This window comes from Streptomyces piniterrae (assembly GCF_005048155.1).
Lineage (GTDB): Bacteria > Actinomycetota > Actinomycetes > Streptomycetales > Streptomycetaceae > Streptomyces > Streptomyces piniterrae.
In genome coordinates, this window is the sequence record NZ_SUMB01000001.1 from 56,168 (window position 1) to 517,540 (window position 461,373).

375 protein-coding genes and 7 pseudogenes (2 of these 382 only partly in view) are annotated in these 461,373 nt (G+C 71.1%); 163 read left to right on the forward strand and 219 right to left on the reverse strand.

The window, feature by feature from the left end; translation table 11 throughout:
• On the forward strand, positions 1–627 hold the 3' portion of the coding sequence (locus FCH28_RS00275; RefSeq protein ID WP_136737616.1) for a siderophore-interacting protein. It extends 258 nt beyond the left edge of the window; only the last 627 of its 885 coding nucleotides appear in the window; its start codon lies off the left edge, out of view; the stop codon is at positions 625–627.
• A gap of 111 nt (positions 628–738) precedes the next feature.
• On the opposite strand, the gene FCH28_RS00280 is transcribed toward FCH28_RS00275, so the two are convergent.
• Together FCH28_RS00280 and FCH28_RS00285 are read right to left on the reverse strand one after the other, a co-directional pair.
• Positions 739–1,863 carry an FAD-dependent monooxygenase gene (locus tag FCH28_RS00280; RefSeq protein ID WP_136737617.1) on the reverse strand — a complete coding sequence of 375 codons (1,125 nt, stop codon included), beginning with the start codon at positions 1,861–1,863 and terminating at the stop codon, positions 739–741.
• Positions 1,860–3,848, reverse strand: coding sequence for a LodA/GoxA family CTQ-dependent oxidase (locus FCH28_RS00285; RefSeq protein WP_136737618.1), 1,989 nt, complete (start codon positions 3,846–3,848; stop codon positions 1,860–1,862). Before FCH28_RS00285 ends, FCH28_RS00280 begins: the two co-directional genes overlap by 4 nt.
• A gap of 405 nt (positions 3,849–4,253) precedes the next feature.
• On the opposite strand from FCH28_RS00285, the gene FCH28_RS00290 reads away from it, so the two are divergent.
• From FCH28_RS00290 to FCH28_RS00305, 4 genes are all read left to right on the forward strand, one after another.
• Positions 4,254–5,189 carry a TNT domain-containing protein gene (locus FCH28_RS00290; RefSeq protein WP_136737619.1) on the forward strand — a complete coding sequence of 312 codons (936 nt, stop codon included), beginning with the start codon at positions 4,254–4,256 and terminating at the stop codon, positions 5,187–5,189.
• Between the two features lie 286 nt (positions 5,190–5,475).
• Positions 5,476–5,769 (forward strand): putative ATP-grasp-modified RiPP, encoded by a 294-nt coding sequence (gene tgmA, locus FCH28_RS37860; protein WP_169314007.1) that lies wholly within the window; start codon positions 5,476–5,478, stop codon positions 5,767–5,769.
• A 1-nt stretch (position 5,770) separates the two neighbouring features.
• Positions 5,771–6,799 (forward strand): MvdC/MvdD family ATP grasp protein, encoded by a 1,029-nt coding sequence (locus tag FCH28_RS00300; RefSeq protein ID WP_342781550.1) that lies wholly within the window; start codon positions 5,771–5,773, stop codon positions 6,797–6,799.
• Between the two features lie 184 nt (positions 6,800–6,983).
• Positions 6,984–7,673 carry a phospholipase A2 gene (locus FCH28_RS00305; protein ID WP_169314008.1) on the forward strand — a complete coding sequence of 230 codons (690 nt, stop codon included), beginning with the start codon at positions 6,984–6,986 and terminating at the stop codon, positions 7,671–7,673.
• Between the two features lie 140 nt (positions 7,674–7,813).
• On the opposite strand, the gene FCH28_RS00310 is transcribed toward FCH28_RS00305, so the two are convergent.
• A complete protein-coding gene (locus FCH28_RS00310) occupies positions 7,814–8,803 on the reverse strand; it encodes a zinc-dependent alcohol dehydrogenase family protein (RefSeq protein WP_246102193.1) in 990 nt (329 codons plus the stop codon).
• 260 nt (positions 8,804–9,063) lie between these two features.
• On the opposite strand from FCH28_RS00310, the gene FCH28_RS00315 reads away from it, so the two are divergent.
• A complete protein-coding gene (locus FCH28_RS00315; protein WP_136737622.1) occupies positions 9,064–9,987 on the forward strand; it encodes an AraC family transcriptional regulator in 924 nt (307 codons plus the stop codon).
• 136 nt (positions 9,988–10,123) lie between these two features.
• Here the strand turns inward: FCH28_RS00315 and FCH28_RS00320 are convergent, their stop codons facing one another.
• Both FCH28_RS00320 and FCH28_RS00325 read right to left on the reverse strand, forming a co-directional pair.
• Positions 10,124–10,816 (reverse strand): UdgX family uracil-DNA binding protein, encoded by a 693-nt coding sequence (locus tag FCH28_RS00320; protein WP_136737623.1) that lies wholly within the window; start codon positions 10,814–10,816, stop codon positions 10,124–10,126.
• A gap of 5 nt (positions 10,817–10,821) precedes the next feature.
• Positions 10,822–11,073 (reverse strand): hypothetical protein, encoded by a 252-nt coding sequence (locus FCH28_RS00325; RefSeq protein WP_136737624.1) that lies wholly within the window; start codon positions 11,071–11,073, stop codon positions 10,822–10,824.
• A gap of 307 nt (positions 11,074–11,380) precedes the next feature.
• On the opposite strand from FCH28_RS00325, the gene FCH28_RS00330 reads away from it, so the two are divergent.
• On the forward strand, positions 11,381–11,668 hold the full coding sequence (locus FCH28_RS00330; RefSeq protein ID WP_136737625.1) for an adenylate cyclase: 288 nt from the start codon (positions 11,381–11,383) through the stop codon (positions 11,666–11,668).
• A 140-nt stretch (positions 11,669–11,808) separates the two neighbouring features.
• Here the strand turns inward: FCH28_RS00330 and FCH28_RS39625 are convergent, their stop codons facing one another.
• Positions 11,809–11,937: an LPFR motif small protein gene (locus FCH28_RS39625; protein ID WP_263398772.1), complete on the reverse strand. Its 129-nt coding sequence runs from the start codon at positions 11,935–11,937 to the stop codon at positions 11,809–11,811.
• Positions 11,938–12,022: 85 nt separating this feature from the next.
• On the reverse strand, positions 12,023–12,349 hold the full coding sequence (locus tag FCH28_RS00335; RefSeq protein ID WP_136737626.1) for a plasmid stabilization protein: 327 nt from the start codon (positions 12,347–12,349) through the stop codon (positions 12,023–12,025).
• A gap of 307 nt (positions 12,350–12,656) precedes the next feature.
• Between FCH28_RS00335 and FCH28_RS00340 the strand changes: the two genes are divergently transcribed.
• From FCH28_RS00340 to FCH28_RS00355, 4 genes are all read left to right on the forward strand, one after another.
• Positions 12,657–13,646 carry a histone protein gene (locus FCH28_RS00340; protein WP_136737627.1) on the forward strand — a complete coding sequence of 330 codons (990 nt, stop codon included), beginning with the start codon at positions 12,657–12,659 and terminating at the stop codon, positions 13,644–13,646.
• Positions 13,647–13,652: 6 nt separating this feature from the next.
• Positions 13,653–14,651 (forward strand): SRPBCC family protein, encoded by a 999-nt coding sequence (locus tag FCH28_RS00345; RefSeq protein WP_136737628.1) that lies wholly within the window; start codon positions 13,653–13,655, stop codon positions 14,649–14,651.
• Between the two features lie 2 nt (positions 14,652–14,653).
• Positions 14,654–15,535 carry a Rieske (2Fe-2S) protein gene (locus FCH28_RS00350; RefSeq protein WP_136737629.1) on the forward strand — a complete coding sequence of 294 codons (882 nt, stop codon included), beginning with the start codon at positions 14,654–14,656 and terminating at the stop codon, positions 15,533–15,535.
• Between the two features lie 166 nt (positions 15,536–15,701).
• Entirely contained in the window at positions 15,702–16,829 is a 1,128-nt protein-coding gene (locus FCH28_RS00355; RefSeq protein WP_136737630.1) for an NADH:flavin oxidoreductase, read from the forward strand.
• Between the two features lie 187 nt (positions 16,830–17,016).
• Here FCH28_RS00355 and FCH28_RS00360 read toward each other — a convergent pair whose 3' ends face one another.
• The 9 genes from FCH28_RS00360 to FCH28_RS00400 form a co-directional block, all read right to left on the reverse strand.
• Positions 17,017–17,190: a CsbD family protein gene (locus FCH28_RS00360; RefSeq protein ID WP_136737631.1), complete on the reverse strand. Its 174-nt coding sequence runs from the start codon at positions 17,188–17,190 to the stop codon at positions 17,017–17,019.
• A 32-nt stretch (positions 17,191–17,222) separates the two neighbouring features.
• Positions 17,223–17,660, reverse strand: coding sequence for a gas vesicle protein K (locus FCH28_RS00365; protein WP_136738285.1), 438 nt, complete (start codon positions 17,658–17,660; stop codon positions 17,223–17,225).
• A gap of 22 nt (positions 17,661–17,682) precedes the next feature.
• Positions 17,683–17,928: a gas vesicle protein gene (locus FCH28_RS00370; protein WP_136737632.1), complete on the reverse strand. Its 246-nt coding sequence runs from the start codon at positions 17,926–17,928 to the stop codon at positions 17,683–17,685.
• The gene (locus FCH28_RS00375) at positions 17,925–18,740 is read right to left on the reverse strand and encodes a GvpL/GvpF family gas vesicle protein (protein WP_136737633.1); all 816 of its coding nucleotides are present in this window, start codon (positions 18,738–18,740) and stop codon (positions 17,925–17,927) included. The genes FCH28_RS00370 and FCH28_RS00375 overlap by 4 nt, the downstream gene beginning before the upstream one ends.
• Positions 18,737–19,204, reverse strand: a complete 468-nt coding sequence (locus tag FCH28_RS00380) for a gas vesicle protein (protein WP_136737634.1) — start codon at positions 19,202–19,204, stop codon at positions 18,737–18,739. Before FCH28_RS00380 ends, FCH28_RS00375 begins: the two co-directional genes overlap by 4 nt.
• 15 nt (positions 19,205–19,219) lie before the next feature.
• Complete coding sequence (locus FCH28_RS00385; protein WP_136737635.1) at positions 19,220–19,471, reverse strand: gas vesicle protein GvpG; 252 nt, start codon at positions 19,469–19,471, stop codon at positions 19,220–19,222.
• An 8-nt stretch (positions 19,472–19,479) separates the two neighbouring features.
• Positions 19,480–20,193, reverse strand: coding sequence for a GvpL/GvpF family gas vesicle protein (locus FCH28_RS00390; protein ID WP_136737636.1), 714 nt, complete (start codon positions 20,191–20,193; stop codon positions 19,480–19,482).
• A 3-nt stretch (positions 20,194–20,196) separates the two neighbouring features.
• On the reverse strand, positions 20,197–20,658 hold the full coding sequence (locus FCH28_RS00395) for a gas vesicle structural protein GvpA (RefSeq protein WP_187363733.1): 462 nt from the start codon (positions 20,656–20,658) through the stop codon (positions 20,197–20,199).
• Between the two features lie 87 nt (positions 20,659–20,745).
• Entirely contained in the window at positions 20,746–21,165 is a 420-nt protein-coding gene (locus FCH28_RS00400) for a gas vesicle protein GvpO (RefSeq protein WP_136737637.1), read from the reverse strand.
• Between the two features lie 272 nt (positions 21,166–21,437).
• On the opposite strand from FCH28_RS00400, the gene FCH28_RS00405 reads away from it, so the two are divergent.
• Positions 21,438–21,668, forward strand: coding sequence for a DUF6480 family protein (locus FCH28_RS00405; RefSeq protein ID WP_136737638.1), 231 nt, complete (start codon positions 21,438–21,440; stop codon positions 21,666–21,668).
• A 409-nt stretch (positions 21,669–22,077) separates the two neighbouring features.
• On the opposite strand, the pseudogene FCH28_RS00410 reads toward FCH28_RS00405, so the two are convergent.
• Positions 22,078–23,204: pseudogene (locus tag FCH28_RS00410) on the reverse strand (aminotransferase class I/II-fold pyridoxal phosphate-dependent enzyme).
• Positions 23,205–23,372: 168 nt separating this feature from the next.
• On the opposite strand from FCH28_RS00410, the gene FCH28_RS37865 reads away from it, so the two are divergent.
• Genes FCH28_RS37865 through FCH28_RS00420 form a run of 3 tightly spaced genes read left to right on the forward strand, consistent with a single transcriptional unit; the run spans position 23,373 to position 24,780 of the window.
• On the forward strand, positions 23,373–23,534 hold the full coding sequence (locus tag FCH28_RS37865) for a hypothetical protein (RefSeq protein WP_169314009.1): 162 nt from the start codon (positions 23,373–23,375) through the stop codon (positions 23,532–23,534).
• Positions 23,531–24,082 (forward strand): RNA polymerase sigma factor, encoded by a 552-nt coding sequence (locus FCH28_RS00415; RefSeq protein WP_342781551.1) that lies wholly within the window; start codon positions 23,531–23,533, stop codon positions 24,080–24,082. Before FCH28_RS37865 ends, FCH28_RS00415 begins: the two co-directional genes overlap by 4 nt.
• On the forward strand, positions 24,079–24,780 hold the full coding sequence (locus FCH28_RS00420) for a hypothetical protein (RefSeq protein WP_136737639.1): 702 nt from the start codon (positions 24,079–24,081) through the stop codon (positions 24,778–24,780). The genes FCH28_RS00415 and FCH28_RS00420 overlap by 4 nt, the downstream gene beginning before the upstream one ends.
• 54 nt (positions 24,781–24,834) lie before the next feature.
• Here FCH28_RS00420 and FCH28_RS00425 read toward each other — a convergent pair whose 3' ends face one another.
• Positions 24,835–25,230, reverse strand: a complete 396-nt coding sequence (locus tag FCH28_RS00425) for a cupin domain-containing protein (protein ID WP_136737640.1) — start codon at positions 25,228–25,230, stop codon at positions 24,835–24,837.
• 52 nt (positions 25,231–25,282) lie between these two features.
• Between FCH28_RS00425 and FCH28_RS00430 the strand changes: the two genes are divergently transcribed.
• The 3 genes from FCH28_RS00430 (at position 25,283) to FCH28_RS00440 (ending at position 28,383) form a co-directional block, all read left to right on the forward strand.
• On the forward strand, positions 25,283–26,290 hold the full coding sequence (locus FCH28_RS00430) for a GlxA family transcriptional regulator (protein ID WP_136737641.1): 1,008 nt from the start codon (positions 25,283–25,285) through the stop codon (positions 26,288–26,290).
• A gap of 159 nt (positions 26,291–26,449) precedes the next feature.
• Positions 26,450–26,998, forward strand: a complete 549-nt coding sequence (locus FCH28_RS00435; protein WP_136737642.1) for a hypothetical protein — start codon at positions 26,450–26,452, stop codon at positions 26,996–26,998.
• Between the two features lie 101 nt (positions 26,999–27,099).
• A complete protein-coding gene (locus tag FCH28_RS00440) occupies positions 27,100–28,383 on the forward strand; it encodes a hypothetical protein (RefSeq protein WP_136737643.1) in 1,284 nt (427 codons plus the stop codon).
• Positions 28,384–28,431: 48 nt separating this feature from the next.
• Here FCH28_RS00440 and FCH28_RS00445 read toward each other — a convergent pair whose 3' ends face one another.
• The gene (locus FCH28_RS00445; protein ID WP_136737644.1) at positions 28,432–29,325 is read right to left on the reverse strand and encodes a LysR family transcriptional regulator; all 894 of its coding nucleotides are present in this window, start codon (positions 29,323–29,325) and stop codon (positions 28,432–28,434) included.
• A gap of 381 nt (positions 29,326–29,706) precedes the next feature.
• On the opposite strand from FCH28_RS00445, the gene FCH28_RS00450 reads away from it, so the two are divergent.
• The 3 genes from FCH28_RS00450 to FCH28_RS00460 all read left to right on the forward strand — a co-directional run bounded on the left by FCH28_RS00450 (position 29,707) and on the right by FCH28_RS00460 (position 33,098).
• Positions 29,707–30,690, forward strand: a complete 984-nt coding sequence (locus tag FCH28_RS00450; RefSeq protein ID WP_246102195.1) for an alkaline phosphatase family protein — start codon at positions 29,707–29,709, stop codon at positions 30,688–30,690.
• Positions 30,691–30,752: 62 nt separating this feature from the next.
• A complete protein-coding gene (locus tag FCH28_RS00455; protein ID WP_425471853.1) occupies positions 30,753–32,027 on the forward strand; it encodes an MFS transporter in 1,275 nt (424 codons plus the stop codon).
• 3 nt (positions 32,028–32,030) lie between these two features.
• Positions 32,031–33,098 (forward strand): TolB family protein, encoded by a 1,068-nt coding sequence (locus FCH28_RS00460; protein WP_136737645.1) that lies wholly within the window; start codon positions 32,031–32,033, stop codon positions 33,096–33,098.
• Here the strand turns inward: FCH28_RS00460 and lysX are convergent.
• Positions 33,043–36,357: a bifunctional lysylphosphatidylglycerol synthetase/lysine--tRNA ligase LysX gene (lysX, locus tag FCH28_RS00465; protein WP_136737646.1), complete on the reverse strand. Its 3,315-nt coding sequence runs from the start codon at positions 36,355–36,357 to the stop codon at positions 33,043–33,045. The two genes, FCH28_RS00460 and lysX, sit on opposite strands and share 56 nt — an antisense overlap.
• A gap of 26 nt (positions 36,358–36,383) precedes the next feature.
• Positions 36,384–37,595 (reverse strand): L,D-transpeptidase, encoded by a 1,212-nt coding sequence (locus tag FCH28_RS00470; RefSeq protein WP_136737647.1) that lies wholly within the window; start codon positions 37,593–37,595, stop codon positions 36,384–36,386.
• 268 nt (positions 37,596–37,863) lie between these two features.
• Here FCH28_RS00470 and FCH28_RS38765 point away from each other — a divergent pair, with 268 nt between their 5' ends.
• Both FCH28_RS38765 and FCH28_RS00475 read left to right on the forward strand, forming a co-directional pair.
• The gene (locus FCH28_RS38765) at positions 37,864–38,058 is read left to right on the forward strand and encodes a hypothetical protein (RefSeq protein ID WP_246102197.1); all 195 of its coding nucleotides are present in this window, start codon (positions 37,864–37,866) and stop codon (positions 38,056–38,058) included.
• Positions 38,055–39,251: an MFS transporter gene (locus FCH28_RS00475; protein ID WP_246102199.1), complete on the forward strand. Its 1,197-nt coding sequence runs from the start codon at positions 38,055–38,057 to the stop codon at positions 39,249–39,251. Before FCH28_RS38765 ends, FCH28_RS00475 begins: the two co-directional genes overlap by 4 nt.
• Here the strand turns inward: FCH28_RS00475 and FCH28_RS00480 are convergent.
• The gene (locus FCH28_RS00480; RefSeq protein ID WP_136737649.1) at positions 39,237–40,490 is read right to left on the reverse strand and encodes a phosphodiester glycosidase family protein; all 1,254 of its coding nucleotides are present in this window, start codon (positions 40,488–40,490) and stop codon (positions 39,237–39,239) included. The genes FCH28_RS00475 and FCH28_RS00480 overlap by 15 nt on opposite strands.
• A gap of 66 nt (positions 40,491–40,556) precedes the next feature.
• Here FCH28_RS00480 and FCH28_RS00485 point away from each other — a divergent pair, with 66 nt between their 5' ends.
• Positions 40,557–41,435 (forward strand): phosphatidylinositol-specific phospholipase C/glycerophosphodiester phosphodiesterase family protein, encoded by an 879-nt coding sequence (locus tag FCH28_RS00485; RefSeq protein ID WP_136737650.1) that lies wholly within the window; start codon positions 40,557–40,559, stop codon positions 41,433–41,435.
• Here FCH28_RS00485 and FCH28_RS00490 read toward each other — a convergent pair.
• From FCH28_RS00490 to FCH28_RS00510, 5 genes are all read right to left on the reverse strand, one after another.
• Positions 41,428–42,183: an N-acetylmuramoyl-L-alanine amidase gene (locus FCH28_RS00490; RefSeq protein ID WP_136737651.1), complete on the reverse strand. Its 756-nt coding sequence runs from the start codon at positions 42,181–42,183 to the stop codon at positions 41,428–41,430. The genes FCH28_RS00485 and FCH28_RS00490 overlap by 8 nt on opposite strands.
• 248 nt (positions 42,184–42,431) lie before the next feature.
• Entirely contained in the window at positions 42,432–43,847 is a 1,416-nt protein-coding gene (locus tag FCH28_RS00495) for a family 2B encapsulin nanocompartment shell protein (protein ID WP_136737652.1), read from the reverse strand.
• Positions 43,848–44,015: 168 nt separating this feature from the next.
• The gene (locus tag FCH28_RS00500; RefSeq protein WP_136738290.1) at positions 44,016–45,428 is read right to left on the reverse strand and encodes a family 2B encapsulin nanocompartment shell protein; all 1,413 of its coding nucleotides are present in this window, start codon (positions 45,426–45,428) and stop codon (positions 44,016–44,018) included.
• A 260-nt stretch (positions 45,429–45,688) separates the two neighbouring features.
• Positions 45,689–47,116 carry a xylulokinase gene (gene xylB / locus FCH28_RS00505; RefSeq protein ID WP_136737653.1) on the reverse strand — a complete coding sequence of 476 codons (1,428 nt, stop codon included), beginning with the start codon at positions 47,114–47,116 and terminating at the stop codon, positions 45,689–45,691.
• A 286-nt stretch (positions 47,117–47,402) separates the two neighbouring features.
• Positions 47,403–48,377 (reverse strand): acetylxylan esterase, encoded by a 975-nt coding sequence (locus FCH28_RS00510; RefSeq protein ID WP_136737654.1) that lies wholly within the window; start codon positions 48,375–48,377, stop codon positions 47,403–47,405.
• Between the two features lie 161 nt (positions 48,378–48,538).
• Between FCH28_RS00510 and FCH28_RS00515 the strand changes: the two genes are divergently transcribed.
• Positions 48,539–49,402: a hypothetical protein gene (locus FCH28_RS00515; protein ID WP_136737655.1), complete on the forward strand. Its 864-nt coding sequence runs from the start codon at positions 48,539–48,541 to the stop codon at positions 49,400–49,402.
• A gap of 126 nt (positions 49,403–49,528) precedes the next feature.
• Here the strand turns inward: FCH28_RS00515 and FCH28_RS00520 are convergent, their stop codons facing one another.
• From FCH28_RS00520 to FCH28_RS00550, 7 genes are all read right to left on the reverse strand, one after another.
• A complete protein-coding gene (locus FCH28_RS00520; RefSeq protein ID WP_246102201.1) occupies positions 49,529–50,413 on the reverse strand; it encodes an amino acid ABC transporter ATP-binding protein in 885 nt (294 codons plus the stop codon).
• A 5-nt stretch (positions 50,414–50,418) separates the two neighbouring features.
• Entirely contained in the window at positions 50,419–51,204 is a 786-nt protein-coding gene (locus FCH28_RS00525; RefSeq protein ID WP_136737656.1) for an amino acid ABC transporter permease, read from the reverse strand.
• Between the two features lie 90 nt (positions 51,205–51,294).
• The gene (locus FCH28_RS00530) at positions 51,295–52,092 is read right to left on the reverse strand and encodes an ABC transporter substrate-binding protein (protein WP_222852371.1); all 798 of its coding nucleotides are present in this window, start codon (positions 52,090–52,092) and stop codon (positions 51,295–51,297) included.
• 161 nt (positions 52,093–52,253) lie between these two features.
• Positions 52,254–53,174 carry a homocysteine S-methyltransferase gene (mmuM, locus tag FCH28_RS00535; protein WP_136737657.1) on the reverse strand — a complete coding sequence of 307 codons (921 nt, stop codon included), beginning with the start codon at positions 53,172–53,174 and terminating at the stop codon, positions 52,254–52,256.
• Positions 53,175–53,326: 152 nt separating this feature from the next.
• Positions 53,327–56,263 carry a glycoside hydrolase family 2 TIM barrel-domain containing protein gene (locus FCH28_RS00540; protein ID WP_246102354.1) on the reverse strand — a complete coding sequence of 979 codons (2,937 nt, stop codon included), beginning with the start codon at positions 56,261–56,263 and terminating at the stop codon, positions 53,327–53,329.
• Between the two features lie 294 nt (positions 56,264–56,557).
• Complete coding sequence (locus tag FCH28_RS00545; RefSeq protein ID WP_246102203.1) at positions 56,558–57,964, reverse strand: SWIM zinc finger family protein; 1,407 nt, start codon at positions 57,962–57,964, stop codon at positions 56,558–56,560.
• On the reverse strand, positions 57,961–61,113 hold the full coding sequence (locus tag FCH28_RS00550) for a DEAD/DEAH box helicase (protein WP_136737659.1): 3,153 nt from the start codon (positions 61,111–61,113) through the stop codon (positions 57,961–57,963). Before FCH28_RS00550 ends, FCH28_RS00545 begins: the two co-directional genes overlap by 4 nt.
• A 147-nt stretch (positions 61,114–61,260) precedes the next feature.
• On the opposite strand from FCH28_RS00550, the gene FCH28_RS00555 reads away from it, so the two are divergent.
• Entirely contained in the window at positions 61,261–61,443 is a 183-nt protein-coding gene (locus FCH28_RS00555; RefSeq protein WP_136737660.1) for a hypothetical protein, read from the forward strand.
• A 318-nt stretch (positions 61,444–61,761) separates the two neighbouring features.
• Here FCH28_RS00555 and FCH28_RS00560 read toward each other — a convergent pair whose 3' ends face one another.
• Complete coding sequence (locus FCH28_RS00560; RefSeq protein ID WP_187363734.1) at positions 61,762–62,544, reverse strand: hypothetical protein; 783 nt, start codon at positions 62,542–62,544, stop codon at positions 61,762–61,764.
• 89 nt (positions 62,545–62,633) lie between these two features.
• On the opposite strand from FCH28_RS00560, the gene FCH28_RS00565 reads away from it, so the two are divergent.
• Positions 62,634–63,047 carry a hypothetical protein gene (locus tag FCH28_RS00565; protein WP_246102205.1) on the forward strand — a complete coding sequence of 138 codons (414 nt, stop codon included), beginning with the start codon at positions 62,634–62,636 and terminating at the stop codon, positions 63,045–63,047.
• Positions 63,048–63,104: 57 nt separating this feature from the next.
• Positions 63,105–64,001: an oxygenase MpaB family protein gene (locus tag FCH28_RS00570; RefSeq protein WP_136737662.1), complete on the forward strand. Its 897-nt coding sequence runs from the start codon at positions 63,105–63,107 to the stop codon at positions 63,999–64,001.
• 9 nt (positions 64,002–64,010) lie between these two features.
• Here the strand turns inward: FCH28_RS00570 and FCH28_RS00575 are convergent, their stop codons facing one another.
• Together FCH28_RS00575 and FCH28_RS00580 are read right to left on the reverse strand one after the other, a co-directional pair.
• Positions 64,011–64,622, reverse strand: a complete 612-nt coding sequence (locus FCH28_RS00575) for a class I SAM-dependent methyltransferase (RefSeq protein ID WP_136737663.1) — start codon at positions 64,620–64,622, stop codon at positions 64,011–64,013.
• The gene (locus tag FCH28_RS00580) at positions 64,619–66,103 is read right to left on the reverse strand and encodes a purine-cytosine permease family protein (protein WP_136737664.1); all 1,485 of its coding nucleotides are present in this window, start codon (positions 66,101–66,103) and stop codon (positions 64,619–64,621) included. The genes FCH28_RS00575 and FCH28_RS00580 overlap by 4 nt, the downstream gene beginning before the upstream one ends.
• A 312-nt stretch (positions 66,104–66,415) precedes the next feature.
• Here FCH28_RS00580 and FCH28_RS00585 point away from each other — a divergent pair, with 312 nt between their 5' ends.
• On the forward strand, positions 66,416–67,030 hold the full coding sequence (locus tag FCH28_RS00585; RefSeq protein WP_136737665.1) for a GTP-binding protein: 615 nt from the start codon (positions 66,416–66,418) through the stop codon (positions 67,028–67,030).
• A gap of 7 nt (positions 67,031–67,037) precedes the next feature.
• Here the strand turns inward: FCH28_RS00585 and FCH28_RS00590 are convergent.
• A pseudogene (locus FCH28_RS00590) lies at positions 67,038–67,476 on the reverse strand (PPOX class F420-dependent oxidoreductase).
• Positions 67,477–67,654: 178 nt separating this feature from the next.
• Here FCH28_RS00590 and FCH28_RS00595 point away from each other — a divergent pair.
• Both FCH28_RS00595 and FCH28_RS00600 read left to right on the forward strand, forming a co-directional pair.
• Complete coding sequence (locus tag FCH28_RS00595; protein ID WP_136737666.1) at positions 67,655–68,062, forward strand: roadblock/LC7 domain-containing protein; 408 nt, start codon at positions 67,655–67,657, stop codon at positions 68,060–68,062.
• 79 nt (positions 68,063–68,141) lie between these two features.
• Entirely contained in the window at positions 68,142–69,077 is a 936-nt protein-coding gene (locus FCH28_RS00600; protein ID WP_342781552.1) for a DUF6397 family protein, read from the forward strand.
• Here FCH28_RS00600 and FCH28_RS00605 read toward each other — a convergent pair.
• The gene (locus tag FCH28_RS00605) at positions 69,014–69,877 is read right to left on the reverse strand and encodes an acyl-CoA thioesterase (protein WP_136737667.1); all 864 of its coding nucleotides are present in this window, start codon (positions 69,875–69,877) and stop codon (positions 69,014–69,016) included. The genes FCH28_RS00600 and FCH28_RS00605 overlap by 64 nt on opposite strands.
• Positions 69,878–69,929: 52 nt before the next feature.
• Complete coding sequence (locus FCH28_RS00610) at positions 69,930–72,443, reverse strand: DEAD/DEAH box helicase (protein WP_136737668.1); 2,514 nt, start codon at positions 72,441–72,443, stop codon at positions 69,930–69,932.
• Positions 72,444–72,588: 145 nt separating this feature from the next.
• Here FCH28_RS00610 and FCH28_RS00615 point away from each other — a divergent pair, with 145 nt between their 5' ends.
• Positions 72,589–73,380: a metal-dependent hydrolase gene (locus FCH28_RS00615; protein ID WP_136737669.1), complete on the forward strand. Its 792-nt coding sequence runs from the start codon at positions 72,589–72,591 to the stop codon at positions 73,378–73,380.
• A gap of 226 nt (positions 73,381–73,606) precedes the next feature.
• Complete coding sequence (locus tag FCH28_RS00620) at positions 73,607–74,359, forward strand: L,D-transpeptidase family protein (RefSeq protein ID WP_136737670.1); 753 nt, start codon at positions 73,607–73,609, stop codon at positions 74,357–74,359.
• 119 nt (positions 74,360–74,478) lie between these two features.
• Here the strand turns inward: FCH28_RS00620 and FCH28_RS00625 are convergent, their stop codons facing one another.
• A complete protein-coding gene (locus tag FCH28_RS00625; protein WP_136737671.1) occupies positions 74,479–75,927 on the reverse strand; it encodes a Gfo/Idh/MocA family protein in 1,449 nt (482 codons plus the stop codon).
• A 367-nt stretch (positions 75,928–76,294) separates the two neighbouring features.
• On the opposite strand from FCH28_RS00625, the gene FCH28_RS00630 reads away from it, so the two are divergent.
• Positions 76,295–77,671 (forward strand): alpha-amylase, encoded by a 1,377-nt coding sequence (locus FCH28_RS00630; RefSeq protein WP_136737672.1) that lies wholly within the window; start codon positions 76,295–76,297, stop codon positions 77,669–77,671.
• Between the two features lie 48 nt (positions 77,672–77,719).
• Here FCH28_RS00630 and FCH28_RS00635 read toward each other — a convergent pair whose 3' ends face one another.
• A complete protein-coding gene (locus tag FCH28_RS00635; RefSeq protein WP_136737673.1) occupies positions 77,720–80,662 on the reverse strand; it encodes an FAD-binding and (Fe-S)-binding domain-containing protein in 2,943 nt (980 codons plus the stop codon).
• Positions 80,663–80,724: 62 nt separating this feature from the next.
• Positions 80,725–81,183 (reverse strand): MarR family winged helix-turn-helix transcriptional regulator, encoded by a 459-nt coding sequence (locus FCH28_RS00640; RefSeq protein WP_136737674.1) that lies wholly within the window; start codon positions 81,181–81,183, stop codon positions 80,725–80,727.
• Between the two features lie 212 nt (positions 81,184–81,395).
• Here FCH28_RS00640 and FCH28_RS00645 point away from each other — a divergent pair, with 212 nt between their 5' ends.
• Complete coding sequence (locus FCH28_RS00645; RefSeq protein ID WP_246102207.1) at positions 81,396–83,312, forward strand: ABC transporter ATP-binding protein; 1,917 nt, start codon at positions 81,396–81,398, stop codon at positions 83,310–83,312.
• Positions 83,313–83,408: 96 nt separating this feature from the next.
• Here the strand turns inward: FCH28_RS00645 and FCH28_RS00650 are convergent, their stop codons facing one another.
• The 4 genes from FCH28_RS00650 to FCH28_RS00665 form a co-directional block, all read right to left on the reverse strand.
• On the reverse strand, positions 83,409–84,584 hold the full coding sequence (locus FCH28_RS00650; protein WP_246102208.1) for an SGNH/GDSL hydrolase family protein: 1,176 nt from the start codon (positions 84,582–84,584) through the stop codon (positions 83,409–83,411).
• A gap of 159 nt (positions 84,585–84,743) precedes the next feature.
• The gene (locus FCH28_RS00655; protein ID WP_136737676.1) at positions 84,744–85,388 is read right to left on the reverse strand and encodes a LutC/YkgG family protein; all 645 of its coding nucleotides are present in this window, start codon (positions 85,386–85,388) and stop codon (positions 84,744–84,746) included.
• Positions 85,385–86,890 carry a lactate utilization protein B gene (locus FCH28_RS00660; protein WP_136737677.1) on the reverse strand — a complete coding sequence of 502 codons (1,506 nt, stop codon included), beginning with the start codon at positions 86,888–86,890 and terminating at the stop codon, positions 85,385–85,387. The genes FCH28_RS00655 and FCH28_RS00660 overlap by 4 nt, the downstream gene beginning before the upstream one ends.
• Positions 86,887–87,702, reverse strand: a complete 816-nt coding sequence (locus tag FCH28_RS00665; protein ID WP_246102210.1) for a (Fe-S)-binding protein — start codon at positions 87,700–87,702, stop codon at positions 86,887–86,889. The genes FCH28_RS00660 and FCH28_RS00665 overlap by 4 nt, the downstream gene beginning before the upstream one ends.
• A gap of 122 nt (positions 87,703–87,824) precedes the next feature.
• Here FCH28_RS00665 and FCH28_RS00670 point away from each other — a divergent pair, with 122 nt between their 5' ends.
• Entirely contained in the window at positions 87,825–89,132 is a 1,308-nt protein-coding gene (locus FCH28_RS00670) for an MFS transporter (RefSeq protein WP_136738296.1), read from the forward strand.
• A gap of 126 nt (positions 89,133–89,258) precedes the next feature.
• Here FCH28_RS00670 and FCH28_RS39970 read toward each other — a convergent pair.
• Positions 89,259–90,412, reverse strand: a pseudogene (locus tag FCH28_RS39970) (RNA-guided endonuclease InsQ/TnpB family protein).
• An 882-nt stretch (positions 90,413–91,294) separates the two neighbouring features.
• On the opposite strand from FCH28_RS39970, the gene FCH28_RS00680 reads away from it, so the two are divergent.
• From FCH28_RS00680 to FCH28_RS00700, 5 genes are all read left to right on the forward strand, one after another.
• Positions 91,295–92,077, forward strand: coding sequence for an MHYT domain-containing protein (locus FCH28_RS00680; protein ID WP_136737678.1), 783 nt, complete (start codon positions 91,295–91,297; stop codon positions 92,075–92,077).
• Positions 92,078–92,221: 144 nt separating this feature from the next.
• The gene (locus FCH28_RS00685; RefSeq protein WP_136737679.1) at positions 92,222–94,729 is read left to right on the forward strand and encodes a sensor histidine kinase; all 2,508 of its coding nucleotides are present in this window, start codon (positions 92,222–92,224) and stop codon (positions 94,727–94,729) included.
• On the forward strand, positions 94,729–95,136 hold the full coding sequence (locus tag FCH28_RS00690) for a roadblock/LC7 domain-containing protein (protein ID WP_425471866.1): 408 nt from the start codon (positions 94,729–94,731) through the stop codon (positions 95,134–95,136). The genes FCH28_RS00685 and FCH28_RS00690 overlap by 1 nt, the downstream gene beginning before the upstream one ends.
• 10 nt (positions 95,137–95,146) lie before the next feature.
• Positions 95,147–95,530, forward strand: coding sequence for a DUF742 domain-containing protein (locus FCH28_RS00695; protein ID WP_136737681.1), 384 nt, complete (start codon positions 95,147–95,149; stop codon positions 95,528–95,530).
• A complete protein-coding gene (locus tag FCH28_RS00700) occupies positions 95,511–96,104 on the forward strand; it encodes a GTP-binding protein (RefSeq protein ID WP_136737682.1) in 594 nt (197 codons plus the stop codon). Before FCH28_RS00695 ends, FCH28_RS00700 begins: the two co-directional genes overlap by 20 nt.
• Here FCH28_RS00700 and FCH28_RS00705 read toward each other — a convergent pair.
• The 5 genes from FCH28_RS00705 to FCH28_RS00720 form a co-directional block, all read right to left on the reverse strand.
• A complete protein-coding gene (locus FCH28_RS00705; protein ID WP_187363736.1) occupies positions 96,065–97,237 on the reverse strand; it encodes an NAD(P)-binding domain-containing protein in 1,173 nt (390 codons plus the stop codon). The genes FCH28_RS00700 and FCH28_RS00705 overlap by 40 nt on opposite strands.
• Before the next feature lie 7 nt (positions 97,238–97,244).
• On the reverse strand, positions 97,245–97,520 hold the full coding sequence (locus FCH28_RS00710) for a hypothetical protein (protein ID WP_246102216.1): 276 nt from the start codon (positions 97,518–97,520) through the stop codon (positions 97,245–97,247).
• Between the two features lie 24 nt (positions 97,521–97,544).
• On the reverse strand, positions 97,545–97,676 hold the full coding sequence (locus FCH28_RS39630) for a hypothetical protein (RefSeq protein WP_281289665.1): 132 nt from the start codon (positions 97,674–97,676) through the stop codon (positions 97,545–97,547).
• 135 nt (positions 97,677–97,811) lie between these two features.
• Positions 97,812–99,017 (reverse strand): LLM class flavin-dependent oxidoreductase, encoded by a 1,206-nt coding sequence (locus FCH28_RS00715; RefSeq protein WP_136737683.1) that lies wholly within the window; start codon positions 99,015–99,017, stop codon positions 97,812–97,814.
• A gap of 431 nt (positions 99,018–99,448) precedes the next feature.
• On the reverse strand, positions 99,449–100,165 hold the full coding sequence (locus FCH28_RS00720) for an RlpA-like double-psi beta-barrel domain-containing protein (RefSeq protein WP_136737684.1): 717 nt from the start codon (positions 100,163–100,165) through the stop codon (positions 99,449–99,451).
• A 160-nt stretch (positions 100,166–100,325) separates the two neighbouring features.
• Here FCH28_RS00720 and FCH28_RS00725 point away from each other — a divergent pair, with 160 nt between their 5' ends.
• The 6 genes from FCH28_RS00725 (at position 100,326) to FCH28_RS00750 (ending at position 108,544) form a co-directional block, all read left to right on the forward strand.
• Positions 100,326–101,084 (forward strand): type 1 glutamine amidotransferase domain-containing protein, encoded by a 759-nt coding sequence (locus FCH28_RS00725; RefSeq protein ID WP_136737685.1) that lies wholly within the window; start codon positions 100,326–100,328, stop codon positions 101,082–101,084.
• Between the two features lie 102 nt (positions 101,085–101,186).
• A complete protein-coding gene (locus FCH28_RS00730) occupies positions 101,187–103,745 on the forward strand; it encodes an ATP-binding protein (RefSeq protein ID WP_246102218.1) in 2,559 nt (852 codons plus the stop codon).
• Between the two features lie 147 nt (positions 103,746–103,892).
• Positions 103,893–104,585, forward strand: coding sequence for a dioxygenase family protein (locus tag FCH28_RS00735; RefSeq protein ID WP_136737687.1), 693 nt, complete (start codon positions 103,893–103,895; stop codon positions 104,583–104,585).
• A gap of 55 nt (positions 104,586–104,640) precedes the next feature.
• Positions 104,641–105,816 (forward strand): hypothetical protein, encoded by a 1,176-nt coding sequence (locus FCH28_RS00740; protein ID WP_136737688.1) that lies wholly within the window; start codon positions 104,641–104,643, stop codon positions 105,814–105,816.
• Positions 105,817–106,295: 479 nt separating this feature from the next.
• Positions 106,296–107,378, forward strand: coding sequence for a sugar ABC transporter substrate-binding protein (locus FCH28_RS00745; RefSeq protein ID WP_136737689.1), 1,083 nt, complete (start codon positions 106,296–106,298; stop codon positions 107,376–107,378).
• A gap of 248 nt (positions 107,379–107,626) precedes the next feature.
• Positions 107,627–108,544: a Vgb family protein gene (locus FCH28_RS00750; RefSeq protein ID WP_136737690.1), complete on the forward strand. Its 918-nt coding sequence runs from the start codon at positions 107,627–107,629 to the stop codon at positions 108,542–108,544.
• On the opposite strand, the gene FCH28_RS00755 is transcribed toward FCH28_RS00750, so the two are convergent.
• Positions 108,532–109,017: an Lrp/AsnC family transcriptional regulator gene (locus FCH28_RS00755; RefSeq protein WP_136737691.1), complete on the reverse strand. Its 486-nt coding sequence runs from the start codon at positions 109,015–109,017 to the stop codon at positions 108,532–108,534. The genes FCH28_RS00750 and FCH28_RS00755 overlap by 13 nt on opposite strands.
• Before the next feature lie 101 nt (positions 109,018–109,118).
• Positions 109,119–110,333 carry a PucR family transcriptional regulator gene (locus FCH28_RS00760; protein ID WP_187363737.1) on the reverse strand — a complete coding sequence of 405 codons (1,215 nt, stop codon included), beginning with the start codon at positions 110,331–110,333 and terminating at the stop codon, positions 109,119–109,121.
• Between the two features lie 152 nt (positions 110,334–110,485).
• On the opposite strand from FCH28_RS00760, the gene FCH28_RS00765 reads away from it, so the two are divergent.
• On the forward strand, positions 110,486–111,970 hold the full coding sequence (locus FCH28_RS00765) for a long-chain-fatty-acid--CoA ligase (protein ID WP_136737692.1): 1,485 nt from the start codon (positions 110,486–110,488) through the stop codon (positions 111,968–111,970).
• A gap of 139 nt (positions 111,971–112,109) precedes the next feature.
• Here the strand turns inward: FCH28_RS00765 and FCH28_RS00770 are convergent, their stop codons facing one another.
• Positions 112,110–113,621, reverse strand: a complete 1,512-nt coding sequence (locus tag FCH28_RS00770) for a helix-turn-helix domain-containing protein (protein WP_169314010.1) — start codon at positions 113,619–113,621, stop codon at positions 112,110–112,112.
• Between the two features lie 536 nt (positions 113,622–114,157).
• Between FCH28_RS00770 and FCH28_RS00775 the strand changes: the two genes are divergently transcribed.
• Entirely contained in the window at positions 114,158–114,835 is a 678-nt protein-coding gene (locus tag FCH28_RS00775; RefSeq protein ID WP_136737694.1) for an esterase/lipase family protein, read from the forward strand.
• 78 nt (positions 114,836–114,913) lie between these two features.
• Here the strand turns inward: FCH28_RS00775 and FCH28_RS00780 are convergent, their stop codons facing one another.
• Both FCH28_RS00780 and FCH28_RS00785 read right to left on the reverse strand, forming a co-directional pair.
• Positions 114,914–115,396, reverse strand: coding sequence for a (2Fe-2S)-binding protein (locus FCH28_RS00780; RefSeq protein ID WP_136737695.1), 483 nt, complete (start codon positions 115,394–115,396; stop codon positions 114,914–114,916).
• 37 nt (positions 115,397–115,433) lie between these two features.
• Positions 115,434–117,833, reverse strand: coding sequence for a molybdopterin cofactor-binding domain-containing protein (locus tag FCH28_RS00785; RefSeq protein WP_136737696.1), 2,400 nt, complete (start codon positions 117,831–117,833; stop codon positions 115,434–115,436).
• Positions 117,834–118,767: 934 nt separating this feature from the next.
• Here FCH28_RS00785 and FCH28_RS00790 point away from each other — a divergent pair.
• From FCH28_RS00790 to FCH28_RS00805, 4 genes are all read left to right on the forward strand, one after another.
• A complete protein-coding gene (locus FCH28_RS00790; protein ID WP_136737697.1) occupies positions 118,768–121,677 on the forward strand; it encodes an ATP-binding protein in 2,910 nt (969 codons plus the stop codon).
• 359 nt (positions 121,678–122,036) lie between these two features.
• A complete protein-coding gene (locus tag FCH28_RS39635; RefSeq protein WP_136737698.1) occupies positions 122,037–124,079 on the forward strand; it encodes an RNA polymerase sigma factor in 2,043 nt (680 codons plus the stop codon).
• Between the two features lie 33 nt (positions 124,080–124,112).
• Positions 124,113–125,243, forward strand: coding sequence for a thioester domain-containing protein (locus tag FCH28_RS00800; RefSeq protein ID WP_169314011.1), 1,131 nt, complete (start codon positions 124,113–124,115; stop codon positions 125,241–125,243).
• Between the two features lie 47 nt (positions 125,244–125,290).
• Positions 125,291–125,533, forward strand: coding sequence for a hypothetical protein (locus FCH28_RS00805; RefSeq protein WP_136737700.1), 243 nt, complete (start codon positions 125,291–125,293; stop codon positions 125,531–125,533).
• Positions 125,534–125,572: 39 nt separating this feature from the next.
• On the opposite strand, the gene FCH28_RS00810 is transcribed toward FCH28_RS00805, so the two are convergent.
• Complete coding sequence (locus FCH28_RS00810; protein ID WP_136737701.1) at positions 125,573–125,977, reverse strand: DUF5997 family protein; 405 nt, start codon at positions 125,975–125,977, stop codon at positions 125,573–125,575.
• Positions 125,978–126,035: 58 nt separating this feature from the next.
• On the opposite strand from FCH28_RS00810, the gene FCH28_RS00815 reads away from it, so the two are divergent.
• The 5 genes from FCH28_RS00815 to FCH28_RS00835 all read left to right on the forward strand — a co-directional run bounded on the left by FCH28_RS00815 (position 126,036) and on the right by FCH28_RS00835 (position 131,202).
• Entirely contained in the window at positions 126,036–126,860 is an 825-nt protein-coding gene (locus FCH28_RS00815; protein WP_136737702.1) for a LysR substrate-binding domain-containing protein, read from the forward strand.
• 196 nt (positions 126,861–127,056) lie between these two features.
• Positions 127,057–127,326 carry a hypothetical protein gene (locus tag FCH28_RS00820; protein WP_246102224.1) on the forward strand — a complete coding sequence of 90 codons (270 nt, stop codon included), beginning with the start codon at positions 127,057–127,059 and terminating at the stop codon, positions 127,324–127,326.
• A 113-nt stretch (positions 127,327–127,439) separates the two neighbouring features.
• Positions 127,440–128,267 carry a PP2C family protein-serine/threonine phosphatase gene (locus tag FCH28_RS00825; protein ID WP_136737703.1) on the forward strand — a complete coding sequence of 276 codons (828 nt, stop codon included), beginning with the start codon at positions 127,440–127,442 and terminating at the stop codon, positions 128,265–128,267.
• Positions 128,268–128,488: 221 nt separating this feature from the next.
• Positions 128,489–130,003: an FUSC family protein gene (locus tag FCH28_RS00830; protein WP_136737704.1), complete on the forward strand. Its 1,515-nt coding sequence runs from the start codon at positions 128,489–128,491 to the stop codon at positions 130,001–130,003.
• Between the two features lie 152 nt (positions 130,004–130,155).
• Complete coding sequence (locus FCH28_RS00835) at positions 130,156–131,202, forward strand: lactonase family protein (RefSeq protein ID WP_136737705.1); 1,047 nt, start codon at positions 130,156–130,158, stop codon at positions 131,200–131,202.
• A gap of 30 nt (positions 131,203–131,232) precedes the next feature.
• Here FCH28_RS00835 and FCH28_RS00840 read toward each other — a convergent pair whose 3' ends face one another.
• From FCH28_RS00840 to FCH28_RS00870, 7 genes are all read right to left on the reverse strand, one after another.
• A complete protein-coding gene (locus FCH28_RS00840) occupies positions 131,233–131,610 on the reverse strand; it encodes a nuclear transport factor 2 family protein (RefSeq protein ID WP_136737706.1) in 378 nt (125 codons plus the stop codon).
• Between the two features lie 410 nt (positions 131,611–132,020).
• The gene (locus FCH28_RS00845) at positions 132,021–132,968 is read right to left on the reverse strand and encodes a sirohydrochlorin chelatase (RefSeq protein WP_425471854.1); all 948 of its coding nucleotides are present in this window, start codon (positions 132,966–132,968) and stop codon (positions 132,021–132,023) included.
• A gap of 94 nt (positions 132,969–133,062) precedes the next feature.
• Positions 133,063–134,109: an N-acetylglucosamine kinase gene (locus tag FCH28_RS00850; RefSeq protein ID WP_136737708.1), complete on the reverse strand. Its 1,047-nt coding sequence runs from the start codon at positions 134,107–134,109 to the stop codon at positions 133,063–133,065.
• Positions 134,102–135,151, reverse strand: coding sequence for an LURP-one-related family protein (locus FCH28_RS00855; RefSeq protein ID WP_136737709.1), 1,050 nt, complete (start codon positions 135,149–135,151; stop codon positions 134,102–134,104). The genes FCH28_RS00850 and FCH28_RS00855 overlap by 8 nt, the downstream gene beginning before the upstream one ends.
• A 31-nt stretch (positions 135,152–135,182) precedes the next feature.
• Positions 135,183–135,860 (reverse strand): uracil-DNA glycosylase, encoded by a 678-nt coding sequence (locus tag FCH28_RS00860; RefSeq protein WP_136737710.1) that lies wholly within the window; start codon positions 135,858–135,860, stop codon positions 135,183–135,185.
• Between the two features lie 274 nt (positions 135,861–136,134).
• Positions 136,135–137,220: a WD40/YVTN/BNR-like repeat-containing protein gene (locus tag FCH28_RS00865; protein ID WP_136737711.1), complete on the reverse strand. Its 1,086-nt coding sequence runs from the start codon at positions 137,218–137,220 to the stop codon at positions 136,135–136,137.
• Positions 137,221–137,329: 109 nt separating this feature from the next.
• Entirely contained in the window at positions 137,330–138,433 is a 1,104-nt protein-coding gene (locus FCH28_RS00870; protein ID WP_136737712.1) for an NADH:flavin oxidoreductase/NADH oxidase, read from the reverse strand.
• Positions 138,434–138,604: 171 nt separating this feature from the next.
• On the opposite strand from FCH28_RS00870, the gene FCH28_RS00875 reads away from it, so the two are divergent.
• Positions 138,605–138,985, forward strand: coding sequence for an ArsR/SmtB family transcription factor (locus FCH28_RS00875; RefSeq protein ID WP_136737713.1), 381 nt, complete (start codon positions 138,605–138,607; stop codon positions 138,983–138,985).
• A gap of 85 nt (positions 138,986–139,070) precedes the next feature.
• Here the strand turns inward: FCH28_RS00875 and FCH28_RS00880 are convergent, their stop codons facing one another.
• Positions 139,071–140,522, reverse strand: a complete 1,452-nt coding sequence (locus tag FCH28_RS00880; RefSeq protein WP_169314012.1) for an FAD-dependent oxidoreductase — start codon at positions 140,520–140,522, stop codon at positions 139,071–139,073.
• A 136-nt stretch (positions 140,523–140,658) separates the two neighbouring features.
• Here FCH28_RS00880 and FCH28_RS39975 point away from each other — a divergent pair, with 136 nt between their 5' ends.
• Positions 140,659–141,894, forward strand: coding sequence for a DUF6214 family protein (locus tag FCH28_RS39975; RefSeq protein ID WP_136737714.1), 1,236 nt, complete (start codon positions 140,659–140,661; stop codon positions 141,892–141,894).
• A 19-nt stretch (positions 141,895–141,913) separates the two neighbouring features.
• Here the strand turns inward: FCH28_RS39975 and FCH28_RS00890 are convergent, their stop codons facing one another.
• The 4 genes from FCH28_RS00890 to uriH form a co-directional block, all read right to left on the reverse strand.
• The gene (locus FCH28_RS00890) at positions 141,914–142,609 is read right to left on the reverse strand and encodes a TetR/AcrR family transcriptional regulator (RefSeq protein WP_246102226.1); all 696 of its coding nucleotides are present in this window, start codon (positions 142,607–142,609) and stop codon (positions 141,914–141,916) included.
• Between the two features lie 266 nt (positions 142,610–142,875).
• Complete coding sequence (locus tag FCH28_RS00895) at positions 142,876–143,349, reverse strand: VOC family protein (RefSeq protein WP_136737715.1); 474 nt, start codon at positions 143,347–143,349, stop codon at positions 142,876–142,878.
• A 212-nt stretch (positions 143,350–143,561) separates the two neighbouring features.
• On the reverse strand, positions 143,562–145,019 hold the full coding sequence (uriT, locus tag FCH28_RS00900) for a uridine transporter UriT (RefSeq protein ID WP_136738301.1): 1,458 nt from the start codon (positions 145,017–145,019) through the stop codon (positions 143,562–143,564).
• A 68-nt stretch (positions 145,020–145,087) separates the two neighbouring features.
• A complete protein-coding gene (uriH, locus tag FCH28_RS00905) occupies positions 145,088–146,035 on the reverse strand; it encodes a uridine-preferring nucleoside hydrolase UriH (protein ID WP_136737716.1) in 948 nt (315 codons plus the stop codon).
• Positions 146,036–146,346: 311 nt separating this feature from the next.
• On the opposite strand from uriH, the gene FCH28_RS00910 reads away from it, so the two are divergent.
• The 3 genes from FCH28_RS00910 (at position 146,347) to FCH28_RS00920 (ending at position 149,450) form a co-directional block, all read left to right on the forward strand.
• Positions 146,347–147,360 (forward strand): LacI family DNA-binding transcriptional regulator, encoded by a 1,014-nt coding sequence (locus FCH28_RS00910; protein ID WP_136737717.1) that lies wholly within the window; start codon positions 146,347–146,349, stop codon positions 147,358–147,360.
• Positions 147,361–147,700: 340 nt separating this feature from the next.
• The gene (locus FCH28_RS00915) at positions 147,701–148,219 is read left to right on the forward strand and encodes a lytic polysaccharide monooxygenase auxiliary activity family 9 protein (RefSeq protein ID WP_136737718.1); all 519 of its coding nucleotides are present in this window, start codon (positions 147,701–147,703) and stop codon (positions 148,217–148,219) included.
• Positions 148,220–148,502: 283 nt separating this feature from the next.
• Positions 148,503–149,450: a hypothetical protein gene (locus FCH28_RS00920; protein ID WP_136737719.1), complete on the forward strand. Its 948-nt coding sequence runs from the start codon at positions 148,503–148,505 to the stop codon at positions 149,448–149,450.
• 418 nt (positions 149,451–149,868) lie between these two features.
• Here the strand turns inward: FCH28_RS00920 and FCH28_RS00925 are convergent, their stop codons facing one another.
• Together FCH28_RS00925 and FCH28_RS00930 are read right to left on the reverse strand one after the other, a co-directional pair.
• Positions 149,869–150,510, reverse strand: coding sequence for a helix-turn-helix transcriptional regulator (locus FCH28_RS00925; RefSeq protein ID WP_136737720.1), 642 nt, complete (start codon positions 150,508–150,510; stop codon positions 149,869–149,871).
• Positions 150,511–151,070: 560 nt separating this feature from the next.
• A complete protein-coding gene (locus FCH28_RS00930; protein WP_246102228.1) occupies positions 151,071–153,977 on the reverse strand; it encodes an AAA family ATPase in 2,907 nt (968 codons plus the stop codon).
• A 166-nt stretch (positions 153,978–154,143) separates the two neighbouring features.
• On the opposite strand from FCH28_RS00930, the gene FCH28_RS00935 reads away from it, so the two are divergent.
• Positions 154,144–156,948, forward strand: a complete 2,805-nt coding sequence (locus FCH28_RS00935; RefSeq protein ID WP_136737721.1) for a helix-turn-helix transcriptional regulator — start codon at positions 154,144–154,146, stop codon at positions 156,946–156,948.
• Here the strand turns inward: FCH28_RS00935 and FCH28_RS00940 are convergent.
• Positions 156,916–158,100: a 3-deoxy-7-phosphoheptulonate synthase gene (locus tag FCH28_RS00940; RefSeq protein WP_136737722.1), complete on the reverse strand. Its 1,185-nt coding sequence runs from the start codon at positions 158,098–158,100 to the stop codon at positions 156,916–156,918. The genes FCH28_RS00935 and FCH28_RS00940 overlap by 33 nt on opposite strands.
• A gap of 516 nt (positions 158,101–158,616) precedes the next feature.
• Here FCH28_RS00940 and FCH28_RS00945 point away from each other — a divergent pair.
• Complete coding sequence (locus tag FCH28_RS00945) at positions 158,617–158,805, forward strand: hypothetical protein (protein WP_136737723.1); 189 nt, start codon at positions 158,617–158,619, stop codon at positions 158,803–158,805.
• Positions 158,806–159,029: 224 nt separating this feature from the next.
• Complete coding sequence (locus tag FCH28_RS00950; protein WP_246102229.1) at positions 159,030–161,747, forward strand: helix-turn-helix domain-containing protein; 2,718 nt, start codon at positions 159,030–159,032, stop codon at positions 161,745–161,747.
• Between the two features lie 72 nt (positions 161,748–161,819).
• Here the strand turns inward: FCH28_RS00950 and FCH28_RS00955 are convergent, their stop codons facing one another.
• From FCH28_RS00955 to FCH28_RS00980, 6 genes are all read right to left on the reverse strand, one after another.
• Positions 161,820–163,898, reverse strand: a complete 2,079-nt coding sequence (locus FCH28_RS00955; protein WP_136737725.1) for an oxidoreductase — start codon at positions 163,896–163,898, stop codon at positions 161,820–161,822.
• A 19-nt stretch (positions 163,899–163,917) separates the two neighbouring features.
• Positions 163,918–164,760 carry a 1-cyclohexenylcarbonyl-CoA reductase gene (gene chcA / locus FCH28_RS00960; protein ID WP_136737726.1) on the reverse strand — a complete coding sequence of 281 codons (843 nt, stop codon included), beginning with the start codon at positions 164,758–164,760 and terminating at the stop codon, positions 163,918–163,920.
• Complete coding sequence (locus FCH28_RS00965; RefSeq protein ID WP_136738303.1) at positions 164,757–165,923, reverse strand: acyl-CoA dehydrogenase family protein; 1,167 nt, start codon at positions 165,921–165,923, stop codon at positions 164,757–164,759. The genes chcA and FCH28_RS00965 overlap by 4 nt, the downstream gene beginning before the upstream one ends.
• Positions 165,924–165,946: 23 nt before the next feature.
• Positions 165,947–168,949, reverse strand: coding sequence for a 3-phosphoshikimate 1-carboxyvinyltransferase (gene aroA, locus FCH28_RS00970; RefSeq protein WP_136737727.1), 3,003 nt, complete (start codon positions 168,947–168,949; stop codon positions 165,947–165,949).
• A gap of 129 nt (positions 168,950–169,078) precedes the next feature.
• Entirely contained in the window at positions 169,079–179,158 is a 10,080-nt protein-coding gene (locus FCH28_RS00975) for a type I polyketide synthase (RefSeq protein WP_136737728.1), read from the reverse strand.
• Positions 179,159–179,282: 124 nt separating this feature from the next.
• Positions 179,283–186,713, reverse strand: coding sequence for a type I polyketide synthase (locus tag FCH28_RS00980; RefSeq protein ID WP_246102231.1), 7,431 nt, complete (start codon positions 186,711–186,713; stop codon positions 179,283–179,285).
• A gap of 265 nt (positions 186,714–186,978) precedes the next feature.
• Between FCH28_RS00980 and FCH28_RS00985 the strand changes: the two genes are divergently transcribed.
• On the forward strand, positions 186,979–188,055 hold the full coding sequence (locus FCH28_RS00985; RefSeq protein WP_136737729.1) for a histidinol-phosphate transaminase: 1,077 nt from the start codon (positions 186,979–186,981) through the stop codon (positions 188,053–188,055).
• Positions 188,056–188,079: 24 nt separating this feature from the next.
• Here FCH28_RS00985 and FCH28_RS00990 read toward each other — a convergent pair whose 3' ends face one another.
• The 16 genes from FCH28_RS00990 to FCH28_RS01065 all read right to left on the reverse strand — a co-directional run bounded on the left by FCH28_RS00990 (position 188,080) and on the right by FCH28_RS01065 (position 222,167).
• Positions 188,080–188,730: an NAD(P)-dependent oxidoreductase gene (locus FCH28_RS00990; RefSeq protein WP_246102359.1), complete on the reverse strand. Its 651-nt coding sequence runs from the start codon at positions 188,728–188,730 to the stop codon at positions 188,080–188,082.
• Between the two features lie 5 nt (positions 188,731–188,735).
• On the reverse strand, positions 188,736–188,975 hold the full coding sequence (locus FCH28_RS00995) for a hypothetical protein (RefSeq protein ID WP_136737731.1): 240 nt from the start codon (positions 188,973–188,975) through the stop codon (positions 188,736–188,738).
• Positions 188,976–189,021: 46 nt separating this feature from the next.
• Complete coding sequence (locus FCH28_RS01000) at positions 189,022–190,233, reverse strand: MFS transporter (protein WP_136737732.1); 1,212 nt, start codon at positions 190,231–190,233, stop codon at positions 189,022–189,024.
• A gap of 55 nt (positions 190,234–190,288) precedes the next feature.
• Positions 190,289–191,500, reverse strand: a complete 1,212-nt coding sequence (locus FCH28_RS01005) for a cytochrome P450 (RefSeq protein ID WP_136737733.1) — start codon at positions 191,498–191,500, stop codon at positions 190,289–190,291.
• 58 nt (positions 191,501–191,558) lie between these two features.
• Entirely contained in the window at positions 191,559–192,506 is a 948-nt protein-coding gene (locus FCH28_RS01010; RefSeq protein ID WP_169314013.1) for a phosphotransferase enzyme family protein, read from the reverse strand.
• 59 nt (positions 192,507–192,565) lie between these two features.
• On the reverse strand, positions 192,566–192,823 hold the full coding sequence (locus FCH28_RS01015; RefSeq protein WP_136737735.1) for a ferredoxin: 258 nt from the start codon (positions 192,821–192,823) through the stop codon (positions 192,566–192,568).
• Between the two features lie 46 nt (positions 192,824–192,869).
• Positions 192,870–194,222 carry a crotonyl-CoA carboxylase/reductase gene (ccrA, locus tag FCH28_RS01020; protein WP_136737736.1) on the reverse strand — a complete coding sequence of 451 codons (1,353 nt, stop codon included), beginning with the start codon at positions 194,220–194,222 and terminating at the stop codon, positions 192,870–192,872.
• A 64-nt stretch (positions 194,223–194,286) separates the two neighbouring features.
• Positions 194,287–196,026: a 3-hydroxyacyl-CoA dehydrogenase family protein gene (locus FCH28_RS01025; RefSeq protein ID WP_136737737.1), complete on the reverse strand. Its 1,740-nt coding sequence runs from the start codon at positions 196,024–196,026 to the stop codon at positions 194,287–194,289.
• A 58-nt stretch (positions 196,027–196,084) separates the two neighbouring features.
• The gene (locus FCH28_RS01030) at positions 196,085–197,110 is read right to left on the reverse strand and encodes a 3-oxoacyl-ACP synthase III family protein (protein WP_136737738.1); all 1,026 of its coding nucleotides are present in this window, start codon (positions 197,108–197,110) and stop codon (positions 196,085–196,087) included.
• A gap of 318 nt (positions 197,111–197,428) precedes the next feature.
• Positions 197,429–198,628 (reverse strand): cytochrome P450 family protein, encoded by a 1,200-nt coding sequence (locus FCH28_RS01035; RefSeq protein WP_136737739.1) that lies wholly within the window; start codon positions 198,626–198,628, stop codon positions 197,429–197,431.
• Complete coding sequence (locus tag FCH28_RS01040) at positions 198,622–199,542, reverse strand: alpha/beta fold hydrolase (protein ID WP_136737740.1); 921 nt, start codon at positions 199,540–199,542, stop codon at positions 198,622–198,624. Before FCH28_RS01040 ends, FCH28_RS01035 begins: the two co-directional genes overlap by 7 nt.
• Positions 199,543–199,709: 167 nt before the next feature.
• Positions 199,710–200,921: an MFS transporter gene (locus FCH28_RS01045; RefSeq protein ID WP_169314014.1), complete on the reverse strand. Its 1,212-nt coding sequence runs from the start codon at positions 200,919–200,921 to the stop codon at positions 199,710–199,712.
• Between the two features lie 139 nt (positions 200,922–201,060).
• A complete protein-coding gene (locus tag FCH28_RS01050) occupies positions 201,061–206,502 on the reverse strand; it encodes a type I polyketide synthase (protein ID WP_342781554.1) in 5,442 nt (1,813 codons plus the stop codon).
• Positions 206,503–206,566: 64 nt separating this feature from the next.
• A complete protein-coding gene (locus tag FCH28_RS01055) occupies positions 206,567–211,498 on the reverse strand; it encodes a type I polyketide synthase (RefSeq protein ID WP_136737742.1) in 4,932 nt (1,643 codons plus the stop codon).
• A 61-nt stretch (positions 211,499–211,559) separates the two neighbouring features.
• Entirely contained in the window at positions 211,560–217,142 is a 5,583-nt protein-coding gene (locus FCH28_RS01060; protein WP_246102234.1) for a type I polyketide synthase, read from the reverse strand.
• 42 nt (positions 217,143–217,184) lie between these two features.
• A complete protein-coding gene (locus FCH28_RS01065) occupies positions 217,185–222,167 on the reverse strand; it encodes a type I polyketide synthase (protein ID WP_425471855.1) in 4,983 nt (1,660 codons plus the stop codon).
• A 215-nt stretch (positions 222,168–222,382) separates the two neighbouring features.
• Here FCH28_RS01065 and FCH28_RS01070 point away from each other — a divergent pair, with 215 nt between their 5' ends.
• Entirely contained in the window at positions 222,383–223,153 is a 771-nt protein-coding gene (locus FCH28_RS01070) for a thioesterase II family protein (RefSeq protein ID WP_136737744.1), read from the forward strand.
• 54 nt (positions 223,154–223,207) lie between these two features.
• Here the strand turns inward: FCH28_RS01070 and FCH28_RS38790 are convergent.
• The 7 genes and pseudogenes from FCH28_RS38790 to FCH28_RS01110 all read right to left on the reverse strand — a co-directional run.
• Positions 223,208–223,372 (reverse strand): annotated as a pseudogene (locus FCH28_RS38790) (FtsK/SpoIIIE domain-containing protein); the annotation flags it as partial.
• Positions 223,367–223,775, reverse strand: a pseudogene (locus FCH28_RS38795) (imine reductase family protein); the annotation flags it as partial. The pseudogenes FCH28_RS38795 and FCH28_RS38790, both read right to left, overlap by 6 nt.
• Positions 223,741–223,875, reverse strand: coding sequence for an ATP-binding protein (locus tag FCH28_RS39980; RefSeq protein WP_136738307.1), 135 nt, complete (start codon positions 223,873–223,875; stop codon positions 223,741–223,743). The pseudogene FCH28_RS38795 and the gene FCH28_RS39980, both read right to left, overlap by 35 nt.
• A 266-nt stretch (positions 223,876–224,141) precedes the next feature.
• Positions 224,142–225,665, reverse strand: a complete 1,524-nt coding sequence (gene exaC / locus FCH28_RS01095; RefSeq protein WP_136737745.1) for an acetaldehyde dehydrogenase ExaC — start codon at positions 225,663–225,665, stop codon at positions 224,142–224,144.
• 191 nt (positions 225,666–225,856) lie between these two features.
• A complete protein-coding gene (locus tag FCH28_RS01100; protein ID WP_136737746.1) occupies positions 225,857–227,134 on the reverse strand; it encodes a helix-turn-helix domain-containing protein in 1,278 nt (425 codons plus the stop codon).
• Positions 227,135–227,234: 100 nt separating this feature from the next.
• Complete coding sequence (locus tag FCH28_RS01105; protein WP_169314015.1) at positions 227,235–228,335, reverse strand: DUF6114 domain-containing protein; 1,101 nt, start codon at positions 228,333–228,335, stop codon at positions 227,235–227,237.
• A complete protein-coding gene (locus FCH28_RS01110; RefSeq protein ID WP_246102361.1) occupies positions 228,326–228,835 on the reverse strand; it encodes a DUF6230 family protein in 510 nt (169 codons plus the stop codon). Before FCH28_RS01110 ends, FCH28_RS01105 begins: the two co-directional genes overlap by 10 nt.
• 256 nt (positions 228,836–229,091) lie before the next feature.
• Here FCH28_RS01110 and FCH28_RS01115 point away from each other — a divergent pair, with 256 nt between their 5' ends.
• Entirely contained in the window at positions 229,092–229,748 is a 657-nt protein-coding gene (locus FCH28_RS01115) for a TetR/AcrR family transcriptional regulator (RefSeq protein WP_136737747.1), read from the forward strand.
• 102 nt (positions 229,749–229,850) lie between these two features.
• On the opposite strand, the gene FCH28_RS01120 is transcribed toward FCH28_RS01115, so the two are convergent.
• Entirely contained in the window at positions 229,851–231,122 is a 1,272-nt protein-coding gene (locus FCH28_RS01120; protein WP_136737748.1) for a glycoside hydrolase family 18 protein, read from the reverse strand.
• Between the two features lie 353 nt (positions 231,123–231,475).
• Here FCH28_RS01120 and FCH28_RS01125 point away from each other — a divergent pair, with 353 nt between their 5' ends.
• Positions 231,476–232,648, forward strand: coding sequence for an acyl-CoA dehydrogenase family protein (locus tag FCH28_RS01125; protein ID WP_136737749.1), 1,173 nt, complete (start codon positions 231,476–231,478; stop codon positions 232,646–232,648).
• A 60-nt stretch (positions 232,649–232,708) separates the two neighbouring features.
• Here the strand turns inward: FCH28_RS01125 and FCH28_RS01130 are convergent, their stop codons facing one another.
• A complete protein-coding gene (locus tag FCH28_RS01130) occupies positions 232,709–233,899 on the reverse strand; it encodes a threonine synthase (protein WP_136737750.1) in 1,191 nt (396 codons plus the stop codon).
• A 200-nt stretch (positions 233,900–234,099) separates the two neighbouring features.
• On the opposite strand from FCH28_RS01130, the gene FCH28_RS01135 reads away from it, so the two are divergent.
• The gene (locus tag FCH28_RS01135) at positions 234,100–235,272 is read left to right on the forward strand and encodes an Rv3169 family protein (protein WP_136737751.1); all 1,173 of its coding nucleotides are present in this window, start codon (positions 234,100–234,102) and stop codon (positions 235,270–235,272) included.
• Positions 235,269–236,378, forward strand: a complete 1,110-nt coding sequence (locus tag FCH28_RS01140; protein ID WP_136737752.1) for a phosphotransferase family protein — start codon at positions 235,269–235,271, stop codon at positions 236,376–236,378. Before FCH28_RS01135 ends, FCH28_RS01140 begins: the two co-directional genes overlap by 4 nt.
• Before the next feature lie 53 nt (positions 236,379–236,431).
• Here the strand turns inward: FCH28_RS01140 and FCH28_RS01145 are convergent, their stop codons facing one another.
• Positions 236,432–236,857, reverse strand: coding sequence for a hypothetical protein (locus tag FCH28_RS01145; RefSeq protein WP_136737753.1), 426 nt, complete (start codon positions 236,855–236,857; stop codon positions 236,432–236,434).
• A gap of 210 nt (positions 236,858–237,067) precedes the next feature.
• Between FCH28_RS01145 and FCH28_RS01150 the strand changes: the two genes are divergently transcribed.
• The 5 genes from FCH28_RS01150 (at position 237,068) to fxsA (ending at position 242,983) form a co-directional block, all read left to right on the forward strand.
• Positions 237,068–237,508, forward strand: a complete 441-nt coding sequence (locus FCH28_RS01150; protein WP_136737754.1) for an Lrp/AsnC family transcriptional regulator — start codon at positions 237,068–237,070, stop codon at positions 237,506–237,508.
• 93 nt (positions 237,509–237,601) lie between these two features.
• Complete coding sequence (locus tag FCH28_RS01155; protein WP_136737755.1) at positions 237,602–239,293, forward strand: amidohydrolase; 1,692 nt, start codon at positions 237,602–237,604, stop codon at positions 239,291–239,293.
• Between the two features lie 557 nt (positions 239,294–239,850).
• Positions 239,851–241,557 (forward strand): apolipoprotein N-acyltransferase, encoded by a 1,707-nt coding sequence (gene lnt / locus FCH28_RS01160; RefSeq protein ID WP_136737756.1) that lies wholly within the window; start codon positions 239,851–239,853, stop codon positions 241,555–241,557.
• On the forward strand, positions 241,554–242,312 hold the full coding sequence (locus FCH28_RS01165) for a polyprenol monophosphomannose synthase (RefSeq protein WP_136737757.1): 759 nt from the start codon (positions 241,554–241,556) through the stop codon (positions 242,310–242,312). Before lnt ends, FCH28_RS01165 begins: the two co-directional genes overlap by 4 nt.
• Before the next feature lie 83 nt (positions 242,313–242,395).
• The gene (fxsA, locus tag FCH28_RS01170) at positions 242,396–242,983 is read left to right on the forward strand and encodes an FxsA family membrane protein (RefSeq protein ID WP_136737758.1); all 588 of its coding nucleotides are present in this window, start codon (positions 242,396–242,398) and stop codon (positions 242,981–242,983) included.
• 91 nt (positions 242,984–243,074) lie between these two features.
• Here the strand turns inward: fxsA and FCH28_RS01175 are convergent, their stop codons facing one another.
• From FCH28_RS01175 to yczE, 4 genes are all read right to left on the reverse strand, one after another.
• On the reverse strand, positions 243,075–243,452 hold the full coding sequence (locus tag FCH28_RS01175) for an RNA polymerase-binding protein RbpA (RefSeq protein WP_026170122.1): 378 nt from the start codon (positions 243,450–243,452) through the stop codon (positions 243,075–243,077).
• 276 nt (positions 243,453–243,728) lie between these two features.
• On the reverse strand, positions 243,729–245,084 hold the full coding sequence (locus tag FCH28_RS01180; RefSeq protein WP_136738310.1) for an MFS transporter: 1,356 nt from the start codon (positions 245,082–245,084) through the stop codon (positions 243,729–243,731).
• Positions 245,085–245,172: 88 nt separating this feature from the next.
• Entirely contained in the window at positions 245,173–245,973 is an 801-nt protein-coding gene (locus tag FCH28_RS01185) for a glycerophosphodiester phosphodiesterase family protein (RefSeq protein ID WP_246102236.1), read from the reverse strand.
• Positions 245,970–246,617, reverse strand: a complete 648-nt coding sequence (gene yczE / locus FCH28_RS01190; protein ID WP_136738312.1) for a membrane protein YczE — start codon at positions 246,615–246,617, stop codon at positions 245,970–245,972. The genes FCH28_RS01185 and yczE overlap by 4 nt, the downstream gene beginning before the upstream one ends.
• A 180-nt stretch (positions 246,618–246,797) precedes the next feature.
• Here yczE and FCH28_RS01195 point away from each other — a divergent pair, with 180 nt between their 5' ends.
• A complete protein-coding gene (locus FCH28_RS01195) occupies positions 246,798–248,303 on the forward strand; it encodes an SCO1417 family PLP biosynthesis transcription factor (RefSeq protein ID WP_136737759.1) in 1,506 nt (501 codons plus the stop codon).
• A gap of 142 nt (positions 248,304–248,445) precedes the next feature.
• Here FCH28_RS01195 and FCH28_RS01200 read toward each other — a convergent pair whose 3' ends face one another.
• A complete protein-coding gene (locus FCH28_RS01200) occupies positions 248,446–250,182 on the reverse strand; it encodes a hypothetical protein (RefSeq protein WP_136737760.1) in 1,737 nt (578 codons plus the stop codon).
• A 72-nt stretch (positions 250,183–250,254) separates the two neighbouring features.
• Positions 250,255–250,449: a hypothetical protein gene (locus FCH28_RS01205; protein ID WP_136737761.1), complete on the reverse strand. Its 195-nt coding sequence runs from the start codon at positions 250,447–250,449 to the stop codon at positions 250,255–250,257.
• A gap of 160 nt (positions 250,450–250,609) precedes the next feature.
• Here FCH28_RS01205 and FCH28_RS01210 point away from each other — a divergent pair, with 160 nt between their 5' ends.
• Positions 250,610–251,110, forward strand: coding sequence for a YchJ family protein (locus FCH28_RS01210; protein WP_169314016.1), 501 nt, complete (start codon positions 250,610–250,612; stop codon positions 251,108–251,110).
• A gap of 4 nt (positions 251,111–251,114) precedes the next feature.
• Here FCH28_RS01210 and FCH28_RS01215 read toward each other — a convergent pair whose 3' ends face one another.
• Positions 251,115–251,498 carry an RNA-binding S4 domain-containing protein gene (locus FCH28_RS01215; protein ID WP_136737762.1) on the reverse strand — a complete coding sequence of 128 codons (384 nt, stop codon included), beginning with the start codon at positions 251,496–251,498 and terminating at the stop codon, positions 251,115–251,117.
• Positions 251,499–251,534: 36 nt separating this feature from the next.
• On the reverse strand, positions 251,535–252,617 hold the full coding sequence (gene ku, locus FCH28_RS01220; RefSeq protein WP_136737763.1) for a non-homologous end joining protein Ku: 1,083 nt from the start codon (positions 252,615–252,617) through the stop codon (positions 251,535–251,537).
• 42 nt (positions 252,618–252,659) lie between these two features.
• Between ku and ligD the strand changes: the two genes are divergently transcribed.
• Positions 252,660–253,556, forward strand: a complete 897-nt coding sequence (gene ligD / locus FCH28_RS01225; RefSeq protein WP_136737764.1) for a non-homologous end-joining DNA ligase — start codon at positions 252,660–252,662, stop codon at positions 253,554–253,556.
• 35 nt (positions 253,557–253,591) lie between these two features.
• Positions 253,592–255,334 carry a murein biosynthesis integral membrane protein MurJ gene (gene murJ / locus FCH28_RS01230; protein ID WP_281289666.1) on the forward strand — a complete coding sequence of 581 codons (1,743 nt, stop codon included), beginning with the start codon at positions 253,592–253,594 and terminating at the stop codon, positions 255,332–255,334.
• 12 nt (positions 255,335–255,346) lie between these two features.
• On the opposite strand, the gene FCH28_RS01235 is transcribed toward murJ, so the two are convergent.
• A complete protein-coding gene (locus FCH28_RS01235) occupies positions 255,347–255,832 on the reverse strand; it encodes a hypothetical protein (RefSeq protein WP_136737765.1) in 486 nt (161 codons plus the stop codon).
• A gap of 177 nt (positions 255,833–256,009) precedes the next feature.
• On the opposite strand from FCH28_RS01235, the gene FCH28_RS01240 reads away from it, so the two are divergent.
• The 3 genes from FCH28_RS01240 (at position 256,010) to FCH28_RS01250 (ending at position 258,409) form a co-directional block, all read left to right on the forward strand.
• Complete coding sequence (locus tag FCH28_RS01240) at positions 256,010–256,636, forward strand: class I SAM-dependent methyltransferase (protein ID WP_136737766.1); 627 nt, start codon at positions 256,010–256,012, stop codon at positions 256,634–256,636.
• A 350-nt stretch (positions 256,637–256,986) separates the two neighbouring features.
• The gene (locus FCH28_RS01245; RefSeq protein WP_136737767.1) at positions 256,987–257,853 is read left to right on the forward strand and encodes an endonuclease I family protein; all 867 of its coding nucleotides are present in this window, start codon (positions 256,987–256,989) and stop codon (positions 257,851–257,853) included.
• Positions 257,854–258,196: 343 nt separating this feature from the next.
• Positions 258,197–258,409 carry a cold-shock protein gene (locus FCH28_RS01250; protein WP_136737768.1) on the forward strand — a complete coding sequence of 71 codons (213 nt, stop codon included), beginning with the start codon at positions 258,197–258,199 and terminating at the stop codon, positions 258,407–258,409.
• Positions 258,410–258,595: 186 nt separating this feature from the next.
• Here FCH28_RS01250 and FCH28_RS01255 read toward each other — a convergent pair whose 3' ends face one another.
• The 5 genes from FCH28_RS01255 to FCH28_RS01280 all read right to left on the reverse strand — a co-directional run bounded on the left by FCH28_RS01255 (position 258,596) and on the right by FCH28_RS01280 (position 263,129).
• A complete protein-coding gene (locus tag FCH28_RS01255) occupies positions 258,596–259,288 on the reverse strand; it encodes a GNAT family N-acetyltransferase (RefSeq protein ID WP_136737769.1) in 693 nt (230 codons plus the stop codon).
• A gap of 40 nt (positions 259,289–259,328) precedes the next feature.
• The gene (locus FCH28_RS01260; protein WP_136737770.1) at positions 259,329–260,324 is read right to left on the reverse strand and encodes an alpha/beta hydrolase; all 996 of its coding nucleotides are present in this window, start codon (positions 260,322–260,324) and stop codon (positions 259,329–259,331) included.
• A gap of 62 nt (positions 260,325–260,386) precedes the next feature.
• Entirely contained in the window at positions 260,387–260,587 is a 201-nt protein-coding gene (locus tag FCH28_RS01265) for an antitoxin (RefSeq protein WP_136737771.1), read from the reverse strand.
• Between the two features lie 223 nt (positions 260,588–260,810).
• Complete coding sequence (locus tag FCH28_RS01270; RefSeq protein ID WP_136737772.1) at positions 260,811–261,836, reverse strand: alpha/beta hydrolase; 1,026 nt, start codon at positions 261,834–261,836, stop codon at positions 260,811–260,813.
• Between the two features lie 549 nt (positions 261,837–262,385).
• Positions 262,386–263,129 (reverse strand): MerR family transcriptional regulator, encoded by a 744-nt coding sequence (locus tag FCH28_RS01280; protein ID WP_136737773.1) that lies wholly within the window; start codon positions 263,127–263,129, stop codon positions 262,386–262,388.
• A gap of 90 nt (positions 263,130–263,219) precedes the next feature.
• Between FCH28_RS01280 and FCH28_RS01285 the strand changes: the two genes are divergently transcribed.
• On the forward strand, positions 263,220–264,401 hold the full coding sequence (locus FCH28_RS01285) for an erythromycin esterase family protein (RefSeq protein ID WP_136737774.1): 1,182 nt from the start codon (positions 263,220–263,222) through the stop codon (positions 264,399–264,401).
• 279 nt (positions 264,402–264,680) lie between these two features.
• Here FCH28_RS01285 and FCH28_RS01290 read toward each other — a convergent pair whose 3' ends face one another.
• The 6 genes from FCH28_RS01290 to FCH28_RS01315 form a co-directional block, all read right to left on the reverse strand.
• The gene (locus tag FCH28_RS01290; RefSeq protein WP_136737775.1) at positions 264,681–267,722 is read right to left on the reverse strand and encodes an alpha-mannosidase; all 3,042 of its coding nucleotides are present in this window, start codon (positions 267,720–267,722) and stop codon (positions 264,681–264,683) included.
• An 87-nt stretch (positions 267,723–267,809) separates the two neighbouring features.
• A complete protein-coding gene (locus FCH28_RS01295; protein ID WP_136737776.1) occupies positions 267,810–269,918 on the reverse strand; it encodes an endo-beta-N-acetylglucosaminidase in 2,109 nt (702 codons plus the stop codon).
• 189 nt (positions 269,919–270,107) lie between these two features.
• Complete coding sequence (locus FCH28_RS01300) at positions 270,108–271,460, reverse strand: glycoside hydrolase 5 family protein (protein ID WP_246102241.1); 1,353 nt, start codon at positions 271,458–271,460, stop codon at positions 270,108–270,110.
• A gap of 51 nt (positions 271,461–271,511) precedes the next feature.
• Positions 271,512–272,351 (reverse strand): carbohydrate ABC transporter permease, encoded by an 840-nt coding sequence (locus FCH28_RS01305; protein WP_136738314.1) that lies wholly within the window; start codon positions 272,349–272,351, stop codon positions 271,512–271,514.
• A 47-nt stretch (positions 272,352–272,398) separates the two neighbouring features.
• Positions 272,399–273,289: a carbohydrate ABC transporter permease gene (locus FCH28_RS01310; protein ID WP_136737777.1), complete on the reverse strand. Its 891-nt coding sequence runs from the start codon at positions 273,287–273,289 to the stop codon at positions 272,399–272,401.
• Positions 273,290–273,291: 2 nt separating this feature from the next.
• Complete coding sequence (locus FCH28_RS01315) at positions 273,292–274,581, reverse strand: ABC transporter substrate-binding protein (RefSeq protein ID WP_425471867.1); 1,290 nt, start codon at positions 274,579–274,581, stop codon at positions 273,292–273,294.
• A 383-nt stretch (positions 274,582–274,964) separates the two neighbouring features.
• Here FCH28_RS01315 and FCH28_RS01320 point away from each other — a divergent pair, with 383 nt between their 5' ends.
• Together FCH28_RS01320 and FCH28_RS01325 are read left to right on the forward strand one after the other, a co-directional pair.
• Complete coding sequence (locus FCH28_RS01320; protein WP_136737779.1) at positions 274,965–276,059, forward strand: LacI family DNA-binding transcriptional regulator; 1,095 nt, start codon at positions 274,965–274,967, stop codon at positions 276,057–276,059.
• 143 nt (positions 276,060–276,202) lie between these two features.
• Positions 276,203–276,607, forward strand: a complete 405-nt coding sequence (locus FCH28_RS01325) for a VOC family protein (protein ID WP_136737780.1) — start codon at positions 276,203–276,205, stop codon at positions 276,605–276,607.
• Between the two features lie 36 nt (positions 276,608–276,643).
• On the opposite strand, the gene FCH28_RS01330 is transcribed toward FCH28_RS01325, so the two are convergent.
• Positions 276,644–277,651: a LysR family transcriptional regulator gene (locus tag FCH28_RS01330; RefSeq protein ID WP_136737781.1), complete on the reverse strand. Its 1,008-nt coding sequence runs from the start codon at positions 277,649–277,651 to the stop codon at positions 276,644–276,646.
• A gap of 253 nt (positions 277,652–277,904) precedes the next feature.
• Between FCH28_RS01330 and FCH28_RS01335 the strand changes: the two genes are divergently transcribed.
• From FCH28_RS01335 to FCH28_RS01350, 4 genes are all read left to right on the forward strand, one after another.
• Positions 277,905–278,600: a type 1 glutamine amidotransferase domain-containing protein gene (locus tag FCH28_RS01335; RefSeq protein WP_136737782.1), complete on the forward strand. Its 696-nt coding sequence runs from the start codon at positions 277,905–277,907 to the stop codon at positions 278,598–278,600.
• A gap of 2 nt (positions 278,601–278,602) precedes the next feature.
• Entirely contained in the window at positions 278,603–279,202 is a 600-nt protein-coding gene (locus FCH28_RS01340; protein ID WP_136737783.1) for a TetR/AcrR family transcriptional regulator, read from the forward strand.
• Positions 279,203–279,214: 12 nt separating this feature from the next.
• Positions 279,215–280,579, forward strand: coding sequence for an aldehyde dehydrogenase family protein (locus tag FCH28_RS01345; protein WP_136737784.1), 1,365 nt, complete (start codon positions 279,215–279,217; stop codon positions 280,577–280,579).
• A gap of 65 nt (positions 280,580–280,644) precedes the next feature.
• Positions 280,645–282,081, forward strand: a complete 1,437-nt coding sequence (locus FCH28_RS01350) for a phytoene desaturase family protein (RefSeq protein ID WP_136737785.1) — start codon at positions 280,645–280,647, stop codon at positions 282,079–282,081.
• Positions 282,082–282,148: 67 nt separating this feature from the next.
• On the opposite strand, the gene FCH28_RS01355 is transcribed toward FCH28_RS01350, so the two are convergent.
• The 3 genes from FCH28_RS01355 to FCH28_RS01365 form a co-directional block, all read right to left on the reverse strand.
• Positions 282,149–282,604, reverse strand: coding sequence for a spore-associated protein A (locus FCH28_RS01355; RefSeq protein WP_136737786.1), 456 nt, complete (start codon positions 282,602–282,604; stop codon positions 282,149–282,151).
• Between the two features lie 247 nt (positions 282,605–282,851).
• Complete coding sequence (locus tag FCH28_RS01360) at positions 282,852–283,709, reverse strand: lysozyme (protein WP_136737787.1); 858 nt, start codon at positions 283,707–283,709, stop codon at positions 282,852–282,854.
• Positions 283,710–284,027: 318 nt separating this feature from the next.
• Positions 284,028–284,687, reverse strand: a complete 660-nt coding sequence (locus FCH28_RS01365) for a transglycosylase SLT domain-containing protein (protein ID WP_136737788.1) — start codon at positions 284,685–284,687, stop codon at positions 284,028–284,030.
• 739 nt (positions 284,688–285,426) lie between these two features.
• Between FCH28_RS01365 and FCH28_RS01370 the strand changes: the two genes are divergently transcribed.
• Complete coding sequence (locus FCH28_RS01370) at positions 285,427–285,627, forward strand: hypothetical protein (protein WP_246102247.1); 201 nt, start codon at positions 285,427–285,429, stop codon at positions 285,625–285,627.
• A gap of 150 nt (positions 285,628–285,777) precedes the next feature.
• Here the strand turns inward: FCH28_RS01370 and FCH28_RS01375 are convergent, their stop codons facing one another.
• From FCH28_RS01375 to FCH28_RS01410, 8 genes are all read right to left on the reverse strand, one after another.
• Positions 285,778–286,500 (reverse strand): transglycosylase SLT domain-containing protein, encoded by a 723-nt coding sequence (locus FCH28_RS01375; protein WP_136737790.1) that lies wholly within the window; start codon positions 286,498–286,500, stop codon positions 285,778–285,780.
• Between the two features lie 520 nt (positions 286,501–287,020).
• Positions 287,021–287,869 carry an SRPBCC family protein gene (locus FCH28_RS01380; protein ID WP_136737791.1) on the reverse strand — a complete coding sequence of 283 codons (849 nt, stop codon included), beginning with the start codon at positions 287,867–287,869 and terminating at the stop codon, positions 287,021–287,023.
• Positions 287,866–288,183: an ArsR/SmtB family transcription factor gene (locus tag FCH28_RS01385; protein WP_136737792.1), complete on the reverse strand. Its 318-nt coding sequence runs from the start codon at positions 288,181–288,183 to the stop codon at positions 287,866–287,868. The genes FCH28_RS01380 and FCH28_RS01385 overlap by 4 nt, the downstream gene beginning before the upstream one ends.
• A gap of 41 nt (positions 288,184–288,224) precedes the next feature.
• Positions 288,225–288,767, reverse strand: coding sequence for a hypothetical protein (locus FCH28_RS01390; RefSeq protein ID WP_136737793.1), 543 nt, complete (start codon positions 288,765–288,767; stop codon positions 288,225–288,227).
• Between the two features lie 298 nt (positions 288,768–289,065).
• A complete protein-coding gene (locus FCH28_RS01395) occupies positions 289,066–289,965 on the reverse strand; it encodes an alpha/beta fold hydrolase (protein ID WP_136737794.1) in 900 nt (299 codons plus the stop codon).
• 146 nt (positions 289,966–290,111) lie between these two features.
• Positions 290,112–291,353, reverse strand: coding sequence for a beta-ketoacyl-[acyl-carrier-protein] synthase family protein (locus FCH28_RS01400; RefSeq protein WP_136737795.1), 1,242 nt, complete (start codon positions 291,351–291,353; stop codon positions 290,112–290,114).
• The gene (locus FCH28_RS01405; RefSeq protein WP_136737796.1) at positions 291,350–291,580 is read right to left on the reverse strand and encodes a phosphopantetheine-binding protein; all 231 of its coding nucleotides are present in this window, start codon (positions 291,578–291,580) and stop codon (positions 291,350–291,352) included. The genes FCH28_RS01400 and FCH28_RS01405 overlap by 4 nt, the downstream gene beginning before the upstream one ends.
• A gap of 318 nt (positions 291,581–291,898) precedes the next feature.
• Entirely contained in the window at positions 291,899–292,360 is a 462-nt protein-coding gene (locus tag FCH28_RS01410; RefSeq protein WP_136737797.1) for a MarR family winged helix-turn-helix transcriptional regulator, read from the reverse strand.
• 129 nt (positions 292,361–292,489) lie between these two features.
• On the opposite strand from FCH28_RS01410, the gene FCH28_RS01415 reads away from it, so the two are divergent.
• Positions 292,490–292,900 (forward strand): organic hydroperoxide resistance protein, encoded by a 411-nt coding sequence (locus FCH28_RS01415; protein ID WP_136737798.1) that lies wholly within the window; start codon positions 292,490–292,492, stop codon positions 292,898–292,900.
• Between the two features lie 59 nt (positions 292,901–292,959).
• On the opposite strand, the gene FCH28_RS01420 is transcribed toward FCH28_RS01415, so the two are convergent.
• The 4 genes from FCH28_RS01420 to FCH28_RS01435 all read right to left on the reverse strand — a co-directional run bounded on the left by FCH28_RS01420 (position 292,960) and on the right by FCH28_RS01435 (position 297,590).
• Complete coding sequence (locus FCH28_RS01420; RefSeq protein WP_425471868.1) at positions 292,960–294,288, reverse strand: GH1 family beta-glucosidase; 1,329 nt, start codon at positions 294,286–294,288, stop codon at positions 292,960–292,962.
• A gap of 143 nt (positions 294,289–294,431) precedes the next feature.
• Entirely contained in the window at positions 294,432–295,322 is an 891-nt protein-coding gene (locus tag FCH28_RS01425; protein WP_136737800.1) for a carbohydrate ABC transporter permease, read from the reverse strand.
• Positions 295,315–296,277, reverse strand: a complete 963-nt coding sequence (locus tag FCH28_RS01430; protein WP_136737801.1) for a carbohydrate ABC transporter permease — start codon at positions 296,275–296,277, stop codon at positions 295,315–295,317. The genes FCH28_RS01425 and FCH28_RS01430 overlap by 8 nt, the downstream gene beginning before the upstream one ends.
• Entirely contained in the window at positions 296,274–297,590 is a 1,317-nt protein-coding gene (locus tag FCH28_RS01435) for an ABC transporter substrate-binding protein (RefSeq protein ID WP_136737802.1), read from the reverse strand. Before FCH28_RS01435 ends, FCH28_RS01430 begins: the two co-directional genes overlap by 4 nt.
• Before the next feature lie 154 nt (positions 297,591–297,744).
• Between FCH28_RS01435 and FCH28_RS01440 the strand changes: the two genes are divergently transcribed.
• On the forward strand, positions 297,745–299,046 hold the full coding sequence (locus tag FCH28_RS01440; protein ID WP_136737803.1) for an ROK family transcriptional regulator: 1,302 nt from the start codon (positions 297,745–297,747) through the stop codon (positions 299,044–299,046).
• Here the strand turns inward: FCH28_RS01440 and FCH28_RS01445 are convergent.
• Genes FCH28_RS01445 through FCH28_RS01455 form a run of 3 tightly spaced genes read right to left on the reverse strand, consistent with a single transcriptional unit; the run spans position 298,997 to position 303,418 of the window.
• On the reverse strand, positions 298,997–300,058 hold the full coding sequence (locus FCH28_RS01445) for a hypothetical protein (RefSeq protein WP_136737804.1): 1,062 nt from the start codon (positions 300,056–300,058) through the stop codon (positions 298,997–298,999). The genes FCH28_RS01440 and FCH28_RS01445 overlap by 50 nt on opposite strands.
• A 12-nt stretch (positions 300,059–300,070) precedes the next feature.
• The gene (locus FCH28_RS01450; RefSeq protein WP_136737805.1) at positions 300,071–301,789 is read right to left on the reverse strand and encodes an amidohydrolase; all 1,719 of its coding nucleotides are present in this window, start codon (positions 301,787–301,789) and stop codon (positions 300,071–300,073) included.
• Positions 301,790–301,846: 57 nt separating this feature from the next.
• Positions 301,847–303,418, reverse strand: coding sequence for an APC family permease (locus FCH28_RS01455; protein WP_342781569.1), 1,572 nt, complete (start codon positions 303,416–303,418; stop codon positions 301,847–301,849).
• Positions 303,419–303,778: 360 nt separating this feature from the next.
• Here FCH28_RS01455 and FCH28_RS01460 point away from each other — a divergent pair, with 360 nt between their 5' ends.
• On the forward strand, positions 303,779–304,474 hold the full coding sequence (locus FCH28_RS01460) for a TetR/AcrR family transcriptional regulator (RefSeq protein ID WP_136737806.1): 696 nt from the start codon (positions 303,779–303,781) through the stop codon (positions 304,472–304,474).
• Between the two features lie 6 nt (positions 304,475–304,480).
• Here FCH28_RS01460 and FCH28_RS01465 read toward each other — a convergent pair whose 3' ends face one another.
• Complete coding sequence (locus tag FCH28_RS01465; protein ID WP_136737807.1) at positions 304,481–304,882, reverse strand: VOC family protein; 402 nt, start codon at positions 304,880–304,882, stop codon at positions 304,481–304,483.
• Positions 304,883–305,186: 304 nt separating this feature from the next.
• On the opposite strand from FCH28_RS01465, the gene FCH28_RS01470 reads away from it, so the two are divergent.
• The 7 genes from FCH28_RS01470 to FCH28_RS01500 all read left to right on the forward strand — a co-directional run bounded on the left by FCH28_RS01470 (position 305,187) and on the right by FCH28_RS01500 (position 311,057).
• The gene (locus tag FCH28_RS01470; RefSeq protein WP_136737808.1) at positions 305,187–305,423 is read left to right on the forward strand and encodes a DUF6400 family protein; all 237 of its coding nucleotides are present in this window, start codon (positions 305,187–305,189) and stop codon (positions 305,421–305,423) included.
• Positions 305,424–305,425: 2 nt separating this feature from the next.
• The gene (locus FCH28_RS38805; protein ID WP_136737809.1) at positions 305,426–305,656 is read left to right on the forward strand and encodes a hypothetical protein; all 231 of its coding nucleotides are present in this window, start codon (positions 305,426–305,428) and stop codon (positions 305,654–305,656) included.
• Positions 305,657–305,963: 307 nt separating this feature from the next.
• Positions 305,964–306,197 (forward strand): DUF6296 family protein, encoded by a 234-nt coding sequence (locus FCH28_RS01480; RefSeq protein ID WP_136737810.1) that lies wholly within the window; start codon positions 305,964–305,966, stop codon positions 306,195–306,197.
• Positions 306,198–306,339: 142 nt separating this feature from the next.
• On the forward strand, positions 306,340–307,134 hold the full coding sequence (locus FCH28_RS01485) for a DeoR/GlpR family DNA-binding transcription regulator (protein WP_136737811.1): 795 nt from the start codon (positions 306,340–306,342) through the stop codon (positions 307,132–307,134).
• Between the two features lie 163 nt (positions 307,135–307,297).
• Positions 307,298–308,698, forward strand: coding sequence for a four-carbon acid sugar kinase family protein (locus tag FCH28_RS01490; protein WP_246102367.1), 1,401 nt, complete (start codon positions 307,298–307,300; stop codon positions 308,696–308,698).
• Complete coding sequence (gene pdxA / locus FCH28_RS01495; RefSeq protein WP_136737813.1) at positions 308,695–309,744, forward strand: 4-hydroxythreonine-4-phosphate dehydrogenase PdxA; 1,050 nt, start codon at positions 308,695–308,697, stop codon at positions 309,742–309,744. The genes FCH28_RS01490 and pdxA overlap by 4 nt, the downstream gene beginning before the upstream one ends.
• On the forward strand, positions 309,741–311,057 hold the full coding sequence (locus tag FCH28_RS01500) for an MFS transporter (protein ID WP_136737814.1): 1,317 nt from the start codon (positions 309,741–309,743) through the stop codon (positions 311,055–311,057). Before pdxA ends, FCH28_RS01500 begins: the two co-directional genes overlap by 4 nt.
• Positions 311,058–311,087: 30 nt before the next feature.
• Here FCH28_RS01500 and FCH28_RS01505 read toward each other — a convergent pair whose 3' ends face one another.
• From FCH28_RS01505 to FCH28_RS01520, 4 genes are all read right to left on the reverse strand, one after another.
• Complete coding sequence (locus FCH28_RS01505) at positions 311,088–311,843, reverse strand: class I SAM-dependent methyltransferase (RefSeq protein ID WP_136737815.1); 756 nt, start codon at positions 311,841–311,843, stop codon at positions 311,088–311,090.
• Positions 311,844–311,909: 66 nt separating this feature from the next.
• The gene (locus FCH28_RS01510; RefSeq protein ID WP_136738315.1) at positions 311,910–313,109 is read right to left on the reverse strand and encodes an aminotransferase class V-fold PLP-dependent enzyme; all 1,200 of its coding nucleotides are present in this window, start codon (positions 313,107–313,109) and stop codon (positions 311,910–311,912) included.
• Between the two features lie 19 nt (positions 313,110–313,128).
• Complete coding sequence (locus FCH28_RS01515) at positions 313,129–314,505, reverse strand: pyridoxal-phosphate dependent enzyme (RefSeq protein WP_136737816.1); 1,377 nt, start codon at positions 314,503–314,505, stop codon at positions 313,129–313,131.
• Positions 314,502–315,965: a Y4yA family PLP-dependent enzyme gene (locus tag FCH28_RS01520; protein WP_136737817.1), complete on the reverse strand. Its 1,464-nt coding sequence runs from the start codon at positions 315,963–315,965 to the stop codon at positions 314,502–314,504. The genes FCH28_RS01515 and FCH28_RS01520 overlap by 4 nt, the downstream gene beginning before the upstream one ends.
• A gap of 234 nt (positions 315,966–316,199) precedes the next feature.
• Here FCH28_RS01520 and FCH28_RS01525 point away from each other — a divergent pair, with 234 nt between their 5' ends.
• Entirely contained in the window at positions 316,200–316,733 is a 534-nt protein-coding gene (locus FCH28_RS01525; protein ID WP_136737818.1) for an SMI1/KNR4 family protein, read from the forward strand.
• A 63-nt stretch (positions 316,734–316,796) separates the two neighbouring features.
• Here the strand turns inward: FCH28_RS01525 and FCH28_RS01530 are convergent, their stop codons facing one another.
• Together FCH28_RS01530 and FCH28_RS01535 are read right to left on the reverse strand one after the other, a co-directional pair.
• Entirely contained in the window at positions 316,797–317,192 is a 396-nt protein-coding gene (locus tag FCH28_RS01530; protein ID WP_136737819.1) for a nitroreductase/quinone reductase family protein, read from the reverse strand.
• Positions 317,193–317,316: 124 nt separating this feature from the next.
• Complete coding sequence (locus FCH28_RS01535) at positions 317,317–318,522, reverse strand: cytochrome P450 family protein (protein ID WP_136737820.1); 1,206 nt, start codon at positions 318,520–318,522, stop codon at positions 317,317–317,319.
• Between the two features lie 392 nt (positions 318,523–318,914).
• Between FCH28_RS01535 and FCH28_RS01540 the strand changes: the two genes are divergently transcribed.
• Positions 318,915–319,259, forward strand: coding sequence for a hypothetical protein (locus FCH28_RS01540; RefSeq protein ID WP_136737821.1), 345 nt, complete (start codon positions 318,915–318,917; stop codon positions 319,257–319,259).
• A 19-nt stretch (positions 319,260–319,278) separates the two neighbouring features.
• Here the strand turns inward: FCH28_RS01540 and FCH28_RS38810 are convergent, their stop codons facing one another.
• Positions 319,279–320,226: an NHL repeat-containing protein gene (locus tag FCH28_RS38810; protein WP_246102251.1), complete on the reverse strand. Its 948-nt coding sequence runs from the start codon at positions 320,224–320,226 to the stop codon at positions 319,279–319,281.
• Positions 320,227–320,480: 254 nt separating this feature from the next.
• On the opposite strand from FCH28_RS38810, the gene rox reads away from it, so the two are divergent.
• From rox to FCH28_RS01565, 4 genes are all read left to right on the forward strand, one after another.
• Positions 320,481–321,908, forward strand: a complete 1,428-nt coding sequence (gene rox / locus FCH28_RS01550; RefSeq protein WP_136738317.1) for a rifampin monooxygenase — start codon at positions 320,481–320,483, stop codon at positions 321,906–321,908.
• Positions 321,909–322,065: 157 nt separating this feature from the next.
• Complete coding sequence (locus FCH28_RS01555; protein WP_136737822.1) at positions 322,066–323,217, forward strand: GDSL-type esterase/lipase family protein; 1,152 nt, start codon at positions 322,066–322,068, stop codon at positions 323,215–323,217.
• Positions 323,218–323,419: 202 nt separating this feature from the next.
• A complete protein-coding gene (locus FCH28_RS01560; RefSeq protein ID WP_136737823.1) occupies positions 323,420–324,724 on the forward strand; it encodes a serine hydrolase domain-containing protein in 1,305 nt (434 codons plus the stop codon).
• A 59-nt stretch (positions 324,725–324,783) separates the two neighbouring features.
• Positions 324,784–325,524 (forward strand): SOS response-associated peptidase, encoded by a 741-nt coding sequence (locus tag FCH28_RS01565; RefSeq protein WP_136737824.1) that lies wholly within the window; start codon positions 324,784–324,786, stop codon positions 325,522–325,524.
• Between the two features lie 90 nt (positions 325,525–325,614).
• Here FCH28_RS01565 and FCH28_RS01570 read toward each other — a convergent pair whose 3' ends face one another.
• Positions 325,615–326,202 carry a TetR/AcrR family transcriptional regulator gene (locus tag FCH28_RS01570; RefSeq protein WP_136737825.1) on the reverse strand — a complete coding sequence of 196 codons (588 nt, stop codon included), beginning with the start codon at positions 326,200–326,202 and terminating at the stop codon, positions 325,615–325,617.
• A 72-nt stretch (positions 326,203–326,274) separates the two neighbouring features.
• On the opposite strand from FCH28_RS01570, the gene FCH28_RS01575 reads away from it, so the two are divergent.
• The 3 genes from FCH28_RS01575 to FCH28_RS01585 all read left to right on the forward strand — a co-directional run bounded on the left by FCH28_RS01575 (position 326,275) and on the right by FCH28_RS01585 (position 330,183).
• Positions 326,275–327,102, forward strand: a complete 828-nt coding sequence (locus FCH28_RS01575) for a class I SAM-dependent methyltransferase (RefSeq protein ID WP_136737826.1) — start codon at positions 326,275–326,277, stop codon at positions 327,100–327,102.
• A gap of 57 nt (positions 327,103–327,159) precedes the next feature.
• Positions 327,160–327,468: a DUF6980 family protein gene (locus FCH28_RS01580; RefSeq protein WP_136737827.1), complete on the forward strand. Its 309-nt coding sequence runs from the start codon at positions 327,160–327,162 to the stop codon at positions 327,466–327,468.
• Positions 327,469–327,711: 243 nt separating this feature from the next.
• Complete coding sequence (locus FCH28_RS01585) at positions 327,712–330,183, forward strand: hypothetical protein (RefSeq protein WP_136737828.1); 2,472 nt, start codon at positions 327,712–327,714, stop codon at positions 330,181–330,183.
• 60 nt (positions 330,184–330,243) lie between these two features.
• Here FCH28_RS01585 and FCH28_RS01590 read toward each other — a convergent pair whose 3' ends face one another.
• Positions 330,244–330,696 (reverse strand): VOC family protein, encoded by a 453-nt coding sequence (locus FCH28_RS01590; protein WP_136737829.1) that lies wholly within the window; start codon positions 330,694–330,696, stop codon positions 330,244–330,246.
• Between the two features lie 196 nt (positions 330,697–330,892).
• Here FCH28_RS01590 and FCH28_RS01595 point away from each other — a divergent pair, with 196 nt between their 5' ends.
• A complete protein-coding gene (locus FCH28_RS01595; protein WP_136737830.1) occupies positions 330,893–331,195 on the forward strand; it encodes a hypothetical protein in 303 nt (100 codons plus the stop codon).
• Between the two features lie 359 nt (positions 331,196–331,554).
• The gene (locus FCH28_RS38815) at positions 331,555–331,695 is read left to right on the forward strand and encodes a hypothetical protein (RefSeq protein WP_246102253.1); all 141 of its coding nucleotides are present in this window, start codon (positions 331,555–331,557) and stop codon (positions 331,693–331,695) included.
• Here FCH28_RS38815 and FCH28_RS01605 read toward each other — a convergent pair.
• On the reverse strand, positions 331,652–332,482 hold the full coding sequence (locus FCH28_RS01605; protein WP_136737832.1) for a CDP-alcohol phosphatidyltransferase family protein: 831 nt from the start codon (positions 332,480–332,482) through the stop codon (positions 331,652–331,654). The genes FCH28_RS38815 and FCH28_RS01605 overlap by 44 nt on opposite strands.
• Before the next feature lie 109 nt (positions 332,483–332,591).
• Here FCH28_RS01605 and FCH28_RS01610 point away from each other — a divergent pair, with 109 nt between their 5' ends.
• The 5 genes and pseudogenes from FCH28_RS01610 to FCH28_RS01630 all read left to right on the forward strand — a co-directional run.
• Positions 332,592–333,611 carry a zinc-dependent alcohol dehydrogenase gene (locus FCH28_RS01610; protein WP_136737833.1) on the forward strand — a complete coding sequence of 340 codons (1,020 nt, stop codon included), beginning with the start codon at positions 332,592–332,594 and terminating at the stop codon, positions 333,609–333,611.
• A gap of 134 nt (positions 333,612–333,745) precedes the next feature.
• Complete coding sequence (locus FCH28_RS01615; protein ID WP_136737834.1) at positions 333,746–334,144, forward strand: 6-pyruvoyl trahydropterin synthase family protein; 399 nt, start codon at positions 333,746–333,748, stop codon at positions 334,142–334,144.
• Positions 334,141–335,262, forward strand: coding sequence for a glycosyltransferase family 4 protein (locus FCH28_RS01620; protein ID WP_246102255.1), 1,122 nt, complete (start codon positions 334,141–334,143; stop codon positions 335,260–335,262). Before FCH28_RS01615 ends, FCH28_RS01620 begins: the two co-directional genes overlap by 4 nt.
• Positions 335,259–336,125 (forward strand): methyltransferase domain-containing protein, encoded by an 867-nt coding sequence (locus FCH28_RS01625; protein WP_136737836.1) that lies wholly within the window; start codon positions 335,259–335,261, stop codon positions 336,123–336,125. Before FCH28_RS01620 ends, FCH28_RS01625 begins: the two co-directional genes overlap by 4 nt.
• 13 nt (positions 336,126–336,138) lie before the next feature.
• A pseudogene (locus tag FCH28_RS01630) lies at positions 336,139–337,074 on the forward strand (lysylphosphatidylglycerol synthase transmembrane domain-containing protein); the annotation flags it as partial.
• Here the strand turns inward: FCH28_RS01630 and FCH28_RS01635 are convergent.
• Together FCH28_RS01635 and FCH28_RS01640 are read right to left on the reverse strand one after the other, a co-directional pair.
• Positions 336,961–338,013 carry a RibD family protein gene (locus tag FCH28_RS01635; protein ID WP_425471856.1) on the reverse strand — a complete coding sequence of 351 codons (1,053 nt, stop codon included), beginning with the start codon at positions 338,011–338,013 and terminating at the stop codon, positions 336,961–336,963. The pseudogene FCH28_RS01630 and the gene FCH28_RS01635 overlap by 114 nt on opposite strands.
• Positions 338,010–338,750, reverse strand: a complete 741-nt coding sequence (locus FCH28_RS01640; RefSeq protein ID WP_136737837.1) for a creatininase family protein — start codon at positions 338,748–338,750, stop codon at positions 338,010–338,012. The genes FCH28_RS01635 and FCH28_RS01640 overlap by 4 nt, the downstream gene beginning before the upstream one ends.
• 164 nt (positions 338,751–338,914) lie before the next feature.
• On the opposite strand from FCH28_RS01640, the gene ribA reads away from it, so the two are divergent.
• Positions 338,915–339,607 carry a GTP cyclohydrolase II gene (gene ribA, locus FCH28_RS01645; RefSeq protein WP_136737838.1) on the forward strand — a complete coding sequence of 231 codons (693 nt, stop codon included), beginning with the start codon at positions 338,915–338,917 and terminating at the stop codon, positions 339,605–339,607.
• Between the two features lie 115 nt (positions 339,608–339,722).
• On the opposite strand, the gene FCH28_RS01650 is transcribed toward ribA, so the two are convergent.
• A complete protein-coding gene (locus FCH28_RS01650) occupies positions 339,723–340,487 on the reverse strand; it encodes a CbtA family protein (RefSeq protein ID WP_136737839.1) in 765 nt (254 codons plus the stop codon).
• A 15-nt stretch (positions 340,488–340,502) separates the two neighbouring features.
• Positions 340,503–340,718 carry a CbtB domain-containing protein gene (locus tag FCH28_RS01655; RefSeq protein ID WP_136737840.1) on the reverse strand — a complete coding sequence of 72 codons (216 nt, stop codon included), beginning with the start codon at positions 340,716–340,718 and terminating at the stop codon, positions 340,503–340,505.
• A 310-nt stretch (positions 340,719–341,028) separates the two neighbouring features.
• Between FCH28_RS01655 and FCH28_RS01660 the strand changes: the two genes are divergently transcribed.
• Both FCH28_RS01660 and FCH28_RS01665 read left to right on the forward strand, forming a co-directional pair.
• Positions 341,029–341,607 (forward strand): histidine phosphatase family protein, encoded by a 579-nt coding sequence (locus FCH28_RS01660; RefSeq protein ID WP_136737841.1) that lies wholly within the window; start codon positions 341,029–341,031, stop codon positions 341,605–341,607.
• 176 nt (positions 341,608–341,783) lie between these two features.
• Positions 341,784–342,227 (forward strand): SPW repeat protein, encoded by a 444-nt coding sequence (locus FCH28_RS01665; RefSeq protein ID WP_136737842.1) that lies wholly within the window; start codon positions 341,784–341,786, stop codon positions 342,225–342,227.
• Between the two features lie 192 nt (positions 342,228–342,419).
• Here the strand turns inward: FCH28_RS01665 and FCH28_RS01670 are convergent, their stop codons facing one another.
• Positions 342,420–342,710 carry a hypothetical protein gene (locus FCH28_RS01670; protein WP_136737843.1) on the reverse strand — a complete coding sequence of 97 codons (291 nt, stop codon included), beginning with the start codon at positions 342,708–342,710 and terminating at the stop codon, positions 342,420–342,422.
• A 231-nt stretch (positions 342,711–342,941) separates the two neighbouring features.
• Here FCH28_RS01670 and FCH28_RS01675 point away from each other — a divergent pair, with 231 nt between their 5' ends.
• The 6 genes from FCH28_RS01675 to fes all read left to right on the forward strand — a co-directional run bounded on the left by FCH28_RS01675 (position 342,942) and on the right by fes (position 350,318).
• Positions 342,942–343,982, forward strand: a complete 1,041-nt coding sequence (locus tag FCH28_RS01675; RefSeq protein ID WP_136737844.1) for a methyltransferase — start codon at positions 342,942–342,944, stop codon at positions 343,980–343,982.
• A gap of 179 nt (positions 343,983–344,161) precedes the next feature.
• Positions 344,162–345,994: an alkyl/aryl-sulfatase gene (locus FCH28_RS01680; protein ID WP_136737845.1), complete on the forward strand. Its 1,833-nt coding sequence runs from the start codon at positions 344,162–344,164 to the stop codon at positions 345,992–345,994.
• A gap of 77 nt (positions 345,995–346,071) precedes the next feature.
• Positions 346,072–346,857 (forward strand): 2,3-dihydro-2,3-dihydroxybenzoate dehydrogenase, encoded by a 786-nt coding sequence (locus FCH28_RS01685; protein WP_246102257.1) that lies wholly within the window; start codon positions 346,072–346,074, stop codon positions 346,855–346,857.
• Positions 346,858–346,910: 53 nt separating this feature from the next.
• Entirely contained in the window at positions 346,911–347,552 is a 642-nt protein-coding gene (locus FCH28_RS01690) for an isochorismatase family protein (RefSeq protein WP_136737847.1), read from the forward strand.
• 64 nt (positions 347,553–347,616) lie between these two features.
• The gene (locus FCH28_RS01695; RefSeq protein ID WP_136737848.1) at positions 347,617–348,963 is read left to right on the forward strand and encodes a condensation domain-containing protein; all 1,347 of its coding nucleotides are present in this window, start codon (positions 347,617–347,619) and stop codon (positions 348,961–348,963) included.
• 77 nt (positions 348,964–349,040) lie between these two features.
• Positions 349,041–350,318, forward strand: a complete 1,278-nt coding sequence (gene fes, locus FCH28_RS01700) for an enterochelin esterase (RefSeq protein ID WP_136737849.1) — start codon at positions 349,041–349,043, stop codon at positions 350,316–350,318.
• A gap of 22 nt (positions 350,319–350,340) precedes the next feature.
• Here the strand turns inward: fes and FCH28_RS01705 are convergent, their stop codons facing one another.
• The 6 genes from FCH28_RS01705 to FCH28_RS01730 form a co-directional block, all read right to left on the reverse strand.
• Positions 350,341–351,375 carry a serine hydrolase domain-containing protein gene (locus FCH28_RS01705; protein ID WP_136737850.1) on the reverse strand — a complete coding sequence of 345 codons (1,035 nt, stop codon included), beginning with the start codon at positions 351,373–351,375 and terminating at the stop codon, positions 350,341–350,343.
• Complete coding sequence (locus FCH28_RS01710) at positions 351,375–352,301, reverse strand: DUF6895 family protein (RefSeq protein WP_136737851.1); 927 nt, start codon at positions 352,299–352,301, stop codon at positions 351,375–351,377. The genes FCH28_RS01705 and FCH28_RS01710 overlap by 1 nt, the downstream gene beginning before the upstream one ends.
• Complete coding sequence (locus FCH28_RS01715; RefSeq protein ID WP_136737852.1) at positions 352,298–353,281, reverse strand: DUF6895 family protein; 984 nt, start codon at positions 353,279–353,281, stop codon at positions 352,298–352,300. Before FCH28_RS01715 ends, FCH28_RS01710 begins: the two co-directional genes overlap by 4 nt.
• On the reverse strand, positions 353,278–353,976 hold the full coding sequence (locus FCH28_RS01720; protein ID WP_246102259.1) for a hypothetical protein: 699 nt from the start codon (positions 353,974–353,976) through the stop codon (positions 353,278–353,280). Before FCH28_RS01720 ends, FCH28_RS01715 begins: the two co-directional genes overlap by 4 nt.
• 11 nt (positions 353,977–353,987) lie before the next feature.
• Positions 353,988–354,173, reverse strand: a complete 186-nt coding sequence (locus FCH28_RS01725) for a hypothetical protein (protein ID WP_136737853.1) — start codon at positions 354,171–354,173, stop codon at positions 353,988–353,990.
• 310 nt (positions 354,174–354,483) lie between these two features.
• Positions 354,484–355,287: a GNAT family protein gene (locus FCH28_RS01730; protein ID WP_136738320.1), complete on the reverse strand. Its 804-nt coding sequence runs from the start codon at positions 355,285–355,287 to the stop codon at positions 354,484–354,486.
• Positions 355,288–355,474: 187 nt separating this feature from the next.
• Between FCH28_RS01730 and FCH28_RS01735 the strand changes: the two genes are divergently transcribed.
• Positions 355,475–355,870, forward strand: a complete 396-nt coding sequence (locus FCH28_RS01735) for a TOBE domain-containing protein (protein ID WP_136737854.1) — start codon at positions 355,475–355,477, stop codon at positions 355,868–355,870.
• A gap of 126 nt (positions 355,871–355,996) precedes the next feature.
• Here the strand turns inward: FCH28_RS01735 and FCH28_RS01740 are convergent, their stop codons facing one another.
• Complete coding sequence (locus tag FCH28_RS01740) at positions 355,997–356,416, reverse strand: TOBE domain-containing protein (RefSeq protein ID WP_136737855.1); 420 nt, start codon at positions 356,414–356,416, stop codon at positions 355,997–355,999.
• A 244-nt stretch (positions 356,417–356,660) separates the two neighbouring features.
• Between FCH28_RS01740 and FCH28_RS01745 the strand changes: the two genes are divergently transcribed.
• The 3 genes from FCH28_RS01745 (at position 356,661) to FCH28_RS01755 (ending at position 360,131) form a co-directional block, all read left to right on the forward strand.
• Positions 356,661–357,056: a TOBE domain-containing protein gene (locus FCH28_RS01745; protein ID WP_136737856.1), complete on the forward strand. Its 396-nt coding sequence runs from the start codon at positions 356,661–356,663 to the stop codon at positions 357,054–357,056.
• Positions 357,057–357,186: 130 nt separating this feature from the next.
• Positions 357,187–357,990 carry a molybdate ABC transporter substrate-binding protein gene (modA, locus tag FCH28_RS01750; RefSeq protein WP_136737857.1) on the forward strand — a complete coding sequence of 268 codons (804 nt, stop codon included), beginning with the start codon at positions 357,187–357,189 and terminating at the stop codon, positions 357,988–357,990.
• Between the two features lie 146 nt (positions 357,991–358,136).
• Positions 358,137–360,131 carry an ABC transporter permease gene (locus tag FCH28_RS01755; protein ID WP_136737858.1) on the forward strand — a complete coding sequence of 665 codons (1,995 nt, stop codon included), beginning with the start codon at positions 358,137–358,139 and terminating at the stop codon, positions 360,129–360,131.
• Here FCH28_RS01755 and FCH28_RS01760 read toward each other — a convergent pair.
• The 8 genes from FCH28_RS01760 to FCH28_RS37870 all read right to left on the reverse strand — a co-directional run bounded on the left by FCH28_RS01760 (position 360,128) and on the right by FCH28_RS37870 (position 368,107).
• A complete protein-coding gene (locus FCH28_RS01760) occupies positions 360,128–361,507 on the reverse strand; it encodes a hypothetical protein (RefSeq protein WP_169314017.1) in 1,380 nt (459 codons plus the stop codon). The two genes, FCH28_RS01755 and FCH28_RS01760, sit on opposite strands and share 4 nt — an antisense overlap.
• Before the next feature lie 285 nt (positions 361,508–361,792).
• Complete coding sequence (locus FCH28_RS01765; RefSeq protein WP_136737860.1) at positions 361,793–363,262, reverse strand: SulP family inorganic anion transporter; 1,470 nt, start codon at positions 363,260–363,262, stop codon at positions 361,793–361,795.
• 17 nt (positions 363,263–363,279) lie between these two features.
• Positions 363,280–363,882, reverse strand: coding sequence for a carbonic anhydrase (locus FCH28_RS01770; protein WP_136737861.1), 603 nt, complete (start codon positions 363,880–363,882; stop codon positions 363,280–363,282).
• A gap of 93 nt (positions 363,883–363,975) precedes the next feature.
• Positions 363,976–364,398: a hypothetical protein gene (locus FCH28_RS01775; RefSeq protein ID WP_136737862.1), complete on the reverse strand. Its 423-nt coding sequence runs from the start codon at positions 364,396–364,398 to the stop codon at positions 363,976–363,978.
• 255 nt (positions 364,399–364,653) lie between these two features.
• Positions 364,654–365,994, reverse strand: a complete 1,341-nt coding sequence (locus FCH28_RS01780; RefSeq protein WP_136737863.1) for an MFS transporter — start codon at positions 365,992–365,994, stop codon at positions 364,654–364,656.
• Complete coding sequence (locus FCH28_RS01785; protein WP_136737864.1) at positions 365,995–366,504, reverse strand: glycine-rich domain-containing protein; 510 nt, start codon at positions 366,502–366,504, stop codon at positions 365,995–365,997. It abuts the gene before it with no gap.
• 37 nt (positions 366,505–366,541) lie between these two features.
• Positions 366,542–367,780 (reverse strand): phenylacetate--CoA ligase family protein, encoded by a 1,239-nt coding sequence (locus FCH28_RS01790; RefSeq protein ID WP_136737865.1) that lies wholly within the window; start codon positions 367,778–367,780, stop codon positions 366,542–366,544.
• Positions 367,781–367,951: 171 nt separating this feature from the next.
• A complete protein-coding gene (locus FCH28_RS37870; RefSeq protein WP_169314018.1) occupies positions 367,952–368,107 on the reverse strand; it encodes a hypothetical protein in 156 nt (51 codons plus the stop codon).
• A 398-nt stretch (positions 368,108–368,505) separates the two neighbouring features.
• Between FCH28_RS37870 and FCH28_RS01795 the strand changes: the two genes are divergently transcribed.
• On the forward strand, positions 368,506–370,215 hold the full coding sequence (locus FCH28_RS01795; RefSeq protein WP_136737866.1) for a hydrogenase maturation protein: 1,710 nt from the start codon (positions 368,506–368,508) through the stop codon (positions 370,213–370,215).
• On the opposite strand, the gene FCH28_RS01800 is transcribed toward FCH28_RS01795, so the two are convergent.
• The 4 genes from FCH28_RS01800 to FCH28_RS01815 form a co-directional block, all read right to left on the reverse strand.
• Positions 370,209–370,952 carry a hypothetical protein gene (locus FCH28_RS01800; RefSeq protein WP_136737867.1) on the reverse strand — a complete coding sequence of 248 codons (744 nt, stop codon included), beginning with the start codon at positions 370,950–370,952 and terminating at the stop codon, positions 370,209–370,211. The genes FCH28_RS01795 and FCH28_RS01800 overlap by 7 nt on opposite strands.
• On the reverse strand, positions 370,949–372,520 hold the full coding sequence (locus FCH28_RS01805) for an MFS transporter (protein WP_136737868.1): 1,572 nt from the start codon (positions 372,518–372,520) through the stop codon (positions 370,949–370,951). The genes FCH28_RS01800 and FCH28_RS01805 overlap by 4 nt, the downstream gene beginning before the upstream one ends.
• Before the next feature lie 191 nt (positions 372,521–372,711).
• The gene (locus FCH28_RS01810; protein WP_136737869.1) at positions 372,712–380,274 is read right to left on the reverse strand and encodes a type I polyketide synthase; all 7,563 of its coding nucleotides are present in this window, start codon (positions 380,272–380,274) and stop codon (positions 372,712–372,714) included.
• A 151-nt stretch (positions 380,275–380,425) separates the two neighbouring features.
• Entirely contained in the window at positions 380,426–381,295 is an 870-nt protein-coding gene (locus FCH28_RS01815; protein ID WP_136738321.1) for a UbiA family prenyltransferase, read from the reverse strand.
• A 176-nt stretch (positions 381,296–381,471) separates the two neighbouring features.
• Here FCH28_RS01815 and FCH28_RS01820 point away from each other — a divergent pair, with 176 nt between their 5' ends.
• The 3 genes from FCH28_RS01820 to FCH28_RS01830 are packed head-to-tail and all read left to right on the forward strand — an operon-like array spanning position 381,472 to position 384,224.
• Complete coding sequence (locus FCH28_RS01820; protein ID WP_136737870.1) at positions 381,472–382,596, forward strand: type III polyketide synthase; 1,125 nt, start codon at positions 381,472–381,474, stop codon at positions 382,594–382,596.
• A gap of 12 nt (positions 382,597–382,608) precedes the next feature.
• The gene (locus tag FCH28_RS01825; RefSeq protein ID WP_136737871.1) at positions 382,609–383,169 is read left to right on the forward strand and encodes an isoprenylcysteine carboxyl methyltransferase family protein; all 561 of its coding nucleotides are present in this window, start codon (positions 382,609–382,611) and stop codon (positions 383,167–383,169) included.
• Positions 383,166–384,224 carry an NAD(P)/FAD-dependent oxidoreductase gene (locus FCH28_RS01830; RefSeq protein ID WP_136737872.1) on the forward strand — a complete coding sequence of 353 codons (1,059 nt, stop codon included), beginning with the start codon at positions 383,166–383,168 and terminating at the stop codon, positions 384,222–384,224. The genes FCH28_RS01825 and FCH28_RS01830 overlap by 4 nt, the downstream gene beginning before the upstream one ends.
• Before the next feature lie 71 nt (positions 384,225–384,295).
• Here FCH28_RS01830 and FCH28_RS01835 read toward each other — a convergent pair whose 3' ends face one another.
• From FCH28_RS01835 to FCH28_RS01865, 7 genes are all read right to left on the reverse strand, one after another.
• A complete protein-coding gene (locus FCH28_RS01835) occupies positions 384,296–384,841 on the reverse strand; it encodes a winged helix-turn-helix domain-containing protein (RefSeq protein WP_136737873.1) in 546 nt (181 codons plus the stop codon).
• 635 nt (positions 384,842–385,476) lie between these two features.
• On the reverse strand, positions 385,477–385,776 hold the full coding sequence (locus tag FCH28_RS01840) for a hypothetical protein (RefSeq protein ID WP_136737874.1): 300 nt from the start codon (positions 385,774–385,776) through the stop codon (positions 385,477–385,479).
• 108 nt (positions 385,777–385,884) lie between these two features.
• Entirely contained in the window at positions 385,885–386,562 is a 678-nt protein-coding gene (locus tag FCH28_RS01845; protein ID WP_136737875.1) for a 3-keto-alpha-glucoside-1,2-lyase-like domain-containing protein, read from the reverse strand.
• Positions 386,559–387,752 carry a non-hydrolyzing UDP-N-acetylglucosamine 2-epimerase gene (wecB, locus tag FCH28_RS01850; RefSeq protein WP_136737876.1) on the reverse strand — a complete coding sequence of 398 codons (1,194 nt, stop codon included), beginning with the start codon at positions 387,750–387,752 and terminating at the stop codon, positions 386,559–386,561. The genes FCH28_RS01845 and wecB overlap by 4 nt, the downstream gene beginning before the upstream one ends.
• A 48-nt stretch (positions 387,753–387,800) precedes the next feature.
• Positions 387,801–389,102: a glycosyltransferase gene (locus tag FCH28_RS01855; RefSeq protein WP_136737877.1), complete on the reverse strand. Its 1,302-nt coding sequence runs from the start codon at positions 389,100–389,102 to the stop codon at positions 387,801–387,803.
• Positions 389,099–390,109, reverse strand: a complete 1,011-nt coding sequence (locus tag FCH28_RS01860) for a glycoside hydrolase family 113 (protein ID WP_246102263.1) — start codon at positions 390,107–390,109, stop codon at positions 389,099–389,101. Before FCH28_RS01860 ends, FCH28_RS01855 begins: the two co-directional genes overlap by 4 nt.
• 5 nt (positions 390,110–390,114) lie before the next feature.
• On the reverse strand, positions 390,115–391,947 hold the full coding sequence (locus FCH28_RS01865; RefSeq protein ID WP_222852373.1) for a DUF2334 domain-containing protein: 1,833 nt from the start codon (positions 391,945–391,947) through the stop codon (positions 390,115–390,117).
• Positions 391,948–392,151: 204 nt separating this feature from the next.
• Between FCH28_RS01865 and FCH28_RS01870 the strand changes: the two genes are divergently transcribed.
• Complete coding sequence (locus tag FCH28_RS01870; protein WP_136737878.1) at positions 392,152–392,901, forward strand: TetR/AcrR family transcriptional regulator; 750 nt, start codon at positions 392,152–392,154, stop codon at positions 392,899–392,901.
• 35 nt (positions 392,902–392,936) lie between these two features.
• Here the strand turns inward: FCH28_RS01870 and FCH28_RS01875 are convergent, their stop codons facing one another.
• From FCH28_RS01875 to FCH28_RS01895, 4 genes are all read right to left on the reverse strand, one after another.
• Complete coding sequence (locus FCH28_RS01875) at positions 392,937–393,761, reverse strand: polysaccharide deacetylase family protein (protein ID WP_136737879.1); 825 nt, start codon at positions 393,759–393,761, stop codon at positions 392,937–392,939.
• A 261-nt stretch (positions 393,762–394,022) separates the two neighbouring features.
• Positions 394,023–395,237 (reverse strand): glycosyltransferase family 2 protein, encoded by a 1,215-nt coding sequence (locus FCH28_RS01880; RefSeq protein WP_136737880.1) that lies wholly within the window; start codon positions 395,235–395,237, stop codon positions 394,023–394,025.
• A gap of 746 nt (positions 395,238–395,983) precedes the next feature.
• A complete protein-coding gene (locus tag FCH28_RS01890) occupies positions 395,984–398,023 on the reverse strand; it encodes a putative bifunctional diguanylate cyclase/phosphodiesterase (protein WP_246102265.1) in 2,040 nt (679 codons plus the stop codon).
• A gap of 86 nt (positions 398,024–398,109) precedes the next feature.
• On the reverse strand, positions 398,110–398,916 hold the full coding sequence (locus FCH28_RS01895) for an SAM-dependent methyltransferase (protein WP_136737883.1): 807 nt from the start codon (positions 398,914–398,916) through the stop codon (positions 398,110–398,112).
• 179 nt (positions 398,917–399,095) lie between these two features.
• Here FCH28_RS01895 and FCH28_RS01900 point away from each other — a divergent pair, with 179 nt between their 5' ends.
• Positions 399,096–400,901 (forward strand): glycoside hydrolase family 15 protein, encoded by a 1,806-nt coding sequence (locus FCH28_RS01900; protein WP_136737884.1) that lies wholly within the window; start codon positions 399,096–399,098, stop codon positions 400,899–400,901.
• 58 nt (positions 400,902–400,959) lie between these two features.
• Here FCH28_RS01900 and FCH28_RS01905 read toward each other — a convergent pair whose 3' ends face one another.
• On the reverse strand, positions 400,960–401,154 hold the full coding sequence (locus FCH28_RS01905) for a hypothetical protein (protein WP_136737885.1): 195 nt from the start codon (positions 401,152–401,154) through the stop codon (positions 400,960–400,962).
• Positions 401,155–401,248: 94 nt separating this feature from the next.
• Positions 401,249–403,660 carry a SpoIIE family protein phosphatase gene (locus FCH28_RS01910; protein WP_136737886.1) on the reverse strand — a complete coding sequence of 804 codons (2,412 nt, stop codon included), beginning with the start codon at positions 403,658–403,660 and terminating at the stop codon, positions 401,249–401,251.
• A 154-nt stretch (positions 403,661–403,814) separates the two neighbouring features.
• Here FCH28_RS01910 and FCH28_RS01915 point away from each other — a divergent pair, with 154 nt between their 5' ends.
• The gene (locus FCH28_RS01915) at positions 403,815–404,597 is read left to right on the forward strand and encodes a VOC family protein (RefSeq protein WP_136737887.1); all 783 of its coding nucleotides are present in this window, start codon (positions 403,815–403,817) and stop codon (positions 404,595–404,597) included.
• A gap of 85 nt (positions 404,598–404,682) precedes the next feature.
• On the opposite strand, the gene FCH28_RS01920 is transcribed toward FCH28_RS01915, so the two are convergent.
• The 4 genes from FCH28_RS01920 to FCH28_RS01935 all read right to left on the reverse strand — a co-directional run bounded on the left by FCH28_RS01920 (position 404,683) and on the right by FCH28_RS01935 (position 411,445).
• Positions 404,683–407,484, reverse strand: coding sequence for an ABC transporter substrate-binding protein (locus FCH28_RS01920; protein WP_136737888.1), 2,802 nt, complete (start codon positions 407,482–407,484; stop codon positions 404,683–404,685).
• Between the two features lie 194 nt (positions 407,485–407,678).
• Positions 407,679–409,181, reverse strand: a complete 1,503-nt coding sequence (locus FCH28_RS01925; RefSeq protein ID WP_246102267.1) for a S1 family peptidase — start codon at positions 409,179–409,181, stop codon at positions 407,679–407,681.
• A 164-nt stretch (positions 409,182–409,345) separates the two neighbouring features.
• Positions 409,346–410,737, reverse strand: a complete 1,392-nt coding sequence (locus FCH28_RS01930; RefSeq protein ID WP_136737890.1) for a serine/threonine-protein kinase — start codon at positions 410,735–410,737, stop codon at positions 409,346–409,348.
• An 87-nt stretch (positions 410,738–410,824) separates the two neighbouring features.
• Entirely contained in the window at positions 410,825–411,445 is a 621-nt protein-coding gene (locus tag FCH28_RS01935) for a TetR/AcrR family transcriptional regulator (RefSeq protein ID WP_136737891.1), read from the reverse strand.
• Between the two features lie 238 nt (positions 411,446–411,683).
• On the opposite strand from FCH28_RS01935, the gene tdh reads away from it, so the two are divergent.
• From tdh to FCH28_RS01950, 3 genes are all read left to right on the forward strand, one after another.
• Positions 411,684–412,712 carry an L-threonine 3-dehydrogenase gene (gene tdh / locus FCH28_RS01940; protein WP_136737892.1) on the forward strand — a complete coding sequence of 343 codons (1,029 nt, stop codon included), beginning with the start codon at positions 411,684–411,686 and terminating at the stop codon, positions 412,710–412,712.
• Positions 412,713–412,777: 65 nt separating this feature from the next.
• The gene (locus tag FCH28_RS01945) at positions 412,778–413,971 is read left to right on the forward strand and encodes a glycine C-acetyltransferase (protein ID WP_136737893.1); all 1,194 of its coding nucleotides are present in this window, start codon (positions 412,778–412,780) and stop codon (positions 413,969–413,971) included.
• A gap of 50 nt (positions 413,972–414,021) precedes the next feature.
• Entirely contained in the window at positions 414,022–414,930 is a 909-nt protein-coding gene (locus tag FCH28_RS01950) for a LysR family transcriptional regulator (protein WP_136737894.1), read from the forward strand.
• 36 nt (positions 414,931–414,966) lie between these two features.
• On the opposite strand, the gene cynR is transcribed toward FCH28_RS01950, so the two are convergent.
• On the reverse strand, positions 414,967–415,878 hold the full coding sequence (gene cynR / locus FCH28_RS01955; RefSeq protein WP_136737895.1) for a transcriptional regulator CynR: 912 nt from the start codon (positions 415,876–415,878) through the stop codon (positions 414,967–414,969).
• 164 nt (positions 415,879–416,042) lie between these two features.
• Here cynR and FCH28_RS01960 point away from each other — a divergent pair, with 164 nt between their 5' ends.
• The 3 genes from FCH28_RS01960 (at position 416,043) to FCH28_RS01970 (ending at position 418,785) form a co-directional block, all read left to right on the forward strand.
• Entirely contained in the window at positions 416,043–416,663 is a 621-nt protein-coding gene (locus FCH28_RS01960) for a carbonic anhydrase (RefSeq protein WP_136737896.1), read from the forward strand.
• 87 nt (positions 416,664–416,750) lie between these two features.
• The gene (cynS, locus tag FCH28_RS01965; RefSeq protein WP_136737897.1) at positions 416,751–417,242 is read left to right on the forward strand and encodes a cyanase; all 492 of its coding nucleotides are present in this window, start codon (positions 416,751–416,753) and stop codon (positions 417,240–417,242) included.
• A 130-nt stretch (positions 417,243–417,372) separates the two neighbouring features.
• A complete protein-coding gene (locus FCH28_RS01970) occupies positions 417,373–418,785 on the forward strand; it encodes a chloride channel protein (protein WP_136737898.1) in 1,413 nt (470 codons plus the stop codon).
• Between the two features lie 46 nt (positions 418,786–418,831).
• Here FCH28_RS01970 and FCH28_RS01975 read toward each other — a convergent pair whose 3' ends face one another.
• The gene (locus FCH28_RS01975) at positions 418,832–419,656 is read right to left on the reverse strand and encodes an SDR family oxidoreductase (RefSeq protein WP_136737899.1); all 825 of its coding nucleotides are present in this window, start codon (positions 419,654–419,656) and stop codon (positions 418,832–418,834) included.
• A gap of 134 nt (positions 419,657–419,790) precedes the next feature.
• Positions 419,791–420,846 (reverse strand): PHP domain-containing protein, encoded by a 1,056-nt coding sequence (locus FCH28_RS01980; RefSeq protein ID WP_136737900.1) that lies wholly within the window; start codon positions 420,844–420,846, stop codon positions 419,791–419,793.
• An 822-nt stretch (positions 420,847–421,668) separates the two neighbouring features.
• Between FCH28_RS01980 and FCH28_RS01985 the strand changes: the two genes are divergently transcribed.
• The 4 genes from FCH28_RS01985 (at position 421,669) to FCH28_RS02000 (ending at position 428,249) form a co-directional block, all read left to right on the forward strand.
• Positions 421,669–421,908, forward strand: a complete 240-nt coding sequence (locus tag FCH28_RS01985; protein ID WP_136737901.1) for a type A2 lantipeptide — start codon at positions 421,669–421,671, stop codon at positions 421,906–421,908.
• A 281-nt stretch (positions 421,909–422,189) separates the two neighbouring features.
• Complete coding sequence (locus FCH28_RS01990; RefSeq protein WP_136737902.1) at positions 422,190–422,996, forward strand: HlyD family efflux transporter periplasmic adaptor subunit; 807 nt, start codon at positions 422,190–422,192, stop codon at positions 422,994–422,996.
• A gap of 245 nt (positions 422,997–423,241) precedes the next feature.
• Positions 423,242–425,359, forward strand: coding sequence for an NHLP family bacteriocin export ABC transporter peptidase/permease/ATPase subunit (locus tag FCH28_RS01995; RefSeq protein ID WP_246102369.1), 2,118 nt, complete (start codon positions 423,242–423,244; stop codon positions 425,357–425,359).
• A 1-nt stretch (position 425,360) separates the two neighbouring features.
• Positions 425,361–428,249: an NHLP bacteriocin export ABC transporter permease/ATPase subunit gene (locus FCH28_RS02000; protein WP_136737903.1), complete on the forward strand. Its 2,889-nt coding sequence runs from the start codon at positions 425,361–425,363 to the stop codon at positions 428,247–428,249.
• Positions 428,250–428,284: 35 nt separating this feature from the next.
• Here the strand turns inward: FCH28_RS02000 and FCH28_RS02005 are convergent, their stop codons facing one another.
• The 6 genes from FCH28_RS02005 to FCH28_RS02030 form a co-directional block, all read right to left on the reverse strand.
• Positions 428,285–428,905, reverse strand: a complete 621-nt coding sequence (locus FCH28_RS02005; RefSeq protein ID WP_136737904.1) for a sigma-70 family RNA polymerase sigma factor — start codon at positions 428,903–428,905, stop codon at positions 428,285–428,287.
• 296 nt (positions 428,906–429,201) lie between these two features.
• Positions 429,202–429,789: a hypothetical protein gene (locus FCH28_RS02010; protein ID WP_136737905.1), complete on the reverse strand. Its 588-nt coding sequence runs from the start codon at positions 429,787–429,789 to the stop codon at positions 429,202–429,204.
• A 112-nt stretch (positions 429,790–429,901) separates the two neighbouring features.
• Complete coding sequence (locus FCH28_RS02015; protein ID WP_136737906.1) at positions 429,902–430,840, reverse strand: L-tyrosine/L-tryptophan isonitrile synthase family protein; 939 nt, start codon at positions 430,838–430,840, stop codon at positions 429,902–429,904.
• A gap of 161 nt (positions 430,841–431,001) precedes the next feature.
• On the reverse strand, positions 431,002–432,276 hold the full coding sequence (locus tag FCH28_RS02020) for a cytochrome P450 family protein (protein ID WP_136737907.1): 1,275 nt from the start codon (positions 432,274–432,276) through the stop codon (positions 431,002–431,004).
• Between the two features lie 11 nt (positions 432,277–432,287).
• On the reverse strand, positions 432,288–434,120 hold the full coding sequence (asnB, locus tag FCH28_RS02025) for an asparagine synthase (glutamine-hydrolyzing) (protein WP_136737908.1): 1,833 nt from the start codon (positions 434,118–434,120) through the stop codon (positions 432,288–432,290).
• Positions 434,121–434,136: 16 nt separating this feature from the next.
• Positions 434,137–435,546: an MFS transporter gene (locus FCH28_RS02030; protein ID WP_169314019.1), complete on the reverse strand. Its 1,410-nt coding sequence runs from the start codon at positions 435,544–435,546 to the stop codon at positions 434,137–434,139.
• Positions 435,547–435,847: 301 nt separating this feature from the next.
• On the opposite strand from FCH28_RS02030, the gene FCH28_RS02035 reads away from it, so the two are divergent.
• Positions 435,848–436,063: a heavy-metal-associated domain-containing protein gene (locus tag FCH28_RS02035; protein ID WP_136737910.1), complete on the forward strand. Its 216-nt coding sequence runs from the start codon at positions 435,848–435,850 to the stop codon at positions 436,061–436,063.
• A 49-nt stretch (positions 436,064–436,112) separates the two neighbouring features.
• On the opposite strand, the gene FCH28_RS02040 is transcribed toward FCH28_RS02035, so the two are convergent.
• The 4 genes and pseudogenes from FCH28_RS02040 to FCH28_RS02055 form a co-directional block, all read right to left on the reverse strand.
• Positions 436,113–436,928 carry an ABC transporter ATP-binding protein gene (locus FCH28_RS02040; protein ID WP_136737911.1) on the reverse strand — a complete coding sequence of 272 codons (816 nt, stop codon included), beginning with the start codon at positions 436,926–436,928 and terminating at the stop codon, positions 436,113–436,115.
• A complete protein-coding gene (locus FCH28_RS02045) occupies positions 436,925–437,944 on the reverse strand; it encodes a FecCD family ABC transporter permease (RefSeq protein ID WP_246102371.1) in 1,020 nt (339 codons plus the stop codon). The genes FCH28_RS02040 and FCH28_RS02045 overlap by 4 nt, the downstream gene beginning before the upstream one ends.
• Positions 437,945–438,018: 74 nt before the next feature.
• Positions 438,019–439,101 carry an ABC transporter substrate-binding protein gene (locus FCH28_RS02050; RefSeq protein ID WP_187363741.1) on the reverse strand — a complete coding sequence of 361 codons (1,083 nt, stop codon included), beginning with the start codon at positions 439,099–439,101 and terminating at the stop codon, positions 438,019–438,021.
• Positions 439,062–440,126 (reverse strand): annotated as a pseudogene (locus tag FCH28_RS02055) (RNA-guided endonuclease InsQ/TnpB family protein). Before FCH28_RS02055 ends, FCH28_RS02050 begins: the two are co-directional and overlap by 40 nt.
• A gap of 293 nt (positions 440,127–440,419) precedes the next feature.
• Between FCH28_RS02055 and FCH28_RS02065 the strand changes: the two are divergent.
• The 8 genes from FCH28_RS02065 to FCH28_RS02095 all read left to right on the forward strand — a co-directional run bounded on the left by FCH28_RS02065 (position 440,420) and on the right by FCH28_RS02095 (position 447,473).
• The gene (locus tag FCH28_RS02065; RefSeq protein ID WP_136737912.1) at positions 440,420–440,671 is read left to right on the forward strand and encodes a hypothetical protein; all 252 of its coding nucleotides are present in this window, start codon (positions 440,420–440,422) and stop codon (positions 440,669–440,671) included.
• A complete protein-coding gene (locus tag FCH28_RS02070; RefSeq protein ID WP_136737913.1) occupies positions 440,668–443,046 on the forward strand; it encodes a heavy metal translocating P-type ATPase in 2,379 nt (792 codons plus the stop codon). Before FCH28_RS02065 ends, FCH28_RS02070 begins: the two co-directional genes overlap by 4 nt.
• Complete coding sequence (locus FCH28_RS02075) at positions 443,043–443,531, forward strand: copper chaperone PCu(A)C (RefSeq protein ID WP_246102269.1); 489 nt, start codon at positions 443,043–443,045, stop codon at positions 443,529–443,531. Before FCH28_RS02070 ends, FCH28_RS02075 begins: the two co-directional genes overlap by 4 nt.
• Positions 443,532–443,638: 107 nt before the next feature.
• Positions 443,639–444,013: a zf-HC2 domain-containing protein gene (locus FCH28_RS02080; protein ID WP_136737914.1), complete on the forward strand. Its 375-nt coding sequence runs from the start codon at positions 443,639–443,641 to the stop codon at positions 444,011–444,013.
• Positions 444,014–444,229: 216 nt separating this feature from the next.
• Entirely contained in the window at positions 444,230–444,565 is a 336-nt protein-coding gene (locus FCH28_RS02085) for a YciI family protein (protein WP_136737915.1), read from the forward strand.
• Positions 444,562–445,857 (forward strand): RNA polymerase sigma factor, encoded by a 1,296-nt coding sequence (locus tag FCH28_RS02090; RefSeq protein ID WP_136737916.1) that lies wholly within the window; start codon positions 444,562–444,564, stop codon positions 445,855–445,857. The genes FCH28_RS02085 and FCH28_RS02090 overlap by 4 nt, the downstream gene beginning before the upstream one ends.
• Before the next feature lie 144 nt (positions 445,858–446,001).
• Positions 446,002–446,577, forward strand: a complete 576-nt coding sequence (locus FCH28_RS37875; RefSeq protein WP_169314020.1) for a hypothetical protein — start codon at positions 446,002–446,004, stop codon at positions 446,575–446,577.
• 206 nt (positions 446,578–446,783) lie between these two features.
• Positions 446,784–447,473, forward strand: a complete 690-nt coding sequence (locus FCH28_RS02095) for a CBS domain-containing protein (RefSeq protein ID WP_136737917.1) — start codon at positions 446,784–446,786, stop codon at positions 447,471–447,473.
• A 40-nt stretch (positions 447,474–447,513) separates the two neighbouring features.
• On the opposite strand, the gene FCH28_RS02100 is transcribed toward FCH28_RS02095, so the two are convergent.
• From FCH28_RS02100 to FCH28_RS02110, 3 genes are all read right to left on the reverse strand, one after another.
• Complete coding sequence (locus FCH28_RS02100; RefSeq protein ID WP_136737918.1) at positions 447,514–447,855, reverse strand: STAS domain-containing protein; 342 nt, start codon at positions 447,853–447,855, stop codon at positions 447,514–447,516.
• Between the two features lie 154 nt (positions 447,856–448,009).
• Positions 448,010–450,463: a glycoside hydrolase family 65 protein gene (locus tag FCH28_RS02105; RefSeq protein WP_425471858.1), complete on the reverse strand. Its 2,454-nt coding sequence runs from the start codon at positions 450,461–450,463 to the stop codon at positions 448,010–448,012.
• 2 nt (positions 450,464–450,465) lie between these two features.
• Positions 450,466–451,224 (reverse strand): HAD family hydrolase, encoded by a 759-nt coding sequence (locus tag FCH28_RS02110; protein WP_136737919.1) that lies wholly within the window; start codon positions 451,222–451,224, stop codon positions 450,466–450,468.
• A 285-nt stretch (positions 451,225–451,509) separates the two neighbouring features.
• On the opposite strand from FCH28_RS02110, the gene FCH28_RS02115 reads away from it, so the two are divergent.
• Positions 451,510–452,124 carry a CBS domain-containing protein gene (locus FCH28_RS02115; protein WP_136737920.1) on the forward strand — a complete coding sequence of 205 codons (615 nt, stop codon included), beginning with the start codon at positions 451,510–451,512 and terminating at the stop codon, positions 452,122–452,124.
• 260 nt (positions 452,125–452,384) lie between these two features.
• Positions 452,385–452,843: a Crp/Fnr family transcriptional regulator gene (locus FCH28_RS02120; protein WP_136737921.1), complete on the forward strand. Its 459-nt coding sequence runs from the start codon at positions 452,385–452,387 to the stop codon at positions 452,841–452,843.
• A gap of 257 nt (positions 452,844–453,100) precedes the next feature.
• On the opposite strand, the gene FCH28_RS02125 is transcribed toward FCH28_RS02120, so the two are convergent.
• Positions 453,101–453,679, reverse strand: coding sequence for an Rv1733c family protein (locus FCH28_RS02125; RefSeq protein WP_246102270.1), 579 nt, complete (start codon positions 453,677–453,679; stop codon positions 453,101–453,103).
• Positions 453,680–453,877: 198 nt separating this feature from the next.
• Here FCH28_RS02125 and FCH28_RS02130 point away from each other — a divergent pair, with 198 nt between their 5' ends.
• Positions 453,878–454,588 carry a response regulator gene (locus tag FCH28_RS02130; RefSeq protein WP_136737922.1) on the forward strand — a complete coding sequence of 237 codons (711 nt, stop codon included), beginning with the start codon at positions 453,878–453,880 and terminating at the stop codon, positions 454,586–454,588.
• Between the two features lie 50 nt (positions 454,589–454,638).
• On the opposite strand, the gene FCH28_RS02135 is transcribed toward FCH28_RS02130, so the two are convergent.
• Positions 454,639–456,357 carry a sensor histidine kinase gene (locus tag FCH28_RS02135; RefSeq protein WP_136737923.1) on the reverse strand — a complete coding sequence of 573 codons (1,719 nt, stop codon included), beginning with the start codon at positions 456,355–456,357 and terminating at the stop codon, positions 454,639–454,641.
• 214 nt (positions 456,358–456,571) lie between these two features.
• Here FCH28_RS02135 and FCH28_RS02140 point away from each other — a divergent pair, with 214 nt between their 5' ends.
• Complete coding sequence (locus FCH28_RS02140) at positions 456,572–457,033, forward strand: cyclic nucleotide-binding domain-containing protein (RefSeq protein ID WP_136737924.1); 462 nt, start codon at positions 456,572–456,574, stop codon at positions 457,031–457,033.
• A gap of 28 nt (positions 457,034–457,061) precedes the next feature.
• Positions 457,062–457,937, forward strand: a complete 876-nt coding sequence (locus FCH28_RS02145) for a universal stress protein (protein WP_136737925.1) — start codon at positions 457,062–457,064, stop codon at positions 457,935–457,937.
• Positions 457,938–457,943: 6 nt separating this feature from the next.
• Here FCH28_RS02145 and ppk2 read toward each other — a convergent pair whose 3' ends face one another.
• Positions 457,944–458,780: a polyphosphate kinase 2 gene (gene ppk2 / locus FCH28_RS02150; protein ID WP_136737926.1), complete on the reverse strand. Its 837-nt coding sequence runs from the start codon at positions 458,778–458,780 to the stop codon at positions 457,944–457,946.
• A gap of 229 nt (positions 458,781–459,009) precedes the next feature.
• On the opposite strand from ppk2, the gene FCH28_RS02155 reads away from it, so the two are divergent.
• On the forward strand, positions 459,010–459,477 hold the full coding sequence (locus FCH28_RS02155; RefSeq protein ID WP_136737927.1) for a CBS domain-containing protein: 468 nt from the start codon (positions 459,010–459,012) through the stop codon (positions 459,475–459,477).
• 68 nt (positions 459,478–459,545) lie between these two features.
• Here FCH28_RS02155 and FCH28_RS02160 read toward each other — a convergent pair whose 3' ends face one another.
• From FCH28_RS02160 to FCH28_RS02170, 3 genes are all read right to left on the reverse strand, one after another.
• Positions 459,546–459,845 (reverse strand): DUF1876 domain-containing protein, encoded by a 300-nt coding sequence (locus FCH28_RS02160; RefSeq protein ID WP_136737928.1) that lies wholly within the window; start codon positions 459,843–459,845, stop codon positions 459,546–459,548.
• A 97-nt stretch (positions 459,846–459,942) separates the two neighbouring features.
• Positions 459,943–460,689 carry a helix-turn-helix domain-containing protein gene (locus FCH28_RS02165; protein ID WP_246102273.1) on the reverse strand — a complete coding sequence of 249 codons (747 nt, stop codon included), beginning with the start codon at positions 460,687–460,689 and terminating at the stop codon, positions 459,943–459,945.
• Between the two features lie 27 nt (positions 460,690–460,716).
• Positions 460,717–461,373 carry the 3' portion of a universal stress protein gene (locus tag FCH28_RS02170; protein ID WP_246102275.1) on the reverse strand. 222 nt of this gene lie beyond the right edge of the window, so the window shows 657 of its 879 coding nt (coding positions 223–879); its start codon lies off the right edge, out of view; the stop codon is at positions 460,717–460,719.

Genomic DNA, 461,373 nt, shown 5'->3' on the forward strand with positions numbered 1-461,373 from the left:
ACGGTGCGGTCCTACGACCCGGTCCGTCAGCGGATAACCGTCGACTTCGTGCTGCACGGCGCGTCCGCGTCGACGGCGGACGCGGTGAGCGGCCCGGCCACCCGCTGGGCGGCGTCCGCGGCCGTGGGGGACACCCTCGCCCGGTACGGGCCGGCAGCGCTCTACGCCCGACCGCTGCCGCTCGACACCGCCGACTGGCTGCTGTTCGCCGGCGATGAGACCGCGCTGCCGGCCATCGGCTCGCTCGTCGAAGCACTGCCCCCGGGCGCCCGCGCCGTGGCCTACATCGAAGTGGCCGACCCGGCCGAGGAACAGCTCTTCACCACCGAAGCCGACCTGACCGTCCACTGGGTCCACCGCAACGACGGCGAGGCCGGGCACGGTGACGCGTTGCTGAGCGCGGTGCGGGAGGCGCCCCCGTTTCCGTCCGGCTCGGTATTCGCCTGGCTCGCCGGGGAGGCGGGCATGGTGCGCGAGATACGTCGACATCTGCTCGGAGAGCGCGGCATGGACAAGCGCCAGATCGACTTCACCGGATACTGGCGCCGCAAGCTCACCCAGGAAGACGCCCCGACGCAGGAGGACCTGGCCGAGGCCCAGGAGAGAGCCGCGATGGCTGCGGGGTAGGGAGAGGGCGAGGCAGAGGGAGAGGCAGAGGGCGAGGGTGCCTACGAGTGGTCTTAGGGAGCGGTGTATCCCGGAGACTCGTCAGCACCTGCCTGACGAGGGCCGGGGCGCTCATCCCGTGCCGAGGCGGCGGGCCCAGAAGGGATGCCACGGCCAGCGCCGTTCCATCGCGTAGGTGGTGCGGTGGTCGCGGGTGTAGGCGTTGAGCACGCTGGCCATGCTCGCCGCGTACGTCTCCAGGGCCTGTCGCTTTCCGCGCAGGCTGCCGTCGACCGCCTCGCCCGCACGCAGCCCGGAGTAGAGCGCGGTGAGAATGCCCTGCGACGACAGGGGATCGAAGGCGGCAGCCGCGTCCCCCGCCGCGATCCAGCCGTCCCCGCACACCGGGTCGAGGCGGGCGCTGTGGGCGGCGGCCCGGCGCGGGGCCGTATGCCCGGGGAACCCATGGGCTTGGGGGAGGGGCGCCGTGTGCCGGGTCAGCGACAGGCGCTGCCGGAAGGCGGGCAGGGCCTGGAGGGCGGCCGAGGGGAGATCCGCGTCCGTGAAGTAGGTGAGCAGGCGTCGGCGGGAGGGCAGCAGGGCCGTGTACCACCAACCATCCGGGTCCGACTCGACCAGGGACCGGGTGTCGGCCGCCGCGCTGTCCTGACCGAGGGTGAGGTAAGTGGCGATCAAGCGGTCGCGCCGGTCCCGTCGGGCCCCGCAGTGGGCGGCGATCGCGGCGGCGCGCCCGGTCGCGTCCACGACCCACGCGCAGTCGACGGCCCGTACGCCCGCCGGGCCCCGCAGGTCCACGGTCCAGCCGGCGCCGCGGCGGCGGGGGCGCCGTACGGCCGTGCGCTCGGCCACGTCCGCCCCGGCGGCGCGGGCGCAGTCGCGCAGGCGCCGGTCGAACACGGGCCGGTCGAGATGCCAGCCGAGCCCGTAAGGGTCGCGGATGAAGTCCACGGTGTGCAGTGCGGACGACCCCCAGGCCGAGGTGTTGCCGTGGCAGGGGAGGTGTCCGGGGCCGGGGACGCGGTCGCCCACGCCGAGGTCGTCGAGGATCGTACGGGCCGCCCCCACGAGCGCCTCGCCGATCTTCGGGGCCCCGGTGCCGGCGTCCGCGAGCAGTACGGACCGGCCCGCGCGGGCCAGGACGAGAGCCGCTGCGCAGCCGGCGGGGCCGCCGCCCGCGACCACGGCGTCGTAGTGGTCGTCGCCGTGGTCGCGGGGGCCGAGGACCGGCTCGGTCACTGTTCCTCGCGGTGCGGTTCGAGCTTCTCGTAGTACGCGGCGGCGATGCTCTCCTTCGCGAAGCCGTACTTCCGCGCCACCGCGTCGATGGCCTTGCCGAGGACGTCACCCGGCGCGGAGGAACCCGCCGCCTCGGGCACATGCAGATTGATCAGATTGCGGTTGAGCGGCGCCTTGTCGAACGGCGACCCGGGACGGGATTCCACCAGGACGGTGTCGGGGAACTTGCCGTCGCCGCCCGTGTACGGACGCGCTTCGACGATGCCCAGCGCGTACCAGTGGTCCACCATCTGCTTGAGCGCTTCCGGGTAGTTGGCGCTCAGCCCACGGATCCACACCCCACGCCGCTCGAACGCGGAGTCGCGGTCCGGCTTCCCGGTGTCGTTGACGATGGCGAAGTCTTCCTCGGTCAGCACGTGGTTGGGGACCCGCGCCGGCCAGAACGTCGGGAGGTAGGGGGTGTAGCGCGGCCCCAGCCCCTTGGTGTGCTCGTAGCCGGACCGGCAACTGGCGGTGTCGGTCTGCCATGGGACCGCCATCCACCGGGTGAGGCCGCCGGGGACCTGGCCGTACAGCGGGCCGTACGCGGACAGGGCCCGGTCCGGGGTGAGTCGGGGCCCGTAGTCGGGCTCGGAATCCGCGCGGTGCCTGATCCGGAAGGGGGCCATGTACATGGTGTCGTGGCGGATGGGCCAGGTGACCTCGCACCCGGGGTGGAAGGCGTCGGCGAGGGCGCTGTCGAGGGCGCCGCGGGTCAGCAGATCCGGCTGCTCGGCGACGGGTGCCTTGTCGACGTCCGGGTAGGCGGTGCGTTGGCTCTTGACGTCGAACTCGCCGGCGGCCCACTGCTGGAGCATCCAGTCCTGGGTGGGGCTCAATGCCATGTGCTGGAGCTCGGAGGCGGCGGGGACGGCCATGCCGTCGCCGTAGATCCATGGCCAGGGCTGGGGCGAGGCTCCGTCACGGGGGCGGTACCGCATGGCGGCGTATATCTGGCGACGGAGTTCGCTGCTGGTGTGGCCGGGGTCGGCCAGCCGTTCCGACATCTCCGGGCCCATGAAGTGGTGGGGGCCCCGCCAGCCGAACTGAGCGGCGAAACCGTGGTTGACCCACTGCAGATCGCAGAAGCGCCGCAGGATCGGCTCGATGTGGTCGGGGAACGACACCACGTCAGGGCGCCGCAGTTGCCCGTTCCTGACGAAGACGTCGTAGATCAGGTCGTGGAGCGTACGGACCGTCTTCACGGCGGGCGCGTAGTCCGGAGGGGCCACGACGACCCAGGCGGGATCCACCGGTACGTCCTTGCCGCCGATGGTGACCTCGGCGGTGATCGGCCCGTCGGAAGTGTCGTCGTACCAGCCGTCGTTGTTGCCGAAGGTGTGGAGTGCGGAGGTGTCCCACGTTCCCGAGCTTCCGCGGCCGCCGAGGACCAGCAGGCGGCCGGCGGCGTCGGTGCGCAGTTCGCCGAGGTAGACCGGCTGCCCCATGACCGTGCCGGATTCGAACCGCACGGGCTGGGCCGAGGGGCCGGAGATGGTCTGCCTGCCCGGGTCGTTGATCAGGGAACGCCTGTCGGTCACCGCCGGGTTGCGCAGGCCGAGCTTCTCCGGGGCCAGCCGGGCGGCGTCGGGGATGTCGAGAGCGAGATTGAACCTGTACCAGGCCGACTTCTGGTTGGCGAGGTGCGCGCTCCACACGATGTGGGTGGTCTGGTCGCGCCCGGTCGTCCGGTCGCGCCGGGCCTTCTTGTCCCCGGCCGTCGAGGCCGTGATTTCCCGGACGACCTGGCCTGCGGCGTTGTAGCCGTACAGGCGGAACCGGGCGGCTTGTCGCTTGATCGCCCCGTTCGCGTCCTTGTACTGGCCGGCCTCCAAGGTGCCCTGATCCGGGGACTCCGGTCCGTAGAGGAAGTCGGTCTCGCTGTTTCCGACCCGGGCGATGCCGATCGGCGGGTAGATGGCGACGCGCGTGATCGTCTGATCCATAAGAGCCCCTCTGACGGTCCTTGCCGGTCCTGCGGTCCTTGCCGGTCCCTGCGGTCTTTGCCGTTCCTGCGTCCGGCGGACTGTATGGATTTGCGGGCGCCGGCCGCCAGACCGGTTCGGGGGAAAGCAATGGGAATTGGACAGCCGTCGGGCTACCGGAAGTAAGCATGGAATTCGGCCGTCACGTTTGCGACCGGTATTCGTTGGCGGGTCGGCCGGATTTCGTGTGCGGGGTGGCCGGTATGACGTCCTGGGAGCGGAATTCCGGCCGGTGCGGTCCGCCTCCTGGCGGATTTCAGCGACGTGATCTCCACCTCTCGGTTGTCCCAGCACGCTGCTAGATTCCCGGAGTTGACGTCCGGGGCCGATCGGCCCCGGCGATCCGGTGAACCCAGGAGGAGACCGATGCGGGTAACCACTGGCACGGCAATGGCCTTATGCAGCTCGATACTCGGCGGAACGGTGCTGGTGGGCACGGCGCAGGCCGCGTCGACTCGGTACGTGCCCTCCGTCGCGCAGCCCACACAGTGCCTGGCCCCTTTGCAGGGGGACTGGTCCCTGGGGCCGAAGGACATTCCGGCCAAGGGGACGGTCGGCTCGCTCGTCAAGGATTACCGGAGGTTCGGGACGTACCCGACCGCCAAGTCCTTTCTCGATGCCTGGAAGAAGGACGACTGGACATGGTCCTATCCCCCCAATGACGGTTTCTCCGGCAGCCCGACACCCGTCACCCTGGGGGCGGGGACCATGCTGGACCGCTTCGGAAGCACAAGCGGCAAGTTCGTCTCACCCGTCACGTCCGCCAAAGCGGTTCCTTACAAGGAACGTTCCATTCCCCCGTCGAACCTTCAGACGTACCGGAATGGGGACACCTACGACGTCGAGTGCAACTATCACGTCTACAAGGTCAGGACTTCCGTCACGGGGAAGCAGGGCGGCATAGCCGCCGCATTCGGTCAGCCCGGCGGTGGAACGCAGATTCAGCTCAATCAGTCTGTTGGTCAACTCTTGGCGGCCAACGCTCTGGAAGACGTCACGCCCGGCCGCGTCCGCACTCCTCAGCGAGCGGTTCCCAAGCCCGCGAAGCCGGTCACGGACCGCTTTTCCGCCCATGCCGCACTGCAGCGTGCCGGAATTCCCGATGAGTACTACCGCATCGATTCCGTCCACGAACCCCGCCTCCCGGCCACCGAGTACTACCGCTTCCGCCGGGTTGCCGGCCGCTGGGAACTCAGCCTGAACGAGCGCGGAGAGAACAGGCTCATCGCGCGCTACGCCGACGAATCCCGCGCCGCCCAGCGCCTGTACCGGGAACTCGTCGAGCAGCAGCGGCGGGGCTGAGCGGGTCGGGCTGGGCAGGCCGGACTGGGTGAGCCGGGCTGGGTGAGCCGGGGGACAGGCCTCGATGGCAAGAAGCCCCCTCTTGCCGATGGCTTCCGCTTGCTGGGCCCTTCTTCCCCGCACTAGCTTCGCTCCGCGCTGCCTGCACCGCCTGCACTTCCCGAACTCCCTCCCTGCGCTGCCTGCAGCGTTCATGCATGCGGCGGTGCTTCCGCGCCGCCCATACGGCGATGGGCCCGTATGGCCGTGCACCTCCGCGGGCCTGACAACCGAAGGGATCTGCCCGATGGAACAGAACCCGACCACCCCCTGGGGCCTGTCGCGCCTCGACTCGTACGCGCCGACAGGTGAACTACCCGAAGTGGCAACCGAGTTGGACCCCATGTCGCAGACCACCCGGTATCGCGACGCAGCGAACCAACCCATGGCGATCGACGAGCAGTGCGCCGGCCGATGCGCCGCCCCGCCCACCACCCGGTCGGGGGCGGACAGCGATGTCTCCTACGCCGGTGACGCCACCGATGAGGCCCACCGCGACGACGCCCCCGACGGTGACGAGGAAGGCGGCGGCTGCCACTGACATGGGATCCTCACCGGTCCTCGCCGTGACCTCGCTCGGTGACGTCACCGCGGATCTGGTGCTGGACGAGCTGTACGGCCGGGGAGTCCCGGTCGTACGGCTCGATCCGGGCACCGACTTCACCGCCGGGGCCGTCATGGCGGCCCGTTTCGACAGCCAGGGCCCGCACGGCACCCTGCGCACCGCCAGCCGCGACCTGGACCTCTCGGCCGTACGCTCCGTCTACTGGCGCCGCCCCACGCCCTACGGGGGAACCGGCCCGGCAGCCGAGTCCGCCGCGTCCCGTTTCGCCATCTCCCAGGCCCGCGCCGGCTACGGCGGCATACTCGCCTCGCTTCCGGGCGCGCTCTACCTCAACCATCCCTGGCGCAACCGCGACGCCGAATACAAGCCCGCCCAGCTCGCGACCGCCGCCCGGGTCGGCCTCGACCTTCCTCCCACCCTCATCACCAACGACCCTGACGCCGCCCGACGCTTCGTCGCCCAGCACGGCTCGGTCGTCTACAAACCCGTACACGCCGTGCACATCAGCGCTGACGACACGGGCGCCCCCGCCCGCACCATCTGGGTCCGCACCGTCGACCCCGACGATCTCGACGACGGCGTCTCGGCCTGTCCGCACCTGTTCCAGTCCTGCGTCCCCAAGGTCGCGGACATCAGGCTCGCCGCCGTCGGCGATCAGTTCTTCGCCACCCGTATCGACATCGACGGTGACCACCTCGACTGGCGCCAGGACTACGACTCCCTCACGTACTCCCCGACCGAGACACCCCCGCGGTCCGTACGGCGGTGCGCGCCTACCTTGACGCATTCGGCCTCGTCTTCGGAGCATTCGATTTCGCTGTACGGGCCGACGGCCGCTGGATCTGGCTGGAGACCAACCCGAACGGCCAGTGGGCTTTCGTCGACGAGCCCACCCGCCGAGCAATCACCACCGCCCTCGCCGACCGCCTCCAAGAGGGAATCCCGCGGGACTCGTCTCCGTGGAAATGGGACCATGCTCCGTAGAAATGTTTCCCGGCTTCCGTAGGTATTGGCCGGAGGAGGCACAGTATTCGCCGTAGCAATAGTGATCACCCGTTGTCGCCGCGGTGAAGCGACCCATTGACTGTGCTCAGGCGCAATCTGCGCTGTATCCGACCGGACCGGAAGGTAAATGCACAGTGGGAAGACATCGCAAGCCCTCACATTCACCAACAACGCGGCGGATGGGCATGGGCGTTGCCACCGCCGCCCTCGGCGCCACCGGGATCGGGTTCACCGCCACCAGCGCCCACGCGGAAGAGGCGCCCAAGCCCTCTACGGCTGACGTGCTCAACCAGATGATGAACCTGCCTTTCAACGAATTCGCGAAGCGGGCCGCAACGGTGAAAGAAGCCCAGAAGAACAACCCCGGCGAATTCGTGCAGGGAACTGACGCTCACACCGGCCTGCCCAAGGTGGTGGACAAGGACGGAATTCGCTGGGACAACGACGGGTGCTCCATCCCGGATTCATTGAAGCCTGCCGCGAAGGCGTACTTCGGAATCGACGAGACCCACCCGGTGCAGGATGCCTGCAAGCGACACGACCTCGGCTACCGCACCCTTCAGGAGCACCACCTGTGGAGTCAGGCCAGCAAGGATCAGATCGACGCGCGATACCGGGCCGATCTCGACGAGCTTTATAGGAAAGGAGCTTTCCAGGGGTGGACCGCTTCGACGCAGAAGTGGGCACTGGACAAGGGAGCTACCACCGCCACGAACTACCTCCCGAGCCAGGTCCTGGGAGTTCCTGTCGGAGTCGCTCCTTGGGACAACCCGACCGGCGCAGTTCCCTACACCTACGCGGGTACGGGTGCAGGTACGGGCACGGCTACGGGTACTGGGGTCGGCACTGGTGCCGGCACTGGGGCGGGGAACTGATCGGAGTTCGCTGACCGATTGCGCATCACGGTGGAAGAGAGATGCCCGGGCGGACCACGGTCGGCTCGGGCATCTTTCGGTGTGCGGCTGCTACGCCGCTCCCTCTACCTCACCCTCCCAACCTCACCTTCACACAGCCCTCAGTGGCGAACCGTGACCACGATCTTGCCGATCTGGCTGTTGGACTCCAGATGACGGTGCGCTTCGACGATCTCCTCGAGGTCGAAGGTCCGGTCGATCACCGGTGCCAGAGTGCCCGCCCGTAGGCCGGCGTCCAGGAAGTGCCAGATCCGGTGCCGGACCTCCGGAACGCCGGCGACCTGGAGGTTGCCGTAACCGAGAATGCGCAGGCTCCAGTTGAGCGGCAGCGGCGCCGGCCTCGGGTCGAGCCAGCCGTAGACGATGAGCAGCCCGCCCGGTGTGACGGCCCGCGCGACCTCCGCCAGTCCGGGGCCGGAAACCGGGTCGAAGACGATCTCGGCTCCTCGCCCGCCGGTGAACTCGGCGACCTGTTCGAGCAGCCCGCCCTCGTCGAGTGCGATCACGTGGGCCGCGCCGAGCTGCGCCAGACGCTCACGCTTCGCCGAGCTGCGGGTGACGGCCACCGGGATCGCGCCTATGTGGTTGGCTATCTGGATCGCCGCGATGCCCACGCTGCTGGAGGCGGCGGTGATCAGCACGGTGTCGCCCGGCCGCAGCCCACCCTGCTCCACCAGGGCCCCGTAGGCGGTGCTGTACGACAGCCAGACGGCCGCGCCGGTCACCGCGTCCGTCCCGCCGGGGCGATGCAGCAGGCCGTCGGCCGCCAGCCGCAGGTGGTCGCCGTACACACCGCTGGCGCTCATCTCACCCGTGCCCGCCGTCAGCACCGGGTCGCCCACCGAGAAGCCGGTCACCCCTTCTCCGACCGCCAGCACCTCCCCGGACGCCTCGTAGCCGAGTCGGGAACCCGGCAGGGTGGGCTGGTAGTAGTAGCCGCCCGCACGGAACAGCGCCTCCGCCCGGTTGAGGCCGAGCGCGTCCACACGGAGCAGCACTTCGCCCGGACCGGGCTCGCCGTGTTCCACCTTCTCGATCCGCAGCACTTCCGGGCCGCCGACCTCGTCGAACACCACCTGCTGGGCCATCATCACCGTGAATCCATTCCGTCAAAAGGTCAAAGGTCAAAAGGTCAAAGTCGAAAGTCGCAAGAGCCAAAGGTCAGGTCATGGGGCACAAGGCGTAAGGCACCTCTTGAGCGCCCAGAGCGCCCCAGACCGCCTGAGCCGCCGACGAGGCATCAGATGTCCCCTTTCCGCGGCGAATTCACCGTACGAAGATCACGCTCGGCCGCCCATGCCGCAGCGTCTTGCGATCATGCGCGAGCGTCTTCCCGGTTACGCTCGCCGGCATGGACGTACTCAGCGATGCGATCACCGCGATGCGCGCCGGGCGGCCGCATGCGGCCCGCAAGCGGCGGCATGGGGCGTGGGGCCTGCGCTTCCCGGCCACGGCCGGCGTCGGGTTCCACGCGGTGTCGGAGGGGTCCTGCTGGCTGCTGCCCGAGGACGGCAGCCCGCCGATCCAGCTCACCGACGGTGACCTCGCCTTCGTGCACGGCATCGCCTACGGGCTGGCCGACGACCCCGGCACCCCGCTGGTCGAGGTCGTCCAGAACCCGGACGGTTCCTGGCCGCCCGGCCCGGCCACGCCGGACGACGGAACGCCCGGGACGCTGATGCTCTGCGGCGCCTACCGCCTGAACCGCGCCCGCCCTCACCCGCTGCTGGCCTGCCTGCCCGGCGCGGTCCGGCTGCCCACCCACGACCGGCCGCTGGGTGCGGTACTGGATCTGCTCCGCGCCGAGATGGCGGGCTCCCGGCCCGGCGCGGCCGCCGCCACCAGCGCACTGCTCGACACCGCCCTGCTGTACATCCTGCGTGCCTGGTACGACGAACACGCCCAGGACACGGCCGGTTGGGGCGCGGCACTGCACGACCCGGCGATCGGGCGGGCCCTGAGCGCAATCCACCACGATCCGGCCCACCCGTGGACGGTGGAGGAGCTGGGCACGGTGGCGGGCCTGTCCAGAGCGGCTTTCGCGAAACGGTTCACCGCGCTCGTCGGCGAGCCGCCGCTCGGCTATCTGACCTGGTGGCGGCTGACCTTGGCCGGCCGTCTGCTGCGCGAAGGAGACCAGCCGCTTCGGGTGATAGCCCAACGGACCGGCTACGCCTCGGAATTCGCCTTCGCCAAGGCGTTCAAGCGGGAGTACGGTACCGCCCCCGGTCGGTACCGGACACAGCCCTCGGCCCGGCTCGACGCCACGGGCTGACCGCATCAGGGCCCGGGCCCTCCTTCAACCTGCCGGGACCTTGCTGCTCAGCTGTTCATCCGCAACCTTGCTGTTCATCCGGGACTTTGCTGTTCATGAGGCCCGTGCGAGAAAGCCCTCCACGGCGCGCCGGTCCTCAAGCCAATGCCCCGGCAGCCACCTGCAGGTCCGATACGAGTCCCGCGTACGGCTTCTCGCGGTCTTCGGCACGCAGAATCGCCGCCGGGTGGAGTGTCGCCACGATGAATCCCCTGCCGCCGGGGGCAGGGCCCGGTGTCCCTTCTCCCGGTGTGTTCTCCTCGGCCAGCGGAATGAGCGTGCCCCGGTCCCTCGTCACCCGGAACGACGGGCCCAGAAGAGCCTTGCCCGCGGTCGCCCCGAGCGCCACCACCACCTCCGGATCGACCAGGCGCAACTCGGCAGCCAGCCAGGGGCGGCAGGCCGTCATCTCCCGCAGGCTGGGTGGCTTGTGGATGCGGCGCTTGCCCCGTGTCGCGGTGGTGAACTTGAAGTGCTTCACGGCGTTGGTGAAATACGCCTGATCCTCGTCGAGCCCGGCCTCCCGCAACGCCTTCCTCAGGAGACCGCCGGCCGGCCCGACGAACGGCTCCCCTCGCCGGTCCTCCTGGTCGCCCGGCTGCTCGCCGACGAGCATGACGCGCGCCGAGGGACTGCCCGCTCCGAATACGGTCCCGGACGCGTCCCGGAACAGCGGGCAGCCCTGGCAATCCGCCGCGGCACGCCGATGCGCCGCGAGTCCGCCGCGCCGGGGCAGGTACGGGGTCGCGTCGTACTGCCGGCCGGCGGAGTCGTCACCGTTGCCGGTCATCGGCGTTACTGTCCGCGGCCGGTGAGGTAGTCCCTGGCCCGGTCCACCAGGCCCAGCCCCGGAGCCAGCAGCTTGTTGGCGGGCGGGGCGCTCGGCGCCGAAGGGCGCGGCCGGGTGGGAGCCGTCTTCTTCGTCTCGTCCACGAGCCTCTTGCGGCGTTCACCACCGGGTGGCGCGGCTTCGAACTGCGAGAAGAGTTCGTCGACTTCCCTGTGATCAGCGGTCAGTTCCGCGATGACATCCCCGCCGTGGCTCATACTGTGCCGCCTTCTCGCGTCATGCCGCCTTCGCGTGGTGGTGGGGGCGACCGCGGGCCCGGCGCCCGCCCCCACGCGTTCCCGAAGCAGGGGAGGTCCTAACCCGACGGAAGGATCATGGCCACGACCGGCGGAATGGCCGGGGGCGTACCGACCAGCCAACCCGCCGAGGCCCCGCGCCGGCTCGGTCGTCGGCAATCCATCCGCACTCCTGGGACGTATCAGAGAAGTCGGACGCATCTATGGGCATTGGCTCTGGGCATGGGCGCTCGGGGCCATCGATCATGCCCGGGAAGGAGATCGGACGATGAGGCCCATCGCTCGCAGGGCGGGCATCGCCATCAGTGGTGCACTCCTTACGTTGGGAGCCGTTGCCGTTCCGTCTTTCGGTGTCGCGAACCCCAGCGGCACCGGTCAGCCGTCAGTGGAGTGCGAGGACAGTCGGCCCGGTAACGCATCGGGAGCCCGCGGATCAGCCTTCAACGAGGACGGCATCGCCGGCACCCGCTACGCCGGTGAGCAGCCGCAGAACTCCAGGAACAGCCACTCCGTCTCTCAGTACGACGTGGCCTGCTTCCAGGTCTCTCAGCGCTGATTTCGCAGCCGCTCGATACATTTACAAGATCGACGAGAGCGTGGTCTGGGCCCGGTCGGACCCAGACCGGCTGCGAGCATCGGCGCTCACATTCCGGGGCTCGACCGGATGCCTAGATGCCTATCGGCGTGGGATCCGCGTCAGTGATGCCCGTGCGCGGTGTCCGAGGCTCCCCCGAAGAGCCGGGCCACGGCCCGGAAGGGAAGTGTGACGACGGTGGCAATCGCGCCACCGATCGCCCGCAGGACGTCGGCGATGGCCTTCAGCATCAGCGGCCTCCTTCCATGGGGCGCTTTGTGCTGCTGTCTCCGACACGTTCCCGTCAGCCGCCCCAGCCGGGGGCGAATGTTGAATTCAGCGGCCGAGGGCGTTGCGGAGCTGTTGCTTGCTCATGTTGGAGCGTCCCTCGATGTTCTTCTTCTTGGCCTCCTCGTACAGCTGGTCCTTGGTAGGCCCCTGGGCCCCGCTGTGGGAACGTTCGCCGCCGCGCTGCGAGGCGGACTTCGGGTCGCGGGTCGAGACCTTGCTCGAGGTCTTCGACTCGCCGGCACGGGCGCGTTCCTTGTTCACGGTGCGGGAGGCGATTTCCTTGGCTTGCTTGGTGGATTCGCCTCGTTCTTCGGCGCTCTTCTTGATGTGCTCGTATTGCCGCTCGCGTTTCCTGCTCGACCCCGCAGGCATATCGACTCCTTGGTCCGAACGTGCTTTGTGCCCGGTCGGCCGTTGGGAGAGCGGCCACCGGCCACGTCTTCATTCTCACCCGGATGGGGGCGGGTGAGGGCCCGCGGCGCATGCAATGGCACGTCCAGTCCTCCGTCACCGAGCGCGATCAGGTCTTCTGTGTGATCAAAAGGGGCCTCTTGGCCCACTCGGGATGCGGGGGACCGGACACCGACCAGTCTGGAGATATGGCTGAGCGCTGCCGCTGAGCGGGCGGCCCCTGCGCAGACGCCGATCGGTTGTATGCCCACGAAAAGGTGACGCGCCCATGAAGGACGTAAACAAGGTTCTGCTCGCCGCAGCATTGGCGGGCGGCTATGTGCTGGGCCGAACGAAGAAGGCCCGGTTCGCTCTCACGGTCGCCTCCTATATCGCCGGGCGTCAAATCGGGCTCGATCCGCGTCAGCTCGTTGCTCAGGGAATCCGCAAGCTCGGGGAAATCCCTCAGGTCGCAGAGTTGGGGGAGCAGCTTCGCGGAGAGGCCATGGACGCCGGCCGGGAGGCCGTGACGGCCGCTGCCAACCGGCAGCTGTTGAGACTCGCCGATTCACTGCATGAGCGGACCCTTCTGCTCGAAAGCGGTGGTGAGGAACCGGAAGAGGAGGAGGAAGAGGAAGAGGAAGAGGAAGAAGAGGAGGGAGCGGACGAAGAAGGGGAGCCGGAAGAGGGATACGAGGAGGAAGAGGAGTACGAGGAAGGGGCTGAGGAGCCCGAGGAGGAGGAAGGCGAGGAGCCGGAGGAAGAGCGCGAGGAGCGGCCCCGCCGTCGCGCTCGCGCAGCTGCACCGGCGAGGAAGCGCACGTCGCGCCGTAAGGCCGCAAAGCGTGGGGCTCCCGCCAAGAAGGCACCGGCCGGGAAGCGGGCCGCCACCAAGAAGGCCGCTGCGAAGAAGACTGCGGCCAAGAAGACCGCGGCCAAGAAGACGACAGCGAACAAGGCTGCGGCCAAGAAGACCGCTGCTAAGAAAACCGCGGCGAAGAAGGCACCTGCGAAGAAGGCGACCGCGAAGAAAACGACCGCGAAGAGGGCGGCGGCAAAGAAACAGACGTCAAAGAAGTCCGCTGCCAAGAGAACGGCGACGACGGGACAGAAGAAGACCACGGCCAAGAAGGCTGCGAGGAAGACCACCGGGCGGAAGAAGACAGCCCCACCCGCGAAGAAAGCCGCCAAGAAGGCCACCAAGCAAACCACCAGGAAGACCGCCGCTAAGAAGTCCGCGGCCAAGAAGACATCAGCGCGCGTCGAGCGCCGGAGGTAACCGGTCATGGCCAAGACGGGACAGGGCAACGCGGGCTCGGGGCTCGACCGACTGCGTGACGAACTGGGTGACTTCGTGACGGCGTGGGCAGGAAACCTGGCCGAGAGGGCCGGCGACAAGCTGTTCGATGTGACGGATCAGCTCACCGACGTCGCCGAGAACGGCGGATCACTCTCCAAGGTCGGAGCCAATCTCCTGGGGGGCGAGTCCCCTCTCAAGGGCGTGCTCTCCGGGGCGGCCAAGAACGTCAAGGACAACGTGCTGGGGAAGGCAAAGGAGGCTCTTGGCGGCGGGCGGAAGCGCAAGTCGGGAGACCAGAAGGTCACCAACATCATTGAGGTCATCGATGTCGGGGTGCCCCTGCGCACGGCCTACGACCACTGGACGCAGTTCGAGAAATTCAGCAGCTTCACCAAGGGTGTACGTAACGTTTCGGCGACCGATGAGTCGACCAGCGACTGGAAGGCCAAGGTCGGCCCGTCGACCCGCAGTTGGACGGCGACCGTCCAGGAGCAGGTGCCGGATGAACGCATCGTCTGGACGTCCGAAGGCGCCAAGGGCACGACGCGGGGTGCCGTCAGTTTCCATGAGCTGACACCTGGACTGACCCGCATCGTTCTGGTCGTCGAGTACTACCCCTCGGGATTCTTCGAGAAGACCGGAAATCTGTGGCGCGCTCAGGGGCGTCGGCTCCGGCTGGACCTCAAGCACTTCCAGCGGTACGTCACCCTCACCGACGAAGAGCCGGAGGGCTGGCGCGGCGAAATCCGTGACGGTGAGGTCGTACGGACCCATGAAGAGGCCCTTGAGGACGAGGAAGCCGAGGAATACGACCGCGAGGACGTTGAGGAATACCGCGACAAATACGGCGATGAATACGAGGACGAATACGACGAGGACGAGGAGGGCGAAGAGGACGAGGCGGGGGACTGGGAAGAGAGCGATGACGAACGCGGCGCCGACGAAGCGGAAGAAGAGGGCGAAGAGGAAGAAGAAGAGGAGTGAGGATGAGTGGTCGGGGCGGCTGTGAGGAATCCCTGCTGCGGTCGCTGGACGCGCTGGGCCGCATGGAGCAGCTCGACGCGGTGATCGGCCCAGTGCAGCGGGTGGTGCGCGGCGTGCCGCTGGGACGCTTCCGCGATGTGCTGCACGGGCGGCAGATCGGTCACCCCCTGCACCCCGCGCTGGTACAGATTCCGATCGGCGCGTGGGTGTCCGCCGCGGTGCTGGACGTCGTGCCCGGCACCGGGCGCAGCGCTCGTCTGCTGGTGGGAGTGGGCGTGGTCTCGGCCGTGCCGGCCGCATGGGCCGGGTGGGTGGACTGGGCGGAGCAGCACGAGAGTCAGATGCGCACCGGTCTGGTGCACGCGGCGACGGTCGCCACGGCCATCGGTCTGTACGCGAGATCCTGGGTGCATCGCGGCCGTGGCCGTACGGCCTGGGGCAAGGCGCTCGGCTTCGCGGGTCTGTGCATGGCCGGCACCGGGGGAATGCTCGGCGGGCATCTCGCCTTCCGTCAGGCTGCGGGCACCAACAAGACGGAGCCCGTCCCGCATCTGCTGGAAGAGGGCTGGCACATCGTGGGCGGCGTCGAGGACTTCCCGGTCGGCGAAGCGGTGCGAAGGGAGCTGGGGGAGGTGCCCGTGCTGGTGTTCCGGCAGCCGGGCGGCCGGATCCATGTGCTCGCCGAGCGGTGCAGCCACCAGTCGGGTCCGCTGTCGGAAGGCGAGATCGTCGACGGCTGTGTGGAGTGCCCCTGGCATGGCAGCGTCTTCCGGCTGGCGGACGGCATGAACGTACGCGGGCCCGCCACAGCGCCGCAGCCGGCGTTCAAGGTGCGCGTGGACGGGGACGGCACGGTCCACGTACAACTGCCCGGCGCGGGCTGAACGGGACGGTCCTTCGCCGAGGGCAGCGCCCGCCGGCTCCGGGGGTGTGTCCGGGATCACAGGGCGGCCGGCAGGAGTGGCGGAATGCGGTGCCCACCGGGGCGGTTACGGCTACACGCATTGAATGCGTGTGCACATACCGTCTGGTACCTCGAGGAGCACCTCCGTGACCGTCACCGTGTCCGCCGCCTCGCGTGCGGCCGAGATCCTGTCCCGGCCCGTTGCGCTGAACGGCTTGACCGTCCCGAACCGCATCGTGATGGCGCCGATGACGCGCATGTTCTCCCCGGGTGGTGTTCCCGGTGAGGATGTGCGGTCGTACTACGCCCGGCGTGCCGCCGCGGGTGTGGGTCTGATCGTCACCGAGGGGACCTATGTCGGCCATGAGTCGGCCGGGCAGAGTGACCGTGTGCCGCGGTTCGACGGCGAGGAGCAGCTGGCGGGGTGGGCGAAGGTCGCCGAGGACGTGCACGCCGCGGGCGGCACGATCGTGCCGCAGCTGTGGCACATCGGCATGGTGCGCCAGCAGGGCGATGCGCCCTACGCCGACGCCCCCGCCGTCGGTCCGTCCGGCATCCGCGTGGACGGTACCGAGAACGCCGGCAAGGCGATGACCCGGCGCGACCTGGACGATGTCATCGGCGCCTTCGCCGAGGCCGCCGCGGCCGCCGAGCGCATCGGCTTCGACGGCGTCGAGCTGCACGGCGCCCACGGCTATCTCCTCGACCAGTTCCTGTGGGAGCGCACGAATCGCCGTAGCGACGCCTATGGCGGTGACCCGGTGGCTCGTACGAAGTTCGCGGCGGAGATAGTGGCCGCGGTCCGCGAGGCCGTCTCGCCCGAATTCCCGGTGATCTTCCGCTACTCGCAGTGGAAGCAGGAGGCCTACGACGCCAGGCTCGCCGAGACCCCTGAGGAGCTGGAGGCGATCCTGGCCCCGCTCGCCGCGGCCGGCGTGGACGCCTTCCACGCCTCCACGCGCCGCTACTGGGTTCCGGAGTTCGACGGCTCCGAGCTGAACCTGGCGGGCTGGACCAAGAAGCTCACCGGCCGGCCCACCATCACCGTCGGCTCGGTCGGCCTCGACGGCGACTTCATCCGCGCGTTCGCGGGCGAGGGCGCGGCGGTCGGCAGCATCGACAACCTCCTGGACCGCCTGGAGCGCGACGAGTTCGACCTGGTCGCCGTCGGCCGCGCGCTGCTCCAGGATCCGGAGTGGGCGGCGAAGATCCTCGCGGACCGGTTCGAGGAGCTGACGCCGTACGACGCGGCGGCGGTGAAGACCCTGAGCTAGGGACTGTCCGAGGGGTCATGGCCGGGCCCGCGTGACCCACCTCTTGGAACAGCGCACCCGGCCCTGCCGGACGTCGCCGGCCCGCCGTTGCCCCTGGCAGCGGCGGGCCGTGATCTTCAGTGGGTGAGCGTGCCCAGCGCGTAAGGCTGCCCAGCGTGTGAGCGAGCCCGGTGCGTGGGCGTGCCCTTCAGTGCCGGAAGGTGTCCTTTCCCCGCTCCACCGCATGCTTCACTTTTCCCTTGATCTTCTCGGCCTTGCCTTTTCTCTCCAGGCTTTCGTGTCCCGTGGCCTTCCCGGCCATTTCCTTGGCCTTTCCCTCGACTATCTTGCCGATGTTCCTGGTCTTGTCTCCGATTCCCATGTCATTCTCCTTTCCTGTTCATTCTCTCCGGGTCATTCCGGTGGTGGTAGCAGAGTTCCGAGAGGACCGAGATCCAGGTTGAGGTCCTGCATCGAGAGGTCGTATCGGGCGCAGAGTTCGGTCATGCGGTCGTGCAGAATCATCAGGGTCGCGCCCAGGCGCTCCTCCTGTTCCTCGGTGAGATCTCCCGCGTCGACCCGATGCAGGGCCTGGCGTTCCATGAGCTGTCGCAGCAGTTCGACGAGGGTGAGCACGAGCTTGATCAGGTCCCGTTCCACGGTGTCGGGATCGGTGGCGATCCTGTGTGCCGGTCTCGGCTTCTCGCTGCTGCCCGGGGGCGGGAGATCCTGCGGCGCGGCGGGCAGCAGACGGAAGGCGCGGGCCGCCGCGTCGGCGACATCGTCGAAGCGGTTGACGGGCAGGCGGTCCTCACCCGGGCGGTCCTCGCCCGAGTGCTCCTCACCCGCCATCGCCCTCTCGTACGGGAGGTTCTCACTCATGGCCGTCCCGTACGGGTGGTGAGACGGCATGCCACGGGGAGAGGTTCTGTTCGCTGATGGACACGATCAGCGCACGCAGGGAGATGCGTACGAGGTCGATATCGGCGATGGAGAGCACGACGTCACCGGTGAGGACCACGCCCCCGCTGAGCAGCCGGTCCAGTAGATCGATCAGCGCGATCTGCCGTTCCGGCAGCGGTTCCTCCACTGTGGCCGGCGGCCCGGCTGCCGTTCTCACGGTGCGGCTCCCCTCGCTGGTTCGGTCTCGGCGGGGGTGGCGAAGGAGTACGGCGCCCAGGGCCCGGTGACCTCGACGTGCACTCCCGTGAGCCCTTCGGCCGCCCGCAGTATCTCGGTGCGGAAGCTTTCGGCGTGCTGTTGCGGCACCAGGTAGGCGTCGTTGATGACGTTCTCACCCGGCCCGTGGGCGAGTTCGCCCTGTTGAGGACGGTGTTGGAGCCGGTCGACGGCATAGTCGCGGGCCGCGTCCGCGACGCGCCGGGCCGCCTGCTCGGCGTCCCGGTAGGCGTCCTCGCGGGCGTGCCGCTGGGCCTTCCGTCGGCTGAGGTAGGCCCGTCCTGGGCTCACGTCCGGATCGGCGGACGGCTGTGCCGGTGTTTCGGCCGCCGCGGGGGCCTCGACATAGATCTTGACGCCCCACTCCACATGCGCGGCCAGCCGGGAGAGCCGGTCCGCGAAGGCCTCCCAACGGGCTTCGAGCATGAGCCGCACCCGCTCGTCGTCGAGATAGACGGTCGCCAGGCGGAGCGGCAGGACGGTGGTGCGGGTGGCCAGGGCCTCGATCACCCGGTGATGGGCGCGGGCGACCAATTCCAGCCAGTCCAGATCCTCGAGATGGGCGCGTAGCGCGCCCTCCTCGAAGTCCCGCTCGGGTACCGGGCTCACGGCGACCACCACATCGCCACTCGCTCCCGCGCGCACGAGATGCACCGGCGCGTCCGCCACTCCGAGGAGCCCGGACAGCGCCTCCTCCAGCGATCCGTCGTCGTCCCACGCGACGGCGTACGCATAGCTGACGGACTCGTTCATGACTCGTCCCGCCTCTTGCCACGGGAGCCGGACGCCTTGCCACCCGAACCGGGCGCTGCCCGTTTGGCGCGCGATGCGCGGCGGGGCGCGGCCGGCCGGCCCTCCTCGTCGTCTTCGCCGGGCGGCAGCTCGCCTTCCCGGAGCGCGGCGATCTCGGCCCGCAACCGCTTGTTCTCCTCGGTGAGCGAGCGGTAGCCGTCGGAGGCCCGGGAGGACAGTGCGGGATCGTGCTCCCACCAGTCGATGCCCATCTCCTTCGCCTTGTCGACCGATGCGACCAGCAAGCGCAGCTTGATGGTGAGGAGTTCGATGTCCAGGAGGTTGATCTGGATATCGCCTGCGATGACGATGCCCTTGTCCAGGACCCGTTCCAGGATGTCGGCGAGATTGGCCGACGAGCCCTGGCCGTACGGCGTGGCCCTGGACGGGTAGTCACCAAGCCTCCTGGCGACGGGTTCGTTCACGGCCGCTGCACCTCCTCAGCCGCCCGTGCCCCGGACATGGGCCCTGATCTCCTCCAGTCGGTCCAGCAGTTCGTCCTCACGCCGGTCGAAGGTCTCCTCGTCGATCTCTCCCGCCAGGAGCTGCTGCTCCAGCGCGGCGAGTTCGCGCTCGATCGGTTCGGGGTCGTAGTACTCGTTCTCCGCCGCCTCGACGACGCGTTCCACAACCCAGGCCACGCCGCGCACCGGGGCGAGCGGGAGGGTGGCGATATGTGTCAACAGGCCCATGGGGACTCCTAGACGAAGCTGTAGGCGGGTAGCGGTCCGCGCAACCGCAGGTCGAAGTCGCTGCCCAGTTCATCGGCGAGATGCTTCTCCGCGGTGCGGAAGCCGTCCTCGCCGTCCCGGGGCACCAGGAAGGACACGCTCAGGAAGTCGTTCCCGCTCGGCTCCGAGACGCGTCGGTCCCGGGCGAAGCCGTCCAGTGCGTCGAGGGTCTCGACGGCGAGCTGGTTCTGGCGTGCCTGCACTTCGTTGGCGACGAGTTCACCAAGAGCGAGCGGCAGGTCGGGCGGGTTGCCGCCGCTCTTGATCTGCTCGTTGAGCCGTCGTGCCTCTTCCGAGTCCAGCAGGATCTGACGCAGCAGCGCGTCCTCGTCCATGGCGGCCTTCAGGTGGTACTCGGCGCAGTCCTTCAGCGCCCGCAGCCGTTCGATGAACTCCTGCGTGCGCTCCTCCAGCACCGCCCGTACGGCGTCGTCATCGGGAGCCGTGAAGCCGAACTGCATGGGCAGAACCGTGCCGTCGGTCATCAGGCGTTCCTGGACGGCCTGATGAGCGCCCAGGTCGCGGCGTTTGGGCCGGAGCTCTTCGGGCGCGTCGCTGACGACCGCGGTCAGTTGCTCAGCGGCCACCGTGCGCAGTGTGGACGGAGGATCTCCCACGCCGTCCAGGTCGTCCAGCCGCTGGGGATGATCGGTCGCGACGATGGAGTACACGTACACGGCCATGGCTCATTCCTTCCGGCGCCGGGCCGGCCGACGAGCCGGCCGCTCTCGCTTCTCCACGGGCTCCTTGCGCTTCTCCCTCTTGGACTCTTCGTCGTCCTCGCCGCCTCCCTTGAGGGCGTCGGACAGCACCTCGGCGGCGCCGCTCAGAGCGCCCTTGGTCTTGCCGCGGGATCCGCCCTCGGTCACCTCGCCGACCAGGTCCGTGAGCTCCTGGGGCTTCTTGTTCCCGGCTTCGAGATCGAGGCGGTTGCAGGCTTCGGCGAAGCGCAGATAGGTGTCGACACTCGCGACGACGACCCGGGCATCGACCTTGAGGATCTCGATGCCCACCAACGACACACGCGCGAAGACATCGATGACCAGACCGCGGTCCAGAATCAGATCGAGAACGTCGTAGAGATTGCCGGTACCGCCTCCTCCAGCAGCCTGCGCGATGGTTCCTCCGCTTTGCGGCACCACAGTCACGGTGCCTCCCTTCGCCGGCTCACCCCGTCCAGCGGCAAGGCGGCCGTCTTGTTCACCTGGCGAACGGCACTGGTGGCGGCCCGGAACCTAGGCATGTGGGTCGATCTGTCCCCGGGTGTAGCGGCGGGTGCGCTCGTATGCCACCAATTCGCCCTCCTCGTCCAGCGTCACCCGGTAGCTCGCCATCACGCTGGTGGTCCCGGGGACACGTTCCAGCTCCAGGACTTCCACATCCGCCTGCCAGCCGGTCTCGGTCGGCTTCACGGCGGAGACGGACTCGGGCGCCCGCCCCAGAAGCTCTTGGAGCTGTTCAGCCGCGTACCGCATGGCCCGCGGCGCCGAAACGCGGCGGGCGGCGCGCTTCGTTTCACCATCGCTCGTTCGGCTGCCGGCCCGCGCCTCTCCGGCGCTGCTTTTCCTGACGGCCTTCTTGGCCGTTTTCTTGGCCGGCTTCTTGCTGGTCGGACGCCGGACTCGCGGTGTTTCGTCCTCTTCGCCTGCGGCCATGTTCCCTCTCCGGAATCGGAGACGACATGCTGCCCGCGCCACTTCACAAGGCGCCATTACATGATATACGGCGTGAGCTGGGCGCATCCGGACGGCATTCCGGCCGCGATGGCCGCCGGGCTGCGATGCCGCCGAGCGCACGTTGCCCGCGTACACCTTTATGACCCCCTGCTGCGATCCGCTACGCAACGTCGAGGGGCTCCACGACATGAGCGGCCGTTTCCCGGAGTGCTTGAGCGGCCGTTTCCCCCGATATCGGGCAGTCTTGAGATATGAGCATTCACAATCCGGATCCGGATCCGGACCGCACTCCAGGTCTCGAGCCTGGTGGCGGGGTGCCGCCGGGCGAAACCCCGCCGGGCGAGGACAGCACGGGCGCGGAAGCCGGCCCCCGCGGTGACCAGGCGAGGGGTTGGGGCAAGGGCCCGGTCATCATCCTTGCCGTCATCGTGCTGCTCTGCGCGGCGTTCTTCATCGCCTACGCGGTGATCGTCGCGCTCTGAGCGTGCCGCGGTGACCCGGTGTGGTGACCGGCGCTGCGACCTGCTGCGCTGACCCGGTGTGGTGATCTTGGCGCGGTCGGGCAGTGCCAAGATCAGGAATCCTGATCGTCCGGGTCGACGCCGGTGTAGGCCTCCGGGTCCCGGCCCCCGCTGGGACGGCGCGCGGGCCCCTTCGGGCCCATGTCCCGCAGCCCCTTGTCCTCGGTACTGGCTGCCCGCCGCTCGCCCCGGCGCGACTCACCAGTGGGGGGCCGTCCTCGCCATACGACGGGCTCTCGATGGACAAAATGTCCACGCCCCGCGGGTGCCCTGCGGCCGCACGCCGCCCGCGTCGGAGACTCTCGTAGCTCCAGGCTGAGGGCTCCGGGGACCGTCCGCATCTCCGTCCACGGGGACGGTGCCACCGTGGTCAGCCGTCGCTCTCCACCATCACCCTGACCGTGCTCAGCCGGGTGTCGACGGCATCCGGCACGTTCATTCCCGCCTCGATCCCCGAGCGCAGGTACTGGAGTACGGGTCCGGTGAGCACCTCGCCCGGCAGGACGGCGGGGATGCCGGGCGGATAGGGCGTGAGCATCTCGGCCGCCACGCGACCGGCGGCGCTGCTCGGGAACCTCGACCGTGGGGCCGGGCCGCAGATCCGACGCGGCGGCGGCAACGGCCTTGAGCGCCGTCAGCAGGACGCCCGTCGTCTCCTGGTCGTCGGCGTGGGTGAGCTGGGTGTTGATGCGGCGGTGGTCGGACAGATGCACGTCGACGTTCCGGTGCTCATGCAGCCAGTCCGCCACCTGGTAGCCCGTCGTACCGAGCCCGCTGACATCGATGACGACGGGCAGCGGGTCGAAGTCGTCCGCCAGTCCCGGCCCACAGAAGTCCGTGCGGTCGTGGACATGCAGACCGTCGATCTTCTCGATCTCCGCCCGTACCCGGGCCGCCAGACTCAGGTCCCGGTCCATCAGGTCCCGGCCGTGAGCAGAGCCGGGTCGATCAGATCGCCCTGCAGATGGAACAGACATCCGCACCCGCGTCCATCGCCCAGGTGGGCAGATCGGGGTGGAAGGGCAGATGCGCGCCCCATGCCTCGTCGACGATCAGCGGGCGGCCCCGGCGGTGGCATGTGTCCGCGATGGACCGGATATCCGCGCAGCTTCCGTACGGGGTCGGACTGGTGACCAGGGCACCCTTCGCATCCGGGTGGGCGGCGAAGGCCTGCTCGAAGTCGGCCGCCGACGGCGGGTGCGCCACGGAGAGCATCGCGGCCTTCATGGACAGGGAACTCCCGCAGGTCGAGAAGAACGTGTGGGAGGCGTGCACCGCGTCTGCCATCAGCTTCTCGGCGCGCTCCAGGACCCTGTTCCGGTTGCGGCGGTCGTCCAGGCCGCCGGAGGCGAGGACGTCTCCGTAGAAGACGGCATCGCCCAGCACGTCCCGGACCCGGGGATCAGCGCCCCGAGCCTGCTTGTGGCCGGGAGGACCGAACGGCAGCCGGGCCGATGTGCGGTACCGGGCGAGAGCTTCCAGTCCCGCGGAGGTCAGTGGTAGTTACACCAGGTTGATGGGCCATCAGCTCACCGTAGGATTTTCCGCTCGGCCGATGCACGATTCGGCGCCGAGGATCGCTATAGGTGCAGAGGATGCACAAGGCACCTCGGGGCGCAGCGGAACTTACGCGTCCCACCCGCCACAGGAGGGATTCCCGACTCCGTGAAGCTTCATCTCGTAGGACACCTGCTGACCGTGGCGCTCGCCGTGCGTGTCTTCGGCGGTGACGCCCTGGCGGCACTGCGCCGTCTGGCCGCCGCGGGTGTCTTGATGGGCCTGTCCGAGCTGCGCTGCCGGCGCATCGGCCGGGGAGACGAACTGTGACCAGGTCCCGTCGCGCCACCACCCTCCCCATGACCGAACTGCCCGCCGAATTCCGGGCCTTCCACCAGCTCTACCGCGGGGTGTACGTCCACTGGGCGGAGCTCTACCTCAGCAACCGGGCCGATGCCGAAGAAGCCGTCGACCAGGCATTTGAACAGCTCTACCTCGCGTGGTCCGACGTCCTGCAGCACGAGAACCCCAACGCGTACGCCTGGACGGTCGTCAAACACCGCACCATCGACTACGCCCGCGCCCGCGGCAAACGTCCCACCGTCGTCGACACCGCGGCCTTCGAAACCACCGCACTGCGCGACGCCGCCGACGAAATCGGCGCGCTCGAAGAGAGCCTGCACATCTACGAAGCCATCCGCGCGCTACCGGACCGCCAGCACGACACCATCGTCCTGCGCTACTGCCTGGGCTACACCGTCAGCGAAACCGCGGACATCCTCGGCGTCACCGAAGCCGGCGTGCGCTCCACCGTCCGCTACGCCCGCCACCGGCTCAAAGTCGCACTGGACCGCACCAAGGGGGAGGACAAGCGATGAGCGAGGCCATCGACCGCGCACTCGCCAAGGCCCGGCTGCCGCGCCGGTCCTACATCGACACCGAAGCGGCCGAGGCGCGCCTGACCGCCCGGATCACCCAGCGCGTCTGGCGCGGCGCGCTGACCTTCGACGACCAGATGGAACCCGTCCGCGCCGCGGCGGCCCGCGCACCGGAGCGGGCCGGACTCCCGCGCCGCCGTCACCACCAGCATCTGCGCACCCTGTGCGAGACGGTGGTCGCCAAGCAACTGCACAAGCTCAGCACGTTCTTGACCCGCAGCATCCTGGAACCGGACGGGGCGCGGGTGCTGGGCTGCGTGCTGCACCTGGCCAATCGCGCCGACAGCGCACAGTTCTGGTGGCAGTTCGCCGCCGGCGCGGGCGACACCGGCGCCGCCTGCTGCCTCTACCTGCACCACATGGCGCTCGGCGAAGAGCAGGAGGCGCAGCTCTGGTACGGCCAGGCGGCGATGGAGGTGCAGACCTCCCGCACCCCCGAGTGGGCCGACCGGCGGGACGTGCTGGCCGCCTTGCGCATTCTCGAACTGCTCCGTGAGAACAACGCCCACCGCTCCGCCGCCGCGACCGCGGTCATCGCCTACGTACCCGATGCCCTCGGCTTCGTCGACGACGTCGAACTCCCCCTGCCCGACGCGGACTTCGCCAGCCGGATCGAGGAACTCACCGCCTGCGACTAGCTTCGTCCGGTGTCCATCCGGCGGGGGGTTCGGTTCCGTTCGGATCATCTCGGCTCAGGTGTGGAGCGCGTGCCCGACTGTCGCGTCCACATGGTCGGGGATCTCGTCGTGGCGGTCGCCCACCGTCGATGTTCCGGTGGGCTCGAACAGCAGGATGGCCGCGCCGGACGGAGCGTACGGCTTGTGTTCGATGCCCCGGGGGACGGTGAAGACCGCACCTCGTGGGAGCAGGACCGTGCGCTCTCCGGTGGGTTCGCGCAGGGAGATGTGCAGCTCTCCGTCGAGCACCAGGAAGAACTCGTCGGTGTCGTCGTGGACGTGCCAGATGTGCTCGCCCTCGACCTTGGCGATGCGGACGTCGTAGTCGTTGACGCGGGTGACGATGCGGGGGCTCCACAGGGCGTCGAACGAGGCCAGAGCCTTGCCGAGGGGGATGGGTTCGTTGCTCATGGGCTCATCCTCGGCCGTTTCGCACGGTCGGCGTGAGTGCTAGAAATCGCATATGGCGAAAGAATCCTCGCAGACGGGTACCAGGACCGGGCAACGGTCGACGGGCGTACCCCGCGTCGTCGTGATCGTGGACGAGAACTCGAACCCCTTCGAGCTCGGCTGCGCGACCGAGGTCTTCGGTCTGCGCAGGCCCGAGATCGGCCGTGAGCTCTACGACTTCAGGCTCTGCTCGCCCGAGCCCCGCACCCTGATGCGGGACGGATTCTTCACGCTCACCGGAGTCGCCGGCCTCGAAGCGGCCGATGCCGCGGACACGCTGATCGTCCCCAACCGCCCCGACGTCGAGGTGCCCCGCCGGCCGGCCGTACTCGATGCCGTCCGACGGGCGCACGCGCGTGGTGCGCGCCTGGTCGGGTTCTGCAGCGGCGCCTTCACCCTGGCCGAGGCCGGAGTCCTCGACGGGCGCCGGGCCACCGCGCACTGGCAGTGGGCGGATTCCTTCCGGGCCCGCTTCCCTTCCGTCCGGCTCGAATCGGATGTGCTGTTCGTGGACGACGGCGACATCCTGACCGCTGCGGGGAGTGCGGCCGCGCTCGACCTCGGACTGCATGTGGTCCGCCGCGACTACGGCGCGGAGATCGCCAACTCCGTGAGCCGGCGACTGGTCTTCGCGGCGCACCGGGACGGCGGGCAGCGGCAGTTCGTGGAGCGCCCCATGCCCGAACCGCCCGACGCGTCCCTGGCGCCTGTCCTGGCCTGGGCCCAGGAACGGTTGGACGCACCGCTCAGCGTGTCGGACCTCGCGGCGCGGGCGGCGGTCAGTCCGGCGACGCTGCATCGCCGCTTCCAGGCGCAACTGGGGACGACACCGCTGGCGTGGCTCACGGGCCAACGACTCGCCCTGGCATGCCGGTTGATCGAGGGGGGCGAGTCGCGCTTCGCGGTGGTCGCCCGACGCAGCGGGCTGGGCACCTCTGCCAACCTGCGCGCGCTGATGCGCCGCGAAACCGGCATCACCCCCTCGGCATACCGGCGCCGGTTCGGACCCGAGGTGAGCTGACGGCGGCTCATCCCCTCCCCGTACCGCCCCGGATCCGTGCCGTCCGCTTCCGTGCGCCCCGCATCCTGTCCGCGCGCCCCTGCACCAGGGGAGCAAGCCAGGTGCGCGATGGGCACGCTCACCGCGCACCTGGCAGAGCTCGGTCACAGGAGGTAGTACATGGCCACACCGCACGCGATCCGACGCAGGGCACTCCGGAGGGTGGGCGCACTGGCGTCCGGAGTGCTGCTGTGCGCCGGGCTGGCGATGCCCGCCGCCACTCCGGCGGTGGCCGACACGGGGGACCTGACCTGTAGTGGGAGTGCCGATCTGAACTTCTCCCCGTCCCTCACACCCGGTGGAACCGCGGACGTTTCCGGCTCGGGACACCTGTCCAACTGCAGCTCCCTCACTGGCCGGCAGCTCACGTCGGCCTCCATCGAGCCCGCGGGCGTGGCGACCGCCGCGGAGGCGCCGTGCTCCGCCTTGTTCTCGGTGGACGGGACCGGCACATTCGTCTGGAACGACGGCACCACGAGCGAATTCGACTTCACCATCAACACCGACCCCCTCAACGGCCTGCCCGCCTTCAGCGCCGAGGTCACCAGCGGCCCGCTGGCGGGTGACACCATCACCGCGGCGCCCCTCGTGGCCACCGTCAACCTGGACTGCGCAACCAAGGGCCTTACGACCTTCTCCACCACCCTCTCGGCGCTGACCTTCACCTGAGCGACCCCGCCCGCCCCGTGCCACGGTCCCGATGCGAGGGGCCGTAGCACGGGGCTTTTCGGCAGGTGCGAACCGCGCCGGGCGACGTAACCTACGGCCGCATGACCGAACACCCTCTTGAGCTGCTCAGGGAGCAGCCGCGCCTGGCCGAGCCGGCCGCGTTCACCTTCGACTTCGACCTCCGTCGTGCCGAGCACGGCGAGGAGGTCCGGCTCGCCTCCGGGGCCACGCTGGAGGCGATAGCCGGGGACGACACGGGCGGCACCTTCTTCCTCTGCGGTGGCGGCGGGGTGCTCTACGCGTCGTCGGACGGACAGGCGGGGCTGCTCGGCGACAGCGTGACCGAGGCACTGGAGGTGATCGTCGGGCTGCCCGGCTGGCAGGACTACGTCCATCTCGCGCCGGAGGACGGCGAGGAGCGGCTGCTCGCCGAGATCGCCGAGGTGGAGGACGCGATCCGCGCCTCCTACGGCCCCGATCTCGATGCCCAGCGTGCCGAGTTGCGCGCCGGGCTCGGCCTCCCCGAGCGTTCCCCCGTCGAGCTGATCGCCCGGCTGCACGGCGCGCTGCTGCGCACCGAACCGGACCATCTCCTGCTCACCGCCGAGGAGTTGCTGGCGTACCGACTGCTCGACGAGAGGCTGCGCACACCGCTGCGGGACGTCGTCCTCGCGGCCGGCCTGCCCCTGCCCGAGGGCCCTCCGGGGGCCGACGGCTCCGGCCAGGACCCGGCGGACGAGCCGAAGCCGACCTCGGACGAGAGGGAGTCGACCTCGCACGAGTCGGAGCTGACCTGGGTGCGGCTGGCCCGCGACCAGGGCCTCACGGAGCATGCGCGGGTCGCGCTGATCCGCATGCTCGACGACACGGGACCGGACGCGAAACGGCTCAGCGTCCTCAGCGACGAGCTGGCACTCCTCGGCGACTTCGCCCAGGCGGCTCGGGCCCGGCGCGAGGTGGTGTCGCTCCAGGACACGGCATGGGACCGTGCCAGGGAGGGCCGCACCCTGGCAATGCTGGAGAGAAGCGCGGGCGACCTGGCGGCCGCATGGCGGACGTTGCGGCAGATCCGGCACGTACTCGGCATCGACAAGCCCGCACCCGAGCCCACCGGCCAGTGGGAACAGCTCGGCATCCCCCTCGCGGTCGAGCCGCCGGAGAAGGACCCGATGGCGTGGCAGTGGCACCGGCGCGGCCTCGGACGGATGATCACCGAGGAGCACCTCCGGCTCGTCCTCGCCGCCGTGGAGGCCGGTGACCCGGACTTCGCCCGCGAGGTCATGGCGCACGGCGCCAGGCTTCTCAAGCTGATCGGCAAGTTCCGCAAGGAGATGGGCACCCTGCCCCAGGACGCGAAATGGGCCGTCGCCAGGCTCAAGGGCTAGGGCCCGGCCATGCCCCATCGGACACGCCCCAGGGGGCGTGTCCGACCGTCACCGGGACGGCTCGCGGTACGGCGCGTTGTGCTGGGCGTGTGCGAGGAAGGAACGGGCCGGGCGGCTCAGCGCCCGGCGGGGGTGCACGATGCCGACCGGGCGGAGCAGCGCCGGGGTGAAGGAGCGGATCTCGGCGCGCGAGCCGAAGGTGCGCAACGCCATCTCGCGGTACCAGATCAGTGAGCCGTGACCGCTGAGCACGCTCGCCAGCCAAGCCAGCCGTTCGTCCACCTCCAGCGCGGCCACCGGGCGCACACCCAGCCGGCTGAACATGGACTCCAGCTCGGTGCGTCTGCCGGTGCCTCTGGTGGGCAGCACCAGCGGCAGGCCGTCCAGCCGGCGGACCGGGAACGGGTCGGGGAGGCCGGAGCCGGGCGGCGAGACGAGGACGACGTCGCGCTCCTGGAGGTGGTGGGTGGACAGGTCCTGGTCCACCGGCAGGTCCACCAGGCCGAGTTCGGCCGTGCCGTCGACCAGCGACTGCACCAGCGCCTCGCGGCTGTCGTGCTGGAGCAACCGGATGTCGACCCAGGGGTGGCGGGCGGTGAAGGCGGGCAGCAGATCCGCCGCGAGGTCGATGGCGAGGGTGGGGGTGGCGACGACGCACAGCCGCTCACGGGCCCGGCCGCCGTGGCCGGTGCCGATGTCCTCGATCGCGTTGACCGCGTCCAGGACCGTACGGGCCAGGCGCACCACCCGCGCACCCTCGGGCGTCAGCTCGACGCCCCGGCCCTTGCGGGTCACCAACTCCACATCCAAATCGCGCTCCAGAGCCTGCACGGCCCGGGACAGCGCGGGCTGGGCGACGTAGACGGCGGCGGCCGCTGCGGTGATGGACCGGCAGTCCGCGACCGCGACGAGATAACGCAGTTGCTGGAGGGTGAGCGCCATGGGCGGACGGTAGCCCCGGCAGGGTGAACCCGTAAGGGAAAGGGAGCGTCGGCGGGGCGGGGCGTGTCCGCCGGGGCAGCCGGCGAGACCGGGTCGGCACCGTCCCCATGCCGGGCGGGCATGGCTCGTGGGTGAGCGGAGGCCGCGAGGGGTACCCGGCAGGCGGCGGGGCGGAGGGCGTGTGCGCAGGTCGGGGGCGGTGTGCGGAGGGCGCGAGGGCGTCCGGTCGGGGCCGCCGCGCCGTCCACAGCTCCAGCGCGGCTCCAACTCCCCTTGCTGACACCGGCGTTGACAGTGCAAGGGGTCGGCCGCACGATGCGACGCGCCTCCCCCCGAAGCCGGCAGCCGGTCGCCTCCCCCTAGACAAGGAGCTGAGTCCCCATGAAGCCGATGAGACCGATCAAACCGATGAAACCGATCCAACCGGTGCAGCAGACGAAGACGAGGAAGCAGCCGGTGAAGCCGAGGAAGCCCTCGGCCGTCCGCCGGCGCAGAGCGCTCGCCGCGACGTTCGGCGCGCTCGGCCTGATCGTCGTGGCCACCACAGCCGAGGCCCGCAGCACCACAGTCGAGACCCGCAGCACCACGGCCGCGCTGCCGTCCTACGACCATGTGGTGGTCGTCGTCTTCGAGAACAAGCAGTATCGGCAGATCATCGGCAGCTCCAACGCGCCCTACATCAACCAGCTCGCCCAGGGCGGCGCGAGCCTGACCGCCATGAAGGCGCTGACGCACCCCAGCCAGCCGAACTACTTCAACCTCTTCTCCGGCGCCACCCAGGGCATCACCGGCGACGGCTGCTACACCCCGCAGTCGAAGGACGCGGCCAACCTCGGTCAGGAGCTGATCGCCGCCGGGAAGACCTTCGCCAGCTATAACGAGGACCTGCCGAACGAGGGGTCCACCACCTGCAGCAGCGGCAAGTACGCGCAGAAGCACAACCCGTGGTTCGCGTTCAAGAACGTCCCGCTCAACACCGGCAAGACCTTCGGGCAGTTCCCGAAGACCGACTTCAGCCAGCTGCCGAACGTGTCCTTCGTGGTCCCGAACCTGTGCAACGACATGCACGACTGCGCGGTGGGCAGCGGAGACACCTGGGTCAAGAACAATCTCGACGGATACGCCCAGTGGGCCAAGGCCAACAACAGCCTGCTGATGCTGACCTGGGACGAGGACAACTACCTGGGCTCCAACCAGATCGCGACCGTGTTCTACGGCGCCCATGTCAAACAGGGTGGCAGCGCCGGCGGCGCATACAACCACTACAGCCTGCTGCGGACCCTGGAGGACCTCTACGGCACCGGGCACGCGGGCAACGCGGCCACCGCGACCCCCGTCACCGAGGTCTTCGACACCGCGTCCTGACCGACGCGGGACGACCAGGAGCGCAGGAGCACTGGAGCACAAGAGCACAGGAGGAGACGGCCGTGTATCTCTCGTCCAGTCGTGCCGCCGACAGCATCGACACGGGCAGCATCAAAACAGGCAGCGTCGACACCGGCCGCGGCAACGCCATCGGCAGAAACGTCGTCGCGCTCGGACTGGTCAGCATGGTCACGGACGTCTCCTCGGAGATGGTCACCGCCGTCCTGCCGCTCTATCTGGTCGTCGGCCTCGGTGTGTCCCCGCTCGCCTTCGGCCTGCTCGACGGCGTCTACCAGGGCGTCACCGCGCTGGTCCGGCTCGTGGGCGCGCACACCGCGGACCGCACCCGGCGCCGCAAACCCGTCGCGGGCGTCGGCTACGCACTCTCCGCCGCCTGCAAACTCGGCCTGCTCGCCGTCACCACCCCCTGGGGCATCGGCGTCGTCCTGGCCGCCGACCGCACCGGCAAGGGACTGCGCACCGCCCCGCGCGACGCGCTGATCTCGCTGTCCGCCGGCCCCGAAGCGCAGGGCCGCGCCTTCGGAGTGCACCGCACCCTGGACACCGCGGGCGCCCTCTTCGGCCCGCTCGCCGCCTTCGCCGTCCTGTGGGCCGCCCGCGACGGATACGAGGCCGTCTTCCAGGTCAGCTTCTGCTGCGCGGCGTTCGGCGTGCTGCTGCTCGCCCTGTACGTCCGCGAGCCGGCCGCACAGTCCCCGCACGTCGACCCGGCCCGCCGCCCGGGTGCCGTACTCACGCTCCGCACCCTCGCCCGCACCCGGGGCGTTCCCCGCCTCGGCCTGGCCGCCGCGCTGCTCGGCGCCGCCACGATCGGCGACGCCTTCCTCTATCTCGTACTCCAGCGTCAACTCGCCCTCGACGCCCGGTGGTTCCCCCTGCTGCCGGTCGGTACCGCGGCGGCCTTCCTGCTGCTCGCCCTCCCGATCGGCCGCCTCGCGGACCGCGTGGGCCGCATCCGCGTTCTGCTCGCCGGCCATGGCGCCCTGCTCGCCGCATACCTCCTGCTGCTCCTCACGAACGTCGTCTCCCCACTGCCCCTCGCCATCGCGCTGTTCGTCCTGCTGGGTGCCTTCTACGCCGCCACCGACGGGGTGCTGGCGGCCGCCGCCGCCCCGCTGCTGCCGCCGGCCCTGCGGGCGAGCGGCCTCGCCCTCGTCCAGACCGGCCAGGCGGCGGCCCGCTTCGCCGCCGCGGCCCTGTTCGGGCTGGTCTGGACCCTCACCGGGCCCACCACCGCGCTGACCGCGGCGGTGACCGCGCTGACCATGGCCGTATGCGCCTCCCTGTGGCTGCTGCGCCCAGGGAAGAAAGGGTGAACCATGCGCCACCGCGCGACACTTCTCACCGTCGTCACTGCCCTGCTGGCCACCACCGCCTTCCTCGCCGTCGATCGCGCAGCCGACCGTGCGGCCGATCGCGAACGGCCGCACACCGGCCAACCGGCAATTCAGCGAGGGGAGTTGGACCTGCGTCGGCCCGGCCGCCTGGTCTTCAGGAGCCTGGCATGGGGTCCGCAGCGCGACCGGCTCGCCACCGTCCCGCTCACCGCCCCCGGCGGCCCGCGCACCGCGGCGCCCCGCGACTGCCTCCGCTTCCACGCCGCGGCGGGCACCGGAATCTGTCTGCGGAAGAAGAGCGGTGTGATCCCCGGGCACGAAGCCGTGCTGCTGGACGCGCGGGGCCGGGCCGTGCGCCACTTCCCGGTGCCCGGTATCCCCACCCGCGCCCGCGTCTCGCCCAGCGGTCGGCTCGTCGCCTGGACCGTGTTCGTCAGCGGCGATTCGTACGCGGGCGGCGCCTTCTCCACCCGCACCGCGGTCTACGACACCCGCACCGGCACCCTCCACGACACCCTGGAGGATTTCACCGTCCTGGTGAACGGCCGCCGCCATCAGGCCGTCGACCACAACTTCTGGGGCGTCACCTTCGCCGCCGACGACAACACCTACTACGCCACCCTCGGCACCGGAGGCCGCACCTATCTGGTCCGCGGCGACCTGGCCCGCCGGTCCCTGACCACGGTCCGCGAGAACGCCGAGTGCCCCTCCCTCTCCCCGGACGGCACCCGCATCGCCTTCAAGAAGCGGATACGGCCCCAGGGAGCCGACGCGCCCTGGCGGCTGTACGTCCTCGACCTGCGCAGCGGGCGCGAGACACCGCTCGCGGAACGGGCCAGCGTGGACGACCAGGCGCTGTGGCTGGACGGGCGCACCCTCCTGTACGCGCTGCCCGGCGACTTCGGCGCCGACCTGTGGTCGGTCCCCGCGAACGGCGGAGGCCACCCCCGCAAGGAGGTGGCCTCCGCCGTGTCGCCCGCCGTCACAGGGCCGGTCAGCGCCTCCGCACCAGCGGGAACGGCAGCGTCTCGCGGATCGACAGCCCGGTGAGGAACATGACGAGGCGGTCCACACCGATTCCCAGACCGCCCGTGGGCGGCATCGCGTACTCCAGGGCCTGGAGGAAGTCCTCGTCCAGCTCCATCGCCTCCGGGTCGCCGCCCGCCGCCAGCAGCGACTGGGCGGTGAGCCGCCGCCGCTGCTCCACGGGGTCGGTCAGCTCCGAATAGGCGGTGCCCAGTTCGGTGCCGAAGGCGACCAGGTCCCAGCGCTCGGCGAGCCGCGGGTCCTTGCGGTGCTGACGGGTCAGCGGCGAGACATCGGTGGGGAAGTCCTTGTAGAACGTCGGCAGCGTGGTCTTCTCCTCGACCAGCCGCTCATACATCTCCAGGACGATGTCACCGCGCCCCATCTCCGGCTTCACCGGCACCGAGGACCGCTGGCACAGCCGCCGCAGCACATCAGGCCCGGTGTCCGCGTCGACCTCCTCGCCGAGCGCCTCCGAGATCGCGCCGTAGACGGTCTTGACCGGCCACAGCCCGGAGATGTCGTGCTCGACCAGCCGCCCGTCGGCGTCCGCCTTGCGCGCCGTCGCGCTGCCGAACGCCGCGACCGCCGCCCCCTGGATCAGCTCCCGGGTCAGATCGAGCATCACGTCGTAGTCGGCGAACGCCTGGTACGCCTCCAGCATCGTGAACTCGGGGTTGTGCTTGTACGAGATGCCCTCGTTGCGGAAGGTCCGGCCCATCTCGAAGACCTTCTCCATACCGCCCACACACAGCCGCTTGAGATACAGCTCCGGTGCGATACGCAGGTACAGGTCCAGGTCGTAGGCGTTGATGTGGGTGTGGAACGGCCGGGCGTTGGCGCCGCCGTGGATCTGCTGGAGCATCGGCGTCTCGACCTCCAGATAGCCCCGGTCGATCAGGCCCTGCCGCAGCGCCTGCACGGCCGTGCTGCGCGCCCGCACCGTCTCCCGTGCGTCCGGTGAGACGACGAGGTCCACATACCGCTGGCGGACCTTGGCCTCCGGGTCGGACAGACCGCGCCGCTTGTCCGGCAGCGGACGCAGGCACTTGGCCGTCAGCCGCCACTGCGACACGAACACCGTCAGCTCACCGCGGTCGCTCGCGCCGACCTCGCCCTCGGCCTCGACATGGTCACCCAGGTCGATGTCCGAGCCGAACCGCTCCAGGGTCTCCGCCCCGCTGCCGTCCCGCGTCAGCGCGATCTGCAGATCGCCCGACCAGTCCCGCAGCACCGCGAAGTGCACCCCGCCGTGGTCCCGGGTGAGCAGCACCCGCCCGGCGACGCTGACGACCTTGCCGGTACGGGCCCCGGGCTTCAGCTCGGGGTGCTCGTCGCGGACCTGGCCCAGGGTGTGCGTACGCTCCACGCCCACCGGATACGGGTCGGTGCCGTCCGCGCGCAGCCGCTCCAGCTTGTGGTGGCGCACCCGCACCTGCTCGGGCAGCGCGGCCAGCTCCTGCTCGCGCCGCTCCTCCTCGGTGACCGGGACGTGCACCAGGCCGAGTTCGTGCAGCGACGGCAGGCCCGCGGTGCTCGCCGGGGCCAGCACCTTCTTCTTGTGGCCCTTGCCCCACAGCTTGCCCAGGCTCGGCACGGCCACGAAGCCCTCGGCGATACCGGAGGCCAGACCGATCCGGGCGAGCGCCCCGGCGTCCGCGTAGCACAGGAACCGGGGGTACCACTCGGGGTTGTACTTGGCGTTGGACCGGTAGAGGGCCTCCAGCTGCCACCACTTCGAGAAGAACAGCAGCAGCCTGCGCCAGAACTTCAGCACCGGTCCCGCGCCGATCCGGGCGCCTTCCTCGAAGGCCGAGCGGAAGACCGCGAAGTTCAGCGAGATCCTGCGCACCCCGAACGAGCCGGCCTGTGCGCACAGCTCGGCGACCATGAACTCCATGACGCCGTTGGGCGCGCTGCGGTCGCGCCGCATCACGTCCAGCGAGATGCCGTCCTTGCCCCACGGCACGAAGGACAGCAGCGCGATCATGTTGCCGTCGCCGTCGAACGCCTCGGCCAGCAGGCAGTCGCCGTCCTCCTCGTCGCCGAGCCGGTCCAGCGCCATCGAGAAGCCGCGCTCGGTCTCGGTGTCCCGCCAGGCGTCGGCCCGGTGGATGACTTCCTGCATCTCCTCGTCGGAGAGCGCCGAGTGCCGGCGTACCCGGAAGGTGGCGCCGGCCCGCTGCACACGGTTGACGGCCTGTCGGGTCACCCGCATCTCGCGGCCGTCCAGGTCGAAGCCCGCGACATGCAGGATCGCCTCGTCGCCGAGCTGCAGCGCGCCGAGGCCGCTGCGGGCGAACGCCTTGGCGCCGTCCTCGCTGGCGCCCATCACGGCGGGCTGCCAGCCGTACCGTCCGGCGACCTCCAGCCAGGCTTCGATGGCCGGCGTCCAGGCCTCCCGGTCGCCGACCGGGTCGCCGCTGGCCAGGCAGACGCCGGCCTCGACGCGGTAGGTGACGGCGGCCTTGCCGCTGGGGGAGAAGACCACGGCCTTGTCGCGGCGGGTGGCGAAGTAGCCCAGCGAGTCCTGGCTGCCGTAGCGGGACAGCAGAGCCCGGATGCGGGACTCCTCGTCGCCGTGCAGCGCGGCTTCCATCCGCTGCGAACGGAACAGCGCGGCGGCGGCGTTCAGCAGCGCCAGCGCGCCCAGCAGACCGAGGACGGTGCTGATCCAGTGCGGCGGATGGCCCTCGACGATCCGGCCGCCGACCAGCCCGCCGCAGACGCGGTTGGCGGCCCACAGCAGCCGGTTCGCGCCGCCGGCCTCCAGCGTCCCCGGGGCGAGCGACACCAGGCCCCAGCCGATCAGCACGGCCACCACGAGCCCGGCGGCCAGCACCCCGGCGGCCCGCAGGAACGCGCCGCGCCGGGTGATGGCGTAGAACTCGCGGTGCGAGACGAGCAGCAGCACCAGCGCTCCGGTGCACAGGACCAGGGAGAACGCGAACTCCCAGTATCCGGCGGCGAGGAACAGTGCGTCCGCCAGCGTGACCAGCAGCATGTAGGCCACGACGAACCACAGGGCGACCCGTTTGCGCGCGGTCATCGCCGCGGCCAGCAGGAAGAGGAACGCCGCATAGGCGAAGTTCGGCGCCACGGGGATGGTGAGGGTGTCCAGCCAGTAGATCACCGGGTGGAGCCCGCGCCGCAAGGGCCCGATCAGCGCCGTCAGGGCACAGAACAGCCCCAATACGCTGAAGATGATGGCGAAGCCATTGGGGACGCGGCGCTTGAAGCGCTGCCACCCCGTAAGTTGATCCTGGTCCTGCACGGTGCTCATTCCGTCACATTAGGCTCTGAAAAGGGTCAGCTGCTCGACGAGAGGGCGCTGTTCTTCCGCCACCGGGACCAGTCGACCATCCAGTCTCCGATCCCGTTGGTCCGGTCAGCTTTCCCTCGTACGGAGGATCCGGTGACCTCGAAGGGGTCACCCACCTGGATCTTGCCGTACAGCCAGTCCGCATCCGAATCGATCATGCCGATGCAGCCGGAGCTGGCGTTGATCCGGCCCACTTTGCCCGCGTTCCAGGGCGCGGCGTGCGCATATGTCCCGGAGTTCGTGAGCTTCATCGAGTCGCGGACCATCTTGTTGTACGCGTCGCCGAGGCCCACGGTCTCCGAGTTCATGTTGATCGTGCCTTCCTTCGCCATCAGCGGGAAAGTGCCGGTCCATGTCGCGTGTTCGGCGTCCGGTTTCCCCGCCGAGACGGGAATGCTTGTGGCCTCCCGGCCGTTCTCCACGAACGACAGCCGCTTCGCGTCCAGGTCGACCTTCACCACCTGGCTGCTGCCGATGCCGAAGTCCAGGCGGTAGTCCTTGGCGAAGTAGCGGCCGCCGCCGGAGTCCACCCCGTTCAGCTCGGCCCGCAGTGCGACCTTGGTGCCCGGTTTCCAGTACTCCTCGGGCCGCCAGTCGACGCGGTCCTTGCCGGTGTAGTCCTTCACCCAGCCCCATGAACCGGTCGTGTTGTTGCTGGTGGTGACCTTCAGTCGCTTCTCCACCGCGGCCCGGTCGGTCACCGGGAAGTCAAAGGTGATCATGATGGGCTGGGCGATGCCGACCGTGGCGCCCTGCGAGCCGGGATTGAGCACCAGCTTGTTGAGCTTGTCCGCCTTGGCCGTGGTCAGCGACTCCTTGGCGTCGAACGTGCCGCCCTGTGCGTTCTTCGTCCTGGCGACCACGGAGTACTTGGTTCCCGGCGCGGCCTTCGCGCTGGAGATCCACACCGTGCCGCCGTGCCCGAGTCGGCCGGTCAGCCGCCGGCCCTGGGGATCGGTGACCGTCACCTCGGTCAGCACCCCGCCCGCCGCCGTCACCTTGATCCGGTCACCGGCCTGCACGGTCTTGGTGCCGCTCGCCGCGCCCAGCCCCACCGTCACCGGGTCGCCCTTGGGCGCCGACGCCGCACTGCCGCCGCACGCGGTGAGCGCGGCCATACCGATCAACGGGATCAGTGCGCGGGCGGCGCGCGGCGACCGGGAAGGCCGCGGGCGGCGGGGGAGGGGGGTCTGACTCATCTGCGGCTTTCCGTCAGCGGTGCGGTGGGGGGCGATGTCGGCCGCTAAGACGGCCGATCGCGGTGCGCCGTTGCGGGGAGTGACGTGATCCACGTCACATGACGGGAGTGTGGGGTGGCGATGTGCGGCCAGAGCGTCACGGACGGTGGCCATCAAAAAGCCAGTCATCACCTGATCGGAGCATCCCGCCTCAAACAGCGCATACCCGAAATACGCCAAACTGGCCACCCATTGCCGCCCGTTCGGGCGGCGGTAGAGGAGGTGTCCCATGGCTATTTCGATCTCGATCGTGCTCCTACTGGTGATCTTGGTGGCTATCTTCCTGCGCACCGGAAATCTCAAGATCTCGCACGCCCTGGTATGCGGGCTGCTCGGCTTCTACCTGGCGAGCAGCAGCCTCGCACCGGAGATTCACAACGGCCTCGCCGGCGCGGCGGATGTGGTGAGCAGCGTGCGCCCGTGACGGTGGCCGCCTACCGCAACCTCACCCTCGCCACCCTCGGTTTCACCATCACCTTCTGGGCCTGGAACCTCATCTCCCCCCTCGGCCACGCCTTCAAGGCCGCCCTCGGCCTGACCAGCTTCGAGGAGGCGGTGCTGGTGGCGGCGCCGGTGGTGGTCGGCGCGCTGGGCCGGGTGCCGGTCGGCGCGCTCACCGACCGGTACGGGGCCCGGCTGATGTTCCCCCTGGTCTCCGGGCTCACCATCGTGCCGGTACTGCTGCTCATCCCCGCCCGGCACAACTACGCCGCACTGCTCGCCGCCGCCTTCCTGCTGGGCCTCGGCGGCACCACCTTCGCCATCGGCGTCCCCCTCGTCAACGGCTGGTTCCCGCCCGGCAGACGAGGCCTGGCACTGGGCATCTTCGGAATGGGCATGGGCGGCGTCGCGCTCTCCGCATATCTCACCCCCCGCATCCACAGATACGACGAGAACCTGCCGTACCTCGTCGTCGCCATGGCGCTCGCCGTCTTCGCGATGCTGGCCGCGCTGATAATCACCGACGCCCCCGACCGGCCCGTCCCGCAGAGCTCCCTCGCCACCCGCCTCGCCGCCGCCGGCCGGCTCCGCATCACCTGGGAACTGGCCGCGCTGTACGCGGTCGGCTTCGGCGGCATCGTCGCGTTCGGCGTCTATCTGCCGACGTATCTGCAGACCTGGTACGACGTCGGCGCCGTCCACGCCGGCACCAGCGCCGCCGGATTCGCGCTGGTCACCGTCGTCTTCCGGCCCATCGGCGGCTGGTGCGCCGACCGGGCGCACCCGGCCGTGGTCACCGCCTGGGCGCTCGGCGCGGTGGCCCTGTTCGCCGTGGTCCAGGCCCTGGACCCGATGCTGCACCCGCTGGGCACCCTCGACTTCCTGGTCATGGCGGCGGGCCTGGGCGCCTCCAGCGGCGCGATCATCGCCCTGCTCGCACGGGTGACACCACAGGCCCGGGTCGGCAGCGTCACCGGCATCGTCGGCGCCTGCGGCGGCCTCGGCGGCTTCGTTCCGCCGCTGGTCATGGGCGCGGTCTACGGCACCAAGGGCTCCTACGCCATCGGCTTCATGCTGCTCTCCGACCTCGCACTGGCCGGCTGCGTCTACGCCTTCGGCCGGATGCGCACCGCCGGCGCCGACGACACCCCGGCACCGGTCTCACCAACCGAGTGAGAAGACCCCGATCGCGTTCGGCACCGGACGCTCCACGCCGCCCGAAGGGTGGTTGCGTACCGTGATCCCGCCGCCATCCGGGTCGTACGGATCGCCGGTGACCAGCGTCGAGGACCCGCCGCCGTCCAGGTCGACCGCGTCCCGCGCACCCAACACGGCCATCAGATCAGCCAGTTCACGCACCGTCAGGCCGGCCTGACCAGGCGCCCCGTCCAGCGCCATCAGATACAGCAGCCGGCCGCCGCCCCCGGTCCCCGCGGCGGTACGCACCGCGGCGGTGACCGTGTCCAGACCGGCCACCGGACGGTCGTCCCGCACGATCGGGAAGCCGCCGACCGCACATCGCAGCGGCGACGGCCCCCGGCCCACGAGCCGGTGGCCGACACTCACCGGATCACCGATGCGCAGCTCGCGCAGCTGCCGCGCCCCTTCCTCCCGGCCCACCAGCACCACACTCCCCGGGGCGATCCCGCCACCGCCCGGCCGCTCCGAGAGCGCCACCACCCGCCCATGGCTGACCGTCACCTCGGCGGTCTCCGCGCTGCACGGCGCCGCCCGGTCGGCATCCGTACCGCAGGTCGCCCGCACCCGGGACGCGAGCCCCCACCGCGCGGTGTACGCCCCGATACCGTCCACCGGCAGCGCGTACTGGTTGAGCCCGCGCAGCGGCAGCGTCCCCTCGGCGGTCCGCACCGCACCGCGCAGCGTCAGCCGGTCCAGCCGCGCCCGGCGGTCGTAACCCACCCCGATGACATCCTCGGTGGACGCGCCGGGCGGCATCACCGGCCCGAACCGCTGCCCGTCGGGCACCGCGCCCTTCAACCCCCGCCCGGCCGCGACCGCCGGCCCCACCGGCGCGCCGGTCGCCTCCACGCCCGGGTGCTGGGTCTCGTTGATATGGAAGAAGTCGCCGTTGACGGCGCCCACCGCGCCCCGCACCGCGGCCAGTTCCGACACCGGCCAGCGCGCACCGACCGCCTCCGGATACAGCAGATCCACCGAGACCCGCGGATCGGCGAGATCGACCGTCAGCAGATGCCCGTGCGCGACACCGCGCGGCACCGTCATCCGGAATTCGCCGTACTCCACACCGGGCGCCACCGGCACGGCATCCGACCGGACCAAGGTGTCGCCGGCGGCGGTGGCCCGAGTGCCGCCGGCCACCCCACCGCCGACCAGCACGCCCCACGCCACCAGCACCGTCAGCACCGCGCGAACACGACCGAATCGCTGCTTCACGAGCCCCCCTGACGTCGCGCCAACTGTCCCAGGTGCCGTAGACGCCCACTATGACCTGGAGATGTCATGAATTCGTACACTCGCCGAACGGCCGTCGTGTCGCTCGCCGCCGCCCTCGTCGCGGGCCTGGCCACCGGAGAGAGCCTGCCCGCCGCCGCCCTCGACCGCACCGCCACGGGCGGCCCCGCACCGCTGCCGCGCGCCCACGCGCACAACGACTACGAGCACCCCCGGCCGCTTCTCGACGCCCTCGACCACGGCTTCGGCAGCGTGGAGGCGGACATCTGGCTCGTCGACGGCCGGCTGCTGGTCGCCCACGAGGAAGCGGACCTCGACCCGTCCCGCACCCTGGAATCGCTCTATCTCGCGCCGTTGCGCCGACGCGTTCAGGCCAACGGCGGAACGGTCTACCAGGGCCACCGCCTGTCGCTCCAGCTGCTGATAGACATCAAGACCGCGGGCGACCCCACCTATCGCGCCCTGTCGCGCGTACTGCACCGCTACCGGGAACTGCTCAGCGTCTGCACCGGCGGCCGGGTCAGGAGCGGGCCGGTCACCGCGGTGATCTCCGGTGACCGCGGCGCCCGCGCGCCCATGGAAGCCGAGCGGGTGCGGTACGCGTTCTACGACGGCCGCCCGGAGGATCTCGGCACCGCCGCCCCCGCGTCGTTCGCCCCGCTGATCTCCACGTCCTGGACCGACACCTTCCGCTGGCAGGGCCACGGGCCGATGCCCCGCGACGAGCGGGCCCGGCTGCGGCAGATGGTGTCCGCCGCCCATGCCGAACGCCGCAGGCTGCGCTTCTGGGCGACACCGGACGCGGCCGGCCCGGAGCGCGAGGCGGTCTGGCAGGCGCTGCTGGACGCGGGCGCCGACTACCTCAACTCCGACGACCTGCCGGGCCTGGAGGCGTTCCTTCGCGACACTGCGCACGGCGTCATGTGACGGAGTGCCAGGAGGATGTCGCGGCGTTGACCAGATCGATGTACCGGGCCCAGTCCCAGTAGTCGCCCGGGTCCTTGTGGTCGGTGCCGGGCACCTCGACATGGCCGATGATGTGCTCCCGGTCCTTGGGGATGCCGTAGCGGTCGCAGACGGCCGCGGTCAGCAGCGCGGACTGCTCGTAGAGCGCGTCGGTGAAGTACTCCGGCTTGTCGATCCAGCCCTCGTGCTCGATGCCGATGCTGCGGGTGTTGAAGTCCCAGTTGCCGGCGTGCCAGCCGACGTCCCGCTCGCGTACGCACTGTGCGATGTAGCCGTCCTCGGACCGTACGAGATAGTGCGCGGCCGCCTTGTGGTTCGGGTCCTGGAACAGCCGGATGGTGTCGTCGTAGGTCTCCTGGGTCACATGCACCACGACCAGATCGACCGGATACTGCGTCGGACGGTCGGCGGCTGTGTAGTTGGCCGGGTCGGCCGGAACCCAGTGGCAGGGGGGATAGCCGCCGGCGCCGCCCTCGAGAACGCCGTCCGGAGTCGCCTCGTCCGGAGCGGTGCCGTCCGGAGTGGTGCTGTCCGAAGGGGTACCGTCCGGCGGGCAGTCGCGTCCGGGAGTGTCGCCGGACGGGTCGTCGGGGAGCGGCGTCGCGTGTGCGGCGGTTGCCGTGAGCGGGGTGAGTGCGGCGGCCACGGCGAGCGCGGCCGCGCCGGTGAGCAGACGTCGTCGGGCCGGGAGGGGGCGGTCGTGCTCCATGTGAACTCCTGACAATGACCGAGAGGGTCGCGTACATGTCACGCACATGTGATGCGTTCATCATGCGCAACAGGACACCCCCTGCCAAGGGAATGGCCGATCTGCCAATGGCCTTGACCAAAGACGGAACAACGCAGGTCAGAAGTCCGGTACCACTGAACACACCTGATTGGCCGTCACCCGGGTGCCACACCCCGCATCCCTGGCCGCAGGGAGGGCTTCGGCACCCGGGTGCACCGGACTTCCGGTCAGTGACCGATCTCCACGTCCTCCAGAATGCCCAGCGCGTCCGGCACCAGCACCGCCGCCGAGTAATAGGCGCTGACCAGGTACTTGATGATGGCCTGCTCGTTGATGCCCATGAAACGCACGGAAAGCCCCGGCTGGTATTCGTCCGGGATGCCGGTCTGGTGCAGCCCGATCACACCCTGGTTCTCCTCGCCGACACGCATCGCGAGAATGGAACTGGTCTGGTCCGGATTGATCGGGATCTTGTTGCACGGCAGCAGCGGAATCCCCCGCCACGCGCGGACCCCCGCACCGTTGACCTCCGCACCCGTCGGATAGATTCCGCGCGCGTTCCACTCCCGCCCGATCGCCGCGATCGTCCGCGGATGCGCCAGCAGGAACTGGGTCTTACGGCGCCGCGAGATCAGCTCGTCGAGGTCGTCCGGGGTGGGCGGACCGCTGCGGGTGTGAATGCGCTGCTTGAGATCGGCGTTGTGCAGCAGCCCGAACTCGCGGTTGTTGATCATCTCGTGTTCCTGGCGCTCGCGCAGCGCCTCCACGGTCAGCCGCAGCTGCTGGTCCAGCTGGTTCATCGGGTCGTTGTAGAGGTCCGCGACCCGCGAGTGAATCTTCAACACGGTCTGCGCGACACTCAGTTCGTACTCCCGCGGCCCCCGGTCGTAGTCGACGAAGGTGCCCGGCAGCTCCGGCTCGCCGACATGTCCCGAGGCCAGCTCGATGGCCGCCTCACCGTGCTTGTTCTGCGGCGGGACCAGCGCCGAGCGGAAGGCGTCGATATGGTCGCGCAGCGCCTGCGACCGGTCGAGCACCGCTTCGTACTCGCTGCGCGGCAGGGACAGCACGGTCACCCGGGTCACCGCCCGCACGGTGTGCTCCCACTCCGCGTCGGCGTCCAGCAGCGCCGCCTCGCCGATCGCGTCACCGTCGGCCAGCACCCCCAGGACCGTCTCGTCGCCGTACTTGCCGGTGCCGAGCTTGTTCAGCTTGCCGTGCGCGATCAGGACGACCCGGTCGGCGGGCCGGCCCTGCTCGGCGATGGCATCGCCCGGCGCGTACTCCTGCTGGACGAACCGGCCGGCCAGCGACTCCAGCGTCGCGGCGTCGTCAAAGCTCCGCAGCGGAGTCATCTCCCGCAACTCCGCGGGAATCACCCGGACTTCGGAGCCCTCCGTGATGAACTCCACCCGGCCGTCGCCGAGCGTGTGGGTAAGCCGGCGGTTGACCCGATAGGTACCGCCGGAGACCTGCGTCCACGGCAGGATGCGCAGCAGCCAGCGGGACGAGATGCCCTGCATCTGCGGGACGGTCTTGGTCGTGGTCGCCAGCTTGCGCGCCGCCGAGGTGTCCAGGCTGGAACGGTTCTGCTGGATCTCGGAGGGCTGCGGGACGGACGTCGGGTCCACCGATGTGGTCATGAAGAAAGCTCACCTGTTCTGGTAGGTGCTAGGGGGGTGCGTGAGTACGGGCGGGCTACGGCGAGCCCCTCGGGCACGTCGACGCCCTGCGAAAGGGCCGCATGACGGCGCGCTATTTCCTTCCGTGTGTCTTTCCGTGCATATTTCCGCGCATCTTTCCGTGCATTCTCAGTGCCCGATTTCCACGTCTTCGAGGACGCCCAGCGCATCGGGTACGAGAATCGCCGCCGAATAGTAGGCGCTCACCAGGTAGTTGACGATGGCCCGCTCGTCGACTCCCATGAAACGCACCGACAGACCCGGCTCGTATTCATCCGGAATTCCGTTCTGGTGCAGTCCGACGACGCCCTGCTTCTCCTCGCCGGTGCGCATCAGCAGAATGGAACTCGTCTGCTCCTTCGTCACCGGGATTTTGTTGCACGGGAAGATGGGCACGCCACGCCACGACGGCAGTGAATGCCCGTTGAAATCGACCGCTGTCGGGTACAGCCCACGGGAGTTGCACTGCCGGGCGATCGCCGCGATCGTCCTCGGATGGGCGAGCAGAAAGCCCGGGTCCTTCCAGACCGTCGCCAGCAGGTCGTCGAGGTCGTCGGGGGTGGGCGGGCCGGTACGGGTGTGGATGCGCTGCTTGAGATCGGCGTTGGCCAGCAATCCGAACTCCGGATTGTTGATCATCTCGTGTTCCTGGCGCTCGCGCAGCGCCTGGATGGTCAGCTTGAGCTGCTCCTCGACCTGGTTCATCGGGTCGTTGTAGAGGTCCCCGACCCGGGTGTGGGTGCGCAGCACGGTCTGCGCGACGCTGAGTTCGTACTCCCGTGGCGCCAGGTCGTAGTCGACGAAGGTGCTGGGCAGGGACGGCTCGCCGTGGTGCCCCGACAGGACGGAGACCGCCGCTTCGCCGCTCGCGTTGACCGGGCGCGCCGGGCCCTGCCCGTCCGCCGAGAGATGCTCCTGAAGTCCCGGCGAACGGCCGATGACCTCGTGTGCGGCCTCCCGGGCCAGCGCCATCACGGTCACCCTCGTCACCGCGCGGTAGCTGAACTCCCAGGTCCCGTCGGGGCTGGTGAGCACATGGTCACCCAGGTGGTCGCCGCCGGCCAGCGCCTCCAGCGCGGTCTCGTCGCCGTATTTGCCGGTGCCGATGCGGTCGACCCGGCCGTGCGCGATCAGCACCAGCCGGTCCCCGGGGTGGCCGGCCTCGGCGATCAGGTCGCCGGGGGCGTACTCGTGCCGGGTGAAGCGCGCGCCCAGCGCACCGAGTACATCGGTATCGGTGAAGTCCCGCAGCGCGGGCAGTTCGCGCAGCTCGTCGGGGATGATCGCGACGTCGGTGCCGCTGATGGCGAAGTCGATGCGCCCGTCGCCGAGGGTGTACGACAGCCGGCGGTTCACCCGGTACGTACCGCCGGAGACCTGCACCCAGGGCAGCAGCCGCAGCAGCCAGCGGGACGTGATGCCCTGCATCTGCGGCGGGGTTTTGGTGGTGGTCGCCAAATTCCGCGCAGCAGTGGTGCTGAGACTTGAATTCGGGGTATCTTCAGAGCTTCCGCTTAACGTCTGGTCGGTAATCGTCACAATGCTCCGCCTAACTCGTTCGAGGGTGCGACGCGACCGGATCGATGTCCCATTCAGGGGAGTACGTCGGCAGCCCGCCCAGCCGAAGATAGTGGCGCGCTTTTTATCGGCACAATCGCTCGAACGAGTGGCATGGAAATCTCTTTCCATGGAAAGGTTTAGCGGATTCGGCCGGGGGGAGAGTGTGTCGAGGCGCCGGCGGAAAGCGCATCGTCAAAAAGTGCCCGCGGCGCGGAAAGAAGCTCCCAATACCTCCCCCGCCCTCACCCCCGCAGCAGCGCCCCGCCGCTCTCCAGCGTCGCGGCCAGCCGCTCCCAGGCGGCGCCGTCCCGCTCGACCGCCGGGTACTCCGCGCCGCGCGTCGTCCCCCAACGGCGCGCCACCGCCGCCGGATCCTCGCCCAGCAGCAGCCCGGCCGCCTGCGCCGCCGCCCCGAGCGCGACCAGCTCCTTCGCCTGCGGCACCACCACCGGGCGCCCGGACAGCCGTCGTACGGTCTCCCGCCAGGCCCGGCCCTTGGCGCCGCCGCCGATCAGCAGCAGCGGCGTATCGGCCCCGGCGTCCCCGTCCAGCACCTGGTCCAGGGCCTGCAACAGGGCGAACACCGACCCGTCGTACGCCGCCTGGAGCAGCTGACCGGCCGTGGTGCTGTGCCGCAGACCGTGCACCAGTCCCGAGGCGTGCGGCAGGTTCGGGGTCCGTTCGCCGTCGAGGAAGGGCAGCATCACCGCGCTGCCACCGGGCTCGACCGCCTCGCGGTCGCGGCCCAGCAGCGCCGCCACCCGGTCCACGGCGAGCGTGCAGTTCAGGGTGCAGGCGAGCGGCAGCCAGTCGCCGCGCGCGTCGGCGAACCCCGCGACCATGCCGGTCGGGTCCGTGGGCCGGTGCGTGGAGACCGCGTAGACCGTCCCGGAGGTGCCCAGGCTCAGCACCGGCTGACCGGGGCGCAGCCCCAGGCCGAGCGCCGCCGCCATGTTGTCACCGGTGCCGGCCGCCACCAGCGCGCCATGGGGCAGCGGCAGCTCTTCGGTACGTACGGTGCCGGCGGCCTCTCCGGGCAGCGCCACCCGCGGCAGCGCGTCCGGGGACAGCCCGACATGCTCCAGGATCTCGGTGTCGTAGGACTGGGTGGACGATGCCCACCAGCCGGTCCCCGACGCGTCGCCGCGGTCGGTGACGCTCTGGCCGGTCAGCCGCTGGGTGAGGTAGTCGTGCGGCAGCCGCACCGCGGTCGTGGCGGCGGCCGCGGCCGGCTCGTTCTCCCGCAGCCAGGCCCACTTGGCGACGGTGAAGGCGGGCCGCGGCACGATGCCGATCCGCTCCGCCCAGACCTTCGCGCCCCCCAACTCCTCGGTCAGCCGCTCGCTTTGGGGCGCGGGGCGTACGTCGTTCCAGAGCAGCGCGGGACGCACCACCTCGCCGGCCGCGTCCAGTGCGACCAGGCCGTGCTGCTGCCCGCCGACGGACACCGCGGAGGCCTGCCGCGCCGCGTCACCGCACTGCCGCAGCGCCTCGCCCAGCGCCTGCCACCACTGCTCCGGGTCGCTCTCCTTGCCGTCGCCGCTGACGGTGTGCGGCGCCTGGCCCCGGGCGATGACCAGACCGGTCTCCGCGTCCACGACCAGCGTCTTGGTGGACTGGGTGGAGCTGTCCACGCCGACGACGAGCGGTCCCTCTGACTGTGCGCCCATCGTGCTCTCTCCCTTGGCGGACCGGTGCTTCCAGGGGTGTCCCCGGTGTGCTGCCGCATATTAGTTTGAGCGCGGCAAATTTCGTAAAGCGCCCTGACAAAATAACGCCTGACGTATTCACGCCTGATGAACCAACGCCCGGCGAATGTCCGAAGGAGTCGGAGAGTCGGAGTCGTAGTGGGAGGGGGAGTCGGCTGCGGCGCCCCTCGGCCATTCGACGTCAGGCCGCCGCGTACCGTGCGTCTGAGCGAGCCGGCCCGGCCCACCCGCCGAGGACGGCCGAGGCTCAGGCCCCTCGGCCGAACAGCTCGCGCAGGAACCGGATTTCGGCCGCCCGCTGCTGACCGCCGCCCCCTTCATGGGCGTTGAACCGCCACACCTCGAGCTTCTTCTCGCCTGCGTAGTGGTGGAACGCGGCGAAGCCGGTGGAGGGCGGCACGACGGCGTCGCGCAGCGCCGTGCCGAAGAGCGCGGGCGCGCTCGCGCGGACCGCGAAGTTGAGGCCGTCGAAGTGGTCCAGAGTGTGCAGGGCGGTGTCGATGTGGGTGCGTGCGCCCGCGAAATAGCGGGTGAGTTCGCCGTACGGGCCCGCGTCCGTGATGTCGACGGCGCGTCGGATATGGGTCAGGAACGGCACATGGATCAGCGCCCCCGCCAGATCGGGCACCAGGCCCGTCATCGCGAGGGCGAGGCCGCCTCCCTGGCTGTGGCCCGCGACCACGATCCGGGCGGGGTCCACCGCGGGGTGTTGGCGCGCCACCTCCACGGCGCGGACCGCGTCGGTGAACAGCCGTCGGTAGTAGTAGTCATCGGGGTCCAGCAGCCCCTGGGTCATCTTGCCGGGGACGCCCGGATTGCTGGAGCCGACCGGGTCGGGGGTGTCACCGGGCCGGTCGGGGCCGCTCTGCCCGCGGGTGTCCATGACCAGCGTCGCGTATCCCGCCGACGGCCACAGCAGCCAGTCGTGCGGCAGCAGCCGCCCGCCTCCGTAGCCGAGGTACTGCACCACGCACGGCAGTGGACCGGCGGCCTGTCGCGGGATCAGGAACCAGCCGCGGATACGGTGTCCGCCGAATCCGGAGAACGCCACGTCGTAGCTGTGCAGCAAGCCGAGCCCGGAGTCGACGTCGGTGAAGCGGGCGTCGAGGTCATGCGCGCGGGCCGCGGCGAGGGTGCGCTCCCAGAACGCGTCGAACCCGGCCGGTTCGGGAAGCGGTGGGCGGTAACGGCGCAGCTCGTCCAGGGGCAGGTCGGTGAACACGCAGAACCTCCGGGCCGTAGGGTGGCAGGACGGATAAGTCCTATGACTCGTCTAGCCGACTGTCGCCAACCGTGCCCACGGGCCGAATGTCTCAGACGGAAATTGTTCCAGGTTGGTCACCGTGTCCCTCAAAACCTCGTAAAGAAGCGATCATTCCTGCCATGAGTTTTCCCCCGCCTCCGCCGCCACCGCAGAACCAGCCGCCCAACGAGGGTGCCGGTGGCTTCGGCCCGCCTGCCGGTGGTTACGGCCAGGGCGCCCCGGGCCAGGGTGCCCCGGGGCAAGGCGGTGACGGCCAGGGCGGATACGGCCAGGGCCAGGGTGGATACGGGCCGCCGGCCGGCGGCCAGCCTCCGGGTGCTTACGGCCCGTCATCGGGCGGCGGCTACGGCCCGCCCGGCCCCGGCGGCCCGGGTGGTTGGCAGCAGCCCGGCGGCCCGCCCGGAGGCGGCGGCAACGGCAAGACCATCGCGGCGATCATCGGCGGCGGTGTGATCGTGGTGGCCGCCGTCATCGTCGCCTTCGTGATGGCCAACGGCGATGACGACGAGAACGTCCGCGCGAAGCCGTCCAGTTCCAGCACCAGCGCGACACCGTCCGGGAGCGCGTCCGCCACCCCGTCCGCGACGCCGACCGACAGCAGCTACCAGAGCGCCACGCCCTCGCCCTCCAGCAGCAGGATCCCCTACTTCCAGCTGAAGGTCGGCGACTGCTACGACATCCCGCCGGGCGGCGGCGGTGAGATCACGGCGGCCTCCTGCAACGGCCCGCACGATGCCGAGGCCGTCAGCACCCACCGTCTGGGCTCCGGCTTCACGACCAGCTCCGCCATCAAGGCGAAGGCGTCCTCGCTGTGCCAGGACGACCTGGAGCGCAAGGCGGCCAAACAACCCGCCGGAACCGCCGAGGGCACCTACGTCCTGTACCCCAACATCAGCGGCTACAAGATGGGCATCAAGACCGTCAGCTGCAGCCTGACGGCGAACCGCTCCGGCACCAAGAAGCTCACCAAGCCGCTTTCCTGAGCCGGCCGGTCGTCACCATCGCTGGAGGTGCCGGCACCCCGCTGTCCACGAGACGGCCCTGATCGTCGAACACGTCAGGGCCGTCCGTCATGCCGAAGTCGTTGTCTGCGACATCGGCCCTCCCGCTCAGCGGTCGACGCGCTTGCCCGTCGGCCCGGTGTCCGCGACCTCGCCCACCTCGGCTGCTGCCGGGTCGAGCACCCGCGCCAGGAACGTGCGGGTCCGCTCGTGCTGCGGATCGCCCACCACCCGCTCCGGGATGCCCTCCTCGACGATCACTCCGCCGTCCATGAAGACCACCCGGTCGGCGACCTCCCGGGCGAAGCTCATCTCATGGGTGACGACCAGCATCGTCATGCCCTCGTCCGCCAGTGAACGCATCACCGCCAGCACGTCGCCGACCAGCTCCGGGTCGAGCGCCGAGGTCGGCTCGTCGAAGAGCATCAGCTCCGGGTCCATGGACAGCGCACGGGCGATGGCCACCCGCTGCTGCTGCCCGCCCGAAAGCTGCGCCGGGTAGGACGCCTCCTTCTCGCCCAGGCCCACCCGTTCGAGATTGACGCGGGCGATACGGTCCGCCTCCGCGCGGTCCCGCCGCAGCACGCGTCGCTGGGCGATCGTGAGATTCTCCAGCACGGTCAGATGCGGAAAGAGGTTGAAGGACTGGAAGACCATGCCGATCCGGCGCCGGACCAGATCGATGTCCACGTCCGGGTCGGTGACCTCGGTGCCGGCCACCGTGACCCGGCCGGAGCTCGGCTCCTCCAGCAGGTTCACACAGCGCAGCAGCGTCGACTTACCGGAACCCGAGGGCCCGATGATGCACACCACCTCGCCGCGTGCCACGGAGAAGTCGATTCCGCGCAGCACCTCCAGCTCGCCGAACGCCTTGTGCAGACCCTGCACATCGATCGCCTTGGCGTCCCCGGAATTCTCCGGAGCGGCGTCCTTGGCTGTTTCCTTCTGCACGGCTTTCTCCACGGCCTTCTGCTCGGCCTTGTCCTGCGTCATGCCGGTCACCTGGCCTTCGCCGTACGGGCCTCGAGCCGCCGGACCACCTGGCCGAGCGGGAGGGTGATCACGAGATAGAGCAGTCCCGCGATCAGGATCGGGGTCAGGCTCTTGTGCTCATTGAGCGCGTCCCGGCCGAAGTTGGCCAGCTCGAACTGGCCGAGGGAAAGCCCCAGCAGATAGACGAGAGAGGAATCCTTGGTCAGCAGGATCAGCTCGTTGGTCAGCGGCGGCAGAACGATACGGAACGCCTGCGGGATGACGATCGAGAGCATCGCCCGGCCGTGCGACATGCCCAGCGAACGGGCCGCTTCCGTCTGCCCCTTGGGGACCGCCTGAATACCCGCCCGGATGGTCTCCGCCATATACGCGGCGCCCACCAGACCGAGCGACAGCATCACCGTGACGTTCATATCGAGCGCCACTTCGAAAGCCAGCGGCACACCGAAGCCGAGCGCGATGAATACCAGCAGTGCCGGAATCCCGCGGAAGAACTCGATATAGGTGACGGCGATCCAGCGGTACGGCGGCACCGACGACAGCCGCATCAGCGCGAGCACCAGACCGAGCGCGAGTCCGAACCCGAAACCGAGCAGGGTGTAGAGGACCGTGTTGACCAGCGCCGTGGTGATGATGTCCGGGAACAGGGCCTTGGCGACATTGACGTCGAAAAACGCCGTCCGCAGCTGGTGCCAGTCGGCGACCAGCGCGAATATCACTACGGCGGCGACCAGGACGCCGTATTGCACGCCGCGGATGATCCGCGCGCGCCGTCGTTTGGACAGGGGCATGAGGGCCGACCTTCTCCGATCATTGCTGCGGAACGCTGCGCGCGATGCGGCGCGCAGCGTTCCGCGATGCCTTGCGTTTACGCGGCAGGGTCAGCTCTGCGGGGTGGCGCCGAACCACTTCTTGTAGATCCGGTCGTAGCTTCCGTCCGACTTCGCCTTCTTGATGACCGCGTTGATCTTCTTGCGCAGCGCGTCGTTCCCGGTCTGGACGCCGATTCCGTAGTGCTCACCGGTGTTGAATTCCGCGGTCACCTTGGTGTCCGGGTTCGACTTCACATAGTCGAAGAGCACACCGTTGTCGTTGATTCCGGCGTCGACCTGGCCCGACTTCACCGCGGTCAGCAGCAGCCCCAGATCCTCGAACTCGACCAGTTCCACGCCCTTGCCGTGCTCCTTGGCGTAGATGCCGCCGGTCGTGGCCTTCTGGTAGCCGAGCTTCTTGCCCTTGAGGTCCTCGACCTTCTTGGCGGGCTTGCCGGCCTTCGTCAGAAGGGCCTGAGTGGCGTTGAAATAGGGGTCGGAGAAGTCCATGACCTTGTCCCGCTCAGGCGTGATCGTCATGCCCGCGGCGGCCAGGTCGCACTTGCGGATATTGAAGTCCTGGCCGGTCTCGATGCCCTCGAAGGGGGTGTTGACGATCTCCTGCTTGACCCCCAGATCCTTCGCCACCAGATCCACCAGGTCCACATCGAACCCGACGACCTTGCCGTCCTTCTTCACCTGGAACGGAGCGTACGGAAGGTGGGTGCAGGTCTTGAGCGTCCCGGAGGAGATCAGTTTCAGGCCGCCGGACCCATTCTTGCCGTCGGACTTGGTGCTGCTGCACCCCGCCAGAACGGCGACGGCCGCGAGGGCGGCTATGACAGGCAACGAGGAGCGAGCGGACACGGGTCCTCCAGAGCGGGACGAAGATCAATCAAGCCAATTCGGTCAAGCCGAGGTGCTGCGAGATGGCCTGCATACTGCCACCGGCCAGGGCATATGTCGCCGCTACGCGGGTTGCGTCTGTGTAACGCCTCCGGCCCGCGTCCGGGGCCGGGACCGCGCGCTCAGCCCTTCAGGACGGCCGCCAGCTCGGCGATCGCCGCCGGTCCCACCCGGCAGCAGCCTCCGATGAGCCGGGCGCCGGACGCGGCCCACGAGGCGACCCGATCCGCGCGGAACGCCGGGCTGCCGCACCACTCCCGCGCCTCCGCGTCCCAGCTCTCCCCGCTGTTCGGATAGACCACCACCGGCTTGCCGGTGATCCGCGCCGCGAGCTCCACCGCGCCGTCCGCGTAGTCCGGCGTGCAGCAGTTCACGCCGACCGCGATCACCTCGTCCGCGTCCGCCGCCACCGCGAACGCCTCCGCCAGCGGCTGCCCGGCCCGGGTGCGGCCCCCCGCGACGCTGTACGACAGATAGGCCGGGACGCCCAGCCCGCGCACCGCCCGCAGCAGCGCACGGGCCTCGTCGGCGTCCGGCACCGTCTCCAGTGCCAGCACATCGGGCCGGGCGGCGGCCAGCACCTCCAGGCGCGGACGGTGGAAGCGCGCCAGCTCGTCGACCGACAGCCCGTAGCGGCCGCGGTACTCCGAACCGTCCGCCAGCATCGCCCCGTACGGGCCCGCCGACGCCGCGACGTACAGCGGCCCGGCGATCCCGCCCGCCAGCGCCCGCCGGGCCGCCTCGCGCGCCAACTCCACACTGCGGCCCAGCAGCGCCGCGGCCTCCTCGGTGCCGATGCCGCGCCGCGCGAAGCCCTCGAACGTCGCCTGGTAGCTGGAGGTGATCGCGACCTGTGCTCCCGCCTCGTAGTACGCGAGATGAGCGCGGACGACCGCCTCCGGGTCCTCGGCGAGCAGCCGGGCCGACCAGAGCGCATCGCTCAGGTCGTGCCCGGCCGCCTCCAGCTGGTTGGACAGCCCGCCGTCGAGGACGACCGGCCCCGCGGCGAGGGCTTCGGCGAGCGTCGGGGGCGTGCTGGCCATGGGGAGGGAACCTTTCGGTGGTGCGGGGTGGCGCTGCTGGACGGCCACGCGGTGTCCGTTTGATTCGATTCCTGTCGGGGTCGTTGATTCCTGTTGGAGTCGGGCCTGCTTGATCCGGATCGTAACGCCGTGCGCCGCATGGTTCACCGAGCTCAGGAACCGGCGAAAGGCGAGGCCCCGCGCAGCGAGGAGAACCCGAACGAGAACCGGGCCGGCGCCACCTCCAGCCGGTGCTGCGGCAGCACCCCCGGCCCGCACGACTGGCTGCCGATGCCGTGCTGCGCATGATCGAGATGCAGCCACACCGCATCGCCGGGGGTGAGATCAGTGGTGTGCCTTGCCGCGTCCAGCTCCTCCACGGGCCACCGCCGCGCGGTGAAGTAGAACTCCGGGTCGCCCTCGATCCGCATCCCCAAGCCGTCGGAACGGGTCAGCCGAGCCCACCGCACACCGGGCCGCGCGCCGTTCTCCTGCGGCCGGACGTACGGCGTCTGCATCGCGTCCACCGGCATCGACCACCGGCCCACCCGCGCCGCGGCCCGGGTGTCGGGATAGCCCTCGCCGGGCCCGCCGCCGTACCACTCGGCGAGCCGCAGGCTGGCGCAGACCGACATCCGCACGCCCAGCCGCGGCAGCGGCGCCGGCCAGTCGCCCTCCGGGTCCACGGCCAGCTCCAGGCGCAGTACGTCCCGTTCCGCGGTCCAGCGATAGACCGTGCGCAGCGCCAGATCCGTAGCGGCCGGCGCGACCCGGGTGCGTACCACCAGGGCGTCCGGTCCGGTCTCGACGGCGTCGACGCGGTGCCGCATACGGTGCAGGCCGAGCCGCCGCCATTCGGTGGCCGGGCGCGGATCCGGCTGCCAGGGCGCGGCCTCGTCGTTGTCGGTCGGCGCCCGCCATACGTCGAGCCGGGGCCCGGTGAGCCGGATGCCGTCCAGATAGCCGAGCGTTCCCGTGGTGGCGTCGAAGATCCCCGGGCCGAGGAGGATCACATTGCCCTCGCCGCGGCGCGGGGCGGCCAGGGCCGGGGCGGCCGCCGGGGGAGCGGCGGTGCGGCGGGCGGCGGCTCGCAGCTGGCCCCAGGCGACCTCGTGCCCGGCCTTGGCCCATGCGGTGTCCTCGGCCAGTACGGCCCGCACCGTCCAGAACGCCTCCCCGCCGTCGTCCGCCACGACGGGCGGCGCCGGCAGCTTCAGTTCCGCCGACTCGCCGGGCGCGAGAGGCGGCACCACGAGCCCGCCCTCCCCGCGCACCTCGCCCTCCACCTCGTAGGTCCAGCGGAACGCGAGGTGATCGAGGTCGGCGAAGTCGTGCAGGTTGGTGATCCGCACCGTGTCGGCCGCGCCGCCCGCCTCGCCCGGCCCGCCCGAGCCGTCCGCGCTGCCACCCCCACTGCCGCTGCCCTCGATCCGTACCGGCTCGATGACCTTCTTGAATTCGATCAGCCCGGGTGACGGTGTCCGATCGGGAAACACCAGCCCGTCGCAGACGAAGTTCCCGTCGTGCAGCTCCTCGCCGAAGTCGCCTCCATAGGCGTGGAACACCTCGCCGTCGGGCGTCTGCTGCCGCAGCCCATGGTCGATCCACTCCCATACGAAGCCGCCCTGACAGCGCTCATATCTCTCGAACAGCCGCTGGTACTCGCTCAGCCCGCCCGGACCGTTGCCCATCGCATGCGCGTACTCGCAGAGAATGAACGGAAGTTCACGACGGCGGCCGTCCAGCTCCGGGTCGGGCAGCGGCGTCTCGGTGCGCTGCCCGATGCGCTCCACCTCGGCGTGGTCCGCGTACATCCGGGAGTAGACGTCGGTGTCGGCGCAGCTGGGATCGCCCTCGTAGTGCAGCGGCCGTGACGGGTCGCGCTCGCGCACCCACGCCGCCATGGCGGACAGCCCGCGCCCCGTTCCGCACTCGTTGCCCAGCGACCACAGGACGATGCTGGGGTGGTTCTTGTCCCGCTCGACCATCCGCCGGGCACGGTCGAGCAGCGCCGGCTCCCAGCGCTCGTCGTCCACCGGATTGCCCCGCCAGCCCTGCCGCCCGAAGCCGTGCGTCTCCAGATCGCATTCGTCGATCACCCACATCCCCAGCTCGTCGCAGAGATCGAGGAAGGCGGGATGCGGCGGATAGTGGCTGGTCCGGACCGCGTTGATGTTGTGACGCTTCATCAGCAGCAGATCGCGGCGCATCGCCTCGGGGCCGACGGTACGCCCGTATCGCGGGTGGAATTCATGGCGGTTGACGCCGCGCAGCAGAATGCGGCGGCCGTTGACCTTCAGCAGACCGTCCTCGACGCGGACCGTACGGAATCCGATCCGCAGCGGGATCCGCTCGCCGGGCGTGACCAGTTCGCCGTCGTAGAGATACGGTCGCTCGGCCGTCCACGGGCGCACCGGGACGCTCGCACTGTCGCCGGTCGCCAGATCGAGGCCGAGCTCGGGGACGGTGACCCGGCCGGCCGGCGCGCACTCCACCCGCAGGGTGCCCCGTCCGGTGACATGGTCGAACCCGGCGTGCACGAAGTGGTCCACGACCGCGCCTTCGGGACGTCGATGGAGCGTGACGTTCCGGAAGATGCCCGGCAGCCACCACTGATCCTGGTCCTCCAGATAACTGCCCGACGACCACTGATGGACGCGCACCGCCAGGACGTTGCGGTGTGGCCGCAGCAGATGCCCGACCTCGAACTCGTGCGGCAGCCGGCTGCCCTTGAAGTGCCCCAGCTCCTGCCCGTTGAGCCAGACCCGGGCACAGGACTCCACCCCGGCGAACTGCAGCATCGCGGGCCCCTCGCCCCAGCCCTCGGGAAGATCGAAGAGCTGCCGGTGGTCGCCGGTCGGGTTCTCGTCCGGCACGCGCGGCGGATCGACGGGGAAGGGGTAGGCGGTGTTGGTGTAGGCGGGCGTCCCGTGCCCCTTGAGCGCCCAATGGCCGGGCACCCGCATCTCCGCCCACTGGGCATCGTCGAAGTCCGGCCGGGCGAAGGAGTCGTCCTCGGCCGTGGCGCTCGGCGACAGCCGGAACCGCCAGGTGCCGTGCAGTGAGATCCGGGCGGCATCCGACCTGGCGTACCAGGCGCGCGGCGGCAGCGTCCCGCTGCCCGGTGAGCGGTCCTCGTAGTAGGGGAGATCCGGGGAGTGTGAGGGGCGGTTCGCCTCTCCCGCGTTCCGCGGCGGCTGCTCGTACGACGTGTGGTGCGACGCGTGATGCGAAGTGCCGGTCAATGGTCCTCCTCGCTTCGGGCGACGGCCTGGAGGTGGGGGGATCGTGGGCGGATCGCCTCAGCGAATCACGGCGGGGCGCGCGACGCAGCCGGATGGGGAGGATTGGGGGCGGCGGGGCGGCGGTGGGGTGCGTGGCCCCACCGCCTGAATTGCTCTGGCTCAGCCCTCCGCCGACAGTGCGGCAAGCGCGCTCGCCGGATCGTCCGAGGGCGGCCCGGCAGGCGCCCATTGGCCGTGCTCCTCGCGGTACGGCCACCAGCGCCCGTCCCGTCCGTAGCGCAGCTGGGCATGGCCGCCGACCACCGTCCAGCGGTTGCGGGTCGCGCGCAGCCGCGGCCGGGCCTCGCCGTCCTCCCAGGCGGCCGCGAGCCGGTCGGTGGCGCGCGCCAGAGCCGTCGGCTCCGGCGTCCAGTCCTCCTCCAGGACCGCGAGCCCGGCCGTACCCCCCAGCTCCCAGGCCCGTACGGCCAGCGCCAGACCGCGTGCGTCCCGCCCCGAACCGGCCGCCAGCCGCTCGGATATGGCGGCCCCGGGTGCGGCTGCCGCCAGCCGCACCGCGTCCTGAGAGGCCGTCAGGGCGGGCGGCGGCGGATCGTCCGGGTGCCAGGTGGAGAGCGCGTCGGCCAGCAGCCGCTGGGCGCGGGCCGCCGCGTCACCTATGAGGAACTCCAGCGCGGCCACGTCCACCCCCGGCGCGGGCGGGGTGCCACCGCCCAGGACCGGCGCCTCGCCGGGCGTCTCGACGAGCGGCGGCGGAGCGGGCAGCGGCGGCAGTATGTCGCGCGCCGCATAGGCCTCGTCGGCCGGCACTCCCGCGGCGGGCTGCCCCGCCGCATTCTCGTCCGGCCGTGCCTCGCCCGCTGGTGACTCGCCCCGGGACGCGCTGCGCGCCTGCAACTCGTCCAGCAGCTCCCGCTCCCCGAGCCCACGCAACAGCAGCAGCACAAAGGGATCCTGGTCCAGCAACCGGGCCAACTGGTAGCAGAGCGCTGCCGAATGGGCGCAGTGATCCCAAGCCTCGCAACTGCACTCCGATTCCAGGTCGCCGATGCCCGGGAGGAGTTCGATCCCGGCCGCGGCCGCGTCCTCCACGAGGATCGGTGGCATGTCACGGTCCAGGAGTGCCGCGATATGTCCCGCCTGGTCCGCGACCAGGTCCAGGAAGCGGTCCCAGTCCGCCGCGCCGAGCTGCTGGAGCAGCACATCGGAGCGGTACCGCGTGTGGTCGCGGTCCTGTACGACAGCGGTGATCCGGCCGGGGCGTACGGACACCGCGCCGACCGCGCCGGCGCGTGCGTGCCGCCGTCCCAGCTTCAGCTGCTGGCCGTCCAGCGCGGTGTCCTCCAGCGCCTTGAGCCATGCCTGCCCCCACCAGCTCCGTGCGAAGGCCTGGCCACGGGCGGCGGGCAGCGCGGCGAAGGTCCGCTCCACGGGGACGTCCACAGGGGCGGCCTCGGGGCTGTCCAGGGCGGCGTCCCCGGGGGTGTCGATGGCGGTGTCCTCGGCGGTGTCCGCGGCGGTCTCCAAGGGGGTGCTGTCCTTCCAGCTGTCTTCCGACGTGTTCATCGCTCGCTCCCTCGCAGTGCGACCAGATCCGCCAGCTCGGCGTCGGAGAGTTCGGTCAGCGCGGCCTCGCCCGCCCCGAGCACCGCATCGGCCAACTGCTGCTTACGGGACAGCATTTCGGCGATCCGGTCCTCGATCGTGCCCTCCGTGATCATCCGGTGGACCTGCACCGGCTGGGTCTGCCCGATGCGGTACGCGCGGTCGGTGGCCTGCGCCTCGACGGCCGGATTCCACCAGCGGTCGAAGTGCACCACATGCGCCGCCCGGGTCAGGTTCAGGCCCGTACCGGCCGCCTTCAGCGACAGCAGGAACACCGGCACCGCGCCGTCCTGGAACCGCCGCACCATCTCCTCGCGGCGGGCCACCGTTGTCCCGCCGTGCAGGAACTGCGTGGGTACCCCGCGCGCCGCCAGATGCGTCTCCAGCAGCCGTGCCATCTGCACATACTGCGTGAACACCAGCACGCTCGCGTCCTCGGCGAGGATGGTGTCGAGCAGCTCGTCCAGCAGTTCGACCTTCCCCGAGCGCCCGGCGATCCGCACCGCTGCCGCTGCTGCTGCCGCCCCCTTCGGAGCGCCGTCCGCCCCGTCGTGCTCCTTCAGATACTGCGCGGGATGGTTGCAGATCTGCTTGAGCGAGGTGAGCAGCTTGACGACCAGCCCGCGGCGGGCGAACCCGTCCGTCCCGGCGATCTCGCCGAGCCCCTCGCGCACCACGGCCTCGTACAGCCCGGCCTGCTCCTTGGTGAGCGCCACCGCACGGTCGGTCTCCGTCTTGGGCGGCAGCTCCGGCGCGATCCCCGGGTCGGACTTACGGCGGCGCAGCAGGAACGGCCGCACCAGCCGGGCCAGCCGCTCCGCCGCCGCACCCGCCTCGGGGGAGGCCGTCGCGCCGCTTTCGATGGCCTGCGCGTAGCGCGTACGGAAGCGGCCCAAGGGGCCCAGCAGCCCGGGTGTCGTCCAGTCCAGGATTGCCCACAGCTCCGACAGATTGTTCTCCACCGGGGTGCCGGTGAGCGCCACCCGGGCCTTGGCGGGGAGGGTGCGCAGCGCCTTGGCGGTCGCCGAGAACGGGTTCTTGATGTGCTGCGCCTCGTCGGCGACGACCAGCCCCCAGCCCGCCTCGGCCAGCTTCCCGGCATCCAGCCGCATCGTGCCGTACGTGGTGAGCACGAACTCGCCGTCCGCGAGATCCGCCAGGCTGCGCCGTCCGGCGTGGAAGCGCCGCACCGGGGTGCCCGGTGCGAACTTCTCGATCTCCCGCTGCCAGTTGCCCATGAGGGACGTGGGGCAGACGACCAGCGTGGGTCCGGCCGAGGCGGGGTCGCTCTGCCGGTGCAGATGAAGGGAGATGAGCGTGATGGTCTTGCCGAGGCCCATGTCGTCGGCGAGACAGCCGCCCAGGCCCAGCGAGGTCATGCGGTGCAGCCAGCGGAGCCCGCGCAGCTGGTAGTCGCGCAGCGTCGCGGCGAGCGCCGCCGGCTGCCCGACGGGGGCGTCGTCCGTACCCTCCTGCTCACCCTCAGGGTCGGCAAGCCGGTCCCGTACGCGGGCCAGCCAGCCGTCGGCCCGCACCTCCACCCGTCGCCCGTCGTCGTCCTCGACGGTGCCGGTGAGCGCGGCACTCAGCGCATCGAGCGGCGTGACCTTACGGTCCTGACGGTCCCGGGTCGCGCGCAGCGCCTCCGGATCGATCAGCACCCACTGGTCGCGCAGCCGCACCAGTGGCCGGCCGGCCTCGGCCAGCCGGTCCAGCTCCGCCCGGTCGATCTCCTCGTCGCCCACCGCGAACCGCCAGCTGAAGGAGAGCAGCGCATCCGCGGACAGCAGCGACGGCAGTCCGGACTCCGTCCCGTCCATCAGGTCGGGCGGTCCGACGACGGCCCGGCTGGTCAGCTTGCGCGCCAGCTCCTTGGGCCAGTGGACCTGCACGCCCGCGGCGGCCAGCGCCCGGGACGCCGGGCCGAGCAGTTCGGCGATCTCCTCGTCGGCGAGTTCCAGCGCGTCGGGCACCGCCGCGGACAGCAGCGGAGTGAGCGGTGCCCAGGCCGCGGCGGCCCGACGGAGCGTCAGCAGCGTGTCCATCCGCGCCCTTGGCCCGAACGCCTGCCCCGCGGGCGACGCCCCGGCCCACACCTCGGCGGCATCCGCGACCAGCGTCGGATCGGTGAGGCTGTGCAGCTGGAGGACGGCGGTGAAGGAGAGGGGGGCGGGGGCGGCGCCTGCTGCGTGATCGGGTGCGGTGGGCGTGGTGGCGCCGTCCCACAACCCGGCTGCCCCGTCCGGCCCGTACGCCCCATCCGACCCGTCCACCCCGTCCGGCTCGTCCATCCCGTCCGGCCTGTCCACCCCGTCCATCCCGTGCACCTCCACGCGCAGCGAGATCCGGACGCCCGCGTCATGTCCCGCGGCGACATCCGCTGCCCAGGCGCGCTGCTCGGGGATGCGCTGCGGGGCGGCCGCCGCGAAGGCGGGTGCGCCGGTGGCCAGCGCCGCGGCGGGGGAGCGCGGCAGGCCGTCGGCCACCGCGTCGAGGAACGCCCGTAGGTGACGCACGGGCTCGGGCAGTTCCAGTGGGTCGGAGTCGGGGAGCGGGGTGGCGTGCGCGTACGGCGGCATCGCGGCGGCGAGGTGACGCAGCCGCTCGACGTCGGCCGGGTCGAGCGGGCCCACGCGCCAGGCGTCGTGATCGGCGGGGCTCAGGCCGGGCAGCAGCCGGCCCCGGGCGGCGAGCTGCAACGCCTGCAGGGACGCCGCGCCCCAGAAGGCGGCGGCCGGATCGGCGCCACGGGCCGCCCGCGCACGCGTCAGGACCGGCAGCGCATCGGCGATGGGCAGCAGCACGGCCGGTACGGCACACACGGTGATCCCGCCGTCCCCGTCGGGCAGGGCGACCGTCAGCTCGTCCACTGCCGGGAGTCCGGTGCGTACGGCCGGGTGCGGGGGTGTCATCCCGTCCGAGGTCGTCCCGTCCGCCGTCGTCCCGTCCGGCATCGGCCCGTCCTCGCCGGTCGTACCGGGGACGGGCTCGCCATCGGGGCGCCAGAACGCGATCCGCCCGGCCCGCGGTGGATCCGACGGCAGAAAAACCGCCGCACAGCGGGACAGCTCAGAGAGGTGAGCGGGTGGGACCGCGGAAGGAGATGCCACTGGGTCGATGACTCCTCAAGTTTGACTACTGGCCCTGGAGCGGCCGAGGGTACAGGACGACCAGGCCGTTGAGGGAACCTGCGGCGCGAATCCGGCGTTCAATGGAGTACACAGAGCGCGGCATGCGCCGCGGAAGGGGCGTGAAGGATGTCCACACAGGCGAAGGTCGCGATCGGCGGCGTCGCGGTGGGAGTGATCCTGCTGTGGCTGCTGCCCTTCTGGGCGGCCGTACTGGTCATGGTCGGGGTCCCGGCCCTCGCGTATCTGACGCTCGACTCCTCGCAGCGGCGCCGACTGCGCCGCGTCAGCCGCAAGCAGATCGGCCGCTGAGCCACAGGGCCCCCGTCGCGTGCGGGGGCCCGGGGCGCTGCGCGCGCCCAACGGGCGGGGGCGTCCTGCTCGCCCGGGGGCGGCGCTGGAGCGGTGCCGCTCGTACCTGCTCGCCGGTGGCCGGAACCCCTCCGCCGGAGCCCTCGCCGCGCCCCGTCCCGCACCGTCCCGCCGCATGAACGCCTCCCCGTGTGCCTTGCTCAAGCGATCGTGAACAAGTCCATCACACGGGTCTGACAATGACCGTCCGAGCGGATTCCGCAGGGTTCAGACGGGCCGTGGCCCGCGGCTTCAGACGGGGGCAGTGCCCCGCAGGCCTCAGACGGGCCGTGCCGCCAGCTCGTCCAACGACGACAGCAGACCCGGCAGTTCGGGCCCACGGCCGACCGGATGCACCTCGCCGGGCTCCTCGTCCAGCAGCACGAACGCGATGTCGTCGGTGCGGGCGACCATGCTCCAGCCCGGCCCGTCGACGCGCAGCGTCCGTGCGTCGCCCGCCGCGAACGACGACCGCACCCGGCCGGGCGGCGGCGGTTCGGCCACATAGCCCCGCGCCTCGTCCAGGACCCGCCGCACCCCCTTGTGCGGCTGCTCGCCCGGATCGACGAAGGTGACGTCGTCGTCCACCTGCTCGCGCCAGGCCGCCCACTGCAACGCGATCTCGTCCGCGCCGAGCCGCCGTTGGGCGGGCCCCCACTCCGAGGCGTCCGGTGGCGCGAGCGGCGCCGGCTCTCCGTCCCGCGGCTCCGGGTCGTGCGGCTGCGGCACGCCGGGAGCCGACACGGCCAGGGCGAGAGGCCAGCCGGGGAGAGCGGCGACGATGCTGTGCTCGCCGGGCGAGAGGTCGTACTCCATGCCGCAGTCCCAGGCCGCGATCGCACACGCCACCAGCGACACGTCCTCGGTCGCCACCGTCCAGCGCGCGCCGTCGCCGTCCTGGCCGAGGACCAGCCCGTAACCCTCCGCGTACGGCTCGAGGCCGAGGCCCGCGCACACTTCGGGGTAGTCGTCGCCCAGCACACTCGGGAACTGCGCGGGCGTCAGCAGCACCGCCGTCAGCACGAACAACTGGTCGTTGTCGGCGCTCTCGGTCGTGGGCACGCGGGGCCTCCCCATCCGATCCATCCGGAGTACGTCGGCGCACCTTAATTTGCTGGGCGGGAGCTTGTCACCAGCCCTACCCTGCGCTCATGTGTTTCTACAGCACCCGGATGCACTTCGTTTGCCTGAGCTGCCGGGCCGCGTGGAAGGGGACGGCGACCTCGCGGGGACCGGGCCGCTGCCCGCAGTGCCGCGCCGAGCTGATCGACGCCGGCGCCGACCTGGCGGTCCCCAAGCGGCGGGACGACGCGGGCTGGCGCGCGCTCGAGGCCGTAATCCGCTCCGGTCTGACCTTCCACGGCGGCTGCTGCGGCACAGGGCCGGGCTACCGCCCCCGCACCCCGCGCGAGGTCAGAGACCGGCTGGCGCTCGCCGAACGCACGGGCATGCCCGTCGAGAAGGCGCTGGCCGTAGTGGACCCCACGATGACGGACCGTTACGGCCCCCGAGGCAAAGAATCCGGCCATCCCGGCTCCCGAACTGGCGCCCGTCACCATCGTTGAAATGCACCCGACGTGCCTAAAGTGAGGACTTTCGGCTGACGAAGGGACGGATTCCAGGTGCGGCGCTATGACTGGCTGAGAGAGATCCGAAGGCTCGATCCGGAGCGCGATTTCTTACGGATCTACCGCATCACCGCGACCCACGAATTCCCCTGGGACATCACCCGGGCACTGGAATTGGCTCTCTACCGCACCTATGCCGTCCCGAGCATCGGCCGGCTGCTGGCCGAAACCGCCGAGCTGACGGACCGCACCCAAAAGAGGTACGACGACACCGCGCTTCTCCTGGACGCCGTCGTGGAGCACGGGTTCGACGGCGATGACGGCCGGACGGCGATCCGCCGCATCAACCAGATGCACCGCAGTTACCAGATCAGCAACGAGGACATGCGGTATGTCCTGTGCACCTTCGTGGTCGTGCCCAAACGCTGGCTCGACGAATACGGCTGGCGGCGGCTGAGCGAGCACGAGATGCGCGCCATGGCCGCCTACTACCGCAGCCTCGGCCGCCATATGGGAATCACCGAACTCCCACAGACCTACGAGGACTTCGAGCGCTGCCTGGACGACTACGAGCGGGCGCACTTCGGCTGGGACGAGGGCGGCCGGCGGGTCTCCGACGCCACCTTGGACCTGATGGCGGGCTGGTACGGCCCGCTCGCTCCGGTGGTGCGCGGCGCCAGCATGGCTCTCCTGGACGACCCGCTGCTGGCAGCCTTCCGCTACGACCCGCCCAAACCGGCGGTCCGGAAGGCCGTGCGCACCGCCCTGAAGCTGCGCGCCAAGGCCGTACGGCTGCTCCCGCCCCGCCGCACCCCGCACTACGCCCGGCAGAACCCGGAGATCAAGGGCTATCCGAACGGCTTCTGCGTCGCCGACCTCGGCACCTTCCCCGCCCCGCGCCGCGCGGGCGGCTGCCCGGTCCCGCATACGGAGGGCCCGGCGGCGTCCTGACGTGGTGCCTCACCCCTGGCGGACCGCCAGTGCCAGATAGCGGGCGTCCTCGTCCACGTACCGGATCAGCTCCCAGCCGCTGCCGGCCAGCAGGGGCCGCAGGTTCGGCTCCGCCCGGATGTCGTCGGGAGTGAGCCGGCGGCCCTTGCGCGCGGCGAGGGCCGCCCGGCCGATGGGGTGGAAGAGGGCCAGCCGGCCACCGGGGCGTACGACTCTGGCCAGTTCCGCCAGGCCCTCCGTCGCGTTGTCCAGGTGGGTGAGGAGACCGGAGGCGAAGACGGCGTCGAGCGAGGCGTCGGGGAGCGGCAGCCGGGTCACATCCGCGAGCAGCAACCCCGCACGGCGGTCGTGTCCGGCCTGTACAGCCACGCGCAGCATCTCGGGTGTGAGATCGGCCCCCAGCACCGTCCCACCCGCTCCCACGGCCTCCCGGAGGGCGGGCAGCGCGCGCCCCGTACCGCAGCCGGCGTCCAGGACCCGGTCTCCTTCGTGGAGGCCCAGTTCGGCGATGCCCGTGGCGAAGGTGGCCGCGTCCTCGGGGAACTTGGCGTCCCAGTCGGCGGCGCGCGCCCCGAAGAACGCCCGGACGTCGTGCGGCTGGTCGGCGTTGCGGTCGGTCATCGGGCTCCTTCGGGGGCGGGACGGTCGGCGAGCGAGGCCGTGGCGGCGTAGAGGGCGCCTGCGACGACCAGGGCTACCACGACGCCGAGGTTCATGGCGCCCAGCGTGCCGTGCGCGGCGCTGTCGGTGAGCAGAAAGCCCACGGCCTTGGCGATGTGGGGATCGGCGGAGGTGATCAGTCCGAGGCCGACGGCGGTGGCGACGGCGAGCGAGAGCACCGCCGGCCACCCCGGGGTGCGTACGGTGGCCAGATCGAAGCCCGTCCGGCGGCGGCGCCACTGCTCCACCAGGAAGACCGCCGTCCAGGCGGCCATCGCCACCCCGATGACGGACAGGAACGCCTGGAAGGTGGCGAAGAAGCTGGGGGAGAGGAACAGCACGTACCAGCCGCCGAAAGCCATCAGCACACCGTCCACCAGGACCGCGAGATGCCGGCGGATCGGGACGCCCAGGGCCAGCATCGACATGCCCGAGCTGTAGATGTCCATGATCGCTCCGGAGGCGAAGCCCCCGATGGCGGTGAGCAGATACGGCACCAGGAACCAGGTCGGCAGCTCGGCGGCGAGGGCCCCCACCGGGTCGGCGGCCGCGGCCTCGGCGAGCTCGGGGTCACCGGCGTTCAGCAGCACACCGAAGAGCAGCAGCACCAGAGGGGCCAGCACCCCGCCCAGCGTCGTCCAGCCGGTGATCGCCCGGCCGCTGCTCGCACGGGGCAGATAACGGCTGTAGTCGGCGCCGCAGTTGACCCAGCCCAGGCCCAGCAGGGTCATCGCGAACACGATGCCGCCGATGAACGTGCCGAGATCGCCCGACCCGCCGTCCCCGAGGGCGGACAGGTCGACGCGGTCGGCCATCAGCACCATGTACACCGCGGTCAGCACGGTGATCGCCGCGGTCAGATACCGCTGCACCTTCATGATCAGCGCATGCCCGAAGATCCCGACGACCACGACCGAAACGGCGGTCACCGCGAAACACAGCGCCTGCGCGGCCGTGGTGGGCGTCGATCCGCCGGCTTCGGCGAAGGTGGTGGGCGAGACGCGCGCCAGGATGGCGGCTCCGCCCAGCGAGGAGAGCGCCACCAGCACGGTCTCCCACCCGACGTTGGAGACGTAACTGAACAGCGTGGGCAGCTTGTTGCCCCGCAGCCCGAAGGAGGCCCGCCCGATGGCCATCGTGGGCGCGCCCGTGCGCGCCCCGGCGATCGACACCAGGCCGACCAGGATGAACGACAGCACATAGCCGATGGCCCCGGACGCGATCGCCTCCCAGGGGCCCAGCCCGAGCCCCATGAGATAGCTGCCGTAGGCGATGGACAACAGGGACAGCCCCGACGCCGCCCACGGCCAGAACAGGGACCTGGGTGTGCCGTGCCGTTCCGACTCCGGCACCGCGTTGATGCCGTTGCGCTCGACGGCACGGGGCGAGGCGTTCGCGCCGGCGCGCGGACCGTGCCGCTCCCGCGACTGCTGCTGCGTCATGAGCTCATGATCCCGCACAGCTGGCGGCCGCGAGGAACATGCGTACGATGAATCCGTTCGGTCGCATGGCGATCGTCCATGGTGTGCGCATGCCGGCGCATAGCCCAACTTCCGTGCCGGGGAGGCACGGTGGGGCTCAGCTATCGGACTGTGCGCGCCTTTGACGAAATCGAGGTATTCCCGATCAGTCGGCGGTACGGTCCTCGCCATGGATTTCCGGACGGCGTGCCGCCGCCGGGGGCTCCCCTCGTCGAGCCATGAATCCGAACACCCCCCTGACGCACGGGACCTGCATCCTGGAGGAGACGGCCGATGAACGTCGCACAAGGGGCCCCGACGGGCGTGACCCCGGGCCCTGACACCGAGGTGGCCCTGAAGGTCTTAGTCGCGGGCGGCTTCGGGGTGGGCAAGACGACCCTCGTGGGGTCGGTCAGCGAGATCCGCCCGCTGCGCACCGAGGAAGGACTCAGCGAGGCCGGCGAATCGGTGGATGACACCGATGGGGTGGACCGCAAGAGCACCACCACAGTGGCGATGGATTTTGGCCGAATCACCATAAGAGCGGGACTCTCGCTCTACCTCTTCGGGACGCCGGGGCAGGACCGCTTCTGGTTCCTGTGGGACGACCTGTCGGAGGGCGCCCTGGGAGCCGTGGTGCTGGCCGACACCCGGCGGCTGCAGGACTGTTTTCCGGCGGTGGACTACTTCGAGCGCCACGCGATCCCGTTCCTGGTGGCCGTCAACTGCTTTGCGGACTCGCGCGCTTACGGAGCCGACGAGGTGTCCCGCGCACTCGACCTGGACCGCGGCACACCTGTGGTGCTCTGCGATGCGCGGGACCGCGACTCGGGCAAGGAAGTGCTGATCCGCCTGGTCGAGCATGCCGGGCGGCGGCACACCGCCCGCGCGCTGGACTCGGTGGGGTGACGGGCCGTCAGGTCACCGTGGTGCTTTCGGAACCGGCACGGGCGCCGGACGGCCCGCAGGGGCGGCGGCGCTTCCGCACCACCAGTGCTCCCGGAACCCCGTTGCGGGCGCCGAATTCCTCCGCTCGGTCCTCGCCCATGTAGCGCGCCGCGGTCCGGGTCGTCCAGTCACGCACGTCGGCGAGATCCTCGGTGAACTCCGCCGCCCCCTCGACGACCACGAGGGGAGTAGGGCGGCCACTCGTCGTCGACGCACGGTGCAACCCTGCCTTCGCGGGTGAGGTTGCGGCCCTCGACCGTCTCCTCACCGGTGTTGAACACCAGCTCATCGCCGTCCAACAGGGACCACGCCCGCGCGATGTGCGAGCCGACCGTCCGCGCGCACCGTCGCCGGCCTGCCGGTGCGGTGCTCCCCGAAAGGAACTTCTGCCACTCTTCCTCGGTCATCTTTCTCACCGTGACGACATCCTCCCCATCCGGCGCGATCGGGCGGGGTCCGGCATGCCGGGCCGCCGGGCCGCTTGCCGAGATGGCGGAGGTGGGACAGGCTGGCACGGCGGTCGCGGATGGGCTGCGGACCACCGTCCGGCCAAAGGTGCGGACGGGTATACGGGGAGGAACCGGCATGGCATTGAGCAGCGGACTCGACTGGCTGCTGGACGACCTGACCAAACGGGTGGAGAAGGTACGGCACGCGTTGGTGCTCTCCAACGACGGGCTGGTGACCGGCGCGAGCCAGGGACTGGAGCGGTCGGACGCCGAGCATCTCGCGGCGGTCGCCTCGGGGCTGCACAGTCTCGCGAAGGGTTCCGGGCTGCACTTCAGAGTGGGCCGGGTGCGCCAGACCATGATCGAGTTCGATGACGGGGTGATGTTCGTGACGGCGGCGGGCGACGGCAGCTGTCTGTGCGTACTCGCGGGCGCGGACGCCGACATGGGGCAGATCGCCTACGAAATGACGCTGCTGGTCAATCGCGTCGGCGAGCACCTGGGGGTCGCGGTACGGCAGCCGGAAAGTTATCCACAGGCCTGAGGCGGGGGTTGACCGACTGTCACACCCCGCGGCTATGGTCGTCACTGTCAGTGATTGATCGAGTTGCGGGGGAACAGACATGACAGTGATGTGCGACGGGCGGCAGACGCTCGCGGTGGGACGAGCAGCCCGTGAACTGGGGCTGAGGACCGGCGAGTTCGAGCTCGCCACCCAGCTCGGCGAAGTAGGGACGATCCCGGCGGGGGCGGACGACCGGCCGGGAGGTGCCGGACCGCTCGGCCGACGGCGCGTCCCGGCGGAGGAGGTGGCCCGGCTCCAGGCCGAGCCGGGCTTCCCCGACTCGCTCCGCGAACGGATCCGAACGGTCGGCACCACCGAGGCCGCCGAGCTGATGGGCATCGGCCCCGGCCGGTTCCTGCGGCTGACCCGGGCCGGCTGCTTGGGCCCCGTCAGGTTCTATGTGAACCGCTACGGCGCGGTGGCCTGGCTCTATCTCGCCGCCGAGGCCGCCGGCCTCGCCGACCGCGAGCCCGAGCTGATGCGGGGCAATATCCCCGCCGCGATGCGCGTGATGCTCGACGACGGACAGGACTGGCGGGTGCGGCAGTGGCGCGGCCGCAGGGTCGCCCAGCTCATGGGGCAGACGGAGGACCGCTGGGAGAAGGCGGCGGTGATCGCCGCCGTGCTGCCACCGGAAGAACTGGCCTCGGTCGTCGAGGACGCGCCGGAACGCTCCCTGCTGCGCGGGCTCAGGCCCGTTCTCGCCTCGGTGATCACGGCGACGCCCGCCGCCAGGGCCTCCTTCGAACGGGCCCTGACGGCCGAGGAGTTCGACGAGGTGCTGTGGTACCGCGTCAACCTCTCGCGGGCCCTCGAAGCGGCCCGCCGGGAAGATCCCGGGCGCCCACGCAAAGCGGCCGCCCCCGCCCACGCGGCCCGCCGTCAGCCGCGCTTCCTGCACGGCCCTTCCTGGGAGGGGCCTGCGCATCCCTACAGCGGACGAAAGAGCCCCTCCTGGACGACCGAGACCAGCAGTCTGCCCTCCCGGTCGTAGATCCGCCCGCGGGCCAGGCCCCGGCCGCCGGTGGCGATCGGTGACTCCTGGTCGTAGAGGAACCACTCGTCCGCGCGGAAGGGGCGGTGGAACCACATCGCATGGTCGAGGGAGGCCATGTCGAACCCCCGCGGACCCCACAGCGGCTCCACCGGGATGCGGACCGCGTCCAGCAGCGTCATATCGCTGGCGTAGGTCAGCGCGCAGGTGTGCACCAGCGGATCGTCGCCCAACGGCCCTACCGCGCGCATCCATACGGCGCTGCGCGGCTCCGCACCCTCGACCTCGTCCGGCGTCCAGCGCAGCCGGTCGACATAGCGGATGTCGAACGGCTGCCGTCGGGCCATCCGTTCCAGCGCCTCGGGCAGCCCGCCGAGGTGCTCGCGGACCTCGTCGACCACCGTCGGCAGCTCCTCCGGGTCGGGCACCGCCCGGCGCATCGGCAACTGGTGATCGAAGCCGGGTTCCGGCTTGTGAAAGGAGGCGGTCAGATTGAAGATCGTGCGTCCCTGCTGGACGGCGACGACCCGGCGCGTGGTGAAGGACCGCCCGTCGCGGACCCGCTCGACCTGGTACACGATCGGCACCCCGGGCCGGCCCGGTCGCAGAAAGTACGCATGCAGCGAGTGGACCGGGCGGTCCCCTTCCGTGGTCCGCCCGGCGGCCACCAGAGCCTGGCCGGCGACCTGCCCGCCGAAGACCCGCTGCAAGGACTCCTGCGGGCTGCGGCCCCGGAAGATGTTCACCTCGATCTGTTCGAGGTCCAGCAGATCGACCAGCTTCTCGGCCGGATTGGTCATGACCGGTGGCCCTCCGTCACTTCCCTCGACGGCCTCGGCCGAGGCCGTCTCCTCACATCTGACCCACGTCGGTGACGCGCACCACCGCGCGCCCTTCCTCGTCGGAGGCGGCCAGGTCCACCTCGGCGGAGATGCCCCAGTCGTGATCCCCGTTCGGGTCGGCGAAAGTCTGCCGGACCTTCCACAACCCGTGCTCGGCATCCTCCTCGATCTGCAGGAGTTTCGGGCCGCGCGCGTCCGGACCGGTGCCCAGCTCGTCGTATTCCTCCCAGTAGGCGTCCATCGCGTCGCCCCAGGCATCCACGTCCCAGCCGGAGTCGGCATCCATCTCGCCGAGCTCCTCGACCTTGTCCAGTGCCGCCAACTCCACCCGGCGGAACATCGCATTGCGCACCAGCACCCGGAAGGCACGCACGTTGGTGGTGACGGGCTTGACCTCGTCCGCGTGCTCCATGGCCTCCTCGGCCGTCTCCTCCTCGGGGTTGGCGAGCTGCTCCCACTCGTCCAGGAGGCTGGAGTCGACCTGGCGGACCATCTCGCCGAGCCAGGCGATGATGTCCTGGAAGTCCTCGGACTTCAGATCGTCGGGCACGGTGTGGTCCAGGGCCTTGTACGCGCTCGCCAGGTAGCGCAGCACGATGCCCTCGGTGCGGGCCAGCTCGTAGAAGGAGACGAACTCGCTGAAGGTCATGGCGCGTTCGTACATATCGCGGATGACCGACTTCGGCGACAGCGGATGGTCGCCGACCCACGGGTGGCTCCTGCGGTACAGGCCATAGGCGTGCGAGAGCAGCTCGTCCAGCGGCTTGGGGTACTCGACGTCCATGAGCCGCTCCATGCGGTCCTCGTACTCGACGCCGTCGGCTTTCATCTGGGCGACCGCCTCGCCGCGAGCCTTGTTCTGCTGCGCGGCCAGGATCTGCCGGGGATCGTCGAGGGTGGACTCCACGACCGAGACCATGTCCAGCGCGTACGACGGGGACTCGGGGTCGAGCAGATCGAAGGCGGCCAGCGCGAAGGTGGACAGCGGCTGGTTGAGCGCGAAGTCCTGCTGGAGATCGACGGTCAGCCGGACGATCCGGCCCTCCGCATCCGGTTCCGCCAGTCGTTCCACGATCCCGCCGTCGACCAGCGACCGGTAGATCGCGATGGCACGGCGGATGTGCCGCAGCTGGTTCCGGCGCGGCTCGTGGTTGTCCTCGAGCAGCTGCCGCATCGCCGCGAAGGCATTGCCCGGCCGTGCGATCACGGACAGCAGCATTGCGTGCGTGACCCGGAAACGACTGGTCAGCGGCTCGGGATCGGAGGCGATGAGCTTCTCGAAGGTGTTCTCGCCCCAGTTGACGAAGCCCTCCGGCGCCTTCTTGCGGACGACCTTGCGGCGCTTCTTCGGGTCGTCGCCGGCCTTGGCGAGCGCCTTCTCGTTCTCGATGACATGCTCGGGGGCCTGCGCGACGACAAAGCCCGCCGTGTCGAAGCCGGCCCGGCCCGCACGTCCCGCGATCTGGTGGAACTCCCGGGCCCGGAGCGTCCGCACCCGACTGCCGTCGTATTTGGTGAGCGCGGTGAACAGCACGGTACGAATCGGCACGTTCACCCCGACCCCGAGCGTGTCCGTTCCGCAGATCACCTTCAGCAGTCCCGCCTGGGCGAGCTTCTCCACCAGCCGCCGGTACTTCGGCAGCATCCCGGCGTGATGGACGCCGATGCCGTGGCGCACATACCGCGAGAGGTTCTGGCCGAACTTGGTGGTGAAGCGGAAATTGCCGATCAGCTTGGCGATCTCGTCCTTCTCGGCCCGCGTACACATGTTGATGCTCATCAGCGCCTGCGCCCGCTCCACGGCGGCGGCCTGGGTGAAGTGCACGATGTAGACCGGGGACTGGTGGGTCTCCAGCAGTTCGGTCAGCGTCTCCGTCATCGGTGTCGTGCGGTATTCGTACGACAGCGGAACGGGCCGTGTCGCCGAGCGCACCACCGCTGTCGGCTTGCCGGTGCGACGGGTCAGGTCCTCCTCGAACCGCGACATGTCACCGAGCGTCGCCGACATCAGGATGAACTGCGCCTGCGGCAGTTCCAGCAGCGGAATCTGCCAGGCCCAGCCGCGGTCCGCCTCGGCGTAGAAATGGAACTCGTCCATGACGACCTGGCCGATGTCGGCGTGCTTGCCGTCGCGCAGCGCTATCGACGCCAGCACCTCGGCGGTGCAGCAGATGATCGGCGCGTCCGAGTTGACGGACGCGTCACCGGTGAGCATGCCGACGTTCTCGGTGCCGAAGAGCTTGCACAGGTCGAAGAACTTCTCCGACACCAGGGCCTTGATCGGCGCGGTGTAGAACGTGACCTGGTCATTGGCGAGGGCGGTGAAGTGCGCGCCGGCCGCCACCAGGCTCTTTCCGGAGCCGGTGGGGGTGGACAGGATGACGTTCGCCCCCGAGACCACCTCGATCAGCGCCTCCTCCTGGGCGGGGTAGAGCGCGATGCCCCGTTGCTCCGCCCAGTCCGAAAAGGCTTCGAAGAGGGCATCGGGGTCGGCGTCTTTCGGCAAATGATCGATGAGGGTCACGCCCCCATACTGCCTTCCTTCGGCCCGTATCAGGGAACCGGCGGGTCAGACGGAGATCATCGGACGCTACGCTGTGTCGCCGATCGGGCGTCAGAAGCGCCGGAACCGAGCGATCAACCGAGAAAACTAGGGGTGGGGAACGACCATGATGGGACCGGCGCACTCGCTGTCCGGGGCCGCTGCCTGGCTGGGGGTGGGCGCGGCCGCTTCTGCCGCCGGACATCCGATGCCCTGGCCGGTGATCGTCTGCGGCGCTCTGATCTGCGCCGGAGCGGCGCTCGCCCCCGACCTCGACCACAAGTCCGCCACCATCTCGCGAGCCTTCGGCCCGCTGTCGCGGATGCTGTGCGAGGTGGTCGACAACATCTCCCACGCGGTCTACAAGGCCACCAAGATGCGCGGCGACACCCACCGCGGGGGAGGGCACCGCACACTCACCCATACCTGGGTGTGGGCAGTGCTGGTCGGCGGCGGGATAGCCCTGCTGGCGAGCCGGGGCGGACGCTGGGCGGTGCTCGGCATTCTCTTCGTCCATATGGTGCTCGCCATCGAGGGGCTGCTGTGGCGGGCGGCGCGGGTCTCCAGCGATGTACTGGTGTGGCTGCTGGGCGCGGCCTCGGCCTGGATCCTGGCCGGCATACTCGACCAGCCGGGCAACGGCGCGCACTGGCTGTTCACCGGGCCGGGACAGGAATACCTCTGGCTGGGCCTGCCGATCGTGCTCGGTGCGCTGGTCCACGACATCGGCGACGCGCTGACCGTCTCGGGCTGCCCCGTCCTGTGGCCCATTCCCATAGGCCGCAAGCGCTGGTATCCGCTGGGCCCGCCCAAGGCCATGCGTTTCAAGGCCGGCAGCTGGGTGGAGCTGAAGGTGCTGATGCCGGTGTTCATGCTGCTCGGAGGCCTCGGCGGCCTGGGAGCGCTCGACTACATCTGACCGGCGGGCCACGACCGACCAGACCGCCGCGCTCCGGGGCGCGGCGGCGGTTCGGGCGCGGCGAGCTTGACGTCGTCATGACATTCGCCGTCGTCATGGCGTTCGCGGTCCTGGCTGCCCAGGGCCGCGTCGGTTCCGGACGCCTCGGAAAGCTCGGGGTGCACGCCCAACGGGTCGGCGCCGGACGGGCGTCGGTGCGTCGGCGCGTGGGTGCGACCATGGAGCCATGCGGAGAGTGGGCGGTGCGATACGGGCGGCGGCGGTGGCCGCCGCGGGGCTGGTTCTTCTGGCGGGCTGCGGAGGCGGCGCTCCCGGCCCCGAGGCCGGCGCCGATGACGGTGCGGGGAAGGCGGAGCGTCCCGGCGGGCCGGGCCGAGGGGCGCCGGCCACCACGCACCTCAAGAACATTCCGGACGTCGGCGCCGCACTGCGGTCGAAGATCCCGGCTGATGCGCGTCAGGTCGTGGCGGTCTACGGCAAGGGCCCGGACTCCGCGGAAGCCACCGTCGTCCTGTACGAGAAGGGCGCCAAGGGCTGGGACCGCAAGGGGAGTTGGGCCGCGCACAACGGCCGCCGCGGCTGGACCCTGGACCATCATGAGGGCGACAAGCGAAGCCCGGTCGGTGTGTTCGCGCTCACCGACGCCGGGGGAGTCCTCGCGGACCCCGGGGCCAAGCTGCCCTACACCCACTCCTCGGCGTTCACTCCGCCCGCCTACTGGGCCAAGAGCACCCGCCATGACTTCGACTACGTCATCGCCGTCAACTACAACCGCGTCAAGGGGACGACCCCGCTGGATCCGTCGCGTCCCGAGGGGCAGTCCAAGGGGGGCGGCATCTGGCTGCACCTGGACCACGGCAGCGGGACCTCCGGCTGCGTCAGCATCTCCAAGTCCGGGATGGCGGCGCTGCTGCGCGCCCTCGACCCGGCGCGGCACCCCGTCGTGGTCATGGGAGACCGGGCGCGCCTTTCCGGCTGACCGGAGGAGAGGAAGGACCACTGGGCGAAGCCGGACCCCGTGCCCGTCACCAGCGCCGAGGAGTGACGCCCCCGGGTCCGGCGGAGTTCCCCGTCCGCCGGGCCCCGGGGCCACCTCTGCTACGCCTCCGGCTTCTCGGAGTCCATCCCCGGCCGGGACTTCTTCCACAGTCCCCGGGTGAAGTCGGGGATCTTCTGCGGGGCGCCCTTCGCCTTGATCGAGAGGTCGCTGAGCGGCACCGGCGCGGTCCAGGTCGCCGCGTCGTAGACGTCGAAGTCCGGTACGAGGCCGAGCCGGATGCACTGCGCCAGCCGGAAGACCAGCATGTAGTCCATGCCGCCGTGGCCGCCGGGCGGGTTGGCGTGGTCCTTCCAGAGCCAGTGGTCCCAGTCCGCGTACTGCGCGAAGTCGCCCCACTCGTCGTTGCTCTGGTCCGGCTCGATGTAGATCCGTTCCGGGTAGTCCTCGAAGACGCCCTTGGTGCCGCCGAGACTGTTGATGCGGCTGTAGGGGTGCGGGGTGGAGACATCGTGCTCCAGCCGGATCACCCGGCCCTTGGCGGTCTGTACGAGGCTGATCGTCCGGTCGCTCTCGATGTAGGACTCCTTCCAGCTGGGGTCGTTGGGCGGCATGTGCTCCTTGCGGTACGCGGCGAGCCCCAGCGCGGGCGTGCCGTAGCTGGAGATCTGTACGGCGCGGTCGCCGCGGTTGATGTCCATGTAGTTGGCGACCGGGCCGAATCCATGGTTCGGGTACAGATCGCCGCGCAGCCGGGTGTGCCACAGCCGTCGCCATGGGCCCTCGTAGTAGTCCGGGTCGAACATCAGCCCGCGCAGATCGTGGTTGTAGGCGCCGGCGCCGTGCAGCAGATCGCCGAACAGGCCGGCGTGCGCCATCCGCAGCACCCGCATCTCGTTTCTGCCGTAACAGCAGTTCTCCAGCTGGAGGCAGTGTCTGCGGGTGCGTTCGGAGAGGTCGACCAGCTCCCACAGTTCGTCGAGCCGCAGTGCGAGGGGGCACTCCACGCCGACGTGCTTGCCGTTCAGTATGGCGGTCCTGGCCATGTCGAAGTGCCAGTCCCAGGGCGTGGCCACGTAGACGAAGTCGATGTCGCCGCGCTTGCACAGGTTCTCGAAGTCGTGGTCGCCGTTGGCGTAGACGGCGGGCGCGGGCTGCCCGGCGTTGGTGACCTTCTTCGCGGCCTGTGCCGTCTTCTCCTTCACCGGGTCGCACAGGGCGACCACGCGCACCCCGGGCACCGCGAGAAACAGGTCGATCATGCTGCCGCCGCGGTTGCCGAGCCCGACGATGCCGACGCGTACGGTGCTGCGCGGCTCGAAGGGGACCCCGATCATGGTCTTGCCCTTGGCCGCGGGAACGGCGTCGGCGTCGGCCGTGGTGGGCGTGGTCGCAGAGGACGTGGCCGCCGCGGCGTGCCCGGTCCCCAGTCCGCCGAGCCCCAGCCCGGCGCCCGCCGCACCGGCGGTCCACAGGACCGAACGGCGGCTCGGGCCGGCCTCGTCGCGGTCGTGGGCGGGGTCGTGGTCCTGCGGATGTGCCTCGTTCATCGGTCCTCCAGGAGAGCGGATGGTGTGCGAAGCAGGTGTCAACCTCGGTCAGGACCCTGGCGGTTGAGAGGCATGAGACACAAGAGGGCCATTTGGACTCTTGGTACGGCGTGCTTGGACTCTTCGTACGCTGGACGCAAGGCGATGCCGTACCCGATGCATCGCCTTGCATGGTGTTGCGTTGCCAGGCCGGGTCCACCGTACGCTCCGCCTTTCGCAAGTGGTTGAAAAGACTTGCGGAAAACCTTGACGTGTTCACGTGTGAACGGCAGGCTCCGACGCGGAATCCCCCCACGGCGGCCCGGCGCGTGGCTGCTCTCGTGGGCACGGCATGCCGTGCCGTGCTCGATGTTGAAGGAGCCGCAAGATGCAGCAACGTTTCCGTGTGCTGGGCGGGGCGCTGGCCGGAGTCCTGGCCGCGGCCGGCCTCGCAACCTGGGCGCCCTGGTCCTCACAAGCCTCCCCACCAGGCGAGAAGACCGTCACGGCCACGCTGTTCGAGTGGAAGTTCGCCGATGTCGCCAAGGCCTGCACCGATCAGCTGGGCCCGGCCGGCTACGGCTATGTCGAGGTCTCACCGGCGTCCGAGCACATCCAGGGCAACCAGTGGTGGACCTCGTACCAGCCCGTGAGCTACAAGATCGCCGGGCGGCTGGGCGACCGCGACGCGTTCGCCGGGATGGTGAAAGCCTGTCACGGCGCGGGCGTCAAGGTCGTCGCCGACGCGGTCATCAACCACATGGCGGCCGCATCCGGTACGGGCACCGGCGGCACGCAGTACAGCAAGTACAACTACCCCGGTTACTACCAGGACCAGGACTTCCACGGCTGCCGCAAGAACATCTCCAACTACGGCGACCGGGACGACGTCCAGAACTGCGAACTGGTGGGCCTTGCGGACCTCGACACCGGCAGCGACGCGGTCCGCACCACGGTCGCCAAGTACCTCGACGATCTGCGGTCGCTGGGCGTGGACGGCTTCCGGATCGACGCCGCCAAGCACATGTCCGCCACCGATCTCGCCGCCATCAAGGGCAAGATGAGCGACCCCGGCTTCTGGGTGCAGGAGGTCATCTACGGAGCCGGCGAGGCGGTCCAGCCCGACGAGTACACCGGTATCGGCGACGTCGACGAATTCCGCTACGGCGGACACCTCAAGAGCGCCTTCCAGGGCAGCAACCTCGCCCAGCTCAAGTCCGTCGCGGACGGCAAGCTCAGCGGCGACAAGGCCCGCACCTTCGTCGACAACTGGGACACCGAGCGCAACGGTTCGACGCTGACCTACAAGGACGGCGCGGCCCACACCCTCGCCAATGTCTTCATGCTGGCATCGCCCTACGGCTCGCCGAACGTCTACTCCGGCTACGAGTGGTCCGACAAGGACGCGGGCCCGCCCAGCGGCACCGACGGCTGGACCAACGAGCATGCGAAGCGCGAGATCACCGGGATGGTGGGCTTCCGCAACGCGGTGGGCTCCGCCGAGCTGACCGAGTGGTGGGACAACGGCGGCAGCGCCATCGCCTTCGGCCGGGGCGGCAAGGGGTTCGTCGCCATCAACAACGGTGACGGCGAGCTGACCCAGACCTTTGCGACGTCGCTGCCGAGCGGGACGTACTGCAACGTCATCGCGGCCGCGCCCTCCTCCTGCGACGGCAATACGGTCACGGTCGGGGACGACGGGAAGGCGAAGCTGACCGTGCCGGCCAAGAGCGCCGTCGCACTGCACGTCAAAGCCAAGAGCTGAGCTGTCACCGATGCGCCGCGGCCCGTACGCCACCCCCGTACGGGCCGCTCAGGTGCGCGCGATGCCCGGCCGTGTCGCCCGCTCCAGCTCCATCAGCACCGAGTGGTATCCCAGCCCGTCCGTCGCATGATCCATCCCGATCTCGCACATCCGGTTGGCCGACAGATACGTGTCGAAGTGCCGGGCGGTGACCTCGGCCGCCTCCTTCGCGGTGGCCGACTCCGTCAGCTCCTTGTGGAGCATCCCGCGGTCGCCGGCGAACGCGCAGCAGCCCGCGTCGTCCGGGACCACGACCTCCCGCGCACACGCCTCGGCGACTTCCCGCAGCTGCGCCTCGTCCCCCAGGTGCCGCATGGAGCAGGTGGGATGGAGCACCGCGGAGTCGACGGTGCGCAGGATCTCCAGGTGCGGCAGCAGTTCCCCGGCGGCCCAGACGATGGAGTCGACGACGGTCAACTCGGCGTGCAGCGCGCGATTGTCGGGTGTCAGATACGGCACGACCTCGTGGGCGATGCCGAGGGTACAGGAGGAGGCGTCCACGACCAGGGGCAGCCGGCCGCCGGCCGTCCAGCCCCAGGCCGCCTCGACGATGCGGTTGGCCATCACCGTGGTGCCGCTGTCATAGCCCTTGGAGTGCCAGATCGTGGCGCAGCAGGTGCCGGCCACGTCCGGCGGGATCCACACCGGCCGTCCGGCCCGCCGCGACACGGCCACCAAGGCCTCGGGGAGGGACGGTCCGCGATATCCGGCAGGTTCGCCGAAGATCCGGTTCACACATGCCGGGTAGTAGACGGCGGCCGCGCCCACCTTCCGCGTCGGCGGCAGCGTCCGGGCCGCGGCGCCGGGGATCTGCGGCAGCCACTCCGGCACCAGATCGGGGCGAACGGCCTTGCGGGCGGCGCCGGTCAGCGACTCCAGCAGCCGGTCACCGATCCGGTCCGCGGCCGCCACCGCCAGCCGCGCGGACCTCTCGACGGCCTTGAACCGCCGGGCCGTCTGCGCCGCCGTCCACTCCTCGCGCGGCGAGTGCCGCCGGTGCCGGAAGTCCTTCATCATCGCGCCGGTGTCGATACCGACCGGGCAGGCCAGTTTGCAGGTCGAGTCGCCGGCGCAGGTGTCCACCGCGTCATAGCCGTACGACGCCAACAGCTCGTCGGTGACCGGCGATTCGGGTTCCTGGCGCATCATCTCGCGGCGCAGCACGATCCGTTGGCGGGGGGTGGTGGTCACGTCCTCGCTGGGGCAGGTCGGTTCGCAGAAGCCGCATTCGATGCAGGGGTCGGCGATGGCCTCGACCTCGGGGATCGTCTTGAGGCCGCGCAGATGCCCCTTCGGGTCGCGGTCGAGCAGCACCCGCGGGGCCAGGATGCCGTGCGGGTCGACGAGCTCCTTGATGCGCCACATCAACTCCGTGGCCCGCGGCCCCCATTCGAGCTCCAGGAACGGGGCGATGTTCCGGCCGGTCGCGTGCTCCGCCTTCAGTGAGCCGTCGAAGCGCTGGACGGTCAGCCGGCAGAATTCGTCCATGAAGGAGGCGTAGCGCTGCACATCCGCGGGCTTCGCGGCGTCGAAGGCGAGCAGGAAGTGCAGATTGCCGTGTGCGGCGTGGCCGGCGACCGCGGCGTCGAAGCCGTGCCGGGTCTGGAGTTCCAGCAGCGCGGCGCAGGCGTCCGCGAGCCGGGACGGCGGCACCGCGAAGTCCTCGGTGATCAGTGTGGTGCCGGACGGCCGGGAGCCGCCGACCGCGGTCACAAACGCCTTGCGGGCCTTCCAGTAGCCGCCGATGACCGCCGCGTCCCGGGTGAAGGCATTGGTGATCGACGGGACCGGTGCGACCAGTTCCAGTTCCGCCAGCACCCGGGCCGCCGCCTCCTCGTACGCCTGCTGCCCGGCCTGGTCCGGCGCCCGGAACTCCACCAGCAGGGCGGCGGTCTCCTTCGGCAGTTCCGCCCAGTCGGCCGGCACCCCGGCGACCCGTACCGACGCGCGCAGCGTGTTGCCGTCCATGATTTCCACGGCCCGCGCGCCGGCCTCGTTGAACCGCGGGACGGCGGCGGCCGCGGCCCGCAGCGTGGGAAAGAAGAGCAGTGCGCTGGAGGTGTGCCGGTCCAGCGGCAGGGTGTCGAAGACGGTCTCGGCGATGAAGCCGAGGGTGCCTTCGGAGCCGACCATCAGGCCGCGCAGGATCTGTACGGGCGTCGCGCCGTCGAGGAAGGCGTCCAGGCGGTAGCCGTTGGTGTTCTTGATCTCGTACTTGGCGCGGATCCTGGTCACCAGCTGCGGGTCCGCCTCGATCTCGGCCTTCAGCGCGAGCAGCCCGGCGCACAGTGCGGGCTCGGCATGCGCCAGCTCCGCGTCCGCTGCCGGGTCCGCGGTGTCGACGATCGTGCCGGACGGCAGCACCAGGGTCAGCGATGCCAGCGTCCGGTACGAGTTCCGGGTGGTGCCGGCCGTCATCCCCGAGGAGTTGTTGGCGACCACTCCGCCCAGGGTGCAGGCGATGGCGCTGGCCGGGTCGGGGCCCAGCAGCCGGCCGTGCCGGGCGAGGGTGGCGTTGGCGCGAAGTACCGTCGTGCCGGGCCGGATCCGGGCGCGGGCACCGTCGTCGAGCACCTCGATGCCGGCCCAGTGGCGGCGTACGTCGACGAGGATGTCCTCGCCCTGCGCCTGGCCGTTGAGCGAGGTCCCGGCTGCCCGGAAGACGACGTTCCGGCCCTTGCCGTGGGCGTACGAGAACACCGCGGAGATGTCGTCGACGTCCTCGGCCAGCACCACGACCTGGGGCACGAAGCGGTACGGGCTGGCGTCGGAGGCGTAGCGGACCAGGTCGGAGATCTTGTGGAGCACCTTGTCGGCGCCGAGCAGCGCGACGAGGTCGCCGCGCAGCGGCTCGGGGGTGCCCGTCGAGCGCCGGTCGGGCACCCGGTCGGGCGCCGGGCCCGTGGTGGCGGTGGGCCGCAGGGCGTCGGGCTTCGGCTCCAGCAGGGGCATGACGGCACTCCTCCAGCGGTCGAGCGGCGGTCCGTCGGCGGCCCGGCGGCCGGCGCGCAGGCTCAGTGGTGCGTTCCCGGCCCGTCGACCAGGGTGGCCAGCAGACCGCCGAGCACCTCGCGTTGTTCGGCGGTCAATGGAGCCAGGATGTCCTCTGCGGCCGCCTGGCGCGCGCTGCGCAGCACACGGAGTGTCGACCGGCCCGCGTCGGTGAGCTCGATCCGCACCACCCGTCGGTTCGCGGTGTCGGGCACCCGGCGGACCGCGCCGTTCGCCTCCAGCGCGTCCACCAGCGTCGTCACGGCCCGCGGCACCACCTCCAGCCGCTCGGCGAGATCCGCCATCCGCGGCGGGGTGTCGCGGTAGTGGCCGACGATCCGCAGCAGTCGCGACTGTGCGGGCGTGAAGGCGATGTCCAGGTGCTCCAGATGGTGCTTCTGTGCGCGGTGCATCCGCCGGGTCAGCCGTACCAGCTGTTCGGCGAGGTTGGAGCTGCTGACCGTCGGCTCGGGGGAGGGCATGAGGCGAGGATAACAGGACAAGGTCCATTGTGAGCTTAGGTAACAATGAGCTAGGCTCCTTCATCCTGAGCCACGTCCTGAAACCGTCCCGAGCCCGCGTCCCGCACCCACGTTCCGAACCCGCGTTCCGACCCGTGTTCCGAACCCGGTTTCCGAGCCGCACCGGGAACGCACCAGGCGGCCCCTCTTCTCCGCACACCTCGAAGGAGCCCATGCACCACGACGAACCACAATGGACCCCACCGCCGAAGGACCCCGAACAGCCGGTCCAGCTGCGGCGGATCCTCACCCTCTTCCGCCCCTACCGCGGCCGGCTCGCCCTCGTCGGACTGCTGGTCGGGGCGTCCTCGCTGGTCTCCGTCGCCTCGCCGTTCCTGCTGCGCGAGGTCCTCGACGTGGCGATCCCCGAACGGCGCACCGGGCTGCTCACTTTGCTCGCCCTCGGCATGATCGTCACCGCCGTCACCACCAGCGTCTTCGGCGTCCTGCAGACCCTGCTCTCCACCACCGTCGGCCAGCGCGTCATGCACGACCTGCGCACCGCCGTCTACGCCAAGCTCCAGCGGATGCCGCTGGCGTTCTTCACCCGCACCCGCACCGGCGAGGTCCAGTCCCGGATCGCCAACGACATCGGCGGGATGCAGGCGACCGTCACCTCCACCGCGACGTCCCTGGTCTCCAACCTGACCTCCGTCGTCGCCACCATCGTCGCGATGATCGCCCTCGACTGGCGGCTGACCGTCGTCTCGCTGCTGCTGCTCCCGGTGTTCGTCTGGATCAGCCGCCGGGTCGGCAACGAACGCAAGCGGATCACCACCCAGCGGCAGAAGCAGATGGCGTCGATGTCCGCGATGGTCACCGAATCCCTGTCGGTCAGCGGCATTCTGCTCGGCCGCACGATGGGCCGCGCCGATTCGCTGACCGAGAACTTCGCCACCGAGTCCGAGCGCCTGGTCGACCTGGAGATCCGCTCCAACATGGCCGGACGCTGGCGGATGGCCACCATCGGCATCGTCATGGCCGCGATGCCCGCGCTGATCTACTGGGCGGCAGGTCTGGTCCTCCAGCTCGGCGGCCCCACCTTCTCCATAGGCACCCTGGTCGCCTTCGTGACCCTCCAGCAGGGCCTGCTGCGGCCGACCGTCTCGCTGCTGTCCACCGGCGTGCAGATGCAGACCTCGCTCGCGCTCTTCCAGCGGATCTTCGAATACCTCGATCTGCCGGTCGCGATCACCGAGCCCGCCGAGCCGGTCCGCCTCGACGCCCCGCGCGGCGAGATCCGCTTCGAGGGCGTGAGCTTCGCCTACGACCCCGAGGTGCCGCAGACCCTCCGGGAGATCGACCTGACCATCCCGGCCGGCGGCAGCCTCGCCGTCGTCGGACCGACCGGCAGCGGCAAGAGCACCCTGAGCTATCTCGTGCCCCGGCTCTACGACGTGACCGAGGGCCGGGTCACCCTCGACGGCGAGGACGTCCGCGCGCTCGACTTCGACACCCTCGCGCGTTCGGTCGGCGTGGTCTCCCAGGAGACCTATCTCTTCCATGCCTCGGTCGCCGACAACCTCCGCTTCGCCAAGCCGGACGCCACCGACGACGAGATCCGGCGGGCCGCCGAGGCCGCCCAGATCCATGACCACATAGCCGCCCTCCCCGACGGCTACGACACGCTCGTCGGCGAGCGCGGCTACCGCTTCTCCGGTGGCGAGAAACAGCGCCTGGCCATCGCCCGCACCATCCTGCGCGACCCGCCCGTGCTCGTTCTGGACGAGGCCACCAGCGCCCTCGACACCCGCACGGAACACGCCGTGCAGCGGTCCATCGACGCGCTCTCCGAGGGGCGCACCACGCTCACCATCGCGCACCGGCTCTCCACGGTCCGCGACGCCGACCAGATCGTGGTCCTGGACGGGGGACGGATCGCCGAGCGCGGCACCCATGACGAACTGCTCGCCGCCGATGGTCGGTATGCGGCACTTGTGCGGCGCGATGCGCGGGGGGTTCCGGGCGAGGAGGCGGGGGGCCTCGGGGCGGGTGACACCCAGGAGGCGGAGGGCCGCGGGCTCGACGACGGCCGGGGCGCGGGTGACGCACGCCTCACATCAGCCGGCGATCAGGTGATGACCGGGTAAGTGACCGGCGGGTAAGGTCGGTTTCGCGGCGGCCTGTTCGGTGGTCGGGGCGGCCGCCGCACCCAAACCTGATCCAGTGGACAGACCCTCCCCCGCTCACAGCGCGGCGAGGTCGATGGCGGTGGCCATCACCCGGTAACCGTCGTCGCTGGGATGCTTGCGGTCGCCGCTGTCGTAGCCGGGCGCGAGCGCGTCCGTATCGGCCGGGTCGGCGAGCGCCGCGGCGAAGTCGGCGACCGCGTCGAACTCTCCCGAGGTACGGATCCAGTCGTTGACCTCCCGGCGCTTCGCCTCGGCGGCCGGCGTGTGGTACTCCGACCCCTTGAACGGCATGATCGTCCCACCGGTGATCCGCACCCCGGCCGAGTGCGCCATACCGATCAACTCCCGGTATCCGGCGATCAGCTCAGCGACCGAGATGTCCGGATCGGGCTTGTACGTCGGCAGGTCGACCTCACTGAATCCGATGTCGTTGAGCCCCACCAGCACCACCACGGACCGGACGCCGGGCTGGCCGAGTACATCCCGCCGGAAGCGGCCGACGGCCCGTTCGCCGAACCATGGCGAGTCGTTGAGCAGCAGATTTCCGCCGATACCCAGGTTGAGAACGGGGCGCGGGGTGCCCGCGGCCGCCAGTCGCTCGGCCAGGGCGTCCGGATAGCGGCGGTTGCCGTCGATGGTCGACGAGAAACCATCCGTGATCGAGTCGCCGAAGAGCACCACCGTGTCCCGGCGCGCGGGGGAGCCGTCCGCCAGCTCGACCGCGGCGAGGTGGTACCAGGACACCGTCGTCTCGCTGAACACGGCCGGATCCGCGGCCGTGAGCTGCTCGCCCATGGCGCGGTAGGCGGTGGCGAACGCCTGGGCGTGGAAGGTGGCCGGGCCGGTCGGCCGGGCGAAGTACAGCGACACGGTGAGCGACTCGAACGCCGCCACGGCCACCTCGGCGGCGTCGCTGTGGACCTCGCCGCCCGCCGGGATCCGTACCGACGCGGCACCGCCGAACGTGAGCCGGCGGACCGTGCCGCCCCGCACCACCGCACCCGCGTCCGTACGGGCGATCGTGGCGCCCGCGACCTCCAGCGGGGCGGTCCCGTAGCGGTTGGAGAGCTTGATCCGGGCGGCGGTGCCGGAGCCGGTGACCCGCACGACCTGACGCACCGTCTGGTCCGCGAAGCCTTCCTCGGCCCAGTTCTTGTGGAAGCCGGTGCTGGGGCGCTGGACTGCTGTAGCCCAACCAGCGTGCCAGGTAAGGGAGTTGAGATTGCTCATGACGTCTCTCCGCCTCTCTGCCATCGGCCCGGAGCCGATGACGCCGATGACGGAGAGTCTGCTGGCGGCCGGGAGGGCTACCCAGCCCCCTCGGCTTCGTACGCATCCGGTGCCTACCCCCGCGAGGGTCAGCCTCGACGGCTGCACAGGCGTACCCGCTCACCGGCCGACCAGAATCACCTCCAGCACCCGCGGCCCATGCACCCCCTCGACCCGGTCGAGTTCGATGTCGCTGGTGGCGGACGGGCCGGAGATCCAGGTCAGCGGACGGTCCGGGGCCAGCCGCGGCAGCGCCTGCGGCACCGAGCCGACGACCTGGTCCGGGACGCGTACGACACAGAGGTGATGGTCGGGGACGAGAGTGATCCGGCGCCTGCCCTGGTCGGGCCCCGCGTCAAGGACGACGGTGCCGGTCTCCGCGATGGCGACCGCGCAGCCCGTCACCACACTGTCCACGGCGTCGAGTTGATGGGGCGTCGACATCGCGGTGTCCGGCAGCAGCTCGGCGTCGGTGGCGGCCAGCCAGTGGTCCGGCAGGCCCGGCGGTACGACCACGGTGCGCGCGCCGCGCTCGGCCAGCAGGCGTGCGAGCAGCGCGGGCAGCCCCGCGGCGTCCGTACGGTGCACGATCGCCCGGTAGTCCGCGAGGTTCTCGGCGAGCAGATCGATGGTTTCGGCGGCCGTACGGGAGCCGTGCTCGATGTCGTAGTCGCGCGGGACCGGTGGATCCTCCGGCCCCTCACCGCGCGGTACGTCGGCCAGCGCCCGCCGCACCCGCGCCAACACCACTTCCCTGCTGCTCACTTGGCGCTCCCTTCGCCGCGGGCCGCTTCGTCCCGGGCCTCTTCGCCTCTGGTGCGCTGCCACCAGTCGCGGAACGACTCGGCGGGCACCGCCGGCAGTTCGCGGGTGTCGGACCAGGCCCGCCCGGGGCCCGGCAGCCGCCGGGGATGCAGCCGACGGGTCCGGGCCGCCAGCCGCATTCCGGCGCGCAGCGCTCCCGGGTGGTCGAACGCCCAGCCCGCGGCGCGCATCGCCGCCCGTTCCGCGGCGTGGCCCCTGGCCGGTTTGAGGACGGTGCGTACACCGCCACGGGTCACCGGGCCGCCCTCCACCACCCGCTCCCGCAGATGCACCAGCACCTCGGGAATGTCGATCGCGACCGGACACACCTCGTAGCAGGCCCCGCAGAGCGACGAGGCGTAGGGCAGTGACGCCTCCAACTTCCCTGCTGTGCCGCGTAGTTGGGGAGTGAGGATGGCGCCGATCGGGCCGGGGTAGGGCGAGCCGTAGGCATGCCCGCCGGCGCGCTCGTACACCGGGCAGACATTGAGACACGCCGAGCAGCGGATACAGCGCAGCGCCTGCCGCCCGACGGTGTCGGCGAGGGTGTCGGTCCGGCCGTTGTCGAGCAGCACGAGATGGAAGGTCTGCGGACCGTCGCCGTCCGTCGTCCCCGTCCAGGTCGAGGTGTACGGGTTCATCCGCTCGGCCGTGGACGAACGGGGCAGCAGCTGGAGGAACACTTCCAGGTCCTGCCAGGTCGGTACGGTCTTCTCGATGCCGACGACGGAGATCAGCGTCTCGGGCAGGGTCAGGCACATCCGGCCGTTGCCCTCGGACTCGACGACGACCAGCGTGCCGGTGTCGGCGACCATGAAGTTGGCGCCGGAGATACCGACCTTGGCGGTCAGGAACTTCTCCCGCAGATGCAGCCGCGCGGCCTCGGCCAGTTCGGCGGGCGAGTCGGACAGCCCCTCGGGCGCCGGGCGGCCCCAACTCGCCATCTCCCGGCGGAAGATGGCGCGGATCTCGGAGCGGTTGCGATGGATCGCCGGGACCAGGATGTGCGACGGCAGATCGTTGCCGAGCTGCACGATCAGCTCGGCCAGATCCGTCTCGTAGGCACGAATACCGGCCTCGGCGAGCGCCTCGTTCAGCCCGATCTCCTGCGTCGCCATCGATTTGACCTTCACCACCTCCGTCTCGCCGGTCTCCCGTACCAGCCGGGTGACGATCCGGTTGGCCTCGTCGGCGTCCGCCGCCCAGTGGACCTGCCCGCCCGCCTCGGTGACCGCGGTCTCCAACCGCTCCAGATAGTGGTCGAGATGGCGCAGCATACGGTCCTTGATGGCGGCGCCGGCGGCCCGCAGCCGCGCCCAGTCGTCGAGTTCGGCGACGGCCCTGGCCCGTTTGTCGCGGATGGTGTGGGTGGCGTGGGTGAGATTGGCACGCAGCCGGGTGTCACGGGTGGAGGCGGCCGCGGCCCGGGGGAAGGCGGGCATGCCCAGATAGGTGCCGCTCACCGCAGGCTCCCTTCCGTACCTACGGTGCCGGCATCCGGGCCTTCGGTAGGCACTTCCGGCCCTTCGGTACTCGCTTCCGTACTCGCCAGGATCTCCGCGATATGGACCGGGCGGACCGGCGCGCCCTGCCGGGCGAGGGTGCCGCCGATGTGCAGCAGACAGGAGTTGTCGACGGTGCAGACCGCCTCGGCGCCGGTCCCGATCACCGCACGGACCTTGTCGGCGCCCATCGCGGCCGAGACCGCCGGGTTCTTCACCGCGAACGTACCGCCGAAACCGCAGCACTCCTCGGCGCCCGGCAGTTCGCGCAGCTCCAGGCCCCTGACGTTCTCCAGGAGCCGTCGAGGGCGGTCGCCCAGGCCCAGCATCCGCAGACCATGACAGGTCGGGTGATAGGTGACGACATGCGGATAGTAGGCGCCGACATCGGTCACCTTCAGCACATCCACCAGGAACTCGGTCAGCTCGTACGTCTTGGGCACCGCGGCCGCCGCGATCTGCTGGAGGTCACGGCCACGCCCTTCGGACGCCGCCTTCGCCCCGATCCGCGGGTAGTTGTCGCGCACCATCGCGGCGCAGGAGCCGGACGGGGTGACGACGTACTCGTAGTCGCGGAAGGCCCGGTGGAAGCGGCGTACCAGCGGCTCGGTCGCCTGCCGGTAGCCGGTGTTGAACTGCGGCTGGCCGCAGCAGCTCTGCTCGGCGGGGAAGTCGACCTGGACCCCGAGCCGTTCCAGGAGCCCGACCACCGCCTGCCCCGTGCGCGGCTGGAGCGCGTCATTGATGCAGGTGACGAAGAGTGCTACACGCACGTTGCCATCTCCTTTCGGGCACCGCGGCCTCTGGCGGCCGGCCACCTCGCCGGGTCATGATCACGTGTCGGATCATCCTGCCCCAGCAGCAGGCCCAGGAGAAGAACCGCGAGCGGAGGACCATGTCGAGTGCGGAACACATAGCCGAGGAGGACCGGGCGCCCGACGGCGCGCGGCCGGCATCGCGGTTACGGCAGCTCGCCGCCGCCTCGGTGGGCAACGCCGTGGAGTGGTACGACTGGTACGCATACTCCTTCCTGGCGGTCTACTTCGCCGAGCAGGTCTTCCCCAAGGGCACCGGCGACTCCATGGTGCCGCTGCTGTCCTCCTTCGCGGTCTTCGCGGTGGGCTTCTTCATGCGGCCGATCGGCGGTCTGCTGATGGGCGCGATCGCCGACCGGCGGGGCCGGCGCGCCGCGCTGACCCTCACCATCCTGCTGATGGGCGGCGGCAGTCTGCTCGTCGCGGTCACCCCCAGCTACGCCGCCACCGGCCTGCTGGCCCCGGTCGTGCTGGTCATCGCGCGCCTGGTGCAGGGCCTTTCGGTGGGCGGCGAGTTCGCGGCGTCCACGACCTTCCTCGTCGAATCGGCGGGGCCGGGCAGGCGCGGGCTGTTCTCCAGCTTCCAGTACGTCTCGACGACCATCGGCCAGCTGCTGGCCTCCGGGACGGCGGCGCTGCTCGCGGCACTGCTCAGCGAGCGCCAGATGGGGGAGTGGGGCTGGCGGGTGGCGTTCCTGGTGGGCGCGCTGCTGAGCCTGGTCGGGCTGTGGGTCCGGCGGGGCGCGCAGGAGACCCGCAGTGAAGTGGACCGGACGGCCGCTCGCCCCGGCCTCTTCGAGGCGCTGCGCCGCTATCCCCGCCAGTCGCTGCTGATCTGCGGCATCACGGCCGGCGGCACCATCGCCTACTACACCTGGACCACCTATCTGCCGACCTTCGCGCAGGTCAACGCGGGGTTCGACAAGGGCGATTCGCTGACCGTCGGCACCCTCTCGCTGGTGTTCTTCGCCCTGCTCCAGCCGTTGGGCGGCCTGCTCTCGGACCGTATCGGCCGTAAGCCGCTGCTGCTCGGCTTCGCGCTGGGCTTCGCCGTCCTGGCGGTGCCGCTGCTGCATCTGGTGACCGATGCGTTCCTCTCGCTGCTGTTGGTGCAGTGCGCGGGCATGGTGCTGCTGACCGGTTACACCGCGGTCGCCGCGGCCGTGAACGCGGAGGTGTTCCCCGCCCGGGTGCGGGCCGCCGGCATCGGCTTCCCGTACTCCCTCACCGTCGCCCTCTTCGGCGGCACCGCCCCGTACGTCGGCACCTGGTTCAAGCAGGCCGGGCACGCCGACCTGTTCCCCTGGTACGTGGCCGTGCTGTGCCTGGTGTCGTTCTGCGTCTATCTGACGCTGCCGGAGACCTCACGGCAGAAGCTGGACAATTGACGTCTCCTCCACCTGAGGGTGGAGGATTCCCGCCTGCCCGCCGCCGTTGAGTGGCGGGCTTCGGGGGTTACTGCTTCATCGCCCACCGCCCGGCTTGCCGGGTCTTACACGGGCTCCACAGTCGTTTTACGTGTCGGCCCGCCCGGCCGCCACGATGTGCCGCCCCTCACGGCGGATGTTGATTTCGGCGTTGCCGTCCCTGTCGTGCCGTGCCCCGCAGTCGCAGGTCCACTGCCGGATCTTGAGTCCGGCCTGGCCCTTGGGGCCGGTGAGTGCGCCACAGGCCGAACAGAGCTGGGTCGAGGGAAACCAGCGGGACACCTTCACGAACGTGCGGCCGTACCTGACGCACTTGGCTTCGAGGGTGCGGGCGAACATGCCCAGCGACTGGTCGTGGACGGATTTGCCGCGCTTGCCCTTGCTGTTGCCCATGCCCTTCACGTTCAGGTCCTCCAGGTAGACCGCTTGGCTCTCACGGGTTATCCGGGTGGTTTCCTGCTCGATGAAGTCGCGCCGCTGGTCAGCGATGCGGGCATGGATCTTCGCTACGGCCAGCTTGGCCTTCCAGCGTTGTTGCTGCCCTTGGCGCACCTGGACAGCTTGCGCTGGGCACGCTTGAGCTTCTTCTCCTGACGCCGGAAGAACTTCGGCGTCTTGATCTTCCGGCCCCGCAGGACCGCGTAAGTGGACAGGCCCAGGTCGATGCCGGTGTCGGTCTCCTCCATGTCCAGCTCCGGCAGTGGCTTGTCGTCCACCTCCACGGTGAAAGAGGCGAAGTACCTGCCGGCCGCGTCCTTGATGACCGTCACCGACGACGGGGCCGAGGGCAACTCACGGGACCAGTGCACTCGCACGTCGCCGATCTTGGGGAGCCTCAGCCGCCCGTCGCCAGTGATGCAAAAGCGGGAGTTGGCGGTGAACCGCACGGCCTGACGGCTGGTCTTCTTCTTGAACCGGGGCGGCCCCAGCTTCGGACCCTTACGGGCTCCCTTCACCGACGCGAAGAAGTTCGAGAAAGCGGTCTCCAGGTCCCGCAGCGATTGCTGCAAAACCACCGCCGACACCTCAGCCAGCCAAGCCCGCCCCTGCGTCTTCTTCGCCTCGGTGATCACCCGCCTGGACAGCTCGGCCGCCGTCGGACGCGGCAAGCCCTGCGCGTGGGCGCCCTGACGGATACGCAACGCGTCGTTCCATACGACGCGGGCGCACCCGAACGCCCTCGTCAAATCCTGACGCTGAGGAACGCTCGGGTACACACGGAACTGGTACCTGAGCTTCACGATCCAATTCTACCGAACGAGCAGGCGAAATAGGCGAGTTGACCGCTAGTCGTGATGCTGAAGTGCGCCTGCAGACCCGTACTCAAGTGCAGGTCAGAGCGGTGTTGAGAATCGCTTCGCCACCGGGCCGGAGCCCGGCGCACTGCGATGAGACCCGGTAGCCGCCGACAGCGGCCGTACACGCGAGGCGCCGCCCCTCCCGGGACAGGGAGGGGCGGCGCTTTGTGCTGCACGATCCGTCAGACGAGCCAACCCACGATCTCGACGATGCCGGCGATCACGGTGGTGATGATGTTGTCCATCTGGCTTGTTCTCCTTGAGAAAGTCATGCGTTGTGGGACCAACTCTCCGGCCCAGCAAGGGATGTCGACCGGAGGCGCGGTGACGGTCTGCAGCCCGCCGCTTGCGCCCCGTAAGCATCACCTGACGCGGTGTGCTCGTGGAAGCCCCTCCGGTCTCGATCACGCTTTCCAGTGAACACTCGTTCTCGCGTTCGTTTTCGATCACGTAAACGTTTGAAGTCCGAACTGGTGATTGAATTCCGAACTTCCCCGTCTGGCGGTCTTTTCCGTTTTGCGGGCGCCTGCCGGGCATATGGCGGCATGGCGGTCGCGACATGCGTGACCTTTCTCATTGTCGATCTCATTGCCAATTCCCAGACCGGTATCCGAGGTCCGGAATTGACGGGAAATCAGGAGCGCCGGGGCCGGGCAATGACGGACATTTACCCGGGCATGGGCTCACAGAACTCGCCGGTAATGCAACGGTGCGTCAAGGCGCTCCCATTTCCGCCCGAATCGATCCGCATCCGTGTCCGAATTTCACAAGACGATCACCTGCTAACGTCCGTCGCCGCGAACCGAATACGCGAAAGGAAACTCCGTGGGCCACATGCAACACTTCAGCGCGGGCTGGGTATCCCCGGTCCTCGCCTATGCGATGGCGTGCGTAGGATCCGCTCTCGGACTCCGCTGCACCGTGCGGGCGCTGGCCGCCGACGGCCGTTCGCGTCGCAACTGGCTGCTGACCGCCTCGATCGCCATCGGCTCCGGCATCTGGACGATGCACTTCATCGCCATGCTCGGCTTCGGCGTCACCGGCAGCCCCATCCGCTACGAAATCCTGCTGACCGTGCTGAGTCTGCTGATCGCCATGGTGGTCGTCGGGGCCGGTGTCTTCACCGTCGGCTACGGCGCCGCCCGGGTGCGATCGTTGCTGCTCGGCGGCCTGGGCACCGGCGTCGGCGTCGCCGCGATGCACTACCTGGGCATGGCCGCGATGCGCCTGCACGGGCATGTCCGCTTCGATCCCGGCCTGGTCGCGCTCTCCGTCGTCATCGCCGCCGGCGCCGCGACGGCCGCGCTGTGGGCCGCGCTCAATGTCCGCGGCGCGATCGGCGCGGCCCTCGCCTCCCTGGTGATGGGGCTCGCCGTCAGCAGCATGCACTACACCGGAATGTCCGCCGTACGCATCGAACTGACCCCCAGCCGGGCCCCGTTGGACGGTGTCACCCCCATGGAATTCATCTTTCCGCTGGCCGTCGCAATCGGCTCTTTCCTCTTCCTCACAGTGGCCTTTGTCGCATTGTCGCCGACCGCCCGGGAGCGTGCCGAATCCGCCTCCGCAGAGTCGTTCCGCGAGGCCGAACTGCCCGCCTCTTCCTGACCTATTGAGGAATTCATGTACGCACGACAGACCCCGGGCCATTCCGGGTCCGAAGGGAAAGCGAGACCGCCCGCCGGCCCGCGCCACGCACTCCCCGCAGCCCCCAAGTCCAGGAAATCCGAGGCGAATTACGGCCGCGGTCCGATGCCCCGCTCCGTGCGGGCCAAGATCGTCGCACTGCTCATGGTGCCGGTCGTCTCCCTGATCGCCATGTGGGCCTTCGCGACGGTCACCACCGCCCAGCATGTCTCCGACCTCAACCGCCTCAAGGAGATCGACACCACCCTCCTCGCGCCGATCGGTGACTACGTCAACGCCGTACAGGAGGAGCGCGGCGCCGCCGCCCGCGCCCTGACCTCCCCGGACGCCGCACACCAGCAGACACTGCGCGACCGGCAGCGCGCCACCGACTCCGCCGCTGCCGCCCTCCGCGACGGCGTCAACGCCGGCAGCGCCGACGCCGCGACCGTCGACCCCGATCTGCCCGCCCGCATCGACACACTGATGCGCGACGCCGACCGGCTGGCCGCGCTGCGTACCCAGGACACCCACCGGAAGCCCGATCCGGACCGCACGGTCCGCGGCTACACCGACACCATCGAGCACGCCCTCGCCACCGCCGGCTCGCTGACCGGCATGGAGCAGACGGCGGACGCCTCGGAAGCCCGCGTCGTCCTGGAACTCTCCCGGGCCCGTGAGGCGATCTCCCGCGAGGACGCGGCCCTCGGCGCCGCCCAGGCCGCCGGACGGATGTCCCGCGACCGGTTCGACTCCTTCACCGGCTCCGTGCACACCCAGCGCGCCCTGTTCACCGCCGCCGTCGACGACCTGCGCCCCGCCGACGCCGCCGCCTACCGCCGGATCCTCAACGGCCCCGCCTACCGCGAACTGCGCGCCGCCGAGGACTCCGTGCGGGACGCCGGCGCGGGCACCCGCGCCGCCACCGCCGTCCCCGCCGCCCGCTGGAGCGAGGCGAGCGGCACGGTCCTGGGCGAGCTGCGCACCGCCCAGAAGGACGCGAGCACCGGAGCGGCCCGGCGCGCCGACCCGCTGTCGCTCGACGTCCTGGGCGGATCGGGACTCGCCGTGGTCCTGGGCCTGGCCGGCGTACTGCTCTCCCTCCTCATCTCGGTCAAGATCGGCCGATGGCTCGTCGTCGAGCTGGAGGAACTGCGCAACTCCGCGCTGCGGGTCGCCGGCCGCGATCTGCCCGAGTCCATGCGCCGGCTGCACGCGGGCAAGCCCGTCGACATCGACGCCGTCGCACCGCTTCCCGCACCCGGCACAGGACGCGACGAAGTCGGGCAGGTGGGCGAGGCCCTGGTGGCCGTGTACCGCGCCGCGCTCAAGGCGGCGGCCGAACGCGCCGAGGCATTGCACGGCATCTCCGGCGTCTATGTCAGCCTCGCCCGGCGCAGCCAACTGCTGCTGCACCGCCAGCTCGCCCTGCTGGACACCATGGAACGCCGTACCGAGGACCCGGCGGAACTGGAGGACCTCTTCCGGCTGGACCACCTCACCACCCGTATGCGGCGGCACGCGGAGAGCCTGATCATCCTCTCCGGCGCCGCCCCCGGCCGCGGCTGGCGCAATCCCGTGCCGCTGCTGGACGTGGTGCGCGCGGCCGTAGCGGAGGTCGAGGACTTCCAGCGGGTCGAGATCCACGCGGTCGCCGACGAACGGCTGGCCGGCGCTGCGGTGGCGGACTGCACCCATCTGCTGGCCGAACTGGTCGAGAACGCCGTGATGTTCTCGCCCCCGCACACCAAGGTGCAGGTCCGCGCCGAGCGGGTGGGCACCGGCATCGCCCTGGAGATCCAGGACCGCGGGCTCGGCATGGGCAAGGAGGCGCTCGACGAGGCCAACCGCCGTATCCGGGACGCCGACGAGATCGACCTGCTGGACACCGAACAGCTCGGCCTCTTCGTGGTCAACCGCCTCGCCCACCGCCAGCAGGTCAAGGTGACGCTCCAGCCGTCGGTGTACGGCGGCGTCACCGCCGTCGTGCTGGTCCCCGACGCGCTGCTGGCCCAGGGGAGCGACGAGGATCCGGCGGCCCCCGGGGCGGAGGACGAGGCCGGGGCGCTGTTCCACCGTCCGCGGCCGGCCACCCGCCGGGCGCTCGGCTCCGTGCCGCGACCGCTGCCCGCACTGCCACCCGCACCGCCGGAGCCGCCCATGGAACGGGAAGCACCCGAAGCCCCCGAAGCCGCGCCGATCACACCGTCCGCCACGCCGTTGGAGGCCGAGGCCCTGCCGCGCCGGGTGCGCCAGGCGAACCTCGCTCCCGGACTGCAGGACACCCCGCAGGAGCAGCCCGAGTGGGTCCCGCGTACGGAGGGCACGCCGGCGCCCGGCCGTTCTCCGGAGCAGGCCCGCGCCACCATGGCGTCCCTTCGCGCCGGCTGGACCCGCGGCCGTGCCGTCGCCATGACACAGCACGAGCCACCGGCCCGGAACCCGGCCCAACCGGACGCCTCGACCGAGCCGAACAGGCCACCCGAGCCGACCGATCAGACCGATCAGACCGACCCGATCGACCCGATCGACCCGCACCGGCCGACTCACCCAGCCGATTCGACCAATCCGGCCAACCCGGCCAACCCGGCCAACCCGACCGAGCATTCCGCACGACGAGAAGAGACCCGATGATGACCGGCGACCAGCACCTTTCCGGCGAACTCAACTGGCTTCTCGACGACTTGGTGTCCCGGGTACTGGAGATCCGCTACGCCGTGGTGCTCTCCGGCGACGGCCTGGCGGTCGGCGCCTCCACCGGGCTGACCCGCGACGACAGCGAGCGCTTCGCGGCGATCGCGTCCGGCTTCCACAGCCTCGCCAAGGGCGCCGGCCGGCACTTCGCCGCCGGCCAGGTCATCCAGACCATGGTCGAGCTGGAGGGCGGCTTCCTCTTCGTCGTGGCGGCCGGCGACGGATCGTGCCTGTCGGTGTTCGGCGACGCCGAGGCCGATATCGGCCTGGTCGCCTACGAGATGGCCCGGCTGGTCAAACGGGTCGGCGCCCACCTCGGGACACCCGAGCGCGCCGGGGCGGAATGATCGGCCGTATATGACCGACTCCACCCCGCACTGGTACGACGACGAGGCGGGGCCGATGGTCCGGCTCTACGCGATGACCGCAGGGCGGGCCCGGCCGAGCAGCGAGGCCTTCGATCTGATGGCCGTGGTGCATGCCGATTCGGGGCCCGGCCCGCTCGGCGAGGGCTCCGCGCTCTCGCCCGAGCAGTACGCGATCCTCACGCTGTGCGCCGACCGCCCCCGTCCGGTGGCCGAGGTCGCCTCCGACTCCGGACTGCCGCTCGGTGTGGTCCGGGTGCTGTTGAGCGATCTGCTGGCCGAGGGCCTGATCCATGTCAACCGCCCGGTACCGCCCGCCCAGTTGCCCGACGCGCACATTCTCAGGGAAGTGATCGATGGACTCCGCGCGCTCTGACTCGTTCATGGCCCTCAAGATCCTGGTGGCCGGAGGGTTCGGCGTGGGCAAGACGACCCTCGTCGGCTCGGTCAGCGAGATCCGCCCGCTCAGCACGGAGGAGCGGCTGACCGAGGCCGGACGGCCGGTCGACAGTCTCGACGGGATCCAGCACAAGACCACCACCACCGTGGCGATGGACTTCGGACGCATCACCATCCACCACGACCTGGCGCTGTATCTCTTCGGCACGCCGGGTCAGGACCGGTTCTGGTTCCTGTGGGACGAGCTGGCCCAGGGCGCGCTCGGCGCGGTGGTGCTCGCCGACACCCGGCGGCTCGCCGACAGCTTCGCGGCGGTCGACTACTTCGAGCACCGCGGCGTCCCCTTCGTCGTGGCGGTCAACTGCTTCGAAGGCGCCCGCTCCCACCGGGCCGAGGACGTGGCAGGGGCCCTGGACCTGGACCCGGGGACCCCGGTGGTGCTGTGCGACGCCCGGGAACGGGAGTCCTGCAAGGAGGTGCTGATCCGCCTGGTGGAGCACGCGGCCTCGTCCTACGAGGCGAGGCTGGACGCCAACGCACCATCTTCGTAGGCGAGTTGAGGACTCTCAGGACTCTCAGGGCTCTCAGGGCTCTCAGGCGTCTGGGTTTCCGGAGTCCCGTCGAGCAGTCGGCGGATGTCGCGGACCGCGGCACGGCCCGCCCGGTTGGCGCCGATGGTGCTGGCCGACGGCCCGTAGCCGACGAGGTGCACCCGCGCGTCGCGCAGCGCGCGGGTGCCGCCCATCCGGATGCCGCCGCCGGGCTCGCGCAGCCTCAGCGGCGCGAGATGGTCGATGGCGGCGCGGAATCCGGTCGCGTACAGAATCGTGTCGGCTTCGACGTCCCGCCCGTCCGCCCAGCTCACACCGCCGGGCGTAACCTGTTCGAACATCGGCAGCCGCTCCAGCACACCACTCTCCCGGGCCCGCCGGATCGCCTCGGTCATCGGCAGCCCGGTCACACTCACCACACTCCGCGGCGGCAGCCCCTCCCTGACCCGCTGCTCGACGAGGGCGACCGCGGCCCGGCCCTGCTCCTCGCCGAACGGCCCCTCGCGGAACACCGGCGGCCGCCGTGTCACCCAGGTCGTCGCGGCGGCGACCGGTGCGATCTCCATCAGCTGCTGTACGGCCGATGTCCCGCCACCCACCACCACGACCCGCGACCCGCGGAACGCCTCAGGACCCTCGTAACGTGAACTGTGCAGCTGACGGCCGAGGAACGTCTCCTGCCCGGGAAAGCGCGGCCAGAACGGCCGGTCCCATGTGCCGGTCGCGTTGATCAGCGCCCGCGCCGCATAACCGCCCTCCGAGGTCTCCACCAGCAGCCGCCCTCCGGAGCCGTCCCGCACCGCGAGCACCCTCACCGGCCGGTGCACCCGCAGCCCGAAGGCCCTCTCGTAGCTGTCGAAGTACCCGCCGATCACCTCGGACGACGGCCGCCGCGGATCGGCATCCGCCAACTCCATACCCGGCAAGGCGTGCATCCCGTGCACCTTGCCGTACGTCAATGTGGGCCATCGGAACTGCCAGGCACCACCGGGCCGCGGCGAGTGATCGAGAACGACGAAATCCCGGTCGGGGACGTAACCGACCCGCTGGAGGTGAAAGGCGGCGGCCAGACCCGCCTGACCTGCGCCTATCACCACGACCTCGACTTTGCGCACCTCGCCGGTGTAGTTCATGCTTCCACTAACGCGGGGAGGGGTGACTGTCTTCCCGGCGGGATCGAGCAGGCCGGTGAACCCGGGCGGGACGGGGCGGATGGTCGACGGCCCGTGCCGCCGCGGCGTACCACCAGTCCGGCCGCGAGGGGCTGATGATCGTCGAGGTGGGCTGGTCGGGGTGGAGTCCGAGCGGGCGCAGCGCGTCGGCCCGGACACCCACCGAGATCCAGCCGCGCCAGCGGCCGTCAGGCCCTGGCCCACAGGCGAGGTCGTATCGGATGTCGCCGTCCTGGAACGGCATCCAGTCGATCCCGCGGTCCCGCAGTCAAGCGTGCAGTGCCGCCCCTGGGTGCGGGGCGCCCGGCAGATTCTCGTACGCGGCGATGGTGATCGTCTCGGCGCGGGGGAGTGCGGCGCGGTCGTGGTCGTGGTCGCGGTCGTGGCGGGGGCGGGGCATGGCGCCGATGATGCCGCGCCCCGCATGGCCTGCGCCAAGGGTTTAGGGCTTTGCCGGCCCTGACCCGATCGGACAGGCCCTCAGCGCGGTCGCATCGCGTGGACCGCCGCCCGCCCTGACCGCCGCGCTCCCCTGTCAGCGACCGCCCGCCACCAACAGCGGCGCCCCTCCGGGCGCGGACGCCGGGCGGCCGTTGGCGGCCGGTACGCCCTTGAGAGGCGACGGGACCGGGTCCAGCAGGCCGCGGGCGGCGAGCTCCGGGCGAACGCCCTCGCCGAACCAGTAGGCCTCTTCCATGTGTGGATAGCCGGAGAGGACGAAGTGGTCGATGCCCAGGGCGTGATACTCCTCGATCCGGTCGGCCACCTCGGCATGGCTGCCGACCAGTGCGGTGCCCGCCCCGCCGCGGACGAGCCCGACGCCCGCCCACAGATTGGGTGCGATCTCCAGCTTGTCGCGCGAGCCGCCGTGCAGTGCCAGCATCCGCTGCTGGCCCACCGACTCGCTTCTGCCCAGGGCCTGTTGGGCTGCCGCGACGGTGTCCGGATCGAGATCGTCGAGCAGCCGGCCGGCGGTCGCCCAGGCGTCCTTGGCGGAGTCCCGCGAGATGGTGTGCAGCCGGATGCCGAAGCGGACCGTACGGCCCTCCTGCTCGGCCAGCCCCCGGATCCAGTCGATCTTCTGCTTGACCTGCTCGGGCGGCTCGCCCCAGGTGAGATACACATCCGCGTTCCGGGCGGCGACCGGCCCCGCGGCCGCCGACGAACCACCGAAGAAGACCTGCGGCAGCGGGTCCGGCGGCAGTGCCGTCAGGCCGCCCTCGACCTGGTAGTGATCGCCCTGGAAGTCGAACGGCTCGCCGCTCCACACGCCCCGTACGACCTGGAGGAACTCATCCGTACGGGCATAGCGTCGATCGTGGTCCAGATGATCGCCGAACCGCTTCTGCTCGGTCGAGTCGCCGCCGGTGACCACGTTCAGCAGCAGCCGCCCGCGCGAGATCCGCTGATAGGTCGCGGCCATCTGCGCGGCCAGCACCGGCGAGATCACCCCGGGCCGGAACGCGACCAGGAACTTCAGCCGCTCGGTGACCTGGGTGAGCGCCACCGTCGTCAGCCAGGCGTCCTCGCACCAGGTGCCGGTCGGCGTGAGTACCGCCTCGAACCCCAACTGCTCGGCGGCCTTGGCGATTTGGGCCAGATACTCGATGTCCGGTGCCCGCACCCCCGTGACCGGCGTGATGCGGTCGCGCCGGATGCCGCCGTCCGTGTAGGCGTGCCGGTCGACGAGCGTCCGCCCGTCGCCGCCGGTCGGCAGAAACCAATGCAGCTGTACGGGCATGTCAGCCGGCCTTTCCGTAGCTGCGCGGCGCCGTAGTCGACGACGGCAGATCACTGTTGAAGCGGGGATCGACGTAGCGGGGGTCGACGTGGAAGCGGGATCGACGAGCGACCCGAAGAGGCGAGGTGAGCCGAGCGGAGCGCGCGAAAAGGCGTCAGCGGCCGCGGCGACACGCGGCGGAGGCCACCCGCAGCAGGTCGATGTGACCGCGCGTGATGAGCAGGGCTGACGTGGGCATGTGGCCGAACGTAGCGGTGCGCTCCGAGACGGGTCAAACGTCGTCTCGGCCGGTGGACCTTTGTTGCACGGGGATTGCGGCGGCTGTTGCACGGGTATTGCGGCGGCCGTTTGCCGGGGCCGCGGCACCACATGGGGGTGCGCCACAGCCTGGCGTCTGTGGCGCACCCGGTGGGTGGGGTTGATCCGGGGGGCTACCCGACGCGCTCGATCCGGGCGTTGCGAATCAGGAACTTGCCCGCTTCACGCACTTCCTCGAACGCCGCGTTGTTGAGCAGTACGCAGCTGCCCGACGTCGAAGTGACCTCCACGGTGGTCGACTTGTCGTTGTCCAGGTTGGTCACCTTCAGCTTGGTGCCTGCGGGGAACTCGCCACTGGAGGCGGCCGGGGCGCCGCCCTCGCCGGAGAGGGTCACCGTCGACCCTGGGCAGACGACATCGCCGCTCGGCGCCGCGGATCCGGAGCCCGAGCCGGCGTCCGAGCCGGCGTCAGCGTCCGAGCCGGAGCCGGGCGCCTGGTCGCCGGCTGCGGGCGGGGCCTCCGCATTGGCGTCACCGCCCTCTTCGGCACCGCCACCGCCGCCCTCTTCGGCACCGCCACCGCCGCCGTCTTCAGCAGCGCCGCCGCCACCGCCGCCATCGCTCGCGCAGCCGGCGGCTTTCTGCTGCACCTCGATCTGCTTGATCACGGCCTGCCGGTTGGCTATTCGGGCGGCCGACTGGGCGTCGGGGTTGGCCTGTTGCTCGGCGATGAACTTCTGGTTGTTGCTCAGTGCGGTGGCCAACCCGTCGCACGCCGCGGACGCCTGGCTGGTGCCCGTGGTGACAATGGCGATGCCACCGACCAGCGACGCGGCGCTGGCGACGAGGGCGATTTTCGTACCCTTCCCGACTCTTCTCTTGCGGGACATCCATGACTCCTGTCCTCGACTGTAGAACCCCGGGGGAGCGGGTTCGGTTGCAGGCGAGTACGTCGAGGACGGCAGGCCCGCTCATCCCCACCGCGAACTTGTCGGTGGATGACAAAGCGCCGCCGTCGATCGTCGTGAGCAGCTGCTCTACGATGCGCGGATGCGCGTCCTCATGCCGCTTCCCGACCGCGATTTCGACGTCACCGAGGTGGCCGTGCCATGGCGGATCCTCACCGACGCGGGCCACCAGGTCGTCTTCGCCACCGAGCGGGCCGGGACCCGGCCGGCCTGCGACCCGCTGCTGCTGAGCGGCGTCCTCTTCGGGCGGCTCGGCGCCGCGGCGGAGCCCAAGCGGTTCTACGAGGAGCTCACCCGGAGCGAGGAGTTCGCCGCCACGGCCGGGTGGGCGGAGCTGGACCCGGAGGCGTACGACGGACTGATCCTGCCGGGCGGTCACGCGCCGGGCATGCGGCAGTACCTGGGCTCGGAGGCGCTGCGGCGGCAGATCGGCAGGTTCTGGGCACTGGACCGGCCGGTCGGGGCGATCTGCCATGGCGTACTGGTGCTGGCACGGACGCGCGAAGCCGCCGGCGGCCGCAGCGTGCTGGCCGGCCGCCGTACGACCTGTCTCCCGAAGTACATGGAACGCTCGGTCTATCTGGCCACCGGCTGGCGCCTCGGCCGCTACTACCGCACCTATCCGGCCTATGTGGAGGACGAGGTCAGGGCCGCCCTGGACGCCCCGGCCACGCAGTTCGCACGCGGCCCGCGGGTGCTCTCCGCGCGCGGCACCGCGACCGACGACGGTCCGGCGTTCGTGGTGCGGGACGGCAACTATCTCTCGGCGCGATGGCCGGGGGACGCATACCTTTTCGGCCGCCGGTTCCGGGAACTGCTGGAGGGCGCGGGTGGTTCGTAGAACTCGCCGCCCCGTGGTGCGGGCATCGCCGCGCGGGAAAGATGCGGCGTGATGACGACGCGGACGTGTGAGGTGTGCGGTACCGGGCTTTCCGTGCGTGGTGTGCGGTCGAGGGACGAGTCGAGGGACGGCAGGGCACGGGGCGGGCGGCCGGCCCGCTACTGCTCCGGCGCCTGCCGGCAGCGCGCGTTCCGGGAGCGTGCGACGCGTGAACGTGCGGGGAGCGAGCGGGCGACTCGCGAGCCCACGGCGGGACACCCTCCGGAGCGGGCCGCCCCGCGGACGCAGGGCACCGGGCTGCCGCGTGCGCTCGACTCCTTCGTGGGGCGCGAGCGAGAGCTGGCGCGGCTGCGCACGCTGCTGAGGTCCGCGCGGCTGCTCACCCTGATCGGCCCCGGCGGAGTGGGGAAGACGCGGCTGGCGCTCGAACTGGCGAGGGGTGTGCGCGGCGGCCGGGAGGGCGGTGCGCAGCTCGTGGAATTGGATGCGCTCCGCGACGGCGACCTGCTGTGCCAGGCCGTCGCCGCGGCACTGGGGGCGGGCGAGCGCAGCGGCCGGGCGGGCGTCGAGGCGATCGTCCACGCGCTGGGTCCCCGTCCGCTGCTGATCGTCCTGGACAACTGCGAGCACCTGGTCGAGGGGTGCGCACGCCTGGCCGCGACCCTGCTCGCCCGCTGTCCAGGCCTGCGGATCCTCGCCACCAGCCGGGAGACGCTACGCGTGCCCGGCGAAGTGGTGTTCCGTGTGGGCGAGTTGTCGCTGTCGGCTGCCGAGGGGAGCGAGGCCGGCGCGGGCGAGGACACGACGGCGCTGCTGCGCTCGGAGGCGGTCCGGCTCTTCGCCGAACGCGCGCGGGCCGCCGACCCCGGCTTCGCACTCGGCCCTGGCAACGCCCGCACCGTCGCCGAGATCTGCCGGCGTCTGGACGGCCTGCCGCTGGCCATCGAGCTGGCGGCGGGCCGGACCGGTTCGCTTCCGCTGGGCGACATTCTGCGCGGACTGGACGACCAGCTCTCCCTCCTCACCGACGGCAGCAGGACGGGACCGGGCCGCCATCGCGAGCTGCGCGCGGCGATCGACTGGAGTTATCGATTACTCGATCCCGTGGAGCAGGCGGTGTTCCGGCGCCTGTCCGTCCTCGGAGGCGGCTTCGACGCCCGGGGCGCGGCCGAGGTCTGCGCAGGGGGCGGCGCCGCGGACACCGAGGTGCGCCCTGACCAGGTGCTGCGTGTGGTCTGCGCCCTGGAGGCCAAGTCCCTGATCGTACGGATGCGGCAGGGCGATCCGGACACGGCGAGGTTCCGGCAGCTCAGTGCGATCCGCGGGTACGGGATGGACCGGCTCGCCGAGTCCGGAGAGCTGCACACGACATGGCATCGGGCGCTGGACCGGCTGGCCGGCCAGGAGGCCGGCGCCCCCGAGCCGGTGTTCGCCGACACCGTGGAGGGACCGCTGAGCGGCGAGCGGGAGAACCTCGCGGCGGCCGTGGCGTACACCTCCGGCCGTTCCGACAGCCGCTATGTCCCGCTCGCGATCGCTCTGGCCCGATTGCGTTACCAGCAGGAGCAGTTGACGGCCGCCCGGACGGTGTTGTCGGAGGTGCTGGACCGGGCGTCGGACGGTGTGCACCGGGGGATGGCGCTGGCGTTGGCCGCGCGTTGCGCCTGCCTCCAGGCGGATCACACGGCCGCACTCGCTCTCGCCGACGAGGCGGTGGCCGTCGAGCGGGCCGGGAACCGCCCCGGCGGGCTGGCCAACGCCCTCGACGCGTTGGCGGCCGCGCGATTGTGCCGGAGTGAGTTCGCCGAGGCGGTCGCCGTCTTCGCGGAGTGCCTCGACGTGGTCCGTACGCTCGGCCGGCCGCTGGACACCGCACTGTGCCGACATCACCTGGCCTGGGCACTGCTGCACACCGGCCAGGCCACGGAGGCCGACGAGCTGATGGCCCGGTGCCTGCCCGACCTGAGAGCGGGCGCCCCTACGGGGCAGTTGACGGCGGCGTTGCACACCGTCGGCGCCATCCGGCTGGCCCAAGGGGACTTCGATGCCGCGGAGGACATGTTCGCGGAGGTGCTCCACACGACGTCCGGGGAAACCTTCCATGCGCTCTACCCGCTGGAAGGGCTCGCCATAGTGGCGGGCGAGCGGGGCGATATGCGGCGTTCGCTGCGGCTGTACGCGGCGGCCGCGGCGGCGCGGCGGCGACTCGACACGGAGCCCGAGGCGCATTGGCGGGGGCAGGTGGAGGCGGCGGCAGCGCGGGCGAGGGAGCGGGTCTCTTCCGCCAGGGCGGAGGCGGCGCTGGAGGCGGGCCGGAGGCTGCGCGGGGACGCGCTCTTCGCGTATGCGCTGCGGGAGACGGGGGAGATGCGGGAGACGCGGGGGACGCGTGACGGGACCGGACGAGCGGACCCGGACGGCGTCGTGAGTGCCGTTGCTCCGTCCCCGCTGACCGAGCGCGAGTCGGCGGTCGCCAGACTTGTCGCGGAGAGCCTGACCAATCGTCAGATCGCTGCTCACCTGGGGCTTTCCAAGAGCACCGTCGCCAGCCATCTCGACCGGGTCCGGGACAAGTTGGGACTCCGGTCCCGTACGCAGATCGCACTGTGGGTCGCCTCGCAGACTCATCCACATCCACATCCCGGCTCCGAGGTTTCGTAACGCGCGCAGGTCGCCGGTCGTCTGATCGATGTGCGGCGCCGTGCGGTGGCAGACGCTGTCCGGGTGAGCCGATTCCGACGACGACTCACGACGACTCACGACTCACGACGACTCACCACGACGACTTTCGGACGACAGGAGACCCGGATGCGTTATGACAAGGAGAAGGGCTCAAGGCGGGCGTTCATCAAAACCACTTCCGCGGGCGTGACTTCGGTGGCCCTCGCGGCGACCGTGGCCGCCTCGGCCGGACCGGAGGCCGCCGTGACGGAGGCACCGAAGGCGCGCCGAGAGGGGCCGCCCCTGGCCGTCACCCCGGCCTGCTCGGGCCACGAGACCCCCGCGTCCATCGAGGGTCCCCTGTTCAAGCCCGACTCCCCGGAACGGTCGGACCTCATCACCCCCGGCATCCGGGGTGTCCGGCTCGACCTCGGCGGAGTCGTCTACGACACCGCCTGCAAGCCGCTTCCCGGGACGCTCCTCGAGTTCTGGCAGTGCGACCAGAACGGCGACTACGACACCTCGGGATTCTCGCTCCGCGGTCACCAGTACACGAACAGCCGGGGCGCCTTCCAGCTCCGGACGATCATCCCCCGGGACTACTGGGGCCGTTGGGGCCAGCGGGCGCCGCACATCCACACCCAGGTCCAGGCACCCGGTGGCCCCGTGCTCATCACCCAGCTGTACTTCCCCGACGACACCGAGGCGTACGGCCGTGACTTCGCCGCCCTCAACGCCGCGGACCGGCTCCTCAACCGCGCTTGCGTCATCGGGCTCGGCGCGTCGGACAACGGCCACTACACCGGCACGTTCGACTTCGTCCTCAAGACCACGGCCTAACCCATTCCCCCATCCCCATTCCACCTCCATCCCCCACCAGAGAAGGAATTCCGTGATGCCATCGAATACGTCGTCGTCCAGGGGGACCAGGCCGCCCGGCGGGAGGCCCCTGCTGGCCGCGCTCGTCGTCACCGTCGTGGCCGGGAGCCTGGCCGTCGCCGGCGGGAACGGTGAACCGACCGCCGCGGCGGAGCACACCGTTCCCGCGTCGTCGTCCGCGCACTCCGGGTCTCGTACCGGGCAGTGGCAGCGGACCCCGGTACCCGTGACGAAGGGCGACCTGACCGCCATAGCCGCTCTGGGCGACAAGCAGGCCTGGGCCGTGGGTTACCGGCTGAAGAGCGCGACCGCGCTCGAAGCCGTAGCACTCCGCTGGGACGGTACGTCCTGGGCACAGGAGTCCACGCTCCCGGAGAACAGCTTCCCGCAGGCCCTCACCGTCCGGTCCGCCGACGACATCTGGGCGGTCGGCAGCGCGACGGAGCATTGGGACGGCAAGACCTGGACCACGCGCCCCCTGGACCGTGACCCGGCCGGCCGTGTCGTGCCCGAAGCCGTGACGACCACCTCCGACGGGCAGGCCTGGACGGTGGGCCGGGCGATGGCACGGTCGATCAAGGACTCGGTGCCCGCCATCCAGTCGTGGGACGGCAAGAGCTGGCACCGGCAGGACCTTCCGGATGTCGGGAAGGGTGAGCTGAGCGGCGTGACGGCGGTGGCACCGGATGACGTCTGGGCCGTGGGCGCGGACTACGCCGGGGAAGGGAAGTCGCCGCAGACGGCTCTGCTGCTGCACTGGGACGGCACAAGCTGGAAGCGGGTCGACGCGCCCGGCCCGGAGGTGGGCCACGCCTGGCTCGGGGGGATCACCGCGTTCGCCGCCGACGACGTCTGGGCGGTGGGCGGCAGCACCTCCGGAAGCGCGGAGCGCCCCTACGCGCTGCACTGGGACGGTGTGAAGTGGTCGGCGGCGGACACCCCGGATGTGGCGGACGGGCGGTTGCGTGCCGTCGGCCGGGCCGGGGACGGCGAACTCTGGGCGGTGGGCGGCAAGGGCTCCGCTCCCGTCGCCCTGCGCTGGAACGGGCACACGAATCGGTGGGACGAAGCCGCTGGTCCGGGCGTCGTCGTACGGGGCTTCGCCACGGTGCCGAACAGCGCCGATCTCTGGGTCGCCGGAATCGCCGAACAAGGGGACCTTGCCCCGGCGATCACCCGCATGAAGGGCTGATCCGGCCGCGCGGAGAAACATCGGTCGTCGGATCGTTGATGCGGCTGATTTCCACGGCTGAGGCGCGGAGAATCCGCGGTCCACGGAAAGGCGCACATGCGGACCGGTGCCCATGGGGAAAGGCGCGCATGTGGAAAGGCGCACATGTCGAGCCACCGGAAGATCCTGATGCGGCTGGTGAACGCGGACGGGGACGAATGCGGGCACCCGTGATCATCGTGGGGCGTACGGACAAATGGTGAAAAGGCGGCCGGCGTTCACCCTGGAGCGGCCGGGGTGTCGTCGCCGTCCCGCCCATCCCGTCCGCCATGTCGGGCCACCTACTTGACGCCCTGTCGAACAAACCCTCCCTCTTTGCTTGGTCAATACACAACACTCTTTCATATCGTTGTGGCCTCGATTCTTGACGGGGGCGTAGCGGTGTCGTTCACTTCAGCAGTTCCGGGCCGGTCAGGGCGGCCCCATGGGAGGTACCTGAAATGAATGCAAGACTGCGTCGCATCGTGATCAGTGCGATGGCACTTTCGCTCGCCGTGCCGTTGGCGGCCTGCGGAGAAGAGAAACACGACGCAGGTCTCGGCAAGGACACCATCGGTCTTCTTCTGCCGGAGGACAAGGCGGACCGTTACGAGAAATTCGACCACCGCATCATTTCTCGAAGAGTCGCCACGCTCTGCCTTGAATGTGAATTGGACTACCGAAATGCAAAAGCATCGGTGGACACCCAGAAAATGCAGTTCGAGGGTCTGGTGAAGAAGGGCGTCAAGGTCATCATCCTTGACCCGGTCGATGCTCAGGCCGCCGGAAGCTGGGTGGACGCGGCCGCCAAGAAGGGCGTCAAGGTCATCGCGTACGACCGGCTCGCCGAGGGCAATGTCAAGGCGTACGTCTCCTACGACAACGAGAACGTCGGCCGGCTCCAGGGCCAGGGAATCGCCGCGGCGCTGGGCTCCCAGGCGGCCACCGCCGATGTCGTCATGATGAACGGCTCACCGACCGATCCGAACGCACCGTCCTTCAAGAAGGGCGCGCACGCGGTCCTGGACCGCAAGGTCAATAAGATCGTTTCCGAGAACGACATCCCCGACTGGTCGCCGGCCGAGGCCAGGAAGAAGATGACCGAGGTCATCAACGCCATTGGCGTCGACGGATTCGACGCCGTCTACTCGGCCAACGACGGCATGGCCGGCGGCATCGCCGAGGCACTCAAGTCGGCGGGCATCAAGAATGTGCCGCTCGGCGGCCAGGACGCCGAAAACGCCGCACTGCAGCGCATCATTAAGGGCACGCAGTCCTTCACCATCTACAAGGAGGTCAGGCCGGAAGCGGAAACCGCCGCCGAGATCGCCTTCCGGCTGCTGCGGGGCAAGAGCATCGCGTCCCTGACCTCGACGACCGCCGACAGCAACAGCAAGGCCGATATTCCGGCGAAGCTGTTCGATGCCGAGATCGTCACCAGGAAGAATTTGAAGGACACCGTGGTCCTGGACGGAGTCGTCCGTACCGACCTGCTCTGCACCAAGGACCTGGCCGCCGCCTGCAAATCCATTGGCCTGGAGTAAATTTCATGCCGTTACGTCTGAAGGAAGGCCCGCCGCCACGGAGCGGCGGGCCTTCCTGTTTCCTGTCCGCGTGAGCCCGCGTGAGCCCGCGCGAGCCCGCGTGGGCGTCCGTGGGCGTCCGTGGGCGCGGACGGTGATTTATCGATTGACGACGGATCAGCTGATGTGTGATCAATTGGCTGTAAGGCGCCCCTTTGGCGCTGCCCATGTCGTCACCTCACCGTCCCCCGAGAGGATCCGCTCAGCCCATGCCGCAGCAAACCGAGGTCACCATCCAGGAGTTCACGATCGCCGGCCCCGACGCCGGGCCGTACGCGCTCGCTCCGGGCCCGGACGGTGCGCTGTGGTGCACGCTGGTGCACGGGGGCGGCATCGCGCGGGTCACCACGGACGGCAAGGTCACCACGTACGACCTGGACTCCGCCTCCGGCGGGCCGACGATGATCACCGCGGGGGCCGACGGCGCCCTCTGGTTCACCGAGTACAAGGCGCACCGCATCGGTCGGATCGGCACGGACGGGCGGATCAGCTCGTTCGCCCTGCCGACCGAGAACGCCGGGCCGCTCGGCATCGCCGCCGGGCCCGACGGCGCACTGTGGTTCACCGAGTCCGCGGTCGACCGCATCGGCCGGATCACCACGGACGGCGAGATCAGCGAGTACGCCCTGCCGACCGCCGGCGGCTTCCCGTCGGTCATCGCCGCGGGCCCGGACGGCGCGCTGTGGTTCACCGTCAACCAGGCCGGCGGCCGGATCGGCCGGATCACGGTCGACGGCGACGTCAGCCTTCATCAGCTGCCCACCCCCGAGGCGGGGCCGGTCGGAATCGCGCCGGGACCGGATGGCGCGCTGTGGTTCGTGGAGATCGCCGCAGGACAGATCGGCCGGATCAGTACCGGCGGCATCGACGAATTCCCGCTTCCGGACCGGCAGTCCCGCCCGCACGCCATCGCCGCGGGCCCGGACGGCGCGCTGTGGTTCACCGAGTGGGGCGCCGGCCGGGTCGGCCGGATCACCACCGACGGGCGGATCGACGGATACGACCTCCCGGACCGCGCCTCGGAGCCGCACGGCATCGCCCTGGGGCCCGACGGCGCGCTCTGGGTCGCCCTGGAGACGGGATCGCTGGCCCGGATCGGCGTCGGTGGACCCGCTCAGCCGCGCTGAGCCGCGGCCGGCCCGCCCACCGACTCCACCAGCGGCAGCATCCGGTGCGGCACCCGCTCGCGCAGCGCCACCTCGGTACGCGTACGCACCACCCCCGGCAGGCTGATCAGCCGCTGGATCACGTCCTCCAGATGCTCCGCGTCCCGCGCCACCACCCGGGTGAGCAGATCTCCGCCGCCGGTCGTCGAGAACGCCTCGATGATCTGCGGCACCTCGGCCAGCGCGGCGGCGACCTCCTCCAGCCGTCCCTGGGTCACCTCGATGTGCACAAACGCCAGCACGGGGTGGCCGAGGGCGGCGGGCGACAGCCGAGGGCTGTAGGCCGTGATCACCCCGTCCCGCTCCAGCCGGTCCAGACGAGCCTGCACCGTGCCGCGGGCGATACCGAGGACGCGCGCGTACTCCCGCACACTGGTGCGCGGCTGCTCCAGCAGCAGCCGGAGGATCTTCGCGTCGAGAGCGTCCACAGCCATCCTTCGACTGTACCAATGGCCCAGTCGGCGAGGCGTTTGCCTGGCCACCCGCCCCTCTGGTGCCCGTCCCCCGGTGACCGTCCCTCCGACGCCCGTCCCTCTCACGCCGAGTTGCCCGGCAACGTCCCCTCCGGCACCACCCGCAGCGCCTGCAGCGCCGCTCTGAAGTCCGCGACGGCGCACGGGTCCTGGAGCGACCGGCCGGTCAGCTCCTCCACCCGGCGCAGGCGATAGCGCACCGTATTGGCATGGCAGTACAGCAGACGGCCGGCCTCGGCAGCGGATCCGGCCGCGGCGAACCATTGCTCAAGCGTCTCCACGAGCCGCTCGCGCTCCTCGTCCGGCAGGTCCAGGATCCTGCTCAGGACGGTCCGGGCCACGCGGGCCGCCTCCACCGGGGCAGCGGCGACGAGCATCGCCACCGGATTGTCGTCGAAGCGGGCGACACCGGGCCGACCCGCCGGCAGACCGGCCAGCGCCAGCCGCGCGTAGTGCAGGGCCTGGGGAGTGTCGCGCAGCGAGTCGTACGGCGGGCTGACGCCGACGCGCGCCGCGGACTTCTCCAGGGCCCGCAGGGCCGCCGCCTCCGTACTCACCGGCGGCACGGACAGCACCCCGATCTGCTGGTCGGGCAACAGGCGCCAGGCGGAGGGAAGGTGCTCGGTACGGAGCGTCGCCTCGATGCCGGGGAGCGCCTCGCGTCCCGGTGCGGGGACGGCCGCCGCCACCACGATGAACGGCCCGGCGGCCGGCAGGCCCAGGATCCGGGCCGTTTCCCACAGCGTGGTCTGATCGGCGATGACCCCCGTGAACAGCGCCTCCACCAGGACGGACCGCTCGTGCTCGCGCTGGAGCAGCAACTCGGCCGCGGTCTCACGGTAGGACGCGGTCATCGCGTCGGAGTAGGCGCCGACCTGCCGCCACATCTCGGACGACAGCGCCACCAGCGTGCGGCTGGAGACGTCGTGGGCGTCCCGCGCTTCGGCGATCAGCTCCGCCCAGACGAATTCGAAGCCGATACGGAAAGCGCGCAGGGTGTCGGAGAGCGGGACGTCCTGGAGCGCCCGCACCCTGCCGGTCTCGCGGGCGGTGGCCCGATTGACGGGGGAGCCCCGCCCGGCCAGATGCAGCAGGGGCACTTCCACATTGCTCTCGCAGGACTCCCGCAGTGAGTCCGGGGGGACGAGTGCCTCATCGCGGTAGGCGTCCACCTCGTCCCGGATCCGCCGGGCCAGTCGCTCGGCGAGTTCGGGCACGCGCCCGAGCAGAGCGGTGGCCACGGGGATGATCTCCTCGCGGGGCGCCGGACAGTCCATTGGCGCAGCGTACCTGCCGCCTGTTTGTGCGTGGGAACAACGAGGGGCGGCGGATCGAGGGGGCCGGACCATGGTCCGCGCCGCCCGCCGAGAGGACGATGTCCGCATTGTCGGCAACCTTGTCGGCAACCGCTGATTTCCGGGAGACGTGCATGCCCAATCTGGCGACGAGGCTGGTCAAGTCGGCACGTAGGTTCCCCGACCGGCCCGCCGTCCGTCTCGGCACGCAGACTGTGACATACGCGGCGCTCGACGCGCTGTCGGCCCACGTCGCGGCCGATCTGCGGGCCCGGGGCGTGACACCGGGCGACCGGGTCGCCGTGATGCTGCCGAACGTGCCGGAGTTCGTGGCGCTCTACTTCGGCGTCCTCAGGGCGGGCGGCATCGTCGTGCCGCTCGACCCGCTGCTGACGGAACGCGAGACGGAGTACCACCTGAGGGACTCGGGCGCTTCCGTTCTGTACGCCTGGCGCGACGGTCCCGGCGGGAGCGCTCAGGGGGCCGCGGCGGCCGACACCGACCTGCTCCCCGTCGGGGCCGGCGAGTTCGCCGCTCGGAGGCCTGCGCCGGATCGCGAAGTGGCCGCCGTACGCGACGCGGACCTCGCGGTGCTCCTCTACACCTCCGGCACGACCGGCCGGCCCAAGGGCGCGGCGCTCACCCACGGCGGTATCGCGCACAACACCAAGGTGAACGCCACGACGTTGCAGCACCTCGGACCCGCGGACGTGGTGCTGGGCTGTCTGCCGCTGTTCCACTCCTTCGGGCAGGTCTGCGCGATGAACTCCGTGATCCACAGAGGCGCTTCGCTCACGCTCGTACCGCGCTTCGAACCCGGGGCGGTCCTCGGGGCCATCGCGCGGGACCGGGTGACGGTCTTCGACGGCGTACCGGCCATGTTCTCCGCGCTGCTGCATCATCCGGCGGTGCACGAAGCGGACGTCTCCTCGCTGCGGTTATGCGTCTCCGGCGGGTCCTCGCTGCCCGTGGAGGTCCTGTACGAGTTCGAGCTGGTCTTCGGCTGTGCCGTCCTGGAGGGCTTCGGCATGTCCGAGACCGCTTCGATCGTCTCCTTCAACCACCCGGACCGCCCGCGCAAACCCGGCTCTATCGGCACCCCGGTGCGCGAGGTGCGGATGCGGCTGCTGGACGAGCACGGGGCGGACGTCCGGCCGGGCCGGATCGGCGAACTCGCCGTCCGTGGACCGAACGTGATGCAGGAATACTGGCGACGGCCCGCGGAGACACGCGCCGCCATCCCGGACGGCTGGCTGCGCACCGGTGACCTGGCCCGGCAGGACGCGGACGGCTATTACTTCATCGTCGACCGCAAACAGGACATGATCATCCGCGGTGGCTGCCAGGTCTCGCCGCGCGAGATCGAGGAAGTCCTGTACGGCCACCCCGCGGTGGCGCAGGCCGCGGTGGTCGGCGTACCCGACGACCGCTTCGGCGAGGAGGTCGCGGCCGCGGTCGTCACCAGGCCCGGGGCACGGACCGACGCCGAGGAACTGCGGGAGTACGTCAGGGAACGCGTCGAGGCGTCCACCTACCCGCGCCATGTCTGGCTGGTCGACGCGCTGCCCACCGGCCCCACCGGCAAGATCCTCAAGTGCCGGATCGAGCGGCCTCAGTAACGCCGTTACACCGCCGGGGGCACGGGCACGGGCCGATCAGCGACAGCGACCGCCCATCGGCCCCCAGCGCGAGCATCAGCAGCCGTCAGCCGTCAGCCGTCGTCACCCGTACGTCACCCGTGACCCCCGCTCGGCGCCATCAGCCCTGCCGCGCCCCGAGTGACCAGTTCTCGCCGTCCGATGCCAGTGCGTGGACCAACTCGACCCGGGAGCGGATGCCGAGCGCCGCGAAGACGTTCCGCAGATGGTGGTCGACCGTCCGGTGACTGATCGTCAGCATGGTGGCGACTTCACGGTTGGTGTGTCCTTCGGCGACATGGCGCGCCACCCGGAGTTGCTGCGGCGTGAGGCCGGTCAGCGGCCGGGGGCGGGCGCCGGGCTGGGCCTGGCCGGCCGCTCGCAGTTCGTCCCCGGCTCGCTCCGCCCACACCTCGGCGCCGCAGGACTCGAAGAGAAGCCGGGCGCCGCGCAGATGATCGCGGGCTTCGTTCGGTCTGCGGTGGCGCCGTAGATACATGCCGTACGACAGCTTGGTACGCGCCAGTGCGAAGCCCGATCCCGTCCTCTCCATGACGGCGAGCGCCTGGTCGAAGTGCGGATCCGCGGTTCCCCGGGTGGCGAGCAGCGCCCGGCAGTGCAGGGCCGTGGCCCTGGCCTGGTGATCGCCACTGGTCTGCGCCCACCCCTCCAGTGTGCGCAACGCCGCGCGCGCTTGATGAAGAGCCCGGTGAAGTCGCTCTCGCTCCGGGGCGGGGATATCCGCGTACGCCAGGGCGACGGCCTCCACGAACCAGGGGATCACGCGCAGCCGCCATGCGAAGTGCCGTGGTCCCGCGCTGCCCAGAACGAGCGGGCGGAGCCGCTCGACGGCCTCCCGTGGCGCATGGTGCGCGAGATCGAGCAGGCCGAGACTCCACGTGGCCAGCAGGGCCGGAACCATCAGGCCATGGGCCCGCCCCGTCGTCAGCGCCGCCTGCGCGCGGGAGCGGCAGGCGGCCGTGTCGCCGCGTATCGCCGCCGTCATCGCGAGGACGCTCTGGTGCAGCGCCGCGGAGTTGTGCTGACCGCGGGCCACGGCCAGGTGCAGGCCGCGCCGTGCGTGGGCGGCGGCACGCGGGTGGTCGTCGGCGGCGACTTCGACCAGCGCGAGGTGACCGAGGACTTCTGGGAGCGACGGACCTGAGGGCGACGGATCCGGGGGCGGCGTGGGCTGCGGCTCGGTTGAGATCCGTGACGTACGGTGCGCCTCGACGCGGGCCAGGGCACATGCCGACAGGTCCCGCGCATCCGCCGGCTCGCCGAGCGCCAAGGCGGCGCGCGACGCATGGACCAGCGCGTCCGGACCGTCGTCCCCCGGTGCGGGCCGCGCCGCCGCACGAAGCAGGGCGACGGACCGTGCCCCATCGCCGTGCAGCGCCGCCGCGACGCCGCGGTGATAGTCCCGAACGGTCCCCGGCACGCCGGTGCAGGTGCCGAGGCGCTGCGCGGTCGCGAGGTAGCCGGTGCGGTCGCCGGCGCTCCAGCTGGCTTCGGCGGCCCTGATGAGCGCGGTCGCCTCCTCGTCCGCCCGGCCGGCGCCGTGCAGCAGCGTGGCGGCGAGCAAGAGGGCTTCGCGTGCGTCGAGCGCAGAACCCTCCCGAAGGGCGCGCACTCCACGAGTCAACTCCGCCTGCCCTGCGGCAAGTTGAGCGCTCCCTGAAGCCGGCCCGGCTTGGTCGTGAGTCGACTCCCCGCGTCCTGGGCGATCGGCGTCCCGGGTGAGCGCACGGGCCCACCGGCGATGCAGCCGCCGCCAGTGCGCGGACTTGCCCGTGCGTGGTGGTACGGCTCGGTGGGCGCGCACGTTGCTCCTCCTGGTTCGGACGCCGGCTGGGCTCGGGATGGGCAGCACCGGGATTGCCAGCAAGTTACTCGCAAGTAAAAGCCTTGGGGAGCCTTGGGCGTCCGCCACGCGAATTGCTGTGCCGCGGAACAACGGTTGACCGGAAGAGTTGTGCCCGGGACCAAGTGCCGGACGGTATACGGCCGAGGAAGCGCAGCTCACACGGGGGTTGGACGCAATGCCGCAGGCCCCCGCCATCCGCACCGGCGCCCACCCCGCCCACGTCACACCGGTGATTTCACCGATTCGCAGCGACTCCGCACCGCCGCATGCTCCCCGGACTCCCTATCCCCTCGGAGGGCCGCATGCGAAGGATCATCACTGCTCTGGCCGTCTCAGCAGCCACCGCGATGGCGCTGGGCACGATCGGCACCGCCGAAGCCACCTCCACCCACACCCCGGTGGTGTTCGTGCACGGCTACCTCAGTCACGGCGTCTCCTGGGCGCCGGCGCGCGACGTGTTCAAGGACGCGGGCTACAACGACAACGAACTCTTCACGTACTCCTACGACTTCAACGCGTCGAACAAGGCGAGCGCGCAGGGCCTCGCCGACTTCGTGGCGAAGGTGAAGGCCGAAACCGGTTCGGACCAGGTCGACATCGTGAACCACTCCATGGGCGGCATGGTGTCGCTGTGGTACGTCAAGGAGCTCGGCGGGGCGTCGAGCGTCAAGCACATCGCCTCGTTGGCGGGCGCCCATCACGGCACGTACACGGCCGGGCTCTGTACCGCGACCTCCGCCGCATGTACGGAGATGACGCCGGGGTCCGACTTCCTCAAGACGCTCGCGGACGGCGACGAGACGCCCGGAGACGTGACGTACCGCACCTGGTACTCGCCCTGTGACGGAGTGATCAACCCTTACGCGAGCACCGTGCTCGACGGCGCCACCAATACCTTCGTGCCCTGCGAGACCCATCTCGGCTTCCAGACCGACACCGGCCTGCTCGCCAAGGTCGCGGCGTTCATCAAGGCGGCCTGAGGCAGGTGAGAACTCCAGGGCCGCTCCGCCAAGGATGACTCCGCGGACCGGCCCTGGTCCCACAGTTGCACCAGGGGCTCACATCCCCTTGGCGCCGGCCTTGATGGCCTCCCGGATCCGCGTATAGGTGCCGCAGCGGCAGATGTTGCGGATCTCGTCGAGGTCGGCATCGCCGATCTCCCGCCCCGCGGCCGCGGCCTGCCGGACCTTGGCGACGGCGGCCATGATCTGGCCCGGCTGGCAGTAGCCGCACTGGGCGACATCCAGTTCCAGCCACGCCTCCTGCATCGGGTGCAGGTCCTTGCCGACGGTCGCGGGCAGCCCCTCGATCGTGGTGATCTCGTCGCCCGGCTCGATCTTCGAGACCGGCACCGAGCACGGGTTGAACGCCTTGCCGTTGATATGGGACGTACACGCCTGGCATACGCCGAGCCCGCAGCCGTACTTCGGCCCGGTCACTCCGAGCAGGTCGCGCAGCACCCACAACAGCCGTACGTCGTCCTCGGCCTCGACCGTGATCTGCTCGCCGTTGAGCTTGAAGGTGTGGCTGGTTTTGGACACAGAAGCTCCTCAGTAGGCGCGGTTCAGCAGGCCGGGTTCAGTAGGCCCGGTCGAGGCCGTCGGTGGGGGACTGCGGTGTGGACGGTTCGAGCGGCAAGGGGTCGAAGCCGAGAGTGCCGTGGTTGATCGGGAAGCTGGTCGGCAGGGTGCCGGTGGCGCGCGCATAGGCACAGGCGATCGCGGCGAACGCCGGCGCGACCCCGAGCTCACCGGCGCCGGCGGGCTTGTCGTCGGCGCCCGGCATGACGACGACCCGCAGCTCGGGCGGCGTGTTCCACTGCCGCGTGTAGAAGTAGTGGTCCCAGCTGCCTTCCAGCGGGATGCCGTCCTTGATGTGCAGGCTGGAGGTGAGGGCCAGCGCCAGGGCGTCGTTCAGTCCGCCCATCATCTGCGCCTCCAGGCCACGGGGATTGATGGCGAACCCCGCGTCCACGACCATCAGCGCCTTGGTCACGCGAGGGCCGGTCACCCCGTCCCTGACCTTGCGATCCACCGTCTCGGGACGGCAGTCGATCTCGACGAGCGAGGCGACCGCGCCCCGGTACTCCGCATGCAGCCCGATGCCCTGCGCGACGCCGGCCGGCAGCGACCTGCCCCACCGGCCTTCCTCGACCGCCGTGTCCAGCACGGCCCGCAGCCGCTTGTCCTTCAGGAACTCGCGGCGGAACGCCACCGGATCCCGGCCCATCCGCTCCGCGAGCCGGTCGACGATCAGCTCCCGCGCGCACGCCACGTTCGGCGAGTAGATGTTGCGCATGCTGCCGGTGTTGAACTCCAGCGGCACCTCGTTGAGGAGCTGGGTGGTGACGCCGAAGTTGTAGGGCGAGGACTGGGTCAGCGCGAAGATGGTCTCGGCGAAGGACAGATTTCCGGCCACCGGCAGTTTCGCCGCCGTCGACGTGATCATCTCGCCGAGGCCATGGCCGAAGTCCGTCTGCGAACTGGTGTGACGCTGTTCGTAACTGAGGACGTTGCCGAGCGCGTAGGTGGCGCGCACCCGCGAGACGGACATCGGGTGCGTCCGGCCCTGCCGGAAGTTGTCCGTACGGGACCACGACAACTTCACCGGTTTGCCCATCTTCTGCGAGATCTCGGCGGCTTCGGCGGCCACGTCATGGAAGAGATGCCGCCCGAACGAACCGCCCCCCTCCACCACATGCACCGTGACGGATCCCTGAGGCAGGCCGAGCCGGTCGGCTATCTCCTTCTGGGCCACGATCGGCACCTTGAGGCTCGCCCAGATCTCGGCGCGGTCGGAGCGCACATCGGCGATCGCGTTCTCCGGTTCGAGGGGGCTGTTGCTGGCGAACGCGAAGGTGAACTCGGCGTCGATCTTCTTGCTCAGCAGCGGCGGTACGGCAAGGGGCAGGGCCGCCTTCCTGAGCTTGGCCAGGACGGTGGCGTCCGACTCGGTGTCCACGGTGCCGGGACCCCACCGCACGTCGAGGGCCCGGAGCGCATCGATGCACTGACCGAACGTCTCGCCACGCACGGCCACCCCGTGCTTGATCGCCGCGACATCGGTGATCCCCGGCATCTTCCTGACCGCGTCGGCGTTCCGCACGGCCACGACCGTGCCGTTGATCGTCGGCGGCCGGCGCACCATCGTCGGCTTGGCGTCGGGGACCTGGAGATCCAGCCCGAACTTCTTGCGCCCGGTCACGCTGTCCAGGGCGTCGACACGGTTCCTGGGAGTGCCCAGAACGGTGAACTCGGACGGGGACTTGAGGACGGCGGCGGCCGTGACCGTACGGGCGCTGGCCGCGGCCGTCGCGAGCGACCCGTAGGTGGCGCTCTTCACCGGCCCGCCCCCGTCGCCCTGCGCCGACCCGTACGTGATCACGCCGTCCCTGGTCGTCAGCTCCGACGCCGGCACACCCCACCGCTCGGCGGCCGTCGAGACCAGCCGCTGGCGGGCGACGGCCGCCGCGGTGCGCACCGGGAGATAGATGCTGCGCATCGAGTTCGACCCGCCGGTGAGCTGGTTCATCAGCAGGTCCGGGCGCGCGTCGGCCAGGGTGACCCTGACCTTCTCCAGCGGCAGGTCCATCTCCTCGGCGATCATCATCGCGACGGCCGTGGTCATGCCCTGGCCCACCTCCGCCCGGGGCACCGCGAACGACGCGGTGCCGTCGGAGTGGACCCGCACCGAGATCAGGCCCGCCGTCGGCGCCGCCGCCAGATTCTGCATATCGCCGAGGTCGAAGAGGTCGCCGGGCTGCGGGGGAGACGGCACCGCGGCCTCGGCGGACTGCGCACCGGCCGCGTCCAGACCGAGCCGCGCGCCCACGGCCAGCGTCGGGGCGGCGAGCAGATACCCGAGCACACGGCGACGACCGGGCCCTTCGGGCGCCCCGGACGCCACCTCCGGACTCTGCGGCGGGTCCTGCGACAGGCTCTGCGACGAATCCTCTGGCGGTCGGCTCTGTTCGGCCATGTGTGGTCCTCCCGGGGCGCCTGGACGGTGAGTTGCGGGCCCGCTTACACGCCCTCGGAGCCTGTCATGAGCATGGTGGACTGATCCAGAGTCTGGCGGTGCTCTGTGGGCCGGATGTGGCCGTGAGCTCGGAGAGGGGGCAGAGGGAGGCCTGCGTTCATCGAGCCGCACCGGTAGGAGCGGAAAGCGCCCCGCGTACCGACTCCCCATGGGTCGGAGCGCGGGGCGCTTCCCCATTTCCCGGCGCGGACTCCCCCCACGGGATCCGGCCGGGTGCCTGCCGCTCGTGGCAGGGGCAGGCCTGGCAAGGGGGTCCGGTGGTCTGCCTTTCCCCTTTGCCGGCGGGCCCATTTTGGCGGCGGGCCCATGAATGCATTCAAAGGTGAGAAGCGGTGGCGTGACAATGGGTCTTGGGCATTGTTGTGGTGATGACTGTGGGGTGTACCTACGGTAACTGTGGGCCGCGTCACAAATGCCTGCGGACGGAATTAGGTTCAATTGTTAACGTTCAATTCTCAACGATGGAGAGGGGGGCGGTTTCGGTCGTGGATACGGGCACGCCAGATCACCGAAACGGTCAACGGGAATGCCCGAGTCGCTCCCCATGCCCGTTCTGACCTGCGTAAACGAGGGAAGTGGCAATCGCCCAAACGGTCAAGATCTCCGCACTGACGGAAGCCTGGAAAGGTACCCGGCACAGGTATAAATCTTGGTACATGCGGCCCCGCCAACCCCCATTAGCAGGAGCCACTTTGACTTCCTTGAACAGCACGCCGAACAACTCGGCGAAACGATTCGATGATGCCGGGAATGCTCGGTGGCAGGACCGGTCGGATCGGCCGGTACGCCCCGCAGGGCGGCCGCCGACCGTTTCGGAGCCGACCGCCCCCCATTCCCCCGATGGACGCGCTCTCCGGCGTGATTGAGTACGTACGTGATTGAGTACGCAACCGAAACCGGCCGCCGAATGCGCGATATGGGCACCGACCGTTCCGGGCTGGTGGGCCGGGCCGCGGAATGCGCCGATCTGGCCTCGCTCGTCGAGGAGGCGGAAGGTGGCGGGCAGGCGCTGGCGCTGATCGAGGGACCGGCCGGGGTCGGGAAGAGCGCCCTGCTGGCGGCGGCCGCCCGGTACGCCGGCGGCCGCGGTCTGACCGTGCTCCAGGCGAGCTGCTGCCCGCTCGAGCAGACCATCCCGTTCGGTGTGGTCCGCCAACTGCTCGAACCGCCCCTCGACGCGGCCACGCCGGGAGAGCGGGCCTCCCTGTTGGCCGGGGCCGCCGACATCGCCCGGCCGGTCTTCGAGCAGCAGAACTCCGAAAGAGGGGACGACGACCGGATCGACGCCGACGCGCCGGAGGTCCCCTTCTCCCAGCTCCACGGGCTCTACCTGGTGGCGGTGCGGATGGCGGAGCGCACGCCGCTGCTGCTCCTGGTCGACGACGCACACCGCGCCGACCTCCGCTCCCGGCAATGGCTGACCTACCTGGCGCGCCGCCTGCGGGGCAGCCGGGTGTCCCTGGCCGTCGCCGTGCGCACCGGTGAGAGCGCGGCCGACGACGAGCTGACGGCTCAACTGGCCGCCCACCCCGGCTGCCGGCGGCTGTGGCCCGGCCCACTGTCCCCGACCGCCGCCGCGCCGTGTCTCCACACGGCGGTCGGCGCCGAACCGGCCCCCGAAGTCGCCGAGTTGTACGGACGGGCCACCGGCGGCAACCCGTATCTGCTGCGGACGCTGGCCGACGACCTCGCCCGCAGCGGCGTACCGGCGACCGGCCCGGAGCTGCCCCGGCTGACCGCGGTGACCGCCCGCTCCCTCGTCCATCACCTGCCGGTGCTGCTGAGCCGGCACTCGCCCGAGGTCCCGGATGTGGCCGCCACGGTCGCCGTACTGGAAAGCATCTCCAGCATGGCGCTGCTGCGGGAGGTCACCGGGCTCGACGACGTCGCCGTGGCCGGTGCGGTCACCATCCTGGAGCAGGCCGGTCTGCTGGAGCCGGGACCGCCCTGGCGGCTGCGTCATCCCCTGCTGCGGGAGGCGCTGCTGGCCCGCGCCGACCCGGCCCGCCGGCACGAGCTTCCGGCACGGGCGGCCGACGCCCTCCAGGCGCTCGGCGGGGACGTGACGGAGGTGGCGGAGCTGCTGCTCGCCACCGAGCCGGACGGACAGCCATGGCGTGTGCGGGTGCTGCGGGCCGCGGCCCAGCAGGCGCTGGACCGGCACGACATGACCCACGCCGGAGCGTGCCTGCGGCGGGCCCTGCAAGAACCGCCGGCCGAGGCCGACCGGGCGGCGATCCTCGCCCAACTGGGCATCGCCGAGGTCCACCTGGACCCGGCGGCCGCCGCCGAGCATCTGCGTACCGCGATGGACGAGGAGCCCGAACCGGCCCGGCGCGCCCAGCTGGTCGCGCACCTGGCCGAGGCGCTGACCCTTGTCGGCCGGGCCGAGGAAGCCATCGGCGTGCTGGACGCACTCGCGGACCAGATCCCCGAGGCCGACCGCGAGTCGCTCTACCGGCTGTGGGCGCAGGGCATCCTGTTGCTGCTGGAGGAGACCCCGCGGTTGGCGGATGTGTGGATCAGCCGCGGCGGCATCGGCGACGACCTGCCGGGTGACACCCCCGGCCAGCGTCTCCTGATGGCGGCGCTCGCGCTGAAGAACACCCTCACCGGCCAGTGCGCGCACACCGCCGTCGCCTTGGCCGAGCGCGCCCTGGCCCGGTGCGGTCCGCCCGCCGACCCCGTGCTCACCGGAGCCTTCGGCATCATCACGCTGCTGCACGCGGATCGGCTGGACGAGGCCGCGGGCTGGTACCAGCGCGTGGTCGCCACCGCGCTGGACGAGCAGCCGCCGCCGATTCGGTCACTGCTCCTGTCCATCCGGACCGAGGTGGCCTACCGGCTGGGAGACCTTCCTGCGGCCCTCGACTACAGCAGACAGGCGCTCGCCCTGGCCACGACCGACCAGCGCTACCCGCCCTGCGCCGTCTCCCAGGCCGTCCGCGTCCTGCTCGACCTCGGTGACGTTTCCGAGGCCGCCCGGCTGTGCCAGGCGCCGTTCGAAGAGCCGGTCGGCAGGCACCGGCGCTGGATACCGCTGTTCGCCGCCCGAGCCCGGCTACGGCTGACGCAGGGCCACCCCCGGGCCGCCCTGGCCGATCTGGAGGAGTGCGGCCGCCGCGCGGCGGAAGGCGGCTACGACAACCCCGCGCTGGTCCCATGGCGCTCCGAAGCCGCCCTGATCCACCACCACCTGGGCGACCGCGCCACCGCCGCCCGCCTGGCAGGCGAGGAGTTGGAGCTCGCGCGCGCGTGGGGCAGCCCGCGCACCGTCGCCGCGAGTCTGCGCGCCCTCGGGCTGCTCCGTACGGGCCCGGCCGCGATCGACGCACTGACCGAAGCGGTCGTCCTGCTGGAATCGATACCGGCGCGCATCGACCTCGCCCATGCCCTGACCGACCTGGGCGAGGCCCTGCACAGAGACGGTCATGTCAAGGAATCCCGCGCCCGGCTCCGGCAGGCCCTCGACCTGGCCGACGCGTCCGGTGTCGCACCGTTGACCGAGCGCGTCTACCGCGCCCTGCTCGCCACCGGCGCGCGTCCACGTCGTAAACGGCTGTCCGGTGTCTCCGCGCTGACCAGCAGGGAACGGCGGATCGCCACGCTCGCGGCCGAGGGCATGACCAATCAGCAGATCGCCACCACGCTGTTCATCACCTGCCGGACCGTGGAGTTCCACCTCACCAGGGCATTTCGCAAACTCGCGGTCAATGGGCGAGGGGACCTGGCGCACGTGCTGGCCGGCGTGGACAGGGAACAGCCGGCCGGCGTCGAGGGATAGACGGGCATCGAGCGGAAATCCGCCATCAGGCGGCAATTGGACATCGAGCGGAGGGAATCTCGCGGCCGGCCGGGCCTTCACCTGGAATCTCGCGGCCGGAATCATAAGAACGCACCGAGCGTGGCCGTCTGTCCTCCTCTTTGGGCGCTTGCCGTCCACAGATATCCGCAACCCCGCCGCAGACACCCCCGTAGGTATTTGTCGGGCGGGTCCCAGAGATAGTCACAGCTCTCTCCGCGATCCATTGTGTGCCCGGCCGCGGGCGTCATTGACTGTGGTCAGCGCCGATACGAGCAGGGCTGTTCAGCGCGTTCCGCATTCCCCTTCACGACCGATCAGAAAGGAGGTGTGCGGCAGAGATGTCCGTCCTCCAGCAGCTCGACGTCATAGGCGGCAGCGGCTCCGGCACCACTTCCGGACCGGGAAACAACCAGGAAGCGGTGCAGCCCTGGGCCGAACTGCCCGATGCGGCAATCGCCTTGGCCCTGCGCACCCCCGCGACGCGAATTCCCACGGGCCGACGGGTGTCCGCGGCGGAAGCCGAAACATCCACTGAGGATCCCCGGGCCCGCAGAAAGCAGATCGGAAAGGCCGCGGCCGAACTGCGCCGGCGTCACCTTCCCGCGCTGCTCGACTACGCCCGTCTGTGCGGACGGCCGGCATCCGCCGAGGACCTGGCCCTCGACGCGTTCCAGCACGCGGTGCGCGAAATCCGCACCGCGCCGCGTGTCGCCCAGCCGTCGCGTTACGACCTGCTCCGCCACGTCCCGAAAACCGCCGCCCGGTGGGCCGCCTCCGGCCGTCGAGCGGACCTCGCTCCCGAATTCCTCGCGTGGCTGGACGGCAATCCGCACAGCGCCACCGGCCAACCGCCCTCCGCCTCACTCCCGTTGGATGCCACTCCGGCACTACGGGCCTTCCGACGGCTTCCGGACCGCGCCCGCGCCATCCTCTGGCACACCGTCGTGGAGCACGACGACCCGGAGGAAACCGGCCGGCTTCTGGGTGTCCGGCCAAAGACCGTGCCCCTCCTGGGGCGACGCGCTCTGGAGCACTTTCGGGGCGTCTGCCTGGAAGCGCACGCCGACGCGTCCGATGGCCGGCAATGCCGCGGTTTCGGCTCCCTGCTGGAGGCCGCCACCCGCTGCGCCGACGCGCGTCCCAGCGCTGACATCGATCAGCACCTGGCCGGCTGTCCTTCCTGCACTCACGTACACACTCTGCTGGCCGGCATGAACGAGCGGCCGGACGCGACGCTGGCCGAAGCCCTCCTCCCTTGGGGCGGCGCCGCCCTGGTGGCCATGAGACGCCCCCGAACGACCACCGGGACGACGCCGAACCGGCCTCCGGGGAGACGAGGTGCGGCCCGCCATCCCGCAGGATCCGGCCGCCGCGCCGCTTCCCACGTCGCGTCCAGGACAGCATCGGTATCCGGCGCCGGGCGGCTGCTCTCCCTCGCCGGCAAGTTCCCGGTGGCGAGCGTCACCGCGGCGGTGGGCCTCACCGTGGCGGCCGCCGCCCTGGTCCCGCTGCCGATGGTCGGCGGCAACACCGGCTCGGCCGCCGGGCCGCTGCCCTCGGACACCCCCCGCTCCACCCCCGACGGCGGCTCCGCCCCGACCCCTGCCGTCAGCACCCCACCCGAGCCCATCGCCCCACCCGCACCCAGCTACCCGCCGCCACCGACGAACCCGCCCCTGCCCAGGCTCTCGCTTCTGCCCGACCGGCACTCGGCGGGCGTCGCCGAGCCCTGCCCGCGCGGGGCGGGCCGGGACACCGCGGACTGCCACCAGGCCACCCACGGTCACACACCGCCCGCCCCGCACAGCGCGCCCGCCCCGCCACATCCCGACCACTCGAATTCGGCCCTCCCACTTCCCGCGTCGGTTCAGGCACACGCCAAGGTCGGCACGGATACGTCCGTCACCTCGTACCTGGAACTCCTCAACGGCCGGTCCAGCCTGCGCCTCGACGTCGGGCACCAATTCCCGAAGATCGGTGCCGACGTCCTCGCCAGTCCCCTGGGCGCCGACGTCCTCGCCAGGCCCCTGGGTGCCGACGTCCTTGCCCACACCCTGGATTCCGGTGGCGGCCTGCATGCCCGGGTCGGGGTCGGGCACCTCACGTCCTCGGCAGGCGAACCCGAGCACGACACACAACTCCTCCCTTGTGCGTCGGCCGGCCGGGTCATCCCCCTGGGCAGTCGCGTATTCCCCGACCAGAGCTCAGCTCGGACTGCCTCGGACGACAACTCAGGCGGTGGAGTCGGAATTCCGGCGATCCAACCCCAGCCCCAGCCCCGTCAGACATGGCTCACCGGGGAAACGGCCTCGATGCCGCCCAGGCAACAACTCCCGCCCAGAGACAGCCTCTTCGCGCCCCTCGCGGCAGACAAGGACTGATTTCAGATGCGCGTATCGACAATGAGCGGTGTCGTGTTCGCCGCGGCCCTGCTGGCAACCAGTGGCGTGACGTCGAGCGGTATCGCGGCCGCCGAGCCGACCAAGACGGCCGCCGGCGACAGCGCGACCGTCGCCACTCTCGGGCGGTTCCTGCACAGTGACACGATCGATGTGCCGGGTGCGGACGGCGGTCCGCGCGAAGGCGGCACCATGACTCTCCGGCTCCGCGGCGAACCGCTTGAGGTGTACTGCGTCGATTTCCACCACCCGACACACACCGGTGTCCGCTACTCGGAAACAGACTGGAAGAAAACGACGCTGTCGGGGAACCGGGACGCCGGAAAGATCGCCTGGATCCTCAACCACTCCTACCCCGGCACAACGATCCATCGCATCGCTTCCACCACCGGTATCCGCGGGCTGACCGCAGACGCGGCGGCGGCCGCCACTCAGGCCGCCATCTGGCACTTCTCGGACAAAGTCGATGCCAGGCCGCGTAATCCAAGCGCCGCGAGACTCACCGACTGGCTTGAGAGCCATGCCACGAAACTGGCGGAGCCCCGCCCCTCGCTACGGCTTTCCCCGTCGCATTCCGCCGGAAAGCCCGGCGAGAAGATCGGCCCGATAACGTTGACCACCAGCGCCGCCGAAGTCCGGCTACGGACGAGCGCGCCCTCAGGCGTGCAGGTCGTCGACGAGCACGGCGCACCGGTCAGCACGGCCTCGGACGGCGACAAGCTCTTCATCTCCGCGAATTCGACCAACTCCGTGAACTCCGAGAACTCTGCGAACTCTGCGAACTCCGAGAACTCCACTGCGGTAAGGAATGCGAAACTGGCCGCCACGGCGACGGTCAAGGTACCCGTCGGACGCGCCTTCACCGCACAGGACGCAGCCACCCAGACGATGATCCTCGCCGGCTCCGCACCCGTTTCCCTCGCCGCCGAGGCGACCGTCGAATGGATACCGCCCCGCGAGGCGCTCTCCTCGCCGGCCGCCAGGCATCACAGCCCGGCCGCTGCCCCCCACCTCGCCCAAACCGGCAGCAGCGCGACGCCATTGTTCGCGATTACCGCATCCCTCTTCGTGGCGATGGGTGGCGCAATGGTCTTCTTCTGCTGCCGGGGCCGCCTGCCGTTCCGCAGGTGCGCGCGGCGGAGATGAGTAGCCGTACGGATACGCCGGCCCGCCCCGCCTGCGATGTTGGCCCGATGAACCACTCGACCTCGACATCCGCCGGGCCGGCCGGCCACATGGCCGCGACAGCGCTGGGCATCCTGCTGTGGCTGGCCACGGCCGTCTGCCTCGGCCGTCTCGTGCTCCAGTGGGCGAAGCCGTTGGGTCGCCTGCTGTTGGCCGCGGTCGCCGGGATGTTCGGCGTCGATCTTTCGCTGGACACCGGGCCGCGGACGGGCTCGCTCCTGCTCGCCATCGGTGCCGCCGCCGTCGCATGACCGCTTGCGCCCCCCGTCGGGAGGCGATCGGCGGCCCTGCTAGTCGCGCTCCGCGCTCCCCTTCTCCGCCTTCTCCGCGTTCTTCTCCTTGATCCGCGCCGCTTCCTTCCGGACGTCCGCCTGCGTGGCGCGTTCCTTCTGAAGCCACTCGGGGCTCTCCGCCTTCAGCGCCTCGATCTGCTCCGTGGTGAGGGCTTCGGTGACGCCGCCACGCGCGAGACCCGAGATGGAGACACCGAGCTTCGCCGCGACCACCGGACGGGGGTGCGGACCGTTGCGCCGCAGCTCCCGCAGCCACTCGGGCGGATCGGCCTGCAGTGCGTTCAGCTCGGTGCGCGAGACGACACCCTCCTGGAATTCGGCGGGGGTGGCCTCGAGGTACACACCCAGCTTCTTCGCCGCGGTCGCGGGCTTCATTGTCTGGGTGCTCTTGTGCGACGTCATGGTGTCAAGGGTATCGAGCGTGTGCGCTACCTCTGACCACGACCGGTAGCCTGGCGCGGTGACAGGCTCGGAAGAATCCCCTTCGTTCCCGGAAGAATCGTCTTCGTTCCGGCTCGCGTATGTCCCGGGAGTGACGCCCAGCAAGTGGGTGCGGATCTGGAACGAGCGCCTGCCGGACGTCCCGCTGACCCTCATCCCGGTATCCGCCGCCGAAGCGTCCGACGTACTGCTGAGCGGCGGCGCCGACGCGGCTTTCCTGCGGTTGCCGGTCGACCGGACGCACCTCAGCGCGATCCCGCTCTACACGGAGACGACGGTGGTCGTGGTCCCGAAGGACCACGTCGTGGCGGCGGTGGACGAGGTGTCCGCCGACGATCTCGCCGACGACATCCTGCTGCATCCCCTCGACGACACCCTCGACTGGGAGCGTCCTCCGGGACGGCCCGCGATCGAGCGCCCCGCCACGACGGCCGACGCCATCGAGCTGGTGGCGGCGGGCGTGGGCCTGCTGATCGTTCCGCAGTCGCTCGCCCGTCTGCACCACCGCAAGGACCTCACCTACCGCCCGGTCACGGGCACCCCCGAGTCGCGCGTCGCGCTGTCGTGGCCGGAGGAGAAGACCACCGACCTGGTGGAGGACTTCATCGGGATCGTCCGCGGGCGGACGGTCAACAGCACACGGGGCCGCCCCCAGGCCCAGACCCAGGCCCGATCCCAGTCCCAGGCGCAGCCGAAGGGCAAGCGCGCCGATGCCGCCGGCGCACGCCGGAAGCCCGCCGCCGGCAAGTCGACCGGCAAGAGTCCGTCGTCCGGCAAGAGCGCACGCAGCGGTTCCGGCGGCCCCAAGGGCGGCAAGCGCGGCAAACCCCGCCGCCGGTCGTAGCCCCGGTCGTACCGTCCGCGCGCGGACTGCTCAACGACCGTGGCCAGTTCAACGACCGTGGCCCGTACGCCTCTTACCGGACGTCGACCGCCGGGCGACTCCGCCCCCTAACCAGGGGAAACTCCGGCTAACCAGGGGAAACTCGGGGATTCTCGTCGTGTGTTACCGGCCGTCCCCGGTGCCGGATGAGAAGATCGTGTCCAGCATCGGCATCGGCATCGGCCCCGAGCGATTACTCGCTCCCGCGCAGTTGGGAGTTGATGTGTCCGAGAACAGATCAGCACTGAACAACAAGTCAGCTCTGCTGAGTCAGCGCGCCGCCATCGTCCTCCTGCTGGGCGCCCTCACCGCCCTCGGCGCCGGCGTGCTCACCTGCTTCAACGGTGGCACCCTGGCTTCCGCCGCACTCGTGGGCAGCGCGGCGTTCGGCGCCGGAGTCACCTTCTTCCATTCCGTCATCGACTGAACCCTCCCGGGCGGGTTCCGCTGTGCCAGATCGCGGGAACTGCTCCGCGTACGCCCCGTGTTCGCATCCGCCGACGGCCCACGAGCGCACGGCTGTGACAAGATCCACTGCTGATGACCGAGTTGACGGGCTGCGTCTTGTGCGGCGGAACGATCGCCCCCGATGGGTACTGCTGGGAATGCGGTGAGGCACAGCCGGCCTACCGCTCGCACGTCGAGATCACGACCGAGGGCGGTGCGGCGGGAGTCAGCGACCGCGGCAAGCGGCGCGGTGTCAACGCCGACTCCCTCGCGTTGCTGACCGTCGACGTGTGGACGATCGGTGTCGTCTGCGACGGTGTGTCCATGTCGCCCCGGGCGGAACGAGCTGCCCAGGTCGCGGCCGAGGTCGGCGCGGCGTCCCTGGCGGCGCGGCTCCGGGACGGCGTGCTGCCGGAAGTCGCGCTCCATGAGGCCGCCGTTCGCGCGGGCCGCGCGGTCAGCGCCCTGGCCGCGTCCGTCGACGCGGCACCGGCCTGCACCTACGTCTCGGGAATCGCCGGTCCGGACGGCATCTGGAGTGCCTGGATCGGCGACAGCCGTGCCTACTGGCTGCCGGACGAGGGACCGGGGATGGCGCTGACCGAGGACGACAGGGGTGAGCACGAGGCCCTCTCCGCCTGGCTCGGAGCCGACGCCGACGCGCCGGCACCGCGTATCCGAAGCTACCGACCCGCGCGGTCGGGCCGTCTGCTGCTGTGCACCGATGGGCTGTCGCGCTATCTGCCCGAGGCCGACGGTCTGCGGGACATGATTTCTCGTCACCGCCGCGCGGCATCGGCCGGCGGTGACCTTCTCGACGAAGCGCGGTCGCTGGTCGGATACGCGCTGGACGCCGGCGGACACGACAACATCACCGCACTGCTCATCCCCGTCAGCGGAGGTGTACCCACGTCAGGCTGAGGGAGGCCGCGGGGGCGGAGCGTGCGGAGCTCGTCTCCGGCGGCCCTGGGCCGTTGGCCTCCTCGCGGCCTATCGGGATCGGGCCATGCTGCGCCAATGGTCCAGTGTTTTCGCCTTCTGTTGAGCCAGAAGGGCTCCGGATGCTGTGATGTCCCTGTCGATGGCGCTGCGGATTCCGCGGCGCCTTTTTCATGCGGTTAAACGGAAGGGGCGGGGAAGCCGTGCTGAAGAGGATGTTCGTGGCTCCGGATCCCGGGCGACTGCGGTTGCGCAGCGCGTCGCGGGCCGTCCTCGGCATCGCACTGGCGATGGTCCTGTGCGGCCTCGCCGGACACTCGCTCGCCGCGGCCATCACCGGCGGCCTGGCCGCGCTGCTCGCCCTCTTCACGGTGACCGACGCGACGGTCCGCGCGCAGGCCGTCAGCACCGCGCTGCTGCCCGCCGTCGGCTTCCCTGTGCTCGCACTGGCCGCCGGCCTGCACGACCACCCCCTGGTGCGGGACACGGCCTTCCTCGGCGTCGTGGGCGCCGGTGTGTACGCCCGCCGCTGGGGGCCGCGCGGGCACGCCCTCGGCGTCTTCGCGTTCATGATGTTCTTCGCGACACAGTTCCTGCACTCGGTCCCCGCACAGCTGCCCGAGCTCTACGCGGCCGTCCTGTTGTCCCTCCTCGCCTCGTCGGGCGTGCGGTTCGGCCTGTGGTGCTACGAGCGGCGGCTGCCGCAGGGCGCGGTGCCCGCTCCGCCCGGCGGCCGGGGCCTCGCCCGCACCACGACCCGCCAGGCGGTCCAGGCCACCGTCGCCTGCGCGCTGGCGCTGGGCGTCGGCCAGTATCTGTCCGAGGACCGCTGGTACTGGGCCGTCGGCACCGTCTGGTGGATCTTCGTGAACACCGCCTCGCGGGGCGAGACGCTGGTCCGCGGCTTCCGCCGGGTCCTCGGCACGGTCGTCGGGATCGCGGCCGGTCTGCTCGTCGCCATCCCCTTGCACGGTGCACCCGCCCCGACCGCCGCCCTCGTCGCCGGCTGTGTCTTCGGGATCTTCTACACGGCCGCGGTCTCCTACTCCTGGATGATGTTCTTCGTGACCGTCATGGCGGGACTGCTGTACGGCCTGCTCGGTGTGCTGCACCCCGGTCTGCTGGCGCTCCGCTTCGAGGAGACCGCCGTCGGCGCGCTGGGCGCCGCGCTCGCCGTCGTGCTCGTCCTGCCGGTCACCACCCACGCCGCGACCGACGCCTGGATCCAGCGCGCCGTGCGGTGCGTACGGGACTGCACCGCCGAGTCCGCCCGCCGGCTGGCCGGCGACGCCGAAGCCGACCCGTCCCCCTATGTCGCCGAACTCGAACTGCTGCTGGCCCGGGTGCGGCTCTCGCTGGTACCGCTGCTGCATCCGCTCAACCCGCTGCGCCACCGCAAGGCGCGCGCCCGGCAGGTCATGACCTACCTGGACGACTGCGCCGCGCAGGTCAAGGGGCTGGCCGAGGTCGCCGCCGACCCGGCCGCCTCGCACGACGCCCGGCTGACCGCCGCCTGCCAGCGGGTCGAGGCCGTCGTCGGCGCCCTGTTCGCGCCCGGCGCCGAAACCGCCGCCGCGCCCGACGCGCCGGCCGCGGCCCCGCACCACCACCCGGGTGCCGAGCGTGCCCTCGCCCATCTGCACAGCCTGGAATCCGCCCTCACGGCTCTCGCCCAGCCCGTACGAAGCTCACCGCGCGCGCCGTTCGCGGCGTCGTAGGGACGTGGGTCCGAGAGGCGACGGCCGAGGAGGACGGTTTTGGCCATCCGCCGTGCCGTCCCGGGCCGGCTGTTAGCGTCGGCCGGAGAATCTCCAAAGGGGCGACGGGCAGCCGTGGGGCCTCAACGGGCAGGCGGACGAAGGGCGGACGAATGGGGACGACGGACAACCGGCGCGCGTACATCGGATCGTTCACCACGGCCGGCGGCCTCGGCATCACCGCCGCCGGAGTCGACCGGGAGACCGGGGCGCTCACCGTCCTCGGCTCCACCGACGCCGTTCCCAACCCCTCCTACCTGGTCACGAGCCCGGACGGCCGTTACCTGTACGCGGTGAGCGAGACGGCCAACGGCGCCGCCGCCGGCTTCGCCCTCACACCGGACGGGCCCCAACTGCTCGCCCCCGCGGTGCCCGTGGGCGGCGCCGACCCCACCCACCTCGCACTGACCGCCGGCCACCTCGTCACCGCCAACTACAGCTCCGGCAGCGTCAGTACGCTCCCCGTACGGGCCGACGGCACGCTCCGCGGCCCCGCCACCGTGCTCCCGCACCAGGGCAGCGGCCCGCGGACCGACCGTCAGGAGGGCCCGCACGCGCACGCCGTGCTGCCCGACCCCGGCGGCCGGAGCCTGCTCAGTGTCGATCTCGGCACGGATTCGGTGCGGGTCTGCGCCCTCGACCCGGCCGGCGGGTCGCTGACCGTACGCGACGAGGTTCGGCTGCGGCCCGGCAGCGGACCCCGCCATCTCGCCTTCCATCCGCGTGGCGACCGCGCCTACGTCATCAACGAACTCGACCCGACGGTCACCGTCTGCCGCTGGGACGCCGCCCAGGCCACGCTCACGCCACTGGGGGAGACCCGCCTGCTCCCCGACGAAGTCCCATCCGCCGGCACCTTCCCCTCCGCACTCGTCATCTCCCCGGACGGCCGCTTCGCCTGGGCCGCCAACCGTGGCCACGACAGCATCTCCGTACTGTGCCTCGACGGTCCCGGTGACACCGCGACCCTCGTCACGACCGTGCCCTGCGGCGGCCACTGGCCCCGTGACCTGGCACTCCATCCCGGTGGCCGGCACCTCTACGCGGCCAACGAACGCTCCGGCGACGTGACATGGTTCGCCGTCGACCCGCAGACCGGCATCCCGGCGCGGACCGGCTCCATCGAGGCGCCGGCCGCCTCCTGCGTGGTGTTCGCCTGAGGTGTGCGGCAGACCGTGGCCGCGGCGCCCTCAGCCCTGCCGGAACCGCCCGCCGAAGTACACCTGGGTCTCGCTGATCCGGCCGTCCCGCACGGTCATCACCTCGACGTTGCGATGCCGTGCGCCGGTCTTCAGCTCGTACTCGTACCGGACGAAGACCTGGCCGTCGTCGGCGGGCACGGCGTCGAGGATCTCCTGGGAGCGGAGCCGGTCCGCGGTGGGGAAGCAGCGCTCGAAGAACGCGGCCTTGCCGATGTGGTCGTCCTGCGGACTCGTGAAGACGAAATCCTCCGCGAGCAGCTGGTCCATGGCCACGCGGTCCTGTGCGAGATAGCTCGCGAACGCGGCCCGGACGATGTCCGTGGTCGACGGGGAACTGGAGTCGGAACTGGACTGGGAACCCGGCATGGAGCTCCTCCCATAGGCGGTCCGTGCGGCCCGTATGCGGTCGGGACGCGGCCCGTATGCGGTCGGCTTGCGGTCCGTGTGCCGTCCGTGTGCGGTCCCCTCACCGGAGGGGGAGCCCGCGGCCGGCACCTGGTCTCGGCACGAACGTAGACCGGTCGAGGCCGCCCGGCCTGCCGGCCGACAGGAGGAGACATACGGCAGGGCCTCTGACGGGGCCGCTCGCGGGCGCGTGGCGGGCCGGGCGCCCGCAGCGCGTCCGCCCTCGCGTCAGGGCGTCAGACGGGCATCTGCGCCGATCAGGCGATACGCGGCCGGCCGAGGCGGCCCGGACAGCGCGAAGGGCCGTCCCGCACGGTCTGTGCGGGACGGCCCTTCGGAGGTCTGCCGGCAGCCATTCCCGGCGGCGTGTCCTAGCGCACCGGCGCGCCCTGCTGGAGGGTGATCCCCACCTTCGCCGCGTAGTTCGACAGCACCAGCCGGCCCACCGCGCCGTACGCGCCGAGCGCCTCGGCCGACGCGCAGCCCGCCTCCGCCGCGGCCGCCCCCAGCAGGCCGTCGGCGATCTCCGGGCCGATCAGGTACGGGGCCAGCGCCAGCTGCTGCGAACCGGACGCGCGCAGCTGCTCCGCGGTACGGGAGATCGCGCCCTCCTCGTCCAGCGCGGCGGCCAGCACCGGCACCGCCAGCCGCGCCGAGAGCAGCATGCCGGTGATCCCGGCGGCCTGCACGGCCTCCTCGCCGCCCACGGTGGCGAGGACGATGCCGTCCGCGGCCGTGGCGACGGTGAACAGCCGCGCCCGGTCGGCGCGCGCCAGACCGGCCTCGGACAGCCGGACGTGCAGTGCCTCGGCGAGCAGCGGGTGCGGGCCGAGGACCTCGGTCAGCTCGGCACCGGAACCGCTGTTCATGATCGCCTGGCGTATCCGGCGCAGCAGCGCGCTGTCCGGACCGGCCAGCAGCGGCACCACGACCGCGGCGGGACCGGGCTGCTCGCCCTGGCCGAGAGCGGCCTCGCGGGCCTTCTGCTCGGCGGCGGCGTGCGCCAGCACGGCCTCCAGCGACGGGAACTCGTCGTCGCCCCCGTCGACATAGCCGATACGGGCGTCGAGGCCGGGCAGCTCGGACCGGGCGATGCTGGAGACCTCCTCAGCCAGGCTGCGCGAGGCGGAGGTGGGGGCGCCGGGCACGGCGAGCACCAGGGCGGGTGCGCCCTCGGGTGCGGCGATCGGCTCCGGCTTGCGGTGGCGGCCGGACTGCCGGCGCGGCATACGTACAGGCAGGCCGGGTGCGGCGCCAGGGCTCGAGGGTGCGGCGTCGAAATCGGGCGAGCCAGGTGCGGGCCCAGTGGGGGAACTCATGGCGCCGCATGCTAATGCCTTTGACCACTCCGGTGCCGAGGGAGGGCGCAGTCGAGAGGTATCCGTCCCGATTTATCCCGCGCGTCACGCCCGGCTAACCCCGGACAGGCCGTGTGATCTGCAACAACTTCGGATCGGCGGGCAAAACCAGGCGGTTTCCTGCGAGCGCCGCGGCGATGGTCAGGGCTCCGTCCAGGGGGCTCCCCGCAGCCTCCGTCAGGTGCGCTTCCGGCAGCCGTTCGGCGAGCGCCTCGCGCAGCGGGACGAGCAGCGGCTCGCCCATACGGAACAGGCCGCCGGTGCAGGCAACCGCGTTGCGGGACCCCGGCGGGCAGACCGCGGCCGCGGCGTCGGCGATATGTCGCGCGGCGTCGCGCAGGATGCCCGCGGCGACCGGGTCCTCGGGCGCGCAGGCGGCGAGCTCCGGGGCGAACGAGGCCAGTACGGCGGGCCGGTCGGGCCGTGGATACAGCGCGCCGGGCAGCCCGGCGACCGGCCCGAACACCGCTTCCGCGCGGGCCAGCAGGGTGTCCGAGCCACCCGGCCGCCCGTCGTACGCGCGCATCGCGGCCTCCAGCCCGGCCCGGCCGATCCAGGCGCCGCTGCCGCAGTCGCCCAGCAGATGCCCCCAGCCGTCGGCGCGCCGCCAGCCGCCCGTGGCGGTCAGGTCCGTGCCCAGGGCGATCATGCCGGTGCCCGCGGCGACGACGGCACCGGGCGACTGCCCCAGGGCGCCGGCGTACGCGGTGACGGCGTCGGCCGCGAGGGCGAGGTGCCGGACCCCGAAAGCGGTGGCCAGTGCGGCGGGCAGCCGGGCCCGCAGATCGTCGCCCAGGCTGCCCATCCCGGCGGCCCCCACACAGCAGGCGGCGAACCCCGCCGCGCCGGTCTGCCGTCGCAACTCCTCGGCGGCGGGCAGGAGTTGGGACAGCAGGTGCGCCGCGTCGATACCGGCAGGGCCGGTGCGTACCGGCTCGTCGGAGGCGTGGGTGGCCGACGGCCCGGCCTGGGGGGCGTCTGCGCGGGCGACGGCGATCCGCAGGCCGGATCCGCCGGAGTCGACACCGAGGACGTAGCGCTCGCGCTCTACCGGGGCGTCGACGGCGGGGCGTTCCGCTGAAGTGGCCGACGGCTCACCCAAGGCCGCGGGCGTCCTGCTTGAGGGCGGTGTCGACGGTCAGCGCCGTGGCGACCACCAGGCTCAGCAGCGGGTCGGGCAGCTGGCGATGGATCTGCAGTACGTAGTTGTCGGCGGTGGTGAACATCGTCTTGGCCAGCCCCTCCCAGGTCTTGGTGATCCGGGCGACCTCGGCGTCGGTGTGGTCCACGATCGCGAAGTTCCAGGCGCGCCAGTTCTCCGCCTTGATGGCGCCGATCTTCTGGCCGTTGACCACCATCGAGAAGTTGATCTTCCCGATGGCGTTCTGCTGCACGATCTCGCCGACCGGCCGGCCGTCCGGACGCTCCACCAGCACCTTGGACTTGATGATCTTCGCCGGGCGGGTCAGCACCAGCTGCGGCCGGCCGTGTGCGTCCCGGATCTCCAGCTTGTGGGTCATGTACTGGTCCAGGCTGGAGACCACCCGCAGCACCTTCTTGGCGGTGCTCTGACCGACCTGCACCACCGAGCCGAGGGTGTTTCCGTGCTGGTCGAAGACCGTGTACTCGTTGGTGACCTCGATGAGCTTGGCCTTCTGGTTCACCACCAGGACCGGCTCGGTGAAGAGCGTGCCGCCGCCGGGGCCTGTGGGTGCGACGCCGGCCTGCTGTTGCACCTGCTGCTGGATGCCTGCCGGGTTACCGACCGGCTGCCCTGGCAGGTGCCGGCCCGGCACCTGCTGCTGCGGGTACGGCTGCTGCATCGGCTGGTGGTGCGGGCTCTGCTGCTGGAACGGGGCGGCCTGCTGCTGGGGCGTGTGCTGCTGGGAGACCTGCTGCGACGCGTGCGACTGCGGGGTCGGCTGCTGCGGCGCGTTGTGCTGCGGGGCCTGCTGTTGCGGCGCCGGCTGTTCCGGCTGTTCCGGCTGCTCTTTGGTCAGCTGGGGCGCCTGGCTCTGTGCCGGCGCCTGCTGCCGGCCCGGGTGGGTGTTCTGCGTCCACTGGGAGCCGTCCCACCAACGGAGTTGGTGGGGAGTGCCCTGCGGGTCGGCGTACCAGCCCGCAGGAATGTTCGCCTGGGTCATGCGGGCACACTATCGCCCCTATCACCCGGTATCAGGGCAGCTTCCAGTCCACGGGCTGCGCCCCCTGCCGCACCAGCAGGTCATTCACCCGGCTGAAGGGACGCGAGCCGAAGAAGCCCCGGTCGGCGGACATGGGGGAGGGGTGCGCCGACTCGACGACCGGCAGATTGCCGAGGAGCGGCCGCAGATTGCGCGCGTCGCGCCCCCACAGCACCGCCACCAGCGGACGGTCACGAGCTGCCAGCGCGCGGATGGCCTGCTCGGTGACCTCCTCCCAGCCCTTGCCGCGGTGCGCCGCCGGCTTGCGGGGCGCCGTCGTCAGCGCCCTGTTCAGCAGCAGTACACCCTGCCGGGTCCACGGGGTGAGGTCGCCGTTGGACGGCCGGGGCAGCCCGAGGTCGGAGTGCATCTCCCGGAAGATGTTCTCCAGGCTCCCGGGCAGCGGGCGCACATCCGGCGCCACGGAGAAGCTCAGCCCGACCGCATGCCCCGGTGTGGGGTAGGGGTCCTGTCCGACGATGAGCACCCGCACGTCGTCGAAGGGCTGTTGGAACGCGCGCAGAACGTTGTTGCCGGCCGGCAGGTACGTACGTCCCGCGGCGATCTCCGCCCGCAGGAAGTCGCCCATCGCGGCGATCCGTCCGGCGACGGGCTCAAGTGCCTTGGCCCAGCCGGGTTCGACGATGTCTTGGAGAGGTCGTGCAGCCACGCGATCACCCTACTGGCCGAACGCCCATCCCCTTAATCGATGGCCTGGGGTTCCTTTCCCTCTTCGGCCGCCGTCCGATCTCGTGTCCGGCCTCCCCATGTGATCCTCAATCGGCTGTCATCCGGTCCGCACCTCCGCGTGCCCCGCCGCGCCTCCCTTCCCCGTCCCGCGTCCGGCGTCCCTCCGCGTCCGGCACGGATCCCTCAACTGCCGCCAGGATTCGGTTCGTTGGCCGGTCTGTGCCGACCGCCTCGCCGCTCGCTCCGCTCGCCCCTCACCCCACGGCCGCCGCCCGTACGCACAGCACATCCGGCAGGTGGGAGGCGACCTGGCGCCAGCTGTCGCCGTCGTCCGCGCTGGCGTACAGCTCGCCGTTTCGGTTGCCGAAATACACCCCCGCGGGATCGGCGTCGTCGACGCACAGCGCGTCCCGGAGCACCGTGCCGTAGTGGTCCTCTTCGGGGAGTCCGTCGCTCAGCGCCTCCCAGGTCCCGCCCGCGTCGGCGGTGCGGTAGACCCGGCAGCGGTGCTCGGCGGGCACCCGGTCGATATCGGCGGTGATCGGGAAGACGTAGGCGACATCCGCTCTTCTCGGGTGGGCGGCCGCGGCGAAGCCGAAGTCCGAGGGCAGTCCGTTGCCGATGTCCGTCCACCGGGCGCCCGCGTCGTCGCTGCGGTAGACGCCCCAGTGGTTCTGCAGATACAGCCGGTCGCGGTCCACCGGGTCCTGCGCGATCTTGTGGACGCACTGGCCGAACTCGGGGTTCTGGTCCGGCAGGAACACCGCCTTCACGCCGGTGTTCGACGGTGCCCAGCTGGCCCCGCCGTCGAGGGTCCGGTAGACCCCGGCCGCCGAGACCGCGACGGTCACCGCGTCGGCGTCGCGCGGGTCGGTGATCACCGTGTGGACGGCCAGCCCGCCGCCGCCCGGTGCCCACTGCTCCCTGGTCGGGTGGTCCCAGAGCGGGCGCACCAGCTCGAACGTCTCCCCGTTGTCCTCGGACCGGAACAGTCCGCCCGGCTCGGTGCCCGCGTACACCACATCCGGGGCGGCCGGGCCCGCCGGATGCAGCTGCCACACCCGCTCCAGCGAAGTCCCGGTGTACTCCGGGTACTTGACGGCGGGGCGGGCCGGCTCATGCCAGGTCTCGCCGAGGTCGTCGGAGTGGAAGACCGAAGGACCCCAGTGGGAGCTGTCCGCCCCGGCCAGCAGCCGGGGCGTCGCACGGCGGGTGTCGATCCCGAGGGAGTACACCGCCTGCGCGGGGAAATGGGGGCCGCTCAGTTCCCACTCACCATGCCGCCTTCGGCCGATGAAGAGCCCTTTGCGAGTGCCCACCGCGAGTAGTACGTCAGTCATGCCGGAACACCTCCGGGACGCCGTTGTCTCAGATAGTGGCCAGTCTGCACCCGACCACTGACAACGGCGTTCCGGAACGGTATCCGCGCAGGTCAGAAGGGCGTGTGGGTCAGATCGCCCGGTGGTACTGCGACGGCACATGGACGTCGGCGCCGAGCTCGCGGGCCGCGTGCTGGGCGAAGCTGGGCGACCGCAGCAGCTCCCGGCCGAGCAGCACCGCGTCGGCCTGGCCGTCCGCGACGATCTTCTCGGCGTGCCGTGCCTCGGTGATCAGCCCGACGGCGCCCACCGGCAGCCCGGTCTCCTTCTTGACCCGCTCGGCGAACGGCACCTGGAAACCGGGCGCGGCTTCGATCTTCGCGTCGGGTGCGTTGCCGCCCGTGGAGGTGTCCAGCAGATCTATGCCATGCGCCCGCAGGTCGTGGGCGAACCGCACCGTGTCGTCGGCCGTCCAGCCCTCGCGCCCGTCGTCCGCGTTCTCGCTCAGCCAGTCCGTCGCCGAGATCCGGAAGAAGACCGGCAGGTCGTCGGGCCACACCTCCCGTACGGCGGCCACCACCTCCAGCGGGAACCGGGTCCGGTTCTCGTACGAGCCGCCGTACTCGTCGGTGCGCCGGTTCGTGAAGGGGGAGAGGAACTCGTTGATCAGATAGCCGTGCGCACCGTGGATCTCGGCCACCTCGAAACCGGCCGCCAGCGCCCGGCGGGCGGTCTCCGCGAACTTCTCGACGAGTTCGCCGATCTGCGTCGTGGACAGCTCTTCAGGTGTCGCGGACCGCTCGCCGAACGGCACCGGGCTCGGGCCGACCGGCGTCCACCCGTACCCCTCGCCCGGCAGCAGCGTGCCGCCCCGGTTCACCCAGGTCCGCTCGGTGGACGCCTTCCGCCCGGCGTGCGCGATCTGGATGCCGGGCACCGAACCCTGGGACTTGAGGAAGCCGGTGATCCGGCGGAACGCCTCGGTCTGGGTGTCGTTCCACAGCCCGAGATCGAAGGGGCTGATGCGCCCTTCGGGGCTCACGGCGGTCGCCTCCGTGAGGATGAGCCCCGTCCCGCCCGCCGCCCGCGCGGCCAGATGCTGGAAGTGCCAGTCGCCGGGCGCGCCCTCGGCCGGCCCCTCGGGAGCCGCGGAGTACTGGCACATGGGTGCCATCCAGAGCCGGTTCGGAATGGTCAGCGAGCGGAGGGTGATGGGCTCGAACAGTGCGCTCACGGCAGGCTCCTGTACCTGAGAGGAACGGGCTCCGGATGAACCCGCGGTCATACGATAGGCGTCGTAGTACGGTGGATGTCAAACTACGATGCTTCTCGTACAATGGCGCTTGCCGTCGGCGCGCCTGGGCGCCCCGGGGAGCATCAACCGAGCCGCACGTCAGGAGCCGTCATGCCGACCGATACGACGCCCACGGGTGCCCCGTCCGGCGCCCGGTCGCTGGAGCATCCGGCCCGCGAGGACATCAGGCTCGCCGATGTCCTGCACGCGCTCGCCGACCCGATGCGGCTGCGGATCGTCTGCGCGCTGGCCGCCGCCGAGGGCGAGCTGAACTGCGCGGACATCGAACTGCCGGTGAGCAAGTCGACCTGCACCCACCACTTCCGGGTGCTGCGCGAGCACGGCGTCATCCAGCAGATCTACCGGGGCACGGCCAAGATGAACGGGCTGCGCCGGGCCGACCTGGACGCGCTCTTCCCCGGCCTGGTCGACGACGTGCTCCGGGCGGCCGACCTCCAGTCCCGCCGCCTCGCCGACGAGGGAGACGCCTGACGTCGACGGGCCTTCGGGCGCCGGGTCGCCCGGCCGAGAGGTCCGGGCGGGCGCCCGACCGAGGGGTCTGCGTGGCCACGCCGGCTCACCCCGCCGAGCGAGCCGCCTCCAACAGGGCCTCCCAGTCCGGCAGTTTGACCGTCCCGCGCCCCAACTGGCGCCCCCACGCCGCCTCCGCGACCTCGATGCCCTGCCAGCCCGTCCAGGGGACCGGCTGCTGGCCCGCCCGCCGCAGCGCGTCCACCGGGTCGTCGGCGATCTCGCGCTCCGCCAGCGCCGCGGCGTCCTCCAGGAGTGACGTCGCGGTCTCCTTGGCGCAGGGCCGGTTGGTGCCGATCACCCCGGTGGGGCCGCGCTTGATCCAGCCCGCCACATAGACGCCGAGGCAGGGCTCCCCGTCCCGGAGCACCCGCCCCGCCCGGTGCGGCACCGTCCCGGTCGCGTCGTCGAACGGCAGCCCCGGCTGCGGTGTCCCCCGGTAGCCGACCGAGCGCAGCACCAACTGCGCTTCGATGTCCTCGTATTCGCCGGTCCCCACGACCCCGCCGCGCCCGTCCGGGGCCGTCCGCTCGAACCGGACCGCGCGTACGCCGCTGTCGGGGTCCCCGATCATCTCGACCGGCCGCAGGAAGAACCGCAGATGAATCCGGCGCTTACGCTGCGCCGATGCCGATGCTGGCTCCGGTCCCGGTGCCGGTCCCGATGCTGGTGCTGGTGTCTGTGGTCCCGTCGTCGGCGACGACCCCGCCGCGATCGCCACCTCGTCACCCGCCCGCTCGGCCCAGTCACGCAGCACCTGAACGTTTCGCCGCCCGACGGCCGGCAGCTCGGCGGGGTCGCGGTACGCCGGATCCAGCGCCAGCTCCTCGGGACGTACGAGCACCTCCGCACCCGGAAGGGACCCCAGTTCCCGCAGCTCCTTGGTGGTGAACTTGGCTTGCGAGGGGCCGCGCCTGCCCACCATCCAGATGTCCTCGACGCGGCTGTCCGCGAGTGCGCCCAGCGCCCCCTGAGGCATGTCGGTGCCGGCGAGCTCCGCCGCGCCACGGGCCAGGATCCGGGCCACGTCCACGGCCACATTGCCCACGCCGATCACGACCGCGGACCGGCCCGAGAGCGGGAAGCGGGCCGCGATGGCGTCCGGATGCGCGCTGTACCAGGCCACGAAGGAGGTCGCCGAATGGCTGCCGGGCAGGTCCTCGCCGGCGATACCGAGATGCCGGTCGGTGGCGGCACCCACGCAGAACACCACCGCGTGGAAGATCTCGCACAGCTCCTGGACGCCCAGCCCCGGCGTCCCCACCTCCACATTCCCGAGGAAGTGCACCCGAGGGTGCTCCAGCACCGTCCGAAGGTTGTTCTGCAGCGATTTGATCTTCTCGTGGTCCGGTGCGACGCCGTAGCGCACCAGTCCGTACGGACAGGGCAGCCGGTCCAGGACGTACACCTCGACGTCCGGCACTGCCTGCTGTCCGACCAGGGACTGGGCGGTGTAGACACCGCTCGGTCCGGAACCGATCACTGCGACACGAAGCACGGGAGGCCCCTTCCGCGGAGTACCCCCAGGATCGCACCGGCGGGCGTCCCGTGGGAGATGAGCTATCGGGGTTGCTCCCGGTGCGATGAGCGTGCCGCGCCCCTGGGGCGGCTGGGCCGGCGGCTACGTTTTTCCCGTGTCGGAAAGTGAGTTTTATACCGTCAACAGCGGATATAAGGCCCCGGGTGAGGTCCCTGACTGGCCCGTCTGGGAGCTCCGAGGCCATGGCTCCGCCGCGCCTGCCCCCGAGCCCGCCGCCCCCGACGATTCGGCCGGAAATCTCGGTCCCGGAGCCTCGCCGCGGCGGCTCGACCCCCTGGGGCCGTGGTTCAGCGCCCGGCTGACCTTCGACGACGGCGCCCGGATCGATGTCCTCGTGACGGTCTCCGAAGACGGCCGCATCACCGTCGAGGACATGCGGGCCGACCCGCCCCTGACCCTCGACGGCCTGTCCGCGCTGGCGCGCTGGATCGAGGGCCCGTTGGACGATGCCTGCCGGGTGGCCACCGGCCGGCCACGGAAGGACCAGCCGTCACCGGGGCAGGAGCCGGCGGCGGAAGGCGGAGCGGATCCGGCGGCGTGGCCGGAACAGGGCCCGGTGGCGGCGGCCGGTCTGGACACGGGGCCGGTATCGGGGCCGGTATCGGGGACGGAGCCGCAGTCGGAGCCTCTGTCGATGGCCGCGCCCGGCCTCGTCCCGGAAGCGGAGTGGACCGCGGATCCGAAGGCGTTTGCGGACTCGGGTACGAGTGCGGGGACGCCCACCGGCACGGGTACGGAGGCGCCTGCGGACACCGGTGCGGACGACGAGCCGGCGGCCGTCCATACGAGGGAAGCCGCCGCCCGTACGGGGGAAGAGGAAGGGACCACCGAGCCATCGGCCGACGGGGGAGTGCCATCCCCCGACGGGCCCGTCGTCAAGGGCGACGGTCTGCTCTGCCGCGCGCCCACCGCTCTCGTCGAGCCGCCCGTCGACTCGCCCGCCACCCTCGTAGAGCCGCCTTTCGTCGACCCGCCCCTCGACCCGCTCGTCGACCCGCCCTCCGAACCAGAACCCGAGCCCTCCCCCGAGCACAATTCCGCAGGTCACCCCGAGCACGCCGCCGACCCCTCGGCCGCCGAAGCCCGCCCGGAAGACGTCGCCCCCTCCCCTGAGGGCTCGGCGTCCTCCCCGTCCGCCGTTCTCACCCGGTCGCGGGCCGGCGAGCGCCGCAAGTTCGCCGCGGACGTGTACCGGGAGGCGCAGCGGGAAGGCCGTGATCCGGTGCTGGCCGTCATGAACGCGACCGGCCGCAATCGCCGCAGGTCACTGCGTCTGATCGCCGGAGCCCGGGACGACGGCCTGCTGACGCCACGCCACAACAAGCGCTAGACGCCGCAACAACCCGAGGTCACGCCTGTTCGGCCTGTCCGGGCTGTTCGGCCTGTTCGGGCTGCTTAGGGCCCGGCGGCCCCACCCGCGCCCGCGTCGCATCCGGCGGCTCCTCGTCCGGCGGAACCCCCAACTCCCAGTCCAGCCCGTACCGTTGGAACAACTCGGCACGCAGTCGGACCAGCGGCATCTGCGCCCCCGGCAGCAGCATCGGCACCACCGAGCCCATCAGCAGCGCCCGCAACAGGGGGTAGTCGGCATCCGGGTCCGTCGATCCGTACGCCACGACCGTCTCGCGCAGCAACTGGGCCAGTCGTTGCTGTTCGGGGCACTGGATGAAGCCCTCGGCCGTGAGAATCCCCGCCATATGCGTCCGCATCAGCAGGGGGCGGTCGTGCGCCAGTCCGAGGATGGCGTCGATGGCACGCGCCATCAGCTCACGCCCCGCGTCCGGCCCGGTCGGCCGTGGCTCGCGCTCCAGCGCCGCCTGCAGCGTCAGATGCATCAGCCGGTGCACGGCGGATTGCAGCAGCTGCCGCTTGCCGGGGAAGTAGTACGAGATCAGCCCGCGGGCCGCCCCGGCGCGCTGGGCGATGTCCCCGAGGGTCGTCGCTTCGAGCCCTCGCTCGCCCACCAGCTCGACCGTCGCCTGCAGCAGCCGCTCACGAGACCGCCGCCGCAATTCTTCATTGACCGAGGCGCTGCGGGGGGACATGCTGTTAACTCCTGCGTTGACTGGCTGGGAGCCAATATACTCAGCAGAGCTCCGGATGTCCGCCCGCGGTGAGCGGCGAATCCGGTCAGACTGCCTGATTCGGGCGACGCGGGGGATCGCCCGAGTCAGGCTCTTCACCTGGAATGATGCACCTTGCCGCGTAGGTGCGCGCCTATCCGTCCTGGTGGGTGAGGAAGCAGCCGGGGCTGCGGGGCGGCCGGCACGTCGACCGCCGCACAGCCCCGCCCACGCCTCGGGCGGAACCCCTATCCCTCGTCCGCCGCGGCGTAGAGCGCCGCCACATCGATCTTCTTCATGCCGAGCATCGCCTTCATGGCCCGCTCGGCGCGTCGCCGGTCCGGGTCGTTCATCAGCTCCGCCATGCCGACGGGTGCGACCTGCCAGGACAGGCCGTACTTGTCCTTGAGCCAGCCGCAGGGGCCCTCCTCACCGCCCTCGGAGAGCCGGGACCAGTAGTAGTCGATCTCTTCCTGGTCGCCGCAGTTGATGAGCAGCGAGATCGCCTCGTCGAAGGTGAACTGGGGGCCGCCGTTGATCGCGGTGTAGTCCTGACCGTCGAGCCGGAAGTCGACGGTCAGTACGGTGCCGGCCTCCCGCGGGCCGGCCTCGCTGTAGTAGGAGACGTTGGTGATCTCCGAGTTGGGGAACACCGAGACATAGAACTCGGCGGCCTCCTTGCCCTGGGTGTCGAACCAGAGGTTGGGGGTGATCTTCGGCATGGTGCTCTCCTGGTGTCGTCGGCGGTGCTGCCTCCCACTACTGACCGTTGCACCGGGCGAAAGTCATCGCTACTCGGCACGCTTCGCGACACCGTTTCCCGGCACTGCTTCTCGCCGTTTCCGGGCACGAAAACGCCCGCCGACCGGTGCGTCCGGTCGGCGGGCGATGCGTACGAGGGGGCGTGCGGGGGTTCCGATCGACAGCGGAACCCTCAGCTCTGTGCCTCTGCCAGCCCCTGTGCCTCCGCCGCCACCGGCTTCGGGATCAGGAACGACGTCGCGATGGCGGCGGCCATGATGACGACACCGGCGATCATGCCGGCGACGTAGCCGGCGGGGGACGCGGGGTCCGTCGGCAGGGCCGCCGTCTGGACCGCGAAGAGCACCGCGAAGCTGAGCCCGGCGCCGAGGTTGAACGCGCCCGCGTTGAGGCCGGGGAGGAAGCCCGGGTTCTCGCTGGGGGAGAGGACGATGCCGAGACCGTTGAGGACGATGTTCGCCACGCCCGCATAGGTGATGCCGACGAGCAGGGACGCCGCCAGCAGCAGTATCCGCGAGTGGCCGTCGATCGTGACGAGCATCAGGACGACCGTCGCCACCGACCCGACGAGGCCGAACCGCAGCACGCGGCCGTATCCGAAGGTGGCGGCGAGGCGGCCGGCGACCGGGCCCATGGCCAGTCCGGCGAGGGCGTACGGCGTCAGGGTCCACCACGCGGACTGCTCGGCGGTCATCCCGAGCCCGGCCTGCGCGTCCTGGGCGAACGCCGGGATCAGCCCGTTCATGACGGCGAACACACCGGTCATGGTGAGCACGGTGGTCAGCAGGGTCGCCCAGGTCGCCCGCTGCTTGAGGTGCCGGGTGGCGACCAGCGGGTGCCCGCTGCGGTTCTCCGTCCGCCAGAACAGGGCGAAGGCGGCCGCGCTCAGGACCACGAGGCCGGCGATCAGCGGCCAGTTGGCGGCGGCCAGCTTTCCCGCCTCGTTCAGCGCGGTCAGCAGCGAGCCGACCGAGACGACGAGGAGCGCCACGCCGGGCCAGTCCATACGGCTCGCGGCGGCCGCCCGGGACTCGGGGGTCAGGGTGGCGACCAGGACGGCGGCGACGGCGGCGACGATGGCCATCGCCCAGAAGACCGACGGGAAGCCGTGGTTGTCGGCGAGGTAGCCGCCCGCGAGGGAGTCGACGCCCGCGATACCGCCGTTGACGGCGGTGATCACGCCGAGCAGGGTGCCGTACCGCTTGGGCTCCCGCACCTCGACCCGCAGCATGATCAGGCAGAGCGGGACGACCGGACCGGACACGCCCTGGGTGACGCGCCCGACGAACAGCATCGGCACGCTCGTCGCCAGCGCGGCGACCACGCAGCCGAGGACCATCAGGGCCAGCATCCCGGTCAGGACCTTGCGACGGCCGAGGACATCGCCCAGCCTCGGCAGGAAGAGCGAGAACAGGGCCGCCGAGGTGAAGAACGCGGTCTGGGTGAGGCCGATCTCCGCGGAGCTGGCGCCGAGGGTGTCCTCGATGCTCTTCAGCGCCGGGCTGAGCATGCTCGCGTTGAGCTGGAAGGCGAAGCACGCCGCGAGCAGCGCGGTCAGCAGCACGCCGATCCGGACGCCGGACCCGCCGCCCTTCACTTCGGCAGGGGCCTGTGCGGTGGGGACGTTCATGCTGGTGGAGCCGTTCGTGCTGGTGGGGCTGTTGGCGCCGGTGGAGTCGTTCGTGCCGGTGGAAGCGCTCATGCCTGGACGTCGCCGATCCGTTCGAGGGCGTCCACGACGAGGTTCCAGAAGCGCTCGTGGTCGAGCTTGACCGCGACCTGGGTGGTGCAGTCGGCCGGGGCCGGCGCACGGAAGTCCGCCACCGTCATACCGAGGGTCAGACCGCCGGTGAGCTCGATGTCCACGGGGGCCTTGCGCACCGTCATGACATCGGGGTCGATGACATAGGCGACCGCGCACGGGTCGTGCACCGGCGGGAACTCGAAGCCCTGGTTCTCCCGGTAGGCCTCACGGAAGAAGTCCAGCAGCTCCAGAACGAACGTCGCCGGCTTGGTGCCCACCGCGGCGATCTTCGCTTCGACCTCGGGAGTCGCCAGCGCCTGGTGGGTGAGATCGAGGCCGACCATGGTGAGCGGCCACTTCTCGTTGAAGACGATATGCGCGGCCTCGGGGTCGATCTTGATGTTGAACTCGGCGACCGCGCTCCAGTTGCCCTCGTGGTAGCCGCCGCCCATCAGGACGACCTCGCGCACCCGCTCCGCGATCCGGGGCTCCTTGCGTACGGCCAGCGCGATGTTCGTCAGCCCTGCCGTCGGGACGATGGTGATCTCACCGGGCTCGTGGGCCATCACGGTGTCGATGATCAGGTCCACGGCGTGCCGGCGGTCCAGCTCGAAGGCGGGCTCGGGCAGGTCCGGGCCGTCCAGACCGGTCTCGCCGTGGATGTCCGGCGCCGTCTCGATCTTCCGGACCAGGGGACGCGGGCAGCCGGCCGCGAACGGCACACCGGTGATCCCGGCGATCCGCGCCACCGACAGCGCGTTACGGGTCACCTTCTCCAGCGTCTGGTTACCGACCACGGTGGTGACGGCGACCAGCTCGATGCCGGGGTTGCCGTGTGCCAGGAGCATGGCGATCGCGTCGTCGTGCCCCGGGTCGCAGTCGAGGATGATCTTTCTGGCCAACGGAAGAGCCCCTTCGCTCTGCTTGCTGTGCGCTGTGCGGCGCTTGCGGGTGACGTCGAACTCTCGGGGAGCGCCGCAGAAGGCCACTACCGCTGGAAAACGTTCTCCGGGAATCTGGCCCATCGTCCCGTCCGATGTCAACGGAGTGTGAGCAATACGACCGGATGCTCCCCGCATGTCCCGGAGATCTCTCACGTTCCGGCACTGGACAGGCGCACACGCGGTGATAACGTTTGCCGCCAATTCAGGCCAGGGAGCGTGCCGGAGGCTTGACCGAGCGAGCGGCTTGACCGAGCAAAGGGGCGCACACCGTGGCCGAAGTCACCCTCAGGGACGTCGCCCGCGCATCGGGCTGCTCCGTCGCCACGGTGTCCCGGGTGCTGGCCGGCACCCGCCCGGTCGGTGCCGAGACCGCCCGCACCGTAAGGGAGGCGGCCGAGCGGCTGGGCTACCGGCCCAACCAGGTGGCCCGCGCGCTGCGCAGCCGCTCGACCGGCACCGTCGGTCTGGTCCTGCCGCAGATCACCAACCCCTTCTTCCCGGCGCTCGTCCGGGAGCTTGAGCACGCGCTGCATGCGGAGGGGCGGGCCGTACTGCTCGCCGACTGCGACGACGACCCGGTGACGGAGGCGGCCCGGATCGGCGCGTTCCTGGACCGGCAGGTCGATGCGCTGCTGGTGATACCCGTCGAGGAGCGGGCCAGCCGGAACGCGGTGGCGAGCGCCGTCGCCCGGGTGCCGCTGGTGCTGTTGGACCGCGGCTGCGGCCCCGGTGTCGCCGATTCGGTGGCCGTCGACAACGCGGCCGGTATGGCCCTCGTGCTGGAGCATCTGGCGGCCATGGGCCGTCGTCGTCCCTGGTTCGTCGGGGCGGCCGGGACCGCGTCGGCGGCGGTCGAACGGCGCGCGGCATACGAGGCGGGGGCGGGAGTGTTCGGCCCTGAGGCCCCCAGGCGGAGGGAACTCGGCGACTTCTCGGTGGAGTGGGGGCGCGCCGCGGTGGACCGGATCTGGCCATCCCGGCCGGACGCCGTCGTCTGTGCCAATGACCTGATCGCGGTCGGCGCGCTGCAGCGGCTGCGGCAGCTGGGTGCGGACGTCCCGGGCGAGGTGGTCGTCACCGGCTTCGACGACATCCCCCTCGCGGGGCTCGCCGACCCGGCGCTGACCACCGTGCGGCAGCCGGTCGCCGAACTGGCCGCCGAGGCCGCCTGGTTGCTCGGCCGCCAGCCGACCGGCGGCGGGCCCGGCTCGCGGCGCACGGTCCGGCTCGCCCCCGAGCTTGTCGTCCGCGCCTCCACCGGGGCCGGGGTCGCCGCGAAGTGAAGCCGACGGTGGCGCTGTCAGTGGTGCCGTCTGCGATGCCGTCTCTGATGCCGTGGCGGTGCCGTCACTCGTGCGCCGGGTGAGGCCCGTACGGGGCCGGTCCGGCCTCTTGACCGTACGCGGTCAGCGAGTAAAGTCTAGACCAATTGGCGGTCGTGCCCACGGGACGCCGTGCTCGGAGTCGGCGCCGGGCGGGGCGGGCGTGGGGGCGTCGTCGTGGCACACCCTCGCGTCATCCACCCCCACACTCAACGAGGCTTCCCGGGGCGGACGTTCGGCGCCCGTGGCGGCGTCGGGTCCCCTGTTCTCGCGTGGTGGCCTCACTCGCGAAAGGGTTGACATGAACAGGAAAAGAAGGCTGGCTCTCGCCCTCGGTGCGGGCATCGCTCCGCTCCTCGTCGTGACCATGCCGGCCAGCCCGGCCAGCGCGCACGGCTATGTGTCCTCGCCGCCCAGCAGGCAGGCGCAGTGTGCCGCCGGCACCATCGAATGCGGACCCATCAAATGGGAACCGCAGAGCGTCGAAGGCCCCAAGGGGCTGACCAGTTGCAGCGGCGGCAACAGCCAGTTCGCGGAACTCGACGACGACTCGAAGGGCTGGCAGGTCACCCCGGTCGGCAGCTCCCAGAGCTTCAGCTGGAAGCTGACCGCACGTCATTCGACCAGCACCTGGCAGTACTTCGTCGGCGGCCGGAAGGTCGCCGAATTCGACGACGGTGGCGCGCAGCCGCCGGAGACCGTCACCCACACCGTCAACTTCGGTGGTCTGACCGGTAAGCAGAAGATCCTGGCGGTCTGGAACATCGCCGATACCGCCAACGCCTTCTACGCCTGCATCGACGTCAACATCGGCGGCTAGCCGAGACCGGTGGCCCACCGCTCCCGGCATCACGCACCGGCGCGTGATGCCGGGAGCGGTGCGGGGGCCGGGCGTGGCGGGAGTTGGGCCGACGAGCCCCCGATGCGCGGAATCCGACAAACCAGCAGCGGGGCGGAGACGGCGCGCGTAACGAAGAACAGGGGGTGCGCGGCCGCCTCGCACCCTCCTCCGGGCAGCTGGAACGTGTCAGGTGCGGCAGGCGCACCCGTTACGATCAGCCCATTCATGGCCGTTCGTTCGTGGCCGTTGCCGGGAGGAAGAGATGGGCCTGTTCCGCCGAGGACCGAAGCGGGATTCCCGCGACCTCGCACGCGACGCGGAGTTCAGCTTCTTCTCCGAGCGCGAGGGCGGCGTCTTCAGATCGCAGGTCCGGCAGGCCTTCGCCGAGCACGGACTCGAAGTCACCGCCTACGCCGGAGTGGTCACCGACTCGGCGGGCCGCCGGTTCGGCCTCGGCAACCTCGCGGCGGTCTGCCACCGCGACCGGCGCGGTGAGCGCAGCTGGCCCGCCCTGATCCGTGATCACGTCGGCAAGGTCCTGCGCACCATGGACGGCCCGCAGCCGCTGGAGATCCTCTCCGAGGACGAGATCCGGGCCTGCCTCTACCCCCGGGTCGTCGCCCAGGAGACGCTGCCCGAGTCGGACTCCTTCCGGTACGGCCGACAGCCCGCCCCGGGGCTGCGCGAGGTGCTCGCCCTCGACCTGCCGGAGGCGGTGCAGATGCTGAGCGAGGACTCGCTGGCCGACCTCGGGGACGTGGCCGAGCTGCGCATCCGGGCGATGAACAATCTGCGGGCGCTGCCGGTCGAGGGGCATGAGACGGTGCGGCGCGGCGACGGCTCGGCGTTCGAGGTGCTGCTCGGGGACTCCTTCTTCACCGCGAGCCGGGTGCTGGTGCTGGACGAGCTGGTGCAGCGGCTCATGGGCACCGAGCTGACCCCGGACGGGGCGCTGGTCGCGATGCCGTTCCGGCACCAGCTCGCCTTCCACCGCATTCACGACGCCCAGGTCATCCCGGCATTGCAGGCGATGGCACAGTTCGCGGCGGCCGGCCACGAGGACGCCGCGGGCGCGATCAGCCCCAAGGTGTTCTGGTGGCGGCGTGGCGTGATGACCCCGCTGAGCGAGCCGGACGGGGAGGGGCTGCGGGTGGTCGTGGACGGGGACTTCCAGGAGCTGCTGGAGCGACTGGTGCAGGACGAGGCCTGAGGGTGATCTCCGCTCCTGACCTGGTCAATCCCTGGTCGATCCGCCCGATCGGCCTCCCCTCACCCCGGGCGGAAACTTTTTTGCGGAATCTTCACGACCAGGGAACGAATCCGGCCACCCACCCGTTGTACGGGGTGAGGTCCCGTGCTCTCCCCCGTGTGCGGGGCCTCACCTCGTCCTCCGACGGCTCTCCCGGCCTGCTGGGGCGCGTCGCCGGTAGCTCACCAGCAGGTTCTTCGTCGTGGTGGCACAGCGCTCGTACTGGTGCTGACCTGCTGAAATAGCGGCTGCGACTGCGGTCGGGAGAGCGTTGGTCCGTGCCTGGTCCGGATCTCGGTGTCGGCTGCGAGCGGGTGCAGGGCGCGCCCCGGCGGGTGCAGCTTCGGGTCCAGGCGGCGGTGGCCTGGGGTGCGAGGGGTCAGATGAGGCCGGCGCGGATGGCGTAGGAGACGGCGTGCGCCCGGTTGCGCAGCTGCAGACGTTTCATCAGGCCGTGGAGGATGTACTTCACCGTGCGCTCCGAATAGCACAGCTTGGCGGCTATCTCGGAGAGTTCCCTGCCTTCCGAGACCAGGCGGAGGACATCGAGTTCGCGGGGGCTGACGCCTGAGGCGGTGAGGCCGCGCGGCGCATGGACCTCCCGGCGGGTCCACCGGACCTGTTCCATCAGTGTGCCCTGCAGGGTGGGCGGGAAGCTGCCGCCGCCGTCCGCGACGGTGAGCAGGGTGCGGACCAAGGCGGACGGAGTGAACGCGTCACGCCACAGCACGGCGCGCACCCCCCGGTCGATCGCCGCGGAGACGTCTGCTCGCCAGTGTCGTCCGGCGACGAGGAGGAAGCGCGTGTCGGGTCTGTCGGAGAGGACGCGCAGCTGGTCCAGTGCGCCGGCGTCGACGGTGTCGAAGGCCGCGACGACGGCGTCGGCCTCGTGGATTCTCTCCGGTGGGACTTCCTGGACGCGGTGGTCGTGCTTGAGGGATCTGACGAGTCCCGCGTGGACTACGGCGTCGGGTGAGTGGACCGTCACACACACGGTGCCGGTGGGTAACTGCTGGGGCATTTCGCCTCCCGTCGGAAATCGCCCAAGAGGTAGATGATCGTGCCACGTACATTTCGGCAACCGGCTTTCCGCACGCCTCATTCGCTTAAGGACAGGGAAACCTGGCACGAGTGCCGGGCGTGCCGTCCCGATGGGTGGGACGGTTGCCGGCCGGCCTTGCCGCGGACGATTCCGCGCCGCATCATGCAGCGCTCAAGGCCACGGCTCTGCCCGGTCTTTCGCCTGTACAGGGCGTTTTTTCGCCACACCCGCCCGCGGCGGACGCACCGCACCGCGGCACGGTCGCGGGGACGGCGTCGGCACGACCGCACAGGCATGACGGCCTGGCGGCGACCGCGCCGCGACGCTCTCGTCCGCCGCCTGCCACCGCTTTTCGGGCAGCATGAAATCGCTTTGTGTTCCCCGGAATCGCATCGAATCCGCGGGAGAATCCCGCCGTCCAGGAGAAGTCCGCCGGCCGCCCAGAAGAGTTCCGCGAAAAGGGATTTCCCCGCCGGGACTCCCCGGGCATCGCTCCACCCCGGCCCGCCCCAGGGGGAGACGGGCGCGAGGCGGGACGTTCAGTGGTCCGCGGCCGTCAGGGGGTTGCCGGTGAGCATGGCCGAGACGACCTCGGTACGGGACCGCAGGCCGGTGCGTGCGAACAGCCGTGACAGGCGATTGGCGACGGCGTCCTCGCTGAGCCGCAGCACGGTGGCGATCTGGCGGTTGGTGAGCCCCTCGGTGATCAGGGTGGCCAGCAACTGCTCGTTCTCGGCGGTGGCCTGTTTGCGGCCGGGGACGGTCACCCCGGCCTCGCGCATCGCGGCCCTGGTGTGGAAACGGCACAACAAGGAGCCCGTCTCGCCGTACAGTTCGTACGCCTCGTGCAGCAGCTCCGGGAGACCCGCGTCCCTGGCGGCCGCCGCCAGCGTGACCGCGGTCTCGAACGGCTGGCCCCGCGAGCGGGCCAGGTCCACCGCCTCGTGCAGCATCTCGCGCGCGGCACCGGAGCCCTGGCCCAGCACCCGGGCCGACGCCACCAGGTGCAGCAGCCGGGTCCGTCCGCTGCCGGTGCGCCCGGCGAGGTCCCCCAGGCGTCGCAGGCAGTCCGCCGCCTCACTGGGCCGGCCCGCCTCCGCCCGGATCACGGCAAGGGAGGCCGCCAGCTCATCGGTGCCGTAGACGCTGCCGCGCGCGTCGGCCTCCCGCAGCCCGCGCTGCAACGTCTGCTCGGCCGAGTCGGGGTGGCCCATGGTGCGCAGCACTGCGGCGTCGGCGAGGTCCAGGAAGACTTCCAGGGGGCCGTCGCCGGCGCCGCGCTCGGCGGCGATCAGGCGCGCGGCGCTGGCCGTCTTGCCCCTGGCCGCCAGGATGCCCGCCCCCCGCGCGACGAACAGGTGGTGTTGCGGCGCCGGGGCGAACGTCTGGTCCTTCGCGACCATCCAGCGCCCCAGCACCAGCGCGTCGTCCCAGCGGCCCTGGAGGTGGAGCAGGAGAAAGCGGTTGCCGGGGGGCAGCGCCTCGGGGGCCATGGTGCGAGCCTGCAGCAGCGCCATGACACCGGACAGGTCGGCGGCGCCGAGCAACTGGCCGACGTACCCCACCGTCATCGAGTACTGCGAGACGGCGGGAAGGTCGGGCGCCGGGGGCTGCTCGATGAGCCGGGCGAGCAGGTCGGGCCGGCCCTGCACCACCATGGCCCCGACGGCCTGCCCCATCTCGGGCACTATCCGGCTGTGCGGATCGGTATTCCACAGCTCCTCGGTCGGTGCGAGCAGGTCCAGCACCTCCTGCCACCGATCCAGCAGGCACAGCGCCAGCGCCTGCGCCGGTACGGCGGCCACCGGGGGCAGCCGCAGGCGCTCCCACCACCGGGCCGAGCCCAGCCGGCCCAGCCCGGTCCAGTCCTTCCCGGCGGCGGTCGCGACGACCAGGAGGCTGGCGATTTCCTGGAGCGTCTCCCCGGTGAGGACGTCGGAGGGGTCGCGAAGAATCGTCTCCGCCGTCCTGCGGGCGGTCCGGTGGTCGCCCACGAACCAGGCGGCCTTCGCGCACCGCTGCAGCGCCAGTTCGCGGGCCGGGGGTTCCTCGACCAGGCGCAGCGCCGCCCGGAACCACCGCAGCATGCCGCGGTCCTCGGGGTCGGGGTGCAACGCCTCGGCGGCGGCCGTCAGTTCCGCCGCGGCGCGATCACGGTCGACCAGCACCCCCGCGTCGGCGATCCGGTCGGGCAGGTATGTCTCGGCGTCCGCTTCTTGGACGATCGCTGACGGCTGCTCCGTCGCGCCGTCCCGTGCCGCCCACAGCGCCCGCACCGCTGCGGCGGATATCCGGGCGCGCTCCAGCGGCCCGAGCCGTTCCCGGACGGCGTGTTCCACCAGGGGGATGCGGAACGTCCAGCCCCGGGGGCCGCCGTCCCCGCCCGGCAGTTCGTCCAGCAGTCCCGCGGCGACCAGTCGGCGTACGCCGTCGGCGGTCTCTTCGGCGGACAGGCCGGTGGACTCCGCGGCCAGCGCCACCGCCGTCCTGCCGAGCGGCCACAGGACGCTCAGCGCCGCCGCCACCGTCCGGCAGGGTTCACCGAGTTCGTGCAGCGCCCGCAGGAACCGGTCGTCGTCGGGCAGGACCGGCACCGGCGCGCCCGCGGCGAGGAAGACGTGCCCGTCGGCGATCCGTATCGCGTCCTGCCTCGACCACTGGACGAGCAGCGCCCTGGTGGCCGCGGGAACCCCCCGGGTCAGCCCGAGCGCACACTCCACCAGGGCAGGGTCGGGCACCGCCTGGAACCACCGTGCCGCCATGGCAGCGAACTGATGCGCCGTCAGGCGCGCCAGGGTGATCGTCTTCGATCCGCCGCCCCCACCTGCTAACGGCCTTGCGATGACGTCCTGTTCGGCGGGCCCTGCCTCGCCGTCCCTGGTGGTGTGCCGTACCGACGTGACCACCAGTACGTCCGTCGGCCGCCGGGCGGCGACGGCGGCCAGCACGTCGAGGGATGCCGCGTCGGCGTACTGCGCGTCGTCCACCACCACGGCCACGGGCGCCGCATGCGGCAGCGCGGAGAGCAGTGCGTCGGCGAGCGCCGCCCGATCGCGCCTCTCCGTGGCGGGCAGCACCTCGGCGCCCAGGTCCGCCCTGCCGGCCGCGGGCTGCCTCCCGGTGGCCTGCCGGTGCTCCCGCACGGCGGTGACCGCCCGCAGTGCCAGCAGGAGCGGACGGTCCTGGTCCCCGCGCACGCAGACCAGCGGCAGGACCACATGATCCCGCGCGGCCAGCCGTTCGGCGGCCGCGTGCGCGAACGCGCTGCGCCCCGCCCCCCGTTCTCCGCGGACGAGCACCAGGCCGGGACCGTCCGGGTCGTCCAGGCAGCGCTCGAATTCGGTCAACTCCCATTCACGGCCCACCAGATGCTCGCTCGCGCCGTTCGCACACGTCTCCGTTGCTCCGCGCACCGACCCGGCTTCCGCCGCCCGGCAACCGTCCACGGAACCTCCTCAACGATGTGTCACCGGCGGGCGTTCCGCCCGGTGCGCGCGAGGGACCGGTGCGCCGGTCCCGTCGGAGCCTGCATTATGGCCGTCTCCCGCGACGACGTCACGATCGGTGGGACGGCCCCGTTCGACGTGGGCCGAAAGCGAGTGAGGAGTCCCAGTGGAACGCCGTGCATCTCTCGTCGGCAGGGACCACCAGGTCGGCGTGGTCGCCGACGCCCTGCGTCCGGCCGGTACGGCGCGGACGCTGTGGGTGACCGGCGAGGCCGGAGCGGGCAAGACCGCCGTGCTGGACGAGGCGCGGCACGCGGTGATCCAGGAGGGGGCCAGGGTGCTGCGGTTGTCCTGGGAGACCGCCACCGGGCCGACCGGGGCCGCCACCCTTGCCGACGCCGTCTGCGGCGTGCTCGCCGAGCTCCACCACGACCGGCTCCCGGCCCACATCACCGCCGTGCGCCGGGCGCAGTCGCGCTCCGGTGACGGCGGCGAACTGACGCTGCTGTCCACGCTGGGCGAGACCCTCGCGGACGCGGCGTGCCACGTACCGTTCGCCCTCGTCCTCGACGGCGCCGAGCGCATGCCCCCGCCGACCGCGTCCGCGCTCCAGCTGATGCTGCGCGTGTTCCGGCCCGCGGGCCTGCCGGTGGTGATGGCCGGGCGCCCCGTGCCCTGGGGCCCGGCAGACGCACCCGACCTGGTGACGGCGGCCGACCGGGTGCTCGACCTGCCGCCGCTGCGACCGGAGGACGTCGGTGAGCTCGTCGGACAGCGCCTCGGCCGTCCCGCCGAACCCGCGCTGCTCGCGGCGGTGGGGAGTTCCCTCGGCCCGCTGGCCGGCAACCCCGCGGCCGTGCTGTCGGTGCTCACCGCGCTGCACGAGGACGACGGCCTCGTCGACCTCGACGGCCGTACCGGCCTGGCCGGAACGGAGGACGATCTGCGGCTCACCGTGGACGCGGAACCGCTGCTCCGGGTCACCGCCGACGGCACGGACGTCGCCGTCGTCCTGGCCGGCCTCCTGCACCGCGCCGAACTGCGGCTGGAGGACCTGCACAGCCTGATCCCGGCGTGCGCGGTGCTCGCCGCGGACCTCGGCCGGACGGTGGACCGGCTGGTGCGGGAGCGGGCGTTGACCCTCGACGGGGACGGCCGGCTGGCCTTCGCCGTCCCCGCGCTGGCGGCGGCGCTGCGGACGCTGCCGTCCCGCCGCGACGTCCGCGCGATGCACGCCGCCGTCGTGCGGACGGTCGCCGAGCGACTGGGCCCCGCCACCACGGGCGCCTGCCATCCGCTGCTGGCCGACCACGTCGCGGCCGCGGGTCCCGCGCTGACGGACGGCGTGGCGGTGCCACTGCTGCTGGCGGCAGCCGACAAGGACGCCAGGTCCTACCACCCGCGGGCGGCGCGGGCCTACCGGTCCGCGCTGCGCCGCCTGCCGCCCAACTACCCCGCGACACTGGGCGTGTTGCGCGAGGCCGCCGAACTGGGACTTTTATGCGGCGACCACGCCGGTGTCCTCGCGCTGGGCGAACCGATCCTCGCCGGCCTGCGGGACGCCGGCCCCACCGACGGCGGCGGGCTGGAGTTCGCCACCCACGCCTGGGGGTTGTCCGCGCTGCACGAGCACCGGTTGCCCTACGACGACGGCGCCGTGCCCCGGGAGGCGTTCGCGCGGATGCCGCGGGCGGCCATGCTGGCCGCGCTCGGCGGCCGGTACGGAATCGGCCCGCTCACCCCGTGGCCGCCGTCCGCGGAACCCGCACCGGACAGCGGCCGGCTGCGCGACGGGCACGGCCCGCTGCCGTCCGGGGCCGAGCTGCGGACGCTGGCCGCCGCCGTGGGCGGCCACGAGGAGCTGACGAGGGCCGTCCACGGCATGCGGCGGGAGGAGTTCGGCGGGGCGGCCGTCGGGCGGCTGCGGGACGCCGCGGCCTACGGCGACCTGGCGGGCGCCCTCGAATCCGTGCTGGGCGAACGCTACGTACGCGCGGGCCACAGCGCCGCCGGCCGCTACCACGCCATGGTCCGCGACTACCTGGCCGGGCGCTGGGACGACGCCCTGTCGGCGGCCCGCGGCATCGAGCGGCGCAGCCGGGCCTGCGGCGGGCCGGGTGCCGGCCAGTTGGCACGGGCACTGGCGGCCGAGATCCACTGCTTCCGCGGTGACCTCGTACGCGCCCGCGAATGGCTCGACCTCATTCCCGGCACGGTCGTCCACCCATTGGTGGCCCGCGCCCGGCTGGGTGTGCGGTACTGGTCGGGACAGCAGGACGCGGCACTGGAGGAGGCGTGGCACGACGTGCGGCGGGCGCGCGACAGCGGCCTGCTCGTGGGGACCGAGAGGGTGCTGATGCGCATCCTGGAGTTCGCCGAGGAGACCCGGTCGGGGCAGGCGCGGCAGGCCCTGGAGGAGCTCGCGGCACTGCACGCGGAGGCGGACACGGCCATGACCCGGGAGGCACTGCTCGTCGCCCGCGGGGTGCTGGACCGCGACGCGGACGGCGCGCACGACGCCTACCGCTCGGCCGAGCGGCGGGGCGACCGGCACATGATGCTGTACTGCTGCCAGATCCTCGCCGAGGTCGGCGACGATCCCCAGCCGTGGCTGGCCGAGGCGGCGCGGCATATGCACGTGCTGTCGCTGGGACGTCCCGGGCGAGCGCGGCTCGGCCGGTCGGCGCAACGCCGCAATGTGCCGCTGCCGAGAGGCCGTTCGGCCCGCGAGGGCCTGAGCGAGGCGGACGTGCAGCTGATCCGCATGGTCGGCGAAGGCGGCACCAACCGGCAGATCGCGGCCCGTCTGGCGTGCAGTGAGAAGACGGTCGAACAACGGCTGGCCCGGCTGTTCCAGCGCACCGGCCGACGCTCGCGGGTGGAGCTGGTGGCGGCCTGGCTGGACGGGAGCCTTGAAGACCTTGCCCGCCGTACGCATTCACGACCCATGACGCCACATGGAGACGAGTGAGACGGCCTGTTCAGGGTTGAGGCGGGGATCGCACAGTGTGGTGCGCCGGATGGCGAGGCGGTCGAGGACGCGCAAGTCGGGGGCGCATTCGCTGACGTTGTCGGGGGTGGCCTCCAGGTGGAGTCCGCCGGCGATGCCACCGGAGAAGGTGACGGCCCGGCAGAAGGCCCGGACCTCATCCGCCATGGTGGGCAGCAGGCGGGTCTTGTGACCGTCGGGGGTGGTGACGGTGTTGCCGTGCATGGGGTCGCACAGCCAGATCACCGGGTGACCGGCACAGCGAACGGCCTGGACGAGCGGGGCGAGGCATGAGCTCGCCGCCTCGGCGCCCATACGGGCGATGAGCGTGAGGCGGCCAGGTCGACGCTGTGGGTCGAGGCGAGCACACAGAGCAGTGATCTCGGCCGGGGTGGTCGCGGGACCGACCTTCACCGCAACTGGGTTGATCACACCGGCGATCAGATCGATATGGGCACCGTCGAGGTCATTGGTGCGCTTGCCGACCCAGGGCCAGTGGGTGGAGCCGAGTAGGCGTTGCCCGTCGCCCAGGTCACGGACCATGGGCGATTCGTAGTCCAGGACAAGTGCTTCGTGGCTGGTCCAGGTCGAGGTGCCGGTCCTGGGCCGGCGCGTGTCGCCGGCGGTGCCGCGCCAGCCGAGATGCTCCATGACGTCGTTGGCGGCCCGATAGGCGCTGAGCATGCGCAGGGGGTCGTGGCGGCGGCCGTCGAGGTCGCGAGCGGGGGTGTTGACCATGTGACCGCGATAGACGGGCAGGTCGACACCATTGACCGATTCGACCTGGTGGGAGCGGGGCTTGGCGAACTGGCCGGCGATGCGACCCACGCGGACAACCGGTTTGCCGGTTTCGGCTTGCAGGGTATCGCCGAGCAGGTGAAGCAGGGCGCGCTTGCGTGAGACATGTTCCGCCGTGCATTCATCGGGGTTCTCCGCGCAGTCACCGGCCTGGAGGACGTGGGCCTCTCCTCGGGCCACCCGCGCCAACTGGTCACCGAGCCTGCGGACGTCCTCCGCCCTCACCAGAGGGGGCCGGTCGGCGAGGATCGTCCGTACCCGCGCGGCCTGGAGGGGGTCGGCCCACTCGGGCTGCTGCCTGGCGGGATTGCGTGTCTGTGTGACGGAGCTACCCACCACAGCCTCCAGAGTGTCGGGAAGGGAACGTACGGGATGCAGAGAAACAGGCGAAGCGGCCTCGACGGTTGACCAGCCAACCCTCACCTCGAAGAAGAATCCCGAAGTGCCATGGACCACCCCTGCTCCCCGAATACCTGATGGGTGACACCGTCACAGGGTGACCTGAACTGTAATCCGCCCGTGAAAGGCGCACATCGCGCGGAGGCGAAAACAGGGGGGTGGCGCGGAGAATAGGGGGGAGTCGTAAGTATCAGGGGTGAGCAGACAAGGTCCTCGAATGGCACGCCGCGGAGCGGCAACGGAAGGCGACGGCGCTCCGGATCGTTCTCCGTGGCGGCCCGTTGCCTCCTGTCGTGTCCCGGGGGAAGTACCCGCCTGTCCAAAAGGGCAAAGATGTTCCGGGAAGCTGGACTCCGGACCGGGCATCCTGCAATGTGACGGTGCGTGATCCGCCGAATCGGTCCTCGGTCCATTCCGGATCCGAGGAAGTCAGCGTCATCCACAGGAGTTCGGATGCTGCCACGTAACCGCACGCCCTTTCTTTCCGAGTCCTTCGCGGCGACGCAGATCTCCGGAATTCCAGCCGTTGGGATTCTGGGCGCGCTGCAGACAGTTGCCGCCGAGGACCCGCTGCGTGAGCGGCTGAGCGGCCGGCTGATCCGCATCTCCTATCGGGCAGCCATTGAGGCATTCCAGGGATGACGGGTCGGTTGACACCGCCCGTCGTCAACGTCGGATGTTCATTCCTCGATGCGCATCGAATCGCGCATCCAAGCCAATAGTTCGCTGTTGACTTGCAGTTGTGTCTTGCGAGAGGACCCCCCATGAGCGGCATAGTTGAATTGGTCTTGTCGAAACATGCAACCCCGGAGTTCATAACCTGGCAGACAAATGGGGGACTCCTCTTCCTTCGTGGCCCGAGATGCGTGGGGAAGACCACCACGCTCAGCCGGATCTGTGCAGCGGAAGCAGAGTCCGGAGCGCTGACCCTGTGGGCGACGGGCTGGCTGAACGAGTACGGTTCCCCGTTCGGAGTCCTGCAGCAGATCCTGGACCAGTTGGACGCGGCGGACGGGTGCGGAGACCAACCGAACGGGGCCGGCCCATCGACGTCCCTCGCGGATCGTCGACGGCACTCGTCCGGCGTGACCTACGGGTATGTGTACGCCCGGCTCTTGGAGATCGCGGCGCAACGTCCCCTGCTCATAGTCGTCGACGACATCAACTACGTCGACGCCCCTTCACAATTGTTCCTGCGCTTCGTGGCGCGGCGGCTGAAGGGGACGCGCATCCGGCTGGCCATGGCCGAGCGAACAGGATGCGCCGTGTCGTTCTGCGACGACCTGCGCACGGACATCCTGCGACTGCCGTACACCAGCCTGGTCCGGCTGCGGCTCCTGGGACGCAAGCAGATCGCCCGGTCTCTCACCGAGCACATCCCGCAACTCGGCGCTTCCTTCCCGGGCTCCGCAGCGAACCGCCTGGCCGGTGACATCCATGACCTGACCGGCGGCAACCTGCTCCTCGTCGACGTTCTGACACGGACGTGGCTCACGTCGGCCGATCCGAAGCGGACGGAGCCGACCGTCGACACGACCTTCCACGACTGCGTCCGGGGCATGATCAGCGACACGGACATGCCCGGTATGCTCCGCGGCGCCCACGCGGTGGCCGTCCTCGGCGACTTCGCCTCCCTGCCGCGCCTGGCCCGACTGCTCGGCGTCGACATCGCCAGGGCCGGCAGGGTTTTCGGCGCGCTCGACGACCTCGGCATGCTGGTCGGCGGCTGTCTGCGGTCCGAAATGCGCCGAGCGTTGCTCCAGGACGAGAGTTTCACCGCGCGTGGAGAGCTGCATCTGCGGGCGGCACATGTCCTTTTCGAGGACAGCGCGCCCCTGACACAGGTCGTGGAGCATCTCACCGCGGTGGGGAGGATCGGCGCGCCGTGGGATCTGCCACTTGTCCTGGGCCTCGTCAACCAGGCCCTGAAGAGCGGCAGCACGGACGCGGCCATCGGGCTGCTCAAACTGGCCAAGACCTCCGCCGCCGGCCCCGATGAGCGCTCCGCCGTGGAGATGCTGCTGCTGCGCACCACCTGGCTGACCGACCCCGGGCTGGTGGCCTCCCTGCTGCCGACGCTGAGCCGCACTGCCGGCCGCGGTGTTCTGAACACGACGGACCTGGCGTTCCTGGTTCGAGCGGCGCTGTGGCACGGCTTCACGGAAATCGCCGCGGAGTTGATGCCACTGATGCGTGAGAAGTCTCCGCAGTCCCCACATCCGGCCGAGGTCGGTCTGGCGGAAGCGCTCTACAGCCTGTGGAGCGGCATGCCGATGAACTGGGCGACATTGGAACTGTCCTCTTCGAGTGAGGCCGACGAGCCTTATGGGCCGGGTGCCGACGTTCACTCGCTGCTCATCGGTCTGCGGAAAATTCATGACCCGACGAACGAGGGAGGCCGGGCCCAGGCGATGTTCTGGGCCGAGCAGGTGCTCCAGGGCATCCGAGTCCAGTCCTCGGCGGTGGAAACCCTGCTGTTCGTCTACGTCGTGCTGGAAGGTATGGGCTCGCTGCCCGCCGCGCGGCCGTGGTTCACCCAGCTGTCGGAGGCGCTCGAAGCGCATCCGTCTCCGCTGTGGAAGGCTCTGGTGTCCGTTGTCCAGGCGAGGATCTCGTTGGAGCTCGGTGACCTCGGCTCCGCGTACGGGCTGATCCAGAAGGCGCTCGCGTGCAAGCCCTGGCACGAGTGGGGTGCGCCGATCGCCGGCATCGCCGCGCTGCTGGTCCAGACTCTGACGGAGATGGGCAGGCCGCAAGAGGCCGCAGAGGTGCTCGACCGCCCGATTCCCTCGGTGGCGTACCAGGGATGGGGCGGTCTGAAGTATGTCAACGCACGTGGCAGGTACCACCTGGCGACCGATCGGCCGCACGCGGCGTTGGCCGACTTCGAGTTCTGCAGGGACCTGAGCGCCTCTCTGTGGATCGAGCCGCCCACGCTCGCCGACAAGACCCGCCTGATGGTGCCCTGGCGCTGCGGGATGGCGGAGGCCTATCTGGCCCTCGGGGACGTGGCGGGCGCCCGGGAAGTTCTCCAGCAACAGCTGAAACGGCTGCCCAAGGAGGAGACGTCCGTCCACGGGACCACCCTGCGCCTGCTCGCCAAGACCACCAAGGACGGCGCCCAGCGGCTCTCCCTGCTGAAGAGCTCCGCGGACACACTGGAACGCTACGGAAGCAGGTTGCAGCTCGCGTACACGCTTACCGAGCTCGCCGCCGCCTACCGGGAGACCTCGCGACTGAACCTCGCCCGGACCACGTCGAAGCGGGCCCGGCGGATGGCCGAGCAGTGCGAGGCGGGTCGGCTGCTCGATCTCGTCACCGTGGACGTCCACGGGGCCGGACGGGACAAACACCAGGTCGGCGACCACCCCCAACTCGCCGAACTGAGCTCCGCCGAACGGCGCGTGGCGGTGCTGGCGATCCTGGGACACACGAACCGGGAGATTTCCGGCAAGCTGTTCATCACCGCCAGCACGGTGGAGCAGCACCTGACGCGCATCTACCGAAAACTCCACGTACAGCATCGCGAGGACCTGCTGGACAAGTTCTCCACCGTGTTCATGGCCCTCGAACAGAGCGGCTGAGACCGACCGTCCGGGGGAGTGTGGGGGAAACGAGTCCGCTCCCTTCTCGTCTCCCCCCACTCCCGCAGGTCCTCACCCCACGGCGACGCGGGTTATCCGGTGCGCCGCTCGCAGGCCTTCCGCTGTGGCCCGTACGGCGTTGAGCCCGTCCGTTCCCGCGGCGCCGCCCGCGGTGACGACCGGGACACCGGCCTCGTGCAACAGCGGGGCCAGGTTCCGTACCGGGACCTGGCCGACGGCGAGCACGACGTGGTCGGCGTCGATGGAGCGGTCTCTCCCTTCCGCGTCGGCGACGATGACGCCGGCGGGTGTGATCTCCCGGTAGGTCACGCCGGTGAGCATCCGCACACCGGCGGACCTCAGGTTCCGCATGACGACCCAGCGGGTGCTGGGGCCGATGCCCGCTCCGATCCGCCGACCACGTCGCAGCAGCGTCACCTCGCGCGGCGCGCCACGGACGGCGGGTTCCGTCTCGGGCCGTGGAGTGTTCTCCGCCACGGCATGCCGGGCCAGGAACTCCTCCGGCGTCACCTCGGCATACGGGTCGGTGGTCAGGGTGTGCGCCAGATCGACTGCGATACCACCCCCGCCGATGATGACGGTCCGTCCCTGGAGCGCTTCGGGATCGGCCAACGCCTGTGCGTAGTCCCGTACATGGGGCAGCTCCGCGCCGGGCAGGGACAACCTGGCGGGGAGCACACCGGTGGCCAGCACCACACCGTGGAACGACCGCAGCTCCGGGATGTCCTCGCCGCCGATGCGACGGCCCAGGTGCAACGGCACGCCGGCTTCCAGCAGTTCCCGTACGTGGTGGCGGATGGTCTCGGCGAATTCCGCCTTTCCCGGCACCTGGGAGGCCAGCCGGAACTGACCGCCGGCGTGGGCCGCCGCTTCGTACACCTCGACATGGTGGCCCAGGCCGACCAGGGTGCGGGCGGCCTCCAGTCCGGCGATGCCCGCGCCGATCACGGCATAGCGGCCGAACGGCCCACTGCGGTGGCGGGTCGACTGCGGTGGGGGGAACTCCTCCTCGTGTCCGGCCCTGGGGTTGACGAGGCAGGACACCCTTTCGGTGCCGAAGGAGCGGTCGATGCACGCCTCGTTGCAGGCGATGCACAGAGTGACCTGGTCGGGGCGGCTCGCGGCCGACTTGGTGACGATCTCCGGGTCGGCCAGGAACGGCCGCGCCATGGCCACGAAGTCCAACTCGCCACCGGACAGGGCTTCTTCGGCCTGTGCGATGCGGTTGAAGCGGTTGGCGGCGATCACCGCGACATCCTTGTGGCCGACGGCCAGCAGTGCGCGTTTCAGTGCCTTGCCGCTGGCCGCCCAGGTGCCGGCGGGGACCTCGGACTGCACGGTGGGCACCGGTGACTCGTGCCACCCCACGCCGACGGAGAGCGCGTCGGCCCCGGCCTCGGCGAGCGCCACCGCGAGCGCGGTGACCTCGCCGGGCGGAGTGCCGCCTGTCACCAGGTCGTTGCCGGAGATGCGGAAGAGCACCGGGAAGTCCCGGCCCACGGCTGCGCGGACCCCGCGCAGCACCTCCACCGGAAACCGGCGCCGTCGTTCGGCGTCACCGCCCCACGTGTCGTCGCGCAGGTTGGTCAGCGGTGCCGTGAACTGGTTGATCAGATAGCCCTCGGACCCCATCACCTCCACGGCGTCGAATCCGAGGGCGCGTGCGGCGCACGCACCCTCGGCGAAGTCGTCGATCGTGGTGGTGATGTCCCTGGGGCTCATCTCCCGGGGGGTGCAGCGAGAGAAGCCGCTGTGCACCGGCGACGGGGCGAGGGGGAGACCGACCCCCTCGCGGGCGCCGGGCCGAGCGTACCGTCCGGCGTGGAAGAGCTGGAGCGCGATCCGTCCACCGTGGTTGTGCACCGCACGCACCGCCGCCGAGAGGGCCGCCCTGTCCCGGGAGTCGCCGATCACCCCGTACCCCGGGCCGCCCGCGCCGACGGCGTTCACTGCCACGCCTCCGGTGACGATGAGCGCCGCGCCCGCGGCCGCGCGCTCGGCGTAGAACGCGGCCAGGGCCGCGCCGTCATCGTCTCTGGTCTCCAGGTTGAGGTGCATGGCGCCCATGACGATGCGATGCGGAAGCGTCATGGTGCCGATGGCGCCGGCCCGGAAGACGTGGTCGTACATGTCGCACGCCCCTCTTCCCTCAGGATTCCCGTGTCGGGCGGGGCGGCAGACGCAGTGCTTCGCCGGCATCCGTGAAGAACGGCGGTGCGACCACGCTCAGGCCCCCGTCGACGACCAAGGTCTGGCCTGTGACGTATCCGGCGCCATCACCCAGCAGGAAGGCGACGGTGTCGGCCATCTCCTGCACGGTGCCGGGTCGCCCGGCAGGGATGCGATCCAGGACCCCGCGCATGTCGGGCATGCCCTCGACGCCGTAGAAGTAGGCGAGCGAGTCGGAATCGATCAGGCCGCCGTTCACCGCGTTGACGTTGATGCCGTACGGCGCGAACTCGACCGCCATGTAACGCACCCACGCCTCGATCGCCGCCTTCATCCCGCCGAGCGCGGCGTAGGTCGGGTAGGCGCGGATCGATCCGTAGGACGACAGCGCGACGATCCGGCCGCCGTCGTCCATGAGCCTGACCGCCTGCTGGGCGCCGAGCACGAAGGGGCGCAGGTTCATGGCGTAGGAGCGGTCCAGGTGGTGCTGGCCCAGGTCGAGGATGTTCCTGAAGACGCTGGCGGCGGCGTTGGAGACGAAGTGGTCCAGGCGTCCGTAGCGACGTCCGACCTCGTCGAACAGGGCCGTGACGCCGTCCGTCGTCTCGATGTCGGCCTGGATGGCACATCCCCGGCCGCCGGCCTCCTCGACGTCGGCGACGGTCTTCTCGGCCAGGTCGGCGTTCTTCTTGTAGTTGACGACCACGGTGCCGCCCTGGCGGGCCAGGGTGAGCGCGAGTGCGCGTCCGATGCCGCGCGAAGCGCCCGTGATGAGGGAGATCTTGGCGCCGCCGGTCGCTTCGTCCTGTCGGATGTCGTTCATCGCGCGGCTCCCGCGGTGACGGTCCCGGCCTGCCGCAGCAGTTCGCGGAAGACCACGGCTTTCTGCACCTCGTTGGGGCCCTCCTCGAAGCGCTGCGCGCGGGCGTCACGGTAGACGCGCTCGATCTTCTGGGACTTCCAGTAGCCGAGCCCGCCGTGGATCTGGAGCGCCTTGTCGGTGACGGTGGTCAGCATCGTCACCGCGTGCATCTTGGCCATCGAGGACTGCATGGACGCGTCGTCGGCGCCCTCCTCGAAGCGGCGCGCGGCGTGCAGCACGAGCTGTCGGGCCGCCTCGATGTCCGCCGCGTTCTCGGCGAGCATGAACTGAATGGCCTGACGCTCCGTCAGCGCTTTGCCGAAGGTCACCCGGGAGCGGGCGTAGTCGACGGCGAGCTGCTGGGCCCGTCGGGCGAGGCCGACGCAGCTCATCGCGACGGATATCCGCGACGGGGTGAGGAATCCGCCGAGAAACACCTCCAGCCCCTGTCCCTCCTCGCCGAGCCGGTTGTCCACGGGCACAGGGGTGCGGTCGAAGACGATCGAGGCGTGGTCGGTACCGGTGACGCCCATCGTGTGGGAGGTCTCCTCGGCCCGGACTCCGGGCGCGTCCCGCGGCACCAGCAGGGCGACTGTGCCCTCGTGGCCCCTGGTGCCCGCGACGCGCGCCGCCAGGAGGTAGTAGTCACAGCGCATCCCGAACGTGATCAAGTGCTTGCGGCCCGACAGGTAGTAGGTGTCGCCCTCGCGGACCACCGAGGTCGTGATGTCCGCTCCGGTGCCGTTGCCCGGCTCGGTCAGGGTGAACGCGATCTTGATCTCGCCCAGGACAGCCGGCACGACGAACCGCTTGCGCTGTTCGTCGGAGGCGTGACCGTCCATCGACCGCCAGATGCCGTTGACGACGTGCACGATCATGCGCAGGGAACCGTGGGAGCGGGAGAAGATCTCCATCAGCTCCATCCACTGGGTGAACCCGAGGCCCTGGCCGCCGTACTCCACCGGGGCGGCGAGCCGCAGGAACCCGAGCTCGTTGAGCTCGGTCCACACCGCCTCGGGTACCTCCCCGGTCTCCTCGATGTGTTCGGCCCAGCGCTCGCCCGGACCTTCCACCCACTGCTCGACCACTTCACGGACTTTTGCGAACCGCTGCCTGTCCATCATCTGTCGCACTCCGTCTTCTCCTGTCACTGCGCGGTATGGGGACGCAGGTGGCGCGCCCTGGCCCGCAGTTCGAACTTCTGGACCTTGCCGATCGGGTTGCGTGGGAGATCCGGGACGAGCTGGAGCCGTTCCGGCCAGTACTGCTTGGCTGCCTGGTGTCCGTCGAGGTAGCGGCACATCTCCTCGAAGCCGAGCAGCGCGCCGTCCTTGAGGACGACGAACGCACAGGCACGCTCGCCGAGTCGCTCGTCGGGCATGGCCACGATGGCCACGTCGTCGACGGCGGGGTGACCGAACAGCAGCTGCTCCATCTCGGCGACGGGGATCTTCTCGCCGCCGCGGTTGATCACGTCCTTGACCCGGCCGGTGATACGCACGTAGCCCGACTCGTCGATCACCGCGAGGTCGCCGGTGCGGAACCAGCCACCCGGGGTGAAGGCCTCCGCGGTCAGGTCGGGGCGGTCGAGATAGCCCTCGAACGTCGTCGGCGAGAGGATCTCGAAGTTGCCCTCGGTGCCCGGTGCCAGCACCTCGCCCCGGTCGTCGGTGACCCGCAGCCGTACGCCGTCGAGGACCCGCCCGTCGGTGCCCCAGCGCCGCTCCGGTGCGTCGTTCGGCGTGGACAGTGCGCCGAGGCAGGTTTCGGTGGTGCCGAAGGCGCCGCACACCTTCGTGCCCAACACCCCGCTCGCGTGCTCGGCCAGCGAGCGGGGCACGGTGGCGCCGGTGGCCACGAAGATCCGCAGATGCCGGGGCGCCTCGCCGATCTCCTCGACCGCCTTCACCAGGTCGGCCAGGAACGGCGTGGCGGCCTGGACGAACGTCGCCCGGTGCGTGTTCAGCGAGACGAGGGCGCGCCGCGCGTCCCACTCGGACTGCAGGATCTGGGGCACGCCCAGCACGGTCGCCAGCGTCATCCCGTACAGGAACCCGGTCTGGTGGGCGAGTGGAGAAGGCACCCAGACGGCGTCCTCGGGACCGAGGCCGAGATGCCGGATCTCCATCGAGACAGCCCGGACCAGGTTCGAGGACGACTGCATGACCCCCTTGGGCTCGCCGGTGGTGCCCGAGGTGAACAGCAGCTGCGCCGTCGTCTCGGCCGCCGGCTGGATCGCGTCGAGGGCCGCCCGGTCGACCGTCGTCGTCTTCAGGGCGGTCGCCCAGTCGTGCAGGCGGACGCCGTCCGGGGGCGGTTGTGGCAGTGGGCTGCTGCCGCCCGACCGGGCCAGCACCACGACATGCTCCAGGTTCGCCGTGTCCGGGCCGCGGGTGGCGGCGAGGGCGAGTGCCTCCTCCGCGGGGCGCCGAGAGCGGTACTCGTCCATGACGACGAGGACGCGGGCCCTGGAGCGACGCAGGACCAGGCCGAGTTCGCGTTCCCGGAAGAACGGGATGACCGGGCAGCAGACGGCGCCGATCCGCAGGGCCGCCAGCGACAGCACCACGTACTCCAGGCGGTTGGGCAGCTGGTACGCCACGTTCTCGCCCGGCCGCACGCCGAGTTCGAGGAGCAGCGCGGCGGCCTTGTCCACCTGGCCGGCCAGATCGCTCCAGGTGACGACGGAGTCGCCGTCCGGGCGTACGTCCACGAGGGCGGTATCACCGGGACGGGACGCGGCGTGCCGGGCGAGCCACTCCGGCAGGGTGACCTGGCAGGCGTGGTCCGGGTCCGCGGCGGGCTGGACGGGTTTGCGGGCACGGCTTCTGGCGGAGCGTCCGGGGCCCTTCTCCACGGACGTCGGCACGCCGACGGCGTTCATCATGTCGAGGAAGCCCGGATAGGAGATGCGGTAGGCGTGGGGGTACGTCAGCGTGGAGTGGCCCCCGGCGCGCGAGGAGGCGACGGCCAGCGACATCAGCACCCGGTGGTCGTTGTACGACGACAGCTCCCCGCCGACCAGACCGTCCACCCCGGTCACCCTCAAGGTGTCGTCGGCCAACTCCAGTTCGGCGCCCATGGAGTTGAGCTGGAGCATCGCGCCGGCCCGGTCGGACTCCTTCAGCCGGGTGTGCGCGACGTTGTGGAACACCGACTCGCCGTGCGCGAAGGTGGCGAGGGTGGAAAGGATGGGAAGCATGTCCGGCACGTCGCGGCAGTCGACGTCGACGGCCTTCAGCAGGGGGGCGTCCTGCTGGATCCGGACACCGCCGGCCACCGGGTCCAGTTGCATGGGGACGCCCATGGAGCGTGCTATGTCGATGAAGTGGAACTCCGGGTGGTCGGTGGGGCCACCGGTCAGGCTTGGTATTCCGCGCAGGAGTACGTCGGAGGGGTGCAGCGCGGCGGTGGCGATGCCGAAGGCCGCGGATCCGATGTCGGGGGGCAACGTCAGCTCGGTGGGCCGCACGCTCTGATTCGGCGCCACGTCGAAGCGCCGCCAGTCGGGCGTCACGGTCACTTCCAGGCCGAACTCCCGCATCATCGCGACGGTCAGCTCCAGATAGGTGCGTTCGTTGAGCGTGCCCGACACGGTGATGGTGGTGGGGCCGGTGGCGAACGGCGCGAGCAGCAGCAGTCCGGATATCCACTGGGACAAGGTGCCCGGAATGGTCACCTCGCCGCCCGTGGGCCGATGGCTCCGGATGTGAAGAGGGGGGCAGTCATTCACCGACTCCAGGCGTACGCCCATCTGTTCCAGTGCCCGCAGCAGCGGGCCCACCGGGCGGTTCCGAAAGTATTTCTGCCCGGTGATCGTGACCGCTCGGTTCGACAGGGAGGCGAGCCCGGTCATGAAATAGAGGGTGGTGCCGGAACTGCCGGCCGAGACGGCGTCCTGGACCGGCCGGTAGTGGCCGCCGAGCCCCCGCACCACAAAGGTGTCGCCCTCGCGGACGATCCGTACGCCGAGGTCGCGCAGCAGCCGAACGGTGTACTCGACGTGCCGGGCGTCGGACAGGCCGTGGATCCGGCTCTCTCCGTCCGCGAGCGAGGCGAGGATCAGTGCACGGTGTGCATGATATTTGGAGTTCGGTACGAGGATTTCGCTGGAAATCCGGTGCTGAACTCCCTTGACGAGAAGATGCATGGGATGTGTTCACTCCTAGGCATTTCGCAAAATCCTCTTGATGAATGCTCTCCGGTATCGGATCGATTCACTATCCCCTAATGGCCCCTAATGCTGCGGGGCTTACCCGCTCATAGCGGGACCGGGTAACTAGTCGAAATGCTTCTCGACGATTGCGAGCAGTTCTTCGGCGGTCGCCGATTCGATGTCGTCCGCGACCGGGTCCGACAGCCGGGTCTCGGGCGGGGCCGTCGTACGGTCGAGTCGGGCGAGCAGGGCGTCGAGCCGGGAGCCGAACCGCGCGCGGGCGCCCTGGCTGTGCGCGGCGTCCAGCAGGGTGTTCTCCAGCCAGTCGAGCTTCTCCAGGACCTCGTTGGTGAGGGCGTCCCGGTCGGGCTCGAACCGGTCGCAGAGGAAGTCGGCCACCTCCGCGGGACTCGGGTGGTCGAAGACGAGGGTGGTCGGCAGCGCGAGGCCGCTGACCACGCCGAGCCGGGCGCGCAGTTCGACGGCCATGAGGGAGTCGAACCCCATGTCGGTGAAGGCGCGGTCCACGGCGACGGCCTGCGACGTGGCATGGCCCAGCACCCCCGCGACCTCCGCGCGCACCAGATCCAGCACCGCGCCGCGCCGCGTCCCGGCATCCAAGGCCGCGAGGCGCTCGGCCAGTTCCGTCCGGGCGGGGGCCTCGCCGGCAGCAGCGGCAGGCTCCGTCAGGTGCCGAAGCAGCGGGCTGGGGCGGTTGCTGGCGAAGACGCGGGCGAAGTGGTCCCAGTCGACGTCGACGACCGTGACCGTCGTGTCGTCATGCTCCAGGGCCTGAGCGAGGGCGGCGGTGGCACCTTGGGGTGGGAGGGCACTGACACCGCGGCGCAGCATCTCCTCCTGGAAGCGGTCGTCCGCCATGCCGCCCCCGCTCCAGGGTCCCCAGGCGACGGCCGTGCCGACGGCGCCGCGTGCCCGCCGCCGCTCGACCAGTGCGTCCAGGTGAGCGTTGGCGGCGGCGTACGGGCCGTTGCCCGCGCTGCCCCAGGTGCCGGCGATGGAGGAATAGACGACGAACGCCGCCAGGTCGTCCCCCAGCACGTCGTCGAGGATTTCCGCGGCGGTGACCTTCGCGTCGGCCACCGCCGAGAAGTCGTCCCCGACGAGTTCCGTCAACGGCCGTTCGGCGGCGACACCCGCCGCGTGCACCACCGCGCGGACGGGGGCGCCCTCAGCGGCAAGGCCCTCGGCCAGCCGGCCGACGGCGTCGCGGTCGGTCACGTCGCAGGCCGTCAGGTCGACCGTCGCGCCGAGTGCCTCCAGTTCGGCGCGCAGTACCTCGGCGCCGGGAGCGGCGGGACCACGACGGCTGGCGAGGACCAGCCGGGACACACCCCGCGAGGCAAGCATGCGGGCGGTGTGCGCACCGAGCGCTCCGGTACCGCCGGTGATCAGAACCGCTCCGTCCGTCCACCCGTCCGCACCGGGTGCGTGGGCGCCGGCCCCCGGGTCGTCGGGCGTGCCGGCAGGGGTGAGGCGACGCGCACGAACGCCGTCCCCGCGCAGTGCCACCTGGTCCTCCCCGGTGGTCCCGGAAAGGACGACGGCCAAGCCGGCCGGCTCCCCTTCGGCGGGGAGATCGATCAGACCGCCCCACAGCGCCGGGTGTTCGAGGGCGGCGACGCGACCGAGGCCCCATACCTGGGCGTGCCAGGGGTCTGGTGCGGTGTCCGCCGGCCCGGTTCGTACGGCGCCCCGCGTCAGCGTCCACAGACGGGTCGATATGTCCGCGTCGTGCAGGGCCTGCAGGAGCACCAGGGTGGCCAGTGCCCCGGCCGCGACGCCGCGGTGCCTGGTGTCCTCGCCGCCGGACTCCGCCAGCAGGGACACCGTCCCCGCCACCGTGCCGTCGGCGGCCGCGGCAAGTTCCTTCGCCAACGTCGCGCGGTCCGTGCGGTGCGGATCGACGGTGATGACCCGGGGGTTCGCACCTGCGGCGGCGAGCGCCCGCCGCACGGCGTCGGCCGTCGTGGTGTCGGCGGCATCCCTGGGTACGACGATCCACCACGTGCCGTCGAGCGCCACGGCCGTGTCGTCCGCGGGCACTTGGTCCCAGGCGACGCGGTAGCGCCAGCCCGCGGCCCGAGCGAGCGTGGTGCTGGTGCGGTGCCAGTCGTGCAGCACCGGCAGCGCGGCCCGCAGGGACGTCTCCGCGTCGAGACCGAGGGTGCGGGTCAGGCCGTCGAGGTCCTGGTTTTCGACAACCTGCCAGAACCGTGCCTTCGTCGCGTCGTCCACGGAGCCGGTGCCTCGGCCCGCCGCCGTGTCCTCGTCCAGCCAGTAGCGCTCGTGCTGGAAGGAGTAGGTGGGGAGCCGGACCTGCCTGCCCTCGTCGAGCGCCGCCGTCCAGTCGACGGATACGCCGTGGGCGTGCCCGGCGCCGAGCGCCGTGACCAGGGTGCGTACCTCGGGCTGATCGCGTCGCGCGGAGGCGAGGACCGGCTTCTCCGTCCCTGCCAGAGGCGCCAGCGCGGCGTCCGGGCCGAGTTCGACGAGCACGTCAGCGTCGTCCAGGCCGCTGAGGGCGTCGGCGAAGCGTACGGCGTGGCGGGCGTGGTCGAGCCAGTACTCCGCGGACGCGAAGGGCCGTGAGCTGTCGGCCGACGGGCTGACCGGGATGGACGGCTCGTGGAAGGTCAGTTCGCCGAGGACCGCCGCGAAGTCGTCGAGCATCGGCTCCATGAGTGGCGAGTGGAAGGCGTGGCTCACCCTCAGCCGGGTTGTACGGCGGCCCTGTTCACGCCAGTGGTCCGCGATCCGCAGCACGTCGGCCTCCGTCCCGGAGACGACGACGGCTTCGGGGCCGTTCACGGCGGCGATCGCCACATCCGGTACGCCCGCGAGGCTCGCGGCCACCTCATCCTCGCCCGCGGCGATCGCGACCATGGCCCCGCCGTCCGGCAACGCCTGCATCAACTGGCCGCGCACCACGGCCAACCGGGCCCCGTCGTCCAGGGACAACGTCCCGGCCACCACCGCGGCGGCGATCTCCCCGACCGAATGCCCCGCGAGCACGGAGAACTCCACGCCCCACGACTGCCACAATCGCGCCATCGCCACTTCGAACGCGAACAACGCCGGCTGCGCGAACTCCGTCCGCTCCAACACCTCCGCGGACCCCGACCACATCACCTCCCGCAACGACCGCCCCAACAACGGATCCACCACCGCGCACACTTCGTCCAGCACATCGGCGAACACCGGGAAACGCCCCGCCAGTTCACGCCCCATACCCGACCGCTGCGCACCCTGACCGGAGAAGAGGCCCGCCACACGTCCGCGTCCGGCCGTTCCGGTGGACACCGCGCGGCGCGGCGTCGTCGCGGCCGGGTCCGCGAGTGCGGCGAGGGCGTCGAGCAGCTCCTGCCGGTCCTCGGCCACCAGGACCGCCCGATGGTCGTGAAGGGACCGGGTCATGACCAATGACCAGGCCACATCGGCCGGTTCGAGCCCCGGGCGGCCGAGCAGGTGGGAGTGCAGGGCGCGGGCCTGTGCCGGGAGTCCGGCCGCGCTGCGGGCGGTGAGCACATACGGCAGTGGAGTCCGGGCCGCGGCGGAGTCCGACGTGTCCACGGGAGCGCCGCTCTCGACGGACTCGCCGTCCACAGGTGCTCCCTCGGCGGGCTCGCCGTCGAGGGGATCGCCCTCCGCCAGCACGATGTGCGCGTTCGTGCCGCTGATACCGAACGACGACACGCCGGCCAGGCGCGGCCGGTCGCCTCGGGGCCAGGGGCGTTCCTCGGTGAGGAGTCGCACGGCCTCCGACGACCAGTCCACCTCGGGTGACGGCGGGTCGGCGTGCAGCGTGCGGGGCAGCAGTTCGTGTCGCAGTGCCTGCACCATCTTGATCACACCGCCGACTCCGGCCGCCGCCTGTGCGTGGCCGATGTTCGACTTCAGCGACCCGAGGTACAGCGGCCGCTCCGCCTCGCGCTCCCGGCCGTAGGTCGCGATCAGGGCCTGGGCCTCGATCGGGTCGCCCAGCCGGGTGCCGGTGCCGTGCGCCTCGACGGCGTCGACCTCGGTGGCTGCGATGCCCGCCTGCGCGAGCGCGGCCGCCACGACGCGTTGCTGCGCGGGACCGCTCGGGGCGGTCAGGCCGTTGGACGCACCGTCCTGGTTGACGGCGGAGCCCTGGACCACGGCGAGGACCTCGTGTCCCAGCCGGCGCGCGTCGGACAGCCGTTCCACGACGAGCAGGCCGACGCCCTCCGACCAGCCGGTGCCGTCCGCGTCGGCGGAGAACGACTTGCACCGGCCGTCCACGGCCAGGCCGCCCTGGCGGCTGAACTCGACGAAGATGTGCGGTGACGCCATCACGGTGGCGCCGCCCGCCAGCGCGAGATCACACTCGCCCCGGCGCAGCGCCTGGCCGGCGAGGTGCAGGGCGACCAGCGAGGTCGAGCAGGCGGTGTCGAGCGTGACCGCCGGGCCCTGAAGGCCGAGAAGGTAGGAGATACGCCCGGACATGACGCTGTTGCTGTTGGCGATGCCGATGATCCCCTCAAGGTTCTCCGGCGTGCTGCTCAGACGCGAGAAGTAGTCGTTGTACATGGTGCCGACGAACACGCCGGTACGGCTGTCGTGCAGGGTGTCGGGAGCGATCCCCGCATGCTCCACGGCCTCCCAGGACGCCTCCAGCAGCAGCCGCTGCTGCGGGTCCATGGCCAGCGCCTCACGGGGCGAGATACCGAAGAAGGCCGCGTCGAACCCGGCGGGGTCGTCGAGGAATCCACCCTGACTGGTGTACGTGGTACCGGCCCGGGAGCGGTCCGGGTGGTAGAGGCCCGCCAGGTCCCATCCCCGGTCGGTGGGGAATTCGCCGACGGCGTCCCGGCCCTGCGCTACGAGTCGCCACAGATCCTCGGGAGACGCGACACCGCCCGGGTAGCGGCAGGCCATCCCGACGATGGCGAGGGGTTCGTCGGCGACGGCCGTCCTGGGCGTGGCGGGCTGCCGGGGGAGTGGCGACGGCTCGGTGGCGAGCTCGCTCTCCAGGTGCCGGGCGAGCGCGCCGGCGGTCGGATGGTCGAAGACCAGCGTCGCGGGCAGACGGACACCGGTCGCGGCCGAAAGCCGGTTGCGCAGTTGGACGGACATGAGGGAGTCGAAACCGAACTCGCCCAGCGGGCGCTCCGCGTCGACCGCGCTCATGTCGTGGTGCCCGACGGCCGAGGCGATCTCGGCCCGTACGAGGTCGGACAACGCCTTGCCGCGGTCCCCGGACGGGAGGGCGGCCAGCCGCTCGGCCGTCGATCCGGGCGCGGCCGTCGCGGCGGACGCCGTTGTGTGGCGCGGCGCGGGACGGAGAGCCGTGAAGAGCGGGGCAGGACGGCCGGCGGCGAACACCGGCAGGAAACGCGACCACGCCACGTCGGCCAGAACCCGGTTCTCGCCGAGGGACACCGCCGTCGACAGCGCCGCCACGGCGTCGTCGACCGGGAGCGGGATGAGGCCCTGGCGTCGCAGCCGTCGCTCCAGGTCGGCGTCGACCATGCCGCCGCCCGACCATGGACCCCATGCGAGCGCCGTGCCGGCCAGACCGCGTGCTTGGCGCCGGGCGGCCAGCGCCTCCAGCACGGCGTTGCCCGCCCCGTACGCGCTCTGCCCCGAAGCTCCCCAGACACCGGAGACGGAGGAGAAGACGACGAAGGCGTCCAAGTCGGCTTCGCCGAGCACCTCGTCGAGGACCCGGGCACCGCCCGCCTTGCCCTCCAGGACGGCGTGGAACCGGTCGAGGGTGGTCTCCAGCAACGGTGTCTCGTCGGCGACTCCCGCAGCATGGAACACCGCGCGGACGGGGGTGCCCGCGTCCGCCGCCTCACGCACCAGCTCGGCCATGGCGGACCGGTCGGCGACATCGGCGGCGACGATCCGTACCGGGGTGCCGGTGGCGGCCAGTTCGGCCAGCAGTTCCTGCGCGCCGGGCGCCTCCGGACCCCGGCGGGAGACGAGCAGCAGGGAGCAGCCGCCGAGGCCCGCGGCCCAGCGGGCGACATGACCGCCCAGCGCCCCGGTGCCCCCGGTGATCACCACTGTGCCGGACGGCGTCCAGTCGGCGGCCGGTTGCGTCGCCCGTTCCGGCTTGATCAGGCGGCGTACGGACACCCCGTCGGGCCTGAGGCGGATCTGGTCCTCGCCCGTGCCCGCGGAGAGCAGGCCGGCCAGGCAGTCGAGGTCGGGCCGTACGCCGGCCGGGGGCAGATCGACCAGGCCGCCCCAGCGGTCCGGGAGTTCGAGGGCCGCCGCCCGGCCTGCGCCCCACACGGCGGCCGTGTCGAGCTCGTCGTCCGACTCATGGGTCAGGCACCACACCGGGGCGTCCACACCGGCGTCGGTGAGCGCCTGCAGCGCGGTGACGAGGAGGTCCGGGTGGGCGGCGAACAGCAGCACACCCATCGGGTCCGCGGCTGTGGGAACTTGTGTGACGTCGGCCAGCCGTGCCACGAGACCGGGGCGGTCCGCGGTGGTGTCGAGATCGACGGCGAGCGTGTGCTCGGCCAGGTCCCGGGTCCAGGAGACGTCCGTCGCCGGTGGCGCGAGGACGATCCAGGTGCCGGGGAGCCGGTCGGCACGCGGCGGGTCGGGCAGGATCTGCCAGGTGACCTCGTAGCCGAGGCGATGGATGTGCCCGTCCGCCCGTGCCGTCAGCCGGGCGGTGTCAGCCACCCTCAGCACCAGTTCCCCGATGGTGAGGACCGGGTCCCCGGTGCTGGTGACCGCGTCCAGGCGCATGGTCTCGGCGCCGGTCCTCAGGCGTACGCGCAGTTCGGAGGCGCCGGGGGAGTGCACGGTCACCCGGCCGAAGGCGAAGGGCAGCCGGACCTGCTGACCGGAGTCGGCGGCTGCCAGCGGGTGCAGGGCGGCGTCCAGCAGCGCGGGGTGGCAGCCGTACCGGCCGTCGTGGGCCGGCTCGGGGAGGACGACCTCGGCGTACAGCTCGTCGCCGGACCGCCATAGCGCCCGCAGGCCGCGGAAGACCGGGCCGTAGCCGTAGCCACGGGCGGCGAGGGTGTCGTAGAGCTCCTCGACCGGCATCTCCTCGGCGCCCTGCGGCGGCCACTGTCCGATGGCCCACTCGGCGTCGGTGCGAGGGTTCCCCTGAGGGGAGGACGCGGGGGGCTCTGCCACGAGCCTTCCCGTGGCGTACTCCACCCAGTCGCTGTCGCCGTCGCTCCGGCCTCGGACGACCAGCGCGCGCTCCGGCTCGCCCGGCGGTTCGACCCAGACCTGGATGTCGGTGCCGGCGGCGGGCAGGACGAGCGGCGTCTGGACGACGAGGTCGGCGACCTGCCGCCACCCCACCTGCCGGGCGGCCCGCAGGGCGAGTTCCAGGAAACCGGTACCGGGGAAGAGCACGGCACCGGAGACCGCGTGGTCGGCGAGCCAGGGGTCACGGTCGGGCGAGATCCTGCCGGTGAGCACCACGCCGCCCTGACCCGGCAGTTCCACGATGCCGGACAGCAGGGGGTGGTCCAGCGCGTCGGCACCGTCACCCGTGAGGGCGGGGGGCGCGAGCCAGTAGCGTCGGTGCTGGAAGGGGTAGGCGGGCAGGTCGGCACGGGGAGCAGCCGGGAAGAGGGCCGTCCAGTCGACCTCGACGCCATGCGCATGGGCCTCGCCGAGCGCGGTCAGCAGAGTCAGGGTCTCGCTCTGCTCACGGCGGCAACTCGGCAGAACCGTACGACCGGTGTCGATCAGCGGTGCCAGGACCGCGTCGGGGCCGATCTCGACGACGACGTCCACCTCCGCGAGTCGCGTGACGGCGTCATGGAACCGCACCGCCCGACGGGCGTGGTCGACCCAGTAGGCCGAGGTGGCGAACGGATGCGTGGTCTCGGCCGACGCCATCACCGGCAGCGTCGGCTCCCTCCGGTCCAACTCCTCCGCCACCACACGGAACTCGTCCAGAACCGGTTCCATCAACGGCGAGTGGAACGCGTGGCTGACCCGTAGCCGGCTCGTGCGCCGACCACGCTCGCGCCATATCCCGGCGACCCGCTCGACCTCCTCACGGGCACCGGAGACCACCACCGCCTCAGGGCCGTTGACCGCGGCGATGCCCACGAGCGCCGGATCCCCCAGCGTCGCGGCGACCTCCTCCTCGCCGGCGGCGACCGCCAGCATCGCTCCGCCCTCCGGCAACCGCTGCATCAGCCGGCCGCGCACCACGGCCAACCGGGCCCCGTCCTCCAGGGACAACGCCCCGGCCACGACCGCGACGGCGATCTCCCCCACGGAGTGCCCCGCGAGCACGGAGAACTCCACGCCCCACGACTGCCACAACCGCGCCATCGCCACCTCGAACGCGAACAACGCCGGCTGCGCGAACTCCGTCCGCTCCAACACCTCCGTAGGCCCCGACCACATCACCTCCCGCAACGACCGCCCCAACAACGGATCCACCACCGCGCACACCTCGTCCAGCGCCCCGGCGAACACCGGGAAATCCGCGGCCAGTTGATGGCCCATCCCGACGTGCTGAGCGCCTTGGCCGGAGAACACAGCCGCCACTCGACCGCCGCCGGCGGCCACGGGAGTGACGTCACCGAGCCCGGCCAGCACGGCGTCGCGGTCACCCGTGACCGTCGCACGATGCTCGAACGCCGTCCGGTGCACAGCCGACTCCCGCGCCGCCCGCGCGAGGGACAGCTCCGGCCGAGCCGCCAGGTGGCCCCGCAGTGCCGCCGCCTGCGCACGCACGGCCCCCGGCGTCCTGCCCGACAGCACCAGCGGTACCGATGTCTCCGCCCACGGGGCAGACGGCTCCGTCTCTTTCTCTCCGGCGGGCTCGGGGACGAACTCCTCCACGATCACATGCGCGTTCGTGCCGCTCATTCCGAAGGAGGACACACCAGCCCGACGCGGGCGGTCCTCGACGCGCTCCCACGCCCGCTCCCGCGCCAGCAGCGCGACCGCCCCCGAGGACCAGTCGACCTCCGTCGACGGACGCTCCGCGTAAAGGCTCCGTGGCAGTACGCCGTGCCGCAGGGCCTGCACCATCTTGATCACGCCACCGACGCCCGCGGCCGCCTGGGTGTGCCCGATGTTCGACTTCAACGAACCGAGCCACAGCGGCCGTTGTGCCGAACGCCCCCTGCCGTACGTCGCCATCAAGGCCTGTGCCTCGATGGGATCGCCCAGCCGCGTTCCCGTCCCGTGCGCCTCCACCACGTCGATCTCGTCCGCGGTCAGACGAGCACTGCGCAGAGCCGAGTCGATGACGCGCTGCTGAGCGGGACCACTCGGCGCCGTCATCCCGTTCGAGGCACCGTCCTGGTTGACCGCGCTGCCCCGTACCACCGCCAGGACCTCGTGCCCCAGCCGCCGCGCGTCCGACAACCGCTCCACGGCCAGCACGCCCACCCCCTCGGACCAGCCGGTTCCGTCTCCGTCGTCGGCGAAGGAGTGGCAACGGCCGTCGGTGGACAGCACCCGCTGACGGCTGTACTCGACGAAGAAGGTGGGGCCGGCCATGATCGCGACGCCGCCGGCCAGAGCCAGATCGCACTCGCCCGCGCGGAGCGACTGACATGCCAGGTGCAGGGAGACGAGCGATGAGGAGCACGCGGTGTCGACGGTGACGGCTGGACCCTCCAGGCCGAAGTGGTAGGCGACCCTGCCGACGGCCATGCTGCCCGCGCTGCCCATGTGGACGTAGCCCTCGAACCCGTCAGGGGCTTTGGTGAAACGGCTGCCGTAGTCGTGGTGCATGACACCTGTGAACACGCCCGTGCGGCTGCCGCGCAGGACGGCGGGACGGATGCCCGCGCTCTCCAGCGCCTCCCAGGACGTCTCCAGCAGCAGCCGCTGCTGCGGGTCCATGGCCAGCGCCTCTCGTGGGCTGAGTCCGAAGAAGTCGGCGTCGAAGAGGTCGATGTCGGTGAGGAAGCCGCCTTCGCGGGTGTACGACTTCCCGACGGCGTCCGGGTCGGGGTCGTAGAGGCCGGCCACATCCCAGCCGCGGTCCTGCGGGAAGCCGCTGATGGCGTCGCGCCCCTCCACGACGAGCCGCCACAGGTCGTCGGCGCCGTGCACCCCGCCCGGATAGCGGCAACCGATGCCCACGATCGCGATCGGCTCGTGGTTCTTCGTCTCGGCGTCCCGCAGCCGCGATCGGGTCTTCTGCAGATCGGTGGTGACCTTGCGGAGGTATGCGACGAGCTGGCTTTCGTCTGTTGTCATGTCTTGCACCTATCGGCTTCGCGGCGGTCTGCCCGGAACAGGGCGCGACGGGAACAGGAGTGGTGGCAGCGGGATCGGTGGCGGCTCCGCCCAGGGCCTGCGGGGCCGACGGGGTCGCCCGGGGTCAGATGTCGCCCAACTCGGTGTCGATGAACTGCATCAGCTCGGCGGCACTGGCCGAGGCGAGCCCGTCCGCCTCGGCGACCGGCCTGGCGTCGAGTGCGGCCAGCCGGTCCAACAGCTCGGTGAGACGGCCGGCCAGGGCCTTGCGGGTGGAGGTGTCGGTGAGCGGGGACAGGCCCCTGCTCTCGATCTGCTCGACCACTTCCAGCAGCGGCTGTTCGGCCGGCGCGGCGCCGGCCGCGCCGAGGTCGAGGTGCCCCAAGAGATGCAGGGCCAGCGCGTTCGGCGTCGGATGGTCGAAGACCAGCGTGGCGGGCAGCTTGACGTTGATGAGACCGGCGAACCTGTTGCGCAGCTCAACGGACATCAGGGAGTCGAACCCGATCTCCTTGAGCGCACGGTCGGGACCGACCCGCTCGGGTCCGGACTCTCCGATGAGTGCCGCCACATGGGTCCGCACGACCTCGGTCAGGGCGGGGAGCCGTTCGGCGTCCGGCAGTGCGGCGAGCCGCTGCGTGAGGCTCTGCGTCTCGCCCTCGGTAGGCCGGCCGTCCGACGATGCCAGGGGCTCAACGGCGGCCTTCTCCTCGAACGAGCCGAGCAGCGGACTGGGCCGGGACGCGGTGAACGCCGGCAGGAAGCGCGACCAGGTGATGTCGGCCACCACCGGGTCCCACGCGCTGTCGGCCATGATGCTCTGCTCCAGGGCCTGGACAGCGGCAGGCACCAGGAGAGGGGTCAGACCACGCTTGCGCAGTTCCCGTTCATCGTGCTCGGTCAGCATGCCGCCGCCCGCCCACGGCCCCCAGGCGACGGAGGTCGCGGGCTTGCCCTGCTCGCGTCGACGCCGGGCGAGCGCGTCGAGGCAGGCGTTGCCCGCGGCGTACCCGGCCTGGCCCGCGGCGCCCCAGACTCCGGAGATGGAGGAGAACAGGACGAAGTCGTCGAGGTCCGGCAGCAGTTCGTCGAGCAGCAGGGCACCTTCGACCTTGGCCGCCATCTGGGCCGCCAGTTCCTCGGCCCCGGTCTGCGCGATCGGTACGTCCCGGACCACGCCCGCGGCATGTACCACGGTGCGCACGGGGGTCCCCTCTGCTGCCAGGGTGGCGATCAAACCGCCCATCGCGGAACGGTCCGTCACATCGACGGCGACGACATCGGCCTTGGCGCCGAACGCGGAGATCTCCGCCAGCAGTTCGGTGGCGCCGGGGGCCGTCGGACCCTGACGGGAGAGGAGGAGGATACGGTCGGCGCTGTTCTGCTCGGCGATCCGGCGAGCGACGTGCCCACCGAGACCGCCGGTCCCGCCGGTGATCAGCACAGTGCCCTTGGGCGCCCAGGTACTGCTCTGCGGCGCTGTCGCGGTCACCAGCCTACGAGCCCACAGACGTCCGTCGCGAAGGGCGAGTTGGTCCTCGGCGTCGTCGGCGTCGTCGCCGTCGCCGTCGCCGGTGAGGATCCCGGCGAGTGCCCGTCGGGTGGCGTCGTCGATCCGCTCGGGCAGATCCACCAGTCCGCCCCAGCGGTCGGGCAGTTCCAGTGCGGCGACCCGGCCGAGCCCCCAGACACCCGCCGCCCGCACGTCGGCGGCGGGGTCGGCGGTCCCCACTCCGACGGCACCGCTCGTGACGCACCAGACCGGGCCGGTCTGCCGCCCGGCGACCTCGTGCAGGGCGGCGAGCAGGTCCTCCGCGCGTCCGGCGCCGACCAGCACCCCGTCCGGCGCGGTCGAGCGGTCCCAGGAAGCGGCGGTGACCGGGTCTTCGAAGAGGGAGCCGAGCGCCGAGGGCACCTCGCCGAGCAGGAGCCAGTTCCCGGGCACCCGGTCGGCGGTGGCGGCCCGCCCCAACTGCCGCCACGTCACGGAAAACCACCCGGTGCGGCCGGTCGCCCCCGCCGCTTCCAGCTGTGCGCGCTCGATGGAGCGCAAGGTGAGGCCCTCCATGGCGAGGACGGGGGACCCGGCGTCGTCCGTGATCCACACGGCGGCGGAGTCGACGTCCGCCCGGATACGCACCCGCAGCCGCCGGGCATCCGAGGAGAACAGGGACACGCCGTTGAAGGAGAACGGCAGCCGGATCTCGCCGGCCTCGTAGAGGCTGCCGGTGATCGGCAGGGCATGCAGGGCGGCGTCCAGCAGCGCGGGGTGGATACCGAACCCGCGAGGCTGCCCCTCGGGCAGCACGACCTCCGCGAAGAGGTCGCCGTCACGCTCCCAGAGGGCCTTGGTGCCCCAGAAAGCCGGGCCGTACTCGTAGCCACGGGCGGCGAGGTCCTCGTAGAAGGAGTCGCCGACGAGCTGCCGCGCACCGGCCGGGGGCCAGACCTCGCCGGCCCAGTCGCCGTCGCTGAAGCCTTCGGTGTCGGCGGCGCGCGCCGCGAGGAGGCCGGTGGCATGCAGCGTCCAGTCGCCGCCGGTCTCCCTGGTACGGATCCGCAGCTCACGCTCGGCGCCCTGGTCAGGACCCACCCACACCTGAAGGTCACGGGGCTTGCCGTCGGTGAACACCATGGGCGCGCGCAGGACGAGTTCGTCGACCGACCCGGCGCCGGACGAGCGGGCCGCTTCGAGCGCGAGCTCGACGAAGCCCGTGCCGGGCAGCAGCATCGTGCCCATGACGACGTGGTGCGACAGCCACGGGTCGCTGCCGGGTGTCAGCCTGCCGGACAGCAGCAGGCCCCCCGCATCCGGCAGATCGGTGCGCGAGGTGAGCATCGGGTGCGGCTGCGGATCCGCTCCCGCGCAGACACGGTTGGTGGTGTCCGACGCGGAGTCCCAAAAGCGCTGCCGTTGGAAGGCGTACGTGGGCAGGTCGGCGCGGGGAGCGGGCGGCAGGACGGCGGCCCAGTCGACGTCGGCGCCATGGGCGTGGGCCCGGCCCAGCGCGGTGAGGACGGTGTGCGTCTCGGACTGGCCGCGCCGGGTGCTGGGCAGGACGGTGTGACCGGTCTCGATCAGCGGGGCCAGGGCGGCGTCCGGGCCGACCTCGATCAGGATGTCTGCTTCCGGAAGCCGCCCTGTCGCGTCGCCGAACCGTACGGCGTTGCGCGCATGGTCGACCCAGTAGGCAGGGGTGTCGATGGGGTGGGCGGTGTCGGCGGTGGCACTGATCGGGAGGGTCGGCGGCTGGAAGCGCAGTTCCTCCACCACCGAACGGAACTCGTCGAGGATCGGCTCCATCAGCGGTGAGTGGAAGGCGTGGCTCACCCGGAGCTCGGCGACCCGCCGGCCGCGTTCATGCCAGATCTCGCCCACGCGTGCCACTTCGCCGCGGGCACCGGAGACGACGACCGCCTCGGGCCCGTTGACCGCGGCGATTCCGACGAGCGCGGAATCGCCCAGAGTGGCCGTCACCTCATCCTCGCCCGCCGCGATGGCGAGCATGGCGCCCCCGCCGGGCAGGGACTGCATCAACCGCCCCCGGGCCACCACCAGCCGCGCCGCGTCCGGCACCGTCAGCACCCCGGCGACGACGGCGGCGGCGATCTCGCCCACCGAGTGGCCGACGACAGCCGTGAACGACACGCCCCAGGACCGCCACAGCCGGGCCAGCGCCACCTCGAACGCGAACAGCGCGGGCTGTGCGAACTCCGTCCGGCCCAGTAGTTCCGGATCTTCGGACCACATCACCTCCCGCAGTCCACGTCCGAGCTCCGCGTCGAGGTGGCCGCACACCTCCGTCAAGGCCTCGTCGAACACCGGGAAGTGCTCGGCCAGTTGCCGGCCCATACCCGCGCGCTGCGCACCCTGGCCGGAGAACACGGCCGCCACCTTGCCGGACCCGGCGAGCACCGGAGAGACGTCGCCGAGACCGGCCCGCACCCCCTCCCGGTCGCCCGTGACCACGGCACGGTGCTCGAACGTCGTACGGCACGTGGCCAGCTCCCGGGCGACGTGCGGCAGCGGCAGCTCCGGGTGGGACGCGAGGTGCTCCCGCAGCGCCAGGGCCTGCCCGCGTACGGCGTCCGGGGTCTTGCCGGAGAGCACCAGCGGCACCGCCACGTCCGCCCAGGGAACGGCGGACTCCGCGCCCTTGGAGGTCTCGGGAGTCTCAGGGGCGAACTCCTCCAGGATGACGTGCGCGTTCGTCCCGCTGATCCCGAAGGCGGAGACACCGGCCCGGCGCGGGCGGCCGTCGGCGCGTTCCCACTCGCGCGACTCGGCCAGCAGCTCGACCGTGTGCGGTGACCACTCCACCTCCTTCGTCGGATGGTCCGCGTACAGGCTGCGCGGCATCACACCGTGCCGCAGCGCCTGCACCATCTTCACCACCCCGGCCACCCCGGCCGCCGCCTGCGCGTGCCCGATGTTCGACTTCAAGGACCCGACGTACAACGGCCGTTCGGCGGGGCGGTCGCTCCCGTACGTCGCCATCAGCGCCTGTGCCTCGATGGGGTCGCCCAGTCGCGTCCCGGTGCCGTGCGCCTCCACCACGTCGATGTCCGCGGCGCGCAGGTCGGCGCTGTCCAGCGCGGCCCGGATCACCCGCTGCTGGGCGGGGCCGTTGGGCGCGGTGAGGCCGTTGGAGGCGCCGTCCTGGTTGACGGCGCTCCCCCTGACCACCGCCAGCACCTCATGGCCCAGTCGCCGTGCGTCGGACAGCCGCTCCACCACCAGGACGGCCACGCCCTCGGCCATGCCGAAGCCGTCGGCATCGGCGGAGAACGGTTTGGAACGGCCGTCGGGCGCGAGCGCGCGGAGCCTGCTGAACTCGATGAACAAACCGGGTTCGGCCATCACCGTCGCCCCGCCGACCAGGGCCAGGTCACTCTCGCCGCGGCGCAGCGACTGACCCGCCAGGTGCAGCGCCACCAATGAGGAGGAGCAGGCCGTGTCGAGGGTGAGGGCGGGACCTTCCAGGCCCAGGACGTAGGACAGCCGACCGGAGACCACGCTGGAGGTGGTACCCGTCATCACATAGCCCTCCAGGTCGGGCCGTGCCTGGTGCAGCGGCCTGCCGTACGGCAGGCTCATGACGCCGGTGAAGACCCCGGTCCGGCTGCCCCGCAGGGTCGTGCTGTCGATTCCGCCGCGTTCCAGCGCTTCCCACGACGTCTCCAGGAGCAGCCGCTGCTGCGGGTCCATCGCCAGTGCCTCACGCGAGGAGATGCCGAAGAAGGCGGCGTCGAACTCCGCCACGCCGTCGAGCAGGGCGGCTTCGCGTTGGTACGAGGTGCCCGGCTGCGAGGCGTCGGGATCGTACAGCGCGGTGAGGTCCCAGCCGCGGTCGGCCGGGAAGGCCGCGACCGCGTCGCGCCCTTCGTGCACCAGCTGCCACAACTCGTCCGGGGAGCCGACCCCGCCGGGGAACCGGCAGGCCATGCCGACGATGGCGAGCGGCTCGTCGGGGTCGGCCGGCGCTGTCGCGGCCGGTGCCGGTTCGTCGCCGCCGAACACGGCGCGCAGCAGTTCCTCCGCCAGCGTGCGCGGAGTGGGGTGGTCGAACAGGACCGTCACGGGCAGCCGCAGCCCTGTCATCTCGACCAGCCGGTTGCGGACCCGGAGGGCGCCCGCGGAGTCCACCCCCAGCGACCAGAACGCCTCGTCCGCGCCGATGGCCGTCGCCGAAGGCTCGATCTCCGCGGCCACGGCGTCCGCCACGAGGCGTACGGCCTCTTCGACGCGTTGTGCCGGGTCGCACCCGAGCAGCCGCTCGCGCAGTCCGGTGCCGGGCTCGGTGCCGCCGCTGCCGGCGGCGTCCGCGGTGTCCAGGTCGAGCCGGTACGGAGGCAGCGTGACGCGGCGTGCGTCGGGGAGGACGGTGCTCCAGTCCGGGGCGACGCCGTGCAGGTGTGCCTCGGCCAGGGCGCGGAGGTAGCGGTCGTGGCCCGCGTCGTCACGACGCATGGTTTCGAGGACGACGACGTCCCGGCCGATGTGCGCGGCGGTCTCCTCGATCGACAGGGTGAGCACCGGGTGCGGGCTGATCTCCACGAACACGCGGTGGCCCTGGCCGAGCAGTTCCTCGATGACCTGCTGGAACCGGGCCGGCTCCCGAAGGCTGAGGAACCAGTGCTCGGCGTCCAGGTCGCCGGTGTCGAGCGGATCGGTCGTAGTGGACGTGTACACGGGTATCTCGGTGGCGCGCGGCCGTACCGCCGCGGCCTCCCGCACCAGATACTCGTGGGCGGGCTCCATGCGTCGCGAGTGCCCGGCGATCCCGATGGGCAGCAGTGTGGCCCGTACGTCCCGGTCGCGCAGCCTCTCCAACAAGGCCGCCGCGGACTCGGTGGTGCCCGCGACGACCGTCGAGCGAGGGCCGTTGACGACCGCGATGTCCAGGTCCAGATCCCACTCGGCGACCAGTTCGGCGACCTGTTCGGCGGGGAGCGCCACGGCGACCATCTCTCCGTTGCCCTGGAGCCGCGCCAGTGCCTTGCTGACGGCGGCGACCAGCCTCGCGCCGTCCGCCAGGGTGAGCGCTCCAGCGGCGGTCACCGCCGCGATCTCGCCGAAACTGTGGCCCACGACCGCGGCGGGCGTGACGCCGTTCGACCGCCACAGCTCCGCGAGCGACACCATGACGGCGAACAGGGCCGGCTGGATCACCTCGACCCGCTCCAGCGGGAGGGCCCCGGAGAGCACGTCGTCGAGCTCGAAATCCACGAACGGGCGCAGTTCCCGCGCGCATTCGGCCAGTTTGTCCCGGAAGACCGGGGCCTCGGCGGCGAGTTCGCGAGCCATCCCCACCCACTGGGCGCCCTGGCCAGGGAAGACGAACACCGCGGACTCGGGTCCACCGCTCCCGGCCCGTACCGCCATATCGCTCGCGCGGCCCTCGGCCACCGCGCGAAGGGCCGCGACGATGGCATCCCGGTCGGCCGCGGTGACCATCGCCCGGTGCGGCCAGAGCGTGCGGGTCGTGGCCTGGGTGAAGGCGGCGTCGGCCAGGGAGATGTCCGCACGCTCCTGGAGGTGGCCCGCCAGACGGCCGGCATGGGCGCGCAGACCGGCGTCGGTACGGCCGGACAGCAGGAGCGGGACGGTGCCGGTACTCGTGGCATCCGGGGTGCTCGTGCGGTCCCGGGGCCTGAGCGCGCGCAGCTGTGCCACGCGCTCCTCGGCATCGTCGGAGAGCGGACCGTAGTGCTCGGCATCGGCCGACTCCAGAGCGAGCGCCACCGCTACGTCGCCGGTCGCGTCGCGGACGACGACCAGTGCGGGGCGATCCGCGCGCAGACACGTCTCGGCCGCCGCGAAGATCTGGCCGGAGTCCTGCCGAGAACGCACGCTCACACCAGGGATTTGGTCCCAGTCCGGCAGGTCCTCCTCGTCCGTCCGTGCGAGCAGAACCACCACGCGGCTGCGGGCGGACGGAACCACTTGGGCATCCTCGATCGCGGCCCAGAGGGCCGACGACACCGAAGCGACGCCGAATTCCTCCCGGCGGGCCACACCCACGACGACGACGCGCTGAATTCCTGCTGTCATACCGAACAACCCAAGCAAGAGGGTCCTGGCCGCGACACCCCTATCACCCCCGAATGCGGTGCCCGGGGCTACGGTTCGGCGACTCACCGGTCGGTAATGCGCCGCCGGGAAATCGGGGAGGCCAGCGGAGCGAATTCCCCCAGGGACGGGAAAGCGCTATCGGCGGTACGTGGCTTGAGGGGGGCGTAGGGGTTGCCCGGCAAATAGGCCGACCGGCAGATTGTCGACAAGGTTTGACGGTCTCTTGGGGAAGGTGTGTTCTGATATGCGAGGACCACTGCCGCGTCCAGAACTGCACTCCATCGCCGTTCACGCGGCGAGCCGATCGGGCGGTGCGCCAACTTCGGAGCCCCTGCACCTGCTGGCGGCGAACGAGAACCCGTACGATCCGCTGCCCGGTGTCCTGGATGCGGCGATCGCCGCCGCCAGGCGGTTCAACCGTTACCCCGATCTCGGCTGTGAACGGCTGATTGACGCGCTGGCGTGCAGGTTTGATCTGCCGCCCACCCGATTCGCCGCCGGCGCGGGGTCGGTGGGCGTCATCCAGTCGCTCATCCAAGCGATGGCCGCCCCGGGGGACGAAGTGATGTACGGCTGGCGGTCGTTCGAGGCCTACCCCGTCATCACCACGGCCATCTGCGGCGCGACCGCGGTCGGGGTTCCGTTGACCGACGATGGATACCACGACCTCGACGCCATGGCAGAGCGCGTCACTGAGCGGACCCGGCTGATTTTCCTCTGCACCCCCAACAACCCCACCGGTACGGCAGTGCGCCGGGATGAATTGGCGAAATTCCTCGACCGCGTTCCCGAGAACGTGCTTGTTGTATTGGATGAGGCCTACGCCGAGTACGTGTGTGACAAGGACGCGGTGGACGGTGCCACCATTTGCCGCGAGTACCCCCATGTCGCCGTGGTGCGGACCTTCTCCAAGGCATTCGGCCTGGCCGGATTGCGGATCGGGTTCGCCATCGCCCCGGAACCCGTCGCGGCGGCGCTGCGCATGACGGCGCCCTATGGGGTCAGCCAGATCGGGCAGGAGGCGGCAATCGCTTCCTTGGCCGCAACCGACGAGGTCATGAAGCGGGTTGACGTGGTCGTTGCCGAGCGGCTCCGGATGGAGAACGCCCTGATCGAGCAGGGCCGGCCGATCTCACGCTCCCAGGCGAACTTCCTCTGGCTCCCGCTCCGCGAGCGCAGTGCCGAATTCGCCGACGCCTGTGCACGTGCCGGTATCGCGGTACGGGTATTCGCCGAGGAAGGAGTCCGGGTCACTGTGGGCTCTCGGGAATCCAATGACCTCTTTCTGGCAACGGCAGCGAATATCCCGGCCGGAGCATGAGCATCAGCCCACCCCGGCCCCCCGTTATCCCGGAGCAAATGCCTGCTCGATGGGCGTCGAACCGGTCGTGGCGAGCCACACACCCGTGATTTTCTGCGCCAACACGGTACGCACCGCCTCCGCGCAGTCGCCACGGGAGAGTTCGTCGCCGACCGCGGGCACGCCGTCGGGGCGGGCCCGCACGGTCCCCAGCGGGGGATCGTCGGTCAGCATGCCCGGGCGCAGCACGCACCAGTCCAACTCCCGCTCGCGCACCACTTGTTCGGCGGCGCGCTTCTCGGCCAGGTAGGCGTCCAGCTGGTCGCCGAGGGCGGCGCGGTCCGCGGCGCCGGGCAGGTGCGCGCTCACCATCACGAACCGGTGGATGCCGCAGCCCTCGGCTGCGGCGCACAACTGCGCCGCCGGCGAGGACACCGCCGCGCCGAGCGAGCCCGGACCGGTGCCGGTGCCCGCCGCCAGCACGACGGCGTCCGCGCCGCGGAAGGCCCGAGTCAACTGCCCGTCGAGGTCGGATCCGTCGGTGTCGAGCAGGAACGGTTCGATGCCGGCGGCCCGCACGCGCTCGGCGTCGCCGTGGCGCAGGACCAGCCCGACCGTGGTGTCTCCGCCGGCCAGCAGGGAGGAGGCGAGCCGGCCGCCGAGACCGGTGGTCACCCCGAGCACGACCACCCGCATCGCGCTCACCCCTGCGCCCCGGTGCCCGCTTCGGACACCTTCCCGCGGACCGGACCGGCCACCGCCCGGGCGATGGCCATGCCCCCGCCGACCGCGCCGACGATCGTGTACGAGCCGGTCCAGTCTGCGACGAGGAAGGACAGGGCCACCGGCAGCGCGCTCAGATGGACGCGGGGGATCAGGGACAGCGGGAGCAGGGCTCGCAGCCACGGCACATCGGCGGACACCCGCAGCGGACGGAACATCGGTGGACTCCAGTCGGGACGGTCGGGGCGGTCGCGCTCGGCGCGCTCAACGCACCGAGGACACGCGGTAGATCAGCAGGCCGCTGACGAGGCTGGTGACCCCGGCCAGTGCGGACAGGACCTGGTACCCGCCCAGTTCGCCGATGACCAGGCCGGCCAGCAGCGGGCCCAGGGTCTGCGGTCCGAACAGGCCGATGTTCATGATGCCCAGGTCCCGGGCGCGGTTCTCGGCCGCCGGCAGCACCGCGGTGATGATCGCCTGGTCGACGGCCAAGTAGGCGCCGACGCCGAGGCCGAACAGCGACGCCGCCACCAGCGCGGTGTCCGTACCCGGCGCGATCGCGAGGACCGCGCAGCCCGCCGCCTGGCCGGTCGCGCCCCAGGCCACGAACGCCCGGCGCCGGCCGAGCCGGTCGGACAGCACCCCGCAGGCGTAGAGCGAAGCCAGCGTCCACCCCAGATTGACCAAGGTCAGCAGCAGCAGCTCCTGTTCGGGGTGGGCCAACCGCAGCTCGTCGGTGAGGAAGTACAGCAGGTAGCTGGTGGCCAACGCGTTGGCCAGGTTCATCAGCAGCCGGGTGCCGAAGGTCCAGGCGAACGGGGGGTTGTCCCGAACGGTGGCCACGAGTTGGCGGAGGCTGACACTGCCGTCGGACCGGGTCGTGGCGGTGTCGCGGTGCTTGAGGACGAAGGGCGCGGCCAGCACGAGCACGCCCGCCGCGAGCAGCAGGTAGCGCGGCAGGTCGCCGGTTATCGCGGTCAGGCAGAACAGGCCGAGCACCACCCCGATCGCCTGCGGTCCGAACATGGCGCTGGACACGGTGCCGCGCTGGGCCTCGGGGACCTGGTCGGCGACCAGCGCGGTGAAACCGACCATGGCTGTCGAGAAGCCGATCGAACACGCCAGCCAGGACAGGCCCACCCCGATCCAGTCGGATTGCAGGCCGGTGGCGACCAGCCCGCCCGCGAACAGCGTCGCGCCGCCGGCGACCCAGAGCCGCCGGCGGCCGAACCGGGACCGGGTCCGGTCGCACAGCGTGCCGTAGAGGGGCAGCGCGACCAGGGCGACGACGCCGCACACGGCGTTGATGACGCCGAAGTGAGCGATCCGGCCGGCCGGGTCGATCCGGGCCAGCTGGTCGGGCAGCGCGAACTGCTGCGGCACCAGGTAGGCCGTCCAGAGCCCGAGCCAGGCCAGGGAGTACCGGCCGATCCAGGCCCGGGACATGGATCTGACCGGGGTGAGCTGTTCCGTCATGACGGTTTCGTGGGTCGACTCGGCAAGGCCGCACCCCGGGCCGCCCGCAACGGCCTCACCAGGTGACCGGAAGCGCTCGGACGCCCTGGACGTCGAAGGTGTTGCGGAAGACCAGCTGGTCGAAGGGGACCGCCAGCCGCAGCTCGGGTATGCGGCGGAACAAGGTTCCGTACACCACTTCCAGCTCCATGCGCGCCAGTTGCTTCCCGATGCAGGTGTGGATGCCGGCCCCGAAGCCCAAGTGGTGTTTGGCGTCGCGCCGGATGTCCAGGGTGTCGGGATCGGTGAAGAACTTCTCGTCCCGGTTCCCCGCACTGATCAGGCAGATGACGCCGTCGCCGGCCTTGATGGTCTCGCCCGCGATCTCGATGTCCGCGGCCGCCACGCGCTTGGACGAGAACTCCGTGACGACCGTGTAGCGCAGGAGTTCCTCCACCGCCGCCGGTGCGAGGTCCGGATCGTCGATCAGCGCCGCGGCCTGCTCGGGATGCTGCAGCAGCGCCAGGATCCCGTTGGTGATCATGCTCCGGGTGGTGTCGAGTGCCGCCGCGATCAGCGTGACCGACTGGGTGAGCACGGACACTCGCGTCAGCTCGCCCTTCTGGTAGTAACCGACCAGGTGGCTGATGATGTCGTCGCCCGGTTCGTTCTCCCGGTGCGTGATCAACTCGTCGATGTACGCGAACAGTTCGTTGCGCGCCTCCATGGCGCCCTCCAGTCCGGAGTCCTCGTCGAAGAGCCGGGGAACCAGGCTGATGAGGCGCTTGTCGGCCGGGGGAACACCCAGCACCCATCCCAACGCGGTGGAGGGAACCGGCATGGCCAACGCCGTCACCAGGTCCGCCGGCCGGGGGCCCGCGAGGATGTCGTCGATGAGCCCGTTGACGAGGGACTCCACATCGCCGCGCATGTTCTGGATCTTCTTGACGAGGAATCCCTGGCCCAGCATGCGCCGCATGGCGGTGTGTTCGGGCGGGTCCATCCGGCCCACCGGCTTGACGCCGCCGGTCAGCACGACGGTCCGCTGCTGCTCACTCAGCCACGGATAGCCGGGCTGTGTGTTGTCGACGCTGATGCGGGGGTCGGTGAAGATCGCGCGGATCTCCTCATAACCGGTGATCAGCCATACTTCCTTGCCGTCCCACAGCCTCGCTTTCGCGACCGGCCGGTCCGACCGCAGACGGGCGTATTCGGGGGGCGGGTCCAAGGGGCAGCCCTTTGCCTTGGACATGGGGAAAGAGGGGAGTTCGGACGAGAGCTGCGACATCTGTGTTCAGTCTCCTAGCGTGGGAAATGAGGTGTTGTCGGTCCGGATGCAGGGGTGTTCACGCGAACTGGCTCAGGAAACGCTCGCCGTCCTGTTCGGCCGACGCGAGGTTCTTCCGGGCCCGGTCGAGGAGGTTCGCGTTGCTGAGGTCGCCGTGGTTCCCGATGTCGTTGCCCACCCACTCGCGCCGGGCGTAGATCCAGGCCTCCGCGGCCGCACGGAACTTCAGGAGGGTTCCGAGGAGGGGGAGTTCCGATCGGGGCACCGGAGACTTCGTCATATATCCCCGCAGCAGCGGGCCGACGTCCACGGACTCGTCCAGATAGCTGAGGGCCGTGGCGACATCGAAGAGGAAGGGGCCGTACATGACTTCGCCCCAGTCGAAGAGCCCCATCGAATCGGGCTTCACCCGGAACGTGTTCATGCTGGCGTCGGAATGGATGAGACCCATCGTGAGCCTGCCGGACACCGTCTCGTGCGCCTCGCGCATGGCCTGCTGGATCCACGGCTTGTCCTCGAGGAACGGAGCCGGAGCGACCATCATGACGTCCAACTGGTCAAACCTCAGGATGTCCGGCGGAGGAGGGGTGCCAACCAGTGCGGTATGGATGGCGCCCAGCGTCTCGCCGGCCCGACGCAGATGAACAGGATCGTTCTCGTCGACCCGCCCGCCATCGAGGTGGCGCAGCAATGCCCAGCACCATTCGCCGTGGTAGGCGGTCACCTCGCCCTCGACGGTCGGCAGCGGCGCGCCGGCAGGGATGCCGTGGTCCTCGACCACCAGGGCCACCTTGAGGCCGCTCGTGAATTTCGGTCCCTGGTCGGCGGGCACGCACTTGGCGACGTACATGTCCGAGTCGGAGCCGACCAGATACGTATAGGAGTGGAAGCCCAGGTCGACCGGATCGCGTTCCCAGGGCAGGACCCGCAGATCGTTCCGTCCCCACAGGGAGAGCGGTATCTCGTCGGTGAGCGGCTCGGCCGGTAGAGAGGTGTTGGCTGCCAATTTCTTGTGCTCCGTATTCGGTGAGTGCGTATGTCTGTCGGCGTCGGGCAGCCGGCCGATCACAAGGGACCCTCGATCGGTGGCCGACCACCCACCCGCCCGGGGGCGTCCGCCGGTGCGGCAAGCCGGATCGCCGCCGCGGGGCAGCCGGCCGCGGCCTCCTGCACCTTGCCGCGCAGTTCCGGGGCGGGGGAGTCGGTCAGCACAATGGCGACCCCGTCCTTCTCACGCTGGTCGAACACCTCGGGGGCGGTCAGGACACACTGCCCCGAGGTGACGCACTTCGATTCGTCGAGGTGCACACGCGCAAACGACATCTCTGTCTCCTTCTCGTCATGCGTGGCGGGCGCCGAGGGCCGGGCCTCAACTGCTGCGGTTGTGGAGGCGGAAACGGTTGATACCGGCCAGGTGGCGCACTCGCAGCGCCTCGTCCTGGACGCCGAGCCCCTCCGCGGGCGCCAGGCACAGCACCCCGACCTTGCCGGCGTGCTGATTGCGGTGTACCGCCTGCGTGGCGATGCCGACGTCGGACAACGGGTACACCGTGGACAGGGTGGGATGGATCATTCCCCTGCCGATGAGACGGTTGGCCGCCCACGCCTCCCGGTAGTTGGCGAAGTGGCTGCCGACGATGCGCTTGAGCGACATCCACAGATAGCGGTTGTCGTACTCGTGCCGAAACCCGGACGTCGAGGCGCAGGTGACCACGGTGCCGCCGCGCCGCGCCACGTACACGCTGGCGGCGAAGGTCTCCCGGCCGGGGTGCTCGAAGACGATGTCCGAGTCCTCACCCCCTGTCAGCTCCCGGATGTGGGAGCCCAGGCGCTTCCACTCCGTGGGGTCGGGCGTGGATTCGTCCTTCCAGAACCGATATCCCTCCTTCGCCCGGTCGATCACGAGCTCGGCGCCCAGGGACCGGACGAGTTCGGCCTTGTGCTCTCCGGACACGACGCACACCGGAGTCGCGCCTCCGTTGAGAGCGAGCTGCGTGGCGTACGAGCCGAGGCCGCCCGCCGCGCCCCAGACGAGAACCACGTCGCCCTGCTTCATACGCGCACCGTTGCGCGAGACGAGTTGCCGGTAGGCGGTGGAGTTGACCAGTCCGGAGGCGGCGGCCTCCTCCCACGTGAGGTGCTTCGGCATCGGCATGAGCTGGTTGGACTTGACAAGGGACAGCTCGGCGAGCCCGCCGAAGTTGGTCTCGAACCCCCAGATGCGCTGCTCCGGGTCGAGCATGGTGTCGTCGTGCCCGTCCGGGGACTGCAGGCCGACGGACAGGCAGTGCGCCACGACCCGATCGCCCGGCTTCCAGCGGTGCACGCCGGGCCCGGTACGCAGCACGATGCCCGCCAGGTCGGAACCCACCACGTGGTACGGCTGATCATGTCGGTCCGCGCCAGGATCGTCGGACCGCGCGTACCGCTGGAGGAAACCGAAGGTCGGCATCGGCTCGAAGAGGGAGGTCCACACGGTGTTGTAGTTGATGGAGCTGGCCATCACCGCGATGAGGGCTTCGCCCGGAGCGGGCTCGGGAGTCGGCACCTCGTGCACGCGGAGGGACTTCGTGGGTTCCTTGTCGGCGGTCGCCATCCCCTGGAACATCTCCGACTCGTCCCGCAGGACGACGGCACCGCGGTAGGACTGCGGAACCGGCAACGCGGCGAAGTCCGCACCGACCGCATCTTCCGACAAGGCAGCGCTGACGATCTCCCGCATGACGTTTCCTCCAAAAGTACGGTGTTTCACGGGTGTCGCTAACGGACGTGAAGTGCGAACCGGCTCAGCGCTCGTGGTTCCGCAGTCCCTTGCCCCGCTTGCGGCCCAGGTGGCCGGCGGCCACGAGCTGCTCAAGAGGGCGCGAGGGCAGGAGGCGTTGCTCCCGGAACGTGGTGTGCAGCGTGCGCAGGATGGCCACGGACACATCCAGACCGATCACGTCCAGCAGTTGGAGCGGGCCCATGGGATAGCCCTGCCCCAGGGCCATCACCGTGTCGATGTCCTCGGCGGTGACGATCGCCTCGTCGAGCAGGGCCACCGCGCTGTTCAGATAGGGGAACAGCAGCGCGTTCACGATGAACCCGCTCCGGTCCGCACAGCCCACGGGACGCTTGCCGAGCGCGGTGGCGGTCGCGTGCGCCATTCCGAGTGTCTCGGGCGAGGTCAGCGCGGTCCGCACCACTTCCACGAGTTTCATCACCGGTGCCGGATTGAAGAAGTGCATCCCGACCACGGCCTCGGGCCGACTGGTCGCCATGGCACATTCGATGACCGGCAGACTCGATGTGGACGTCGCCAGCACCGCCTGCGCCCCGCACCCGGCGTCGAGTTCCCGGAACACCGTCCGCTTGACGTCGATGTCCTCCACGACCGCCTCGACCACCAGATCGCATCCGGCGACCGCTTCCAGGCCGGACACACCGGTCAGCGACTCCATCGACGAGGTGAGCTGATCCGGTGTCAGTCTGCCCCGCTGCACCGCCCGGTTCAGCGAGTTCTCCACGGCGGCGAGCGCCTCTTTGGCGCGGACCTCGCTGCGCGCCACGAGAGTCGTCGGGTACCCGGCCCGTGCGCAGGCCTCCGCGATGCCGGTGGCCATCGTCCCCGAACCCACTACACCGATATGCCGTACGGGGCGGGCCGTCGGCAGCTCGTCGCCGGTGTCCGCGGCACCCTCGGCGTCCGGGGCGCCGTAGCTGTAGAAGCCACGCCCGGCCTTCAGCCCGAGCAGGCCGGCGGCGACCATGTGCGTCAGTACGGGGGCGGGCAGGAACCGGCGGTCACCGGTGCGCTCGTACAGGGCGTCCCGCGTGTCATGCGCGACGTCCAGCCCGATCGCGTCCAGGTGGGCCAGCGGCCCCCGCGGGAGCCCGCAGCCCAGCCTCATGGCGGTGTCGATGCCGTCGCGTGAGGCGTAGCGCTGTTCGTACATCGTCGCGGCGTCGTTGAGATAGGCCATCGTCAGGGCCCCGCCGACGAAGCCCGCGCGATCGGGCACCGACACCGGGACCTGCCCGAGGTCCCGTATCAGTGCTTGGACGTCCGTGAGCACGGACCCGTCCGTCAGGGGCGTCCCCACGACCTCCACGGCGGCCGCCCGGTCCGCCGGCCCCTGGGGGAACATGTGCAGTCCCACCGTGCGACTCGGCCGCCCCGAGCCGAAGGCGAGGTCGGTCACCGCCAGTCCGGTGGTCGTCGTCGCGAACACCGTGCCCGGGGCGCACACGTTGTTCGCGTGACGGAGCACCTCGCACTTGGTCTCCATCCGTTCGGGTACCGCTTCGATCACCAGGTCCGCCGAGATGATGTCGGCCGGGCGCGTGGTGAGGTCGACCGTGCCGGTGCCGGTGCCGGTGCCGCTGCCGCTGCCGGTGTCGGTCAGCCGGGCACCGGCCAGGTCCAGGGCGCCGGCGTCGGTGTCGAGGGCGATCACCCGGCGGCCGCTGCGGGCGACCATGCCCGCGAGCGCCGATCCGGTGGTCCCGAGACCTATCACCGCGATGGTGGAGAAGCGCTGAGCCATGCCGTTGAGTCCTTCGAGTCGTTTCCTGGGCGGCCGGTGCGGGGGAGTGCCTGCGTGCTCAGTGGCGGGCCTCGCCGCTCTGCCATCGGACGAGCGCGGTGCCGAGCGACATGCCGCCGCCGAATCCGGCCAGCAGGAGCAACTCTCCGTCGGTGAAGGCGCCTTGCCGCTGGGCCTGGTCGAGCGCCAGCGGAATGGAAGCGGCGCTGGTGTTGCCGTGTTCGGCGACCGTGAGGTGGACCCGTGCCCGGGGCAAACCGATATCGGGCAGGGCCGTGCGCAGCAGGACGTCGTTGGCCTGATGCGGGATGAAGTGATCGACGTCGGCGGACGCCACGTCGTGGGCGGCGAGCAGTGCCCGCACCGCTCGGGGCAGCTCGGCGAGCACATAGTCGCTGACCGCCCGGCCGTTCATGCGGAAGTGGTGCCGCCCTTCGGCCACGGTCTTCTCCGACGCCGGTTCGCGGCTGCCGCCGGCCGGGACGCGGATCAGATCGTGCCGCTCACCGTCACTGGCGAGGTGCGCGCCGATCAGTCCGTGGCCGGGCCGCACCGGGCCGAGGACGAAGGCTCCGGCGCCGTCACCGAAGAGGATGGCGGTGCGTCGGTCCGTGGGGTCGATGATGCGTGAGTAGACGTCCGCCCCGATCACCAGGGCGTACGGGACCGACTCGTCCGGGGCGGCGGACAGCAGCCGGGCCGCCGTCACCAGCGCGAACACGAAACCGCTGCACACCGAGTTGAGGTCGAAGGCCGCGGCGGCGCGGGCACCGATCCGCTGCTGGACCAGGCAGGCCGTGGCGGGCTGAGGATGGTCCGGGGTCGACGTCGCCACCACGATCCACTTCAGTTGCCCGGCAGTGATGCCGGCCGCGTCGAGAGCGGACCGCGCCGCTTCTGCGGCGAGGTCGGAGGTGGCTTCGTGCCCGGCCGCATAACGACGGCTGCGGATACCCGTCTTGGTCTCAATCCACTCGGCGGTCACGCCCGCCCGTTGGGCGACCACATGATTGGAGACCAATTCGGCGGGAAGATACGAGCCCGTGCCGAGAATTCCTATGGGGAATTCGGTCTGCGGCCCCATTATGCCGCCACTTCTGCACGGGAGTTGCAGCGGTGTACGAGTGAAAGAGACACGGGCCTTTACCTCCGGTTCCATGCTTGGTGTCAGACATTACGGACCGGGGTGTGGCGGGGATAACCCCTAGCTTCCCCTAGCCGCTCTTCCCTTTCCGGTACAGCTATCAGGGCCATGGCGGTAAGGGCGTAGCTTTCCCTTGGTCGTGAGCAGTGGTTCCCGCGGAAACGCTGGAAAAAAATCCGCGTCTGATGTGCAACGCGCGTGAGGGCTGTTCGTGCGCAATCCGGGGATGGCGTCTGCCGGTTCAGCGTGCGGGAACGCTCACCAGCGCACCGGCAGACTGCGGACGCCCCGGACTCTGATGCCCGGCAGCCAGTCGAGACCGGCCGGATCGATGTCGAGCGCCAGGTCGGGACAGCGGCGCAGCAGGGTCAGGATCGCGACCCGGCTCTGCATCCGCGCCAGCCCGGCACCCAGGCAGAAGTGGATGCCGTGGCCGAAGGCGACGTGGCCGTTGCGGGTGCCGGTCGTACCGCGGTGGATGTCGAACGTGTCGGGTCGCTCGAACTGCGCAGGGTCACGCCCCGCCGCCGCGATGCTGACCAGAACCGTCTCCCCGGGCGGGATCTTCGTGTCGCCGTAGCTGACGGTCTCGATGGTGAACCGCTTGGTCGACGTCTCCACCGGGCCGTCGTAGCGCAGCATCTCCTCGATGGCCTGGTCGATCAGGCCCTCCGGGTCGGTACGCAGCGCCGCCAGTTGTCCGGGGTTTGCCAGGAGTGTGCGTACCCCGTTGGTGATCAGGTTGGCCGTGGTCTCGTGGCCCGCGACGATCAGGATGAACACCATCGAGCGCAGCTCGGCGGCCGACAGGCGGTCGTTGTCCTCCGCGTTCGTCCGCAACAGCGACGAGATCAGGTCGCCGGTCGGCGTAGCGCGGCGCTTGTCCTCGATCAGGTTCTCCAGGTAGTCCGTCAGGGCCATCCCGGCCTGCGCGAAACCCCGGCTCTTCCACCAGGCTATGGTGCCTGGTTCGGCCGGCACCAGAACCCGCTCCGTCCAGCCGCGGAAGTCCGCCCGGTCGGCGAACGGGATTCCGAGCAGTTCGCAGAGCACGGTTACCGGCAGCGGGGACGCCAGCGCCGAGACCAGGTCGGCTCGCCGCCGCCCGGCCACCATCTCATCGAGGAGACCGTCGGTGATCTCCTGGACGCGCGGGCGCATCGCCTCCACCCGGCGCGCGGTGAACTCCCGCGAGATGAGCCGTCTCAGCCGCGTGTGGTCCGGCGGATCGGTGATCAGGACGTGCCGCTCGTCCTCGCTCGGCGGGTCGAGGGACTTGGCCAGACGTGGATCGGCCAGGGCCGTCCGGGCCTCGTCGTAGCCGACGATCAGCCAGAACCGGTCCCCATCGGCCAGGACGATCTCGTGCACCGGCCCGGCCTCGCGCAGCCGGGCGTAGTAGGGGTACGGGTCGGTGAAGAAACCGGGGCCGTACGCGCTCAGGTCGACGGTCACCATACGGAGGACGTCGTCTCTTCGTGCTCGGGGCGGCCGGCCGGATGTTCCAGGCCGGTCAGGTAGTCGAGGCCGGCCAGCGGCTGGTCGGTGAAGAACCGGCGCACCAGGTCGGCCCAGTCGGCATTGCGTTCCAGGAAGGACAGGTGGCAGGTCTCGCGAATGGTCGTGAACGCCGCGCCGTCGATGCCGGCGGCCATTTTCCGCGCCAGGTCGGGGGGAGCGAGATCGTCGTGCTCCCCGGTCACGCACAGGGCGGGTATCCCGGAGATCCGGCCCGGTAGCGTCGCCGGATGGTCGACCAACCGCTGGGCGACGGCGAGGTACCGCACCATTTCAGCCTCCGACGCCGTGCTCAGATGGTCGAGCAGAGCGCGCCGGACGGCCTCCCGATTGTGGACAGTCCGGGTCGGGTCCCCGTTCACGCACAGTTCCACCATCTTGCGCCCGAATTCGTCCGCCCGGCGCAGATTCAGCCAGTGTTCGAGTTCGACGGCCCCGCGACGCGCGGTGTCGCCCCACGCCGCGCCGGTGAGCATCAGCCGCGCGATCCGCTCCGGGTACTCCTGGGCGAACCGGTGCGTGGGCGCGGCGCCCAAGCTGACGCCGAGCAGGTTGATGCGGGGCAGATCCAGTTCGTCGAGCAGATGGGCCAGCGCGCCGGCGTCGAAGTCGTATCCGACGGTCCGCGGCACCGGATCGGGCGAGTACGACCCCGGCGGCTCCATGCAGATGAGGGTGGCCGAGTCGTGCCAGTACTTGTCGTAGCGGTGGTAGCTGCGGATGTTCTGGAACGCCGCGCACAAGACGACGATCGGCTCGGTGACCGGTGCCGGGCACTCAAGGATCCGGCAGGCGAATTCGTAGCCCTGGTACGTGAATTGCCTGACCTGTTCGGCCGCAAAGCTGTCGGCCATGGTTGCGTTCTCCGATCCGCCGGTGACCCGGCACGGTGAGGGAATTGCCGGCCCGCGGGCGACGTCCACGCTGACCGGCTCGACCGTTCTCCGGGCGTACGTCGGCAGGCAGACCGGCGGATGCCGGTCGGCCAGTGGAATATGGGGTGATGGGGGGCGAGGCCGGATTATGCGGTGGCTTCTTCGACGGTTTCGGCCGACGGTGCGCGCGGTTTGCGGCCGAATACGGTGAGCACCAGTGCGGCCACGACAAGCGCTGCGCCGGCGGCGACGGGCAGCGAAGGCCCGGAGAAGTCGAGCAGCACCCCGGTCAGCACCGCACTCAGCGCGCCGCCGCCCGCGGTTGCCGTCGCCATCCAGCCGAACGCCTCCGCCCTGCGGTTCTCCGGGGACGCCTCGGCGATCTGCTCGTAGGTGGCCGCCAGAGTCGGCGCGATGGCCGTCCCGCCGAGGAACAGCACCACGACGATCAGCCAGAGGGGCACCGTACCCAGAACAGGCGGGAGCAGTACGGCGAGCGCGGCCATCCCGGCGGCCATCCCGGCGACCCGCAGCGCCCGGGGCAGTCCCCGGGCAAAGGTGCTCAGCGCGAACCCGCCGGCCAGCGAGCCGGCCGTCCAACAGGCGGTCAGCACCCCGGCCAAGGCGGGACGGCCGATGTTCTGCGTCCAGGCCACCACCGACAGGTTGACGGCGAAGATCGCGGCCGTGACCAGCATCGAGATGGCGACCACCCGGACGAAGGGCCCCTCGGCCAGCAGGGACCGCTGGGCGAGCCGCTCGCCGCGCTCCGGCAACGGCTCGCCGCCCAGGCCGACGCGGCCGAGCGCGGCGGCGAAGACGAGGGCCGAGACCAGGGCCAGCAGCGCCGTGACACCGACCGCCCAGTACGGCCCGGCGACGGCGATGACCAGGGAGGCGAGCAGCGGCCCGATGGTGGTGATCACCTCCGACGCGGTCGCCTCGGCCGTGTAGAGCGCGGGGGTCAGCTCCGAGCCGACGATCTTGGGCCACACCGCCCGGCTGATCTGCGACACCGGCACGGCACTGAGCCCGGTCACCAGCGCGACGACCACGACCACCGGCCACCCGGACGCGGGCGCCCTCGCCGCGAGCGTCACGATCACGGCCAGGCCTGTCGCGTAGCCGCCGCCCGTGATCATCAGCAGCCGGCGTGTCGAGCCGCGGTCCGCCGCCCGTCCGCGCAGGGGCCCGGCCGCGGCCTGTCCCAGGGTCAGTGCGCAGGCGACCAGGCCGACGACGACGTACGACTTGTTCCAGCGCACCAGCATCAGCGACAGCGCGATCGGTAGAGCCGACACGTTGAGCCGGCCCAGCATCGACCAGAGGAACAGCTGGGGCAGACCTGGAACCCTCATCAGGTCCTTGACGCCACTCATCGGTTGAGACACGTGGAGCCCTTCCTGGAAGGTCAACGTGAGGCCCCTGACTCAACCAGCGCCGGCGACGGGCCAGAACCCCTACGAGCCCCTAGCTGAACGGTGGTTGTCGAGCCGGTCAGAGGGCGTCCAGCCAGTCGTGGACCAGGGCCGCGGTGGCGTCGGCGTTCTCCGCGACGATCGTGCAGTGGTCACCCGGGACCGTCGCGTCGGTGTGCGGCAGCGGCCAGTGCGTGCGCCACTCCCCGCTGAGCGGAGGGAGCCCGGGATCGCCGGGGATGCACTCCTCGGGGCGGATGAACAGCGTCGGCGTGGAGACCGGTTGCGGGGTCCAGCCGCGGAACATCCTGCGGTAGGTACCGAGCGCGGTGATCGTCGTGAAGTTCAGCTTGGTGAACCGCGACCGTCGCTCGTTCACCTCGTACGTCATGGCCTGGCGCAGTGCCACCGACATGCCGTCGGGGAGGTACGTGTCGAGCAGGACCAGTCCCTGGGCCGGTGCGCCGAGAGCTTCCATGCGGGCCGCGACGCAGTGCGCGAGCCAGCCGCTCGACGAGTACCCCAGCAGTGCGAAGGGCGAGCCGGCCGCGCATTGCATGGCCGATTCGGCCAGGACGTCGATGAGCACATCGACGCTCTCGGCCAGCGGTTCGCCTTTCAGGAAGCCCGGCACGGTCACCATGCTCAGATCCCGTCGGTCACGGAAGAAGCTGGCCAGCCGGACGAACTGCAGGGTCTGCTCCACCGGTGCGAACGGCGGGAAACTGATGACAGCGGGCCCTTGCCCGCCGGTGGCGAGCCGTACGAAGCGAGTGCCGTCCGGAGCCCCGGAAGCGTCGGAGAAGCGGGCACGCAGGCCCGACGCGCTGCCCAGCAGGTCTTCGACCTCCTCCATACGCCCCCGCAGCGCGACCTTGCGGTAAATGGCGGCGAAGGACTCGTCAGCCCCGGACACCACGTCCTCGTGCCCCTCACCCGTCTTCTGTGCCGTCCGGTCCCGGCCCGCGCCGTCGAGTTCGGCGGCCAGGAAGTCGCGTACGGCGGTCACCGTGGGGTGGTCGAAGACGAGCATCGCGGGCAGCGAGAGCCCGGTGGCGAGGCCCAGCTTGTTGCGCACCTGCACGGCGGAGAGCGAGTCGAAGCCGAGTTCCACCAGGGGCTGGTCCAGGGCGAGGGCGGACGGGTCCGGGTGACCGAGCACCTCGGCAAGAGTGGCGCGCACCAAGTCGTCCAGGAGGGGCCCCCGTTCGGCCGGCGACAGCCCGGCGAGCCTGCCCCGCAGGTCGTTCCGGTCCGCGGCGGAGGCGGTCGCCTCCTGCGGACGCCGCGCCCGCACCTGCGGCAGCTCCTCCAGCAACGGGCGCCGACGAGCCGCGCCGTAGCCGGTCATGAAGAGGTCCCAGTCCATGTCGGCCACTACTGCCGTGGGCTCGTCGGCGTCGAGAACCCGTTCCAGCGAGGCGATAGCCCTGGACGCGGGCATCGGTATCAAGCCGCGCCGCCGGTACTGCTGTTCGGCCTCGGGAGTGACCATGTGGGAGTCCGCCCACACTCCCCACGCGACGGACGTCGCGGCCAGCCCGCGGCTGCGGCGCATCTGGGCGAGGGCGTCGAGGTAGGCGTTGCCCGCGGCGTACCCGGCGTAGCGACCGCTGCCCCATACCCCGGAGACGGACGAGAAGAGGACGAACAGGTCGATCTCCGCATCGCCGAACACCTCGTCGAGCACTGTGGCGCCGGTGATCTTGGCGGAGTAGACGGTCCGGAACTCCTCCAGACTCATGTCCATGAGCGCGGTGTTCTGGCCGACGCCCGCGGCGTGGAAGACCGCGCGCACCGGTTCGCCCCTGGCCGCGAGTTCGGCCGCCAGGGCGGACATCCGCGCGTGGTCCGCGACGTCGGCCGCGACGACGCTTACCCGGGCGCCGGCTTTCTCCAGCTCATCGACGAGTTCGGCGGCCCCGGGCGCGTCGGGCCCGCTGCGGGAGAGCAGGACGAAGGAGCACTTGGCGCGCTCGGCGAGCCAGCGGGCCACGTGCGCGCCGAGTGATCCGGTGCCGCCGGTGATCAGCACGGTGCCGGACGGGTTCCAGGCGCGGGCCGCGGGCAGGGCGGGGGCCTGCACCAGCCGGCGCACCAGCACGCCGCTGTCCCGCAACGCCACCTGATCCTCGACCACGTCGCCCGCGAGGATGCCGGCGAGCCGGCCGGTGGCGCGCTCGCCGAGCCGGACCGGCAGGTCGAGCAGACCGCCCCAGCGGTCAGGGTGTTCGAGGCCGGCGACCAGACCGAGTCCCCAGCACGCCCCCGCGTGGGCGCTGCGCGGCGCTTCGCCGTCGCTCGTGCCCACCCCGCCCTGGGTCAGGCACCACAGCCGGGCGCCCGTCCCCGCGTCGCCGAGTGCCTGAAGGAGCGTCAGGAGCGCGTCCGGGTGCTGGATCAGGCTGACGACTCCGGCCAGCATGGGCGCGTCGGCGAGGGCATCGACCAGCGCTGCCTTCGCTTCCTCGCGGTCGGTCCCGGTCTCCACGATCACCGTGTCGGCGAGGATCCGCGTCAGGACGCGCAGCGCCGCGGCGGTCTCCCCGGTGTCGTCGCCCGACTGCACCACCACCAGCCAGGTACCCGGAACCTGTGCGACGGACCGGGGCTCGGCCACCGGCTGCCAGGCGATCCGGTAACGCCACGAGTCGAGCGTGCGCTCCCACCGGGCCTCACGGTGCCACCGGGCCAACGCCGGGAGGGCCGGGGCGAGTTCGGCCGGTGCGCCCAGGCTGGTGAGCGTCTGCTCGTCCGCCTGCTCGACGGCTGCCCAGAATCGCTCTTCCCGGCTGTTGCGGGCTGCCGGACGGGCGCCGTTCGAGTCGGTGGGGGAGGCTGTGCCGCCGAGCCAGTACGTCTGCCGCTGGAAGGGGTACGTGGGCAGCGGCACCCGCCGTCCGGTGCCCAGCAGGGCCGGCCAGTCCATCGCCACACCGTGGGCGTGTGCCCGGCCCGCGGCCTGGAGGAGGGTGAGCGCCTCTGGCTTGTCCCGGCGGGCGGTGGCCACCGCGGGGCGGTCCCCGTCCAGCAGCGGGGTCAGTGCGGCGTCCGGGCCCAGTTCGAGAAAGAGGTCGACCGTGGGCATCTTCTGGATCGCGTCGGCGAAGCGTACGGCGTGGCGGGCGTGGTCGAGCCAGTACTCCGCGGATGCGAAGGGCCGTGAGCTGTCGGCCGACGGGCTGACCGGGATGGACGGCTCGTGGAAGGTCAGTTCGCCGAGGACCGCCGCGAAGTCGTCGAGCATCGGCTCCATGAGCGGCGAGTGGAAGGCGTGGCTCACCCTCAACCGGGAGGTACGGCGGCCCTGTTCACGCCAGTAGTCCGCGATCCGCATGACGGCTGCCTCGGCACCGGAGACCACGACCGCCTCCGGGCCGTTGACCGCGGCGATCGTGGCCGCGGGCTCTCCCGAGGCGAGGAGTTCGACCTCGACGTCGCTCGCGGCGATCGCGACCATGGCCCCGCCCTCCGGCAACTGCTGCATCAACCGGCCCCGCGCCACCACCATCCGCGCCGCGTCCGACAACGACAGAACCCCCGACACACACGCGGCGGCGATCTCCCCCACGGAGTGCCCCGCGAGCACGGAGAACTCCACGCCCCACGACTGCCACAACCGCGCCATCGCCACCTCGAACGCGAACAACGCCGGCTGTGCGAACTCCGTCCGCTCCAACTGCTCCGCGGGCTCCGACCACATCACCTCCCGCAACGACCGCCCCAACAACGGATCCACCACCGCGCACACCTCGTCCAGCACCCCGGCGAACACCGGGAAATCCGCGGCCAGTTGACGTCCCATCCCGACGTGCTGAGCGCCTTGGCCGGAGAACACAGCCGCCACACGTCCGGGGCCCGAGAGCACCGGGGTCACCGACGACAGCGCGTCGAGAAGGGCTTCCCGGGTCTCGCCGACGACGACGGCGCGGTGTTCGAACACGGTCCGCGTGGTGGCCAATGACCTGGCCACGTCCGTCAGTTCGTCCGCGGGGCGGCGCAGCAGGTGTGCGCGCAGCGCCTCCGCCTGGTCCCGTACCGCCTGCTCCGACCGGCCGGAGAGCAGCAGCGGGACCGGACCTTCCGGGGCGGGTTCGTGAACCTCGGGCTCGGCTTCTACCTCTTCGAGGATGACGTGCGCGTTGGTGCCGCTGATCCCGAAGGAGGAGACCCCGGCCCGGCGCGGGCGTCCCTCGCTCGGCCACGGACGGGACTCGGCCAGCAGCCGGACGGCGCCCGCGCTCCAGTCCACCGCTGTGGTCGGGGTCGCCGCGTGCAGGGTCGGCGGCAGGGTGGTGTGCCTCATGGCCTGCACCGTCTTGATGACGCCCAGTACGCCCGACGCGGATTGGCTGTGCCCGATGTTCGACTTCAGCGAGCCCAGCCAGAGCGGCTTGTCGGGATCCCGCTCCCGGCCATAGGTCGCCAGCAGTGCTTGGGCCTCGATCGGGTCACCGAGCGTCGTGCCGGTTCCGTGCGCCTCCACGGCGTCGATGTCCCGCGGTTCCAGGCGCGCGCTCGCCAAGGCGTCGAGGATGACACGCTGTTGGGAAGGACCGTTCGGTGCGGTCAGGCCGTTGGACGCACCGTCCTGGTTGACGGCGGAGCCACGGATCAGGGCAAGGACCTGGTGGCCGTTGCGGTGGGCGTCGGAGAGCCGCTCCAGGACGAGGACGCCGGAACCCTCGGCCCAGCCGGTGCCGTCGGCGTCGTCGGAAAAGGACTTGCACCGGCCGTCGGCGGCCAGGCCGCCCTGCTTGGTGAACTCGACGAACACGCTCGGCGCCGCCATCACCGTCACACCGCCGGCCAGTGCCAGGTCGCTCTCGCCACGGCGTAGCGACTGGCAGGCGAGGTGCAGCGCCACCAGCGAGGACGAGCAGGCCGTGTCGATGGTCAGCGCTGCGCCCTCCAGGCCGAGGGTGTAGGCGATGCGCCCGGACACGAGGGAGGTGGTGACGCCGATGATGCTGTGGTCCTCGGCGTCGGTGTCCCGGTCGTCGGCGTACATGTTCCAGCCGTAGCCCTGCGTGCCGGCGCCGACATGGACCGAGGTGCGGCTGCCGCGGAGGTCGGCGGGGAGGATCCCGGCATCCTCAAGGGCCTCCCAGGTCGTTTCCAGCAGGAGCCGTTGCTGCGGGTCCATGCCGACCGCTTCACGCGGTGAGATGCCGAAGAACCTCGCGTCGAAGCCGCTCGCGTTGTAGACGAAACCGCCCTCGAGGATCCGGGTGGTGCCGGGCTGTTCGCCCAGCGGGTCGTAGATCCGCTCGGTGTCCCAGCCGCGGTCGGTGGGGAAGGCCCCGATGGCGTCCGTGCCTGTGGAGACCAGTTCCCACAGCTCGGCCGGGTTGGTCGCGCCACCGGGCAGCCGACAGCCCATCCCGACGATGGCGACCGGCTCGTTCTCCTCGGCCTCGTACGCGCTGATCCGCTTCTTGGCCTGGCGCAGCTCGGCGGTGAGTTCGGTGATGAAATGCCGCATCCGTCCGTCGGCGGACGCGCTCTCTTCTTGGGGCACGGGGGAAGCCTTTCGTGGCGGTGCCTGTTCGGGACATACGGTTGTCGGGCCGGGAGACGGCTCGTCAGGAGATACCGAACTCGCGGCCGAGGGCGTCGAGCAGTTCGTCGTCGGAGGCGTCGGCGAGACCCGCGTCCGCGGCGTCCTCATCGGCGGTCGGCAGGGCGGAGGTGGGCCCGGTCTCCTTCCAGCGGGCGAGGATGCTCGACAGACGCATGGTGATCCGGGCCCGGCCGACCGATCCCGCCTCCGAGCCGGCGAGTGCCGCTTCCAGACGGTCGAGTTCGTCCTCGACACGCACCGCCGGGTCGCGGTCGGCACCATCCGGCAGGAGGAGTTCGAGCAGGAAGGCGGCGGCCTCGGCGGGTGTCGGGTGGTCGAACGCGAGAGTCACCGGAGTCCTGAGCCCCGTTTTGCCGTCCAGCCGCTTGCGCAGGCCGACCGAGGCCAGGGAGTCGAGCCCGAGGTCCCGGAAGGCGCGGTGGGGTTCGATGCGCTCCGGGTCGCTCCACCCCAGCTGCGCCGCCGCTTCGGTGCGCACGAGATCGGTCATCGCCGTCAGCCGCTCCGCCGATCCCAGAGCCAGCATCTCGCTGCGGAAGACCTCTGCCGGTACGGACTCCACCCGCGGCCCGGCTTCACCACGCAGGGCAGCCTGCCGCACTTCCTCCAGGCCCTCGATCAGCGGGCGGGGCCTGGCCGCGGTGTAGGTGGCGGCGAACGGCTCCCAGTCGACGTCGGCCACGGCCACTGCCACATCGTCGTTCGCGAGGGCGAGGTGGAGTGAGGCGATGCCGTCCTGCGGGCTCATCGGGACGAGGCCGATGCGACGCAGCAGCGGGGCCGTTTCGGCGTCCACCATGCCACCGTCGCCCCAGAAACCCCAGGCGACCGAGGTGCCGGCTGCGGCGCGGGCGCGGCGTTGCTCGACGAGGGCGTCCAGATAGGCGTTGCCGGCGGCGTAGGCGCCGCTGCGGGAGCTGCCCCAGACCGCGGAGATCGACGAGAACACGACGAACGCGTCCAGCTCGGTGTCGCCGAGGAGCTCGTCGAGCACCCGGGCCCCGTCGATCTTGGCCGAGACGACCTCGTGGAACTCGTCGACCGACATGTCTTCCAGCGGGGTGCTCTGCGGGACACCGGCGGCGTGGAACACCGAGCGCAACGGCCCGAACTCCTCGGTGACGTCGCTCAGCACCCGCGTCATGGCGGCGTGGTCGGCGACATCGGCGGCGATGATCCGGGCGGGCGTCCGCATGGCTGCCAGCTCGGCCGCGAGCTCCGCCGCGCCGGGGGCGTCCGGGCCACGGCGGGAGACCAGGACCAGCGAGCAGCCGCCCTGCTCGGCGAGCCAGCGTGCCACCGCCCCTCCGATGGCCCCCGTCCCGCCCGTGATGAGCACCGTGCCGGACGGCTTCCACTCGCCCGGTGACTCGGCGGTGGCGGCGTGGGCGAGCCGACGGGCCCAGACGCCGTTCGACCGGACGGCGAGCTGGTCCTCCTCGTCGGCGGTCGCCAGCACTCCGGCGAGCAGTCCGGCTGTCCGGTCGTCCAGCGAGTCGGGCAGGTCCACCAGGCCGCCCCACCGGTCCGGCCGTTCCAGCGCGACGACCCGGCCGAGCCCCCAGAGGGCCGCACCGTCAGGATCGGCCGGCGGGTCGGACGGGCCGGTGCTGACCGCACCCGTCGTCAGACACCACAGGGGCGCGGTGACGTCCATGTCGCCGAGGGCCTGGACGAGGACGAGCAGCCGTTCGGCGTCCCGGCCGACGTAGGCCACGGCGTCGAACGGGTCCGCCCCGCCGAGCCGTTCGACGAGTTCGGCACGGTCCACGCCGACCGAGGACAGCACCTCGGCCGCCTCGAACAGCCGCTCCACCTCCTTGGTCCGGTCGTCGTCGCCCACCAGCAGCCAACGGCCCGGGACCTTGGCCGCGGACGGCGGTTCGGTGACGGCCCGCCAGGTGATCCGGTAGCGCAAGGAGTCCAGGCGCGACCGGCGGCGCCCCTCGCGCCGCCAGCGGGCGAGCGCGGGCAGGACCTCGGCCATGCCCGTGTCCGTGCCGAGTTCGTCGGCCAGCTGCTCCAGGTCCTCGCGCTCCACGGCGTCCCAGAACCGGGCGTCGGTCTCTGTCACGGCGCCGGCGGTGTCCGCGGCGGTGAGCCAGTAGTGCTCGTGCTGGAAGGCGTACGTCGGCAACGGCATCCGCTCGCCCGGCTCCAGGACGCGGGTCCAGTCCACCGGGAGGCCGTGGACGTAACCCTCCGCCAGGGAGAGCAGCATCTGCTCCGGACCGCCCGAGTCGCGGCGCAGCGAGCCGAGGACCGTGCCGTCGGACTCGGCGGCCTTGAGCGTCTGGTTCGTGCCGACCGTCAACTGCGGGTGCGGGCTGGCCTCGACGAAGAAGCCGATCCCGTCGGCCACCATCGCCTCGGTGGTGTCCAGGAACCGTACTGTCTCCCGCAGGTTCCGGTACCAGTACTCCGGGTCCAGCTCCCGGCCCGTGAGCCGGGTGCCGGTGACCGTCGAGTAGAAGGGCACGGCCGCCTCGCGCGGTTCGATGCCCCGGAGGGCGGCGACGAGTTCGTCGCGTACCGACTCGATCTCGGCCGAGTGCGCGGCGATGCCCGCCACGTCGACGCGCCGGGACCACACCCGGTCGGCCTGGCAGCTTTCCTGGAAATCGCGCAACGCCCCGGCCTCGCCCGAGACGACGACCGAATCCGCCCCGTTGACGGCGGCGATGGACAGCTTTCCGTCCCACGGCGTGATCCGGTCCGTGGCGGCCTGTGCGGAGAGCCCGACCGCCAGGGCACCACCGCGGCCGGCGACCTTGGTCAGGAGCCTGGACCGGGTGACCACGATCCGTGCGGCGTCGGCCAGCGACAGCGCGCCCGAAACGTACGCGGCCGCGATCTCCCCCTGGGAGTGGCCGACGACGCCGTGGACGTCGATGCCGTAGGAACGCCAGAGTTTCGCCAGGGAGACCATGACCGCGAACAGCGCGGGCTGCAGGACGTCCACCTCGTCGAGGCGCTGTTCGTCGGCGCCTGTCACGACGCCGATCAGCGACCAGTCGACCATCTCGTCGATCACCCGGGCGCACTCGTGCAGCGACTCGGCGAACACCGGGGAGGACGCGAGCAGTTCGCGGGCCATGCCCGGCCACTGCGAGCCCTGCCCGGGGAACATCAGGGCCACCTTCCGGCTCGCCGTCACCGTGCCGGTGACGACGTTCCGCGGCAGGTCGAGTCCGTCCGCCAGGCACCGCAGGTCGGCCAGCAGAGCCGTACGGTCCTGGGCCACCACCGCGGCCCGGTGGTGCAGGTGCGCGCGGGTCGTGGCGAGCGACCAGGCGGCGTCGGCCGGCTCCGCGTCGGGCGTGGCCAGCAGGTGCCGGCGGAGCCTGGCCGCCTGTGCGGCGAGACCGGCGGACGACCTGGCCGAAAGTACGACGGGGACGGGCCCCGGCGACGCGGTCGGTGCGGTGGATTCCGCTTCGGTGTCGGTGTCGGTGTCGGTGTCGGGCTCGGCGGGGCGGGCGTCGTATTCGAGGATGACGTGCGCGTTGGTGCCGCTCACACCGAACGCGGACACCGCGGCCCGGCGGGGCCGGTCGACCTCCGGCCAGGTCAGCGCCTCGCGGAGCAGTTCGACATGGCCGGCCGACCAGTCGACCTGGGTGGTCGGCCGGCTCACGTGCAGGGTTTTGGGCATGACCCCGTTCCGCAGCGCGAGGACGGTCTTGATGACCCCGGCGATGCCGGCGGCGGCCTGGGTGTGGCCGATGTTGGACTTCAGCGAACCGAGCCGCAGCGGGCGGTCGGCGCCACGGCCCTGGCCGTACGTCGCGAGCAGTGCCTGCGCCTCGATCGGGTCGCCGAGCGGGGTGCCGGTGCCGTGCGCCTCCACCATGTCCACCTGGTCGGCGGCGACCCTGGCGGCGGTGAGCGCAGCCTCGATCACCCGCTGCTGCGACGGGCCGTTCGGCGCCGTCAGGCCGTTCGACGCCCCGTCCTGGTTGAGGGCCGAGCCCCGGACGACGGCCAGTACCTGGTGGCCGTTGCGGCGGGCCGCGGAAAGCCGCTCCACGACGAGCACACCGCATCCCTCCGACCAGCTGGTGCCGTCCGCTTCGGCCGAGAACGCCTTGCAACGGCCGTCCCGGGCCAGCGCTCGCTGCTTGCTGAACTCCGTGAAGACCATCGGGGTGGCGATCACGGCCGCCCCGCCGACCAGGGCGAGTTCGCACTCGTCCCGGCGCAGCGACTCACAGGCCAGGTGGAGGGCGACCAGCCCCGCCGAGCAGGCGGTGTCGACGGTCATCGCCGGTCCTTCGAGACCGAAGAGGTACGAGATCCGTCCCGACGCGACGGCCGGCGCACCGCCCGTCACGACGTGCCCCTCAGCGTCGGCGGGGACCTCCGCCGACTGGGGTCCGTAGCCGAAGGGCGACATCCCGACGTACACGCCGGTGGTGCTGCCCCGTAGCGAGGTCGGTGGGATTCCCGCGTGTTCGAGGGCTTCCCAGGAGGTTTCGAGCAGCAGCCGGTGCTGCGGGTCCATCGCCCGTGCCTCGCGCGGTGAGATCCCGAAGAACTCGGCGTCGAATCCGGCGGCGTCGTGCAGAATCCCGCTCTCCATGACGTAGCTCTTGCCGGGGCGGTCCGGGTCGGGATCGTAAAGGGTGTCCAGCGGCCAGCCCCGGTCGGCGGGCAGCGGACCGATGGCGTCGACCTCGGCGGCCACCAGCTCCCACAGGTCCTGGGGCGACTGCACGCCCCCGGGGAAACGGCACCCCATGCCGACGATCGCGAGGGGTTCGGCGGCCTGTTCACGCTCGGTCCGCAGACGCTGCTTGGTCTGCCGCAGATCGGCGGTCACGCGCTTGAGGTAGTCGCGGTACTTCTCCTCGGTCGGTTGCGGGGACGCGGTGGACCCGGCGGACTCGTGGGAACGACCGGGTGCGTCGGACGCGGTGGGCTCGGTGGACACGGGTGGGCTCCTTGTGTGTTCGGTGGGAGGGCGGCCGGGCTCGAAGGACGCGGAGCCGGGCTCACGCCAGGCCGAGCTCCCGGTCGACGAGCGCGAAGATGTCGTCGTCCGTCTCCGCCTGGTCCGCGGCGTCCTCCGTGCTCGCTGCCCCGCCGTCGTCGAGCCGCCACAGCAGGGAGCGCAGTCGGGCGGTGACCTGGCTGCGTTCCAGGTCCCGCACGTCAGGGGTGGTGAGCAGTGCCGTGAGGTGGTCGACGGCCTCGGCCAACGGGGACTTGCTCTCCTGCGACACCATGCGGGTGAGCAGGTGGTGGGCGAGCGCCGACGGCGAGGGAAGATCGAACAGCAGGGTGGCCGGGAGTTTGAGACCGGTGGCGGAGGCGAGGCGGTTGCGCAGCTCCACAGCGGTGAGGGAGTCGAGCCCGAGGTCCTTGAACGGCTGTTCGTCGTCGACCGCCCCGTCCTGACGGTGGCCCAGCACGGCTGCCACGTTCTCGCGTACGACGTCCAGCAGCATCCGGCGGCGCTCGTCCTCCGACAGCTCCGACAGCCTCGTCCGCAGCGCGGCCCCGGACACCTTGCCGCTCTTCGCCGCGCGGGCCGGTCCCGCGGGTGTGCGGACCACGTCGGCGAGCACCGACGGCAACGCTCCTGCGGTGGCGCGGGCCTTGAGCGCGGGCAGGTCGAGACGGACGGGCAGGACCACGGGGCCGTATTCCCCGCCGATCGCCGCGTCGAACAACGCCAGCCCCTCGGCGGGGGACATCGTGACCAGTCCGGAGCGGTTCAGGCGGTCGACGTGCGTGGTGCCGATCTCGGCGGCCATGCCGGTGGTGTCGCTCCACAGCCCCCAGCCCAGCGAAAGTCCGGGGAGTCCCTCGGCGCGGCGGCGCTGGGCGACCGCGTCCAGGAAGGCGTTCGCGGCGGCGTAGTTGCCCTGGCCCGGACCGCCCAAGGTGCCTCCGACGGAGGAGTAGAGCACGAACGCGGCCAGATCCAGGTGACGGGTCAGCCGGTCCAGGACGACGGCGGCATCGGCCTTCGGACGCAGTACCGTGTTCAGCCGCTCCGGTGTCAGATCCTCGACGAGACCGTCGTCCAGGACGCCGGCCGTGTGGATCACCGCGGTGAGCGGATGGTCGGCGGGGAGCGAGCCGATGAGTTCCTCGACGGCGGGCGAGTCGGCCATGTCGCACGCGGTGGCCGTCACCTGCGCTCCCAACTCGGTCAGCTCGGCGGCCAGTTCAGCGGCTCCGGGCGCCTGCGGACCACGTCGGCTGGTCAGCAGCAGATGCCGTACCCCGTGCTCGATTACGAGATGACGGGCCAGCAGACTGCCCAGTCCTCCCGTACCGCCGGTGACCAGCACGGTTCCCACACTGTCGAAGGGGGTGGGCCGCTCCGCGGCGGCGCGGGCCGGGGTCAGGCGGGGCACGTGGGCGACACCACGGCGGATGGCCACCTGGGGTTCCTCGTGGGCGAGTACACCGGGCAGCACGGACCAGGACGCCGGATCGTCGTCGATGTCGGCCACCAGGACCCGCCCCGGATGCTCGTTCTGCACGGTCCGGACGAGGCCCCAGGCGAGACTGCCCGATTCGTCACCGAGGGGAGGGTGGCCGGCGTCGGGCGTGACCGCGCCTCGGGTGAGCAGGAGGAGCCGGGAAGCCTCGAAACGCGTATCCCCCAACCATGTGCGCACGAGGTCGAGGACGGTCGCGGCGTAGTCGTGCGCCCGCTCGACGAGGTCGGCGGAGTCTTCCGGCGGGCAGCCCGGAGAGTGGGGGAGGAAGCAGGGGACGAGGACCGCTTCGGGCACGGGTACGTCCGTGGCGTCGAGGGCGGCGGCGAGCGTCGGGAGACTCGTGTAGTGGCTCAGCTCGACGCCCTTGACGTCGTACCCGTCGGGCTCGGCGTCTCCGATCAGCGCCCAGGTCCGCGCCGCGGAGCCCTCCGCGCCTTCGGGCAGCTCCTTCACGGGCCACTCCACCGTGTACAGAGACGTGGCGTCGGCGCCGGGGGGCCGCAACTGCTCCTGGGCCACCGGACGTAGGGCGAGTTCACCGACGGTCGCGACGGGCCGGCCCGTACCGTCGGCCAGCTCCAGGCTGACGCTGCTCGGCCCGGTGCCCCGGACCCGTACGCGCAGCGCGTCGGCCCCCGAGGCGTGCAGCCGTACCCCGCTCCAGGAGAACGGCAGGTGGGCCTGGCCCGTGTGCAGGATCGCGCCGGGCAGGGCGAGGGAATGCAGGGCGGCGTCCAGCAGTGCGGGGTGCAGCGTGAACCGCTCCACGTCGGACAGCAGGGGGAGATCGATGTCGGCGTAGAAGTCCTCGCCGAGCCGCCAGGCGGCCCGCAGTCCCCGGAACGACGGTCCGTAGTCGACGCCTCCCTCGGCCAGGCGGAGGTAGAGGTCGTCGACAGGGACGGGGACGGCCCCGGTCGGCGGCCAGACTTCCGAAGAGGTGGCCGGCTCCTCCTGCGGGCCGGTGGCCAGCAGCCCGGTGGCGTGGCGCGTCCACGCGGGGTGCGGGTCGCCGTCCTGCGGCCGCGAGTGGATCGTGATCGCGCGCTGCCCGGAGTCCTGGGCCGTGCCGACCAGGACCTGCACGGAGCGGGCTCCCTGTTCGGGGAGGATCAGCGGACTCTCCAGCGTGAGCTCCTCGACCTGGTTGCAGCCCGCGTGCTCGGCGGCGGTCAGGGCCATGTCCAGCAGCCCCGCGCCGGGCACCAGCACCACGCCCAGCACGGCGTGGTCGGCGAGCCAGGCATGGTCCCGCAGCGAAAGGCTGCCGGTGAGGACGACACCATCCGTGCCCGGTAGCGCGGTCTCCGCCGGCAGGAGCGGATGGCCGATGCCGGTCAGGCCGGTGCCCGCGACATCGGTCTCCGCCACGCCGTCGAGCCAGTGGCGCTCCCGCTGGAAGGCGTAGGTGGGCAGGTCCGGCAACTCGACGGACGGCGTGGTCGCGGCGGGCCAGCGGACGGGGATGCCACGGGCGTGCAGCCGGGCCAGCGCCGTCAGAAACGTGGACGTCTCGTCGTGCTTGCGGCTGAGGGCGGGCACGAAAGCGGCCGTGTCCTGGTCGAGGATCTCGCCGCCGAGCGCCGTGAGTGCGGCGTCCGGGCCCAGTTCGACCACGGTGTCCACCTGCTCGCGGGCCAACGCCCGTACTCCGTCGGCGAACCGGACCGTGGCGCGGATGTGGTCCGCCCAATAGGCGGGGTCCGCGAGCCGGTCGTCGCCGATCAGGTCCCCGGTCACGTTGGAGACGACGGGGGTCGCCGCCGGCCGGTAGGTGACCGACGCCGCGATCCGGGCGAACTCGTCCAGAACCGGGTCCATGAGCGGGGAGTGGAACGCGTGGCTCACGTCGAGGTATCGGACGCGGCGGCCACGCCCGGCGAACTCCTTCTCCAGCTTGTTCACGGCCTGGGTGCGGCCCGAGACCACCACCGACTCGGGCCCGTTCACGGCGGCCACCGCCAAGCCACCGGCCTGCTCCGACAGTTCGGCGACCCACGGCAGCACCTCGTCCTCCGACGCCTGGACCGCCAGCATCCGTCCGTCCTCGGGCAGGGACTGCATCAGCCGCCCACGGGCCGCCACCAGCCGTGCCGCGTCGTGAAGCGAGAGCACCCCGGCCGCGTGAGCGGCGGACAGTTCGCCCACTGAATGCCCGATCAGCAGATCCGGGTGGACGCCGAGCGACTGCATCAGGCGGAACAGCGCCGTCTCCACGGCGAACAGGGCCGGCTGTGCGTACGCCGTCGTCTTCAGCGCCTCGGCGTCGGCGGGATCGTCGGAGAAGACCATCGACGCCAACGGGCGCTCCAGGTGCGGGTCCAGTGCCGCGCACGCCTCGTCGAACGCCTCGGCGTACGCGGGAAAGGTCTCGTACAGGCCGCGTCCCATACCCGGGCGCTGGGCTCCCTGCCCGGTGAACGCGAAGGCGAGACCGCCCCCGGCCGTCGTCTCCAGGCGTACGCCCGGCGCCGGCCGGTCCTCGCTCAGGGCCGACAGCCCGCTCAGCAGTTCGTCGTGGTCGGCGCCGGTGATCACCGCGGTGCGCTCGAACACCGACCGCCGCCTGACCAGAGCCAGGCCCACCTTCTCCGGCGCCACGTCCGGGTGTCCCGCGGCCCAGTGCCGCAATCGGGCCGCCTGAGCCCGCAGCGCCTGCCTGCCCCGCCCGGACACCACCCACGGCATCCCCGGGAGGCGGGGCGCTTGGGCGGCCGCGTCTTCGGGAGCGTCTTCCGGGGCTTCTTCGAGGATGAGGTGGGCGTTGGTGCCGCTGATCCCGAAGGCGGACACGCCCGCCCGGCGCGGCCGGCCCGCACGCGGCCAGTCCCGCCGCTCCGTCAGCAACCGCACCTCACCCGCCGACCAGTCCACCTCCGGCGTCGGTGCGTCCACATGCAACGTCTGCGGCAACACCCCGTGCCGCAACGCCATCACCGACTTGATCACGCCGCCGACACCCGCGGCAGCCTGTGCGTGCCCGATGTTCGACTTCAACGACCCCAACCACAAAGGCCGGTCGGCCGACCGGCCCTGGCCGTAAGTCGCCAACAACGCCTGCGCCTCGATCGGATCACCCAGCCGCGTCCCCGTCCCATGCGCCTCCACCGCGTCGACCTCATCAGCCGTCAACCGGGCCGCGGTCAGTGCCCGCCGGATCACCCGTTGCTGCGACGGTCCGTTCGGCGCCGTCAGACCGTTCGAGGCGCCGTCCTGGTTGACCGCCGACCCACGGACGACAGCGAGCACCCGGTGCCCGTGCCGCCGCGCGTCCGACAGCCTCTCCAGTGCCAGCACACCCACGCCCTCCGACCAGCCGGTACCGTCCGCGTCCGCCGCGAAGGACCGGCACCTGCCGTCCGGGGACAGTCCGCGCTGGCGGCTGAACTCCACGAACATCACGGGGGTGTTGATGACCGTCGCCCCTCCGGCCAGGGCCAGCGAGCACTCTCCGGCGCGCAGTGCCTGGACCGCGAGGTGCAGTGCCACCAGCGATGACGAGCAGGCCGTGTCCACGCTGACGGCGGGGCCTTCGAGCCCGAGGGTGTAGGCGAGCCGGCCGGACACCACCGAGATGGCGTTACCGGTGCCGACGAATCCCTCGGCCTCCTGCCGGGACTTCTGCAGGTGGATGATGTGGTCCTGCATGCCCGTACCGATATAGACACCGGTGTCGCTCCCGCCGAGAGACGTCGGGGGGATTCCGGCGCGCTCCAACGCCTCCCAGCCCGTCTCCAGGACGAGCCGCTGCTGCGGGTCCATCGCGGCGGCTTCCCGCGGTGAGATCCCGAAGAACCCCGCGTCGAAATGGGTGGCGGTGTCGACGAACCCACCGCCGCGGGCGTACGTGGTACCGGGTGCCGTCGGATCGGGGTCGTAGAGGGTGTCGAGGTTCCAGGAACGGTCGGTGGGCAGATCTCCGATGACGTCGCGTCCCTCGGCGACCACCTGCCACAGGTCCTCCGGCGAGAACACGCCGCCCGGGTATCGGCACCCCATCCCGACGATCGCGATCGGCTCGCGGGACGCCTCCTCCGTCGCCTGAAGCCGCACCCGGGTGTCGTGCAGGTCCGCGGTCACGCGCTTCAAGTAGTCCAGCAATTGCTCTTCGGATCGCATTTCCTGCTCATCTCTGGAATATGGGCCGACGACGGTTCCTGGCTACGAGATGCCGAGCTCCCGGTCGATGAAGGCGAGGACCTCGGCCTGGTCGGCGTCCGCCAGCGTCTGTGCGACGTCTCCGGCGCCGCTCGACGGGCCGACTTCCCATCGGGAGGCCAGCGAGCGCAGTCGGGTCGCGACCAGGTTCCGTTCCGCTTCGTCCAGGTCGGCGGAGCCGAGCGCGGAGCCGAGGCGGTCGATCTCGGTGAAGAGGGAGGACGACGTGTGCGCCCCGTCACCGAGGATGGTCCGGCCCAGATGGACGGCGACTGCCTCAGGCGTCGGATGGTCGAAGACCAGCGTGGCCGGGAGAGCGACGCCGGCCACGGCCCGCAGCCCGTTGCGCAGTTCGAGGGCGGTGAGGGAATCGATACCGAGTTCCTTGAACTGCTGCCGCGGGGACACGGCGTCGGGCCCGGGATACCCGAGCGTGAGGGCCACCTGGGCACGGACCGTCGTGAGCAGGAGCCGGTCCCGCTCCGCTTCGGTGAGGCCCGGCAGGCGTTCGGCCAGCGTGGGGCCGGCCCCGCCGCCGGGTGCGCCGTCGTGCCCGTCGGTCGCGCCGGGGTCCGCGTGCGAGGGCTGGTGCAGTTCCCGCAGCAGGGGGCTCGGCCGGGAGGCGGTGAACGAGGGCAGGAACCGCCGCCAGTCGACATCGACGAGCGCCAGGTTCGCGGGCCCTTCGGGGCCGTCGGAAAGCAGCGCGGACAGCCCCAGGACGGCCAGCCGGGGTTCCATGGCGGTCAGGCCGCGCCGCAGCAGGCGCTCCTCGGTGCCCTCGTCCACGAGACCGCCTCCGGTCCACGGCCCCCAGGCGATCGAGGTGGCGGGCAGTCCGTCGGCCCGACGCCGCTGGGCCAGGGCGTCGAGGTGGGCGTTGGCGGCGGCGTAACCGGCCTGGCCGCTGCTGCCCACGGTGGCGGCGAAGCCGGAGAACAGCACGAACGCCGACAGTTCGGTGCCGCGGGTGAGTTCGTCCAGCAGCCGGGCCCCCTCGGTCTTCGGCGCCAGGACGGTTTCCAGACGTTCGGTGTCCAGGTCGGCGGTCATGCCGTCGTCGAGTACTCCGGCAGCGTGGAAGACCGCCGTCAGCGGATGCCGGTCCGGAATGCCGTCGAGTAGTTCTTGTACGGCCTGGCGGTCGGCGACATCGCAGGCGGCGACGGTCACGGCAGCGCCCGACGCCTCCAGATCGGCCCTGAGTTCGGCCACACCGGGCGCGTCGGCCCCGCGTCGGCCGGTCAGCAGAACATGGCCGGCTCCCTGGGCGGCGGCCCAGCGGGCGACGTGGGCGCCCAGAGCGCCGGTACCGCCGGTGATGAGGACGGTTCCGGCCGGCCGCCAGGGCGCGGTCCGAGCGGCCGGGCGATCGGCGCCGTCCGGGACCAGTCGGCGTCCGAGGATGCCGACCGGGCGCAGCGCCAGTTGGTCTTCGTCCGTGTGTGCGCTGCCCAAGGCCGCGCACAACTGGGTTCGTACATGCGGGTCGAGGGTGCTCGGCAGGTCGACGAGTCCGCCCCAGCGGTCGGGGTGTTCCAGCGCGACCACCCTGCCCAGGCCCCAGATCTGGGCCTGTTCGACAGCACCGGGCCGGTCGCCGGTTCCGGTGGTGACCGCGCCCCGCGTCAGGCACCACAGGGGTGCTGTGATCCCGGCGGCGCCGAGCGCCCGGACGAGGGCGAGGGTCGCCGCCGTGCCCCGGGGCACCGAGGGACACGCGGTGTCGTGCCGCCCGTCGAAGGCCAGCAGGGACACCACTCCGACCGGCTCCGGCCCGCCGCCCGCGCAGGCCTGCTTCAGGCTCTCGGTGACCGCCGCGGCCTCGGTGTCCGTCGTGTCGACCAGGAGGTCGACGACCGAGCAACCCGCCTCCAGCAGGCTGTCCCGCACCCATTCCGTGGTGGCGTCGGAATCCGTGCCGCCCGGGTGGACCAGCAGCCACCTGCCGTGCGGCCTGGTGGCGGGTACGTCGAGCGGCCGCCACTGCTCGACGTACCGCCAGCCGTCCACTCTGGCGTGTTCGAGCCCCTCGCGGCGCCAGGAGGCCAGCTCCGGGAGGACGTCCTTGAGCGGGGTCTGGTCGTCGAACCCTACGTCCGGACCGAGGCTGCCCAGGTCCCCGTTCTCCACGGCCTCCCAGAAGTGGGCGTCCACCGCCCCTCGGCCGACGGTCGCGGGGGCGCCCGCCCCCGGTCCACGGCCGCCGTTCGACGCGGCCGCCGGACGCGGCCAATAGCGCTCGCGCTGAAAGGCGTACGTGGGCAGGTCGACGTGTGGAGCGCCGGCCAGGTCCGGCAGCGCCGCCCAGTCGACGGTGACGCCGCTGACGTATGCCTTGGCCAGGGAGGTGAGGAAGGCCCGCCGGTCGCTCGTATTGCGTCGCAAGGTGCTGAGAACGGCTGCCTCCCGGCTCTCTCCCTCCACGATCTCGGACAGCGCCACCTGCAGCACCGGGTGGGGGCTGATCTCGATATAGACCTTGCTCCCGGTGGCGGCGAGCCGCCGGATGACCGGCTCGAACTCGACGGGCCGGCGCGTGTTGCGGTACCAGTACGCGGCGTCCGGGACCGTTTCGGTCTCCGCCGACTCCCCGGAGACCGTCGACAGGAAGGCGATCCGCGCCGGTGTCGGCGCAAGGTCCGCCAGGTCCGTCAGCAGCCGCTCTTCCAGGGCTTCGACGGCGGGGTAGTGGGAGGCGCAGTCGGTGGCGACGCGCCGGGCACGTACGCCCCGCTCGGCACAGACCGCCAGCAGCTCGTCCACCGCCTCGTTGTCGCCGGAGACCACGGTGATGGACGGGCTGTTGACCCCGGAGACGAACAGCCGGTCCGGCCAGGCGGCGATCAGTTCCTCGACCTGCGCCCGCCCGAGAGGAACGGACACCATGCCGCTGCGGCCGGACAGTTCCAGCAGGGCCCGGCTGCGCAGCACCGCCACCTTGGTCGCGTCGGCGAGCGACAGCGTGCCGGCCGTGTAGGCGGCCGCGATCTCGCCCAGGGAACTGCCCACCACGGCCGAAGGCTCGATGCCCAGGGAACGCCACAGGTCGGCGAGGGCGACCGTGACCGAGAACAGTACTGGCTGGATCACATCGACCCGGTCCAGGCCCGGCGCCCCCTCGGCCTCGTGCAGGACGTCCAGCAAGGACCAGTCGACGTGGTCGGCGAGGGCGTCGGCGCAGGAGTGCAGGGTCTCGGCGAAGACCGGGAACTGCTCCATCAGCTCCCGGGCCATGCCTGCCCACTGGCCTCCTTGACCGGGGAAGACGAAGACCACTTCCCTGCCGCCGACGGCGGAACCGGTGACCGTCCGCGCGTCCGGAACGCCCTGGACGACACTGTCCAGCCCTGCCAGCAGTTCGGCACGGTCCGTGCCGATGACGACGGCCCGTTGATCGAACGTGCTCCGGGTCGTCACCAGCGAGCCGGCGACCTGAGCGGGTACGAGCTCGGGGTGTTCGGTCAGGTGACTGTGCAGCCTGCGGGCCTGCTCCCGGACGGCGGCGGCGGTACGGGCCGAGAGGACCCATGGCAGCGTCGTGCCGCCGCCGGTGTCCGTGTGGTCCGCGGCAGCGTCGTTTCGAGGAGCTTCCGGGGCTTCTTCGAGGACGAGGTGGGCGTTGGTGCCGCTGACTCCGAAGGAGGACACGCCCGCCCGGCGCGGCCGGCCCGCACGCGGCCAGTCCCGCCGCTCCGTCAGCAACCGCACCTCACCCGCCGACCAGTCCACCTCCGGCGTCGGTGCGTCCACGTGCAATGTCTGCGGCAACACCCCGTGCCGCAACGCCATCACCATCTTGATCACGCCGCCGACACCCGCGGCGGCCTGCGCATGCCCGATGTTCGACTTCAACGACCCCAACCACAAAGGCCGATCGGCGGGCCGGCCCTGGCCATAAGTCGCCAACAACGCCTGCGCCTCGATCGGATCACCCAGCCGCGTCCCCGTCGCATGCCCCTCCACCGCATCCACCTCATCGGCCGTCAGCCGGGCGTCGCGCAGGGCCTGCCAGATGACGCGCTCCTGGGAAGGCCCGTTCGGGGCCGACAGGCCGTTGGAGGCCCCGTCCTGGTTCACCGCGGAGCCACGTATCAACGCAAGAACGGGATGGCCGTTGCGTTCGGCGTCGGACAACCGCTCCAGCACGAGCATGCCGACACCCTCGGCCCACGCGGTGCCGTCCGCGGCGGCGGCGAAGGACTTGGCCCGGCCGTCGGGGGCAAGATTGCGCTGCCTGCAGAACTCGGTGAATGTCGTGGGCATCGACATCACCGTCACCCCGCCGGCAAGGGCCAGCGAGCATTCCCGACTGCGCAGCGCCCGGGCCGCCAGGTGCATGGTCACGAGCGACGAGGAACAGGCCGTGTCGACGGTGACGGCCGGGCCGACCAGACCGAGGGTGTAGGACAGCCGACCGGAGACCACGCTGCCGGTGTTGCCGGTTGTCAGGAAACCCTCGAAATCCTCGATGGACTCGTGCAGTCGGACGGCGTAGTCCTGGTTCATGGCCCCGGCGAAGACGCCGACGTCGCTGCCGCGCAAGGCATGTGGAGAAATCCGGGCCCTTTCCAGGGCTTCCCAGGCGACTTCCAGCAGCAGTCGCTGCTGGGGATCGATTGTCACGGCTTCGCGCGGAGATATCCCGAAGAACGAGGCATCGAACCATCCGGCGTCGTAGAGAAATCCGCCCTCGCGAACATACGACGCTACTTTTCCGTCCGCCGTCTCATTGAAGAGCGCGTCCAGATCCCAGCCCCGGTCCACAGGAAACGAGCCGCTCGCTACCCTCCCTGACGACACCAACTCCCAAAGTGCTTCCGGGGAGTCCACATGACCGGGGAAACGGCAGCTCATTCCCACAATGGCAATGGGCTCGCCGTTCCTGTCCTCTTCTGCCTGAAGTCGTCGCCGTGTATCGCGCAGGTCCCGCGTGACCTTCCGGAGCGCGGTCACCAGCTGGTCCGACCGACCTTCACCTGTCATGACCATCCGTTCTCTCCACTGACGCTGCGGGTTCCGCAAGAAGGGTTCACCGGTCCGCGGCAGCAGGACAATCCCCTAACCACCCCCTATAGCCCCTGACTTAATAAGATCCGCGGGGCCGGGGGTTGAATCGACAATAGGCGACTGCGATTCTCTGAGTACTTCGCACTTCATGCAGGGCGCCAGTTCACCACGGCAGCGGTAGGGGTAATGAGTTGAGTTCAAAAACAGTCACCGAGTCGGACCGGTGGATCCGCAGCTATTCACCGGGTCCCGCCGAGGCACTCCATCTCGTCCACTTTCCCCATGCAGGTGGTTCCGCCAGCTATTACCGGCCTTTCTGCACCTCCCTGTCGGACCGGTTCAACGCGCTCGCCCTGCAGTATCCGGGGCGTCAAGACCGGCGCGATGAGCCTTGTGTGACCGATCTGCACGTCCTGGCGGACCTTCTGTTCGACCGGCTGCGGGAATTCGCGGACCGCCCGATGGCGTTCTTCGGCCACAGCATGGGGGCACTCTTGGCGTTCGAGGTGACACGGAGGTTCGAGCGGGAACTCAACACCTCACCGGTGGCGCTCTTCCTGTCCGGGCGGCGAGCTCCGTCCCGCCATCGGGACGAGAACGTCGACCTGAGCAGCAACGAGAGCCTGCTCGCCGAGATCCGGGAGCTGAGTGGCACGGATCCCCGGCTGCTGGGAGACGACGAGATGCTTGAGATGATCATGGAGCCGCTGCGCGCCGACTACCAAGCCCTGGGCGCCTACCGGTTCACACCGGAACCGCCCGTACGCTGCCCGGTCACCGTTCTGACCGGCGCCGACGACCCCCGTACCGCCCAGGACGAGGCAGCCGCCTGGCAGGAGCACACCACTGGCGCCTTCGAACTGCGGGTGTTCCCCGGTGGTCACTTCTTCATCAGCGAGAACGTCGCCGATGTCACCGGCTTCGTCGCCGAGCGACTCTCCGCCGTCCCACTGCCTGGTTGAGCGCCCGCCCAGGCCCGGGGACAACCACGATGCGACGCGTCGGCGGCCCACCGTGAGGGACTTGCCCGACTCGGTGGCTCCGAGCGTGAGACCGCGCGGGACCGTCCGGTAGTCGCGGCAGTGGACCGATCCGTCCTCGCGCAGCACGACGGGAACGCGCATCGGTACGCGATCGAGCTTGGCGGGCATCTGTACGCGCCTGAGCACGTCGTAGCCGCTGCCTTCGGCCAGGCGACGGCGCATCAGCGCGAAGTAGGGGCTGAGCAGTTGCGGGCCGACACCCTGCTGCTCGGCGGTGTTCAGGAAGGTCGGCGTGCCGGCCACCTGCATGGCGAGGTTGGCGACGACGCCCTTGGTGTAGTCGCCGCTCCGCAGATGGTCAGCGGTCTGGCGAACTGCCGGGGCCACCGCGACGAGCCAGTCAGCGAGCAGCGGGGCGAGTGACGTGGGGTCGATGTCCCCTGGGCAGGGGTGCTGGCGGTCAGGTTGACCAGGTCCCTGTCGGCCAGGTCGGTGCCGGCCAGCACCTCGTCGACCGAGGTGTCGTCCAAAGACAAACGACGATCAGGGTGTTCGCCGCGACCGCCTCAGCGGCGGTGGCCGCGACCCTTGCACCCTCGGCGGTGCAGGGCTTGGAACATCGCGGTCTTGCCGGAGCCGTTCTGCCCGGTTATCAGGGTGAAAGGCTGGGCGTCCAGCTCCGTCAGCTTCGCGTGGCGGATCGCCTTGAAGCCGGTGACCGCGACGGGAGCAGGCCAACCGCCTCATCGAGCAGTCCATGCAGGAGTGGGACCGCTTCAGCCAGGGCGCGACGCCTGCGGGGTGAGTCGGGACTTGGACCGGAAAAGGACCGGAAGAGCTGGTCAGGAGCGGGATGGCTGTGGGGGAAACTGGAAGTTACCGCGCAAGCCGGGCCCTGCTCTGAGCGGGCCGAGCGATAGGCGCCTGACGGGCAAAAGCCCAGTTCAGGCGCCATTTCTCATACCCCCTAGAAGAAGCCGAGCTTCCTCGGCGAGTAGGACACCAGGAGGTTCTTCGTCTGCTGATAGTGGTCCAACATCATCTTGTGGTTCTCCCGGCCGATGCCGGACTGCTTGTAGCCGCCGAACGCCGCATGCGCGGGGTAGGCGTGGTAGCAGTTCGTCCAGACGCGGCCGGCCTGGATCGCACGGCCCGCCCGGTAGGCGGTGGAGCCGTCCCGGGTCCAGACGCCCGCGCCGAGGCCGTACGGCGTGTCGTTGGCGATGCCGATCGCGTCGTCGAAATCGGTGAACGGTGCCACGGCCACCACCGGGCCGAAGATCTCCTCCTGGAAGACGCGCATGTCGTTGCTGCCCTCGAAGATGGTCGGCCGGACGTAGTAGCCACCCTCCAGCTCGCCGCCGAGCTCGGCACGGGCGCCGCCGGTGAGGACGCGGGCGCCCTCCTTCTGGCCGATGTCCAGGTAGGAGAGGATCTTCTCCAACTGGTCGTTGGACGCCTGCGCGCCGATCATGGTGTCGGTGTCCAGCGGATGCCCCTGGACGATCTTCTCCGTACGGGCCACGCCGGCCGCCAGGAAGTCCCGGTAGTGGCCGCGCTGGATCAGTGCACGGGACGGGCAGGTGCACACCTCGCCCTGGTTGAGGGCGAACATGGTGAAGCCTTCGAGGGCCTTGTCCTGGAAGTCGTCCACCAGGGACGAGACGTCGTCGAAGAAGATGTTGGGGCTCTTGCCGCCCAGTTCGAGTGTCACGGGCCGCAGATGCTCGGACGCGTACTGCATGATCAGACGGCCGGTCGTGGTCTCGCCGGTGAACGCGACCTTGGCCACCCGCGGGCTGGACGCCAGCGGTTTGCCGGCCTCGACGCCGAAGCCGTTGACGATGTTGACGACGCCGGGCGGCAGCAGATTCGCGATGAGGGACATCAGGAAGTGCACCGAGGCGGGGGTCTGTTCGGCCGGCTTGAGGACCACGGCGTTGCCGGCGGCCAGCGCGGGGGCGAGCTTCCACGCCGCCATCAGGATGGGGAAGTTCCAGGGGATGATCTGGGCGACCACCCCGAGCGGCTCGTGGAAGTGGTAGGCGACGGTGTCCTCGTCGATCTCGGAGAGGCTGCCCTCCTGAGCGCGCAGGGCGCCCGCGAAGTAACGGAAGTGGTCGACGGCGAGCGGGATGTCGGCCGCCAGCGACTCCCGCACGGGCTTGCCGTTCTCCCAGCTCTCGGCGACCGCCAGCGCCTCCAGATGCTGCTCCATCCGGTCGGCGATCTTGTGGAGGACGGCGGCGCGGTCGGCCGGGGCGGTACGGGCCCAGCCGGGCGCGGCCGCGTGCGCCGCGTCCAGCGCGCGCTCCACGTCCTCGGCCGTGCCGCGCGCGATCTCGGTGAACGGCTGACCGTTGACCGGCGTCGGATTCTCGAAGTACCGGCCCAGTGCGGGCGCCACGAACTCGCCACCGATCCAGTGGTCGTAGCGGGTCCGGTAGGTCATGACGGCCTCGGCGGAACCCGGGCTGGCGTAACGGGCCATGGGGCGGCCTCCCAATCACTGTCGGCGCGGTGCCCGCCGCTCCCGTGCGGCGGGCGTTGCGCGCAGGCTAGGGCGGCGAAGGTTGCGCCGACGTTGCGTGGCGGGGCGGCGGCCGGTGGGCGGGGCGGCGGTTGGCGCGCCGGGGGTTGGTGGGCCGAACCGGTGGGGCCGGCCTGTACGCCGGATTTCGCTCAACCGGTCGCCTTCGCCGGGGAGTCACCGGCCAGTCCGTACGCCACGCGCAGCCGGTCCGCCGTGGCTCTGGGCGCGGCGCGCGCCGGTGAATGCTCCGGCAGGGTGTCCACCAGGGCCTCCCAGATCTCCAGGTCCTCCTCGCCCCAGGCCGTCTGTGTCCATCGGCGCAACTGGTCAGGGTCCCGCGTGACCAGCAGTGCGCGCCGCAGCCGGTCCTCCAGCGCGGCGCGCAGCCGCCGTACGCCCGGTGCCTCGGACGACGGCAGCAGCGGACCGCGGTAGGTATCCAGTGCGCTGGTCAGCTCGCCAGTGGTCAAATCCGCCTCGACGGTGGTCAGATCGGTCTCGACCGGCCGGGCGAGACGGTACGGGCGGGCCTCCAGCAGCGGGCCGACGAGCTTCCGCAGCCGGGACATCTCGGCCCGCAGCGTCACCGGGCGCGTCTCGCGCTCGCCGTACAGCAGCACCGATAACCGCTCGCCCGTCAGCCCTTCCGGGTGCCGGGACAGCAGCACCATGATCTCGCTGTGCCGGCGGCCGAGCCGCAGCCGCTTCCCGTCCACGACCAGCAGCGCCTCATCCCGGCCCAGGGCCGTCAGACAGACCCCCAACTGCCTTGTGCACGCGGCCAGATGGGCCTCCGCCGCGCGGGCGGTGGCCTGCACCAGGGCCAGGCTGTGCGGGCTCGCCAGATGATTGCCGCCGGTGATGTCCACGGCCCCCAGCAGCCGCCCGGTCCGCGCATCGTGCAGCGGTGCCGCGGCGCACGTCCAGCGCTGCACCTGCCGGTTGTAGTGCTCGGCGGCGAAGATCTGTACGGCGTGGTCGGCGGCGAGCGCGGTACCCGGCGCGTTGGTGCCGGCGTGCCGCTCGTCCCAGCGGGCCCCGACGACGAAGTTCATCCGCTCCGCGCTGCGCCGTACCCCGGGGTGCCCCTCGACCCACAGCAGCCGTCCCTGCGGATCGCAGACCGCCATCAGATGGGCCCCGTCCTGCGCGATGGCGCCCAGCAACTCCCGGAAGACGGGCATCGCGCGGGCGAGCGGATGCCCGTCCCGGTAGGCGCGCAGCGCGGCCTCGTCCAGCTCGACGGGGGCGGCGCCGTCGCAGGCCGCCCTGGCGTCCGCCGACCGGCGCCAGGATTCGGCGACCACCCGTCTGACCAGCGGTGCCACCGTCCCGCCCGCCAGGAACGCCGCATGGGCGCGGCGTACCGTACGGGTGCGTTCGGCCGGGTCGGCGCCCGACTCCATCGCCAGCCAAGGATTGCCCACGTGTCACCTCTCCGCCGCGGCCGCTGCCCCCCGTACGCCCGATGGTGCTCGTACGGGGCGAGGCCGTAAACCCCGCCAGGGAGGCGCGCCGGGACCGGGTTTACCAGTCGCCGACCGCCCGCAGCCGCAGCCCATCGGCGGTGATCAGGTCGGAGGTGACCAGTGCCTGCTCGGCGGCCACGTCCGTCATGAAGACGAACGGCGGGACGACCGGTGGTACGGGCAGGGTGTCGGGGGTGAAGGTGAGGCAGACCAGGCCCTCCAGGCAGCCGCTGAACTTGGTGAGGTAGAGGGTCACCTCGCCGCTGAGGTCCAACGAGTCGGCCTTCAGGCTGAGTTCGGGGCCGCCGTCGCGGGTGGTCAGGTGGTAGTCGGTGAGCGAGGCGGCCTTCATCTTCAGCACCATCGCCTTGACCGGCCCGTTGGCGGTGGGCACCTCGGTGACCCCGGCGAGTGTGAAGCCCTGCGGCGCGAACAGGGTCGTGGTCACGGTCGGCGGGGTGGACGGAGCCGGCACGGGGGCCGCGTCGGCCTTCTGGGCCGGTCCGCCGACGGCCGCGAGGAGCGCGATCGGCAGCCCTACGGCGAGGGCCTTGCTGCGGGCGCCGGCACCGCCACCGCCACCGCCCCTCGTCTCGGCCCCGGCCGGCGGGGCACCTTCGGAAGGCGCGTTCCCCTGGGCTTCCAGGACCCCATCGGCGTCCAACACTCCATCGGAGTCCCGCACCCCTCCGGAGTCCTGCACCCCATCTGAGCCCTGTGCCCCATCGGATCCCCGCCCCCCGCCGGATCCCGGCACCGGCGTCGTCCACCCGAACCCCATCGCGCTGCCCGCGATCCCCAGCCCCATGCCCACCAGGAAGCCGCCGAGGTTCGTCGCGGCGAAGGAGAGCACCGACAGGATCAGCGCGTTGATGCTCACATAGTGGTGTGCGGCCGGTGCGTACCAGAGGAACAGTCCCGCCACCATCAGTGCCAGGCCGATGCCCAGTGCGGCCAGCCCGCCCAGGCCCAGACTCACCAGTACGGTCAGTGGCGACAGCGGGACCAGCAGCAGTTCGGCGCCGCCGAGGAGCAGCAGCAGCCCGGCCCAGAACGGCCGGGTGCGCCGCCAGCGCCGCAGTACGGCCCGCCGCTCGGGCCACGGCAGCGTACGGTCGAGCCGGGCGGCCCAGCGGGCCCGGCCCGCGCTCAGAAACACTTCGCGCCGTCCAGGCTGACGCTCACCCGCAGCCCCTTGAGGCGGAAGTTGCCACCGGTGGCCGACCAGGCATGCGACTTCACCCCGGCGACCTCGATGTCCCCGGCCTGGAGTCCGAACTTCCCCTTCGGGCCGCGCACCCCCGGCACGGCGTCGAGCGTGGCGGCGTCGCGCCCGATCTGGGCGGTGCCGAAGCGGGCGTCGCCCACCAGGTCCTCGCCGTCGATGACCAGGCTGTCGGCGGACACCGCACCGGCCTTGCCGCCCGCGGTCAGCTTGAACACCACCGTGCCCACCGGAGTTCTGACCTGAGCGGACTGGCAGATGTCGGCGAGCGTGGCCTTGCCGATGCCGAGCAGTGCGACGGGGTGGCCGCGGCCGTCCGTGTCGCGGTCGGTATGGACGTACGAGGCGAGGCCGCTACTGGTCAACTTGCCGGAGGAGACCTGGAAGTTGGTGCCGGACACGGCGAAGGAAGCGGCCAGTGCGCCCTGGGCCATCACCGTCGCCAGCGCGCCCACGGCGAGCAGCGCGGGCAGGGCGACCACGGCGGTCTTCTTCCAGGAGGTCCGCCCCTCGGGCGGTGCGTCGGAGGTACCGATCGTTGAGCTCACTGCGTCCTCCCCGGGGCAGCGGTCGAGTGCGCGAGGGAAGTGCTTCTTCGAGCCCCCACGGAGCCGAACGAGATAACTCCGCAGGTGGTGACGTCCTGTCATACTGCGCAAAATCCTTGGCAGTTGGAGACTAGGACCGAATTTGAATAATAGTCAACAGCGCGCACGGACCGGTCCGACGGCGGGCCGCGCCACCGAACGCTCGCAGGCGCGTCGCACCGAACTCATAGCCACCGGGCGGAAGTTATTCGCCGACACCTCGTACGACGCACTGTCCATGGACGACATCGCCCAGCACGCCGGCGTCGCCAAGGGCCTGATCTACTACTACTTCACCAACAAGCGCGGCTATTACCTCGCCGTCATCGAGGACGCCGTGGCCGAACTCGTCGAGCGCGCCGCCGCCACCCACGACCTTCCGCCGGCCGAACGCGTCCACCGCACCGTCGACGGATATCTGCGCTACGCCCAGCACAACCAGGCCGCCTACCGCACCATCGTGACCGGCGGCGTCGGCTTCGACACCGAGGTGCTGGCGATCCGGGACGCCGTCCGCGCCCGGCTGCTGGCCACCATCGCGGTCGGCGCCTGGGGCCGGGAGTCCATTCCGGCGCTCGCCCGTACCGCGCTGACCGGCTGGCTCTCCAGTGTCGAGGGCGTCACCCTCCACTGGATCGCGGACCAGGAGGTGCCGCGCGAGACGGTCGTAGCGCTGCTGGTACGCGGGCTGGGGGACACCCTCCGGTTGATAGAGGAGTACGAGCCGCGCTGTCCGGCGCCGTCCCGGCCGGTCGGCTGAGGCTCCGTCAGCCCCCATCGGAACACGCAAGGGCGGGAGGCCATCGAAGCCTCCCGCCCTCGCAACTCCCTTGTGTTCAGGGCTGGTTGACCTTTCCCAGGCTCACTTGATCGACTTGATCAGCTCGCCGTTGGCGGTGTCACCGCTCAGCTCCCAGAAGAACGTGCCGCCCATGCCCTGCGCGTCCTTGAAGGCCATCTTGGTGCCGATGGTCTCCGGAGTGTCATAACTCCACCACTGGTCACCGCACTTGGCGTACGCGGTACCGCCCACCTTGCCGGTGGCCGGGCAGCGGTCCTTGAGCACCTTGTAGTCGTCGATGCCCGCCTCGTACTTGCCGGCCGCCGCACCGGTCGCCGTACCGCCCGGCGCGTCCTGGGTGACGCCCGCCCAGCCGCGGCCGTAGAAGCCGATGCCCAGCAGCAGCTTGCCGGCCGGGATGCCGAGGTCCTTGAGCTTCTTGGTGGTGTCGGTGGTGTTGAACCCGGCCTTGGGAATGCCGTCGTACGACGAGAGCGGGGAGTGCGGCGCCGTCGGGCCCTTGGCGTCCCACGCGCCGAAGTAGTCGTACGTCATCGGGTTGTACCAGTCGACGTACTGGGCCGCGCCCGCGTAGTCGGCGGCGTCGATCTTCCCGCCGTCCGAGGCGTCCGCGGTGATCGCCGCGGTGACCAGGTTGTCCTGCCCGAACTTCGACCGAAGCGCCTTCATGACATGGGTAAACGCCTCCTTACCACTGGTATCACAGGTAAGACCGCAGGCGTTGGGGTACTCCCAGTCGATGTCGATCCCGTCGAAGACATCCGCCCAGCGCTTGTCCTCGACCAGGTCGAGACAGGACTGCGCGAACGCGTCGGGGTTCTTGGCGGCCTCGGTGAAGCCGCCCGACCAGGTCCAACCGCCGAACGACCAGATCACCTTGAGGCCCGGGTGCAGCTTCTTGAGCTTGCGCAGCTGGTTGAAGTTGCCGCGCAGCGCGCCGTCGTCCCAGGTGTCCGCCTTGCCGTCGACGCTCTGGTCCGCGGTGTATGCCTTGTCGTAGTCGGCGTAGGAGTCGCCGATGGCGCACTTGCCGCCCTGGACGTTGCCGAAGGCGTAGTTGATGTGCGTGAGCTTGCCCGCAGAGCCCGACGTCTCGATGTTCTTGACGTGGTAATTGCGGTCGTAGACACCCCAGTTGGTGAAGTATCCGACGACCTTGTCGCCCGCGGCGGCCGGCTTGGCGACCACGGACGGGCGCTGCGCGGTGGGGGCGCCGGCCGGGTGGGCGGTGGCCGACTGGGCGAGCAGCGTGCCGGCCAGCGCCGCCGTACAGAGGGCGGTGGCGGCGGCGATCAGCCTGCGCGGCGATCGCTTCCGGTGCGGTCTGAGCATGTCGTCTCCTCGGAGGGGGGCGAGGGATGTGGAGCCTGACCTGACCCGCGCTCGGAATTGGCATGAACGCGGTGAGAACGTTGGGGAGAAGGTAGAAGGACTAGACCAGTGAGGTCAATGGTTCGGACCAATTTCGTGACGGGGGTGAGCCCGGCCCGTATCTGCCGACTGATGATGATCAACCCGTGACGCGGGGCCGCCGATCGGGCATACTCCTAGCGCCGCAGCCGCAGGTCATGCCCGGTCCGAGACCCGGAGGGCGATCATCGGCTCGGCACATACGGAAACCGGCGCCGCCGCCTCACCCCCGCGCGTGCGTCGCCGCAGCGCCCGACAGGGAGGAGAGCGCCGCCATGACCGAGTACGGCCCCCGGCCGGTGGATCGCAGGTTGCCCACCGAGGAAGCCCGCGACCTGATGACACTCGTCCGAGAGCTGGCCGAGCGAGAGATAAGGCCCACGGCGGCCGAGGAAGAGGACGCCGGGCGCTTCCCGCGCGAGACCTTCACCCTGCTGTCCGAGTCCGGGCTGCTCTCCCTCCCGTACGCCGAGGAGTTCGGCGGCGGCGACCAGCCCTACGAGGTCTACCTCCAGGTCCTGGAAGAACTCGCGGCCGTCCGGCTCACCGTCGGCCTCGGCGTCAGCGTGCACACCCTCGCCTGCCACGCCCTCGCCGGCTACGGCACCAAGGAACAGCGCACCGAACACCTGCCGGCCATGCTCGGCGGCGGGCTCCTCGGCGCGTACTGCCTCTCCGAACCCTCCTCGGGTTCCGACGCGGCCTCCCTGACCACCCGCGCCACCCGGGAGGGCGACACCTGGACGATCAACGGCACCAAGGCGTGGACCACCCACGGCGGCGTGGCCGATTTCTATACCGTCCTGGCACGCACCGGCGGCAGCGGCCCCCGCGGCATCACGGCCTTCCTCGTCCCCGGCGACGCCGAGGGCCTGAGCGCGGCGCCGCCCGAGCGCAAGATGGGCATGAAGGGCTCCCCGACGGCCCAGCTGCACTTCGACGGCGTCCGGGTGCACGACGACCGCCGCATCGGCGACGAGGGCCAGGGCTTCGCGATCGCCCTCTCCGCGCTGGACTCCGGCCGCCTCGGCATCGCGGCCTGCGCCATCGGCGTCGCCCAGGCGGCGCTGGACGAGGCCCTCTCGTACACCGCCGAGCGGCGGCAGTTCGGCCGGCCGATCGCCGACTTCCAGGGTCTGCGCTTCATGCTGGCCGACATGGCGACCCAGATCGAGGCCGGCCGCGCCCTCTACCTCACCGCCGCACGACTGCGTGACGAGGGCCGCCCCTTCTCCAAGGAAGCGGCGATGGCCAAGCTCTTCTGCACGGACGCCGCGATGCGGGCCACCACCGACGCCGTCCAGCTCCTCGGCGGCTACGGCTACACCCAGGACTTCCCGGCCGAGCGCTATATGCGCGAGGCCAAGGTCCTCCAGATCGTCGAGGGCACCAACCAGATCCAGCGGATCGTGATCGCCCGGCATCTGGCGGGTCCCGAGTCGCGCTGAACGAGGGGCGGGCCGGGCGCGTCGCGCAGTCGTCGCCGTCCGGCCCGCCCGGGTCCGTCCCTAGGGCGTGTCCGACCCCGACCCATCGGACAGGCCATGGTCGCCCAGCTGCTTGAGCCCGGTCGCCGTTCCGATCGTGATCACCAGTGAACCGGGTTCCCGCACCAGATCGCGTGCCACCGCGACGCCGACCGCGGACGACGGCTCCAGGAGCAGTCCCTCGGCCGCCAGCCGGCGGTGTTCGGCGAGGGTCACCTCGTCGGTCACCGCGACGGCCGTGCCGCCGGTGCGCCACAAGGCGTCGAGCCCCTGCCAGCACGGCCGCTCCCCGCCCACCGAGAACGCCACGGTGGGGCCGTCCACCACTCGCGCACGCTCCTGGTCCGCCCGGTCGGTGTAGCGCAGCGCGGCGGTCAAAGGGGCCCGCGGTGCCGGTTCGGCGGCCACCAGCCGGGGCTCCGCCGCCACCAGCCCCGCGGCCACCAACTCCCGGAAACCACGGCCGATTCCGGCCAGCAGATCGGCCCGGCTGGTGGGCACCACGACGGTGTCGATCCGCCGCCCGGCGAAGTCCCGCGCCAGCTCGTACGCGACCGACTTGTAGCCCTCGTCGGCATACGGGTTCGAGCCGGGCGGGACCGCGGCGAAGCAGGTCAGCGGGTACCAGCCGCGCTCCTCGACGGCCTTCGCCATCGCCGCGTTCCGCTCCGCCACGGTGCCCCGGTGCAGCACCCGCTCGGCTCCCAGCGCATCGATCTGCGCCCGCAGACCCGCCGGGACCGCCTCGTTGGTGAACACCACGCAGCGCAGCCCGGCCCGCGCCGCGTATGCCGCGGCCGCCGCGCCGGCGTTGCCGGACGATGCCGCGAGGACGGTGTCAGCGCCGGCCGCCACCGCCGCGGCGAGACCGACGGCCATCGCCCGGTCCTTGTGCGACCCGGTCGGGTTGGCGCCCTCGAATTTCAGCCACAACTCGCCCGAACCGGCGTCCTGTTGGGCGTCGCCGCCCGTTGTGCGCAGTCGGATGTTCGGGGTGTTCCCCTCTCCGAGGGTGACGGGTGGACCGGGCACCGGCACGGCATCCGGCCAGCCCCACGGTCCGCCCGGGTACGACGCGAGATCCAGCCCGGTCAGATCCGCGAGCGGCGGCGGCGTATTGACGCCGATGCCCTCCTTGGCGCAGGCCGGGCAGCCGCCGAGGTCCTCCGCCCGGCGTCCGCAGCGCGGGCAGTGCAGGGGTGTTGGGGTCACTGTCGCTCCCTGGGATCGGGGTGGGGTTCGGCCCGAATTCGACCCCCTGACAGTAACAGCTGGAGTCGCCTGGAGCCGGTTACGCGCGGCCTTGGGTATGGCCGTCCGCCGCTAGCTGACGTACCGTCAACTCCCTTGTCGCAGCGGCCGGGACCGCACCCCGGGCGACCCCATACCCCATGCGCGCCCAGGAGGAGACCGTGCCCGACCGCCCGATCGCGCTCGACGAATACCCGATCCACCAGGTCCCGCTGTCCATGCGCCATGTCGCCACCGGCGACCGCAACGCCTACGACCGGTGCATCTTCCACGTCCTGGACCACTCCGGGCGCGCCCTGCTCATCGCCGGCCTCGGCGTCTACCCCAACACCGGCGTCATCGACGCCTATGCCACCCTCCGCCTCGGCGACCGGCTGCACGCCGTACGTGCCTCCGACGCGCTCACCGACGACCGCCTCGCGCTCACCGTCGGGCCGCTCAGCATCACCGTCGAGCAGCCGCTCAGCCGGCTGCGGCTGACCTGCGCCGCCGACCCCGACGACCCGGACGGCCTCGCCTACGACCTGACCTGGACCGCGGCCTTCCCCGCCACCTGGGAGCCGCACCACACCCAGTACCGCGGCGACCGGCTGACGCTGGAGGGCCGGCGGTTCGTCCAGGCGGGCACCGTCACCGGCGTCATCCGCGTCGCGGGGGAGGAGCTCGCGGTCACCGCGGGGGAGTGGACCGGCACCCGCGACCGCAGCTGGGGCGTACGTCCGATCCCCGGCGAGGACGGCGGCCGGGCCGCCGAGGAGCTGCGGCCCGAGGGCTTCCACTGGGTGTGGTGCCCGGTGCGCTTCGACGACCGCTTCGTCATGGTCATCGTCCAGGAGGACGCCGACGGCCATCGCACCTTGAACGAGGCCCTCCTGGTACGCGAGGGCCACCACGACGTCCAGCTCGGCTGGCCCCACACGGACATCACCTACCGGCCCGGCACCCGCCCCCAAGCTCTCAACTCCGTTCGAGCAGTGGGTGCCCCCATCCCCGAGCGCGCCGTCATCCACCTCACCGACCCGTCCCGCAAGCCCCTCGAACTCACCGCGGAGATCCTCACCTCCTCACCCCTGGCCGTCGGCGCCGGCTACCCTCCCGCCGACGACTGGCAGCACGGCACCTGGCGCGGCCGCGGCTGGACCGACCGCCGCAGCTATGACCTCTCCGACCCCTCGGCACACCCCCACGCCGCCTACGGCGTCACCGACCATGCCGCCCGCTTCACCCTCGACGGCCGCACCGGCCACGGCATCTTCGAGCACGGCAGTTTCGGCCGGCACGACCCGAGCGGCTTCACCGGCTACGGCGACGTCGCGGGGGAGGCCGGCCGATGACCACCGCTCCCCGCCCCCGCACCACCACCCGCGACCCCGAAACCCTCACCCGCCGGCTCACCGCCTGGCTCGACACCAGGCTCCCCGGCGCCCGCGCCACCGGGGCGACCGTCCCCGACTCCAACGGCATGTCCAGCGAGACGCTGCTCTTCGACATCGACCACCCGGAGCCGCCGCCCCCCGGCACCCCCATGTCCTGCGCGCTGCGCCTGGCCGCCGACCCCGCCGCGTACACGGTCTTCCCGCGCTACGACATGGCCCGCCAGTACCGCACCATGCGCCTGGTCGCCGACCGCACCGACCTCCCCGTGCCCCGCACCCTCTGGCTCGAAGAGGACCCGGCGCACCTCGGCGCGCCCTTCTTCGTCATGGAACGCGCCGTCGGCCGCGTCCCGCCGGACGTCATGCCCTATACGTACGAGGGAAACTGGCTGCACGACGCCGGCGACGACGACCGCGCACACCTGGAAGCCGCCAGCGTCTCGGTCCTCGCCCGCCTCCATGACCAAGTCCCGTGCGAGGAGGCGGGGTTCCTGGGCGCGCCCGGGAGCGGGCCCGGGACCGCACTGCACCGGCATGTCGAGGCCCAACGCGCCTATTACGCATGGGTGGTCGAGGGACGACCGCGCTCCCCGGTCATTGAGCGAGGCTTCGACTGGCTAGCCGGGCACTGGCCGTCCGACCCTGGTGAGACCGTGCTGACCTGGGGAGACGCCCGGATCGGCAATATCGTCTACGACGGCTTCGCACCGGCCGCCGTCCTGGACTGGGAAATGGCCGCCCTGGGCCCCCGCGAACTCGACCTGGGGTGGATGATCTACCTCCACCGTTTCTTCCAGGACCTCACGGTGGGCAGCGGCCAGCGGGGACTGCCCGACTTCCTGAGCCGCGACCGCGTCGAGCGGCGCTATGCCCGACTGACCGGCCACACGCCGCGCGACATGGAATTCCACACCCTCTACGCGGCCCTGCGGCATGCCGTCGTGATGCTGCGGGTGGCATACCGCCAGGTCCACTTCGGGGAGGTGCCCGTACCGGCCGACGCCGATGCGCTGATCCTGCACCGGGACACCTTGGAGGCGATGATCGACGGCCGCTACTGGTGAAACGGTACGGCCGGACGGTTCTACAGGTCGGGCGGGCTCTACAGGTCGGGCGGTCAGGCGCCGCGGCGCATCCGGGGCACCCGGACCGGGCGCGAGCCGGGCCCGCCGATGTGCGAGAAGGGCTGGCGGCGCCAGTCCAGGCTCTCCGGGAGCGTCAGCAGCATCGCCGCGTCCTGCTCCTGGGTGTCCAGGGTGTCGTCGGTCGACGGGGCGTCGGCCACCGGGCGGCCCGAGCCCTGGCACACCGTCAGGCCGAACGGGTTCCACGGGGAGGGGCACAGCGCATGCTCGGGAAGTGCGTCCTCGTCCGCCAGCAGTGCGATCGGCTGCCCGCAGTCCGGGCAGGTCACACGGTAGATGTCAAAGGTTTCGAAGGCCTCGTGCGTACCGTCGCCGCCGACGAGACCGATACTTTCGCCCTCCTGGGCGCCGACGTTCGCCGCAGCGGATTCCTGCTTAAGGCGTCGCATGATGTCCATCCCCCTCGGGTGGGCCCCCATCGGACCGCTGACTTCCTGTGACGGGCGGTCCCGGCCACCACCAGCAATTCCCTTCATGCCGCGCGCATAATCGCGGAGCCTTGACACACGACGATTCACGTGTGTGGCATTCGTCACACTGCCCGGCGCAGGGTGTCCACGATCCGGCGCGCGCTGCGCATACGCGCCCGAGCACAGTAGGTTGAGCGGGTGGAGGAGTTGGACCGACAAATCGTGGAGCTGCTCGTCAAGGACGGGCGGATGAGCTACACCGACCTGGGCAAGGCCACCGGCCTGTCCACCTCGGCGGTGCACCAGCGCGTGCGCCGACTCGAGCAGCGCGGTGTCATACGGGGCTATGCGGCGATCGTGGACCCCGAAGCCGTGGGCCTGCCGCTCACGGCCTTCATCTCGGTCAAACCCTTCGATCCCAGCGCGCCGGACGACATCGCCGAGCGGCTCGCGGAGGTCCCCGAGCTGGAGGCCTGCCACAGCGTCGCCGGCGACGAGAACTACATCCTCAAGGTCCGGGTCGCCACCCCCCTGGAGCTGGAGCACCTGCTCACCCGCATCCGCACGCTGGCCGGGGTCTCCACGCGTACGACCGTCGTCCTCTCGACCCCGTACGAGGCCCGGCCGCCGCGCATCTGACGGGCGGTCGGCCTGCCGACCGTTCAAAGCCCGCCGACCCGTAAGCGGCCCCCGCGCGCGGTCCGTCCGCGCGCAGGGGCCAAACTGTCCGGTATGAGCGAGCGCATCCCCGATGGACCCCGTCGGCACCTTCCCGGCTCTGACCGGCCCCGCACCGTCCTCCTCCGGGGCGGTGAGGTGCACAGCCCCGCGGACCCCTTCGCCACCGCCATGGTCGTGGAGGGCGGCAGCGTCGCATGGGTCGGCGAGGAAGGCGCCGCCGACTCCTTCGCGGACGGCGTCGACGAGATCATCCAGCTCGACGGCGCGCTCGTCACCCCGGCGTTCACGGACGCACATGTGCACACCACGGCGACCGGCCTCGCGCTCACCGGACTCGACCTGGCCGGCGCCACCACCCTCTCCGACGCACTGGCCCGCATCCGCGCCCACGCCGACGCCCGCCCGGCCGACAAGATCCTGCTCGGGCACGGCTGGGACGCCAGCGCCTGGCCCGAGGGGCGCCCGCCCGCCCGCGCCGAACTGGACGCCGCCACCGGCGGCCGTCCCCTCTATCTCACCCGCGTCGACGTGCACTCCGCCGTCGTCACCACGGCCCTGCTGGACCTCGTTCCCGGCATTCGCGAGCGGGCCGGGTTCCACCCCGACGCCCCGCTGACCGGCGACGCCCACCACGCCGTACGGAAGGCCGCGCACGCCACGATCACCCCGGCCCAGCGCGCCGACGCCCAGGCCGCCGCCCTCGCCCATGCCGCCTCCCTCGGCATCGGCAGCATCCACGAATGCGCGGGCCCCGAGATCTCCGGCGAGGACGACTTCACCGCGCTGCTCGCCCTGGCGGCCGACAATGTCGACGGCGGTGCCGACAGCGGCGTCAACAGCCCGCGGGTCGTGGGCTACTGGGCCGAGCTGATCGCATCAGCAAAGGACGCGGAGCGGATCCGCGAGCTCGGCGCGACCGGCGCGGCCGGCGATCTCTTCGCCGACGGTTCGCTCGGCTCGCACACCGCCCACCTGCACGCCCCGTACGCGGACGCCGGCCACACCGGGGCCGGACAGCTCGACGCGGCGGCCGTCGCCGCCCATGTCGCCGCCTGCACCGAGGCCGGTCTCCAGGCCGGTTTCCACGCCATCGGCGACGCCGCCCTGACCACCGTCGTCGACGGCGCGCGGGCCGCCGCCGACCGGGTCGGCCTGGCCCGCGTCCGCGCCGCCCGGCACCGCGTCGAACACGCCGAAATGCTCACCGACCACACCATCGCCGGTTTCGCCGACCTGGCCCTGACGGCCTCCGTCCAGCCCGCCTTCGACGCGGCCTGGGGCGGCGCGGACGGCATGTACGCCGCACGTCTCGGCGCCGACCGCGCCCGCACCCTCAACCCGTACGCCGCCCTGCTCAAGGCCGGTGTCCCGCTCGCCCTCGGCTCCGACAGCCCGGTCACCCCGCTCGACCCCTGGGGCACCGTGCGCGCCGCCGTCTTCCACCGCACCCGCGCCCACGGCATCTCCGCGCGCGCCGCGTTCACCGCCCACACCCGGGGCGGCTGGCGCGCCATCGGCCGCGACGACGCCGGCGTCCTGGTGCCCGGCGCCCCCGCCGACTACGCGGTCTGGCGCACCGGCGACCTGATCGTCCAGGCCCCCGACGAGCGAGTGGAGCGCTGGTCCACCGACCCCCGCTCCGGCACCCCCGGCCTGCCCGATCTCACCCCCGGCAACGACCTCCCGGTGTGCCTGCGCACCGTCGTCGGCGGCCGCACCGTCTTCCGGCGGCCGATCGAGTGACATCGGGTGGGCAGGTGCCCCGGGAGCGGGCGCTTGCAGCTACTCGCCCCACCCGCGGGCGCTCGCCGCTGACCTGGGGCGACGCGAAATCGACGCAGGCGGAGCACCTGTTGACAGCAGGCGGTCGACGGCCGGTAGGTTCTGCCGAGTCCACCGAAGGACGTCCGATCGGGAGAGCTCCGCGCAGTCGTCGAACGCAGCTGGGCCATGGGGCGGTGCGCCACACCGGCACACCGCCACTGGGAGCCAGGTCCAGGACCAGAGGCACGGCGCGACGGAAGGTTTCGGCCGGCTGGGGGTCCCTCCCTGCTCCTCACGAGCCTGGGGGAAGGTGCGACCCGGGTGGGGCCCGGATGCTCAGTAGACAACGGCTTTCGGTCGACCCGCAGCCAGCGGGTCCCAGGTCGGCCCGAAGGGCGCCGGGCCCCGATCCGCCCACGCCGCGGCCCGCCCCGCACCGGAGGGACACCCTCCGCCTCACCACCCCGCACCCGCGATCGCGGCTACCCGATGTACGGTCAGCTCACCACCCCACGACCTGCAGGAAGGCCGCGACCGTGCCATCGGGTTCCGACACCACAGCAGAAGCCGTCAGCGGCACCTCGCCCGACGGCCCGGTGCCGCCCGCCGCGACGGATCCGGCCGCGACGGGCCCGGCCGCCGAGGCAGGTGCCACCGCCGAGCCGCACCGTCCCGGGCGCGCCCGGCGGCTGGCCGCGCTGGTCCGCCGCGAGGCCCCGTGCACCGGCCTCGCGATCGGCGCCGGCATCGCGCTGGCGCTCGCCTTCCCGCCCTACGACCTGTGGCCGCTGTCCCTCCTGGGCGTCGCCGCGCTCTCGCTGCTGACCCGCGGCCGTAGTGTCCGGCAGGGCGCCTGGACCGGCTTCGCGTTCGGTGTGCCGTTCTTCCTGATCCTGCTCAAGTGGCTGCATGTCGTCGGCTGGGACGCGGTGATCGGCCTCTCCCTCGCCGAGGCGCTCTTCCTGACGCTGCTGGGCGGGGCGCTCGCGGGCACCTCACGACTGCCGGCCTGGCCGCTGTGGGCCGCCTGCCTGTGGGTCGCCGAGGAATGGGCCCGCGACCGCCTCCCGCTCGGCGGCTTCCCCTGGGGCCGGCTCGCGTTCGCCAACACCGGCTCGCCGTTCACCCCGCTCGCCGCGCTGGGCGGCGCCCCCCTGGTGACCTTCGCCGTCGCCCTCGTCGGCGCGCTGCTGGCCGCGTGCGCCGTCATCCTCTGGGGCCTGCGCGGCTCCGGCACGCTGCGCCGGGCGATCCCCGCCTTCGAGGCGTTCGGACTCGCCGCCGCGCTCACCGCGGCCGGCGCGGCCGTGCCCGTCCCCACCAAGGCCGATGACACCGTTGACATCGCTGTCGTGCAGGGCAACGTCCAGCAGGCGGGCATGGACTTCCTCGGCCGCCCGATGATGATCGTCGACAATCACGCCACGGCCACCGAGAAGCTCGCCGCCGACATCAAGGCCGGCAAGGCCAAGAAGCCCGACCTGGTCATCTGGCCGGAGAACTCCTCCGACCTCGATCCGTTCCAGTACCCGCAGGCGTACGACCGGATCGACGAGGCCGTGAAGTCGATCGGCGTCCCCGTACTCGTCGGCGCCCTCATCGACCACCCCTCCAAGAAGGGCTATGTCTTCAACGAGGGCATCGTCTGGGACCCGAAGAAGGGGCCCGGCGCCTCGTACACCAAGCAGCACCCGGTGCCGTTCGGCGAGTATGTGCCGTTCCGGGAGCAGCTCAGCAAGATCATCACGCGTTTCCAGCGGGTGCCGCGCGACTTCTACCCGGGCGACCACACCGGCGTACTGAAGATCGGCCCCGCCCGGCTCGGCGACGTCATCTGCTTCGAGGTGGCCTACGACGAGATCGTGCACGAGACCGTCGGCGCCGGCGCCCGAGCCCTGGTCATCCAGACCAACAACGCCACCTACGGGCGCACCGGCCAGCCCGAACAGCAGCTCGCCATGTCCAAGCTGCGCGCCGTCGAACACGGCCGGGCCGTGGTCACCGCCGCCACCAGCGGCATCAGCGCCGTCGTCGCCCCGGACGGCACGGTCACCCACCAGATCCCCGAGTTCACGCAGGGCGTCGTCTCCGCGCGGATCCCGCTGCGCGACGAAACGACGTTGGCCGACCGCGTCGGTGCGGCTCCCGAGTGGGTGCTCGCTATCGTGGGGCTTCTCTCCTGTGCCGCGGCGACGGTGATCGGCCGGCGGGGGCGTACGAAGGACGAGAAGGGGCAGCAGTGACAGACGGCGGTCAGCGGCAGTACGGTCCGCTCGGCACCACGTTGGTGATCATTCCGACGTACAACGAGGCGGAGAACATCAAGCCGATCGTCTCGCGGGTGCGGTCCGCCGTCCCCGAGGCGCATGTGCTGATCGCGGACGACAACAGTCCGGATGGCACCGGCAAGCTGGCCGATGAGCTCGTCGCCCAGGACGAGCAGGTCCACGTCCTGCACCGCAAGGGCAAGGAAGGGCTCGGCGCCGCCTACCTCGCCGGCTTCCAGTGGGGCATGGACAACGGCTACGGCGTGCTGGTGGAGATGGACGCCGACGGTTCGCACCGCCCCGAGGAACTGCCACGGCTGCTGACCGCCCTCAAGGGCGCCGACCTCGTGCTCGGCTCGCGCTGGGTGCCGGGCGGCCGCGTGGTGAACTGGCCCAAGTACCGCGAGCTGCTCTCCCGCGGCGGCAGCACCTACTCCCGCCTCCTGCTGGACGTCCCGATCCGCGATGTCACGGGCGGTTACCGCGCCTTCCGAGCGGAGACCCTCCGGGGCCTGGGGCTGGCAGAGGTGGCCTCGGCGGGCTACTGCTTCCAGGTCGACCTCGCCCGCCGCGCCGTACTGGCCGGCTTCCACGTCGTGGAGGTCCCGATCACCTTCGTCGACCGGGAATTCGGCGACAGCAAGATGAGCCGCGACATCGTGGTGGAGGCGCTGTGGCGGGTCACGGCCTGGGGCGTCGGCTCCCGGGTGGCCAAGCTCCGCGGCCGCTGATCGCCGGCTCCGCCACCGGCCCGGGAGGAGCCGTACGGCGACCCTTCGGGGGCGCTGTCGGTGCGGCCAGGCACACTTGAGGCATGACGTTCGGAGCAGCCACGCCACCATCGAGTCCCCGCCCGCCCAGGCGCTCGCGCGCCCGTCGGTTCGTGCCGTTGGGCGTGGCCGCCTGGATGGTGCTGGAGATCTGGCTGCTGTTCGTCGTCGCCCGTGCCACGAACGGTCTGACGGTCTTTCTGCTGCTGCTCGGCGGTGCGGTCGCCGGCGGGTATGTGATCAAGCGGGCCGGCCGGCGCGCGTGGCGGAATCTCACCGAGAGCCTGCAGGCCGGCGGTGGTCCCACGGCGGCCGCGCCGTCCGCGTCGGCGGGCGGCGGCAATACGGCCGCGATGATCGGCGGGCTGCTGCTGATGCTGCCCGGACTGATCTCCGATGCGCTGGGCCTGCTCTGCCTCTTCCCGCCCTTCGCGCGGCTGATGGGCCGCCGTGCCGAGAAGCTGCTGAACCGCCGGGCGGGCTACGCACCGGGGTCGTTCGGTGACGCCTTCCAGCAGGCACGTATGCACAGGCCGGACGGCAAGATCGTCCAGGGCGAGGTCATCCGGGACGAGGAGGAACCCTCGCGCGCACCCCGCCAGGACCGTCAGGACCCGCCGCTGACCCGCTGACCCGGCCGACCCGCCGAAGGCGCACAAGGGCCGGGCCACTGCGGAATGCAGTGGCCCGGCCCTTGTGCTTGCTGCTCAGCGCGTCCGGTTGTCAGGCGGACTTGCGGTTGCTGTCGCGCGGATGCACGGCAATGTTCATGGTGCCGGAGCGCAGGACGGCCAGCCGCTCGGCCAGCACCTCCTCGAGCTCCTCGCGGGTGCGCCGCTCCATGAGCATGTCCCAGTGCGTACGCGCGGGCTTCCCCTTCTTCTCCTCAGGGCCATCGCCATCCACCAGAAGAGAGGGTGCACCGCATACCTTGCACTCCCACTCCGGCGGAATCTCGGCCTCAACCGAGAACGGCATCTCAAATCGATGTCCGTTCTGGCATGCGTACTCCACCGCCTGGCGCGGGGCCAGGTCGATGCCGCGGTCGGTCTCGTAGCTGGTCACCACGAGTCGCGTGCCGCGGAGAGCTCGCTCACTCATGAATCGTGCCTCCCGGGCTTGTCGCCCACAGGACAGGTGTCGCTGTCGTCGTCATCCGGTCAACGTCCGGTCGGCGGTGAAGATTCCCGAAATTGGGACATGCTCCCAGGCGCTGCGCGCCGATGCCTTCCTCGTGCCGCCCCTTGTTGTACCCACCAATGCCCGGTTTGTCACATCTGGCAGCAGATGTCACCCAGCGCCTTCAATTGCTAAGCGCGCAGTAACGGTCCGCCTGGTGAGCCAAAGGCGTATACTACCGGGCCGCCTGCCCCAAGCCTAAATCCGGTCGGGTACCGGATTCCCGGCAGCCGCGATCGCCCGCCGCACCGGAACCCTCGCCAGCAGTACGAAACCGGCCAGAAAGAACGCCACCAGGGAAACGATCGCGTCCCGGTAGCTCCCGGTCAGCTGATAGGCCACCCCGAAGACCAGCGGACCCAGCCAGCTCACGCCCCGGTCGCTCATCTCGTACGCGGAAAAGTACTCCGCCTCCTTGCCGCGCGGTACCAAGTGCGAGAACAGTGAACGGGAGAGCGCCTGGCTGCCGCCCAGGACCAGGCCGATCCCGGCGGCCAGGGCGAAGAACCACACCGGCGCCTTCGCGGGCAGCACATAGCCCACCCCGATCGTCAGCGCCCAGGCCACCAGCGAGCCGAGGATCGTGCGCTGGGCGCCGTACCGCCGGGCCAGCCGCCCCATCAGCAGCGCCCCCGCCGCGGCCAGCACCTGCACCAGCAGTATCGCCACGATCAGCGTCGACTGATCCAGCTTCAGCTCCTCGGAGCCGTAGACGGAGGCCTGGGTGATCACCGTCTGTACGCCGTCGTTGTAGACGAGATACGCCAGCAGGAAGGCGAGGGTCAGCGGATGGTGGCGCATATCGCGCAGCGTCTCCCGCAGTTGGCGCCAGCCCCGGCCGAGCGAGGCGCCGGCCGCCGCGTCCCGGGCGCCGCCGGCGGCCACCGCCCGCCGGTCGCGCAGCCGGCGAAGCGGGATCAGGGTGAAGCCGCCCCACCACAGGCCGGCCGTCGCCAGGCAGATCCGCACGGCAGTGCCCTCGTCGACGCCGAAGGAGTCGTGCCCGGCGTAGAGCGCCAGATCCGCGAGCAGGACCAGCGCCCCGGACGCATAGCCGAACGCCCAGCCCCGGGAGGACACCGCGTCCCGTTCGTCGGGCTCGGCTATCTGCGGCAGGAACGAGTTGTAGAGCATCATCGACACGACGAAGGAGACATTCGCGATGATCAGCAGCGCTCCGCCCAGCAGATAGCGCTCGCCGCCCAGGAAGAACATCCCGCTCGTCGCGGCGGCGCCGGCGTACGCGCACCAGCCCAGCAGTGGTTTCTTGCGGCCGGTACGGTCCGCCAGCGCCCCCGCGACCGGCATCACCAGCACCGAGAGCAGCAGCGAGGCGGACACCGCGTAGGCGAAGAACGACCCCGCGCGCACCGGAACGCCCAAGGGATGGACGAAGCCCTCGGCATCGGCCGCAGCCTTCGCCACCGACGTCAGGTACGGCCCGAGGAAGACCGTCAACACGCTTGTCGAATAGACGCTGTTGGCCCAGTCGTACCAGTACCAGCCGCGCTGTTCGCGGCGTCTGGCATCCGCCTCGTCCGCACCTGCGGTCATGACTTGTGCGCTCACCGAGCCCACCCCCGTCTTCCTGTCCCCGTCACGGCGGTGGCGGCCGCCGGGCCGGGAGTGTGCGGGGACACCGTCAGACCCAGGAGCCGCGTTCGGTCAGCACCGCGCGCAGGGTCCCGATGTGATCGGTCATGATGCCATCCACCCCGAGATCCAGCAGAGTTGTCATCCGCGCGGCGTCGTTCACCGTCCAGACGTGGACCTGCATGCCGAGCGCATGCGCGGCGCGCACGAAGAGCGGGTCGACCACGGGGATGCCGGACTGCCGCTCGGGGACCTGCACACACACGGCGCTGCGCCGCACCGCCGCGCCCAGCAGCCGGTCCAGCGGCAGCGCGCCCCGGCCGTACGAGCGCAGCCGCAGGCCCGCCACACCGCGGGTGCCGAGCGAGGTCGCCATCCGGGAGCCCGCCAGCCGCTGCGCCCGCGCCACCCGGGCCTCCGAGAACGAACCGACGCACACCCGGTCCCAGGCGTCGGTCCGGCGCAGCAGTTCCAGCAGCGGCTCCAGGGCGGCCTCCGCCTTTATGTCGACGTTCCAGCGGGCCTCCGGGAACTCCTCCAGGAGTTCCTCGAACAGCGGCAGCGGCTCCCGGCCGCCGACGCGGGCCTGGCGCACCGCACGCCAGGGGAGCTTGCTGATCGCGCCGCGGGCGTCGGTCACCCGGTCCAGCGTCGCGTCGTGAAAAGCGACGAGCTTTCCGTCGGAGGTGGCATGGACGTCGGTTTCCAGATAGCGGTAGCCGCTGTCCACCGCGCACCGGAAGGCGGCGGCGGTGTTCTCCAGGCCGTCCGCCGCCCCGCCCCTATGAGCAAAAGGGAGCGGAGCGGGGTGATCGAGATAGGGGTGGCGCAGTCGTATCGCTGAGGTCACTCGGGCAGTATGGCGTGCTCGGGTTTCGGCCCTCCGCGCGCCACCACGGGCGACGGCTGCTCGGCCAGGCCCCTGATCGCGAAGCAGCGGATGAAGAACTGTGCCAGTGGTCCGATGGCCAGCGCGTAGACGACCGTGCCCACGCCCACCGAACCGCCGAGCAGGAAGCCGGCTGTGAGGACCGTCACCTCGATGCAGGTCCGCACCAGCCGCAGCGGCTTGCCTGTTCGCCGGTGCAGCCCGGTCATCAGCCCGTCGCGTGGTCCGGGGCCGAAGCGGGCGGAGATGTAGAGGCCGGTCGCGGCACCGTTGAGGACCACGGCGAAGGCCAGCAGCGGGATACGGACGCCGAGCGCGTCGGACTCGGGCACCAGCGCCAGCGTCCCGTCCATCACCAGACCGAGGATCACCACGTTCGACACCGTGCCCAGCCCCGGACGCTGCCGCAGCGGAATCCAGAGCAGCAGGATCAGCGCGCCGGAGACGATGGTCACGGTGCCGATCGAGAAACCCGTATGACGGGAAATGCCCTGATTGAGGACGCTCCATGGCTCCAGACCGAGGTCGGCGCACAGCATCAGCCCCATGCTCACGCCGTACAGCACCAGCCCCAGATAGAGCTGGACCAGCCGGCGCGGCAGCAACGCCCGCCGGGCGGCGGGCCCACCGGCTTTCCCGGCTTCCCCGTTTCCTCCCGCTTCCTCGGCTCCCTCGGTGATCGACACGGTTTCCCCCTCCTGGAAAGATTGGACTGGCACATGAGAGGATGTGGCATGTCCGGTCTTCGAAAGAAGAGCCAATCCGGGGAAGGTGGACTGATCTTCATGGCTCAGTGGACTTCGGCGGTAGGTGCGCCCCAACTCGCCCGGCTGCTCCGGTCCCAGGACCCGCGAGCCGCCGAACTCGCCGTCGGCGGCCGCAAGTTGCCCGCCTACCGCAGCCTCGCCGACGGCGTACGCCTCCTCGTTCTGGAAGGCCGGGTACCGGTCGCCGCCCGGCTACCCGCCGAGCGCGAGCTGGCGGCCGCGTTCGGCGTCAGCCGGACCACCGTCGCCGCCGCCTACGAAGCGCTGCGCGCCGAAGGCTTCCTGGAGTCCCGGCGCGGCTCCGGTAGTTGGACCGCCGTCCCGGCCGGCAACCCGCTGCCCACCCGCGGGCTGGAGCCCCTCCCCCCGGAGGCCGCCGGCTCCATGATCGACCTCGGCTGCGCGGCCCTCCCGGCCCCCGAACCGTGGCTGACCCGCGCGGTCCAGGGCGCCATGGCCGACCTCCCGCTCTACGCCCACACCCACGGCGACTACCCCGCAGGGCTGCCCGTCCTGCGCCAGGCCCTCGCCGACCGCTACACCGCCCGCGGCATCCCCACCATGCCCGAACAGATCATGGTGACGACCGGGGCGATGGGTGCCGTCGCCGCCATCTGTCGCCTCTTCACCAGCCCCGGTGAGCGGGTGGCCGTCGACTCCCCGTCCTACGCCAACATCCTCCAGCTGATGCGGGACGCCGGCGCCCGGCTCGTCCCGGTCGCCCTCGGCGAGCGGCTGGCCGGCTGGGACATCCCCGTCTGGCGCCAGGTGATGCGCGATGCGGCCCCCCGTATGGCGTACGTCGTCGCCGACTTCCACAACCCCACCGGCACCCTCGCCACCGAGGAGCAGCGCCGCCGCCTCGTCGATGCCGCGCGCTCGGCCGGCACCCTGCTCGTCGTCGACGAGACGATGACCGAGCTCCAGCTCGACGAGGACGCCGAACCGCCGCGCCAGGTCTGCGCGTTCGACCCCGCGGGCAGCGCCGTGATCACCGTCGGCTCGGCCAGCAAGGCGTTCTGGGCCGGTATGCGGATCGGCTGGGTGCGGGCCGCGCCGGACGTCATCCGCAGCCTGGTCGCCGCCCGCGCCTACTCCGACCTCGGCTCACCCGTCCTCGAACAGCTCGCCATCGCCTCGCTCCTGGAGACCGGAGGCTGGGAGGCGGCCGTCGGGATACGGCGCGAGCAGGCCCGCGAGAACCGCGACGCCATCGTGGCCGCGCTGCGCAAGCACGTCCCCGACTGGGAGTTCAGCGTCCCGCGCGGCGGCCTCACCCTCTGGGCGCGGACCGGCGGACTCTCCGGTTCCCGTATCGCCGAGGCGGGGGAGCGGCTCGGGGTGCGGGTGCCGTCCGGCCCGAGGTTCGGCGTCGACGGTGCCTTCGAGGGCTTTGTACGGCTGCCCTTCACGGTCAACGGAGCGGTCGCCGACGAGGCCGCCGTCCGGCTGGCGGGCGCCGCCCGGCTGGTCGCGACCGGTGCGCCGGTGGAGTCGGGGGCGCGGCAGGCGTTCGTGGCCTGACGGAACTGGCTGCCTGAGGGAACCGGCTCGACGGAACCGTCCTCACGGCCCATGGGGCGCACGGAGCGTGTGGAACGTATCGAGCGGACGGCCGGCTTCGCGGCGACCCACGGGCGGGTCGGTGCAGCTCAGCCCTCAGCCCTCAGCCCTCGGCGCGAGCGGTCGTCTCCGCCGGCCCGTTGACCGCGAAGGGCTGGCCCGCCCGTACGGTGCTCATGCGGGTGGTCGCGGCCATCGGCTCCGCGTCGGTCGGTGCCTCCGCGGCGGGCCCGTCGTCGGCGTCCGGCTCGTCAACCACGAGCGCCTCGACGGTCGGCGCGGGCTGCACGACGGCCAGCGGCGAGGCGACGGTCAGCGGCTTGGTGAACGCCGCCTCGCCGGCCGGAACGGTGGGCTCCGGCAGCAGCTCCAGGACGGCCCGCCGATGCACCTCGCTCGCGCCGTCGTCGAAGGGGTCGGGCGTGGCCGGCACCTGGAGCCGCAGGACCGGTCCTGCCCCCAGCCGCGCATAGCCGCGCCCCGGAGGCACCTCCGACGTGGGGGTGGTGTGCGGCGGTGCCCCGAGCACCGCCCGCACCACCTCAGCGGTCGCGGGACCGAGCACAATCCGCGCTTTGGTGTGCGCTCGTACCGCGTCGCTGAGCATTCCGGCGGTCTCGAACTGATCGGCCACGACCACCGTGACATTGGCCGCCGGTCCGTGCCGCAGCGGCACCTGGAGCAGTCGCTGCGGATCTTCCCGGCCCTCCGCGGCCGCGACATGGGCCAGCGCGGTGGGACGGTCCGCGATGATCCACAGCGGCCGGCGGGTGTCCTCCGGGGCGTTCAGGCCGATCTGCCGCGCCCGGTTCGTATCGATCAATCGCCGCTCGGTCTCGTGCGCGGCCCACTCCAGCGTGGCCAGCGCTCCCGACAGCCCGCTCTCCACCCCCATCACCCCGCTGCGGCCGGCCAGACACGCGAACTCGCCGGTGCCGCCACCGTCGATGACCAGCACATCGCCGTCCTGCAACGCCTGCAGCGCGATCGAGCGCAGCAGAGTGGTGCCCCCCGTCCCCGGCTGCCCCAGGGCGAGCAGATGCGGCTCGGTGGAGCGGTCTCCGGTACGCCACATCACGGGCGGCGCGTTGCGCCTCTCGTCGTCGCCGTGCACGACCGGGACGGTTCGCGCGACGGAGTCCGGGTCGGTGAACCCGAGCACCGTCTCGCCCGGCGAGGTGATGAAGGGCTGCGCCGCGATATCGGTGGGCAGCGCGGCCAGGACGCTCAGGACCAGTTCATTGGCCTCCTCGTCCCAGGCGAAGTGGTACTCCCGGCCGCGGCCGCACTTGACGTGCAGCAACTGCTCGATACGGGCCCGGGACTGGGGCTCCCCGTCGGTGAAATAGGCCGGGTACTTCAGGCGCAGGCGCTCCAGCCGCGCGCTGTCGTCGAAGGCGTACTCGGTGAAGACCTGCTCCCAGTCGCCGTCATGGGCGTAGAGCGGGCTGGGGTCGGCGCCGGCGGAGAAGTACGGCACCAGCGCCTCGTACAGGGTCTGCAACCGCCCGGTCTCCGCCTCGTCGGGAACCTCGGCCTCCGCCGCCTCGGCGCGGTCCCGCCCCGCCCAGGCCGCCACTCCCATCACCGAGATGAGCGCGAGCAGCGGCCCGTACGGGACCAGCGCCACGACCAGGACGCACGCGGCGACGGAGAAGAACAGCGGACCACGACGCTCCTTGGGCGTCTCGGACCAGCGCTCCCGGCCGGCGGCGACCAACCGGCGCAGTCCACGGCCGATGGTGATCAGCGGATGGAGCACGTCGGTGGCGCCGTCGGCGGCGGTGCGCGCGAGGCGTGTGCTGTCGGTCAGGATGCGGGGCAGGGAGTGCCGGGCCACATCTGTCTCCTGTTGCTCGTGCGAGGTTCGTCAACGGCTCGGCGCGGGAGACGAGCCGGTGGGTGAAAGGGCCTAGATCTTCAGCCCTCCAAGAAGGTTGGCCAGGCTCGCGCCGCCGGCTTTGATACTGGGCGCGATGGCGGAGCCGGCGAGATAGAAACCGAAGAGCGCGCAGACCAGGGCGTGGGACACCTTGAGGCCGTCTTTTCGGAAGAACAGGAAGACGACAACGCCGAGCAGAATGACGCCGGAAACGGACAGAATCATGGGTTCTCTCCTGGGTGGTGGGGACGGTCACCATGAGCTCTTCCAGCCTCGCCGCAACTATCAAGCCGTCAAAAGATGCAAATGGGCGATTTATCGTTGAAACCCCTCAAACGGACGTAGCCCGTGAGGGAGCCTCATCGCGGCTTGGCACAATCGTCGGGTGCCGAAGAACAAGCCGAAGAGCAAGCCGAAAAGCAGGCCCGACAGCAAACCCAAGAGCAAGCACGAGAGCAAGCCGGAGAACGCGCCGCGCCGTGCGGAAGCCGGCGCCCCCGCCGTCACGTCCGCCTCGCCCTGCCCCTGCGGGCGCGACGCGACCTACGGCGACTGCTGCGCCGCTTTCCACCAGGGGCGGGCCCATGCCCCCACCGCCGAGCGGTTGATGCGCTCGCGCTACAGCGCCTTCGCGGTCGGTGACGCGGGATATCTGCTGCGCACCTGGCATTCGACGACCCGGCCCGACGCCCTCGAATTCGAGCCGGCGCAGCGGTGGACCGGGCTGGAGATTCTCGGCACCACCGGCGGCAGCGCTTTCCACACCGAGGGCACCGTGGAATTCCGCGCGCACTACACACTGCGCGGGCACGCCGACAGCCAGCACGAGAACAGCCGCTTCGTCCGTGAAGCGGGCCAGTGGGTGTACGTGGACGCGCTGGCCTAGCGGCTCAGTGCCCGCGCAGCTGCTCGATCTCGCGGCGGTCGCGCTTGGTGGGACGGCCGGTGCCGCGGTCGCGCAGTGCGATGACCGGCGCCTCCTCGCGCGGCGGGGCCGGCGGGCTGTTGTCGATGAAGCACTCGGCCGCGACGGGCGCGCCCACCCGCTTGCGCACCAGCCGGGTGACGACCACGATCCGCTCCCGGCCGGCGTGCCGCAGCCGCACCTCGTCGCCGTTGCGCACGCCGTGGGCCGGCTTCACGCGCTCCCCGTTGACGCGTACGTGCCCCGCGCGGCAGGCCGCCGCCGCCATCGAGCGCGTCTTGGTCAGCCGCACGGACCAGATCCAGCTGTCGATGCGGGTGGTGCCCTCGTTCCCCTCGTGTGAAGCCATGCCACGACTCTAGAACCCGGGGGGCGGGGGCGGGCGCTAGGCGGGCGGTTTCCTGCTCGTCTTCTTCGCGGCGGCCTTTTTCGCAGTCGTCCCGGCCGTGTCTTTGGCTGCGCTCCTGGCCGTGCTCTTGACCGTGCTTTTGGTCGTGCTTTTGGTTGTGCCTCTGGTCGTGCTCTGGCGCTTGACGGTGGTTTTCCCGGCCGCGGCGGTGCTCCCCTTTGCCGGGGTCTCCTTTGCCGTCGTCTTCTTCCCCGCGGTCTGTTTCGCCGCCGCCTTCTTCGCCGGCTTCCGCCCCCGTATCGGCGTCACGGTCGCCGACTCCGTCCCCGTCCCCGTCTCCGCCCCGGCCCCCTGCGCCGCCCGCACGCTCTTCTCCAGTGCGGCCATCAGGTCGATGACCTGGCCCGCGGCCCTGCCGGTATCGACGGCGACCGGCTCCTCACCCTCCAGCTTCGCGGCGACCAGCTGCTCGACCGCCTCGCGGTAGTCGTCGTGGAGTTCGGCGGGATCCAGCTCGCCCAGCGAGTCCATCAGCGTCTCGGCGAGCTTGAGCTCGTTCTCGCGGATCTGGACGTCCTTCGGCGCCACACCGTTCGCCGGCCGGATCTGGTCAGGCCACAGCAGCGAGTGCATCACGATCGCCCCGTCGTGCGCCCGCAGCATCGCCAGCGACTCCCGGCCGCGCATGGCCACCTTGCCGATCGCGACCTTCCGGTGATGCTCCAGCGCCTCCCGCAGCACCGCGTACGGCTTCATGGCCGAGAGACCGTTGGGGCCCAGGTAGTACGCCTTGTCCAGCTGGAGCGGATCGATCTCGTCGGCGTCGACGAACGACAGGATCGCCAGCGTCTTGGCGGTCGGCATCGGCAGCCTCGACAGGTCGTCGTCGGTGATCGGCACGATGGCCTCCTCCTCCGGCGCCTGGTAGCCCTTGCCGACCTCCTCGTTCGGCACTTCCTTGCCGTCCAGCTCGCAGATCTTGCGGTACTGGATCGGCGCGCCGTCCTTCTCGTGGATGCGGACGAAAGAGACCGACGAGGTGCGGTCGGTGGCGCTGTAGGTCTTCACCGGGATGTTGACCAGGCCAAATGAGATGGACCCATTCCATACAGATCGCATGTTCTATCCCTTGTGTGGGATTTTGTGTGGGATTCTCATCGTATGTCCCCGATCACCGTCGTGGAGGGGCGGCGCCTCTCGCTGACCAACCTGGACAAGGTCATCTATCCCGAGACCGGCACCACCAAGGGGGAGGTGCTGCACTACTGCACCACCACCGCTGACCCGCTCCTCGCCCACCTCCGCGACCGGCCGGTTTCCTTCCTGCGCTACCCCGACGGTCCCGACGGACAGCGCTTCTTCACCAAGAACGTGCCACCCGGCACACCCTCCTGGGTGAAGACCTGCGAGGTGCCCCATACGAGCGGCGAGGCCACCCGGCAGGTCCTCATCCAGGACCTGTCCTCGCTGGTCTGGGCCGCCAACCTGGTCGTCGAGCTGCACGCACCGCAGTGGACCGACGACGTCCCCGGCTCAGCCGACCGCCTCGTCTTCGATCTGGACCCCGGCGAACCGGCCACCATCGTGGAGTGCTGCACCGCCGCCCAGTGGCTGCGCGACCGGCTGTCGGCCGACGGACTCCCGGTCTACGCGAAGACCAGCGGCTCCAAAGGCCTGCACCTCATCGTGCCCATCGAGCACACCCCCTCGGAACGGGCCACCGCCTACGCCAGGGCCCTCGCCATCGAGGCCCGCGCCGCGCTCCCCGACCTCGTCGTGCACCGGATGACCAAGGCGCTGCGCCCCGGCAAGGTCTTCATCGACTTCTCCCAGAACGCCGCCGCCAAGACCACCGCCGTCGCCTACACGCTGCGCGCCCGCGCCATGCCCACCGTGTCCACCCCGGTCACCTGGGACGAGGTCGCCGCCTGCACCGAACCGGGGCAACTCTCCTTTCTCTTCAGCGATATCGCGGCCCGCCGCGAGCGCCACGGCGATCTGCTCGCCCCGCTCCTCGACCCCGGCCACGCCGCCCCGTTGCCGAAGTCCGCTTCGTAACCGGGTCCGTGCGGGCCGCGACGTACATTGGCCCCATGATCGACGGGACGTCAGAGGACACCATGCAGCTGCGGCCGCCGGGCCGGGAGATATCCGGCGGCGATCCGGCGTCCGGCGGCGATCGGGCACCCGGTGGCGATCGGGCACCCGGTGGCGAGGGCGGCACGGGCAATGGCGCCAAGGGCGGCCTGGCCCGCTCGTCACGGCTGATGGCGGCCGGGACCGTGGTCTCCCGGGCGACGGGAATGATCCGCATGGTCCTCCAGGCCGGCGCACTGGGCACCGGCCTGCTCGCCAGCACATACAACATCGCCAACGTCGTCCCGATGAGCATCTACACCCTGCTCATCGGCGGTGCCCTCAACTCGGTGCTGGTGCCGCAGCTCGTCCGCGCCAGGGCCGAGCACGCGGACGGCGGACGGGCCTACGAACAGCGCCTGGTCACCCTCGTCCTCACGGTGCTCGCCATCGGTACCGCGCTCGCCGTATGGGCCGCGCCGCAGATCGTCGCCATCTACACACCCGACACGCCCAGGACCCACGCCGCCTTCGAGCTCACCGTCGTCTTCGCCCGCTTCCTCCTCCCACAGATCTTCTTCTACGGCCTGTTCTTCATCCTCGGCCAAGTCCTCAACGCCCGGAGCAAGTTCGGCGCGATGATGTGGACGCCGGTCCTCAACAACGTCGTCCTGATCGCGATGTTCGGCGTCTACATCGGCGTGATGGCCGGTCCCGACCGCGTCGAGGACATCACGCCGGGCCAGATCGACCTGCTGGGCTTCGCCACCACCGGAGGAATCGCCCTCCAGGGCCTCGCCCTGATCCCCTTCGTCCGCGCCGCGGGCTTCCGCTTCCGGCCGCGCTTCGACTGGCGCGGCACCGGCCTGCGCAAAAGCATCGTGGCCGCCCGCTGGACGCTCCTGTTCGTGCTCGCCAACCTGGTCGCGATGACCGTCGTCACGCACTACGCCGACGCCGCCGACCACCAACTCCCCACCGCGGGCGTCGGGTTCAGCGCCTACTCCTACGCGCAGGGCATCTGGATGCTGCCGCAGTCGATCATCACCGTCTCCCTCGTGACGGCGCTGCTGCCGCGGATGAGCCGGGCGGTCACCGAACACCGCCTGGACGACCTGCGCGGCGACCTCTCCCGCGCCCTGCGCGTCAGCGGCGTCCTCATCGTCCCGGCCGCCTTCTTCTTCCTCGTCTTCGGCCCGCAGACCGCACAACTGCTGCTCGCCCACGGCACGGTGGACGCCACCTCGGCCGGCCCCGCCGGACAGATGCTGCAGGCCTTCGGCCTCGGCCTCATCCCGTACTCCGCCCAATACCTGCTGCTGCGCGGCTTCTACGCCTTCGAGGACACCCGTACACCGTTCTGGATGGCCGTCTGGATCAGCGCCGTCAACATCGCCCTGGCCACCGCCTGCCACCTGTGGCTGCCGGCCCGCTGGGCGGTCACCGGCATGGCCCTCGCGTACACCGTGGCCTACGGCGTCGGGCTGCTCGCCACCGCGCTGCTGCTCCGCCGACGGCTCGCCGGCCGGCTCGACGGACGACGGCTGTTCCGCACCTACGGCAAGCTGACCGTGTCCGCCGGCGCGGCCGGGGCGCTCGGCTGGCTCGCGGCGCGCGCCTGCTCCGGCGTCCCCCTCTCGGCGGGCTGGACCCCGGTGCTGACGCTGGCCGCAGGCGCCGCCACGATGACGCTGATCTTCCTGGGCCTGGCGCGCCTTCTGAAGATCGGGGAACTGCGGAGCCTGCCCGGTTTGCGGTGAGCAGGGGCGGACCTACGCGTCCCCCTGCGCGGCGGCGGTGATCCAGCCGATCACCGCGGCGACCGTGGCGTCGTCCAGGGCCGCGAGGACCCGGACGGCGGCCGCGTCCCCGGCAGCGGGAGCGACACCGGCCTTGGTGAGCGCGGCCTGAAGGTCCAGCCGACGTCGGTCGGGCGTGGCCACGGAGTACCGCAGCCGGTCCTCGGGGCGCGGGGGAGCGGGCGGCCGGTCGCCATCGCCACGGTACGGGGGCTGGAGCTGGGGGCCCTGCGGATCCGTGAGGCTCTGGGGGCGGGAGAGCCGGTGGGCGTCCGAGGCGGGTGCCGGAAACGGGATCCGGTCCTCGGGACGTGGTGGCGGACAGATCCGGTCCTCCGGGCGCGGTGGCGGGAGACGGAGATCCGTCGAGTACGCGGGTACGAAGAAGCGCTCCGCCGGCGGCGTGCCCAACGCCGTGTCCAGCGGCGTGACCAGGGGGTGCTCGCAGTACAGCGACATCAAGGCCTCCACAGTTCTGTCCGGTCCATCCGGCTCGATGCCCGATCGATCCGACGTCGATCCGGCGATGGTTGGTGAGAACGTCTCAGCTCTTCGGAAGCCCTGCCGGCCCTCCACGGTTGCGCGGGCCGCGGGGGTTCACCCGATGGGAGCAGGGTTCCTCAGTACGGTGGGCGGATGCCGTACTCCGACCGGATGCCGAAGCCGTACTGGAACCACAATGTGCACTACCACCGGCTGGTGCTCGACGCCGTGCCGGACGGCTGTGCGCGGGCCCTGGACCTCGGATGTGGCGACGGTCTGCTGGTTCGCGAACTCGCCGGGCGGGTTGGTGAGGTGACGGGGGTGGACCGCTCCGCCGAGATGATCCGGCTGGCGCGCGAGCGCAGCGTGGAAATCCCGAACGCGGCGTTCGTCGAGGCGGACTTCATGGCGGTGCATGTCATGCCGCAGGGTGGTTACGACTTCGTCAGCGCCGTGGCCGTCATCCACCACCTGGACTTCGCGGCCGCGCTGGACCGGATGGCCGCGCTGCTCGCGCCCGGTGGCCGCCTCGTCCTCGTCGGCCTGGCGGCCAACCGTACGCCGCTGGACTGGGTCGTCAGCGGCGCGGGCCTGCCCGCCGCCCGCCTTCTCGCCCGGCGCCACGGCGGTAAGACCGGTCCGCCCGGCATGCCGGTCCAAGAGGTCGAGATGGCCTGGGGCGAGGTACGGCGCGCGGCCCGCGAACGGCTGCCGGGCAGCCGCTACCGCCGCCATCTGCTGTGGCGCTATTCGGTGGTGTGGGACAGGCCGGGTGCATGACCCGAGGGCCGTCGGTGTCCACATTCACCTCAAGTTAACGACATCGAACATTGTCTGACGATTGATTCGTTTCTTACATGTCATCACCCTCTATACGGCTGCATGGCATCAGTTCTCACCGCTTGCGCCTCGATCAGCTGAAAGATCCGGGCAATGGACCGGGAAAACCGAGGCCTTTCGGTGGTGAATCGGCGACCATCACCGGCCGGACACATAACTCTCTCCTGCTGTTCACACTGTGGTGATTAGCGCGGTGAAATGGTGTCAGCGGCCGTATACCCAACGGCCGGCGCCGGCCGTGCCCCACATCTCGCGGTCCGGTGCCACATTTCGGGGAGAGGACACCCTCCGTGGACAACACCCGCGTGACCCGTCGTGGCCGCATCGCACTGACCGTAGCGGCCGGAACCGTATTGGTGGCGGTGGCCGCACAGATTCCGGCCACCGCTACCGCCACCCCGGCCGCGCACGCCGGATCCGGTGCCACGACCGTCACCCAGCGCTCGTCCATATCCGTCGGCGCGTATGACGACTCGTACTACGAGGACGCCATAGGAAAGACCGGCCAGGACCTCAAGAATTCGCTCCACCAGATCATCAGCAGCACCCAGACCGGGAAACTGACCTATGACCAGGTCTGGGACGCCCTCAAGGAAACCGACGAGGACCCGGCCAACAGCGCGAACGTGATTCTGCTGTATTCCGGCACATCGCAGAGCAAGAACTCCAACGGTCCCGATCCGGACGACTGGAACCGTGAGCACGTCTGGGCGAAATCCCATGGCGATTTCGGCACCGCGACCGGACCCGGCACCGACATTCACCATCTGCGGCCGTCGGATGTCTCCGTCAACAGCACCCGCGGAAACAAGGACTTCGACAAAGGCGGTACCGAAGTCGGTGAGGCACCCGGCAATTTCACCGACGACGATTCCTTCGAGCCGCGCGACGCGGACAAGGGCGATGTCGCCCGCATGATCCTCTATATGGCCGTCCGCTATGACGGCGACGACGGCTTCCCCGACCTGGAGCCCAACGACAGCGTCGACAACGGCTCCAAGCCCAACATCGGCCGGATCTCCGTCCTGAAGCAGTGGAGCCAGCAGGACCCGCCGAGCACCTTCGAAAAGCACCGCAACCAGGTGATATTCGATAAGTACCAGCACAACCGGAACCCGTTCATCGACCACCCGGAGTGGGTCAACGAGATCTGGTAACCCGTACAGCGGAACCGGGGCACCGCCGTCCGGCACATGACGACGGCGGGGCTCCGGCACCGAGGCCCGAATATGGTCGTACATTCGCCCGATCGGTCGTGGACCTACCTGACCGGATATGCCCTTGCCGGTGAAGGGTAACGCGTCTGCCACGGTTGTCGTGACTGCCGGGCGTTGCTCGGTGTAGCGTCCAGATCAGCTGTCGTGGTTCCGAAGTGCCGGGCGCCCGTGTCGCATTCACGGGCGTTCTTGTTGTGTGGTGCGCCTCTGAACCAGGGCGATCACCTCCGGGTTCCGCAGTGTGCGGGAGCCGATTCAAGCCCATTGAACGAAGGAAACAGGTATGGCTTCTTCCTCCGGCACTGTGAAGTGGTTCAACTCGGAGAAGGGATTCGGCTTCATCGCGCAGGACGGCGGTGGCGCCGACGTTTTCGCGCACTACTCGAACATTGACGCCACGGGGTTCCGTGAGCTGCAGGAAGGCCAGAAGGTGATCTTCGAGGTCACCCAGGGCCAGAAGGGCCCTCAGGCGGAGAACATCCGCCCGGCGGAATAATCACGGACCTCCTGCGACGGCGCCCGCTCCCGGACCGGGGGCGGGCGCCGTCGTGTGGGGGGCCGTACGCGACCGTCGAGGTGCCGGGGACCGCGCGGGGGCGCGTGCGGGCGGCGGGATCACCCGATCGGCCGTGAACCGGCGCATCGGATTCGCGGAATCCAGGTGTGGTCTCTCCGCTGCCGCTCACGGGCGGCGGTCGTTGAGGATCTTCTGGAAGAGGCGGTGGTCGCGCCAGGCGCCGTTGATGTGGAGGTAATGCGCAGCGGTGCCGTACGGCGTGAATCCGCACTTGGCCAGCACGCGTTGCGAAGCCACGTTGTCGACGAGGGTGCCGGCCTCCAGCCGGTGCAGGCCGAGCGCTCGGTCGGCCGTCGCACAGACCTGGTTCACCGCGGCGGTGGCGAGGCCGTGGCCCACGTGGTCCGCAGCGATCCAGTAGCCGACGCCGGCGCTGCGGAAGGGGCCGAGCGCGATGTCGGAGAGAGTGATCGCACCGACGATGTGGGGTTCCGGGGCGCTTTTCGCCTCCGGGGCGGAGTCCGGCCCGGTGGCCGTGCCGGAGTCCGGCCGGCGCTGCTGCGTACCGCGCCCGGAGACCGCGCAGGCTTCGTCGGGCGTGTCGATCCCCGGCACCGTCTCGGGTGTCGTACGGACCAGAACCCAGGGCATCATCCGTCCCGCGCGCTGCTCGGCCAGGTGCAGACGCAGCCGCTCCGCCTGCCCGGCGGGGGTGAAGAAGGCGTCGTCGCGGTCCGGCTCCCAGGGGTGGAGATGCGCACGGCTGCGCCGGTAGGCGCGGGCGAGGCCGGTGGCGTCCTCCGGAGTGGCGGGCCGCATCAGGACGTCGGGGGTGAGCTGGGCGGACGCGGTGATCATTCGCCCAGCGTAAGCACGGGCCGGCCGGCTTCTCCCGGATTCAGCCTGCCGGGACGGGTCCCTGCATCCGCTCACTGATCCAGTGCAGCGAGTCGGCCATCTTCTTGATGTAGTTGTGGCTGCTGTGCTTGCCGGGGACCCAGAACAGCGTGCTGTGGACCGGCCCACGGGTGTGATCCTTGATGAACTGCCGCACCTTGGGGATGGCGACTTCCTTGTCCCCGAGTTCAAACGCGAGATAGACGTCCGGCCCCTTCCGTGCGACCAGCCGCCGGGCGAGCCAGCCCGGATCGTTCGCCTGCTTTTCCTTCGGGTGGCCCTGCCACATCACGGAGTCGGGAGCCACATCCGGCCCATTGGCGATGGCCGCCGTGAATCTCTCGGGATACTGAAGGACGGACTTCAGGGCAGCGAAACCCCCCGACGAGGTCCCCATGTAGGCCCAGCCGGCACGGCCGTCGTACGTACGGAAATTGGCGCGGGCGAAGTCGGGGACGTCCTCGGTCAGCCAGGAGCCCATCTTCGGCTGGCCGGGGATATCGCTGGCGTCGTAGTACTTCTTCTCCGGATTCAGCACCGGCATCACCACGATGAAGGGCAGTGTCCTGCCCTGCCGTGACCACTCCGCGATGCTTTCCTGGAGCCGGAAATCGCCACCGGCCCAGTAGTTTCCCGGATAGCCCTCGGCGCCGGGCAGCGCGATGAGCACGGGGAAGGCGCTCTTCGCGTATCGCGGTTGGTGGTACTGCGGCGGGACCCACGCCCATACGTTCCCGGTGTAGCCGGACTTCCGCCCCCGCCACTTGGTCTTCACGATTTTCGTGCCGTCGGCGCCGGTCGTGCGATACGTACGGAACCTGGCACGTGGACCGGTTGGCCGACGTACTTTCGGGAGCCGGGCGTTTGCCTTTTCCGGGTGGTCGGCGAGGGCCGGAGCATCGGAGGAGCCGACCAGATTGCTGCCGTCACAGCCGCCGCTGGCGAGCAGGCCCATGGAGACGGCACACACCGTGACGCCGATGCGCAGGAGATTCATCGCAATGCGCTCCTTGGGCGGACGATGGGGAGCCACCGCGCGACGGCACGGCTCCCCGGGAGTCAGTACTGCGGCGGCCGGTCCCGCCCCCCGTCCCGATCCGATCCGAGCTGTGTATTGAGCTCTTCCTGGGCCGTGTGGACCTGACTGGAGTACTTGCCCCGCGTCTTCTCGTCGACGAATTCGCCGGCCTGGTCGACGCCCTTGCCGGCCTGTTCCTCATGGCCCTTGAGCAATTGTTGGAGCTTGTCCATCACGGACATCGCCCACCTCCTCGGGGCATCCTCCTCGCCAGGGTTTCCGCCGCTCCAGCATCGCCCGCATCCGTGCGATCTGCATCCGCGCCCGACCCGCGCCCGAGCGGCCACACGAGGAAGTCACACGAGAATTCACACGAGGAAGAGGCCAGGTGAGAGGCCCGGCCAGGCCTGGTACCGGCCGGTCCGGCGGTGTGTCGTACGCGGTCCCGGTTTCGCCACCAGGTCCTCAGGAACCACTGGGGACCGGCGCCTTGAGATGCTCACTGATGAACTTGATGGAGCCGGCTTCCATGCCCTTTTGGTAGTCCCAGGCGTTGTGCCGCCCACCGGGAATGATCTGCAATGAGGTGTGTATCGGACCCCTGCCGAAGGTCTGCCGGAACTTGTTTATCTGGGAGGTGACGGCGGCGGGTTCCCTGCTGCCGGCCTGGAACGCGAGATAGACGTCCGGGCCACCCTTCCGCAGCAGACCCTGAGCCAACTTCTCGGGGTTGTTGGCATCCTTCTCCGCCTGGTGCCCGGCCCACAGCGGCGAGTCCGGCACGATATCCGGGCCGCTGGCTATCACCGCCTTGAACTTCTCCGGGAACTTCAGCACCGACTTGAGACCGGCGAAACCACCCGAGGACGAACCCATGAAGGCCCAGCCGTCACGGGACTTGAACGTCCGGAAGTTGGCCTTCGTGAAGTTCACGACGTCCTCCGTCAGCCAGGTACCCATCTTCTGCTGGCCCGGGATGTCGCTGCCGTCGTGGTACTGGGTGTCCGGATTGAGCATCGGCATCACGACGATGAACGGGAGGCTCTTGCCCTCCTCGGTCCACTTGGTGAGGTTCTCCTGCAGCTTGATGTCACCCCCCACCCAGTAATTCGTGACGCCGCCCTCTTCCTTCGGACTGCCCAAACCGCCGGGCAGAGCCATCAGCACCGGAAATCCGCTCTTGGCGTATTTCGGGTCCTTGTACTCCTTCGGCGCCCAGACCCATACGCTGCCGGTCACTCCCGACTTCGCGCCCTTCAGCGTCGCCCGGCCTATATGGGTGCCGTCATCCAGCGTTCGGGTGATACGGAAGTCGCTCTTGGGGCCGGTCGGCATCAGGGTGTCGCTGTCCACCGGCTTGCCCTGCGCGGAGCCGTCGCCCTTGGCACCGGCATTGAAATCGACCGGCTCTCCGGTATCCGAGCAGCCGGTGAGCAGTGCGGAGGAAATGGCGAGCACGGTGGCGAGCGGGACGGCGTAACGGGATTTCAACGGTGACTCCGCGGGCTGGGCGATCAAGTGCAAGTGCCCATAAAGAGGGAAAACCGATGCCGGAGGTTCCGTGGTGGTGAGATGGGGTGCGGCGGCGAGGGCGCCGGGATATCCGGGGGTCGTTCCGGCGCCGGCCACCCGATCGGCCCAAGGCGGCTCCGGCGCTTCCTCACCCGGGCTCGTCCGCTTGATCGACGGGCACCGCGCCGCCATCCGGCTGAGAATGCAGCGGTGAGCGATGAACACCGCAGTGCAGACGACACCGCGCCTCGCCCCACGACGGCCGACGAGGAACGGCGGCTCGCCAGGCGGGCGCTGGCCGGCCGCGCGCGGGACGCGGCCGATCTTTCTCTGCTGATGGACATGCTGGATCTGGATCCATGCCACGACCCGCGCCATGAAGCGGCGCGCGAAACGACTCCCGGCCACGAGGCGACGTACGGCCGAGAGGCGGGGCGCGGCCACGGAACGGCGCGCGGGTCACGACACCGGGCACGGCGCCGACCGTGAACTTTCGACCGTGAACCTTGTCGATGACGCGGGAGCGCCTCAACGAGAGGGCGGCGCGACCGTGAATTCCCGCGGCGCAGCCCTGCTCAGCACACTCAGATAGTGGCTGAGCCGAGCGGCCGCATCGAGCATGGCGAGCCCCCGCGCGGTGAGCTTCCGTTGCCAGTCGTCCAGGGAGCCGGACAGCGCATCTGTGCCCCCGGCGGTTCGGATCTGCTGGACCACGGTGGAGATGTGGTCCAGCGGGTAGCCCCCGCGTCTGAGGAGATGGGCGAGCTCGGCGTCGCGGATGTCGCCCGCCCGAAAGACCCGGTATCCCGTGACCGGGTCTCGCGAGGGGGTGAGGATGCCGACGTCTTCCCAGTTGCGCAAGGTCGCCGGGGTGACACGGAGCTGGTGCGCGAGTTCACCGATGGTTCGGGCGGCGGGGTCTGCCGAGGGGTCTGGAACAGCGACGGACTCCGCCGTCAGATGACCGACCGCTTTCCGCACCGCATCGAGCGTGTCCCGGTCACGAAGCAACTGGCTGTGGCCACGGTCGATGACCGTCAGGGCGTCGTCGAGCTCGTCATCGTGGACCGCGGTCATGATCTGGCCGCCGGCCGAGTGCCCGTACGCCGGGAGGAGAGCGACGTAGGTGCGGAGTGCGGCCGCATGCACCTCGGTGTAGATCCGGTAACCGCTGCGTGTCCGCTCGGCGGGTGGGATGAACCCGTCCCGCTCGTAGTTGCGGACCGCCTGGGTCGAGATGCCGTGCTCGCGCGCGAGGTCAGTCGGCCGCATCGTTATCCCCGGTTTGAAACTTTGCCACGTGGATGAGCGGCAAAGGCTACCCAAGTCTCAACTGTTCTTTCAAAGATACGATTGAGGCCCATGACCAAGGAAATTCGCGACTTCGCAACGACGTCATGTGACCTCCTGGCGCTCGGTGAGCCGACGCACCGGGAACCGGCCTTCGGGTGGGTCCGTAACGAACTGTTCGTCCAGCTGGTCGACCGAGGCTTCCGGTCGATCGCCCTGGAGACCGATCGGGTGGCCGCGCTCACCGTGAACGACTTCGTCCAGGAGGGAGTGGGAAGCCTCGATGCCGTGATGAGCGAAGGCTTCTCGCACGGCTTCGGAGAGCTGGAGGCCAACAGGCGACTGATCGCCTGGATGCGCGAACACAACGAGAGCCGACCGCCGGCGGAACGACTGGCCTTCCACGGCTTCGACGCCGCCACGGAGACGATGAGCGCACCCAGCCCGCGGAGCTACCTCGAGTACGCCCGCGACTACCTGAAACTCGATCTCGACCTCGCGAGCCTCACCGGCGATGACGAACGGTGGAGCCGCACCGAGGCGATCATGGATCCGGCCATGTCGATCGGCGACACCGCCGAGGCCCAGAGGCTGCGAGCGCTCGCCGACGACATGCTCACCTCGCTCCACGCACGTGCCCCGGAACTGATCGCGGCAACATCACGCGCCGAGTGGTTCAGGGCCAGGGCGCATCTCACCGCCGGCCTTGGCCTGCTGCGCTATCACAAGCAGTCGGCGCAACGCCTTGAGCAGGGCGTCCGGTGGACCCACATGTGTGCCACCCGGGACGCGCTCATGGCCCAGAACCTCCTCGACATCCGCGACATGGAAGCGCGGCGGGGCGCGACGCTGGTCTTCGCGCACAACCTCCACCTACAGCGAAACCCGAGCTCTATGCGCATGGGGGACATGGAGCTCGACTGGTTCGGCGCCGGCGCCATCCTGGGGTCCCTGGTGGGCGAGGAGTACACCTTCGTCGCAGGCAGCCTGGGCCGCAGCGAAGCGCTCGGACTTCAAGAGCCCGAACCGGACACCTACGAGGGCCTCCTGCAACGCCGCATCAGCACCTGGGGCCTGACAACAGCCACCACGGTCGTCACCACGGCCACCACGGCCGCTGCCACCCGCACGCGCACCGACACCACACCACAGCAGGGCTACTTCCCTCTCGACGAGGCGACCCTCGACGAAGCCGACGCGGTCCTGCACATCAACACCGGAACAGCGGCCGGTGTTGCACCGGCGGCTCGTTGATCGCGGCCAAGTCGGGCCGATCGCGCAGGACGGCGCGGGCCTGGGCTGCGTGATCCCCTAGGGGACGTTCGAACAGATCCCCTAGGGGATGGGAGGACCCCCTGCGGGTCCACAACGCCGGGGCGGGAGGCGGGTATTCCCGCGGGGGTAATCCCGAGAGGGGTGTTGCTGACCGGGGCAATCCCGAGAGGGGTGTTCCCCGACCGGGGTGTTCCCGAGAGGGGCATTCCCGACCGGGGTGTTCCCGAGGGGCACCCCCGGCAGCAGCATTCCCGTGGCTCAGTCGTGGCTCAGTCGCAGAGTGACGATCTGGAACGGCCGGAGCGTCATCCGCACCGCGTTTCCCCGTCGCTCGATGGCCGGGCCGTCGTCCGTCGGCCGTTCCAGGAGGTCGGTGGTGACGGCGTCGGCCAGTTCGAAACCCGTGGTCAGGGTGGTCCTGGCGCGTCCGCCGTGTGCTTCGTGGAGGCGTACGACCACATCGCCGCTCGCATCGTCGGCGAGCTTGACCGCGGTGACGACCGTCGCGTCGTTGTCGACCGTGATCACCGGTGCCACCGGGCCGGCACCGGTGATCCGGCGCTCGGGCAGGTTGATGCGGTGGCCCTCGCGCACTGCGTCGCCGATCGCCGCACCGGGCGCGAGCGCGTAGCGGAAGCGGTGCAGGCCCTGGTCGGTCTCCGGGTCGGGGAACCGCGGGGCGCGCAGGAGGGAGAGCCGTACGGTCGTGGTGGTGCCGCGATCGCCGTCGTTCCGTACGGTCCGGGTGACGTCATGCCCGTACGTCGCGTCATTGACCAGTGCGACGCCCCAGCCCGGCTCCTCGACCTGCACGAAGCGGTGCGCACAGGCCTCGAACTTGGCGGCCTCCCAACTGGTGTTGGTGTGCGTGGGGCGGTACAGATGCCCGAACTGGGTTTCCGCGGCGTAGCGTTCGGCGTGGATGTCCAGCGGGAACGCGGCCTTGAGGAATTTCTCCGTCTCGTGCCAGTCGGCCTCGGTGTCGATGTCGAGACGTCGCTGCCCGCGCGCCAGCGTCAGCGCCTGCTTGACGCGGGATTTCCCGAAGGAACGGGAGACGTGGACGGTCGCGGCGTCCTGTGTCACCTCGCCGAGTGCCACCTCGTCCGCCGCCGTCAGGTCGGTGACGACATTGCGGTAGAAGGCGTCCACGTCCCAGGCATCCCACATGTTCGGGAAGTCGGGGTGGATCTGGAGCAGGTTCGCCGCGTGGCCGGGCGCGACGGTCTCGCGTTCGGCCGCGATGTCGTACGCCGAGACGATCAGACCGCGGTCGTCGATCTCGATCCGCAACAGGCCGTTGACGAGGACGAATCCGCCGCCCTCGCGTGCTTCGGCACGTACCTCGCCCGGCCCGCCCGCCTCGGTCACCGCCGACGCGATGGCACCGGCCGCGACCCCACCGCGGGTGTGCGGCGCCGAATTCACCACCAGCTCGTGGTCCCCGGCACCGGCCAGCGCGGACAGTGCGCCCGCGATGATGTCCTCAAGCTCCGCGGCGACCGCGGCGTAGGTCTTCTCCGCCTCGCGGTGCACCCAGGCGATGGACGAGCCGGGCAGGATGTCATGGAACTGGTGCAGCAGGACGGTTTTCCAGATTCGGTCCAACTGGGCGTATGGATAGGGGTGTTGGGTCCTCACAGCTGCCGTCGCGGACCATAGTTCGGCCTCGCGCAGCAGCTGTTCGCTGCGTCGGTTGCCGCGCTTCGTCCTCGCCTGGCTGGTGAGGGTCGCCCGGTGCAGTTCCAGATACAACTCGCCCACCCACACCGGCGCTTGTGGGTACTCCGCCTCCGCCTTCGCGAAGAAATCGGCGGGCCTTTCCCACTCCACCACCGGTGAGCCGTCCAGATCGCGCAGCCTGCGGGCCTTGGCGATCATCTCGCGGGTGGTCCCACCCCCACCATCGCCCCAGCCGGTGGGCGCGAGCGAACGGCGTGCCACTCCCTTGTCCTTGAAGTTCCGTGCCGCATGGGCGAGTTCACTTCCGGCCATTTGGCAGTTGTAGGTGTCCACCGGCGGGAAGTGGGTGAAGATCCGGGTGCCGTCGATGCCCTCCCAGCGGAAGGTGTGATGCGGAAAGGCATTGATCTGACTCCAGGAGATCTTCTGCGTCAGCAGCCATTTCGCGCCCGCCGCCTTGATGATCTGCGGCAGCCCCGCGGCGAAACCGAAGGTGTCCGGCAGCCATGCCTCATCGTTCTCGACGCCGAACTCCGCCATGAAGAACCGCTTGCCGTGCACGAACTGACGGGCCATCGCCTCCGACCCGGGCATATTGGTGTCCGACTCGACCCACATACCGCCCGCCGGAACGAACCGCCCCTCCGCGACCGCCTTCTTGACCTTGGCGTAGACCTCGGGCCGGTGCTCCTTGATCCAGGCGTACTGCTGCGCCTGCGACATGGCGTAGACGAACTCCGGCTCGTCCTCCAGTAGTGCTGTCATGTTCGCCGTCGTCCGGGCCACCTTGCGGACGGTCTCACGCAGCGGCCACAGCCACGCCGAATCGATATGCGCATGCCCCACCGCGCTGATCCGGTGCGCGGACGCTCCCGCCGGCGCCGCCAGCACCTCCCGCAACTCCGCACGCGCCGCGTCCGCGGTGCCGTTGACGTCCTGCAGATCGACCGCGTCCAGCGCCCGGCCCACCGCCCGCAGCACCTCCCACCGCCGCGGGCTGTCCTCCGCGAGCTCCGCCATCAGCTCGCCCAGCACCTCCAGGTCCTGGATCAGCTCCCATACGGTGGTGTCGAACACCGCGAGATCCATCCGCGTCAGGCGGTACTGCGGTGCGCTGCCCGCCGTCTCCCGGTCGCCCAAATGGGTGGGCTGAAACGGCGGGACGTCGAGAATGACGGGATTGGACGCGGCCTCCAGATGCCATTCGACGCGCTCGCCGCCCCGCACCGGCGCGCCGACCCGAACCCACTGGTTCCGGGGATTGAGGCCCTTCACCGGGCTGCCGTCGGGTGTGTAGACGAGAGCCTCGCACTGGAAGCCCGGCATCCGCTCGTCGAACCCGAGGTCGAGCACCGCCTCGACCGTGCGGCCGGCCCACTCCCGAGGCACCTCGCCACGCACCCTGAACCAGGTCGTCGCCCAGGGCGCGCCCCACATCTCACCCACGGCCACGGGCGAATGTCGGGCGGACAGGCCCTCGGCGACGGGAACAGGCTCACCCGGCGCGACCCATGCCGCGACATCCAACGGGATCGATTCCGGGTAGAGGGCGGGCCGGATGCGCTCGTTGAGCACACGCTTGAGACGGGCTTCGACCAGTGCGCGATCATCATGCATGGGAGGGCTCCGTGGAGTCGGGGGAGGGGCGGGGGGCTTCGGCGGGCAGGCGCCAGGTGGGCCGGTGGCGGCTGTGAACGGCCTTGCTCACCAGGGGTGTTGGGCCGTAGCGGGCTTCTCCGACACCTGGTAAAGCTCGTCCACGGCACGCACTTCCAGTCGTACGGCCGGCTCGTTCTGCCGGCGGCCGAGGCCCGGGACGTAGAAGGCCGTGCCGCATGTACCGCCGAGGAACTGCCGTGTTCCGTCAGGGAGTTGACGATGCAGCTCGTAGTGGCGTACGGGGCCGGCGGCGCGCTGCCACTGGAGCCGTAGCGACATCGTCCCGTTCGCGATGGCCGAGTCGGTGACCGTGAGCCCGCTGGGCGAGCCCGGCTTCCCTGAGCTCTCACGGACCGCCAGGGCTCCCAGCCGCCAGGCCACCGCGGCACCATCCCGGCCGGTCAGCCGGATGCCCAGCGAATGAAGGGTGCCGGTGCCGAGGGAGCCGAGGCGTACGGAGGCGGTGCGCCAGCCGCTGCCCGGCTCGATGGTCCCGGCGGGCAGATACGCGTACGGGGCGGGCGCGCCCGGCTCCGACGGTTCCTGGAGTGCGACGGCCACTTCGATGGTCACCGGACCCGATTCCGCGTCCGTGCGATGGGCGATGTCGACCACCGTGGCGGCGCCGGCCGGCAGCCGGGTGGGGAACAGCTCGACGGTGACGGGGGCGTCGAGTGCGCCGCGCACCAGCAGACTGCTGCCGCCGCGCCAGGCGTCGGCGAAGTCCAGGGAGACATCCGGGCGTTGTCCCTCGGTCCGTATGACCCAGCGCCGGGGCGGCAGCCGGTCCTGGAGGCCGAGATGGTTCCATGGCGCGGCGGAGGTGGCCGCGCCGTCCTCGTACCAGCGCAGGCCGTGACCGGTGTTGAAGGTGGTCGCGAACGGCAGCGCGGAGACCGTCGAGCGGTCGGCGACGGCGGTGGCGGGCGCCCGCCATCCGCTGCCGGTGCCGCCGGGCCGGGTCGGATCCAGGTGCTCGCCGGACCAGAAGCGGTCGTCCGCGGCGTGGAACTGGCTGGGGGTGCGCCCCTCGGGCAGGTGGTTGAGCGTCCATTCGGGGCGGTAGAAGCCGTAGGAGACGACATGGTCGCGTCCGGTGGGGATGATGGCGTCCCAGTCCGTTGCGGTGTCCCAGCCCGCCGACTCGACGTCGACTCCGGCCCACAACTCATAGCGGCTGCGGCCCAGTTGGTCCGCCAGCCGCCCGGACGCCGCGAGCCGCTCGGCGGTCCAGCGGAAGTCCACGAACATCGAATCCGCGACCGGGCCCGAGTCGTCCTGGAAGAACGGCTGGTTGCGTTCGTTGAGCGCGCCTTGCCAGCCGACCTGACCAGTCACATTCATCGCGTCATACCAGTTGATCCGCAGTCCATGACCAGTCCCCGCGGCCCGCAGCGCACGAAGAAACGCCTGCATGTCCGCGGCCAGCTCGGCATCCCCGCCGTCGGTCTCGGCGTTGACGAACCAGCCGTCGAAGCCGTACGCGGTCGCCACCCGCACCAGCTTCGCGGCGAGCGGGAAGGCCCCCGACGGGTCCTTCCGCACCAGGTCGCGGGTCCAGCGCAGATCCCCGCCGAAGGCGACCGGCGGCAGGAAGACCGTGCCCAGCACGGGGACGCCGTTGCGGTGCGCGGCATCGACGACCGGGGCGTTCGGCGCCAGAATCAGGCCCTCGCCGGACGACCCGCCCCAGAACACCAGCTCGTCGAGGTACGCCCAGTGCGTCGGTGCGTAGTAGTCGGCGGTGCCCGAGCCCTGCGACGGGTTGCCCGCGGTGTGGTCGAAGGCCGCGAGCGCGCTGATCCGGGCCTGCCCCGAGCGGGCCGTGGTGTTCGCCGGGACCGGCGTGAACCGCTGGGCCAGCGGCACCGTCGCCGTGTTGAACGGCAGATCCCGGTCGCTCTCCGGCGTCCACTGCGCCAGACTCCGCCAGGTGATGCCGTCGCCGGGAGTGCCCGAGGGCAGCGAGTCGGGGAACCAGTACGACGCGTAGGGCTGGAGGGCGTCCGCGGCCCGCTCGCGGGCCCGCGCCCCGGGACGGCCGGCCGCGAGCGCGGCACCGCCTCCCGGTGACGGGCCGAGCAGGGCGGCCGCGGCGCCCACCCCGGCCAGTACCACCCGGCGACGGGACAACGGGAACGGTTGCTGGGTCATGGTGCGGTCCTCCGGTGGGGGAACGGATGGCGACTTCCGGGGTGTGCTGTGCCCGGTCTCGTCGGGTGGACCGGGACGTCGAGACCTGGGGTCTGTCCGACGGGCCGGCCGAGCCGATCTCGCCCGGCCCCTGCGGAGCCGGCCGGGTGTCCGGGCCACCCCTGATCTGTCCGGGCAACCCCGGATCTATCAGACCTCGTCGGGCGTGCGGACCTCGGTGATCCCACGTGACGTCAAATGGCCGCTATCGGCGGCGAGTTCGGCCAGTACGAGGGTGGGGCGTACGCCCTCGGCGGTGAGCCGGGCCCACGCCTCGAAGACGGGACCGCCCGGCGCGCACACCGAGCGGCGCGGCGCCGCCTCGGCCCCGCCGACGTCGACGACCAGTGCGGTGCTGCGAACCGGCGGCCGGTGCTGACGACCTTGCCACTCCTTGACCAGTGCGGCGATCGCCTTACCAGCGGGCTTGACCATACGGTCGTTGCCGAGCAGACCCAGGTCGTACTCCAGCTCGGGGAAGTCCGCCAGCGACCGCGACACATCGTGCGAACACCACCAGGTGACACCCCAAATCCCCGTGCAATCAAGGGCGTTGACGACGGTGGCCTCGGTGAAGCGGGCCGCCCGGTCGGCGGGAATGTGCGGCGCGGGCGCCCCGACCTCCTGAAGCCACACCGGGCGGTGCGGGTCGGCCGCCCAGGCCTTGGACAGCTCGATCAGATACGCGGCGTGATGCTCGGTGGCGGTACCGGACGGGCCGTGCCGCTGCGCGGTGCCGTTGAACACCCAGGAGTGCACGGCCGTCACGGCGCCGAGACGGGCGGCCTGGGCGGGGGTGAAGGGATGGCCGTCGCGGTACCAGGCGGCGTCGTACTCGGCGTGCAGATGCATACGGGCCGGCGCGCCCCGCTCGCACGCCGCCAGCATCCGCTCCAGCCAGGCGGCCGCCTGCCCGGCGGTGATCCGGTCCGGATCCGGGTGCGGACCGTCCGAGAACTGGTTGATCTCGTTGCCGAGCGTCATACCGAGGAAATTGGGCCGGTCGGCGAGCGCGGCCGCCAGCGTCCGCAGATATTCCTCCTGGGCGGCGAGTACGTCGGGGTCGGTGAAGATGTTGCGGCGGTGCCAGGTCTGCGTCCAGGCGGGCAGGAAGTCGAAACTCGACAGATGGCCCTGCAGCCCGTCGACGTTGACGTCGAGACCGCGCTCGGCGGCGGCGTCCGCCAGCGCCACCAGCTGCTCGACGGCGCGCGGCCGGATCAGGGTGCGATTGGGCTGGAAGAGCGGCCAGAGCGGGAAGACCCGGATGTGGTCCAGGCCGAGTTCGGCGATGGAGTCGAGGTCGGCGCGTACGGCGTCCGGATCGAAGTCGAGCCAGTGGTGGAACCAGCCTTGGGTGGGGGTGTAGTTGGCGCCGAACCGAAGGGGGCGCTGCGGGCGCCCATGACTGGTCTGGCCGGTCTGGTCGGTCTGGTCAGTCCCGTCGGTCTGGTCAGTCCGGCAGGTCAGGTTGATCTGGTTGGTCTGGTCAGCTTCCGGCATGGGGCACGCGGCTTCCTGTGAGTACGGGAGCGGCGGGGCGAGGCTCGGTGGTCAGCCCTTGACGGCTCCCTCACCGACGCCCCGGAAGAAGTAACGCTGGAGACAGGCGAACATCACGATCAGCGGCAGCACGGCGATGACGGTGCCGGCCGCGACCAGCCGCTGATTGTCCGCGAAGGTGCCGTGCAGGAAGTTCAACCCGACGGTCAGGGTGAACTTCGACTGGTCGCTCAGCACGATCAGCGGCCACAGGAAGTCGTCCCAGGCGCCCATGAACGCGAAGATCGCGACAACGGCGAGGGTGCCCTTGACCGACGGCAGCGCGATCCGTACGAACCGCTGCCAGGCGTTGGCGCCGTCGACGAACGCGGCCTCCTCGACCTCGTACGGCAGCCCGGCGAAGGCATTGCGCATCAGCAGCACATTCATCGCGCCGATACAGGCGGGCAGCAGCACACCGATGAGGGTGTTGTTGAGCTGGAGTTCCCGCATCGTCACAAACTGGGCGATCATGATGCTCTCGACCGGCACCAGCATCGCCATGATGAAGACGACCAGTGCGGTCCTACGGCCCCGGAAACGCATCCGGGCCAGGGCGTAGCCGGCGAGTGCCGCGCCCGCACAGTTGGTGAGCACGTTCGCGGCGGCGACCTTGAGGGAGTTCAGGGCGAAATCCCAGACCGGGATGATTTCCGCGACGCCGGCGTAGTTGCCGAAGGTGAGGTGACCGGGAATCAGGCTCGGTGGATAGCGGTAGATGTCCTCGCCGGGGCCCTTGAGGGAGGTGGACAGCTGCCACAGAAAGGGGCCGACCGTCAGCGCCAGCACCGCGAGCAGCAGCAGATAACGGAGCAACAGCCGCCACCGAGGCGTCCGCCCGCGACCAGGCATCCGACGCCGCTCGGCACGGTCCCCGTGCCGTTCTCTGTGCCCTGCCGTCATGCGTCCTCCCTGCGGTTGGCGCGCAGCACCAGCAGCATCAGGCCGAGCGTGATCACGAAGACCACGACGGACAACGCGGCGGCATAGCCGACCCGGCCGCTCAGGCCGGTACCGACCTGCTGGACGAGCATCACCAAGGTCGTGTCCTCGCCGCCGGGGCCGCCCGTCGGGCCGGCCATCAGATAGACCTCGGAGAACACCTTGAAGGCGTTGACCGCGGAGAGCGCGCCCACCAGCACCATCGTGGAGCGCAGCGCCGGCACGGTGACGGTCAGAAAGCGGCGCACCACCCCCGCCCCGTCGACCGCACACGCCTCGTGCAGTTCCCTGGGGACGTTCGCCAGCGCCGCCAGATAAATGATCATGTAGTAGCCGAGGCCCTTCCAGACCGTCACCGCCATCGCACTCAGCAGCAGCAACCAGGGATCGCTGAGAAAGCCGACCTTCCCGAAGCCGACGGTCTCCAGCAGCGCGTTGATCAGCCCGCGATCGTCCAGCAGCCACACCCAGATAAGCCCCACCACGACCACGGAGGCGACCACCGGGGTGTAGAAAGCGGCCCGGAAGAAGGTGATTCCGGGGATCTGCCGCTGTACGAGCATGGCCAGCAGCAGCGGCAGAATCACCAGCAGCGGTACGACCCCCAGGACGTACACAAGGCTGTTGCGCAGCCCCGTCCAGAACATCGCGTCATGGATCAGCTCCTGGTAATTGCCGCCGCCGACGAACCGCCCCTTGATGAGGGTGCGCGCGTCGGTGAAGGAGTTCACCACAGTGCTCACGAACGGATAGAGGCTGAATCCGCCGACGATCAGCAGGCCGGGCGTGAGGAACAGCCAAGGGCTGGACGGCAGATGGGTACGGATCCGTCTCACGGTGCGCGGCATTCTCAGCCCGTCTTGAGCAGTCGGTTGCATTCGGCGACCGCCCCGTCCAGTGCTGCCTTTGGTGACTGCTTGCCCTGCACGGCCCTGGCGACCGCATTCCGCAGCACCGTCTTCATCTGGTCACTGAGCAGCACCGGTGTGTAATTCACCGCGTTTTCAAGGGACTTGGCGGACGCCACCCGCACCCGGGTCGCGTCGGTGCCGTCCTGCTCGGTGAAGTACGGATCGTCCAGCGAGCCCTTGGTGCTCGGGAAGATCGTGACCTCCTTGGCGAAGGCCATCTGGTTCTTCTTGTCGGTGACGAAATGGGCGAAGGCGACGGCCGCCGGCTTGACCTCGCTCTGCGCGTTCACCATCAGGCCCTGGACGTACATATTGGCCTTGCCGGTGTTGTTCACCGCGTCCGTGATCCCGATGTTCTTGTAGAGGCTCGGTGCCTCCTTCCTGAAGTTCTCCAGGTCGAGCGCGCTGCCCGGGTTCATGGCCACGGCCTGCTGCTGGAACTTGCGCCCGGCGGACTCGGCCTTCGCGGTGAGCGCCTGCGAGTCCAGCGCGCCGGCCTCGTACAGCTCCTTGTAGTGCTGTAGCAGCTCGACGCCCTTGGGCTCGTTGAACGTGAACTCCGTGCCCTGCGGGTTCATCAGCCGCACGCCGTAACGCCCGAAGTCCTCGATCGACGGCGTGCTCGCCAGCATCGCCATCTTCCGGCCGCTCTTCTCCGCCATCGACTTGGCATCCCTGAAGAGCTGGTCGTACGTCGTAGGCGGCTTCGCCGGGTCCAGCCCGGCCTGCCGGAAAAGCTCCTTGTTGTAGAACATCGGCCCGGTGTTCAAATACCAGGGAAAGGCATAGACGCCCTTCATGCCCGGCATCTCGTTGCTCTTCCAGGCCCCGTCGAGATACTCGCCGCGGTACTTCCCGGCGGACTTTTCCAGATCCAACGCCATTCCGGCCTTGGCCAGCGGATAGGCAAGATCCGGCGACACGTTGACGACGTCGGGGAGTGTACCGCCGGCAGCATCCGCACTGAGTTTTTCCGGATATCCCTCGGCGGGCTGATCCACCCACTTGACCTTGGCATCCGGATATTTCTGCTCGAAGTCCGCGATAAGTCCCTCGAAGTAGTCCTTGAAATTCGCCTTGAGATTCCAGGTCTGGAAGACCACCTGCCCCTCGACCTTCCCCGACGCGCTGTCCGCGCCGCCGGAGCCGTCCGGGGCCCCGCAGGCGGCCAGCGCGAGCGCCGAGGCGAGGGCGATGGTGGCGGTGGCTGCGCTACGCGATCTGCGCATTGATGTACGCATGGCTGGCGGGCTCCTTCGCTCGGACCGGAAACCTGTCGAATTGTTTATGGCGCCGTCAGATCGGTGCTGCGATATCGGCGGCGTAATTCCAGTGACACGGCGGAACGAGATGTGCGGCGTGACGATCTTCGGAGCTGGCCGGATGGCTCGGTCGGGTCGTCGTCTGTCCGCTGGCCGGTGGCTCGGGTGGCGATGCGGCAGAACGTACTAATGCGCTTTAGTGAGTGTCAATACCCCCGTCCTCCGACCGTTTGACACGCCGCCCACCGCTGAACAGACTGGCCGCACTAATGCGGTTTAGGTTGCGCGGTTCAGGTCGGGCAGTTCAGGTCACGGCCGTCGCCGCCGCGCCCCACGAGGAGAGGCCCGTCATGACAGCGCCTGGTGAGGCCGCCCGCCGCAAGCCGGCGCGCCGGCCGACGATCAAGGACATCGCACGTCGGGCCGGGGTGTCGGAGAGCGCCGTCTCCTTCGCCCTCAACGACCGGCCGGGTGTCTCCCAGGACACCCGCGCCCGTGTGCGCCGCGTCGCGGAGGAGCTCGGCTGGCAAGCCAGCAGCGCCGCCCGCGCGCTGTCCGGTGAACGTGCCGGCTGCGCGGGCCTGGTGCTCGCCCGCCCCGCGCAGACCTTGGGCGTGGAGTCGTTCTTCCTCCAGCTCGTCTCCGGCATCCAAGAAGTGCTCTCCGCGCGGAAGATCGCGCTCCTCTTCCAGGTCGTGGAGGATCTCGACACCGAGTGCGCGCTGTATCGCCGCTGGTGGGCGGAGGGACGCGTGGACGGCGTCCTCGTCGTCGACCCGCGTACCGAAGATCCGCGGCCGGGGCTCCTCGCCTCCCTCGGCCTGCCCGCGGTCGTCGTCGGCGGACTCGCGACGCACCCGCCGGGCGGCCCCCAACCGGCCGCCGCGCACCCGCCACTGTCCACCGTCTGGGCCGACGACGCCAAGGCCATGGCCCGGGTCCTCGACCACCTCTACGGCCTGGGGCACCGCAGGATCGCGCATGTCGCAGGGATGCCGGGACTCGCCCACACCGAGCGCCGGATCCGCTCGCTGCGCACCGAGGCGGACCTGCGGGGACTCGACGAGCGGCAGGTCCGCTCGGTGACCACCGACTACTCGGACGCCGAGGGCGCGGAAGCCACCCGCCGCATCCTCGACGCGGCCGAACCGCCCACGGCGATCATCTACGACAACGACGTGATGGCCGTCGCCGGCGCCTCGGTCGCCGCCGGCCGCGGCATCCCCGTACCGGCGCGGCTGTCCATCGTGGCCTGGGACGACTCGGCGCTCTGCCGCGTCACCCACCCCCGGCTGACCGCCCTCGTCCGCGACACCCCCGGCTTCGGACGACTCGCCGCCCAGGAACTCCTCGCCGTCCTCGACGGCGGACCGCTGCGCACCGTGGAAGGCGAACTGCCGCACCTGGAGGCGAGGGAGAGCACGGGGGCGCCGCCCGCGGGATAGGACACGCCCACGTCATGCTCATGCCTGACGCTGTGTCAGCTCGGCTCTCCGTGCTTAGGATTGCGGTCAAGGCATCGCGCGTTGGTCACCGACCGGGTGAAGCGTGGAGGTGCCGGTGAGATGCCTTTTGGAGGCATTCCACAGTGTCAGTCGAGTTGAACCACACCATCATCTGCTCCCGGGACAGCCGGGCTTCCGCCGAATTCCTGGCGAACATCCTCGACCTCCAGGTCGGTACGGAATCGGGCCCGTTCATCCCCGTCGCCACCAGCAATGGCGTCACCCTGGACTTCGCCACGGTCGACGCCGAGTCGATCACGATGCAGCACTACGCCTTCCTCGTATCGGAGGAGGAATTCGATGCTGCCCTGGCCCGCATCAAGGAAGCCGGGCTCACCTATTGCGCCGACCCGCGGATGGAGCGGGTGGGCGAGATCAACCACCACCACGGCGGGCGCGGCGTCTACTTCCTGGACCCGAGCGGTCATGGGCTGGAGATCCTCACCCAGCCGTACGGCAACCTCGAAACGGCCGGGTCGGAAACGTGATGCCGCATAACTGAGCCACGACCCATCGGTCACCTCCTACGACCACGTACGCGCGGCCTGAAGCAGATGGTCGCGTACGAGGGCGACATGGGGATTGCCGGCTGAGCCGGGGCGCTGCACCAGGTAGCCGGTGTTGATCGGTGGGTCCTCGGGCTCGTGCAGGGGGACGAGGGCGCCGGCGGAGAGTTCGGCGAGGCACAGGTACCGGGGCAGCACGGTGAAGCCGGCGCCCGCGGTGACGGCGGAGAGGACGCCCCGCAGGTCAGGAACGGTGAGGGCGGCCAGGCAGGTGAGCCGTTTGCCGAAGACGTGCCGCCAGTAGCGGCGGGCGATGGGCAGGTCCTCCGCGTACGTGACCAGGGGGACGCCGTGCAGTGCCGCGGGGCCGTCGGCGGCGATGCGCTGCGCACCACCGATCCGCTCCGCCCAGGCGGGCGCGGCGACCAGCACGAACTCCTCGTCCATCAGCGGCACGGCGGTCAGCGACCGGCCTCGTGGGCGGGTGGTGGCGATGACCAGGTCGTGCCGCCCGGCGCGCAGTTCGTCGAGGAGCGGGTCGGTGAGGCCGGTGGTCACACGCAGGCGCACCCCGCTCTCGACCAGGGGCGCGAGGTCGGGCAACGCGCGTACGCACAGCAGCTCGGCGGGCCCGGCCAAATGGACGGGTTCGGCGGGGCCGTCGTCGGGGCCACCGTGCCCCGTGAGGGCCGCGAGCGCGTCGAGGGGTGCGACGGCCCGCGCCGCGAGTTCGTCCGCGTAGGGCGACGGGGCCACGCCGCGCGGCAGCCGCTCGAACAGCTCGCGCCCCAGCTGCCGCTCCAAGGCACGGATCTGGGTGGTCACCGTCGGCTGCGAAAGCCCCAGCAGATGAGCGGCGGCGGTGAAGGACCCGGAGCGGTATACGGCCAGGAAGGTGCGCAGCTGGTTCAGATCGAGCGGCGCCGCGGTCGCCGTCGGCCGGACACGGCCCGTGGACCCGCCCGGCCCGGACGGTCCAGCCGGCCCGGCCGGACCACCCGACTCATCGGAATCCCTATGCCTCATGGGAGGAAGTTTATGACTCCCTATGGGTGAGCGGCGGCCACGCCCATTGGATTCCCGATATCTGCCAGTGGATGTCCTATTGGATCCCTATGGGCGGGCGGTCGTACCGTCGAAGGTGTCGACGCCCTGACGATCTGAGTCCAGAACGTCAGCGCGTGGACCGCCGACGACTGACCACTTGGCCACGCACCAAAGACCACTGACCACTGGCCGCCAACCACCGGCCACCATGAACCACCACGGAGAACGCGACATGGCAATGATTCTTTTCGTGATGACCGGCGTCGATTACTGGACGCTGGCCGACGGCAGCCGGCACCCGACCGGCTTTTGGGCCGAGGAGGCCGTCGCCCCGTACGAGGCGTTCAAGGCCGCGGGGCACGACGTCGTCGTCGCGACCCCGGACGGCGTCGTGCCGACCGTCGACCAGGCGAGCCTGGCTCCCGAGGTCAACGGTGGCCAGGACGGTGCCGACAAGATCGCGAAGGCGCTCGCCTCGATCACCGAGCTGCGGCAGCCGCTGAAGCTGGCGGAGGTGGACCTGGCCGACTACGCCGCCGTCTTCTACCCCGGCGGCCACGGCCCCATGGAGGACCTCGCAGGCAGCGCCGACTCCGGCGCGCTGCTCACCCGGGCCCTGGAGTCCGGCAAGCCGCTCGGCGTCGTCTGCCACGCACCGGCCGCGCTGCTGGCCGCCGCGAAGGACGACGGCACCAACGCCTTCGCGGGCTACCGACTGACCGGGTTCAGCAACGCGGAGGAGTCCCAGGCGGGCTTCGCCGACAAGGCGAAGTGGCTGCTCCAGGACCGGCTGGTGGAGCTCGGCGCCGACTTCCAGGAGGGCGCGCCGTGGGCCCCGAACGTGGTCGTCGACCGCAACCTGGTCACCGGCCAGAACCCGGCCTCCTCCGGTCCGCTCGCCGTCGAGATCCTCAAGGCGCTGGGCTGACGATGGGAACCGACCGGCTCACCGAGGTCCTGGATGCCACGTACGACTGCCTGACCAGGTACGGCGTGCGGCGCACCACGATGGACGACATCGCCTCGGCGATGGGGGTGTCCCGGTCGGCGGTCTACCAGTACGTCCGCGGCAAGGACGACGCCTTCCGGCGGCTCGCCGAGCATCTGCACACCCAGGCGCTCGGCCGGGCCCGCCGGGCCGCGGCCGCGGACGCCCCGCCGGCCGAGCGGATCCACGGCATCCTGGCCGCCAAGCTCGATCTGGTACGGCAGCTGGCCGGGGACTCCCCGCACACCGCCGAACTCCTCGACGAGAAGGCCCGGTTGTTCGGCGGCATCTGCCATGGATTCACCGCGGACCTGCGCCACCTGCTGATCGCTACGTTCGGGGAGGCGGCCCCGGACGGCGCGGCGCCCGGCATGGCCGTCGAGTCCGCCGAGGCGGCCGATATCTGCCTCGCCCTCGTCATCGGGCTGGAATCCGTACCCCACGGCGAGCGGCTGCTCGGCCCCGCCGCCGACGCACTGCTGGCCGGGCTGTGGGGCCAAGCGGTCACCACCCATTTCCGTCCGGAAACCACCACCAGCTGAGGAACCCCTCCCATGAACCCCCAGACCACCCCCACACACCCCACCCCCACAAACTCCGGCTCCACCGACCCCACCGCCCTCGTCGCCCACCTGCGCGCCACCTTCCGCACCGGCCGTACCAAGCCCCTCGCCTGGCGCAAGGAGCAGCTCACCCGGCTGCGTGCCCTGCTGACCGAGCACCGTGACGACATCGCCGGCGCCCTGCACGCCGACCTGCGCAAACCGCGCGCCGAGGCGTACGCCGCCGAAGTCGACTTTCCGATCCGGGAGATCGATCACACGCTGGAGCGCCTGGACGAGTGGCTGCGCCCGGAGACGGTGGATCCGGCCGAAGTGACCGGCGTCTTCGGACCGGGGGCGACGGCCGGCACGCAGTACGACCCCCTCGGCGTCGTCCTGGTGATCGCACCCTGGAACTACCCGGCCCAGCTCCTCCTCGTCCCCCTCGCGGGCGCGCTCGCCGCGGGCAACGCGGTGCTGGTCAAGCCGAGCGAGCTGGCGCCGGCCACCTCGGCACTGCTGGCCGGGCTGCTTCCCCGGTACCTGGACAGGGAAGCGGTGACGGTGGTCGAGGGCGGCGTCGAGGAGACCACCGCCCTGCTGGCCCAGCGCTTCGACCACATCTTCTACACCGGCAACGGCACGGTCGGCCGGATCGTGATGCGCGCCGCCGCGGAGCATCTGACCCCCGTGACGCTCGAACTCGGCGGCAAATCACCGGTGTTCGTCGATCGCGGCGTCGACGTCGACGCCGTGGCCACCCGTCTCGCCGACGCCAAGTTCCGCAACGCCGGCCAGACCTGCGTGGCCCCCGACTATGTGCTGACCGATCCGGTCACCGCACGGGCCCTCGAAGCCGCCCTGTCCGAAGCGATCGAGAAGCTCTACGGAGCCGACCCGGCGGCCTCGGAGAGGTATGGACGCCTGGTCAACGAGCGGCATTTCGACCGGGTCGAGGCCCTTCTCGACTCGGGGCGCACGGTCGTCGGCGGGCAGCACGACCGCGCCGACAGGTACATCGCACCGACCGTGCTGGCCGACGTGCGCCCGGACTCGCCCGTCATGCGGGAGGAGATCTTCGGACCCGTGCTGCCGATCGTCGAGGTCGACGGCCTGGACGAGGCGATCGGGTTCATCAACGACCGCGACAAGCCGCTCGCCCTGTACGGCTTCACCGACAACGAGACCACCCGGCAGCGCCTGGCCACCGAAACCTCCTCCGGCGGTCTGGGCTTCGGCCTCCCGATGGCGCATCTCCGCCTTCCCGAGCTGCCGTTCGGCGGGGTCGGCGAGAGCGGCACCGGCGCCTATCACGGCCCGCACTCCATCGCCACATTCAGCCACCGCAAGGCCCGGCTGGACGTGCCGCTGGGATGAACCACCGCTGACGCCACGCGCCACCCGGCCGGGCGCGCGTTCCGGGCCATTGGCATCCTGAGACCATGACGAACCAGGCCAGGCGCGATGCGGCAGTAGTGGTAGGGGCCGGCCCGAACGGCCTCGCGGCGGCGGTCACGCTGGCCCTGAGCGGGCTCGAGGTGACGGTCTTCGAGGCGGCCGGCGAGATCGGCGGCGGCGCCAGAAGCGGTGAACTGGGCGTACCGGGCGTGCTGTTCGACCACTGCTCGTCGACCCATGTGATGGGTGCCGGCTCGCCGTTTCTGCGCACGCTCGACCTGGCGGCGTACGGGCTGGAATGGCTCTGGCCGGAGGTCGATCTGGCCCACCCGGTGGACTCGGGGGACGCCGGGGCGCTGTACCGGTCGGTCGAGCGGACGGCAGCGGAGCTCGGCGCCGACGGGCCCGCCTGGCGGCGGCTGTTCGGGCCGCTGGCCGCCGGTGCCCAGGCGCTGACCGAAGAGGTCATGCGGCCGATCGTGCATCTGCCCCGGCACCCGCTGCGGCTCGCCCGCTTCGGCCTGCACGCCCTGCAACCCGCCACCCTCGTCGCACGCCGCTTCCGTACCGAGGCGGCGCGCGGCCTCTTCGGCGGGGTGGCGGCCCATCTGTACGGACCGCTGACGCAGCCGTTCGGCGCCTCCGTCGGACTCATGATCATCGCCGCCGGGCACCGGTACGGCTGGCCGGTGGCCAAGGGCGGGTCCCGCGCCATCACCGACGCGCTGGCGGCGCTGCTCATCGATTCCGGCGGCCGGATCGAGACCGGCGTACGGGTCCGCTCGCTGGACCAACTCCCGCCCGCGGCAACGGTGTTGCTGGACCTGGCGCCCGCCGCGGCCGCCGCCGTGATCGGCGACCGGCTGCCGCCCCGGGTACGCCGGGCCTACACCCGCTACCGGCACGCCCCCGGGGCGTTCAAGCTCGATCTGGCCGTCGAGGGCGGGGTGCCGTGGCGCGCCGAGTCCTGCCGGCGGGCCGGGACCGTGCACCTCGGCGGCGACTTCGCACAGATCGCTTACGCGGAGCGGGAGGCGTACCAGGGCCGGATGCCCGAGTGGCCGTTCGTCCTCGTCTCCCAGCAGTACCTCGCCGATCCGGCCCGCTCGGCCGGCGACGTCCACCCCGTCTCCGCGTACGCGCATGTGCCGCACGGCTACGACGGCGACGCCACCGAAGCGATCCTCGCGCAGTTCGAGCGCTTCGCACCGGGAACCCGTGACCGCATCGTCGCCGCCACCGCCACCTCGACCGCGGATCTCGAACGGGACAACGCCAACTTCGTCGGTGGCGACATCATCGGCGGCGCCAACACCCCGCTGCGGCTGACGATGCGTCCACGGGTGGCCCTCGACCCCTACAGCACGGGCGTACCGGGCGTGTTCCTCTGCTCGGCGGCCACCCCACCGGGCGCCGGCGCCCATGGCATGAGCGGCCACAACGCGGCCAGGTCCGCGCTACGGGCGCTGGGGGCGGGGTGAGCACCCCCTGGAAACTCAGTCCAGGGACCGGACCCGGGCTTCAAGGCCGGGCATCGAGGCCGGGCATTCAGTGGTGCGTGACGACACCCGACGCCATCCGGCCGCAGTTCGAGCCGGACACACTGACGCTGATGGTCTCGATGGTGCCGCCCCAGTCCACACACAGGCCCTTCGCCGCGAGATACACCGGACCGGCGTAGGAGGTGTATTCACCGCTGTCGAAAACCGGCTCGGAGCTGGCGTTGGTGGGGCCGAGATAGGTGTACATGTAGACCGGCTTGCCGGGACTGTTCCGCACCGTCACGACACAGTTCTTTCCGGTCTTCGCGCTGTACGTGAGATAGACGGTGCCCTTTCCGGCGACCGGCACGGAATTCACCACGCTGTAGCCGCTTCCGCAGGCTCCGTTGTACGTGGCGGTGGCGCCCGCAGGAGCGGCGGATGCGGTGGTGGCCGTTGCCATCGTGGCAATTCCGGCCACGGCTAAGACCGCGGAACCTGCGACGGCGTGTGCACGCTTCATGGAATACCCCCGTCGGGTGGTATACGTCAGGTGGTCATTTCACAGCGTTGGACGCCGGGCGGACGGGGATGGTTGTAGCGCTTTTCCGCCGCTGACCTGTCGGAGAGGCCCTGGCGGATCCGGGGCAGCCGGTTCGCGAAACGGCCGGGATCCCGAAACGGCCGGGCGCGCGAAACGGCCGGCCCCCGACGCCGAGGAAGGCGCCTGGGGCCGGCCATTTCGCTTGCGGGCAGCTGGGACCGGCGTATCAGCCGTTCGCCAGAGCCTTGAGCCGGCTGTACGGGCCGTTGAAACGGTTGCGGTCACCGATCGGTTTGCCCGAGGAGGTGTGCTGCCAGATGGTCTGGAACCGCCAGCCGGCCGGCAGCGGCCCGATGGAGGTGCCATAGCGCGGGATCCACAGCGGATTCGTCCTGCCGAACCGGGTCGAGTTTCCGGTGCACGCCTTCCACCAATTGGTCGAGGTGTAGATGACCGCGTCCCGGCCGGTCCTCGCCCGGTACGCACGGAAGAAGTCGGCGATCCAATCGACCATCGCCAAAGGGCTCTTCCCGTAACAACTGGCGCCGTAGGGGTTGTACTCCATGTCGAGCGCGCCGGGCAGCGTTCTGCCGTCCCGGGACCAGGCGCCGCCATGGGCCGCGAAATACCTCGCCTGTGTGGCGCCGCTGGAGTGATCCGGCAGCGCGAAGTGGTACGCGCCACGGATCATTTGGGCGTTGTACGAGCCCCGGTACTGATGCGCGAAGTACGGGTTCTTGTAGTTGGTCCCCTCGGTGGCCTTCACGTACGCCCAGCGCACACCGCTCCGGTACAGCGCCGGCCAGGCGACGTGCTTGTTGTGGCTGGAGACATCGACGCCGGGCACGATCTTGGCGGTGCCCCGGGGCTCGGAGCCTTGGGGACGCTCGTCCCCCTCGTGGGCGGCGATGGTCGACCCCATCCAGTCCCGCTCGGGGTGGGCGGGTCTCTTCCCCGCGTCCGACGACGCCCCAGCGGAACCGGGCAGCGCCAGGGGCAGCACACACACGGAGAGGAGAGAGACGAGAGTTCCGGCCGCGATGGTGAGTGGGCGGCGGGCCGGACCGGATCTGCGCAAGGGCATCGCAAGCCTCCGAGGGCCTTCGGTTGGGTCAGTGTCAGCAGATTTTGAGCAGATTCCTGCCGATAAGAAGATTTATACGCTGAACTGACCGCATACGTTCCCTCACAAGCCGTCAGCCCGCTGACCGGTGGGGCCATCTCACCCGACTGGCCGTCAGGTGCGGGGACCCCCGCGGCCATGCGAAAGCGGGCCCCGGCCAATGCCGGGACCCGCTTCGGATGCGCAGCGGCGAACGCGCCATACCGCCGCTTCGCTTCTGCCTACGCCGACCCTGTCGGCCTATTCGTCTTGTCCGTCATGCCCACTGCCGCCTTCGGCTCAGTACGCGGAGTTGACGTTGTCGATGGAGCCGTAGCGGTCGGCCGCGTAGTTGGCGGCGGCGGTGATGTTGGCGACCGGGTCGTAGAGGTCGTGGGCGGTGCCGGCGACGTGGTAGGCGTCGAAGGTGGGCTGGATGACCTGGAGGAGGCCCTTGGAGGGGATGCCGTTGATGGCGTTGATGTCCCAGTCGTTGATGGCGTAGGGGTTGCCGCTGGACTCGCGCATGATGTTGCGGTGCAGGCCCTCGTAGCTGCCGGGGATGCCCTTGGCGTCCATGATGTCCAGGGCCTCGCGGATCCAGCCGTCGAGGTTGTTCGCGTAGTCCTTCGTGGTGACGGCCTTGCGCTCGGTCGAGCGGTTGGCGGCCTGCTGGGCGGTGTGACCCTGCTTGGCGACGGCCGTGACCTTGATGCGGTCGGCGACGGACTTGACGGTCTTGGCGTCGTCGGCCTTGGCCTTCACGGCGGGCAGGCCGTTCGCGCTGACCGGCTTCACCACTATCGACGCGTGCGTCGGGGCCGCCTGAGCCGAACCGGGGGCCGCGGTGACGGACAGCGCCGTAGTGGCGCCGGCGGCGACGAGGACGGCGGTGGCGACCTTGTGGGTGCGGGTGATGCGGGCGATACGGGCAGCGCGGGGCAGGGTGAAGCTGGGCATGCGGGAGTGACCTCTTCCAGGTGCTCGGGGCGGGGCAGCGGCCTTCGGTGGCGCGTCAGGACCGAGAGGGGATGGGCCGCGTTCGCCGTAGGGGCTGGAGTCGCTGGCTCGTTCTCGGTGCTGCCTGAACCATGTTTAGCGACCGCCCTGAAACGTGGCAATGGTGCTATGTACTACGCCTCATCGTGAGATGCAGGTAAATGTCCGAAACGAAGCGAGTTTCTCGCGGTATACGCCGGGAATGGCTCGACTAACCGCGCTCGTATGTGACGTGCGTCCCGTGCCCCGCATCACCTGGCAGCGGCCTCAAAGCCGCCTCCGGAGGCCCGTTGAAGTTGCCTGGCTCACACCCGAATTACGCGGCACCGAGCCTCTACGGCACCCCGAAATGGGCCCGGCGGAACGCCGATAGCCACTGAGGAGCCGCGAAATCTTTCCCCGGAAAGCCGCTATCAAGATCGGGAATCGCCTGGATGTGGCGCAGCCCACTTCGGTCGAATGTGGCGCGGCCCACTTCACGGGAATCGCGGAGTGCGGCAATTCCCGCCGCAGGGGCGGCGAATGGGGCCCGGCATGGCCCGCTCGGCCGTTCGTGAGCGCGGCGGCGGCGACACGACGGGGCCGGTCGTCCGTTCGCAGCAGCGTCGCGGCTTTCGGATGGCGACGCGCCCGACAAGGCCGGAAAGTGAGATCGCACCCGGCAATCACTCACCGTAAGGAAAAGCTCATGCTCCGTCGTATGACCGTCATTCTCAGCGGACTCGTCGTCGCAGGTTTCCTCACCACAGGGGCCGCTGCCGCGGCCACGGCCGACATCTACGACCCGGAGGACCAGAGGGACCAGAAGGCCTCCGCCTCGGAAGCAAGGGAAGGGGAGCGCATCTACCCCGGCACCCTCGCCGACCTGCTCAACGGCGTGCTGGGCGGTCGCAGCTACTGACGCCCGCTCCGTCCACCAACGGCAATTGCCCTGCCCGCGCGATGCGGACAGGGCAATTGCCGTTCAGGCGTTCTCGACGCTCCGGATGTTCCGGCTCAGCTCAGCTCAGCTCAGCACGGCACGGTGGCCGCCGGTTCGGTCGCCTTCGGCTCAGTACGCGGAGTTGACGTTGTCGATGGAGCCGTAGCGGTCGGCCGCGTAGTTGGCGGCGGCGGTGATGTTGGCGACCGGGTCGTAGAGGTCGTGGGCGGTGCCGGCGACGTGGTAGGCGTCGAAGGTGGGCTGGATGACCTGGAGGAGGCCCTTGGAGGGGATGCCGTTGATGGCGTTGATGTCCCAGTCGTTGATGGCGTAAGGGTCGCCGCTGGACTCGCGCATGATGTTGCGGTGCAGGCCCTCGTAGCTGCCCGGGATGCCCTTGGCGTCCATGATGTCCAGGGCCTCACGGATCCAGCCGTCGAGGTTGTTCGCGTAGCGCTTCGGGGCCGGCTTCGGCGCGGCCTTCTTCTTCGGGGCGGCCTTAGGCGCGGCCTTGGGCGCCGCGAGGGCCTTGCGCTCGGTGGAACGGTTCGCGGCCTGCTGGGCGGTGTGACCCTGCTCGGCGACGGCGGTGACCTTGATGCGGTCGGCGACGGACGCGACGGCCTTGCTGCCGGTCTTGGCGTCGGCGGCCTTGGCCTGTACGGCGGCGGGCAGGCCGTTCGCGCTGACCGGCTTCACCACGGTCGGCACATGGCCGGCCGACGCCTCTGCATTGCTCGGTCCCGCGGACAGCGCAACGGCGGCCGCGCAGCTCGCGGTGGCCACGAGTGCTGCGGACAGCTTGTGGGTGCGGGTGATGCGGGCAGTGCGGGGCATGGTGGAGCTAGGCATGCAGAGTGACCTCTTCCAGGTACTGGACGGCGGGGAGGTGGCCTTCGGCGGCGTGTGAGGACCGAGGGTCATGGCCGCGTCCGCCCTCTGGATGAGGTCGCCGGCTCGTTCTCGGTGCTACCGGAAACATGGTTAGCGCCGGCCCTGGATATGGGCAACGATGCCCTGTACTACCCATCTTCGTGAGAAAGGGCGAGATCTACCGCGTAATAGCCGTTCTGCCCGTTCATTACGGCGTGCGACCGAAATGGCATCGACTAAGTACCTTCGTACGTGATGTAGGTCCTGTGCCCGGCATCACCTGAGACCGCCCTCAAAGGCTCGCTCCGCGCCCCGTGAAGTTGCCTGCGCCACACCGCGAAAATGGCATTTCCCCGCCCATTCAGCCGCAGACCGCACTACGAATAGCGGGCGCCGAAAAGGACGAATGAGCCGCCATCCCGGGGCGCCATATAACTGCGCCCCCTACGGGCATGTAGGGGGCGCAGAGATCATCCGCCGTACTCGGCCTCGGCTGCCGTCAGCTCTCCAGCAGTCGCGCCGCCAGATGCTCGATACGGGAGTGCCATGCGGCCAGGGCGGACTCCGCGTCGAAGTCCCGCGGGCCGGTCTGCGTGAGCACGAGGCGCGCGCCGTGACCGGTGCCACGGCCCAGCTCCCAGCGGACCGTTCCTTCCGGATGCCAGCGGTAGGCGAGCACCGTCGGTGCCCGCACTTCGGTGACGGGCCCGTTCGGGATCTTCTCCGCGGCGAAGCCGGCCGGGACGGGGGAGCCAGGACGCGGTTCGTCTCCCCTGGTCAGCTCGGCCCAGACGGCTTCCGCCGGCCGTACCAGCTGCCGCTCGAAGCGGATCAGCGGACCGTCCGAGGTCTCTTCGACGGCACCCTGACCGAGGTCGAACTGCTCCAGGTACGCCTCGTGCAGCTCGCCCGTATCGGGAGTGACGGCCGTCGGCTCGCCGTCGAGCAGCTGTGCCAGCGCGGTGATGCACAGATGCCACCCGGAGGCGAAGCTGGCGCCGCCGAAGCGGTCGCCGAAGGTGTGCACAAAGGTCAGCAGCGAGCCGTCCCCGTCGGGGGTGATTTCCCAGCTCAGATGGTCCTCGCCCCAGGTGAACGCGAACAGCCGGGGCTCGTCGGCGGCGGTGACCGTGCCGGTCATCGGGGCGCCGGCGGCACCCGGCATGGAGAAGGTCATCGCCCCTCCCGGTACGAGTTCCACGGTGACCTCGGACGGGAACCACCGTCCGATCTGGGCCGGATCGGTGATCGCGGACCAGACCTTGTGGGGCGGATGGGCGAGCCGGCGCTCCATGCGCAGCGCGGTCCGGCCATCGGCCGTGATGAGGGTGTCGGAGTGCGGGTTCATCGGGGTTCGTCCTCCATGGCGTCGAGGTGCCGTTCGAGGGCGTCGAGACTCCCGGCCCACAGATGCCGGTAGTGCGCGAGCCAGGCGTCCAGCTCCGCCAGGGGCTCGGGCCGCAGCTCGTACCAGCGGCGCTGTGCGTCCTGCCGGACCCGGACGAGCCCGGCCTCGCGCAGCACCCGCAGATGCTTGGAGGTGCCGGGCTGGCTGAGCCCGAGGTGCTCGGTGAGTTCACCGACCAGATGCGGGCGCTCCAGCAGCAGGTCGAGGATCTTGCGCCGGCTCGGTTCCGCGAGTACGTCGAACGGTATGGGCATGACTCCAGCATCCCTCGACGGTTATATAACCGCAAGGGAATCTACGGGATCCTACGGATCCCGCCGGGGTCGACATTCCACTCCCCGGGCAGGTCACCGCCGCAGAAGACACAGCTGAAGTCGCCGTCCCGCACGATCGCGGGCTCGTCGCAGGCGGGGCAGCGCCGGAACACCACCTCGTACGTGAACCGGTCCGGGCGTGCGATCCCGGCCCCGTCGAGCGCCCGCGCCACCGCCGGCCACGACGTCACGTCCGGGCAGTAACCCGTCGACTGGTTGCTGACCTCGTCGGCGGCCCACCCGCCCGCTTCTCGTACGAAGCCGATCTCGCCCGCACCGAGCACGCGCCCGCCGCCCGCACAGGCCACATGCTCACTGCGGCGAGGGGCCAGCCGCAGCGTCCCCGCCGCGTCGACGACGTAGGTGAACGGCTCGGTCCGCTCCTCCGGCGGCCGGGCGCGGATCCACATGTCGAGGTCGGCCGCCGTGCGTATCGCGGCGCCCGAGCTGTCCGCCCGTACCGCGCCCCGCAATTCCGCCGGCCCGACATAGCGGTAGCTCCGCCGACGCGTCTCCTGACTCATCAGCGGAGCTTAACTTCAGCCGTGTCGTGGGGGTTTGCCCTTAGGGGGTCGTAGGGGCAAACCCCTAGGGGTTGGTCGAACGGATCCCCTAAGGGTCGCGAGGCCCCCCTGCGGGGCCACAACGTGCGGGCGGCGGCCGGTATTCCCAGCGGCCGGTATTCCCGGCGGGGCGGTGTTCCCGCCGGGCGGTGGTTTCCCGGGCGGTGTTCCCGACGGGTGGGCCGTATTGCCGGCGGGCGGCGCTCCCGGTTCCCGCGGGGCGGTGTTCGCGGCCGGGTGGCATTCCCGCCGGGCGGTGTCACACGAACGCCGCACCGGCCACCGACAGCTCCTCGCGTGGCACCGGTACGAGGCAGGGAGCCGAGGTCAGAGGCGCGTCCGTGAAGAAGCGGGCCGCCAAGTCGGCCACGTCGTGTGGGCGTTCGAGGACCACCCAGTGATCCGCGTCCGGGATGGTCAGCACGCGGCTGCCCGGGATGGTCGCCGCGAAGTCGCGCTGCCGGGCCGGCGAGGTCACCGTGTCGTGCTCGCCGCTGAAGACCAGCGTCGGCACACCGCTCAGGCCGCCGGAGAAGTCCGGGCGGTCCAACAGCGCACGGAACAGCGAGTCGGCGGCATGCGGCGAATGCCGGGCCGAGTTCAGCATCGAGCGCCTGACGTACCGGTAGGCCAGCCGCCGCCGTGTGACGTGCCGGGCCTCGTCGAGGCACATCAGCCCCTCGGTGGCCACCGTGGCGAAGGATTCGGTGTCGCCCTGCGTCAGGAGCTCGGCGGCCCGCCGCCAATAGGCGAGCTGGGTGGCACTGATGTGCGCCGGTACGCCGCCGAGCGCGAGCCGCGCGATGCGCCGGGAAAAACGCTGGGCGCAGGCGAAGGCGAGACCGGCGCCGTAGGAGAAACCGAAGAGGTTGATCTGCGGGACGTCCAGGTCGTCGATGATGCGCTCGATCGCCATGCACATGAACTCGGTGCTCGGCCCCGGGGGCAGCTTTCCCGCGCTCCCCATGCCGGGCAGGTCGGCGGTCACGATGTCCGTCACCGGACCGACCTGGTCCTCCATCTGCGGCCAGCCGTACATCCCTTGCAGCGCGCCTCCCAGGACCATCACCGGTTCGGTGATCCGGTCCGGCTGCCGCAACAGCCGGTAGGAATAAGACACCCCGCGCACCGACAACGGGTGGATCGTTTCCTCGGACATGGCTGTTTCCTTTTCGGGGAGACCTGCGGGAACGGGCTGCGTGCGAGGGCTGATCGGGAGGCGGCACGCGGGGGATCCGGGCTGCTGGACAAGGACCCGGGCCGATCCTTGAGAAACGACCCGGGCCGGTCCGCGGACGTCACGCCTCAACCGCGGGTCAGCACGAGTGCGGCGTTGTGTCCACCGAAGCCCAGCGACGTCTTGACAGCGCAGTCGAACGTCCCCGGCCGCGCCTCCCCGCGCACGATCTCGATCGGGATCCGCGGATCGGGCACTTCGAGGTTGGCGGTCGGCGGCACCAGCTGCCGCTCCAGGGCGAGCACGGTGAGCGCCGCCTCGATGCCGCCGGCCGCGCCCAGCGTGTGCCCAGTCATCGCCTTCGTGGAGGTGACCAGGGGGTGGTCCCCGAGCACCCGGCGCAGCATGGTGGCCTCGATCAGGTCATTGACGACGGTCGAGGTGCCGTGCGCGCTGACATGGCCGACGTCGCCGGCCTCCACGTCCGCGTCCGCCATCGCCAGGCGCAGCGCCTGCTCGATGCCGTGGCCGTCGGGGTCCGGTGCCACGGCCGAGAACGCGTCGTTGGACGCGCCGTATCCGGAGACCCGGGCGCGGACCGTGGCTCCGCGGGCGCTGGCGTGCTCGGGCCGCTCCATGACGAGGAGCCCGGCCCCTTCGCCGATGACGAAGCCGTCCCGCTCCGCGTCGAACGGGCGGCAGGCAGCGGACGGGTTGTCCCGGCGGGTGGAGGTCGCCTTCATCTGGCAGGCGCTGGCGACCAGCAGCCGGGAGAGGGCCGACTCGGCGCCGCCGGCGATGGCGATGTCGCAGGCCCCGGTGCGCAGCAGCTGGTGCGCGGTCCCCAGGGCGACGGTGCCGGAGGAACAGGCGGTCGCCACACCCAGGCTGGGGCCCTGCGCGCCGATGTCCATGCAGATGCTGCTGGCGGCGCTGTTGATCACGGTCAGCGGGGCGAGCTTGGGGGAGACCCGCCGCGCACCGCGCGCCGCCATGGCGACATGCTGCTGGTCGTAGAAGGGCAGCCCGCCGTGTGCGGAGCCGATGACGACCGCGACGCGGCCGGCGTCCCAGGTGCCGGCGTCCAGCCCGGCGTCGGCCATCGCCTCCCGCGCGGCGATCACCGCGAGCTGCGAGAACCGGTCCATCATCCGCTGGGTGGCCACGCCGAGCACCGCGGCGGTGTCCAGATCGTCGATGGTGTAGAAGAAGTCGCAGGGCAGATCCGCGAGTTCTTCCTGGTAGCGCACCCCGCGCGGGACGGGGTCCTCGGTGACGGCATGCCAGGTGGCCTTCGTTCCCACGCCCGCGGCGGTGACCAGCCCCAGTCCCGTGACCGCCGCGTGGAACGGCGTCCGGCGGGCCGTCACGCGGCGACGCCGTCGACGGCCGCCACCAGCTGGCCCACGGTGTTCCGCGGGGTCAGCGACACTTCTTCGAGGTCGATGTCCAGCTGCTCCTCGAGAAGAACGCGGAGCTCTTCCAGGGCCAGTGAGTCCAGGCGCAGACTGCGCAACGGGGTCTCGGCGTTGAGGTGGGCCGAGGGGATTCCGAATCGTTGGACCAGCAAGCTTTTGACGACTTCTGCCGCATTCACGTGGCGCTCCTCGGCTGTTCGTAGGCGATGCTGCCCACCGCGTCCTGGCGGGTTCTCGCCGGCGGCTCCGGCTGGTACGGCCAATCTTTATACGCCTTTGTCCCGAAAACGCCCCAACCTTGGTAGCTCAATGGGGTGATGAGCGTGGCGGGGTGTGCGCGAGGGCGCGCCGTTTGTGCGCGCATCGCGGTGCGCACCTGCTTGTCCTAACGGCGCGGGCCGACGGGAAGATACGGGCGGGCTGGCGGACTTTGGCCACTTTTGTCGGTCATTGGTCGTGACCGGCGCGCCGGCCGGTTCCGCCCGTCGTTTCCCTGCTCAGGCGTCGTCGAGGGCGCTGGTCACGCGCCCCAGCAGGCCCCGGAGCGTACGGAGTTCATCGACCGTGAGGCCGGTCGCGGCCAGCATCCGCCGGGGCACCGGCAGGGCTCGTTCGCGCAGCTCCTCGCCGGCGTCGGTGAGGTGGATGGTGACCGACCGCTCGTCCTCGGCGCTGCGCTCGCGGCGTACCAGACCGGCGGTCTCCAGGCGCTTGAGGAGCGGGGAGAGGGTGCCGGAATCCAGCCGGAGCTGCTCGCCGATGGTTTTCACGGGCTGCGGGCCGTGCTCCCAGAGGACCAGCATGACCAGGTACTGGGGGTAGGTCAGGCCGAGGTCCTTGAGGGCGTCCCGGTAGACGCTGCCGAACGCGCGCGAGGCGGCGTGCAGCGAGAAGCAGACCTGGTGGTCGAGGCGGAGCAGTTCGGCGTCGGGTACCGGAGGGCTGGTCGGGCGGGTCATGGCTCCAGGTTAGCCGGTCGAGGACGATTGTGTTGTGTGCAACTTAGTTGCGCACAACTTAAACGTGTGCAATGGTTACGGGCATCGGGTGGCCGGGACACGGCCGCCGAGCTATCGAAGGGAACCGACATGGACGCGCTGTACACCGCTGTCGCCACCGCCAACGGCCGCGAGGGCCGCGCCGTCAGCTCCGACGGCCAGATCGACCTCGCCCTGGCGCTGCCGCCGGCGCTCGGGGGCAATGGCGCGGGCACCAACCCGGAGCAGCTCTTCGCGGCCGGGTACGCGGCCTGCTTCGCCAGCGCGATGGGCAATGTCGGACGCCAGCTGAAGATCGACACCAAGGACGTCTCGGTGACCGCCGAGGTCTCCATCGGCAAGGACGACACCGGATTCGGCCTCGCCGTGATCATGCGGGTGGAGCTCCCGGACGCCCTGGCCGGCGAGACCGGCCGTCAGCTGGTCGAGGCGACGCACCAGTACTGCCCGTACTCGAAGGCCACCCGCGGCAACATCGACGTCGAGCTCGTCATCGAGTAACGAGCTCGTCGCCGAGTACGGCGAACCGGCCGGCCAGGGCGATCGGGGCGAGCCGCGCGCTACCGCCCGCGGATCAGTTCCGCGTAGTGGCGGCCGCTCTCCTTGAGCGTGCGGCGCTGCGTCGCGTAGTCGACGTGGAACAGGCCGAAGCGCTTGTCGTAGCCGTAGGCCCACTCGAAGTTGTCCATCAGCGACCAGGCGAAATAGCCGGCGAGGGGCGCTCCCCGGCGGGCCGCGCGGGCGCACGCCGCCACATGCTCGTGCAGATACGCGGTCCGCTCGGGGTCCTCGACGGTGCCCCCGGGGCCCACGACATCGGGGTAGGCGGAGCCGTTCTCGGTGACGTAGATCCTGCGCGGCGCGTACTCCCGGGTGAGCCGCAGCAACAGGGTCTCGATGCCGTTCGCGTCGATCTCCCAGTCCATGCCGGTACGGGGGACGTGCGGGCGGCGCACCTGGCGGGCGTACGGCGGCGGGCCGGCCGGCTCGGCCGCGACGACCGCCGGGAAGTAGTAGTTCAGCCCCAGCCAGTCCAGCGGCTGAGCGATGATCTCCGGGTCGCCGGGCCGTTCCGGCAGCTCGACCCCGTACACCTCGCGCATGTCCGCCGGGAAGCCGCGGCCGTGTACGGGGTCGAGCCACCAGCGATTGGTGTGGCCGTCCATCCGGCGCGCCGCCGCGGCATCGGCCGCCGACCCGGTGGCCGGCTCGACGGTGTTGAGGTTGTTGACGATGCCCACCTCGGCCTCCGGCGCGGCGGCCCGGATCGCCTGCGTGGCCAGGCCGTGCCCGAGCAGCAGATGGTACGAGGCGCGTACCGCCGCCGTGAGGTCCCGGACGCCGGGCGCCATCCGGCCTTCGAGGTGGCCGATCCAGGCGGAGCACAGTGGCTCGTTGAGCGTGGCCCAATGGCGGACGCGATCGCCGAGCCTGCCCGCGACGACCGAGGCGTAGGCCGCGAGGCGCTCCGCCGTCTCGCGCTCGGGCCAGCCGCCGCGGTCCTGGAGCGCCTGCGGCAGATCCCAGTGGTAGAGGGTGGCGGACGGGGCGATGCCCGCTTCGAGGAGGCCGTCGACCAGCCGGTCGTAGAAGGCCAGGCCCCTGGCGTTGACCGGGCCGACGCCGTCCGGGACGATCCGCGGCCAGGCGATCGAGAACCGGTAGGCGCCGACGCCCAGTTGGCGCAGCAGCGCGATGTCCTCGCGCCACCGGTGGTAGTGGTCGCAGGCCGTGTCGCCGGTGTCGCCGTTGTCGGTCCTGCCCGGGGTGTGCGCGAAGGTGTCCCAGATGGAGGGGCCGCGGCCGTCCTCGGTGACGGCTCCCTCGATCTGGTACGCCGAGGTGGCCACGCCCCAGGCGAAGTCGTCCGGCAGGGCGGCGAGGTCGATCCGGGAGAGGCCGATCCGGGAGAGGCCGGGCCGGGAGAGGCCGGGCCGGGAGAGGCGGGTCCGGGCGGGGTCGGTCGGGGCGGAGTGGGGCCCGTTGACGTCGGTCCGGTCGGTCACGGAGGTCCTGCCTTTCTGGACGTGGGTCATTTGACGGCCCCGGCGGTGAGCCCGGCGACCAGATAGCGCTGGAGGAGCAGGAATCCCGCGACCACGGGCACGCTGACGACCAGGGAGGCGGCCATGACCTGGTTCCAGTAGACGTCGTTCTGCGTGGCATAGCCCTGGAGGCCGACCGAGAGGGTGCGGGTGGTGTCGTTGGTCATGACGGAGGCGAACAGCACCTCGCCCCAGGCCGTCATGAACGCGTACACGGCGACCGCGACGATCCCCGGGAGCGCGGCCGGCACCACGACCCTGAAGAGCGCGCCGAGCGGACCGCAGCCGTCCACGTGGGCGGCCTCGTCGAGCTCGCGCGGCACCGACGCGAAGTACCCGGTCAGCATCCAGATGGAGAACGGGAGGGAGAAGGTCAGATAGGTGAGGATGAGGCCGCCGCGGGAGCCGTAGAGCGGAATACCGGTGGAGTTCCCGATGTTGACGAAGATCAGGAACAGCGGCAGGAGGAAGAGGATGCCGGGGAACATCTGCGTGGACAGCACGGTGACGGTGAAGACCCGCTTGCCGCGGAAGCGGTAGCGGCTGACGGCGTATGCGGCGAATATCGCGATGACCACCGAGCAGACCGTCGCCGAGCCCGCCACGATCAGCGAATTGGTGAAGTACCGGGCCAGCGGGACGGTCTTCCAGATATCGAGGTACGGACGGATCGTCACCTCGCTGGGCAGCCAGCGAAAGGCGCCCGAGACGTCCTCCAGCGGCTTGAGCGAGCTGCTGAACATCACATACACGGGCAGCAGGACGAACCCGGTCAGTGCGGTGAGAAAGATCCGGCGGGTCCAGAGGAAGGACCGGGGCGGCGCCATGGGCGAACGCCTGCGGGAGGGGCGTGGGACGCGTACGGACGGGCTAGCCATCGGCGTGCTTCCTTCCTCGCGAGGTGGCCAGGAGATAGCCGGCCGTCACCAGGAGCAGGAAGAGCAGCAGCAGGACGGACATGGCCGAGCCGGTGCCGAAGTTCCAGGTGACGAACGAGGACTGGTAGATGTGGAGGGAGATCAGGTCGGCGGCCTCCGGCGCCGCCTTCCCGAACAGCACGTACGGCGTGTTGAAGTCGTTGAACGTCCATAGGAACAGCACCAGCACCAGGACCTGGTTGATCGGCCGCAGCGCGGGCAGGGTGATCCGCCGGATCTGCTGGCGGATGCCGGCACCGTCGAGGGCCGCGGCCTCGTAGAGGTCCTTGGGGATGTTCTGGAGCGCGGCCATCACGACGAGGAACGCGAACGGCCAGGTCTTCCAGACGGCGACGACGACCAGCGCGACGAAACTGTTGTCCCCCAGCAGCCAGAAGGGCCGGCCGTCGGTGAGGTGCAGCTGGTCGTGCAGGACGTGGTTGACCAGCCCGTTGTCCCGTTGGAACAAGAACGCCCAGGTGATCACCGCGGCGTAGATCGGCAGTGCGTACGGAGTGAGGAAGACGGCCCGCAGCAGGCCGCGGCCCTTGAAGTTCTCCTGCAGGAAGATCGCGGCCGCGGTGCCGATGAGCCAGCACAGCCCCACGGCCAGCACACTGAAAGCACAGGTGACGAGGAAGGAGTGCAGCAGTGCGGCGCCCACGGGAGCGTCCAGGTCCACGCTGATCCGGTAGTTGCCCAGCGCCTTCCAGGGAGCCGCGCCCCAGTTGCCGATGTAGAGCTGGGTCAGCTCCTTGAAGCTCATGACGATGCCGATGACCATCGGCGCGAGATGGACCAGGAGTTCCAGCAACAGCGCGGGCAGCAGGAGCAGATACGGCAGGCCGATGCGGCGCAGACGGGCGAAGCGGGGAAGGCCGGCGGGTCGGCGGAGGCCGGCGGTGCGGCGTCTCACTGCGCCATCTGCTGTTCTGCCTTGGCCAGCCGCGCCCTGACCGACTCCGTCGTCACGGCATGCCCGGACGCCGCATCGGCGAACAGATCCTTGATCGCCGTGCCGACGGAGGTCTCGAACTGCGCCTCGTCGGCGATCTGGGGGAGTGGCGCGGCGCTCCTGGTGAGCGTCTCGCGCAGCACTTTGGTGTCCTGGCGGTTGAACGCGGGGTCCAGCTGAGCGGTCCTGACGGGCGGAATGGAGCCATACGTCTTGTTGAGCAGCCGCTGTTCGGCGTCGCTCGTCATGAACTTCACGAACTTCCGCGCGCCGTTCAGATTGCGGGTGTTCTTGAAGACGGCGATGTTGATGCCGGCGAGCATGGAGTTGGTCTGCCTGCCGGTGCCCGGAGTGCCGGACGGGACGGGTACCGGTACGACGCCCCAGTCCGCCGGCTTCATCCCGTCGGCCGCGAAGGTGGTGGCCGCGGCCTGCCACAGCACCATCGCGGTCCGGCCCTTGGCGAAGTCCCTGAGCGACTGGTTCTGCCCGTACTCGGCGTTGCCCGGGGCGATGATCTTGTCCTTGGCCATGAAGTCGACGTACTGCTTGACCGCCGCCACCGCTCCGTCCGAGGTGAACGTGGGTTTGCCGGCGGCGTCGAAGAAGTCGGCGCCATGCTGCTTGCCGAGGACGAACGCCTGGTGAATGTTGTTGGCGAGTTGGCCGCCCTCGGCGCCCAGGGCCCACTTCCCGTCCTTGGACAACCTCTTTCCGTTCGCGACCAACTCGTCCCAGGTGGAGGGCGGTTGGCTGATCCCGGCGTCCTTGAACATCCGCTTGTTGTAGTAGAGCGCGTAGGTCAGCGAGTACAGCGGCACCGCGGCCGGGTCCTTGCCCGCCGCGCCCGTGGCGCCCAGCGCCGGCGTCACGAACCGGTCCCGCCCGCCGATCCGGTCGAAGTTCCGCTTGTCCCAGGGGAGCAGCGCTCCGGTGGCCTGGAGCGAGGCGGACCAGGTGTTGCCGATGTTGAGAACGTCGGGCCCCTGCCCCGACGTGGTGGCCGCCAGGATCCGGTTGAGCAGCTCCGGCCAGGGAATGACCTCCAGTTTCACCTTGATCCCGGTCCGTTTCTCGAACTTCTTCAGCTCGGGACCGAGGATCTTCTTGTCCGCCTCGACATTCGGACCCTGGTTGGACGCCCAATACGTCAGCGTCTTGGGGGAGTCGTTGCTGCCGCCGCCCCCGAAGGTCGTACCACCGCCGCATCCGGAGGCCGTGGCGGCGAGCGCGGTGACGGTGGCGGTGACGGTCGCGGCTCGGAGTATGCGCATGACGGAAGCGCCTCTCTCTGAGGAGTCCGGAAGAAGTCGCCATGTTCAGTTCCTGAACGGCTTCATGACTTAACTTAGGGTGTGAGTTAAAGCCCGAGAGAAGGTCGCGTCAAGAGAGCAGACGCCGGCAGGTGGCGGGCCGAAAGGGGACCAGATGCCGGAACGCACCCACCGGACCGTGCGTGACCTGCGGCGCGCCAACCGCACCGCGGTTCTGCAACGGTTGTATTCCGACGGGCCCATGAGCCGGCAGGCGCTCGTCCCCGCAACGGGACTCAGTTCAGGATCCATCAGCAATGTCGTCGCCGAACTCATCGAGGACGGGCTGCTGGAGGAGGCCGGCATGCTCGAATCCGACGGCGGGCGGCCGCGTACCCTGCTGCGGGTGGCCCCGTCGAGCGGCTACCTGATCGGCGTGGACGTCGGCGAAACTCGGGTCAGGGTCGAGCTCTTCGACCTCACGCTCGGCGAACTGGCCCGCGCCGACCTGCCGTTGAGTGGCGACAACTACGACGTGAACCTGATAGCCCGTCATGTCGGCGCGGGGATAGCCACCGTGCTGAGGGACGGCGGCATCGCCCCCGACCGGCTGCTGGGCGTCGGCGTCGGAGTCCCCGGAATCCTGGAACGCGGCCGCCCCGGCGGCGCCGTCGTGCACGGCCAGACCATCGGCTGGCACGCCGTACCCCTGGAAGCCCTGCTGCGCGAGGCCGTCGAACTCCCCGCCGGCGTAGGGTTCTTCCTCAACAACGGCGCGAAGGCGCTCGGCCGGGCCGAAATGTGGTTCGGCGGCGGTCGCGGCGCCAAGGACGCGGTCATCGTGCTGCTCGGCTCCGGAGTCGGCGCCTGCATCGTCACCGACGGCGTCATCCACGGCGGCGAACGCAACAGCGCCGGCGAATGGGGACATCTGACGGTCAGCGTCCGCGGCCGGCGCTGCCGCTGCGGCGCCCGCGGCTGCCTGGAGGCGTACACCGGATCCGGGGCGCTGCTGGAACGCTGGCGGGAGGCGGGCGGCCGGCCACCGGAAGGCGCCGACGAGGAGGCGGGCGTGACGGCACTGGTGGCCGCCGCCCATCCGCAGGAGGCCGCCGTCCCGCCCGACCCCGTCGCCCGCGCCGTCCTGGACGAGACCGCCGAATACCTCGGCGCCGGCATCTCCGATCTGATCAATCTCTTCAGCCCCGAACGCATCCTCATCGGCGGCTGGGCCGGCCTCCGGCTCGGCCCGCACCTCCTGCCCGCCGTCCGCGCCCACGCCACCGCATACGCCCTCGCCCACCCCGCCGGACGCGTCACCATCGGCATGGGGGAGCTCGGACCCGACGCGGTCACAGTGGGCGCCGCCACCCTGCCGCTCGCGGACTTCTTCGCGAACGGAGGGCGGCGAAGGGCGGCTGGCGCGGCTACTGGATGTTCAGCCGAGGGGGATGCCTCGGGTCGACCGGGCAGCTGAAGATCCGCAGCGAGCCCCAGCGGCCGTGGGTCAAACCCGTCGGTGTGGCGGCGCCACCCCGCTCCACCGCCGTGTTCTCGACCGGCCGCCAGCTCCCGCTGCCCCCGTCCCATTCGCTGCTGGCGAGCGTGAGCAGTACGTCCATCGGGGCGCCGCACCGGCAGTCGACGGCTGCCGGGTCGGTGAGGTGCCAGGACGCCCAGCCACCCGCCTTGCAGCCGGGAGCGATCGACAGGTCGTACTGGTAGGCGTACTCGGTCTCGCTCTCCCACTCCTCGTCGAGGGCGTCCAGGCGGTCGCGGAGCGCCTCCGGAAGCAGATCCGCGTACTGGTACTCGGTGACCTGCTCGGGGTGCAGCACGCACGGGGTGGGGAGGTAGCAGTCCTTCGCGTCATGGGGCCGGGGAGGCGCCGTTCCGCTGTGGTCCGGCGCCGCCATGACGTCGGCCGCCCGGCGCCAGACGAGGTGGACCACCGGGCCGCAGTAGCGGGGCTGGCCGGGCGGGTTCTGATGATCCGTGGGGCACCACAGGACCTGAAGCAGGTCGGCCCCCGGCGGAAACGCCACCGTCGGGATGTCGCGGGCGTGCAGCTGGGCGACGGCGACCAGCGGGTTGGGCTCGCGATGGTCCTCCGGCTCGTACCACTGCGCGGTGTAGTTGACGAGATCGACGCTGCTCTTGCCCCGCAGGGCCGGGTCATCGAGCAGGGCACGCTCTCCCGCGGTGAGCCGCGACCCGAGCCCCGACCGCCGCCGCTCTTCCCGTTCTGCCTTCGCCCTCTTCAGCCTGGCGGTGAGCGACGGCTCCAACGGCTCGCCACGGCGCACCAGGGGCGGAGCGGAACAGGCCGGCCACGGCTCGTCGGCGGGCCACAGCAGCGGACCGCCGATCGAGCTGTCGGCCACCGACGGTGCCCCCGGCCTGGGGTGCAGCCGGGTCGTCTGCCTGGCATGGGCGGCCAGTTCGGGCAGCGCGGCGGTGACGTCGATGGGGCGGGGTGGAGTACGCATCACCGGCGATTCTCATGCATCATCGGCCGCGTACACCCGCCGCCCCCCGACGAACGTCTGCAGGACGCGCGTCCCGGCGATCTCCTCGCTCGGCCCGTCGAACGGGTCGCGGTCGAGGACGACCAGGTCGGCGAGGTTCCCGGCCCTGATGCTGCCGGTGTCGTCGAGGTGGTTGGCGTATGCGCTGCCGGCCGTGTACGCGGCGAGCGCCGAGCCGAGGTCGATCCGCTGCTCGGGCAGGAAGACCGGCGCCGAGGGCGGCGCGTCCGGCGTACGGCGGTTCACCGCGACATGCAGGGCGGCGATCGGGTCGGGCGAGCTGACCGGCCAGTCGCTGCCCGCCGCGAGCGTCGCCCCGGAGCGCAGCAGATCGGCGAACGGATACTGCCGGGCGGCGCGTTGGGCGCCCAGGAAAGGAATGGTCAGCTCGTCCATCTGCGGCTCGTGCGCGGCCCACAGCGCCTGGATGTTCGCCGTCGCCCCGAGCTCGCGGAAGCGCGGTATGTCATCGGGGTGGACGACCTGGAGATGGGCCAGGTGCGGCCGGGTGTCCCGCCGGCCGTTGGCTTGCCGCGCCGCCTCGACCGCGTCCAACGCCTCCCGCACGGCCCGGTCGCCCAGCGCATGGAAATGCACCTGGAACCCCTCGGCGTCCAGCCGGGTGACATACGTCCGCAGCTCATCGGGCTCGATGAACGAGATGCCGCTGTTGTCGGACGCGCAGCCGCACGCGGTGAGATACGGGCTCAGCATGGCCGCCGTGTGATTCTCCGCGATCCCGTCCTGCATGATCTTCACGCTGGTCGCCCGGAGCAGTCCACCCGTCAACTCCCTTCTCCTATCGCGGAGTTCGTCGATCTGCTCGACGCCACGGGCCCGGTCCCACCACAGCGCCCCGGTCACCCGGGCGGTCAGCGTGCCGTCACGCCTGGCCGCGAGGTACGCGGGAGCCGGATCGGTCATGCCGGCGGCCCGGCCGAGTATCGCGTCCTGCCAGGCGGTCACCCCGTACGAATGCAGCAGGCGCTGCGCCCTGAGCAGGCCCGCGGTGCATTCGTCGAGCGTCGGTTCCGGGATGAGTCCGGCCACCAACGCCATGGCCCCCTCCTGGAGCATTCCGGACGGCGCGCCCGCGGCGTCCCGCTCGATCCGCCCGTCGGCCGGGTCGGGAGTACGGGAGGTGAGACCGGCCAGTTCCAGGGCGCGGGAGTTGGCCCAGCCCCCGTGGTGATCGCGGTTGACCAGGTAGACCGGGCGGTCGGGGACGAGAGCGTCCAGGAACTCCCGGGTCGGCTTGCCGCCGGGGAACGCCTCCAGGGACCAGCCGCCACCAGTGATCCACGGGGCATCCGGGTGGGCCACGGCGTAGGCGGCGATCAGCTCGCGATACGCGTCCGCCGTGACCGCCGAGCTCAGATCGCACTGGCCCAACTCCAGCCCGCCGCCCACCGGATGGACATGCGCGTCCTGGAATCCGGGGATGAGCAGCTTGCCTCGTAGATCGACGATCTCCGTACCGGGGCCGATGAGCTCACGGATCTCCGCCTCGTGCCCGACGGCGACGATACGGTCCCCGCTGACGGCCACGGCGCCCACCCGGGGGCGCGCGGGGTCGACGGTGTGGACCCGGCCGGTGGTGTGCTCGGGAGCTGTGGTGTGGTCACGGCCGGAGAGGAAGACGAGGTCGGGGGCCGAGGTCGAGACCGGGGTGGGGCTGGCGTTCGGGGGCATGCGGTTGCTGCTCCTAGGTGGGGGTGGCTGTGGGGTGCGGAGTAACGGGGGGTGGCGCTATGGGGTCGTCCGGTCGCCCTCCTCGTCGATCGGCGGGCCGACACGGCCATCCGTCGGCGAGCCGACACGGTCGTCGATCGGCGGGCGGACACGGCCGTCCATCGTCGAGCCGACAGGGCCGTCCATCGGCAACGTGATCGCGTCCGCGTCCGTTCCGTGTCCCGTACGGAAATACGGGGCGCGGCGTACCCACTTGGCCCACGCGGCGACCGCCAGGCCCAGCAGCACGAAGAGCGCCGGCAGCGTGAGCATGAACCAGCCGTTGTCGGGGTTCGCGGCGAAATGGTCGCTCATGGTCGCGTAGTTGACGACGAGGTAGCCGCCGAGCCCGAACAGGACCAGCGCGCTCGCCGCCGGGACGACCACGTCCCGTAGCGCGCGCACCACCCCCTCGCGCAGGCTCGCGCGGAAGCGCACGGCGCAGGCCAGCGCGGTGAGTCCGTAGTAGAGGGCCACCGTGAGGCCGATGGAGTTGACGGCGGTGAGGATCATGTCGTTGAGCTCGGGAATGCCGACGGCGAGCACCGCCAGCAGTGCCGCGATGGCCATGATCAGCAGGGTTCCGGCGGCGGGCGACCCGTAGCGCGGGTGTACGCGCTGCCATATGGAGCCGAGCGTACGGTCCCGCCCCATGGCCAGCGCACCGCGCGCGGTGGGGATGACGCTGGACTGGAGGGAGGCGAAGGCGGAGCACATCAGCGCGGCCAGCGGCAGGGAGGCCCAGGGCTCCGGGGCCAGCCGGCTGCCCAGGAAGGTGAGCGCCTGCGGGCCGTTGCGGATGAGTTCGTCCGCGTCCATCACCCGCTGGAACGCGAGCGCGCCGACGAGGAACAGGCCGAGCATCGCGACCAGCGCGATCAGGCCGCCGCGCGCGGCGTCGGAAGCACTGCGGGTCTCCTCGTTGACGCTGAACGCGGCATCCCATCCCCAGTAGATGAACACCGCGAGCACCATTCCCTGCGCCAGCGCCGTCGGCGAGCCGATCTCGAACGGGTTGAGCCAGGACAGCGAGAACGGCTGGTCGCCCACGATCAGGGCATAGCCGCAGAAGACCAGCAGGACCGCGTACTCGAAGATCAGCAGCCCCATTTGCAGCCGGGTCGCGGACCGGACGCCGGTGATCGCGGTGATCGTGACAACGACCAGCGCGACCAGGCCGACCGCGGTGCTGACGCCGGTCGAGGACGGATCCAGTTCGAGTCCGAGCACGCTGCGCAGACCCAGCTTGTTGAGGAACTGGAGCACGACGGACCCGGTGACCGCACCCGTGTACGCCATGAAGATCACGTTGCCGACCAGCACCACCCACCCGGTGAGAAACCCCGGCCAGGGGCCGATGGACCGGCCGACCCAGGTGTAGCCGCTGCCCATGTTCGGCTCGGAGCGGTTGAGCCGGGCGTACGACAGCGCGATACCGAGGATCGGGAGGAACGCGAGCAGCAGCAGGGCGGGGGTCTGCCGGCCGGCGTACGCGGCCAGTGCGCCCATCCCGATGCCGATGCTGGTCGTGGCGGCGGTACTCGACGCGGCGATCGCCACACCGTCCTTCACACCCAGCGATCGGCGCATCCTTGGCCGGCCGGGGTCCTGCGGCACCTTCTGCACCTGCTGCATTGCGGAGGGCATGGCACTCACTCCTTGGGCGGGGCGGGCGGGGTGGGGTGGAGCGAGGGGGTGGGGCGAGGTCTCCTGCGTGCGCCGATAAAACAGTCCGCCCAAGCTTGTGTCAACGATGTTGACGTAATGTGGTGATTAACTTGCCCGGGTGTGGGCGGCATCGGCGGGCGAGGCCCGAGCGGTCCCGGAGTGGGAGCGGAGCGGAGGGGCGGCATGACGGAGAGCGATCACGTTCCGGGGGAGCGCGGATCGGGTGAGCGGGACCCGGGGGAGCGTGGATCGAGCGATCGTGCCCCGGTGGAACGTGCCCCGATGAAGCGTGTCCCGGTGGAGCGCAAGCGGCGGCGGCCGACCGGCTCGGGCGTGGTCCTGTCCGTGGATCTCATCGTCGACACGGCGCGTGAACTCATCGACGCCCAGGGGGCCCAGGCTTTCACCGTGCGGAAACTCGGCGCCGCCCTCGGTGCCGATCCGTCCGCCGTCTACCGCTACTTCCGCAACACCGAGGAGCTGCTGCTGGCACTGGCCGACCGCCTCATCGGTGAGTCCATGGCCGACTTCGCACTCAGCGGCGACTGGGCCGCCGACCTGCGTGAACTGTGCCTGTGCGCCTACCGTTCCGCGCTCCGGCATCCGCAGATCGCCGCGTTCAGCACCATCCGCGTCACGGGCCGCCCCCACGAGCAACGCGCCGTCGAGACGGGCGTCGGCCTGCTGCTCCAGGCCGGTTTCGACGACGCCACCGCCGTACGGCACTACCACACGCTCATCGACACCGTCCTGGGCCACGCGGCGCTGGACGCAGGTGTGGCGCGGCTGGCCCCGGCGCAGCGCGCGGCGGACGAGCGGGCGTGGCAGGCCGCGTACGGAGCCCTGCCAGCCGACGAGTACCCGAGCCTGCATCGCGTACGGGAGCACTTGCCGCTGATGGCGGGGTCGGCCGTCGAGCCCGCGCTGGATCTCCTCCTCGCGGCGCTGAAAGGGGAGGCGGCGGGGCGGGAGCGGTGAGCGGGCTCATGGGCGCCCCGCGCCGAGCACCTCCAGGTAGTGCGGGCTGTACATGATGCCGAGGATGTTCCCGAACGGATCGACCACGGAAGCGGTCACGAACCCCGCGCCACGTTCGGTGACCGGCTGATACTCCTTCGCACCCATCGCGAGCAATTTCTCGAGAGCGGCCATGACGTCGTCGACGTGCCAATGCATCACGGCACCGCCCGAGCCGCTCGCCGCGCCGCCTTCCGGTGCATAGCGCCTGTCGATCAGACCCAGCTCATGCTGATAATCGCCGAGCCGGAATTCGGCGTACCCCGGCCGCTCGAAGTACGGGTCGATACCGAGCAGTTCGGCGTACCAACTCTTCGCCGCGGCCAGATCGTCCGCCCAGAAACTGATCGTGCTGAACCCTCGCAACATTTCCTGCCCCTTCCCAAAGCCCGAAGTCTGGAGCCCTGACCTTAGGAGCGATATAGGACAGAAGCTGTCCCACTTACTGTCCCACTTGCTGTCCCACTTCCAAGGACCACCCCATGGATGAAATTCATCACCCCTGCCAGGCGCGTCAAATCAGGACATTGGGCGTGAAAATTCGCCGAGATAGTGCCGCTTTAGCCGCCTGTCCCGATGGGGCTCGGCCTCCTTTTCCACCTGACGCTTCCTCAATCCCAGCCCTCTTGGTAGACACGTCCGAATCATCCGTAAGTGGTATGGGAAGCGCACCATGATCGACCGCAACACCTCGGACCACCAGATATTCGAGTTCGACCTCACCGAGCACGAAACCCGGCGGCGCACCGAAGTCCTCGCCGCGCTGGGGGACACCTGGGACCCCGTCGCGGTGCTGGAGGCCGAGACGGAGGCCAACCGGCTCCTGTACTCCGGCCTGGACGCGGAGCAGCAGGCCACCTACGAGATGCTGGTCGCCGCGGGTGTCCTGCCGGCCTCCGGGCGGGAGTGACCATGATCCCGCTCGACCCCACCGCCGATATCGGCCGCCGGGCCTGGGTCCCGTGCCCTCGATGCCATGATCACCGGGACTGCACGAGCTGCCTCGATGGCCGTACATGCAGAGACCACTGGCGCTATCTGCTGTCGAACAAGGGCAGTGTGCTGCATTTGCAGTGCCCCAACTGCACCCACCTGTGGGCCTGGGAATCGGAATTCGGGGCGGGCAGCCGCACGGCCTCCTGAGGGCGAGTCCGGCAACGCCTCGATGAGGTCAGACGGTTAAGAGCCGATCGCTCACAGTCACGACCATGGCGGGAAAGCCGCTGCGAGGGGCGAGGCGGCCTCCAGGGCCGCGTCTTGCCGACCAGCAGGCCGGGCGGGCATGCCGCCGAGGTGCGGCCGCTCAGGGCCCCTCCGCTCGTTCCACCGCTCCTGAGGCGCTGCGGGCAGGCCTGGGAGACCATGGATATGCGTCCAGATATGGCGGGCGCGCGGCGGCGGAGGCGGAGCTGCGCTTCAGGCCCCTGCAGAGCCTTGTAGGGAGGCCACCATGGAGGATTACCCGGAAAGCTACGAGCTGGTATTTCAGGCGTCCGTCGTGGAAGACGACGTGGTGACCGTCCGGCGCACCGAAAAGGCAGGCGCGGGCGGATACCCGATCTACGAGGACGAGACCGGAATCGTACGCGCGGAGATCAGCGACCGGGGAGAGGTGCGCATGCTGGCCAGCGGCGGTCACCAAGTGCTCCGGGCGCCGCTGATGGCGCGGCCGCTGACCCCTTGACCGGCTCTGACCAGCCTGACCGGGCTGTAGCTCACAGCCCGAAGTCCGGCTTCGCGGCCGACTGCTAACCTCGACTTGCGCGAATCACGCAACTAGCCCACCGGGAGCGGGTGGTGGGTGGCAGGCAGAGGCGGGCAGTGAAGTGGGCAATGGGGAGCGCTCGGCCACCCGGAGGCGGCGGCAGCGCCTGGTGGAGTTGCTCGGCGCCGACGACGTCAGCGTGCACGACCTGGCCGCCGAGTTCGACGTATCCCTGTCCACCATCCGCCGTGACCTGGCCGCGCTGGCCGATGCCGGCCGGATCACGCGTACTTACGGTGGCGCGGTCGACCATCGCGCCGTGGAGCGGTCCTGGCACGACAAGGAGCGGGTGCAGCGCACCGAGAAGGACGCCATCGCCCGCGTCGCGGCCGGGCTCGTCCGAAGCGGTGACGTCGTGCTGCTCGACGCGGGTACGACGGTAGCCAGGCTGGCGCACGAACTCCGGGACCGCACGGACATCACCGTCATCACCAATGGACTCTCCACGCTCGTGGAGCTGGCGGACGCCGAGGTGGACGTCGTGGTGCTCGGAGGGCGGCTGCGGCGCCCCAACGAGTCGCTCCTCGGCACCCGGACGGAACAGGCGCTGCGCCGCCTCACCCCGGACATCGCGTTCCTCGGCGTCGACGGGCTGGACCCCCGCCGGGGCATCAACTGCCCGGACCTCGAACAGGCCGCTTTGAAGGAGACGATGGCCGAGTGCGCCCGTGCCTGCTGGGTGCTCGCCGACCATTCCAAGTTGGCCGGGGGAGGGGGCTTCCCCTACTGGGCCGCCATGCCCGCCGGAACCGGGCTGATATCCGGGGGCGACGCCGAGCGGTTGGCGGCATTTGAGCAGGCAGGTTGGTCGGTACGGTCGGTGCAGTCAGGGCGCTCGGTGCGGTCGGAGCAGTAGGCGGCGCGGTACTCCCTTGACAGCCCGTCGGATGGATCGCCACTCTGAATTTGCGTGAAACGCGCATCGTTGAGTGCATGGATTGCGTGGTTCATTCATTTTGGGGTCGGGGCCGGAGATCGGGACGGCACCGGAGCCGACGGGAGGAGACCTCTTGGCGCAGGTGCTCGTCATCGGAGATGACCTCACCGGAAGCAACGCGACCGGAGCGCTCTACACCCGGCTCGGCCTACGAGCCATCACCGTCGGCGCGCTCGCCCAAGTACGGCGCTACGCACACCAGGTGGACGTACTCGTCGTCAACACGGCCTCCCGCCACTGGGCCCCGTCCCGCGCCTACGCGGCCGTCAAAGCCGTCGTGGAAACGGCGGGTGAAGTACCTCTGGTCGTGAAGCGGGTCGACACCACACTGCGCGGCAACCCGGGAAGGGAGATCGATGCGGTCGTCGACGCGCTCACCGTGCGCGCCCCCTCGGCGCGTGTCCGGGTGCTCGCTGTCCCCGCCTTCCCCGACGCGGGCCGAACCACCGTCGGCGGCCTGCACCTTGTCGACAGCGTACCGCTCACTCGGACCGCGGTAGCCCGCGACCCGTTCGATCCCGTCCGGCATTCACGCGTCGCGGACGTGCTGGGCACGCAGACCCGCCGGAGTACGGCGGAGCTCACGCTCGATGTGGTGGAGCGCGGACCGGACGCTGTGGCGGCGGCGTTGAGCGAGAGCCGCGCCGCCATCGTGGTCTGCGACGCCACCGAGAACGCACACTTACGGACCGTCGCGGTGGCCGCCGCACGCCTGGCCGCACAGGACGGTGTCCGCTGGGTCGCGATGGACTCCGGCCCCTTCGGCGCGGCCCTCGCCGCCGAACTCGGCCTGCGACCCGAGGGCGCTGCGCCCGCCCCCATCCTCGCGATTGTCGGCAGCGTCACGGACCGCACCCGCGACCAACTCGCCCGTACGGAGACCGCTCTCGGTGCCCGCTGGGTCGACCTCGACCCCACCCACCCGGACCCCGACCGCCTTATGGGGGCGCTGCGGACGGCGGCGCAGGAGGGGGCCGCGGTCCTCGGCGTACGGGTGGCACCCGAGCCGCGGCCCAGCCCGGCCACAGAAGCCCCCGCCGGGCCCGATCCCGATCCTGATACCGCCGCGCGCATCCTGCGCTGTCTGGCCGACGTCGCCCGCCGCGCGGTGGCCGAGTTCCGGCCCGGCGGCCTGTACGCGTCGGGCGGCGATGTCGCCGCCGCCGTCACCTCCGCACTGGGCGCGGACGGCTTCGCCATCGAGACCGAGGTACTGCCGCTGGCCATCGCGGGGCACCTGGTGGGAGGGCCTTACGACGGGCTGCTCTTCGCCACCAAGGGCGGCCTCATCGGCGGCCCGGACGCCGCCCGCGACTGCCTGGAACACCTGCGCGCGGCCTGCACGCGCATCGCGCACAGCGCGCCCCATCCGTCGGCCGGGCACCCGAAGGCGAGCCCGAGGCCGACCCGGGGCCCGACCCTGAGCCCGACCGAGGGCCCGCCCCAGACCCCGCCGCCCCCGTCCCGAGAGGCAACCCCATGACCCCCGATCAACTCCCCACTCCCCCCACTCCCACCCTCGCCGTAACCCTCGGCGATCCCGTCGGCATCGGCCCCGAGATCACCGCCCGTACGCTCGCCGACCCGGCCATCACCGCGCTCGGCCGCGGGCTCGCCGTCGGCGACGCCGCCGTACTGCGCCGCGCCGTCGACATCTGCGGTCTGGACGTCCGGGTGCACGCGGTCGGCTCGCCCGCCGAGGCCCGCTACGAGCCCGGCACCATCGACGTACTCGACCTCGCCATCGCACCCGCCGACCTGCCATGGGGGAAGGTCGACGCGCTGGCCGGCCGGTCCGCCGTGGCCGCCATCGAGGCCGCCACCCGCGCCGCACTGGCCGGCGAGGTCGACGGGGTCGTCACCTCACCGATCAACAAGGAGGCGATCTGGGCGGCCGGTTCGCAGCACCTCGGCCACACCGAGATGCTGGGCGAACTCACCGGCGCCGCGCACTTCGACACCATGTTCGTCGTCCGCGGCCTCAAGATCTTCTTCACCACCCGCCATCTGTCGCTCCGCAAGGCCCTCGACCAGATCACCGAGGAACGGGTCGCGGCGAGCATCCGCCACGCCCTCACCGCTCTCCGCGTCTTCGGACACGACGAACCCCGCCTCGCCGTAGCCGCGATCAACCCGCACGGTGGCGAGGGCGGACACTTCGGCGACGAGGAAATCACCGTGCTGCGCCCCGCCGTCGAGAAGGCGGCCTCGGAGGGGCACGGCGTGGTCGGCCCCGTCCCCGCCGACTCCGTCTTTCACCAGGGCCTCGAAGGCCGCTTCGACGGAGTGCTGAGCCACTTCCACGATCAGGGCCATATCCCCGCCAAGACAGTCGACTTCGACGGCACGGTGTCCGTCACCGTCGGCCTGCCGATCCTGCGCACCTCCGTCGATCACGGCACCGCCTTCGACATCGCGGGAACCGGCCGCGCCTCACACGGCACCATGGCCGCCGCCTTCCGCGCCGCCGCCGACTTCAGCCGCTTCACGGACCGTATCCGGGCCACCTACGGGACGGCGGGCGCATGACGACGGACGCGGTGCCTCAGCCCATTCCGGAGCCCGTTCCGGCCAAGCGCTGGACGTACGTCATTCCCGTCGCCGCCGTCATGTACATGTTGGCGTATCTGGACCGCAACAACGTCTCCGTGATCCTCCCCTACATGCACGGCGACCTGGCCCTTTCCAACGCCGACAAGGGAATGGTCGGCGGCATCTTCTTCGTCGGCTACGTCTTCCTCCAGATCCCCGCCGCGATCCTCGCCCAGCGCTGGAGCGCCCGTAAGACCGTCGTCCTGCTCATGATCGCGTGGGGACTGGCCGCGATGCTGTCCGGCCTGGTGCAGAGCAGGACACAGTTCTACGCCGCGCGCTTCGTGCTGGGCTTCTTCGAGGGCGGCGTGTGGCCGGCCGTACTGATCCTGCTCGCTTCGTGGTTCCCGCTGCGCGAGCGCGCCCGTGCCAACGCCCTGTGGATGACCTGCCTTCCGCTCTCCTCGATCCTCATGGCACCGCTCTCCGGCTGGATGCTCGACCACGCGAGCTGGCGCTGGGTACTGGTTCTCCAGGGCATCCCGCCACTCCTATGGGCGGTGGTCTGGTGGTTCGCGGTCGCCGACCGCCCGGCGTGCGCCCGGTGGATCTCCCGCGCCGAGGCCGACCACCTGGAGCGGTCGATCGCCGCCGACGAAGCAGCCAAGCCCGCGGCGGGCAGCGGCTCGTACCTGGACGCCGTCAAGCACCGATCCGTCCTCGTCCTCATCGGCGTCTACTTCTTCTGGATCACTGGCTTCTACGGCTTCAGTCTGTGGCTGCCCTCGGTCATCAAGGAGCTGACACACGACGGATCGTCCACCGAGGTCGGACTGCTCACCGCGGTGCCGTTCGCCCTCGCGCTGGCCGCCATGACGGCCAACGCCGCCTGGTCCGACCGCACCGGAAAACGCCGCCAGGCGGTGGCCGTGCCCCTCGTCGTGGGCATCGCGGCACTGCTGCTGGGACAGGCCGTGGACGGCTCCCTCGCCCGGATGGCGCTGCTGTGCGTGACGGCCGCCGCGGTGTACGCACCGTACGGTCCGTTCTGGGCGATCCCCGGCCAACTTCTGCGCTTCGAGGTGGTGGCCGTGGCGATGGGCCTGATCAACGCCTTGGGCAACCTCGGCGGCTTCGCCGGGCCGTACCTCGTCGGCTGGCTGACCGACGCCACAGGCTCCAGCCTGACGGGCTTCGCCGTCTTGGCGGCCTTCCTGGCGGTGGCCGTGGCGCTGGTGACCATCGGACTGCGGCCGAGGAATCCGATGGGCGATCAGGTGCCGAACGCCCGAGCCGGCCTGTCCCGCTGACCATGCCGGTCAACCCTGACACCTCCAGCCCTACCGCACGGCAACCAGCACCTGACTGTTGCCGAACTGCCATACCGGGCCGACGTGCCGGAACCCCGCCTCGTGCAGCAGAGCCACGTGTGCGGAGAGCGTCAGGTCGTTCTCCTCGCTGCTCGGGAGCCGGCGGCTGCGGCGTTCGGTGAGCAGGTCGGCCAGTTCCTGGTCGGCGGCCGCGGCCGACCACCACGAGTCCCAGTCCTCGTGCGCGAACGCGTGCTGCCGCTCGGCCCGGCGGCGTCCGACTACGCCGGCGATCTCGGCGATCGTCGGGGCGTCCTGGCACAGATGGTCTCCGTTGACCAGGACGCCGCCGGGCCGCAGCAGGGCGGCCAGCTGCCGGTAGACCCGTCGTAGCGTCTTCGTGCAGAGATAGTGCAGCGCCGTGGTCGAGACGGCCGCGTCCAGCGGGCGGTGCAGGGCGAGGGCCTTGAGCCAGCCGGGCTCCCCGATCACCGTTTCGACGTATCGGACGGTGGAACCGTAGTGGGTCCGGCCCAGCTCCAGCAGGAGTGGGTCGGCGTCGACGGCCAGGATTTCCGCCGCCGGCAGACGATGGGCGAGCTCGGCCGCCAACGCGCCGGGACCGCAGCCGAGGTCGACGACCAGGGGCGTCGAGTGACCCACCGTCATATGCTCGACCACATCGGCGATCACGGTGAATCGCTCCTGGCGGTCGATCGCGTACCGCTGCTGCTGGCCCTCCCAGCGCTCCACCCAGCGCGCGGCCGTCGCCATGCTCAAGCCCATCCGGTCGTGCCGCCTTCGCCCTCTTGTCCATCCACGCGGACTGCCACTGCCAACTGCTATTGGAAATCATTGCAGACTGGCGAGGGTGGTGAGCAACGCGTCTATCTCGTCAGGGGTGTTGTGGATGTGCAGGCTGACCCGTACGGACCCGTCCTTGTCGGACGTACCGGCCTGGCAGTGGCTGTCGCTCCGCACCATGAAACCGTCGCTGAACAGGATGAACCCGAGGTCGCCCGAGCTGATTTCGCGGTGCCGGAAGGTGACGATGCTGGTACGCCGCTGGGTCGGCGACCGGGCGGCAAGGCTCAGCTGGCAGCCCACCACCTCGTAGGCGTCGAGCCGTCGCAGCCCGTCGGTCAGCCGGGACGCGAGGGCGGCCGTCCACTGCTCGATCCGGTCCGGGCCCGCGGCGTCCAGCCAGTCGAGGGCCGCCGCCAGGCCGGCGATGCCCACGGTGTTCGGGGTGCCGCTCCAGCCGCCCGGACGGAACCGCGGCCCGCGCGCACCCCGGGACCAGATCGCGCCGGAGCCCGGCAGCGCCAGCGCCTTGTGCCCGGAGAACACCACGAAATCCACGTCGAGTTCGGCCACCGAGACCGGCATATGGCCGACGCTCTGGGCGGCGTCCAGGCAGATCGGCACCTCAGGACCGACCACCCGCCTAATACGGTGCACATTCATATCGCTGCCGTAGACATGGTGCACATGAGTGGCCGCGACGAAGCGGGTACGCGGGCCGACCAGCGCGGCGAGCGCCGCCGGGTCGTAGTCGCCGGACGTCTCCTGGTACGGCAGCTCCCGGACCCGGATGCCGACTCCCTGGCGGGCCAGCAGCTCGCGGGCCTCCAGCCAGGGCGAGAGGTTCGCCTGGTGGTCCGCATGCGGGACCACGATTTCGTCTCCGGCGGTGAGGTGGCCGGGCAGCCAGTCGCGCGCGATGATGCGGAGCCCGTCGGTGGTGCCGGCGGTGAAGTGGACGGACGAATGCTCCGCGGCCGGGTCACCGAGGAATTCCTTGACCCGCTCGCGGGTCCGCTCCACCAGCGCGGTCGTGGCATTGGCCCAGGGGTATGTCCCCCGGCCCGCGTTGGCGTTGGTCGTGGTGAGGTAGCTCTGTATGGCGTCCAGGACGGCCTGCGGTTTCTGGGTGGTGGCCGCGCTGTCCAGGTAGGCCAGTTCCGGATGGCCGACGATGATGGGGAACTGCGCGCGCAGCGCACGCTGCCACGACGCCAAGTCGTCCAGGGGGCAGCCCCTGCCCGGCATGTCAGTCACAGCGGTCACGTCAGTCACGCACCAGGGGTGCGCCCGCGTCACGCCAGGCGATGATGCCGCCGGCCAGGCTGCGTACGTCCGGATGGCCCATACGGGTCAGCAGGGCGGCGTACTGGGCGGACTTCTCGCCGACCGGACACGCCAGCAGCACCGGCTGTCGCTTGCTGAAAGGCAGGCCGCCGCGTATGAGCTCGTCGAACAGCTCGTCCACGATATTGACCGCGCCCTCGATATGGAGCGCGGCGTAGGCGAACGGGCCGCGCAGGTCCACCACCAGCGGCCGCTCCGCCGCGATCCACTTCTGCGCGTCGGCGGTGTCGATGACTGTGGCCGCCTGCAGCTCGGCGTCGGTGAGAGTGGCCACGGAGTTCTTCACGGGCGGCCTGCCCAGCAGCTCGGGCCGGCGCTGCCGGACATAGCTGAGATAGCTCTCGACGCGGTCGCAGACTATGAAGACGGCGGTTTGGCGCCGCCTGTCCGCGTGGCGCTCCGCAGGGTGCTCCGCATCCGGTCCCGAGTTCGCCGGCGAGTCCAACTCTTCGTCGACCGGGCGGAGTTGGCGCACCGCGCCGAAGTACGCGGCGCCGCCGGTGGGCCCGGAGAGTATGCCGCAGCGGCGGACCAGCGTCAGCATCCCGTCCAGGGCTTCCTCGGCGCTGACCGTTTCTATGGAGTCGTATGTCGCGGGGTCGAAGAGGCCGACCTGGTTCACCTCGTCGACGTTGCGGATTCCCGGGATGAAGTCCTTCTTCTCCCCGACCAGTCCGACGACCCGCACCGCCGGGTCATGCTCCCGCAGCACCCTGGCCACCCCGGTCGACGAACCGGCCGTCCCCACGCAGGCGATGAACCAGTCGGGGGACCGGCCGTCCAGGTCCGCCACGATCTCCGGGCCGGTGCCGGCCGCATGCGCTTCGGTGTTGAGCTCGTTGAAGTACTGGTCCGTGTGGAGACTGGCGCTGCCGGGCTCGGAAAGCTTCTGGTGGAAGAGGGTCAGCGGGTCCTCGGTGTTCGTCGGGTCGAGGCACTCGGTCTGCCCGGGCAGCTCCTCGATCTCCGCGCCCAGCAGCAGAAGCAGATCCTTGATCTCCGGAACCCGCATCCGGTTGGTGACGCTCTTGAACGACACCCCGTGCATGCCTGCGATAACAGCAAGTGCCTTGGCGGTATTCCCGCTCGACAGCTCCACCACCGTCGCGGCGCGCTCCCCGGCGTCGGCCAGGCCCGGCCGCGCCATGTTCCAGGCGGCCCGGTCCTTCACCGAGCCGAACGGATTGAGCATCTCCAGTTTCGCGTAGAGGTCGATATTGCGCAGGCCGTGTACGGCTGGGTCGATACGGACCAGCGGGGTGCCGCCGATGGCTTCGGTGATGCTGTCGTATCTCATATCTGCTGCCCCCCAGGACGTGTGATCGGCCAGTACTGCTCGTCGAGACACCAGCGCCAGGAACCCCCGTCCCGGTGGACGGCGACCTTGCGGGCGATGGGCTGCTGCTGCGCGTGGGTGGCGCTGAAGTCCATGCAGTAGCCCGCGGTGTTGGCGAAGGCGAGGAGGTCACCCGGCTGCGGCAGTCGTGGCAGGTGAACGGTTCGACGTGTGATCAGGTCGGCCTCCAGGCAGAGGTTGCCGGTCAGATGGACGGCTGCTGGGCCTGTGGCCGCGGCGACTCCTCCGCGGGGGAGGAGGACGGGGTCCATGAGGACGCCGTGTTCTTCCAGGCTGGCGTCGTTCGCCTTCATGGCGAGGCGTACCAGGTGGTCACCGGTGTCCGTACGCCGCACTTCCAGCACCCGTGCGAGGGAGAGTCCGCACTGGTCCACCAGCGACCGGCCGGGCTCGATATGCAGGTCGTACAGGTTCTCCAGGAGCAGGGTGCCCAGCGGACGGCCCAAGGCGCGGGCGGGGAGCGACAGCAACTCGTCGAGGTAGGCGGCGCCGGCGACCGGCCGGTGGGCCGGGTAGAGGCTCAGAGTGCCGCGGAGGGTGCCGTTCTCGGCCCGGAGGCCGTAGCCGTGCCCCGACCAGGTCATGGACGGGCGTTTGCCCAGGACCGCATTGGTCAGTTCGGTGGTATAGCGCTCCCATTGGGCGGCGTGGGCGAGGTAGTTGACGCCGAAGCCGCCGCCGATGTCGATGACGCGCGGCTGGAATCCGCGCTTCCGTAACGCGTCCATGGCCAGCAGACAGCCTTCGAGCGCGATGGCCTTCTCGTCGAGGCTGGTGGTGTCGAGGTGGTAGGCGACGCCGATCGGCCGAATGGCTTCCTGGTGGCGTTCCACCACGTCCAGCAACTGGTCCAGCGACTTCACCGACGTACCGAAGTGGGTCTGCCGGGACAGGACCTTGGCACCGGGCGCCTCGAAATCCGCCAACCGCAGCAGGACTCGTACGGGTGGCAGGCCGTGCCGGCCTACGAGGGCGTCGAGTTCTTCCAGCTCCTCGGGCCCGTCCACGCTGACGGTGACCCCGGAGCGGGCGGCGAGCCATCGGAACTCCGGGTTCTTGGGGCCGGTCGCCAGGATGCGGTCGGGGGCGAAGCCGGCGCCCAGCGCGTGCTGGAGTTCGCCGAGCGAGGCCACGTCGATGCCGGCGTCGGTCGCGGCGAGCCGCCGTACCAGGGCGCTGGAACGGTTCGCCTTGTGCGCGAAGAAGACTTGGCCGGCGAGGTTGTGCCGACGATAGGCGGCGCGGAACCGCTCGACGTTCCGTGCGATCTCATCGGGCAGTACGACATTGAGGGGTGAGCCGAGCGCGTCGACGAGCGTGTGGAGGAACGCGGCAGAGTCCAGCAGGGATGCCAGCGACGGTTCCAGGTGCGGTTCCAGGTAGAGGGGGGCACTGTCCATCTCACGTGTTCCTCCCTGTGAAATTACGGACCACTGTCGGCGCAGGCCCCAATAACGTGTATCCATCCGGAGGGCTGTTCATGCCCGAGCGGTTCGGGGGCCGAAAGCCGTGGGCGGCCTGCCTCTCGATCCCTCCGACAGCTCCGCCCCCAGGGGCGCGACCCGCTCCCTCCTCCCGTACCCACCCCGCAGCATCCACGTTCCCCACATGCCCGCGACAGCAAGGACACCCCGGTGAACTCCTCCCTCGCACGCCTCGTCCGACTGATCCCGCCGCCCTCGGCTCCCCGGGAGAAGGACTGGGAGTCCGTGGAACAGGCACTCCGCGCTGAGCTGCCGTCGGACTACAAAGAGCTCACACAGGCATACGGAGGGAGCCACTGGGACGGATATCTCTACCTCTTGGAGCCCGGGTGCTGCAATGACAACTACGACCTCATCGAGTGGGCAGAACAGCAAACCGAAGCGCTGGAAGGCCTTTGGGAATTCGAGAGGAAGCCAACCGAGCTGGCGGAGAGAGGTTCCCGGGTCGTCCCCTGGGCAACCACCGACAATGGAGAGTGCCTGTACTGGCTCGTCCGCCCGGGAGAGGCAGCAGACCAGTGGACCGTCATGGTGAACGAAGCTCGTGGCGATCGCTGGGAACATTTCCCCGTCACCTGTACGGAATTCCTGGTATCCGTCCTCACCGGTGAGCTGCGCTCCGGCATCCTCTCGTCCCTCTTCCCCCTGGCCGTCCATGAATTCCGCCGGTTGGCGCCGATGTGAGAGCAGGCTGCAGAGCACTCACACCACTCACAGCACCCAGAGCAGTCAGGGTGGTCAGGGTCGTCAGTCGGTGAGGTCGACGCGCACTGTGAGCAGATTGGTACCGACCACCCGGACCGCCGTGCTGTTGAGCCGCGGCAAGGTCCTGAGCCGCGCGCGAGCGTCGTCCTGGGGGACCAAATGGGCGGTGCCGGTATACCACCGTCCCTTGACCCGGACCCGGACTCGTGGATCCGCCTGAATGTTGCGTACGTACTGCGACTTCTCGCCGTACTCCGAGACCAACCAGAATTCACGTCCGATGCGGCGTCCGCCGATCGGTGTCCGCCGAGGCAGCCCGGACTTCCGCCCCCTGGTCTCCAGGAGAGTCTGATGCGGTAGCCGCGTGAGAATCGGGTTGCCGATGCGCCTCTGGAATGACGTGACCGCACGAAACTTGAGCTCGCGGTAACGCGACATTCGAGGCCCTCCCGGTGTGGTGCTGGAGCGATTGCTGCCGCTCGGCGATGCTAATGCCGTCGGCCCTGCCGGGGCATTCCGGCAGGGCAGCGTGGCGGGCGCACCGGCACCCCGCGACGTCGGCCTACTCGACCCGCCCCGTCCACCGGATCGGCAGGCGCTCCGGCCCCCGGATGAGCATCCCGCTGCGCCAGGCCAGTGCGTCCGGATCGGCGTCCATGGCGAGGTCGGGGCAGCGGTCCAGTAGGGCGCGGATGGCAATACGGGCCTCCATACGGGCCAGCGGAGCGCCGAGGCAGAAGTGAATGCCGTGGCCGAAGGCGACATGACCGCGTGCCTCGCGTGTGATGTCGAAGTCGTCGGCCGCGATGAAGCGCTCGGGATCGCGGGAAGCCGAAGCGAGGACGACCAGTACGGTGGCCCGAGCGGGTATGACGGTGCCGCCGATCTCGACCGGCTCCGAAGCGAAGCGCCAAGTGGCCGTCTCCACGGGACCGTCGTAGCGCAGCATCTCCTCCACGGCGTTGTCGAGGAGGGAGGGGCCGGCCCGGAGGGCGGCGAGTTGGGCCGGGTGCTGCAGCAGCGCACGTACGCCGTTGGCCAGCAGGCTGACGGTCGTCTCGTGGCCGGCGACGAGCAGCAGGAACGCCATGCCGACCAGTTCGTCGCGCGAGAGCTGGTCGCCGTCCTCGTCGCTGGTACGGATCAGGGCACCGAGCAGGTCGTCGGACGGGGTGGCCCGTTTGTCATCGAGGAGGCGGACCAGGTACTCGGCCATCGCCTGGATCGCCTCTTGCGCCGCCTCCTGGCTGGTCGGCGAGACGATCTCGTTCGACCAGGCGCGGAATTCGTCCCGGTCCATGGAGGGGACGCCGATCAGCTCGCAGATGACGGTCATCGGCAGCGGGAAGGCGAACGCCTCCACGAGATCGGCACGTCCATCGGGCGCGGCGAGCATCGCGTCGAGCAGCTCGCCGGTGATCTGCTGCACCCGCGGGCGAAGCGCCTCGACGCGGCGCGAGGTGAACTCCTTCGCCACGAGTTTCCGCAGCCGGGTGTGGTGGGGCGGGTCCGTGTCCAGCATGTTGGTGAAGAGGGGCGAGTCGCCGTTGTCGCCGTCCAGCAGCCCGGCGGCGCGCCAGTCCTTACCGAGCCGAGGGTCGCTGAGCGCGGCCCTGACCGCTTCGTGGCCCACGACCAGCCATGTCTCCGCCCCTTCGGGGGTCCGCGCATGGTGCACCGGCCCCTGGGCGCGCAGCTTTTCGTAGTAGGGATACGGGTCTGCGACAAAGTCCGGTCCGTAAGCCCCTAGGTCGACGATCTCTGACATGCGAGCCCCCGTTTTCCTCAACAATCAATTTCGTCCAGTCGGATCGTCCCGATTCGCGCGACTGGTTGCTGGTGTCTGGTGCCTGGTCTCCCGTACTGGGTGTCGAGGTGTGTTGTCCGGCACTGACACTGCAGGTCAGCGTACGCGCGGCGGGCGAACCAGACATCGCCCCACGGGATGATCTCAACTGGGCCTTGTCCTCCGCTGGTTGTGGAACGCCCTGGCCTCGTCCCCTTGCAGGTTGAGCGTTGGGACATGCGCGTGGGATCGGAATCGGATGAGGATTGAACGAGGGCGGTCGGTTTCCCGTATCACTCTTCGTGCGCCCTGGGCCCGGGGTGCCACGCCCCTGCGGGGGCTCAGCTCGTGCTACCGAGACGTGAGGAGGGGCCATGACCGACCCCGGCAATCCACCGCTCCAAGCCCTGCCGGACGGAGACGCCGAACTCCGTGTGGTGCTCCGCCTGCAGTGGGAGGACGTCGCCGCGCTCGGTAGGGAGGCGGCCAGGCTCGCCGCCCAGCTCAAGCGGCCGGTCACTCTGGACGAGGCCGCCAGCCACCGGCTGCGCACCCGTTCGCCGGCCGTCCACGCGAAGCCGCCGGCCGCCCAGGAGCGGCCGCAGCCCGCAGCGCTCAAGCCGACCGCGGGAGCTCCCCTTCCCGCGGGCTCACCGGGTGAGCAGGCCCGCCAGGCGATCGAGAGGATCAACGGGAGCCCGGCAGGGAGCGGAAGCTGAGGGGAGCGGAGACAAGGAATTACGCTTCTACGCGCAGCCAGGTGTTGCCGGTGCGGAGCCAGAGGAAGCCGTCGCGTCCCTGGCCGCAGTGCAGTACCACGCGACCGGGCACCCGGAGTCTGCGTCGGCTGGTCACTGTCCAGGTGGTGCCGTCCAGCTCGGCGCGTATCAGCTGAACGGACCGCCGGTTGTGGTCGCGCACGGTCAGTACGGCGCGGTTGCCGCGGACCGCGAAGCCGTCCGGCTGGGGAACGGGGCTGGGATAGCTGGTCACCTCACCGGTGGACGGGGTGATCCGGCTCAGAAACGTGCCGCCGGGGCCGGAGAACCAGACCAGCCACACCCGTTCCCCCTCGGTCGCGGCGGTGCAGCCCTCCAACGGGGCGTCCGGCAGTCGCCCCTGGGGAGACCACATCGCGTGACCCTCGGTGTTCCAGCCCGCCAGGCCGGCCGCCGACTCCGGGTGGCCACCGTAGATGCCCTCGTCTCCGTGGGCGGTCCAGATTCCTCCGTGGCAATCGGTGACCAGAGCAGGGATGTCGTCGCCGATACAGAACTCGCCCTCGGGTGTTCCCGAGGCGGAGAACACCACGGCATTCGGCTTCCAGACGGCTTCCGTCGCACCCCGGAACGTGCGCCCATGTGCCAGGAGGAATCGGCCACTTGGGAGCACGGCCAAATGGCAGGGCGAAATCCTGACGTCCCGCAACAGTGTGCGCTGCTCCTCCTGCCCTTTGACGACGACCAGCTCACCGGTGAACGGGGTTTCCGGCCGCCAGCCGATCCAGCCTTTGACGTACCGGTAGCGGCTCAGATACCGCCGGTGGACCAAGAGGACCACGAGTTCTCCCGTGGGCCCGACGCTCCACCACAGAGCTTTGCGCCCTTGCACGGCATCGGCGGCGGGCAGCCGCCACACCTTGTGTATCGCAGCGTCCGGACGAGAAGTCACCGGGCGGAAGTTCATCAGGGTCAGTCGCCTTCAGGACTCCGGGAGCCTGCGCCACCCGAAGTTGGCTACCTTACCCGGCCCCCGCACCGGGCCTGCCCCGGCCGGCAAACAGCAACGGCAAAAACGAAGGGCAAAAACAAAAGGCAAGGAGCTGCCCGCTCCTTGCCACTCTCAACTTATAGCGCATGGGGGGCCTTGCGGCAAGGCCCCGGTCGTACCGCAGAATCACCGGCCTGAGCCAGAAAGAAATTGCGGGGATGGTGGTTGTAGTGATCGACGTGATTGTTGCGGGTGGCGGACCGACCGGCTTGATGCTGGCCGCCGAGTTGCGGCTGCAGGGTGTGCATGTGGTCGTGCTGGAGAGGTTGACCGAGCCGACCCAGCAGTCCCGCGGTCAGGGCCTGCACGCCCGCAGCGTCGAGGTGATGGATCAGCGCGGTCTGCTGGACCGGTTCCTCGCGGTGAATGAGAAGTTCCAGGCAGGCGGTCTCTTCGGCGGCATCGCCAAGCCGTGGCCGGACCGGGTGGACACCGCCCACCCGTACGGTGTCGCCTCCCCGCAGCCCGTCACGGAGCGGCTGCTCAACGAGCGCGCCCTCGAACTCGGCACCGAGATCCGGCGCGGCCGCGAAGTGGTCGGGCTGAGCCAGGACGAAGACGGGGTGACCGTCGAACTCTCGGACGGGGCCCGGCTGCGCTCGCGCTACCTCGTGGGGTGCGACGGCGGTCGCAGCACGGTGCGCAAGGCGCTCGGAGTCGACTTCCCGGGCGTGCCCGCCACGGTGGAGACGCTGCTGGGGCAGATGGAGGCGACCGCTGACCCGGAGACGATCGCCGCCGCCGTCGAGGAGGTCCGCAAGACTCAACTGCGGTTCGGTCTGCAGCCCGAGGCGGGCGGCGGCTACCGCGTCGTGGTGCCCGCCGACGGAGTGGCCGAGGACCGTGCGACCGAACCGACCCTCGACGACTTCAAGAAGCAGCTGCGGGCCTACGCGGGCACCGACTTCGGCGTGCACTCGCCGCGCTGGCTGTCCCGGTTCGGCGACGCCACCCGGCAGGCCGAGCGCTACCGGGTCGGCCGGGTGCTGCTGGCCGGTGACGCGGCGCACATCCACCCGCCGACCGGCGGGCAGGGGCTCAACCTCGGCGTGCAGGACGCGTTCAACCTCGGCTGGAAGCTGGCCGCCGCGGTCAACGGCTGGGCGCCGGAGGGACTGTTGGACAGTTACCACGCCGAGCGGCACCCGGTGGGCGCCGCCGTGCTGGACAACACCCGCGCGCAGATCACGCTGCTGGGGGCCGATCCGGGTGCGACCGCGCTGCGGGAGCTGTTCTCCAAGCTGATGGACTTCGAGGAGGTGAACCGGTACGTGACCGAGATGATCACCGCGGTCGGGGTCCGCTACGACTTCGGCGAGGGCCACGAACTGCTCGGCCGGCGGATGCGGGACGTGGGCCTGAAGCGCGGTCGCCTCTACGAGCTGATGCACGGCGGCCGCGGGCTGCTGCTCGACCAGACCGGCCGGCTTTCGGTGGCGGGCTGGGCCGACCGGGTCGACCACGTCGTCGACGTCAGCGAGGAGCTGGACGTGCCCGCGGTGCTGCTGCGTCCGGACGGCCATGTGGCGTGGGCCGGTGAAGATCAGCAGGATCTGCTCGGCCGGCTGCCGAAGTGGTTCGGCGCTGCCGCCGGCTGAGCGCGCGGTTGCGGCCCGACGGGTGAGGCCTTGATCGGGGCGTAGCGCCGGCGAGGTTCGAGTGGCACGGAGTGTTGGTGTGTCAGGGTGGCGGCGGGGAACTCGTGGGTGCGTACGGGCACCCGGGCCTGAGAGCGTTTGACCTGGGGTGGGAGCGATGACGGTGGCGATGCGGGCGGTTCCGCTGGTCGGCGGGCCGGTGGAGTTACGGGGTGCGCTGGACCTGGAGACGACACCGGCGGGGGTGATGCCTCGCCGGCTGCCCGCGTGGACGAAGGAGCAGTATCAGGATCCGTCGGTCTACGGGGTGACCGTGATGCCGTCGGGGGTGCGGCTGGTGTTCCGCACGGATGCGCGTGAGCTGGAGTTCGAGGTACTCACCTCCACGGGGCAGCTCGACACCGACCCGCAACCCCGCCCGACCGGGATGCTGGAACTCCTGGTGGACGGCGCCCTTGCCGATCGGCGGCAGGCGCCGGTGGGCAACGTGGTGCGGATGGCGGGCCCCGGCGCCGTGCAGCGGGTGATTCCGGGCGAGCCGGGCACCGTACGGTTCGGCGGGCTGCCGGCCGGCATGAAGGACGTCGAGCTGTGGCTGCCGCAGCAGACCCCCACGGAACTGGTGGCGCTGCGCGCGGACGGCGAGGTGCTGGCGCCGTCGCCGGACGGGCGGCGCCGCTGGGTGCACCACGGCAGTTCCATCAGCCACTGCATCGAGGCCGACGGACCGACCGGCACCTGGCCCGTGGTGGCGGCCGCACTCGGGGGAGTGGAGGTGATCAATCTCAGCCAGGCGGGCAACGAGATGCTGGACCCGTATGTCGCCCGGACGATCCGCGATATGCCCGCCGACCTGATCAGTCTCAAGGTGGGCATCAACATCGTGGGCCTGGCCGCCTTCCGGCTGCGGACGTTCGGCCCGGCCGTGCACGGATTCCTGGACACGATCCGGGAGGGGCACCCGGACGCGCCGTTGCTGCTGATGTCCCCGGTGAGCTGTCCCGCCCTCGAGGAGTCTCCCGGCCCGACGAAGATCGGCCCGGACGGGAAGATCACAGCCCTGGGCGACCCGGCCGATGTGGCCGGTGGGGCGCTGTCGTTGACGGTGGTCCGTGCCGAGCTGGCCCGGATCGTGGCGGCCCGGCAGGCTCGCGACCCCCACCTCCACCACCTCGACGGACGCGAGCTGCTCGGCCCGGACGAGGTGGCCGACCTGGCCGACGGCCTGCACCCCACCGCCGCCGCATACCGCCGGATGGGCAAACGCTTCGCCGCCCATGCCTTCGCGAAGGACGGTCCCTTCCGGTGAAGGACCAGGGCGCTGACGAAGAACGCTCGCCGGTCGTGGCCCGGCACGTACGCCGGGTCCCGGCCGGATGATCGGGGCCCGGCGGCAACTACCGCCCCCGCCCCCTCGCTCCAACGATCAACCCTGAAGCCCGAGTTCGGCGTCTCTTGCACCACAGGGGCAGGACCTGCCCTGCCCCCTCGGTGCCTGGAGGCGAACCCCCATGAAGCAACGGGCTGCACGCACAGCACGCACAGCCTTACTCGCTCTGGCAGTGGCCGCAGCCACGGGAGCGGCCACGCTCACCCCGACCGCACACGCGGCGCAGTCGGAAGACGCGGCGCAGTCGGAACACCTGGCGCGGTCGGAACACGGCCACAAAGCGACCCAGATCGCCCTGCATGACCTGGTCGCGAAGGGCGAACTTCCCGGGGTTGCCGCCAAGGCGTGGGACGGCAAGGGGAGTTGGTTCGGCTCGTCCGGATACGCGGACACCGCCACACGCCGTAAGCGCTCGGCCGGCGACCACTTCCGCGGGGCCAGCATCACCAAGACGTTCGTCGCGACCGTCCTGCTCCAGCTGGAGGCGGAAGGAAGACTGAGCCTGGACGACACGGTCGAGACATGGCTGCCGGGCCTGGTGCGGGGCAACGGATACGACGGCAGCAAGATCACTCTGCGCCGGCTCCTCAACCACACCAGCGGCATAGCCAACTACACCGCCGACCCCGCATTCATCCACAACGCCGCCGGTCCCGGCTTCCCCGAGCACCGGTACGACACCCACACGCCCGAGGAACTCGTGGCGATCGCGCTGAAGTACCCGCCGCAGCCCGGTCCGGAGAGGGCGCCGCTGTACTCGAACACCAACTATGTGATCGCCGGGATGGTCATCGAGAAGGCAACGGGCCATTCGTACGGGCAGGAGGCCACCCGTCGCATCATCCGGCCGCTGAAGCTGCGCGGGACGTCGTTCCCCGGCACGACACCAGAGATGCCGAACCCGCACCCCGTCGGCTACTCCCGGCTCCACCAGGAGGCTCCCGACGCCAAGATCCATGACGCCACCCGGCAGAACATGACCTGGCTGGGCGCGGCCGGCGACGTCATCTCCACCAGCGGCGACCTCAACCGCTTCCAACGCGCCCTGATGCGGGGCGAGTTGCTGCCCGCCGCGCAGATGAAGGAGATGCTCGACGAGGTGCCGGCGGGCGAGGGGATCGGGTACGGACTCGGCGTCGAGTTCGCGAAGCTGTCCTGCGGTGTGAAGGTGGTCGGCAAGAGCGGCCGCACGAACGGCTCGCTGTCCGCGATGCTCGGCACGGCGGACGGGAAGCACCAGCTGACGTTCAACATCAACGGTGACTGGCTGCGGGACGGATCGCGCTACGTCAACGTGATCGAGGCGGAGTTCTGCGGCAGGATCCCGGACCCGAGTGGCAATTCCGCGTCTCCGGGGGCTCCGGCGTCTCCGCCGTCTGTGACGGGGCAGCTCCCGGCCTCTCTTGCGCCGCGCGCGCTCGGCTGAGCTGCGAGGCGGCCTCGCCGGTCAGGGCGACGGCGACGGTGGCATGGCAGGGTGGGGGTATGTGCGGCCGATATGCCTCCACCCGACGCCCGCAGGATCTGGTCGACCTGTTCGACGTCACGCGCTGGGACCCCGACCAGGCGCTCGACCCGAGCTGGAACGTGGCACCGACCGACAACGTGTGGTCGGTCCTGGAGCGCGTCGAGCGCGACACCGGCGAGGTCACCCGGCAGCTGCGGCCGCTGCGCTGGGGCCTGGTGCCGTCCTGGGCGAAGAGCCTGGCCACGGGCGCGAAAATGATCAACGCGAGGATGGAGACGGTCGCGGAGAAGCCGGCCTACCGCCGGGCGTTCGCCAAGCGCCGGTGCCTGCTGCCGGCCGACGGCTTCTACGAGTGGCAGGCCATCGCGGCGCCCGGGACGGCCAAGGCCCGTAAGCAGCCGTACTTCATCAGCCCCGAGGACGACCAGGTCATGGCGCTCGCCGGGCTGTACGAGTTCTGGCGCGACCCCGACGTCTCCGATGACGACGCGCCGGGAGCCTGGTGGACGACCTGCACGATCATCACGACCGAGGCCACCGACGCCGCCGGGCGTGTCCATCCCCGCATGCCCCTGGCCATCGCTCCCGACGACTGGAGCGCGTGGCTCGATCCCGCCCACCACGATGCCGGCGAACTGCGCGCCCTTCTGGCGGCCCCCGCCGCCGGCCACCTGGGCGCCCGTGCCGTGTCCACCGCGGTCAACGACGTGCGCAACAACGGCCCGCACCTCCTGGACGAGATCGCCGAGGCGCAGTGACGCCCGGGGAGGCGGGGCCGGCGCCAGGGTGTGCCCGATGGGTCATGGCCGGGCCCGCGACGCGCCCCCCGGCTCACGCTCGTTGCGCGACTATTCCGCGACGCCGGGGATGACCGTGGTCACGACCTTCCGGACGGCTGCGGCCTCCGGCGGGGTGCCCTTCCGGTCGGCGAACAGCATGTGCGCGGCCCCGATCAGGGTGGGGGCGAGCGTGTCGACGTCGGCAGCCGCCGCGATGCGGCCCCGTTCCCGTTCGGCGGCGAGGTAGGAGGCGATCATGGCCGCCGCTTCCGTCAGGAGCGGGATCCCGGTCGGTCTGGCCTGACGGAGCCGGGCGCGCAGGTCGTCCCGGGAGGTGACGAGGCCGACGATCGCGACGGCGACCGACCCGAACAGGTCCGTCAGCGCACTGGTGAGGTTGCCGGCGACGGTGCCGGTCCCGGCGGCGTCGCGCAGTGCGGCCGCCTGGTGGTCGAGCCGGGCGATGCGGTCCAGTACGAGCTCGGCGAGGAAGGCGTCGAAGTCGGTGAAGTGCCGGTGCAGGACGCCCTTGGCGCAGCCGGCCTCCGTGGTGACCGCCCGGCTGGTCAGCGCGCTCGGCCCGTCCCGGAGCAGGACGCGCTCGGCGGCGTCGAAGAGCTGCTCGCGCACGTCGCGGATGGCTACGCCCGTCGGCATCGTGCCTCTCCTCCTTCTCCCGCCCGCCCGTTCCGATTGACGGGTGGGCACTCGCCCACTCATAGTGGGCACATGCCCACTATACCGCCGGAGCGCGTGCAGCCGTCCCCGCAGGAGCCCCACCGACACCGCCAGGTGGCGGAGTCGTTCGGCGCGGATCCCGAGCGCTACGACCGGGCCAGACCCCGCTATCCCGACGCGATGGTGGCGCGGATCGTCGCCGAAAGCCCCGGTCCCGACGTTCTCGACGTCGGCATCGGTACCGGCATCGCGGCCCGGCAGTTTCAAGCGGCCGCCTGCCAGGTGCTCGGGGTCGAGGTTGACGCGCGGCTGGCCGAGTGGGCGAGACGGTGCGGGCTCGATGTCGAGGTGGCGGCGTTCGAGGCCTGGGACCCGGCCGGCCGGCTATTCGACGCGGTCGTCTCCGGGCAGGCCTGGCACTGGGTGGACCCGGTCGCGGGCGCGGCCAAAGCGGCCCGGGCGCTGCGGCCCGGCGGCCGGCTCGCGGTGTTCTGGAACGTGGACCAACCGCCGTCGGAACTGGCGAAAGCCTTCGCCGAGGTCTACCGCCGCGCGATGCCCGACTCGCTCGCCGCCGGCCGCTGGACCAAGACCAGCTCGGACGGGCACGCGCTGCTCTGCGGCAAGGCAGCCGACGGGATACGGGAGACCGGCGCGTTCGGCGCCCCGGCGCAGTGGCGTTTCGACTGGGAGCGGCGCTACACCCGGGACGAGTGGCTGGACCAGGTGCCCACCACCGGGGGCCACGCCCAACTCCCGGCGGCCGAGCGGGAAGAGGTGCTGACGGGCATCGCCGCCGCCATCGACGCGGTCGGCGGCGGCTTCACGATGCGCTACGCGACGGTCGTGGTCAGCGCGACGCGCGCCGGTGCGGCCTGAGCCGGCGCCCTGCGGCGCGCCGTCGGTTCGCCCGGCGCGGCGGGAGAGAATCAACGGATGACCGAACACTGTTGTGCAGCGATGACACGCCATCTGGACTGGCACTGCGAAACCCACACCGACCCGTTCGCCTGCCCGGACGCGCTCGTCGACTTCAGCGCGAAGTTCCAGGAGTACGGGCTGATCGTCCACGACGGCGGTACCTCGCGGATCGGCATCGTCTTCTGCCCGTGGTGTGGTGGGCGCCTGCCCGAATCCCAGCGGGACCGCTGGTTCGACGAACTGGAGGCCCGCGGCATCGACCCCTGGGAGGACGAGGTACCCGCTGAGTTCGAGGACGGAAGGTGGCTGCGAGCGGCGTCGTGAAGCCTCCAGGGGCCCGGCCGAGGCGTACAAGTCGGTGAGTGGCGAGGGCCGTTCGGCGCTGCCGGGGGATTGTCAGTGGTCCATGTCACGATCGATTGCGTACCGACCGATGTGATCGACGCGACCGACGCGACCGATGCGTGCGTGTCGTTCCGTGCCGACCGATGCGATCGACGGCGACCGATGTGTACGGGGCGATCCGTGCAGGTCGATGCAGTCGACCGCGCTGCGAAGGGACCGCCCGTGACCGACAACTCCCACTCCGCGCTCCGCCTCGCGCTGAGTCTGGCCGGGCCGGACACCGCCGACGCGCTTGCCGAGCGGCTGCGGCCGAAGTTGCCGCCCGTCCTCGCCGACCGGTTCGGGCTTCCCGAGGAGTTGGTGGAGGAGTTGCTGGGTGCGGATGCCGCGCAGATGCGGGCAGCGCTGTCCATCGACCCCGAGGAATGGCTCCTGGGGGCGGCGGAGCTCGGTGATCCGGTGGTCGGCCTGGCGCTGTGGCGTGCGGTGTACCGCAACGATGCGGGTGGTCAGATGCGCGCGGTGGGAGAGATCCCCGGCCTGCTGGCGACCCTTCTGCACGCCGCCGACCTCGGGGATCTGCGCTGGTACGAAGGCGACGGGCTGTTCTCGGTCCTTTACGACGAGGCCACCGGACCCCTGCTCCTCCCCGTCCTGACCAGCGGTTTGGTCGGGCTGGACGTGGGTGCCCTCGCCGTCTTCGGCAGGCACCTCCCGCCACCGGTCGTCATCGACGCCTGCCTCGGCCTGCTGGACCTCTGGGGCAGCACCGCACCGTTCCGGCAGTACCTTCACCTGCTCGACCACACACCGGCCCTCGATCCCGGGCATCCATGGCTCCCGGATCTGTTGCGCCAGGCCCTCGACGCCCCCGATCCGGAGCCCCTCCTGAGGGCACACCGGCCCCCGGGCGAATGGGCCGACCCGGACCACCTCCACGCCCTGCTGGCACTCCGTTACGGTGACGCCCCCTCGGCCAAGCCCGACGGCCTCGACTGGGAGCTGCTCCGGCGCGAGCACCAGCGCCTCCCCTTCGGCACGCAGACTCCCCACCACTCGGGATACGGATACTGGTACGCAGCCCCGCTGACGCGACTCACCACCTGGGAGGGCTGTCCCGTCGACCTGGTGATGGATGCTTTCCACGAGTACCCCGCCGGGACCGCCGCGGACGCCGCCGAGCTGCCCTTCGAGGCGCTCGCGGGGCCCGAGGCGCGGACCAGCGAGATATATCTCCGGCCCGTCCTTGGGCGTGGCATCCGCGAGGGCCGGTACTCCGTCGACCGGGTCCTGGCCGAAGTGCGGCCGGCGGTGGAAGTGCCGGACGCCCTGCCGTACGACCACGAACCGGCCCGCAAAGCCTTCGCCGGCCTGCTCGCCCGGCTGGGCACGGACCCCGTCAACTGGCTGACGTGCTACGCCCGGATGCGGCGTGCCGACGGCAGCATCGCCGACCTGATCATGGACGTCACCTCGCCGGACTCCCGCAAGAAGCGCTGCACCAGCTGGCCCTGGGCGCAGGCCGCGCAGTTCCCGGCCGGCCGTCCCGTCAACGCGCGGGCGGCGTTCCTCGCCATGCTCCGGTGCGTTCCGGAAGAGGTTCAGAAGGCCGTCATCCCGCACCTCGACCTACGGGCCGTGCAGCACTTCCTGGTGTACGGCGAACCGTCCCCAGAAATCCGCGACGCGGTGGTGGCCGCCCATGGGCTCCCGGCCCAGATCGCGATGGCCGGCTCGCACCACCTCTCCGACGAGCAGACGGACTACCTCCTGGATCTCGACGAACCGGCGGTGGACGCCAAGCTGTTCAGCCACGCCCGTCTCAAGCGGTCCGAGCGGGAACGGATACTCGCCGGACGGCTGCGGGGCGGGGGAATCCGTCCGGTCGCCGAGGAACTGCTCACCGCTCTGGACGAGGTCAATATCAACGTCGACCGGGACCGGCTCGTGGCGGGTGTGGGATCCGGCGACCTCCGGGTGGCCCGTAAGATCGTCCGCTGCCTGCGGCTCCGTGTACCGGCCACTCGGACCCGGCTGCTGGTCGCCGTGTGGGAGCGCGGCGGTCCGGACGCCGTACGGGAGATCCTGGCCATGGGCCGCCTCCCCGCCCGGCTGCGACGGTGGACCGAGCGGGCCCTCGACGCGCCGGACGGCCTGGAGCGGCTGCGAGCCCGGCTCGCCGAGGAGGAGTCCCCGGCCGAGCTCCTGGAGTTCCTCACCGCAACCACCGATCCCGGTAAGCGATTGCGTGGGCTCCGCGCCGAGGGCATACGGCTGCCGTGGACCGGGCTGGTGACAGCGCAGGACGCCGGGACGCTCCCGGCCCAGCTGCTCGACCGACTGGCTGAGCAGCCCGACTGCCCCCGCGAACTCCTGCTCGCGGCCCTCGCGACCACACCCGAGTCGGGGGCGAAGTGGATACCGAACGCGTTCCGGAGCGGCCGGCTCACCCCCGAAGACCTGCTGACCCACGCCGCGCCCGCCCGCGCCGCTCTCGCCGTTCTGCGGCAGTACGCGGCGGACTGGCCCGAGGCGGCGGGGCGCCCGGTGGTGTGCCGGGCCGCGGCCCTGCCCCGGGAGCATCTGGGCACGGATGTCGAGGCATGGTCCGTCGGCCTCCAGCTGCTGCCGACCTTCGTCGGGACTCTTCCCGAACTCATAGTGACGGCGGGGGCGATGACGCGGGTCGCGTGACCGCCGGCCAACCGCCGCCGCCCATCTCTGCCGGCCGCCGTCCGTCGTCGTCGGCCCGGCTCAGCCAGTACCGCCTTGGGCCGGCGGCGTGCGGCTTCCGGCGTGGTCGGCCTGTTCGCTCCGCTCGGCCCCTTCGGCCCCTTCGGCCCGTTCGGCCGCGCTGCGTTCCACGCAGAACTCGTTGCCTTCGAGGTCGGCCAGCGTCGCCCACCCGGTGCCGTCGGCGCGGCGGTGGTCGGCCACCAGGGTCGCGCCGAGCGCGAGCAGCCGCTCGACCTCCTCGTCCCGGCTCCGGTCCTGCGGCTGCAGATCCAGATGCACCCGGTTCTTCACGGCTTTGGCATCGGGCACCGTCACGAACAGCACCGTCCCGCCCGCCGAGGTCACCGTGGCTTCCGGGTCGCCCGGCAGGTCGTCCGCGGCCAGCGATCCGTCCAGCGCCGCCGCCCAGAAGCTCGCCAGCCGGTAGGCGTCGGCGCAGTCGAACGTGATGTGGCGCACCAAAGAAGTCATGCGCGCCACTATGCCCGGTGGGAGACCGGGCCTGTCCAGCGAGTTCTCCAGGACCCGCCGGCGCCCGCACGGCCGTATCCGGCCCACCACTTCGGGCCGTCGGCCCTCGTCGTCTACAGTTGCAGAAATCCGCAACGGGAAATCCGCAATTCAACAGTGACGCGATGGCCGGTCGGCCAGGACGCGGAGGGCATGCGTGGGCGGTTTCGCCGAGTCGATACGGGAACGGGTACGCGCGGCACGGACCACCGTCGCGGCAGCGCAGGCAGCGGACGACCCATACGCGCTGGCGGTGGCCGAGGACGAACTGGACGACGCACTGCGGGTGGCCCGGAATGTCGGTATCGAGGCGGACGCGGAGACGCGCCCCGTAACCGGCACCGCCACAGCGGGCGCCACCGAGACCGACACGGTCGACACGACAGGTCCCACGACCGGCCCCGCGACCGGCCCCCCGACCACGCCCGGCATCGCCCCGGAGAGCGAGGCGTCGGTGTGAGCGGCGGGACCGCGCGGAATTCAGGGGTTCCGCTGTATCGGGCGAAGGCGGAATTCCTCCGGATGGTGACCGAGGCCCGCGGCGTGGCGGCAGTCGGATCCGGGTGATCGCGGATGGCCGACGCAGCGAGGCGTAAGGGACCGCCGCCTTGGCGGGCGGTCCGTTCGCGTATCTGCATACCGAGCGCCGGCGGGCCGGGCACCACACGTCCCTGCCCCGGGCGCCCCCACGGCCGAGGGCCGCGACGCTCCGTACAGCGCACCTGCCCGGACATCCTCGTCCGCCACAGGACGCCACCCGGCTGCGGCCTCAGGAGGGCCCGTACGACAGCGGTCCGCCCCGGCACACAGCTGGCGAGAATGCCCGGCACCGCACTGCTGACCCACCGGACGGTGCGGCGCGGCCTGCTGCGACGGGTGTTGCTCTACATCCTCATCAGTCAACTTCTGCTCGTCTTCATGGCGTTGGTCGTCTATCTGGGGCGGCACGCCGGGACGTAGGGCGAGGCTCGTTCGCCCGCCACTGCCACGCGATGTCGCGGCCGAACGACCACACCAGCAGCGCCAGCGCCCCGCCCACCGCGGCAACCGCCGCCACCCGCGGCACGATCCCGGCAGCGGCCACGACCAGCACGATTCCCTGGAACGCCGCCACGGCCTTGCGGGCCGTGCTGGGCGGCAGCGGGCGGCGCAACCAGGGAAGTCCCCAGGACGCCGCGACGTAGAGGTAGCGCATGGCGCCGATGCTCAGCACCCACGCACCCAGCGGCATCGCCAGATGGACACAGAGAACGAGGATGAGGAACGCGTCGACCTCCATGTCGAATCGCGCGCCCAGGGGAGTCACCGTTCCGGTGCGGCGCGCCACGTGTCCGTCGACGGCGTCCAGGACGAGCGCCACCGTCGCCAGGCCGATCAGCGCCGGGACCGATGCCCGCTCGGGCATCACCGCCGGTCCGAAGGAGTCCGCGACCAGGGCGGTCACTCCGCCGACGAGCGTCGCGCGGGCCAGCGTGACGCGGTTGGCGGGTCCGAAGTACGGGATCGGGGTGGTGCGCATCGCATGGGTGAGGGCGGCCCAGGTGGCCACGGCGCATACCGCCCCCGTGAGCCAGCCCGTGGGGCCGAGCCCGACCGCTTGGTGGAGCAGCGCGAGCAGCGCCAGTTGAGCGGCCGCTCCCGCCGCCGTGTCCCCTCCGTAAGGCCCGGACCGGCCGCGCGGGCCGACCGGGCCAAGCAGCCCGAACCGCCCGAACCGCCCCGCTCCGTACCGTTCTTGTACGGCCATCGAGCCTCCCGGGAGTTGTAGCGGTGCTGATGAGCGCCGCGTATGGTGACGGCGTCTTCATGATCTCCAGCATTCATGAACCCTCGCCGTAGCGTCCAGGAGGATCCCGATGCCGCGCGTCGCTTGTGCTTTTTGGCTAAGCGCTCCAGGACGGGGCGAGATCAGGACGCTGACGGTGCCGGAGCCCGGAGACGACGAGGTGCTGGTGCGTACCGTCTACTCCGGAGTGAGCCGTGGGACGGAGACGCTGGTCTTCCGCGGCGGTGTCCCTGTGAGCCAGCACACCGCGATGCGGGCGCCGTTCCAGGAGGGCGAGTTCCCCGCACCCCTCAAGTACGGCTATCTCAACGTCGGCGTCGTGGAGGAGGGGCCGCCGTCGCTGCTCGGCCGTACGGTCTTCTGTCTCTATCCGCATCAGACGCACTACGTCGTCCCGGCGAGCGCCGTCACTCCCGTGCCGGACTCCGTCCCCGCGTCGCGGGCCGTGCTGGCCGGCACGGTGGAGACCGCGGTGAACGCCCTGTGGGATGCCGCACCGCTGATCGGCGACCGGATCGCGGTGGTCGGCGCGGGGATGGTGGGCTGCGCCGTCGCCGCCCTGCTGGCCCGGTATCCGGGGGTAAGGGTGCAACTGGTCGACGCGGACCCCGCGCGGGCCGCCGTCGCCTCGGCGCTCGGCGTGGAATTCGCGCTGCCCGAGGACGCGTTGGGCGCATGCGATCTCGTCGTGCACGCCAGCGCCACCGAGGACGGTCTCACGCGCTCGCTCGAACTGCTCGCCCCGGAAGGCACGGTCATCGAGCTGAGCTGGTACGGCGACCGGCGGGTCAGCCTGCCGCTGGGGGAGGACTTCCACTCCCGTCGGCTGGTCGTACGCAGCAGCCAGGTGGGCGCCGTCTCCCCGGCCCGGCGCGCCCGCCGCACCTTCGATGACCGGCTCGGGCTGGCCCTCGACCTGCTCGCCGCCCCCGCCTTCGACGCGTTGATCACCGGCGAATCCGCCTTCGAGGAGCTGCCACGGGTACTGCCCCGGCTGGCCACCGGCGACCTGTCGGCCCTCTGCCACCGCATCCGCTACGGGCCGGCCGACGGGTCGGCGGACGGGTCGGCGGACGGACCTGCCGGGTAGCCCACAGCTCACGAAGGCGCCGGACAGCATCGGAACTTCTACGCCCACCGAGGCCCTACGCCGCCCACCAACTCCTCACCCCACCCAGCTTTTTTCGCTACGTCACCGAACGCCGAGCACCCCTGGAGGCCCCGTTGTTCAGCATCACCGTCCGCGATCACCTGATGGTCGCGCACAGCTTCCGCGGCGCGGTCTTCGGACCGGCCCAGCGCCTGCACGGTGCGACCTACCTCGTGGACGCCACCTTCCGCCGCGCCGAACTCGACGCCGACAACATCGTCGTCGACATCGGACTCGCCACTCAGGAACTCAACGGCGTGATCGGCGAACTCAACTACCGCAACCTCGACGACGAACCCGCCTTCGCCGGTGTCAACACCTCGACGGAGGCCCTGGCCAAGGTGATCGCCGACCGGCTCGCCGACCGCGTGCACGCCGGCAACCTCGGCGAGGGGGCGCGGGAGCTGGCCGGGATATCGGTCAGTCTGCACGAGTCGCATATCGCCTGGGCGACCTACGAGCGCACCCTGTGACATGGCCCGGCATCGCAGCGCCGGGGGAGCGGGTGGTGCACTTCGTCCTGCCCGGTGACGTCGACGACCCGACTGCGCCCAGCGGCGGGAACACCTACGACCTGCGGGTGTGCCGTGATCTGCCGGCGGCGGGCTGGCGGGTGCGCCGGTACGCCGCGCACGGAGGCTGGCCGCGGCCGGACGCGACCGCGCGAGCCGAACTCGCCCTGTTCCTGGGCGGGCTGCCGGACGGGGCCACCGTCCTCCTCGACGGTCTCGTCGCCTGCGCCGTCCCCGAGGTCCTGGAAACCCACGCCGCCGGACGGCTGCGCACGGCCGTGCTGGTGCATCTGCCGCTGGGGGACGAGACCGGGCTCGCGCCCGACGCGGCCGCGGAGCTGGACGCACGGGAGCGGCGCACCCTGCACGCCGTACGGGCGGTGGTCGCCACCAGCAAGTGGGCCGCCCGGCGGCTCATCACCCACCACGGGCTGGCACCCGACCGGGTCCATGTCGCCCGGCCGGGGGCGGATGCCGCGCCGCTCGCCCCCGGCACCGACGGCACCGGGCTGCTGTGCGTCGCCGCGGTCACCCCGCGCAAGGGGCAGGACCGCCTGGTGACGGCCCTCGCGGCCGTCGCCGACCTGCCCTGGAGCTGCGTCTGCGTCGGCGGGCTGGGTCGCGACGGCGAATATGTTGCCCAACTGCGCAAAAAAATCATCGGGTTCGGGATGGATGAGAGGATCCACCTCGCCGGGCCGCGGGCCGGTGCGGAGCTGGACGCCAGCTATGCCGCCGCCGACCTGTTGGTGCTCACCTCGTACGCCGAGACCTACGGGATGGTGGTCACCGAGGCGCTGGCGCGCGGGATTCCGGTGCTGGCGACGGCGGTGGACGGCGTTCCGGAGGCCGTCGGGCTGGCCCCCGACGGCAGCGTGCCGGGGCTGCTGGTGCCGTCCGACGACCCGGCGGCACTCGTCGGCGCGCTGCGCGGCTGGCTCGGAGAACCGGAACTGCGGTACGAGCTCAGGAAAGCGGCGCGCGAGCGGCGTGCCACGCTGGAGAGGTGGGAGATGACGTCGCAGAGTCTGGCCCGGGTGCTGGAACGGCTTCGGCACGAACCCCGGGGCGCGGGATGAGCGAGGCGGACAAGTCCGGATTCGCCCCGGAGTGGTTGGAGTTGCGGGAGCGGGCCGACGCCGCCGCCCGCGCGCCGGAGCTGCTGCGCCCGCTGCGCGAGTGGCTGTCGGTGCAGGCTCCCGCGGCGGCCCGCGACCGCCTGGTGATCCGCGATCTCGGCTGTGGCACCGGCTCGATGGGGCGCTGGCTGGCCGTCCGGCTGCCCGGTCCGCAGCACTGGATCCTGCACGACCACGACGCCGCACTGCTCGCCCACGCCGAGCGCCGGCTGCCCCCGACGGCCGCGGACAGCAAGCCCGTCACGGTCACGACCGAGCACGGCGACCTCGCCCACCTCACCGCCGACGCCCTCGCCGGCACCTCGCTGGTCACCGCCTCCGCGCTGCTCGACCTGCTGACACCGGACGAGGTGGAACGCCTGGCCGACGTCTGTGCGGCCGCCGGCTGCCCGGCCCTCCTGGCGCTCTCCGTCGCCGGACGCGTCGAACTCACCCCGTCCGACCCCCTCGACGCCGAGATCGCCGCCGCCTTCAACGACCATCAGCGGCGCACCGACATAGGCCGGCGGCTGCTCGGCCCGGACGCCGTCGCGGCGGCCACCGAGGCGTTCCAACGGCGGGGGGCGACGGTTCTGGTACGGCCCAGCCCCTGGCGGCTCGAAAGCGCGGAAGCCGCGCTGACCGCCGAGTGGTTCACCGGCTGGGTCGGCGCCGCCTGCGATCAGCGGCCGGACCTCGCGCCCCACGCGACCCCGTATCTGCGGCGACGGCTGGCAGCATGCGCGGCGGGGGAGTTGAGTGTCACGGTGCACCACACCGACCTGCTGGCGCTGCCCCGGATGCCGTCCGGACCCGCGTCATGAACCGGCCCCCGTCATGAAACGGTCCGTCTGGGCGTGGCTGAAGATGCTCGCAGGAGTGAGCATCCTCGTGGTGCTGCTGTGGCACCTGGGAACCGGCGCCTTCCTGGACGGGCTGCGCAGGATCGACGCCGGGAGCCTGCTGGCCGCCCTCGCCCTCGGCCTGCTGACCACCGTGTGCAGCGCCTGGCGGTGGTGCCTGGTGGCACGCGGCCTCGGGCTGCGGCTGCCGCTCGGCCGGGCCGTCGCGGACTACTACCGCGCCCTGTTCCTCAACGCCGCGCTGCCCGGCGGCGTCCTGGGCGACGTACACCGCGCGGTGCGCCACGGCCGCAGCGCCGGCGACCTCGGGCGGGGCGTCAGCGCGGTGGTACTGGAACGGGCCGCGGGCCAGATCATGCTGTTCGTCGCGGGCGCCGCGGTGCTGCTCGCCCGGCCGTTCCCGGCCCTGGCCCGGATCGGACGCCTCGTCGCGGCGCCGGGTCCTGCGGTGCTCGCGGCCGTCGGGTGCGGGCTGCTGATCGTCGCCGCCGCGTGGCTGTACGGGAGCCGAGGGGCCTCGCGTGCCGGGCGCGCCATCCGTGCCGCGCTGGCCGAAGCGCGCCGTGGCCTGCTCGCCCGCGGCGTCTGGCCGGGCGTCGCGGTCTCGTCCGCCGTGGTGCTCGCGGGCTATCTCGCGATGTTCCTGCTCGCCGCCCGCGTCGCCGGAGCGACCGCGCCGGCCGCCCAGTTGGTGCCGTTGATGGTGCTGGCGCTGCTGGCGATGGCGCTGCCGCTGAACGTCGGTGGCTGGGGCCCGCGCGAAGGCGTCGCCGCCTGGTCGTTCGGCGCCGCCGGGCTAGGCGCCGCTCAGGGACTCACCACGGCCGTGGTCTACGGGGTGCTCGCCCTCGCCGCGAGCCTGCCGGGCGCCGGGGTCCTCGTCGTCCGGTGGGCCGCCGGACTGCGCGCCGGGCACCCGCAGATCGAGCTCGAAGAGCGTGTCCTCGCCGAGCATGGCGCGCCGCAGCGGCGGCCGTAGCGCGTCCCGCATCACCGGCGTACCAGGAAACCGCAGGCCGGGCACGCCGTCTCCGAGCAGCACCGGCGCGACGGTGACATACAGCCGGTGCAGCGCCCGCGCCGCCAGGAACCGCGACACGGTGACGCCGCCGCCTTCGACCAGCACCCGGCCCAGACCGCGGCGCGCGAGCGCATCGAGCAGGCGACTTGGGGCGAACGCCGCGGCGTCCGGCAGCACCAGCACGTCGACGTGCGGACCTACGCTGACGTTCGGGCCTACTTCGACGTGCGGGCCTGCCCCGGTGTCCGGGCCCCGCAGAGCCCGCTGCCCCTCCGGTCCCACCACCCACAACGTCGGCGCCGCGCCATCCGTGAACACCTTGCGCCCCAGCGGCACCCGGCCCCGGGGATCGAGCACGACGCGTACCGGGTTGCGGCCCGCGCAGGCGCGCACCGTCAGCTGCGGATCGTCCGATACGGCCGTCCCCGCCCCGACCAGCACCGCGTCGGCCAGCGCACGCAGCCGGTGCAGATGAAGCCGGTCCTCCTCGCCGGTGACGAAATCGGCATCGCCCGTACGCGTCGCTATGAAGCCGTCCAGACTCTGCCCGAGCTGCGCGAACGCGACGCGAGGGCCGGCCAGGCACAGCCCCGGATAACGCTCGGCCAGCTCTGCCGCCTGAGGCGAGGCGCCCTGCCCCCATCGCAGCCCGCCGTGCCCGTCCGGCACCAGCCCGGCCGCCTCGGCATCCCCGGCGGTCCGGATGCGGCGCAGCCGTTCCCAGGCGGCTGCCGCGCCCAGCTCCTCGGCCGGCGACCCGGTCAGGCCGGCCATGCCGCTGGTGTCGATCTCGCCGCTCGTGTCGATCACGCCACTCGTGTCGGTCATGCGGCACCGAACAGGGCCGCATACGCACCGAACGCCTCGACCAGCCCGGCCAGCAATTCCTTTCCCTTTCGGGCGGAGGCCAGGGACGGGCGGCCGATGACCCCCGATTCGGTATAGCCGGACATACCGAGCGTCAGCAGATGCTTCCGCTCATCGGCCAGGTAATCGGCGGATTCATAACCGGGCCGGACCAGTTCGGGATGGGCGTGCAGCAGAATGGACGTCTCCAATTCCCCCGCGTGCATATCGCTGTGCGACGTCGTCTCGATCCCGGCCCGTGTGCGTGCCGCCGCCCAGTCGCCGGACCCGGGGAAGAGCGCCATCCGTGTCCCGCTCCCGGCGGATTCCTGAACCACGTTGCGCAGTACGTAATTTCCGCCGTGTCCGTTGACGAGAATCAGCGTGCCGACACCGGACCGGCGGAGCGAATCGGCGATATCGGTCACCACGGCATGCAAGGTCCGTGCCGAAATGCTGACGGTCCCCGGCCAGGCGGCGTGCTCGTGCGAGCAGGAGATCGTCAGTGGCGGCAGCAACTGGACGGGATGGGCCGCGGCGATTTCTCCGGCGATGGTGCACGCGATGACCGTATCAGTGGTCAAGGGGAGGAATGCCCCGTGCTGTTCGAGGCTGCCGATGGGGAGGACGGCCACGTCCGCCCGGCGCGCCCGCACGTCCTCCGTGGTATCCGCGGGCAGCGGGCCGCGGGCCGGGGTCCGATGTCCCGAAGCGTTCATGGAGTGCAGCATAGGCGGGTGGCGGGCGGCGTGTGCATGTGGAGGTTTGCGGAGCCGCCCGCGGCCGGCCCGGCCAACCTGTCGCACCGGCTGCCGAGTTGGACACCTTGTCGTGATGTGAGCGAATGCAGCGGATCGTTTCCCCTGCTGGGTACGATCACGCCATGACGGACTCCGATGCCGGTGGCGATGTCGCCACCGTTGCCGATGCAGATATCGCGTTGCGTACTGCCGCTCGTCGGTCGAGTGTGGAACGGGTGGTGGAAGTCCGATTGCCCACCGCTTACGGCGAATTCCTCGCCGTCGGATATCGCGACCACGACCGTGGCACCGAGCAGGTGGCCCTGGTCCATGGCGAGGTGCTGGGCGAGACGGCACTGACCCGGGTGCATTCGGAATGCCTGACCGGGGACGCCTTCGCTTCCACGCACTGCGAATGCGGCGATCAACTGTCCGCGGCATTGACGGCGATAGTGGCGGAAGGACGCGGCGTCCTCGTCTATCTCCAGGGCCATGAGGGCCGGGGTATCGGGCTACTGGCCAAGCTCCAGGCGATGCGCTTGCAGGAGGACGGGCTGGACACGGTCGAGGCGAATATCGCGCTCGGCCTGCCGGTCGACGCCCGCGAATACGGAGTGGCCGCCGAGATGCTGCGGGACCTCGGCGTCCGGTCCGTGCGGCTGATGTCGAACAATCCGCGTAAACGCGAGGCGCTGCTCAGGCATGGCATCACCGTCGACGAACAGGTGCCGCTTTTGACGGCGCCCTGCGCGGAGAACATCCGCTATCTGCGCACGAAACGGGAACGGCTCGACCACGACCTGCCGCATTTGGACGCCCTCCGCGGCCTGCTGTGAGGGACGCTCGCCACGTCGGGCAGCATCCTTGACCGGAACGCCCTCGGCAGGGGTACGAAAGAGGCCCCGCGATCGGCGTCGCGGGGCCTCTCTGCGCAGTGCGGCAAGTACCGCGTCAGGTCGCCACGGGGGCGGCCTCGGCGGTGGTGCCGGCTTCCTCGGCCCTGGTCGCCACGACGCGCTCCGCGAGATGACCGAAGATCAGCCCGAAGCCGGTCCACAGCACCAGTTGAACGGCGAGCGTCGACAGCCGGAACTGCCAGAGCAGCGTGCCGGGGAATCCGTGCGGCACATTGTCGTAGGCCGGCAGGAAGGCGTACGCGATCCCGACGGCGACGACGAACGCGGTGCCGCCCGCCACCGTCGCATACCAGTTGCCCAGCTTGGGGGCCAGGCGCCGGCCGAGGATCGTCGCCCCGACGGCCAGCAGGATGCCGAGCAGCATCATCAGGAAGTACAGGGCGGTCCGTTGGCCGATGGTGTCGGGGTCGCCGACGGCCGGCGGGTTGGCCGGGTACTTCAGGAACGGTACGAGGTAGACCAGCAGCGCCGCGCCGGAGACCAGGACGGCGGTGGCTCGGGCGCCGAAGCGGCCGATCCGGCCCAGGGCGAAGCAGAACACCAGGGCGGCGATGCCGCCCAGTGCCACGCCGTAGACCAGCACACCGGTCGCCAGGCCCGCAGTGGACTGCATGCCACGGCTGACGACCTCCACCTCGTCCCCGTGGCTATGGCTGTGGCTGTGGGCCTCCTCGAACGCGATGGCGGCGTCCACCCTCGGCTCGCCCAGGAAGTAGGCGATGACGAGGGCGAGAACACCTGCCGCCAGACCGGCGAGCATGCCGCGCACCAGAAGATTTCTGATGGTGACGGAGTTCATGGATGCGGCGTCCGATCAGTGGCAGGGGAAGCCGAGCAGGTGGCGTCCGTCGTGGACCCACTCGTGGACGTTCGTGCCGGAGAACACCGAAGTGGCGCCCTGTTCCGCGCCGATGAAGTACAGCAGGACCAGCGCGAGGACGCCGACGAACAGTGCCCAGGGGGCGAGCGCCTTGAGCGGGAGTGTGGCCGGGGTGGCGCCGGTGGCCGGCGAAGCGATGGTCTGAGCCATGGCAGGACCTCCTGTGAAGGGGAACTCGCGTCCCTGTAGATGGAGTGCGTAACGACATGCCGGGTCTGGCTCGCCCGGTCCCGGCCCTGCTGGGCTGAGTCAAAACCGGACATACAGTGGCGCGACCGCGCCGGGATCCCACCGGCTTCCGTCATGTCGTCGTCAATATCATCGGGAAGGTACCGCGAACCGGCCATCGGGCCAAGGCCGCACAGGGGGCGGAGGGGCGCAGGACAGGGCGCGTTGTCGGCCCAACTCCCCTCCAGGGGTGGCTGGTTGTCGATGTCGGGATGGAGTAAGGGGAGAGGGCATGACAAGTCGGGTGATGTTGATCTCACCGGCCGCGGGTTTGGCGCAGCGCGAGGTGCGTTTCGACGATGACGGGCCGCTGGGCGAGGCCGGGCTGCGTCGCGCCCGAGCCGCCGCCGGAACCCTGCCGGCCGCCGACCGGATCATGGTCTCGCCGTCGGTGCGGTGCCGTCGGACGGCGGAGGGGTTGGGGCTGACGGGGGAGACCGTGCCCACGTCCGCGCCGGCCGGCTGCGTGATGGGGCGTTGGCGGGGCCGGACCCTGGCGGAGGTGGCCGACACCGAACCGGAGGCGGTATCCGCCTGGCTCTCCGACCCCGGTTTCACGGGCCACGGCGGCGAATCGCTGCGGCAGCTCTGCGAGCGAGTCGGTGCCTGGCTGACCGGGCTGGCCGCCGAGTCCGGACGCGTGCTCGCCGTGGTGGAGCCGGATGTCGTACGCGCCGCCACGGTCTGTGCCCTCCAGGTCCCGGCGGAGGCGTTCTGGCGACTGGATGTGGCCCCGCTGACCGCCGTCGAACTGAGCGGCCGGAGCGGACGCTGGAACCTGGGCCTGGGACGGCCGCTGGGCGGCAGCTGAGCGGGGTCGGTCACCCCGCGGAGCCGCCCCGGAACCGCCCCGGAATCGCCTTGTCCCTCCCGGAAAATTGCCCCCTCTACTATCTACACATAAAGGCGACATAAGCGCAGAATAAAGGTGCGCGGCACGATGCCACGCGAAGACGGCCAGGCTTGCGGACGAAGGAGGCGAGTCGCATGGCCGACGTCTCACACACCAGGGGAGACCTCGCAGGTCACCCCGACGTTTCGGAGATGGCAGCTCGATACGACCGTGTCCTCGGCGGGCGTGACGTAGTACTCGTGGACGGGCCGGTGTTCCTGGTCGGTCTGTACTGCGCCGCATCACCGTGGATCATCCACTACACGAGCTCACAGCCCGCGCTCGTGACGCACAACCTGATCCTCGGCATCGCGATCTCCCTGCTGGCGATCGGCTTCACCGTGACGCCGGACCGTATGTACGGCCTCAGTGGTGCGATGTGCGCGATGGGTGCATGGCTGATCATTTCGCCCTGGGTCGTCGGCAGCGGCCCGGACGCGGGTGTCATCTGGAACAACGTCGTCATCGGCGCCCTGACGCTCCTGCTGGGAGCGGTCTGCGTCGGTGTCGCAGCGAGGAGCCGCCGCGCGACAACGTGAACCGCTCCTTCGGGGGCGCATGAGAGCCGCCGGCCCGCTCGCCGTCCGCAGACGGTGGGCGGGCCGTGCAATGCGTTCGGGGCGGGCCGGTGTGTTCGCCGCGTTGCGGCCCTACGTCACCTTCAGGGCGTTCTCCGTCGGGTTCCGGGCGATTCCGTGGACCAGGTGATGTCACCGAGTGTGCGGGGTGCCCTACTCCGCGCTGCGACCGGTCCGCCGCTGGGCGGGGCCGGGATCGAAGTACTGCCCGGACAGGCCCGCCAGCATCAACGCGCCCGCGATGAGCAGGCCGTGGGCGAGCGCGATGCCCGTGGCCAGTCCGCCGATCGCGGCGGCCAGCGCCAGCCAGGCGGTGCCGGGTCGGTCCACCAGCGCCCGGCGCGTGCGACGGGGGCCGTCGGTGCCGGCATTCGGATCGGGTGCCGCATCGTGGCGGAAGTTCTCGGCGAGGTCGCCGAGTTGGCAGTCGTCGTCGGGGGACACGGGGGCGTCCCTCCTCTCCCGGCAGGGCGGAACGGTCGTGCCGTACGGGCGGGTTGAGTGGGGCGTTGCCTCGGACTTCCGGCGAACTTAGGCTTGCCTAACCAGGATGGCGGGTGGCGGTGCGGGCCGGACGCACAACGTCACAGGCGTTGTTGTGCCCTGCGGGACCCTGCACGTAACGCCGTCGACCAGATACGCCGTCGCCCAGAGACGATCAGAGAGGTGCCGCGAATGTCGCGCGAGAATCAGTTACCCGTCGAGGCCCGGGACACGCTGGCCCGGCTTGTGTACGGCGCCATGGCGGCACAGGCGGTGGGCGCCGCCGTCCGGCTGGGCGTGGTCGATCTGATCGGCGACGGCGAGCGTACGGCGGACGAACTGGCGGCGGAGTGCGCGGCCCGGCCGCAGGCGATGGGCCGGCTGCTCAGGGCGCTGGCCGGGCTGGGGCTGCTGGCCGAACGCACACCGGGCCGGTTCGCCGTCACGCCGGCCGGCGGCCTGCTGCGCGCCGCCGGCCCCGATTCGCTGCACTCCTTCGCCCGGGTGTTCACCGACCCTGCCATGCTCCGGGCCTGGGAGCGCCTGGACGACAGCGTGCGCACCGGGGAGACCTCCTTCGACGCCGTCTTCGGGAAGGACTTCTTCGGCTATCTCGCCGAACGGCCGGAGCTCTCCGCCGAGTTCAATGCCGCGATGAGCGAGGCCACGCGGGATACGGCCCGGCTGGTGCCGGCGGCGTTCGACTTCGGCGCGTTCACCACCGTGGCCGATATCGGCGGTGGCGACGGCACGTTGCTGGCCGCGATTCTGGCGGCGCATCCGGGGCTCAACGGCATCGTCTTCGACACGGCGGAGGGGCTGGCGCAGGCCGGTGCGAAGCTGGCGCGCGCGGGGGTGGACGGCCGTTCCTCGCTGGTGACCGGGGATTTCTTCGCCCACGCTCCCGAAGGCGCTGACCTGTATCTCCTCAAGAGCGTGCTGCACGACTGGAGCGACGAGCAGTGCGCGGACATCCTCCGGCACTGCCGGCGGGTCATTCCGGGCGGCGGCCGGCTGCTGATCGTCGAGCCGGTGCTGCCGCCCGTCGTGGATCCGTCCGGGTCCGGCCTGGTCTATCTCAGTGACCTCAACATGCTGGTCAATGTCGGCGGCCGGGAGCGCACCCGCGACGACTTCGAGCGGCTGTGCCGCGACACCGGCTTCGAGCTCCGAGCGCTCACACCGCTGCCGAAGCCCAACCGCTTCTCCGTCATCGAGGCCGCGCCGGTGTGATCCGGTGGGCGGGGCGGTGGCCCCATGGTGCCCCCGTGGGGGAGGGGGCGCCGGGCCGCGCCCCGCCGAAGCGGCCACGACTCAGCCCACCGCACACATGCAATAACGGGACAAATCTGGGTAAATCTCTCCTGCGGGTCATCCGACGGTGACCCGACTCCCCGGAGAGGTAGCGCCCTGTGACTGCTGTGCCCGTCGACGACCACCAGGACTTCGCGGATGCCGATCGCGGCTTCATCGCGCCGCTCGACCCGCCCCAGGTCATCGCGGCGGACGGACGGGTCGTCTGGGACGCCGAGGCGTACAGCTTTCTGGCCGGAAACTGCCCCGGCACGGCGAACGAGAGCCTGTGGCGCCAGGGCCGGCTGGTGAGCCGGCAGGGCCTGTACGAGGTGACCGAGGGCATCTACCAGGTGCGGGGCCTCGACCTGTCGAACATGACGCTGGTCGAGGGGGAGCGCGGCGTCATCGTCATCGACCCGCTCGTCTCGGCCGAGACCGCGGCCGCGGCGCTGGAGCTCTACCGCAAGCACCGGGGCGACCGGCCGGTCTCCGGGCTGATCTACACCCGCTCGCACGCGGACCACTTCGGCGGCGGACGCGGGGTGCTGCCGCACGGTCACAACGCGGTACCGGTCCTCGCGCCGGCCGGTTTCCTGGAGCACGCGGTCAGCGAGAACGTCTACGCGGGCACGGCGATGGCCCGGCGCGCCGTGTACATGTACGGCGCGGAACTCCCCAAGGGGCCGGCCGGCCAGATCGGCTGCGGCCTCGGCGCCACCAACTCCACCGGCACCCTGACCCTCATCCCGCCGACCGTGGACATCACCAGCACCGGGCAGGAGGAGATCGTCGACGGGGTGCGGCTCGTTTTCCAGCTCACCCCGGGACCTGACGCGCCCGCGGAGATGAACTTCTACTTTCCCGCGCAGCAGGCGCTGTGCACGGCCGAGAGCGCGACCCACACGATGCACAACATCCTGGCGCTGCGCGGCGCGGCCGTCCGTGACACCAGGATCTGGTCCCACTGCCTCAGTGAGGCCCTCGCGCTGTTCGGTGAGGAGGTGGAGGTCGCCTTCGCGTCCCACCACTGGCCGACCTGGGGCAAGGACCGGATCAGAACCCTGCTCGCGAACCAGCGCGACCTGTACGCGTATCTGCACGATCAGACGCTGCGGCTGCTCAACGAGGGCCTGACCGGCAACGAGATCGCCGAGGAACTGCGGCTGCCCCCGGGGCTGGAGCGGGTGTGGGCCAGCCATGGCTACTACGGCTCGCTGAGCCACAACGTCAAGGCGATCTACCAGCGCTACATGGGCTGGTTCGACGGAAACCCGGCGCATCTGTGGGAGCACCCGCCGGTGGAGCAGGCCAAGCGCTATGTGGCCGCTCTGGGCGGCATCGATGCCACGGTGGCGGCGGGAAGAAGGTTCGCCGACTCCGGTGATCTGCGGTTCGCGGCGACGCTCCTGAACCACGCCGTCTTCGCCGACCCCGGGCACGTCGGCGCGCGGCACGAACTGGCCGCGGTCTACGACCGGCTTGGCCAGGGCTGCGAGAACGGCACCTGGCGCAACTTCTATCTCACCGGCGCGATGGAACTGCGCGGCGCCCCGGCGCCGGTGAGGGCGGACGCCGCCGGCCCCGAGATCGCCGCGGCGCTGACCGTCGATCAGCTCATCGATTCGCTCGCCATCCGTGTCGACGGCCCCAGGGCCTGGGCGTCCTCGCTCACCATGGACTGGTATCTCGCCGACGAGGACCGCACCTGGCGGCTGACGCTGTCCAACGGGGCGCTCACCTACCGCAGTACGGCCGGCGCGCCGACCGCGTCCGGCACGTCCGAGGGGCGGCCGGACCTGACCGTGACGCTCACCAAGCCCGAACTGCTCGGCATCGTCGCCGGGCGGGTGCCGGCCGGTGTCACGGAGGAGGGCGAGGCCGGCGCGCTGAACGCGCTGCTCGGGCTGCTGACCAGCCCGGATCCCGACTTCCCGATCGTCACCCCCTGACCCTCACCATGAGCGACTCCATTAGGTTAGGCTTACCTAAGTTGATCCGGGGCGAGGTGTCCGAGAAGGGGTATGACGTGCGGGAATCCGAACTTTCCGGGCGGACGGCGCTGGTCACCGGCGCCGGACGGGGCATCGGCGAGGCCGTGGCCCGACTGCTGGCCGAACGCGGCGCGCACGTGGTCGCCGTGGACCGGGACGCCGCCGGCATCACCGCACTGGAGGCGAACTCGTCATCCGGTCCCGCTCGTATCACCGCCCGCACCGTCGACATCACCGACCGACCGGCCGTCGACGCGCTGGTGGACGAGGTCGAGCGGACCGTCGGCCCCCTGGACATCCTCGTCAATGTGGCCGGCGTGCTGCGGACCGGATCCGTCGTCGAACTCACCGACCAGGACTGGGCGGACACCTTCGCCGTCAACACCACAGGCGTCTTCCAGGTCTGCCGCGCCGTGGCCCGCCGCATGACCGCCCGCCGGAGCGGCAGCATCATCACGGTCGGCTCCAACGCGGCCGGCGTGCCCCGCGCCGGCCTGGCCGCCTACGCCGCCTCCAAGGCCGCCGCCACCCTCTTCACCAAAAGCCTCGGCCTGGAACTCGCCCGCACCGGCGTACGGTGCAACGTCGTCTCGCCCGGCTCCACGAACACGCCCATACAGCGGCAGCTGTGGACCGAGCCGGACTCCCGCGGCCGCGTCATCGAGGGCGACCTCGCGGCGTACCGCGTCGGCATCCCGCTCGGCCGGCTCGCCGAACCCGTGGACATCGCCGAAGCCGTCGGCTTCCTCGTCTCCGACCGCGCCCGCCACATCACCATGCACGACCTGTACGTCGACGGCGGCGCGGCGCTACGGGCCTGACCCCCGCGCCCGCGCGGCCCGCCCCTCCCCGCATCCGTGAAAGGCCCCCCACCATGCCGCTCCCCGCCATCGCCCCCTACCCGATGCCCAGCTCCGCCGTGCTGCCCCGCAACCGGGTCGACTGGACCGTGCAACCCGCCCGTGCCGTGCTGCTCGTACACGACCTCCAGAACCACTTCCTGCGCCCCTTCACCCCGGACGCCGCGCCGCTCACCGAACTCCTCGACAACGTCGGCCGGTTGACGAAACACTGCCGCGCCATCGGCCTGCCCGTCGTCTACGCCGCCCAGCCCGGCGGCCAGACCCCCGCCCAGCGCGGCCTCCAACAGGACTTCTGGGGCGACGGCGTACCCGACGACCGGGACGCCGAGGGCATCGCCGCGGCCGTCGCCCCGCAGCACGGCGACACCCTGCTCACCAAGTGGAAGTACAGCGCCTTCATCCGCACCGACCTCGCGGAGCAGATGTACGACCTCGGACGCGACCAGCTCATCATCGTCGGCGTCTACGCGCACATCGGAGTGCAGGCGACCGCCTGCGACGCGTGGATGCGGGACATCCAGCCGTTCGTCGTCGCCGACGCGGTCGCCGACTTCTCCGCCGCCGACCACATCCAGGCACTGCGCTGGGCCGCCCGCACCTGCGCGGCCGTCACCACCACCGAGGCGCTCGTCCAGAGCATCGAAGGGGCCTGACCGCCATGGCCCTGACGCCCCAGCAGATCCGCACCGACGTCGCCGAGACGCGGGGGGCCGCGGCATGACCGCCGTCCAGGCGGCGGCCCCGCCCGTGCCACGGCCCGGCGTCCGCGGAATCCCCCTCACCGCCGCCCAGACCGGCATCTGGCACGCACAGGCCCTCGACCCCGCCAGCCCCGCACACCACATCGCGCACTACCTGGAGATCCAAGGCCCGCTGGACCCGGTGCTGTTCGCCGAGGCGCTGCACCGCACCATCGGCGAGGCCGACGCACTGCGCGTACGGATCGAGGACACCCCCGACGGACCACGGCAGTCCGCCCTCGAAATCGAGCCACCGGGGCACGGCTTCCCGCTGCACGCCGCGACCCTCCTCGACCAGGGCGACCCGGACGCGGTCGCCGACGCCTGGATGCGCGACGACCTCGCCCGCCCCTTCGACCTCGCCACCGGCCCCCTCTTCCGGCACGCCCTCTTCCAGGTCGGCGAGCGCCGCTGGCTCTGGTACCAGCGGGACCACCACCTCATCCTGGACGCCTTCGGCTCCACGCTGCTCGCCGACCGCGCCGCCGAGGTCTACACCGCCCTCGCCGCCGGCCGGGAAGCCGGCGCCAGCCCCTTCGGACGCCTCGCCGACCTGCGCGCCGAGGACACCGCCTACCGCGCCTCCGAGGCCTACGACATCGACCGCAGCCACTGGAGCGACACCTTCGCCGGCCACCCCGCGCCCCCCACCCTCGCGGGCCGCACCGCCCGCCCGTCGCACACCTTCCTGCGCCGCACCGCCCGCGTCGGCACCGGCGTCACCGCCCGCATCCAGGCGCTGGCCGGCGCCCTGCACACCACCTGGCCCGAAGTCGTCATCGCCACCCAGGCCTGGTACGTCGCCCGCGCCACCCACACCACCGAGGTCGTCCTCGGCCTGCCGATGACGGCCCGGACGGGCCCCGCCGCACTGCGCGTCCCCGCCACGGCCGGGAATCTGCTGCCGCTGCGCCTCACCGTCACCCCGCGCACCACCTTCGCCGAGCTCACCCTGCAGGTCGTCCTCGGTATCCGCGCCGCCCGCCGCCACCAGCGCTACCGCTACGAGGACATCCGCCGCGACCTCGGCCGGCCCGGCGAGCCGCGGCCGCTGGTCGGCCCGCTGGTCAACGTCATCCCCTACGACCACGGCCCGGAATTCGCCGGCGCCCCCGGCGACGCCCACCACCTCGCCACCGGACCCGTCGAGGACCTGACCGTCAACCTCTACGACCGGGGCGACGGCGCCGGACTGCGCATCGACTACGACGGCAATCCCGCGCTGTACGAGGACCGCGAACTCGCCTCACACCAGGCCAGGTTCCTGGACCTCCTCGGCCGTATCGCGGACACCGACCCACACACTCCGCTGCCACGACCATGAACCCACCACGCAAGCAATTACGGCCCGTCAACGCTGATTTGACGGTGCATCAGCACTTACAAGAAATCGGGGAACCCATGCGCGCCCTGTTCGCCGCGCCCGCCACGGCTGCCACCAGCTCCCGCATCGCCCGCCTCACCGCTCGGCTCGCCGACGCCGCACCGGACGAACTCACCGCCCTGCAGGACGAGTTCTGGGCGGCCGCCGAACGCGACGGCACACCCCTGATCGAACCCCTCGACGGCGACCCCGACCACCACGCCGTCACCTTCCTGTGGCGCGGCCACCGCGCCACCCGCCAGGTCCTGCTGCTCGCCGGCCACCTCACCGACCGCGACCACCTCGCCGGCTCCCTCCTCGGCCGGATACCGGGCACCGACATCTGGCACCGCACCCACCGGCTGCGCGCCGACCACCGCGGCTCCTACCGCCTCGTCGCCGACATCTCACCGGGCCCGCCGCCGACCGCCGCGGAACCGCTCCAGCAACGCCTCCGCGGACTCTCCGCACACGCCGCCCCCGACCCCCTCAACTCCCACACGCTGCCCGGACGCCGGCAAGGACCCGGCAGCTCGCTCTTCGAACTGCCCAAGGCGCCGGCGCAACCCTGGCGGGCACGGCGTGCCGGCATACCCCGCGGCACCGTCGAGCGGCACCGGCGCCCCGGCACGCCCCTCGGCGACGAACACGACATCTTCGTCTACGTCCCGCCGGGCGCCCCGCCCGCCCCTCTTGACGTACTGGTCCTCTGCGACGGCGACATATGGTTCGGCGCGCTCGACGCACAGCACACCTTCGACGCGCTGATCGCCGACGGCGCCGTGCCACCGCTGCTCGTGCTCGCACCCGGCTCCGGCGACAACGTTTCCCGAGGGCGGGAAGTGGGCGCCCGCGACCCCTACGCCGACTTCCTCGCCGACGAACTGCTGCCCTGGGCGGCGGCCCGCTGGCCGGTCACCACGGACCCGGCCCGCACCGTGGTCGCCGGCCAGAGCCTGGGCGGGCTGGCCGCGCTGTACGCCTGCCTCCGCCACCCCGACCGGTTCGGCAACGCACTGGCCCAGTCACCGTCCCTGTGGTGGCGCCCCGGCCTGCCGCACGCCGTACCGAAGACGCTGCCCGAGGGCGCCCCCTGGCTGGCCCGGCGCTTCACCGACGCCGCCCCCGGCGCCATCCGCGTCCATCTCGACGTCGGCCTGCACGAGGGCGCGACGGTCGAGCTGAGCCGCGCCTTCCACGACGCCCTGGACGCCCACGGCCATCCGGTCACCCGCACCGAATTCAACGGCGGCCACGACTACGCGTGCTGGCGGGGCGGGCTCGCGGACGGCGTGGTGGCGCTCCTCGGACGCTGACCCCGCCGCACCTCGTCCGCCCTCACACCTTCGGATCCCCCGCCAGCGCGTACAGCAGCTCATAGGGGGTGTGCACCATGCGACAGGTGCGGCCGTAGTGGCGGGTGGCGACGGCGGCCAGGCCCGTTCCGGACGCCGGGTGGTAGCCGAGGAACGCCTGCTGGCCGAAGGTCGCCCCGACGTGGAAGAGCAACGGGCCGCCCGCGGCCGGGTGCTGGAACCACGTCAGGGTGTGCGTGTTGCGGTGCCGCCAGCCACGGCGCAGCTGCGGCACCTGCACATCGCGCAGCGCCTGCGGCAGCGCCGTGGCCTCGGGGAACAGCAGCGCCTCCAGATAGGTGAGCAGATCGTCCGGGGTGGCGCGGACGGCACCGGCGGCGATGAAACCGCCCATGTCGGTGGACGGAACGGAGACGCCGCCGCGCTTGCGGTGACCGATGGCGTCGGTGCCGGTGGGACCGGGCCCCAGGGTGGTGCCGGTCAGTTTGAGGGGGTGCAGCACCCGCTCGGTCAGCAGCGTGGCGTAATCGGAGCCGGCGGCCCGGGACATGGCCGGGCCCAGCAGCGCCAGCCCGAAGTTCGAGTAGTGCCAGCGGGTGCCGGGAGTGTGCCGGGGCCGGGTGCGCGCGAAGGTGTGCAACAGACGCTCGGTGTCGTACCGGCCGTAGGCGTTGGTGTACGGGTGCAGCAGCGCGCCGGCCGTCAGATCGCGGGGAATACGGGGCAGCCCGGCGGTGTGGGTGGCCAGATGCCGCAGCGCGATCCGGCGCGAGTCGGCGTACGGCAGCCGCAGGCCCGGCAGATAGGCCGCGAGCGGGTCGTCCAGCGACAGCACGCCCGACCGGGCCAGCTCGGCGAGCAGCAGCACGGTGTAGGTCTTGGTCAGCGAACCCAGTTCGTAGTGCAGCGCATGCCGGGGTGTGGGCGGGGCGAGCGCGGTGCCGCCGGTGATGACGGTTCGCCGGTCGTTGCGGGTGACCGCGAGCACCACGTCCGGCGCGTCGATGGCGGTGACCGCGTCCGCGAGGCGGTCCGCGAGCAGGTTTCCCGTGCCCATCAGGCGACGTCGGCGGAGAGCGCCCGGGAGGTGGCCATCGCGGACGCGAACGCCGCCACCAGAGTGGGGTGGTGGACCACGTCGAAGACCTCCGCCTCGTCGCCGTCCGGCATCCCGCGCTGGACGGGCATCGCACCCGAGTCGGACTGCGCGGCGGCGTACCGCTCCCACATCCGCGCGTCCAGCGAGGGCCGCGGCAGACAGGCGTCCACGACGAGGAGTTCACCGAGCAGATCCCAGTGCTCCAGATCCGCCCAGCCATCCATCCAGGCCGGCAGATACAGCGCGAGATAGGAGGCGATCGCCGGCGGGATACGCTCCGGCGCCTCTCCCCAGTTGGTCAGATGGAAAACGGTGTGCGTGACGTCGTACGCGATATGCAGCTGCACCGCCCACGGCTCGGGCCGCCGGCCGAGCCAGGTCCGCTCCACCGCCAGGTCGAAGTCGGCGCTGGGCGTGAGCCCCATCTTGCGTTCGGCGTTGAGCACACCGAGCCGCCGGTTGGGCACCATCTCCAGCGCCGTCCAGGTCGTGGTGCGCCGGCAGATCTCCATGGCCGACTCCAGGCCGGGATGCCGGTAGCCCAGCTCGTGGAAGGCCGCATAGACCTCCAGGGGAACGGGGGAGAGCGGCTCGTCGTGCTGGAGGGCGGCCAGCACATTGCCGCCGTCCAGCAGTTCCCGCCAGGCGAAGTCCAACAGCTGCCCGGCGCGGGCGTGCTGCCGGGAACCGGCCACGCCCTCCCGGAACAGCACCTGCATATTGATCACCAACTCCCCGATGGGTTTGAGGCGTTCGATGAGCGCGCCTCCGGTGGCGTGGTCCTCGGGGGTCAGCCGGAAGTGCTCGCGGTGCTCGTCGAGCCAGGTCAGGGCCCGGTCGCCGACACCGTGCAGGAGCGCGGGGGGTGCGGCCGTCACTGTCACGGGGCTGTCTCGCTTTCACAGGGGATACATCCGGTCAGCATCGCCCCGGCACCGTCCCAGACCCCGGCCGCTGCCTCATCGGAGGCGACACGGGCGAGGGTGCCGGCGAAGGCGGTCACCAGGGTGGAGTGGTAGCAGGCCGTGAACGCCTCGGCGGGATCGTCCGGACGCGTCGGATCGCCGATCTCGGCGACGCTGCCATCGGCGGCCTGCGCGTCGGCCAGCCGCTGCCAGGCCACCGGATCGTACGGAGCCGCCGGCAGGCAGGCGGTCACGGCCAGCAACTCACCCACCAGGTCCCACAGTTGTTCCGCCAGCCAGTTCTCCAGCCACGCGGGCAGCCAGAGCCGCAGATAGCCGGCGTGTTCGGGGGACAGCCGCCGGCGGGCGCGTCCCCATTCGGTCAGATGGAAGACATCGTGTGTCACGCCGTACGCGGCCTTGCGGTCCAGCGCCCACGGCTCGGGCAGCCGGCCGAGACCGGTCTGCGCCAGCTCGGCGTCGAAATCGGTGTGCGGCGCCAGCCCGATGCGCCGCTCCGCGTTGAGCACACCGAGCGTGCGGGTGTGATCGTCGCGGGCCACCCGCCAGCTGCGCAGCCGCGTGGTGGCCCGTACGAGCTCCTCCACACCGGCGTGGCGCCGTCCTGCCTGCGCGAACGCCCCGTAGATCTCCACGGGATAGGTCGCATGCGGCTCACCTCGGACCAGCTCGGCGAACAGCTCTCCCTCGCCGGTCTCCCGCCATGCGAAGTCGAACAGGCCGGCCGCCCTCTCCCGGATGTCGGCGCGCGGATGCGCCGCCGCGATGAGCTGCGTCAACTCGGCCAGTTCGCCGAGGGGTTTGAGGGTCAGATTGGGATCGGCGTCAGTCGTCACGTTCGGGGGCAGGCGGAAGGACGCGCGGGCACCGTCCAACCACCCCAGGCTGTCGCCGACCAACCGGTCGAGCAACTCCGGGTCGCCCCGGCCGCCGGTCACCACCCCCGTCCGTAGAACCGCTGGGCGGCCACCACATGCAGCGTCACCCGGGCGTCGCCGCCGCACATCTGACGGACGAAACCCAGCCCGCTGTCCAGGCCCAGTGTCGGCGGCACCTCAGGCAGCCGGGCCAGCCAACGGCCCAGCCCCGCGGCCTGAAGCCAGTCCCGGCGGCGCACCGCCCGGACGAAACCGCGGGCCAGGTCGTCGGTGCGCGCCGTCAGCTCGTCGGCGAGCGACGAGGCGAGTCCGGGCAGCGCCAACGCGGCCAGCTGGGACACCCGATGGGCAAGCTTTGGCCATGGATCGGTGGCGACCCATGCCGAGCCGGCCTGTGGCGTCGGCGGCCACTGGTTGGCGCCACCGGGCAGAAACGCGTGCGAGGCCTCGACCAGGCCCCGGTAGCTCCACACCGACACATCCGAGGCGTCCGGCTTCGGGGGAAAGGCCGCAAGCGCTTCCCGTACGACTGTCTCGTCCTCTCCGCCGGGCCCGGCCCGGTGGTCCAGCGCATACGGTGCGAGCGCATCGGCGCCCAGCACCCGGATCGCAGCCGACGCCAGCGCATCGCCCTGCCGCAGAAAGCGGGAGAGCGCATAGGGATCGCCCTCGCCCCGCAGGGCGAGGGCGACCCCAGATGCGGCATCGGCGATCACAGCGCTGAGAGGGGCTGCTCCCTGCGTCTGCTCAGCCAACGCACTGCCCCTTAGCGGGTGTCGGTCTTGGGACGCGGAGTCGGCGGCGAGATCAGAAGCAGGCCGAGCAACAGCAGCCCAGCTCCGCACTCTCGGGTATCGCGGAACACGCCGTCAGGTTCGGTGGGCTCCACCAGTCCGTCGACCTCGGCGGCCAAGGCCTCCGTCTCGATGCGGGCTGTGCGATCCGTAACCATTGGGACCATCTCCTTTGCGGCTGAGGTACCAGCAGAATCAGCTTTACATCGACGTGAATCGGTCGCAAGCGGTGCAAAAGGGGTGTACTGCCTTGCCGGTAGGGGCGGGTGTGGCCTCGGGTGGATCGGCGGCGGCGCCAACCCCCTTGCCGCCCGGGGGTGTTGGCGGTAACCCCGGGTCTGTCTCGTCGTCACCCTGCGTACACATCCGGCGGGGATCCTGATGTGTGGACGGATGCGTGGGGAGATGTGCGGGCATATGTCCGGGGCGATGTGCGGTGTGGGTGCGGGCGGGTGGTGAACGGTCGCATCAGCGCGCTGGTCGCGTCGGCCCTGTATAGAGGTACGGGGTGGTCGTGCTCAGCGTGCTGAAGCCCAGCCGTTCCAGGATCGGACGGCTCTGGTCGGACGCGTCCACCTGTAGATAGGAGAAGTTGCGCGCTTCGGCGATCCATGCGCGGTGGGCGACAAGTGCCCGGTAGAGGCCCCGGCCGCGCCAGGCGGGCAGGGTGCCGCCGCCCCACAGCCCGGCGAAAACATTCCCGCGGGTCAGTTCTATCCGTGCCGCGGACACCGGCAGGTCGCCGGCCATCGCGACGACCATCGCCACCGAGCCCGGATCCTCGGCGAGCCGGCCGAGCAGCCGGTGCCGCAGCCGTGCGCCGGGCCTCCCGAACACCTCCTCATGAACCCGCACCAGTAGCTCCACGCCGGCCGCATCGGCCACCGGCAGCAACCGCGCACCCTCCGGCGGCCCGAAGTCCGCCCCGGCCGCGCGCAGGCCCCGCACCGGCGCCACCATCAGCGCCTCGGCCGGCTCCGCCGTGAAACCGGCGGTCCGCAGCCGTTCGCCCAGGTCGGCGGGCCGGTCATGGGCGTACACCTTCCACTCGAACTCACGCCCGAGCGAGGTGAAGTGCCGCACCTGCGCCGCGATCGCCGCATCGGCGGTGGACCCGTCCAGGTCCGACCACACCACACCGTTCCAGTCGTCCGCGCCGCCGACCTGGCGCACCACATCGCCATCCCGCTCCACCCGTGCGCCGGGGGAGTCGGCCGTCGCCTCGCGCCGCATCTGCCGGTCGAACAGGGCGCGTACCGCCTCGACATCGATATCCGTGCCGCTGCCCGCATCCCTGTCCGTGTCCCTGTCCGTGCCCCTGTGCGTGTCCTTGTGTGCGTCCCTGTCCATCCGGACATTGGAGCAGCAGGGGCGGCGGGAGCGGCAGCTGCGGTCGCCGGGGCGGCGGGGCGGCGGGGCGGTGCGGGGGCGGCCCCGGCCCTGGCCCTAGAGTGCGGGCGTGCCGTCATACAGCATTGGCCGGGCAGCGCGGCTGCTGGGTGTGAGTCCGGAGACCGTCCGCCGATGGGCCGACGGCGGCCAGCTGCGGATGGACAGGGACGGTACGGGAAACCGGGTCATCGACGGCGTGAGCCTGGCGGCGTTCGCCAAGGAGCGGGCCGCGGGGCTGCATCCGGTGCCCGGCGAGGTCCGCACCTCGGTACGCAACGCGTTCGCCGGGATCGTCACCCGGGTGACCATGGACGATGTGGTCGCCCAGGTGGAAATCCAGTCCGGGCCGCACCGGCTGGTGTCGCTGGTCAGCCGGGAGGCCGTCGAGGAACTGGGCATCGAGGTCGGGGTGACCGCCACCGCCCGGGTGAAGGCGACCAATGTGTACATCGACCGCACGTGAGTGCCCGGATGACCGTCGACCGGCCGGCGCTGCCCGTTCCATGGCCCGGGGCGCCGCGCCCCGGAGCCCGCGTAACGCGCCTGTGGCAGCGCTGCGTTGAGCTCCTCGGGGTGCCCCGGCCTCACGTCAGGCGGTGGCCAGCGAGATCTCCGTCGACTTGATCAGTGCGGTCACCGTGGAACCGGCCTCCAGCCCGAGATCGGTGACCGCGTCCTTGGTGATCGCGGCCGTCAGCTCGGCGCCGTCGACGCTGACCTTGACGCCGGCCATCGCGCCACCGGTGGCGACATCGCTCACCGTGCCCGGCAGCTGGTTGCGGATGCTCAGCCCGTCGACCGCACCCGTGGCCAGGGACACCTCGGTGGACTTGATCAGCGCACGTACCGCGGAACCCGCCGCGAGGCCCAGCTCCTCGGCCGACTCCCGCGTGATCGCGGCGGTGACCTCCTGGCCGCCCACCAGCCGGACCCCGACGGTCGCCATGACCTCGCCCGGGGTGACGGCGGTGACGGTGCCGGGGATCTGGTTGCGGATGCTCAGGCTCATGGGAACGCCTCACGTGGGGTGGGGGAGGGAGGGGAACCGGGTAATTGCCATAAATTGCGGTAAATATTCCTTCTTGTCGGCGTCACCTTAGCCGGGCGGCGACGCGCGGATTCCGTCCGACATCCGGTCACCGCCGATCGGCCCAACCGCGGCTTCGGCTTTTCCTCCAACCCGCCTGGCACCTGCTGCGTACATCCGCCATATGAATTGCAAATGCCAGCCGAACCCACTTATCTTGTCGCGCATGCAGTCCTACACGATCGGCCAGGCGGCGCGCCTGCTGGGCGTCAGCCCCGACACCGCCCGCCGCTGGGCGGACGCCGGCAAGGTCGCGACCCACCGCGACGACAGCGGCCGGCGTCTGATCGACGGTCGTGACCTGGCCGCCTTCTCGATCGAGGTCGGCCAGGACGGCGGCGGCGACGAAGACGCCTCGTACACCTCCGCCCGAAACGCCTTCCCGGGCATCGTCACCGCCGTCAAGCTCGGCGATGTCGCGGCTCAGGTCGAGATCCAGGCCGGCCCGCACCGCCTGGTGTCCCTGCTGACCCGGGAAGCGGTCGAGGAACTGGGACTCGAAGTCGGTATGCAGGCCACCGCCCGCGTGAAATCCACCAGCGTGCACATCGACCGCACCTGACGCGTCCATCGACCGCACCTGAACCACCGAGGAATCGCCCCCCCCACGCAGCGGCGTCGCCGTCCCCGGCGCGGCTTTTCCCCATCCGTCGGGCGGCATCCGCCGCCCCGCGTCCCAAGGAGTCCCGCCCATGTCCCGTGCCCTCACCCGCCGCCGTGCCGCCGCCGCGATCGTGACCGCCGCCCTCCTCGTCCCGCTCGCCGCCTGCAACGGCAAGGACGAGGGCAAGAAGGACGGCGGTGGCGCGAAGTCCGCCGGCGACGTTCCCAAGGCGCAGCTCACCGTGCTCGCCGCCTCGTCGCTGACCGATGTCTTCGCCAAGGCCGGTGCCGCGTACGAGAAGGAGCACCCGGGCACCAAGGTGAAGTTCTCCTTCGCCGGCTCGCAGGAACTCGCCGCGCAGGTCAAGGAGGGCGCCCCCGCCGACGCCCTGGTCACCGCCGACACCAAGACCATGGACGGGCTGAAGGTGGACGTCGGCACGCCCACCGTCATCGCCAAGAACCGCCTCGTCATCGCGACCGGCGAAGGCAACCCCAAGAAGATCCACGGCCTCAAGGACCTGGCCGGCAGCAAGCTGAAGGTCGTCCTCGCCGCGCCCGCGGTCCCCGTCGGCCGCTACAGCAAGCAGGTCCTGGACGCCCAGGACGTCGACGTCAAGCCGGTCTCGCAGGAGCCCAACGTCCGCGCCGTCCTCAGCAAGGTGGAGATGGGCGAGGCCGACGCCGGACTCGTCTACAAGACGGACGCCGACACCGCGCCCGACAAGGTCGACGCCATCGACATCCCCGACGGACAGAACGCCGTCGCCTCCTACCCGGCCGCCACCCTGAAGGCCTCCGAGAACGCCGAAGCCGCGGCCGCCTTCGTGAAGTGGCTGAGCACCCCGGAGGCACAGCAGATCCTGCGCAAGGCGGGCTTCCAGAAGCCGTAGCGGGCCGGGCGCGGCCACGCCACACACCGCGCGGCGCACGGGACTGTCCGGCTCGGGGGAGCGGACAGCCCCGTGCGGCCCCGCCCTACGTGGCACCCGCCGGGCACACCCCGTGGAACCGACCCACCCCGATCCCAGGGACCCCGATGAGACGCCCCCGCACCCCCCTCCGGCCTTCGGCGGGACGATCCCACGCACCCGGCACCCGCACCCCGATCGCACTGGCCGTCCCCGCGCTCCTCGCGGTCGCGCTCCTGCTGATGCCGCTGATCGGCGTCCTCACCCGCACCAGCTGGAGCGACCTCGGCACGCACCTGAGCAGCGCCGGCGTCACCGAGGCGCTCAATCTCTCGCTGCTCGTGTCCTTTTGGGCGCTGGGACTCTCCCTGCTCCTCGGCGTACCACTCGCCTGGCTGCTTGCCCGCGTCAGCTTCCCCGGCAAGGCGCTGGTCCGCTCGCTCGTCCTGCTGCCGATGGTGCTGCCGCCGACCGTCGGCGGTGTCGCGCTGCTCCTCGGCTTCGGCCGCCGCGGACTGCTCGGCCCCTGGCTGGAAGACACCTTCGGCCTCACCCTGCCGTTCCACACCTCGGGCGCGGTCGTCGCCGCCACCTTCGTCGCGATGCCGTTCCTCGTCATCAGCCTGGAAGGCGCCCTCGCCGGCCTGCGCCCCAGTTACGAGGAGACCGCGGCCTCGCTCGGCGCCTCGCCCGTACGCGTCTTCTTCACCGTCACCCTCCCCATGGTCGCGCCCGGCCTCGTCGCCGGCGCCGCGCTGACCTGGGCCCGCGCGCTCGGCGAATTCGGCGCCACCATCACCTTCGCCGGCAATCTGCCCGGCGCCACCCAGACCCTGCCGCTCCAGGTCTACCTGCTGCTCCAGGACTCCCCGGAAGCCGCCACTTCCGTCTCCCTGCTGCTCCTCGCCATCGCCATGGCCGTGCTGGTGGCCCTGCGCGGCCGGTGGAACGGCACCCCCACCTCCCGCCGCACGGGCCGCACCACACCCCGCTCTTCGGAGACCGCTGCAACCCTGGACACCCCATCGACGCCTTCAGCCGACAAGGGCCAACCGACGCCACCTCCGGAGGCCCAGGAGTCGCAGGAGCGCTGGCCGTTGCACGCCGACGTCACCGGCTTCAACACCCTGACGCTCGACGCCGATCCGGGCACCACCATCGCCGTCGTCGGCCCCAACGGCGCCGGCAAAACCACCCTGCTACGCGCCCTCCTCGGCCTCACCCCGCGCGCCCGTGCCACACTGCGCCTCGGCGGCACCGACGTCACCGAGCGGCCTCCGCATCGCCGCGGCGTCGCCTGGGTCCCGCAGGACGGCGCGCTCTTCCCGCATCTGACCGCGCTGACCAACACCGCCTACGGGCTCCGCGCGCACGGCGTTCCGCGCGCCGAGGCCCGCCGCACGGCGCAGCAGTGGCTCGACCGGCTCGGCGTCGGCCATCTCGCGCACCGCAAACCCGCCCAGCTCTCCGGTGGCCAGGCCCAACGTGTCGCGCTGGCCAGGGCGTTGGCCGCCCGTCCGCGTCTGCTGCTGCTCGACGAGCCGCTCGCCGCCCTCGACCAGACCACCCGGGCGCATGTCCGCCACACCCTGCGACGCCATCTCGCCGGCTTCGGCGGGGTCTGCCTGATCGTCACCCACGACCCGGTCGAGGCGGTCTCGCTCGCCGACCGGGTCCTCGTCCTCGACGAGGGACGCACCCTCCAGGACGCGCCCCCCGCCGAGGTCACCCGGCATCCCCGCTCGCCCTGGGTCGCCCGGATGCTCGGCCGCAACGCCTGGCCGGGCACCGCCAGCGGCGACGGCCTCGCGCTGGCCGGCGGCGGTCGTCTCGTCGTCGCCGACCGGCTTCCCGACGACACCCAGGCCCTGGCGATCATCGCCCCCGAGGCCGTCTCCGTGCACGTCGAGAAGCCGGCCGGCAGCCCCCGCAACGTCTGGTCCGGCACCGTACGGGAGATCACCTCCGCCGGCAGCCGGCTGCGCGTCCTCGTCACGTCCTCCGAGGCCCCCGACCTCGTCGCCGAAATCACCCCGCAGGCCGCCCTCGATCTCGGCCTCGCCGACGGCGCGCCCGTCTGGACCAGCGTCAAGGCCACCGAGGTCACCCTCGTCACGCTCTAGAAGTTGGGTATGGGCGTTTCCTGCACATCGGGAATTGCTGCCTCGTCGTCGGTTTTCCCGGTGTCCTTTTTCTTGGATTCCTGGCCCGCTCCTGCGCTGCCCGAACTCGCGGATGGTTGGGGGGCGGCCGTCGCACCCTTCGAGTAACTGGTGTCAGCGGGGTCGGACATCCACGGGTCCTTGTCGAGCTGAGGGGTTTCCACCAGGTCGGACGGCGGTGCCACGTGTTCGGGACCGGGCTTCGCGGTCGGTGTGAACCATCCGACGAGTTTCTCGACCACGAAATCGGCGACGATCGCGGCGTCGACCACTTCGCCCACCGCGGGAACGGCCTGCGCGGCGACCACTGCGGCGAGCACGAGGGAGTTGACCACGATGGTCTTCTTGTCGTGGTGCTGAATACCGTCGGCGATGTTGACGGCTTGGCCGATGACCGGCGCGATCGCGGTGACCGCAGCCGCCTTGTCGAGCTTTGTGGCCTTGGGGTCGGCGAAGGTTCTGGCCACGTCATGTGCCCAGTCGGCAACCATGGCGGCGCTGACCGCTCCGTGCACGCCCGTGCCGAGCTTCGAACGGGTCGCTTCGGCGGTGGCGGTGATCTCCTGCTTGCTCAGACCATCGGAATCCCGCTGCGGAAGACTCACCTCGTTTCCCGCCTCGCTCAGGATGTCCCGCGCCTTGTCCTTGGCGAGTTCGCATACGGACGCTGCCGCCGCACGCTTGGTGCGGCTACCGCCCGAGAGGCATTCGCCCACGTACTTCGCGGCGTCCTCAGGGCTCATCCTGGAGAACTCCTCGGCCTTGTCGGAGCCCCGGGGGTCCGGGAAGTGGGCGTGGCGCGTGGCTGTGGCGTGCTTCTCCGCGATGCTCCAGGGAACGATGATCTCGAACCTTTCGACGCCCTTCTCCGTGGTGCCGTCCTTGATCTTGAGGACCACGTTCTGTTCGCCGAGGGCGTCCATCAGCGGGCGCCCTTCGGGGATGTGGAACTCCTTCTTGAGTTGCTGCACGACCTCGGGGCTGTCGGCACTACCGGAGACCGTGGCCAGTTCGACTTCCCCGTTGAGCTTGACCTGGACGACTTCACCCGCCTTGACCTTGTAGGTCTTCGGGTCCGGCTCCCCGTTGACGTATTCCGCGGCATGCTGCGGGGTTTCCGCGAGATAGAAGGCTTTCCAGTCGGCGTTGTCGTTTCCCGCCGTCCCGTTGTCAGGCCGTTGGATCTTTTTGAGGACCTTCTCGACGTCTCCGGGTTTGACTCCGTGATAAGCCGTCAGGTCGGTGACTTTCTCGCGCTTGATCGCCACTTCGGTGTCGGTCGTTCCGGCATGGCCGAGCTGCGCGAACGCCGCTGAAACCACACCGGCGAGCGCCACCGCCGAGATCGCCTTCTTGGTGGAAATCCTCTTCCGGGCGTGTCGCATGTTCCTCCTTCGGTTCAGGTATTCGTGAACGGAAGAAGTGAACGTGGCGATCGGACGCGGTCGGAAGGGATTCCGTGTGTTGCTTCGGAAAAGTCCGGGGGACGACGCACAACATCTGCGGAGCTGCCGCCGAATTCCTACGGAGCTGAGAGAACGAGTGAGTCCTATGTCCCTCCTGGCAGGGGACATAGGACTCACTCAGTCAACCGGGTGGCCGGGCGGGCCGGCCGGCAGGTGTTACGACACCAGCTCCACCGCCCGTCGGCTGCGGCGGTGCTGTTCGGCCCAGTTCGTCAGGGCCGCGCCGCAGGCGTGGTCGAGATGACGCAGGCCGCTGAGGTCGAGTTCGATGTCCCGGTCGGCGGGCAGTGCGTCGAGCTGGTCGAGGATCTTCGGCAGCCGCAGGAACGTGGCGTTGCCGACGGCGCGTACCAGCACCGGCTCCTCGTCGTCGTCCGGGGTGTGGACGTCGAGATGGACGTGGGACGTCTCCCAGGCGGTCTTGGCGACGGCCGCCAGGATGCCGATGAGAACGCCCTCGAACATGTTGATCGTCACGATGGCGATGGCGGTGACGAACAGAACCACCGCCTCACCGCGATGGTCGCGCCACAGCGGGCGCAGATCGCGCACCGGGATGAGCTTGCAGCCCGCGTGGACGAGTACACCGGCCAGCGCGGCGACCGGCACCACACCCAGCGCGGCCGGGAACGCGGCCGCGAACAGCAGCAGCCAGGCACCGTGCAGTACGCGGGAGGCCTTGGTTTTGGCGCCCGCCTGGACGTTGGCCGCGCTGCGGACGATGACCGCGGTCATCGGCAGCGCCCCGAGGACGCCGCAGACGGCGTTGCCGGCGCCCTGGGCCATCAGCTCCTTGTCGTAGTTGGTGCGCGGTCCGTCGTGCAGCCGGTCGACGGCGGCGGCGCTGAACAGCGATTCGGCCGAGGCGATCAGTGCGAAGGCGAGGACCGTGCCGAGGACGCCGACGTCGGCCAGCCGGCCGAGGTCGGAGAGGCCGGGCGGCTGGATCGCGCCGAGCAGACCGCTGACCTTGACGCGGGCGACCGGAAGATCCAGCACCCACACCGCCGTGGTGGCCAGTGCGACGGCGGCCAGCGGCGCGGGCAGTACCCGAGCGGCCCGCCGCCAGCGGGGCCACAGCACCAGGACGGCGATGGTGCCGCCGCCGATCGCGAACGCGGACAGCGCGGATCCGGAGCCGACGGTGTCGGCGACCAGGCCCGGCAGGGAGCCGATGTTGGCGAGCCCGCTGCCCGGCGCCTTGGCGTCGGTGAGGGCGTAGAGCTGTCCGGCGATCAGCACCAGGCCGATGCCGGCCAGCATGCCCTGGACGACGGCGACCGAGATCGCCCGGAACCAGCGCCCCAACTTCAGGGCGCCCATGGCCAGTTGCAGTACACCGGCCGCCAGCACCAGCGCCCCGAGGGCGCCGAGGCCGTATTCCTTGACGGCTTCGAAGACCAGCACGGTCAGACCGGCGGCCGGGCCGCTGACCTGAAGGCTGCTGCCCGGGAGCAGACCGGTGAGCAGTCCGCCGACGATGCCGGTGACCAGGCCCAGTTCGGCCGGTACGCCCGAGGCGACCGCCACCCCGACGCACAGCGGGACGGCGACCAGGAAGACGACGAGGGAGGCGGTGAAGTCGGCCCGGAGGGTGGTGAGTTGCACTGAGGTGAGTTTCTTCATGAGATGCCGGCCCGCCTTCACAGCGGGAGGAACAGGTCGGAGTCCGGATGGTGTGACACCACGAGGCCGGTGTGCACCTCGTAGAACCAGCCGTGCAGCTTCACTTCGCCGCTGGCCAGCCGCTCCTGCACGCAGGGGTAGCGACGCAGCCGGTTGAGTTGTTCGCGTACGTGCTGCTGGACCGCGGCGGCGACCGTCGGTTCCTCGTCCTTCGGCAGTGCGTCGGACAACTGCTGCGTGAGCCAGTCGCGTACGGCGGGGACGCCGGTGAGGTCCTCGCCGCGGATCTTCGCGCCGACGGCGCCGCAGTGCGAGTGACCGCAGACCACGATGTCGGCGACGCCCAGGACGCGCATGGCGTACTCGATGGTGGCGGCTTCCGAGCTGGCCGACATGCCTTCCTGGTATTCGGGGACGGCGTTGCCGGCCGTCCGGAGTTCGAAGAGTTCACCGGGCTGCGCGCCGGTGATGAGGGACGGTATGACCCGGGAGTCGGAGCAGGTGATGAACAGCGCGAGGGGCGACTGGCCGGCGGCGAGCCGGCCGAAAGTCTCCCGGTCCTCACGCCTGTCGGCGATACGGGCCGTCAGGCCCCGGGCATGCTGGATGAAGGTCTCCATGAGGAGGTCTCCTGCAGATAAGTGGTGCCATCTCGGTGATGGCGGGAACGTGCGATGTGCCGGTGGGCGGGACAGGCCACCCATCGGCAGCGCTCAGCAACGAAAAACGCAGTGCAGTACGGGGATTTCGAGCGGTCTCGATGCGGCTGCGGCGGGTCTGCCGGCCGAGGGGTGGGCGGGGGCCGGCGCGATGTCCCTCCGGTTCGGAGGCAGCAGCCGGCCGATGCGCTGAGGCGCACCGGGAGCGGACCGCGCGGTGCGGCGGGGTTGCCCGCGCTTGCTGTCGCGCTTGTCGCTCTTGTTCTTGGTCTTGCTGTGGTCCTCTTCGTCGGCCTCGTAGGCCACGCTGACGGACGCTTGGCCGCCCGTCTTTTTGAGGGCGGCGGTCGGAAGCGCATCGGGCGCCGTCGCCGTGCCGCCCAGCAGGAACGCGAGGAGCAGGGCGAGCAGGGTCAGCGGGATGCGGCACAGGCGTGCGAGCGGTCGGCTCGGCGTGCCGTTGCTGTCCTTCCGCATCCTCGCCCCCCGACGTGACTGCTGTGCAACGACCGGCCCGGTGGTGCCAACGGGGGCCGGCTCGTCACGGTGATCGTTAACAAGACTAGGTGGTTGGTCCGCAGGACCAAAGTGAATCATTCACATGACTAAAGTTGCCCCAATAGTGAAGCATCCAGGTTTCCGCCGTGATAACGGAAAATGACGCCAAGTTTTGAGATTTTCCCGCCTCGCGGCCCGCTGACGTGGCACTGAAGCGAAGTCGTCCTTCACCTGTCATCGTGCGTACCCCTGTTCCCCGAGTCCGGCGTGCGCCGCGTCAGGTGTGGCGGATGTGGCGGGTGTGGCACGTAAACGCCGGCCCGTCAGCGCGAGTACGGGCACCACCGCCAGCGCGAGGACCCCGCCAGCGAGTGCCAGCACCGGGTAGCCGCCCAGCGCCACGACCAGGCCCGACGACATTCCGCCAGTGGCGCCGGCGAGCGCTATGCCGACGTCCACCAGGCCCTGCGCCGAGGCGCGGCGGTCCTGCGGGAGCGCGTCGGTGACCATGGCGGTGCCGCTGACCAGCCCGAAGTTCCAGCCGAGGCCCAGCAGTACCAGCGCCGTCGCCAGGGCCGGCACCGAGTGCGGCGGCGCCAGGGCGGCGAGGGCGCCGGCGCCGAGCAGGGTCAGCGCGGCCGCGGCGGCGACCCGCGTCCGGCCGATCCGGTCGACGAGCAGACCGGTGAGCGGGGAGGGCAGGAACATCGCTCCGACGTGCAGGGCGATGACGAGCCCGGCCGCTTGCGTGGAGTGCCCGTGCGCCCGCATATGGACCGGAGCCATCGTCATGATCGCGATCATGACGAGTTGGGTGAGAACCATGACGGTGGTGCCGGTGACCAGACCGCGGCGGTCGGTGCGGGCGGCCGTCTGCTCCGCGCCGCCGTCGGCGCCCGGCTCCGGCGACTCCTGCGCCAACTCGCGGGCCAGCAGCAGCGGATCGGGGCGCAGCAGAGCGGCCAGTACGACCGCGGCCGCCCCGAAGGCGAGGGTCGCCAGCAGAAACGGCCCGGCGAGGCGGGGAATGCCCCACGCGTGCGCCACCTGCCCCGTCGCGGTCACCAAGGTGGGTCCGACGACCGCACCGAGCGTGGTCGCGAAGAGCACGGTGCTCACGGCGCGGCCGCGGCGCGCGGGCGAGGCCAGGTCCGCACCCGCGTAACGCGCCATCAGGTTGGTGGACGTGCCGGCCCCGTAGACGAGCAGGGCCAGGAACAGCAGCGGAGCGCTGCCGAGGGCCGCGGCCGCGACGACACCGAGACTGCCGAGGGCCCCGGCGCCGTATCCGAGCGCGAGTCCGGGCCGCCGGCCGCGGCGCTGACAGATACGGCCGATGGCTACGGCACCCAGGGCGGATCCGGCGGTGAACAGAGCGCTGGGCACACCGGCGAGGCCCGTCGAGCCGAGCATCTCCTCGGCGAGCAGGGCGCCGACGGTGATCCCGGCCGCCAGGCCCGCACCGCTGAGGACCTGGGAAAACACCAGGACGGCCAGAGTCCTCCGCTGCGCCGGGAGGGCAGCGGGGACACCGGCGGGGCTTTCCGCCCGGAGCGGGGTACCGTTCCTACCCATTCACACAGCCATCGGTTCGAGCGCCGCGATGTCCGTGAGGGACAGGCCCATCTGCGCATGCAGAAAACGGACGATCGTCCAGTGCGCCAGCGCGCCCTCGTCGAAGGGCCCGAACTCCTGGCAGTACAGCGGTATCCAGCGCAGGGCCTCTTCGAGTGCCTGCTCCCGGCCCGGTTCCTGCTGGTAGTCCTCGTAGGCGATGCTGCGGTGCTCGATGAAGAACTTCCCCGGCAGCCGTTCCTCGCACAGCGTGCGGTATTCGCGGGTCTGGAGGATCAGGTAGTGCCAGATCTCGTCGATGTCCTGCTCGACCGGCAGGAAAAGTCCGCTGAGCCGGTCGCGGTGCCGCGAGACGAGATAGAGGTAGCGCAGGCACTCGGTGACCTGGCGCTCCACGAACTCCCTTGGCGCATCGGTCTTTTCGGCGAAGTGGGCCACTACCTCGGAGTACAGCGAATCGCCGAGCAGCGCCCTGAGGTCCTCGGCGGATATCCGCGGCTGAGTGGTCATGCTTCTCCTGTCCGGGGTGAGCTTGCTGGAGGGGGGTTCAGGAATCGTGCGCCAGCCAGGCGTATTTCCCCGACTTCCCGATGGGGATATGCGCACGGTGGTCCAGCCGGCAGCGCCGTCCGGTCAGTTCCTGGATGCCGTCTTCGAGCGCCGCGGCCTCGGCGGGTTCGAGCGGCGCGCCGTTGAACGTCGTATAGGCCAGCCGGGCTTCGGCCTCGCCCATCAGCCGCATCTGGTGCACGAAGACGTGCGATGACGCCTGGCTCACGCATCGGTCCAGGTCGCCCTGTGCGACCGGGCCCCGCGGCGAGGCGAGCAATTCCTTTTCCCGGCCGCAGAATTGGGAGATCTTCGCCGGGTCGGGCGTACCGTCCAGGGTGCGTACGCAGTCTCCCGAACGGTACCGGATCAGCGGCATATACGGATTGCGCACACTGGATACGACGAGGTGGTAGATCGTGCTCCCCGGCGCGACCGGAACGAGTTCCACGCTCATCTTGTCGAGATGCGGATGGTACCGGCCGCGGCGGTCGCTGAAGAACAGATAACCGAGCTCGGTACTGCCGAACAGGTCGATGATCGGGCAGGCGAAATGCTGCTCCAGGAAACGCCGGACGTTCACCGGGGTGTATTCGTAGGCGTGGATGATGCTGGCGGGCGGCGGGAAGGCGTCCCACAGCCCCCACTCGCCCACCTTCCGCAGCAGATGCGCCAGGTGATAGCCGGAACAGTCGAGGTGATACCAGCCGCGCGGGTGCGCCTGCCCGGCCGTCCGGACCTCCTCCAGCATCCGCTCCACCTCGTCGCGCTCCCAGAGCGCCGGGTCGAGCCGCATATTGAGATAGCAGGTACGGGCATCGAGCCACCGGTCGTCCAGGGTCGGCACCGGAGCAGGGTCCGCGCCGCGTTTCCCGGCGTTCACCCGGGCGACATGTTCCGTCGCCAGCACGGTGGTCAGCGAGACACGTCGGCAGCCCGATTCCCAGGTTTCGGCGATATCCGGGTGCTCGCGCCACAGCTGGTAGTAGGAGTTCAGGAGGAAATACGGGGGCCGGATGATCTGCATACGGGCGTGATTGGTGCCCGTGGACAGCACGAACTCGGCCTCGCCGGACTCCAGCGCCGCGGCCAGCCGGGGCGTCATCCAGTTGTCGGGAAAGCCCCGGGCGATCTCCGGCTTGTCGAGTATCGGGAAGTGCCCCCGCTCCACCGACTCGCGGTAGATCGGAATGTCGCGGATCTGCTCGATGACCTCGGCGGTCGGCTGACCATCCATGGAATCCCTCGTATGTGCTCGGAAAGCGGGCCCGGTGCGGCGCGTTCGCCGGGGCGCTGCGCCCGGGGGCGGCCGGCGGCGGGGGGAACGCCGCCGGCCACTCCCAGGTGTTCGCCGTCCGCCCACGGCCCTCGTCGGGCCGGCCGGCGGACGGCGGTCACCGGACGGTGGTCAGGAGATACAGCCGGTCTTCTTGGCCACGCTTATGCAGCCGGACTTGGGCGCGGCGCTGATGCAGCCGTCCTTCGCCGCCTGCTGCGCCGAGTTGGCGGCCAGCCAGCCCTGCCAGACCTCGTCCTGGGCCATCTTCTTGATGAGCTGCTCCATGCGAGACATGCGAGACCTCCGAAAGAGTGTGGGGAGTGCGGCGCTGACCTGCGCTGATGCCGCACCACTCGAACGTAAAAGGAGAGCAAAGCAATGTCAACGAACGGCAATGTCGTCGAGACCTGGATCACGCTCCGTGCGCCAAATATGGCGGGAATCTGACGGGGTGATCGCGTCCGGGAACTAACTGATGCGCAGTCAGTCGGCGGCTTCGTCTTCCTCGGCGGGTCAGTGACTTCCGCGCCGCCCGGCGCCTTCCTCGCGCCGCTCGGTGCCCCCCTCGGGCCGCAGCGCGGCCATCGATCGGGTGACGCGCCCAGCGGGTTCCGCCGACCGCCGGCCGGTCATGCGAAACGATCACGACCGGTTCATCGGTTCCAGGTCAACGGGAGTCTGCCGTGCGCATTCTGCTCCTCGCCGGCGCGTTCAACAGCCTCACCCAACGCGTCTACGCGGAACTCACCGACAGCGGGCACCACGTGACCGTGGAACTGGTCACCCGGCGGACACCGCTCCCCGAGGCCGTGCGCCGCCACGCCCCGGAGCTGATCGTGGCGCCGATGCTCAAGACGGCCATCCCCCGGGAAGTGTGGTCCGCGTACACCTGCCTGATCGTGCACCCCGGTCCCGTCGGCGACCGCGGACCGTCCTCGGTCGACTGGGCGGTGCACCTGGGCGCGGACCGCTGGGGCGTCACGGTCCTGCAGGCCAACGACGAGATGGACGCCGGGGACATCTGGGCGTCCGCCGACTGCCCCGTCCCCGGCGTGGGCAAGAGCGACCTCTACCGCAACGAGATCGCGGATGCCGCGATCGAGGCCGTCCTGCTGGCCGTGACCCGTTTCGCGTCCGGCACCCACCGTCCGCAGCCGCAGCACACCCTCCCCGACGCCCGGAAGCCCGGCTGCCCGCGGCCGCCGTTCCGTCAGGACCTGCGCCGTATCGACTGGCGGACGGACCCGACCGACACCGTCGTACGCAAACTCCGCGCCGCCGACTCACAGCCCGGCGTGCGGGACGAACTCCTCGCCGGAACATGGTTTCTGCACGGCGGCCACCCCGAGGACACGTTGACCGGCCGGCCGGGCGAGCTGCTCGCCACCCGTCATGGCGCGATCTGCCGGGCGACCGTCGACGGGGCGGTGTGGATCCCGGAACTGCGGGCCGCCCGCCGCCCGGGGGAGCCGCGCGCCGTCAAACTGCCCGCCACCCTGGCCCTGGGCGGCCGGCTGCCGGCACTCCCCGAGATCCCGGCTCCGACAGCCCCGACGGCCCGGGGCGACGTGCCCCGCACCTGGACCGACATCCGCTACCACGAGGACGGCCCGGCCGGATTCCTGCGTTTCTCCTTCCCCGGCGGGGCGATGAGCACCGACCACTGCCGCCGGCTGCTCGCCGCCTACCGCCACGCCTGCTCCCGCCCGACCTCCGTGCTGGTCCTGGGCGGCACCCGGGACTTCTTCTCCAACGGCATCCACCTCAACGTCATCGAGGCGGCCGCCGACCCCGCCGAGGAGTCCTGGGCCAACATCAACGCCATGGACGACCTCGTCCACGCCGTCCTGACGACCACCGACCGACTGGTGATCGCCGCACTCGGCGGCAACGCCGCGGCCGGCGGCGCGATGCTGGCCCTCGCCGCCGACGAGGTCTGGTGCCGCTCGGCCGTCGTCCTGAACCCGCACTACCGGCTGATGGGGCTGTACGGCTCGGAGTACTGGACGTACTCACTGCCCGGCCGGGCAGGCCCCGAGGCGGCCGCGCAACTCACCGAACGCGCCCTGCCGCTCACCGCGGCGGCCGGGCAGTGCCTCGGCCTGGCGGACCGCATCATCGACTGCGCCCCCCAGGAGTTCGCCGCACAGACCGCGCGGCTCGCCCTCCGTACGGCGTCGGCGCCCGCGCTCCAGGCCCGGATCGCCGCCAAGAAGGCCCACCGCGAACGCGCCGAGGCGGAAAAGCCGCTGGCCGCCTACCGGGAGCACGAACTGGCCCGGATGCACAAGAACTTCTTCGACCCGGACCAGCCCTACCACGCCCTGCGCCGCGCCTTCGTCCGCAAGGAACCCCTGACGGGGACCCCGCCCCATCTGTCGGGGCGTCACTGACGCGAAGGGACGCCACCGTGACTCGGCTGCGGCAGCTGGACCACGGCGCACGTAGGCCCGTGCGGCGACCGAACCTCGCACTCCTCTTTGCCGCCGGCGGTGACCACGATGATCTCGATGCCCCAGGCGTCCCGCGGAGCCGCGAACGGCACATCCGTCCGATGCTCGATCTCGCCCTTGTCGTTGGGCCTGAGGCTGACGTTGTAGATGTCGTTTGTGTGCGGCAGATTCGCCTGGTCGGCGTTCAGGGGGGTCACGTACACGTTGACGCTCGCCCACCGGTCGACACCGTCCGCGTGGACGCCGAAGGTCAGCCTTCGGCCGGATTCCGGCCCGACGAGCTTGACGTGGGTCAGCGTGGGACGCCCGTTGCCGCCCGCTGCCTGGGCCGCGCCAATGACCGCCACGCTCAACGCCACCATGTAGAAGACGACTCCGAGCGTCAGGACAACCGTCTCCCACATGTTGCCCCGCCGCGTCGGGTGGATGAGCAGGGCAACGATGCTGCACACGATGGCGAGGATCGCGCAGAGCGAGGCCACGTAGATGGGCCACGACTCATTGTTGAGGGCGACGAACACGACATCACTCGTCAACCCCAGCGCGGTCATGACCCCCGCCACCGTGACCAGGGCACCGGCGAGGATCTTGGCGACATCGTCCAGGCGTTTCCCGATTCTGGCCTGGACATCGTCCGGTGCGGGAGCAGGCTCGTGCCCGCCGCCTGGCACGTTCATCTCGGAGCGAGGTACTGCTGGCCGGCATCCGCGGTCAAGGACGGGTGGCCGGGTCGGACGCGTCGGGTGCGCACAAGCCAGTAGGTGGCGACCGCGGTGGCGGTGAAGGCCAGGGTTCCGGCGGTGAGTGCGGTGGTGGTCATGGCGTGGGTGAAGGAGTCCCGGACGGCGGACAGGACGTGGGCGGCGGCGGGGGTGGCTGCCAGGTGGAGGGCCTCGGGGCTGGAGGGTGGGGTGTTGGTGAGGGTGTGCAGGAGCGCGGGCGGCAGGTGGTGTGGTGCGAGGTCGGCGTTGAGGTGGGTGGTGTAGACGGTGGCGAGGATGGAGCCCTGTACGGCGACGCCGAGGGTCGAACCGACCTGGCGGGTGGCGTCGTTGATGGCGGAGCCCAGACCCGCCTGATCGGGCGGGATGGTGGCCATGACCGTCTCGGTGCCGGCCGCGGCGATCAGACCCGCGCCGAATCCGGCGATCAGCTGGAAGAGGGCAATGCGGGGGTAGCCGGAGCCGGTCTCCGTCGTGGCGAGGACGGCGAACGCGGCGGTCACCAGGGCCAGTCCGCACACGATGGGGACCTTCGCTCCGCCCCGGGCGAGCAGGGGAAGGGTGGTCACCGCCCCCGCGGCCAGCGCGCCCGCCAGCGGCAGGGTGCGGATGCCGGCTTGCTGGGGGGTGTAGCCGAGGATGCCCTGGAGATAGAGCGTGAGGACGAACAGTGCGCCGAGCAGGGCGAAGGCCATCAGTGACAGGGCGAGCGCGCTGCCGCTGATGCGCAGGTCGCGCAGGAAGCGCAGCGGCAGCATCGGGTGCGGGCAGCGGGCCTGCCACAGCAGGAAGCAGCTGTTGAGTACGGCGGCGGCGGCGAAGGCGGCGAGCACGGGAGGGCTGGTCCAGCCGAGACCGGGCCCCTCGATGATGCCCCAGACGAGGGCGAGCAGTCCGGCGGCGGCCAGCAGCGCACCGGGCACGTCGACGGGCTCGGGAGCGGCGGCACGGGATTCGGGGACCAGCCACCATGCGAGGAGGATCGCGGTCGCGGCGACCGGCACATTGATCCAGAACGCGGCGTGCCAGGAGAACTGCTCGACCAGCCAGCCGCCGATGACCGGCCCGGCCAGTCCGCCCAGGCTGCCGATCCCGGCCCACAGCGCGATCGCCCTGCGGCGCAGCGCGGTCTCGGGGAAGAGGTTGGTGATGATGGACAAGGTGGAGGGCATGAGCAGCGCGGCCCCGGCACCCATGCCGCCGCGTGCGGCGATGACCTGCCCGGCGTCGTGGCCGGTCGCCCCCAGGATGGAGGTGACCCCGCAGAGGGCGAGCCCGGAGCAGTAGGCGCGGCGCCGTCCGATGCGGTCGGTGAGCGCGCCGGTGGACAGGACCGTGCCCCCCAGGACCAGGCCGTAGGCGGCGACGATCCACTGGACCTGCGCCATGGTCGGTGACAGGTCCTGCTTGAGTTCGGGGACCGCCACGTTGAGGACCGTCAGATCCAGTCCGAGGAGGAACAGTCCCAGGCAGACGACCACGGTGGCCGCGCGACGCCGGGTTCTCGTGCCGGGGCCGCTCATCCGAAGTCACCGACGCCAGGGGGGTCGTCGAGCAGCTGCCGGGCCGGCCGGGTGGCGCAGCCGTCCGGGTGCGGTGCCGGGAGGGACGGGCTCGGCTGCCCGCGCCGGGCGGCGGAGCCAGAACCGGAAAGGGGCGGGGAAGTCACCAGGGATGCCCTCGGAGTCGTGGGGGAGTGCGGGGGACGGGGGGATCAGGACAGGGTGCGCTGGATGCGCTCGGCGAGTGCGGTCAGGTGTGTCATGCCGGCGATCTCGACCGGGGGGACGTCCCATCCGAACCGACGGTGCAGGATGGCGGTCAGTTCAGCGTTCATGAGGGAGTCCATACCGAGCTGGTCCCAGGGCCGATGCGGGTCGATCCGGTCGGCGGTGGTCTGCAGCACGTCGGCCAGGACCTCCGCCAGGGCGTTCTCGATGAGCGCGACGGCTTCCTCGGGGGTGGCCGAGGCCAGCTCCTGGCCGAGGGTCTCGGCGTCCGCGCTGCGTTCCTGGACGGGCAGCAGGGCGGCGGTGCGCGGTGCGGACAGGGCAGGCAGCGTCGCGTTCAGCAGACCGAAGTCGCCAGGGCTGAGGGCCAGGACCTCCATCCCGCGGTGCACGGGGAGACGGTCCCAAGCGGTCAGGGATTCCTCGGCCGTGCACCCGGTGGACCCGAGCGCCTGCAGACCGGTCAAGAGACCCTCACGCCGCACATAGCCGGCGTCGCTGATCACACCCCACTGCACGGCCTGGGCCGGCAGCCCCGCGGCCCGGCGCCGGCGCACCAGGGCTTCCAGTGCCATGTTGGCCCCTGCGTACGCGCCTTGCCCGGCGTTCCCGGTGAGTGCGGAAGCGGAGCTGTAGACGGTGAAGAAGTCCAGGTCCCGATCGCGGGCGAGGCCGTCCAGGACGTGTCCGCCGGTGAGCTTGGGGCGCAGCACGGCCCGGATGCGTTCGTCGGACAGCTCGGTCAGCAGGCCGTCTTCGAGGACCATGGCCGCGTGGACGATCCCGCCCAGGCGCCGCCCGGAGGCATCGATGTCGTCCAGCACGCCGCGCATGGCGACCGGGTCCGCGGCATCCGCGGCGTAGGCGCGCACCTGGCAGCCCTGGGCCTGGAGTTGCGCCGTCACCTGGGCGGCCTCGGGGGCGTCCGCGCCACGGCGACCGACCAGCGCCAGATGGCGGGCGCCGCGCGAGGCCAGATGCAGGGCGGTGGCCGCCCCGAACCCGCCGAGGCCGCCGGTGATCAAGTACACGGCTTCCGGGTCCGGAGCGGGCGTGCGCTCCTCGGGCGCGACGGCCACCGGGGCGTCGAAGGTCACCACGACCTTGCCGATGTGCCGGGAGTGGTGCAGGCAACCGAAGGCTTCGGCGACGCGGGACGCCGGGAAGGTGAGGTGCGGCAGCGGGCGGAGGGCACCGGATTCCAGCCGGTCACGCAGCGTCTCCAGCAGCGTGTGAACGAGGGGTGAGTTCTGGGTGAGCAGCTTGGTGATGTCGACGCCGAAGAAGGCGATGTCGCGCAGGAACGGGGAGAGCGGCAGGGAGTTGTCGGCCAGGAAGTCGCGCTTGCCCAGTTCCAGGAACCGGCCCTGAGGCTTGAGCAGCTCCAGGCTGCGCACCATCGCCTCTCCGGCAAGGGAGTTGAGCACCACGTCGACCCCGGCGCCGTCGGTGAGCTGCTTGACCTCGTCGCCGAAGTGCAGGCTGCGCGAATCCAGGACGTGGTCGGCGCCGAGGAGTTGGAGCAGCTCACGCTTGGCGGGCGTACCGGCCGAGGCGATGACCTTGGCGCCCACCTGCCGGGCGTGTTGCAGTGCCGCAAGTCCGACGCCGCCCGCGGCGCCGTGCACCAGCACGGTCTCTCCGGGAGCGAGCCGGGCCAGGTGGGAGAGGCCGTAGAGCGCCGTCAGGAAGGCGACGGACACCGTCGCGGCATCGGCGAACGACATGTCGTCGGGGAGGGGCACCAGCAGCTCGGCGTGGCTCAGACCATGGGAGCCGAGACTGCCGATCACCGGCCCCGCGACGCGGTCTCCCACGGTCACGCCGGTCACACCAGGGCCGACCGCGGCCACGGTTCCGGCGCACTCCAGGCCCACGCTCGCCCTGCCCGGCGCGAGACTGCTGAAGTCGGCGGGCACCAGTCCGGTGGCGATCATGATGTCCCGGTAGTTCAGCCCGACGGCCCGCACCTCGACCAGCACCTGGCCGGCCGCGGGTACGGGCACGTCGACGGCCGTCCAGTTCATGCGGTAGCGCAGACCGACGTCGTGCAGTTCCAGGGCGTACGCCGCGGGGGCGTCGCCGGCGGGGTGCTGCGCCGGGACGAGGTCGCCGACCGGGCGCAGCCGGGGAACGAAGCGGCCCCGCGGAGTGAGGAAGACCTCGTCGTCCTCCGGCCTGGCGACCAGTTCGTGCAGCAACTGTTCCCGCAGCAACCGCCGGTTCGGCGCGCCGGGGTCGCCTCCGGCCGAGACGAGGGCGATGCGCCGCACCGCGAGCGTGGGCTGTTCGTTGGCGAGACTGCGGGCGGCTCCCCACGCCGTGGCGGAGGCCGCCGGCAGGATGGGCAGGCCGTCCGCGCTATCGGGGGTGGCCGGGGTGACCAGCCACAACGTCGCCTGGACACGGTCCTCGGCCTGCGCGCAGGCGGTGGCCACCGCCCGCAGAACGGCACAGTGACGGACTGCCGTGGTGGTCACCTGCTCCGGGCAGTCCGTGTCCGGATCGCCGGTGAGGAGCACGATGTCGACGGGGCCGCTGCGCTGCGCCAGCAGGCCGGCCCACTGCTCGACGTCGTCGCCGGCCGTGGCGCAGTGAACCTGTTCGGGAGGCACGGCACCTGGCACGTCCTCATGCGACAACTCCCGTGCCGCGTCCTTCAACGCCCGTGGCTCGTCGTCGGCTTGTGCCGTCGCCGTCAGCAGCCACTGCCGTCCGTCCTCGGCAGCGGGAACGGCCTGAGGAGGCATGGTGGCGGGGTGCGGGCGGGGTGCGCGGGACGCGAGAAGCACCGAGAAGTCGTCGCGGACCGGGCCGGTCATGCTCTCGACCAGGACGGTTTCGGCGAAGCCGCACGCCCCCAGCAGCGGGGGCCAGGCGTCACGGGACAGCAGCGGGCTGTGCGGGCGCAGCTGGTGGTCGGTGGCGGTCCAGTAGCTGTCCAGCATGCCGAAGATCTGGGTCACCAAGTCATCGCCGTGGGATTCGAGGGCCAGGAGGTGTCCGCCGTCGGCGAGGAGACCCGCGATCCGCCGCATCGTTCGGTCCAGGTCGCCGGTGGCATGCAGGACGTTGGAGGCGATCACCAGGTCGAACGCGGCGTCGGCGAAGCCCTGCGCGGCGGGGTCGGCCTCCAGGTCCAGGCACCGGTATGTGAGGGCGTCGAAGGCGGCGAAGCGGGACTGCGCCTTGGGGAAGAACGCCGCGGAGATGTCCGTGTACGTGTAGTGGGTGCGCTCGGGCGGGAGATGGGGAAGCAGGTGGGCGGTGATGCCGCCGGTGCCCGCGCCGACCTCCAGAACCCGAAGCGGACGGTCCTTCGGCCACCCGGCCACCAGCGCGCGCAGCACTTCGGCGCCGGTGCGGTTCAGGTGCTGTGCCGCCGGCCAATGGTCGTAGAACCGGGCGGCGAGCCCATCGGCGTCGCTGAACAGCAACTCCAGTGGATCCTGCCGGCCTTGCAGCACGGCCGGCAGATGGCGTCCGCACACCGCGTACACGTGGGTGACCGGCCCGAAGGCGGGCAGTTCGTGCAGCAGGCGCTGGAAGATCTCCTGAGCGGCCGACGCGGCGGGGATGCGCCACTGTCCCTCGTGGACGGCGGTGAGAACGCCGTGCTTCTGCGCGGACGCGAGCAGCGTGCCCAGGAACCGCCGGTGCTTGGGATCGACGCCGCCTTCGAGCAGGTCGACCACCGAGAACACCTCCCGGCCGGGCAGGATCTCCCGTACGGCGTCCGCGGTGTAGTGGGCGGACATCTCCGTGACCAGGTCGCGGTAGGCGGCGTAGGGGACGTCCTGCCACTGTGCGGAGAGCCGGCCGATGCCGGTCGCGCACGCCGCGACGACCTCGCCGGGGGCGGGCAGAGGGGCCGGGCGATGCGGTGTCGTAGGCAGGGGCGCGGCGCGCAGCACCTCCGTCAGCGGGCCCTGATGGGCCGGGGGCGCCGTATCGAAACGTCGTAGGCGGCAGCCGGTCAGCTCCAGCACGACCTGCCCGTCCGTGGTGGCGAGGGTGACGTCGAAGACGGCTTCGCGGTCGGCCACGGAGCGGGTGCGCGCATACACCACACCCGTGTCGGGGAGCGGCCGCCAGCAGCGGATGTCGTCGATGCCGGTGGGCAGGAACGGCACCGGCTCGGTCACCTGAGTGACCAACAGCGGCAGCACGGCCTGCAGAGCGCCGTCCACCAGAGTGGGGTGAGCGGCGTGCCCGCGGGTGTCGGCGACCGCGGCATAGTCGGCCACGACTTCCGTCGATCCGGTGTGCAGGGCTTGCAGGACCTGGAAGTCGGGGCCGTACGGCAGGCCCGCCCGCGCGCAGAGGGCGTAGTGCTCCTCGGCGGGCATCGGGCCGGCCAGCCGTTTCCGCAGGCCGGCGACGTCGAGGGCGGGTGGCGGGTCGGCGAAGAGACGGCGTACCCGGCAGCGCGCGTGCTCTCCCCAGTCCGCACCTCGCCCGGAACGGCTGGAGACGCTGAACAGACCGTCGTGGGCGAGGCCGGCGTGCAGTCGCACCTCGATCGCGGGGTCGTCCAGTGGAAGCGTCAGGGCCCGGTGGATGTTCAACCCGGCGATCTCCACCGCGTCCTGCTCATGGGTCGCCTGCGCCGCGGCGACGGCCATGTCGACGTAGGCGGCGGCGGGCACCACGACCGACGTGCCGACCAGGTGGTCCTTGAGCCAGGGCAGCCGGACGGCGTCGAGCGGCTGGTGCCACGACGGCTGCGCCGACGGCTGACGGGCACCCAGCAGCGGGTGCTCCTCGGCGGTGCCCGGCGCGTCGTCCGTGGCGTCCTGATGCCACCAGGAGGGGTCGCCGGTCCAGTGCCGCTCGTGTTGCCACGGGTAGGCCGGCAGATCCACCACCGTCCCGCGGCGGGGGAAGTACCGCGACAGGTCCAGGTCCGCGCCGACGGCGATCAACTGGGCCAGGGCGCTGTCCAGGGCCGCCGGTCCTGCACAGGTGCGGCTGAGCGTGGGGACCACGGCGATCGACTGCCGGTGTGCGGCGGCGGTGCGGCGCAGGTAGGTCCCCAGGGCCGGGTGCGGGGCGATCTCGACGAGGACGTCACATCCCTCGGTGTCCACCAGCGCGTGGGCGGCATCGGCGAAGCGGACCGGCTCGCGAATGTTGCGCCACCAGTAGTCGGCGTCGGCCCGCGTACCGTCCAGACGCTCGCCGGTGACGGATGACACGACCGGGATACGGCCGGTGCTCGGCGCGATGCCCATCAGCGCGTCCTTGAGCAGGGGGCCGACCGGGTCCATCGCCGGACTGTGGAACGCGTAGTCCAGCCCCAAGTCGCGGAAGAACACCCCGCGTTCGTCCATGACGCGGCCCACCGCGGCCAGCGCCTCGGGGTCGCCCGCGAGCGTCACGTCCCGGTCGCTGTTGATGCCCGCCACCACCAGCTGATCCGCATAAGCGGGGTCGGCAAGCAGCAGCTCGGTGTCTTCCCGGCTCATGTTGACGGCTGCCATCCGGCCGGACCCGGCAGTCCTGCCCTGGGCCCGGCTGCGTTCGGCGATCACCTGGCAGGCCGTGGCCCGGTCCAGGACCCCCGCGCAGTAGGCGGCGCTGATCTCGCCCACGCTGTGCCCGGCCACCGCGGACGGGCTGACGCCCCGCTCGGCCAGCGCGGCCACCACACCGGCCTGAAGCGCGAACAGCAGGGGCTGGGCGGTCTCCGCACGCTGCCACTGTTCGGCGTCGCCCGGCTGGGCCATCTCATCCAGCACGGACCAGCCGAGCCGGGCCCGCAACTCCCCGTCGATCGCCGTGATTTCGGCCCGGAACGCCTCGTCGTGCGCCAGCATCTCCTGGCCCATGCCCAGCCACTGGGGGCCGTTGCCGGCGAAGACGAAGCCGATCCGCCCGCCCGCCACCGCTTCGCCCGTCGCGCCCGCCGGTGTGGGATCACCGGCCGCCAGTGCACGCAGCCCCGCTGCCGCCTCGGTGACGTCGGCGGCCAGTACGGCCGCCCGGTGCTCGTACCGGCCGCGGCGCTCGCATGTCGTGAACGCCACGTCGTACAGGCCGACTTGGGTGTCCTCCATGTGCTCCGCCAGACGGGACGCGGCCGCGGCGACCGCTTCGCCGGTGCGGGCCGAGACCAGTACCGGAACCCGTACGTCCGGCGTGGTGTGATCGAGCTCGGCCGCCTCCCGCCCGGCCGGGGCGGCCGTCTCACCGGCCCGCGCGGCCGGCTCCTGGGAGGGCGGTGCGGCAAGGACGACATGGGCGTTGGCCCCGCCGAAGCCGAAACCGTTCACCCCCACCAGGCCGCGGCCCTCCCCGCCCAACCTCCGTGCCGTGGCGACCGGCTCGATCCCCAGGCCGGAGAAGTCGATCGCCGCATTGGGCGGCTGGGTGTGCAGCGACGTCGGAATCCACTGGTGGCGCAGCACCAGCAGTGCCTTCATCAGCCCCGCGATACCCGACGCCGCCTCCAGGTGACCGAGGTTGGACTTCACCGACCCCACGGGCAGCGCCGCCCCCGACCGCCCGCGGCCGAGCGTCCGGCCCAGCGACTCGCACTCGACCGGGTCGCCGGCCTGCGTCCCGGTGCCATGCGCCTCCACATAGGCGACCTGTGTCATATCGATGCCCGCCTGCGCGTACACCCGCTCCAGCAGAGCGGCTTGGGCGCGGGCGTTGGGGAGTGCCAGGCCCTGGGTACGGCCGTCGGTGTTCGCCCCGCTGGACCGGATCACCGCGTGCACCCGGTCACCGTCGGCCAGGGCCGCGGACAACGGCTTGAGCACCACCACGCCCGCGCCCTCGGCCCGTACGAAACCGTCCGCGTCGGCGGAGAACGGCCGGCACCGGCCCGTCGGCGACAGCATCGAGGCGTGCGAGAACCCCACGAACCCCGCGGGGCTGATCAGCACGTTCACCCCGCCGGCCAGCGCCAGGCCGCTTCGGCCCGAGCGCAGCTCCTCACACGCCTGATGCACCGCCGTCAACGCGGAGGCGCACGCGGTGTCCACAGCCATCGACGCGCCGTGCAGATCGAAGTGGTACGAGACCCGGTTCGCCGCATTGCACCCTGCGATGCCGCTCACGCTGTAAGGGTTGGGCTCCACCGCCCGGCGGTGTTGCAGATCGGCGTAGTCGTGGGCGGAGATTCCCATCACGACCGCGGCGTCACCGCCCGCCACCGTGGCCGGGGCGATCGCCGCATCGTCCAGTGCCTCGACCGCGCACTCCAACAACAACCGGTGCTGCGGATCCAGCCTGGCCGCCTCCCGTGGTGAGATCCCGAAGAAGCCCGCGTCGAAGCCCGTCACGTCCTTGAGGAAGCCGCCGGCCGAGGTGTAGGACTTCGCCCGCCGCCCGGGCACCGGATCGGTGAAGCGGTCGGCCTCGAAGCGGTCCGCCGGCACCTCGCCGACCAGATCCCGGCCCTCGTCGAGCGCCTGCCACAGTGCCTCCAGGGAGTCGATACCGCCCGGCAGGCGCAGCCCGGCCCCCACGATCGCCACGGCGTCGACATGGGTATCCGGGGAGGGCGAGCGGTCGGAGATTTCGGCGGGTGCAGACATGGGAGATACCCCAAACGTGGCGAGGGAGGAGACCTTGATCGATTTCCTATCTGCCCGCACCGGGATCCAACTGTGCGCCTTGGTGCGTCAGAGCGCCCGAATGACACACTGAGGGCCGTTCCCGCAGGTCTCCTACGTCGGAGGCCGCGGCTCACCCCAAGGCCGCGCCCTGGAGCAGCAGCAGCGCGACACCGACCGCCGCGACGGCGACCGCCCCCGCGAACGGCGCCCTCGGCCGGGTGCGGCCCAGCAGTGCCCCGACAGCCGCCACCGCCACCGAGCCCGCGACGGCGACCGTCCCGGCGACGCCGACCGGGCCGGGACGGCCGTACGCCAGCAGTGCCGTGGCCGCCACGAGCGGCACCGGCAGCAGCAGGCCCGCCCGTCGCCCGCCCAGCCGCTGCGGCCAGCCGTACACCCCGGTGGCCAGGTCATCGGCGATGTCCGGAAGCACATTGGCCAGATGCGCGCCGACCCCGAGCAGCGCCGCCGCGGTGACCGTCCACCAGCCCGGCCAGGGCCGCCCCGGAAGCCCCAGCGCGACAAAGACGGGGAGCGACGCGAACCCCACGGCGTACGGCAGCCAGGACAGCGCGGTGGCCTTCAGCCCCAGGTTGTACGCCCAGCCCGCCGCGACGCCGGCGAGATGGACCGTGCCCGCGAGCCGGCCGCAGGCGAAGGAGAGCGGCACACAGAGCGTCAGGGCGACGACGGCCGCGGTGCGTACCGATCCCGCGGTCACCGCGCCGGCCACCACCGCTTTGGTGCGTCGCCCGACGAGCGTGTCGCGTCCCGCATCCAGCGCGTCATTGCTCCAGCCGATCGACAGCTGCCCCGCGAGCACCGCCGTGACCGCCAGCAGCGACCGGGGCCCGCTCTGGCCCATGGCCACCGCCAGCCCGCCCACCAGCAGGCTCACCACCGCGGTCGGCCCCGGGTGACACGCCCTCAGCAGTGGGCCCACCGCCCGTGGCCGCAGCGCGGCGCCCGGCGTCCCCTCGGCGGCGTCCGGCCGTTCCATGGCGTCCACGCGAGCATGCTAGAGCCGGTCCGACGGGTCGGCCCCGAGCATCCGCTGCGCCCGCGCCCCGTGTCCCGCCTGCCGCCGGACGGGCGACTTCGGCCGTGCCACGGTGTCGCGCCGCACCGTCCGGGGGCATCCCTTGCAGGGTCACCCGCCCCCGACCCCGGACCCAGATGACCAGCATCGCTGCCGTCCATGCAGTCCTCGCCCCGCACCGGCACACCCAACGCGAGATCACGGACATGGTCGCCAGGACCTGCCTGCCCGGCGGGACCGATCGCGGGGTCCTCGACCGGCTGCATCGCCGCGCGCAGGTGAATACCCGTCATATGACGCTGCCGCTCGCCCGGTACCCGGAGCTGGACGACTTCGGCGCGGTCAACGACGCCTTCATCGACGGGGCGGTACGGCTCGGCACCGATGCCGTCGCCGCGGCGCTGAAGGCGGCGGGCCTGTCCCCGCGCGATGTCGACCTGCTGATGTTCACCTCGGTGACGGGCATCGCCACGCCCTCCGTCGACGCCCGGATCGCCGGCCGCCTCGGGATGCGTCCGGACGTCAAACGGCTGCCGGTCTTCGGCCTGGGGTGCGTGGCCGGCGCGGCGGGCATCGCCCGGCTGCACGACTACCTGCTGGGCCGTCCCGACGAGGTGGCCGTCCTGGTGTCCGTCGAGCTGTGCTCGCTCACCTTCCAGCGTGCCGACGCCTCGACGGCCAACCTCGTCGCCACCGCGCTGTTCGGGGACGGGGCCGCCGCGGTGGTCGCATGCGGCGCCCGTCGTACGGCGGGGAACGCCGCGACGGTGGGCAGGGGTGCGCCGGCGAGCGGGGGCACGGCGCAGGACAGCGGGGAGGCGGCCGCCGGCCCCCATGTCGTCGCCACCCGCAGCCGTCTCTACCCGGACACCGAGCGGGTGATGGGCTGGGACATCACCGCCACCGGTTTCCGCGTCGTGCTGGATGCCGGCGTTCCCGATCTCGTACGCAAGAACCTCGCCGGTGACGTGGACGCGTTCCTCACCGACCACGGTCTGCGCCGCGCGGACATCACGGCCTGGGTGTGCCACCCCGGGGGACCCAAGGTCCTGGAAGCGGTGGCGGAATCCCTCGATCTGCCGGCCGGCGCGCTCGACCTCACCCGGCGTTCGCTGGCGCGCGTGGGCAACCTCTCCTCGGCGTCCGTGCTCCACGTCCTGCGCGACACCCTGGCCGAACGCCGCCCGCCCGCCGGCACTCCGGGCCTGCTGCTCGCCATGGGGCCCGGCTTCTGCTCCGAGCTGGTCCTGCTGCGCTGGTAGGGACGGAGAGACATGATCTGGTACGCGGTGCTGATTCTGGCCGTCGCCGCCGAGCGCGTCGCCGAACTCCTCGTCGCCCGCCGCAACGCCCGCTGGAGTCTGGCCCGTGGCGCCGTCGAGGCGGGACGCGGGCACTACCCGGTCATGGTGGCCCTGCACACCTCGCTGCTCGTCGGCTGCCTCGGGGAGGCCTGGGCGACCGGGCGGCCGTTCGCCCCTGCGCTGGGGTGGACGATGACCTGCGTGGTGGCGGCCGCGCAGGGCCTGCGCTGGTGGTGCATCCGCACGCTCGGGCCCCGTTGGAACACCCGGGTGCTGGTGGTGCCCGGCCTCCCCCTGGTGCGCGGCGGGCCGTACCGCCGGCTGAGCCACCCCAACTACCTGGCCGTGGTGGCGGAAGGGCTCGCACTGCCCCTCGTACGCGGCGGCTGGCTGACCGCGCTGCTCTTCGGCGTCCTCAACGCCGCGCTGCTCACCGTACGGATCCGCTGCGAGAGCCGGGCACTCGCCGCGGCGTGTGCCCCGGGCCGCCGCCCCGGCTCCCCGGCCGACACGGTGGGCGCGGGCCTGTGATCGACCTGCTGGTGGCGGGCGGCGGACCGGCCGGACTCGGCACCGCGATCCACGCGGCGCTCGCCGGCATGGAGGCGGTGGTGATCGAGCCGCGCGCCACCCCGGTGGACAAGGCGTGCGGAGAGGGCATCATGCCGGGCGGCGTACGCGCCCTCGACGCGCTCGGAGTCGATGTCGCCGGGGGACTTCCGCTGCGCGGCATCCGCTACGTCGACGGACGGCGGCGGGCCGAAGCGCCCTTCCGCGCGGCGTCGGGCCTCGGCATGCGCCGTACCGCGCTGCACGCCGCGCTCTCCTGGCGGGCCGCCGAACTCGGCGTCAAGGTCCTGACCGGGAAGGTCGGCGAGGTGCGGCAGAGCGAGGACGGGGTGAGCGCCGCCGGCGTCCGGGCGCGCTGGCTCATCGCGGCGGACGGCCTGCACTCACCGATCCGCGGTGCCCTGGGCCTGGACGCCCGCTGCGCCCGCCCCCGGCGCTACGGCCTGCGGCGGCACTACCGCGTACGCCCGTGGACGGACTTCGTGGAGGTCCACTGGCCCGGGGGCGGTGCCCCGTCCAGGGCCGGCACCCGCTGCCTCCCCTCCCCGGGCGAGGTGTATGTGACGCCGGTCGGCCCGGAATGCGTGGGGGTGGCCGTCCTCAGTGCCGAACGGCGGGGTTTCGACGCCCACTTGGCCGCCTTCCCGGCGCTGGCCCCGTTGCTCGACGGTGCGCCGGCCGGCGCGGTACGAGGCGCCGGTCCGCTCCGGCAGCGGGTGGCCCGCCGCACCGTGGGCCGGGTGCTGCTGGTGGGCGACGCGGCGGGCTATGTCGACGCGCTCACCGGCGAGGGCATCGCCCTCGCGCTGGCCTCGGCGGACGCCGCAGTCCGCTGTCTGAAGGCGGGCCGGCCACAGGCGTACGAGGCGGAGTGGCGGCGGCTGACACGGCGGCACCGGCTGCTGACGGAGGGGCTGCTGCGGGTGGGCGGCAGCGCGGCCGGCGCTCGTCTGATCGTTCCGTTGGCGGCCGGGATGCCGGCGGTGTTCCGCGCGGCGGTCCACGCCCTCCAGTGACCGCCGTCCGCCGGGCCCCTCCCGACCGGGGACGGCCGGCGGGAGGGGGGCGGGGTGTCCGGGGCGCCGCCTTACGGGTGCGGCAGGTACTTGTACCCGATGCCGAACACCGTGCTGATGGAGTCCCGCACCCGCGGCCCCAGACGCCGCCGCAGCCGGGCGATATGGACGTCGACGGTGCGCGCGCTGGAATGGCAGGTGGGCCATACCGCGGTCATCAACTGCTCCCGGGTGAAGGCGCGTTGCGGATGCAGCACAAGGTGGGCCAGCAGATCGAATTCCAGCCGGGGAAGGCAGATCTGGCGGCCCTCGACGGATATCGTCCGCGCCGCTGTGTCGACCTGGATCGGGTCGGGTGCGGCGACCGCGAGGGATCGCGGGGGACCGGCGGAGGCCCGCGGCGGAGCCGGTTCACCGCCCGGCGGGGCCAGGATGATGTGGACCTCGTCCGAGGGAAGCCGGTGGACCGACACCGGTTCGAGGTCGTGCAGGGTGAGTTGCCACTTCCCGTCCGGAAGTCGGTCGACTGCCAGAGGTGGCCCTTCGCCCGGCCCGGCGTCCGCCGGCTCGCCGAACTCGGCCTCCGGTAGCAACGTAAGGGTCGTCGAGGAGTTCATGAACATGGTCTCGGCCCATTCCTCTTGCAAAGCAGGCGTGTACGGACAGACATGGCGGTGCTCGACGTTCGATGTGCAGACCTACTGCGGGGCGATCGCGACGCGGACCAGCGCCGAGGTGAGGCGCTCGCGTCATGCCCGTACTCAGCCATGACGTGATGGACGCCACGGCTCCGGTCCACACGAACGCTACATGTGATCACGTGCTTCCGGAAAGTAGCATCCGCTAATCAGCGTTGGTCTTTGAGCCGTTTTCAGGTCGAAGTGATGGAGCGTCAGATGCCGGTTGAACCATCCCGTTCGCATACCTCCTGACCTTAGTTCAGCAGGTATGTGAGGAATCCGTGAAGGCGGGGGCCCGCCTGAGGGTGAGAAGTGAAAGGACCCGATCAAGCCTTCGACGCTGACACCGCAGCCCATCGGCCCTCAGCGGGGGTGGCTGGAAAGCGCCTGTGAACTGGCCTGGATTTATGAACATTTGCTGAACGGAAAGCGTCGGGAGCATATTCGGCGGCGTGAGAGGCCCCTGAGCGGCCATCAGTGACCACCGAAAACGGGCATGACACCGCCCCGTTGCGTGACTTACGTCACTTCCCTCCGCTTCCCCTCAGCTCGCCTTTTCCCACCGGGATCCCCTACACGAGCCCGGACTGCGCCTTGCTGAACAACTCGCCCTCGGAATAGAAGAACACCGCGCTGCTGCCGTCGGTGCCGAAGCACGTCCAGGTGGTCGGATAGCCGTCGGCCGGCTGGGTTTCGCCATCCTGCTGGCAGGTGGTCGCATAGCGGAACAGGGTTTCCGCGCTGCTGCCGGCTTTGATCTTCTGGTACTCGGCGAGAGTCAACGGGTCACCGGCGGTGGCGCTCCCTTTGCAGGCGCCGGCGATGACGAGGAGACCGAGGACGCAGCCTCCGGCTATCGCGCTCTTCTTCACAGGTGGGGGTGTCCTTCTGCGGTGCTGGGGGCGGGGGGCGATCCGGGGATCATAACGAGATTGTCTCGGGGCCCGTGCGGGGAGTGCGCCGCACTCCGACGAGCCGGATCACCCGGAGATCCGGCGCCCCCGCACGGTGATGTCCTTGAACTCGACCACCGCGTCCTCCGTGTAGAGGCCCACCGACCCGCGCGTATACGGATTCCGGCGGTCGGTGTAGGTGACCAGCGGTTCGTCGTCGACGTGGAGGGTCATGGTGGCGCCGCGCTGCTGCACCTGGACGTGGTGCCAGGAGTGGATGTCATACGAGCCCCGGTGCGTCGCGAGGAAGCACTGCTTCTCCGGGCACGAGGGATCGACCTTGCCCAGTTCCCAGCCATGGGGCTTGAGGATCAGGTAGTAGAAGCGGGTGTGACCGGTGGCGTGCCAGACCACCCAGCCGGCCTCCCACAGGTTGGGGGTGGGCGTGCGCAGCTGCTTCGCCGTGCGCATCCGCAGCCGGTAGGTCAGATCTCCGTAAGTGGCCGTGGACAGCACCAGCGCCGCATGCGTCACGTCAGGGCGCCGGGCCGGGCGGGGCGCCAGGACGATGGTGCCGTTCCGCTCGTCGACGGTGCCGTGGCCGTTGAACACGGTCCGCCAGGGCCCGTGTTCGGTGCCCTCGGTCCACACCGTCCGCTGCGGCTCCGCGCTCGGGGACGTGCCGCAGGCGGACAGCGGCGTCGCCAGTGTCATCAGGAGCAGGACGGAATACGACGTGACCGGCCGCCGGGCGAGACCTCTCATGCGGCCGTGACCTCCAGGGCGGGAGCCGGCGCCAGGGTCCGGCCGAAGTCGCGGGCCAGCCGGGCGACGATCCGGTCGGCGGCATGGCCGTCGCCGAACGGGTTGTGGATGCCTGCCATGTGCCGGTACCGCACCGGGTCGTCCAGCAGGGAGGCCGCCGCCGTATGCACCGCGCCGGGATCGGTGCCGACGAGCTCGGCGGCGCCCGCACGGACCACCTCGGGACGTTCGGTCGTCTCCCGGAGCACCAGTACCGGCTTGTCGAAGCTCGGCGCCTCTTCCTGTACGCCGCCGGAGTCGGTGAGCACGAGTTCGCAGGCGGCCAGGGTGGCGATGAAGTCGAAGTAGTCCAGCGGCTCGGTCAGGGTGATCCGCGGATGGCCGCCCAGGGCCGGCAGGAGCACATCGCGTACGGCGGGGCTCTTGTGGAGCGGGACCAGCACCTCGACGTCCCGGCGTTCCGCCAGTTTCAGCAGCGTGGCGGCGAGCGCCCGCATCCGGGGCCCCTGGTTCTCCCGCCGGTGCAGTGTCACCAACAGGCCCCGCCGGTCGCTGACGAAGGCCGAACGGCCCTCGCCCTGGCGGCGGGCCCACAGGAGACTGTCGATGACCGTGTTGCCCGTCACCATGACCCGCTCGGCGGGCACCGCCTCGTCGGTCAGCGCCGCGGCCGCGCGCGGCGTCGGCGCGAAGTGCCACCGTGTCATCTGGGTGACCAGCCGGCGGTTCAGCTCCTCGGGGAACGGGTCGTCGATGACGCCGCTGCGCAGCCCGGCCTCCACATGGGCCACCGGAACGTGGTCGTAGAAGGCCGCGAGGGCCCCGCACAGCGTGCTGCTCGTGTCGCCTTGCACCATCACCAGATCGGGCCGTTCCTCGCGGATCACCTCGCCCAGCCGGCCGATCAGACGGGCGGTGAGCGTGGACAGTTGCTGGCGCTCGCGCATCACCGCAAGGTCGTGGCCCATGGTGAGCCGGAGCCTTGGCAGCATCTGCGCGAGCATGTCCCGGTGCTGGCCGGTGCTGACCAGCACGGGTGAGAACAGCGGCGAGTTCTCCATGGCCCGCAGGACCGGGGCCAGTTTGATGGCCTCGGGCCTGGTGCCGAGAACGACCGCCACGTGTACCGCGCGGCTCGACGTGTCGCCGGGCCCCGCGGCCAGCGCGTGCGAGAAGCCTATGGAAGACATGAGATCACCGCATGTGAGAGAGGCCGGAAGGGTGAGGGGTGGGGACCGTCATCCGACGGTCTCGGCGTCGGGCTGTGGCTGTTCGGGAAGTCGCCTGGTCTTCGTCCATGCGCTGCGGCGGAGCAGTTGCCGGCCGACCGCCAGCCAGCCGACGGGCAGCCAGTGGTAGCAGTAGAAGATGAAGAGGAACGCGTAGGCCACGCTGCGCAGGAAGCCGGTCCGCTCGTCGGCGCGGGCATACACGTAGGCGCATACGGGTGCCACGCCGAAGGAGACGAGGCACCAGATGATCAGGGCCAGTCCGTGGTTCGCGGTCAGCGCCTGCAGTGCCGTACTCGCCCCGTCGCCCGTCACCAGCGCGATCCCACCCACGTAGAAGGCCACCACGGACAGCGTCGTCAGCAGGACCAGCAGCGGCAGGGTCAGCGTGATCAGCAGGTCGGTGGCGATGGGGACGGCCAGCTGGGCCCGCAGGATCCTGGGGATTCCGGCGGCGCACTGCAGATGGCCCTGGAACCACCGGGTGCGCTGGCGCAGGAAGGGGCGAAGCCGGGTCAGGCCCTGCTGGGACACATGGGTCCGGGGCGTGAAGCGGGTGCGCCAGCCCTGGGAGACCAGCCGTACGGCGAGGTCGAGATCCTCGGTGAGACAGCGGTTCCACGGGCTGTCGCCCAGCGTCTCCAGGGCGGAGAGCCGGGTGAACTGGCCGTTGCCGCCCAGCCCGGCGCTGCCGATCCGGCTCCTGGCGCGCTGGAAGATCTCGGTGTAGGTGACGAACTCGATGTCCTGCAGCCGGGCCAGGAGACCCGAACCGGCGTTGTGGATCCGTACGGCGATCTGGACGGCACCGACGTCCGGCGGCCGGAACATCGGGGCCACCACGGACAGCGCGTCGGACCGCACCCGGCCGTCGGCGTCCACGACCACCAGCACGATGTCGTCCGCGCCGTACCCGGAGAACGCCGGTGTCCTGGCCAGCACCGTGCGGATGTGCCGGTACGCCGCGTTGAGCGCCTCGCCCTTGCCCTGGCGGGCGAGCGGCGGGACGCGCCGCAGCAGCCGGATCCGGGGATCGGTGTAGCGCTCGACGATGTCGGCGGTGGCGTCGTCCGAGCCGTCGTCGACGACAAGAGCCACCCAGTTGCGGTCCGGCAGCGCCAGCAGCCGCTCCAGGCTCGCGCCGATGACGAGTTCCTCGTCGAGACAGGGCAGTACGAAGACGAACAGCAGCCGGTCGGTGTCCGTCGCGGTGTGCTCGTCCGGCTCCGGACCGGCCTGTCCCCGGCCGAAGGCGAACATGCCCAGGGCGTAGAGCAGGAAGCAGAGCAGGACTACTGAGGCCAGAGTCATGTGGGTGGTGCCTCTCTGTGCGTGTCCCACCACCGGGCGACCACGCGCTCGGCTTCCTTGCCGTGGGCGGAGTAGTCGAGTGCCCTGGCCCGGCTGCCGAGGGTGGGGAGCTGTTCCCAGACCCACCAGTGCACACCGGCCCACCACGGCCGGCCGGTGAAGGCGCGCAGCAGCGCTTCGTAGCCGGCGGCCTGCTCGGCGGCGTCGGGCACCGGTGAGACGGTCCACGAGTAAGGAGCCGTCACCCCGCCGTGCACGCTGGTGTATCCCGCCTCGGTGAAGACGATGGGCTTGCGGACCCGGTCGGCGAACCGCGCCAGGCGCTCGCGGATCGGGTGCCACGCCCGGACCAATTGCCGGACATCGCTGTTCGGGCGGTCGCTCAGCGGCCAGTAGGCATCGATCCCGATCAGGTCGACCGCATCCCAGAAGGCGACGCCTTCGTACTCGTCGTAGTTCGCCGCGTAGAGCAGCGGGCCACGGTAGACCTCGCGGACCCGGGCGGCGACGGCCAGCCAGTGGTGGCGGTCACCGGCCGTGCCGGCGAGTTCGGTGCCGATGGCGAACGCGTCGGCACCGTAGGCCGCGATGCGTGCGTAGTGGGTGATGAAGTCCGTGTAGGCGGCGAACCAGCCTTCGGGGTCCGGGGGGCGGATGGTCGCGCGGTCGGACTCGTCATCGAGGTCGACATGCGGCTTGAGCAGCACCTTCAGGCCCTGTAGGTGGGCCAGGGAGGTCATCCGGGTGACTCCCGTGTCGGCCGCGGTCATCGAGGTCGGCCGGATGACCTGCGTGGCGGGGTTCGGCTGGTACCAGGTGGGGTTCAGCTGGATCCAGTTGGCGCCGGTGAGCGCGATCTGCCGCAGATGCTCGGACGCGTGCGGATCGTCGTATCCACCGGCCTCGTACGTGGGCAGGGCGAAGCCGCGCTGTACGGGCGCCGTAGGGGGCTGTGGGGACCGTCGTCCGAACAGGTCACCGATGAGCCGGGGCAGGGAGGTCGGCATGCCGTTCACCTCATGACGTCCTGCGGGCCGACGAACCGGTAGCCGAGGTCGCGGATGCCCTGCAGGATTTCCCGCAGCTTCCCGGGGCCCAGGGGCGGGTGGTAGAAGAAGCTGGCCACACCGTCACGGACGACCAGGGTGCGCCGGGCCGCGCCCACGATGTCCTTGGGGCCGCGTGGCGGACGGCCGTTGTGCCCGGTGGCCTCGACATTGCCCAGGCTCTCCGGGATCACCGCCGTGCCGTACACGTCCCTGACCACGTACGGATAAAACTGGTCGTCACGTTGCCGCAGGTCGGGGACACCGCCGGACAGCGAGCTGGCATAGGTCATCGTCTCGTCGTAGCGGTAGCCGAACCGCTGCCCCACCGCCTGGTAGTCGTCGGGCCCGGCCGCGTAGTGGGGGAACTCGAAGACCTGTGGCCGGGGCAGTCCCGCGGCCTTGAACTCGGCGAGGCCGCGGTCGAGACGCGCCAGGGTCCGCTCGCGCGCATGGCCGGGCACCAGGCCGTCCATGACGACGTCCTGCTTCGCGTTCTGGTGCGCGGTGACGAACTCGTAGTCGGAGCCGCTGACCCCGTCATACGGGTTGGGCTTGTGGTCGAGCTGATGGGTCACTCCGTGCATCACCATCGTGCCGCCGTGGCCGATCATGTAGCGGAGCGCCGCGACCAGCTCCGGCCGGTCCTTGAGGGCGAACGTCGTCGGCTTGCCGCCGTTCGCCGCTCCCCGGGGGTCCGCGTAGACGGGGATGACGCCGAAACTGAACGGCACCCGGGCCTGGTGGAGGCAGGTCGCGACCGCCCGGAGCTGGCCCGGGTCGGAGTTCGGGGAGATGTCCTCCAGCCGGACCAGCGCGCGGTGGCGGTTCGGGGTGCCGGGGGCCAGCACGTCGAAGAGCAGGTCGCTGAAGGCCAGATACCGGTCGGAGGCCGTGACGTAGTCGAAGGGGTTCTCGCCGATGTACCAGAGATTCCCCGCACGGACGGCCCAGGGGGAGCCGCTGCCGTCCGGGCGCTGCCCCTCGGCCAGCACCTTCGCCTTGTGCGGGTCGTCGATCCGTATGTTCCGGATCCCGGCGTCCCCGGGTTCGGTCAGGCGGGTCAGCGTGGTGCCCCGGTACGTGACGCGGGTGACGCCGTCGAGGTTGGGGCCCGTCGTGTGGAAGGCGTAACGGGACTTCCACGCCGTGGGGTTGTGGTCCGCCAGCCGCTTCAGGTTCTGGTCGGCCCACACCACGGGGACCCGCGTGGTCAGTACGTCGTCGAGGAAGGACGACGGGATGCGGGCGGACGGCGACGACCCGAAATACAGCACCGCGGAGTACTTCCGCATCTCATCGGGCCTGTACTGGGACACCGGCTTGACGGACCAGGTGCCGAAGTGCGAGGCGAGATGGGCCGCCTGTTGGGCGTTCAGCTGGTTCTCCCATTTCCCCCTGCCGCCGTCGTAGAGGACGAGGGCGCGCCGCCCGTGGTGCTGCACGGTGGGCGCGGCCTGTCCGCTCAGCGCTCCGGGCCCCTGGTGTCGCGGGGGCGTGGTCGGGCCGGAGAGGTCGGCGCCGGGCAGGCGGGACACGGCTTTCGCCGGCTGTGCGGGCGTGGTCGGAGCGCAGTTCGTCGGCTCGGCGGAGAGCCTGGGTGCCACCACGTTCGGCCACGACCACAGACCACCGGCCAGCACGGCGGCCAGGCCGAGGGCGATCAGGCTCTGCTGACTCCGGCGGAGTCTGCCGAACCACCGGCGGGCGCGGTGCCCACCGAAGGCGGCCATCAGGATTCCGAGGAACAGCGGATAGGCGATCAGCGCGATCGCGGCGAGGGCGACGAGCCGGCTCATCGGATCGGCCCTCGGAGGGGGTGATCGGTTGGCGTCATGAGGACGCTCCGCATTGCTGACGTGCTGCTGGTGTATCTATAGCGTCTAAGTTTTGGTCGTATACATACACTTTTCTCCCATTTTCCCCTATGGTCAAGACGTGGAGTGAAGCAAAATATTTACGATGTATCCGTACATTTCGCACGTCCGGGCTGGAGTGCAGACATGGCCAAGAGGGACAAGGACGCCGGGCAGCGCGGCAGGGCCAACGGGCGCCGCGCCGGGGACCGCGGCCACTACGGGCGGCTGAGCCGGGAACGCGTACTGGCCACCGCTCTGGAGCTGGTGGACCGCGAAGGTCTCTCGGCGCTGAGCATGCGCAGGGTGGGAGCCGAGCTCGGCGTGGAGGCCATGGCGCTGTACCGGTACGCACGCAGCAAGGACGCGCTTCTGGACGGCCTGGTCGAGGCCCTCTACCTGGAGTTGGAGGACGACCTGGCCGACACCGACGCCACCCGGGTCCCCGTCGCCGACGGGCCCGCATGGCGCGCCGAACTCCATCGGATCGCCCAGGCGACGTACCGGGTCGCCCTGGCCCACCCGCATGTGGTGCCGCTGCTGGCCACGCGCATGCTGGCGGTCCCCCTGGCCCGCCGCCCGCTGGCCGTCCTCAAGGACCACGAGCGCGTGCTGACCCTGCTGGAAGAGCAGGCCGGCCTCGACGAGAAGGGTGCTTCGGCGGCCTTCCGCGCCTTCAGCAGCTGGGTCCTCGGCTATATCTTCGTGGAACTGCGGGCCATGGTGGACAACCCCGAAGAGCCCGACCCGGCGTTCCGGCTGGGACTGCACCGTATGCCGGCACAGGAACTCCCCAGGCTCCGCAGGACCGCTCCGTCCCTCGCCGAACACGGCGGTGTACGGGGGCTGGCGGCCGGCCTGGACGCTCTGCTCGACGCTGAGCTGGGCAGGCCCTAGGCCGCTTTCGAGCCGGCTCGCCCCCAGACGCGGCGTCATGGCATCGCACCAGGGCCCGGCGGTCCCTCGACCGGGCGGCCGAGCAGGGCGCGGGCCCGGCGGTACAGGCGGTAGCCCTTGGTCTGCAGGGATTCGGGCAGCGGGGCGGCCGGTGCGCCCATGCCGAGGGTCCACTGGGTGAAGCGTTCCGGGGAGGTGTCGGCGCGCACCATCAGGCGGGCGATGCGCATCGGCTCGTCGGTGACGGAGCTGAACGCGTTGCGTACGGCGCATGCCGAGGTCCAGCCGGCTTCCCGTGCGGTGCGACGGACGGCCGCGCTGGAGTAGCCGTGCGGGTAGGCGAAGGCGTAGACCGGGTGGCTGAGCACGTCCTCCAGGCGCCGCTTGTTGTCGACGATCTCGTGCCACGCCTTCTCGGCGGACAGGGTGTCCAGCTGCGCATGGGTGACGGAGTGGCCGCCGATCTCGAAGCCCAGGGCGTCGAGGGTGGCGATCTGACGCCAGGACAGCATGGGCGCGGGGGGCAGCAGGCTGCCTTCGGGGCTGCCGCCGGGCGGATGGATGACGCCGGTGGTGATGTAGACCGTGGCGGGCACCTGGCGGTCGGTGAGGAGCGGGGTGACGCTCCAGTAGAAGTCGGCGAACCCGTCGTCGAAGGTGAGCACGGCCGAGCGGGTCGGCAGGGGCGGACCGCCCCGCATCGCGGCGACCAGCCGCCGCAGTGGCACCACGGTGAGTCCGGCGTCGGCGATCCGGTCGAGGTGCTCCGCGAAGACCCGCGGCGTGACCGTGTACGGAGCGATCCACTCGGGAGGGTCGGTGCTCACCGAGTGGTAGACGAAGACGGGCACGGCACTCATGATCGGCCCTTCGGGGAGTGCGCACCGGCCACCACCGGTTCGGGAGACGCACGGCGGAACTCCGCGGCCCCGGGGTCGGTGGCCCTGGCGCCGTCCCGGGCTCCTGGTTCGCGGCCCGGCAGGACACGGTGGACGAGGACGAGCGCCGAGCATCTGACGCGGCGTCGCAGCACGGTCGGGTACGGAACCCCGGCGGGCTCGGCCGGGCAGGGGAGAGCGGCGTGCGAACCCGTACGATCACGCCCTTGTGAACCCATGCGATCACGCCCGTGCGGCGCGGCGGCGATAGCCGTACAGGCTGCGGAGATGTCCGAACGCCCGGCGGAGCGGCCCTCGTAGGGCGGTGGGAAGGCGCCGGAGCGCGGCGGTCGGGAACGCGTCGAGCCCGCCGCCGCGGTGGAATGCTGGGGCCGGCGCGGCGGCGGGGGTGGGGCGGTGGCGGTGCCAGACGATGGCGTCCGGCTGGTAGACGATGACGCTGCCGGCCGCGAGCACCCGGAAGAAGGCCAGCAGCTCGTCGCCGCCCTGCGAGGGTGTGCCGGTCCAGACCGCCGGGGCGAAGCCGCCGAGTTCGCGCAGGACGTCGGTGCGGAACGCCATGTTGGCGCCGGAGCCGTACTGCCCCGCGGTGAAGGGGAACAGCGGGTCGGTGGGCGGGCGCGCCACCGACCAGCTGCGCCGGGTGAATCCCTTGCTGAAACCGCCGTGTCCTTCGTGGGCGCACTGTGCGGCGGTCTTCAGGTCCGCGGGCAGGATCAGGCCGGTGACGCAGTCGACCCGCTCGCCGTCCGTGTCCGGGTCGGCCGCGCGGTCGGCGAAAGCACGGTCCAGCGCGGCGATCCAGCCCGGGTCGACCAGGGCGTCGTCGTCGGTGAAGGCGCAGATCCGGCCGTGCGCCACGGCGAGCCCGCGGTTGTGTGCCCGGGCCAGGCCCGCCAAGGACTCCCTCACATACCTGACCCGGGCCGTATAGCGCTCGCGGACCAGTTTCTCCGCGGCGTCGTCGGAAGGGGCGCTGTCCACCACGATGATCTCGAAGGACGGATGGCCGGACCGCAGCAGGCTGTTGAGGCACCTGCGGAGCGGTTCGGGCCGGTTGTGGGTGGCAACGATGACACTGACCGCCGGCGGGTCGCCCGGTTCCGCGGCCCGGACGGTGCGTCCGGGGTGCGGGCGTGCGTCCCGTTCGGCGGCAGACGTGTTCAGCTGGCGGTGTGCGGCGTCGGCCAGCGTCCGGTACAGCCCCGCGGTGTCCCCGAGGGCACCGTGAGCGCTGACCAGTCCGAGCGGGTGTCCATGCAGCCGCACCAACGCCAACACGCGTCCGTCCGGTGCGTCGGCCGGGGCGCCGCCTGGTGAACGCAGCACACCAGGCACCTCCAGGTCCAGCTCGACGACGCGGGCGGGGGTGTAGAGCGAGTCGCGGGCGGCAAGGCGGGGGCAGGCCGCTGCGGTCCGCCGGCCGAGGCCGTTCATTGCTTCCCCACACCCACGGGTGTCGAGCGCCGGGCACACGGGCGTTCGGCGATCAGGGTCCGCGGCACTCGGCGGCCGTCGGAGACCGCGTGCAGATGCGAGCGCCCGCCGCGACGGGGAAGGGTGAGGCTGCGCCGGAAGACCCAGGCGATGTTGCGGGCCTTGTGGTGCACCGGGAGCACCGAACTGACGATGTGTCGGATCGGCCGCTCGCACGCGTGGCGCAGCGGTGGCGTGCAGGTGAGGCGGTCACTCGTCCGGCACAGGGGGCGGCCGCCGTCCACGGTGCGCGGTGTCGTTGCTGAGGGCAGGACGGAACACATGGGGGACTGCCTAACTGCCTGGCGCTGACGTGCCTGGCGAGAGGCAACGGGCGTGCCCACGGGTCATCGACACCGGGCAGACCCGATGTGGTCAGAAGGCGCTGCGCCTTCGGACGAGTGGAGAAACGAGCCACGGGGGGCGGGGTGAAATGTGCACCCGGATCGCTCGGCCCCGGACGCTGAGGCGTCAGGTCGTTCTCGGACGCGGGAAGCGTCGACCACCACAACTGGCAAATGTGCTGTCCGTACGGGAATGCGGAAACGGGGTCCGCACGGGGTACGGTGCCAGGTCTTCATGGTGGATACGGAGCCCGGCCGCAGTCAAGAGATTTGCCCGGTTTGGTTGAATTTGTGATTTATCGTCCTGAAGTCTGCTGGAGCCCCTGACGCGAGCCCCGGACGCGTCTCACATCTTTCCCGGCCTCACCGCGCCGCCGCCGAGTTCGCGGCCTCCGCGATCCTGCGGGTGATGTCACCGGGCCGTGCCGGACGGCCGTAGTACCAGCCCTGCGCCCAGTCGCAGCCCAGCTCCCGCAGCCGTGCCGCGTCCGCCTCCGTCTCCACGCCCTCGGCCGTCACCGTCAGCCCCAGTGAATGCGCCAGCGACACCAGACCACCGATGATGCGCTGGCCCAGGGGATCGCCCTCCTCGGCCGGCGCCGTCCGCAGATCCTCGACGAAGGACCCGGCGATCTTCAGCCCGGACACCGGAAGATGCCGCAGATACGCCAGGTTCGACCAGCCGGTACCGAAGTCGTCCACGGTCAGCGAGACACCCATGTCGACCAGCGCGCGCAGGGCCGGCAGCGCCGGATCGCGCGGGCCCAGCATCGCGCTCTCCGTGATCTCCAGCTGGAGGCGCCCCGGTTCGAGGCCGCTGGTCCGCAGAATCCGGTCGATGTCGGCCAGCAGCCCGGCGTTGCGCGCCTGGCGCACCGCCAGATTGACGTTGATCCGCGGCGCCGCGGAACCGAACCTGGCCGCCCACCGCGCCGTCTGCTCACATGCCTGCAACAGCACCCAGCGCCCCAGCGGAATGATCAGCCCACTGTCCTCGGCGCTGGTGATGAACTCGTCCGGTCCCAGCACCCCCAACTCCGGGTGGCGCCAGCGCACCAGCGCCTCGACCGCCACCATCGCCCCGTCGGACAGTGAACACAGCGGCTGGTACTCGATGAAGAACTCACCGCGGTCCAGCGCCATCGGAATCCGTACCGACATCGCGTACTTGCTGGCCGCCACCGCGTTGCGCTCCGGGTCGAAGAGCGTCCACCGGCCGCGGCCCTCCTTCTTCGCCCGGTACATCGTCAGGTCGGCGCTGCGCATCGCGGCCCCGGGAGTCGTCGCGGAGATCTGCTGCTCCACCACGCCGATGCTCGCCCGGATACCCAGCTGCTGATCCCCGATCAGGAACGGCGGGGCCAGCGCCCCCAGCACCGTCTGGGCCACCGCGATCCCCTCCTGCGGACCCCGGCAGTGCTCCAGCAGCACGATGAACTCGTCACCGCCCAGCCGCGCCACCAGGTGACCCATCGGCGCGAGGCAGGACTGCAACCGGTCCGAGACCAACGCCAACAGCTGGTCGCCCGCCTCGTGCCCGAGACTGTCGTTGATGCCCTTGAAACCGTCCAGGTCCACCGAGCACAGACCGAAGCGGGCGGCCGGCTCGGTGCTCTCCTCGAAGAGCCCCTCCAGCCGCTCGAAGAACGCCGTACGGTTCGGGAGTCCGGTCAGCGGATCGTGGGTGGCCTGATAGCGCAGCCGCTCCTGCATCCGGTGCGGGTCGGTGATGTCCTCCAGCATCGCCACCTGGTAGCGCGGCACGCCCTCCTCGTCGCGGATCAGCGACACCGTCAGATGCGTCCAGATCACCTCGCCGTCGCGCCGGTAGTACGGCTTGTCGCACTGGAAGTGCTCCCGCTTGCCGGTGATCAGCTCGCGGTACGCGTCCCAGACGCCGGGCGCGTCCTCGGGATGCACCAGCATGTCGACGCTCAGATTGCGGATCTCCGAGGCGGGCGCGCCGAACATCCCCTCCAGTGCGCCGTTCACCGCGAGGATGTTCCCGTCGAGGTCGCCGATCCCGATCCCGATCGCGGCCGTCTCGAACACCGCCTGGAACCTGGCCTCCGAAGCGAAGAGCGCCTTCTCCGCGCCCTTGCGCGCCATGTCGACGGCGAGCCGCATCGACTCCTGCTCCCGCAACGTGCGTTCGCGCAGCGCCGCCGACCAGCCCGCGGCGAACGCGCCGGTCAGCGCCGGCCCCCGGTCGTCCGCCGCCGGCCAGCTCTGTAGCAGCGCCACCGCCCGCGCCAGCACGCCGGAATCCGTGAAGTGCGCTTCCACCAGCAACGATCCGGCCTGCTCGGCCGACGCGACGTCGAACGGGTCGTCGTCGTGGGCGCGCCGCAGCAGTTCCGCGGTGGTGGACACCAACGCGCCCAGCACGGCCGGACTCAACATTGCCCCGTGTTCCGCATGCAACAGACGCGACCAAGCGTCGCGGAAGCGGGCCGAAGGAGCGTCGAGCGTCCCGGCCGCCGGAGTGTTCACAACCGGCGCCCCACTCCCGCCAGGCCGCACATCAACTCCGGATGCGGTCCCACCGAATCCGGCAGGTCAGGATGCCATTCCGGCATGTAGACCACGCCCGGCTCGACGGGTTCGAAGCCGTCGAAGAGTGCCACGATCTGGTCCCTGGTGCGCATGGTGATCGGCGTCGGCGTGCGCTTGTACAGCTCCTCGTGCTCCTCGACCACCTCGGGCCGTCCCTCCCGCGACGCATGGGAGACCACCAGCGCACTGCCCGACGGCACCGCGTCGTGCAGGACCCGCACGATCCGCCCCGGATCCTCCTCGTCCTTGACGAAGTGGAGGACGGCCACCAGCAGCACCCCCACCGGCTCCCCGGGCCGCAGCAACTCGGCGACCGCGGGATGCGCCAGCAGGGCTTCGGGATCGCGCATGTCCTCCTGGACCACCCGGCACAGCGGATCGCCCTCCAGGATCAGCCGGCTGTGCTGCACGGCCACCGGGTCGAGGTCGACATAGACGACCCTGGTATCGGGCCGGATCTCGCGGGCGACCTCGTGGACCGCGCCGAACGTCGGGATCCCGGAGCCGATGTCCAGGAATCGGGTGATGCCCTCCCCGGCGAGGAACTGCACCGCCCGCCGCAGGAACGCACGGTTGGCGCGCATGATCAGCGGAAGGTCCGGCCACATGGAGATCGCCTTGCGGGCCATCTCCCGGTCCACCGCGAAGTTGTGCGAACCACCCAGATAACAGTCGTAAACCCGGGCGACGTTCGGGGTGTCCTGATCCGTGCCCTCGGGAACCCAATGCTGTCGCGCCATACAGCACCTCTTCGCGCCAGGAGACCAGCCAAGAGGACCCAACCCCCGCAGAAAAAGCCTCCTACGATCCCACAACCCACGCAAGCGGACCAGCCGAAACCGGGCGGGGCACACGCCGGACGAGCGGCTCGCGAAGACCTGCCGGGCCCCCGAGAATGGAATCCAGCGAGGGAGCCGCCATGCCCGGAAGAATCGAGGACTACGCCCTGCTCGGCGATCTGCAGACCGCCGCGCTGGTCGGCAGGGACGGCTCGGTCGACTGGCTCTGCCTGCCCCGCTTCGACTCGCCCACCTGCTTCGCCGCCCTCCTCGGCGACGAACGCCAGGGCCACTGGCGGATCGCCCCCACCGGCGCCCGGCAGTGCACCGGCCGCGCATACCGCGGCGACACCCTCGTCCTGGAAACACACTGGGAGACCGCCACCGGCACCGTACGGGTCGTCGACTTCATGCCGCAGCGCGACCACGCACCCCGCCTCGTACGCCTCGTCGAAGGCCTCAGCGGCAGCGTCGAGATGCGCGGTGACCTGCGGCTGCGCTTCAACTACGGCCGCACGGCGCCCTGGGTGCGGCGCACCGACCGGCACCGGATCGCCGTCGCGGGCCCCGACTCCGCGTGGCTGCGCGTCCCGCCGGGCGTGCACACCTTCGGGCACGACGGCAGCACCCGCTCCGAATTCACCGTCACGGCCGGTGACCGGCTGCCCTTCGTCCTGACCTGGCAGCCCTCCCACCTGGCCACCAGCCACCGCGTCGACCCGGAACACGCCCTCCGGGAAACCACCGAGGAATGGCGGAAGTGGACGGCCGGCTGCCGCTACCAGGGCGAATGGCGGGACGCCGTGGTCCGCTCGCTGATCACCCTCAAAGCCCTCGCCTACCAGCCCACCGGCGGCATCGTCGCCGCCGCCACCGCATCCCTGCCGGAACGCATCGGCGGCGTACGCAACTGGGACTACCGCTTCTGCTGGCTGCGCGACTCCAGCATGACCCTCTCCGCACTGCTGCGCGGCGGCTTCCGGGAGGAGGCGGCGGCCTGGCGGCACTGGCTGGTGCGGGCCATCGCCGGCGACCCCGGGGACCTCCAGACCGTGTACGGCGTCGGCGGCGAGCGCCGGCTCCCGGAGACCGCGGCGGACTGGCTGCCCGGTTACGAGGACTCCGTCCCGGTCCGCTTCGGCAACGCCGCCGTCGAGCAGCTCCAGCTCGACATCTACGGCGAGGTCGTCGACACCCTCTACCTCGCCCTGGTCGCCGGCATCCCGATGGAGCGTCATGTCTGGACGCTGCTGCGGAAGTTGATGGCCTTCCTGGGCGAACACTGGCAGGAGCCCGACGAAGGACTCTGGGAGGGCCGGGCCGGCCGCAAGCACTGGGTGCACTCCAAAGTCATGTCCTGGGTCGCCGCGGACCGTGCCGTACGGATGGCGGAGGCGACCGGCCTCCCGGCACCCGTCGACCGCTGGCGGGAGCTGCGCGACACCATCCACGCCGATGTCTGCGCGCACGGCTACGACCCGGAGCGGGGCGTGTTCGTCCAGCACTACGGGGGCCGGGAACTGGACGCGGCCACCCTGTTCATCGCCAAGACCGGATTCCTGCCGCCCGAGGACCCCCGGGTGACCCGCACCGTGGACGCGGTGCGCGCCGGGCTGGACCACGACGGCTTCGTCCGCCGCTACGCCAGCGACACCGGCACCGACGGCCTGCCCGGCACCGAAGGCGCCTTCCTGGCCTGCTCGTTCTGGCTCGCCGACGCACTCGCCGCGACCGGCCGCAAGGACGCGGCCCGCGAACTGTTCGGACGTGCGCTGTCGTCCGCCAACGACGTGGGCCTGCTGTCGGAGGAGTGGGACCCCGCGCAGCGACGCCAACTGGGCAACACCCCGCAGGCCTTCACCCATGTCGCGCTGGTCAACACGGCGTTCCTGCTCACCGAGGACGCCGACCCGGCCAGGCCGGCGCAGGCCACGGACAGCACCTGATCACCTCGGACAGCACTGATCACCGGACAGCGCCTGGCCGGTGATCAGGGCAGAACGTTCAGGGCAGATACCGCTCCAGGGCGGCGACCCCTTTCTCGTCGATCAGACGCTTGGCCCATTTGAGGTTGTCGGGGGTGGGCTCGCGTCCGGACGCCTTGACCAGGTCCTCCGGGTCGAAAGGCCGCTCGGCGCCGGTGTACAGCTCCGTCGGCCGCTTTCGTTCGTCTGAACTCTCCGTGCTGTTGGTCGTCACAGATCCTCCTCTTTCCGCGCCCGCCGAGTCCCCTGGGGCGGTCGCTTGGTTCCATCATGGGGCTGGCTCCGAACACCCGCACGACGTGCGCCGCTCACCCCACAGGGCGTGGCGCCCCCGGATACCGCGTAGGGAACGCCTGCTCGGTCCAGATGGTCTTGCCGTACGGCGTGTAGCGCGTCCCCCAGCGCTGGACCAGCTGCGCGACGATGAACAGCCCGCGCCCGCCCTCGTCGTCGCTCGCGCTGTGCCGCAGATGGGGCGAGGTGTGGCCGGTGTCCGAGACCTCGGTCAGCAGCGTCTGGTCGCGCAGCAGACGCAGATGCAGCGGCCCGGAGGCATGCCGCACCGCATTGGTGACCAGCTCGCTGACCGCGAGTTCCGTCGCGTACGACAGCTCTTCCAGGCCCCAGTCGTGCAGCTGCCCGGTGGCCAGCTCCCGCGCCTTGCCCACCGCCGCCGGCTCCGCCGGCAGCTCCCAGGCCGCCACCTGCCGGGTGTCCAGCTCGCGGGTGCGCACCAGCAGCAACGCCGAGTCGTCGGGGGCCGTCCCGTCGGGCAGCAGCGCCTCCAGCGCGTGGTCGCACAGCTCCTCCAGCGGCCTGTGGTGGTCGACCAGCACCCGGCCCAGGGTGGCCAGGCCGACATCGATATCGCGGTCACGGGCCTGCACAAGGCCGTCGGTGAACAGCGCCAGCAGGCTGCCCACCGGCAGTTCGATCTCCAGGGACTCGAAGGGCAGCCCGCCCAGCCCCAGCGGCGGGCCGGGCGGCAGGTCCGGGAACGTCAGCCCGCCCTCCGGGTCGACGACGGCCGGCGGCAGATGCCCGGCCCTGGCCATGGTGCAGCGCCGCGAGACCGGGTCGTAGACGGCGTAGAGGCAGGTCACGCCGGTCGCCACGTCATCGGGTTCGCCGTCCGTGCCGAGCGTGGTCGCCTGCTCCTGCGCCGACTGCCCCACCAGGTCGTCCAGCCGGCTCAACAGCTCGTCGGGGGCGAGATCCAGCACGGCCAGCGCGCGTACCGTCGTGCGCAGCCGCCCCATGGTGGCCGCCGCCTGCAGCCCGTGGCCGACCACATCCCCGACGACCAGACCGACCCGGGTCCCGGACAGCCCGATGACGTCGAACCAGTCGCCGCCGACCCCGGCCCGGTTGTCGCTGGGCAGATAGCGGTAGGCCAGGTCGACCGCGGACTGGGTGGGCAGATGCTGCGGCAGCAGATTGCGCTGGAGGGTGAGCGCGGCGGCGTGCTCGCGGGCGAAGCGGCGCGCGTTGTCCAGGCACACCGCGGTACGGGTGACCAGCTCGTCGGCGAGGTCGATCTCACCGCTGTCGAAGACGGACGGATGCCCGCCGCGCACGAAGGTGACCAGCCCCAGCAGCGTCCGCCCGGCCCGCATCGGCACCACCATCGTGCTCTCCGAGCGCACCCGGCCGCCCGAGGAGAGACTGCGGTACTGGAGCGAGCCGGGCGGGTACTCGACGCGGTACGGGTCGGGCGGCGGCCCCCCGGCGGACATGTGCGCGGAGGCGGACGCCACGCGCAGCAGCACCGGCACCGCCCCCGGGAGGTCCTCCGGCTCCTCGCCCTCCAGCACCGCCTGCACCAGGTCGACGGTGACCGCGGCCGCGAAGTCCGGCACCGCCACCTCGGTGATCTCCTGGGCGGTGATCGTCATGTCGAGCGTGGTGCCGATCCGGCCACCCGCCTCCACCAGCAGGTTCAGCCGCCGCTGGGCCCGGTAGCGGTCCGTGATGTCGAAGGCGTCCTCACACACCCCCAGCACCCGGCCGTCCGCGTCCTGCAACCGGTAGTAGGAGCAGGACCAGACGCGTTCGGTGCCCGGGTCGGTCGGCAGATAGCCGACGAAGTGCAGATCGAGGATCGATTCGCCGGTCGCCAGGACGCGTCCCATCACCTCGCGGAGCGTGGTCGGATGCCCCTCCGTGACGAATTTGCCGGTCGGATACAGGTCCTCGGCCTGCTTGCCCATAAACGCCCGCAGCGGCAGCCCCACCTCCCGCCCGTACGTGGCGTTGAACCAGGTCAGCCGCATGTCGGGGTCATAGATGGCGAGGCCCAGCGGCGACTGGGTGGCCAGCCCGTGCAGCATCGACTGCCGGGACTCCCACACCCGCAGACCGTCCAGCTCGGCCGCCACCAGCACCCGCGCGGGCTCCGTGCCCGCCTCGGCGCCGGGGGCGGCCAGCGGGCAGGTCGTCGTCGCCACCCGCAGCAGCCGCCCGTCCCGGTGCCGCGCCGTACGGACCTCACTGCCGCTCAGCGGGGCCGCGGGCGGCTGTTCGGCCGACACCGGGCCCGGCGGCAGGATCGACGCGACGGGCCGCCCGACGATGTCGCCCGAGGAGTAGCCGAGCAGCCGCTCGGCGGCCGGGCTCCAGCCGATGACCCGGTCATGGGCGTCCAGCACCGCGGTGGCCGCCCTGGTGACGTCGAGGGGACCACGGAAGTCGGCGCTCTCGGCCGCGTTCCATGCGTTCATGGCCTCAGTCCAGCCCGGTTCAGTATCTACAGCATCGAGCCGGATCAAGACGGGCACAACCGCGCTGCCGGTGACCGGACCGCGCCGCCCTTGTGCAGCCCCGAGGCGTCGCTGGCAGAGTGGAAAGGGGCGGTGACCACAGGAGGCGGATGCCATGCCGGCCGAAGGCCCCACCCGTCCCATGCGCGGTGCCCCGTGCTGGGTCAGCCTGCTGGCCCGCGACCTCAAGGCCGCGCAGGACTTCTACGCCACGGTCCTCGGCTGGACCTTCCGGCCCACGACCCTGGGCGAGGAGTTCTCCCTGGCACTGGCCGACGGCGATCCGGTCGCGGGCATCGGCGCGCTCGCCCCCAGCATCCAGGTCGCGGTGGCCTGGACCGCGTACTTCTCCGTCGAGGACGCGGACGACACCGCCGCCCGTATCCGCGAGCGGGGTGCCACGGTCGCCGTCGGACCGCTCCGGATCGGCCCCGGGCGGGCAGCCCTCGCCGCCGACCGCGACGGCGCGACCTTCGGCTTCTGGGAGGGCGAGACCCTGCCCTGGTCGGTCGGCCACGGCAAGGCGCCGGCCTGCCTGGAGCTGCGCACCCGCGACGCGTTCGCCGCCGCCATCTTCTACGCCGAGGTCTTCGACTGGGCCAAGCCGGGCGGCTGCGAGGTGACCTACGAAGACGAACAGGTCCTCGTCCGCGACGGTACGCACACCGTCGCGGCGCTGCGCGGCGGCGCCGTCGAGGCCGCCCCCGACCCGCGCGTCCGCCCCCAGTGGCACGTCCACTTCCCGGTCCGCGACCTCGAGAAGGTGACCACGGCCGCGCGGTCCGCCGGCGGCAGCGTCCTGCCCGTGGATCCCGCGGTCGACGAGGACGCCGGGCGACGGGCCGTCATCCGCGACCCGGACGGCGGCATCTTCAGCGTCACCGCGATCCCCTCCTGACCCCGCTGCGGCCGCCGCCCGCCCCGGGTGCGCCTCAACTCGCCCTGAACGAAGGCCTGTTGGGCCTCCCGTCGGCCGGAGTCCGTCACCGCCCCTTCTCCGGCTCCAGACGCGGACACCACGACGACTGCTGCCGCCCGCCGACCCGGCCGCAGAACCCGGCCTGCGTGGGCCGCCCCATGCCATCGATGTGCTGCACCGACAGCAGCTTGTCCAACGGCACCTGGCGGTCCACATCGCCGCCGAAACTGATGATCCCGCTCTCCCCGTCGAGCGCCTCGTCCCCGTGCACACCACTGATCGCATGCCATACCGCGGGCGGCGTCAGCGGCATCTCCGCGGCCTCCTCACGCAGCTGCTTGACCGCGTTGACGTACAGCTTGACGGCGTCGAAGCCGAGCGCCGCATGGCCGTCGAGCGACGAACTCGCGACCTTCGCGCACTCCTCGGGGAACAGCTTGCTCAGCTCCGCGTACAGCTCGCTGGTGCCGTCGCAGCGCGCCGAACCCAACGTGAAGTCCAGGAAGTCGTACGGGATTCCGGGGTAGTGCTCCCGGCGGTCCGCGTCGGCGGCCAGCCGCGCCACGTCGTCCCCGCCGATGAGCGTCGGCGGATCCGAGTTGCAGGACTCGTTGATCCCGCCGAGCAGCGACTCGAAGTCCTCCGACCGCCCGGCGAAGAACACCACCCCCGGGTACGAACAGGTCCGCTGGCCGACGGTCCCGGGGCCCGGCGCGTCCGAGGAGGGCTCGGCGCCCGGCGCCGGGGGAGGGGCGAACGACGTCCGCTCCACCGCGAACCCCTTCGCACGGAACCGCTGCGCGACGTCGTCGCTGAGCGTCCTGCTGTAGGTGTCGGTCGGATCCGCGGAACCGATGACCCGGACCTGCCGCGCCACCTTCTCCTTTCCGCCGCCCACGACGTGGTCCGCGTAGGCCGCGGCGACCGCCGCCTCCCGGGTGTTCTGCGGCGACACCTGGAAGTACATCGGGGACTGCCGGACCAGGGTGTCCGCGGACAGCGTCGTCGCCACCATCGGCAGCCCCGCCGCGGTCAGCTTCCGTATCGTCCGGTTGGTCGCCTCCCGGCTCTGGTCGAGACCGGTGACCCCCACGATGGACGGATCCTGCCGGATGAGCCCCTCCAGGATCTCCTCCACCACCCGCGTACCGAACCGCATCCCCGACCCGGCGTTGGCCGGGAAGATCCGCAGAATCGGCTCGTTGGCACCGGTGCTCCGCAGCTGCCGGGACTGCGCACTCGCCGCGCCCTGCAACGACTCGCGGCCGTACGCCAGCTGCCCGCCCGGCTTCCCCGAGCTGCTCAACAGCGCCGACAGATGGACGAGGGTGACCAGCGGGCGACCCGGCGCCTCCCGGTGCGCGGCCTCGGCGCGCCGGTTCTGGGCGTAGACGGTCCCCAGCGTCTTGTTCATCTCAGGATCGGGGGAGTGGAAGGTGAACCCGTGCCGCGCCACCCCGATGCACTCACCGGTCTCCGCGGTACGCAGCGTCTCCGCGTCCTCGTCGAACCGGTTCAGACCGCAGTGCGCCCGCCGGTAGTCGCTCTCCCTGCTCCACAGCAGCCCGCCCGACCCCAGCAGCGCCACCGTGAGGCAGCACGCCGCCAGGACGGACATCGACCGGCGCGCCCAGCGGGGAGGTTCGGGAATCCGCAGCCGGGCGTCCTGGGCGACCTCCAGCCGCCGGGTCAGCTCGTACTGCTCCTCGGACGGCGGCATCAACGGCGGCACCGACACCGGCAGATACCAGGGCGCGCGGTTACGGGCCCGGCCCTGGTGGAGAAATGTGTCCCGCCAGCCGCCGTAGAGCCGGTCGTCGAGTTCCCACAGCGAACTGTGGCCCCAGTCGGCACGGACCTGGGTGCCCTCGGCGGGCGGCTCCGCACTGCAGCCGATGACCAGCAGCGGGTCGAAGGCCCCGGTCTCGTTCCGCACGTCGATGATCGCCTGGAGCAGCTGATAGCCGCAGTTGTCCGCTGCCACACCGTCCAGCAGCGCCACGCAGTACGCGGTGCGCCGGGCCGTACCCGGCCGCCAGATCCGCCGGCGGAACGCCACCCGCAGATCCTCCAGGAAGGCGTTGACCATCAACTTGCGTAACTGCTCCGGGTCTTCGACCTGGTTGTGCGGGACGGTCAGCCGCTCGGCGAAACCGACGAAGGTGCCCGGGTCGCGCGGTGCGAGATACGGCTGGTTCAGCAGCCACCGGTACTCGCGGCCCAGGCCACGGCGGATCCGGAACCAGGCGAGCGGAAAGACATGCACCGCGAACAACCACACCCACCACGGCACATTGCCGTCCACCGCGAGCTCGGTCTCCGGCGACCGCAGCAGTCCGAACAGCCGCCGGCGCCGGAACTCCCGCTCACGCAGCCCCTGCAACAGCGAATGGTCATTGCCCTCCAATCCGCCCGCGCCGCCGGGGCCACCTCCGGCGCTCGACTGCGTCAGCCAGTTGACCAGCCCGAACCTGCGGAAGCGCACCCGCCCGTCGCTGCCGTTGACGCTCAGCGCGAAGCCCTGCGCCAGCCGCTCCAGAGTGCGGCGCACCGCCTCCACGGAGTCCGGGGCGGGGGGCGGCGATCCGGTGGACCCGTCCTGGAGATCGTGCAGACAGTGCGGCACCCGGCGGGGATCGGCATGACTGAGGAAATAGCTGATGCCCTTGGCGAGTTGGGCATGGTCGTCCCCGCCGACCAGGCAGACCACCGGCAGGCCCTCACGCCCTTGGGCCACATCGCGGTGCCGCACCGGCTCCGGGCACTCCCGGCGGCGTGGTCTGCGCACCAGATCGGCGATCAGACGCAGCAGATGACCGGCTCCACGGAAGACGGGGATAGGGGAATCGGGTGCGTTCGACGCCATGGTTTCCCTGAGGGAGGGTCGGAGTAGGGCCGGTATTCTGACACCGCTCCGCGGGCGGTCGCTATGGTTCCGCCGCACTCAGGGGCCCCGTACTTCTCAATGGCCCAAAAGCGCGCAAAGGCCCCGGCTTCACTGGTGGTTGAGGCAGCCGGGGCCGATGACGCGCGGTCAGTTCCGCACAGTTCCGTAAGAGGTCAGTTCAGCGAATCGCCGCTGCTCATGCCGGGGTCTTCCGTGCCCGGGTCCTCGGTTCCCGGGTCTTCCGTTCCGGTGCCACCGTCAGCCGGCTCACCGGCACCGGCGTCCGCGCCACCCGCATCGGCACCCGCGTCGGCACCGGCGTCCGCGCCACCGGCATCGGCACCGGCGTCCGCGGCGCCTCCATCGGCACCCGCATCGGCACCCGCGTCCGCGCCGCCCGCACCGTCGTCGCCGCCCCCACCGGCGCCGATCTCCGCACCCGTGGCCTCCAGCGCCGCGGTCACCGGCTGGAAGAAGGTCTCACCGCCCTGCTTGCAGTCGCCGCTGCCGCCCGAGGTCAGCCCCACGGCCGAGTCGTCGGAGAACATCGCGCCGCCGCTGTCGCCCGGCTCCGCGCACACATCCGTCTGTATGAGCCCGTTGACGATGTCTCCGTTGCCGTAGTTCACCGTCGCGTCCAGGCCGGTGACGGTGCCGTCCGTCAGCCCCGTGGTGCTGCCCGAGCGCTGCACCTTCATGCCGACGGCGGCCTCCGCCGCCTTGGCTATCGGCTGGGTGCTGCCGTTCTGGAGGTCGACCGCGCTCTCCGGCTGCGCGTTCGCGTCGTCGTACATGACCAGCGCGAAGTCGGTCTTGGGGAACTGGGAGTCCTGCACGGTGCCCAGCGGCTGCGTGCCCTCCTGATCGGCCGTCCAGGTCTTCGACTCGTTGCCGCAGTGGCCCGCGGTGAGGAAGCCCGGCGCGCCCTGGACGGTGACGTTGAAGCCCAGGGAACAGCGCGACTGGCCACCGAAGATCGCAGTGCCGCCGACCGGACCCGCGGCCGCGCCACCTCCGGCGCCACCGTCCCCGCCCGCCCCACCGGCACCCTGCTGCCCGTTGCCACCTTGTCCGGCCGCGCCGCCCTGCGCACCCTGTTGTCCGCCGCCGCCGGCACCCCCGCCGATGCCACCGCCGTCGTACCGCTCGAACTCGCCCGCGGACTGCTTGACGGTCACCATGTCGCCCATCGCACCGGTGGCCTTGGCCAGGGCGGCCCGCTTCGCGCCGGTGACCGTCCGGTCGGCGAGGACCACGATCTTGTTGGTCTTCGGGTCGATCGACCACGCGGTGCCGGGAACCGAGGCGGTGTCGCGGAGTGTCTGCGTGCCGGCCTTCAGCGCGGTCATGCTGTGCCGTACGACCTTGGCGACGGCCCCCTTGTCGGTGACGCTCTTCGCGTCCTCGGCCGACAGGACGTTCATGACGAGGTGGCCGCTCTCACCGTCCAGATACCAGCCGGCGCTCTTGTCGCCGAGATCCGACTTCAGGGACGTCGCGAGCTGCGTCGCCGACTGGGCGGTGAAGGTCCGCAGGACCGGCTTGTCCGTACTGGCGTTGGCGTTGGGGAGCAGAATCGCCGCGGCCGCGATGGCGGCTACGGAGGCTCCGGCGATGGCGCCGGTCCGCTTGTTCACATGACGGTGGCTCACTTCACTGACCTCCAGCTGGGACACACAGGAAGCACACCGGGAGCGGGCGGGGTGCCGCGCCAAGCCCGTGCGCTGTTGCCATCCAGTCCTACGTAGCCGGGCCCGCTCCGGTCTCATGGCCACTCAAGGTGTGATGAATTCCGACGCTCCCCGCGGCAACGCCTTACACTCCCGGGTCTGCTCCCGCCTCAGGAGTCGTCGTCGGAGTCGTTCTCGGGCTTCGGCATGACGCACAGGTAGTCGGTCCGGTTGCCGGGTCCGTAGACGGGGATCTCCTGCTTGGCGGTGGTGTTCCGTACGATCGCGGGGATGCCGCAGTTGGAGCCGGCCCGCCGTTCGAGAACGGTGAACCCGGTGGCGGCCGACCAGCACGGGACCTGGACCCACCCCCGCTGCTCGTTCCCCTCCGGCGGGACCCAGTGCACACAGTCCCCCACCTGGGCGGACGAGACATCGCCGTGCAGCCCTTCGCTGACCCAGTCGGCGAAGGCCTCGTTCTCGCCGTACAGAATTGCCAGCACCACGGCGGCGACGAAGAGCCAGCCCATGAAGGCACCCGAACCGCCGCCCGAGGAACCGGCCGCCGAAGTGCCGGACGTGCTCGGCTTCGCCACGGTCGCCGGACTCTTCGGCCTCGGAGCCGCCGACTTCGCCGCGGACTTCGGCTTCTGCGGGGCCGTCGACTTCGCCGGGGACTTCGGCTTCTGCGCGGACTTCGGCTTCTGCGGAGCCCTCGGCGTGGCGACCGTCTCCCGCTTCGTGGCCGGCAGCGACGGATCGAGCAGGGCCAGCGCCTCGGAAATCTTCGGGCGCCGGTCCTGGTCCTTCTCCAGCAGCCTCGTGATCAGCGGCGTCAGCCGTCCCGCGCGCTTCGGCGGCGGAGCTTCGTCGTACGCGACCGCGTGCAGCGAGCCGGTCGCGGTCTCACGGTGGAACGGCGAGACACCTTCGACGGCTTCGTACAGGGTCGTCCCGAGCGAGAAGAGGTCGCCGGCGGCCTTGCCCTTCTCGCCGCGCGCCCGCTCCGGCGAGAGGTAGGGCGCCGAGCCGATGACCACCCCGGTCCCGGTCAGCCCCTGGTCGGCCTGGTTGGCCGCGATCCCGAAGTCGGTGAGCAGGATCCCGCCACTCGCGTCCACCATGACATTGGCCGGTTTGACGTCCCGGTGCACGATCCCGGCCCGGTGCGCCGCGTCGAGCGCCTTCAGCAGCGCCTCGGAGACCTTCGCGGCGGCGTCCACCGAGAGCGGCCCCTTCTTGGCCAGGCGCTCTTGCAGCGTGCCGCCCGAGACGAGCTGCATCACGATCCATGGGGCCTCGTTCTCGACGACGACGTCGTGCACGGTGACGACATTCGGATGGTCGCGCAGCTTCGCGGCGTTACGGGCCTCGCGTGCCGCCCGCTGGAGCCGCTCGGCGCGTTCGGCGGCCGCTGTCGCCGGTGGCAGCCACAGCTCCTTGATGGCCACGTCACTGTCGAGCGTCTCGTCGAGCGCCTTCCAGACCTGCCCCATGCCACCGCTGCCCAGAGGCCGGATGAGCCGGTAGCGGCCCCCGATCAACTGCCCTTGCTGCGTCACCTGTTGCCCGTCCCCCCGCTCATGTAATCGACGATTACATCAGTGGCGGAAAGGGCGGTCAAGGCCCTTGAAAGGCGGCCGTGTGGGTCAAGGCCCCTGAAAATAGGCCGGGTTGACGACTCCCACGCCAAACGTGTCCACCACCTGTTCGGCCAGCTGCTCCGCCTGCTCCGCCGGGATGTATCCGTCGGCGATCATCTGCGACAGCCCGTACACCAGCGCCTGACCGGCCAGGCCCAGCACCGCCGGATCACCCTCGCGCAGCTCGCCCGCCCGCTGGCCCTCGACGATCAGGCCGGTGAAGGTCCGCTCGATACCGGCCAGCCGGTCCTGCAGCTCATCCGGCTGCCGCGGGCCGAACACCCGGGACTTGATGAGTTCGAAACGCCGCGGATGGCGCATCGCGAAGCGCACGAACCCCAGCCCCAGGGCGCGCATCGCCGGGCCTCCCTCGGCCTCCGCGACCGCCGAGAGCTGCCACTCCTCGAACTCCTCCAGAATCCGCCCGGCCACCGCCGTCAACAGCGCCTGCCGGTCCGCGAAGTGCCGGAACGGCGCCCCCGGCGACACACCGGCGCGGCGGGCGACCTCACGCACGGTCACCCGCTCCAGGCCGCGCTCGTCGAGGAGTTCGAGCGCTGCCGCGACGAGGGCGTCGGGCAGGGAGCCATGGTGGTAACCGGCGCGTTCGGCGGGCTGGTGGTTCATGTGAGCAGTGCTACCACAGGCCGGCGGGACGGCCGGCGGCGAGGCGGCCGTGCGCCACGGGTCCGCCGGCCGGGCCCCGCGGACCCGTGGCGCACGGGGCGTAAAGGGCAGCTGTGAACGCGGTTAAGAAAACCTCGATGGACCGGACGGCCGCCATACGGAAGATTTCCTGCCGAGATCGGGTGGCCGGAACCGGCCCCCGCGCACCACAGCACTCTTACGTACGGGAGCCGTCGCGTTGAAGGCACTGGTCAAGCAGAAGGCGGAGCCCGGACTGTGGCTCACTGACGTCCCCGAGCCGTCCATCGGCCCCGGCGACGTACTGATCAAGGTGCTGCGCACCGGCATCTGCGGCACGGACCTGCACATCCGCGCCTGGGACGGCTGGGCCCAGCAGGCCATCACCACCCCGCTGACCGTCGGTCACGAATTCGTCGGCGAGGTCGTGGCCACCGGCCGCGACGTGACCGAGGTGAAGGACGGCGACCTGGTCAGCGGCGAGGGCCACCTCGTCTGCGGAAAGTGCCGCAACTGTCTCGCCGGCCGCCGCCACCTGTGCCGCGCCACCGTCGGCCTCGGCGTCGGCCGGGACGGCGCCTTCGCCGAATACGTCGCGCTGCCCGCCGCCAATGTGTGGGTGCACCGGGTCCCCGTCGACCTCGACATCGCCGCCGTCTTCGACCCGTTCGGCAACGCCGTGCACACCGCGCTCTCGTTCCCGCTGGTCGGCGAGGACGTACTGATCACCGGCGCCGGACCCATCGGGATAATGGCCGCGGCCGTCGCCCGGCACGCGGGCGCCCGCAACGTCGTGATCACCGACGTCAGCGAGCCCCGCCTGGAGCTCGCCCGCAAGGTCGGCGCCGGCCTCGCCCTCAACGTCGCCGAGACCTCCATCGCCGACGGCCAGCGCGAGCTGGGCCTGCGCGAGGGCTTCGACATCGGCCTGGAGATGTCCGGACGGCCGGAAGCGATGCGCGACATGATCGCCAACATGACGCACGGCGGCCGGATCGCGATGCTCGGCCTGCCGTCCCAGGAATTCCCCGTCGACTGGGCCCGGATCGTCACCTCCATGATCACGATCAAGGGCATCTACGGCCGGGAGATGTTCGAGACCTGGTACGCCATGTCCGTACTCCTCGAAGCCGGCCTCGACCTCGGCCCCGTGATCACCGGCCGGTACTCCTACCAGGACTTCGACGCCGCCTTCGACGACGCCGCCAGCGGCCGCAGCGGCAAGATCATTCTCGACTGGGCCGCCTGACCCCGGCCCCGACCGGGCCGCTGACCCCGGCCCGCCCGCCCCAACCGACTCCTGGAGAAAACCCGATGTTCGACTCCGTACGCGACGAACTGCGCACCACCCTCGACGACATCCGCGCCGCCGGCCTGCACAAGCCCGAGCGCGTCATCGGCACCCCGCAGTCCGCCACCGTCGAGGTCACCGCCGGCGGCCGCCCCGGCGAGGTCCTCAACTTCTGCGCCAACAACTACCTCGGCCTCGCCGACCACCCCGAAGTCATCGCCGCCGCCCACGGCGCACTCGACCGCTGGGGCTACGGCCTCGCCTCGGTCCGCTTCATCTGCGGCACCCAGGAAGTCCACAAGGAACTGGAGCAGCGCATCTCCGGCTTCCTCGGCCAGGAGGACACGATCCTGTACTCCTCCTGCTTCGACGCCAACGGCGGCGTCTTCGAAACCCTCCTCGGCCCCGACGACGCGGTCATCTCCGACGCCCTCAACCATGCCTCCATCATCGACGGCATCCGCCTCTCCAAGGCCCGCCGCTTCCGCTACGCCAACCGCGACATGGCCGACCTGGAACGGCAGTTGAAGGAGGCGGAGGGCGCCCGCCGCACCCTCATCGTCACCGACGGCGTCTTCTCCATGGACGGCTACCTCGCGCCGCTGAACGAGATCTGCGACCTCGCCGACCGCTACGGCGCCATGGTGATGGTCGACGACTCGCACGCCGTCGGCTTCGTCGGCCCCGGCGGCCGCGGCACCCCCGAACTGCACGACGTCATGGACCGCGTCGACATCATCACCGGCACCCTCGGCAAGGCCCTCGGCGGCGCCTCCGGCGGCTATGTCGCGGCCCGCGCCGAGATCGTCGCCCTGCTCCGCCAGCGCTCCCGCCCCTACCTCTTCTCCAACACCCTCGCGCCCGTGATCGCGGCCGCCTCGCTCAAGGTCCTCGACCTGCTGGAATCCGCCGGTGACCTGCGCGAACGCCTCAACGCCAACACCACGCTGTTCCGCACCCGGATGACCGAGGAAGGCTTCGACGTGCTCCCCGGCGAGCACGCCATCGCCCCCGTCATGATCGGCGACGCGGCCGAGGCGGCCCGGATGGCGGAGCTCCTGCTGGAACGCGGCGTCTACGTCATCGGCTTCTCCTACCCGGTCGTCCCGCAGGGCCAGGCGCGGATCCGCGTACAGCTGTCGGCGGCGCACTCCACCGAGGATGTCAACCGTGCGGTGGACGCGTTCGTGAGTGCGAGGGCCGCCCTACGAGGCTGACGCCGGGCCGACCGGGAGACCCGGCGGCGGCCGCCTGCGAAACTGGGAACATGATCGAAGCACGGCGGCTGCACATCCTGCGCGCGGTGGCCGACCACCGTACGGTCACCGCCGCGGCCGCCGCGCTCTACCTCACCCCCTCCGCCGTCTCCCAGCAGCTGGCCGCCCTGGAGCAGGAGACCGGCCACCGCCTCGTCGAACGCAGCGCCCGCGGGGCCAGGCTCACCGCCGCCGGCGAGATCCTGCTCACCCACGCCAACGCCGTCCTCGCCCAGCTGGAACGCGCCGAGTCCGAGCTCGCCGCCTACGGCTCGGGCGAGGCCGGCACGGTGACCGTCGCCGCCTTCGCGACCGGCATCGGACTCGTCGTCGCCCCCGCGATCACCGAGCTCGCCGCCTCCTCGCCCGGCATCCGGGTCCGCGTCCAGGACGCCGAGGGCGACGCCAGCCTCCTCATGGTCCTCGACCGGCAGGTGGACGTGGCGGTGGCCGTCGAATACCGGGGCGCGCCCCGCGAGGACGACCCGAGGCTGACCCGGGTCCCCCTCTACGCCGAGCCGTTCGACGCGGTACTCCCGGTCGGCCACCGACTCGCGAGCGCGGAACGGGTCGCCGTGGCGGACCTGGCCAAGGACCCCTGGATCGGCCCCTACTCCGGCAACCCCTGCCATGACGTGGTCGTCCTGGCCTGCGAATACGCCGGATTCCAGCCCCGCCTGGAACACTCCTCCGACGACTTCCGCGCCGTCGTCTACCTCGCCTCCGCCGCCGCCGGCGTGGCCCTCGTCCCCCGCTCCGCGCTGCGCGGCATGGACCTCACCGGAGTCGTGGTCCGCCCCGTCGACGGCGTCGCGCCCACCCGCCGGGTCTTCGCGGCGGTCCGCCGCGGCGCCGAGAACCACCCACTGCTCCGCCCCGTACTGGCGGCCCTCAAAGCAGCCGCGGCACCTCAGGCCTGAGAGTCCTCGTATCTCAAGTTCGGCAGTCGTCGTACCTCACGCCTGAGCGCCGTCGCCCCAGCGCCGGGCGAGCTCCGTGAACGCATGGACCGCGGCACTCCGGTACGCGGCCGCGCGACGCAGCAGCGTCACCCTGCGGGCGGGCAGCGCGGGCTCCAGCGGCACCGGAACGAGACGGTCGTGCCCACGGGCGATCGCATCCGGCAGCACCGTGGCGAGCGCGGTCCGCTGAACGATCTCGACGAGCGCGCCGAGGGAGTTGGCCTCCACGACGATGGGCGGCCGCACACCATACGCGTCGAAATGCTCATCGAAATACGCGTCGATATGGGTGCGAGTGGCGAAGTCCGGGCTGAGCAGGGCGAGTTGAAGACCCGAAAGCTCGTCGACGGGCAGCGGCTCGGCCCGTCCCGCGCAGGGGTGCTCGCCGCCCACGACCAGACTGAGCGTCTCGGTGAACAGCTCGGTGCCGCTGATCCCCGGAAGATGGGTCGCGGCACTGAAAGCGATCCCGAGATCCAACTCATCGGCCGACAGGGCCGCTTCCATCCGCCCCTGCGTCATCTCCCGGACGCCCAGGGTGATTCCCGGGTACCGCCGGTGGAACTCCGCAGCGAGCGGGCCGATCAGATACGCGGTGAAAGTCGGCGTCATGGCCAGCCGCAACGCACCGCGCGAAAGGTCCCGCACATCGAGTACCGCACGCTCCGCCGCCGCCAGGTCCTGCAGGGCGCGGCGGGCGTAGTGCGCGTAGCTCTCACCGGCGTCGGTGAGTCGTACGGAGCGCCCCGAACGGTCGAGGAGCTGTGCCTGCACCGCCCGCTCCAGCTGCTTGATCTGCTGGGAGAGCGTGGGCTGCGAGACATGCAGCGCCTCGGCGGCACGGGTGAAGTTGGCGTGCTCGGCCACCGCGAGCAGATACCGGAGATGCCGCAGTTCCAAGGCCATGGCTCCACCATAGGCGAGCTATAGATGAAACCAATAGCTGCCATGCCTTCTCCGACTTGGACGCTATAGGTCAAGGTCATGCAGGGTGGACGACATCGGTCGACCGCCCCGTCCAGTCGGAGCCCGACTGGGGATCCAGTCGCCATTTCCACCAAGGAGTGACCATGTCCGACCCCGACCCCGACCCCGACCTTGCCGCCGGCCGCGCCCTCGCCGAGGGAGTCCGGCGCTTCCAGCGGGACGTCTTCCCCGCACAGGCGGAACTCTTCGAGCGGCTCGCCGCCACCCACCGGCCGACCGCCCTGTTCATCGGCTGCTCGGACGCCCGGGTCGTCCCCGAACTGATCACCCAGCGCCGGCCGGGCGAGCTCTTCGTCATCCGCACCGCCGGCAACCTCGTCCCCGCCTACACACCCGGCGCGGACGGCGTGGCCGCCAGCATCGAGTACGCCGTCGGCGTCCTGGGCGTCACCGACGTGATCGTCTGCGGGCACTCCGGATGCGGCGCCATGACCTCCCTCGCCCTGCGCCACGACCTGACCGGGCTGCCCGCCGTCGCCGACTGGCTGCGGCACGCGGACGAGGGCGGCGTCACCGACGACGTGGCCGCCCTGGTCCGGCACAACATCCGCACCCAGCTGACGAACCTCGTGACCCACCCCTCCGTGGCCCGCGCGCTCGACCGGCGCAGCCTCACCCTGCACGGCTGGGTCTACGACATCCGCACCGGCGCCGTCGAAGAACTTGACCCGACAACCGGCCGTTTCACAGCACTGGCCGCCTGACCACCTCCCACCTGGTCGTCTCCGGCCACCGCCCCCCATCCAGCCCACCAGATCTATCCGACCCATCCGAAAGGACCCCCACCCCCTATGTCGCACGCCAACCCGCAACCGCACTTCGCCCAGCTCGACCCGCAGGCCCGTCAGCAGCTGGCCATCGCCGCCGTAGAGGCCAAAACCCGTAAGAACCTCACCTGGCAGGAGCTGGCCGACACCGCGGGCCTGTCGGTCGCGTTCGTCACCGCCGCTCTCCTCGGCCAGCACGCCCTGCCCGCCGAGGCGGCCCGCGCCGTCACCGAACGCCTCGGCCTGGACGAGGACGCCGCCCTGCTCCTCCAGACGATCCCGCTGCGCGGCAGTGTCCCCGGCGGCGTCCCCACCGACCCGACGATCTACCGCTTCTACGAAATGCTCCAGGTCTACGGCACCACCCTCAAGGCCCTCGTCCACGAGCAGTTCGGCGACGGCATCATCAGCGCGATCAACTTCAAGCTCGATGTGAAGAAGGTCGACGACCCGGACGGCGGCTCCCGGGCCGTCGTCACCCTCGACGGCAAGTACCTCCCCACCAAGCCGTTCTGACCCCACCACCATTTCCCTGACCGGCAGCTCTCAATGTGCCGACGCAGGGACCACGTGGCAGGCTCGAGACGGCGGTGGCCGGGGCGGTGACGGGCGATCCCGGGCCGACCGGCCGAGGAGGGCGATGCGCATGTCGGTCGGACCGGCCGGCCCGACCGGCGGAGCGTCGGACACGGTGCCGCAGGACCCGCACGCGCTGCTGCGCACCCGCGGCTACCTCAAGCTCCTCGTCATCGCCGCGCTGATCGGCGTACCCATCTGCGCCGCGGCATTCGGCTTTCTCGCGCTGGTCGGCGAGCTGGAACCGCTGCTCTACCACGACCTGCCGCGGTCCCTGGGCTTCGCCGGGACCCCCACCTGGTGGCCGCTGCCGCTGCTCGCGGTGGCGGGCACACTGGTCGGCCTGACGGTCCGTTACCTCCCCGGTCATGGCGGCCACGAGCCGGCCGACGGGCTCAACGTCGGTGGCGCACCCTCCCTCCCCTCGCTCCCCGGGATCGTCCTCGCCTCCCTGGCCAGCCTGAGTTTCGGCGCGGTACTCGGCCCCGAGGCGCCGCTGATCGCGCTCGGCGGCGGCCTTGCCGTGGGCGTGGTACGCCTGCTGCAACGCGACGTTCCCGCGCAGGCCGCCGCCGTGATCGGCGCCGCCGGCAGCTTCGCGGCGATCAGCGCACTGCTCGGCTCCCCGCTCCTGGGCGCGTTTCTGCTGATGGAGGCTTCGGGGCTGGCCGGTGCGATGCTGGGGGTGGTGCTGGTCCCCGGGCTGCTCGCGGCCGGGATCGGCGCGCTCATCTTCACCGGACTGGGCAGCTGGACCGGGCTCGGCACGTACGGGCTCGCCCTGCACAACGTTCCACCGGCCGCCTCGCCGACCGTGCCGGAGTTCGGCTGGGCCCTTGTCATCGGCGTGGTCGCCGCTTTCGCCGGGGCGGGCGTACGACGGCTCGCGCTGTTCCTGAAGCGACGCGTGGCCCGTCGCCGGGTCCTGGCCTCGGTCGGCGCGGGACTCGTGGTGGGCGCCCTGGCGATGCTGTTCGCCGAGGTCACCGACGAGTCGCCGACCGAGGTGCTGTATTCGGGGGAGTCCGCACTGGGCTCCCTGTTCGGCCACACCGCCGGCTACTCGGTGGGCGTGCTGCTTCTGCTCGTGGCGTGCAAGGGCCTGGCGTACTGCACATCGCTGAGCGCCTTCCGGGGCGGCCCCATCTTCCCGGCGCTGTTCCTCGGCGCGGCGGGCGGAGTAGCCCTGTCACACCTCCCCGGGCTCCCGGTCACCTCGGCCTTCGCCATGGGCATGGGGGCGATGTCCGTCGCGATGCTCAAGCTCCCGATGACGGCGGTGCTGCTGGCCACGCTGCTGCTGGGCCACCCCGGTCTCACCGTCATGCCACTGGTGATCGTGGCCGTGGTGGTCTCCTACGTGGTGGTCTCCCGGCTCGACGGCCCGGCCGACGGCGCCCCGCAGCCGGCCCCACCACCGCCCGCACAACCAGGACCGCCACCTGCCCCGGGCAACGCCCCGCGACCCGCCCCGGCCGACTGAGCGCGCCTGGCCGAGCCTGAGGAGTGCTTGCCGGGTGGGTTTCGTCCTACCCGACCCGGAGGAATTCTCGGGCCCCACGCAGCCGTGTGCGTACGCGCTGCTGCGTGCAGCTGCTGTCGAGGCGGACGTCGAGGGCTCCGGGCACAACGGCGTCGGCTCGGCGCCCGGCACGCAGCCGGGCTGCGTCGAGTCCGTCGCGTCGGGCGATGAGAACGCCGAGTTCATGACGGCTGAGGGCGTCCGCTCCGGCGAGGTGAAACATCCCGGCCTGGCCGGACATCGCGAGTTCCCGCAGAGCGGAGGCCAGGTCTTCGACATGCACCGGGCAGCGGATGTCGTCGGTGAACAGGATGCCGTCCCGGGTGTCGGCAGCCAGGGCGTGGACCATGCGCTCGTGCGCGGATCCGCCGTGCCCGATGATCAATGAGGTGCGTGCGACAGCAGCAGTCGGCGCCAACAAGCGCACAGCGGTTTCGGCGGCGGCCTTCGCCGCGCCATATGGGGTGACCGGGTCGGGCAGGCAGGTCTCGTCGTAGGGAATCCGGGATCCGGAGAACACGGCGTCGCTGGAGACGTGGACCAGGCGGCAACCACGTTCCGTCGCGGACATCGCCACACGGATCGAGCCGTCGGCGGTGACCGCCCAGTCGCTCCCTCCGCTCGTTGCGTTGATGACGACATCGGGGGCAACCGCACCCAGCACGTCGTCGACGTGCCCGGGGGCGCGAAGGTCGAGTCGGTGCCACGAGGCTCCGGGAACGCTGCTGGGGCGCGAATGGTACGTAGCGGCCGTCTCCCAGCCCGCAGCCGTCGCCTGGCGCACGAGTTCCGTCCCCAGGAACCCGCTGCCGCCCATGATCAGGACCTTCATGGCGCCCCACGGTAGGGCAGCCCGGCTCCGCTCCGGCACCGGCTGCCCAGCCATCAGCACAGCGGACACAGCTGCCACCTCACTCGGAGCGTGATGAGTTCCCTCGTGTGGCGAGGTTCGCGCGGCGAGGTCCTTCATGTTGCCCGGACGTTGCCCTTCTTCGGGGTCGGGCGTTTGCCGGTGGTGGTCCAGGTGGTCAGCTGGTGGGACGTCCAGGTGTTGATGATGCGGTCCGGGGGGACGCCGCACTCCTCCGCGCGGGCGCAGCCGTAGATCTGCCAGTCCAGTTGGCCCGGGGCGTGGGCGTCGGTGTCGATCGAGAACAGGGCTCCGGTGTCGACGGCCTGACGCAGCAGGCGGCGTGGTGGGTCGAAGCGGTCGGGGCGGCAGTTGATTTCGATCGCTGTGCGGTGTTCGGCGCAGGCGGCGAAGACCGCGCCGGCGTCGAACCGTGACTCCGGGCGTGGTTTGCCGGTGATCTGGCGGTTGGTGCAGTGGCCGAGGATGTCGACGAGGGGGTTGGTGACCGCGGCCAGCAGGCGTCGTGTCATCGGTGCCGCGTCCATCCGCAGTTTGGAGTGGACGGAGGCGACCACCACGTCGAGGCGTTCCAGCAGCTCCGGCTCCTGGTCGAGTGCGCCGTCGTCGAGGATGTCGCATTCGATTCCGGTCAGGAGGCGGAACGGCGCCAGGCGTTCGTTCACCTCGGCCACCAGCGCCAGCTGTTCGCGGAGGCGGTCGGCGGTCAGGCCGTGGGCGATGGTGAGCCTGGGGGAGTGGTCGGTCAGCACGCACCACTCGTGTCCGAGGTCGCGGGCCGCACCGGCCATGGCCTCCACCGGGCTGCCGCCGTCCGACCAGTCCGAGTGCAGATGGCAGTCGCCGCGCAGCGCTCGGCGCAGCCGCTGCCCCTGGTCTCCGTCGACGAGCGGGCCGCCGGCCTCTTCCTCCAGGCGCGAGAGATACGTGGGGACTTGTCCGGAGAGGGCCTCGGCGATCACTTGGCTGGTCTTGGGGCCCAGTCCTTTGATGCGGGTGAGGGAGCCGCTCTGGGCGCGCCTGCGCAGTTCGGCGGGTGAGATTCGGGAGATCACCGTGGAGGCCGTGCGGAACGCCTGTACGCGGTAGGTCACCGCTCCCTGCCGCTCCAGCAGGAAGGCGATCCGCTCCAGCGCCTCGACCGGCTCCACGTGGCGCTCCTTCCCGGCGTGCCGGGCAGTCCTCTCCCGCGGCAGTCCTCTCCCACGGTGCCGCACTCCGTGAGCGGCTGCCACCGGCGGTCGGTGGGGGCGGGCCGGGCTCGGATAATCCTCGCCCTCCGGTGCAGGGCAGTTCATCGTGGACCGTATCGGGGTGTGAGCGGGAAATCGCCCATTTACCTCGCATCCGGCGCCGCACCGTTATGCGGTTATGTCCGTTCTCCGGGCGGCCGATCCGATTCCGGCGGAATGATGTGTCCAGAACGTTGACGCATTCATGGAAATACCGCCCAGTAACCGCGCGCGAAACACATGTGCGCAATAAGCGAGCAACATCTGTCACTACATGACGGAAACACTCGTGACGGTTCCGTGCTTGCGGGGTGCTAACGCCTCGCAAAAATTGCCGGTCTTCAAAAAATCTGCACACCGAATGCGCATGGGGGGCACGGTGCCCCGTGTCGCCGCACCGTCCTGACCTGCGCATAAGTGGATTGGTGCGGGAATGTCCAGTTCGGTGCGGCGTCGGTTTTCGGGCGGCGGAAATTGAAACCGAAGGAGATGTGAAGAAGCTGGCACCAATCCATGGACGTGCGTGCACGTCAGGTAATTCGGCGGACGAACGGGGTCTGGATAGGTGACTGTCGGATTAGCAGCGCAGCGCGTCTGCATGCTTTGATCCATCGCACTGCGGAAGTCGCCCAAGGGCACCCGATTTCGGGTGCTCGACAGCCGCTGTGCCGCGGCCGGACTACCCTGCCGGACGGCTCGGTCGCAGCCTTTTTAAGCGATATTCACCCGAAGGGAATCATCATGAACTCCACCCCCCAGGTTCAGACCCAGGAAATCGCCGACAGCGAGCTGGACGCGGTTGCTGGTGGCGTGGCCGGCCTCGGCAGCGTGAACGGCACCGTCAACAGCCTCGTCGGCACCGCTGACAGCCTGACCGGCGGCACCGTGAGCAGCACCGTTGCCACCGTCAACGGCACCGTCACGGGCGCGGCCGGCACCGACGTCCTCGGCACCGCCACCGGTCTGACCGCCGGTCTCTGAGCCAGCCCTGTGCCGTCCATCGGCACAGTCCGCTCTGAGCGACGACGGCACGTCGGCGTCCCCTCCTTGCCGACCTGCCGGGCCGCGTGCCCCGGACCCGCCAGGCTTTCGCCGGGCCTCCGGGGCACTCGGCCGCCGCCCGGACACGCACCGGTAGGCTCCGCACCTACGGCCGAGCCGAGCCGGTCCGCGTTGTCCTTGATACAGACCATTGCAGTGCTGCGGGCCAGTGGTGACGCACCCACTGGCGATGCAGACCATTGCAGTTGAGGAAGAGTGTCGTGCAGTTCCGCCAACAGGCGCTTTCCAAGCTGCAGTCGCCGGAGGAAATAGAACTGCCGGTGCGTTTCGCCCGGCCCCAGGGCTGGCTCGTCCTGATCGTGACGGTCGTCGTCGTGATCGCGGCCGGCGTCTGGGCGGTGAACGGCACCGTGTCCTCCACTCTCAGCGCACCCGGCATCCTCACCCACGGCCAGGGCAGTTACGTCCTGCAGAGCCCGGTTTCGGGCCAGGTCACCGCCGTACTCGCCCAAGAGGGCAAGCTGGTGCCCGCCAACACGCCGGTGCTGAAGGTCCGCACCGCACAGGGCACCACCGTCGTCCGCACCATCGCCGCCGGCCGGCTGACCGCGATGGTCGCCACCATCGGCTCCGTCGTCACCACCGGTGCCGACGTGGCCGCCGTCGAGCGGGTCGCCAGGCCCGGTGATCCCCTGGTGGCGACGCTCTACGTGCCGGCCGACAGCGGCTCCACGGTGCCCGTGGGCGCGTCGGTCGACCTCACCGTCCAGTCCGTGCCGACCCAGCAGTACGGCGTACTGCGCGGCCATGTGAAGGCGGTCGGCCGAACCGCCCAGACCCGCCGGCAGATCACCGGATTCCTGGGCAGCGGCCAGCTCGGCGAGCAGTTCTCGAAGAAGGGCCCGCCGGTGGCCGTCCTGGTCCAGCTCGACCGGTCGCACGGTACGAAGTCGGGCTACACCTGGTCGTCCTCGGACGGCCCGCCGTACGCGGTGGACTCCATGACGCTGGCCACCGGCGCCGTCCGGCTGGCCGAACAGCACCCGATCGATTGGCTGCTGCCGTGACCGCCCCCCACTCCGGGACCGCGCCCGATTCCGGAACCGTGCCGAACTCCGATCCCGCCGCGAGCCCCGGCACGTCCGCCGGCCACGCCGCCGTACCGCGGCAGCAACTGCCCCCGGCGGGAAGCCGAGGGCGGCACCGGCCCGAGGCCGCGCCGAGCGGGCGCCGCCGGGCACGCCGTGACACGCCCCCGCACACCCCGAAGGCCAAGAAGCGGAAGGCCGTCCGCACCCCCACCGTCCTCCAGATGGAGGCCCTGGAATGCGGCGCCGCCTCCCTGGCCATGGTCCTCGCCCACTACGGGCGGCATGTGCCGCTGGAGGAGCTGCGGATAGCCTGCGGCGTCTCCCGCGACGGCTCCCGGGCCAGCAACGTGCTCAAGGCCGCCCGCAGCTACGGCCTGCAGGCCAAGGGCATGCAGATGGAGCCCGCTGCGCTCGCCGAGGTGCAGGCGCCGGCCATCCTGTTCTGGGAGTTCAACCACTACGTCGTCTATGACGGCATGGGCCGCCGGTTCGGCCGCCGCGGCGTCCACATCAACGACCCCGACAAGGGCCGCCGCTTCGTGGCGATGGAGGACTTCGACACCAGCTTCACCGGTGTCGCCCTGGTCTTCGAGCCCTCCGAAAGCTTCCGCAAGGGGGGCCGCAAGCCGGGCGTCCTGAGCGCCGTACCCGCCCGGATGCGCGGCACCACCGGCACCCTGCTGGCCGCCCTCCTCGCCAGCCTGCTGCTGGTCGCGGTCGGCGCGGCGGTCCCGGCGCTGAGCCGTACGTACATCGACATGTTCCTGATCGGGAACCAGACCTCGCTGCTGGGACCGCTCTTCGCGTCGATGGCCGCGATGGTGGCGCTCACCGCCGTACTGACCGGTCTGCAACAGGCGAACCTGCTGCGCGGCCGCATCATCTCCTCCACCCTGAGCAGCGCCCGCTTCCTGCGGCATCTGCTGAGACTGCCGGTCACGTTCTTCTCGCAGCGCAGCCCGGCCGACCTGGTCCAGCGGCTGCAGTCCAACGACGCGGTGGCCGAGACCCTGGCGCGTGACCTGGCCGCGGCGGGCGTGGACGGGATCGTCGTCATCCTGTACGCCCTCCTGCTGTGGAGCTACGACCCGCAGCTGACGGTCATCGGCGTGGGGATCGCGCTGCTCAACGTCGTCGCGATGCGTATCGTCATCCGGCTGCGCGCCACCCACACCGCGAAACTCCGCGCGGACAGCGCCCGGCTGACCAACACCTCCTACACCGGTCTGCAGCTCATCGAGACGATGAAGGCCACCGGCGGCGAGAACGGCTACTTCCGCCGCTGGGCCGGCCAGCACGCGACGACGCTGGAGGTACAGCAGCGGCTCGGCGTGCCCAGTGCCTGGCTGGCCGTCGTCGCACCGACCCTCGCGACGCTCAACAGCGCCCTGATCCTCTGGATCGGCGGGCTGCGGGCGGTCGAGGGCCATATCTCGATCGGTCTGCTGGTCGCCTTCCAGGCGCTGGTCACCCGCTTCACCGCGCCGATCACCCGGCTCAACGGAGTGGCGGGACGGATACAGGACTTCGCGGCCGACGTGGCCCGTCTCAAGGACGTGGAGAGCTTCCCCGTCGACACCCTGTACTCGCGCCGGGAGCCGGACGCCAGCACCCGCAGGCTCAAGGGCCATGTGACGCTGGAGAACATCACCTTCGGCTACAGCCCGCTGGACAAACCGCTGCTCACCGGCTTCTCGCTGTCCGTGGGCCCCGGCCGGCAGGTCGCCCTGGTCGGCGGTTCCGGCAGCGGCAAGTCCACCGTCTCCCGGCTGATCTCCGGCCTCTACAGCCCCTGGGAGGGCACCATCCGCATCGACGGGCAGCGCCTGGAGGACATCTCCCGCAGCGCGCTGGCCGCCTCGGTGTCCTTCGTCGACCAGGACGTCTTCCTCTTCGAGGGCACGGTCCGCGACAACGTGGCGCTGTGGGACCCGTCGATCCCGGACGAGGCCGTGATCACCGCGCTTCAGGACGCCGCCCTCTACGACGTGATCGCCCGGCGCCCCGACGGCATCCACAGCCGTGTCGAGCAGGACGGCCGCAACTTCTCCGGCGGGCAGCGGCAGCGGCTGGAGATCGCCCGCGCGCTGGTCCGGCGGCCCAGCATCCTGGTCCTCGACGAGGTGACCAGCGCCCTGGACGCACAGACCGAACAGATCATCATCGACAATCTGCGGCGGCGCGGCTGCGCCTGCGTCGTGATCGCCCACCGGCTGAGCACGGTGCGCGACAGCGACGAGATCGTGGTCCTGGACCACGGCGTGGTCGTCGAACGCGGCCGGCACGAGCACCTGGTCGCCGCCGGGGGCGCGTACGCCGAGCTGGTCAAGGAGCACTGACGTGTCATCGGTACATCCGTCCGCCGTCGTGGGCCCCGGCGAGACCGACGCGGTGACCCACGCGCTGGGCGGCCTCGGCGCGCCCGTCGACTGCACCGGGCTGCGCAGTGTGCCCCTGGAGGGCCCGCATGTGCTGTGGCTGGTCACCGGCGGTGCCCTGGACCTGTTCGCGGTGGACGCCGCGCAGGAGGGCCACTGGCATTTCCTCGGCCGGCTCGAAGCGGGGACGCTGCTGCTCGGCCCGGTCGAGGGCCCGCAGCACACCCTGCTCGGCCGGCCCGCCCAGGACTGCCTGCTGCGCCGTATCCCCCTGCGGGAGCTGCCGCAGCCCGAATACGGGGAGTACGGGGAATACGGCGGGCAGGGGGGATACGGCGGGTACGGGTACGCGTCGGGACACGACGACACGTACGGCGGCCAGTCGCCCGCGCCGACCCCCCTGGAGCACGCCTTCGCGCTCGGTACCGCGCGCAGCCTCGGCGTCCTCTTCGAGGCCCCGTTGGACGGCCGGCCCACCGATGAGGCGGTGGCCGACGACGACATCCTGTGGATGCCGGTGCCGTCCGGCAGCGTGCAGTACGGCGCCTCGTACAGCGCGGAGGCGGCCGGAGATCTGCTGGTCGACGGCGCGTTGTGGCAGCGGATGGTCAATCAGCAGTACCGGCTGCTGTCCGCGGTGGACCGCTGGATCGAGCAGCTGGAGCGCGCGCACGAGGACCGGACGGCGGCCGGCATAAAGGCCGGCGAGGCCGTCCGCGAGCGGGCGGACCAGGCGCTGCTGGCGTCCATCGGCCGCCAGGGCGGGCGCTCGGCCGTCGCGGACCGGGCCACCGACGACACCACCTTCGCCGTCTGCCGCCGGGTCGCCCAGGCGGCCGGGATCACACTTGCCCAGCCCCCCAAGGGCGGCGCGGTCAACGACCGCATCAGCCCGGTCGAGCAGATCGCGGTCGCCTCCCGGGTCCGTACCCGCGCGGTCAAACTCGGCGGACGCTGGTGGCGGACCAACACCGGCCCCCTGGTGGGCCACCGGTCCAAGTCCGGCGCCCCCGTCGCACTGCTGTGGCGCCGCGGCCGCTACGAGGCCGTGAATCCGGCCTCCGGCCTGCGCATACGCGTCGGCAAGGACAACGCCGACGAATTCGAGCCGCGCGCCGTGATGTTCTACCGGCCGCTGCCGGAACGGCCCATGACCATGTGGCGGCTGATGCGTTTCAGCCTGCGCGGCAGCCGGCTGGACGTCCGTAATCTGGCCCTCGGCGGGCTGGTGACGGTGGGCCTCGGCGCGCTGGTCCCGATCGCGACCGGGCAGGTGCTCGGGGTGTTCGTGCCGACCGCGGAGAAGGGCCTGATCGTCCAGGTCGCCCTGGCCGTCATGATCACCAGCATCGTGACCGCCGCCTTCATGCTGTTGCAAAACCTGACCGTCCTGCGGATGGAGGGCCGTATCGAGAGCGTGCTCCAACCGGCCGTCTGGGACCGGCTGTTGCGGCTGCCGACGAAGTTCTTCACCGAGCGGTCCACCGGGGAACTGGCCGGCGCGGCGATGGGCATCAGCGCCATCCGGCGGGTGCTGTCCGGCGTCGGCCCGGTGGCCGTGCAGGCCGGCACGGTCGGCGCGATGAACCTCGTGCTGTTGCTCTGCTACAGCGTGCCGCTGGCCATGGCCGCCATCGGGATGCTGATCGTCATCGGCACCGTGTTCGTCGGGATGGGACTGTGGCAGCTGCGCTGGCAGCGACGGCTCGTCAAGCTCGGCCACAAGCTCAACAACCAGGCGTTCCAGACCCTGCGCGGACTGCCCAAGCTGCGGGTCGCCGCGGCGGAGAGCTTCGCGTACGCGGCGTGGGCCAGGGAGTTCGCCCGCTCCCGCGAGATGCAGCAGCGGGCCGGCTGGATCAAGAACCTGACGACGGTCCTGGACGCGGTGTACCTGCCGCTCTGTTCGCTGACCATGTTCATGCTGCTGGCGGGTCCGGCCCGCGGCAGCATGTCCGCCGGCTCGTTCCTGACCTTCAACACCTCCGTGACCATGCTGCTCACCTCGGTCACCCAGATCTCCGGGGCGCTGGTCTCGGCCGCCGCCGCGCTCCCGATGTTCGAGCAGATCAAGCCGGTGCTGGACGAGGCGCCGGAGGTCCGCGGTGCCAGTGCGCAGCCCGGCGCGCTGGCCGGCGGCATCGAGGCCAGGAAGCTCTCCTTCCGCTACACCGACGACGGGCCCCTGGTCCTCGACGACGTCTCGTTCGAGGTGCGGCCGGGCGAGTTCGTGGCCATCGTCGGCCCGAGCGGCTGCGGCAAGTCCACCCTGCTGCGGTTGCTCATCGGCTTCGACAAACCCGCCTCGGGCAGCGTCCTCTACGACGGCCAGGACCTGTCGGCCCTGGACCAGGCCGCGGTACGCCGCCAGTGCGGTGTCGTCCTGCAGAACGCCCAGCCGCTCACCGGATCGATCCTGGACTGCATCTGCGGCGCCGAGGCGTTCACGCAGGAAGAGGCGTGGGAGGCGGCCGCGATGGCGGGTCTGGCCGAGGACATCAAGCGGATGCCGATGGGCATGCACACCATGATCGCCGGTGGTGGCGGGATCTCCGGCGGGCAGCGGCAGCGGCTGATGATCGCTCAGGCGCTGGTCCGCCGCCCGCGCATCCTGTTCTTCGACGAGGCCACCAGCGCCCTGGACAACGAGACCCAGCGCATCGTGACCGAGAGCACCGCCAGGCTGAGTGCCAGCCGTGTGGTGATCGCCCACCGGCTGACCACGGTCATGGACGCCGACCGGGTCATCGTCATGTCGGACGGCCGGGTCGTCGAACAGGGCCCGCCGGCCGAGCTGCTCGCCAACACCGGAGGCCATCTCCACGAACTGGTGCGACGGCAGCTGACCTGAGCCCGGTGGCGTGACCACTCGGAACCCGGAGCCGGTCAGACCGTGACCGCCTGAGGAACCCGCGCACCCGCCTCGGCGGACCTCAGCCACGCGATGAGGTCGGCGCGGGCGCGGGCCACCCGGGAGCGCACCGTGCCGATCGGACACCCCACGACCGCCGCGGCGTCCGCGTACGGCATCCCGACCAACTGGGTGAGGACGAACGCCTCGCGCCGCTCGCCGTCCAGCGCGTCGAGCAGGGCGCTCAGCGCCACCCCGTCGTCGAATCCCGGTAGCCCCCTGGGCTGCCGGTGTTCGGCGACCGCCTGCCAGTCGTCGACCGCGGCGATGCGCGGGCGGGCGGCGGCGGAGCGGTACCGGTCGACCACCACACGGCGGGCGATGGACAGCAGCCAGGTGCGGGCGCAGGAGCGCCCGGCGAATCCCGGCAGGCTGGTCAGGGCGCGCAGAAAGGTCTCCTGGGCCAGGTCATCGGCGCTGTGGGTGTCGCCGCTCAGGTACGCCACGAACCGCCACACCTCGCGGTGGGAGGCGCGTACGAAGCGTTCGACGGCGGCCCGGTCACCGGCCCCGGCGGCCAGGGCCAGGGCGGTCAGCTGCTCGTCGTCCGCTGCGGTCCGCTTGCCACGGGCCGGACCGACAAGGGCGGGAATCATCGCCACACGTCCTTCGGAGGTGCGGGCCGTGCCAGGGCATGGCAGGGCCTCATGGGGAGCGGCAGTCCGGGTGCCCGTACGAAGGCCGGTGACGGTGTCGCGGGACGACGGTCGTGGGGCGTTCGTCCACGGGCAGGCCGGAGGGCCGCGGGGCCAGGGGGCGGCGTGCGGGCGGCAACGCTCACGACGTCATGAGGAAGGCAGCCGCGCGGACACGCCGTACTCCGCCCGCCACCGACTCGGTGCGGCATCGCGGGGGCCCGGACGTGTGCCGGGAGAGTCCCCAGGGCGAGCGGTCAGCAGCAGACGGCGAGTTCCGGCGGGCCCCTGCGGGAGACGACGTGGTGAAGGAGCACCCCACGCGGGCGCAGGACGCGCACCGCGCCGGCCGACGGGCCGGCGGACGGCTTCGGGCCGGCCCAGGACAGGGTCGTCAGGACCAGCAGCAGGGGCGCGAACAACACCGCGACCATGCTGCGGCCGAGCCGGCACGCGGCCGCCTCGCCGCGCCACAGCCACACCCCGCACACCAGCGCGGCCAGCGCATGGGCGCAGAACATGCCGGGGGTCGCATGGCCGGGGTGCGCGTTCATCCCCGGCATGCCGTCCATCGGCGTCGGCGCGGGCGCGTGGGGGGTTTGCAGGTCGAACAGGAAGTGCAGACCGAGTTGGGTCAGGACCGTGGAACCGGTGACGACGAACCCGCCGCGCTCCCGCCCCGCCGGCCACCAGGCCATCGCACCCGTGGCGCCGCAGGCGGCAACCAGAGCCCACCAGGGCACGGGCCGGGGGGACATCAGCGAGTGCCCGAGGGCCGCGGTCGTCACGCACACGGCCGCGAAGATCGCGGCGCGCACGGCGCGTGAAACCGACCCGGCAGTCATGTGGGACATCGTGCCAGCCGTGCGCCCGCTCGGGCGGGGCCACGGCTCCTCGGTCCCGGTTGTTATCCAGATCCGCTAAAGCACTCCCTCCGCTGAAGCACCCCGGGGGCGGTCAACCGGTGATCTGGACGAAGTGGCTGGGTCTGCCGTCGCGTTGGACCAGGTGGCCCAGTTCGGCGGCCCTGGCCCGGGGCATCAGGGTCCAGGCGCCGTCGCTGCGGTGCAGCGCCGCCGAGTGCCAGGGCGTGGTCCAGGCGTCGGGTGCGTCGAGCAGGCGGATGCCGAACTTGCGGGCGCCGATGGGCTGGGGATGGATGGACAGGCGGATGCAGCGGGGGTGGTGGTCGGCGATCAGGTCGCCCCAGGCGCGGCTGCGCTCGATGACGCGGTAGGCGCGTTGCCGGCACTCCCGCTGGAGAGCGGAGCGGGTGCCCGGGTAGTCGGCGGTGTCCTCGACGAGGAAGCGGGTGATGCCCCGGTAGAGCGCGAGGGTTTTGTCGTCGGTGCGGACTTCGGCGCGCAGGTCGTCCGGGGTGGGGGCGTAGCGCTGGTGGAGGTGGGCGCGTTTCGCGTCGTGCGGGAGGTCGCCGAGTATGTCGCGCAGGTCGAAGACGGAGAGTCTTGCCAGGCCCAACTGGTCGATGAGGAGGCGTAGTTCGTCGGCGTAGGCGTCGATGTGCCCGTCGGGTACGCCGATGAGGTCGCCGAAGGCGTGGCCGTCGGAGCAGATGATCACGCGGGCGCCGGGCGGGTAGATCCGCTCGATGTCGCCGCACAGCCTGTCGAGGAAGCCGAGGGAGAGGCGTTCGCCCTGGTCGGGCAGGTGGCCGAGGACCTTGGCGGGGTTGGGGGACTTGCAGGGGAAGCCGGGGAGGGTGAAGACGACGGGGGCGCCGTCGCGTACGAAGTCGGCGATCCGGCGCAGCTGGTGGGGGAAGGCGCCGGCCGCGGCGGGGGCCCGGTCGGTGGTGCGGTGGTGCGGCAGGAGCAGGTTCAGGATCGCGGTGCTGATGCTGGTGGGGAGGGTTTCCGGCGCGGTCGTCAGCGGCATGTCGTTCCTCCGGAGGCGTGCGGGCAGGGCGGCATGACGCCGTGGCGTGCGCCCGTGCGTGGTCTGCCGGTCGGGTGGGTCGGTGAGGCTGGGGTGGTGCGGGGGAGGGGCTGGATCCGGGTCCGGCGGGGTGGCCGGACCCGGTCAGCCGGGGCCCGGTGTCACAGGCGCCGGTCGTAGCCGGCGGGCAGGTGGTTGGTGCCGCGGCCGAGGACGGCCGGGATCCACTGGATGTCCTCGTCCTTGATGGCGAGGTGGAGGCCGGGGAGCCGGGTGAGCAGGGCGCCGAGTGCGACCTGGAGCTCGGCGCGGGCGAGGGCGGCGCCGGGGCAGAAGTGGATGGCGTGGCCGAAGGCGAGATGCGGGTTGGGGGTGCGGTCGAGGTCGAGAGCGTCCGGGTCGGGGAAGCGGCGCGGATCGCGGTTGGCGGCGCACAGGGAGACGATCACGGAGTCGCCGGCCGGGACCTCGGTGCCGTGCAGGTCGCTGTCCCGGTTGAAGAAGCGCCAGGTGGTCAGTTCGAATGCGCTGTCGTGGCGAAGGAGTTCCTCGACCGCGCGGGGCAGCAGCTGGGGTGCCTCGCGCAGCCGGGCCAGCTGGTCGGGGTGGCGGAAGAGGGCGATCAGCGAGGTGGTGATCTGGTTGGTGACCGGTTCCTGGCCGGCCACCAGCAGCTGGAAGATCATCGAGTCCAGCTCCTCCGGCGACAGTTCGCCGCCGTCGCGGGCCACGACGAGGCGGCCGAGCAGGTCGTCGTCCCCGTGTGCGCGCTTGTGGGTGACGACGTCGGCGATATAGCTCTGCAGACCGTGCAGCCGGGCCTCGTACAGCGGTCGTCCGGGGTCGGTGGGGCCGACGGGCTGGACGACCTTGCCCCAGTCCCGGTCGAAGCGGGCGGCCAGCTCCTGGGGGAGGCCGATGACTTCGGCGAGGACCTGGAACGGGAAGTGGGCGGCGAAGCCGGCGACGAGGTCGGCGGGGCCGGTTTCGGGCAGTGCGTCGATGAGGGTGTCGGCCAGTTCCTGGAAGCGGGGGCGCAGGCTCTCGACGCGACGGGGGGTGAAGGCGTCGGTGACGAAGCGCCGCATGCGGGTGTGCTCGGGCGGGTCCTGGTGGAGGAGATGGGCCTGGAGCTGGGAGTGCTGCGGCTCGGGCATGATCGATGCGCGGGCGCGCCAGCGGTCGTTGCCGCGGTCGTGGTTCTTGCCCAGGCGGTCGTCGTTGAGGGCGGCGTGGGCGGCCTCGTAGCCGGTGACGAGCCAGGCCTGTACGCCGCTGGGGAACAGCACCCGGTGGACCGGTCCTGCCTCGCGCATCCGCTCGTAGAGGGGGTAGGGGTTGCTCTTGTAGGGGCAGCCCATCAGGGGGACCGGGTCGGCCAGGGGCTCGGCGCCGGGCTGCGGCTCCACGGCGGGCCGGGGTTGCTGGAGGGTCATGCGAGGGCTCCTCAGAGGGCGAGTTCGGGCTGGTGGTGGTCCAGCCACAGGGCCAGGTCGACGACGCGTTCGAGGCGGAGGCGGTGGCCCCACTCCAGCCGTTCGGGCGGTGTGTCGAGGCAGGGCTTGATACGGGTCTCGTCGGCCAGGGCGCGGACCTGTGCCATGGCCAGGGCGTCGCGGGCCAGGTCCTGAAGGCCGCGGTTGTAGTCGGGGTGGTGGGTGGCCGGGTAGTGGTTCTTGGGCCGGTGCAGCACGGAGTCGGGTGCGAGTCCGGCGCCGGCGGCGCGCAGCAGGCTCTTCTCCCGGCCGTCGAAGCTCTGCAGCGCCCAGGGCGCGGCGAAGGCGTACTCGACGAGGCGGTGGTCGCAGTAGGGGACGCGGACCTCCAGGCCCTGGGTCATGCTCAACCGGTCCTTGCGGTGCAGGAGTTGGCGCAGCCAGCGGGTCAGGGACAGGTGCTGCATCTCGCGTTGCCGATGCTCGACGGGGGTCTCGTCGTCCCGGTGCGGTACGGCGGCCAGCGCGCCGCGGTACGTGTCAGCGCGGAACTCCGCCATCCGCAGGTCGAGTTCCGGGTTGAGCGGCATCGCGGCCTCGTCACCGGTGACGAGCAGCCACGGGAAGGTGGTCGCGGCCAGTGCCTTCGGATTGTGGAACCACGGGTAGCCGCCGAACACCTCGTCCGCCGCCTCGCCGGACAGGGCCACGGTGGAGTGCTCGCGGATCTCGCCGAACAGCAGGTACAGCGAGGTGTCCATGTCGCCGACGCCGATCGGCGAGTCCCTCGCCACCACGACCGCCTTCCGGTGCTCGGGGTCGAGCAGGTCGCGCGGATCGAGGACGACCGTGCTGTGGTCGGTGCCGATGTGGGCGCCGGCCTCGGTGGCGTACGGGGTGTCGTGGCCGGTGCGCAGCACATCGCCGGTGAACTGCTCGGCCTGGTCGCTGTAGTCGACGGCGTAGGAGCGGATGCGGGCGTCCGGGCCTTCGCGCAGCCGGAGTTCGTCGGCGAGCAGCGCGGTCAGGACGGTGGAGTCGATGCCGCCGGACAGCAGGCTGCACAGCGGGACATCGGCCTCCAGCTGGCTGCGGGCGGCCGTGCCGACCAGGTCGCGGATCCGCTCGACGGCCGTGTCCCGGTCGTCCCCGGCAGGTTCGGCGTCCAGGTCCAGCTGCCAGTAGCGGCGTTCGCGGATGCCGTCCCGGTCGAGGACGAGCAGGCCGCCGGGCTCCACCTCCCGCACCCCGGACCACACCGTCGGCCCGGTGTTGAACAGCAGGCCGTACGCCTCCCGCAGCCCGTCGGAGTCCACCCGGGGCCGTATCTCCGGGTGGGCGAACAGGGCCTTGGGCTCGGAGGCGAAGGCCAGACCGCCGTCGACGGCGGCCCAGAAGAGGGGTTTGACGCCCAGCCGGTCCCGGACGAGGAGAAGCCGCTGTGCGCGCTCGTCCCAGACCGCGAAGGCGAACATGCCCTCCAGGTGCTCGGCGAGATCCGCACCCCACTCCGCGTACGCCCGCAGCACCACCTCGGTGTCGCTGCGGGTGCGGAAGTGGTGTCCCCGGGCGCGCAGTTCGGCCCGCAGCTGGTGATGGTTGTACACCTCGCCGCTGTAACTGAGGACGGTGGTCGGCCGGTCCGGGCGGTCGGTCATCGGCTGTACGCCGCCGGCCAGGTCGATGACGGCCAGCCGGCGATGGCCGATCGCGGCGCGCTCGCCGAGCCAGACACCGCCCGCGTCCGGGCCGCGCGGGGTGAGGGTGGCGGTCATGGCCTCGATGGCATGGGCCCGGGTGCGGGCGTCGCCGTGAAAGGACGCCCAGCCGGTGATTCCGCACATACGAGTGGCTCCTGGGTCAGTTGGGGGCGGCGGACGCCGCGTCGGTCGTCTTCTCGGGCACGGGTGTGCGGCTCCTGCCGGAAAGGGCGAGCAGGGGAACGGCGAGAGCGGCGGCGAGGGCGGCCAGTGCGAGCCCGGCCCGTACGCCTTCCTGCGGTCCGGTCAGTCCCCAGACCGCGGTGGCCAGGGCGGGTCCCAGGGTGAAGCCGAGACTGCGGGCGAGCTGCACCGTGGACCCGACGGTCGCGGTCCGCTCCGGCGGGGCCGCGCTCATGACCAGGGCCTGGGTGGGGCCGCCGTTCAGGCCCAGCCCGACACCCGCCAGCGCCAGCCGCCAGGCCACGTCGAGCGGTGACCAGCCGTCGTCCAGCGGGACCAGCAGAAGCAGGCCGGCGGCGGTGAGCGCGGCGCCGGCGACCGCCACCCGCCGGGCGCCGCACCAGTCGGCGAGGCGCCCGCCGACCGGGCCCGCCAGGCCCATGCCGAGGGGGAAGGCGAGGACGGTCAGTCCGGTCGCGGTGGCGCTGACGCCGTTGTCGCGCTGGAGATGCAGGGCGAGCACATAGTGCATGGCAGCGAATCCGGCAGCGAGGGAAAGCACCGCGCCGTGCGCCCCGAGCAGCCCGCCGGCCCGCAGCACACCGGCCACCGGCCGGCCGCCCGGACCGCGCAGCCACCACCACAGCACCGGGGCCGCCGCGACGGCGAGCAGCAGCCACGACGGGTGGTCCGACGCCAGGGTCAGCGCCAGCAGCAGGACCGCCACACCGGAGGCCACCAGCAGCGCGTCCGCCGCCGACCGCCGGTCGGGCCGGCGCGGCCCGCCGTCGCGCGGCAAGGCCCGCCAGGCCACGACCAGCGCGAGGACACAGAAGGGGAGCTTGACCAGGAAGACCGAGCGCCAGCCCAGGTGGTCGAGCAGCAGACCGCCCACGGCGGGCCCGGCCACCGCGCCCAGCGGGCCCAGGGTGGCGGGCACGCTCATCGCCCGTCCGCGCAGCTCCGGCCGTACGGAGCGGATCGCGAGGAGGGGCATCAGGACGAACAGCACCGCCCCGAACGCGCCCTGCGCCAGGCGGGCGGCGATCAGCCAGGCCATCCACGGCGCCGCCGCAGCCACGGCGCTGCACAGGCCGAAGCCGCAGGTCGCGACCAGTACGACGGGCCGCAGTCGCACTCCGTCCAGCCACCGGCCGACGGGCAACAGCAAGGCCAGGACGGGGAGTTGGTAGCCCAGCACCGCCCACTGGGCGGTCGCGGCGGACACCTGGAGACCGTCGGCGATGTCCGCCAGCGCCACGTTGACGATGTTCATGTCGAGCATCGCCACGAACGCCAGCACGCCCGCCACGGCGACCAGGGACCAGCGGTCCTCGCCGACGGGTATGTCGCCGGGCCGTTCCGGGCCGGGACTGTGGTGTGCCACCCTTCCCCCTTCGCTGTCACGGGTGGGCTGCCGGACAGCCACCTCGTCTCAGGAGTCGAGAGGGAACCGGGCGAAGTTCCCGGCCGTACCCAGGAAAAGTGACCGGCGGGCTGGTTACCGCACCGACCGGCGGAGCCGGCCGCCCCCGGCCCCGTCCGCAGCCTCGAAAAACCGGCATCCCCCACCGCGGAACTCCACGCTCCGCCGGACCGACTCCTGAAGCGTGGGCGGCGGTCTGAAACACCCCGCGCCCGCGCATCCGTACACCACCGAAAGCGCTCACAGCACCGAGGAGTTCTCCATGACCCAGAAGCAGTACAACGTCACCGGAATGAGCTGCGGGCACTGCGCGGCGAGCATCAGGGAAGAGGTTTCCGAGGTGCCGGGCGTGACCGAGGTCGTCGTCGACCTCACCGCGAACGCCGTCACCGTGCACGGCACGGACCTCGACGACCAGCGGCTGCGCGCGGCCATCGTCGAGGCCGGCTACGGCGTCGCCGACCCGGTCTCCGCCTGACCGGACCGTGCGCCGGGCAGGGCGCGATCGGCGTCCTGCCCGGCCGGGTTCAGCCGCCGGTGGCCATCTCCGCCGCCGCTGCGGTCTCCGTGCCGGCCGGCGCCCGGTGATCGAAAGCGATCAGCGGATCACCGGTCAGCGGATGGTCGACCACCGCCGCCCGCACACCGAACACCTCGGCCAGCAGGGCGGGAGTGAGGACCTGGCGCGGCGGCCCGGAGGCGATCACGGCTCCGGCATGCAGGACATGCAGTCGGTCGCACACGGAGGCGGCCGCGTTGAGGTCGTGCAGCGACACCAGTGTCGTACGCCGCTGGGTGCGCAGCAGGGCCAGCAGTTCCACCTGGTGGCGGACGTCGAGGTGGTTGGTCGGCTCGTCCAGCACCAGCACGTCCGGGTTCTGGGCGAACGCACGGGCCAGCAGGACGCGTTGGCGTTCGCCACCGGACAGGGTCGTGAACCGGCGCCCGGCCGCCGCCGTCATGCCGACCCCGGCCAGGGCCCGGGCGATCACGTCCCGGTCGGCGGCGTCATCACCCGCGAAGGCCCGCTTGTACGGCGTGCGCCCCATCGCGACGACCTCGTGGACGGTCAGCTCGAAGTCACCGCCCCGTTCCTGCGGCAGCGCGGCGATATGCCGCGCCGACTGGACCGGGGTCAGCTCGCGGAGGTCGGTGCCGGCCAGCAGCACCCGACCGGCAGTGGGCTTCAGATGCCGGTAGACGGAGCGCAGCAGCGTCGACTTGCCGCTGCCGTTCGGCCCGACCAGACCGGTGATCTCGCCCTCGGCCGCCACCAGATGGGCCCCCGCCACGACCGTACGGCCCGTGTAGGCGACATGCAGGTCTTCGATGTCGATTCTCAACTATCGCTCCCAAGACGCCGGTTCAGCAGATACAGCAGGGCCGGAGCCCCGATGAGCGAGGTGACCACACCGACCGGCAGCTCCTGCGAGTCCATCGCCGTACGGCAGACGATGTCGACCACCACCAGGAGCAGCGCCCCGAACAGCGCCGAGACCGGCAGCAGCCGGCGGTGGTCGCCGCCGACGACCAGACGGCAGGCATGCGGCACCATCAGCGCGACGAAGGCGATCGCCCCGGACACCGCCACCAGGACGCCGGTCAGCACACTGGTCACCGTGAACAGCTCCCGGCGCAGCCGGGTGACATGGACACCGAGCCCGGCCGCCGTCTCGTCGCCCATCAGCAGGGCGTTCAGCCCCCGGGCGCGCGCCTGCAACCACAGCAGGGCGGCCGGCACCACGACCGCGGGCACCGCCACCAGCGGCCAGCTCGCGCCGCTCAGACTGCCCATCAGCCAGAACAGCACGCTGTGCGTCTGCTGCTCGTCCCCGGCCCGCAACACCAGATAGCTGGTGAAGCCGGACAGGAACTGGCCGATCGCCACCCCGGCCAGCACCAGCCGCAGCGGCGCGAACCCCCCGCCCCGCCGGGCGACGGCCCACACCAGGGCGAAGGTGGCCAGCGCCCCGGCGAAGGCCGCGCCGGACAGCCCCAGGCCCAGCGCCCCGCCCGCGCCGAGACCCAGGACGATGGAGGCGACCGCCCCGAGCGACGCCCCGTTGGAGATGCCCAGCAGGTACGGGTCGGCCAGCGGGTTGCGCACCAGCGCCTGCACCGCCGTACCGACGAGGCCGAGCCCGGCCCCCACCAGCGCGGCCAGCACCGCACGGGGGACCCGCAGTTGCCACACGATCAGGTCGTTCGTGCCCGGCCGCGGCGCCTCACCGGACAGCCGCCGCCACACCACGCCCCACACCTCGCCGGGCGGAATGGACGTCGACCCCCAGGCGACCGCGGCCGTCAGAGCCGCGAGCAGCGCCACAGCGAGCACCAACGCCAGCGGTCCCGCGGGCAGTCCACGCGCGTCATCCGGACTCGCGTCCGTCGTGCTGGTGCGGCGAGACGAAGACCGTGAGGACAGTGCGGAGATCACGGCTGGCCGACCTTGCCCGGGTAGAGGGCCTTGGCGATCTCCTCGACCGTCTCGGCGTTCTCGACACCGGCGATGGTGGTCCGCTCGGAGCCGATGCGCAGGAAGTGGCCCTTCTCGACCGCCTTCATGCCCTTGGTGGCCGGGTTGCTCTCCAGCCACTTCTGCGCGGCGTCGAACGCCTTCTTGTTCGCCGCCTCGCTGCCCCGGTCGCGGACCCCGAGCTGGATCCAGTCCGGGTTCTTGGCGATCACGTCCTCCCAGCCGACCTGCTTGTGGTCGCTGTCGCAGTCGGCGAAGGCGTTGCGGGCCCCGGCCAGCGTGATCACCGCGTTGCCGACCTGACGGTTGCAGAGGACGCTGGGCTGCTTGGTGCCGGCGTCGTAGTCGAAGAAGAAGTACGTCGGCCGCTTGCTCTCCGCCGTACCCCCGATCGCCTTGTGGACCGCGTCGACCTTCTTCCTCATCCCGGCGACGAGTTCCTTCGCCTTGGCGCTCGTGCCGGTGACCGCGCCCAGCGACGTGATGTCGGCCTCGACCGCCGACAGGTCCGTCACGGGGCTCTTGCTCTGCGCCGCGCAGGCGGTGGACTTCAGGTAGATGTGCTGGATCCCGACCGCCTTGAACTCCTCAGCGGTCGGCGCGTCGCCCATCCCCCCGCCGCCCATGCCCCCCATGGACGCGAACGTGTCGATGTACAGGTCGGCGCCGGAGCCGAGCAGCTTCTCCTTCGGGATCACGCTTTGGCCGAGCACCTTCACCTTCTGCGCCTGCGCGTCCAGCGCGCCGGGCAGCGTGCCCTTGCCAGGGGGGAAACCGGTGCCGATCACCTTGTCCCCGGCGCCCAGGCGCAGCAGCAGTTCCAGGCTGGAGGCGTTGCTGGTGACGATCTTCTTCGGGGCCGCGGAGAAGGTCGTCCTGGCGCCCATGCAGTCGGTGACGGACACCGGGTAGTCACCGGCGACGGACTTCCCGGCCTTCCCGGTGCTGTCGTCCGCGCCCTGCCCCCCACCGCCGCAGCCGGCGGCCAGCAGGCCGCCGATCACCACGGCCGCGGTACCGCCCCACACACGAGAACGCATCGAAAAGCCTCCAAAGATCCACTCGGTACGCGGGCGAACTTCCGCCACGCGCTCCGGTAGTCGGGGCAGATCGCCGTCGAGTTCCCGGCCCTTGCCAGATCGGCCGAGGGCCGGCCGCTCGGTTCGATCATCGGGTCAGCGGCACAGCAGTGCGGTGTACGCATAGGTTCGTTCCGAGAGAGGTAGTGCGTGCTTGGTTCTCGCTCCGCACTGCGCGCAATCCATCGTGGTGTGCGCGGGGTGTACCAGGTGCACGGCCCGGCCGTGCTTGCGGCCCATCTCGGCCAGGGCCGCTTTGGTGGCACTGATCGCGGCGTCGGCTGCCTTGCGGGCCATCGTGGTTTTGGCGAGGAACTTCGGGCGGAAGTCCTCCACCGCCAGGGCATCATGATCGCGGACGACCTTCTTGGCCCACTTGCGGGCGGTGTCCTGGCGTTGCCGGGCCACCTTCTTGTGCAGCTTCGCGGTCCGCCGCTTCGCTTCACGGTAGCCCTTCGATCCGGGCTTGCCCTTCGCGGGCTTCCGCCTCGCCATCATCCGCTGATAGCGGGCAAGCTTCTGCGCTGCCGTCTTCCCGTGCCGGGCGTGCGGAAGGTCGTGGGCGTCGGATGTGGTGGTCGCGGTCTCCTTGACGCCCCAGTCGATACCGATCACACGCCCGGTGGTCGGCAGCGGCTCGGTCTCGCCGAAGTCGCGTATCAGCTGCTGCTGTGGCACCGAGGAGCCCTCACGCAGCCATGCCATGTGCTTGCGGGCCTCGGTCAGCATCTTGTCGAGCTGCGCCGGACCGCACGTGCGCTTGCCGATGCCCTCGGGCCGGGCCTTGTTCCGCTGGTAGGTCTGCTTCGACTTCGCAACGCATTCGTTCCACACCCTTCCCCAAGCTCTCGGCTCCGCTCGAGCAGGGGAGACCCCATTCACCGATCCCACTCGCCCATCAGGGCGGTGCGGGCCGTGGACGACACGCGCAGCCGGAACGTCCACCGGGCATGCCCGCCGTCCTCCGTCTTCGCTCGCGTCGTCATGAGCCTCAACCTATCCGGGAGGACTGACAGTTGAGCACAAACGATCTTGGTGGGCTTGCTTGCCCTGTCGTTGGTGGACGACACCCCCTTGGAGAAGGAAACGGCCGACGCTGCCGCACTCACCGTGGCGGAACTGCGGGAAGGGTGGGAGCAGCGGACGCAGGTCGTCTTCGACTGCGCCGCCGGCAGCATCAGACCCTTCGAAGGCACAAAGCGCAGCGGACCGTCCGGGAACTCACCCGCCCACCGCTCCGACCAACTGACCCCAACCCTTCCGAAACGCTGGAGCGGCGATGTCCTTCTTCCCGGCCGACCGCCGTCGGTCCGTTCTTCCGCAGACCGCGCAACGGCTGCTGCCCGCACGGTCGGTGATCGGCTTCGCCGGCCTGCTCGTGGTGCTCTTCGCGCTGTCGTACGCGGCCGGTGCCGCCGCCGGGCCCGTGGCTCCGGGGCTGCACCCCGCCGGTGGGGTCCGCACGGGAGGGGCCGAGCCCGCCGGCGACGGCGACATGGGCGGGATGCACGGGATGGGCGGGGCGCGATGACCACACAACCGCCCGACGCCGCCGCGCCCCCGCTCGTCACCACCCTGACCGTCGGCGGCATGACCTGCGCCGCCTGCGTCAACCGGGTCGAGAAGAAGCTCGGCCGCCTCGGCGGCGTAACGGCCACGGTGAATCTGGCGACCGGCCGGGCCCACGTCAGCCACCCCCGGGCGGTCTCCGTCGACGACCTCGTCGCCACGGTCGAGGCCGCCGGGTACACGGCGGAGCCCCCCGCACCGGCCCCGGAGCCGGACCCCGAACGGGCACAGGACGCCGAGCGGGAACCGGATCCGGCTCCGGACGAAGGCGCCCGGCCACCCGCAGAACGCCTCCGCCTGCCGCTCACCGCCCTGCTGTCCCTCCCCGTCCTGGTCCTTTCCATGGTTCCCGGCTGGCAGTTCCGCGACTGGCAGTGGCTCTGCTTCGCGCTGGCCGCACCGGTCGCGGTCTGGGGCGCCGGCCCGTTCCACCTCCGCGCGCTACGCGGCCTGCGGCACGGCGCCGCGACCATGGACACCCTGGTCTCCCTCGGCGTCGTCGCGTCGTTCTCCTGGTCCGCGTACGCGCTGTTCCTCGGCGGCGCCGGTGCGCCCGGCATGACCATGCCGTTCAGCCTGCTGCCGGCCGCCGGGGACGGGACCGCGCATCTCTACCTCGAAGCCGCCGTCGGCGTACCGCTGTTCGTGCTGGCCGGCCGCCGGATGGAGGCCAGGGCCCGGCGCGGCACCGGCTCGGCGCTGCGTGCGCTGGCGGAGCTCGCCGCCAAGGACGTCGCCGTGCGGGTGGACGGCACCGAACGGCTCATCCCGGTGAGCCGGCTGCGCGTCGGCGATCTCTTCCTGGTACGGCCCGGGGAGCGCGTCGCCACCGACGGCACCGTCACCGAGGGCAGTTCCGCCCTGGACCTCTCGCTGATCACCGGCGAGAGCCGGCCGGTCGAGGTCGGGCCCGGCACGGACGTGGTCGGCGGCGCGGTCAACTCCGGCGGGCTGCTGGAGATCCGGGCCGGTGCCGTGGGGGCGGACACCCAGCTCGCCCGGATCACCCGGCTCGTCGAGGACGCCCAGACCGGCAAGACCAGGGCACAGCGCCTCGCCGACGCGGTCGCGGGCGTCTTCGTCCCCGCCGTACTGGCCGTGTCCGTCACCGTCCTGGGCTTCTGGCTGGGCGCCGGGGCCGACCCGCAGGCCGCCGTCACCGCCGCGGTCGCCGTGCTGGTCGTCGCCTGCCCCTGCGCGCTGGGGCTCGCCACCCCGACTGCGCTGCTGGCCGCCACCGGGCGCGGCGCCCAGCTGGGCATCCTCGTGAGCGGGCCGCAGGCACTGGAGCAACTGCGCCGTATCGACACCGTCGTCCTCGACAAGACCGGCACCCTCACCACCGGCCGGATGAGCGTCACCGCCGTCACGCCGCGTACGGGGGGCCTGGACGCGGCCGAGGTCCTCCGGCTGGCCGCGGGGGTGGAGCAGGGCTCCGAGCACCCGCTCGCGCGTGCCGTCGTCGCGCATGCCGAACGCCACGGCAGTCCCGGCGGTGACGGTCAACTCCTCCCGCGCGTAACGGAGTTCACCGCCACGCCCGGGTACGGGGTACGGGGCACCGTGGACGGGCACCGGGTGACGGTCGCCCGGCCCGGTGACACCGGCGCCCTCCCTGGCCCGCTGCCGGCGGCCGTACACGCGGCGGAGACCGCGGGGCACACCGCGGTGCTGATCACCGTCGACGGCACCCCGGAAGCCGTCCTCGCCGTCGGCGACACCCTCCGCCCCGACGGCTACCGCGCCGTCGACCACCTGCGCCGCCTGGGCCTGCGCCCGGTCCTGGCCACCGGGGACCGCGAGGCCACCGCCCGCGCCGTGGCCGGGCACCTGGTCATCACCGAGGTCCACGCCCAAGCCGGCCCCCAGGACAAGGCCGCACTGGTCGCCACCATGCAGGAGCAGGGCAGCCGGGTCGCCGTGGTCGGCGACGGAGTCAACGACGCCGCCGCGCTCGCACTCGCCGACCTCGGCATCGCCATGGGCAGCGGCACCGACGCGGCGATCGGCGCCGCCGATGTCACCCTCGTACGCGAGGACCTCCAGGCCATCGCCGACGCCGTACGCCTGGCCCGCCGCACCCTGGGCACCATCCGCACCAACCTGGTCTGGGCGTTCGGCTACAACCTCGTCACCGTGCCGCTGGCCGCCGTCGGCCTGCTCAACCCGATGCTCGCGGCCGCCGCCATGTCCGCAAGCTCGTTGCTCGTCGTGGGCAACAGCCTGCGGCTGCGGGCCTGGAAACCGGGTCCGGGCGGCGCGAAGAGGCCCGTCAGCCGTTCCCGCAACAGCCCCCGCAACAGCCCCCGCAACAAGACCGGTTGGGAGTCCGTATGAAGCGGCTGTCCGAGATGCAGCGGCTGTCCGTGTCGGCCGTCGCCGTACCGCTGCTCACCTGCCTGGCGACCCTCGGCACCCTCATGGTGTGGACCGCCACCGGCAACGCGGGGACGCCCGCACGCCTCAGCGCACCCGAGGGGCGGGTGCTGATCCCCTCGGGCCCCGAGGCCACCGCCGCGTTCTTCACCATCCGCAACACCGGCACATCGGACGACGCACTGACCGGTGTCACCGGCCCCGCCGGCCACCGCACCATGCTCAGCCGCACCGTCGACATCGGGCGGAACGCACGGAGCATGGAGATGGCCGGCGCCGCCACCGTCCCGGCGGAAGGATCGCTGCGGATGACGGCCACGACCCTGGACGTCATGATCAGCCCGCCCCCGCGGATCGCCCCGGGGGACCGGCTCACCTTCACGCTCCACTTCCGCCACAGCCCGCCGCTGACCGTCCGGGCGCGGGCGGTGCGCCCCGGCCAGTGACCCGACGGCCCCCTCGTCGCACCGTGGCACGCCACCCGACCGCGCCTGCTCCCCGCAGACCGGGATCTCCCCGCACCGCACATCCGCGCGTCGGGGAGGATGGGCGCATGCTCTGCACACGCATCCGTACGGCACTCTCCGCCCGTCTGGACGGTGAGCGGCTGCCGTCCGGCCTTACCGACCGCCGCCTCGACGACCATCTGGAGGGCTGCGCGGACTGCCGCGAATGGGAGGCGGGCGCGCGGCGACTGGCGGCGGTGACCGCGGCCGCTCTCGGGCGCGACGGCGACGACGGGAGCGAAGGGAGCGAGGCGCACGACGGGAGCGAAGGCGACGGGGGAGACGCCGCCGCCGACGCGCTGCTCGCCCGACTGCGGGCGGCGGGCGCGCTCCCCGCGACCGGGACTCCCTCGGCCGGGGCTCCCAGGGCCGTGGACCCGCCGTCCGTGGATCCCGCACCGGCGGAGGCGCGCGAGCTCTGAGGCGGGAACGGACGCCGGCGGGATCGCCGCCGGCGTCCGCTCACGGGTGCCGCCTGTGCGATCGGGTGGCACCCGCCCCCGCTCGGCCTGTCGGCGGCCGGGAAATATTCCGCCGGGTGTCGAATCGGTCAGACCTGCGGCGTCGTCATGGGTGAGGCCGCGAAAAGCGCGGCCGAGGCCGCGGAACAAGCGGCGAATCCCTGCCGAGGAGGCGCTATGCCCAAGTACGTGATGCTGACCTATCTGCCGGTCGGCGGCGAGCCCATGCCCGAGGAGGTCGGGGCCCGCTGGGGGGAGTACCGCCGGGCCATCACGGAGTCCGGGGTGCTCGTGGCCAACGCCGGGCTGACCGGGACCGACATGGCGACGACCGTACGGGTCCAGGGCGGCGAGACGCAGATCACCGACGGGCCGTTCGCCGAGACGAAGGAGTATCTCGCCGGGTTCTTCCTGATCGAGGTCGAGGACCTGGACGAGGCGCTGAAGTGGGCCGCGGAGATGCCGAACAGCGGCTACGGGCCGGTCGAGGTGCGGCCGGTCTGGGGCGGGTGAGCCGGCACGACAACGGGTGGCGGCCGGGCACCGCGGCCGGAGATCCCGCCGCCACCGTCGAGCGCACCTTCCGCGAGGAGCGGGCCGCCGTCCTCGCCACGCTGATCCGGCACCTCGGCGACTTCCAGCTCGCCGAGGACGCCGTCCAGGACGCCTTCGCGGCCGCGGTCGCCGGCTGGCCCGACGACGGGATCCCCGCCAACCCCGGCGCCTGGATCATGGTGACCGCCCGCCGCAAGGCGATCGACCGGCTACGGCGCGAGCGGGCCCTCGCCGACCGCACCGCGCGGCTGGCGGAGCTCGCACGGCTGGACGCACAGGAGCATCCGCGCGAGGACGAGGCGGGCGCCGTCACCGACGACCGGCTGCGGCTGATCTTCACCTGCTGCCATCCCGCTCTCGCGCTGCCCGCCCGGGTGGCGCTGACCCTGAAGACGCTCGGGGGCCTGGACACCGCGGAGATCGCCCGCGCGTTCCTCGTCAGCGAATCGACGATGGCGCAGCGCCTGGTACGCGCCAAACGCAAGATCGCGGACGCTCGGATCCCGTACCGGGTGCCGGCCGACGAGGCGCTCCCCGACCGGCTGAACGGGGTCCTGTCCACCGTGTACCTGATCTTCAACGAGGGCTACCAGGCGACCGGGGGCGAGCGGCTGGTCCGCGCCGAGCTGTGCGGCGAGGCGATCCGGCTGGGGCGGCTGCTGTGCGAGCTGATGCCGGACGAGGCCGAGGCGCGCGGTCTGCTCGCGCTGATACTGCTCCATGACGCGCGTCGTGCCGCACGGGTCGACGAACAGGGCCGCTATGTGCCGCTCGACGCACAGGACCGCTCGCGCTGGGACATGGCGCGGATCGCGGAGGGGCACGAAACGCTGGCCGAGGCGCTGGCGTTGCGCCGGGCGGGCCCCTACCAGCTGCAGGCCGCCATCGCGGCGCTGCACGTCGAGGCGCCGAGCGCGGCGGAGACCGACTGGGAGACCATCGCCGAGCTGTACGGGGCGCTCGGCCGGCTGTCTCCGTCACCGGTGATCGAGGTGAACCGCGCGGTGGCGGTCGCCGCGGCGTCCGGGCCGCGGGCCGGCCTGGAGCTGCTGGCGCCGTTGCTCGACGATCCTCGCCTGACGCGCTATCAGCCGCTGTACGCGGCCCAGGCCGAGCTGCTGCGGCGGGCCGGCGACCGTGCGGCGGCCGGTCGGGCGTACGAACGGGCGCTGGCGCTGACCGGCAACGAGGTCGAGCGGGCCGAGCTGGAGCGGCGGCTGGCGGGGCTGGGGCCCGAGGGCGCGGTGTAAGGAGCTTGGGGGACACCCCGGTTGAAGAGCTGCTGCGTTCCAGTGACTCCCCGGTGGGTCGCACAACATGAGGGAAAAGCCACCTTATCGTCGCTTTTGCAGAGAATGTTCCTTTCTGCCCCAAAGCTGAGTGAAGGTGGAAGAATGATCCGTTCAATCCCTCGTGCGCTCGCAGTCGCCGGACTGGCCGTGGCCGCCGTCGGGGTGCCGATGGCCGGCGCCTCGGCCGCTGTGCCCAGCAGCGCCCAGACCGTCATGTGCGACTCGCCCATGACGGGTCGTTGCCTCACGGCTAACGGTAGTAAGGCCGTCGAGCGCGACGGCGACCACCCGCGCAGTTACGGCCGTGACGACGATGGCTACGGCCGCGACCGCGACCGCGACCACGGCCGTGACGACGACGGCTACGGCCACGGCCGCGACCGCGACAAGGACCACGGCCGCGACAAGGACCGGGACCACGGCCGCGACCACGACCGCGACCACGACCGTGACCACGGCCGCGACTACGACCGTGACTACGACCGTGGCGACATGCGTGACCGCGACTACGACCGTGACTCCGCCCCCGCCCGCGACCGTGAGTACGGCCCGGACCGCGACCGTGAGTACAGCGCCCCCCGCGACCGCGAAATGCCCCCGCGCGACTCCGGTCAGGACCGCGAGGACGACCGCAGGAGCCTCCTCGGCCTGGAGGAGATCCTGGCCCCGCTCCTCTGACCTCACCTGACCCTCAACGCTCTTGTGGGCCCGGGGTTTTGGCACCGCCACCCCGGGCCCACGTCTGCCCCGGCAGGGCCGCACGGCCCGCCCCCGGACCGGCCGGCCTCTTTCCCGGACCGACCGGCCCTGTCCCATGGCGCCGCCCGGCTTCCACCCTGGAGGTGTCACAGCGGCCGTGTCGGGGGCAGGACCGAGGAGGCGTCATGGGACAGACACCGCACACCGTCAGCGATGTGATGACACAGACCGTGGTCGCGATCGGGCAGGAGGCCCGGTTCAAGGAGATCGTCGAGACCATGGAGCAGTGGAAGGTGAGCGCCCTGCCGGTCCTGGAGGGCGAGGGGCGGGTGGTCGGCCTGGTCTCCGAGGCCGATCTGCTGCCCAAGGAGGAGTTCCGGGAGACCGACCCCAGCCGCGTGGAGCAGTTGCAACGCCTTGAGGACGTACGCAAGGCGGGCGGGGTGACGGCCGCGGAGCTGATGAGCACGCCCGCCTACACCGTCCACGCCGACGCCACCCTCCCCCAGGCAGCGCGGATCATGGCCCACAAGTCCGTGAAACGGCTGCCCGTGGTGGACTCCCACGGGATGCTTCAGGGCATCGTCAGCCGCGCCGATCTGCTGAAGGTCTTCCTGCGGACCGACGAGGAACTCGCCGCGGAGATCCGCCAGGACATCGTCGGCCGGCTGTTCGCGGTCTCCCACGACGAGCTGGACGTCGAGGTCACCGAGGGCGTGGTCACCATCAGCGGCCGGGTCCGGGACACCTCGGTCATCCCGATGGCGGCGCGGCTGGTGCGGGCTGTCGAGGGGGTCGTGGACGTCGCCTTCGATGTCACGGGCCCGGCCTCGGAGACCGCCCCGGGGGCGTCCGCGACGCGCCCGCAGCTCTGACCGGCCGCCGCCCCGAAGCCGCCGCCCCGAAGCCGCCGTCTCACCGGCCGTCCGGCGCCGTGTCCAGCACCTCGAAAGCGCCCTCCAGCCCCACCTTGCGCAGAATCCGCAGCTGACGGGGGTCCGTGACGACGAGCGACAGCCGGCCGCCGCGGTCGAGGGCCCGGCGTCGCGCCCGGCACAGGATCCCGATGCCGCAGCAGTCGAAAAAGCTCACCCCGGTCAGGTCGACCACCAGATCGGGCCGCGGCCCCGAGGTCAGGGAGTCGAGGTACCGCTTGGTCGCCGGAGCGCTCGGGAGGTCCAGCTCTCCTTCCAGGCGCACGACGACAGGCCCGTCCGCAGGGCGCCCCCGCGCCTCGCCGGTCCGCTCCCTCAACATGTCCTGTCCGCCACCCATCCCACTACCCGCGGCCTCTGGGCTGCGGCACCTTCAAAGCTGAACCCATCAAAGACGGGGACCGCGCGTCGCAGCAGTGCCGGGCGGTCCCTGTCCATAGGGCCCTTCGGCCCCCCTGCCGTGAATCGGGCCGGAATCATGCGCGCGGCAGGTCGAGCCAGCGAGTCGTGTCGGGGGCGATGGTGTACGAGCGGCCCCCCAGCCACACCCGTACCGGCGCCGGGTCCGATTCCGGTACCGCGATCCGCACCCGGCCCGCACGGATGCGCAGATCGACGTCCCAGTGGCTGCCGTAGCGCAGCCGTACCCGGAACTTCGAGAACTGGGGGAGCGGCGCCGGATCGAGCCACAGCGTGTGTTCGCGGGCCTCCAGGCCGGTCATGCCGCGCTGGACGAAGTCCAGGGTGCCGGCCATCGCGCCCAGGTGGATGCCCTCGGCGGTGGTGCCGCCCTGGACGTCCGCCACATCGCCGGCCAGCGCCTCCTCGCAGTACCTCCAGGCGTCGGCGCGGCGCGCGCGGGCCAGCACCCACGCATGGACCACGGCGCTGAGCGTCGAGCCGTGACTGGTGCGGTGCAGGTAGTAGTCGACGGTGGCGCGCCAGACGTCGTCGTCGACCGTGTACCCCAGTTGCCGGAACACGGCGGCCAGCTCCGCCGGCGCGAAGAGGTAGCCCAGCATCAGCACATCGGCCTGCTTGGACGCCTGGTAGCGGTTGACGGTGTCGCCCTCCGCCTCCAGGATCCGGTCCAGCCGCCGGATGTCGCCGTACCGGCCGCGGTACCCGTCCCAGTCGAGTTCGGCCAGGTCCGCGTAGCCCGCGAACTGGCTGATGACGCCCTGGTGGAACGGCACATGGAGCCGGTGCGCGAGCTCGTCCCAGCGCTCCTGCTCGTCCTGGGCGAGCTGGATCCGCTCGAAGAGCTGCTGCCGGCGCACCTCGGGGAGCCCATGGCAGAGTTCCAGCGCCCGCATCAGCACCCAGGCGGCCGTGACGTTCGTATAGGCGTTGTCGTCCAGCCCGGGTTCCGCGGCATCCGGATATCCGTCGTGGTACTCGTCGGGGCCGACGACCCCGCGGATGCGGTAGCGGCCCAGGTCCGGGTCCCAGACCGCGCCGGCCGCCCAGAAGCGGGCGATCTGGAGCAGCATCTCCGCGCCCTTGGTGTGCAGGAATGTGGTGTCCCCGCTGGCCTGGCAGTACCGCCACACGTTGTACGCCACCGCGGAGCCCACGTGGTGCTGGAGCCGGGAGTGATCGGGCAGCCAGCGCCCCGAGCGCGGGTTGAGATGGAACTCCTGGGTCTCCTCACGGCCGTCGGCGCCGCTCTGCCACGGGTACATCGCCCCGGCCAGGCCCGCCGCGGCGGCGGCCCGGCAGGCGGCCGGCAGCCGCCGGTAGCGATAACCGAGCAGCGCACGGGAGACCTCGGGGAAGTGCAGGTCCAGGAAGGGCAGCACGAACAGTTCGTCCCAGAAGACATGGCCGCGGTACGCCTCGCCGTGCAGGCCGCGCGCCGGTACGCCGACGTCGAGTTCGGCGGTGTGCGGGGACAGCGTCTGGAGGACGTGGAAAAGATGCAGCCGCAGAATCCGGCCCGAGTCCCCGGGGACGTCCAGCTTCGACTGCTGCCACAGGTGCGCCCAGGCGCGCTGGTGGGAGGCGAGCAGCCGGGGGAAGTCCGGGGCCCGGCGCACGGCGTCGGCGGCCGCCCTGAGGGGGTTGCTGATCGCCAGGTCGCGGGAGGTGTACAGCGCCACGGTCTTGTCGACGACGACGGTGGATCCGGGCTCGACGGGCAGGACGAACGTCTGGAAGGCGCGTCGCCCGGTGAGGTCGGTACGGGGAGCGCCGATGCCGGGTGGCGCCGCGTCGCCGGACACCGTCTCCCCGGCGGCCGTCTCTCCGGCGTCCGTGCCACTCGCGCGGGTGCGCGCGGCCATGGCGATACGGATGTCCGAGTCGACGGTGCGGCAGCGCAGCCACACCGTGTCGGTGCCCTCGGAGCCGGTCTCCCAGCCGGTCAGATGCCGGTCCGCCAGTTCCCGGTAGCGCGCCACACCGGCGTTGCGGACATCGCCGTCGATCCCGGCCGCCACCTCCACCTCGCCCGCCCACCCGGCGGCCGTGAACGACGTCCGCAGCGCGGCCAGATGCGGGTCGCCCATGTGCACCAGGCGGCACTGCCCCACGCTCAGCCGCCGCCCGGCCCCGTCCTCGTAGACCGACCAGTGGGTCAGCGTGCCGTGCCGCAGGTCCAGCGTCTGCCGGTGTTCGGCCAGCTGTGGATCGTCGGGGGACAGCCAGGGGCCGGGAGCCGCGCCCGCCGGCCGCATCCGGTAGCGCAGCGGCAGCCAGTTGGGCAGGTTGACCAGATCCTCGTTCTCGACCCGGCGCCCCGCCACGGTGGACGTCAACCGGTTGTAGCAGCCCGCCGCGTAGGTGCCCGGGTAGTGCGCGGGTCCTGGCAGCACCTCGGTGGCGGCACCCCGGGTGACGAAATAGCCGTTGCCGAGCGCGCAGAGCGCCTCGCGCAGCCGCTCCCCGTCGGGGTGGTACCCGTCGTAGGACCACGTCCAGGCGGGCACCGTCAGCTCTCCCCTGACGTCAGCAGCTCGCCGGGATCGGTCACCACCACATCGGCGCCGCGCCGGCGCAGCTCGGCGGCGTACGGGCCGGTGGCACGGGCCACGCCCACGACGAGCCCGAAGCCGCCGCGCCGGCCGGCCTCGACCCCCGCCAGGGCGTCCTCCAGTACGGCGGCGTCCCGGGCCGGGACGCCCAGGCGCCGGACCGCCTCCAGGAACAGTGCCGGGTCCGGCTTGCCCGCCAGACCGAGCCGGCCCGCCTCGTTGCCGTCCACCACGACGTGGAAGAGCTCCCGGACGCTCGCGACCGACAGCAGCTCGGTCGCATGGCGGGACGCCGAGACCGCCGCGCACGGCACCCGCTCGCGCCGCAGGACCCCGAGCAGGCGCACGGTGCCGGGCCAGGCGGAGATGGCGCGGGCGTGCAGGCTCGCGGTGAACAGCTCCTCCTTGCGGGCCGCGACGGCCCGCACCGTGGTGGTTCCCGGCGGGTCGTCCGGCTCGCCCAGCGGCAGCTCCAGACCCCGGGAGGCCAGGAACGCGGCCGCCCCGTCCAGCCGGGACCGGCCGTCGACATAGCGCAGATAGTCGTCCATCGGGTCGAACGGCCGCTGTACGCCCGCGGCCGTCAGACAGGCGTCGAAGGCGTCCTTCCAGGCCGCGGCGTGCACCCGGGCGGAGTCGGTGATGACTCCGTCCGTGTCGAAGACGACGGCCCGTACGGAGCGCAGGCACGCGGCCAGGGCTGGTGCGGCGGTCATCGTGACGGATCCCTTCGTGAGGGTGCCGTTCCCTTCATGAGGTGCCGTCTCCCATCGCACCACGACTCCCGGGCGGCGGCGCGCCGCGGGGCGCGGGCGCGCTGGCGCGCGGTTCGGCCGGGAGGGGTGTGGCGCGTCTCTGCGGGCCCGGGGGCCGGTCGGCCCCTCGGTGGCGCCGGACGGCCCCTGTGGGCGGCCCGCGCGGCGTCCGATCGTGGGAGCACGATCCCCCGAGAGGGCATCGCGAGGACCCGCACGCCGCGCCTGCCGAGAGGAGGCCGTGCGATGAAGCACCGGAGAGTCGGCAGCGTCATGACCGGCGACGTCGTCCGGGCCTGGCGCACGACCCCGCGCAAGGACGTCGAGAGCTGGCTGGACACGTACGACATCAGCGGGCTGCCGGTGGTGGACACCGACGACAAGGTGATCGGAGTCGTCTCCACGACCGACCTCCGCCTCACCCGGCAGCGGACCGGCTCGGACGAGCCGCCCACCGCCGGCGAGCTGATGTCCGCCCCCGCGGTCACCGTCCGTGCCGACGACTCCCTGGTCCGGGCCGCGCGCTTCATGGCCGAGCACCGCATCGAGCGGCTGCCGGTGGTGGACGAGGAGGCCCGGCTGGTCGGCATCGTCACCCGGCGCGATCTGCTGCGGATCTTTCTCCGGACGGACGGCGAGATCCGCGACGAGGTGATCGACGAGGTCATGGTCCGCGCGCTGTGGCTGACCCCCCAGACGGTCGAGGTCGCCGTCCACGACGGGGTGGTGACGCTGCGCGGCCGCCTGGAGAACAGTGCGGATGTCGGCATCGCGGTGTCCATGACGCGGCAGATCGACGGCGTGGTGGGGGTGGTCAACCGCCTGACGAATTTGCGGGCCGGGCCGCCGCTTCGGGGGTGAGCCGGCTTGGTTCCCGCCGTTTTCGGCTGTCCCGCCGTGGGGGTTTCTCGCCGTTGCGCCTGCGGCGGGCTGTTGTCGCTGCGCTGGGCTGTCGGGTGCGGTTCCGGGCCCCACGACTCCGTCCCGAGGCCCGGCCCCTCCCGTTGGGGTGGGTGAGAAGAGCGGGGGTGGCGGTTTCGCTGTTGGCTGCGGGGAGTGGTGGGGGGAAAGAGGGGTGCTTAGGGTCATTTGTGTGAGTACGTGAACGGGCGGAGGAACGGATGACCATGACCAGGGGTCTGCTGGAGACGCTGCCGCCCGAGGGGCGGGCGCGGCTGGACGGGATCGGCCGTGAGGTGTCGATGCCGCGTGGCGCCCGGGTCTTCGAGGAGGGCAGGCCTGCGGACCGGTTCTGGGTGATCCGCAGCGGGCGGGTCGCACTCGACCAGCATGTTCCTGGGCGTCGTGCGGCGGTCGTCGAGACGGTCGGCCGGGGCGATCTGCTGGGATGGTCGTGGCTCTTCCCGCCGTATCTGTGGCATCTGGGCGCGGAGACCGAAAGCCGGGTGGAGGCCCTGGAGTTCGATGCCGCGGTGGTCCGCTCCCTGTGCATGTCCGACCCCGTACTGGGCCGCGAGATGTACCGGTACGTCGCGGAGACGGTGATCGACCGGCTGCACCGTACGAGGATCCGCCTGCTGGATCTCTACGGCCCCCAGGGCAGCGGCCTGGAGCGATGAGCCCCGGACGCCCGCGCGCGGGAACACACCGTCACCCCCACTCACCTTTCCCCTCCCCACCCCAACGGGAGGTGACGGGCCGCGGGACGGAGTCGTGCGGCCCGTCACCGCACCCGACAGCGCCGCGCAGCGACCCCGCCCGCCGCAGGCGCAACGGCGACAAACCCCCACGCCGCGACAGGCGAAAACGGCCAGCAACCAAGCCGGCCCGGCCCAAGCGCAGCGTCCCCGCCGACAACGGCGGGAACCAAGCCCGCTCACCCCAACCGGTGCCCCCGCCGCCAAGGATCTATCTCCGCCCACTCGCGTTCCCACTGCGCCGCGCGCCGGCGGTTGAGCAGGGCGGTGCCGGCCCGCTCTCCGATGAGCAGCAGCAGGCAGGTGCCGCTCGCGGCCACCGTGCCGATGGCGATGCTCTCGACCCTGGCCTCGGAGGGGCTCACGGGATCGCGCAACAGCACGCCGTGCCCGTTGAGCCATGCCGTGGTCCGGTCACCGGCCTTGAGGTGCGGTGCCACCGCCGTCTCGCCGGTGCGGGCCGTGCCGTCGGCCGCCGTCCACCGCACCGTCGCGTGCACCCGGGCCGCCGAGCCGCCCGTGGAGTCGACGCTGACGCGGGCCGGCGGATCCTCCGTCAGTACGGCCGACACGCTGTGCCGGTCCTGGAACTGCCGCTCGTGCGCGGCGCTCACCGCGTCCGCTGCCGATATCCCGGCGACCGGCGCCACCACGGCCATCAGCACTCCGGTGACCAGCACCAGCCACGCTTCCGCCACGTCCGTACCGCGCCGCAGCGGGCCGCGACGCCAGCGCCGGAGCATCCTCTTGAGAGCCATCGCGCACCCTCTTTCACCCCTGCCCCCGACGGTCGCACGCCGAACGGCCCGGCGAGAGGGGCCGAACGGCCCTGCCCGGAAGCCGGTGGGCGCCCGCTGCGGGGCAGGGCCATGGGCCCGTTCGGCCCTGGTGCGCCCCTGGGGCCGGGGCCACGATGGAAGACGCCCGGCGGAAGCCGACGACAGCCTGGAGGTGCCATGACCGAGGCCGGGGAGTTCTCACCGCAGCATCCGATCCGGGTGTTCCTGCTCGACGACCATGAAGTGGTCCGGCGCGGGGTGCAGGACCTGCTCGACGCGGAACCCGACATCGAGGTGGTGGGTGACGCCGGTACGGCCGATCACGCGTTGGCCCGGGGCCCGGCGCTGCGCCCGCATGTCGCCGTCCTGGACGTGCGGCTGCCGGACGGGGACGGCATCAGCGTCTGCCGTGAACTGCGGTCGCGGATGCCCGGTCTGGCCTGTCTGATGCTCACCTCGTTCGACGACGACGATGCGCTGCTGGACGCGATCATGTCCGGTGCGGCCGGCTACGTCCTCAAGGAGATAAAGGGTTCGGACCTGGTCGCCGCGGTGCGTACGGTGGCTTCCGGCCGGTCGATGCTCGATCCGGCGACCACGGCGCGGCTGATGAACAGTCTGCGCGGCGAGGAGTCCGAGGCGGAGCCGGAGGCGGACGCGCTATCCGGGCTGTCGCCGCGGGAGCGGGAGATCCTGGGTCTGATCGGCGAGGGTTTGACGAACCGTCAGATCGGTGCCCGGCTCTATCTGTCGGAGAAGACGGTCAAGAATCACATCTCCCGGCTGCTGGCCAAGCTGGGCGTGGAACGCCGTATCCAGGCGGCCGTGCTCGCCACGCAGGCCCATCCGTCGCCCGCCGGCGACGCCGGGGCGCCGCATCGGACATGAGGCCCGTCGGGTGACGGACGTTCGCCAGGCCCTGATCCACCGGACAGGCCCTAGGGGAGCGGCACCGACCAGACCAGGCGGGTCCCGCCCGTTTCCGGTGTCTCGACGGTCAGTTCACCGCCCACGCTCTCGGCCCGTTTGGCGAGGTTCGACAAACCGCTGCGGCGGCCGTGCGACGGCATGCCCACGCCGTTGTCCGTGACGCTCAGCCGCAGTCGGCCGCCGCGCACGATCAGGGAGATGTCCACCGTGGTGGCCTGCGCATGCCGGGCGACATTGCTCAGCGCCTCGCCGAGCACCGCCACCACATGCTCCGCGATCTCCGCCGGCACATCGGTGTCGATGAGCCCTTCCATGTGCAGCGACGGGGTGAAGCCCAGCGGACGTGCCGCCTGTTCCACCGCCGTCACGGTCCGGACCCGCAGTCCATGGCTCGCCCGGCCCGACTCATGGGCCCGGAGCCCGAAAATGGTGGACCGAATGATCTTGATCGTCTCGTCCAGATCGTCCACCGCGCGCAGCAGCCGCTCGCTGGCCTCCGGATGGTCCACGAAGCGCACCGCGCTCTGCAGCGTCATTCCGGTGGCGAAGAGCCGCTGGATGGCCAGATCGTGCAGATCGCGGGCGATCCGGTCATGGTCCTCCAGGAGCGCGAGCTGCTCGGCGGCCCGGCGCTGTTCGGCCAGCTCCATGGCGAGCGCCGCCTGGCCGGCGAACGTCAGCAGCGGCGCGGTCTCCGGCTCGGTGAACGGCTCGCGCTCCTGGACGCGGGCCAGCAGCAGCACCCCGCGCACCCGCTCACCGGTGATCATCGGGACGGCGACCGCGGGCCCCAGGCCCGCCCAGCGCGGCGGCCCCGCCGTGATCCGCGGATCGTTCTCGACGTCCACGCTGATCAGCGGTTTCTTCGCGTCGAAGGCCGCGCCGACGAACGATCCCACACGCGGCAGCACCAGACCGCGGTGCGCCTCGGCGTCGACACCGGAGGCCAGCGCCACCCGTACCGCGCTCCCGTCCTCGGTGGGCAGCGCCAGGACGCCGAGATCGGCGGAGAGGATGCGCCGCGCATGCTCGACGATCATCTCCAGGACCCGCATCTCGTCCGCCCCCGGCAGCAGGCTCGCGACGATCTCTCCGTTGGCCACCAGCCAGCGCTGCCGGTAGCGGGCCTCCTCGTACAGCCGGGCGTTCTCGATGGCCACCCCGGCCGCGACCGCCAGCGTCGACAGCACGGTCTCGTCCTGGGCGTCGAACTCGCCGCCGCCGCGCTTCTCGGTGAGATAGAGGTTGCCGAACACCTCGTCGCGCACCCGGATCGGCACCCCGAGGAAGGAGTGCATCGGCGGATGATTGGGCGGGAAGCCGTACGACGAGGGGTGCTCGGCCAGTTCCGCCAGCCGCAGCGGCCGGGGGTGCCGGATCAGTTCGCCGAGGATGCCGTGCCCGGCCGGCAGCGGGCCGATCGCGTCCTGCTGCTCCTGGGTGACCCCGACCGGCAGGAACTGGGTGAGCCGGGTGCCCTCGCCGACCACGCCCAACGCCCCGTACTCGGCGTCCACGACCACCACCGCCGCCTCGACGATGCGGCGCAGCACCCGTGGCAGATCCAGGCCGCGGCCCACCGACAGCACGGCTTCCAGCAGCAGATGGGCGGTATCGCCGGAGCCCAGCTGTACGGCCTCGAGACGCTGCTGAAGGTCGTCCGGCAGGGCATCCAGCCGCCGCCGGGCGTCACCTCGTCGGTCGGTTCGGTCGTCGTCCACCACCATGCCTCCGCGCCGGCCCGCGCCCCGTGGCGCGGGCCACCTCTCCACCGTAGCCGCCGTGGCCTCACGGGCACCCTGTGACGGCCAGGGCCCGGGTCCGGGCGGACCGTCCGGACGGGACTTTCGGGCCCCGAGCCGTGCCGAACAGCCCCTGCCCCGCGGTACGCCGCACGCGCACGCTGGAGTTCATCGGCGGCGGACACCTCGGAGGACTGCCATGACGACCACCGCACTGCTCAATGTGCTGCCACCGCGCGGGCGGGACCGCCTCATGGAGCTCGCCCGCGATGTGTCCTTCCCCGAGGGCACCCGGATCTTCGAGGAGGGCGGCCTGGCCGACCGCTTCTGGATCATCCGTACCGGCTCGGTCAATCTCGACGTCCAGGTGCGCGGGGAACGCCCGGCGACCGTCGAGATGCTGGGGCACGGCGATCTGCTGGGGTGGTCGTGGCTGGTCCCGCCGTACACCTGGCGGCTGGGAGCCGAGGCCACCAGCCCCGTGCGGGCCCACGAGTTCGACGCGATCGCGGTACGCGCCCTGTGCGAGGCGGACCCGGCCCTCGGGCTGGCGGTGACCCACCGGGTGCTCGACGTGGTCGCCCGTCGGCTCCAGGCCACCCGGATGCGGCTGCTCGACCTGTACGGCCCGCCCAGCGGGCAGCATCTGCCGGTGGCGTGACGCCCGTCCTCGGAAGGCGGTGGAGACGATGGAACTGCCCTTGGTCGTCGGAGTGGACGGATCGGATTCCGCCTACCGGGCGCTGGCATGGGCGCTGGACGAGGCAGCCCTCCACGGACTTCCGCTGCGCCTGGTGTACGCCTCCAGGTGGGAACGGTACGAGGGCATGGTGCCGGCACAGAGCATGACCCGGCCCACCGAGCAGCTGCTCGCCGACAACATCGTCGGATCCGCCGCCGAGTACGTCCACCAACGCAACCCGGACGTCCATGTGTCGGTGCAGGTCCTCGCCGAGGACACGGTCACCGCGCTGCTGCGCGAGGGCCGTTACGCCTCCGCCCTGATCCTGGGATCGAAGGGCCGCGGCGAATTCGCCGACCTGCTGCTCGGCTCGGTCAGCCTCTCCGTGGCGGCCCGCGCCGAGTGCCCGGTGGCCGTCGTACGCGGCGACAAGGCCGCCCTGTCGGGCTCGCACGACCGGGTCCTGCTCGGCGTCGGCGATCCGGAGAAGGGGACGCAGCCGGTGCAGTACGCCCTGCGCGAGGCCGAGGCGCGCGGCTGCGCCCTCGACGCGGTGCGCGCCTGGCGCTGCCCCGCACACGAGACCACCGACCATCCGCTGCTCGCCGGCGCCCCCGAGCTGTACCACGAGGAGCGGGCCTCGGCGCTGCTCGACAAGGCCCTCGGCGCGGTGGCCGGCGACCACCCGATGGTCCATATCCGCCGTGCCACCGTCGAGGGCCCGCCGCACAAGGTGCTGGTGCGCCGCAGCGCCGCGGCGGACCTGCTCGTCGTCGGCGCCCAGCGCCGCCACGGCCATTTCGGCCTTCAGCTCGGCCGGGTCGGACACGTCGCGCTGCACCACGCCGAGTGCCCCGTCGTGGTGGTGCCCCAGCCGGGCTGAGCCCGCCTACTGCTGGAGTCCCGCGGCGTGGTCGGGAACGTACGACTGAAGGTCCCTGGAGGGCCGTTGATAGCCGGTGGACGGCGGTCGCGGCGGCAGCTCCAGCTCCGGCGCCGGCACCTCGTAGTACGGAACGGTCGACAGCAGATGGGCGATCATGTTCAGCCGGGCCCGGCGCTTGTCGTCGCTCTCGACGACGAACCACGGTGACTCCGGGATGTCCGTGTGCACGAACATCTCGTCCTTGGCCCGCGAGTACGCCTCCCAGCGGGTGATCGACTCCAGGTCCATGGGGGAGAGCTTCCAGCGCCGGGTGGGATCCGTCAGCCGCCGCCGGAACCGCTGTTCCTGCACCTCGTCACTGACCGAGAACCAGTACTTGCGCAGCAGGATCCCGTCCTCCACCAGCATCCGCTCGAAGACCGGGCACTGGCGGAGAAAGCGCCGGTGCTCCTCGTGCGTGCAGAACCCCATGACGTGCTCGACGCCCGCCCGGTTGTACCAACTGCGGTCGAACAGCACGATCTCGCCCGACGCCGGCAGATGCTCCGCGTAGCGCTGGAAGTACCACTGGGTGCGCTCGCGCTCGGTGGGCCGCGGCAGGGCGACGATCCGTGCGACCCGCGGATTGAGGTGCTCGGAGACCCGCTTGACCGTGCCCCCCTTGCCGGCCGCGTCCCGCCCCTCGAAGATCACGACGAGCCGGGCGCCCTCGACCCGCACCCACTCCTGGAGCTTGACCAGCTCCGTCTGCAGCCTGAGCAGCTCCCGCTCGTAGGGCACTCGCCGCAGCTTTTCGGGACGGGGGGTGCCGTTCCCGTGGGTGCCGCGCTTTTCCGCCATGCCACGACGGTACGAGGACATCCAGGGCCGGGGCCGGGCGTCAGGGCCGAACGGGGGGCCGTCGATATCGAGGCCGCCGACCTCGGGCCGCCGGCCCGGACGCGCCGCCGCGTAGGCCGACCGGCCCGGGAAAGGGGACACCCGACCCACGGCCGCCGCCCCCGCGCCGGCGCGAAGCTGGGACGGCAGACAGGCAGACAGCCAGTCAGGCGGCGCGGGGAGGTGGGCCATGAAGATCCGCGAAGTGATGCGCACACCGGTCGTGACCGTCGCCACCGGCACCACCCTGCGGGAGACCGCGCAGCGGATGGCGCAGCACACCGTCGGCTGTGTCGTGGTCACGGCCGGGGGGACCGCCCGCGGGATGGTCACCGACCGGGATCTGGCCATACGGGGCATCGGCGCGGGTCTGGACGCGGACGCGCCGGTCACCGAGGTCATGTCGGAGCCGGTCGTCACCGTCCGGGCCGACGACGATGTGGACGAGGCCTACCGCACCATGTGCCGGTCCGGCGTCCGCCGGCTGCCCGTCCTGGACGGAGCGCGGATCGCCGGCGCGGTCACGCTGGACGATCTGCTGCTGGACGTCTCCCGGCGGCTCGGGGAGCTGCTGGTGCCGCTGTCCTGGTGCGTGCTGGGGGACCAGCCGGGCCCGCCGGTCCGGTCGCCGGGGAAGGACCGGGCGGCCGGCCGCTGACGCACCGACGGCCGGGCTGACGGCGGGCCGGATCGCCCCCGCACCCGGCCCCCTCACCCGGCCCCGACTCACGCCATCGCGTTCGTCCAGCCGTACGCCTCCCGGTGCTGGGTGCCGGGCGGCAGCGAGCCGACCTCCTGCATGTCGTGGTCGGCCGCCCGCATCAGCTGCGCGGCGATGTGATGCATCGCGCGGGCCGCCGCCAACTCGTCCCCGATCGCGGGGATGTCCACGTCCTCGGGATTGCACCTGGCCGTGCCGAGACCCGTCATCGTCGAGGTGCCGGTCTCCAGAACCGCCCGTGCCTTGGTCGTCCCGTCCTCCTCGAAGAGGTACACATGGACGGTCCACTCCAGTGTCCTTGCCATGATCCGCCTCCGCGCTCGTCGTAGTTACCACTGTCGGACGTCGCCGACGCCGCCGGGCAGGGGCCAAAGGTCCCGGTCACCGGTGGGGCGGCGGGCCTCAGACGGGGGATGCCTGGACCCGGATCCGGCGCCCGGTGATCCGGGTCGGGCGGATGACGATCCACTGCTGCCGCCCGCCGCCCACCCACGGCGCCGTGTACGCGTGCTCCTCCAGCGTGCGGGACTCGTCGAGATCGGTGACCACATGGGCGGGCCCGATGACCAGCACACTCCACCCCTGGCTGAACGCCGAGTCGATGTGGTCGACCTCCAGCGCGGCCTCGTGCCCGGCGGCCGCGGCCGGCCCCGAGCCGGGCGCGGTGCGGTAACCCACCAGATCACCGACGACGGTGTAGTTCACGGGAAAGACGGCCGGCGCGCCCTCCACGGTCACCGCCACCCGCCCCACACCGTGCGAGGAGAGCCGCTCCCGGCACTCCGCGGTGCTCAGCTCCAGCAGCTCGGGATGGTGCCCCGCCTGGCCGAAGCCCGGCGGCAGCTCCGCCGTCCCGCCGATCAGCTCGGCCACGGTGGTGTCCAGCGCGTCGGCGAGCCGCAGCAGAAACCCGATGCTGGGCGTGGCCGAGTGCTCCTCCACGTACTGGAGATAGCCGGTGGCGGCCGCGGCCCGCGCCGCCACCTCGGCACGGGACAGCCCCAGCTGCCGGCGCCGGGTCGCCACCCGGCGCCCCAGGTCGCTGTAGTCCGGGTCCTGCACGGGCCCCGGGCCGGTGTCGTGGCTGGTCATCGTCGACACATCCCTTCGCTGCGAGCGCCGCCCGCCGGCCGGGTCCGGCGTCGTCACGGGACGGTCCTGGCCCGGTCACGCCCTTCACTCGTGCGGCACGACCACCACCGGACACGGCGCGTGATGGACGGCCGCCTGGACGACATGGCCGATGCGGGGCGCCAGCACATGGAGCCGGTGCCGCCGCCCGACGGCGAGCAGCCCGCCGCCCGCCGCACCGGTGAGCAGCGCGTGCGCCGGGCTCTCCATCTCGACCCGCTCGTCCACGGCCACCTTCGGGAACCGCTCCCGCCACGGGCGCAGCGCCTCGGTGAGTTCCTGCCGCGCGTCCTTCGCCGCCAGCTCCGCCATATACGGCTCGACACCGCCGCCCCGGTTGTACGCATGCGCCGGAAGGTGCCTTCCGTGGACGGCACGCAGGGTGACGCCCCGCCGGGCGGCGGTCTCGAACGCGAACACCAGCAGCGCCTCGCAGGGATCCTTCAGCCCCATCCCGACCACCACGTCCCGCTCCTTGTCCGACGGCGGGGGAGCCTGCTGGGCCCGTACCAGCACCGTGGGGACGCCGGAGCGGGTCATCATCTGGAGGCCGATCTCGCCGAGGACGTAACGCGCCATGGCACCCACCTCCCGGGAACCGAGGACCAGCAGGTCCGACTCCCAGCCGGCGTCGGTCAGCGCGTCCAGCGGGTCCTTGGGCACCAGCGCCTCGTCCACCGGCAGCGCGGGGTGGCGGGCCCG

Excerpts from the sequence above, each read along its gene's own strand:
- FCH28_RS00285 (WP_136737618.1), bottom strand. The coding sequence starts at position 3,848 with ATGGATCAGACGATCACGCGCGTCGCCATCTACCCGCCGATCGGCATC.
- FCH28_RS00290 (WP_136737619.1), top strand. The coding sequence starts at position 4,254 with ATGCGGGTAACCACTGGCACGGCAATGGCCTTATGCAGCTCGATACTC.
- tgmA (WP_169314007.1), top strand. The coding sequence starts at position 5,476 with ATGGAACAGAACCCGACCACCCCCTGGGGCCTGTCGCGCCTCGACTCG.
- FCH28_RS00300 (WP_342781550.1), top strand. The coding sequence starts at position 5,771 with ATGGGATCCTCACCGGTCCTCGCCGTGACCTCGCTCGGTGACGTCACC.
- FCH28_RS00305 (WP_169314008.1), top strand. The coding sequence starts at position 6,984 with ATGGGCGTTGCCACCGCCGCCCTCGGCGCCACCGGGATCGGGTTCACC.
- FCH28_RS00310 (WP_246102193.1), bottom strand. The coding sequence starts at position 8,803 with ATGATGGCCCAGCAGGTGGTGTTCGACGAGGTCGGCGGCCCGGAAGTG.
- FCH28_RS00315 (WP_136737622.1), top strand. The coding sequence starts at position 9,064 with ATGGACGTACTCAGCGATGCGATCACCGCGATGCGCGCCGGGCGGCCG.
- FCH28_RS00320 (WP_136737623.1), bottom strand. The coding sequence starts at position 10,816 with ATGACCGGCAACGGTGACGACTCCGCCGGCCGGCAGTACGACGCGACC.
- FCH28_RS00325 (WP_136737624.1), bottom strand. The coding sequence starts at position 11,073 with ATGAGCCACGGCGGGGATGTCATCGCGGAACTGACCGCTGATCACAGG.
- FCH28_RS00330 (WP_136737625.1), top strand. The coding sequence starts at position 11,381 with ATGAGGCCCATCGCTCGCAGGGCGGGCATCGCCATCAGTGGTGCACTC.
- FCH28_RS39625 (WP_263398772.1), bottom strand. The coding sequence starts at position 11,937 with ATGCTGAAGGCCATCGCCGACGTCCTGCGGGCGATCGGTGGCGCGATT.
- FCH28_RS00335 (WP_136737626.1), bottom strand. The coding sequence starts at position 12,349 with ATGCCTGCGGGGTCGAGCAGGAAACGCGAGCGGCAATACGAGCACATC.
- FCH28_RS00340 (WP_136737627.1), top strand. The coding sequence starts at position 12,657 with ATGAAGGACGTAAACAAGGTTCTGCTCGCCGCAGCATTGGCGGGCGGC.
- FCH28_RS00345 (WP_136737628.1), top strand. The coding sequence starts at position 13,653 with ATGGCCAAGACGGGACAGGGCAACGCGGGCTCGGGGCTCGACCGACTG.
- FCH28_RS00350 (WP_136737629.1), top strand. The coding sequence starts at position 14,654 with ATGAGTGGTCGGGGCGGCTGTGAGGAATCCCTGCTGCGGTCGCTGGAC.
- FCH28_RS00360 (WP_136737631.1), bottom strand. The coding sequence starts at position 17,190 with ATGGGAATCGGAGACAAGACCAGGAACATCGGCAAGATAGTCGAGGGA.
- FCH28_RS00365 (WP_136738285.1), bottom strand. The coding sequence starts at position 17,660 with ATGGCGGGTGAGGAGCACTCGGGCGAGGACCGCCCGGGTGAGGACCGC.
- FCH28_RS00375 (WP_136737633.1), bottom strand. The coding sequence starts at position 18,740 with ATGAACGAGTCCGTCAGCTATGCGTACGCCGTCGCGTGGGACGACGAC.
- FCH28_RS00385 (WP_136737635.1), bottom strand. The coding sequence starts at position 19,471 with ATGGGCCTGTTGACACATATCGCCACCCTCCCGCTCGCCCCGGTGCGC.
- FCH28_RS00390 (WP_136737636.1), bottom strand. The coding sequence starts at position 20,193 with ATGGCCGTGTACGTGTACTCCATCGTCGCGACCGATCATCCCCAGCGG.
- FCH28_RS00400 (WP_136737637.1), bottom strand. The coding sequence starts at position 21,165 with ATGGCCGCAGGCGAAGAGGACGAAACACCGCGAGTCCGGCGTCCGACC.
- FCH28_RS00405 (WP_136737638.1), top strand. The coding sequence starts at position 21,438 with ATGAGCATTCACAATCCGGATCCGGATCCGGACCGCACTCCAGGTCTC.
- FCH28_RS00420 (WP_136737639.1), top strand. The coding sequence starts at position 24,079 with ATGAGCGAGGCCATCGACCGCGCACTCGCCAAGGCCCGGCTGCCGCGC.
- FCH28_RS00425 (WP_136737640.1), bottom strand. The coding sequence starts at position 25,230 with ATGAGCAACGAACCCATCCCCCTCGGCAAGGCTCTGGCCTCGTTCGAC.
- FCH28_RS00430 (WP_136737641.1), top strand. The coding sequence starts at position 25,283 with ATGGCGAAAGAATCCTCGCAGACGGGTACCAGGACCGGGCAACGGTCG.
- FCH28_RS00435 (WP_136737642.1), top strand. The coding sequence starts at position 26,450 with ATGGCCACACCGCACGCGATCCGACGCAGGGCACTCCGGAGGGTGGGC.
- FCH28_RS00440 (WP_136737643.1), top strand. The coding sequence starts at position 27,100 with ATGACCGAACACCCTCTTGAGCTGCTCAGGGAGCAGCCGCGCCTGGCC.
- FCH28_RS00445 (WP_136737644.1), bottom strand. The coding sequence starts at position 29,325 with ATGGCGCTCACCCTCCAGCAACTGCGTTATCTCGTCGCGGTCGCGGAC.
- FCH28_RS00450 (WP_246102195.1), top strand. The coding sequence starts at position 29,707 with ATGAAGCCGATGAGACCGATCAAACCGATGAAACCGATCCAACCGGTG.
- FCH28_RS00460 (WP_136737645.1), top strand. The coding sequence starts at position 32,031 with ATGCGCCACCGCGCGACACTTCTCACCGTCGTCACTGCCCTGCTGGCC.
- lysX (WP_136737646.1), bottom strand. The coding sequence starts at position 36,357 with ATGAGCACCGTGCAGGACCAGGATCAACTTACGGGGTGGCAGCGCTTC.
- FCH28_RS00470 (WP_136737647.1), bottom strand. The coding sequence starts at position 37,595 with ATGAGTCAGACCCCCCTCCCCCGCCGCCCGCGGCCTTCCCGGTCGCCG.
- FCH28_RS38765 (WP_246102197.1), top strand. The coding sequence starts at position 37,864 with ATGGCTATTTCGATCTCGATCGTGCTCCTACTGGTGATCTTGGTGGCT.
- FCH28_RS00485 (WP_136737650.1), top strand. The coding sequence starts at position 40,557 with ATGAATTCGTACACTCGCCGAACGGCCGTCGTGTCGCTCGCCGCCGCC.
- FCH28_RS00490 (WP_136737651.1), bottom strand. The coding sequence starts at position 42,183 with ATGGAGCACGACCGCCCCCTCCCGGCCCGACGACGTCTGCTCACCGGC.
- FCH28_RS00495 (WP_136737652.1), bottom strand. The coding sequence starts at position 43,847 with ATGACCACATCGGTGGACCCGACGTCCGTCCCGCAGCCCTCCGAGATC.
- xylB (WP_136737653.1), bottom strand. The coding sequence starts at position 47,116 with ATGGGCGCACAGTCAGAGGGACCGCTCGTCGTCGGCGTGGACAGCTCC.
- FCH28_RS00515 (WP_136737655.1), top strand. The coding sequence starts at position 48,539 with ATGAGTTTTCCCCCGCCTCCGCCGCCACCGCAGAACCAGCCGCCCAAC.
- FCH28_RS00520 (WP_246102201.1), bottom strand. The coding sequence starts at position 50,413 with ATGACGCAGGACAAGGCCGAGCAGAAGGCCGTGGAGAAAGCCGTGCAG.
- FCH28_RS00525 (WP_136737656.1), bottom strand. The coding sequence starts at position 51,204 with ATGCCCCTGTCCAAACGACGGCGCGCGCGGATCATCCGCGGCGTGCAA.
- mmuM (WP_136737657.1), bottom strand. The coding sequence starts at position 53,174 with ATGGCCAGCACGCCCCCGACGCTCGCCGAAGCCCTCGCCGCGGGGCCG.
- FCH28_RS00545 (WP_246102203.1), bottom strand. The coding sequence starts at position 57,964 with ATGAACACGTCGGAAGACAGCTGGAAGGACAGCACCCCCTTGGAGACC.
- FCH28_RS00555 (WP_136737660.1), top strand. The coding sequence starts at position 61,261 with ATGTCCACACAGGCGAAGGTCGCGATCGGCGGCGTCGCGGTGGGAGTG.
- FCH28_RS00565 (WP_246102205.1), top strand. The coding sequence starts at position 62,634 with ATGTGTTTCTACAGCACCCGGATGCACTTCGTTTGCCTGAGCTGCCGG.
- FCH28_RS00575 (WP_136737663.1), bottom strand. The coding sequence starts at position 64,622 with ATGACCGACCGCAACGCCGACCAGCCGCACGACGTCCGGGCGTTCTTC.
- FCH28_RS00580 (WP_136737664.1), bottom strand. The coding sequence starts at position 66,103 with ATGACGCAGCAGCAGTCGCGGGAGCGGCACGGTCCGCGCGCCGGCGCG.
- FCH28_RS00585 (WP_136737665.1), top strand. The coding sequence starts at position 66,416 with ATGAACGTCGCACAAGGGGCCCCGACGGGCGTGACCCCGGGCCCTGAC.
- FCH28_RS00595 (WP_136737666.1), top strand. The coding sequence starts at position 67,655 with ATGGCATTGAGCAGCGGACTCGACTGGCTGCTGGACGACCTGACCAAA.
- FCH28_RS00600 (WP_342781552.1), top strand. The coding sequence starts at position 68,142 with ATGACAGTGATGTGCGACGGGCGGCAGACGCTCGCGGTGGGACGAGCA.
- FCH28_RS00605 (WP_136737667.1), bottom strand. The coding sequence starts at position 69,877 with ATGACCAATCCGGCCGAGAAGCTGGTCGATCTGCTGGACCTCGAACAG.
- FCH28_RS00615 (WP_136737669.1), top strand. The coding sequence starts at position 72,589 with ATGATGGGACCGGCGCACTCGCTGTCCGGGGCCGCTGCCTGGCTGGGG.
- FCH28_RS00620 (WP_136737670.1), top strand. The coding sequence starts at position 73,607 with ATGCGGAGAGTGGGCGGTGCGATACGGGCGGCGGCGGTGGCCGCCGCG.
- FCH28_RS00625 (WP_136737671.1), bottom strand. The coding sequence starts at position 75,927 with ATGAACGAGGCACATCCGCAGGACCACGACCCCGCCCACGACCGCGAC.
- FCH28_RS00630 (WP_136737672.1), top strand. The coding sequence starts at position 76,295 with ATGCAGCAACGTTTCCGTGTGCTGGGCGGGGCGCTGGCCGGAGTCCTG.
- FCH28_RS00635 (WP_136737673.1), bottom strand. The coding sequence starts at position 80,662 with ATGCCCCTGCTGGAGCCGAAGCCCGACGCCCTGCGGCCCACCGCCACC.
- FCH28_RS00640 (WP_136737674.1), bottom strand. The coding sequence starts at position 81,183 with ATGCCCTCCCCCGAGCCGACGGTCAGCAGCTCCAACCTCGCCGAACAG.
- FCH28_RS00645 (WP_246102207.1), top strand. The coding sequence starts at position 81,396 with ATGCACCACGACGAACCACAATGGACCCCACCGCCGAAGGACCCCGAA.
- FCH28_RS00650 (WP_246102208.1), bottom strand. The coding sequence starts at position 84,584 with ATGAGCAATCTCAACTCCCTTACCTGGCACGCTGGTTGGGCTACAGCA.
- FCH28_RS00670 (WP_136738296.1), top strand. The coding sequence starts at position 87,825 with ATGTCGAGTGCGGAACACATAGCCGAGGAGGACCGGGCGCCCGACGGC.
- FCH28_RS00685 (WP_136737679.1), top strand. The coding sequence starts at position 92,222 with ATGCCCCGCTCCGTGCGGGCCAAGATCGTCGCACTGCTCATGGTGCCG.
- FCH28_RS00690 (WP_425471866.1), top strand. The coding sequence starts at position 94,729 with ATGACCGGCGACCAGCACCTTTCCGGCGAACTCAACTGGCTTCTCGAC.
- FCH28_RS00695 (WP_136737681.1), top strand. The coding sequence starts at position 95,147 with ATGACCGACTCCACCCCGCACTGGTACGACGACGAGGCGGGGCCGATG.
- FCH28_RS00700 (WP_136737682.1), top strand. The coding sequence starts at position 95,511 with ATGGACTCCGCGCGCTCTGACTCGTTCATGGCCCTCAAGATCCTGGTG.
- FCH28_RS00705 (WP_187363736.1), bottom strand. The coding sequence starts at position 97,237 with ATGAACTACACCGGCGAGGTGCGCAAAGTCGAGGTCGTGGTGATAGGC.
- FCH28_RS00710 (WP_246102216.1), bottom strand. The coding sequence starts at position 97,520 with ATGCCGTTCCAGGACGGCGACATCCGATACGACCTCGCCTGTGGGCCA.
- FCH28_RS39630 (WP_281289665.1), bottom strand. The coding sequence starts at position 97,676 with ATGCCCCGCCCCCGCCACGACCGCGACCACGACCACGACCGCGCCGCA.
- FCH28_RS00715 (WP_136737683.1), bottom strand. The coding sequence starts at position 99,017 with ATGCCCGTACAGCTGCATTGGTTTCTGCCGACCGGCGGCGACGGGCGG.
- FCH28_RS00720 (WP_136737684.1), bottom strand. The coding sequence starts at position 100,165 with ATGTCCCGCAAGAGAAGAGTCGGGAAGGGTACGAAAATCGCCCTCGTC.
- FCH28_RS00725 (WP_136737685.1), top strand. The coding sequence starts at position 100,326 with ATGCGCGTCCTCATGCCGCTTCCCGACCGCGATTTCGACGTCACCGAG.
- FCH28_RS00735 (WP_136737687.1), top strand. The coding sequence starts at position 103,893 with ATGCGTTATGACAAGGAGAAGGGCTCAAGGCGGGCGTTCATCAAAACC.
- FCH28_RS00740 (WP_136737688.1), top strand. The coding sequence starts at position 104,641 with ATGCCATCGAATACGTCGTCGTCCAGGGGGACCAGGCCGCCCGGCGGG.
- FCH28_RS00745 (WP_136737689.1), top strand. The coding sequence starts at position 106,296 with ATGAATGCAAGACTGCGTCGCATCGTGATCAGTGCGATGGCACTTTCG.
- FCH28_RS00750 (WP_136737690.1), top strand. The coding sequence starts at position 107,627 with ATGCCGCAGCAAACCGAGGTCACCATCCAGGAGTTCACGATCGCCGGC.
- FCH28_RS00755 (WP_136737691.1), bottom strand. The coding sequence starts at position 109,017 with ATGGCTGTGGACGCTCTCGACGCGAAGATCCTCCGGCTGCTGCTGGAG.
- FCH28_RS00760 (WP_187363737.1), bottom strand. The coding sequence starts at position 110,333 with ATGGACTGTCCGGCGCCCCGCGAGGAGATCATCCCCGTGGCCACCGCT.
- FCH28_RS00765 (WP_136737692.1), top strand. The coding sequence starts at position 110,486 with ATGCCCAATCTGGCGACGAGGCTGGTCAAGTCGGCACGTAGGTTCCCC.
- FCH28_RS00775 (WP_136737694.1), top strand. The coding sequence starts at position 114,158 with ATGCGAAGGATCATCACTGCTCTGGCCGTCTCAGCAGCCACCGCGATG.
- FCH28_RS00785 (WP_136737696.1), bottom strand. The coding sequence starts at position 117,833 with ATGGCCGAACAGAGCCGACCGCCAGAGGATTCGTCGCAGAGCCTGTCG.
- FCH28_RS39635 (WP_136737698.1), top strand. The coding sequence starts at position 122,037 with ATGTCCGTCCTCCAGCAGCTCGACGTCATAGGCGGCAGCGGCTCCGGC.
- FCH28_RS00805 (WP_136737700.1), top strand. The coding sequence starts at position 125,291 with ATGAACCACTCGACCTCGACATCCGCCGGGCCGGCCGGCCACATGGCC.
- FCH28_RS00810 (WP_136737701.1), bottom strand. The coding sequence starts at position 125,977 with ATGACGTCGCACAAGAGCACCCAGACAATGAAGCCCGCGACCGCGGCG.
- FCH28_RS00825 (WP_136737703.1), top strand. The coding sequence starts at position 127,440 with ATGACCGAGTTGACGGGCTGCGTCTTGTGCGGCGGAACGATCGCCCCC.
- FCH28_RS00835 (WP_136737705.1), top strand. The coding sequence starts at position 130,156 with ATGGGGACGACGGACAACCGGCGCGCGTACATCGGATCGTTCACCACG.
- FCH28_RS00840 (WP_136737706.1), bottom strand. The coding sequence starts at position 131,610 with ATGCCGGGTTCCCAGTCCAGTTCCGACTCCAGTTCCCCGTCGACCACG.
- FCH28_RS00845 (WP_425471854.1), bottom strand. The coding sequence starts at position 132,968 with ATGAGTTCCCCCACTGGGCCCGCACCTGGCTCGCCCGATTTCGACGCC.
- FCH28_RS00855 (WP_136737709.1), bottom strand. The coding sequence starts at position 135,151 with ATGACCCAGGCGAACATTCCTGCGGGCTGGTACGCCGACCCGCAGGGC.
- FCH28_RS00865 (WP_136737711.1), bottom strand. The coding sequence starts at position 137,220 with ATGACTGACGTACTACTCGCGGTGGGCACTCGCAAAGGGCTCTTCATC.
- FCH28_RS00875 (WP_136737713.1), top strand. The coding sequence starts at position 138,605 with ATGCCGACCGATACGACGCCCACGGGTGCCCCGTCCGGCGCCCGGTCG.
- FCH28_RS00890 (WP_246102226.1), bottom strand. The coding sequence starts at position 142,609 with ATGTCCCCCCGCAGCGCCTCGGTCAATGAAGAATTGCGGCGGCGGTCT.
- FCH28_RS00895 (WP_136737715.1), bottom strand. The coding sequence starts at position 143,349 with ATGCCGAAGATCACCCCCAACCTCTGGTTCGACACCCAGGGCAAGGAG.
- uriT (WP_136738301.1), bottom strand. The coding sequence starts at position 145,019 with ATGAACGTCCCCACCGCACAGGCCCCTGCCGAAGTGAAGGGCGGCGGG.
- FCH28_RS00915 (WP_136737718.1), top strand. The coding sequence starts at position 147,701 with ATGAACAGGAAAAGAAGGCTGGCTCTCGCCCTCGGTGCGGGCATCGCT.
- FCH28_RS00920 (WP_136737719.1), top strand. The coding sequence starts at position 148,503 with ATGGGCCTGTTCCGCCGAGGACCGAAGCGGGATTCCCGCGACCTCGCA.
- FCH28_RS00925 (WP_136737720.1), bottom strand. The coding sequence starts at position 150,510 with ATGCCCCAGCAGTTACCCACCGGCACCGTGTGTGTGACGGTCCACTCA.
- FCH28_RS00945 (WP_136737723.1), top strand. The coding sequence starts at position 158,617 with ATGCTGCCACGTAACCGCACGCCCTTTCTTTCCGAGTCCTTCGCGGCG.
- FCH28_RS00955 (WP_136737725.1), bottom strand. The coding sequence starts at position 163,898 with ATGTACGACCACGTCTTCCGGGCCGGCGCCATCGGCACCATGACGCTT.
- chcA (WP_136737726.1), bottom strand. The coding sequence starts at position 164,760 with ATGAACGACATCCGACAGGACGAAGCGACCGGCGGCGCCAAGATCTCC.
- FCH28_RS00965 (WP_136738303.1), bottom strand. The coding sequence starts at position 165,923 with ATGATGGACAGGCAGCGGTTCGCAAAAGTCCGTGAAGTGGTCGAGCAG.
- aroA (WP_136737727.1), bottom strand. The coding sequence starts at position 168,949 with ATGCATCTTCTCGTCAAGGGAGTTCAGCACCGGATTTCCAGCGAAATC.
- FCH28_RS00975 (WP_136737728.1), bottom strand. The coding sequence starts at position 179,158 with ATGACAACAGACGAAAGCCAGCTCGTCGCATACCTCCGCAAGGTCACC.
- FCH28_RS00980 (WP_246102231.1), bottom strand. The coding sequence starts at position 186,713 with ATGACAGCAGGAATTCAGCGCGTCGTCGTCGTGGGTGTGGCCCGCCGG.
- FCH28_RS00985 (WP_136737729.1), top strand. The coding sequence starts at position 186,979 with ATGCGAGGACCACTGCCGCGTCCAGAACTGCACTCCATCGCCGTTCAC.
- FCH28_RS00990 (WP_246102359.1), bottom strand. The coding sequence starts at position 188,730 with ATGCGGGTGGTCGTGCTCGGGGTGACCACCGGTCTCGGCGGCCGGCTC.
- FCH28_RS00995 (WP_136737731.1), bottom strand. The coding sequence starts at position 188,975 with ATGTTCCGTCCGCTGCGGGTGTCCGCCGATGTGCCGTGGCTGCGAGCC.
- FCH28_RS01000 (WP_136737732.1), bottom strand. The coding sequence starts at position 190,233 with ATGACGGAACAGCTCACCCCGGTCAGATCCATGTCCCGGGCCTGGATC.
- FCH28_RS01005 (WP_136737733.1), bottom strand. The coding sequence starts at position 191,500 with ATGTCGCAGCTCTCGTCCGAACTCCCCTCTTTCCCCATGTCCAAGGCA.
- FCH28_RS01015 (WP_136737735.1), bottom strand. The coding sequence starts at position 192,823 with ATGTCGTTTGCGCGTGTGCACCTCGACGAATCGAAGTGCGTCACCTCG.
- ccrA (WP_136737736.1), bottom strand. The coding sequence starts at position 194,222 with ATGCGGGAGATCGTCAGCGCTGCCTTGTCGGAAGATGCGGTCGGTGCG.
- FCH28_RS01025 (WP_136737737.1), bottom strand. The coding sequence starts at position 196,026 with ATGGCTCAGCGCTTCTCCACCATCGCGGTGATAGGTCTCGGGACCACC.
- FCH28_RS01030 (WP_136737738.1), bottom strand. The coding sequence starts at position 197,110 with ATGGGGCCGCAGACCGAATTCCCCATAGGAATTCTCGGCACGGGCTCG.
- FCH28_RS01035 (WP_136737739.1), bottom strand. The coding sequence starts at position 198,628 with ATGGTGACCGTCGACCTGAGCGCGTACGGCCCCGGTTTCTTCACCGAC.
- FCH28_RS01040 (WP_136737740.1), bottom strand. The coding sequence starts at position 199,542 with ATGGCCGACAGCTTTGCGGCCGAACAGGTCAGGCAATTCACGTACCAG.
- FCH28_RS01045 (WP_169314014.1), bottom strand. The coding sequence starts at position 200,921 with ATGAGGGTTCCAGGTCTGCCCCAGCTGTTCCTCTGGTCGATGCTGGGC.
- FCH28_RS01060 (WP_246102234.1), bottom strand. The coding sequence starts at position 217,142 with ATGCGATCCGAAGAGCAATTGCTGGACTACTTGAAGCGCGTGACCGCG.
- FCH28_RS01065 (WP_425471855.1), bottom strand. The coding sequence starts at position 222,167 with ATGACAGGTGAAGGTCGGTCGGACCAGCTGGTGACCGCGCTCCGGAAG.
- exaC (WP_136737745.1), bottom strand. The coding sequence starts at position 225,665 with ATGGCCCGTTACGCCAGCCCGGGTTCCGCCGAGGCCGTCATGACCTAC.
- FCH28_RS01110 (WP_246102361.1), bottom strand. The coding sequence starts at position 228,835 with ATGGCCCAGGGCGCACTGGCCGCTTCCTTCGCCGTGTCCGGCACCAAC.
- FCH28_RS01120 (WP_136737748.1), bottom strand. The coding sequence starts at position 231,122 with ATGCTCAGACCGCACCGGAAGCGATCGCCGCGCAGGCTGATCGCCGCC.
- FCH28_RS01125 (WP_136737749.1), top strand. The coding sequence starts at position 231,476 with ATGACCGAGTACGGCCCCCGGCCGGTGGATCGCAGGTTGCCCACCGAG.
- FCH28_RS01140 (WP_136737752.1), top strand. The coding sequence starts at position 235,269 with ATGACCACCGCTCCCCGCCCCCGCACCACCACCCGCGACCCCGAAACC.
- FCH28_RS01145 (WP_136737753.1), bottom strand. The coding sequence starts at position 236,857 with ATGGACATCATGCGACGCCTTAAGCAGGAATCCGCTGCGGCGAACGTC.
- FCH28_RS01155 (WP_136737755.1), top strand. The coding sequence starts at position 237,602 with ATGAGCGAGCGCATCCCCGATGGACCCCGTCGGCACCTTCCCGGCTCT.
- fxsA (WP_136737758.1), top strand. The coding sequence starts at position 242,396 with ATGACGTTCGGAGCAGCCACGCCACCATCGAGTCCCCGCCCGCCCAGG.
- FCH28_RS01175 (WP_026170122.1), bottom strand. The coding sequence starts at position 243,452 with ATGAGTGAGCGAGCTCTCCGCGGCACGCGACTCGTGGTGACCAGCTAC.
- FCH28_RS01180 (WP_136738310.1), bottom strand. The coding sequence starts at position 245,084 with ATGACCGCAGGTGCGGACGAGGCGGATGCCAGACGCCGCGAACAGCGC.
- FCH28_RS01195 (WP_136737759.1), top strand. The coding sequence starts at position 246,798 with ATGGCTCAGTGGACTTCGGCGGTAGGTGCGCCCCAACTCGCCCGGCTG.
- FCH28_RS01205 (WP_136737761.1), bottom strand. The coding sequence starts at position 250,449 with ATGATTCTGTCCGTTTCCGGCGTCATTCTGCTCGGCGTTGTCGTCTTC.
- FCH28_RS01215 (WP_136737762.1), bottom strand. The coding sequence starts at position 251,498 with ATGGCTTCACACGAGGGGAACGAGGGCACCACCCGCATCGACAGCTGG.
- ku (WP_136737763.1), bottom strand. The coding sequence starts at position 252,617 with ATGCGATCTGTATGGAATGGGTCCATCTCATTTGGCCTGGTCAACATC.
- ligD (WP_136737764.1), top strand. The coding sequence starts at position 252,660 with ATGTCCCCGATCACCGTCGTGGAGGGGCGGCGCCTCTCGCTGACCAAC.
- murJ (WP_281289666.1), top strand. The coding sequence starts at position 253,592 with ATGATCGACGGGACGTCAGAGGACACCATGCAGCTGCGGCCGCCGGGC.
- FCH28_RS01235 (WP_136737765.1), bottom strand. The coding sequence starts at position 255,832 with ATGTCGCTGTACTGCGAGCACCCCCTGGTCACGCCGCTGGACACGGCG.
- FCH28_RS01240 (WP_136737766.1), top strand. The coding sequence starts at position 256,010 with ATGCCGTACTCCGACCGGATGCCGAAGCCGTACTGGAACCACAATGTG.
- FCH28_RS01250 (WP_136737768.1), top strand. The coding sequence starts at position 258,197 with ATGGCTTCTTCCTCCGGCACTGTGAAGTGGTTCAACTCGGAGAAGGGA.
- FCH28_RS01255 (WP_136737769.1), bottom strand. The coding sequence starts at position 259,288 with ATGATCACCGCGTCCGCCCAGCTCACCCCCGACGTCCTGATGCGGCCC.
- FCH28_RS01260 (WP_136737770.1), bottom strand. The coding sequence starts at position 260,324 with ATGAATCTCCTGCGCATCGGCGTCACGGTGTGTGCCGTCTCCATGGGC.
- FCH28_RS01265 (WP_136737771.1), bottom strand. The coding sequence starts at position 260,587 with ATGTCCGTGATGGACAAGCTCCAACAATTGCTCAAGGGCCATGAGGAA.
- FCH28_RS01280 (WP_136737773.1), bottom strand. The coding sequence starts at position 263,129 with ATGCGGCCGACTGACCTCGCGCGCGAGCACGGCATCTCGACCCAGGCG.
- FCH28_RS01285 (WP_136737774.1), top strand. The coding sequence starts at position 263,220 with ATGACCAAGGAAATTCGCGACTTCGCAACGACGTCATGTGACCTCCTG.
- FCH28_RS01290 (WP_136737775.1), bottom strand. The coding sequence starts at position 267,722 with ATGCATGATGATCGCGCACTGGTCGAAGCCCGTCTCAAGCGTGTGCTC.
- FCH28_RS01295 (WP_136737776.1), bottom strand. The coding sequence starts at position 269,918 with ATGACCCAGCAACCGTTCCCGTTGTCCCGTCGCCGGGTGGTACTGGCC.
- FCH28_RS01300 (WP_246102241.1), bottom strand. The coding sequence starts at position 271,460 with ATGCCGGAAGCTGACCAGACCAACCAGATCAACCTGACCTGCCGGACT.
- FCH28_RS01305 (WP_136738314.1), bottom strand. The coding sequence starts at position 272,351 with ATGCCTGGTCGCGGGCGGACGCCTCGGTGGCGGCTGTTGCTCCGTTAT.
- FCH28_RS01310 (WP_136737777.1), bottom strand. The coding sequence starts at position 273,289 with ATGCCGCGCACCGTGAGACGGATCCGTACCCATCTGCCGTCCAGCCCT.
- FCH28_RS01315 (WP_425471867.1), bottom strand. The coding sequence starts at position 274,581 with ATGCGCAGATCGCGTAGCGCAGCCACCGCCACCATCGCCCTCGCCTCG.
- FCH28_RS01320 (WP_136737779.1), top strand. The coding sequence starts at position 274,965 with ATGACAGCGCCTGGTGAGGCCGCCCGCCGCAAGCCGGCGCGCCGGCCG.
- FCH28_RS01330 (WP_136737781.1), bottom strand. The coding sequence starts at position 277,651 with ATGAGGCATAGGGATTCCGATGAGTCGGGTGGTCCGGCCGGGCCGGCT.
- FCH28_RS01335 (WP_136737782.1), top strand. The coding sequence starts at position 277,905 with ATGGCAATGATTCTTTTCGTGATGACCGGCGTCGATTACTGGACGCTG.
- FCH28_RS01340 (WP_136737783.1), top strand. The coding sequence starts at position 278,603 with ATGGGAACCGACCGGCTCACCGAGGTCCTGGATGCCACGTACGACTGC.
- FCH28_RS01345 (WP_136737784.1), top strand. The coding sequence starts at position 279,215 with ATGAACCCCCAGACCACCCCCACACACCCCACCCCCACAAACTCCGGC.
- FCH28_RS01350 (WP_136737785.1), top strand. The coding sequence starts at position 280,645 with ATGACGAACCAGGCCAGGCGCGATGCGGCAGTAGTGGTAGGGGCCGGC.
- FCH28_RS01355 (WP_136737786.1), bottom strand. The coding sequence starts at position 282,604 with ATGAAGCGTGCACACGCCGTCGCAGGTTCCGCGGTCTTAGCCGTGGCC.
- FCH28_RS01360 (WP_136737787.1), bottom strand. The coding sequence starts at position 283,709 with ATGCCCTTGCGCAGATCCGGTCCGGCCCGCCGCCCACTCACCATCGCG.
- FCH28_RS01365 (WP_136737788.1), bottom strand. The coding sequence starts at position 284,687 with ATGCCCAGCTTCACCCTGCCCCGCGCTGCCCGTATCGCCCGCATCACC.
- FCH28_RS01370 (WP_246102247.1), top strand. The coding sequence starts at position 285,427 with ATGACCGTCATTCTCAGCGGACTCGTCGTCGCAGGTTTCCTCACCACA.
- FCH28_RS01375 (WP_136737790.1), bottom strand. The coding sequence starts at position 286,500 with ATGCCTAGCTCCACCATGCCCCGCACTGCCCGCATCACCCGCACCCAC.
- FCH28_RS01380 (WP_136737791.1), bottom strand. The coding sequence starts at position 287,869 with ATGAACCCGCACTCCGACACCCTCATCACGGCCGATGGCCGGACCGCG.
- FCH28_RS01385 (WP_136737792.1), bottom strand. The coding sequence starts at position 288,183 with ATGCCCATACCGTTCGACGTACTCGCGGAACCGAGCCGGCGCAAGATC.
- FCH28_RS01390 (WP_136737793.1), bottom strand. The coding sequence starts at position 288,767 with ATGAGTCAGGAGACGCGTCGGCGGAGCTACCGCTATGTCGGGCCGGCG.
- FCH28_RS01395 (WP_136737794.1), bottom strand. The coding sequence starts at position 289,965 with ATGTCCGAGGAAACGATCCACCCGTTGTCGGTGCGCGGGGTGTCTTAT.
- FCH28_RS01410 (WP_136737797.1), bottom strand. The coding sequence starts at position 292,360 with ATGACCCGCCCGACCAGCCCTCCGGTACCCGACGCCGAACTGCTCCGC.
- FCH28_RS01415 (WP_136737798.1), top strand. The coding sequence starts at position 292,490 with ATGGACGCGCTGTACACCGCTGTCGCCACCGCCAACGGCCGCGAGGGC.
- FCH28_RS01425 (WP_136737800.1), bottom strand. The coding sequence starts at position 295,322 with ATGGCTAGCCCGTCCGTACGCGTCCCACGCCCCTCCCGCAGGCGTTCG.
- FCH28_RS01435 (WP_136737802.1), bottom strand. The coding sequence starts at position 297,590 with ATGCGCATACTCCGAGCCGCGACCGTCACCGCCACCGTCACCGCGCTC.
- FCH28_RS01440 (WP_136737803.1), top strand. The coding sequence starts at position 297,745 with ATGCCGGAACGCACCCACCGGACCGTGCGTGACCTGCGGCGCGCCAAC.
- FCH28_RS01445 (WP_136737804.1), bottom strand. The coding sequence starts at position 300,058 with ATGCGTACTCCACCCCGCCCCATCGACGTCACCGCCGCGCTGCCCGAA.
- FCH28_RS01450 (WP_136737805.1), bottom strand. The coding sequence starts at position 301,789 with ATGCCCCCGAACGCCAGCCCCACCCCGGTCTCGACCTCGGCCCCCGAC.
- FCH28_RS01455 (WP_342781569.1), bottom strand. The coding sequence starts at position 303,418 with ATGCGCCGATCGCTGGGTGTGAAGGACGGTGTGGCGATCGCCGCGTCG.
- FCH28_RS01460 (WP_136737806.1), top strand. The coding sequence starts at position 303,779 with ATGAAGCGTGTCCCGGTGGAGCGCAAGCGGCGGCGGCCGACCGGCTCG.
- FCH28_RS01465 (WP_136737807.1), bottom strand. The coding sequence starts at position 304,882 with ATGTTGCGAGGGTTCAGCACGATCAGTTTCTGGGCGGACGATCTGGCC.
- FCH28_RS01470 (WP_136737808.1), top strand. The coding sequence starts at position 305,187 with ATGATCGACCGCAACACCTCGGACCACCAGATATTCGAGTTCGACCTC.
- FCH28_RS38805 (WP_136737809.1), top strand. The coding sequence starts at position 305,426 with ATGATCCCGCTCGACCCCACCGCCGATATCGGCCGCCGGGCCTGGGTC.
- FCH28_RS01480 (WP_136737810.1), top strand. The coding sequence starts at position 305,964 with ATGGAGGATTACCCGGAAAGCTACGAGCTGGTATTTCAGGCGTCCGTC.
- pdxA (WP_136737813.1), top strand. The coding sequence starts at position 308,695 with ATGACCCCCGATCAACTCCCCACTCCCCCCACTCCCACCCTCGCCGTA.
- FCH28_RS01500 (WP_136737814.1), top strand. The coding sequence starts at position 309,741 with ATGACGACGGACGCGGTGCCTCAGCCCATTCCGGAGCCCGTTCCGGCC.
- FCH28_RS01505 (WP_136737815.1), bottom strand. The coding sequence starts at position 311,843 with ATGGGCTTGAGCATGGCGACGGCCGCGCGCTGGGTGGAGCGCTGGGAG.
- FCH28_RS01510 (WP_136738315.1), bottom strand. The coding sequence starts at position 313,109 with ATGCCGGGCAGGGGCTGCCCCCTGGACGACTTGGCGTCGTGGCAGCGT.
- FCH28_RS01515 (WP_136737816.1), bottom strand. The coding sequence starts at position 314,505 with ATGAGATACGACAGCATCACCGAAGCCATCGGCGGCACCCCGCTGGTC.
- FCH28_RS01520 (WP_136737817.1), bottom strand. The coding sequence starts at position 315,965 with ATGGACAGTGCCCCCCTCTACCTGGAACCGCACCTGGAACCGTCGCTG.
- FCH28_RS01530 (WP_136737819.1), bottom strand. The coding sequence starts at position 317,192 with ATGTCGCGTTACCGCGAGCTCAAGTTTCGTGCGGTCACGTCATTCCAG.
- FCH28_RS01535 (WP_136737820.1), bottom strand. The coding sequence starts at position 318,522 with ATGTCAGAGATCGTCGACCTAGGGGCTTACGGACCGGACTTTGTCGCA.
- FCH28_RS01540 (WP_136737821.1), top strand. The coding sequence starts at position 318,915 with ATGACCGACCCCGGCAATCCACCGCTCCAAGCCCTGCCGGACGGAGAC.
- FCH28_RS38810 (WP_246102251.1), bottom strand. The coding sequence starts at position 320,226 with ATGAACTTCCGCCCGGTGACTTCTCGTCCGGACGCTGCGATACACAAG.
- FCH28_RS01555 (WP_136737822.1), top strand. The coding sequence starts at position 322,066 with ATGACGGTGGCGATGCGGGCGGTTCCGCTGGTCGGCGGGCCGGTGGAG.
- FCH28_RS01560 (WP_136737823.1), top strand. The coding sequence starts at position 323,420 with ATGAAGCAACGGGCTGCACGCACAGCACGCACAGCCTTACTCGCTCTG.
- FCH28_RS01565 (WP_136737824.1), top strand. The coding sequence starts at position 324,784 with ATGTGCGGCCGATATGCCTCCACCCGACGCCCGCAGGATCTGGTCGAC.
- FCH28_RS01570 (WP_136737825.1), bottom strand. The coding sequence starts at position 326,202 with ATGCCGACGGGCGTAGCCATCCGCGACGTGCGCGAGCAGCTCTTCGAC.
- FCH28_RS01575 (WP_136737826.1), top strand. The coding sequence starts at position 326,275 with ATGCCCACTATACCGCCGGAGCGCGTGCAGCCGTCCCCGCAGGAGCCC.
- FCH28_RS01580 (WP_136737827.1), top strand. The coding sequence starts at position 327,160 with ATGACCGAACACTGTTGTGCAGCGATGACACGCCATCTGGACTGGCAC.
- FCH28_RS01590 (WP_136737829.1), bottom strand. The coding sequence starts at position 330,696 with ATGACTTCTTTGGTGCGCCACATCACGTTCGACTGCGCCGACGCCTAC.
- FCH28_RS38815 (WP_246102253.1), top strand. The coding sequence starts at position 331,555 with ATGCCCGGCACCGCACTGCTGACCCACCGGACGGTGCGGCGCGGCCTG.
- FCH28_RS01605 (WP_136737832.1), bottom strand. The coding sequence starts at position 332,482 with ATGGCCGTACAAGAACGGTACGGAGCGGGGCGGTTCGGGCGGTTCGGG.
- FCH28_RS01610 (WP_136737833.1), top strand. The coding sequence starts at position 332,592 with ATGCCGCGCGTCGCTTGTGCTTTTTGGCTAAGCGCTCCAGGACGGGGC.
- FCH28_RS01625 (WP_136737836.1), top strand. The coding sequence starts at position 335,259 with ATGAGCGAGGCGGACAAGTCCGGATTCGCCCCGGAGTGGTTGGAGTTG.
- FCH28_RS01635 (WP_425471856.1), bottom strand. The coding sequence starts at position 338,013 with ATGACCGACACGAGTGGCGTGATCGACACGAGCGGCGAGATCGACACC.
- FCH28_RS01640 (WP_136737837.1), bottom strand. The coding sequence starts at position 338,750 with ATGAACGCTTCGGGACATCGGACCCCGGCCCGCGGCCCGCTGCCCGCG.
- ribA (WP_136737838.1), top strand. The coding sequence starts at position 338,915 with ATGACGGACTCCGATGCCGGTGGCGATGTCGCCACCGTTGCCGATGCA.
- FCH28_RS01650 (WP_136737839.1), bottom strand. The coding sequence starts at position 340,487 with ATGAACTCCGTCACCATCAGAAATCTTCTGGTGCGCGGCATGCTCGCC.
- FCH28_RS01655 (WP_136737840.1), bottom strand. The coding sequence starts at position 340,718 with ATGGCTCAGACCATCGCTTCGCCGGCCACCGGCGCCACCCCGGCCACA.
- FCH28_RS01660 (WP_136737841.1), top strand. The coding sequence starts at position 341,029 with ATGACAAGTCGGGTGATGTTGATCTCACCGGCCGCGGGTTTGGCGCAG.
- FCH28_RS01665 (WP_136737842.1), top strand. The coding sequence starts at position 341,784 with ATGGCCGACGTCTCACACACCAGGGGAGACCTCGCAGGTCACCCCGAC.
- FCH28_RS01675 (WP_136737844.1), top strand. The coding sequence starts at position 342,942 with ATGTCGCGCGAGAATCAGTTACCCGTCGAGGCCCGGGACACGCTGGCC.
- FCH28_RS01690 (WP_136737847.1), top strand. The coding sequence starts at position 346,911 with ATGCCGCTCCCCGCCATCGCCCCCTACCCGATGCCCAGCTCCGCCGTG.
- FCH28_RS01695 (WP_136737848.1), top strand. The coding sequence starts at position 347,617 with ATGACCGCCGTCCAGGCGGCGGCCCCGCCCGTGCCACGGCCCGGCGTC.
- fes (WP_136737849.1), top strand. The coding sequence starts at position 349,041 with ATGCGCGCCCTGTTCGCCGCGCCCGCCACGGCTGCCACCAGCTCCCGC.
- FCH28_RS01705 (WP_136737850.1), bottom strand. The coding sequence starts at position 351,375 with ATGGGCACGGGAAACCTGCTCGCGGACCGCCTCGCGGACGCGGTCACC.
- FCH28_RS01725 (WP_136737853.1), bottom strand. The coding sequence starts at position 354,173 with ATGGTTACGGATCGCACAGCCCGCATCGAGACGGAGGCCTTGGCCGCC.
- FCH28_RS01740 (WP_136737855.1), bottom strand. The coding sequence starts at position 356,416 with ATGAGCCTGAGCATCCGCAACCAGATCCCCGGCACCGTCACCGCCGTC.
- FCH28_RS01745 (WP_136737856.1), top strand. The coding sequence starts at position 356,661 with ATGCAGTCCTACACGATCGGCCAGGCGGCGCGCCTGCTGGGCGTCAGC.
- modA (WP_136737857.1), top strand. The coding sequence starts at position 357,187 with ATGTCCCGTGCCCTCACCCGCCGCCGTGCCGCCGCCGCGATCGTGACC.
- FCH28_RS01755 (WP_136737858.1), top strand. The coding sequence starts at position 358,137 with ATGAGACGCCCCCGCACCCCCCTCCGGCCTTCGGCGGGACGATCCCAC.
- FCH28_RS01765 (WP_136737860.1), bottom strand. The coding sequence starts at position 363,262 with ATGAAGAAACTCACCTCAGTGCAACTCACCACCCTCCGGGCCGACTTC.
- FCH28_RS01770 (WP_136737861.1), bottom strand. The coding sequence starts at position 363,882 with ATGGAGACCTTCATCCAGCATGCCCGGGGCCTGACGGCCCGTATCGCC.
- FCH28_RS01775 (WP_136737862.1), bottom strand. The coding sequence starts at position 364,398 with ATGCGGAAGGACAGCAACGGCACGCCGAGCCGACCGCTCGCACGCCTG.
- FCH28_RS01780 (WP_136737863.1), bottom strand. The coding sequence starts at position 365,994 with ATGGGTAGGAACGGTACCCCGCTCCGGGCGGAAAGCCCCGCCGGTGTC.
- FCH28_RS01785 (WP_136737864.1), bottom strand. The coding sequence starts at position 366,504 with ATGACCACTCAGCCGCGGATATCCGCCGAGGACCTCAGGGCGCTGCTC.
- FCH28_RS01790 (WP_136737865.1), bottom strand. The coding sequence starts at position 367,780 with ATGGATGGTCAGCCGACCGCCGAGGTCATCGAGCAGATCCGCGACATT.
- FCH28_RS37870 (WP_169314018.1), bottom strand. The coding sequence starts at position 368,107 with ATGGAGCAGCTCATCAAGAAGATGGCCCAGGACGAGGTCTGGCAGGGC.
- FCH28_RS01800 (WP_136737867.1), bottom strand. The coding sequence starts at position 370,952 with ATGAACGTGCCAGGCGGCGGGCACGAGCCTGCTCCCGCACCGGACGAT.
- FCH28_RS01805 (WP_136737868.1), bottom strand. The coding sequence starts at position 372,520 with ATGAGCGGCCCCGGCACGAGAACCCGGCGTCGCGCGGCCACCGTGGTC.
- FCH28_RS01810 (WP_136737869.1), bottom strand. The coding sequence starts at position 380,274 with ATGTCTGCACCCGCCGAAATCTCCGACCGCTCGCCCTCCCCGGATACC.
- FCH28_RS01815 (WP_136738321.1), bottom strand. The coding sequence starts at position 381,295 with ATGGAACGGCCGGACGCCGCCGAGGGGACGCCGGGCGCCGCGCTGCGG.
- FCH28_RS01820 (WP_136737870.1), top strand. The coding sequence starts at position 381,472 with ATGACCAGCATCGCTGCCGTCCATGCAGTCCTCGCCCCGCACCGGCAC.
- FCH28_RS01825 (WP_136737871.1), top strand. The coding sequence starts at position 382,609 with ATGATCTGGTACGCGGTGCTGATTCTGGCCGTCGCCGCCGAGCGCGTC.
- FCH28_RS01835 (WP_136737873.1), bottom strand. The coding sequence starts at position 384,841 with ATGAACTCCTCGACGACCCTTACGTTGCTACCGGAGGCCGAGTTCGGC.
- FCH28_RS01845 (WP_136737875.1), bottom strand. The coding sequence starts at position 386,562 with ATGAGAGGTCTCGCCCGGCGGCCGGTCACGTCGTATTCCGTCCTGCTC.
- wecB (WP_136737876.1), bottom strand. The coding sequence starts at position 387,752 with ATGTCTTCCATAGGCTTCTCGCACGCGCTGGCCGCGGGGCCCGGCGAC.
- FCH28_RS01855 (WP_136737877.1), bottom strand. The coding sequence starts at position 389,102 with ATGACTCTGGCCTCAGTAGTCCTGCTCTGCTTCCTGCTCTACGCCCTG.
- FCH28_RS01860 (WP_246102263.1), bottom strand. The coding sequence starts at position 390,109 with ATGCCGACCTCCCTGCCCCGGCTCATCGGTGACCTGTTCGGACGACGG.
- FCH28_RS01865 (WP_222852373.1), bottom strand. The coding sequence starts at position 391,947 with ATGAGCCGGCTCGTCGCCCTCGCCGCGATCGCGCTGATCGCCTATCCG.
- FCH28_RS01870 (WP_136737878.1), top strand. The coding sequence starts at position 392,152 with ATGGCCAAGAGGGACAAGGACGCCGGGCAGCGCGGCAGGGCCAACGGG.
- FCH28_RS01875 (WP_136737879.1), bottom strand. The coding sequence starts at position 393,761 with ATGAGTGCCGTGCCCGTCTTCGTCTACCACTCGGTGAGCACCGACCCT.
- FCH28_RS01880 (WP_136737880.1), bottom strand. The coding sequence starts at position 395,237 with ATGAACGGCCTCGGCCGGCGGACCGCAGCGGCCTGCCCCCGCCTTGCC.
- FCH28_RS01890 (WP_246102265.1), bottom strand. The coding sequence starts at position 398,023 with ATGTTGAGTCCGGCCGTGCTGGGCGCGTTGGTGTCCACCACCGCGGAA.
- FCH28_RS01895 (WP_136737883.1), bottom strand. The coding sequence starts at position 398,916 with ATGGCGCGACAGCATTGGGTTCCCGAGGGCACGGATCAGGACACCCCG.
- FCH28_RS01900 (WP_136737884.1), top strand. The coding sequence starts at position 399,096 with ATGCCCGGAAGAATCGAGGACTACGCCCTGCTCGGCGATCTGCAGACC.
- FCH28_RS01910 (WP_136737886.1), bottom strand. The coding sequence starts at position 403,660 with ATGAACGCATGGAACGCGGCCGAGAGCGCCGACTTCCGTGGTCCCCTC.
- FCH28_RS01915 (WP_136737887.1), top strand. The coding sequence starts at position 403,815 with ATGCCGGCCGAAGGCCCCACCCGTCCCATGCGCGGTGCCCCGTGCTGG.
- FCH28_RS01920 (WP_136737888.1), bottom strand. The coding sequence starts at position 407,484 with ATGGCGTCGAACGCACCCGATTCCCCTATCCCCGTCTTCCGTGGAGCC.
- FCH28_RS01935 (WP_136737891.1), bottom strand. The coding sequence starts at position 411,445 with ATGAACCACCAGCCCGCCGAACGCGCCGGTTACCACCATGGCTCCCTG.
- FCH28_RS01945 (WP_136737893.1), top strand. The coding sequence starts at position 412,778 with ATGTTCGACTCCGTACGCGACGAACTGCGCACCACCCTCGACGACATC.
- FCH28_RS01950 (WP_136737894.1), top strand. The coding sequence starts at position 414,022 with ATGATCGAAGCACGGCGGCTGCACATCCTGCGCGCGGTGGCCGACCAC.
- cynR (WP_136737895.1), bottom strand. The coding sequence starts at position 415,878 with ATGGCCTTGGAACTGCGGCATCTCCGGTATCTGCTCGCGGTGGCCGAG.
- FCH28_RS01960 (WP_136737896.1), top strand. The coding sequence starts at position 416,043 with ATGTCCGACCCCGACCCCGACCCCGACCTTGCCGCCGGCCGCGCCCTC.
- cynS (WP_136737897.1), top strand. The coding sequence starts at position 416,751 with ATGTCGCACGCCAACCCGCAACCGCACTTCGCCCAGCTCGACCCGCAG.
- FCH28_RS01970 (WP_136737898.1), top strand. The coding sequence starts at position 417,373 with ATGTCGGTCGGACCGGCCGGCCCGACCGGCGGAGCGTCGGACACGGTG.
- FCH28_RS01975 (WP_136737899.1), bottom strand. The coding sequence starts at position 419,656 with ATGAAGGTCCTGATCATGGGCGGCAGCGGGTTCCTGGGGACGGAACTC.
- FCH28_RS01985 (WP_136737901.1), top strand. The coding sequence starts at position 421,669 with ATGAACTCCACCCCCCAGGTTCAGACCCAGGAAATCGCCGACAGCGAG.
- FCH28_RS01995 (WP_246102369.1), top strand. The coding sequence starts at position 423,242 with ATGGAGGCCCTGGAATGCGGCGCCGCCTCCCTGGCCATGGTCCTCGCC.
- FCH28_RS02005 (WP_136737904.1), bottom strand. The coding sequence starts at position 428,905 with ATGATTCCCGCCCTTGTCGGTCCGGCCCGTGGCAAGCGGACCGCAGCG.
- FCH28_RS02010 (WP_136737905.1), bottom strand. The coding sequence starts at position 429,789 with ATGACTGCCGGGTCGGTTTCACGCGCCGTGCGCGCCGCGATCTTCGCG.
- FCH28_RS02015 (WP_136737906.1), bottom strand. The coding sequence starts at position 430,840 with ATGCCGCTGACGACCGCGCCGGAAACCCTCCCCACCAGCATCAGCACC.
- FCH28_RS02020 (WP_136737907.1), bottom strand. The coding sequence starts at position 432,276 with ATGACCCTCCAGCAACCCCGGCCCGCCGTGGAGCCGCAGCCCGGCGCC.
- asnB (WP_136737908.1), bottom strand. The coding sequence starts at position 434,120 with ATGTGCGGAATCACCGGCTGGGCGTCCTTTCACGGCGACGCCCGCACC.
- FCH28_RS02035 (WP_136737910.1), top strand. The coding sequence starts at position 435,848 with ATGACCCAGAAGCAGTACAACGTCACCGGAATGAGCTGCGGGCACTGC.
- FCH28_RS02050 (WP_187363741.1), bottom strand. The coding sequence starts at position 439,101 with ATGCGTTCTCGTGTGTGGGGCGGTACCGCGGCCGTGGTGATCGGCGGC.
- FCH28_RS02065 (WP_136737912.1), top strand. The coding sequence starts at position 440,420 with ATGTCCTTCTTCCCGGCCGACCGCCGTCGGTCCGTTCTTCCGCAGACC.
- FCH28_RS02070 (WP_136737913.1), top strand. The coding sequence starts at position 440,668 with ATGACCACACAACCGCCCGACGCCGCCGCGCCCCCGCTCGTCACCACC.
- FCH28_RS02075 (WP_246102269.1), top strand. The coding sequence starts at position 443,043 with ATGAAGCGGCTGTCCGAGATGCAGCGGCTGTCCGTGTCGGCCGTCGCC.
- FCH28_RS02080 (WP_136737914.1), top strand. The coding sequence starts at position 443,639 with ATGCTCTGCACACGCATCCGTACGGCACTCTCCGCCCGTCTGGACGGT.
- FCH28_RS02085 (WP_136737915.1), top strand. The coding sequence starts at position 444,230 with ATGCCCAAGTACGTGATGCTGACCTATCTGCCGGTCGGCGGCGAGCCC.
- FCH28_RS37875 (WP_169314020.1), top strand. The coding sequence starts at position 446,002 with ATGATCCGTTCAATCCCTCGTGCGCTCGCAGTCGCCGGACTGGCCGTG.
- FCH28_RS02095 (WP_136737917.1), top strand. The coding sequence starts at position 446,784 with ATGGGACAGACACCGCACACCGTCAGCGATGTGATGACACAGACCGTG.
- FCH28_RS02100 (WP_136737918.1), bottom strand. The coding sequence starts at position 447,855 with ATGTTGAGGGAGCGGACCGGCGAGGCGCGGGGGCGCCCTGCGGACGGG.
- FCH28_RS02110 (WP_136737919.1), bottom strand. The coding sequence starts at position 451,224 with ATGACCGCCGCACCAGCCCTGGCCGCGTGCCTGCGCTCCGTACGGGCC.
- FCH28_RS02115 (WP_136737920.1), top strand. The coding sequence starts at position 451,510 with ATGAAGCACCGGAGAGTCGGCAGCGTCATGACCGGCGACGTCGTCCGG.
- FCH28_RS02120 (WP_136737921.1), top strand. The coding sequence starts at position 452,385 with ATGACCATGACCAGGGGTCTGCTGGAGACGCTGCCGCCCGAGGGGCGG.
- FCH28_RS02125 (WP_246102270.1), bottom strand. The coding sequence starts at position 453,679 with ATGGCTCTCAAGAGGATGCTCCGGCGCTGGCGTCGCGGCCCGCTGCGG.
- FCH28_RS02130 (WP_136737922.1), top strand. The coding sequence starts at position 453,878 with ATGACCGAGGCCGGGGAGTTCTCACCGCAGCATCCGATCCGGGTGTTC.
- FCH28_RS02135 (WP_136737923.1), bottom strand. The coding sequence starts at position 456,357 with ATGGTGGTGGACGACGACCGAACCGACCGACGAGGTGACGCCCGGCGG.
- FCH28_RS02140 (WP_136737924.1), top strand. The coding sequence starts at position 456,572 with ATGACGACCACCGCACTGCTCAATGTGCTGCCACCGCGCGGGCGGGAC.
- FCH28_RS02145 (WP_136737925.1), top strand. The coding sequence starts at position 457,062 with ATGGAACTGCCCTTGGTCGTCGGAGTGGACGGATCGGATTCCGCCTAC.
- ppk2 (WP_136737926.1), bottom strand. The coding sequence starts at position 458,780 with ATGGCGGAAAAGCGCGGCACCCACGGGAACGGCACCCCCCGTCCCGAA.
- FCH28_RS02155 (WP_136737927.1), top strand. The coding sequence starts at position 459,010 with ATGAAGATCCGCGAAGTGATGCGCACACCGGTCGTGACCGTCGCCACC.
- FCH28_RS02160 (WP_136737928.1), bottom strand. The coding sequence starts at position 459,845 with ATGGCAAGGACACTGGAGTGGACCGTCCATGTGTACCTCTTCGAGGAG.